This window comes from Qipengyuania sp. BR81-2 (genome assembly GCF_055693895.1).
In genome coordinates, this window is record NZ_CM146344.1 from 732,869 (window position 1) to 1,180,460 (window position 447,592).

Sequence of the window (447,592 nt, forward strand, 5' to 3'; positions counted from 1 at the left end):
GGGCAGCGCTTTCAGCCTCGAGCCGGTACTGACCCAGAGCGCCTTCTTCCGCGGGCACAATCGCGACGACGTGCTTGACAATTTCTACCTGGTCGGTGCTGGGACGCACCCGGGCGCCGGCATCCCCGGCGTCGTCGGCAGCGCTAAGGCGACTGCCGGACTGATGGTTGAAGATCTGGTGAGTGAATGAAGCGTCTTGCAGTCTATTGCGGTTCGGCATCGCCCGAGGACCCGCGTTATCTCGAACTCGCACGTGACGTCGGCGCCGGGCTGGCGGAGCGCGGCATCGGCGTCGTTTATGGTGGCGGCAGGCTCGGCCTGATGGGCGCGGTCGCATCGGGCGCGCTCGATGCGGGCGGCGAAGTTATCGGCATTATCCCGGACGCGCTCGCCAGCAGCGAAGTCGCCAATCACGATTGCACCGAACTGCACACCGTTTCGGGCATGCACGAGCGCAAGCAGAAGTTCACCGACCTGTCCGACGGTTTCGTGACCATCCCCGGCGGTGTCGGCACGATGGACGAGCTGTGGGAAGCGGTCAGTTGGGCGCAGCTCGGCTATCACGACAACCCTGTCGGCCTGCTCAATGCCTTCGGCTTCTATGACGAGCTGATCGCTTTCAACCGCAAGATGGCCGATGTCGGGTTCGTGCGCCCGGTACACCAGGGGATCATCATCGCCGAAGAGACGTTAAGTGCGTTGCTGGAGAAAATGGAAAGCTACCAGCCGCATACACCGATCTTCAAGATGAAGGCCTCCGACCTCTGAACAGACCGCGTCCACTAACCACGCAGAACCTGCGACCGACGGTCTCGAGGGCCGGCGGCGGACGCGAACGCCCTGCGCTGGTCCAGAAAGCACACGATTCGATCGAGGTCGGCTCGCACAGCTTTGCCGCGGCATCGAAGCTCTTCGACAAACCCACGCGCGAACGCGCCTGGTTGCTCTATGCATGGTGTCGCCGCTGCGACGATATCGCCGACAACCAGGACAAAGGCGGACCGCTGGGTGACCAGGGCACCCCCAAGGAAGCCGAAGACCGCATCCAGGCGATCCGCGTTCTCACGCGTCGCGCGCTCGATGGACAGCCGACCGCGGACTTTGCATTCGACGCCTTCGGCCTCGTCGCAGACGAGTGCGGTCTGACCTACGAGATGGCGAATGATGTCATCGGTGGTTTCGCGCTGGATGCGACCGGTTTCAGTCCCAAGAACGAGCGCGACATGCTTCGCTATTGCTACCACGTCGCGGGCGCGGTGGGCATCATGATGGCACATATCATGGGGGTGCACCCCGATGACGGCGATACGCTTGACCGGGCGAATGATCTCGGCCTCGCGTTCCAGATCGCCAATATCTCGCGCGATATCGTGGAGGATGCCGCGGCGGACCGCGTCTACCTGCCCGCAGAATGGCTCGCCGAAATCGGCCTCGCGCCGGGCGAGCACGCGAAGCCCGAACACCGATTCGTCCTCGCCAGCCTGATGCCGCGCATGATCGCGCTGATGGAAAAGCACGAGGCTGCTGCGAGGCTGGGTGCGAAGCGCCTTCGCTTCCGCCATCGCTGGGCAGTGCTCTCTGCGGCGAATATCTATGGCGCTATCGGGCGCAAGGTCCTCGACCGAGGCCAGTTGGCATGGGACAGCCGGACGCGTGTGAGCGGTCCGGAAAAGGCATGGCACATGACCACTGCGCTCTTCCAGGCAATCTGGAACCGTCCCACGGGCCCGCAAGAACCGATCATCTGGTCGCGTCACGATTTCCGCCCCGTCGCCGGTTGGTAGCTTGATGCAGCGCGACGCTACGGCTAGCGCTGCCTCATGATTTCCAAGCTCCTCATCGCCAATCGCGGCGAAATTGCCTGCCGCATCATCCGCACCGCGCGCGAGATGGGTATCGCCACCGTGGCGGTCTATTCTGATGCCGATGCGAAAGCGCTTCATGTCCGCACGGCCGACGAGGCGGTGCATATCGGTCCTTCGCCCGCTTCCGAGAGCTATCTTGTGGGCGAAAAGATCATCGCCGCTGCCAAGCAGACCGGTGCGGAAGCGATCCATCCCGGTTACGGTTTCCTCTCTGAGAACGCCGGCTTCGCGCAGGCCGTGATCGATGCGGGGCTGATCTGGGTCGGCCCCAAGCCGGCGAGCATCGATGCGATGGGCCTCAAGGACGCTGCCAAGAAGCTGATGCGCGATGCCGGAGTGCCCGTCACCCCCGGCTACGAGGGCGAGGACCAGTCGGTGCAGCGCCTCAAGAAGGAAGCCGACGCCATCGGCTATCCCGTGCTGATCAAGGCGGTCGCGGGCGGCGGCGGCAAGGGCATGCGCAAGGTCGATGCACCCGAGAACTTCGAAGCGAGCCTCGAAAGCTGCCGGCGCGAAGCCAAGGCCAGCTTCTCCAATGACGAGGTACTGCTCGAAAAGTGGATCACCTCGCCCCGCCATATCGAGGTGCAGGTGTTCGGCGACAGCCATGGCAATGTCGTCCACCTGTTCGAACGCGATTGCTCGCTCCAGCGCCGCCACCAGAAGGTGATCGAGGAAGCCCCGGCCCCCGGCATGGACGAGCCGACGCGCGAGGAAATCTGCGCCGCCGCCGTGCGTGCTGCCAAGGCGGTCGACTACGAGGGCGCAGGCACGATCGAATTCATCGCCGACGCGAGCGAAGGTCTGCGGGCCGACCGCATCTTCTTCATGGAAATGAACACCCGCCTCCAGGTCGAGCATCCGGTGACCGAGGAGATCACCGGCGTCGATCTCGTCGAATGGCAGCTGCTCGTGGCGAGTGGTGAACCCATCCCGATGAAGCAGGAAGACCTTTTCATCGACGGTCATTCGATCGAGGCGCGCCTATATGCCGAAGACCCCACCGGCGGCTTCCTGCCCTCGACGGGACGGCTCGAGCATTTCGACCTTGGCGTCGAGGGACGGATAGAGACCGGCGTCGAGGAAGGCGACATGATCTCGCCCTTCTACGATCCCATGGTCGCCAAGCTCGTCGTTTGGGGAGAAACCCGTGCCGAGGCCATCGACCAGCTCGCCGATATCGCCGAGAGCGTCGAAGTATGGCCGGTGAAGACCAACGCGGCCTTCATCGCCGCATGCCTGCGCGACGAGGATTTCGAGGAGGCCAATCTCGACACCGGCTTCATCGAAGCGAAGCTAGAACACTCTCGTGTCCTCCGACGAGGCCGATAACGATATCTGGCAGACCGCCGCCGACTTCATTGCTCTTGCCGAAACGGAAGAGCACGAGGACCTGCCGATCGGCCTGCGCCTCAACGCGCCAGGCAAACTCAACGCGACGCTCACGCACAAAGGCGAGACGCGCACGGTCAGCGCCGCCCGGTCGCACGTCGACAGCCTCGCAACCGGCTTCGTCGACCCCGAGCGCGCGGTGGTCTTCGCCGACGGGCAGAGCTTCGTCTTCGAACGCCAGTCTCGCGGCACCGGCGCGAGCGCGGCAGGCGACGGCGCCATCCTCGCGCCGATGCCGGGCAAGGTCATCGCGGTCGATGTGGCCGAGGGCGACACGGTCACCGCCGGACAGCGCCTGATGGTGCTCGAGGCGATGAAGATGGAACACGCGCTCACCGCGCCCTTCGACGGGACCGTAACCGAGCTTTCCGCGAGCCAGGGCGCGCAGGTGCAGGTCGAGGCCGTCCTGGCGGTTGTCGAGCCCAAAGAAGAATAGGGCTTCCCTTTCCGCCAGTTGCTTGCAAGCGTGCCTTCCCGAGGAGTGAGGGCACGAATGAGCTGGGAAAACGAACTCGAGGAACTGCGCCGCCGAGAGGCAATGGCCGACCAGATGGGCGGGCCGGAAAAGCTCGCGCGCCAGCACGGGCGCGGCAAGATGGATGCCCGCGCCCGCCTCGCCGCGCTGGTCGACGACGGCTCGTTCCGCGAGATCGGCAAGATCGCCGGCAAGGGCCGGTATGACGAGGACGGCAATCTCGAGGGCGTCCTTCCCGCCCCCTTCCTCTTCGGCAAGGCCCTGATCAATTGCCGCCCTGTGGTGGCTACGGCGGACGATTTCACCATTCGCGGCGGCGCGGCCGATGCGGGGATTTCCCGCAAGATGGTGCAGGCCGAGAAGATGGCGCACGAGCTGAAGATGCCGCTCATCCGCATGATCGACGGCACCGGCGGGGGCGGTAGCGTCAAGACACTCGAACAGATTGGCGCGACCTATATCCCCGCAGTCCCCGGCTGGTCGGACGTGGTGAAGAATCTCGACACGGTGCCGGTCGTGGCCCTCGCGCTCGGCCCCACCGCCGGGCTCGGCGCGGCGCGTACTGTCGCCAGCCATTATTCGATCATGGTGAAGGGCCTCAGCCAGATCTTCGCCGCCGGACCCGCCGTGGTCGATGGCCTTGGCGAGAGCTACAAGGGTTCAACCGACCACCAGCAGGCCAAGGAAGACCTCGGCGGCTCGGAGATCCACACGCGTAACGGTGTCGTCGACGACGAGGTCGGTTCAGAGGCCGAGGCTTTCGCCCGCGCCCGCCATTTCCTTTCCTTCATGCCCGAGCACGTCGGTCAGCTCGCGCGCCGCTCGCTCTGCACAGATCCAGTCCACCGCCGCGAGGAGGCGCTGCTCAGCCTCGTCCCGCGCGAGCAAAAGCAGGTCTATTCGATGCGGCGCTGCATGGAGATGGTGTTCGACCAGGGCACCGTGTTCGAGATCGGCCGCATGTGGGGCCGTGCATGTATCACCGCCCTCGCCCGATTGGACGGCTGGCCAGTCATGGTGCTCGCCAGCGACCCCTCCTATCTCGGCGGGTCATGGGAAGCGAAGACCAGCGAAAAGGTCGAACGCTTCGTGAAACTGGCCGACCAGTTCCGCCTGCCCATCGTCCACCTCGTCGACAATCCCGGCTTCATGATTGGTCGCGAGGCGGAAATGGCGGGCACGATCCGCTACGGCGTCAACGCGATGAACGCAGTCTACAAGGCCAGCGTCCCGCTCGCCTCGATCGTATTGCGCCGCGCCTATGGCATTGCCGGAAGCGCAATGAGCAATGCTGAGACATTCCAGTACCGCTATTGCTGGCCCTCGGGCGACTGGGGCAGCCTGCCGATCGCTGGCGGGCTGGAAGTGGCCTACAAATCCGAAATCGAAGCCGCCAAGGACCCGGAAGCCGAACTCGCCGCCATCCGCGAGCGGCTGGACAAGGTCACCTCACCCTTCCGCAGCGCCGAGCGCTTCAATGTCGAGGACATCATCGACCCGCGCGACACGCGGCCGCTGCTGTGCGAATTCGCGCAGCTGGCGTGGCGCAAGCTCGAAAGCGAGGCCTAGGCCTCGTCGGGCATCTTCTCGCCGAAAAGCTCGCCGCGTTCGGAAAACAGCACGAAGGCCAGGCTGATGATCGCCGTCACCAGCAGCGCCGCGGCCAACGGGCGCGCGGTCCCGTCGTAAGCATAGCCGATATAGGCGCCGAGCACCGAACCGGTGGTCATGCGTAGGAAGGTCTGCGCGCTCGAGGCCGCGCCCGCGATGGGCAGGAAGGGCTGCATCGCGATCGAACCGAAATTAGCGCCGACGAAGCCGAGCAGGCTCATGTTGAGCGCCATCAGCGGCACGAAGGTCCAGAGGCTCTCGTCCGGCTGCGAGGCGAAGTATAGCTGTGCACCTGCCACCGCGATGAAGGCGAAGAGCGCGGTGTGGCTCACCCGGCGCGCACCGAAGCGTTCGACAATGCGGCTGTTCGACCAATTGGCGAGCGCCATCGAACCCGCACAGAAAGCGAATATCAGCGGGAACATCTCGCCTGCCCCGAAAGCTTCGCCGATCAGCTGCTGCGAAGAATTGATGAAGCCGAAAAGCCCGCCGAAGACCAGCGCGCTGCCGAGCGTGTAGCCGATGGTCTCGCGCAGCGTTACCGCGCTCACCATGTTCCAGAAGATCGTGCGCGGCTGGATCGGTTGGCGCATATCCTCGTGAAGGCTTTCGGGGAGGCGCGCCCAGATCCAGAGCGTCATCAGCACGCCGAGCGCGGCCATGGCGACGAAGATCAGGCGCCAGTCGCCGAAAACCAGGATCGCCTGTCCGATGCTCGGCGCAATGGCGGGCACGAGAAGGAAGATCACGAAGATAAGGCTCATCAGGCGGGCCATGCGGTCGCCGCCCACGCGGTCACGGATAATCGCGGGCGGTAGCGCGGCGATGCCCGCCGAACCGAACCCCTGGGCGAAACGCAGGACGAGAAGCGTCTCGTAATCCTCCACCATCGCGCAGGCGAGCGAGAGGGCGATGTAGATCGCAAGGCACACGAACAGGATGGGGCGCCGCCCGAAGCGGTCCGCCAGCGCTCCCGGCCAAAGCGCGCCGACACCGGCTGCGAGGAGGTAGATGCCGATCACGAACTGGCGGTCGTTGCCCGTTGCCCCGAGTGCGCGGCCCATCTCGTCGAGCGCGGGCAGCATCGCATCGATGCTGAACGCCTGACACGCCATCAGCAGCGCCATCATCCAGATGAGCTCACGCTCGCCGAGCGCAGCGCTGCCAAGGGGCTTGGTGCGGGTCATGGGCGTTGCGCCTTGCGCGAGGCCGCGGCGCTTGGCCAGCCCTTTTTGTGCCCCCGGGTGGTTTCGCACAGGGCCGCCCTGCCCTATCTCTGGCGGCATGGGCCTTGTGGACGAAAGCGATGATGGCGATGCCGAGGCCGATGGCCTGCGCAAGATCATCCATGTCGACATGGATGCCTTCTTCGCCAGCGTCGAACAGCGCGACAATCCGGAGCTGCGCGGCAAACCCGTCGCCGTCGGCGGATCGAGCGGGCGCGGCGTGGTCGCGGCGGCGAGCTACGAGGCGCGCAAGTTCGGCGTACGCAGCGCGATGCCGAGCGTCACCGCCAAGCGCAAATGCCCCGACCTCATCTTCTGCAAGAGCCGCTTCGACGTCTATCGCGAGGTGAGCCAGCAGATCCGCGCGATCTTCCGCCACCATACCGATCTCGTCGAGCCCCTGAGCCTCGACGAGGCCTATCTCGACGTAACCGAGGACAAGCTCGGCATCGGGTCGGCGACCCGCATTGCCGAACTCATCCGGCAGGAGATCAAGGCGAAGACGAAGCTCACGGCAAGCGCCGGGGTGAGTTACAACAAGTTCCTCGCCAAGCTCGCCAGCGACCAGAACAAGCCAGACGGTCTGTGCGTGATCCGCCCGGGCCAAGGAGCGGACTTCGTCCAGTCGCTGCCCGTCAGGCGCTTTCACGGCGTCGGGCCCAAGGGCGCGGAGAAGATGGCAAAGCTCGGCATCGAGACGGGCGCGGACCTCGCTGCCAAGGATATCGAGTGGCTTCGCGCGCATTTCGGCAGCTTTGCCGACTACCTCTACCGCGCGGCACGCGGGATCGACCTGAGGCCCGTGCGATCGAGCCGCATCCGCAAGTCCGTCGGTGGCGAACGGACCTTCAGCCGCGACCTGTCCTCGGGCAGCGAGCTGCGCGAGACGCTCGAAGACATTATCGACATCGTCTGGGGCTACATCGAGCGAGCCGAGGCGAAGGGGCGCACGGTGACGCTCAAGATGAAATACACCGACTTCCAGATATTCAGCCGCGCGAAGACAGTCGACCGCGCGATCGAGGACAAGGACGAATTCGCGCGGCTATCGCGCGTCCTGCTGGAAGAAGTGCTGCCTTTGCCCATGCCGATCCGGCTGATGGGCCTGACGCTGTCGAAACTGGAGCGCGATGGCGAGGAAGAACCCAAGCGCCCCGACGCGCAGCTGAACCTGCTCTAGCTCTTCCGGTCCTGCCACATCTTGAGACGCAGCCGCGTGCTGTCGGCCAGCGGTTCTGGCAGCGAGTGGGTGGGGAAAAAGCGCGCCTCGACGACCTCGCGGCCGTCCGGCTCGGGCATGTCGTGCACCACACCTTCGAAGAGGTGCCCCTTTGCCGTCGCGCCCGAGAGGGTTTCCTCGACGAGGCCGACCAGCTTCAGACCTTCGATCTCGCAGCCCGTTTCCTCGAGCAGCTCGCGCCGCGCCGCATCCTCGGGGCTTTCGCCCGAACGGACACCCCCACCCGGGAAGTACCAGGCCTGCGGTCCGTAACTGTGCCGGATCACGAGAATCTGGCCGCCCAGATCCTTTGCGATCACACTCACACCGTCGCGTGTCCTGCCCGTCGTCCGGCGCATGCGCTGCTGCAATTTATACCCTATTTTCAGGGCGAAACGGTGAAGCGGAGCGGGGATCAGGTGAAGCATGTGACAGGCTGTTTAGCGCCTGCCAGCAGCCGGGCAACCGGCAAATCGTTCTGCCCCGCGAGCGCCTCGTCGAAAACCGTGCGCTTGTCGTGTCCGCGGATCACGAAGGCAATCTGGTCGCTGTCGAGCAGCGCGGGGATCGTCAGGCTGATCCGGTCGAAAGGCGCCTCGGGTGGCAGCGGATCGGGCGTGAGGCGCAGGATGCTGCGCTCCTCGTCAACCTTCGGATCGGTGTTGGGGAAGAGCGATGCGATATGCCCGTCGGCGCCCATGCCCAGCCAGGCGAGGTGGAAATGCGGGACCTGCTCCATGATCGTGAGCGTGACGACTTCCGCGCCGGCCGGTTCGAACAAGGCGCGCAGCTTGCCGGTGTTCGAGGCCTCGTGGTCCTCAGGCACGATCCGATCGTCGCCTGGCCAGACCACAAGCCGCGAAAAGTCGAGATCGCGCTTCAGCAGGTCCTCGATGATGGGAAAGGGCGTCGAACCGCCCGGAACGGTGATGGTCACCGGACCGTCTGTCTTGTCCAGCGCTTCGCCAAGCCGCGCGGCGAGCCATTCGGCGATGTCGCCGTTACCCGCGTTGTCGATGATCGTTGCCTCTGCCATATCCACTCCAATTACACGAAACCCGCCAGGGCTGAAGAGCCCCGGCGGGTCGTGAATTGCTATGCGTGTGCCGCTTTACTCACTTACTTGCTGGTCTGGTTGAGAAACCAGATGCGCTCTTCGGCCTGGTCGATCCAATCGTCGACGATACCGCTAGTGGCGTTGTCCCCCACGGTTTCGGCCTCTTCCTTCACCGAGCCGAGGCGATCGTGGAGCTTCTTGTTGTCGTCACGCAGTTCGGCGACCATCGCGTCGGCGGTCAGCGTGACGTCATCCTGGTCCTTGATTTGCGTTTCCGACTGGATCGTGCCGATCGAGGTGAGCGTATACTCGTCGTTCTTGCGCACGCGCTCGCCGATATCGTCGACCGTCGCGATCAGCTGGGCGGCCTGTTCGTCGAACAGGAGATGGAGGTCGCGAAAGCGCGGGCCTGCCACGTGCCAGTGGAAGTTCTTGGTCTTGAAATAGAGAGCCATCGTGTCTGCCAGTGCACCGTTCAGTGCAGTGACGAGACCGGATTTTGCGTTGTTGCCGAGTTCGGCCATGATTTTTTCCTTCTTGAATGTCTTCACCCAACCAACGGATCGGCAGGGCAAGGGTTTCGCGAAGGGTTTCGAGCGCTGTGATCGCCCTTATCGATTAATTGCGCAGGCTTGTTCGTTTATTGCGATCAATTCGCATTAGCGTCACGCAGCCCACGGACCGGTAATGGCCATCGTGCGGGTCGGCGCATAGGCATTGACGAAGAACCACTTGCCGTCGGGCGAGAAACAGCCGCCCGCAAGTTCGGTCTGGAGCTTGAGCCTGCCGAAGACGTGTGGCTCGCCATTCGCGGTGAGCAGGATCAACCGGTTGTCGACCACGTCGGTATACTGGTCCTCGCACACGATAAGGTGGCCGTTCGGCCCGACAGTCAGGTTGTCGCCGTAGTTGAACTGCTCCTCGCTCTCGCTTTCGAAGAACAGCTCGATCTCGTCGGCGCGCGTTCCGCGGCCCGGAATGAGGCGGAAGATCTGGCCGAGCTTCTTCGCCCCGCCGCTGGTCGAACAAATGTAGAGCTCGCCATCGCCCATGTGGATGCCCTCGCCGCGCGCGATGATGGCCGCGCCCTGCGCCGCTGCGCGCTTGCGCAGATCGTCTTCGGGAGCCTCGACATTGTCCATGGTGAACCATTCGACGGCCAGGCGCTCGCGCACCGGCATGGAGGGCGCCTCCCAGTTGCGCGTATCCGCAACACCTGTGATGCGCATGGCCTGCAGCGTGCCGCCCCTCGCGAGGTCACCCGCGACATTCGGGATGAAACGGTAGAGCACGCTGTCGCCGCGATCTTCGGTCAGGTAGACAATGCCGGTTTCCGGATCGACGCAGGCAGCCTCGTGGTTGAAGCGGCCCATGGCCTTGAGCGGGGCTGGATTGACGAGCTTCTCCGCATCGGCGGGCACTTCGAACACCCAGCCGTGGGATTGGCCAAGCTTGTCGGGTGCGATCGATTCGGCGCCGGTGACCGCTTCCTCGCAGGTCAGCCAGGTCCCCCATGGCGTGATGCCGCCCGAACAATTGCGGATCGTGCCGGCAAGCGAGCGATACTCGCGCTTCTTCTCGATCGTCGTCGCATCGACAACGAGAGTCGTCGTACCTCCGGGCAGCACCGTTTTGCCGGCAATCCGGTCGAAGCCCTCGGCGATGTCGCCGCCCGAGCCGTCAGTCGGGATCAGCTCGTGATTGCGCACCAGCGCAAGTTCGCCGGTGGGAAGCGGGATACAGCCCATGCCGTCCGCCTTGTCGGGGACGGTGCCGCCGTCGCTCATCTTATCACCGAGGCTGGAGAGGAGCCGGTATGAAAAGCCCTCGGGCAGGTCGAGCAGCCCGTCGGGGTCTGGCACCAAGGGGCCATAGCCGTCGAAATTAGCAAGCGCCGGGCCACGTGTCATGCAGCCGCTCAGTGACAGCGCGGCAAATGCGCTGGCAGTTGCGGAAAGGAACTGGCGGCGGTGCATGTCGGCTTTCATCAATCTCTCCATTGGCGACCGTGTGCTGCATGCGATAGCAGTGCGACAGGCAAAAGACAGTGGGAGAGAGTCGAATGCAACTGACCGAGGGTATGGCCGCAGTGGTAACCGGCGGCGCGAGCGGCCTTGGCAAGGCAAGCGCGAAGGCCTTGGCTGACCTTGGACTCAAGGTGACGATCTTCGACATCGACGAAGAAGGCGGCAAGGCGCACGCAGAAGCGATCGGCGGCATTTTTGCGCGGGTCGACATCACCGACGAACAATCGGTCGTCGAAGGCTTCGACCGCGCACGCGATGCCCACGGGCAGGAGCGCGTGACCGTCCACTGCGCAATGACAAGCCGCCGCGGTAAGACACTGGGCTGGGACAAGGAAAAGGGCGGCTACAAGCGCCTTTCGACCGAGGACTATGCCTTCGGCGCGGACGGCATTCTCGTATCCTCCTATCGTATTGCCAGCCACTCGGCACTCGGCATGGCCAACAGCGAGCCCCTGAACGAGGATGGCGAGCGTGGCTGCATCACGCTGACCGCCAGCGTTGCGGCGCAGGACGGCCAGATCGGCCAGGTGATTTACGGCAGCTGCAAGGCGGGCGTGAACGGCCTCGTGCTACCCATGGCGCGCGACCTGATGGAGCTCGGCATCCGCGTGAACTCGGTGATGCCTGGCATTTTCGCCACGCCGCTCATGCTTGGAATGAAGGATCGCAATCCGCAAATGTGGGACCAGCTCAATGCCAGCGTGCCCTTCCCCAAGCGTCTCGGCGAGCCGGAGGAATTCGCGTCGCTGATCTGCGAGATCGCCCGCAACAGCTACATCAACGGTCACCAGTTCCGCCTCGACGGCGCGATCCGCATGCCGCCCAAGTAGGGTTCAATCCGACCCTAGATACACCAGTCGATCTGCTGGCCCTTGGGTGCATTTCCGTCGAAGCGGGTGCGTGCGTGGATCATGCGATCCGCCAGCGAGCGCACCGCACGGCTGCCGGTCGTCTTACACCAGAAGGGGAAGATGCCGTGGATCAGGCAGGCGAGATCCTGCCGTTATCAGGCTCAGCCCGAAACCGCCCGCCGTAGCCATGTGCTCCCAATAGCTCTCACCGACCGAATTCGGGTGGGCGGTAAACAGTTTCATGGACTTGGTACTCCAGGTTTGTTCGTCAGAGCGCCTGCGCCACTAGCAGCGCGAGGCCGAAAGCCGTGAGCGTCGATGCCACGACCGGCAGGAACGCGCGCCAGCCATAGGCGAAAATGCCGGAAAGGTCAGCCTTGATCGCGGCCGAAATCACAGCGAGCAGCAGGAAGAAGCTCGCCGCCGAAGCACCCCAGTCGCCGACCACCTCGGGAAGCACGACGAAGCTGTTCACTGCAACCACGACGATGAAGCCGGCGATGAACCATGGCACGCCCTGTTTCAGCGAGAAGCGCCTGCCTTCCCCTTCAGCCTTGCTGCCGAGAACGAAGGCGACGATCAGCAGCACCGGCACCAGAAGCGCGACCCGCGACAGTTTGACCACGGTGGCCACCTCACCCGCGCCCTCGGAAACGGCAAAGCCGCCGCCGATCGCCTGTGCGACATCGTGGATCGACGCGCCGACGAGGAACCCAGCCTGCGTGTCGGAAAGCCCCATTGCGGCGGCGAGCGCGGGATAGGTCGCGAGCGCCAACGCGCTTGCCAGCGTCACGCCGAGAACGGTGATGGCGAAGCCTTCCTGCCCTACCCGCTTCGAGCCGATAATGCCCCATAGCGCGAGTGCTGCAGAGATACCGCAGATCGCGGTCGCACCGCCTGCCAGAAGACCCAGATGGATGTCGAGACGCGCCAGCCGCGCCGCCAGCAAACCCGCACCGATGACCGCGGCCATGATCGCGATGAGACCAAGGAAGGGCAGCAAGCCGAGCGCGGTAATTTCCGACAAGGTAACCCGCAGCCCGAGCAGCACGATGCCGACACGCAGCAAGGTTTGCGAGGCGACATCGAGGCCCGGCAGCAGGCGCTTGTCTGCGCTCGCGAAATTGAGGGCGAAGCCGAGCAGGAGGCCGAGCAGGATCGGCGGCGCGCCATATTGTTCGCTCAGCCAGAGCGCTGCCAGCGCGGCAATGCCCACAAGTACGAGGCCGGGCAACGCCGCGGTCCACGCGCGCTTCTCCGCCTGCGGGGCAAGCTGAAGCTCGCCATACAGGTCGGCCATGAAATACTGGTCGGTCTTGCCGCGCATGATCCCCTCTCACATCCTCCAGCACGGTAGCGCGCGAGGACATTCTGGAGCGGGTAGCGGGAATCGAACCCGCGCGTCCAGCTTGGGAAGCTGGCAGGCTACCATTACATCATACCCGCAGCCCGACGTTCGCCGCGCTTGCCCCGCGGCGCCGCGCCGGTCAACACGGATTTCACGCCACCCCGCGCCTGGCATTGGCGCGAACACGGCAAGTTTCATTTGAAACCGGTTGATTTCGGACCCTCGGCTTGCCAAGGCCGTTGGCAAGGAAAGAGAGGATTCTCCCATGCGTCAGGTTGACCATTTCATTGTCGGCGAAAGCCCGGCTCCCACCCGCAAGCACCAGATCTGGAACCCGTCGACCGGTGAGGTTCAGGCCGAGGTAGCGCTGGGCGATGCTGCCCTCCTCCAGAAGGCAGTGGACGAGGCGAAGAAGGTCCAGCCGGCATGGGCGGCGACCAACCCGCAGAAGCGCGCCCGCGTGATGTTCGAATTCAAGCGGCTCGTCGAAGCCAACAAGCAGGAACTCGCAGAGCTGCTGTCGAGCGAGCACGGCAAGGTCGTCGACGATGCGCATGGCGACGTGCAGCGCGGCCTCGAGGTCATCGAGTTCGCCTGCGGTATCCCGCAGGCGCTGAAGGGCGAGTACACGCAGGGCGCAGGTCCGGGCATCGACGTCTATTCGATGCGCCAGCCGCTCGGCATCGGTGCGGGCATCACTCCGTTCAACTTCCCGGCCATGATCCCGATGTGGATGTTCGGCATGGCAATCGCTGCGGGCAACGCCTTCATCCTGAAGCCGTCCGAGCGTGACCCGAGCGTGCCCGTGCGCCTCGCCGAACTCTTCGTGGAAGCCGGCGCGCCCGAGGGGCTGCTGCAGGTCGTCCATGGCGACAAGGAAATGGTCGATGCCATCCTCGACCACCCCGATATCCCGGCGATCAGCTTCGTCGGCTCCTCCGACATCGCGCAGTATATCTACTCGCGCGGCTCTGCGAACGCCAAGCGCGTGCAGGCCTTCGGCGGCGCGAAGAACCACGGCATCGTGATGCCCGACGCCGATCTCGACCAGGTGGTGAACGATCTGGCCGGTGCCGCTTTCGGTTCGGCTGGCGAGCGCTGCATGGCGCTGCCCGTCGTCGTCCCCGTGGGTGAGGACACCGCAGACAAGCTGCGCGAAAAGCTGATCCCCGCGATCAATGCGCTGCGCGTCGGCGTCTCGAACGATCCCGATGCGCATTACGGGCCCGTAGTCACGCCCGAGCACAAGGCGCGCGTCGAAGGCTGGATCGACACGGCCGAGAAGGAAGGCGCCGAAGTCGTCATCGACGGCCGCGGCTTCAGCCTGCAGGGCCATGAGGACGGCTTCTTTGTCGGCCCGACGCTGCTCGACCGCGTGACCACCGACATGGAAAGCTACAGGGAAGAAATCTTCGGCCCCGTGCTCCAGATCGTGCGCGCCAAGGATTTCGAAGACGCTGTCCGCCTGCCGAGCGAGCACCAGTACGGCAATGGCGTCGCGATCTTCACCCGTAACGGCCACGCGGCGCGTGAATTCGCATCACGTGTCAATGTCGGCATGGTCGGCATCAACGTGCCGATCCCCGTCCCCGTCAGCTACCACAGCTTCGGTGGCTGGAAGCGTTCGGGCTTCGGCGACATCGACCAGTACGGCATGGAAGGCCTCAAGTTCTGGACCAAGGCCAAGAAGGTCACCCAGCGCTGGCCCGATGGCGGCGGCGACGGATCGAACGCCTTCGTCATCCCGACGATGGGCTAACCGGCCGCAAGTAAATACGGGTGCGGCAGCCCAGCCGGCTACCGCACCTTCTCTCACCGGCTACATTGCCATCGCGCACGGCTTGGCCCATCCTCTCCACTTCGGAAGCCGGAGGAGAGGCGCCTTGAAACCTGCCCTGTTGACCCTGTTCGCCCTGCCGCTCGCAGCCTGCACCACGGCCTATGGCCAGAGCGAAGTCCCAACCGCACCAGCGGCGCCCTCGGGCACCTGCGATGCAGCGCCCGCGCAATACCACATCGGCCATGACGCAACCGCGGAAATGGGCGCGGCGATCATGAAGGATACGGGCGCGCAGTCCCTGCGCTGGGGTCCGCCCGACTCGGTCTGGACGATGGACTATCGCGTCGAGCGCGTGAACGTACGCTACGACCGCGACATGAAAATCACCGAGATCACCTGCGGGTGAGCGGGCGCCGGCGCACCACCAGCGGCTCGCCCTTCGAGGAGCAGTTCGGCTTCTGCCGCGCAATTCGCGAAGGCAACCGCATCATCGTGGCGGGCACCGGCCCGATCGAGCCCGACGGGTCATCCACCGAAGGCGATGCCGCCGTACAGGCCGCGCGTTGCTGCGAACTGATCGTGCAGGCGATCGAGGATCTCGGCGGCAGCGCAGGCGACGTCGTGCGCACCCGCATGTTCCTCACTGACTTCGACGACCAGGCAGCCGTGGGAGAAGTCCATGCGCGCTTTTTCGGCGCGGCGAAACCGGCCGCAACAATGGTCGGCGCGCCATGGCTTTGCCGCAAGGAATGGAAGGTCGAGATCGAAGCCGAAGCGATTGTCGCCGGGTAGGGGTCCGACCGGCGAGCTCTATTTCCGCGTGTTGATCCCGAACGGAAGGTAGGCCGGGCAAACCGAAACGAAGCTCGTCACCACGAATATTGCCGCAACAACATAGGCTGCGATCGCGAAGGTTCCGCTGATGGTGCCCGTTGCCGCAAGCGCGATCAGCACTACGGCCGCGATAAGGCGAACTGTCTTGTCGAGCGATCCCATATTCTTCGTCATGATCATTCTCCGTCTACCTGGCTCAGGTGTTTCCCGAAGTCGGATATTCGAGCGGGGGTTCACTGAAGCCTCATGAACTATACGCTGCCGTGGTGGAGAGGCATTGATCTAGGTCAATCGGCCGTGCTGGCAGGTCGAAAATCGGGGTCGCAATTTTGCGCGTCTGCAAGTCACCTTGCCGCAAGGAATGGAAAGTCGAAATCGAGGCCAAAGCAATCGTTCAGGCCTAGGCTTTCGCGCCCCTTCACTTGCCCGCTCGAGAGGTCTAGAGCGCTGGCCATGACAGGACAATTCCAGCTTACCGAAGAGCAGCTCGCCATCCAGGAAATGGCGCAGCGTTTCACCGCCGACAACATCACGCCTCACGCAGGCGAATGGGACGAGAAGAGCCACTTCCCGCGCGACGTGATCAAGAGCACCGCCGAACTCGGTTTCGGGGCGATCTACGTTTCCGAAGAAAGCGGCGGCATCGGTCTCGGCCGATTGGAAGCCGCGCTGATCATGGAAGCCATGGCCTATGGCTGCCCGACCACCAGTGCCTTCATCTCGATCCACAACATGGCGAGCTGGATGATCGACCAGTTCGGCAGCCAGGACGTGAAGGACCGCTACCTTCCCGACCTCGTCTCCATGGAAAAGATCGCCAGCTACTGCCTGACCGAACCGGGCAGCGGCTCGGATGCCGCAGGTCTCAAGACCAACGCGGTGCTCGATGGCGACCACTATGTCCTCAACGGCACCAAGCAATTCATCTCGGGCGGCGGCGTGAACGACGTCTACGTCACCATGGTCCGCACTTCCGAGCACAAGACCAAGGGCATCACCTGCCTAGTGATCGACAAGGACACGCCGGGTGTCTCCTTCGGCAAGCCGGAAAAGAAGCTCGGCTGGAACGCCTCGCCCACCGCGCAGGTCATCTTCGAGGATGCGCGCGTACCCGTCGCCAACCGCGTCGGTGACGAAGGCGAAGGTTTCCGCTTCGCGATGATGGGCCTCGACGGCGGCCGCCTCAACATCGGTGCCTGCTCGCTGGGTGGTGCTCAGCGTTGTCTCGACGAAGCGGTGGCCTACACCAAGGATCGCAAGCAGTTCGACACGCCGATCGCCGACTTCCAAAACACGCAGTTCATGCTCGCCGACATGGCGACCGATCTCGAAGCGGCGCGCGCATTGCTTTACCTCGCGGCGGCGAAGGTCACCGACAATGCGCCCGACAAGTCGCGCTTCTCGGCGATGGCCAAGCGCCTTGCGACCGATAACGGTAGCAAGATCGTGAACGACGCGCTGCAGCTGTTCGGTGGCTATGGCTATCTCAAGGAATATCCGATCGAGCGCTTCTGGCGCGACCTGCGCGTCCACTCGATCCTCGAAGGCACGAACCAGGTCATGCGCATGATCGTGGGCCGCGACCTGCTGCGCCAGTAAGGACCGGCACGATGACCGATGAAGTAAACATCCATACCCATGGCCGCACCGGCCATATCTCGCTCAATCGTCCCAAGGCCCTGCACTCGCTCACGCTCGACATGTGTCACGCGATGAGCAAAGCGCTCACCGGCTTGGCAGGCGACGATGCGGTCGAGGCGGTGATCCTCGACCATGCCGAGGGCCGCGGCTTCTGCGCAGGCGGCGACATCAACCTGCTGCGCAACTCCGCCCTCAACGACGGCGGGAAAAGCGGGCGCGCCTTCTTCCATGACGAGTACCAGCTCAACCACCAGATGATGACCTATGACAAGCCCATCGTAGCTTTCATGGACGGCATCACCATGGGCGGCGGCGTGGGGATTGCCCTGCCCTGCAAGTACCGCGTCGCGACCGAACACACGCGTTTCGCCATGCCGGAAACGGGCATCGGCCTCTTCCCCGACGTCGGCGGTGGCTGGCACCTGTCGCGCCTCGGCGGACGCCTCGGCCAGTTCCTCGCGCTGACCGGCGCGCGGCTTGACGGTGCGGAATGCGTCTGGGCGGGTATCGCCACGCACTACCTGCCGAGCGAGAAGCTGGCCGAAGCCAAGGCGCGTATCGCCGAGAAGCCTGACCGTATCTCGGGTATCCTGTCCGAACTCTCGGAAACGCCGCCCGCAGCCCGCATCGAAGGCAATGCCGACAAGATCGCCAAGCATTTCGCCTTCGACCGCTATGAGGACATCCTCGCCAGCCTCGAGGCCGATGACAGCGAGTGGGCAGCCAAGGAGCTGGCCACGCTGCGCACCAAGAGTCCGCAGACCTGCAAGGTCGCGCTCCGCCAGCTCAGCGAGAGCGAGAAGCTCGACAGCTTTGCCGACAACATGGCCATGGAATACCGCATCGCATCGCGCGTGCTGACACGCCCCGACTTTGCCGAGGGCGTGCGTGCGGTGATCGTGGACAAGACGAACGACCCCAAATGGGATCCGGCAACGCCCGAGGGCGTGAGCGAGGAACTGCTCGACAGCATCTTCGCCCCGCTACCCGCCAACGAGGAATGGAAACCGCTATGAGTTACGAGACCATCACCGTCGAACAGCGCGATGCCGTCACGCTGATCACGCTCAACCGCCCGAAAGCGCTCAACGCGCTCAACAGCAAGGTGCTCGAGGAACTGATCGAGGCATTCGCCGCCTACCAGGCCGACAGCAGCCAGCTGTGCGCGGTCCTCACCGGCTCGGGCGACAAGGCCTTTGCCGCCGGCGCCGACATCAAGGAGATGAGCGAGAAGGAAGCGGCAGACTTCTATTTGGAAGACTTCTTCGCGCCCTGGACCAGCGAAATCGTCAAGAAGACCCGCAAGCCTTGGATCGCGGCGGTAAACGGCTTCGCGCTGGGCGGCGGGTGCGAGCTTGCCATGATGGCCGACTTCATCATCGCTTCGGAAAACGCCAAGTTCGGCCAGCCCGAGATCAAGCTCGGCGTGGCGCCGGGCATGGGCGGCTCGCAGCGCCTGACCAGGGCGATCGGCAAGTCGAAGGCCATGGAAATGTGCCTCACCGGCCGCATGATGGGCGCCGAGGAAGCCGAACGCAGCAATCTTGTCGCGCGCGTCGTGCCGCATGACGAACTGCTCGACGATGCCATGAAGACCGCCGCGCAAATCGCCTCGATGCCGCCGATGGCAGCGATCGCGAACAAGGAAATGGTCAACGCCGCTTTCGAAACTAGCCTCGACCAGGGCCTGATCATCGAGCGCCGCATCTTCCAGATCCTCACCGCGAGCGAGGACAAGAAAGAAGGCATGGCCGCCTTCGTCGAGAAGCGCGAGGGCAAGTGGAAGGGCCGCTGACCCCTTCACTCAAGATCATAAGAATACGCGGAGAGAGAACATGAAAATCGCCTTCATCGGCCTCGGCAATATGGGCGGCGGGATGGCCGCGAACCTCGTTAGGGCTGGGCACGAGGTGAACGCCTTCGACCTTTCCGCCGAAGCACGCAGCTCGGCTGAGAGCGGTGGTTGCGATGCCTATGACGATGCCAAGCGCGCCTGCGAGGGCGTGGATGCGGTCGTGACGATGCTGCCCAACGGCGCCATCGTGAAGTCGGTCTATGAAGGCGATGTCTTCGGCCATGCGCCCGAAGGTGCGGTACTGCTCGACTGTTCGACCATCGACGTCGCCACTGCGAAGGAACTGGCCGAAAGCGCGAGCGCGAAGGGCTACGACATGGTCGATGCCCCTGTTTCCGGCGGGATCGCGGCTGCGATGGGCGGCACGCTCACTTTCATGGTCGGCGGCACCGACAAGGCCTTCAAGCGCGCCGAAGAAGTGCTGAACGCAATGGGCAAGGCGGTGATCCATGCAGGTGATGCAGGCGCGGGCCAGACCGCCAAGATCTGCAACAACATGCTGCTCGCCATCACCATGATCGGCACGACCGAGGCGATGAAGATGGCCGAGAAGCTCGGCCTCGACCCGCAGAAATTCTACGAGATCAGCTCGCAATCCTCCGGCTATTGCTGGCCGCTCAACGCCTATACGCCGATGCCCGGCGTCGGCGTCGAAAGCCCGGCGGACAATGACTACAAGGGCGGCTTTGCCACCGCTCTGATGCTCAAGGACCTGCGTCTTGCGATGGAAGCGGCGGGCAGCGTCGATGCCGAGACCGCACTCGGCAAGCATGCCACCGAGATCTACGAGGCCTTCGCCGAGGAAAACGGTGGGCTCGACTTCTCGGCGGTGATCAAGACTCTCTGAGTTCGGCGAGCACCGCTGCGAGCCAGTCGCGCGGTGCCTTGCGCCGACCGATGTCGGCGACGAATTCCTGTCCGCGTGCAACGCTCCTCAGCCGGCCGCCGCGCAGCCAGCGATCCGCGCGGTCGTGGTAGGATAGCCCGCCCTTCTTCAGCCAGTCGGGCCGCTCCCATAGCGAGGGCGGGCCTCCCGGAACTGTAAGGCGCAGCGTTTCGCTCGCCCGCGGCGCAGTGCCGCCCGGACCAACATAGATGCAGTCGTTGGATCCGTGCATTTCAAGCGCATGCGGATGGCCATGAGCCGCCAGTTCTGCGCGCTCGGCATCGTCGCAGTCCGCAAGATAAATCATGCGCTCAATCTGCATCCAGCCGAAGATGCGGTGGTGGGGCTCGCCGGTCATCTCCTCGCGGAAAAGCCCGAAGAACAGGAACACGTCGCCCTCGCGAACGCCCTGATTTGCGAGATGGGTCTGCGCTGCCCCGACCTGCCCGAACAGGCAAGTGCCATCGGCGAGGAACATCGGGTCGTGATGGCAAAGGTCGCCCCCGCCCAGCTTGCCACGACTGGAGAGCGATGCATGCTCGCCCAGCCCAAGCTCGCCATAGGTTGTGCGCGAAGCGGTGCCTGCCGGGATCGGCAGGCTCAGTGGCCTACCGTCAATGATGGGCGACGGGCCACCGCCCGCTGCGCTATCGAAGCCCTTGCGGCTGAAGATGATCCTCATGGCCGCAGGCGGGCGATCAACGTCCGCCCTGCTCGCTCATGGTCGGCGTTCCTGCAGGCGGGTTCGGCTCTTCCCAGGCGAGGATCGGCTTGCGCGCGGCCAGCGTTTCGTCGAGACGGCGGCGCGGCGCATAATGCGGCGCAGTCTTGAGCGTCTCGTCGCCCGCCTTGGCGCGCTCGGCGACGCTGCGCAGCGCCATGATGAACTGGTCCAGCGCAGCCTTGCTCTCGGTCTCGGTCGGCTCGACCAGCATCGCTCCATGCACCACCAACGGGAAATACATGGTCATCGGGTGGTAGCCTTCGTCGATCAGCCCCTTGGCAAGGTCGAGCGTCGAGATGTCCTCGGCAAAGCCCTTATCGCTGAACAGCGCCTCGTGCATGCACGGCCCGCTGTGACCGAAGGGCGCGTCGAGCACGTCCTCGAGGCTGCGCAGCAGGTAATTGGCGTTGAGCACGGCGTCCTCGGCAACCTGGCGCAGTCCATCAGCACCGTGGCTGAGGATGTAAGACAGCGCGCGGGTGAACATGCCCATCTGACCATGGAAGGCGGTCATGCGGCCGAAGCTCTGCATCTTGCCGTCGAAGTGCTGTTCGGAGAACGCATCCGCGTCCTCTTCCTCGATCAGGTGGACCACGCCGTCCTTGGTGCGCGCCGTATAGGGCAGCGGGCCAAAGGGCGCGAGCGCCTCCGACAGGACCACCGGCCCCGAACCCGGGCCACCGCCGCCATGCGGGGTGGAGAAGGTCTTGTGCAGGTTGATGTGCATTGCGTCGACTCCAAGGTCGCCGGGGCGGACCTTGCCGACGATGGCGTTGAAGTTCGCGCCGTCGCAATAGACGAAACCGCCTGCCTCGTGGACCGCGTCGGAGATTTCCTTGAGGTGGCGCTCGAACAGGCCAAGCGTCGAGGGGTTGGTGATCATCACGCCCGCGACATCGGGGCCAAGACGGCTCTTGAGCGCATCGAGATCGACGCGTCCGTCCGAATTGGCGGGGATGTCCTCGATCTTGTAGCCCGCGAAAGCGGCCGTGGCGGGGTTGGTGCCATGCGCGCTTTCGGGAACGAGGATGACCTCGCGTGCATCGCCGCGCGCTTCGAGGGCTGCGCGAATGCAGAGGATGCCGCAAAGTTCGCCATGAGCGCCCGCCTTGGGGCTCATCGCGACGCCGTGCATGCCGGTCAGGTCGATCAGCCAGTGCGCCAGCTCGTTCACGACTTCGAGCGCGCCGCGAACCGTGTCGACCGGCTGCAGCGGATGCACATCGGCGAAGCCGGGCATACGCGCGACCTTCTCGTTCAGGCGCGGGTTGTGCTTCATCGTGCACGAACCGAGCGGGAAGAAGCCGAGATCGATGCCGTAATTCTGGCGGCTGAGACGCGTGTAATGACGCACCGTTTCCGGTTCGGACAGGCCGGGCAAACCGATCTTCTCGCTGCGATCGAGCCCGCCGAGGCGGTTCGCGCCGCCGGTCGGTTCGGGCAGGTCGACGCCGGTCGTCTCGGTATTGCCGATCTCGAAGATCAGCGCCTCCTCGAGCATCAGCGCGCGGTTGCCGGTGACCGTATCGGGGCCGGTCATCGCGTTGTGATCCTGGACGGGGGTGCCGGGCTTCCAGCCCGATGCGTTGGGGGCGTTCATGACAGCACCTCCTTCAGCGCGGAAACAAGCGTTTCGATGTCCTCCTCGGTCGAGGTCTCGGTGACCGCGACGATGAGGCCATCGGACAGCTCTTCGTGTTCGGGGAACAGGCGCCCGAGCGAGACGCCTGCCAGAATGTTGTCCTTGGCGAGCTTGCGGACCACGGCGCGCGCATCGGTACCGAGCTGGATCGTGAACTCGTTGAAGAATGCATCGTTGAGCACGCTCACGCCCGGCACTTCGGCGAGCTTGTCGGCCGCGATGCATGCAAGGCGATGGTTCTCCATCGCGAGGCTACGAAGGCCCTTTTCGCCGAGCAACGTCATGTGGACGCTGAAGGCGAGAGCACACAGGCCCGAATTGGTGCAGATGTTCGACGTCGCCTTCTCGCGGCGGATATGCTGCTCGCGGGTCGAGAGCGTCAGCACGTAGCCGCGCTTGCCCTCGGCATCCTGCGTTTCGCCACAAAGGCGCCCGGGCATCATGCGGACATGCTTGGGATCGCGCACGGCGAAGAGGCCGAGGTACGGCCCGCCGAACTGCAGGCCGACGCCGATCGACTGACCTTCGCCAACAACGATATCCGCGCCCATTTCGCCGGGCGACTTGATTGCGCCGAGAGCCACCGGCTCGGTATTCACGACGATCAGCAGCGCGCCCTTTTCGTGCGCGGCATCGGCGACCGGCTGGAGGTCGTTCACGCGGCCGAGGATGTCGGGATACTGCACCACGACGCAGCTGGTGTTGTCGTCGATCCGCGAGATCAGCCCGTCGGTGTCGGGGCTCGCTTGCATGGCGGGCTTGGCGTGCGCGATCTCGTCATCGGTGAACTTCGCCATGGTCTTGACGACCTCGGCGTAATGCGGGTGCAGCGCGCCCGAGAGCACGACCTTGCGCTTCTTGCCGCGCGCGATGCGGCTCGCCATCGCGACTGCTTCCCAGCAGGCGGTCGAGCCGTCGTACATCGAGGCATTGGCCACCGCGCAGCCATAGAGATGCGCGACCTGGCTCTGGAACTCGAACAGCATCTGCAGCGTGCCCTGCGCGATTTCCGGCTGGTAGGGCGTGTAGGCGGTCAGGAACTCGCCGCGCTGGATGATGTGATCGACGCTCGCAGGGACATGATGCTTGTAGGCACCCGCACCGAGGAAGAAGGCGGCGTCCGATGCCGCAAGATTCTTCTTCGACAGCGTGCGCATATGCTTTTCGACCGCCATTTCGGAGGCATGCATCGGCAGGCCATGGATCGGACCGTCGAGCCGCGCCTCTTCGGGCACATCGACGAACAGCGCATCGACGCTAGGCGCGCCGATCTTTTCGAGCATCGCCGAACGGTCGGCATCAGTAAGCGGCAAGTAACGCATCAAATTCCTCGTCAGTCCTCGAGGGAGTTCGGGTCAAAGCCCGTCGCAGAAGCTCTTGTAGGCCTTGTCGTCCATCAGCCCATCCATTTCGGACTTGTCGGACACGGTCATCTTGAAGAACCAGCCGTCTTCCTCTGGCGAGGAATTGACCAGCGCGGGGTCGTCTTCGAGGCCGTCGTTCACTTCGACCACTTCGCCCGAGAGCGGGGCGTAGACGTCGCTGGCTGCCTTGACGCTTTCAACCACGGCAGCGTCCTTGCCCTTTTCGACCATGGTGCCGACTTCGGGCAGTTCGACGAAGACGATGTCGCCAAGCTGGCCTTGTGCGAAATCGGTGATGCCGACCGTCGCAGTGTCGCCTTCAAGGTCGATCCATTCGTGTTCATCGGTGAAATAACGGGCCATCAGGTCACTTCCCTCTGTAGTAGCGGTTGGGGACGAAGGGCATGGGTGCGACCTTCGCGGGCAGTCTCTTCTTACGAACCTCGACTTCGAGTTCGGTTCCCTCTTCAGCGAGATTGGTGTCGATGTAGGCCATGGCGATCGGGCGCTCGAGCGTGGGCGAGAAGCCCCCGCTGGTCACGTGGCCGACCTGCTTCTCGCCCGAATAGACGAGCGCGCCTTCGCGGGCTGGCATGCGACCTTCGATATCGAGGCCGACACGCTTCTGCGCAGGGCCGTCGGCAAGCACCTTGGCGACTGCCTCGTGCCCCATCCAGCCGCCTTCCTCGCGGCGCTTCTTGGTCAGCGCGAAGAGGAGGTCGGCGGAGACTGGGTCGGTTTCCTCGGTGATGTCGTGGCCATAGAGCGGCAGGCCTGCTTCGAGCCGCAGGCTGTCGCGCGCGCCGAGGCCGATCGGACGCACCTCGATTTCGGCGCAAAGCCGGTCGGCGAGGCTGGCGGCGAATTCAGCGGGGATCGAGATCTCGAACCCGTCCTCGCCCGTGTAGCCCGAGCGGGTGATGCGGAGCGGCCATTCGCCGAAGTCGTGCGTGACCGAATCCATGAAGATCATGTCGTCGATCACGTTGCGCATCACGCGATTGAGTGCGGTCGCGGCGTTGGGCCCCTGCAGCGCGAGCAGCGCGTGTTCGTCCATATGGGTGAGTGTGACATCGTCGTCGAGATGCTCGCGAAGATGGGCAATATCGTCCCACTTCATCGCGCCGTTGACGACGAGGTAATATGTGGGCTCGCCCCAATGGCCTTCGGTACCGGCTTCCTCGTCCGCCTCGATCCAGGGCGTGGCATTGGTGACCATGAGATCGTCGAGGATACCGCCGTTCTCGGCCATCAGCAGCGAATAGCGCGTGCGGCCGGGCTTCAGCGAGGCGATCGCGCCGGGCAGGAGCTTTTCGAGTTCCTCGGCTGCCTTTTCGCCGCTGACCAGCAGCTGGCCCATGTGGCTGACATCGAACAGGCCTGCCTGCTCGCGCGTCCAGTTGTGTTCGGCGACGATGCCTTCGTACTGGATCGGCATGTGATAGCCCGCGAAAGGCACCATGCGCGCGCCCTTGCCGCGATGCCAGCTATCCAGCGGCAGCGTGCCGGTCTCTTCGATATGCTCGTCGGTGTCGGTTTCTTCGCTCAAGTCCCGTCCTTCAAAAGCATGGGTGCGCCCTCGGCGGGCGCAACAACAACCCATGCCCCCTCTGTCGGGAAACCTGAGAGACTGACGTGCGGATGAGCACGCTTACCCCTTCGGTGGCTGCCGCAAGTGCGGAAGCGCTTTCCAGAGTGTCGATGGCGGCGCACGGTCCATCTGCCTGAGAGTTTCCGGGGCGGTTGCTCCTTCGGCGTCGGGCGGCAGTCACAGCCCGAACTCTCCCGTGCGCGCCCGCCGCAGAATCGCTTCCGCAGCCGACAATTCAGCCCTGCGCGAACATGCGCGCCGGGTCAATCCAGATTGGGCCTGAGCCAGCGCTCGGCCGTTGCAATATCCACACCGCGGCGCGCGGCGTAATCTTCCAGCTGGTCCCGGCCGATCCGCGCCACGCCGAAATACTCCGCTTCCGGGTGTCCGAAATAGAATCCGCTGACCGCCGCCGTCGGGTACATGGCGAAGTTCTCGGTCAGGGTGAGACCCGCGTTCGCAGGCGCGTCGAGCAGGTCGAACAGGATCGGCTTGAGGCTGTGATCGGGGCATGCGGGATAGCCCGGCGCCGGGCGGATACCGCGGTATTCCTCCTTGATCAGCGCCTCGTTGGTGAGCTGTTCCTGCGGCGCATAGCCCCAAAGATCGGTCCGCACATGCTGGTGCAGCCGTTCGGCAAAGGCTTCCGCGAAGCGGTCGGCCAGCGCCTTGAGGAGGATGTCGGAGTAATCGTCCTTGTCCTCAAGGAAGCGCTTCGAATGCTCCTCGATCCCATGGATGCCGACGGCAAACCCGCCGATCCAGTCGCCCGCCGGATCGATGAAGTCGGCAAGGCACATGTTCGCACGGTCGCGGCTCTTCTTCACCTGCTGGCGCAGGAAGGGGAGAACGGTATGCGCCTCGCCGCCATTGCCGTGGATCGTCACATCGTCGCCGTCACGCGCGCAGGGCCAGAAACCGGCCACCCCCTTCGCGGTGAGCCACTTGTTCGCGATGATCCGGTCGAGCATTGCGTCGGCATCGGCCTTCAGCTGCTGCGCGGTTTCGCCCACCACCTCGTCGTCGAGGATCTTGGGATAGGTGCCGTGCAATTCCCAAGCGCGGAAGAATGGCGTCCAGTCGATGTAATCGCGAAGATCGGCGAGCGACCAGTCGTCGAAGACATGGATGCCGGGCTTCAATGGCGGTGCCGCCTTGTCCGAAAGATAGGCGTCGAAGAAGTTTGCCCGCGCCTCGTCGATGCTGAGCAGCACGCTCTGCGACCTGCCCTCGCGGGCTTCGCGCACCTTCACATATTCACCCGCGGTGTCGGAGACGAATTCGTCGCGCTGCGTGTCCGACAGGAGGCGGCTCGCCACACCCACCGCACGGCTCGCGTCGAGCACGTGGACAACCGGACCTTCGTAAGCCGGGTCTATACGCAGCGCGGTATGAACCCTGCTGGTGGTAGCGCCGCCAATCAGCAGAGGCATCGTCATGCCCGCCGTCTGCATTTCCTCGGCCACGGTTACCATCTCGTCGAGCGAGGGGGTGATGAGGCCGGAAAGGCCGATCATGTCGGCCTTTTCCTCGCGTGCTGTCTCGAGGATCTTGGACCAGGGCACCATCACGCCGAGGTCGATCACATCATAGCCATTGCACTGCAAGACCACGCCGACGATGTTCTTGCCGATATCGTGAACGTCGCCCTTCACGGTCGCCATCACGATCTTGCCCTTGGCCTTGCGCTGGCTCTCGGGGAGAAGGTCCTTTTCCGCCTCGATGAAGGGGATGAGATGGGCGACCGCCTTCTTCATGACGCGCGCCGATTTCACCACCTGAGGCAGGAACATCTTGCCGCTGCCGAAAAGGTCGCCGACGACGTTCATGCCGTCCATCAGCGGACCTTCGATGACCTCGATCGGGCGGCCACCGGAGGCCGCGACCAGCTCGCGCGCTTCCTCGGTATCGGCGACGACATGCGCATCGATGCCCTTCACCAGCGCGTGTTCGAGCCGCTTCTTCACGTCCCAGCCGCGCCATTCCTCGGCGGCTTTCTCGTCGGCGGCGGACTTACCCTTGTAGCTTTCGGCCAAGTCGATCAGCCGCTCGGTCGCATCCTCGCGGCGCATCAGGATCACGTCCTCGCATGCCTCGCGCAAGGTCGGGTCGATCTGGTCGTAAACGTCGAGCTGGCCCGCGTTGACGATCGCCATGTCGAGCCCGGCGGGGATCGCGTGGTAGAGGAAAACCGAATGCATCGCGCGGCGAACGGTCTCGTTCCCGCGGAAGCTGAACGAGAGGTTCGATAGGCCGCCGCTGGTCTTGGCGAGCGGGCAGCGCTGCTTGATCTCGGCCACCGCCTCGATGAAGTCGAGACCGTAACGGTCATGCTCCTCGATCCCGGTCGCCACGGCGAAAATGTTGGGGTCGAAGATGATGTCCTCGGGTGGAAAGCCGATGCCGGTCAAAAGGTCGTATGCGCGGCTGCAGATCTCGACCTTGCGATCCTTGGTATCGGCCTGCCCGGTCTCGTCGAAGGCCATGACGACCACAGCAGCGCCGTAATCCATGCACTTGCGGGCATGTTCGAGGAACTGCTCCTCGCCTTCCTTCATGCTGATCGAATTGACGATCGGCTTGCCCGAGACGCATTTGAGCCCCGCCTCGATCACGTCCCATTTGGAACTGTCGATCATCACCGGCACGCGCGCGATGTCGGGTTCGGCGGCGATCAGTTTGAGGAAGGTGGTCATCGCCTTTTCGGCGTCGAGCAGGCCCTCGTCCATGTTGACGTCGATCACCTGCGCGCCGTTCTCCACCTGGTCGCGTGCGACCTCCACGGCGGTCTCGTAGTCGTCGGACAGGATCAGCTTCTTGAACCGGGCCGAGCCGGTCACATTGGTGCGTTCGCCGATGTTGACGAAGCGGGCAGTAGTGAGGTCACTCATCAGGCAGCAATCGTAAAGGGTTCGAGGCCGGCAAGGCGCATGTCGGGAGCGGCTTCAGGCAGCTTGCGGGGGGCAACGCCCTCGACTGCCCTGGCCATCGCGGCAATGTGGTCGGGGGTCGAGCCGCAGCAGCCACCGAGCGCATTGATGCGGCCATTGTCGGCCCACACCTTGGTCAGCGCGGCAGTCGTGTCGGGCAGCTCGTCATATTCGCCCAGATCATTGGGCAGGCCCGCATTGGGATAAGCCATGAGATAGGTATCGGCGATGTCCGAGAGGATCTGGACGTGCGGTCGCAGCTGCTCAGCGCCGAAGCTGCAGTTGAGCCCCATGGTCAGCGGCTTGGCGTGGCGCACCGTGTGCCAGAATGCCTCGACCGTGTGACCCGAAAGGTTGCGGCCCGAAAGGTCGGTCAGTGTCAGCGAGATCATCAGCGGGATGTCGCGATCGAGTTCGCGCTCGAGCTGCTTCACCGCCATGATCGCCGCCTTGCAGTTGAGCGTGTCGAAGACCGTCTCGATCAGGATGAAATCCGCCCCGCCCTCGATCAGTCCGCGCGCCTGCTCGACATAGACCTCGACGATTTCGTCGAAGGTCACTTCGCGAAAGCCCGGGTCCTCGACATCGGGCGAGAGCGACAGCGTCTTGTTGGTCGGCCCCATCGCGCCGGCCACGAAACGCGGCACGCCGTCATTTGCGGTGGCCTCGTCGATCGCTTCCCGGATGATCTTCGCGGCAGAAACGTTGATCTCGTGCACGAGATGCTCTGCCGAATAGTCCGCCTGGCTGATGCGGTTGGCGTTGAAGGTATTGGTCGCAAGGATATGCGCGCCGGCAGCGATATAGCTGTCGCAGATCGCGCGAATGACTTGCGGCTGGGTCAAGTTGACGAGGTCGTTATTGCCCTTCTGGTCGGCCTCGAGACCGGTGTCGCCCGCATAATCTTCGGGCGCCAACTTGGCGCGCTGGATCTCGGTACCATAGGGACCGTCCTTGATCAGGATGCGCTGGGCGGCGGCGGCCTTGAATTCTTCGCGTTTCGACATGGTTCAAGCCTTCGGGCGCAGGCCGAGCATGTGGCAGATCGCATAGCTCAGCTCGGCGCGGTTGAGGGTGTAGAAGTGGAACTGGCGCACCCCGCCCGCATAGAGGCGGCGACACATTTCGGCGGCGATGGTCGCGCTCACCAGCTGGCGCGCTTCGGGGCGCTCGTCGAGCCCTTCGAAAAGGCCCTCCATCCAGTCCGGGATTGCCGTGCCGCACAGCCCGCTCATGCGCTGGACCGCGGCAAAGCTCATCACCGGCATGATGCCCGGCACGATCTCGCCCTCGATGCCGGCGGCGACCGCCTTGTCGCGGAAATCGAAGAAGCACTCGGGCTCGAAGAAGAACTGGGTGATGGCGCGCGTGGCGCCCGCGTCGAACTTGCGCTTGAGATTGTCGAGATCGGCCTGCCGGTCGGGCGAGATCCGGATGAACCTCGGGATAAGCAGCGACCGAGATTTCGAAATCGGCGATCTTCTTGAGACCTGCGATGAGGTCGGCGGCATTCTCGTAGCCACCCGGATGCGGGGTGTAGTTACCGCTGCCGTCAGGCGCATCTCCGCGCAGGGCGACGATGTGGCGTACGCCCTCTTCCCAGTATTCGCGCGCGACCTGGTCGACTTCCTCACGCGTCGCCTGGACGCAGGTGAGATGCGCGGCCGCCGGGATATCGGTCTCGCTCACGATCCGGCGCACGGCCTCGTGCGTGCGCTCGCGCGTCGAACCACCAGCGCCGTAGGTCACCGAAAGAAAGCGCGGGTTCAGCGGCTCAAGCGTCTGCACGCTCTGCCACAGGGTCTCGCCCATCTTCTCCGTTTTGGGCGGGAAGAATTCGAAGCTCACCTCGATGTCCCCGGGCAGTCCGGAGAAGAGAGGGCCTTCGAGAGCGCGCTGTGCCTCGCGCATCTGGTCGAGCGTGGGGCTCATCCAACATTCCTTTCAGCCGCGCGCCTGCGCTCGGCAATCCAAATCTTCACGACCAGCTCGCCGTCTTCGAGCGAGATGGGATCGGCGGGGACGAAGCCCGCATCTTCGAGCAATTCGAGCATCTGTTCATCGGCAAAGCCGAGGCGCGCATGGGCATGCCGCTCGCGCAGTTCCTCGCGCTGGTGCGCGGCGAAATCGACAATCGCCACGCGGCCGCCGGCGCGCGTCACGCGCGCTGCTTCGTAAAGGACGGCGGGTGGGCTGTGCGCAAAATGAAGGACCTGGTGGAACAGGACCGTATCGAAACTCGCCGGTGCAAACGGGAGCCCGGTAAAATCGCCTTGCACCAGCTCGATGCTTTCGGCGGGAAGGTGCTGCAACTTCGCGCGGGCGACGCGCAGCATGGCAAGGCTCTTGTCGAGCGCGACGATATGGTCGGCGCGGGCAGCGAAAAGCTCTGCCATGCGACCCGTGCCTGTGCCGATGTCGAGCAGGCGGCCAAGGCTGCCCTCGCCCAGCGCACCGGCAAGCGCGCGCTCCACATTGGCATCGGACGAATGAAGGCGGCGCAGTTCGTCCCAGTCATGCGCGTTGCTGGCGAAATATTCCTGCGCCTGCTCCTCGCGTGCCTGGCGGATCTCGGCGAGCTTGAGACGGTCGGCCTCGCATATCTCGGCAAAGGTGGGGTCCGAGCCTTCCGAGCGGGTCAGGAGGCGCGCGATATCCGAGCGGATCGGCTGCTCGCCATCGTCATCGGTGCTTGCCCTCAGGAAGATCCAGCTGCCCTCGCGGCGGCGCTCTGCAAGGCCGGCATCGCAAAGGATGCCGATATGGCGCGAAACGCGCGGCTGGCTCTGGCCGAGCACCTGCGCGATCTCGCCCACCGCCAGCTCCATAGAGCCCAGCAAGCGCATGATCCTGAGCCGGGTCGGGTCGGCCAGGGCGCGGAAGAGTGCTTCGGTACGCATCGAGAGACGAACATATAAAGATATTTTTATGTCCGTAAATGTCCTTCTCGAAAGCTTTTCTGAATAGTCAGAAATGCCTCTTTTTTGCCGCGACTTACCGGAATTTTACCATTCTACGTCAGGGTCTGCGGCAACGCGGCCCGATTTCCTCTCAGGTTTCGTGCGCGCGGATGAGCGGTCGGCGGAACATTGCCGGCCGGGATTTGCCATCTGGCTGGAGGAAACGTCGTCGCGCAGTGCCACGCCCGTACCGGCGAGCTTTCGGGCGCGCGCGTATGCGCAGCGCGGAGCCTGCGCGCGTGAACCGCTTCCTGCCAGACCGCGATTGCGAACGCTTCGTCGCCGACATGCTGGCGCACATGACACTGCTCGAGAAGGCCGGGCAGCTCGCCTTTCGGCGTGCTCCCGACCCCGTCGACCAACGTGAGGCCGAAGGCTTTGCCCGCGCGCTGAGAGCTGGCCGGATCGGCGGCGTGCGCGGCATCGTCAGCCGCGAACAGGCAGATGCCCTGCAGCAACTCGCGCAGGAGGAAACACGCCTCGGCATCCCGCTGCTCTTCTCCAGCGATATCCGCACGGCCCATGAAACGGTGTTCCCCACCCCCGCGACCATGTGCGCGAGTTTCGACACTGCTGCGGTCGAGGCGGCCGGCAAGGTCATCGCGCAGGAAGCCGAGTGCCGCGGCATAAACTGGCTGTTCGGTCCGAAAGTCGCGCCGGGCCCCACAGCCCTTGATGACGAGCAGGCCTTCGAGGCGGGGCAACTGCACCTAGTCGCCTCCATGGCTTCCGCCCTCGTCAGGGGCGTGCAGGCGGAAGACGAAACCAGTGGCCAGGCAACGCTGGCATGCCTCAATCTCGTGGAAGCTAGCGGAACTCGCGACGATGCCCAGTTCCAGAATGCGCTCGCCATAGCCCGCAGCGCCATCGTCACTGCAAATGTAGGGTCGCTGGCCTTCCACCACGCCGATGCCGATTTGCGCAGGTCTCTTGAAGAGGCTGCCCACGAACTTGCCGCACCGGGCCGCTACGACGGCATGGTGCTGGCGGAATGGGACAGCCTTGCGAACGAAGCGAATTTCGCGGAGCGAGGCGGGCAGAACGAGGCCATGCCAGTGGATTCGCTCGTGGAGGCAGTCACGACCGGCCGGATCGACGCGAACAGGCTCGACGAGGCTGTCGGAAGGGTTTTGCGCGCAAAGTACCGCCTCGGCCTGTTCGGCAGGGCACTCTCGGCGTCGGCCACAGCACACCGTGGGCCGCTGCCCACGCCAGTTCACAACCGCGAAGTCTCGCTGGAGCTTGCGCGGCGATCTGCCGTACTGCTGCGCAACCAGCCTGCCTATCTGCCGCTCGGGATAGATTCAGGCGACATCCTCGTCGTCGGCACCGCAGCCAGCGACCGTCATCTTGCACTTGCCGGCCGCGAGGGCGTGGCGGCAAGCGTGATCGACGGGCTCGAGCAGCTGGGCGTACCCTACCGCTTCGTGCCGGGCCTCGCGCTGCGCAACAACGGCACGCCGCAAGACCGCATGATCGATGCCGACCGTATGGCGATCGGCATGGCGAGCGAGGCGGCGAAGCGCGCCGGCACCATCGTCGTTGTCCTGCCCTGCAACGGCTCGGGCAAGCTCGGCGAAGCGCAGGAACAGCTGCTCACCTCGCTCATGGGCGCCAATCCGCGCGTGGTGCTGGTGACAATCGGCGCGAAAGCGGTCGATCCGCTGCTGCGCGAAACCCGCTTGCCGGTCATTCTCCATGCGGGCGAACCGGGCAGCATGGGCGGCCATGCCATTGCGGAACTGCTAACAGGCGAGGCAAATCCGAGCGCCAAGCTGCCCTATGATCTCGATGCCGATGGCACCGGAGACGCCATGCGCTTCGGCCATGGCGAGAATTACGCCGACTTCGCGCTGACCGGCGTCACGATCGAGGAAGGCAGCAATTGCATCCATGTCTCGGGCGAATTGCGCAATGTCGGCGAACGCGCCGGCAGCGAGACCATCCAGCTCTATGCCACTCCCTGGACCAAAAATGGTGAATGCCCGCGCAAGCTGGCGGAATTCGCACGTGTCCAGTTGCGGCCGGGCGAACGCAGGGCGCTGTTCTTCGAGATCGGGCGCGAGCAGATCGGCACCGCGCTGGCGAACGGCCGGTTTGCGGTCTCGGCAGGCGACTATGAGGTGTTCCTCGGTACGAGCTCGCGTCGCGGCGATGGCGGGGTGATCCACGTGTCCGAGGACCTGGCACTCGCGATGGCCATAGGACGGGCAAGCGGTGGCGGTCCGCGCGCGTCCTCGGCAGGCTTGCGCAGCGCCTGACCCGCTAACGGTCGGCCAGCAGCGCGAGAAGAGCGAAGCTGGCAAGCCAGTGTTCGCCCATATAGTCCCCCGCGACATGGCCGAGGGCCGCATCGAGATGCGCCCGGGCCCTGTCCGAAATCAGCTGCGAAGCCGGATGCTCCCCAAGCAGGCGGTCCACTTCGCGAAGGCACCAGGCGCGGCTCAGGTTCAACCCGTCCAGATGCGCGATCTTCCCGTCGCTCCGATCGCTGACGGTCACGGGATGGCATTCCCGTTCGATCCACCCATTGGCGAGGACAAGGTCTTCGAACCATGGAGCGAACTGGCTGTGCGGCATGACGCGGCTCATCAACAGGCTGGCAGTGAGGACGGGAGAGAGGAATTCGTCCCCGCCCGGCTCCCAGCCATCAAAACCTCGCTTCTGCCCGAAAGCGGCGAGCGACCAGTCATCGATAGTTGCAAGCAGCTTCGCATCGCGGGTTTCCGCCCACTCGCGCGCAAGGACGAGTGCGAAGCTGGTATTGAAGTGCGTCCCCACGGTGATCGGATAGGTGAGCACACGCAGGTAATCGCCGAAACGGTCGGCAAAGGCGCGGGCGAGCGGATCGAGACGCGCTCCCCATTTCTTATCGTCATGCCGTGCGGCTTCATGATGGAGGTATAGCAGCCAACCCCAACCATAGGGCCGCTCGAAGCCGCGCGATTCCGGCCTCTCGAGATAGGCGAGTTCGACGGCCAATTTCTCTTGCGTGAAAGTCGCATCGGCCAGCACCTCGATCTCGCGCGCCTCGGGCATGTCGGGGTAGAGCCTGCGCAGCGTGAGGAGCGTCCACCATCCGTGGACGCAGCTGTGCCAGTCGAAGCTGCCGAAAAAGACCGGATGGAGCTTTCGCGGCGAGAGGACGTCCGCGTCGCCCGCCATCACGTGGTCGAGCTTGTGCGGATATTCGCGCGCCACATGGCCCAGCGCGATGCGTGCGAAGCTGCTGGCGAGGTCCGGTGTCAGTTCCACAGCAGGAATGCTCCCACATAGATGATCGCGACATTGCACAGCCACAGCGGGATCGCTGTCCCGATCTGCTGGCGGATCACCCCGTTCTGGTCCTTTAGTTCGAGAAGCGCGGCGGGCACGATGTTGAAGTTGGCCGCCATGGGGGTCATCAGCGTACCGCAAAAGCCTGCGAGCATGCCGACCGCGCCGATCACCGCCGGATTGCCGTCATAGGTTTCGACCAGCAGCGGGATGCCGATCGCGGCCGCCATCACCGGGAAGGCGGCAAAGGAATTGCCCATTATCATCGTGAGCAGCGCCATGCCGAGCGCAAATACCACGACGGTCAGGAAAACGCTGCCATCGGGAATGATGTCGCCTGCGACACCGCCGATGATCTCGCCCACGCCCGCCAGTGCGAAGACCGCGCCGAGCGCGGCGAGCATTTGCGGCAGGATCGCCGCCCAGCCGATGGAATCGAGCAGGCGCCTGCCTTCCTCCGCCGGGGCAAGCGCAGGCGGGCGCAGCCAGGCCATTGCCACCACCAGCGCGACGAGCACGCCGACGCCGAAGAGGATCAGCGTCTCGCGTCGCGCCTCGAACAGGCCAGTCTCGCTGAGCGGGGTGTAATTGTAGAGCAGCGTGCCTGCCACGGCGGTGATCGGGACAATCAGAGCGGGCACGAAGAGCTTGTTGCCGAGCATCTTCGAATAGTCGCGACGCTCCTCGATACTCGTCGTTTCCGGATCGCTCCTCTTCAACGCGCCTGTCCCGGCTATCGCGACCATGGCGAGGACCAGCACGCCGTTGGCGAAATCGGAGAGGTGGCTGCCAAGGAAGAAGCTCGCCGCCAGCAGTCCCCAGAACGCAGCATTGCCCCAGAGCCCGTCGCGCAGGCTGAGCAGCGACCAGATCGCGAAGAACACGCCCGCAAGGACGTAGAGCCATTCGTAGGTGATCATGCGCCTGCCTCCGCCGGGGTCCGCCCGATCTTCCGGTCGAGCGCGCGGATGCGCCAGCCGTGGATGATGAAGGCGCAGATCGCAGTCGGGATCGCCCAGACCGACAACTGCAGCGGGGTGAGCGGATAGCCGTAGCTTTCGAACACGCCCTGGATCAGCAGGATCGAGGCGATGGCGAAGAAGATATCCTCGCCGAAGAACAGCCCGACATTGTCGGTGGCGGCCGACATGGCGAGCACCTTCTGCCGGTCATCCTCGGCCAGCTTGCCGTGCGATTTCTCCGCCGCAGCCTCGGCCATTGGGGCGACGAGCGGACGGACCGCCTGCGGGTGGCCGCCGATGTCCTTCATGCCGATGGCTGCGGTGATCTGGCGAAACAGCAGGTAGACTGTCAGCAGCTTGCCCATTGTCGCCCCGCGCAGGTTCTCGATCACCGCACGCGCGCGCTGCTGCAGGCCATATCGCTCGAGCAGGCCGATCACCGGCAGGATGATCCACGTCACCGAGATATAGCGGTTGTCGTTGAACGCCTTGCCTAGCGCCTCGACCACGGCGACGAAATCGAGCCCCGCCAGAAGCCCCGTCGCAAGTGCCGCACCGACCACGACCAGCAGCGGATTGAAGCGCAGCGCAAAGCCGATCACGACCAGCGCGATGCCCAGCAAGGGCCAGTAATTCATTCTCTTTCCTCCCCGAAGCCGCCTCCGCCGGGCGTCAGGATGACGAATGTGTCGCCGGGCATCATGTCCTTGTGCCCGGTCGCCCCGAATTCCTCGATTGAGCCATCTGTCCGCTCGACCCAGTTGCGACCCGGCTGCGCATCACCGCCGCCGTTGATCCCGCGTGGCGCCACCTTGCGGCGGTTGGCCAGCATGTTCGCGCGCATTTCCTCAAGGAAGGTGACACGCCGCTCGACCCCGTCGCCTCCGCGATCTCGCGCCCGATCCGCCAGAGCCGCGACGGATGGCAAAAATTTCGAGCCGCACAGGGAGGCGCGTTTCGAGGATTTCGGGATCGGTCAGGCGGCTGTTGGTCATGTGGGTTTGCACCGCGCTGGTCCCGTCATGATCGGGCCCCGCTCCCGAACCGCCGCAGATAGTCTCGTAGTACTGGTGCGCCTCATTGCCGAAGGTGAAATTGTTCATCGTCCCCTGGCTCGGGGCAAGCCTGCCGGTGGCGGCGAACAGCGCATCGGTAACGACTTGGCTGGTCTCGACATTGCCCGCGACCACGGCCGCGCCCGGCTCCGGATTGAGCATCGAACCTTCGGGCACGACCAGTTCGACGGGCCGCAAGCACCCGTCATTCATCGGGATCTGGTCGTCGATCAATGTGCGCAGGACATAAAGCGCGGCAGCGCGAGTAATCGACCGCGGAGCGTTGAAATTGTCGGGCAACTGGTCGCTGGTTTCGGTGAAATCGAAAACTGCCGATCGGGTGGTGGCGTCGATCCGGATGGCGACTTTCACGATCGCGCCATTGTCCATTTCGTAGGAAAAGCTGCCGTCCTCGAGCCTGTCGAGCAATCGGCGGACGCTTTCCTCGGCATTGGCGAGCACGTGATCCATATAGGCCGCGACTACCCCAGCACCCTGGTCGCGAGCCGCGCCCTGCAGCAATTCGGCACCGCGTGTGCAGGCAGCGAGCTGGGCGCGCAAATCGGAAAGGTTGCGGTCGGGATTGCGGGCGGGGAATTTCGCTGATGCGAGCACTTCGCGGACCGCTGCTTCGCGGAAATGCCCCTCGTCGACCATAAGAAGGTTGTCGATCATGACCCCCTCTTCCTCGATAGTCGCGCTTTCGGGCGGCATCGAGCCGGGGGCGATCCCGCCGATATCGGCATGGTGCCCGCGCGCGGCGACGAAGGCGTCCGGTTCCCCGCCCGCCCCGTCGTCGCCCTCTTCGCCATAGAAGACAGGTACGATCACAGTAATGTCGGGCAAATGCGTGCCGCCGCGATAGGGATCGTTGAGGACATAGGCATCGCCGCGCCTGAACCCGCGCCCGTCGCGCCCCGCGCCGCGCTCCTCGATCACTCGCGCGATGCTGTCGCCCATGCTGCCGAGGTGGACGGGGATATGCGGGGCATTGGCAATCAGCGCGCCGGACTTGTCGAACAGCGCGCAAGAGAAATCGAGGCGCTCCTTGATATTGACGGAGGTTGCGGTGGACTGGAGCACCACGCCCATTTCTTCGGCAATTGCCATGAACAGATTGTTGAAGATCTCGAGCCGTACGGGATCGACCTCGGTGCCCACGGCAAGGTCGCGCTGCAACTCCTCGACGCGGGTCAGGACTAGTGTCCCTTCTTCCGCGAGCTTGGCCTGCCAGCCATGCTCAACCACCGTTGTCGAACCCGGATCGACGATCAATGCGGGGCCGGAGACCTCCTCGCCCTCGCCCATGTCGGCGCGGGCCAGCGTGCGCCATGAGCCGGACGCATCGCCCGAAGTCGCGACCGGATCGGCCTGCGCGGTGTCGAGGCCTCCCGATATGCCGCTCGCCTCGACGCTCAGTGCCTCGACCACGATCGGAGCCTCGACATCCGAGTAGCCGAACCGCTGGCGGTGAAGCAGGCGGAAGGCCTCGTCCATCCGCGTGATTTCGCCGACATCGACGGTGAGCATGGAATCGCTGCCCTTGAAGCGCAGCCTTGCACGGCGTTCGAGCTGGATCGCTGCTTCGGAGATACCCTGCCCGGACAGTGACTTGCGTGCTTCTTCCTCCAGGGCAGCCAGCGGCGCCAAGAAGTCGTCGGTGAGCGGTTTGACCAGGCTCACCTCGCGGATCGCCTTCACCGGCGCGAGGCCGATGCCATAGGCCGAGAGGATGCCGGCAAGCGGATGCACCAGCACCGTCTCGATCCCGAGCTCGTCGGCCACCTTGCAGGCGTGCTGCCCGCCCGCCCCGCCGAAGCAGGCGAGCGCATAGGTGGTCACGTCATGCCCGCGCGCCACGCTGATCTTGCGAATGGCATTGGCCATGTTGTCGACCGCGATGGCGAGGAAGCCTTCCGCAATGGCCTCCAGCGACTTCCGTTCAGGGAGCAAGGCGGCGACCTCCTCCAAGCGCAGCCGCGAGGCTTCCGGATCGAGCGGTTCGTCACCATTCGGGCCGAACACGGCTGGAAAGAAGGCCGGATCGATGCGCCCGAGGAACAGGTTGCAGTCGGTCACGCTCAGCGGGCCGCCCTTGCGATAGCAGGCGGGGCCCGGATCGGCGCCCGCGCTTTCGGGGCCGACACGGAAGCGCGCACCGTCGAAGCTGCAGATCGAGCCGCCGCCCGCCGCCACCGTGTGGATCTGCATCATCGGTGCGGCGACGCGGACGCCGGCCACAACGTTGTCGCCCGTCAGCTCGTATTCGCCCGCATAGTGCGCGACATCGGTGCTGGTCCCGCCCATGTCGAAGCCGATGAGTTTGGTGTGCCCTAAAGGCTCGGAGGCGGCGACCATGCCGACAACACCGCCTGCCGGGCCGGATAGGATCGCGTCCTTCCCGCGGAACGCGCCAACTTCGGCCAGCCCGCCGTTCGACTGCATGAAGCGCAAGCGGTCCGCATCGGGCAGCGCGGCGCGCGAAGTATCGGTGTAGCGCCTCAGGACGGGTGAGAGATAGGCATCGACGACGGTCGTATCGCCGCGCGGGACGAGCTTGATCAGAGAGGCGACCTCGTGGCTTACGCTGACCTGCGCGAACCCGATCTCGCGGGCGATTGCGGCCAGCCGCTCCTCGTGGTCGCGATACTTCCAACCATGCATCAGCACTATGGCAAGGGCATCGAAGCCCTCGCCCCGCAGTGCCTCGAAATCGCGCCGTGCCGCTGCCTCGTCGAGCGGTGTCAGGACCTCGCCATCAACACCGACACGCTCGGTGACCTCCACGACGCGCGCGGGCAATTGCTCGGGGAGGACGATATGGCGGGCGAAAATCTCGGGCCGCGCCTGTGTGCCGATCCGCAGCGCATCGCCGAAGCCTTGCGTGATCGCGAGTGCCAGCCGCTCACCCTTGCGTTCGAGCAGCGCATTGGTGGCGACCGTGGTGCCGATGCGCAGCTCCGCAATCGGGCCTTCGCCGTACTCGGCCATCAGGCGGCGCACCGCCTCGCTCGCAGCATCGCGGTAGTGCTCGGGATTTTCGGAGAGTAGCTTGTCGGTTACCAGCCGCCCTTGCGGAGTGGTGGCTACGACATCGGTAAAGGTCCCCCCGCGATCGATCGCGAAGCGCCAAGCGGGAGGAGTAGCTGCCATGCCGCGCACACTAGGCACGCGTCATGGCAGCGCAAGTGGGGATCAGACGACGGCGTCGCGCTTAACCGTGATCACCTGCGGATAGGTGAACTCCTTCAGGCCATCGATGCCGTATTCGGCGCCGATGCCCGACTGCTTGTGCCCGCCGAAGGGCGCGAGCGGCGAGATGTGCAGGAATTCGTTGATCCACACGGTACCGGTTTCGAGCTGTTCGGCGATCTCGACACCCTTGTCGGTGTCCTTCGTCCAGACAGCGCCGGCGAGGCCGTATTCCGAATTGTTGGCGCGCTCGATCGCTTCCTCGACGCTGCCGAACTTCATCAGCGGCATGACCGGACCGAACTGTTCTTCGGCCACGATGCGCGCATCTTCAGGCGGATTGTCGAGAATGGTGATCGGCACGTAATAGCCGGTGCCCGAGGGATCGACGTCGCCGCCGGTCAGGAACTGGTAGCCGTTATCCTTGGCATCCTGAATCAGCTCGCACACGCGGTCGAACTGCTTCTTGTTCTGGATCGGACCGACGCCCGTGCCCTGCTGCGAACCGTCACCGACGACCACGGTCTTGGCATATTCCGCGATGGCCTTGGACAGGTCGTCATAGATGTCCTCGTGGATGTAGATGCGCTTCGCCGCGACGCAGATCTGGCCGGCGTTCGAGAAGCTCGACCAGAAGAGCTGCTGCGCAACCGCTTCGACATCGGCATCGGGCAGGACGATCGAGGCGTCGTTACCGCCCAGCTCCAGCGTGATGCGTTTGAGGTCGCCAGCGGCGCCTTCCATGATCTTCTTCCCCGTAGCGGTCGATCCGGTGAAGGTGATCTTGTCGATATCGGGATGCTCGGTGATCATCGGGCCGAGCTCGTCCGGGCCGGTGATGATGTTGACCGTGCCGGCGGGTACGACGTCCTTGATCAACTCGGCGATGCGCAGCGTGGTGAGCGGCGTGAACGGCGAGGGCTTGAGTACGATGGTGCAGCCCGAAATAAGCGCCGGCACGATCTTCTGGATCGCCATCATGACCGGGAAGTTCCACGGCACGATGCCGCCGACGACGCCAACCGGCACACGGCGCGTTCGGCTGAGGCGCGTGTCGTCATCCTGGTTGATCACGTCGTCGAGCGTCAGCGTAGACTGCGCGGCGGCGAGGCCAGCTGCGCCGTAGATTTCCTGCTGGGCCTGCGCATGCGGCTTGCCCTGCTCGGTGGTGAGCAGACGGAACAGCTCGTCGGCATTGTCCTTGATGGCGGCCGAAATGCCCATGACGACTTTCTGACGCTCTTCGGCGCTGGTTTTCTTCCAGGTCTTGAACGCGCGGCGGGCAGCGGCGACCGCACGGTCGAGCTCGTCCTTACCGCAGGAGGGGACGAGGCCGACGATCTCTTCATTGGCGGGATTGACGACTTCGAACGTATTGCTCGTCGTCACCATCTCGCCGTCGATCAGGTTCGAATAGGTCTTGGTCATGGCTCTCTCCTCAAAACGCAGAATCGGTTTCGGAGAGAAACTTAGGCCTGCTTTCGGGAATCGCAAATGCGATTCCGTCCTGCGAAAGTCCGATCCATCGCGAGTGCCTCGCCAAACCGGGTGTCGAGAAGCGCCGCGTCGCGATTGCCACCTCCATGTTTTCGGGCAAGGAAGTCGCCACACGCCGGACCGGAGTACCGCCTTGACGCACCGCCTCGCCAATGGAAACTTCGAGCTCGCCTTCGACGAGGCGGTCGGCGGATCGCTTGGCGCGGCAACATGGCGCGGGCTCGACATTCTTCATACGAGGCCCGGAAATTCGGTACTCGACGCCGGCTGCTTCCCGCTCGTGCCTTTCTCTAATCGCATCGCGGGTTCGCGCTTTTCCTTTGGCGGTCGCGAAATCGCGCTGGAACCGAACCACCCCGGCGACCCGGCGAGCCCCGTGATCCACGGCTTCGGCTGGCTGTCCGAGTGGACGGTCGAGCAGCTGGCAGAGACGAGAGCGACGCTGGGCTTCCGGTACGAGGGCGGCGCATGGCCATGGTCCTTCGAGGCCCGTCAGGACATTTCCGTACACGGGAACGGCTTCGAGCTGGAACTTGCGCTGCGCAACCGTGGCGAAGACCCGATGCCTGCGGGGCTTGGTTTCCATCCCTATTTCCCGCGCAACGGCAAGACGATCTTCAAATCCCTGCACAAGGGCGAATGGAAGACCGATGACGCGATGATTCCGAAAGGGATCGAGGAGCATCTCGCTCCGGTCGACTGGTGGGCGGGCAAACCGGTCGCGACGCGCAATGTCGACACTGTCTACACTGGCCGCGAGGGCCCGCTGCTTGTCGAATGGCCCGATCGCGAGATCGGCCTGAAGATCGAACCCTCGCCGGACCTCGCCTTTACCACAGTCTATGTGCCCGAAGGCGAAGACTATTTCTGCGTCGAGCCGGTCAGCCACATGACCGATGCCTTCAACCGCCATGACCACGACACCGGCGCGCGCGTCCTTGCCGCAGGCGAGGAATGGAGCGTAGCGATGCGCCTGGAAGTCTACGCGCTCTAGGTGACCCTCAGGAGCCGGTCGCCGAATTCCGCCTCGATGGTCACGACATTGCCCGGTGGGGTCACCACCACGACCGATCCGCCAAAACCTGCGCCCGTCATCCGCGCTCCGCCTTCCTTGCCGACGATCTCCTGCAGACGGTCCACCAACTGGTCCACGACTGGGTGGGACACTTCGAACAGATCGCGCAGTGAAGCGTGCCCCTCGCGCAGGACCTGCCCGAAGGCGGCAAGGTCGCCTTGCTCGAGCGCATTGGAAGCCCGGCGAACGCGGGCGATTTCGTTCACCACATGGCTCGCCCTTCGAGCCTCAAGTTCGGTGAGGTCGGCAGCGGCAATATCGCTCATCGTCGCATCGCGCAGGCTCGCCACCCCTAGCGCCGCGGCGGCTGCCTCGCACTGCGCGCGGCGCGCATTGTATTCACCGTCGACGAGACCGCGCGTTACGCCCGAATTGACTACCAGCACCGCCCAGTCATCGGGCATCGCGACTTGCCGGTAGGCGAGATCGCGGCAGTCGAGCTCCATCGCATGGCCGGGCTCGCCAGCGGCGACGGCCATCTGGTCCATTATCCCGCAGGCGACCCCGGCAAACTCGTGCTCGGTCTTCTGCGCCTTCATCGCAAGGACCGTCGGATCGGTCGAGCCACCAGTCGCGGCATCGAATGCGCGGCCGAGCGCAATGCACAGGGAAGCCGAGGATGAGAGGCCGCTGCCGCGCGGCAGGTCGCCGGTGATCAGCAGGCGCATGGCCGGATGCGGCGTGTCCCACTGGGCCGCCATGCCGCGCACATAGGACGTCCAGCCGACCTGCTCCGGTTTCGAAAGCGCATCGGCAGGGAATCTGTCTGTTTTGGCGAGATCGGCAGCGTGGACTTCTATGTCCGTCCCCTCGCCCATCGACCATGCGATCGCAGTGCCCGCCTTCACCGGCATCGGCAGGACGAGCCCCTCGTTATAGTCGACGTGTTCGCCGATCAGGTTCACGCGGCCGGGCGCAAAGACCACACCCCGCGCCTCGCAGCCGAAATGCGCCGCGAACTTTTCGCGCGCGGTCTCGGTCAAATCCTGCGTCATCGGACGAGCTCCCTCAGGCGGCTTGCTGCAGCCTCGGGCGTAAGGTCGCGCTGCGTTTCGGCGAGCAGTTCGAAGCCTACCATGTGCTTGCGGATCTCGGCAGAGCGCACCAGCGGCGGATAGAAATGCGCGTGCAGCAGCCAGTGCGCTGTATCATCGCCCAGCCCATGCGGCGCGCCGTGCCAACCCATCGAATAGGGGAAATCAGTCTCGAACAGCGCGTCGTAGGCGCCGAGCAACTGTTCCAGAATCCGGGCAAGCCCTTCGCGAAACGTCTCCGAAAGATTTTCCAGCCGCGCGACCTGCGTGCGCGGGAGCACGAGCGTTTCGAAGGGCCAGGCAGCCCAATAGGGCACGACCACCAGCCATTCCTCGTTCTCGACGACGATGCGCTCGCGCGCCTCGAGTTCGGCCTCGATCACTGCGGCGAGCAGATTGCCCCCCTCTCCCTCGAGGTGGCGGCGTTGCTGGACATCCTCGTGTTCCACGATCGTCGGCACGAAATCGCCCGCCCAGACCTGCCCGTGCGGATGCGGCGAGGAGGCGCCCATCATCGCGCCCTTGTTCTCGAAAATCTCGACATGTGCCCAGCGCGCACCGAGCGCGGCGGATTGCTCGCACCATGTTTCGACCACCTGCCTGCGTCCGGCATCGTCCATGCGCGCAAGCGTCGAGGAATGGTCCGGGGAATAACAGATCACCCTCGCCTCACCCCTCGCCGGCTCGGCGCGCAGCAAGCCCTCGTGACGTTCGCCCGCCTCTTCGGTGAGCAGCGCCGGAAAGTCATTCGGGAAGATATGCGTGCCTACGTATTCTGGGTTTGCCACGCCGCCAATGCGCTCGTTACGCGGGCAGAGATAACAGTCGGGATCATGGCTCACCCGATCCGTTTGCGCGGGCGGTTTGCGCTCGCCCTGCCAGGGCCGCTTCATCCTCTGCGGGCTGACGAGCACCCACTCGCCGGTCAGCCGGTTCAGCCTGCGGTGCGGAAGGTCGTCGCTCATGCCGCCTCCATGTGGAATATTGCCGCAGTCTCTGCCGCCAGCGCGGGAAGCGGCAATCCGGCATTCGCCAGCCAGCTTCCCGTATAGCGCTGGGGCGCGGTCCGCATGGACTTGATCGCCGCCGCGTCGCGCGCGGCGAGAACGTGCGGGTGACCTGCTTTCTCGAGCAGGCGGACCTTCCAGTCACGACCTTCGGCAAACGGCAGGAGCAAGGGCGCATCGCGCCGGTCGGGTGTCGGCGACCGACGCACCACCCAGAGCAGGAACGAGTTTCCGTCACCCTGTGCTTGCCAGCTGAGGCCGTTCGGAGCTTCGCCGAGATGTACCGCCCCCGCGTGGATCAAGTGCCGCCATTGCTTGTAGAAGCCGATCCAGTGCGCCAGCCGCTTGCGCTCACCCTCCTCCAGCGCTTCGGGATCGAGCTCGACACCAAGGTGGCCCTGGCATGCGATGGCCGCGCGGAAGTCGAGCGACTGGCTGCGGCCGGTCGCGTGGCTCGGGCTGGCTCCGATATGCGCGCCCATCAACTCGGGCGGCATGAAGGCGAGGAAGCCGCGCTGCATCCCGACGCGCGAGAGCGCATCGATGTTGTCGCTGGTCCAGAAACGGTGCGTATGGCGCGCGATGCCTGCATCGATCCGGCCGCCACCCGCCGCGCAGCTCTCGATCTCGACCCCGGGATGCGCTTCGCGAAGCCGGGCGAGCAACGCGTAGGTGCCGTGAGTCTGGGCCGCGCCACCCGAGGTGGTGTGCGGGCGGTTGTGGTCCCACTTGAGATAGGAAATCGGCACGTCAGACAGCAACGTGTCCAAGCGCCAGAAGAGGTAGTCGCGCACATCCTTGCGGCGCATGTCGAGCACCAGCTGATTGCGCGCAAGCGGCCCTGCCCCCTTCGCAGGACCCAGCGCCCAGTCGGGATGCGCACGGTAGAGGTCGCTGTCCGGGCTGACCATTTCCGGTTCGACCCAGAGGCCGAACTCCATTCCCAGGTCGCGAACCTTGCCGGCCAGAGGCACGAGGCCATGCGGATACTTTTCGGGGTCTATGATCCAGTCGCCAAGCCCCGCGCGGTCGTTGTTGCGGTTCGCGAACCAGCCGTCGTCGAGCACGAAGCGCTCGGCACCAACCTCGGAGGCGGCCTTTGCGAGCCGTTCGATCCGCGCCTCGTCATGGCTGAAGTAAACGGCTTCCCAGCTGTTGAGATGCACCGGCCGCGCCTTCATGGCGCCACCAGGCCAATTCATCATTTCGCGCACCATAGAGCGCTGCCGCGCCGAGGCCCCGTTCCGGCCCGAGGTGCTGATGGTGAGGAGCAGTTCGGGTGCAGAATAGGCCTCGCCCGGCTCTAGCCTCTGCTCCCCGCCTCGTAATAGCGCCTCGGCCAGCAATACGGCGAAGCCTTCGTCCGTCTGCTCGATGGCAAGCCGGCTGTCGCCCGACCACGCCAGTTGCGCCGAGACCACCAGTCCGGAGTGCCATTCCGCAGAACCGCAAAGCACTTCGACCGACGGCGGCCCGCCATGGCCGGTCATGCCCTGCCGGACGACTCGCTCCCAGCCATGCGCGGGCATCGCCTCGCGGCATTCGGCGAACTCCCCGCGTGCCGCCCTTTGCGTGAGATGACTGTATGCGCAGACGGCGGAAGCGGGACCAGCCCGCTCGCCAGGCGCTCGATAGCGATTGCGGCCTTGCCCGAATTGGAAACCGCGGCGCGAACGAGCAGCCCGCCGTCGCCGGAGCGCCGGAAGGAAAGTGACAGGACGAGACCGGACTCCGCGTCTTCCTGACGGATGACCAGCTCTTCTGCGGAGGTCTCGATTTCCGATTTTTCGAACGCGAGTGCAATCGCATTCCCTGCTTCGTCGCGTACTTCCAGCGCTTCCGGTCCGAACCAGCCACCTCCCGCAATTGGCGCTGCCTGCATCGCAGGTTCGCCCTCGACCGAGAAGGTAGTCGCTCCGCGCAGTTTCTCCATCGGCGGCAGGTCGCCCGGTTCGACGCGGGCACCAAGATACCGCCAGGCTCCAGTCCCGCCGGCCTGTCGCTCGAAAACGCAACTCCATTCCTCGCCATGGAGGGCATGGAGATCGGCGGTCTCGCTCACGCGGCAGCGCCTTCCTCGCGGGCCCCGCGGAATAGTTCGAACCCGATCCATTCGGCCCTTCGCCCAAGCGCAAGGCGATTGAAAGCAAGCGAGGCGGCGACCGAGGTGAACAGCGTCACCACCATGAAGTCGATGTAATGAATTCCAACAAGCGCCTCGAACGCCTCGTTGAAGGTGAATAGCGCGTAGAGGCCGATGCCCCAGACCACGCCCGCAATCGCCGAGCGTGCCGCGACACCCCGGAACAGCAGGCCGACGATGAAGGCCGAGAGGATCGGCATGGAGGACAGTCCGTTCAGCTGCTGGAGCAGGTTGATGATGCTTTCCGCATTCATGAACACCGGCACCATCACGATGGCGAGGACGGTGGCTAAGACGCTTATCGCCGCGCCCAGTTTCCAGTGGTTCTTCACCTCGCCGATGAACTGTTCGTGGAAGTCGACCGCATAAAGCGCAACGGTGGAGTTGAGCACGGCGCTGAAGGTGGTGATCACGGCAGCAGCAACCATCGCGGCGAAAGCGCCCGACAGCCACGTCGGCAGGACTTCGGCGACGAGCCGCCCGTAGGCCGCATCACCCACGTCGCCGAACAGCTTGTAGGCGACCACGCCCGGGATCACGACGATCGGCGGCACCACAAGGATGCGGATCGCGGCGGCGGCGAAGACCCCCTTCTGCGCTTCTTTCACAGTCGGCGCGGCCATCGCCTTCTGGGTGATGTTCTGGTTGGTCGACCAGTAGAAGATCTGGATGAAGGCCATGCCGGTGAAAAGCGTGTGGAAAGGGATCGGGCTGTCGGCCGCCCCGACCATGCTCAGCCGCTCTGCCGGAACGCCGGTGACGATGTCGAAATCGACCGCGGCGAGCGCGAGGAACACGATCAGCAGGGCGAGCGCGAGGATGCCGATGCCCGAAAAGGTATCCATCACCGCGACAGCGCGAAGGCCGCCGAAGACCGTATAGGCGGCCCCGATCAGCGCGAGGCCGAGCGAGAACCAGATCAGCGGGATCTGCGCGCCGAACAGCGACTGGAGGAACAGTCCGCCCGAATAGAGCGCTGCCGGAAGGTAGATCAGCAGGTTGCCCGCAATGAAGATCGCTGAGATCAGCGTGCGGATCGAGCGACCGTCATAACGCCGCTCGAGCAGCTCGGTGACGGTGGTGCAATTGTAGCGATAGTAGAGCGGCACGAAGACGAAAGCGAGCGTCATCAGGCCGACGAAACCAGCGATTTCCCACCATGCGAGCAGCAGCATCTGGTTTCCGTTCATGCCCACCAGCTGGTCGGTCGAAAGGTTGGTCAGCGTGATCGCGCCGGCGACGAAGACCCAGCTCAGCCCCTTGCCGGCAAGGAAGACATCCTGCTCTGACCCGTCGTGCTTCGCGCTCCTCACCTTCCACCAGGTGAGCAGGCCGACCAGCGCGGTCAGGCCGACAAACACCGCCAGCTGCGTCGCATTTCCGAATTGCGCCGTGTCGCCGAACACATTCGCTCTCCCTAAATCCCGCTGGCATCCATCGCAGAAACGGGGATAGACGCAAGCGCATGGACCTTGGTGTTTGCTATTATCCCGAACATTGGCCCGAAGAACGCTGGGCCGTCGACGCGGCACTCATGCGCGAGACCGGCCTCACGCGCGTGCGCATCGGCGAGTTCGCCTGGAGTCGGATCGAACCCGAGCCGGGCCGCTTCGACTGGGACTGGCTCGACCGCGCGGTGGAGACGCTGCACGCAGCAGGGCTGGGCATCATCATGGGCACGCCAACTGCTACGCCTCCCAAGTGGCTGGTCGATCGTATGCCCGACATGATCGCGCTCGACCGCGAAGGGAAACCCCGCGGCTTCGGCTCGCGCAGGCACTACTGCTTCAGCCACGAAGGCTATCGCGAGGAAGCGGCGCGCATCACGCGCGCGGCCGCCGAGCGCTATGGCGAGCATCCCGGAGTGGTGAGCTGGCAGACCGACAATGAATATGGCTGCCACGACACGGTGCAGAGCTTCTCCCCTGCCGCGCGCGACGCTTTCCGCAAGTGGCTGGAGAAGCGCTACGGATCGATCGACGCGCTCAACGAGGCGTGGGGCAATGTCTTCTGGAGCATGGAATATCGCTCGTTTGACGAGATCGAGCTACCCAACCTGACCGTGACCGAGGCCAATCCGGCGCATTGGCTCGCATTCCGGCGGTTCTCTTCCGACCAGGTCGTCTCGTTCAACCGCGCGCAGGTCGACATCCTGCGCGAATGCTCGCCCGGTAGGGACATCACCCACAATGCGATGGGCTTCTACACCGGCTACGACCATCACGACCTTGCCGCCGATCTCGACGTGCTCGGCTGGGACAGCTACCCGCTCGGCTTCCTCGAGATGTTCCGTTTTACGGAAGAGGAGAAGCGCGAATACGCGCGGCAGGGCCATCCCGACATCGCCGCATTCCACCACGACCTGTATCGCGGCTGCGCGAAGGGAGGTCGATGGTCGGTGCTCGAACAGCAGCCCGGTCCCGTTAACTGGGCGCGCCACAACCCTGCCCCGGTGCCAGGCATGGTCCGGCTCTGGACGCTCGAGGCCTTCGCGCATGGGGCGGAACTGGTCAGCTATTTCCGCTGGCGCCAGTTTCCCAAGGCGCAGGAGCAGATGCATGCGGGCCTCTTGAGGACCGATGGCGAACCGGCGCCCGCGCTCGGAGAGGCGCGCGAAGCAGCGAAAGACCTCGCGCAAATCGGCAATGTCGGCGAGGCGCACAAGCAGGCGGCGATCATATTCTCCTACAATGCCGAGTGGATGACGCAGATCCAGCCGCAGGGCGAAGGCCGCTCGGCGCTATGGGCAGCCTTTGCAACCTACAGCGCTCTCCGGCGGCTCGGCCTCGATGTGGACATCCTCCCGCCGTCTGCCGTTCTGGAGGGATATTCGCTGGTCGTCGTGCCCTGCCTCCCGATCGTTCCCGAGAAACTGGCGCGCAGCCTCGAGAGCTTCGGAGGCCAGATCGTCATCGGCCCGCGCACAGGAAGCCGAACCGCAGATTTCGCGATTCCCGACAACCTCCCGCCCGGCAGGCTCGAAACGCTCGCCGGCGGCAGGATCACGCTCAGTGAAAGCCTGTCGCCCCGCATCTCGATCGAAGGTGACAATTGGACTGCCGGAGGTTGGCTGGACCACTACGAAGGCTCGGCAACTCCGGAGTTCGTCGCCGCGGAAGGGACCACGTGCTGCTGGCAGCACGGCAATGTCCGGTTGCTCGCGGTCTGGCCCGAAGGCAGCTTGCTAGGCGAGGTTATCCTGCGTGCCGCCCGCGATGCGGGGTTGCCGCACGAGCCGCTCGCAAAGGGCAAGCGCCATCGCAGGCGCGGCCATACGCTGTTCGAATTCGATTATCTGGATGGAACGGTGAACTGGCGCGAAACCGCCAGATAGGACCGGACCGTCGGAGCGGGGGCAAAGTGGCGGAGCAGGAGGGATTCGAACCCTCGATACGGGGTTACCGTATACACACTTTCCAGGCGTGCGCCTTCGACCACTCGGCCACTGCTCCGCATTCCTGTTTGCGCTACCTCTTCGCCGTCTGAGCGCGAAGAGACCTGGATTGACCACCCCGGCCTCAAGTAGCGCCGAGCGCGGTAGGCCAAACAAGAACGCGGGCCTCTAGCGAGGTTCGGATTTGGGCGCAAGCGGACTCCCGCGCTCAAGCGGCGCGAAGCGCGTCAGCGCCGGATCAGTGCGTGAGGCAGGTCCGCATGCGGTAGCGGCCGTTCTCGAAATTGCCGAAATACTGGTGCACGTCGGGATGCGAGACGGGGCCTGCCAGCGAATCGCGGATCAGGTTCTGCTGGCTGACGTAGGCGACGTAATCGCTCTCGTCGCTCTCTGCGAGTAGGTGGTAGAAGGGCTGGTTGCGGTCCGGCCGGATCTCTTCCGGAATCGACTGGTACCATTCATCGCTGTTCGCGAAGACCGGATCGATGTCGAAGATCACACCGCGAAAATCGAATGCGCGGTGGCGTACGACGTCGCCGATGGCGAAACGGGTGCGGATGCGGCAAGGCGCCTCGATCGTGCGGCCTGCCGTTGCGGAGAAAAACGATGCCCTGTCCATGAGTAGGCAGAATATGGTGCGCTGCGGCAAATAGACAAGGGTCCGGCACGATCGATCCCCCGTTTTCGCGCTCAAAGGGGGTTGGCAAGGCAGCCACGCAAGGCTAATGGGCGCGCTCGCTTCGACCCGGGCCCCGGCCCATTCAAGCGCACCCGACATGCGGAGAGGTGGCAGAGTGGTCGAATGCGCTGCACTCGAAATGCAGTATACGGGCAACCGTATCGAGGGTTCGAATCCCTCCCTCTCCGCCACGGATGCCCTCGCTTCACCGCCTTTTCACGCCGCTTTCGCGCTCCGGTTCAATCCGGCGGTGCAGATCGCCCTTTTGCCGGTTGACACCGGCCGAGGCAGTGCCAAGCCTCTCGCCCGGAGATAGGGGCTGCGCATTCTTGGTCTTGCTGACATTCCGGGCCTCGATAGGTTGAGGCGATTGCAGAGACGCCTGGGGGTGGATTCGTACCATCTCGTGCCAGGGCTTCTGGCTGCGCTATTGGCCACGATCCTGCACTTCTCGGGCTTCTTCCAGTCGATCGATGGTAGCGTCTTCGACAGGCTCTCGGTCCGCGGGACGGCCGAGGCACCTGCGGTCACGCTGATCAGGCTCGAAGAAGGCGGAAGTGCAGATGCGCTGGTGCAAGCCAGCCTTGCGCTCGGCGCCGAGCGTGTCGTTTTCCTCTCCGATCCGGGCTCCGACCTCGACCGCCTCGCTCCTGAAGAACGCGAACGCACGGTGGTCGGCTTTTCCGCACCGCGCCTGTCCGGAAGCCTGCCATCCGAACTGCTTGCAGCCGCACGTCGCGACGATGGCGAACTCGTGCGCGCACCGATTGCCCGCCCGGTCGCCGAATATGGGATCCATCGCTCGCAAAGTGCCTGGATCGAAAGCGAAGACGGCGAGGTTGCCCTGATCGAGGCGGTAGCCGCAGGCGGTGAGCCGAGCGCGCGCGAATACTACGTCCCCATGCCGCGCTCGCTCTCCTTCGCGCAGCTTTCGTCCGACCAGCTGGTCAGCGCCGAATTCGTCGAAGGCGACCTTGAAGGCATGACGGTTATCGTCGCGCGTCCGGAAGAGCTTTCCGGCAACCTGCTGGCGACGCCCATCAGCCCCAATCTTGCAGCAGTGTCTCGAGCACAGTTTGCCGCCTACGCCGTGCAGGCACTGGCGACCGGACGCGAGGCGACCAAGTCGGGCAATCTGGCCGCAGTCATGCTCATCCTGTTTGCCGCGATGCTCAGCGCGCTTGCCGCGATCCTGCTGAGGAAACGGCATGTCTCGGCCGCGATTGCACTCTCGTTATGCGTTTTTGCAGGGATTGCAGGCTGGATCTTGCTCGAGGCGGCGGGTGTCATCCTTCCTTTCGGCGGCATCTGGACCGCAGTGGCGCTGGCATGGATCGGGACGATCATGTTCCTCGAACGCCGCAAGGACAGCAAGCTGGAAAGCTCCGTAGTCGGCGCGATCGAGCAGACCGTCTCTCACACGGCCTTTTCGAACCGGGACAACCTTCCCGCGCTACTCGTCGCAACAGCTGAGATGGTGGGCATCGAGCGCATGTTGCTGGTGCGGCCTGCCGATCCCCTCTCGCCCAATCCGCCGGCCACCTTCAACGCCGAGGTCTCGGATTTCGCTGGCGACGTGCAGGCCGAGCTTTCACGCGTCTCCGCGCAACTGGCCGAGGGAAGATCGCTGCCGGTGCGCGGCCTGCTCCCCGACTGGCCCGGACAGGTCCGTCTGCGTGCGATCGGATATGAGGACAAGCCGCTCTATTGGCTCTACACTTTCGGTGACAGCCCCGATGCCGAGCTCGGCGAATACATTGCCGCGAGCCTCGCCCAGAGCTTCGTGACGATGCAGAAATCGCACGCGAGCCTTTCCGCCCAGCAGCGCGGGCGCCGTGCGGTGGACCCGGTCGATTTCCGCGTCGTCAGCGCGATCGGACTGATCTCGCGCAACAGCCGCCAGCTGCGCAAGGCGATCGACCAGCTCAATTCTTCGGTCATGGCATTCGACGTGGTCGGCTTCCCTCTGCATGCCAGCCCGCAGATGGTCGATTTGCTGGAAGCATCCGGCATCAACCCGCAAACCGCGCTGCTTTCCGAAATCATCGAAAACCTCACCGAACTGACCAAGGGACAGGTCGAGGCGCTGCTGCGCGATATCCTTCGCGAAGGCGGAGAGGCCTCGGCCCCGATGCGGCAGATCGCAGGTGTCAGCGCAACGCTCAGAGTATCGTGCCCCGACCCGGCGCAGGCGACGCACGAAAACATCGTCGTGCTCGAAGCCTTCGATACATCGGACCTTGCACGGCTTTCCGACCTGCGCGGTGCGATCACGGATTTCATCGACGTGCAGATGCGCAACGATCTCGAGACGATCGCGCTTGCCGCGGCGCTGGCGAAGAAAGCCGCCGGCGACAAGAAGCGCGGCGAACGCATGATCGAAAGGATCGTGGCCGCATCGCAGGCCGCGACCGACCGGCTCAACACGATGAACGACCTCGCGCGCAAACAGCCCGCAACGCGCGACGACATGCCCCACCCCATACAGTTGAAGCCGATTGCCGAGAACGTTGGGGAAAGGCTCGCCGAATTCGCGGGTCGCTACGATGTACAACTGGATTTCGAATTGCCGGCAGTCTCCGGCTATTCGGTCGGCGACCCGGTGATCCTGGCGCGGATGTTCGAGGCGCTTCTGAGGCTGGTTATCACCGACAGCCCGCAGCACAGCACGGTGACTTTTTCGCTTGCCGAAGACGAGACACGCTCGGCCATCGATATCCGCGGCGGCTTCGGCATGGATCGCGAGCGGCTTGGCCAGGCGATCGCGAACCCGCCGCGCCACGACATTCCCGAGTTCCTGATCGTGAGCGAGAGCGCGCGCACCCTGTCCAGTTGGGGCGGCGAATTCGCTTACGATAGTGAAACCGGCAAGGGGTATACCTTCCAGCTTAGCTTGAGGCGGATTGCATGACGGCCAAGGCCATCCTGATAGTCGACGACGATGAACTGCGCTGCGAACTGCTGGCGGAACTGCTGCAGGACGAAGGCTACGCCGTGCGGATCGCAAACGACGGTGTCGACGGGCTCGACGAGCTGGAGCGCGAGGTGGCCGATCTGGTGCTGCTCGACATCATCATGCCGCGCATGGACGGCATCCGTTTCCTGCAGGTCCTGCCCCAGCGGATCGACAACCCGCCTCCTGTGATAGTGATTTCCGGATCGATGGATTCGGTGGGCGGCAAGACGCTTGAAGAGATGAATGTCGCAGGGACCGTCCGCAAGCCGGTCGATCCGGCGACCTTGATCGAGACCATCGAGACGGCGCTTTCGCAAGGCGCAATTCTGGGCGACTGACCGGACAGGCACGGGCGCGATGACGATCCCCATATTCCCCGAAGGTGGGCTTGCCAGCTCGGTGATCACCACCGTCTGGGTGGGCGTGTTCGTCGTCTGCTTCTTCAACCTGCGCTTCGGCTGGGTCCTCTCGGGCCTCGTCGTTCCCGGCTACCTCGTCCCGCTCGTAATCCTCAAGCCGCTCGCGGCGGGCGTAATCATTATCGAGGCCGTAATCACCTATCTGATCGTCTACGCCTTCTCGGAAAAGCTGGGCCGGGGGCGATGGCACAGCGTCTTCGGGCGCGACCGCTTCGTTGCGCTGGTCATCGCGAGTATCGCGGTGCGCCTCACGATGGACGGATGGCTGCTGCCGCTCCTTGCCGACTGGCTCGGCGACCGTGTCGGGCAATTCGACTGGCGCAACAACCTCCAGAGTCTCGGCCTCGTGATTGTCTCGCTGCTCGCGAACCAGTTCTGGAAACCGGGCCTTGTGCGCGGTCTGTTCGCGGCACTGGTGACCACCGGGATCGCCTATGTCATCGTCCGCTTCGGCCTGATGGAGTTCACGAACTTCCGGATCAGCGGGATTTCCTACCTCTACGAGGGGCTTGCCAGCTCGATCCTCGCCAGCCCCAAGGCCTATATCATCCTGACCATCACCGCGATGCTCGCGAGCCGGATGAACCTGAGATACGGGTGGGATTTCTCGGGCGTCCTGATCCCCGCGCTGATCGCTCTCCAGTGGTACCAGCCGAGCAAGATCCTCACCTCGTTCCTCGAGGCCGGCGTGATCTATGCCGTCGCCAGCCTGGTGCTGCGCACGCCGATCTTCGCAAACACGACGATCGAAGGTGCACGCAAGATCCTGCTCTTCTTCAACATCGCCTTCATCTACAAGCTGCTGCTGGGCTATGCGGTCGTGGCCTTCTCGATCGACATCAAGATGACCGACCTGTTCGGTTTCGGATACCTCCTGTCCACGCTCATCGCGATCAAGGCGCACGACAAGACCATCTTCCCGCGCCTCCTGCGCTCGACCCTGCAGGTCTCGCTGGTCGGCGCGGCGCTGGGCAATATTGCTGGTTTCGCGCTTTCGGCTGCGGTGCCCGGCGTGGCGCGCGGCTTCAGCGAACTGACGAGCCCTACGGCGGAGAGGCGCGGGCGCTACGCTGCCCTCGCGCTGGCTGCCGCAACGGGCGATGCGCATTTGCGCGATATCCGCGGCACGGGCGCGGAGCTTGCAGCCGGCGATGCGGGCGAACTCGGCCGGTTGATCACGCTGGTCGAAGCCAATGCCGGATCCCCGTTCCTGCGCGAAACCTACGAAGCCGCCGGCTGGAACATGCGCGCTTTGAGCGGTGACCGCCTACTGATCCAGAGGGCAGACGGTTTCGGGCGCGACGCGCTCGTCTTTTATAGCATGGCCGAGAACGACATTTCCGTGATCGTGCCCGATCCGGCCGCCGCGCCGGGTCTCGCCATGGCGGCGCTCGAACTGCGCGAGCAGCAGGATGCGCGCTGGGTTGTGATCGGTTCGCCGCTCGGCCCGACCGGACGCGCCGAGCGCAGCCTCGTGTCGGCATTCGCCAATGCCAGCTCGACAAGGCCCGTGGTGCTCATTTCCGGCGAGGGAGCCGACGGCCCGGGACAGCTGGCCCTCGCCGGACGCGCCGCTGCCGCGCTAGACCTGATAGCCCTCCGCACGGCCCTGCCCGGTATCGAGGTAGATTTCGATGCGCCGCCAGCGCGCTATGCGGAGCTTGTCGCAAGCGACGCGGTGACGCTGGCGCTGCGCCCGGCAGGCGTGAATGCCCTGCTCGCGTCCGAGCAGCCGCAGATCGGCGCTCCGGCGGCGTGCACCGTCGAACCGGTCACCGCCGAGGAGGACATACTTCTCGTCGAACTCGCATATCTGCGTTTCGAAGTGTTCGACCCTCTGCTCGCCGCGCTCGACCGGGGAGAGCGCCCAGACCTAGCCATCGCCAATGCCGACCTGCTCGATTTCAAACTCGAACGCTGCGCGATGGAAAGCACGACCGCGTGGAAGCTCGCCGCCGCCGACGGAAGCAGCGGGACCTTCTTTATCGCGGAGGATGCAGGCAACGATTTCGTCCTCCAGGCCAATGCAGGCCAGTCGACGACGGTCACCATAGGCAGGTCGCTGCTGGCGAGGTCCGGCGCTGCAGCACTTCTTGTTGCGCCCGATGTCGGCAGCACGTCGGACAGCCAGCGCAGCAGCTTCGGAGTCGCCACCGAGGCGCTGTTGCGCGCTTCCGATAGCGGAACCGGAGCAAGGCTCGCCCAGCTGCGCGAGGCACGTGGCAAGGATGCCCGGATGCCGGACGGCGCATCGCTCGTGATCGCGCCGGATGTGTTCTCCGGAGATGGCTCGTCGGCCGAGCCCTTCGTGGTCCTTGCCCGCGCTGCCGGGCTTACGCCTGCCGTTTCGGACCGCTCGCGCCGCCTGTCGGCATTCGAGGCCGGGCGCAATCGCAGCCTCCGCGTGCTCGACCTCGTCGAAGGCGGCCGATATGCCATCTTCTGGACGCCGGACCCGTCAGTGGAGACGGAACGGTGACGCTCAGCCTCACCCAGATCGGACGGATCGTTATCGCCATCCTGCTGCTCCTTGCAGCAGGCCTCTTCGTGGCGTCGAACGACCGGCTGAGCGCAGGCGCGGCGAGCCTGCTCGGCGGCGGCGGGGTCAACCGGGTCGACGATGCGCGCCGCACGATGGTCTACCGGCTCGATTCCGAACGCGAAACGGTGTTCACATTCACCGGAGAACGCCAGCAGGTCAGGCTCCTTTCTTCGGTCGGGATCGCGGCGGATGCGCCCACCGATACCGAAGGTTGGATCTACGGTTTTCGTATCTCCTTCCTTTCGGGCACCGGAAATACCCTCGGCGAATACGACATCTATTCTCAGGCAATGCTTCCCGAGATGATGGAGGAAGGTGGTCCGCTGCGATTCCTGCGCACGTCGGACGAGAGGATCAGCACACCTGACGAGACCTTCATTGAGGCTCCTGCCGGAACAGCCCGGACATCGATCGTCGCGCTCGATGCGGATGAGGGCGTGACCGGTATCGACGTCCGTGTGTACGAACGTCAGCCGCTCACCGATGCGGGCGCGATGGTCGCATTCCTGCGGCGTAGTCCCGGAGAGCAGCGACAGCTCACGAGCGGATCGGCATTTCCGCCCGACACGCTCGGCGAGAACGAGATGCGGACAGTTGCCCGCAAGAGCTGGCGCCCGATCGGTCCGGGCGGCATTGCCGGAGAAGCCTACGATCTCGTGGTGATCTACGAGGTCGATCCCGAGGATGAAGAGCCACAGGAAGAAGTCGGAGCGGAGGCGCCGGTCGCGCCATGACGGTGATAACGCGCCCTCGTGTCCTGCTCGCAAGCATCATGATCATTTCCGCCGCCCTTGCCGCCCTCTATTTCGAGCCGCTCTCTCGGGCGATCGGCATTGCCGACCCCGATGCGGTCGCCATGCACGAAGCACGCATCGAGTTCGCCCGCGCGATCGAGGCTCCGCGCTCGGAAGACTGGCACGATCTGTTGCGCGGCCAGGGCCTCGAGCCGTCAGTCATCGACGACCCGATCCCCGCAACTCGCATCGAGGAAATGGACGAGGATTGCGTGGGTCGCGGGTCCTACCTGCTCTCGCATAGCGAAGGTGCCCGTCCGATCCTCATGTCCGCTCCCCATCGCGGCTATGATCGGTACACAGGCACGCTCGCGCTACAGCTAGTCGGCGAAGGGGGCTCGCCGCAGGAGCCTGGAACTCGGCGCCGCGGAAGGCGCGCAAGGCGTGCCGAAATGCAGCAGATCTCGCGCGCAGCCCACTCAACCACTTCACTGCCTTCTCGCTCGCCTTTTCGGACAGCTATCCTGCCGGTCGTATCGTCCAGCTCCACGGTTTCGACCGCAGCGTGCGCCAGTCGCAGGCGGGCGCCGAGGCCGACGTAATCTTGAGCAACGGCACGGAAAATGCCTCCGAGAACCTGCTCGACATAGCCGATTGCATGAGCGCGAGCTTCGCCCGCCGCAACGTGCTCGTATATCCCAACGACGTGCGCGAGCTGGGCGCCCTCACCAATGCACAGGGACAGGCCCTGCGCGAAGGCGGTTTCGGCAGCTTCGTACACGTCGAGCTCTCGCTCTCCCTGCGGCGCGAACTCGTCGACGATCCGGGTGCCCGGCAGGCCTTTCTCGGCTGCTTATCGATCGGCATTGCCGGGTGAGCGATATCGAGCGTCTCTACCGGCAGGGGCTCGTGGCGAGCACCAACCCCATGCGCGCCCGCCTCGATGCGGACCTTATGGAGGCGCTGGAGGCGTACGGAAGCCGCCACGGATCGGAAGCCGAGAGCCCGGGTGAACTCATTGCGATCCCTGCAGGCTTTGCCGCCGAACAGCTCGACCGCCTCGCACAATTGCAGCAGGCCCGGCAGGCCTTTGCCGTGCGCTACGACAAGGCGCTCGACGATCGCGAGAGAAACGCTGCGATCCTGCAGTTCGCCGAGGTCATGGGAGCCACCGGGTCGCAGGCCCGCTCCGATGCTCGCTATGTCGGCGAGCCCTTCGATATCGACGCGGTTCTCGAGCGCTTCCGCAGGCGGCGCGGCCAGTGCGAACGCGCGCTCAGTTTCGCTGCCGAGCGACTGGCGGCGATGGCCACCAGCGTTCAGTCGCACATGGAAATGGCCGACTGGCACGTCGCCCTCTCCACCCACGCCGCGCCCGCGCTCGAGCGGCTGCGCGCCCATGACGGCGATCCGCGCGTGCGGGCCGCGGCCTATCGCTGCCTTGCGCGCCTCGGACAGGCTGCCGAGCATGCACGCGACAATTTCTGGATCGACGCTTCGCTTCGCGACGTCAGGCGTGCCTCGCTGGACAATACCGAAGATTGCTGGGTCCAGTGCGAGGCGCTCGAGGCGCTCTTCAGGCTCGACCCCAAGTCGGTCGACGGCATCCTCGAACGGCGTCTCGCGGCTCCGAGCACCAACGGCACCACGCTGGTCGACGACAACCGCATATTCGTCCGCCGCAGGATCGCATTCCTGCTGGCGACCCATCTTGCCGACAACCGCCAGCTGGAAGCGCATCACGCCCGTATCTCGAGTGACGAGGACGGCGCGGTCAGGCAGGCCGTCGCCGAGAGCCTTCCGTTCATGCCGCGCGACATCGCGCGCAGCAGCGCAAGCCTGCTGGCCAAGGATTTCGACGCGCAGGTCAGGGCAACCTTGCTGGCGCGCGTTGGGCTGCTTGCCCCTACGCTCGGCGGTCAGGAAACGCTCGATCTCATCCTCGAACTGCTCGACGACGATGACGACGAATTCGTCACCCGCTGCGCGATCGCGGCGAGCGGCGAGTTCATCGACTGGGCCATTGCGGGGGACGAGTCCGAGACGCGGCACTGGGCGAAGGCGCTTCGGGGCCAGCTCGGAAATATCCGCCAGTCCGAGGCCAAGCCGCGCGTACGCCGCTGGGCGGGCGAGGCAAGCGAGAGGATCTGGCTCGCCTGCAGCGAGGAAGGCCGCGAAGTCGCCGGCATCCTGCTCTACGCAGCGCACCGGACCAGCGAGGGCAAGACGACCCGTCTTCCCGAGATCGCGCCATCCCTCGCGAAAGACGAAGCCTTGGTCGGGCGCGTCATGGCAGTGCTCACGCAGCAAGATTTCGGTCTCTCGCTGAGCAAGGGACAGGTCCCGCGCCTGACCCGCGGCGACGTGTTCGAACGGCGCATCTGGCGAACGCTCTACGAACTTAAACAAGGCGCGACCGACAAGCGACAGGCGTTCTACCACACCATAGGGCGCGTCTTCCGGGGCACGGTCATCGCTCCGTCCGCGCATCTTGCCGAACTCGCGCCGACAGCCGTTCCGGGAGAGCCGCTGCACATCGCGTCGGACGGTGGCTGGCGCAATTACGTCCCTTTGCCCGACTTTGCTCTGTCAGTCGTCGACGAGGGGGAAGAGGCGCGCATCTACACCAGCGAAGGGATTACCACGCTGTCCCCGCCCAAGGCGTTGAGAGAACGCTTCAGAATCTGGTGGCAGGTGACGCGCAACTTCGCCGAGCTGGCGGAATTGAGGAACACCGACCCGAGAGCCTATGTGGAACGGCTGACCAAGCTCGGCCTTGCCATCAAGCACGAGCCCTACTCCGAGGAGGAAGCCGACGAGGCCGGAGCGGCGCAGGACCCAGGCGTCACCCGGCTGTTCGATGTCGCAGGCGTGATCATGGTCATCCCGCTCCTGTGGGACGAGGTCGCGGCCTATGTCGCGACCGTCTACGAGAACTCGCTTCTCGAGCTTGCGATATTCCTGCTGATCCTCGCGCTCTATTTCTTCGGACGGCACGTCTGGAAGGCCTACCGTGTCAGGAAATACCGTCGCAGCATTGCCCTTTCGCTCGGTGGCTGGGGCACGCGCGGCAAGTCGGGCACGGAACGCCTGAAGGCGGCGCTGATGAACTCGCTCGGCGCCCCGCTGGTCTCCAAGACGACAGGCTGCGAGGCGATGTTCCTTCTCGGCGAACCCTATGGCGATCTCACCGAGCTGTTCCTCTTCCGCCCCTATGACAAGGCGACCATTTGGGAGCAGGCCGACTTGCTCGCCATCGCCGAGGGCGTGGGTGCGCGCAGCTTCCTGTGGGAATGCATGGCGCTCAATCCCAGCTTCGTGAAGATCCTCCAGCGCGACTGGATGAAGGACGATATCGCCACCATCACCAACACCTTCCCCGATCACGAGGACGTGCAGGGTCCGGCAGGCCGGAACGTGGCCGAGGTGATGTGCGAATTCGTGCCCGAGGATCTCGATCCTCGTGACCTCCGAGGAAGAGATGCTCCCGTTGCTGGAGGCGCGCGCGCAGAGCTTCGGCACGCGGGTCGAAACCGTGGGCTGGCGCGATGCCGGCCTGCTGCACAAGCGCCTGCTCGATCGCTTCCCCTATTCCGAGCACCCGAACAATATCGCGCTGGTCAATTCCATGGGCCGCGAGCTCGGGCTCGACCGGGATTACTGCATCAAGGAAATGGCTGACCGCGTGGTGGCCGACCTCGGCGTGCTCAAGGTCTATCCCAAGGCCGAAGTCGACGGCGCGACGCTCGAATTCGTGATGGGCATGTCCGCGAACGAGCGCTTCGGCGCGATGGGCAACTGGACGCGGATGGGCTTTGCCGATCACGATCTCTCGAGCGATCCGGGCGTGTTCGTGACCACGGTGGTCAACAACCGCGCCGACCGCGTGCCGCGCTCGCGCGTGTTTGCGAGCATGATCGTCAACGACATCAGCGCGGACCGGCACTTCCTCATCGGATCGAATATCGAGGGCCTGCTCGATTTCATCCACCAGGAGTGGGACGACTACGCCGCCTCAATCGACCTTGCCGCCGCCGAGGGCGGCAAGGAAGAAGCCTTCGATGCGCTGATGAAGCGACATCGCATCCCGCGCTCGCGCAAGGAGATCGAGTGGCGCCTCACCGCCATGCTGATCGAGCAGGGAGAGCACGATACCGCGGCCTATATCGCTGCATGGAAGAAGGGCGACCTTGACGCCGCGCTCGCCGAAAAGCTCACCCCCGACAGCGCTGCGCGCATGGCGGCTCACATCGCATCGCTCGACGAACGGCTCGAGACCTGCCTTGCGCTGCGCGGCATGCTCGACGGGGACCTCGATGCGCTGCATGCAAGGCTTCGCGACGTGCTGCGCGAACGCTTTCTCTCCAGCCTCGTGCCGGTCCGCGACTATTACACCAAGGGCGATACGCTGGTGCGCCAGATCGCGCGCGAGACACCTCCCGGCCTCCACAACCGCATCATGGGCCTGCAGAACATCAAGGGCACCGGGCTCGACTTCGTCTACACATGGCAGGCCTGGGACGCCGTCCATACGGCCTGCGAGGCTCTGGCGGGAGACGATCCGGGGGCCGTCGAGGCAGGCCTCCAGACGCTTTCGGGCTTTCAGGAATTCAATGCGCTCGCCGAGGCGAAAGTCCGCGCGACCGTCGCCGAGGTCGAGGCGCGCGGGACCATCACCGATGCGAGCGCCGCGCGCTCGCTTTCCGCGATTGTCGAGCGGATGGACGACCAGCTCAGCCGCCGGAAAGCCGATTTCGAGAACCGCTCCGACCAGGACGAAACGAAGAAAGGCGGCTCGATCGCTTCGTGGCTCACCGATTTCAGCGAGGGCTTCCTCGATGCGAGCGACGCCATCCGAAGGCGCAAGGCAGCGGAGCGGGTCTATCGCGCGGTGATGGCCGAGCAGATCAGTAGTGCGCGCGCCGCGCTCGAGCTGAAGCGCCTGACGATTAGGCAGAAGGGTGGCTGGCTGAGCGGTTGGCTGACCGAAACCGGCAATCGCCTGCGCGTCTTGCCGGCACGCTTCACGCGCAAGGGATAGGCGCCGGCACTAGAAGCGGTAGCCGACCTCGATCGAGAGGCGCGGCGTATTACCGTCGAAGCGCTCGTCATTGCTCGTACGCATTTCATATCCGGCACGAGCGCGCCCGAAGAGCCCGGTCGCACGACCGTAATCGACGCCGACCTGCGGCGTGATCGCATTGTCCTGCCGCGTCGCACCCGTGGCGTCGCCCCGTGCGATGCGGCCGGGGAACTTCCAAGTGCGGATGTCGACGCTGGCGCGCCCGCGGAACATCCGGCTGACCGGGTGGCTGTATTCGACCGAACCCGAGATGCGGTTGTAATCGCGCTCGTCGTCCGTGCTGTCGATGGTATCGGCAAAGCCGCCGACACGTACCCAGTGAAAGGAGCCGAGACGGCGGTTGTAGTGCCCGCCGAAGCGCGTGCCCGTGCCATCGGCGGGGCTAAGCTGGTCGTATTGCCGCTTGCGATATTCGCCATAGGCCTGAAAGCGGTTGCCGTCGGCTTCCCATTTCACCTGCGCGCGGGCGCGCTGCTGGTCGGCCGACAGGGCTTCGACGAAGACGAGGTTCTGCGAATAGACACCGCGCAGCGAGATCTCGAGATCCTCACCGAAATCGCGCGCGATCCCGATCTCGCCTTGCAGGACCTGGCGGTTCTCGCGCTCCTGGTCGAGATACTGGAAGATGCCGGCCGAACCCTTGGCCCAGAAGCGCAGGATGTTGAAATCCTTCTCCCCGCGCAGCGACATGTCCGCTCCGAAGCCCGAGCTGTCGAATTCGTCGTTCTGGAGGATGTCGCGCTTTGCGGCCACCCCGCGCGTCGAGACCGAGCCGGTAAATTCGCTGTCGGCAAACGCGGGCTCGCTGGCGAGCAGGCTCGCTGCGATGACCGGAAGGGCGATGATACGGGCGGCGTTCAAGGTGGGATACTCCGGAAAGTTTCGGCGCGGCGCGCCTCAGGCGCTCAGCAACACGCGCAGATTGTCCAATTGTTCGACATCGACGCTCTCGGGCGATGTCCTCAGGCGGTTGTCCAGCTCGCTACAGCGCGTCCCGAGATCGGCCTCGCCGAAGAAGGAAGCGACACCGGCAATCTGGTGCAGCTGGCGGGTCAGGTCTTCGAGCGAGCAGCCTTCGAGCTCGCCGGATGCAACGGCCTTGTCGATGGCCATGAGCGCTAGCGCCTTGCGCTCCGCAAAACGGCGCGAAAGGCCGGCGCTCGGCCTCGCAACCGGCTTTGCGGTCTCTGGTGCCGGCGATGCCTTGAGCCATGTGTCGAGGGCGGCGGCCAGCGCCTGGAGCTCGAGCGGCTTGGCCAGCGAGGCCTGCATTCCAGCAGCGCGGCTATGGGCTGCGGAATCAATGCCGACATCTGCGGAAAGCGCGAGGATCGGCAGCTTTTCGCCCCCGATCCCTGCCTCGCGAATGGCTTTCGCAGCAGCAAATCCGTCGATGACGGGAAGGCGGCGATCCATCAGGACGAGGTCGAAGGGCTCGCCCACCTGCTCGGCGCGGCGGACGTGTTCGATTGCCTGTCTGCCATCTGCGACGATCTCTGCCGAATATCCCAAACGTTGGAGCAACCCGCGTGTGACCTGCTGGCTCACCGGATCGTCCTCGGCGACGAGAATGCGCGCTGTCTGCATCCTGGCGGGTACGAAATCGACCTGTGCGGTCTCGTGGTCCACGCTTTCGGGTGCTTCTGCAACTGTCAGCGGCAGGGTGATCGTGAAGGTCGAGCCGACGCCCGGCTCGCTCTCGACCGAAATGGTCCCGCCAAGCAATTCGGCGAGCTGGGCGCTGATGGTCAGGCCGAGTCCGCTGCCGCCATAGTGGCGATCGGTGTCGTTCTCCGCCTGCGTGAATTTCTCGAAAATGCGGTCGAGCTTGTCGGCGGCGATCCCGATGCCGGTGTCGGTTACCGCGATGCAAAGGGCCTTGCCGCCGTCCGTAACACGTGCGGTGACATCGATCCTGCCGCTATGCGTGAACTTTACCGCATTCCCGACGAGATTTAGCATAATCTGGCGCAGGCGCGTGGGGTCGCTTTCGACCCACTCGGGCACATCGTCCTCGACTGCCAGCTCGAGGGCCACGCCCTTGCGCGCCGCGACCGGCGTCATCATCGTGAGGGCTGCAGCGAGCTTCTGGCGCAGGTCGAAGCTTTCCGACGCTACGTGGACCTGCCCGGCCTCGATCCGCGCGTTGTCGATCAGGTCGTTGAGCAGCGCGAGCATGGCGCGACCGGAATCGGCCAGCATTTCCAGATTGCCGCGTTTTTCCTCGTCGAGATCGCCTGCGAGCAGCACCTCCGTAAAGCCGATCACCCCGTTCATCGGCGTGCGGATTTCGTGGCTCATGTCGGCAAGGAAGGAAGCTTTCGCCTCGACCGCCGCATCGGCGCGCGCGTGTTCCGCAGCAATCTCCTGCGCCGCACGGCGCCTTAGCTGGGTCAGCGAGAAGATAAGCGAGCCGACGACTACGGAATTGGCGATCCAGAACGCTGTGATCCATTCGCCGTCCTGCAGGAAGCGGTGTGCGGCGAAGGCCGAGAGCCCGTAAATGGCACCGGTGATAACGGCAGCAGCGACGCTTCGGGAAACGGCATGGCCGCCCGGGAAAAGTCGCTGAAGAAGTGCACCCGTCTTCATATCCTTACCCACATCGCAGGATATGGTTAACAATCTGATAGTGACGATGACGGATTGCGGGGGCGCCGCGGTAGGTACTCGCAAAGGGAGTTTGCGACGAACCGAGGGAACCGGCTAAACAGTCTTTGCGTAATTATGCTAAGCCTGCAGAGGTCGCGGTGCTGCGCGGAATGGCATTCCCTGCGAACACCGCTACAGAACCCCTTCCCGCCCTTCAAAACGCGCGGGAGGGGGTTTTTCTTTGGGCAAAGCACTGGCAGTGTCCCTGTCCATGACCAAGCACCTGATTTCGCTGGCCGCTGCGCTGGCCCTCGCCGCCCCCCTCGCCGCACAGGATGAAGGCGAAGCCGCGCCCAGTCCCAACCAGATCGTCGAGCAGGCCGAGGCGAAAGAATGGGTGCCGATAGCGCCCGAGGATCTGCTGGTGATGACGCTGGCTCCGGACGCCGAGGGCAACGAGCGCAAGGTCGTGATCCAGCTGATGCCCGCGCCCTTTAGCGAGGCATGGACTGCGAACATCCGCACCTTCGCGCGCAGCGGCTGGTATGACGACATCACCGTCAACCGCGTGCAGGACAATTACGTCGTCCAGTGGGGCGATGCGAATTACGACAATCCGGAAAGCGACGGTCCGCCCAAGGAGTTGCCCGAGGGACTGCTGGAGACGGATGAACAGAAATACGTTGACGCCCACCGCGCGGCCGCTGCTGATTCAGGAAGGATCATTCTCTGGCACCCGAAGCCGGATCTACTCGATGTTTATGCCGATAGCGCCACGTTTGATCGCGGCTGGCCGGTCGGCCTCCAGATATCCGATGACACCCGAGTCATCACTCGCTGGCCCGTCCACTGCTACGGAATGGTCGGCGTGGGCCGAAACCTCTCGCCCGATGCGGGGACCGGCGCGGAACTCTACACGGTCATCGGTCATGCCCCGCGTCATCTCGATCGCAACATCGCGCTCGTCGGGCGGATAGTCGAAGGGATCGAACACCTTTCCTCGCTTCCCCGCGGCAAGGGCGTGCTCGGCTTCTACGAGGACGAGAGCCGGCGTACGCCGATCCTGACCGTCCGCGTCGCGAGCGACCTGCCCGAGGACGAGCGTCCGGTGTTCGAATATCTCGACACCGGAGGCAAGACCTTCGCGGCCTATGCCGTTGCGCGCGCCAACCGGCGGGATCCCTTCTTCAACGTATCCGCTGGCGGCGCGGACATCTGCAACATTCCTGTGCCAATCCGCCGGGTCGCGGAGTGAGCGAAAGCCTGTCCTGCACCCTCCCCCTGCGCCGCTGGCAGGGGGATCGCGGGACCTATCATCTCGTGACGATAACCGACGAGGAGGCCGAGGCTATCGCGGCGCACGCGCTGATGCACCGGCTCGAATTCGGCACGCAGCGCGGCTTCGGCTCGGTGAAAGTCATGGCCAGCGTCGGTCGCACGACATGGAAGACCTCGGTCTTCCCGCAGCGCGAGAAATCCGAATGGGTGCTGCTTGTCTCGAAGAAAGTGATGCGCGCAGAGGACCTGGCGGAAGGCGATCCGGTCGCGCTGGAGCTCAAGCTGCTCTAGAGCTTTTCCATCAGTTCGATGCGGTTGCCGAAAGGGTCCTGGATGTCGCCGCGGCGGTATCCTTCAAGCGGCTTTCCTTTCTTGAAACCGACACCGCAGGCCTCGAGCTTCGCCACGAGCGCGCCGAGGTTTTCGACCAGCAGCGCAGGGTGTGCGCGGCGCGCGGGAAGAAAGGCGTCCTCCACGCCGCAGTGGATCGTGATCCCCTCGCCTTCGAACCAGCAACCGCCGTTGAGGGCGAGATGCGCGGGCTTGGCGACTTCCTTGAGGCCCATGACGCCGCCCCAGAAATCGCGCGCGTGCGGTTCGCCGCCATGCGGCATGGCGAGCTGGACATGGTCGATGCCGGTGAGAAGGCTCATGCGCGCTCTGCCTGTGCGATGGCATCGCTGGCGCGCAGCGCACTGAGGATACGGGTGAGGTGCGCGAGGTCCTGTACTTCGAGGTCGACCTCATAAGTCGTGAAGGGATGGTCGAGCTGGGTCTGCTCGAGACTTTTCACGTTCACCGCGTTCTGCGCGAAGATGCCCGCCATCTCGGCAAGCGTACCCGGCCGGTCGTAAAGCGTCACGCGCAGGCGGCCCACCGCCCCGCGCGAGCGACGACCCCATGAAAGGTCGAGCCAGTCGCTATCGATGCCCGTTGCAAGCTTGTGGCAATCGATCGCGTGCACTTCGACCGCCTTGTCCTGCTGGCGTAACCCCACGATGCGGTCGCCCGGCACGGGGTGGCAGCATTCTGCAAGCGTGTAGCCCACACCCGGCGTCAACCCACGGATCGACAGACTCTTGCCGCTGCGCAGCCACTCGTCGTCCTCGTCGGCCATGCCCTCGGTGCAGCCGGGAACGAGCGCTTCCATCACGGCGCGGTCGGTGATCTTCGCAGCGCCGATGGCGTAGAAGAGATCTTCGGGCTCCTCCATCTCGAGCCGCTTCAGTGCATCGCGGAGAGCCTTCTTGCCGATCCGTGCAGGCACCCGGGTGACGATCTCGTCATAGAGCTTCTGGCCGAGATCGGCGATCTCGCTGCGTTCCTTCAGCCGCACCGCGCGGCGGATCGAGGCGCGTGCCTTGCCGGTGACGACGAATCCCAGCCAGCTCATCTGCGGCTCGGCATTCTTGCCCTTGATGATCTCCACCACGTCGCCGTTCCCGAGCTGTGTGCGCAGCGGCATGTGGCGCCCGTTGATCTTCGCGCCCACGGTCTGCGCGCCGAGATCGGTGTGCACCGCGAAGGCGAAATCGACTGCGGTCGAACCCTTGGGCAGCTGGTGCAGCGCGCCCTTTGGCGTGAAGGCGAAAATGCGATCCTGGTAGATCGCCATGCGCGTGTGTTCGAGCAGCTCTTCGGGATCGTGGCTCGCATCGACGATCTCGATCAGGTCGCGCAGCCAGCCCACCTGGCCATCGGGCCGCTCGTCCTGCTTGTAGGCCCAGTGCGCCGCCAGCCCGAACTCGTTGGTACGGTGCATTTCGCGGGTGCGGATCTGCACCTCGACACGCATCGACTTGCCGTAGATCAGCGAGGTGTGAAGGCTGCGATACCCGTTGGTCTTGGGCGTCGAGATGTAGTCCTTGAACTTGCCCGGAAGGAATTGCCACGTCGTGTGCAGGACGCCCATCGCGCGGTAGCAATCCGCGACATCGTCGCAGATTACGCGGAAGGCCATGATGTCGGTCACCTGCTCGAAACTGACGTGGCGTTCGGCCATCTTGCGCCAGATCGAATAGGGATGCTTCTCGCGGCCCGTGACCTCGACACTGAGGCCGGCATTGGCGAGCGCGTGCTTCATGTCGAGCGCGATGGCATCGACCTGTCCGCCATCCTGCGCGCGGATCTGCTCGAGCCGGTTGTTGATCGTGGCGAAGGCTTCGGGTTCGAGATGTTCGAAGGCGAGCAGCTGCATCTCGCGCATGTATTCGTACATGCCGACGCGCTCTGCCAGCGGCGCGTAGATCTCCATCGTCTCGCGCGCGATGCGCTGGCGCTTTTCCGGCTTCTTGATGAAGTGCAGCGTGCGCATGTTGTGGAGCCGGTCGCCCAGCTTCACCAGAAGCACGCGGATGTCCTCGCTCATGGCGAGCAGGAACTTGCGCAGGTTCTCCGCCGCACGCTCGTTCTCGGGCATCTGCTCGATCTTCGAGAGTTTGGTCACGCCGTCGACCAGCCGCGCGACGTCCTTGCCGAAATTGGCCTCGATGTCCTCGATCGTGGCGAGCGTGTCCTCGACCGTGTCGTGGAGCAGCGCCGTGGCGATGGTTTCCTGGTCGAGCTTGAGGTCGGTCATCAGGCCGGCGACTTCGACCGGGTGGCTGAAATAGGGGTCGCCGCTGGCGCGGGTCTGCGTGCCGTGCTTCTGCACCGTGTAGACATAGGCACGGTTCAGCATCGCCTCGTCGGCGTCGGGGTCGTAATCGAGGACCCGTTCTACGAGTTCGTACTGGCGCAGCATCTCTCAGCCACGATGTGGCCAAAGCGTGCTGCAATGCAACGCAAAAATCTCAGATTTTCTGTTCGAGCGCTTCGATGAACGGTGCTGGCTGGTCGAGACGGAAGGCAACGCGCTCGATCAAGCGGGTGCGGCCCATGAAACCATGATGGTCGAGCGGGCGCTTGAGCTTCAGGATTATGTTGGGGTGCGACAGGATCGCGGCGTTCAGCACCTCGGGCCGTTTCGTCTCGGCATCGCTGATCGAAGGCTCGATGGCCTCGATCGCGTCGAGGGGAACGCGCATGTCGATCAGCCAGCCCGATCGCACCCGCACGTGGCCTGCCTCGAGCAGGATCGGGTAGAGGCGGAAAGCCTTCATCAGTGCAACGATGAACAGCGCGCCCCAGATGCCGAGCGCGAGCAGCACCAGAGCAGCTGTCTCGCTCCAGTGACTGACGAGCAAGTCGACGACGACGATCTCGATCAGCTGGAGCACGAGAAAGGTCGCGATCATCGGATTGACGACGCGGTGGTAGGCAAACCCCTGCGCACCTGCGGGGACATCGGGCGCCTCGCCCCAGCGCAGCAGCGCGAGGCGGAGCATTGCGAGTTCCTTCGCGGCGAACACGACCAGCTGCGGCGGGAATACCTGTTCTGCGACGGCCATGAGCGACTGGCCTCGCCTGAGATCACGTACGAGGACCGAAGCGCTCCAGCCGAGCCACGCCAGCAAGGTAAGCCCCATGGCCATGGCAACCGCATGCATATCGAGAAGCGCCTCGCGAACCGGCGTCGCAGCACCGATGGTTGCCACGATGCATCCTGCGGCCAGCGCACCGAGGAGCGCGCGAACGCCTGGCCGATTTTTCGGCGTCTTGGCGATCAGCGCGAGCGCCAATGCGTCGGCGCAGAGCCAGAGGAAAAGGAGGGCGGCAGTCCGCGGGTGTTCGGCGGCGAGCGCTGTATGGGTAGCAAACCGCCCGGCAAGGATCGCGAGAAGCGGTACGAGGAAAAGCGCGGCCTTGCCGCCAAGTGCCCGAACGGAAAGCGCCACCAGCTATCTCCCTGTTTTGTCAAACGGGAGGTACCGGCTCTGGCGCCTTCCGGCAATCGCAGGCGCTGCACGCATTTGTGCAGCGCGCGCAATCAATCGCTGGCGAGCACCCGGTCGACACCAGCGCGCGTCACCGCGTGATAGCTGTCGCGTGTTTTCGCATAGATGCGCGTGGCGATCGGGCGGCCCCACTCTTCCTGGTCCCAGAGAGCGGCGAAGAGCGGGCGGACGAACTTGGCGCGGCCTACTTCGGCAAGGAAGCTTTCGACCTGCGGAACGGCGGGCTCGTAGCGGTTCTCCAACGCCATCTCGAGCCACAGGAAAAGGATCTCGTTGTTGCCGGTCTGCGACAGGCCTAGCGCCTGGTCGAGCGCCGATAGCTGACTTGCTGAAAGCTCTGCCGGCAGGTTGTCGAGGAAACGCATCTGCTCGGCCGCCGTCCAGCCCGCATAGGCTGCGGGCATGTGGCCCGAAGTCGAATATTGCGACACAGCTGCATCGACTTCGGCGAAGGCAGCCGGATCGGGCTTGGCGACATTTCCGGGAAGACCCGGCGCGAAAATCCAGTCGCGCAGCATCAGCGCCTCGGCCTCTGCATCGCTGGCCACGAGATTGGCCATCATGTCCTCGTAGAACATCTCGCTCGTCGCGGGCTGGAATGCGTGGTTGTCGAACCACTGGCGTAGCCATGCATCGAACCGCTCCCTGCCCGTGATCCGTTCGACCGTGCGCAGGAAGAAGGCGCCCTTGTCGTATGCGATCGCGCTGCCGAGCTGGTACTCGCCATCGGTAGCAAGCGCCGTGCCGGGAGCATCCGCTCCGACCTCGGCCAGTACCTCCTGAATATTGGCGTACATCAGCGCTGCTTCCTGTTCGGCGCGCTTCTTTCCGTAGACCGCCTCGACGATGCGGTTCTCGAAATAGGTGGTGACGCCTTCGTTGAGCCAGCTGTCGCCCCACACCGCATTGGTGACGAGGTTGCCCGACCAGCTGTGCGCCAGCTCGTGCGCGACGAGGCCGTTGTTCGAGCGGTCGCCCGCGATGAAGGTGGGCGTGAGAAAAGTCATCACCGGGTTCTCCATCCCGCCGTAAGGGAAAGCGGGCGGCAGGATGATCATGTCGTAGCGGCCCCAGCGATATTCGCCGTAGAGCGCCTCGGCAGCGACCACCATTTCCTCAGTATCGGCAACTTCGGCATAGGCGCGCGGCAGCACTGAAGGCTCCGCCCAGACGCCGGTACGCGGGCCGATTGCGCGGAAGTCGATGTCGCCGGCCGCGATCGCGATGAGATAGGGCGGGACGGGCTTGTCCATGACGAATGTAAATGCACGGCGACCGTCACCGAGGTCCTCGGGCTCGCCCTGCACCACGCCGCTCATCACCACGTCGAGCGGCTTGGGAGCAGTGATGCGCGCTTCCCAGGTCTGGCGGATTCCGGGGCTGTCCTGCGTCGGGATCCATGTCCGGTTGAGAATCGCCTGACCCTGACTGAAGAGGAAGGGATGGACCTTGCCCGCGGTCTGTTCGGGCGTGAGCCACTGCAGCGCCGCGGCATCGGCAGGCGAGCGGTACTCGATCCTCACATCGCTTGCGCCATCCAGTTCGATGGTGAGCGGTGCGCCCTTGCCGCCTCTCTCTGCCGCCTCGCCGATCTCGAACTCGAGTGCGCGGCCCGAAGCATCGGTCACACGGTCGATCTCCAGGCCGTTTGTATCGAGCACCAGGCTCTCGGCGCCCGGCGCGGCAAGTACGCGAAGTTCGGCGGCACCCGTGACGCGCTTCGCGTCGAAATCGAGGTCGAGATCGAGAGCGACATGGGTGACGCGCGCGACCTGCGGCTGCGCGTAGGTCAGCGTGTCGAGCGCTTCGGGGCCCGTCAGGATTGGAGAGACCATCGGCTCCGGGATGGCGGTCGAGACGACCGGCTCGCTCGTCGAGCCCGTGCAGGCGGCGGTTGCTAGCAGGAGGGCAAGGCCGGAGGCCACTTTCGAAACGGGGCGACGCATGGCTGTTCTCTTTCCGATTGATGGCTCGCCCCTGACAGGCGATGCGATTTTGACTCGCCGCGCTCTATCGACCATCCCGGCACCGCTTTCTACCCTGAGCATTGAATACCTACCCACGGACTTTCAAAATGCGCCGCATTGCGTATTGATAACGTTCACAACGACCCGGAGAGGCCCTGATGAACCGCTTTTCGACTCTTGCCCTGACCTGCGCCCTTGCGTTTGGGACTGCTGCCTCGGCGCATGACCACGCTGTCGGCGATGCGCTGGCCGACGCCATGACGCCGGAGCGCGAGTTGCTGTTTGCCGACGAATTCGATGCAGGCGCGCTAGACCGCGACAAGTGGATCGTCATCGGCACCGATTTCTGGGTCAATAACGAGCAGCAGGCCTATATCGACGATCCCTCCACCATCGCTTTCAAGGACGGCGTCGAGGGTGCGGAAGGCGGCGTTCTGGTGCTGAAACCGGTCTTCCGTCCGGGCTTCGATCCCAAGAAGGAGCGCAACGCGCCGTTCGTTTCGGGCCGGATCGAAAGCCAGGGCAAGTTCGACTTCACCCATGGCCGCGCCGAGGCGCGCATCAAGCTGCCCGACAATGTTGGCGTCTGGCCCGCCTTCTGGCTGCTCGGCAACGGCAAGTGGCCCGACACGGGCGAAATCGACATCATGGAATACGTCGGCGAGAAGGACTGGATCGGCGTGGCGCTCCACGGCCCGGGCTATTCGGGCGAGACACCGATCGTGAACAAGTTCTTCTTCCCCGAAGGCCTCGATGTGACCGACTGGCACACCTATTCGGTCGAGTGGACCGACCAGCAGGTCGACTTCATGGTCGACGGCCACGTCCTCTACCGCGCGACCAAGCCGATGGTCGAAAACTACGGCGACTGGCGCTTCGACAACGACAAGTACCTGATCCTCAACTTCGCGATGGGTGGCGCCTATCCGTTCAAGACGAACGGTATCGAGAAGCCGTACAACGGCATCCCGCAGGAGACGGTCGACGCGGTCAAGCGCGGCGAGGTGGAAATGCTGGTTGACTGGGTCCGGGTCTACGCGCCCGAGAACTGATCGACCTCACGCCGAATGGATCGCGGCGAAAGCTTCGATCCGTTCGATCCTGCCCGAGACGACCAGCACATCGCCCGGCATGATTACCGTGTCGGGCACCGCGTGGATGAAATCCTCGCCCTCGCGCTTCACGCCGATGACCGTGACGTCGTACTTGCGTCGGCATTCGCTGGTCACCAGCGGCACGCCGATGATCGGTTCGGGCGCGGCAAGCTTTGCAATAGCGAATTCATCGCCGAAACTGATGAAGTCGAGCAGCCGCTCGTTGAGGAGGCGCGCAACGCGTTCGCCCATCTTCTCTTCGGGGAAGACCACGTGATGCGCACCGGTTCGCTCGAGGATCCGGCCATGCTTTTCATTGGTCGCCTTCGCCCAGATGTTGGGCACGCCGAGGTCCGATAGCGCCAGCACAGCGAGGACGCTCGCCTCGATATCGGTACCGATGCCGACCACGGCCGAGGTAAAGCTTCTCGCGCCCAGCTTCTCCAGGCAATTGAAGTCGGTACAGTCGGCCTCGACCACCTGGGTGAGGTCGCGTGCATGTTCCTGCACGAGGATCGGATCGGTGTCCGCGCCCAGCACCTCGTGCCCCATCCTCTCTAGCGTGCGAGCGACCGAGCCGCCGAATCGCCCGAGGCCGATGACGAGGACGGGGTTGCGTGTATCAGCCGACAATGGGGTTCTCCTCGGGATAACGGTAAGGTCGCGGCTGGCCGCCAAGGGCCAGCGCGGTTGCAACGGTGATGGTGCCGACACGGCCGATGAACATCAGCGCTATGATGACGAGCTGCCCGGCAGGCGGAAGCTCTCCGGTTACTCCGGTCGAAAGGCCGACGGTCGAGAAAGCCGAAATGGTTTCGAACAGCAGGTCCTCAAATGCCAGCGGTGTAATGATCGCGAGATATGTCGTTGCGGCGAAGATCAGCGTGCCAGCCAGTACGATAACGGTAAGCGCCTGACGCTCGACCGCATGGCCGAACCGCTTGCCGAAAGCACCCGCATCGCGGCGACGGAGCACTTCGGACAGGACCACTGCGAGCAGCACGGCGAAGGTCGTGATCTTGATACCGCCGGCAGTACCGGCGCTACCGCCACCGATGAACATCAGGAAGTAGTTCGTCATCAGCGTCTCGTCGCGGAAGGAGCCGACATCGAGACTGTTGAAACCTGCCGTGCGCGGCATCACCGAATGGAACGCTGCGTTGAGCAATTTGCCGCCAACCCCCATGGGCCCGAGGGTGTCCGGATTGTCCCATTCCATCGCCAGGATCGCCAAGAACCCGCCTGCGAGAAGAATGATCGTGCCAGCCACGGTGATCTTGGTGTGCAGCGTCCAGCGTTTCCATTTGAAGCCATGGTGGCGAAGGTCCTGCATGACCGGAAAGCCCAGCGCGGTCAGGATGACGGCAAGCATGATCGGGACAAGCATCACACCGTCGTCCTGAAACCCCATCACGCTGTCGGAATAGCTGGAGAAACCGGCGTTGTTGAAAGCGCTGACGGCATGGAAAATGCCATGCCAGAGCGCCTCGCCCAAATCGTGATCGTAGACGAGCATCAGACGCGCGGTGAGGATTGCCGCGACCACCGCTTCCACCGTCAGTGTGATGACAAGCACGAGCTTGAGCACCGAACGCGCATCGCCCACGTCGAGACGGCTGCGCTCGACCTGCGTCGCCATCCTTTCGCGTAGCCCGAACCCGCGCCCTGCCATCAGGCCGAAGAGCGTGGCAGCTGTCATGATCCCGAAGCCGCCAATCTGGAACAGCAACAAGATCACCACCTGCCCGAAAGCGGACCAGTATGTCGCAGTATCCACTACAATGAGCCCCGTCACCGCAACAGCCGATGTCGAGGTGAAGAGCGCGGTCAGCAGGTCGGTCTGCGTACCCTCGGCGGTTGCGATCGGAAGCCAGAGGAGCAAGGTGCCCAGCCCTATCGCGCCCAGAAACAGGACGGGTATCAACCGGATGGGATCGCGGAGGGCATTCATCTGGGCCTATACTCCCAGCAACGATCTTGGTTTCAAATCGCCGACATGTCAGGAGGGCGTCACCAGCCGGCCGTCCTTCTCCTCCAGCCTGACGAGAAGCGGCAGCTTGCCACAGCGCCGCTGCACTTCCTCGCCGTTCGAAAGCGCGAAGCGATAGCCGTGCCAGGGACAAACCACCGCACCATCCTCGACAGGCGCCTTGTCCAGCGGGCCGAGCATGTGGGGGCAGAGAGCGGAATGGGCGATCCACTCGCCCTCGTGCCAGCGAATTACGAGAGGCGCACCATCATGGTCGACGCCGTTGGGCTGCTCGCGATCCAGATCGGCGATCTCTGCAAGAACGGTGTCCGCCGGCACGTTGGTCTGAGCGCGATTGCGGAATTTGTTTAGCGCATCCTGCCTTCCCGTCATCAGCGCCTGATCTTCGTCGTAAAGCGTCGCATACTGGTGGCGCAGAGCAGCGAGTATCATCTCGGACTGCGCCTCGCTTTCGGGCGGCTGCGGCAGGTAGAAATTGACCGAGACAACGATGCCGTCGTCGCCGTTCTCGCTTGCCTGCGTGTGGATTTCGACGCCCTGCCCGAAGCCTTCGACAACGGTCGTCGCCCAATAGTGTCGCGGCTTGTCGACGAGCAGTTCGACCGCCTGCATCCCGCCATTGTCGGGCAGCGCGGTCTTGCAGCGCCAGCCCCAGGTGCCCTGCTCGACCAGCTCGATATCCGCGAAGCTCGTGGGATGGACGAAGGGGAGATGCTCCCAATCGTAGGCATTCTCCATCATTCGCTGGAGACTGTTGGGGAGCTCGCGGCGATACTCGCCGAGGTAATGCAGAGTGTCGCGACGCGCGTAATCGATCTCGCGCGGGCGGCCGTCGAATGCGGCCCGGTCAGCCGGAGTCAGCTCCACGTCGCCTCGGGCGGAAGGCTCATCAGGATCGCATCGATATTGCCGCCGGTCTTGAGGCCGAACAGCGTGCCGCGATCATAGACGAGGTTGAATTCGGCATAGCGTCCGCGCCATTCGAGCTGCTGCGCCTTGTCTTCCGGCGTGAATTCGCTCTCCATCCGGCGACGGACCAGCTTCGGAAAGATGTCGAGGAAGGCCCCGCCGACGTCTTTCGTGAAAGCGAGATTGCGCTCGAAGGCGGCTTCGTTCTCGCACTCAAGGTGATCGTAGAAGATGCCGCCGACCCCGCGATGCACGCCGCGGTGGGGAATGTAGAAATAATCGTCCGCCCACTTCTTGAAACGTTCGTAATAGGTCGGGTTGTGCGCCGCACAGGCCGCGCGGAAGCGCGCATGGAAATCCTCGGTGTCTTCCTCGTAGGGAAGCGGCGGGTTGAGGTCCGCTCCGCCCCCGAACCACGCGGCCTGCGTCGTGAGGAAGCGCGTGTTCATATGGACGGCCGGCACATGCGGGTTCGCCATGTGCGCGACGAGGCTGATGCCGGTCGCGGTGAAGCTGGGGTTTTCCGGAGAAGCGCCGTTGATCGAGCCGGCGAATTCGGGCGCGAAATTGCCGCGCACGGTCGAGACGTTGACACCGACCTTTTCGAACACCTTGCCCTTCATCAACCCGCGCGTGCCGCCGCCCGGGTCCTCATTCCCTTCTTCCTCACGCTGCCAGCTGTCGTACTGGAACGCGGCATCGCTGCCCGCCTCGCGCTCGATGCTCTCGAACTCCGCGCAGATGCGGTCGCGCAGTGTTTCGAACCAGGTACGGGCAGTATCGGTTTGGCTAGTCCAGTCGGTCATGCTTAGGCCCTTGCCATTGCTGCGCGCAGGCGGCAATAGCGGCGCATGGTTCCCCTTTCGTTCGCTGGCGAGGAATGGCTCCTCACAGAAGGCCGTGCGCTTTACTGGCCCCGCGAGCGCGCGCTGCTGGTCGCCGACCTGCATCTTGAGAAGGGCAGCTTTTTCGCGGGTCACGGGCAGATGATCCCGCCCTACGACAGCCGCGAGACGCTGGAGCGTGTGGCGCTGGCCATCCGCGAGACGGGCGCGCGGCGCGTGATCACGCTGGGCGACAATTTCCACGATTCGGAAGGGTCGGCGCGTCTGGAGCCGCACGCCTGCGGGATGCTGGAGGCGCTGACCAAGGCAGTCGACTGGGTCTGGATCACCGGAAACCACGATCCCGACATGGAAGCGCGCTGCGGCGGTACACTCGCCGAGGAGCTCGAGATCGGGGGAACGATCCTGCGCCACCGCGCCAAGAAGGGCGAGACACGCCCTGAACTCTCGGGCCACTACCACCCGCGCCTTCAGGTAAAGGTCCGCCAGCGCATGATCCGCCGCCCCTGCGCGGTGGTGAGCGCGAACGAGGGCGCGGACGGAAAGCCCTCGGGCCGCATGATCCTGCCTGCCTTCGGGGCCTATACGGGCGGGATGAATGCCGCCGACCCGGCAATTCTCAAGGCGTTGCAGCCTGCCGACCGCATCGATGCAGTGGTTCCGGCAAAGGGAAAACTGGCCCGCTTCCCACTTTGGAAGGCTGCCTAGTTTTCGCCACTAGCGATTTGCGGTGTTTCACCCTACATAGCCACCACACAAAACGGCAGAATCAGGAGATTGCCCCATAGCCCGTCCACCCCGGCGCAGCATGCAAATGCCCGTGAAAAGCGGCCCGCGCTACGATAACATGATCAATGTCCCCAAGGTCCGCGTGATCGATCACGAAGGCGAGAACCTTGGAGTGATGTACACCCGCGAAGCGACCGAGCAGGCCAATGAACTGGGCCTCAACCTCGTCGAAGTGAGCCCCAATGCGGACCCGCCGGTGTGCAAGTTCCTCGATGTCGGCAAATATCGCTACGAGGCGCAGAAGAAGGCGAACCTCGCGCGCAAGACGCAGAAGACCCAAGACATCAAAGAGGTCAAGATGCGTCCGAACATCGATACGCACGACTATGACGTGAAGATGCGCAATGTCGTGAAGTTCATCGAAAACGGCGACAAGGTGAAGTGCACGCTGCGCTTCCGCGGCCGCGAAATGGCGCACCAGCAGCTGGGCATGGACCTGCTCAACCGCGTGCGCGACGACGTGGAAGACATTGCCAAGGTGGAAAGCTTCCCGCGTCTCGAAGGGCGCCAGATGCTCATGGTTCTCGCGCCGAAGTAAGCGCAGGCCAATCCAGATGGATTATGGGGCGGGCCTGTTGGTCCGCCCTTTTTGCGTGAAACTACGGCAACCGAAGTGGAACCGCCGTGTCCGACGAACGTCATGTGTTCTTGGGCTGCATCGACGAAATGCATCCAGTCATCGGCAGGCCACATTGAGGGCCTATAGACGGCCAAGTATAATCGTCGCGTCAATTTGAATTACTTGCGTCATTAGCAATCACAGCAATTTACCAGGGACTGCATCATGAAACTCCGTTCGATCGCAACTATGGCAGCGGTTGCCGCACTGGCCAGCGCCGCTCCCGCACAGGCGCAGGTCGAACAGACCGCCTTCGTGTCCGGCACCGCCGCCGATGCGGAGTTTGACCGGTTCGTCCCGCGCCCAACCGACGAGACCACCCAGATCGACTACGGCTTCTTCAACGAAGCGCTGGAATTCATGGTGCTGCGCATGGGCCCCTCGACCCGCCAGGGCGAGCGCCGTCCCGACGCCAATCTCGGCACGCGCCGCGTTTACGGGCACGATTCCCGCATTCGCCTCGAAGGCAACCGCGTCGTCTTCTCCTTCCTCGACGAGGCGGCGGTCGCTCCGCTCGCCGAGTACCGCCGCGACCTCGAGCGTATTGCCAGTGAAACCGATATCACTCGCCTCTCGCGCAACGAGCAGCTCGCCTTCTGGATGAACCTGCACAATGTTGCAGTGATCGAGCAGATCGCGCTTAACTATCCGGCACCCTCGCCCTCACGCCTCAAGCTCGGTCCGGACAAGACCCCGCTCGACACCACGCGCTTCATCAATGTCGCAGGCGTGGCGATGAGCCCGCGCGATATCCGCACCAAGATCGTCTTCCCGAACTGGAACAGCCCGGACGTGATCTATGGCTTTTTCCGCGGCGAAGTCGGCGGCCCGTCGATCTGGCGCCGTGCCTACACCGGCCAGAACATCAACGAACTGCTCGACATCTCGGCAAAGGAATTCGTGAACTCGCTGCGCGGCGTCGAGGCCTACGGCAGCAATTTGCTCGTCTCGGCAATCTACGAGGAAGCAGCCCCGTTCTACTTCCCGCAGATGGGCGAAGACCTGAAGGCGCACCTTTCGCGCCATGCTCAAGAAGAGGTCCAGGGCCTGATCGCGCGCAAGCCCGGCATCAAGGTCAACACCTATGTCGACACCGTTGCCGATCTTGCCGGCGGTGAGCGCGAGCCGATCTACAGTACGATCCTGAGCGACGGAAACGCACAGGGCACGCGCATCACCCCTTCGATCGCGCGTCTCATGATCGAACGCGGCGAGAAGCTCGAGAAGCTGCGCCGCGAAGGCCTGCTGCGCGGCCGCGTCATCGTGCTCCCGCCGACCGGCTCGGAAGAAACACCGCCGGCTGCTCCCGAAGTGGAATAAGTTGAAAAGCGTCCAGTATTTGGCCGGTTAGCCCGTTAGTGTTACTCTCTCCCCGTATATTTCAGGGAGAGAGAACATGCGGATAGCCCTGCTTGCTATTCTTCTGGCCGGCACTTCGGTGCCTGCAGTTGCCGAAAGCGCCGGCGCTTTCGCGGTAACGCAGCCTGCGGCGACGTCGACCAGCAATCCCGGCAATACGATCGCGTCCCGCTTTTCCCCACGCCAGGACACGGTCGACACGCGTATCGACTATGCCGCCTGGGACGAGGCGCTCGAGTATTTCGTATTCTACATGGGCCCGTCCGAGCGGCGCATCATGCCCAAGGTGATCCCGCAGATCGGGACGCGGTTCGTCTTCGGCCACGATTCCGGACTGCGCCTCGAAGGCAACCGCATCGGCTTCTCCTTCCTCGAGGACGAGCAGCGCGAGGCACTCACCGCCTATCGCGGGGAACTTGAGGCGCTGGGAAGCCAGCTGGACATCGCCAGCCTCCCGCGCAACGAACAGCTCGCCTACTGGCTCAACCTCCACAATGTGGCGGTGATCGAACAGCTCGCCCTCGCCTATCCCCTCAGCCGACCTTCGGACCTCAGGATCGGCGAAAACGGGGCCGCGCTGGACGAGGCGAAGTTCCTCAATGTCGACGGGGTCGCGCTGAGCCTCAAGGACATCAGGACGCAGATCGTCTATCCCAACTGGCGCGACCCGAGCGTCATCTACGGCTTCTTCCGCGGCGAGATCGGCGGACCGACCATCCAGAAAAGCGCCTTCAATGCCGACAATGTGAGCCTGCTGCTGCAAAGCTCTGCACGCGATTTCGTCAACTCGCTGCGCGGTGTCGAGAAACGCGGCAAGACGCTCCACATCTCGCGTCTCTACGAAGAGGCGATGCCCTTCTTCTTCACCGACGGAGACGAGGCCTTGCGCGCGCACCTGTCCTCCTACGCACGCGACGACGTGAAGGCGGACATTGCAAGGACCAGCAGGATCCGCGCCTCGATTTACGAATACGACATTTCGGATCTCGCCCGCGGCGACCGCGCGCCCGAATACCAGCCGACCGGCATCATCCTCGATCCGATCATGCCCGGTGTCGACACGATGGAGCCGCCATACGCGCCGATCGGCGTGCCCTACCACATTGCGCGGGTGGTCGAAGAGAAGGTCGACAAGCTCGAACGCATGCGGAGGAAGGGCGAGCTACGCGGCACCGTGATCGTGATCGATCCGGAAAACCCAGATGCGGTCGAACCTGGTCGCGAGGTCGAATAGGCGAGGCCGAGCGGCAGTCACCTGAAGGGGCAGGCCCGCTTGCAATTCAGCGGGTGGGCCATAGTATCGACTTCCTGGAGTTTGCTCGGGGGGGTCTCATGAAAGTCAGTTCGAGTCTGATAGCGCTCATCGGCGCTGCGTCGCTGGCTGCTTGCGGTGGTGGTTCTGGCGGTGGGGGAACATCAGGTCCCGCACCGAGCCCGTCTCCTTCGCCCTCGCCCTCGCCGAGCCCCACATTCACTTACACCAAGTTCGCCGACCTGACCGGTGACCAGGATTTCCCGACCGCCTGCGTGGAAGCCGAAGGTTCGCCGATCGGCACGCTTCGCAATGCCATCCCTCGCCAGATGGGCAGGAACGGCAATCTCACTTACACAGCGAGCACCGACAGCTGGACGGTGAACGACGGGATCGGACGCAACGAGACTTTCGGCCCTGCCGATCTCGTCAGCACCACCGCCAATTCGGACAGCTACGAAAAACCGAGCGGGTTCGGCCCCCTCAACCGCTTCCAGATATTCCGCAACAGCGATACCGGCATCGATTTCGAGTATATGCGCTCGACATTCACCCTGCTGTTCGATGGCGCCAATCCGCCCGGCTACACGAGTTGCTATTCCGGCGTGCCGACCGATCCGGACGACGTGCCGTCCGAGGCGACAGTCACGTATACCGATCTCAGGATCGGCGGCTTCGTGATCGACGAGGTACCCGGCGGCTCTCCGCCGTCGGAATTCAAGACCATTATCGGCGGTTCGGGTACGCTGACCGGCAATACGCAGAGCGGCGAGCTGACTATCGACATCAGCCTGACGGTCGAGGACGCCGGCGGCGTGCAATCGACCATCACGCCTATCCGGGGGACGGTCGGCACCGAATTCAATGGTGACGTCGCCGGCTACTCTGGCTTCCTCAATGCGGGAGCCGTGCCCGAGTACACTATCGCTGGCGGCTACTTCGGCCCCGAAGGGCGCGAGACGGGCTTTATCTTCCATGCCGCCATCGATCAGAACGCTGATGGCGTTCCGGAAAGATCGATCTATGGCGGCGTCGCGGCCAAGCGTTAGGCCGGATCAGGCAAAGGGGAACGGGCTCTTGGCGAAGGGAATGCTGGTGTGACGGCCCGTTCGATCGGCTTTGCATTGGGCGCAATCGCGCTCCTGCTCTCGACCCTCGTACCGCTCCCAGCAGGGATGAGCCGCGAGGCGATGATCGTCGCCGGGCTCGTCGTGCTGATGGCCGCATGGTGGATGACCGAGGCGCTGCCGCTCACCGCGACCGCGCTGATGCCGTTTCTCGTCCTGCCCTTTGCCGGAGTGATGAACGCGCGCGAGACCGCGAGCGCCTATTACTCTCCGATCCTTTTCCTGCTCCTGGGTGGTGCATTCATCGCGCTCGCCATCGAACGGACGGGGCTGCACAAGAGGCTCGCACTCGCGATCCTCAATGCTCTGCACGGTCGCGGCGGACAGACGGGATTGCTGCTTGCCTTCATGATTGCGGCAGCCATCCTCTCGATGCTGATATCGAACACGTCCACCGCACTCATCATGATGCCGATGGCGATGGCCGTGCTCGCTGGTGCCGGCCTTGCCGCCGACGAGCGTGAGGGCCTCGCGGGAGCGCTTCCGATGGGGATTGCCTTTGCCGCGAGCATCGGCGGGCTCGGGACGCTTGTCGGTTCGCCCACCAATGCGATCGCCGTCGGCCTGCTCGACACAATGATCGGCGCACAGATCAGCTTCGCCCAGTGGACGCTCTACGGCTTGCCGATCGTATTTCTGGGGGTGCCGCTCGCCGCTTACCTGATCTCCAAGATACAGCACGTCTCGGCCCACCCTTTCGATGTCGAGGCGGCGCGTGCGGCCATCGTGGACGAGACACCGATGGGTACGCCCGAACGCCGCCTCATGGTGGTCGTTGGGATCACTTTCCTCGCATGGATGACGCGGCTGCTGGTCGCGCCCTACCTTCCCGAAGGATCGTGGACCGACGGCACGATCGCCATCATCGCAAGCCTCGCGCTGTTTCTGCTGCCCGACGGCACCGGACGCCCCCTTCTCCTCTGGAAAGAAGCCGACCGCGCGCCTTGGGGCGTGATCATGATGTTCGGCGGCGGCTTGGCGCTTGCAGCGGGAATGGGCGCGAGCGGCCTTGCCGAATGGCTCGGCAATGCGCTGCTTCCGCTCGAGGCCTGGCCGCTGTTCCTCGTCGCGATCGCGGTGGTAGCCATGGTGGTGCTGATCACCGAGTTCGCCAGCAATGTCGCAACAGCCAGCGCAATCATTCCCGTGGTCGCGGCGCTGGTGGTCGCGCTCGGTGTCGATCCGGTGCTGCTCGCCATGCCGGCCGCGCTTGCCGCGAGCTGGGGCTTCATGCTGCCTGCAGGCACCGGCCCCAATGCCATCGCATGGTCGACCGGACGCATCCAGATCGAGCGCATGGTGAAGGCCGGCCTCCTGCTCGATCTGGTCGGGATATTCATGATCGTGGCGGTCGTCTGGGGCATCGCAGCGATCGTCTGACGCGCGGTTTTCCTACCTAGGAGCGAAGCGGTATCGCGTGGGCCATGACCTGCCCTGCGCCATCTGATCCACATTCGAAAAAGGACTTCCCACACGCCTCCTGCGGTTTCTCTCCAGGACCGTGTTCCATGTGTTCCACCCTGTGGGGATCGTCGCAGTTGAAACCAACTCCGCGCGGGCATATGGGAGAGGCGCAATCCCGCCAGTGGAGAGGCGTTCCTGCGGAGGTTAGGAACGGGGGCCACGTGGCGGTTCTATCGGCTCCCGCCTTCCTGGGAGCGTTATGCAGGAAGGATGCTCCGCAAGATGAGCACTAAGGATATCGACCCCACTTCGCCGCGCATGGCGCCCAAGCGCGAAATCCCCAAGATCAACGGTCGCGAGATGAAGCCCAGCACGCTGATGATGGGTCACGGCTTCGACCCCACGCTTTCGGAAGGCAGCCTCAAGGCTCCGATCTTCCTCACCTCGACCTTCGCATTTCCGAGCGCTGCCGACGGCAAGCGCCACTTCGAAGGCATCACCGGCAAGCGCCCGGGCGGCGCCGACGGCCTCGTCTATTCGCGCTTCAACGCGCCGAACCAGGAGATCCTCGAAGACCGCCTCGCCGTATGGGACGGTGCGGAAGAAGCCCTGTCCTTCTCCAGCGGTATGACCGCGATTGCCGTGCTGCTCCTCGCCGCCTGCAAGACCGGCGACGTGATCGTCCACTCGGGTCCGCTCTATGCGGCTTCGGAAGGCTTCATTGCCAAGACCATGGCGAAGTACGGCGTGACCTTCATCGACTTTCCCGCCGGCGCCAGCCGCGAACAGCTCGACGAGGTGATGACCCGAGCCAAGAAGCTCGCCGAGGAACAGGGCGGCGAAGTGCCGATGATCTACCTCGAAAGCCCGGGCAACCCGACCAACGCGCTCGTCGATATCGAAGCGGTCAAGGAAGCGCGCGATGCGCATTTCGATCCAGACAAATGCTCGATCGCGATCGACAACACCTTCCTCGGCCCGCTGTGGCAGCGCCCGCTCGATCACGGTGCGGACCTCGTGGTTTACTCGCTGACCAAGTATGTCGGCGGCCACTCGGACCTCGTCGCAGGCAGCGTCTCCGGCAAGAAGCGCTTCATCGATGCGATCCGCATGCTGCGCAACACCATGGGCGGTATCTGCGATCCGAACACCGCATGGATGCTGTGCCGCAGTCTCGAGACCGTCGAGCTGCGCATGCAGCGCGCGGGCGAGAATGCGGAGAAGGTCTGCGAATTCCTCGCCAAGCACCCCAAGGTCGAAGGCCTCGGCTATCTCGGCATGATCAAGGATGCGCGCCAGCAGGACATCTATGACCGTCACTGCAAGGGCGCAGGCTCGACCTTCTCGCTGCTCTTGAAGGGCGGCGAGGCCGAATGCTTCCGCTTCCTCGACGCACTCAAGATCGCCAAGCTCGCGGTCAGCCTCGGCGGCACCGAGACGCTGGCAAGCCATCCGGCCTCGATGACCCACCTCTCGGTCGCCGAAGGCCGCCGCGCGGAGCTGGGCATTTCGGACAACCTCGTGCGCATCTCGATCGGCATCGAGGACCCGGACGACCTCATCGCCGACTTCGAACAGGCGCTGGAGGCAGTCTGACCCGCATAGGCTTCCTTGCTTGCGCAGACACCCTGCCGGGGGACGGCCCCCGGCGGGGTGATGCTTTCGAGCATGATATCGAGGTGAATGCCCTGCGCCCCGCTTTCGAAGAGGCGGGGCTTGAGCTGATAGAGATCGACTGGCGCGCGCCGATCGAGGACTTCGCCGATATCGCGCTCGTCCTGCTCGGAACCGCGTGGGACTATCAGGATCACCCCCGCGAGTTCCTAGCCAAGCTGGACGCGCTGGAAGAGCGCGGCGTCACGGTCTGCAATCCTTCCAAGGTCGTGCGGTGGAACAGCGAGAAGCGCTATCTGCGCGCACTCGAACAAGGCGGAGCGGCCACCGTACCGACACTCTGGCTCGACGATGCCGGACAGGGCGATATCGTCGCGGCGATGGGCAGGTTCGGCACCGATCGCGTGGTCGTGAAGCGCCAGGTCGGGGCCGGCGGCCTCGGACAATTCAGCTTCAGCCGCGACAATCTGCCCGCGCAGGACTGGACAATGGGCCGCCCCTGCATGGTTCAGCCCTTCCTCCCCAGCATCATCGAGGAAGGCGAATACACTTTCGTCTTCATCGACGGCGAATTCAGCCACGGCGTATCGAAACGCGCAGGCCCCGGCGAATACCGTATCCAGTCGCTCTACGGAGGATATGAGCGCGACTACGATCCTGAACCGCATGATCTGGACAAGGCGCGGAAAGTCGTCGCGGCCCTACCTTTCGACGATCTGCTCTATTGCCGGATCGACATGGCAAGGCTGCCCTCGGGCGAGCTCGCGGTGATGGAGGCCGAGGCGATCGAGCCCTATCTCTATCCCGAGCAGGGACCCGACTTGGGGAAACGTCTGGCGGAGGCTATCGTCTCCCGCCTCTAGGAGAGACGGGCATGGCGGGTAAGGTATTCCTGGTTATTGGCGCGGGGGCCGGCATCGGTGGGCACGCGGCGGCGCGGTTCGCGCGAGGTGGCTACCACGCCGTTCTGGCTCGGCGGTCCGACGAGGAGGGGCTGGCGAAGCTGGTCTCGCAGATCGAGGACGCGGGCGGGAAAGCGTCCGGCACGCTGCTCGATGCGTCGGCGGACGGGACTATCGAGGAGCTGGTCGAGCGGACCGAGAGCGAGATCGGCCCTATCGATACCGTGCTCTACAACCTGGGTGCGCAGATCGGGAACCGCACGCTGGAGAACACGCCGCATCGCACCTTCGAGCTTGGCTGGCGGCTTGGCTGCTTCGGTCTTTTCCGCCTCGCCCATGCGGTCACACCCCGCATGGTCGAGCGTGGCAAGGGCAACATACTCGTCACCTCGGCGACCGCCGCGGTGCGTGGGAATGAAGGGCAGCACAGCCATGCCGCGGCGATGGGCGGAAGGCGGATGCTGTGCCAGACGCTGAACGCCGAATTCGGACCGCAAGGGGTTCATGTCGCCCATATCGTGGTCGACGGATCGGTCGATGCGCCCGACACTCTGGGCAAGCTACTGGGTGATCGCTTCGAGGGCTACAAGGCGTCGAAAGGCGAGGACGGTGTCATCGATCCGGCTGCCGTTGCCGAGACCTTCTGGCATCTCGCAAACCAGCCGCGCAATTGCTGGACGCACGAGCTCGACCTCAGGCCATTCAGCGATGTGGCATGGTGGAACGACAATCCCGATCCGAAGATCGCGACCTGATCGCCTAGGCGAGTTCGAGGACCTGCTGGGCTGCCGGGCTCAGCTTGTGCATGTAGCGAATGCCTGCCTCGTTACCGCGGACCCAGACGACCTGACCGGCGAATTCGTTCTTCTCGTCGATCTCGAAAAAGATGGTCGCGCCCTTGTTGACGGCGGAGTCGAACAGCTCGATCCGGCATCCGGTATGCGAGATATCGCAAAGCAGTGCCTGCGCCCTGCGAACCGGGACGCGGCAATTGAGGACGATGTTGGTCCCCTGTCGATTGTTTGCACGAACCTGCATAAAGCCTCCGAGATGAGACCAGACATACGCGAGAATTAAAAAAAGCGGTTAACGGATGCTTGTCGGAGAATTTTTTGACAAGGCGGGCGATTGTCAGCCCTTCCACTCGCGCCGTTCTTCGGCCGATTTCAGTACTTCATAGGCCAGCTGGTACTTCTGGAATTGCTCGGCCGCTTCCTCGTCGCCGGGTTTCTTGTCGGGATGGACGGCCTTCGCCTTGACCCGCCAGGCTTTCTTAATCGCGGTGAAATCGGCGTCCGCTTCCAGTTCGAGGATTTCGAGTGCGCGCATTTCGTCCGCGCTGCGCGATCCGTCTCCCGAACCGCCCCAGCCATAATGCTGCGCCTCGGCATAGCCGGCATTCTCGGCCTTTTCGGACTTGGCGCGCGCTTCCTTCTCCGCCTTGTCGAGGCCTTCGAAGTAGTCCCACTTGGAATTGTATTCGGCCGCATGCTTCTGGCAGAAATACCAGCGCTCCGGGCTGTTGGGTGACTTCGGAGCCGGGCAATCGCCTTTCTCCTCACAACCGTGGCGGTCGCACAGGCGCACTGTCGCGGCCTCGCGCCCCTCGTCATAGCCACGCCAGCGGGGAAAGCCCCAGTCGTTGGAACGACGGGCCTTAGGCATATTCTGCGGGTCCAGAAGTCGTTGGTCGAGCCGGCATCGCGGTCAATCTAGGGATGCTGGCGTGTCGTGCAAGCTTGTGCGAACCAGTTTCAAATCGAAATGTTGCATTGCAAACATTGTTTAACGAATAGCGATCTACAGGTCCCGTCATGAGCAAACAGCTTAGTCTTTCCGCGACGCTCGCCGTGCTGAGCATGTCGATCTTCGCGCTTTCGACCAGTTTCGCGGGCATGGGCCATTCCGATGCAGAGCGTAGCGCGCGCGTCAACCACGCCGCGGTGTTCGACATCAGCATCGCCCAGTAAGCGAACCAGAGGGGCGCGGCGCAAGGCAGGCCCCTCCAGCACATCAGATCAGTTGATGGTGATCGTCGCGGCGCGGCGGTTCTGTGCCCACGCGTTCTCGTTCGAACCGAGTGCAACCGGGCGCTCCTTGCCGAAGCTGACGGTGCGGATGCGGCTCGACGGGATGCCCAGCGACACGAGATAGTTCTTCGCCGCATTGGCACGACGCTCGCCGAGTGCGAGGTTGTATTCGCGCGTACCGCGTTCGTCGGTGTGGCCTTCGATAGTGAAGTTCACCTGCGGGTACTGGCTGAAGTACTGCGCCTGCGTCTGCAGCTTGGCGCTGTCTTCGGCATCGATGTTGTAACGGTCGGTGTCGAAGTAGACGACTGTATTCGCCTGGCCGACGGCCGCCATGAAGTGCTCCATGCTGCCGACGGCAGGGCCGGTCGGCGTAGAGGCAGGTGCCGGCGTCGCAGTGGCCTGCGGTGCGGGCGGAAGCTCTTCGGGTGCCTTCTTCTGGCAGGCTGCCAGGGCGAGAGCGGAGGTGAGCATTACAGCAGTTGCAACACGGGTATTCATGATGCTGTCCCCTTATAAACAGCGGTGGAAATCGGTTTGCCCCCGATTTTTGGAGCGCGCGCCCGACAGTTCGGGTGCGCCCCCTTTTTTCGTCCCCACGAAATCTTGAATGCTTTTACGGCAGGATCGGTCCCCATGCCGGGTCCGAAGCGTCGACCGGCGTGGGCAGGCGACGCTCGTTATCGCCGGTCAGGTCGACCTGCCAGAGCGAGGTCGCACCGGTATTGCGCGCCGTGCGGAAGAACTGGATGATACGGCCGTTTGGCGCCCAGGTCGGAGCCTCGTCCTGCCAGCCGTTGGTCAGCTTGCGGAAACCGCGACCACTGGGGTTCATCACGGCCACGTTGAAGTCACCGGCAATGTGCGTGAAGGCGATTTGGTCGCCGCGCGGGCTCCATTCGGGCGTCGCCGAGCGGCCACCGAAGAACGACAGGCGGCGCTGGTTGGAGCCATCGGCGTCCATGACGTAGATCTGCTGGCTGCCCGATCGGTCGCTCTCGAACACGATACGGCTCCCGTCGGGCGAATAGGAACCGCCGATGTCGATACCGGGCGTATCGGTGAGGCGTTCGCTGCGCCCGCCATTCGCCGATACGCGGTAGATATCGGTATTCCCACCCACAGCCATCGAATAGAGGATCCAGCGGCCATCGGGGCTCCAGCGCGGGGCGAAGGTCGGGTTGTCGCTCTGCGTGACCAGCGTCTGGCGGCCGGTGCCGATATCGTAGACGTAGATACGTGGGTTGCCATCGACGTAGCTGAGATAGACCAGCTGCTTGTAGTCGGGCGAATAGCGCGGCGTGAGCGCGGTCGAGCGGCCCGTGGTAATGAAGCGGTGGTTCGCGCCGTCGCTGTCCATGATAGCGAGGCGCTTGGTGCGGTTATCCTTGGGGCCGGTCTCGGCGATGTAGGCGATACGGCTGTCAAAGAACGGGCTTTCGCCGGTCAGGCGCGCATAGATCAGGTCCGAGCACTTGTGCGCCGCGCGGCGCCAGTCGGCCGGCGAGACCACCCAGCCCTCGGCGACGAGCCGCTGCTGCAGCGCCATGTCGTAAAGATAGCAGCCGACAGTCAGCCGATCGTCGCTGCGCGCGCGGACATAACCGTGCACCAGCATCTCCGCACCGCGCACACCCCAGGTCGACCAGACCGGATCGGTGATGTTGTCGTAGCTCGGGCGCGGCAGGCTGTCGGGGCCGGTCGGCTTGAAGAGGCCGTTGTTACGCAGATTCTGCCGTAATCACCCGGGCAAGCTCGACGCCGAGAGCCTCAGTGCCATTGGCATTTGCGGGAGTGGCCGTATTGCGGTCGGTCGCGAAGGCGGGGATCGCGATTCCCAGATCGTCGAGATTACCCTCGAAGCTGACCGAGCCGGTCAGGCCCTGCTCTTCCTCGATCGTCTCGACATCCTGGCCCTCGGCCATAGGCTCACCCAGGTCCTGGTTCTGAGCGGCAAGCGGCGCTGCCACGAATGCGAGCGTCACGATCAGGGCTTTTTTCATTGTGCTAGTCTCCAGTCGAAGCCGAAGGGTCCTACCACCTTCCAGGCCTCGTAATACTCTTCAGGCAAATCGAATGGGGCAGCCAGTTGCACGGCTCGGATGGCCTGTTCGCCATGGCGACTGGCCTGCGCCCGGTTTGTGTCGTTGATGCCGGTCTGCCTCACGACTGTGGGGCGGCCGGCGAGCGTTCCGTCGGCATTGAGACGGAAGCGGAGGAAAGTGGTAATCTGCTCGACATCTGGCCCCGCGGGAGGCTGCCAGTGCGGCTTGATTTCCCGGGCGATGGCCTGGACGAGCGATGCCTTGGTGCTCGCACCGATCTGCGATGCGGGCGTGCGCGTCTCGTTCGTCGTGGTGCTGCCCCCCGACCCGGCAAGGAAGTTGTCACCGATGAGCGAGCCACGCGGCTTTTGGGTGGGCTGCGCTTCCGGCTGTCGGCGCGGTATCTGCTGGCGCGGGGCGGCGTCGCGCGTCGACGGTCGCTGGACGACAGGCTGGCTCGGCGCTTCGAGCGGTTCCGGAACGGGAGCCGGCGTATCGGCGAGTTCGGGTGCGATGGCTGCGCGGCTTTCGGGCACCGGATCGGGCGCTGTATCCTCCAGCCCGACATCCTCCGCAAGGCTCACCGTCATACGCTCGGTTCGCGGGATGGGCGGCGCGGGAAACAGTGCCTGGATGGTGATGGCAGCCAGCAACAGCAAATGCAGCGCGAGGGCCACGATCAGCCCCGTGCGCTCATCTCCATGTATGCCAAGCCTCTCCATGCTGACTGGCTATTCCTCGGAAGGTGAACCGGCGTTGACCGATGCTCCGGTCCCGCCACTGTTCGTTACGAGCGAAATGCGATTGAGGCCCGCACGGTTGAGCTCGCCCATGACCGCCATGACACGGCCATAGTCGAGGCTTCGATCTGCGCGCAGGGTGATGTCGGGACCCTCACCGACGCGCGGGATGGCCTCGAGCGCCCCCGGCAAGCCGCCGACGGGCACCTGAGTATCGTCGATATAGACATAGCCTTCGCTATCGATGCTGATCGACACCTGCTGCGCATCCTGTGGCAGCGCATCGGCGCGGCTGTCGGGCAGCTGGATCGGGACGCCCGCGGTCAGCAGCGGCGCGGTGACCATGAAGATGATCAGAAGCACCAGCATCACGTCGACGAAAGGCGTGACGTTGATTTCCGACATGGGTCGCCGTCCGCCGCGTCCCCTGCGGCGGCGCGTGCCTTTGCCGGAGCCGAGGGCCATCGCCATGTCAGCGCTGCTCCAGCTGGCGGCTGAAGCTCGCGTTCAGCTTGTCGGAGAAACGCCCGAGCCTGCTCTCGAAGCGGTCAACGTCATTACTGAAGCGGTTGTAGGCGATCACCGCCGGAATAGCTGCGAACAGACCGATGGCGGTCGCGAAGAGTGCTTCCGAGATACCCGGCGCCACCACCGCCAGCGAGCTCGATTCCTGCGCGCCGATCTGGAAGAAGCTGTTCATGATGCCCCAGACGGTGCCGAACAGGCCCACGAAAGGCGCCACCGAGCCGACCGTCGCGAGGAAGTTCAGCCGCTCCGAAATGTCGTCGGCCTCCTGTGCGATCTGGCTGTCCATGGCATTCGCGATCCGTCCGCGCACACCTTCGCGGTCGCGGATCTCGGCCTTGACCGAACGGCGCCATTCCGAAACGCCGGCCTGAGCCACGCGCGCCGAGGGGATGTCGCGATTGCCGCGCTCCGACATGAAGCGGTCGAAGCTTTCGGCCTGCCAGAACTCGCTTTCATAGTCGCGGGTCGCCGCCCGAAGCTTGCGCATACGCAGACTGAAGGAAACGATGATCATCCACACCCAGATGCTTGCGAGGATGAGCCCGAGCATGACCGCCTGGACCACGATATCCGCGTCGAAGAAAAGCTTGAGCGGGTCGAGTCTGGTCGGCGCACTGATTGCGAGAAGGGACTGTGTAATCATCGATCCTCTGTCGAACTGACGAAGCGCGCGAATGCCTCGCGCCATTCTTCGGGCTGGCGGATGGGCCGGCCGCTGGGTGAAACGAAACCGACGCGCAGGTGCGCCTCGGCAAGCAGTTCATCGCCCCGGAATGCCTTCTGGTGCATCCGGCACGATGCCGCCTTGAGCTCGGTGCAGCGCGTCTCGATCAATACATCGTCGTCGAGCTTAGCGGGGCGCAAATACTTGAGGTTAATCTCGGAAACGGCATAGGCGCCGCCGCCGTCCTCGATCGCGGCACGCTGGTCGATCTCGAGCCGCCGCAGCAGGTCGGAGCGGGCCCGCTCGAACCAGCGCAGGTAGTTCGCGTGATAGGTGATGCCCGAAAGATCAGTGTCTTCGTAATAGACACGCACGGCATAGAGGTGGCGGTCGCCGTCAATGATACCGTCGGGGGGATTGGGCAATGACATCTGGCGAGGCTCTAGCGCAGCGCGGATTCTGCTGCAAAGCCGCCTTTCGGCTTGGCTACATGAACGGCGGCGAAACGAGTCTGGCGTGCGACGAAACTATCGCCGCGCGATCATAGGGCCGAGCGGCTGGCCGCCGAATATGTGGACGTGGAGGTGCGGGACTTCCTGCCCGCCATGTGCGCCGATATTGGCCATCATCCGGTAACCGGGCTCGACCAGCCCCTTGTCGCGGGCGACCTTGCCGACCGCACGGACGAAGCCGGCGATCTCTTCGGGCGGGGCCTTTTCGCTGAAATCGTCCCAGCTGACATAGCGGCCCTTGGGGATCACCAGCGTATGCACCTCAGCCTGCGGATTGATGTCCTCGAATGCATAGGCCCACTCGTCCTCATAGACCTTGGTCGAGGGGATTTCGCCGCGCACGATCTTGGCGAAAATGTTCTCGTCGTCATAGGGCTGGGTCGGATCGATCGGCATCTATTCGCTCCTGCTCGCTTTTTCTTCCAGGCCCGAAGTGCCCTCGCGCCGGTCGAGCTCGGCCATGACATCGGCGAGCGGGATGTCCTTAATCTGCAAAAGCACGAGCAGGTGCATCAGCAGATCGGCACTCTCGGCAACCAGTTCCTCGCGGTCGTCGCCCATCGCGGCGATGACGGTCTCGACCGCCTCCTCGCCCACTTTCTGCGCGATCTTGGGAAGGCCTTTGGATTTGAGCTTCGCCACGTAGCTCTTGTCGGGCGAGGCGACCATGCGCTGGGCAATCGTCTTTTCGAGGCGTGTAAGCGTATCCATCGGCACCGTCTGAGCGATCAGCCGCGCGCAGGCAAGCCCGCCGCACGCAGAGCGCGGTGCGCTTCGCCGATCGAGTGCTGGCCGAAGTGGAAGATCGAGGCGGCGAGCACGGCGCTCGCATGCCCTTTTGTGACGCCTTCGACGAGATGTTCGAGCGTGCCCACGCCGCCGCTGGCGATGACGGGCACAGAGACGCTGTCAGCGATCGCCCGCGTCAATTCGAGGTCGTAACCCTGCTTGGTCCCGTCGCCATCCATCGAGGTGACGAGCAGCTCGCCAGCGCCGAGTTCGGCCAGCTTCATCGCATGCTCGACCGCGTCGATGCCGGTCGGCTTGCGCCCGCCATGGGTGAAAATTTCCCAGCCACGAAAACCCTCGCCCTCGGTCTTGGCGCGCGCGTCGACGCTCGCCACCACGCACTGGCTGCCGAACTTGTCGGCGATTTCGCGCACGAGCTCGGGCCGCGTGACGGCTGCGCTGTTCACCGCGACCTTGTCGGCTCCCGCAAGCAGCAGCTCGCGCGCATCCTCGACACTGCGGACACCGCCGCCAACAGTCAGCGGCATGAAACATACCTCGGCCGTGCGCCGGACCATGTCGAGCAGCGTGCCGCGGCCTTCGTGGCTCGCGGAAATGTCGAGGAAACAGAGTTCGTCCGCACCCGCCCGGTCATAGGCCTGTGCCTGTTCGACCGGATCGCCCGCATCCTTGAGGTCGACGAAATTAACGCCCTTCACCACGCGCCCATCGGCAACGTCGAGACAGGGTATGACGCGGATACGGACTGTCATTCCTCGCGCCCCGCAATTGCCAGCGCAGCTGCAAGGTCCAGCCGCCCGTCGTAGAGCGCGCGGCCGGTGATGACGCCTTCGATGCCTTCCTTTGCATGCAGCTTTAGCACGTGGATGTCGTCGATCCCCTTTACGCCGCCGCTGGCGATCACCGGGATGTCGACACGGCGCGCGAGGTCGACCGTGGCATCGAGGTTGACGCCCTTGAGCAGGCCGTCGCGGCCAATGTCGGTGAAGAGCAGCGCGGCAACGCCTGCATCCTCGAACCGGCGAGCGAGATCGATCACCGGAACGTCGGAAACGTCCGCCCAGCCCTCGGTCGCGACCATCCCGTCTTTCGCGTCGACCGCCACGACCACGCCGCCCTCGAAAGCGCGCGCCATGTCCTTGACGAATTCGGGGTCCTTCAATGCAGCCGAGCCCATGACGACGCGCGAAACGCCGGCGTCGAACCAGCCCTCGACATCCTCGCGCGTGCGGATGCCGCCGCCTAGCTGGACATGGCCGGGAAAGGCCTCGACGATCTGCTCGACCGCTGCGCGATTGCGCGCAGCACCGGCGAAGGAGCCGTCCAGATCGACCACGTGCAGATGCCCGGCGCCTGCCTCGGCAAACAGCTTGGCCTGCTCGGCGGGGTCGTCGCCATAGACGGTGGCGCGGTCCATATCGCCCTCGGCAAGGCGCACCACCTGGCCGCCCTTGAGGTCGATTGCGGGAAATACGATCACGGTTTCCACTCCAGGAAGCGGGACAAGAGGGTGAGCCCGTAGCTCTGGCTCTTTTCGGGATGGAATTGCACGCCGAGGATATTGTCGCGGCCGACCGCTGCGACGAGCCCTCCGCCATGGTCGGTCATCGCCAGCACGTCCTGCCCGCTCCTTGCGTGGAAGTGGTAGGAGTGGAGGAAATAGGCTTCGCCCGGCTCGATCACGCGGTGCATCTTGGCATGCGGCGTCATCGCCACGTCGTTCCAGCCCATATGAGGGACCTTCACGCTGGTGTCGGTCGGCTTGATCAGCCTGACCTCGCCTTCGATCCAGTCGAGACCGGCTGTCTCGCCATGTTCGAGGCCGCGCGTGGCGAGCAGCTGCATCCCCACGCAAATGCCTAAGAAAGGCGCGCCGCCGACGAAAACCCGTTCGCGCATCGCCTCGATCACGCCCTTTTCGGCGCGCAGTCCCGATGCGCAGGCGTTGAAGCTCCCCACGCCGGGCAACACAATGCGGTCCGCAGCGCGCAGCACGTCGGGATCCGCGGTCACGGTAACCTTGGCCCCGACCCGCTTCAGCGCGTTTTGTACCGAATGCAGGTTGCCCGCGCCGTAGTCTACGAGCGCGATAACCTCAGCCACCAAGCTGTCCCTTCGTGCTGGGTATCGCGCCGCCCTTGCGAGGGTCGACTTCGCAGGCGATCCGCATCGCGCGGGCAAAGCCCTTGTAAATCGCTTCGCAGATGTGGTGGTTGTTGGTGCCGTAGAGCAGCTCGACATGCAGCGTCAGGCCGCAGGTCTGTGCAACCGAGTGAAACCAGTGTTCGATCAGCTCGGTATCCCATTCGCCGAGCTTTTCCTGGCTGAAACCGGCTTTCCACACGAGATAGGGGCGCCCCGAGATATCGAGCGCGACGCGCGCGAGCGTTTCGTCCATCGGTGAATAGGCGCTGCCATAGCGCGTGATGCCGCCCTTGTCGCCGAGCGCCTGTGCAAGCGCCTGGCCCAACGCCAGCGCGCTGTCCTCGGTCGTATGGTGCTGGTCGACATGCAGGTCGCCATCGACCTTCATCGTCACGTCGATCAGCGAATGCTTGGAAAACTGCTCCACCATGTGGTCGAGGAAGCCGATGCCTGTGGCAATGTCATAGCTGCCCGACCCGTCGAGGTTCACCTCGACAAGGATTTTGGTTTCCTCGGTGTTTCGTTCGATACGGCCTGTACGCATGGCGATTGCCTATAGGCGGCTTCCGCGTGCGCGCAAGGAATTGCCGCTTTCGACAGGGTAAAGGCCAGCTTAAACCGCTTGACCCCGGCCCCAAGCAGTTCCACCTATATTGCATGAGCGAAGAAACGCCCGACAGCCTGATCCCATACGACACGATCGTGCAGGAGGCCCTGCGCGCGGTTGTCGGGCGCGTGCTAGGCGAAATCGAGCAGAACGGCAGCGAGTTGCCGGGTGCCCACCACTTTTACATCACGTTCAAGACCCACGCGCCGGGAGTTTCGATCCCCGCAAACCTGCGCGAACGCTTCCCGGACGAGATGACCATCGTCCTGCAGAACAAGTTCTGGGACCTCAACGTGCGCGAAGACGGCTTTTCCGTCGGCCTCTCGTTCAACCAGATCCCCGCAGAGCTCGACATTCCCTACGCGGCGATCACCCAATTCGTTGACCCTGCAGTAGATTTCGGCCTCCAGTTCCAGGCGACGGTTGCCGACATGGCCCCTGCCGAGACCGATGAAGCCGGCAATGACGAGGAACAGGCCGAGCGTGCACCCGTTGAAGGTGCTGAAGACGGCTCGAACGTCGTCACGGTCGATTTCGGCCGTAAGAACTAGAAGGCGCAAGCATCCTTGGCGCCTAAACGGGGGCAGGACATGGGTCTTTCGGCCGAAGACAAAGCCAATCACATCACCGACCGCGCTGCCGACGCGCTCGAGCGCGCGACCGATGACAATCCGGGCAAGCCCGATCCGGTGCCCGGGCCGAGCATCAACCCCTCGACCAATCTGATCATCAACGACATCCTGCTGCGCAGCGTCGGCCGCCTTTCGCGCCAGACGCTCGAAAAGCTGGTCCTGGGACGACAGTACGGCAAGGAATTCGCCAAGGATGCGGTCGAGAACCGCTCGATCATCCACACACTGGCTGCCTATGGCGTAACAAAGGTCGCCACCAAGTCGGTGCCGGGCGCGGTCGCCGTCACAGGAGCGCTTGTGCTCAAGGTCCTCTTCGACCGGAGCCAGTCGCGCCGGCAGGCCCGCAGGAAGGGTCGCAAGATGCTGCGCAAGCAAGCCGATCCGGACAGCATCGCCTGAAAACCTCCACGTGAGGGGTTGATTCGCCCTCGCGCCATGCGCCAACAGCGCTCATGGCCGAATCCACCGACACCCAAGATGATGCCCTCGCTCGCCGAGGCTTGATGTTCATCCTCTCCTCGCCCAGCGGCGCAGGCAAGACGACGATCAGTCGCATGCTTCTCGACGCCGATCCGGCGATCAAGCTCTCGGTCAGTGTGACGACCCGCCCTCCCCGCCCCGGCGAGAAGGACGGCATCCACTACTATTTCGTCGACGACGCCGAGTTCGACCGAATGGTCGAGGAGGACGACTTCTACGAATGGGCACATGTCTTCGGCCATCGCTACGGCACCCCCAAGGGCCGCATCCGTGCCGCGTTGAAGAATGGGCAGGATTTCCTCTTCGACATCGACTGGCAGGGCACGCAGCAGCTGTTCCAGAAGGACCAGCAAGACGTCGTCCGCGTTTTCATCCTTCCGCCCAGCATCGCCGAACTCGAACGCCGGCTTCGCAGCCGGGGCACCGATAGCGAGGAAGTCGTCGAGGCCCGCATGGAGCGCGCCCGCGCCGAAATCAGCCACTGGGACGCTTACGACTACGTGGTCATCAACGAGGATGTGAACGAGTGCTTCGCCAAGGTGCGCGAAATCCTCGATGCCGAACGGATGAAACGCCAGCGCCAGACGGGGCTGATCCCCTTCGTGCGCGAACTGATGAGCTAGGCCGGGCGTTCGGCCATGATGCGCTTGTTGCGCTCCTCCACCAGGCGGAGCGCGCGCATGACCGAGAATTTCTCGTCGGTCCGGCCCTCATGCCCCAATAGCCAGAGCTGCTGGTAGAACCAGTAGATGCCGGCAAATCCGCTGACAGCCTTGATGACCTGGAATCGCTTCAGGAAACCCAGCCAGCCCGGCAGCAGGTCGACGCGGTCCTCGTATCGCGGCAGCTCAGTCGCGCCTTCCATGAGGCGCTTCGGCCCATCCGTCTGGACACAGAGCGGCCTGCCGAGGCCGATCACGTCGGCGGCGCCCATTTCGAGCGCCTGTTCCATTGCCGCGCGGGTCCGGAAACCGCCGGTCACCATCAGGGGTATAGAAACCGCATCCTGCATCGCCTTTGCGAAGTCGACAAAATAGGCTTCGCGTGCAGCCGTCGAGGGGGCGACATTCTGCGTTTCCTCGGCTTCCATGCCCTCGATGCCCATGAGCTTGGGCTGCTCGTAGGTGCCGCCAGATATCTCGATCAGGTCGACCGAGGCTGCCTCGAGCCACTGGACGACCTGCAGGCTATCTTCAAAGTCGAAACCGCCTTTCTGGAAGTCGGCGCTGTTGAGCTTGACCGAGATCGGGAAGTCCGGCCCTACCGCCTCGCGCACAGCGGCAACTATCTCGAGCAGGAAGCGCGCGCGGTTCTCAAGGCTGCCACCGTATTCGTCGTCGCGCCGGTTTACTCGTGGGCTGAGGAATTGCGAGACGAGATAGCCATGCGCGCCGTGCACCTGCACGCCAGTGAAGCCTGCTTCCTTGCAGGCCTTGGCCGCCACAGCCCACCGCTGCACGAGATCGGCGATCTCTTCCTTGGTCAGCGGAACGGGCTGGCCGAACTGGCCGCCCGGCAGTGCGAGCGCGACGTCGGAAGAAGACTTTGGAGAAGGATTGACCAGCTTCTGCGTCTGGCGACCGCCATGGCTGATCTGGGCCCAGAGGTGATTGCCCGCGCGCGTCCCCGTTTTGGCCCAGGCGGCAAGGCGTTCGGCCATGTCCGCGTCGGGTTCACGATCGATGATGACGTTGCCGGGTCGCTCAAGGTGGTCCTTGTCGACAATGATGTTCCCGGTCAGCAGCATGCCCGAACCGCCATCGGCCCAGATGCCGTAGAGCCGCTCCAGTTCAGGCGTCGGTCGACCGTCGGGCGTCGCCATCCCTTCGGTCATGGCGCCCTTGGCGATGCGATTGGGAAGCGTCGCCCCGCAGGGAAGGACGAGTGGATCGGAAAGCTTCGCCATGTTCGTCCCCCCTAGAAGGTGTGATCAGCGACCGCCGGCGGGATCGGCAAAGTGGGTCGGCAGATGCGCGTTCACGATCCCGCCATCGACGGTCAGCGTTTCGCCAACCGTATAATCGCCCGCACGGCTGGCGAGGTAGACCGCGCTTCCGCCCATGTCATACTTGTCGCCAACGCGCTTGTTCGGGATTCCCGCAGCGCTTTCTGCTTCCATGTCGCGCGCGACCTTGTTCATGTTCGAAGGGAAGGCGCCGGGCGCGATGTTCGACATGTAGATGTGGTCCTTCACCAGCCGGGCAGCCATGCGGCGCGTCAGGTGGATAAGCGCGGCCTTCGAGGCCTGGTAGGAATAGGTCTCCCAAGGGTTGATCCGCTGGCCGTCGACCGAGGTGATGTTGATCACCTTGCTCGGCTTGTCCGGGCTGGCATTGGCGGTCAGCAGGCCGTGGAGCTTCTGGGTCAGGAAGAACGGGGTCTTGACGTTGAGGTCCATGACCTTGTCCCAACCCGCCTCGGGGAAGTCGAGATATTCCGCGCCCCAGGCAGCGCCTGCATTGTTGACGAGGATATCGAGCCGATCTTCCTTCGAAGAGATCTCCGCGACCAATTCGTCGATGCCTTCGAGCGTCGAGATGTCACCCTGGATCGGGACCACACGCTCGCCGAGTTCCTCCGCGGTTTCGTGCAGTTCGCCGCCCTTGCGCGCGGTTATGTAGACCCGCTCGCATCCCGCGGCGAGGAAGCCTTCGACGATCATGCGGCCGATGCCGCGGCTGCCGCCCGTCACGAGCGCAATGCGGCCCTTGAGGCTGAACATATCTTCAAGTGTCATTGTCTCTCTCCCGCTCAGTAGCCGCTCATCTCGGCCACCCGGCCTGCGTGGTAGTACATGTCGCCAAGGAACTCCTGCAGCGCACGATCGCGCTTCATGTAGAGGCCGATGTCGTATTCGTCGGTCATGCCGATGCCGCCGTGCATCTGGACGCCTTCCTTGACAGCAAGACCGGCAGCCTTGGCAACCTTCGCCTTCGCGACGCTGGCCATGAGGTCGGCCTTTTCGCTGTCCCCGTCGAGGAGCTGGGCTGCCTTGATCGTGACGGCCCGGGCGATCTCGACTTCCGAATAGAGGTGCGCAGCGCGGTGCTGCAGCGCCTGGAATTCGCCGATCAGTTTGCCGAACTGCTTGCGCTGCTTGAGGTAATCGACGGTCATGTCCATCGCGCCGCTGGCAACGCCGACGCCTTCGGCCGCGGCGCCGACACGGCCCGCCATGAGCATGGCATTGAGCACCTCGCGTCCACCATCGACTTCGCCGATCACGGCATCGCCGTCGAGTTCAACACCGTCGAAAGTGACGTGACTTGCCATCGAACTGTCGACGAGGCGCACGCTGTCATGGCTCATGCCGCTGGCATCCTGCGGCACTGCGAAAAGCGTAATGCCGTCGGCATCGCTGTCGCTGCCCGAAGTACGCGCGGCGACGACGATCATCTCGCTCGACGCGCCATAGACCACGAAGTCCTTCTTGCCCGACAGCCTGAAGCCGTTGCCCGACTTCTCCGCCTTGCAAGCGATCGTCTCGGGACGGTGCTTCGCGCCCTCGTCGATCGCGACTGCATAGACCTTCTCGCCTTCGATCAGGCCCGGCAGCCAGCGGCCACGGACATCGTTACTGCCGTGCTTTAGCGCGGTCGCTGCGAGCACAGAAGAGGACAGGAAAGGCGACGGGGTAAGATTGCGCCCGATATTCTCGAGCACGATGCCTGCTTCGACATTACCCATGCCGAGCCCGCCGTCGTCCTCGTCCACCAGCATGCCGGTGAAGCCCATTTCGGCAAACTGCTTCCACAAGCCGTGGCCGAAGCCGTCCTTGCAATCGCGGTCGCGCCAGTGGCGCAACTGCTTGGCGATCGCGCCCTCCTCGGACATGAACTGCTGCGCGGTTTCGGCCAACATCGCCTGGTCGTCGTCGTAATAAAGAGGCATCGATCAGGCTCCCGGCAGGTCGAGGATACGCTTCGAGATGACGTTGAGCATGACTTCGCTCGTGCCACCCTCGATCGAATTGGCCTTGGTGCGCAGCCAGTTGCGCGCTGGCTTGCCGCCACTGGTCTCGTCGCTCTCCCATTCGAGAGCGCGGCTGCCGCCGGCCGCCATCATCAGCTCGTGACGGCGCTTGTTCAGCTCGGTTCCGGCGTATTTCATCATGTTCGGCTGTGCCGGATGGCCCTTGCCGACCTTCATCTCGTCGAGGAACTTCTCGCCCATGGCGGTGTATGCCAGCGCGTCGACATCGAACATCGCGAGCTCTGCACGCAGGACGGCATCGAGTTCCCCGGCATTGCGCTTCATCGCAGCGCCAATGGCTGCCGTACGGTCGCCGCCGCCGGCACCCGAGATCATCTCGCGTTCGTGGCCGAGCAGGTACTTCGCAACGTCCCAGCCGCGATTGATCTCGCCCACGTAGCCGGGGCAATCCTCTCCATAGCTCTTGGGCACCTTCACATCGTCGAAGAAGGTCTCGCAGAACGGGCTGCTGCCGCTGATTAGCTTGATAGGCTTGGTCGAGACGCCATCGCCCGCCATGTCGAACAGCATGAAGGTGATGCCCTGGTACTTGTTCTGCTTGTCGGTACGAACGAGGCAGAAAATCCAGTCGGCTTCATCGGCGTAAGACGTCCAGATCTTCTGCCCGTTGACGATCCAGTGGTCGCCCTCGTCTTCGCCGAAGGTCTGCATCGATACGAGGTCCGAGCCCGAGCCCGGCTCGGAATAGCCCTGGCACCAGCGGATTTCTCCATTGGCGATCTCGTTGAGGAAGCGCTTCTTCTGGCCTTCAGTGCCGAAGTGGAGCAGCGCCGGGCCGAGCATCCAGATGCCGAAGCTGGAGAGCGGCGGGCGCGCGCCGATGCGCGACATTTCCTGGCGCAGGACCTTGCCTTCCGCCGGGCTGAGGCCGGCGCCGCCATATTCGGTTGGCCACTCGGGAACGGTGTAGCCCTTGTCGCGGCAGACCTCGAACCATGCCTTTTGCGCATCGTTCTTGAAGGTCGCGTTGCGGCCGCCCCAGTAGATGTCCGCTTCGTCGCGAACGGGCTTGCGCATTTCGGATGGGCAGTTGGCTTCGAGCCACTCGCGCGTCTCGGCGCGGAAGGCTTCCAGATCGGACATGACCGACTCCTCTCAATTCTCCTCGGTTGACGTTTACGTTAGGGTGATTCGGGCGGGTCTCGCAAGGGCGATCATGACGAGGCGCGATGCCGTAGCGTCAGCCGGTTTGCGTTGACGTAAGGGGCAGCGCGCCTAAGCTTGGTGCCGAGGATTCCCGGGAGAGAGACATGCGATTCAGTGGCAAGACCGTGGTCATTACCGGTGCGGCATCCGGGATCGGCGCGGAGACCACGCGCCTGTTCGCGAGCGAGGGAGCGACCGTCTTCACTTCCGACATCGACGATGCCGGCGGCAAGGCGCTGGAAAGTGAGACAGAAGGCGATGTCCGCTATCGCCATTGCGACGTCTGCTCGACCGATGACATCCGCAAACTGATGGACGGCGCGGCGGAGGAGACCGGCGGGATCGACGTCGTCTTCAACAATGCCGGGGCTGGCGGGGCGCGTCCTGATATCTCCGAAATCGAACCCGACGAGTGGGACCGCACGATGGACCTGCTGCTGCGATCGGTGGCCATGGGCATCCGCTATGCCGTGCCGCACATGAAGGGCCGCAAGGGCGCGAGTATCGTCAATGTCTCCAGCGTTGCAGCAGTCGGACCGGGCTATTCCCCGACCGCCTACGCGGTCGCCAAGGCGGGCGTGCTCCACCTCACCAAATGCGCGGCCACCGATCTCGCGCAACACGGCATCCGCGTGAACGCGATCCAGCCGGGTTTCATCAACACCAATATCTTCACCTCTTCGCTGGATGTGCCCGAAGAGATGGTGAGCATGGCCAAGGCGGCCATCGCCCAGATGTCGTCCAACGCACAGCCGGTCATGCGCGGCGGCCAGCCGCGCGACATTGCCGAGGCGGTGGCGTTTCTCGCGAGCGATGCGGCAGGCTTCATGACTGGGGCATCGATGCTGGTGGACGGCGGCATCACGCTCGGTCCGCGGCATAGTTGGGACCCTGAAACGCCGGGCATGTTCGAAGCGCTCGAGGCGATGGAGAAACAGGCCCAGGGCCAGACCTGATGGCATTCGTTTCGGGCCCCATCCCCCAGCGGCTCAAGATCATACACGGCTTCGGCGCTGTAGCGTTCGGAGTGAAGGACAGCGGCTTTTCCTTTTTCCTGCTGCTCTACTACAGCCAGGTCCTCGGCATGGACGCGGGCACAGTCAGCCTGGCGCTGCTACTGGCCCTCCTCTTCGATGCGGTGATCGACCCGATCCTCGGCAATCTGTCCGACCGCACCTATTCGCGGTGGGGCCGGCGACTGCCATGGCTCTACGCAGCTCCGATACCGCTGGCTGTCGCTTGGGTGATGCTGTGGTCGCCGCCGACCAGCGGGACGCCGACCTTCGGCGAACTACTGACAATCGCGATAGTCGTTCGCGTCTTGCTCTCAGCATGCGAGGTTCCCTCCGTCAGCCTCGTGCCCGAAGTGACCAGCGACTATGACGAGCGCACCACGCTGTTCCGTTACCGCTTCCTGTCGGGCTGGCTCGGCGGATTGCTGATGATGGTTCTGGCATACTTGGTGTTCATGCCGGGCCCGGACGGCCTGCTGCAGCCCGAGGGATATGTCCCCTTTGGCATCTTCGGTGCTTTCCTTATCGTCCTGTCCGTCATCGGATCGGCAGCCGGGCAGCACCGGATCATAGCGCATCTTCCCGAGCACAAGCCGCCCCCTTTCTCGCTCCGCATCGCCTTCCACGAGATCTTCCAGGCATTCTCGGAAAAGTCGTTCCTGATCTTCGCTGCGGGCGGCCTCGCTGCCTACGTCAGCCAGGGCATGACCTTCTCGATCACCAACTACCTGAACCTTTTCGTCTGGCAGCTCGATCGGACGGAGCTGGTGTTCTACCCTGTAACGCTCTTCCTGTCGGTGATCGTCATGTTCGTGCTCGTCGGCCCGATGCACCGGCGGTTCGGCAAGCCTATGAGCGCGGTCATCGGTGCGCTCACCAGCGTTACTTTGATGGCGATCCCCTACGTGCTCCTCCTGATGGGCGCTTGGCCCGAGGTTGGAACCCTGCCCTCCACCTTCGGTTTTTTCGCCTTCCTGCTGGTCTCGAACACTCTGGGCGTCGTCATGATGATCTCTGCCACCAGCATGATCGCCGAAATCGTAGAGGCGTTCGAGGAACGCACCCACCGCCGCGCGGAAGGCGCATTCTATTCGGGCAACTGGCTTGTCCAGAAATGCGCCACGGGCTTCGGCATCTTCCTGACCGGCCAGATCATTTCGTGGTCGCAGCTTGCCCCGGGTATCGAGCCGGGCGCCGTTGAGCCCGAAGTCGTTCGCGACATGGTGATGTACTACATCGCCTTCAGCGTCGTGCTCGCAGGTATCGCGGCCTACTGGCTCGGCAATTTCCCCATCAGCCGCGAAGAGCATGAGGCCCGGGTCGAAACGCTGGAAAAACGCCGCAAGGAAGCGCTCGACGCAGCTGCACGTGGAGACATCGACGCCGGAACGATCGTTCCGTGACACGGATCGGAACCTAATCCCTTGGCTTGGAACGCGCGCTCTGCCAGTTTCACGCCGCAACCGAATTGAGAGAGGAATATCAAGATGGATTTCGAACCCACCGAAAGGCAAGTTTACTGGCGCGACCGGGTGAAGAACTTCATCGAGGACCATGTCCGTCCCGCCGTCCCGACCTACAAGGCGCAGGATGCCGAGGGCGAACGCTGGAAGGTCCTCCAGGTGGTCGAGGACCTCAAGGCCAAGGCCAAGGGCGAAGGCATCTGGAACCTCTTCATGCCGCCGCGCAACGACGGCCATCACCATGTCGACGAGACCTATGATTTCGAAGGCCCGGGCCTGACCAACCTCGAATACGCGCTTTGCGCCGAGGAAATGGGCCGCATCGGCTTCGCTTCCGAAGTCTTCAACTGCTCGGCGCCAGACACCGGTAATATGGAAGTCTTCCATCGCTACGGCACGCGCGAACAGAAGGAAGAGTGGCTTACCCCGCTCATGAACGGCGAAATCCGTTCGGCCTTCCTTATGACCGAGCCCTTCACCGCGTCCTCCGATGCGACCAACATCGAGACCCGCATCGAGCGCGATGGCGACGAATATGTCATCAATGGCCGCAAGTGGTGGAGCTCGGGCGTGGGCGATCCGCGCTGCAAGGTCGCGATCGTGATGGGCAAGACAGATTTCTCGGCCGGCCGCCACGCGCAACAGTCGATGATCCTGATGCCGATGGATGCGCCGGGTGTGAAGATTCTCCGCCACCTGCCCGTCTTTGGCTACGACGATGCGCCGCATGGTCACATGGAAGTCGAACTCAAGGACGTGCGCGTCCCGGTCACGAACATGCTGCTCGGCGAAGGCCGCGGCTTCGAGATCGCGCAGGGCCGCCTCGGTCCGGGCCGCATCCACCATTGCATGCGCACCATCGGTGTCGCCGAGGAAGCGCTGCACAAGATGTGCAAGCGGCTGCAGGAGCGCGAGGCGTTCGGCAAGCCGATCTACAAGCACTCGGTCTGGGAAGAGCGCGTTGCGCGTGCCCGTATCGACATCGACATGACCCGCCTGCTCTGCCTCAAGGCAGCCGACATGATGGACAAGGTCGGCAACAAGGCCGCCAAGCAGGAAATCGCCATGATCAAGGTGCAGGCGCCGAACATGGCCCTCAAGATCATCGACGATGCCATCCAGGCGCATGGCGGTGGCGGCGTGTCGGACGACTACGGTCTTGCCAACGCCTACGCCCACCAGCGCACGCTGCGCCTTGCCGACGGTCCGGACGAGGTCCACGCCCGCTCGATCGCGCGCATGGAATTTGCCAAGCACATGCCCGAGGAAGGCCCGACCGCCAACGCGCTGCGTGACGGCAAGGCACCGACCGACGGCAGTTCGAACCTCAGCTCGGGCGACATGGGAGCGACCCGCTGATGGCGAAGGCTGCAATTCTCGAGCAGGTCGGCGGCTTGACGATCGGCGAGGTAGAACTCGCCGATCCGGCCCCGCACGAGGTCCTGATCGACACCAAGGCCTGCGGCCTATGCCATTCGGACCTGCACTTCATCGAAGGCACCTACCCGCACCCCCTGCCCGCTATTCCGGGCCATGAGGCTGCGGGCGTGGTGCGCGCAGTCGGCAGCGAAGTGAAGACCGTGAAGGTGGGTGACCACGTCGTCTCCTGCCTCTCCGCCTTCTGCGGCCACTGCGAATTCTGTGTGACCGGCCGGATGGCGCTTTGCATGGGTGCAGACACGCGGCGCGCGCAGACCGCAGCCCCGCGCATTACCCGGAATGGCGGCGAGACAGTTGCCCAGATGCTCAACCTGTCGGCCTTCTGCGAGCAGATGCTCATTCACGAACACGCCTGCGTTGCAATCGACAAGGACATGCCGCTCGACCGGGCTGCGGTCATCGGCTGCGCCGTGACGACCGGTGCGGGCGCGATCTTCAATGCCTGTTCCGTCGTTCCGGGCGAGACTGTCGCCGTCGTCGGTTGTGGCGGCGTGGGCCTTGCCACCATCAACGCTGCCAAGATCGCCGGTGCCGGCAAGGTCATCGCAATCGATCCGCTTCCCGAGAAGCGCGAACTCGCGCAGGTCCTCGGCGCGACGCACACGGTTGATGCCATGGCCGACGATGCTGTCGAGCAGGTGATGAAAATCTCCGGCGGCGGCGTGCATCACGCGATCGAGGCAGTGGGCAGGCAGGCTTCGGCGGACCTCGCAGTGAAGATCCTGCGCCGTGGAGGCACAGCCACGATCCTCGGCATGATGCCGCTGGACTGCAAGGTCGGCCTCGGCGCGATGGACCTGCTCTCCGGCAAGAAGCTGCAGGGTGCAATCATGGGGATGAACCACTTCCCGGTCGACCTGCCGCGCCTCGTCGATTTCTACATGCGCGGTCTGCTCGATCTCGACACGATCATCGCCGAGCGTATCCCGCTCGAAAATATCAACGAGGGCTTCGAAAAGATGAAGGGCGGCCATTCCGCCCGCAGTGTGGTGGTGTTCGACTGATGAGCGAAACAGGCATGCCCGAGATCGACTTCGACAAGGAAATGGTCGGCACGATCGACGTGCCCGAGCGCGACCAGCTCGACATGGACGCGCTCTCCGCGTGGTTCGAGGAACATGTCGAGGGCTTCGAAGGCCCGATCTCCTATTCGAAGTTCAAGGGCGGCCAGTCGAATCCGACCTATCGTATCGACACGCCCGGCCGTTCCTACGTGCTGCGCCGCCAGCCTTTCGGCAAGCTCTTGCCGAGCGCTCATGCGGTGGACCGCGAGTACAAGGCCATGCATGCTCTCGGACCGACCGGCTTCCCCGTGCCCAAGACCTACGGCCTTTGCGAGGACACGGAAGTGATCGGCTCGAAGTTCTTCGTCATGGGCCTCGCCGATGGGCGGTCACTGTGGAACGGTGCTCTCCCCAACAACACGCCCGAAGAGCGCCGCAAAATCTACAATGCCATGATCGACACCATGGCCGAGCTGCACTTGCGCAAGCCGGACGAGATCGGCCTCGGCGACTATGGCAAGCCGACCGACTATTGCGCGCGCCAGATCGCGCGCTGGTCGAAGCAATACAAGCTCTCCGAAACAGAGCACATGCCCAAGATGGAGAGGCTAATCGAATGGCTGCCGCAGACCATTCCTCCGCAGCATGAAAGCAGTGTCGTGCACGGCGACTACCGCCTCGACAACATGATCTTCGAGAAGGACGAGAACAAGGTCCTCGCGGTTCTAGATTGGGAGCTTTCGACCCTGGGTGATCCGATCGCGGATTTCAGCTATCTCATGCTCAACTGGCACAATCCGCATGACGGGCGTGCCGGCCTGCTTGGCCTCGATCTCGAAGAACTCGGCATTCCCTCGCAGGACGAGGCGGTGGACCGCTATGTCGCGAAGACCGGCTACCCGGTCCCCCCGATGGACTGGTATTTCGCCTACAACCTCTTCCGGCTTGCAGGCATCATGCAGGGCATCAAGAAGCGCGTGATCGACGGCACCGCCTCCAGCGCTCATGCCAAGTCGATGAGCGAACGTGTCGGCCCCTTGGTAGACCGCGCCTACGAATTCGCCGTTGCTGCAGGGATGGACTAGCGCGCCCACGCTGCTAACGACCTCTCCGAAAGTTCAAACGGAGACCAGCATGAGCGCCGACCTCGAAACCCGCATCGAAGCAGCGTGGGAAGACCGCGCCAACGTCACGCCGCAATCGAGCGACGTGCGCGAGGCGGTGATTACGGCGCTGGCGATGCTCGACAGCGGAGAGGGCCGTGTCGCCGAGCCCGATGGCAAGGGTGGCTGGAGCGTCAACCAATGGCTCAAGAAAGCCGTCCTCCTGTCCTTCCGCCTCAACGACAACCGCGTGATGGACGGCGGCAGCGCAGGCCATCCCGCCTTCGACAAGGTCCCGAGCAAGTTCGCAGGCTGGGACGATGCCCGCTTCCGCGAAGCCGGTTTCCGCGTCGTGCCCGGCGCGATCGCCCGTGAGGGAGCCTACATAGCGCCCGGGTGCGTGCTGATGCCTAGCTTCGTCAATATCGGCGCCTATGTCGGCAAGGGCACCATGGTCGACACCTGGGCCAGCATCGGCTCCTGCGCGCAGATCGGCGAGAACTGCCACATATCGGCAGGTGCAGGTATTGGCGGCGTCCTCGAGCCCATGCAGGCCAACCCGACCATCATCGGCGACAACTGCTTCATCGGCGCTCGCTCCGAGATCGTAGAAGGCGTGATCGTAGGCGAAGGCTGTGTCGTCTCGATGGGCGTCTTCATCACCCAGTCGACCAAGATCGTCTATCGCGACACCGGCGAGGTGATCCGCGGCCATCTCCCGCCCTATTCGGTCGTCGTGCCCGGCACGCTGCCCGGCAAGGACGGCGGGCCGGGCCTCGCATGCGCCGTGATCGTGAAGACGGTCGATGCCCAGACGCGCGAGAAAACTGGCATTAACGACCTCCTGCGCGACTGAACCTGCCTCGGCTCGAGGGGGAACATTCGCCAGTCCCGACCGTAGAACTGCCTGAAACCTGCGGGATCGCGCAATTTCAGGGAGTTTGGTGAATGTATAAAGAGGGCGATGAAGTCCACATAGACGAAGTCGAAGCAAGCGGCGGCTCGAAAGAGGGCGTCGTTCGCTGGGTGCTGGCTGGCGGACTGATTCTCGCCATCCTGCTCATGTCTATCGTCTGGATCGTACCTGCGTTGACGCAGGGCGATGTCGAGGAAGAAGTCACCGTGAGCGGCGAACTGCAGTCGATGGAAGAAGAAGGCGATGGCACCGACAGCATCGTCGGCGTTCCCAGCGAGACGGACCTCGGCAACGACGAGGACGCGGTTGCACCGTTCGACGACCAGACGACTACAGAGGACGGGATCGAGGTAATCGAGAACTGACCGTCACGAAGGAGAGGTCGCATGAGTAATTCCAACAGTTTCCAGACCGACCAATACGTCAAATGGAACTGGGGCAACGGCGAAGGCAAGGGCCAGATCAAGGAGCGTTTCGAACGCGAGGTCACCCGCACCCTTCAGGGAACCGAAGTCACCAAGGACGGTGACGAGGACAATCCTGCCTACCTGATCAAGCAGGATGACGGCGACGAAGTCCTCAAGCGGGGCAGCGAACTCGAAGCGCAGGACTGACGCCGTGCCCGAAGCGAAGAGCAAGGCGCAGCAGCAGGCTGCGGGTGCGGCGCTGTCGGCAAAGCGCGGCAAAACTGACAAGAGCGACCTTCAGGGCGCCTCGAAGCAAATGTACGAATCCATGAGCGAAGACGAGCTCGAGGACATGGCCTCGACCGACCGGTCCGACCTGCCCGAAACCACAGGCGACGACTGATGGACGCGGACAAGAAAGACGAAACATACGACGAGTTCTACGACTGCGTGAACATGCAGCCCAAGGAACTCGAGGAATGGCTCGAAACCGAGGAATCCAAATCGGTCGGCGATAGCGACAGCGGCGAAAGCACCGGGCACAAATCCGGCCGCCGCATCGTGAAGATCAAGTGCACCAAAAAGGACGATCTCACCGACGACCAGTACAGTCACATGAACAAGGTGGTCGGCTACATCCACAGGCACCTGTCACAGCGACCCTCGGGGGATATCGAGGATAGCGACTGGCGCTACAGCCTCATGAACTGGGGGCACGACCCTACAAAATAAGAGTGTCAGGCCGCACCCCGCCGAAGATGGGGGATCAGTCGTTCCCGTCGCGCGGCGCCCCTGCAGGATATTCGATCGGGTCTGCATCCGACTGGCTGGCGGCGTAGGCTTCGGCCTCGCGCATCACGCGCAGCATGTTGCGCATCGAGATCTTTTCGAGGGCTGCTTGCGAGTAGCCGCGGCGCGCAAGTTCTTCGAAAAGAGCCGGGTAGCCGGTAACATCTTCCATTCCGACCGGGCCGTGCGGCATGCCGTCATAGTCACCACCGATGCCAATGTGATCGATTCCGGCCACCTCGCGGATATGGTCGATGTGGTCGGCCATGTCGGAAATCGTCGAGACGGGTTGGCGGTTCTCCGCATCCCATTTCGCCATGCGCGCTTCGACCTCGTCGGGCAGCCCCGAGTATAGGGCCTCGAGCCGCGCCTGTTCGGCAGCACGGTTGGCGGCATGGTTGCGGAGGTCTTCGTTGATGAACCATGGCAAGGCGACCACCATCACGATACCGCCATTCACCGGCAGGCGCTCCAACACGCTATCGGGGACATTGCGCAGGTGACCGGTCACCGCACGCGCACCTGAATGGCTGAAAATCACCGGCGCGCGCGCCACGTCCAGCGCGTCGTGCATCGCTTCTTCGCTGACATGGCTTAGGTCCACCAGCATGCCGATGCGGTTCATCTCGCGCACGACGTCCATGCCGAATCCATTCAATCCGCCATGTCGCGGCTTGTCGGTCGCGCTGTCGGCCCAGTCGAGCGTGCGTCCGTGGGTCAGCGTCATGTAACGCGCGCCCAGATCGTACATCTGGCGCAGAACCGCGAGGCTATTGCCGATCGAATGGCCACCTTCCATGCCCATGAGCGAGGCGATCCGGCCATCGGCCACCGCTGCCTCGACATCGTCGGCAGTGAGCGCGAGCTGCAGCGCATCGGGGTTCTGCGCGATCAGGCGCTTGGTCACGTCGATCTGTTCCATCGTCGCCTGCACGGCCTCGGGCTCCTCGAGCGAAGCACTGACGTAGACCGACCACCACTGTGCGCCGACCTTGCCCTTGCGCAGGCGGATGATGTCGCTGTGCATGGCGGCGCGGGTCTCGGTTGCGGTGTCGAGCGTGTCGACGAAATCGAAATCGCCGATCACGTTGCCGAAGCGCCCGCGCAGCTGGATCGGAACGTCGTTGTGCCCGTCGAAGACGGGTGCCGCCTCGAGTGCGGCCGCCGCGACCTCTTCGGGTGCTTCCTGCGCGGAGAGCGGCGCTGCCATCAATGCCAGAAGTGCCAGGCCGGTGCTCGTGCGAAATGCGTTCACTTGTCTCTCCTCGTCGGAACCCTATGACGTGTCGATGGCTCTTCTAGCGAAACCAACGCCATTGGAAAGGGACTGCCCATGACTGTCGTCGCACGCTGGAACGGAGAGGAGATCGCGCGCAGCGACGATACCGTCGTTGTCGAGGGCAACCACTATTTCCCGCCGTCCGATGTCGCTCGCAGCGCGCTCGTGCCGAGCGAGAGAACGAGCGTCTGCCCGTGGAAGGGCACCGCCCAGTACCATTCGATCAACGCAGGCGGAGCGATCAACAGCGATGCCGCCTGGTATTATCCCGAGCCCAAGGATGCGGCCACCGAGATCAAGGACCGGATCGCATTCTGGAACGGTGTCGAGGTGACCGAGGAGTGAGCGAAGCGCGCGCGCTTATCGAGAGGCTCGGCCTCGCCCCACACCCGGAGGGCGGGTGGTACCGCGAAACCTGGCGCGCGCCTGCCCAAGACGGCGCGAGGGCCAGCGCAACGGCGATCCATTTCCTGCTCGAATCAGGCCAGTCGTCGCATTGGCACAAGGTCGATGCCGCCGAAATCTGGCTCTGGCATGCAGGCGACCCGCTGGCGCTTTCGCTCGCCGAGAGCGCCGACGCGCCTGTGACGACGGTCACGCTCGGTCCCGACGTAACTGGCGGGATGGAGGTCCAGCACATCATCGAGCCGCATCACTGGCAGGCGGCGCGCCCTGCCAGCGACGAACACGGATACGTCCTCGTCTCCTGCATCGTTTCGCCCGGTTTCGAATTCTCGGGCTTTGTGCTGGCCGAGGATGGCTGGTCGCCGGGATGATCCGCACAGGCCTGCGCTGGCTTCTTTCGGCGTTCTACGCCTTCGCGGGTTACGCACACCTCGTGCGCCCCGAGGGATTCCTCGCGATCATGCCCTCATGGGTGCCGGAGCCCGAGGCGGTTGTTTTCTGGACCGGCATAGCCGAACTGCTGGGCGCAGCGGCGCTGCTCCAGCCGTGGCATCGCGAATTGAGGAAAGCGGGCGCAATCGGCCTCGCGCTATACGCAGTCTGCGTCTTCCCCGCCAATATCCATCACTTCGCGCTCGATTTAGCGCGCGAGGACGGGGGAATGGGACTCGCCTATCACGTACCGCGCATAATCGCGCAGCCCGTACTCGTGTGGCTTGCCCTGTGGGTTGGCGGCGTCACGGACTGGCCGTGGCGCCGCCGCACCGCATGATCAGGACATGTGCTTCGAAACAGCACCGGTCATCTTGAACATGGAGATCTGATCGTTGCCGATCACCGCGCCGAGCTTGGCGTCGGGATTGATCATCCGCTTGTCCTTGCTGTCCTGCAGGTTGTTCGCCTTGATGTGGTCCCACACCTTCGAGGTGACCTGAGCGCGAGTCATCGGGCCCTTCCCGACCACGTTCTCGAGCTCCGGAGTGAGATTCACCGGCTTTTGGAGTGCGTTGTTCTTGCCAGCCATTTCAGTATCCTTTCACTTGGCTATGCTTCAATCTTCGATGTCGAAGTCTTCCGCGCCCAGCTCCTCGATCTCGTGCCCTTCGAAGCGGGCAGCGAGAACCGCAGCAGCCATGACGTGTCCCTTAATGTTTTTGACCAGCTCTTCGTGCGTGGCGCCCGGCATGAGCGTCATCGGCAAGTCGAGAGCGAAAAGCTGGAATACGTAAGTGTGCTCGACGCCCAGCGGCGGGTCGGGCAGCAGCCATTCGGAATTGCCCTGGCTGTTCTTGCCGGCGCGCGGCGGAGCCTCACCCTCGAAAAGTGCGCCCTTCTGGCCTCTAAGGCCCCAGACGAGCCAATGGACCTTGCCGTCGGTCGCATCTTCCACGACCAGCGCCAGTTCCTGCGTGCCAGGAGGCGGAGCAGTCCACTCAAGCGGAGGTGCAACGGAATCGTCCTCGATCGCGGTGAAGCTGGGATCGAGTTCGCCGCCGTGGCGGAATGCGTCACTGGAGAGCGAGAAGCCGGAGCGACCGAGCACTTTCTCATCGGCGACTTCGCCAATGGTCAGCGATGCCGAAACCTTCTGTCCGACTGCCTGCTCGACCCATGCAGGAACGCCCGTACCCAATTGCAAACTCCGTCCATTCCGGGCGCAGATTGCGCCCTGTGAACACGGAGCCTAGGCACACTGGCGGGCAGATGGCCATGCCACGGAGGCGAATTTGCACTGTTTTGGCCTTCAAACGGGCCTCTTATCCACCGAAAGCGCCGCTCCTGAGCGCGCGGAAGGATAAATTTCTTGCTCACCGAGGGTTCAGGGGGCAATTCTAGGGTCACATGACACCCGCCATGGCTGCTCGCGGGCACGGGAGACATTACGATGAATCTGGGTCGCACCATCCTTTCCGCTACGCTTGCCGTGTCTCTTGCAGCCTGTGGCGGCGGAGAAAGCGGCGGGGGTAACTTCGGCGGAGGAACTGGCGGGGGCGGTGGCACCGGAACATGCTCGCTTTCGGAGCGGCAGGATTGGGCCCTTTCGGTGCTGCAGGAATGGTATCTCTTCCCCACCCTGCTCGACACAAGCGTCAACAAAGCCAATTACAGCGACCTCCAGAGCTATCTTGATGCCCTAGTGGCGCCTGCGCGGGCGCAGAACCGCGACCGCTTCTTTACCTACATCACCTCGATCGAGGAGGAGAACCGGCTCATCAACAGCGGCTCGAATGCCGGTTTCGGCATACGCCTGATCTACGACACGGTGAACAACCGCGTGTTCGTGGCCGAGGCCTTCGAAAATGCGCCCGCTTTCCCGCAGGGCTTCGATCGCGGCACGGAGCTGCTCCAGATCAATGGCCAGACAGTATCCTCGCTCATGGCGAGCGGCGGCCCGTCGGCCGTCAGCCAGGCGCTTGGCCCGTCCGATCCGGGCGTGACGCGTAGTTTCGTTATCCAGAACGGCGGTGTGCAAAGCAGCGTCACAATCACCAAGGCCGAGTATGCGCTCGATCCCGTTTCGGACCGCTACGGTGTCGTCGTGCTCAACGATGGAACCGAGGATGTCGGATATATCAACCTGCGCACTTTCATCGTGCAGGACGCTGGCCCGCAGCTGCGCGAGGCATTCCAGCAGTTCAAGAACCAGGGGATCGATAAGGTCATCCTAGACCTGCGCTACAACGGCGGCGGCCTCGTGTCGGTAGCCGAACTGCTCGGCGACCTGATGGCCGACGGTCTCGAAGGCCAAATCTTCTCCGAGACGAAGCTGCGTCCTTCCAAGGCAGCAGAGGAATCGACCGACCTTTTTGCAGACCAAGCGCAGCAGATCGGCGTCACCAAGCTCGCGGTCATCGGGCGCGGCGGCACCGCTTCGGCCAGCGAGCTCGTGACAAACTCGTTCATTCCCTATCTCGGCGCCAACATCGCGCTGGTCGGAGACAATACCTTCGGCAAACCCGTGGGACAGTTCGCCTTCGATCGCTCGGCTTGCGACGATCGCCTTCGCGCCGTCACCTTCCGCACGGTGAACGCCGATGGACAGGGCGATTATTACGATGGCCTCGCCAGCGTGATGCCCAACACCTGCCGCGCGAACGACGACATCTTCACCCAGTTCGGCGATCCGAACGAGGCGTCGATCTCGGCTGCGCTCGACTTTCTCGGCGGACGCACCTGCACCCCGATCACGGGCAAGGACGACACGATCCAAGCCCGAGGCGGGGAGCGCGTCCTGCTCCAGCCCGAGCGTCCCAATGTCGCGCAAATGGAGAACCCGGGCCTCTACTAGGATCAAGTCCAGCCGCTTGACCGATATCGCCCGAACGGTTCAAATCGCGTCATGCGGACCTATACGACCTTCGCCGAATTCTGGCCGTTCTACCTGCGCGAGCATTCCAAGCCGACCACGCGCGCCCTGCACTATTTCGGTACCACGCTGGTGGTCCTGATCGCGGCGGCGGCCCTCTGGACCGGAACCTGGTGGCTGTTCGCAGCGCTGCCTCTTGCGGGCTATTTCTTCGCATGGGTCGCGCATTTCGGTGTCGAAAAGAACCGCCCCGCGACCTTTACCTATCCGCTGTGGAGCCTCGGTGCGGACTTTCGCATGTGGTGGCTCTGGCTGACCGGCCGGCTCGGGCCCGAGCTCGAGAAGGCCGGGGTCGAGAGCTAGGCGAAAGCGGTCAGCAGGGTCAGCGTGCCCAGCCCGACCGAGAGCGGGACGCGCAACTGCATCCACCATGGCGGAGCGACTGCCGCAGCGCGGGCATCCACAGCGAGCACGACAAGCAGCGCACTGCCGAGCATGACCAGCGAAGGCTCCGGCCAGCGCAAGCCGAGGGCAAGCGGGGCAAGGCAAGCGAGCGCGACGAGGCTCGGAAGCACGGCCGCTACCCACATCCAGCCAAGTGCAGCACGCCGTTCTGCGGCGGGCGCAGTCGCTGCTAACCCCCACCAGGTCCCGCCAAGGAAACTCAGGATGAGCGCTGCGTAGAAAGCCGCGCCCGTCGATGCGACAAGGCGCCACTCCTCCGGTCCGAACCACGCAGCGAAGGCGGCGGCGACCTGGGGAAGCAAGCCAGCGACGCCCAGTAGGCGCGCCCTTGCAGGGACGTCACGCATACGCCTGCCCTCCAGTCTGCACCATCAGGGGTTTTCCGGTCCTGTGAAGGGCTGCGCTTCGGTCCACGCGCAGCCGCTGCGCTGTTCGCCATCGACCATAAGCGTGGCGGCATATGGATAGGTCCTGTCGCTCATGCCGTCGGAGCATTCCGCAGGAGTGATCGTGAGGTCGAAAGTTGCGCCATCCATCTCGCCTGAGAAAGCCAGTCCATTGAACCCTGCGAACCGTTCCACCGGCACCTGGGTTCCCGACTGGTTGTCCGGCGTGGTGTAGGTCATCGTCCCGTCCGTGATTTCCCCTCCCCAGAACGGTTCGGTCCCGGTCAGACGGATCGTCTCGCTCTCAGCAATCCCATCAAAAGCTTCTGCCTCGGTCTCCTCACCCGACTGGCAGGCAGCAAGCGCAAGGGCGAATGACAGCGTAAGAAGCGGACGGATCATGCATTTACTTTCTTGTGATGCGAGCGGATGAATTGCGCGGTTTCGTCAAGCGCCTGCCGGCCTTCCGGAACGGGCAGCAACATCCAGACGTGGAACATGTCCGGATACTCGCGATAGACGTAGTTGCGAATGCCGAGCGCATCCAGTCTTGTGACCAACCTGCGGGCATCGACCACGAGTATGTCCGAAGTACCGGCAAAGATCGCCATCGGCGGCAATCCCTCGAGCGTGCCGAAGAGCGGACTGACCTTGTGATCGTCCAGAGGAAGCTGGCCGGCATAAGCCTTCCCGCAGGCCTCCAGTCCCGCAACCGAGAGCATCTTGTCTCGCGGCTCGATCTCTGCCTGTCCCTCGCCGGCGCCTGTTGCATCGAGCCATGGCGAAAACAGCACGAGGCTCGAAGGAAGCGGGCCGCCGTCCTGCAGAATCACTTGAGCAAGCGCGAGTGACATGCCGCCGCCTGCGCTGTCTCCCATGACTGCTATCGTGCCTGCCCCGTACCGCTCGGCAAGCTCGCCATAGAGCGCGCCCATGGCAGGGATGGTCTGCCCCGCCGTCACTTCAGGCGCGAGAGGATAGATCGGGACGGTCGCCGAAGCGCCGAGGTCCTCGCACAGTTTTGCTACCGAATCCCAATGAACCGCGGCGATGTCCATCACATAACCGCCACCATGCAGGTAGAGCAGGTGCGGCGCGCCCGGCTTCGCTCCGCCTTGGGGTGTGATCGTAACGACGGGATATCCATGCGAAGTGCTTTCGCTGATTTCCAAGCGGTGATGCCATTTGCCACGCGGACGGATCGGAGCCTTCTCGCGGAGTTTCGCGATCCGCGCATCCAGCTTCTCGGGCTCCGAGAAAAAGCGCTTGATGCCGAGAAGCGGCAGGGCAAGGTTTACGAGACGGGCGCGCAGGCTGGCGATGATCGGTTCTCCTTATCGGCGGGGAGAACCTAGCGCGCTTGCCTGCCCGTGCAAGCGGCTCGATTGGCGGTGTCAGTCCTTGCCGAACAGGCGGCCCATCAGGCTCTTCTTCTGGGGTTCGGCATCCTCTTCCGGCTCGCTTTCGGCGACGCGGCGGCGCAGGTCGAGACCGGTCGGCGGCTTTTCCTCGACCACTTCCTTGCGCGTGATGACGCTCGAGGGGAGCATCTCGGGCATTTCCGCACCGGCCAGTGCCTCTGCAGCGGAGCCTAGCGTTGCGCGCCATTCGATCCCGTGGACCATCATGACCTCGGGGCGCATGTCGACCATGCCAGCAAGGACCGGGATGCCGCCGGGCAGCGGGCGCGAACGGCTCGTGTGCTGCACCGCTTCGTGGAAGAGCAGCGCGCGCCACCAGCAGGCCAGCACGTATTCGACATAGCGGCGCGGCGCATGGTCTGGCGCCTCGTCGCGGAAGAAGTGGCGCTCCTTGTGGAAGACCAGCGCGGTGTTGAGAGCATCGAGCCCTTCGCATTCGAGGAAGACCTCGATGTCCTCGTCATAACCTGCCCATGCCGGACCTTCCTCGGCACCGGCTTCAGCGATCATCTGGGCAGTGCTCGCCTTGCTGAAGGCATAAGGCTCGTCGCCATAGATGCCGAGCAACATGTAGGGACGATGCTCTTCGCCCTTGCCGAAGGCAGTGTCGGGATCATTGGCGATAGCAATGGTGACGCCGGTGATCGGCTCGCCCTCGTGGATCTCCACCGCTTCGGTGAGTTCGTCCCAACCGTTGAATTCGATCGAGCGCACATTGGTCGAGAGGCACTGCTGTGCGAGCGGGGTATCCAGCGCTTCGAGCGACATTGCGAGGTACTTGCGCAGGTTCTCGAGATCGCCCTCGTGGAACGACTGGCGCAATTCGGCTTCCCAGGCGATCTCGCCTTCCTGGGTCGCAAACAGTGTCTGAAGCTCGTGCATCAAGGTATCCGTCGTCATGTTGGTCGCCCTCGGCGTCGGGCCCTCTATACCCGGAAATGGTGGTCATACCATTAACTGTAGCCGTGAACCTTCGTCCGTCGCTTACCGCGCGCGGTTAAAGCGGGGTGAAACTGGCTGGCTTGCTGCGGGCAGAACGCGCGGGAACCGGCGCTTGCGCGGAGGCGTTTACCGGGAAACGCTTTTGCGGAGAAACCAATGAAATACACCCCCCATATCCTGGGTGCGGTGGCGCTGGTATCGATCGGAGGCGCGCTCAGTGGCGCCGCGATCGGAGACATGAACATGATCGAGCGCAGCCACGCTGATACCCTGCCCGAAGCCGAGATGGTAAGAGCCGGGAACAGTGCGCTCAAAAACGGCAAACGCCCGCCCGACCACTACCCGCTCAAGACACCCGAAGGCACGATCGAAGTAGGCGAACTGGCCCTGCATGGCCGGATGCGTAACTCGGCCGACGGCATGTGGTGGGAAGGCCGCCGCGAGCGCCCAGTAGAGCTCGCCGCGCGGTATGGGGACTTCTATTCCGAAGCCGACGCTGCGCGACTGGCGCGGGAGGAAGCCCTCCTGGCCTTCACCGGCAGCCGCGCCGAATACCAAGTCCGCCGCGACGAGGAAGCCGCGCGCGCTGCAGCAGCTGAGGCTCTCGCGCAGGCCCAGCCGCAACCGGCGATAACCCGCGCCGAGGCGCCCATGGCGCTCGCCGAACCTGCTGAGATCGCGACGCCCGCCCCTTCGGCCCGTGAGCCGCGACGGGGCAATGCCAAGACGATCGATGTCTCTGCAGCGCTGGCGGGGCAGGACTAGCGCCCTCCCCTTCCTACAACCCGCACACGAAAAAGGCGGCCCCGCGAAGGGCTGCCTTTTCCTTGTCTATCGCAAATGCGCTTACTGCGGCATCAGCACGGTATCGATGACGTGGATAACGCCATTCGAGGCCGCCACGTCGGTCGCGGTGACAGTCGAGGTGCCGCCTGCCGCGTCGGTCAGGACGACATTGCCGTCGACCACATTGGCAGTCAGCGTGCCGCCGCCCACGGTTTCGACCGTGTAGCCACCTTCACCGGCATCGGTGATGGCCTGCGTCAGCGTGGCTGCATCCACATTGCCTGCAACGACATGGTACTGGAGGATCGCACCAAGCGTCTCGGTGTCATTGGTCGTCAGCTCGGTCAGCGTCGCTTCGTCGATCTTGCCGAAGGCGTCGTTTGTCGGTGCGAAGACGGTGAACGGACCTTCGCCCGAAAGCGTTTCGCCGAGGCCGGCTGCCGTCACGGCGGAGACGAGCGTCGAGAAGTCTTCGTTACCCTGTGCAACTTCGACGATGGTGCCGGCTTCTGCTTCCGCATTCACGGCAGCGTCGGCGGCTGCAGCGTCATCATAGGCTTCGTCGGCGGGCGCTTCGCTACATGCGGCGATTGCCAGCGAGGCTGCCGAGGCGAGCGCGATCGTGATCTTGTTCATTGTGTTTCCCTTTTGTCGGTGAATTCAAGCATTCAGACAGCCGGCTCACCCGGCTGGTGCTTCAAGATACGAACGTCGCGGCGCTGCGGATGTTTCGAATTTCGGCAACAATGTGTCGAATCGAGCGGTGGCTGCGATGAACCGCATGTCGCTCGCGATCCAACAGGATGGAACGGATGGAACACGGTCCAGGGCGAAAATCCGGGCAACGGCCGCGAAGGCCGGAAATGCGCGGCTTCGAGGGGATGGAACATGGGCCATGCGCAGCACCTAACGCCTTGACCAGCCTGTAGGAAACCGTTGCGAGCGCCGCCCGTTGGTCTTGCACTATCCCCCCATTGCAGGAGCCGCCTTCATGTCCGACCGTTCGCTGTCCCAGATCGCTGGAAAGCTCAAATCCATCGACGTCGCCATGCTCGTCACCAAGACCGGCTGCGAGGGCGCGATTGCCGCCCGGCCGATGTCGAACAACAAGGACGTGAGCGAGGAGGACGGCACCACCTTCCACTTCGCTACCGACGACGGCCGCATCGACGACGATCTCAAGAATTCGGACGAATGCGGCGCCACCTACGCCAGCGGCGAGTTCTATTGTGCCGTCCAGGGCACGGGCAAGCTGCACCGCGACCGCGCAATGCTGGAAAAGCACTGGGTCGAGGATCTCGGCAAGTGGTTCGAGAACGGCCTCGACACCGAAGGGCTTGTCCTGATCGAAGTCAGTCCGAAGCGCATCGACTGGTGGGAAGGCCGTGAACACGGCGAACTGACGCCCTGAGGCATTCGCGCCCCAGGGCGTTCAGGGCAAATTAGATCACCTTGTCAGGCCGCGGATCGTGGCTGTGGCGGGCCTGCTTGCCGAAATGCCGGTTCAGCCGCTGGGCGAGCGTCGAGGCAGCCTTGCGCGCTGCATCGTCGACCGTGGAAGCACCTTCGGTGACGCCGATCGGCTTGCCGCCGCGCGGGCGGGCCTCGATGGTGCAGGCCTTGTCGTCAGCCCCATGCTTGTGCGCATTCTCGTCATGGACATGAATCTCGAGCCGCGTCAGCCGTTCCTCGTAGCGCGCGAGCTTCTCCCGCACCTTCGCCTCGATCCTCTCGGCGACGTTCTCGGTGCCCATGACGCTGCTGTCGGAATTGAACTGGACCTGCATTGCGGGTTCTCCTTTTTCTCTCCTTATCCCAACGCTCGATATGGGTGTTCGGCTCCCCGTTTGCACGCGATTTCGGACACCGCTAGGCCCTGCGGCATGAGCCAGCCCGTCACCATCCTCGTCGATGCCGATGCCTGCCCGGTGAAGGAGGAGGTCTACCGCGTGGCGAGCCGCCACAAGGCGCATGTCCGCGTGGTCAGCAACAGCCCCTTCCGCGTGCCGGTGAGCGAGCGGGTGAAGCGCGTGGTGGTCTCTGACGGCTTCGACGCGGCGGACGACTGGATCGCGGAGAACGCCACCCCAAGCACCGTGGTGATCACCGCCGATATCCTGCTGGCCGAACGCTGCCTCAAGGCGGGCGCGACGGTGCTGCGCCACGACGGCAAAAGCTTCGACGCCGCCAGTATCGGCAGCGCCATTGCAACGCGCGCCATCATGGAAGACCTGCGCGCGGGAATGGACGGAGTGGGAGGAGGCCCGCCGCCATTCAGCAAGGCGGACCGGTCGAACTTCCTGCAGGCGCTGGACCGGGTGTTGGTGAAGATGGGACGGGGGTGAGGCAAGGAGACCCGGGTCGCTACGACCCGGACCCTCCTTGTGTCAGATATGGATTATCTGACGCAGGTGGACGGCTGTTTCCTCCCCCTCGTCGGTCATCCAGGTCTCGTAACTGAAGTAGTCCGAATGACGGGGTGGTTTGGCCTGTTCATAGAGGTCGACCAAGCGAAACGTCAGCGGGTCCCCGCCAGCATTGGGCTGGATCGTGCCCCTTTGCGTTTCGTCGTCATACGTCGCGATCATACCTAAATAGATCATCTCTTTATCCTTATTCCTTGCGCGCAGGCGGAAAGAAGCGACCGCTGGTGCGCGGACTAAATGGCGAGATCTGGCGGGGAGCGGTTCCCATGGAAACGGGAAGAGGACCGTCGGAAACGACAGGTAGCTTCTCTTTATATGGGGGGGCGGCCATGCGAACAAGGGAAGAAGCGCGTTTGGGCGCTGCGGCTAGCGGGGATGCGCGCGATGGGGTGAAGAAGGAAGCCCGTCCTCAAGCAGCGAAGCGGTAGGACAAAAGGTCACGCAAGGCGGACATCGGCTATCACGAGATCGTCGCCGGCCACACCACGCCGAGCGAACTCAGGGCGCTGGTCGAGAGGTTGGTTCCGGCTCGATAGGGCCGCTGATTCTTGCGGAACCCAACACCCAGCCGGAAAGTTGGGCTAGCCATGAACCGCAAGCTTTTTCTTCTCGCGGCCATGCCTATTGCTCTGGCAGCAAGCGCATGCGTCGGGACCCCCGGCCCTGTCGGCAACCTCGCAGTTCCGGAGCCGGCCAAGCCCGTGGAGCTCAATGCCTATCTCGGTAAGTGGTATGAGTACGGACGCTACGAGGCGCCTTTCCAGAAGGGGTGCGAGGGGGTCACCGCGGAATATTCGCTGAGGGATGACGGCAAGATACGTGTGGTGAATTCCTGCTACGAGGACTCGCTTTCCGGCGAGTTTAGGCAGTCGACCGGCAGGGCCAAGATCGTCGAGGACAGCGAGGGCGCTAAGCTGAAAGTCAGCTTCTTTGGTCCCTTTTACGGCGACTACTGGGTGCTTGATCGCGGAGACGCTGGTGCCGATGGTCGGTATGACTGGTCGATAGTGGGCGAACCTAGCGGACGCTATCTGTGGATGCTCACCCGCGAAGCGCAGCCAAACCCAGCCACTCGCGCAATGCTGGAACAGCGCGCAAAGGGACTAGGCTATGACTGGAGCCTCGTGAGGTTGACCGAGCAGCCTGCAGGATAAACAAGAGGGATCAGCCCTCCCCAACTCGGTCCTTTTGAGTTGGACGGGCCGAACCGGATCACGCTGTTCCGGTTTCATCCTCCGGCAAATACAACTTCTCGCCCTTCTCGCGGTACACCTCGCTCATCTCCTCCATGCCCTTCTGCGCTTCCTCGGCCTCTTCGGCTGAGGTCTCGCGCTTGATATTCTCGGTCGCGAGGTAGCTGTCCGAGTTCTGCTTTGCGGCGAAGTCGCGCACTTCCTGCGTGATCTTCATCGAGCAGAATTTCGGGCCGCACATGGAGCAGAAGTGGGCGGTCTTGGCGCCTTCTGCGGGGAGGGTCTGGTCGTGATATTGCTCGGCCGTGTCGGGGTCGAGGCTGAGGTTGAACTGGTCGCGCCAGCGGAATTCGAAGCGGGCCTTGCTCAAGGCGTCGTCGCGGACCTTGGCGGCCGGGTGGCCCTTGGCGAGGTCGGCAGCGTGTGCGGCGAGCTTGTAGGTCACCACGCCCACCTTCACATCGTCGCGGTCGGGAAGGCCGAGGTGTTCCTTGGGCGTGACGTAGCAGAGCATGGCGGTGCCGTACCAGCCGATCTGCGCCGCGCCGATGCCGCTGGTGATGTGGTCGTATCCCGGCGCGATATCGGTGACGAGGGGGCCAAGCGTGTAGAAGGGCGCTTCGCCGCAGGCTTCTAGCTGCTTGTCCATGTTCTCCTTGATCTTGTGCATCGGCACGTGGCCGGGGCCTTCGATCATCACCTGCACGTCCTGTTCCCAGGCGCGCTTGGTAAGCTCGCCCAGCGTGTAGAGCTCGGCGAACTGGGCTTCGTCGTTCGCATCGGCGATGGAGCCGGGGCGCAGACCATCGCCCAGCGAATAGGCGATGTCATAGGCCTTCATGATCTCGGTGATCTCGTCGAAGCGCTCGTAGAGGAAGCTCTCCTTGTGATGCGCGAGGCACCATTTCGCCATGATAGAGCCGCCGCGCGACACGATGCCGGTGACGCGCTTGGCGGTCATCGGGACATAGGGCAGGCGGACCCCTGCGTGGATGGTGAAATAGTCGACGCCCTGTTCGGCCTGTTCGATCAGCGTGTCGCGGAAGATTTCCCAGGTGAGGTCTTCGGCAATACCGCCGACCTTTTCGAGCGCCTGGTAGATCGGCACGGTGCCGATGGGGACGGGCGAGTTGCGGATGATCCATTCGCGCGTGTCGTGGATGTTGCGGCCCGTGGAAAGGTCCATGACCGTGTCCGCGCCCCAGCGGATTGACCAGACCATCTTGTCGACCTCGCTCGCCACGTCGGAGGCCACGGCGGAATTGCCGATATTGGCGTTGATCTTGACGAGGAAGTTGCGCCCGATCGCCATGGGTTCCGTTTCGGGGTGGTTGATGTTGTTCGGAATGATCGCGCGGCCGCGGGCGACCTCGTCGCGCACGAACTCGGGGGTGACGTAATCGGGCACGCTGGCGCCCCAAGGCTGGCCGTCATTGCGTGCTTCGAGACGCGCGGCTTCCTCGCGCAGCATTTCGCGGCCGAGGTTCTCGCGCTCGGCGACATATTCCATCTCGGGCGTGATGATGCCGCGCTTGGCGTAGTGCATCTGGCTGACGTTCATGCCGGGCTTGGCGCGCAGCACCTTCTTCGCGACATTGGGGAATGCCGGGACGCCGCCCGACCGGTCGGGGCCGAGCTGGCCGTTGTCTTCCGGCTTTACTTCGCGCGCGTCGTATTCCTCGACATCGCCGCGCGCGAGGATCCACTCGCGGCGCTTCTGTTCGAGACCCTGCCGGATGTCGATCGTGGCATCGGGATCGGTGTAGGGGCCGGAAGTGTCGTAGACGCGCACCGAAGGCTCGCCGCCCTCGAGATCGATCTCGCGCATGGCGACCTGGATCCCGCTGCCGCTCTTCGCGCCGACATGGATCTTGCGGCTGCCACGGATGGGCCCGGTGGTGACGCCGATGTCGAATTTGCTGTTGATGTCGGCCATGCGAGTGCTCTCTCCATAAGGCAGAGGAAGAGCGGATTTCACGCGCCGCTCCACTCCCTCCGCCGATGCTAATCGGTTCAGGTTCGACGGGTCGGGCGGTGCTACGCGCCCCTCTCAGCCAAGCGGCTCCCCGGGGATGGCAATTCCCTAGGCCCGGTGCGGAGCCGAGTCCAGTAACGAAGCGCTACCCGTGCGTGCTCGCGGCCTGCCATTCGGCGATTGCGTCGATCGGGAAGAGCAGCATGATCACGTTGAGCGTCAGATTGTCGCGCACCACCAGCGCGGCAACCACCTCGCCGATCAGCGCCAGCGCTACCGTCAGCTTCACCGGCAGGCGCAGCGCGAGCCAGAAGCCGAAAGCCATCCAGCCGATGTCGGCGGCCGAGTTGAGCACGCTGTCGCCCGAATAGCCGAAGTTCGCGGTAACCGAGCGGAAGCGCTCGATAACCATGGGCGTGTTCTCGGCGACTTCCCAGGCCGCCTCGAGGAACACCGCGAGAGGTAGCCCCCAGCGCTTGGCAGCGTCTGCCCCGCCCAGCCCCCGGCGCACGAACAGCCAGTAGCCGAAGGCATAGAAGATCATGCCGTGGATGATGTGGCTGGGCGTGTACCAGTCGGAAATGTGCTGGCTGTTGCCGGCATCGTTGATCTGGCCGTGCCACAGCTTCACATATCCGCATTCGCAGATCGGCGGGCGATCCATCGCGAGGAGGACGAGGATCGCGGCAACCGTAATGCCGAGCGAGACGAGGATCGCAGTGCGACCGGGTGCGAGCTTTCCCATGAGCGGAAGGAATGGCGCGGCACCCGCACTTTGGCAAGCAAGGGCATGTGGATGAAAATGCGTGGCTTTCGGAGCGCATCGGCAATCCATGCCGCGTAACTGTTGACCTCTATGGCCTGCGCCCTTGATCGGCGGGGTCAGGACCTGTTCACTTGCCAGCCTGATATCCCCGGTCGGAACTCCGGCCCTGCCCGGGTAAAATGCCCTAGCCTTCACGACGCGAGACTATCCCGACATGACCGAATTTCCGCCCTCGGCCAGCACCGACGCACCCGAAGCCGCCGAGACTGCCAAGCGCGGCGCGTTCACGCGCTTCCTCGACGGTGTCGAATGGCTCGGCAACCTGCTGCCCCATCCGGTCACGCTGTTTGCGCTTCTGGCATTGGGCATCGTGTTGCTGTCGGGCGTGTTCGGGTATTTCGGCGTGGCGGTGGTCGACCCCAGGCCCGCGGGCGCACCGGGCGTGGCCGATGACGGCATGATCCGCGCGGTCAGCCTGCTCGACGGCGACGGTGTGCGGCGCATCTTCACCGGGCTGGTCGACAACTTCACCGGCTTCGCGCCGCTCGGCGTCGTCCTCGTCGCCATGCTCGGCGTGGGTGTCGCGGAGAAATCAGGCCTGCTGAGCGCTGCCGTGCGCTCGATGGTGCTGAACGCCCCGCCCAAGCTCGTTACCGTGGCCATCGTCTTCGCCGGTATCATCTCGAACACCGCGAGCGAGGTCGGCTACGTCGTGCTGATCCCGCTGGGCGGCGCGATCTATTACGCGCTCGGCCGGCATCCGCTCGCGGGCATGGCAGCGGCCTTCGCCGGGGTCTCCGGAGGCTATTCGGCCAATCTGCTGATCGGCACCATCGACCCGCTGCTGGCCGGGATCACGCAGGAAGCCGCCCAGCTGATCGATCCCGAATACACCGTGCTGGCGACGGCGAACTGGTACTTCATGTTCGCTTCCACCTTCCTCATCACCGCGATCGCGAGCTTCGTCAGCATCTACATCGTCGAGCCCAAACTCGGCGCCTATGATGCGTCCAAGGCCGATCCGACCATCCTCGACGATCACATGATGAGCCCGCTCGAAGAGCAGGAGCGCAAGGGCCTGCGCTGGGCGGGCATCGCGTTGCTCGGCGTGCTCGGCCTGATGGCTCTCACCCTCGTTCCCGAATGGGGCATCCTGCGCAATGCGGAGACCGGCGACCGGATGGATTCGCCCTTCTTCGACGGTTTCGTGGTCTGGATCCTGATCTTCTTCGTCGCGATAGGCTATGCCTATGGCCGTGCCGCCGGCACGATGAAGACCGACCGCGACATCATCGATGCCATGTCCGGCGCTCTCTCGAGCCTCGGCCTCTATATCGTACTGGTGTTCTTCGCCGCGCAGTTCGTCGCCTTTTTCGGCTGGACGAACCTCGGCGCGATCACGGCAGTGACGGGCGCGAACTTCCTCGTCGAGACGGGCATGACCGGGCCGATGGTGTTCTTCCTGTTCATCCTGCTGTGCGCGATCATCAACCTCTCGCTCGGCTCGGCCAGCGCGCAATGGGCGGTCACCGCACCGATCTTCGTGCCGATGCTGATGCTGATCGGCTATGCGCCCGAAGCCATCCAGGCTGCCTATCGCATCGGCGATTCCACCACCAACATCATCACCCCGATGATGAGCTATTTCGGTCTCATCCTCGCCTGGGCGACGCGCTACCAGAAGGACCTTGGCGTGGGCACGATGATCGCGATGATGCTGCCCTATACGATGTTCTTCATCGTCGCCTGGTCGCTGTTCTTCTACCTGTGGACCTTCGTCCTCGGCCTGCCCGTGGGCCCGGGCTCGCCGACCTACTACGCACAGTAAAGGGCCGCGGCTCGCCCGCGTCCTGATGCTGCTGCAATGTGGGAGAATGGATGCCCCGTGAGGATTCGAACCTCAATTGACGGAGTCAGAGTCCGCAGTCTTACCATTAGACGACGGGGCATCAGCTGCGGAGTGCCGGCGTTGAGAATCGCGTGGCGACCGCAAGAGAGGCCGCGCATCTAGTTTCGTGTGCGCGCAAGGTCAACCCCGCCGAGACGCCTTTGGCTTGCCCCTCGCGCTTTGCGTCGCTAGCGTTGGTCCCAGGTCCCCGTGCGAGGTGGTTCGCACGGGAGGAATAACGAAAGATACCCCATGGCGGATCAGGTTCCGCCGGACACAAAACGGGGCCAGGAACACAAACGGGGCGGCACGTCCGGCAAGGTAGCCGATTTCCGCTACAAGCGCCCCTCCAGGCCCAACGGCAAAGGTGGCTCAGGCCGCGCAGCGAAATCGCGCGCGAAGCAGGCCCAGGACAAACCGGCTTTCCAGCAAAACGAGCCACCGCGCGCGCGCCGTCAGGCCTATGCCGCGCTCGACCTCGGCACGAACAATTGCCGCCTGCTGATCGCTCGCCCATCGGGCGAGAACTTTACCGTGATCGATGCCTTCAGCCGCGTGGTGCGGCTTGGCGAAGGCCTCGCGGCGAGCGGGCGGCTGTCCGACGACGCGATGGAGCGCACCCTGTCGGCCCTTCACGTCTGCGCTGAGAAATTGCGTCGCCGCCATGTCCACCTTGCGCGCTCGGTCGCCACCGAAGCCTGCCGTAGGGCGTCGAACGGCGAGGAATTCATTGAGCGCGTGCGCAAGGAAACCGGCATCGCGCTCGACATCATCTCCGCACAGGAAGAAGCCCGCCTCGCGGTCCTCGGCTGCCACGTACTGCTCGAAGACGGAGCCGGTCCGGCGATCATTTTCGATATCGGCGGCGGTTCGACCGAACTGGTGCTCGTCGAACCCAGCGGGGCCGTACCGCGCATTCTCGACTGGATGAGTGTGCCATGGGGTGTCGTGTCGCTGACCGACACCATCACCGGTTCGGACGATACCGAGGAACTGCGGCTCGATCGCTATCGCCGCATGCGCGAGACCGTGCTGAACAGCTTCAAGCCTTTCGCCAAGCGCATCCGTGAATTCGCAAACGGGCCCGAGCCGATCCGGCTGCTCGGCACCAGTGGCACGGTGACGACGCTCGCCAGCCTGCATCTCGAATTGCCGCAATATGACCGCCGCGCGGTCGACGGGTTGATCGTCAAGAGCAGGCACATGCGCGACATTTCAGCGAAGCTGTCGCACATGAGCGGGCCCGACAGGCGCCAGTTGCCCTGCATCGGTGACGACCGGGCGAACCTCGTGGTCGCAGGCTGTGCGATCTTGGAGAGCATTCTCGACATCTGGCCTTCGGAAACGCTTGGCGTGGCCGATCGCGGGATCCGCGAGGGCATCCTGCGCAGCCTGATGGCGGCCGATGCCGACGGCGAGCGCAGCCGCGCGGCCCTCCAACGCATGCGGGAGCAAGACGTATGAGCCGCTCGGGCAAGGACAAGGACACGCGGGTCCGCACTGCGAAGAAGCGGAGCGAATCCTCAACGCGCTGGCTGCAGCGTCAGCTCAACGATCCCTACGTGAAGCAGGCCAAGGCGGACGGCTATCGCAGCCGGGCGGCCTACAAGCTGATCGAAATGGACGAGAAGTTCGGCCTGCTGAAAGGCGCAAACAGGATCGTCGATCTTGGGATCACGCCAGGAGGATGGAGCCAAGTCGCGCGCAAGGTGAAGCCCAAGGCTCATGTCGTGGGCATCGACCTGCTTGAGACCGAGCCGATCGAGGGCGTGACGATCTTCCAGATGGATTTCATGGACGACGACGCGCCGCGCATTCTCGAAGAAGCGCTGGGCGGCAAGGCCGACCTAGTGATGAGCGACATGGCCGCCAACACCGTCGGCCACAAGCAGACCGATCACCTGCGAACCATGGGCCTCGTCGAGGCCGCGGCTTGGTTCGCGGTCGAAAATCTTGAAAAGGGCGGGACTTTCCTCGCTAAGGTGCTCGCTGGCGGGACCGACAAGGACCTGCTCGACCTGCTCAAGAAACACTTCAAGACCGTGAAGCACGCCAAGCCGCCCGCCAGCCGCAAGGGCTCGAGCGAGTGGTACGTCATCGCGCAGGGCTTCAAGGGCTAGGACACAAAAAACCCCGCTCGAAGGCGGGGTTTCTCGTATAGCTTTGGAAGCGCAGATCAGTCGATCTTGGTCGCGCCTTCGTTGTCGCCTGCAGCGTTGGCCGAAGGGACCGGCTCGTCGGCGCCCATGGCACCGGCGGCTTCGGCTTCGGTCGGCTCTTCGCCTGCAACAGCAGGTGCGGCTTCTTCTTCAGCCGGGACGAATTCGGGCTTGGCCGGAGCGCCGCCGAAGGTCGCCATGTATTCCATGACATTGGCGCGGTCTTCGATCTTCGAGAGACCGGCGAAGCTCATCTTGGTGCCGTTGGCGAAACCGCGCGGGCTGATGAGCCACTCGTTCATGTTTTCCCAGGTCCACTGGCCGCCCTTGTCGGACAGGGCAGAGGAGTAAGCGAAGCCGGCAGCGCCGCCGCCGATGGCCTTGCCCATGATGCCGTAAAGGTTCGGGCCGATGCCATTCGCACCGCCCTGCTCGATCGAGTGACATGCCGAGCACTTGGCCCAGACACGCTCGCCGGCAGCCGCATCGGCGGTCTGCAGGACTTCTGCGAGGCTCGGGCCGGTCTCGACCGGGCCTACGGTTTCACCCTGCACGAAATAGCCGGGCTCCTGATCCTCGGGATAATCGTAGCTGTCGGCGTGGAAATACAGGCCCGATGCGATCGAAGCGCCTAGCGCGACGATGCCCGAGAAGAGAACCCAGCCGGAAGTGGTGTTAAAACGATCGTCCATTGCGTGATTGCCTGCAAGAATCCGTGTGATCTGTGACTTGGGCGTCGCTCTAGTGCCGCAAGGCCCCATACGCAAGTGCCGTGGCATGTCTTTGGCGCAATAGCGCTTGCGGCGGGTGAAATGACCGCTAACACGCATCCCCCATGCGTACTTTTGCCAAGCCCGCCATCGACATGGTCGACACGATGCGAACCGCCGCAGCGGCCGACCCTGCGCGCGCGATCGCTTTCGGCGGCGCGCCGGGTTCGAACTCGCACCAGGCGGCCATGCAGTTCGATCCCGAATGCCTGCCCCTGCCCTTCCTCGGCTTCGAGGACGCGCTCGACGCGGTGAAGCAGGGCAATGCGGGCTGCGCGATGATCCCGATCGAGAACAGCCAGCATGGCCGCGTGTCGGACATCCACTTCCTGCTGCCCGAAAGCGGGCTGTCGATCGTGGCAGAGCATTTCATGCGCATCACCCACTCGCTAATGGCGACCGGCCCCGGCCCGTTCGAAGCGGCCTACAGCCATCCGCAAGCGCTCGGCCAGTCGCGCCACTTCCTGCAGGAACGCGGCATCGTCGCCCTGACCCACGCCGATACTGCGGGTGCGGCGGCCTATGTCGCCGAGATGCAGGATCCGCGTTTCTGCGCCATCGCCCCGCCCATGGCCGCCGAGCTCTACGGGCTCGATATCATCGAGGAAGCGGTCGAGGACGCGCATGACAACACCACGCGCTTCGTCGTCCTCGCGAAGGAACCGCGCGATCCCGCCGGGATCGAGGCCGATCAGACAATGACCACCTTCATCTTCGAGGTGAAGAACATCCCCGCTGCGCTCTACAAGGCGCTCGGCTGCTTTGCGACCAATGGCGTGAACATGACCAAGCTCGAAAGCTACCAGAAGGGCGCAAGCTTTGCCGCAACGCGCTTCTATGCCGATATCGAGGGCGCGCCAGGCGATCCGCGGGTCGATGCCGCGCTCGAGGAACTCGCGTTCCAGACCAACGAAGTCCGCCTCCTCGGCAGCTACGCCCAGGCGCGCAAGCGGGGCTGAAGCTCGTCCTCCGACCTACCGCTTCGCTGCATCAGGCCGGGGCTGACATATAGGTTTCATATTGCTATCCATTCGCTCGGAAGGGAGTGGAGGATGCAGAAAGCCCTCAAGGCAGTGCTGTGGCTCTTGCCGTTGATTTTCGGCGTAGGCTTTCTGGCGCCGGTGATCGCCGAGGGCCTTGTGGCGGCGGGCATCGCGGCACCATTCGGTCTCGGCGCGCTGACCTTCGGCTTGCTCGTCGGCGGCGCTTGGGGCGCTTTCGCGACGGTCACGGGACGCTGGATATGAACGCGCCAGTCACCATTCCCACCGATCTCTCGGCGCTGTCGGACGCGGAACTGCGCAAGCTCGAGAACAAGATCGCCCGCAAGCATTCGGGCATGTTTCCCTGGGGCATAGTGGCATGGGCCTTCGGCAATCTCGCCGTATGGCTCGCGCTCTGGCCGCTTGTGATCCTCGACGCCATCCCGCTGTGGCTGGGCTTTATCGTCGCGACGATAAACATCTCTCTCGTCTACCTGCCCACGCATGACGCGCAGCATCACATCATCGCGCGGCCCGGACAGAAGCTCTACTGGCTGAACGAGCTGGTCGGCCACGCCACCAGCTGGGTCATGGTCTATCCTTACGAAGTCCTGCGCGTCACGCACATGGACCATCACAGGCACACCAATGATCCCGACCTCGACGTCGACATCACCAGCCATGCGGACAATGCCCGGGCTGCAATCTGGGAAACTGTCCGCCAGCGCCAACCGAACGGGAAGCGCCCAGGCGATTACCTGCGCTGCCTCGAGCGTCACGGCCGGCTGGACCTGATCCTCCTCGCGATCGGATACCGGCTCGGCTTCTATGCGATCCTGATCGCGCTCGCTTGGAGCGGCCTTGCGCTCGAAGCCTTCTTCCTCTGGTGGCTGCCCTACCAGATCGCGATCACCTACATCCTGTTCTTCTTGTCATGGGCGCCACACAGTCCGGGCATGGGACAGGGCCGCTATCGCGATACGAAGAACTGGCGCTCGAAGGTCGGGAATATTCTCAGCATGGGCATGCAGTATCACGTGGTCCATCACCTGCATCCCTACATCCCGCTCATGCGCACGCCGGCGGCCTATCGCGAGATGAGGCCCATCCTCGAAGCGCGCGGCGTCCAGCTGGAGATGTAGGCCGGACGCCTGCGCCCGGCCCCCATCCTGTTCGCGTCAGTCGCGCCAGACGAGGCGCTTGATAAGCACATCGCCCAGGACCTTGCGATATTTAGCGCGGTCGCCGCTTTCGGCCTGAAGCTGCTGGATGTTGCGCTGCATGTATTCGCGCATCTGCCGGTTGCGCGCTTCCCATTCCTCGTTGCTTTCGAACTCGTCGAAACGCGTGATCAGCCACATGTCGGGCTCGTCGGCACGGCCGTGGGTGTTCGACCAGATCTCGTAGCTTTCGATCCAGCCTTGCGAGACGGCGTAGTCCATGCGCTTGCGCCATTCGGTGGCAAGCCAGGTAGCATACTTCAGTCCGCCACCGTCTTCGATACTGATCCCGGTAACTTCGATCCATTCCGCGCCAGTCAGCGGATACTGGTCCTGCGCAGACGCGGCCTGCGGCATGGCAAAGGCCAGCGCCGAAGCGATCAGGGCGGATTTCATCAAGTGTTTCATGCGGGTGACTCCCCTCGTTGAGTGCTGCGACCCAAGAGCGGCGTCAGGGCCATCACGGCCCGATTGTTGTAAGATTATTCCCCAACGCGGCACGAAATCTGCGCCCAGCTTCGCGCCGAGTCAAAGCGCTACGGCAAGCCGTTGCGAAATCGATGTTTTAGGGCGGCAACGTGCGGCGTTGTGCGCCGCAGCAGAATCGAAAGCCTACTCGTCGCCGTAGATCGCGACCTCGTTCACGCCTTCGCTGGTCGCACGGCCCCGGTACATGCCCGCGGTGTTGAAGCTGTAGAGAGCATGGCCATCGGGCGTGACGACGATCACGCCGCCGTCGCCGCCAAGCGCCTTGACCTCTGCCATGACACTATCAGCCGCCCACTGCACCTCGTCCTCGGGCAATTGGCCGCTGATGTAGATCACGTCTCTCTCTTCCGCCCGTGCTACGGCTTCCATCGCGACGGCGACATCTTCGTCTTCCACCTTCTGCGCCATGCGCAGCCGCGTACAGATCTCGTGCGCCACGCCGACACGGATGAAATACTCGCCCCAGCCGGTCGCCGAAACGGCGCAACTGCGGTTGTCGGCATAGGTGCCCGCGCCGATGATCGGGGCATCGCCGATACGGCCCCACCGCTTGCCCGTCATCCCGCCGGTTGAGGTTCCCGCAGCCATGTTACCCTCCATGTCCAGCGCGACCGCCCCGACCGTGCCGAACTTGATATCGACATCGAGCGCGGAAAGCTGGCGCGCCTTCATCCGCTCGAGCGCCTCGCGGCGGCTGTCGGTGTCGAAATATTCGCCCGGCACCATTTCGAGGCCCTCTTCCGACGCGAAGGTTTCCGCGCCCTCGCCAGCCAGCATCACATGCGGACTGTCGGTCATGATCTTGCGTGCGAGCAGGATCGGATTGCGGATATTGGTGACACCTGCGACAGCGCCGGCATCGCGGTTGCGCCCGTCCATGATCGAAGCGTCGAGCTCGTGCCCGCCCTCCCAGGTATAAACTGCCCCGCGCCCCGCGTTGAAGCGCGGATCGTCTTCCATCAGGAGGATCGCCGCCTCGATCGCATCCATCGCGTTGCCGCCTTCGGCGAGAATTTTCGAGCCCGCGTCGAGCGCTCGCTGGAGCGAGGCGCGGTACTCCGCCTCGGCCTCGGCGCTCATGTTTTCGCGGGCGATCGTGCCGGCGCCGCCGTGGATCGCGAACGACCATCTCGGCTCGTGGTCGTCGGCCTGCGCGGGCGTGGAAAGGGCGGCGATCACAAGCGCGAAAGCCGCAGCGAAACGGGTCGGGAATCCTCTCATCAGGCTGGGATAGCACGCAAAGTTATCCACTCAATCCCCACCCGCCCTTTTGGATAGAAACGACAAGCGTGATAGCCCTGACGCTACGGAAACCAATGGGGAGAGGTTTCATGATTTTCGACAGATATCGTTTCGACCAGCAACTCGCCATGGAGCTTGGAGAGAAGCTTCTATTCGCGGCGGTTGCGCTGCTCATCACCTGGCTTGCCGCGCGCGCAGCCAAATGGACTTTCGCAAAGCTTGTCGACACGGTCGACTTCTTCAAGCGCGGGACCGGAAACGGCCAGTCGCTGGGTGAATCGCTCGGCAAGATAGTATCCTTGCTAATCTGGCTGTTCGGCTTGCTCGTCATCCTGAACATCCTCGAGTTGGGCGGGGTCGCAGGACCTATCGACAGCCTGCTCGAGAACGTTGTCGACTTCCTGCCCAACCTGCTGTGGGCCGGACTGATCTTCTTCATCGGCATGATGGTGGCGCGGATCGTGCGCGATCTTGTGGTCACCACGCTGCAGACGGTGGACTTCGACAAGTGGGCCAATCGCGGCGGGGTGGACAATGTCACCGGCAATACCACCATCAGCAAGACCATCGGCACGATCGTGTACGTCCTGATCGCCATTCCGGTGGCGATCGCTGCGCTCGAACAGCTGGAAATCCAGTCGATCAGCGAACCTGCCTCCGACATGCTGCGGATGATCTTTGCAGCGATCCCGAACATTATCGCCGCGGCGATCCTGCTCGGCATCGGCTATCTCATCAGCCGTTTCGTGGTGCAGATCGTGAAGGAAGTGCTACCGGGGCTCGGTGTCGACCGGGCGTTGTCGGAAAGCGGCCTTGTCGCTGAAGGCACCACCGCAAGCGGGATCATCGCCCGTATCGCACAGGTGGCGATCATCCTGTTCTTTGCCATCGCCGCAACGCGCATCCTCGGCTTTCCCGAGCTGACCGCAATCCTCGACCAGCTGCTCGAGCTGGGTGGACGGGTCATCTTCGGCGCAGTCGTGATCGCCTTCGGCTTCCTGATCGCCAACCTGCTGGCCCGCCTTATCGCCGGCGATGCAGGCAGCAGTACGGCGGCGACCATCGTGCGCTGGGCAACCATCATCCTGTTCGTCTTCATGGGCCTGCAGTTCACCGGCATCGGCGGGATGATCCCGGCCAATGCGCTGACGATCCTGATCGCCGGCATCGCGGTGGCAGGCGCGCTTGCTTTCGGCCTTGGTGGCCGCGATTGGGCGGCGCGCAAGCTCGACCAGATGGACAATGACCTGGGAGGAACAGGTCCCAAGACCTGACCGACCGGACAAGAACCAGTACCCCAAGGAGAGAGGGGCCTGAGAGGGCGCGGGACCAAAAGGTCTCGCGCCCCTTTTTCTTTGTGCTAGGCCTTCCCCGCAAAGGGAGATCGGCATGAAGGCATGGATTGGTGCGGGCGCTGCATTGGCGGCGCTTTGGTCGGCGACGGCGCTGGCGCAGGACGGAACGGAGGACGCGGCACAGGACGATCGCCGGTTTACCTCGCAGGACGTCTTCGACCTCGAATATGCCGACGATCCGCGCATCGCTCCCGACGGCCGCCACGTCCTCTACACGCGCCGCTCGAACAATATCATGACCGACCGCACCGAAGGCGCGCTATGGCTTGCCGCGCTCGACGGCAGTTCCAACCGCCTGCTGCTCGATGGCGCGAGCGGCGGCGAATGGTCGCCCGACGGAACGCGCATCGCCTACACCGGCAGCGACGATGACGGGCGTAGCGCCATTTTCATCCGCTGGATGGACACCGGCCAGGTCCAGCGCGTCGCGGCGCTCGACAAGGGAGCGGGCAACCTCTCGTGGTCGCCCAACGGCGAATGGATCGCCTTCACCTCCCGCGTCGATGGCGATACTGCCCCGCTTGCCAAGGCGCCGCCCAAGCCCGAGGGCGCCAAATGGTCCCCGCCGGTCAAGGTGATCGACCACGCCCGCTACCGCAGTGACGGCGCGGGCTTCATCGACGTGACCTTCAGCCATGTTTTCGTGGTTCCGGCAGGCGGCGGCACGCCGCGCCAGCTGACCAGCGGCGAATTCAACCACTCCGGACCGCTGGAATGGACAGCGGGAGGCGACGCGATCCTCTTCTCCGCCAATCGCAACGAGGGCTGGGAATTGCAGACGGTCGAGGGCGACATCTGGCAGGTCTCGATCGTCGACAAGGAACTGCGGCAGGTGACCAGCGGTGGCGGCCTCGAGGCCTCGCCGCAGCTATCGCCCGATGGCCGCAGCGTCGCCTTCGTATGCATGCCCAATGTAAAGCGACCCGTCTGGCAAGTGGACGTCTGCGTGCGCAATCTCGACGGCACGGGCGGGCGCAACCTCACCCAGGATTTCGATCGCGAGGTGGAGAATATCCGCTGGGAAGGACGCCACATCTATTTCGCCTTCGATGATCGCGGCATCCGGAAGGTCGGCCGCGTGTCGCCTTCGGGCGGGGCTGTCGAAACCGTGGTCCAGGGCCTGTCGGGCACCACGCTGGGAAGGCCCTATACCAGCGGCACTTTCGACGTATCGGAGCGCGGCACACTGGCCTGGACGCAAGGCTCGCACGACCGTCCTGCGGACCTTTACGCGCGCACCGGCCGAGCCACCCGCAAGCTAACCGCGCTGAATGAGGACCTCCTCGCTCACCGCGAGCTCGGCCAGATCCACGAGATCACCTACGCCTCCTCGCATGACGGGACCGAGATCCAGGGCTGGTACGTCACGCCGCCCGGCTTCGAGCCGTCGAAGAAGTATCCGCTGCTCCTCGAAATCCACGGCGGCCCGCATGCCGCCTATGGCCCGCATTTCTCCGCCGAGGTCCAGCGCTATGCGGCGGAAGGCTATGTCGTTTTCTACGACAACCATCGCGGCAGCTCTTCCTACGGCGAGGAATTCGGCTTGCTGCTCGAGCACAAGTATTCGAGCCCGGACGATGCGGCCGACCATATGTCCGGCGTCGATGCGATGATCGCCAAGGGCTTCATCGACGAGGAGAACCTCTTCGTGACCGGCGGTTCGGCAGGTGGCATCGCGACCGCCTACCTCGTCGGCCTGACCGACCGCTTCAACGCGGCCGCAGCAGCGAAGCCCGTGATCAACTGGCTGAGCAAGACGCTGACCGCCGACAGCTACATCTTCCAGACCTATCACCAGTTCCCCGGCCTGCCGTGGGAGGTGCCGATGCATTACTGGGAGCGCTCGCCGCTCAGCCTCGTCGGCAATGTGACCACACCGACGATGCTGTTGACGGGCGAGGAAGACCAGCGGACGCCGATTACCGAGAGCGAACAGTTCTACCAGGCGCTCAAATTGCGCGGGGTGGACACGGTGCTGGTGCGCGTGCCCGAAAGCGCGCATGGCATCGCCGCACGCCCCTCGCGCCTGATCGCCAAGGCGGACAATATCCTCGCATGGTTCGAACGCTACCGGACCGACAAGCAGACAGAGACACAGGAAGGCACTGACCAATGAGCCAGTTCGGATTTTCCAGCACCGCGGATGAAGTTCTAGAAGGCAAGGACCTTAGCGGGCGCACAGCCCTCGTCACCGGCGGCTATTCGGGACTTGGGCAGGAAACCGCGCGGGCCTTGGCGGCCAAGGGCGCGCATGTGATCCTTTCGGGCCGCGATGCCACCAAGCTTTCCGCCACCGCCGACGCGATTGCCGAGGGCACGGGAGCCAAGGTCGACACTCTGGTGTGCGACCTCGCCTCGCTCGACAGCGTGCGCGAGGCTGCCGCCGAAGCCAATGAGCGCTTCGACAAGATCGATCTCCTCATCAACAATGCAGGCGTGATGGCCTGCGACGAAGCCAAGACGGCCGACGGCTTCGAAATGCAGTTCGGCACCAACCACATCGGCCACTTCCTGCTCACCAACCTGCTCATGCCGCTGGTCGAGAAGGGCGAGAGCGCGCGCATCGTCAACCTGTCGAGCCGGGGGCATCACATCTGCCCGGTGGATTTCGACGACATCCATTTCGAGCGCCGCGACTATGACAAGTGGGTGAGCTACGGCCAGTCGAAGACCGCTAATGTGCTCTTCGCGGTCGGCCTCGAGAAGCGGCTGGGCGACAAGGGCATCCACTCCTATTCGCTCCACCCCGGCGGCATCATGACCAACCTCTCGCGCCACATGAGCGAAGAGGACATGGCCGACCTGATGGAGCGCATCCGCAAGAATGCCGAAGAGCGCGGTGAGCAGCCAGAGCCTTTCAAGACCATTCCGCAAGGCGCCGCGACCACGTGCTGGGCGGCCACCGCCGACGAATTGGCCGGGGCCGGCGGCCTCTATTGCGAGGATTGCCACGTCGCCGACGAAGACAATGAAAGCACCGGCGGCGGCGTGCGCAGCTATGCGATCGACGAGGGCAATGCCGACCGGCTGTGGCAGGTCAGCGAGGAAATGGTCGGGCAGACCTTCAGCTACTAGGCGAGGCGTTCGACGAGACCTTCGAAAAGCCAGCGGCGAAGCATGCTGCCCGCACGTTCGATAGCCTGCTCGCCTTCGCTGGCGAGCAGCTCTTCGCACGCCTCGCCATAAGTGGCGCCCGACATCATCGAGGAAAGTGCCCTGCCCTCTGCGGTGGACACGCTGACGAATACGGGCCTTTCGCCCTCCCGCCAGACGATGCAGGAGGCCGGTTTGGCTAGCGGAGCCGCACCGCCTGCCTCGCCCGCTTCGGCGAGGGAGGACCAGAGCGCATTGAGATCATGGCGGACGTCGCGCAGCGCGATGCCGGGGACGAATGCGAGGCGAAGGTTGGCCCAGTCCTCCTCGCCGAATGCGTCTGCCTGCCGGAGGAATTGCTCCGAGCCGAGCGGCTCCGCATCGCGCGCCACGAATGCAAGGTGCATCGACCATTCCAGCCATGCGAGTTCGGCGACTTCCGGATCGTTCGCGAAAAGCTCTTCGCAAGTTTCGGCAAAGCCTTGCCCCGCAAGATCGAGCGTCCAGCTAGATGGCGGACAGGTGATCAGGTGATGCGCTGCGGCGCGCGCGAAACTCGCTTCGCCGACCAGCCTTTCGGTCCGCTCGAAGGTTGCGCGCAAGGCTTCGACAAGCGCGCTTCGGTAATTGTTGCGATAGATGTCGAGGCCGGCGGCGTGCCGCGCGTTCCAGTCGGGTGGAAGCGCCCGCTCGTCGTCGAGCAGGCTCGCCATGAAATCGGCCTGTCTGGTCGCGAGCGCAGTCATGCCGCCCTCGCGTGGCTTGCCTGGCGGGCGATGACGCGTGCGCGGTCCAGTTCTTCCAGCAGCTCTGCGATCGGCGGGATGCCGTCGTCGCGCTCGATCATCGTCGCGACCGGACCGGTCTGCGCGATCGTCTCGGCATAAAGCGCCCACACGGCATCGCTGACTTCGCGGTCGTGCGTGTCGATGGTGATCGGACGCTCGTCGGTCGGAGGGGTGTGGCCGGCGAGATGGATCTGGCGCACGCGGTCGAGCGGCAGGCCGGCGATGTATTCGGCGGCCGAGAAACCGTGGTTCTGCGCGCTTACATAGACGTTGTTGACGTCGAGCAGAAGGTAGCAGCCCGTGCGCTTCGCCATGGCGGAGAGGAATTCCCATTCGGCCATCTCGTCTTCGGGGAAGGTCAGGTAGCTCGACGGGTTTTCGAGCAGCATCGGCCGCCCGAGCGCAGCCTGCGCGCGTTCGATATTGTCGCATACGACGCCCAGCGCCTCGCGGGTCAGCGGAAGCGGCAGGAGATCGTGGCTGTTGTGCGCGCTGGTCCGGGTCCAGCACAGGTGGTCGGAGACCCAGAGCGGATCGATCCGGTCGGCGAGGCTGCGCAGGCGCGAGAGATAGTCCTCGTCGAGGCCCTGCGCAGAGCCGACGGACATGGAGACGCCGTGGAGGATGACGGGATGCTTCGCGCGCACCTCTTCAAGCAGGCGCAGCGGCTTGCCGCCTTCGACCATGTAGTTTTCGGAAATGACCTCGACGAAATCGACCGGAACCTCGCCTTCGAGGAAGTCGGCATAGTGTGTACGCCTGAGGCCGAGGCCGAAGCCGGCGAAGGGGTCGATCGAGGTCATGGCATCGCTACCTTTCGGTGCAAAGGGGCGGCCCGCTTCCGGCCTGGTGAGGAAGGGCTCGAAGCTCCGGTCGAGCGGGCCGCCAAGGCTGGCAAGCGCTACGAAATGTCGCCGATGGTACCGCCCTTGGTGAGGCATTCGCCGGCCTTCATGGCCTTGAAGCCGTGGCCCTTGCACTCGTTCTGGCCCTTGCAGGCGTTCTCGGTGGTGGCGCAGTCGGCCTGGCCCTTGCAGCTGTGGACGCCGTAGCAATGGACGGTGTCTTCGGCATTGATCGCGCGGCCGGTGCTGCCGGCAGGCGGTTCGGCTGCGAAAGCCGAAAGCGAGGAAAGTGCGAATGCTGCTGCGGCTGCGGCGGTGGCTGCGGTCTTGCGAGTGGCGGTGGTCATGAGATCCAATCCCTTTTTTCCAGATTGCGTGCGGGGGTGCACAGGCAATCATTCGGCGTGCGAGGGCAGCCGGTTACAGCCGAAAAAATTTTGCGGGCCGCGTAACCGGATCGGATTCCTTCCCGAATGAACCGTCAGTTCCGGGGATGATTTCTCCGGCGCGACACTGAAGACCCCCAATCCGAAGAACCCAACCTGGAAGAGAATTGCCATGAACAACGCATCGATCGCCCGCCTCGCGGGTCTCGCCCTGACCGCCGGTATCGCCGGCTCAATGATCGCCGCCCCCGCCGCCGCGCAAAAGAAGCCGGCGATGGAGAAGTGCTACGGCGTCGCCAAGGCTGGCGAGAACGACTGTGCCGCAGGCCCGGGCACCAGCTGCGCCGGTACCTCCACCCGCGACTACCAGGGCAACGCCTGGAAGCTCGTTCCCAAGGGCAGCTGCGAGAACATCGAAACGCCCAAGGGCAAGGGTTCGCTGAAGCCGATCAACCGCTGAGGCCCTGACCTCCCCCTCTCCGCCAGCACCAAGCGAGAACCGAGCAATGCAAAACGTCCTGACCCTCTATGACCGGCTTACGGCATGGCTATCCTCCAGCCTGCCCGAAGGCCTTGCACTGCTCATCACTCGCGTGGCGCTGGCGGGGATCTTCTGGCGATCGGGACGGACGAAGGTGGAAGAAGGCACCGCGTTGTCGATCAACGAAACGACCTACTTCCTGTTCGAGTACGAATACACCGGCCTCCCCCTGCCGGTGGACCTGGCCGTCCCGCTCGCCACCTATGCCGAGCACCTTTTTCCCGTCCTACTGGTGCTCGGCCTTTTCACACGCTTGGCCGCGCTCTCGCTGCTCCTCATGACGCTGGTCATCCAGTTCTTCGTCTTTCCCGAAGCCTGGTGGGCGACGCACATCCTGTGGGTCGCGATGGCCGCGATCCTCGTCTCGCGCGGGGGCGGACTGTTCTCTGCCGACAGGCTGCTCGCTTCGCGGCGGGCCAAATGATAGCCTCGATCAAGGGGAGAGGTTCGACATGATTGCCGACGAAGCCGAAATGGCCAGCATGATGGCAGCCGCCCAAAAGGGCGATGCCGGAATGTACCGCGCCCTCCTCGCCGAGGTGCAGCTCTGGCTCGAACGCTATTACAGGAAGCGCGTGGCTCCCGCCCAGCTCGACGACCTCGTGCAGGAAGTTATGATGGCCGTGCACAACAAGCGCGCCACCTGGGATCCCAGCCGCGCCTTCTATCCATGGCTCGCGGCGATTGCCCGCTATCGCTGGGTCGACCATTTGCGCAAGGTCTACCGCTCCGCCGAAGACGAATTGGGCGATCACGACGCGCCCGAGGATAGCGAAGAAGAAGCGGTGATGGCCCGCATGAGCCTCGAGAGGCTCTTCGTCCACCTGCCCGAAAAGCAGGTCGAGGTCATCGAACTCGTCAAGATCGAGGGGCTGTCCATCGCGGAAGCCTCTGCCAAGACCGGCCAGAGCGAAAGCCTGGTCAAAGTGAATATCCATCGCGGACTGAAGAAGCTGTCCGCGCTTGTAGAAAAGGCCGAATGACATGAACCGGGTCCCTACCTCCCTGATCGACGAACTCGCGAGCGATCTTGCTCCGGTCCAGCCGCTGCGGCTGTGGCAGGGTGTTGCGCTTGTCGCATTTGCGGCCGTTGCCACCGTGCTCCTCGTCGAACTGCTCGACGGGCTGTGGCACGGCGCCTTTACCGGCCAGGCCTCGCCCGAATTCTTCATCACCAACGGCATGCTCGCGCTGCTCGGCGCGGCGGCATCCTTCGCGGTGGTCAAGATGGCCAGCCCGCGTGTCGGCAACAGCCATGAAGGCGCGCGCTGGTCGGCGCTGATGCTGGCGATTCTACCGGTGACCGCGCTCGTCATGCTGGGCGTTTCGGGCTTTTTCGGCACGGTGACGAGCGACATGTACGGTGTCGACTGCTTCCTTGCCGGCTCCGCCTTCGGTCTCGTGACCGCCGGCGCGCTGACGCTGTGGCTGCGCCGCGGTGCACCTGTCTCGCTGAACGCAGCGGGTACCTATACCGGCATCGCTGCAGGCGCGATCGGCAGCTTCACCTACGGGCTCGCCTGCCCGGTGGACCACATCGGCCACCTAGGCATCTGGCACGTTGCGCCAGTCATCCTGTCGGCCATCATCGGGCGTTTCGCGATTCCCCCGCTCGTCCGCTGGTAAGGCACGTTCGTCGGGCGGCGGCTTGCAAATTGGCGAGCTAGGGCGCACCCCTCCCCTCAACCAGGAGGGGAGAATCCATGAAGACCTTCGCCGCAGCCATTGCGCTTGCCACCGCCACGACGCTTGCCCTGCCCGCCGCCCCGCTGGCCGCGCAGGAAGCCCCCGCGACCCCCGGCTGGGTCGAGACCAGCAACGCCTACACGCAGAAAGTCATTGCGATGCAGGCGCAGTTCTTTCCGACGGGCGCCTCCTCGGCGGGCTATGAACAGTACGACGGGCTGGTCAACGACATGTCGCCAGACCGCGACGAGCGCTACATTGCCGCTGCCCGCTCGCTGATCGCCGAATTCGAGGCCGCCAAGGCCACCGAGACCAACCCCTACGTCCTGCAGGACCTCGACATCCTGATCGGCTCGCTCGAACAGGACATCGAGGGCATCGAACTCGGCAGCCGCTACATGCTCGAGTTTGCGCAGGTTCCCCAGGGTATGTTCGGCAATATCGGCCAGCTCCTGTCCGACCAGACCGCCGAGCACCGCCGCGGAAAGGCGCTCGAACTGCTGCAGCGTTACACCGGCACCTGGCCCGATACCGAGCCGATGACCGAGCTCGCCAAGCGCCGCTTCGAGGCCAGCCGCGGTGACGGCAAGATGGGCCCCTATGTGGTCGAGGTCGAGGAATCGATCGACAAGATCCCTACTTTCATCACGGGCATTCGCGAGCTCTTCGCCAAGTACGAGATCGAGGGTGCGGACGACGCGCTCGAAGCGATGGAGACGCAGCTCACCGACTATGGCGAGTGGACGCGCACCACGGTCGTGCCCGCCAGCCGCGACAGCGCGCGCCTGCCCGAAGAGCTCTACGCGCTCAGCCTCAAGCAGGTCGGCATCGATACCGACCCGCGCGAGCTGATGACCGAGGCGCGCCGCGGTTTCTACGAGCTGCGCGCCCAGATGGAGGCGCTCGCCCCACAGATTGCGGAGAAGTACGGCTGGGAGGAAACCGACATGGCTTCGGTCATGGCGGGCCTCAAGCAGATGACCGTCCCCAATGACGAGATCGAGGACTTCTACCGCGACGTGAACCGCAAGCTGGAGGCGGAAATCCGCCGCCACGACATCGTCTCGCTGCCGGACAGTGAATTGCAGATGCGCGTCGCCTCTGCTGCCGAAAGCGCCGCCCAGCCCGCGCCGCACATGCGCCCGCCGCGCCTGATCGGGAATACCGGCGAACAGGGTACTTTCGTCCTCACCGTGGGCAATCCGACCGCCGGACCGGACGACCGCTACGACGACTTCAACTTCCCCGCCGCGAGCTGGACGCTGAGCGCGCATGAGGCGCGTCCGGGCCACGAGATGCAGTTCGCAGCGCTCGTTGAGCAGGGCGTTTCGCTCGCCCGCATGCTCTACGCATTCAACAGCGTGAACGTCGAAGGCTGGGCGCTCTATGCCGAAGCAGAAATGCTCCCGCACGAGCCGATCGAAGGGCAGTTCATCGCGCTCCAGTTCCGCCTGCTGCGCGCGGCGCGCGCCTTCCTCGACCCGAGCCTCAACCTCGGCCTGATGAACCGCGAAGAGGCCGAACGCGTGCTGCGCGAGGAAGCCCTGTTCTCGCCCGGCATGACCAAGCAGGAACTCGATCGTTACGAATTCCGCATGCCCGGCCAGGCAGGGTCCTATTACTACGGCTATCGCAAGCTGATCGACCTGCGCGTCGAGACCGAACTCGCACTGGGCGGGGACTTCAACGAGAAGGCGTTCAACGATTTCCTGCTGAGCCAGGGCATCATCCCGCTCGAACTGATCGCCAAGGCCGTGCGCGAGGAATTCATCCCCTCGCAGCAGGCGGGTGGCTAACGTCTGGCGCTCCTGATTTCCTGGATCTCGAGGATGCGTCCGTCACCGACGTGACGGGCGCCTTCCTTTACCCGCCATTCGGAGCCTTCCTTGAGGTCCTCGAGGAGATCTCCGGCGGAAATGAAGGTCGCGATCGCCTCGCGCGATTCGCCCGGCATGACTGGCTCGGCACCGTCGAAATCGATCTGTCCGATGGCATGATGTCCGTCGGGGCGGCCGAAATCGTGATCTGGCCTGTAGTGCGGCGCCGGGTCCAGAGGCCTCGATCGCCCACCATCACCGGTGGGCACGAGGGTTATGCAAACCCGCGCCCGGACCAGCTCCCGTCTCAAAGCCACCTCAGGCGCCTGAAGACGATTATCAGAGTCACGAAGAGCAGCAGGCAGAATGTCACGACGGTCCAGAAGGCATCCGGATCGTTCATGCCCGGCATGCCGCCGACGTTGATGCCGAGCAGGCCGGTGAGGAAGCCCAATGGCAGGAAGATGCCCGCCACGATGGTGAGCATGTAGGTCGCGTGTTCGCTCGAAGCGAGACTGCGTGCGCGCAGTTCGTCCTGCAGCACCAGCGCGCTTTCCTTGCTGATGTCGATATCGTCGAGATAGCGGCGCAGGCGCGCAATACTCTCGGCGATCTCGCGCCGGTCTTCCTCCTCGAACCAGTAGGGTGAATCGCGGCTGATCTGTTCCAGCGCTTCGTGCTGCGGAGCCATGTGGCGCTTGAGGGCCAGGCAATTGCGCCGGATCGTAGAGATACGCTTGAGCATGCCTTCCGGATCGGTCTCGGGATCCTCCTCCTCGAGCTGGTCGAGCACGAAGTTCATGTCGACGATCGACTGGCTCATCCGTGCGATCATCAATTCGGCTAGCAGCGTGATCGTCGCGCCTGCGTCGGTCGGTCCGCTGCCGCGGTCGAGCATGGCCATGACCTCGCGCGGGGTCTGCAGGGGGTGGCGGCGCAGCGTGATCAGCCGCCTTCCGTCACACCACAACTGCATCGAGATCATGTCTTCCGGTTGTGCACCAGGATTGAAGTTGATGCCGCGCAGGGTGCCGACGAGTGTCTCACCGTCGCGAAAAGCCCGCGGACGGGTCTGGTCGCTGGTGAGCAATTCCGCTGTAGGTTCAGGAACAGCGAGCTGGTCCTCGAGCCACGCCTGTACACCCGGGCGATTGCGGCAAAGGTGCAGCCACAATACTTCGCGCGGAGTCGCGGGCTGCCAGTCCTGCGCCTCGTCCCAGCCGATCTCGCGTGCCCCGCCTTCTCCGTCGAGCACGCGGCCGAACAGCAGCGCGCCGTCGGTTATTCTTTCGTCTGTCGCTTCCCTCATCGCGCGCATCCAAGCGGCAGTTGGCCGGCGATGCAAGAAAAACGGGCGCATGACCGACCGGTCATGCGCCCGCGAAATGAGAGGCCGATAAGACCCGGTGCGTCAGAAGGTGAAGAAGATGCCCGCGCTGACCACCCAGGGATCGAGATCGTGCTCGGTCTCGATCAGGTCGGTGCCGCCAGCCGAGAAGGTCGCATCGGTGCCGACGAAATAGCGCTTGGCATCGATCGACAGGCCGAGACCGTCGTCGTTCAGTTCGTAGTCGAAGCCTGCCTGCAGGGCAAAACCGAACTCGCTCGACAAGTCGACGTCGTCGATACCAAGAGCGGCCGCCTCGGCACCGACATCCTCACCGAAGATGAGGAAGTAGGCCGGACCAGCGCCGACATAGGGCTTGAACGGGCTTTCGGTGTTGAGGTGAAGCTTCGCCGTTACCGTTGCCGGCAGGACGATCGCATCGATCAGCTCCGCGCCGTCGAGCGGGCCGCGGCCCTGCACTTCATGCGGGGTGATGCAGCAGATAGTCTCGATCGAGAAGTTCGGCGAAACGAAGTATTCTGCCGCGATGGTCGGGACATAGCTGTCGGAAACATTGGTCTGGGTACCGCCGGGAAGCCCGAAATCGTCACGATTGACCGCGGTGATTTCGCCGTCTGGCAGGACACCCGTTGCCATGACTTTGACCCTGATATCACCGGCTTCCTGAGCTGCAGCCGGAGCAGCGATAGGAAGGATCAGCGCCGCAAGCGCGACGGTGGGAAATTTGAACTGCATTCTGATTCTCTCATCCTAGAATCTCCCAATCGATCATCAATCGCGCCGCCCCATCGAGGTTCCCCGTTTTCGAGCGAAAACGGCCGCCGAACAGCTGTCATTGCCCCTTCATGATTGGCCCACTATATCGCGGCTCATGTCTTCGATCCGTCCCTGGCGCACCATCGAGCGCCGCCAGTCCCGCCAGATCATGGTCGGCAACGTTCCCGTCGGGGGCGATGCGCCGATTACGGTCCAGACCATGACCAACACGCCGACAGAGGATGTGGTCGCAACGATCGACCAGATCCGCCGCTGCGAGGACGTGGGCGCCGACATCATCCGCGTGTCCTGCCCGACCGAGGAATCGACCGAGCATTTCGACAAGATCACGAAGGCTGCGAATGTCCCGATCGTCGCGGACATCCACTTCCACTACAAGCGCGCGCTCGAAGCTGCCGACAAGGGCGCGGCCTGTCTGCGTATCAATCCGGGCAATATCGGCTCATCCGACCGCGTTGCCGAGGTGGTACGCGCGGCCAAGGCCAACGGCTGCGCGATCCGCATCGGCGTGAATGCAGGCAGCCTCGAGAAGGACCTGCTCGAGAAATACGGCGAGCCCTGCCCCGAGGCGCTTATTGAGAGTGCGCTCGACCACATCAAGTTGCTGCAGGACCACGATTTCCACGAGTACAAGGTCGCGGTGAAGGCCAGCGACGTGTTCCTCGCAGTCGCCGCCTATCACGGGCTGGCAGAGGCGGTGGACTGCCCGCTGCACCTCGGCATCACCGAGGCCGGCGGCCTCATCGGCGGCACGGTCAAGAGCTCGATCGGCATCGGCAGCCTGTTGTGGGCCGGCATCGGAGACACGATCCGCGTCTCGCTCTCGGCTGAGCCCGAGCAGGAAGTGAAAGTCGGCTTCGAGATGCTGAAAGCGTTGGGCCTCAGGACCCGCGGTGTCCGCGTCGTGTCCTGCCCCAGCTGCTCGCGCCAGGGCTTCGACGTGATCCGCACTGTCGAAACGCTCGAGAAACGGCTCGAACACATCAAGACGCCGATGAGCCTTTCGGTGCTCGGCTGCGTGGTGAACGGCCCGGGCGAAGCGCGCGAAACGGACATCGGCCTGACCGGCGGCGGCTCGGGCAAGCACATGGTCTATCTCTCAGGCGTGAAGGATCACCACATCGAGAGCGAGGACATGCTTGATCACATCGTCAAGCTGGTAGAAGAAAAGGCAGCAAGGATCGAAGCGGGCGAAGCGGTTGCTTTCGATCCACACGGGGGGTCGTAATTTGAAGAATTTTGTTGGCGCGGCAGCGCATGGTTTCCGGACAGTTTTTGCCGGAGGGACATCGCTGTTCTGGCTGGCGCCGATCATCCCGCTGATTGCGATCCTGCCTGAGTTCGTCCAGCACATTGCCGAAATCCGTATGGGCATGTTCGAAAGCCGCGAGGCTTTCTCCGCGCTTGCGAATGACGAGACCCGCTGGATGTTCGGCTATGCCAAGATCGCAGGTTTGTTCATCGCGATGCTCGCCGCGGCCCGTTATTGGGGTGGTCTGCGTGAGAGCTGGTGGGACCTGCGCAACATTGCATGGAAACCCTTCTTGATCGCGGTCGTTCTGCAGATCGCCCTGGCAGGTTTGCTCGCCGGTCTTGAACAGGTCGTGCCTTCGTCCATCAAGGACGTCGTCGATCTCGCGATCATGATCCTGACCCTGCCTTTGTTGGTCTATCTTGTAGGCCCCATCCTCGGCGATCACGCGATGACGCTGAAACGCGCCTATTCGAGCGGCTGGTTGAAAGCGATCGCAGTTGGCGTCTTCGGTTTCCTCGCGTTCTGGCCCGCACAACAGCTGCACGGCCTCAACCACGAATGGGCCTTCGGCGCCGCTACCTGGCAAGTCTGGGCACTGATGATCTGGGATACGTTGCTTGTCGGGCTCATGGCCTGCTGGATGGGGAGCGCTCTGGCGGCAGGTTATCTTTTCGGCGAAGCCGCCGATGACCACGACAGCATGGCCGCGCCGGAACCTGCAGCATGATGCGCGCTTTTCCGATTGCGAGCTTCGCGCTGGCGCTAACCGCATGTTCGACCGTTCCGGACACGCCGGCCGCGCACGACTATCCCGAGGCACGATCCTACGACGTTTCGCCCGATGCCTCGGCCGATGTCGATGCCGCGCTCGAGCGCGCCATGACCAGCGGCAAGCACGTGCTCCTCGTGATGGGCGCGAACTGGTGCCACGACAGCCGCGCGCTGGCCGGATGGCTCGAAACACCGCGCTTCCAGCAGCTTGTCGATGCCGAATACGAGCTGGTCTACGTCAATATCGGCATGCCGCAGACGGGCGACGGGCATAATCTCGAAATTGCGCGCCGCTTCGGGCTTGAAGAACTTCCCGGAACCCCGAACCTTCTGGTACTGACGCCTTTCGGGACGCTGGTGAACGCCGACACCGCTACGACCTGGCGCAATGCCGCCAGCCGCAGCGAGGACGAGATCTACGACGAGCTGGCACGCCTCGCCAGCTGAGCGCCTGAAAGGATAAGCCGATGACCCTCGAAACCGACTATCTGGTCATCGGCGCGGGCGCGACCGCCCTGTCCTTCGTCGATACCCTGCTCGCACAGGATCCCGACTGCGACGTCGTCATGGTCGACAAGCACGCCTCGCCCGGCGGGCACTGGAACGATGCCTATTCCTTCGTCGCGCTGCACCAGCCGAGCGCGACCTATGGCGTGGAAAGCATGCCCCTCGGACAGGACCGGATCGATGAGAGCGGGCCTAACAAGGGCTTCTACGAGCTCGCCAGCGGATCGGAGGTCCTCGCCTATTTCCAGTCGGTGATGCGTGACCACCTGCTGCCGACCGGCCGGGTTCGCTACTTCCCCAATTGCGAGTACCTCGGCGACAACCGCTTCCGCAATGTCCTCTCTGGCGAGGTGCACGAGGCAGAACCACGCCGCAAGCTCGTCGACACGACCTATTTCGCCACCTCCGTCCCCGCCACGCATGAACGCAAGTTCGAGGTCGCCGACGGGGTGCGGGTGGAAATTCCGGGCAGGCTTCCCGAGCTATGGCGCAGCGCGGAAGGCATCCCTGAGCATTTCGTCATTCTCGGCGCCGGCAAGACCGCGATGGACGCCGGCGTCTGGCTGCTCGAGGCCGGAATCCCGCCTGAGCGCATTAGCTGGGTCAAGCCGCGCGAGAGCTGGCTCATCAACCGCACGATTACCCAGCCGGGAGAGGAATTCTTCGAAGGCACTGTCGGCGGGCAGCTCGCCATCATGAAGGCTGCCGCCAAGGCCGAGAGCGTGCGTGCGCTGTTCCATCAGCTGGAAGAAGACGGCGCGATGCTGCGGATCGACCGGAGCGTCGAGCCGGAGATGTTCCACTATGCGACCATTTCCGAGGGCGAAGTCGAGAGCCTTCGCAAGATCGGAGACGTCGTGCGCAAGGGCCGCGTCGATCGGATCGAACCGGGTCGCATGTTCCTGCAACAGGGCGAGCACGAGGTGCCCGAAGATACACTCTTTATCGATTGCACTGCCTCGGCCGTGCGGCCGAAGCCGGTTTCTCCGCAATGGGAAAACGGCACCATCCGCCTGCAATTGCTTCACGTGCCGCTGGTCACATTGAACGCCGCCGTCACTGCCTTCGTCGAGGCCAATTTCGAAACTGACGAAGAAAAGAACGCGCTGTGCAAGCCGGTGAGCTTCGTCGACGATATCGATGGCTATGCGGGCACGCTGCTCGGCACCGGCCAGAATCGCTTCCTTTGGGCCACCAACGAGAAGATCTCTGCCTTCCTTTCGCAGTCGCGGCTCGATCCGGGCGCGCCGACGGTCCGCTGGCTCAAGCAGAACGCACCCGAGCGCCTTGCCGTCGCCGCCGAGATGCCCGCAGCAACGATGGCGGCCATGCCGAACCTGCAAAAGCTGGTCGCCGAGGCCGAAGCAAACCGCGGGTAGCGCCATTCTCCACGTCGTCCACCACGCCGATTACATGGCTCCCGCACCCACACGCGGGACATTCCGCTTCGACAAATACATGGCGGTCATGCAAGTGCTGCGCGAGAGCGGGTATGCGCTGACGGAACACGCCCCGCCGCCGATGCCGCGCCGCTGGCTCGAGGCGGTGCATTGCCCCGATTATGTCGAGGAAGTCTTCACCGCGAGCGTTCCGCAGAAGAAGGAGCGCCGGATCGGGTTTCCCGTGACGCCGCACATCTCCCAGCGCGTGCAGCACACCAATGGCGGCACCTGGCTCGCCGCGCAGCTCGCGAAGATACACGGATATGCCGCCAATTCCGCTGCCGGCAGCCATCATGCCCTGCACGATACCGGCGCGGGCTATTGCGTGTTCAACGACCTCGCAGTTGCTGCCAACCGGCTCATCGCGGAAGGCGATGCAAACCGCGTGCTGATCGTCGATCTCGACGTGCATCAGGGCGATGGCACCGCCAGCCTTACCGCGGCGCGCGACGACATCTTCACGCTGTCGCTCCACGCGGAAAAGAACTTCCCCGTGCGCAAGGCTCGCTCAAACCTCGACGTACCGCTTGCCGACGGGGTGGACGACGAGGGTTATCTCGAAGCGCTCGAGAAGCATTTGCCGGGTGTCATCGACACATTCGCGCCCGACCTCGTGCTCTACCAGGCTGGCGTGGACGTCCACGGCGACGACAAGCTCGGCCGCCTCGCATTGACCGATGCGGGACTGGAGCGCCGCGACGAGCTGGTGATCGGGGAAATCCGCAAGCGCGGCCTGCCGGTCGCAAGCGCGCTGGGCGGCGGATACGGCGCAGACCCGCTCGAAGTGGCGGGCAGACACGCCAGATCGATGCTGGCGTGCGCCAGAACGAATGCGCGCTATGCCGATAGGTCAGCTTCCGGTAAAACATATGCTATAGGTTAGGACCGATGAAACGCCGCGATCTCCTCAAGGGCACGATAGCCGCTGGCGCAGCCGCCGCGCTGCCTGCACGGGTGTTTGCGCAGGTCAATCCGACCGCCTCTCGCGATCGCCAGCTGATCGCCATCGCCCGCGAGCAGCTCGACAGGGTCGGTGCGGATATCTGGAAGAAGGACATCGTCGGCATCGCCGACTTCGGCCTGCATTCGGCGAACCAGCGCTTCCATTTCGTCGATCTCGTCAACGAGCGCGTCGAAAGCTTCTTCGTCAGCCACGGAACGGGATCGGACAGCGAACATGACGGCTGGCTCAAGCGCTATTCGAATATCGAGGGCAGCGAGGCGACCAGCCGCGGTGCCTACATGACCCGCAGCTGGTATCGCGGGAAATACGGCACATCGATCCGTCTCGACGGACTCGATCCGACGAATTCCAACGCCCTCCCGCGCGCCATCGTGATGCACCCCGCCGAATATGCCCGGCCCGAACATATCGGGCGCTGGGGCAAGCTGGGGCGTTCGAACGGCTGCTTCGCGCTCGGCCCCGACCAGTTCGCGAAGGTCCTGCTGGACCTCAGCGGCGGACGGCTGCTCTACGCCGAAAGCCTCGGCCTTGCTGAAGACGGCTCGCGGCGCATGCCTCCGATCGCGCAGACCGAATTGCTGCGCCGTCCCGGCGGAGGCACCTTCGAGAGGGCCAATCCCGGGGTATTCTGACGGGCGGCTGACGCGCCGCCTTCCATTCAGGCAGTGATCTGCATGTCGTCAATGATCTCGACGGCTTCCTCGCTCGTTTCCCGCGCACGATTAGATACGCGCGGCGCATCGAGCGCCTCCAGCACCGGCTTGTCGCGATCGTAGATGTCCTTGAACGCGCGCAGTTCGCCGTCGACGTCGGTCGCCATCGTGAAATAGGTTATGTAGACCGGCCACTGTTTGGCCATCGGATAGCGGGTATACTTGCCGCTCAGCGTGATCTCGCTGACCTCTTCCTGGATCGCCGGAATATCCTCGCGGCTGTTCGCATTGCCGAGCATCGACATGGTCATGGCAAGCTCGCGCGCGCCCTGCACGCGGATGCAGCCATGGCTGAGTGCGCGGTTGCCCTGAGCGAACAGGTGACGGCTCGGCGTGTCGTGGAGGAAGATCGCGTGCTCGTTCGGCATGTCGAGTTTCATCAGGCCGAGCGAATTGGTCGGCCCGGGCTGCTGCACCACGCCGATCCAGCCGCCGGCACCCTTGGTCGCCTTGTATCCCTCCGATGCGGCCCACTGCGGGTTGTTGAGCACCTTCTGGCCCAGCCCTTCGCCGACCACGATCGACTGCGGCACGGTCCAGGTCGGGTTGAAGATCACCGCCTCGACCATCTCGGCCAGCTGCGGGGTCGCGGTGCGGCCCGGCTTGCCCACCACGGTTCGGTAGCTCTTGATGATGCGGCCGTTCACCGTGAGGCGCAGCATATATTCGGGCACGTTGGTGATGAGGTACTGGCGGCCGAGGTCCTGCGGCAGCCAGCGCCAGCGGTCCATGTTGGCGCGGATCAGGCGGATCCGCTGCGGATCGGTGGCCGTCGCGAGCTCATCGCGAAGGCGCGCATAGTCGGGGTGGACCGGGTGCAGCCCGGTCAGCGTGGCGGCGATGTCGCCACCCGCCAGAGCATCTTCGAGGAGTTTCCAGGTGGGCATGCGATCCGCGTCGGGATCGACCACGAACCACTGGCGCCGGTTATCCATCGGCGTGCGGCCGTCGCGAAGGTCCTCGACCAGCCAGACGAACACCTCGCTGGCGAGCGTGTTGAGCGCTTCGCTCTCGCCCTGCGCTGCAAGCGCGGCGAGCTCGTCGGCACGATAGTCCGCGGAACGCAGGCCTTCGGCATCCATCGTCGGGATGAAGGCGATCAGCTCCTCAACCTGTTCCACGATCCACTCACCTTCGAGCGAAGGGACCTGTTGGACCACTTCGCCCGACTGCATCCGGATGTCGCCGAAGGCTTCTTCGACCGTCTGCGGGGCAGTCTGTTCGGCCTGCGCCTCGGCGGCAGGCCTGGCCTGCTGCGCGGCAGGCAGGATACTTTCAAGCTGGGCGCTTTGCGCCGATGCGGTCGAAACAAGGCCTGCTGCAAACAGCGCAGTGCCGGAAAGGAAACGGTTCTTCTTCATCAGTCCCACCAAGGTGCGTAGGCTTCCTAAATAGTCGCGCAAGACGCGGCCCGCCATCGCTTATTGTGCATATCTTCGGCGAATGCTGCTTGCGCATCGCTGAACCGTGATGACCTTGCCCGTTCACCTGCCTATGCTCGCCGGCAATGAGCACATCCGCCGAGCATCTTCGCCCCGTACTGGCGACCTTGGCGGGAATTGCGCTGTTTTCGGCGATGGACGCGGTCATGAAGAGCGCCTCTATCGCGATCGGTGCCTACAGCGCCTACCTGCTGCGCTGCCTCATCGGATTTGCCGTGATCGCCCCCTTCTGGTGGTGGAACAACCGCAAGCTGCCCGGGCGCTCCGTCCTGCGCATCCACCTCATTCGCGGCGTGGTCGTGGCCTTCATGGGCTGGACCTTCTTTGCGGCGCTTGTGCGCCTGCCGCTCGCAGAAGCGATCGCGATCAGTTTCGTGGCGCCGCTCATCGCACTGTTCCTCGCCGCTTGGCTGCTGGGCGAGAAGATCCAGCCGAAGGCCATTGTCGCGGCCCTGCTCGGCCTTGCCGGTGTCGTAATCATCGTCGGGGGGAGAATCGGGCGCGAGCGCATGACGGACGAGGCGCTTACCGGCCTCCTTCTCGTCGGAATTTCGGCGATGCTCTATGCCTGGAACCTTGTCCTCCAGAGGCAGCAGGCGCTCGTGGCAGGCCCCTCGGAGGTCAGCACGTTCCAGAACGGCATCGTTAGCCTAGTGCTGCTGGTGGGAGCACCATTCCTGCTGGTCCTGCCGCAAGGCGGGGTTTGGCTGGAAATCGGCGCCGGGGCATTGCTCGCAGTCGGCGCGGCGCTGTTTCTCGCCTGGGCATACGCCCGTGCGGAGGCGCAAAGGCTCGTTCCGGTCGAATATACCGGTTTTCTCTGGGCCTCGCTGTTCGGCTGGCTCTATTTTCGGGAGACAGTTGGGCCGACGACCGTGGGCGGCGCCATACTGATCATCGTTGGATGCTGGATAGCCACCCGCAGGCGGCCCGAGCAAAGCGCAATCTAGCGCTTTCGCTTACTGGTTGGCGGCAGCGACCTGAGGAACAGGCTCGCTCGCCTCTGCGGGTTCACCGGCAAAGGTGAACGCGGCAGTGAACATTCCGGCCACGCCAAGGGCAGCAGCAACAACGGCGACACGCAGGGTTCGGCGCGACTTGTCGGTCGCGTCCAGCAGGGCACTCATAACTAACTCCTCATTCGGGCCGCGCGCTTCCGGCGATTTGTGGCCGTGCGCAACAATTGCCCCGATTTTGCCTTAATAATCCCTGAAGTCGCCTCAGAGTTCCCGATGAGACGTTTTGCCTAGGCGGCGGACCTTGATTTTTCGGCCCATTCGGCGCAGAGGCGCGGCACATTCTGCCGCCTTGCCCATTGGCCAAGTGACGGCTTCATAAAGAAAGGACGAAAGCCCGCATGACCCAGGTCGGCCAGGACACGCTCGGAACACGCTCTACCCTCACCGTTAACGGCAAGGATTACGCCTATTACTCCTTCAAGAAGGCGGCCGAGAAGATCGGCGACGTGTCGAAGCTCCCCTTCAGCCTGAAGGTCCTGCTGGAGAACATGCTGCGCTTCGAGGATGGTGGCTTCACCGTTTCGACCGAAGACGCACAGGCGATTGCCGACTGGCAGAAGAATCCGGCGACCGGCAAGGAAATCCAGTACCGCCCGGCGCGCGTGCTGCTGCAGGACTTTACCGGCGTGCCCTGCGTGGTCGACTTGGCGGCCATGCGCGATGCGATCGGCAAGCTCGGCGGCGACACCTCCAAAATCAACCCGCAGGTTCCCGTGAACCTCGTGATCGATCACTCGGTCATGGTCGACGAATTCGGCCACCCGAAAGCTTTCGAAAAGAACGTCGAACTCGAATACGCCCGCAATGCGGAGCGTTACGACTTCCTCAAGTGGGGCTCGAAGAGCTTCAAGAACTTCTCCGCAGTGCCCCCGGGCACCGGCATCTGCCACCAGGTGAACCTCGAATACATCGGCAAGGGCGTGTGGAACTCGGAAGGCCCTGACGGCACCACCGTCGCCTATCCCGACACCTGCGTCGGCACCGACAGCCACACCACCATGATCAACGGCCTCGGCGTTCTTGGCTGGGGTGTCGGCGGGATCGAAGCCGAAGCAGCGATGCTCGGCCAGCCGATCTCGATGCTCATCCCCGAAGTCGTCGGCTTCAAGCTGACCGGCGCAATGGCCGAAGGCGTGACCGCCACCGACCTCGTGCTGACCTGCGTGCAGATGCTGCGCGAAGTCGGCGTGGTCGGACGCTTCGTCGAATTCTACGGCGAAGGCGTTGCCAACCTCACCCTCGCCGACCGTGCGACGATCGCCAACATGGCGCCCGAATACGGCGCGACCTGCGGCTTCTTCGGCATCGACGACAAGACGCTCGAATACATGCGCCTCACCGGCCGCGACGAGGAAACCATCGCGCTCGTCGAAGCCTATTCGAAAGAACAGGGCATGTGGTTCACGCCCGAGAACGAGCCGGTCTTCACCAAGACCCTGCAGCTCGACCTTTCGAAGGTCGTGCCCTCGCTCGCCGGCCCCAAGCGTCCGCAGGACCGCGTCGCGCTGCCCGAGGTCGACGAACTCTTCAACAGCGATCTCAAGTCGATCTACAGCAAGGACCAGCCGCTGCGCGTCGATGTCGATGGCAAGGACCACGATATCGGCGACGGCGACGTCGTGATCGCCGCGATCACCAGCTGCACCAACACCTCGAACCCCGATGTGCTGATCGCAGCCGGCCTTGTCGCCAAGAAAGCCCGCGACAAGGGCCTCCAGCCGAAACCCTGGGTAAAGACCAGCCTCGCACCGGGTTCGCAGGTCGTCACCGATTACCTCGTGAAGTCGGGCCTGCAGGACGATCTCGATGCCATGGGCTTCGACCTCGTCGGCTATGGCTGCACCACCTGCATCGGCAACTCGGGCCCGCTTGCCCCGCCGATCAGCAAGGCCATCAACGGCAACGACATCGTCGCCGCTTCGGTCCTCTCGGGTAACCGCAACTTCGAAGGCCGCGTATCGCCCGACGTGCGCGCCAACTTCCTCGCTTCTCCGCCGCTCGTGGTTGCCTATTCGATCCTCGGCACGGTGACGCAGGACATCACGGAAACTCCGCTGGGCCAAGACCAGGACGGCAACGACGTGATGCTGGCCGATGTCTGGCCGACCAATGCCGAAATCGCCGAACACCGCGCGGCCAATATCGACCGCCAGATGTTCGAGACCCGCTATGCCGACGTCTACAAGGGCGACGAGCATTGGCAGGCCATCAAGGTCGAGGCTTCGGATACCTACACCTGGAACCCGACCAGCACCTATGTCGCCAGCCCGCCCTTCTTCGAAGGCATGGACATGGAACCGGCACCGGTCACCGACATCACCGATGCGAAGCCGCTGGCGATCCTCGGCGATTCGACCACGACCGACCACATCTCGCCCGCAGGCTCGATCAAGGAAGACAGCCCGGCAGGCGAATACCTCAAGAGCCACCAGGTCTCGAAGCAGGACTTCAACTCCTACGGCTCGCGCCGCGGCAACCACGAAGTCATGATGCGCGGCACCTTCGCCAACATCCGCATCAAGAACGAAATGGTCCCCGGCACCGAAGGCGGCATCACCACCTACAAGGGTGAGCAGATGCCGATCTACGACGCCGCGATGAAGCACAAGGCAGACGGTACGCCGCTGGTCGTCGTCGCGGGCAAGGAATACGGCACCGGCTCCAGCCGCGACTGGGCCGCGAAAGGTACCATCCTGCTCGGCGTTCGCGCGGTCATCGTCGAAAGCTACGAGCGCATCCACCGTTCGAACCTGATCGGCATGGGCGTGCTCCCGCTGCAGTTCAAGGATGGCGACACCCGCCAGAGCCTCGGCCTCGGTGCGGACGACACCTTCACGATCCTGGGCCTTGCCGACCTAACCCCGGGCCAGGACGTCGAAGTGGAAGTGACGCATGAAGACGGCTCGAAGGCCACCTTCACCGCGCTCTGCCGCATCGATACGGCGAACGAGATGGAGTATTACCGCAACGGCGGCATCCTCCACTACGTGCTGCGCAAGCTCGCCGCATCGTGATGCTTCGCGGGGCCTTCGTCCTTCTCGCCGCGGCAGGTCTTGCGGCGTGCGGGAATACGTCCCCTGCGACTGAAACCGAGCTCCCCGGCCAGCGAGTGGCCGGGGTACTCACCATCGAACCGCAGGCGCTTGCCACGCGGCTCGACGCGGGCGAACCGATCCAGCTAATCGACGTCCGCACGCGCGAGGAATTCGCCGAAGGCCATATCGAGGGCGCTATAAACATACCGGTCGACGAGTTCGACCCGGCTGCCCTACCCGACTCCGAAGGCCGCGACCGCATCCTCTATTGCCGCTCCGATCGTCGCTCGGGCATCGCTGCTGAGAAGCTGGCGGAGGAGACCAATTCCACAGCCTTGCACATGGACGGCGGGATCGTCGCCTGGGAAGCCGCGGGCCTTCCGGTCCAGCAGTAACTACTTGTCGAACATGTCGCCCTGCGGCCGCTCCGGCGCGCTGGGCGGTGTCATGCCGAGATGCGTCCAGCCGCCATCGTTGAGCATGCGGCCACGCGCGGTGCGGGCGATGAGGCCCAGTTGGATCAGGTAGGGCTCGATCACTTCCTCGACCGTGTCGCGCGGTTCACTGAGACCCGCCGCGAGCGTTTCGACGCCCACGGGGCCACCCTTGTAGGTGGTCGCAATCATGGTGAGGTAGCGGCGGTCCATCGCATCGAGGCCTAGGCTGTCGACCTCCAGCCGGGTCAGCGCCTCGTCGGCGACCTTGCTGGTCACGGTCGGCTCTCCCAACACGGATGCAAAGTCGCGTACACGGCGCATCAGGCGGCCTGCGACACGCGGCGTACCGCGGGAACGGCGGGCGATCTCGCGCGCGCCTCCCTCGTCGATCCCCATGCCGAGCAGCCCTGCCCCGCGGGTGACGACCTTGAGCAGTTCATCCTCGGTGTAGAAATTGAGCCGCACCGGGATGCCGAAACGATCGCGCAAGGGGGTAGTGAGCAGCCCCTGCCGCGTGGTCGCGCCGACCAGCGTGAACGGAGGCAGGTCGATCCGCACGCTGCGTGCCGAAGGTCCCTCGCCGATGATGATGTCGAGCGCGCGGTCCTCCATCGCCGGATAGAGCACTTCCTCGACCACCGGATTGAGACGATGGATCTCGTCGATGAAGAGGACGTCGTTGGGCTCGAGATTGGTGAGCAGCGCGGCCAGATCGCCCGCCTTGGCGATCACCGGCCCTGACGTGGCGCGGAAGCCGACGCCCAGCTCCTTGGAGACAATCTGCGCCAGTGTGGTTTTGCCAAGGCCCGGAGGTCCGAAAAACAGCACATGATCCATCGCCTCGCCGCGGTTCTTCGCCGCCTCGATAAACACGCGCAGGTTCTCGCGCGCCGCCTTCTGCCCGACGAACTCCTCGAGGCTCTTGGGCCGCAGCGCCGCATCCGGGTCTTCCGGCTGCCGGTCGGGCGAATGGAGGGGGACGGGTTCGGTCATTCTAGAACGGGTTCACCGTATAGCCGCGCTGCTGGAGCTTGGCGTGGGCGGTCATGGCGGAGAGGTCCATCTCGACGCCCTCGATCAGCTCGTCCCTGGTCACGCCATAGGCCGCCGCGCTCTGGCCGCAGACGATGAAGCGCACGCCGTGGTCGAGCATCGCGCGGACCATGGCAGCGCTGCCGTTCTCACCTTTCAGATCGTGCGCCGCCCAGCCCTCGGCCGAGAGCAGGTCGTGGACCGCCTTGCCATGCACCACCACGGCGACGCGGATGTTTTCTTCCGCCACGCCATGCGCGACATGCATGTTGATGAAGCGCGCCGCGCTTTCGAAACCGCGATTGCGTGCGCCATCCTCGGCGGCCTTCGCCACGTCGAAGCTGTGCGAGAATTCGGTATCGGGCGCGAAGGTCTCGATGCCCTCGACCGGCGCGTGCGGGCCGAAATCCTCGAAAACCGGACCGGTCTTGAAGGCGCTCATGTCCTGCGCGCTTACCGCTGTCGCAATTAGGGCCGCTGCTGCGCTCATCAGACCAAGCTTCAATGCCGTCACTTTCATCCCGCTGCCCTCTTCAATGCGACGCGGATGAGGTCGCCCTCGCTCGCGCCTTCGCCCAGTTCGCCCTGCGCTGCCGCCACTGCGCGTGCCGCAACGGCAGGCTTGAAACCGAGATTTTCGAGCGCGCTCACCGCGTCGGCGCTCGCGCCGCCTGCCGGTGTCGCCGGAGCCACACCGCTCGCAGCGCCGCCGCCCGGAAGCGCGCCGGCCTTGTCCTTTAGCTCGTTGACGATGCGGCCTGCGAGCTTCGGCCCCACGCCCTGCGCACGCGCCACGGTGGCGGCATCGCCATTGGCGCAGGCCTGTTGCACTTCGCCGGTCGACAGTGCAGAGAGGATCGCGAGCGCAACCTTGCTGCCCACGCCCTGCACCTGCGTAAGCAAGCGGAACCAGTCACGCTCGGCAGCTTCGGCGAAACCGAGCAGGCGCATGTCGTTCTCTGATACTTGCAGATCGGTGTAGATCGTGCAGGCCTCGCCCCTCTCGCCCAGCGCGGCGAGCGTCTTGGTCGAGCAATGGACGAGATAGCCGACGCCCGAGACGTCGATCACCGCCCAGTCGGCACCGGTTTCGTCGAGCAGGCCCTTCAGCTTTGCAATCATAGGTCTCTTTCCGCGCTACGCTCCGCTGCATGAGCGCCTTTTGTTCTTGCGGCACAAGAAGGAATTGGTCCAGCGCGAATGGACACGCGCCCACAGTTGAGACAGGAAGGCACGCATGAGCTGGAACACATTCGGACGCGTGCTTCGCTTCACCACCTGGGGGAAAGCCATGGCCCCGCCATCGGCGCGGTCGTCGACGGGTGCCCGCCGGGTATCGAACTCACCGAGGCCGACATCCAGCCGTTCCTCGATGCGCGCAAACCGGGGCAGAACAAGTTCACCACGCAGCGCAAGGAGCCCGACGAGGTCCGCATCCTGTCCGGCGTGTTCGAGGGCAAGACCACTGGCACCTCGCTCAGCCTGCTGATCGAGAACAAGGACCAGCGTTCGAAGGATTATTCCGAGATCGCAAACACCTATCGTCCCGGCCATGCCGACTATGCCTATGACGCGAAATACGGTTTTCGCGACTATCGCGGCGGCGGGCGCTCCAGCGCGCGCGAGACGGCTATGCGGGTGGCAGCAGGTGCGGTGGCGCGACTGGCCATCTCTGAAGTCGAAATCCTCGCCTATGTCGCCGAGATCGGCGGCGACCGCATCGATCCGGCCAATTTCGACCGCGATGAGATCTCCCGTAATCCCTTCTGGTGCCCCGATGCGGAGGCCGCGAAGCGCTGGGAGAAGCTGGTCGACGATGCCCGCAGGGCAGGTTCCTCGCTCGGCGCGGTGGTCGAATGCGTTGCCACCGGTGTCCCCGCCGGCTGGGGCGCGCCGGTCTATGCCAAGCTCGACAGCGATTTGGCGGCAGGGATGATGAGCATCAATGCGGTCAAGGGCGTGGAGATTGGCGACGGCTTCGATGCCGCGCGCCTGACCGGCGAACAGAATGCTGACGCCATGTCACCGGGTGAGAACGGTCCGGAATTCGCTGCCAACCATGCGGGCGGTATTGCGGGCGGCATCTCGACCGGCCAGCCGGTCGTCTGCCGTGTCGCCTTTAAGCCGACCAGTTCGATCCTGACGCCCGTCGCGAGCGTGGACCGGCAAGGAGAGGCGACCGAGGTCCGCACCAAGGGCCGCCACGACCCTTGCGTCGGCATTCGCGGAACGCCCGTTGTCGAAGCGATGATGGCGCTGGTGCTGGCGGACCACAAGCTGCTCCACCGCGCGCAGTGCGGCTAGCCTTCATCCTTTCGGAAGCCTGCCTGAAATGAAGACCCTCGCAAATTCGCGCCCCTTGCTGTGGCTGGTGCTTGCCCTGCCCGGGATTTGGATGTGCTGGCGCTGGATCGCGACGCCCGACCTCTATGGCTACGGACATGCGATCGCAGACAGCGGTGACTGGGCGGCGTGGCTGTTGCTGGTGACGCTGGCGGTGACGCCGATCCGTCTCGCGTTTCGCAAGCAGAAGTGGGCCGTCTGGCTGATGCGGCGCAGACGGGACATCGGCGTGGCGAGCTTTGGCTACGCCGCGTTCCACACCGGCATCTATCTCTGGAAGAAGGCCTCGTTTTCCGCGGTGCTGGCGGAAATGAGCGATGCGTACCTGCTCACCGGCTGGCTGGCCTTCGCGCTGTTCGTACCGCTCGCCGCGACATCCAACGACATCGCGACGAGGGCACTCAAGCGGTCATGGAAGACGCTGCACCGGCTCGTGTATCCGGCGGCGGTGCTGGTCTTCCTGCACTGGGTCCTGTCCGCCTTCGATCCGACCACCGCTTGGATCCACGTAGGCATCCTGGTGGCGATCGAAGGGGTCAGGGTCGTGCTGCAGTATCGTCAGAGAGTGACGTAGTTGCGGAAGCGGGCGACTTCGGCCTCGTCCACGTACTTGCCGATTTCGCGGTTGAATTCGCCCATGTCCTCGTAGGGACGATATTCTTCGAACTCGTGGACCATCTTGTCGGTCATGCCCGGGATCAGGCGGATCTGCTCTTCGGTCGCCTCGTTGAGGTTGACCGGCACGAAAACGGCTTCGAGCACTGCAGCGGCTTCATCTGCCGACAGCGTTTCGAGGAGCAGAGCGTTGAATGCGGTCACATCGGTGAAGGGCTGGCCCGCGACGATTGCAGCGGCGAGTTCTTCCGACACACCTTCGATAGCAGCAAGCTGTTCGGCAGTCGCCGTGCTGGCGTCGAGGACACCGGTCGTTTCGGCAGCAGCTTCCACATCGGTGGCAGCGGCAGTCTCATCGGTATCGACAGCAGCGTCGTCCGCACCACCCGAGCATGCGGCGAGAGCAAGGGTGCTGCTGGCGAGTGCAGCGGCGAAAGCAAATTTACGCATATCGAATCCTCTTATTGCGAAGAATTCGCATTATCAGGAAAATTGGTAATGCGAAGGGAATTCTTGCAGAAAGAGCCGCGAAACGAACGTGATTGCGAAAAATGCACCATAAATGCCGCTCACTTGCAGTTTTCGAAAGTTCCAAAGGATTGATAGAAAATTCCGATGTTCGCAATCGCAACATATCGCTTTTGTGCATCGCAACAGCGCTTATCTGGGCCTCACTAGATTCAACCCGAATAACGGAGAAAAACCATGGGTATCATCGGAAGCACCATTAAGCCGTTCAACGCCACCGCCTTCCAGGCCGGCAAGGACTTTTTCGAAGTCACCGACGAAGATGTGAAGGGCAAGTGGGCCGTCTTCTTCTTCTATCCGGCCGACTTCACCTTCGTCTGCCCGACCGAACTCGAAGACCTCGGCGAGCAGTACGCCATGCTCCAGAAGATGGACGTTGAAGTCTACGCCGTGTCGACCGACACGCACTTCAGCCACAAGGCATGGCACGACACCTCGGACAAGATCGGCAAGCTGCAGTTCCCGTTCCTTGGTGACCAGAACCACGTCCTCGCCCGCAACTTCGACGTGCTCCGCGAAGGTGTCGGCCTTGCCGACCGCGCAACCTTCGTCGTCGATCCGGACGGTGTGATCCAGATCATGGAACAGACTTGCGAAGGCGTCGGCCGCAATGCCAACGAACTGGCCCGCAAGATCAAGGCTGCACAGTACGTTCGCGCCAACCCCGGCCAGGTCTGCCCGGCCGCATGGGAAGAAGGCAGCGATACGCTTGCACCCTCGCTCGACCTCGTCGGCAAGATCTAAGCTGACAGCCTGAGTTCAGGCGGCCGTTCGTAGAGCGTCCGCCACAAGAGCCCGAGAACGATAATCTCGGGTCGCTGGAAGACCCGGGGGCAATCCTCCCCCCTTTGGCCCCCGGGTCTTTTCCCCTCCCCAGACCACCATCAATCCGCGACACACGCCCGGAGTCTGTCCATGCTCGATGCGAACCTTACCCAGCAGTTGAAGACCTACCTTGCCAATCTGCGCGAGCCGGTCGAACTGGTCGCCTCGCTCGGCAATGATGAGAAATCGCGCCAGACGCGCGAACTGCTCGAAGAGATTGCCGCGCTGCACGACGATGTGAGCGCCAGCTTCGACGGTACCGACGATCGCAAGCCCAGCTTCTTGATCCGCCGCGCGAGCGATGCAGAGAAGTGGGTGCGTTTCGCGGGCCTGCCGATGGGCCACGAGTTCACCTCGCTGGTGCTCGCGCTGCTCTGGGCCGGTGGTCATCCGCCCAAGGTCGATGCCGACCTGCTCGAACAGGTCCGTGGCCTTGAAGGCGACTTCAATTTCGAGATGTACTTCTCGCTCAGCTGCCACAACTGCCCCGACGTGGTGCAGGCACTGACGCTGATGGCGTTCGAGAACCCGCGTATCACCGCGACGCTGATCGAAGGCGGCACCTACAAGGACGAAGTCGAAGCGCGCGACGTGATGGCCGTTCCCGCCACCTTCCTAAACGGCGAGCCCTTCTACAACGGCAAGATGGAACTGGCCGAGATCCTCGCCAAGATCGACACCGGCGCCGATGCGAAGGCAGCCGAGAAGCTGTCGGCCAAGGAGCCTTTCGAAGTGCTGGTGATTGGCGGCGGCCCTGCCGGCGCCGCCTCGGCGATCTACACCGCGCGCAAGGGCTTTCGTACCGGCATCGCGGCCGAACGCTTCGGCGGCCAGCTGCATGACACGCTCGGCATCGAGAACCTTCCCGGCACCACCTACACCGAAGGCCCGAAGCTTGCCGGAGATCTCGAACGCCATGTCGGCGAATACGACATCGACCTGATGAACCTCGCCAAAGCCGTGAAGCTCGTTCCCGCCAAGGAAGAAGGCGGGCTCCATACGGTCGAGCTCGGCAACGGCGCCTCGCTCAAGTCGCGCAGCCTGATCCTCGCGACCGGCGCGCGCTGGCGGAACCTCGGCGTTCCGGGCGAAGCGGAGTATCGCAACAAGGGCGTGGCCTATTGCCCGCACTGCGACGGCCCGCTGTTCAAGGGCAAGCGCATCGCTGTGATCGGCGGCGGCAACTCGGGCGTCGAGGCGGCGATCGACCTTGCCAAGATCGTCGGCCACGTGACGCTGATCGAATTCGACGAAAAGCTGCGCGCCGACGAAGTGCTGCAGGCCAAGCTTCGCAGCATGTCCAATGTCGAGATCATCATCAGTGGCCAGACCACCGAAATCACAGGCAAGGACGGCAAGGTCGACGGCCTCGTCCTAAAGGACCGCAAGAGCGGTGACGAACGCCGGATCGAGTTGGAAGGCGTGTTCGTCCAGATCGGCCTCGTGCCCAACACCGAATGGCTCGAAGGCAGCGGTCTCGAACTCACCAAGTTCGGCGAGATCTTTACCGACGAGGAAGGCCGCACCAACCTTCCCGGCGTCTTCGGCGCGGGCGACGTCACCGATGTGCCCTACAAGCAGATCGTCGTGGCCATGGGCGAAGGCTCGAAAGCCGGTCTCTCGGCCTTCGACTACCTCATCCGCACCGAGCCTGCCGAGAACATCGCACAGGCCGCCTGATTTGATCCAGATCATTTGAAAAAGCGCCGCCATTCCAAGCGAATGGCGGCGTTTTTCGTGCCTGGAACACGCCTCGTCGTAAGATCGCCTGAGCCAATCAATTTGAACCGTTTAATCGATTGGACGGATCAAAGGCCCCGGTTCATCCTCTCAAATGTCAACTCGGACGGGAGACCCGAGTCTTTTTTGAGAGGAGAGCGATTACATGGACGCCAAAACCGGAGATATCAGCGGCTGCCCGTTTCACGGAAATGCGGGCACGCGGGACCTTTTCGGTCGCCGCAACCGCGACTGGTGGCCCGACCAGCTCGACCTTGAAATCCTGACCGAAGGCGGCCGCGCGGCCGATCCGATGGACGAGGATTTCGATTACTGCGAAGCTTTCAACGCGATCGATTACAAGGCCCTCAAGCAGGACCTGACCGACCTCATGACCGACAGCCAGGAATGGTGGCCGGCGGACTACGGCCACTACGGTCCGTTTTTCATCCGCATGGCATGGCACGCGGCCGGCACTTATCGCACCGGCGACGGTCGTGGCGGCGGCGGCAGCGGCCAGCAGCGCTTCGCCCCGCTCAACAGCTGGCCCGATAACGGCAACCTCGACAAGGCGCGCCGCCTGCTGTGGCCGATCAAGCAGAAATACGGCAAGCACATCAGCTGGGCCGACCTTTTCATCCTCACAGGCAATGTCGCGATCGAGAGCATGGGCGGCCCCGTGTTCGGCTTCGGCGGCGGCCGCAAGGACGTGTTCGATCCCGAAACCGTCTATTGGGGCACCGAGGAAAAGTGGGTCGATACCGGCGCTGAAACGCGTATCCAGCCCGATGAGGGCATGGCGCTCGAAAACCCGCTTGCCGCGATCCAGATGGGTCTCATCTACGTCAATCCCGAAGGTCCGGGCGGCAACCCGCACGATGCCGAGGGCATGGCACGCGACATGCGCGAAACCTTCTCCCGCATGGCCATGAACGACGAGGAAACCGTCGCGCTGACCGCCGGCGGCCACGCATTCGGCAAGGCTCATGGTGCAGCGCCCGCCGATAATTTCGGCACGTCGCCCGAAGGCGAAAACCTCCACATGATGGGCTTCGGCTGGCTCACCGATCCCGACGAGATCGGCAAGGGCCACATCACCACCTCGGGCATCGAGGGCGCTTGGACGCCGAACCCGACGCAGTGGGGTGGCGACTACTTCCGCCTGCTGTTCAAGTATGACTACGAACTCGTCCAGAGCCCGGCAGGTGCGAACCAGTGGCAGCCGATCAACCCGGACCCCGAGGACATGGCGCCCGATGCGCGCGATCCGTCCAAGAAGGTCCCCACGATGATGACCACCGCCGACATGGCGCTGAAGCGCGATCCGGAATATCGCAAGATCTCCGAGCGTTTCCGCGACGACCAGACGGCGCTCGACGATGCCTTTGCCCGCGCGTGGTTTAAGCTGTGCCACCGCGACATGGGCCCCAAGGTCCGTTACCTCGGCCCGGAGGTGCCCGAAGAAGACCTGATCTGGCAGGACCCCGTTCCCGCCGGCACGCAGGTTTCGGACAGCGATGTGTCGGCCTTCAAGTCCAAGATTCTCGATAGCGGCCTGACGGTTTCAGAACTGGTCAAGGCGGCTTGGGCTTCGGCCTCTACCTACCGCAACTCTGACCATCGCGGCGGCGCCAACGGCGCGCATATCCGCTTCGACGAGATCAAGAACTGGAAGGTCAACGATCCCGAGGAACTGGACAAGGTCCTGGCCAAGCTCGACGAGATCCGTGGCGGTATCTCGATGGCCGATGCCATTGTCATCGCCGGTTCGGCCGCAGTCGAGAAGGCAGCGAAGGATGCCGGTTTCGACATCACCGTCCCGGTCACCACCGGCCGCGGCGATGCGAAGCGCGAAGACTTCGATGCAGAGAGCTGGGAGCCGCTGGAACCGTTTGCCGACGGTTTCCGCAACTACCTCAAGACCAAGGCTTCGGTGAAGACCGAGGACATGCTGGTCGACAGGGCGCACCTGCTCGGTCTCTCGATCCCCGAAATGACCGCACTGATCGGCGGGATGCGGGCCATGGGTGCGGTGACCAAGCACACCACGCATGGTAACCGCATCGGCGTCCTGACCGAGACTCCGGGCAAGCTGGACAACAGCTTCTTCGTGAATCTGCTCGGCATGGGTGTGATCTGGGAAGTTGTCGACGAAAGCGGCGACGAGGAATTCGTCGGCACCTGCCGCAAGACCGGCAAGCAGCTGTGGCGCGCCACGCGCACCGATCTCGTCTTCGGTTCGAACTCGCGCCTGCGGGCAGTTGCCGAGGTCTATGCCGAGAACGGCAACGAAGAGAAGTTCGTCCGCGACTTCGTCAAGGCCTGGACCAAGGTCATGGACGCTGACCGCTTCGACCTGACCTACGCCAAGTACCACGGATAAACCCAAACCGTCCCCGGGGGCATGCCCTTGGGTCGCAGAGAAGTCCCCGGTCCCTCGAGGGCCGGGGACTTTTTGTTGCTTTACCGTCCGTCCTGCTTCGCTAGGGGAAACACATGATCGTTTCGCACTCGTCCCTCTCGCGCCGCGTCGCGGGCACCGTCTCCATCGCCGCCTTCATCGCGATCGGCGCGCAGACCCTGATCAACGAGGGCAACAACCCGCTGCTCAATCTCGCGCTGATGCTGCGCTACTTCACGATCTGGAGCAACATGGCCGCCGCGCTCCTGCTGGGCTGGGTCGCGCTGCGCGGGAAGCTGGATGCACGGATAGCCTTTGCCCTTTCCACCGCCTTGGCGATGGTAGGCATCGTCTACCACTTGCTGCTGTCGGCAGACCATAATCCGGTGGGCTGGGACTGGTACACGAACCAGATGCACCACACCGTGGTCCCGCTCGCCACCGTGTTCTGGTGGCTGGCATTCTCGGGCGTGAACGCGACAGGCTGGCGCACGCTGCCGATCGTGATCGCGGTTCCGATCCTCTACACCGGTTTCGCGCTCGTCGTCGGCGAAGCGACCGGATTCTATCCCTATTTCTTCCTCGACCTGCCCGAGCTCGGCTGGGGCCGCCTGCTGCTCAACGTTGCCGGCCTCGGCCTTGTGTTCATGGCTTTCGGCGCGCTGCTGATGGGCGCGCGCAAACTGATTACCGCTCGCGCCTGAGAACGATGTAGAGCGCGCCCTCGCCGCCGTGGCGGATGTGCGCACGTCGCACGGCCGCGATTGCAGAGTGGTGGCTAGAAGCGGCCAGCCAGTCGAGCACCTTTGCGCGGATTGCTCCGCGTTTTGCTCCACGGTCGGCAGGATCGACGGGTCGCGGCTTGCCCGTCACCAGCAATATCGTCCGCGCTCCCATAGCCCGCGCCTGTGCCACACCGCTCATCAGCCGCTGGTAGGCGGCATCGAGATTGTGGCCGTGCAGGTCGAGTGTGAAATCGGGCTGGATCGCGCCCGACTTGAGGCGCTTGTCCCAATGACCGTCGAGATTGTTCTGGGGCGGCTTGGGCGCCTTCGGAATGGGTTTCGGCGCCGGCTTGGGCGCCTTTGGCTTCGCGAGCACCTTCTTCGGCGTGGCGGCAACCGGTCGCGGAGCCGGCTTGGCCGCGACCGAGCCGACATGCATCGGCTTCACTGTCGCCGCGACCTTCTCCCAAGCCGCCGCTTCTTCTTCGCTAAGGCCGCGCGGCGCGCTCATCGCTTGAGGCGCGCGAGCGTCCCTTTGGGAAGCAGCAGGTAGGCCTTGCCGCTGCTGCTCATCTCGCCCGCGATCTGCCTGGCATCCGCGCCATTGCCCCAGAAGGTGTCGAAGCGGTTCGCTCCCTTGATTGCACCGCCGGTGTCCTGCGCGATCCACAGTCCATCCGCGACATTTGCTTCCATGTCGAGCCAGACTGGCGCCCCATAAGGCACGAATTTCGGGTCGACCGCCACGCTGTCGCGCGCGAAGACCGGGACCTCGATCGATCCTAGCGGTCCCTCGGTGTCGAGCTCGCGGAAGAAGATCCAGCTCTTGTTGAGATCGAGGATCTCGTCCTGCCGTTCCGGATTGTCGCGCAGCCAGGAAATGATCCCCTGCATGCTGGTGGGATAGTCGGTGCCATCGCCGATCAGGCCCTGCTCGCGCATGGGACGCCCGATCGCGACATATTCGCGGCCGTTCTGCCCGGCATAGCCGATGCGCATGACGTCGCCGTCGGGCAGGCGCAGCAGACCGCTGCCCTGAATCTGGAGGAAGAAGAATTCGACCGGGTCTGCTGCCCAGGCGATGACAGGCACCTTGCCATCCAGCGCTCCGCCGGCGATTTCCGAGCGCTCGAAGTAACGGACGAATTCGCCGTTCTCGTCATAGCGACCGAGTGGCGGACGTCCCTCGCGCTCCTCTTCGGGCACGTCGGCAGGCCAAGCACGCTCGAGGTCGGATGGATAGGCATAGACCGGAACTTCATATCCCGGCCGCCGCTCGCGGCTGCCGAGGATTTCCGGCTCGTAATAGCCGGTTGCAAAGGCACTGCCGTCGGCGACCACCGCGGTTTCGAACTGGCTGCGGAAAAAATCGGCAGCTTCGCTCGACCAATTGGTCGCCGCACCGCAGGGCGCCTGCCAGTCGACGCGGCGCGTCAGCCCGCTGGTGTCCTCGCGAAAGAGGATCTTGTCGCACGACCGGCGAAAGGCCTCGAGCGCAGGCCCTGCATCGAAGCCGGCGAAAGGCATGGTTTCGATCGCCGGACCCGGCATGACGCCCGCGGCCAGCGCCGTGTCCGCAGGAACGGGCTCGGGCGCATCGACGGTGCCGAGATCCTGCGGAGGGCGCGCGTCGGGTATGACCGTGCATCCCGCTAGGCTCAGGGCTACGGCCAGCCCGGCGAGAATACGCATGAAACCTCCGGCGTTTGGGAAGTGGCGTCAGCCCTGGTCGGTCTCGTCGAGGACCCAGTTGGGGTCGAGCGCGTCGACGTTGCGGGTGAAGGTCCAGATGTCGCGGCTTTCGACGGCATCGTCGAGCGAACCTGCGATGACATTGCCATCCTTGTCGCGCGTGACCGAGGCGATGTCGGCGACGAACAGCACGGCGATGCGCGCGGTACGCTTGTCGAGATCCGCCGAGTGGATGGTCGCGTCCTCGATCCGGATGAGACGGTTGTCGAGCGTTTCACCGGCAGCTTCGCGGGCGTCGATCGCAGCCGAGAAGCCGGCATAGACATCATCGTCGGTCAGGTCGCGAAGCGTTTCCTTGTCGCCTTTCCAGAAGGCTTCGAGGATCATTCCGTAAGCACCCTTGGCACCTTCGAGGAAAGCTAGGAGGTCGAAGCGCGGATCGGCGCTGGCGATCGCACGAATACCGATTTCGTTGGCACTCGATCCGTTGTCGACGCTGCGCAGGCGCACGGGTTCGCGCGTCGGCGCGGCCGGACGTTCGGTTGCGGGCGATATGCGGTTTTCCGGCGAGATCGAAACGGTGGCTGATCGGCTCCTCCTCGTGCTCGGAGCGTTCGCCGAGCACGGAATAGAGGCGCAACCCCAAAAAGGCGGCAATGGCGGCGAGGATGACGATCTCGGTGATCACGTAGGCTTTCCGTTCAACTGCTATAGGAGCTACGCCCGGCGCGCTCCGGTAGTTCCTGTCTATCTACCCCTAGATAGGGTCGAATTACAAACGGGCAATGAACCATTGCAGATGTTCCGGTCCCCAACTGCGCCGGAGCGCCCCTTCCACCGGGCGCATTGCCCCTCGCGCGCGGCGGTGCTAGGCGCGCCGACGAACCGTGGGATTGCACAAACGCGCGAACCTGCAGCATTTTTCAAATTCTCGATGCAAGAAGTGACCAAAATGGCCGACGACAACAATGTTCTGACCGATCTCGACATGGATCCCGCGGCAGGTGCAAATGGCGCCGACAACCGCCCCGCGGTGAGCCTGCTCAACCAGTATGTGAAGGATTTCTCGGTCGAGAACCCCAACGCGCCGAAGAGCTACCAGTGGAACGACCAGCCCAAGGTCGACATCCAGGTCAACATCGGTGCCAACCAGGTGACCGACGAAGTGCACGAAGTCGAGCTTAAGCTCACTGCGCGCGCCGATTCCGAACAGGGCAACCTCTACATCGTCGAACTGGCCTATTGCGGCCTCGTGGGCATCCGCAACATTCCCGCGGAACAGGCTCATGCGTTTCTCTTCGCCGAAGCTCCGCGCCTGCTCTTCCCCTTCGCCCGCGCGATCGTTTCCGACGCCGTGCGCGATGCAGGCTTCCCGCCGTTGATGCTCGATCCGATGGATTTCGGTGCGCTCTACCAGCAGCAGCTCCAGGCGCGTGCGGCGCAGCAGGGCGAAGGCGCCCCGGCAGCTCCGGCCGGCGACGCCTAAGCGGCTCGTCGCGGCTCCACCATGAGCCTGCTCAAGAACGTCGGCACGATCGGCTCGCTCACCATGGTGAGCCGCATCGCCGGGATGGTGCGCGAGATGATCTTCTCCCGCGTGCTCGGCGCCAATGCGGTGACCGATGCTTGGTTCCAGGCGTTCATCATCCCCAATGTCTTCCGGCGCCTGTTCGCGGAGGGCGCGTTTTCGGCCGCCTTCGTGCCGATGTTCTCCAAGCGCCTGCACGGTGACGGCGGGCTCGAGAGCGCACGCAGCTTCTCCAACGACGTCCTGAGCATCTTCCTCCCCGTCCTGATCCTGCTGTGCGCGGTGATGATGATCGCCATGCCGGGCGTGATCTGGCTGCTCGCCGACCACCCGGTCGACCCGGACAATTTCGACATGGCCGTGATGTTCGCGCGGATCATGTTTCCCTACATCCTGCTCGTCAGCCTGGTGACGCTGTTCACAGGCATGCTGAACTCGGTGAGCCGTTTCGCACCGGGCGCGAGCTTCCCGATCATTCTCAACTTCGTGCTGATCGCAGCGCTGCTTGGCGGGGAATACGCTGCTGAGACCATGGGCTGGAGCGTAGAGCGCGTCGGTCTGGCCGTTGCCTGGGCAGTGCCCCTTGCGGGTATCATGCAGCTGGTGTGGCTCTACATCTGGACACGCGTCGAAGGCTTCCGCCCGCGCATCCTTTGGCCACGTATCACGCCCGAGGTGAAGCGCCTTTCGATCATCGCCCTGCCCGCGGCCATCGGCGGCGGTGCCTACCAGATCAACACGCTCGTCCAGCTCTTCTTCCTGAACCAGCTGGCGACCGGGGCGGTCAGCCACATGAACTATGCCGACAGGCTCAACCAGCTGCCGCTCGGCATAATCGGCATTGCGCTTTCGACAGCTATCCTTCCCACGCTGTCCAAATTCGTCGGCGGCGAGAACCGCGAGGGCGCCGACCGCGTCCAGTCCGATGCGATCGAGCTTTCCATGCTGCTCACGATCCCGGCCGCGGTAGCGCTGGCGATCTGCGCCACGCCCTTCATCACCATGATCTTCCAGGGCGGACGCTTCACCATGGAAGACGCAAATGCCGCCGGTGCCGTGCTGGGCGTTCTCGTCCTCGGCCTTCCCGCCTATGTGCTGGTGAAGGTTCTGGTGCCGAACTTCTACGCCCGATCGGATACGAAGACGCCCGTCGTCGCAGCCTTCATTTCGCTGTTCGTCTTCATCGCGAGCTGCGTCTGGAACATCGGTTTTTCGCTTCCCGGGATCGAGATCGAGCCGCTCGGCTTCGGCGTACCGGGTATCGCCGCAGCCAGCGTCATCGGCGCATGGATCAACGTGGCTTTCCTCTACGCCGTGCTCGTGCGGCGCGACTATTACACGGTCCCGTTCGCGCTGCTCGGCCGCGTTGCACGCCAGCTGCTCGCGGCGGCGGCCATGGGAGCCGCCTTGTGGTTCGCGCGCGATTTGCTAACCGGCTGGTATTCCGCCGGCCTGTTCGAGCGCCTCGGCGCATTGCTCGTGCTCGTGCTGTGTTCGGCGGTGGTGTATTTCGGCGTTGCCTTCATGGTCGGCGCCATCGACAGGCAGCGCATCGCTGCCCTCACAAAGAAGAAAGCTCCGTAAGTCATCATGCGCGTTGTTTCCGGCATCCAGCCCACCGGCAATCTCCACCTCGGCAATTACCTGGGTGCGATCCGCAACTGGGTGCGCATGCAGGACGCCATGGAAGAAGGCTCGCAATGCCTGTTCTTCCTTGCCGACCTGCACGCGATTTCCATGCCGCATGATCCGGCCGAGCTGCACAAGGGTACGCTCGAAATGGCCGCAGCGCTGGTCGCCTGCGGGATTGATCCTGCAAAGAGCGTGGTGTTCAACCAGGCACAGGTGCCGCAGCATGCCGAGCTGCAATGGCTGCTGGGCGGCACGGCACGCATGGGGTGGCTCAACCGCATGACGCAGTGGAAGGACAAGGCGGGTAAGAACCGCGAGGGCCAGTCCGTCGCGCTGTTCACCTACCCCGTGCTGCAGGCCGCAGACGTCCTGCTCTACCAGGCTACGCACGTGCCTGTAGGCGAGGACCAGAAGCAGCATCTCGAACTCGCCCGCGACATCGCGCAGAAGTTCAACAACGACTTCGCTTCGGAAGAAGCACCTGTCTTCGCCCTGCCCGATCCGATCGTGCCGCCGCAGGCCGCGCGCATCATGAGCCTGCGAGATGGGGGCAAGAAGATGAGCAAGTCCGATCCTTCGGACATGAGCCGTATCAACCTTTCCGACAGCGCCGACGAAGTGATGAAGAAGGTCAAGAAGGCGAAGACCGATCCCGAGCCGCTGCCGAGCGAGGAAAAGGGTCTGGAAGACCGCCCCGAGGCACTGAACCTCGTGACGATCTTTGCCGCGCTGACCGACGCAGGCGTCGAAAGCGTCCTCAAGGACTTCGGCGGCGAAGGCTTCGGCAAGTTCAAGCCAGCGCTGGGCGAACTGCTGGTCGAGACGCTGCGCCCGATCTCAGAGCGCTTCAACGGCCTTCTCGAAGACCGCGAGGCACTCGACGCGATCCTCGCGCGCGGCGCGTCACAAGCCCGCGAGATCGCAGTTCCAACTCTTGAGAAGACCTACGAGGCGCTGGGCCTCGTAAGGGGCTAGACCTTCACCGCGGTGCCGCTGGCCGAGACCATCAGCATCGATCCGGTATCGCCGATCACTTCGTAGTCGAGGTCGATGCCGACCACGGCATTGCCGCCGCGCGTCGCGGCCTCGGCCTGCAGTTCCTCGATCGCCTGGTTGCGTGCATCGGCAAGGATGCGCTCGTAGCTGCCCGAGCGGCCGCCCACGATGTCGCGGATATTGGCGAACAGGTCGCGGAAGAGGTTCGCACCGACGATCACCTCGCCGGTCACGATGCCCAGATATTCCCGGATCGGCTGCCCCTCGATGGTGGGTGTGGTCGTGACGATGACGCCGCGCGCATCTTTCCAGGGTCCGGGCATGTGCAGTTCCTTCATCTAGTCAAGGTGTATTGCACAGATAGGTCGGCTGCCGCCGAAATCAACCCATCCCGAGCGCGGCCTTGTAAGTGTCGAGGATGGTTTCCTGCTCGCTGCGCTCGTCCGGTTTCATTTTACGCAGGCGGATGATCTGGCGCATGATCTTGGTGTCGTAACCCACGGCCTTGGCCTCGGCGTAGACGTCGCGGATGTCGTCGGCGATGCCCTTCTTTTCTTCCTCGAGGCGTTCGATGCGCTCGATCAGCAGGCGCAGGCGGTCGTCGGTGGCTTCGGCCATTTGGGTGGTGCTCCAATGAAATGAGAATCGGTTGATGGGCTCGATAGCCATCGCCGCCTTTCGGGTGAAGGCAGCGACTCGCTAGTCCACGCGATTTTTCGCGATACTCGCTTCCATCCGGGCAAGCTGTTCCTTGGTCGCGGGCGTTTGGCGGGTCGCCTTCCACTCGTCGTGCGGCATGCCGTGGATCAGCTCGCGCGCGGCCGGCTTGTCAACTTCGAAGCCTGCATCGCGGATCCAGTCGGCAAGGCAGTTGCGGCAAAATCCGGAGAGCCCCATCAGGTCGATATTCTGCGCATCGTGGCGATGCTGGAGGTGGCGAACCAGCCTGCGAAAGGCCTGTGCCGCTACGGCATCGGGAAGGGCGTCGAGCGGGTCTGTATTCGTATCCATTTCACACTTGTCCTTGAGTTGCCACGTGGCTCTGCCATAGGCGTTGTCCATGCATAAGCTCGATCCAAAGCGTGTCGATCCGCGTGGCCGCAAGGTCAAGATCCTCGCCACCGTCGGTCCGGCCAGCCGGTCGCCCGAAATGCTCGCCCGCCTGTTCGAGGCAGGTGTCGACGCTTTCCGCGTCAACATGAGCCACGGCGAACATGCCGATCACGAGAAAACGATCAAGGCGATCCGCCAGATGGAAAAGGACTTCCATCGCCCGATCGCAATCCTCGCCGACCTGCAGGGCCCCAAGCTGCGCGTGGGCAAGTTCAAGGACGGCAAGGCGGTCATCCGCCATTCGGGCCATTTCACGCTCGACCGAAATCCCGAGCCCGGCGACGAAACCCGCGTCGAGCTGCCGCATCCCGAGCTTTTCGGCCTGCTCGAAAAGGGCCAGCGCCTGCTGATCAACGACGGCAAGATCCGCCTCAAGGTGATCCGCGCCGACGAGAACGAAATCCTCTGCTCGGCTGAAGTCGGCGGGGTCATTTCCGACCGCAAGGGCGTCAACGTGCCCGATGCCGAAGTCCCGATCCCTGCGCTGACCGACAAGGACCGCAAGGACCTCGCCTTCGCGATGAACCAGGGCGTCGACTGGATCGGCCTGAGCTTCGTCCAGCGCCCCGAAGACCTTGCCGAAGCGCGCAAGCTCATGGGCGGCGCGGGCGCGCTGTGCGCCAAGATCGAGAAGCCTATGGCGGTCCGCCGTCTCGACGAGATCATCGAGCTGAGCGACGGCATCATGGTCGCGCGCGGCGACCTCGGCGTGGAACTGGAACCGCAGGAAGTTCCGCCGCTTCAGAAGAAGATCGTCAACAAGACGCGCACCGCGGGCAAGCCCGTGATCGTGGCGACGCAGATGCTCGAGAGCATGATCGAGAGTCCTGCTCCGACGCGCGCGGAGGTCTCCGACGTTGCGAACGCAGTTTACGACGGTGCAGACGCGGTCATGCTGAGCGCGGAGACCGCAGCGGGCGAATGGCCCGAAGAAGCGGTCACCATCATGCACCGGATCGCGCGGCAGGTCGAAAGCGACGAGGCCTATCTCGAACGCGTGCGTTTCCTCGACACGCCGCCTGACAGCACTACGGCAGACGCGCTTGCCCATGCCTGCATGACCGTGGCCGACACCGTCGCGATCGAGGCGATTACCGTTTTCACCGGTTCCGGCTCGACCGCGCGCCGCGTTGCCCGCGAACGTCCGAACGTGCCGATGCTGGTGCTAACACCAAGCATGAAGACCGCCCGCCGCCTCGCCCTCCTGTGGGGCGCGCACGCGGTGGCGACGAAGGATATCGGCAGCTTCGAAGAGATGATCGCCAAGGGCAAGCGCATGTCGCTGCGCCATGGATTCGGCAAGGCAGGCAGCAAGCTGATCGCCCTCGCCGGTGTTCCCTTCGGAACCCCCGGGTCGACCAACCTGATGCATGTCGTCACCATTAGCGGCGACGAGCTGGAAAGGCACGGCGGCTGACGGACTTCCGCGGACCGCAAGGCAAACTGGCACCTCACAATTCACTGTGATCGGCTTCTTCCCGGAAAGACCGCGGCTGGTTTCCGTTGATCTCCTGAACACCAAATCAGGAGAATTCCATGTCGAGCCTTTGGGCAATCATCTTGATCGGCGGACCGCTGCTATTGCTCGCCGCATTCATCTATAGCTGGCTGCAGAACCGCAACATGCCGGAAGCGCAGAAAATGAAATCCGACCGTGCGGTCCGCGAACTGCGCGAGGAAATCGCCAGCGAACCAAACAAGCGTATCGATCTATAATCGTCAGGAGGACGCCGCCTGCAAACGCGCGCGCGCTTCCCTCTCTCCAATAAGCGGAAGCAGTTCGCCCATGTCTGGGCCGTGATCCATCCCGGTCAGCGCCTGGCGCAGCGGCAGGAAGAGCTGTTTGCCCTTGCGACCTGTCGCCTCCTTCAACGCGGAGGTCAGCGTGCGCCAGGGATCCTCGCCCCATTCGAGCTGCTGGGCGGCAGTCGATAGGTATTCGCGGTCCTCTTCGGAAAAATCGCGTTCGGCGATCGGTCCGGTCACCAGCCGCCACCATTCGCCAGCCTCGGATAAATGCGTGAGGTTCGGCCGGATGGCATGCCAACCCGCCTCGTCCATTCCTTCCGGCAGCCTGTCGGCCACCGCGTCGAAGGGCAGGGAATGCACGATCGCTGCATTAAGGCGATCGAGTTCGGTGTCATCGAACTTTGCCGGAGCCCGGCCGAAAGTGGAGAGGTCGAAAGTCTCAACTAGCAGGCCACGATCGGCGATCGGTTCGACCGGCTGCGACGTCCCGAGACGGGCAAGCAACGCAATGATCGCTTCGGGTTCGATGTCGCGCTCGCGGAAAGCATCGCAGCCCAGCGAACCGAGGCGCTTGGAGAGCTTTCCTTCCTTTCCGACGAGCAAGGCCTCGTGCGCAAACCGCGGAATTTGCTGCGCAGCATTTTGTGCAGCAATAAGCGCGGTAAACATCTGAATTTGCACTGCAGTATTCGAGACGTGGTCCTCGCCGCGAAGGACGTCGGTGACGCCCATATCTAGATCGTCGACAGCGCTCGGCAGCATGTAGAGCCAGCTTCCGTCTGCGCGGCGGATGACCGGGTCGGACAATTGCGCAGGGTGGAATGTCTGGGGTCCGCGAACGCCGTCCTCCCAGCGAATCGGCTCATCATGATCGAGCTTGAAACGCCAGTGCGGCGAGATGCCTTCAGCTTCCTTGGCGGCCCGTTCTTCCTCGCTCAGCTTGAGCGAACCGCGATCGTAGATCGGGGGCAATCCGCGCCCGAGCTGGATCTTGCGCTTGAGTTCGAGTTCCTGCGCGGTCTCGTATGCTGGGTAGACGCGGCCCGCAGCCTTCAGCGCTTCGAATGCGGCCTCGTACTTCGCCAGCCGCTCGGACTGGCGTTCCTCGCCATCGGGCGTCAGCCCGAGCCAGTCGAGGTCCTCGCGGATCGCCTCGACAAATTCCTCGCGGCTGCGCTCGGCATCGGTGTCGTCGATTCGCAGCAGGAAGCGCCCGCCCACCTTCCTGGCGAGCATCCAGTTGTGCAGCGCCGTGCGGATGTTGCCGACATGGAGCCTGCCCGTTGGCGATGGCGCGAAACGCGTGATCGTGGTCATGGGCTGCGCCGATAGCGCATGGCGAACAGGTTGGCGAGACGGTTGAGCGGCTTGCTCTTGCGCGTCAGGCGGCCTTGCCGCCGCGCCGCTTCACGGCCCTCGCGCGGCGCTCGCGATAGTCCACGAAGTCACTGCCCGGATGGGGATCTTGCAATGAAGCATCCTCAGCATCGGGGTTGCCCGGAACGAAATCTTCGGCCGGTGCCGGTCGGCAGATCAGAAAACCCTGCGCCTCCTCGACACCGAGCTTGCGCAGCATTTCGAGCTGCTCGGGATTCTCGACGCCCTCTCCTGTCGTCTGCATGCCCAGTGCATCGGCGAGGCGCGTGATGCTCGAGATGATGGCCTTGCTGTGCATGTCGGCAACGACGTCTTCTACGAAAACCCGATCGATCTTGATCCGGTCGAAGGGGAAGCTGCGCAGGTAGCCGAGCGACGAATAGCCTGTGCCGAAATCGTCGAGCGCGATCTTCACGCCGAGTTCGCGCAGGCGCATGAGTGTGGAGCGGCTGACATCGCTCTGGTCGAGCAGCACGTGCTCGGTGATTTCCAGTTCGACCCGCTCGGGGGTGAAGCCATGCTGGTGGATCGCCTGCGCCACCGTGGCGACGAGGTTGGGATTTTTCACCTGCGTCGGCGAGAGATTGATAGCGAGCCGGAAATCCCCCGGCATGGCCGAAGCCTCGGCGATGGATTCACGAATGGCCCATTCGCCGATAGCGGCGATCATGCCGGTTTCCTCTGCCACCGGCAGGAACTCGGTGGGCGGAATGACACCGCGCTGCGGATGATACCAGCGTATCAGGGCCTCGATCCCAGTCATTTCGCCGGTGTCGAGATCGACGATCGACTGGTAGTGCAGACGCATCTGGCCGCGCGACAGCGCATCGGCGAGATCGGCCTCCACCTGGCGACGTTCGCGTGCCTTGCGATCGAGTTCGGGCTCGAACAGGGCGAGGTTGTCGCGCCCTTTCTCCTTCGCCGCGTAGAGGGCGAGATCGGCCCGGCGCATCAGCTCGTCCGCATCGCAATCGCCATCGATGCAGCGGGCCACGCCGACGCTGGTCGACACGCGGTAGAGCTGGCCCTCGATTTCATATGGAGCGCGGATAACCGAGAGGAAGCGGTGCGCGCGCTCGATCAACAATCCGTCTCCGGCACGCGTTTCGATGAGGACGGCAAATTCGTCCCCGCCAAGGCGGGCGACGAGATCTTCGCTGCGGATCTCCTGCTCGAGCCGCGTTCCGACCTCGCGCAGAAGGCGGTCTCCAACGAGGTGTCCGCGCGTATCGTTGATTGCCTTGAAATCATCGAGATCGAGATAGAACAGCGCGATGCTTGCGCCATTGGACCGGTTTTCGCCCGCCAGCCCCCGCAGCCGCTCGTTGAAGAGGTAACGGTTCGCAAGGCCGGTGAGGTTGTCGTAATGCGCCATGAAGGCGACGCGGTCCTCGATCAGCTTGTCGTTGGTCACGTCGCGGGCGACGCCGCTCATCCGGCCATCGACGCGCGGCCGCGCGGAAAGGCGCCAGTAGCGCAGTTCGCCTGCCACCCGGAGCTTGACAAGCAGGTCGCGGAACGGGCTGCGCTCGACGATATGCCGCGCAAGCTCGTCTCGCTTTTCGCCAAGCTGGAAAAGGTCGAGCAGCGGTGAACCCTCGAGATCCTTCTCGTCCCGCCCGAGCGCCTCTGCGAGGCCTGATGTCACGTCGCGCAGATTGCCGCGCGGCCCGACCGTCCAGAGCCAGTCGGATGACTGCTCCTCGTAATCGTTCAGCAGCATGCGAACCGTCATGTCGCTCTCGCGCCGCTCGACTTCCGAGCGCGCTGCCTGGACGAAATTGCGGTCCTGCGCGCGGATGGCGGCCAAAAGTGCAAAGGCGAAGGACACAATCAGCACCATCGTCGGCCACGCGCCAGCACCGCCGATCAGCCACGCGGTGAGCAACAGCGAGGGCGACATCGTCAGCACGTGGAAAGTCGCAGCCTTCGGCGCGGTACGATGAACCAGCAGGACGCCGCAAAGGATCGCGGTCCCCACGATGCCGAGCACGGCTATGTCGAGACCCTGCGCATATTGCGCGAGATAGGGGAAGATCACGACATAGATCGTGCTTCCGACACCCTGCAGGATCAGGAATTTGCGCCAGTGGCGCCGCATCTCGTCGAGAGAGGCGGTCTCGATGTCGATCTGGCGGTCGAGGATCACGAATACGCAGAGCTGCGCGATCTGGGTCAGCGCCCAGGCGGCGATCATCGCCGGCGGTGCGTCGTTCCAGAATGTATAGAGAAGTGTGAGGATCGCCCCCACTGCTGGAATGAGCGAGATCGTTGCGCCGGAACTGAAACTGCGCAGCCGGCGATATAGCAGCAGGTGCTCGAGTTCATCCGAGTGAGGGGCCTCCCCGGGCCCCGATGACTGCTCTGTTTCGAGACCTGCAAGCTGCACGGCCTTACCCCCTTGGACACTCATCCGGGTGCGACTTATTCCCCTTCACGTCCGGGAGTGATGGTGCAAGTTTGCCGCCCAAGGGTCAAGCGCCGGTTTTCTGTGGTCTTACAGCCTTTCTTGAGGCCGATACAGAAAGACCCCGCCGGATCGCTCCGGCGAGGTCCAATCTGTCAGGTAACGAGAAGAGGCTTATTCGCCGTCCTTCGCCTCCTCATTCAGGTAATCACCCGCATCGGCATCGGTGCCGTGGGTTTCACCTTCCATGGCTGCCAGCGGATCGTCGCCGATCGCAGCTTCCGGGCCCTGGGCCAGTTCGGCTTCGTGCTCTTCTTCTGCGGTGTTGGCGGCGATGATCGCTTCCTGCGCCTTCTTCCACTGTGCACGGAGTGCAGCGTCGCGGCTGGAGGCGGTCACGCGCATGCGGTTCATGCCCGCACCGGTACCGGCGGGGATGAGACGGCCCACGATGACGTTTTCCTTGAGGCCAACCAGCGTGTCCTTCTTGCCCTCGACCGAAGCCTGGGTGAGCACGCGGGTGGTTTCCTGGAACGACGCAGCCGAGATGAACGAACGCGTCTGCAGCGAGGCCTTGGTGATGCCGAGAAGGATCGGGGTGCCCTTGGCGGGCTCCTTGTTCTTCGCGAGCTTCGCATTGGTCTCGTTGAGCTCTTCCAGATCGACCTGTTCGCCCGGCAGCAGCACGGTGTCGCCACCGTCGGTGATCTCGACCTTCTGCAGCATCTGGCGAACGATCACCTCGATGTGCTTGTCGTTGATCTTCACGCCCTGCAGTCGGTAGACTTCCTGGATCTCGTTCACGAGATACTCGGCCAGCGCCTCGATCCCGAGGACATCGAGGATGTCGTGCGGGTTCGGCGAGCCCGAGATCAGCGTGTCGCCCTTCTTGACGAAGTCGCCTTCCTGAACGTCGATGATCTTGGTCTTGGGGATCAGGTACTCTACCGGATCTCCCTCCTCCGGAACGATCGCGATCTTGCGCTTCGCCTTGTATTCGCGGACGAATTCGATCTTGCCCGAAATCTTGGCGATGATCGCATTGTCCTTCGGCACGCGGGCCTCGAACAGCTCGGCAACACGCGGCAGACCACCGGTGATGTCACGGGTCTTGGCGGCTTCACGCGAAGCACGGGCGAGGATGTCACCTGCCTGCACTTCGGCACCGTCTTCGACCGACAGCGCGGTACCCGGCGCCAGCATGTAGCGCGCGGCTTCCGTATCGTCGCCGGCATCGTTGAAGAGGGTAAGCCGCGGACGCAGGTCTTCCTTCTTCGCGCGGCCACTGGTGCGGATTTCGGTAACGACACGCTGGGCGATACCGGTGGCATCGTCGACGCGCTCTTCCATCGAGGTGCCGTCGACGAGGTCTTGGAACCGGACCACGCCCGACTGCTCGGTGATGATCGGCAGCGAGAACGGATCCCATTCTGCCAGACGATCGCCTTCCTTCACCTTGCCGCCATCCTTGTGCATCAGCACGGTACCGTAAGGCACCTTGTGGATTTCGCGCTCACGCCCTTCGGCGTCGATCACTGCCAGTTCGCCGTTACGGGCGAGCGACAGGATACGGCCCTTCTTGTCGGTGATGGTGGGCATGTCGCGATAAACGACCTTGCCATCCGACACTGCTTCGAGATGCGAAGTCTCGTTGAGCTGTGCGGCACCGCCGATGTGGAAGGTACGCATGGTCAGCTGCGTGCCGGGCTCACCGATCGACTGCGCGGCGATAACGCCGACAGCTTCACCGATGTTGACCGGCGTACCGCGAGCAAGGTCACGGCCGTAGCAGGTGGCGCAAACGCCCTGCTTGGCTTCACAGACGAGCGGCGAGCGGATCTTGGCGACCTGCGTTTCCGCTTCCTCGATGACCTTGACCATCGGCTCGTCGACGAGCGTGCCGGCCTTGACGATCACTTCGTCGGTCGAGGCGTTGACGATGTCTTCGGCAACCGTGCGGCCGAGGATGCGCTCGCCGAGCGAGGCGATAACGCTACCGCCCTGCACGATGGCGCGCATTTCGAGCGCGTTGTCGGTCTTGCAGTCCTCTTCGACGATGACGCAGTCCTGAGACACATCGACGAGGCGACGGGTCAGGTAACCCGAGTTCGCCGTTTTCAGCGCGGTATCCGCGAGGCCCTTACGGGCACCATGGGTCGAGTTGAAGTATTCGAGAACGTTCAGGCCTTCCTTGAAGTTCGAGATAATCGGGTTCTCGATGATCTCGCCCGAAGGCTTGGCCATTAGGCCGCGCATACCGGCCAGCTGCTTCATCTGTGCCGGGCTACCACGCGCACCGGAGTGCGACATCATGTAGATCGAGTTGATCTGCGCTTCCTTGCCGTCCTTGTCGATCGGCTGCGACTTGATCTCTTCCATCATGGCGTCGGCCACGCGGTCGCCACACTGGCTCCACGCGTCGATGACCTTGTTGTACTTTTCCTGCTGGGTGATCAGGCCGTCCTGGTACTGCTGCTCGTAATCGGCAACCAGTGCCTTGGTGTCCTCGACCATCTTCTCCTTGGAGTCGGGGATGATCATGTCATCCTTGCCGAAGGAGATGCCGGCCTTGAACGCGTGGCGGAAGCCCAGCACCATGATGGCGTCGGCAAACAGCACCGTGTCCTTCTGACCGGTGTGACGATAGACCTCGTCGATCACGTCGGCGATGTCCTTCTTCGTCAGCAGGCGGTTGACGATGTCGAAGGGAACCTTGTGGTTCTTCGGCAGGCATTCGCCGATCAGCATGCGGCCCGGCGTGGTGACGAAACGCTTCATTTCGACCTTGCCGTTCTCGTCGGCCTGCGGGACGCGGGCCATGATCTTCGAGTGCAGCGTGACCGACTTCACTTCGAGTGCCTGGTGGACTTCGGCCATGTCGGCAAACATCGGCAGGCGCTCGTGCTTCTCGCCCTTCTTGTCGCCGTCGACATACTCGGGCGTCTTCTCCTGACGTTCCATCGACAGGTAGTAGAGACCCAGCACCATGTCCTGCGAGGGCACGATGATCGGCTTGCCGTTTGCGGGCGAGAGGATGTTGTTGGTCGACATCATCAGGACGCGCGCTTCCAGCTGCGCCTCGAGGCTCAGCGGGACGTGAACGGCCATCTGGTCACCGTCGAAGTCGGCGTTGAAGGCGGCGCAGACAAGCGGGTGAAGCTGGATGGCCTTACCTTCGATCAGCACGGGCTCGAAGGCCTGGATGCCGAGGCGGTGAAGCGTCGGTGCGCGGTTCAGAAGGACCGGGTGCTCGCGAATGACTTCGTCGAGGATGTCCCAGACTTCCTTGCGCTCCTTCTCGACCCACTTCTTCGCCTGCTTGAGGGTCATCGAAAGACCCTTGGCGTCGAGACGGGCGTAGATGAACGGCTTGAACAGTTCGAGCGCCATCTTCTTCGGCAGGCCGCACTGGTGCAGCTTGAGTTCCGGACCGGTCACGATGACCGAACGGCCCGAATAGTCGACGCGCTTACCCAGAAGGTTCTGACGGAAGCGGCCCTGCTTGCCCTTGAGCATGTCGCTGAGCGACTTGAGCGGACGCTTGTTGGCACCGGTGATCACGCGGCCGCGGCGGCCGTTGTCGAACAGCGCGTCGACAGCTTCCTGAAGCATGCGCTTTTCGTTGCGGACGATGATGTCCGGCGCGCGCAACTCCATGAGGCGCTTGAGGCGGTTGTTACGGTTGATCACACGACGATAGAGGTCGTTGAGGTCCGAGGTCGCGAAGCGGCCACCGTCCAGCGGGACGAGCGGGCGCAGTTCCGGCGGAATGACCGGCACGACTTCGAGAATCATCCACTCGGGACGGTTGCCCGATTCGATGAAGCTTTCGACGACCTTCAGGCGCTTGATGATCTTGGCGGGCTTGAGCTTCGACTTGGTGGTCGCAAGCTCTTCCAGCAGATCTTCCTTTTCCTGCTCGAGGTCGAGATCCATCAGCATGGTCTTGACCGCTTCGGCGCCGATGGCGGCCGAGAACGCGTCTTCGCCATACTCGTCCTGCGCTTCGAGCAGCTCGTCTTCGGTCAGAAGCTGGTTCTTCTCGAGCGCGGTAAGGCCCGGCTCGGTGACGATGTAGCTTTCGAAGTAGAGAACGCGCTCGAGCTGCTTGAGCTGCATGTCGAGCAGCAGGCCGATGCGCGAGGGCAGCGACTTCAAGAACCAGATGTGCGCGACCGGAGCGGCGAGCTCGATGTGGCCCATGCGCTCGCGGCGGACCTTGGTCACGGTGACTTCGACGCCGCACTTCTCGCAGACGACGCCCTTGTACTTCATGCGCTTGTACTTGCCGCAAAGGCATTCGTAATCCTTCACAGGACCGAAGATACGTGCGCAGAAGAGGCCGTCACGCTCGGGCTTGAACGTACGGTAGTTGATCGTCTCGGGCTTCTTGATCTCGCCGAAGGACCACGAGCGGATGCGCTCGGGGCTGGCGATGCCGATCTGGATCTCGTCGAAGGTTTCGGGCTTCGCGAGCTGGTTGGTGAATTTGGTCAGTTCGTTCATGACTTAATTCCCTGAAGGGTAATTCAATTGGGCGGAAAGCGGAGGGGGTGGCTAACCCCCTTATTCCGCCGCGATCGCGAGGCCGTCGTCGTCTTCGTCGTCGCTGAGCGACTTGAGTTCGACGTTGAGACCCAGGCTGCGCATTTCCTTGACGAGAACGTTGAAGCTCTCCGGAATGCCCGCCTCGAAGGTGTCGTCGCCCTTGACGATGGCTTCGTAGACCTTGGTACGACCGATCACGTCGTCCGACTTCACGGTGAGGATTTCCTGCAGCGTGTAGGCTGCGCCGTAGGCCTGGAGTGCCCAGACCTCCATCTCACCGAAGCGCTGGCCGCCGAACTGCGCCTTACCGCCCAGCGGCTGCTGGGTGACGAGCGAGTAGGGGCCGATCGAACGGGCGTGGATCTTGTCGTCGACGAGGTGGTGCAGCTTGAGCATGTAGATGATGCCCACGGTGACCTTGCGGTCGAATGCCTCACCGGTACGACCGTCGAACAGGACCGACTGGCCGTCTGCATCGAGGCCTGCCTTCTCCAGTTCGACCGTGACGTCGCCTTCACGGGCACCGTCGAAGACCGGGGTGCCCATCGGGACACCGGTACGAAGGTTGCCAGCGAGCTCGACGATTTCCTCGGTCGAGCGCGACTTGAGGTCGTCCTTGTAGCGATCGCCATAGACTTCGTGCAGTCGCTCGATGACCGCTTCGGGCGGCTTGGCCTTGGAATAGTCCTCGGCTGCGTTCGGATTGGCCTTCTTCCACTCTTCGAGCTGCTCGCCGATCTGCATGCCCAGGTTACGGGCAGCCATGCCGAGGTGCGTCTCGAAGATCTGACCCACGTTCATGCGCGAAGGCACGCCCAGCGGGTTCAGCACGATGTCGACCGGGGTACCGTCTTCGAGGAACGGCATGTCCTCGACCGGCAGGATGCGCGAAATGACACCCTTGTTACCGTGGCGGCCGGCCATCTTGTCGCCCGGCTGCAGCTTGCGCTTCACCGCGACGAAGACCTTGACCATCTTGAGCACGCCCGGAGCGAGTTCGTCACCGCGCTCGAGCTTTTCCTTCCGGTCTTCGAACTTGTCGTCGATGACCTTCACGCTCTCGTCGTACTGCGACTTGACCGCTTCGAGCTGTGCTTGGCGGTTGTCGTCCGCAACGGCGAACTTGAACCACTCATGCTTGTCGACGCCCTCGAGCACCTCTTCGGTGATCTCCGAACCCTTCTTCACACCCTTCGGAGCTGCCGAAGCAGTCTGGCCGACGAGCATGTCGCGCAGGCGGTTGTAGGTCGCACGGTTGAGGATCGCGCGCTCGTCGGCGGCGTCCTTGCGCAGGCGCTCGATCTCTTCGTTTTGGATCGCACGCGTGCGGTCGTCGATCTCGATACCGTGACGGTTGAAGACACGGACTTCGACCACGGTACCGGCAACGCCCGGGGGCAGGCGGAGCGAGGTGTCGCGCACGTCGCTGGCCTTCTCACCGAAGATGGCGCGCAGGAGCTTTTCTTCCGGCGTCATCGGGCTTTCGCCCTTCGGCGTGATCTTGCCGCACAGGATATCGCCCGGGTGCACTTCCGCACCGATGTAGACGATGCCCGCCTCGTCGAGGTTGCGCAGGGCTTCCTCGCCGACGTTCGGGATGTCGCGGGTGATGTCTTCCGGGCCGAGCTTGGTGTCGCGGGCCATGACTTCGAATTCCTCGATGTGGATCGAGGTGAAGACGTCGTCCTTCACGATACGCTCGGAGATGAGGATACTATCCTCGTAGTTGTAGCCGTTCCACGGCATGAAGGCGACGAGGCTGTTGCGGCCCAGTGCCAGTTCGCCGAGGTCGGTCGAAGGACCGTCGGCGATAACGTCGCCGGCTTCGATCGTCTCGCCCACCTTCACCAGCGGACGCTGGTTGATGCAGGTGTCCTGGTTCGAACGCTGGAACTTCTGCAGCGTGTAAATGTCGACACCCGACTGGCCGGGTTCGACATCGCCGATGGCACGGATCACGATACGCGTCGCGTCGACCTGGTCGACGATGCCGCCGCGCTTGGCGGTGATCGCCGCGCCCGAATCGCGGGCAACGGTTTCTTCCATGCCGGTGCCGACCCAGGGTGCTTCCGCCTTCACGAGCGGAACGGCCTGGCGCTGCATGTTCGAGCCCATCAGTGCGCGGTTGGCGTCATCGTTTTCCAGGAACGGAATGAGCGATGCCGCGACCGAGACGAGCTGCTTGGGCGAGACGTCCATCAGCGTGATCGTGTCGCGCGGAGCCATCAGGTTGTCGCCGTTCTGGCGAGCCGAGACCAGCTCTTCCACGAAGCCGCCCTTGTCGTCGAGATCGGCCGAAGCCTGCGCGACGGTGTGCTTCTGCTCTTCCATCGCCGAGAGGTAGATGACCTCGTCGGTGACCTTGTTGTCCTTCACGACGCGGTACGGCGTTTCGATGAAGCCGTACTTGTTGACGCGCGCAAAGGTCGAGAGCGAGTTGATCAGACCGATGTTCGGGCCTTCCGGCGTTTCAATCGGGCAGATGCGGCCATAGTGCGTCGGGTGAACGTCGCGCACTTCGAAGCCGGCACGCTCACGGGTGAGGCCGCCCGGGCCAAGCGCCGAAACGCGGCGCTTGTGGGTGACTTCCGAAAGCGGGTTGGTCTGGTCCATGAACTGCGAGAGCTGGCTCGAGCCGAAGAACTCACGCACGGCAGCCACGGCGGGCTTTGCGTTGATAAGGTCGTTCGGCATGACCGTCGACACGTCGACCGAGCTCATGCGCTCCTTCACGGCGCGTTCCATGCGCAGCAGGCCGACGCGGTACTGGTTTTCGAGCAGTTCGCCGACCGAACGCACACGGCGGTTGCCGAGGTTGTCGATGTCGTCGACTTCGCCCTTGCCGTCCTTCAGGTCGACCAGTTCCTTGACCACGGCAAGGATGTCTTCCTTGCGCAGCGTGGTGACGGTGTCTTCCGCATCGAGGTCGAGGCGCATGTTGAGCTTTACGCGGCCAACGGCCGACAGGTCGTAACGCTCGCCGTCGAAGAACAGGCCTTCGAACAGGGCTTCTGCGGTTTCCTTGGTCGGCGGTTCGCCGGGACGCATGACCTTGTAGATCGCCTCGAGACCTTCATCACGGTTCTCGGCCTTGTCGACCTTCATCGTGTTGCGGATCCAGGGGCCGGTGTTGACGTGATCGATGTCGAGCAGCGTCAGGCTGTCGACGCCTGCAGCGTCGAGCGCCTCGAGGCTCTCGGCCGAGACCTCGTCACCCGCTTCGATGTAGATGCGGCCGGTGCTTTCGTCGATCAGGTCTTCGCTGGCGTAGCGGCCGAAGACTTCCTCGGTCGGGAGCAGCAGGGTCTTGAGACCGTCCTTGGCAGCCTTGTTGGCGGCACGCGGGCTGATCTTCTGGCCGGCGGGGAAGACTTCTTCGCCCGTCTTGGCATCGACCAGCGCGAAGGCCGGCTTCTGGCCCCGCCACTGCTCGGGCACGAACGGAATGTTCCAGCCTTCGCCCTTCTTGCCCGTGGCGCGCTTCCATTCGACCTTGTCGTAGAAGTGGTCGAGGATGCCTTCGCTGTCGAGGCCGAGAGCATAGAGCAGCGCAGTGACCGGCAGCTTGCGCTTGCGGTCGATACGTACGTTGACGATGTCCTTGGCGTCGAATTCGAAGTCGAGCCACGAACCGCGGTACGGAATGATGCGGGCAGCGAAGAGGAGCTTGCCCGAGCTGTGCGTCTTGCCGCGGTCATGGTCGAACAGCACACCCGGCGAACGGTGCATCTGCGAGACGATGACACGCTCGGTACCATTGATGATGAAGGTACCGTTGTCCGTCATCAGCGGCATGTCGCCCATGTAGACGTCCTGCTCCTTGATATCGAGCACGGAGCGGGTCTCGGTTTCCTGGTCGACTTCGAAGACGATCAGGCGCAGCGTGACCTTCATCGGCGCAGCATAGGTGATGCCGCGCTGGCGACATTCGACGATGTCGTATTTCGGCGCTTCGAGTTCGTAGTGCACGAAGTCGAGTTCGGCGGTGCCGGCGAAGTCGCGGATCGGGAAGACCGAACGCAGCGTCTTTTCGAGGCCGGAGACGTAGTCGATCTCCTTGTTCGAGCGCAGGAACTGTTCGTAGCTCTCGCGCTGGACCTCGATCAGGTTGGGCATGTCGACGACTTCGTGGATGTCGCCGAAGATCTTGCGGATACGCCGCTTTGCAGTGCCCGAAGCTGTGTTTCGGGTTGCCTTCGCCTTGGTAGCCATAAGGGGTTTGTACCTCTTCTCGTGTGCATCTGGTCCCGCGCGGTCGGGACCGGAAATCAGTGTCTCATGCGCGTGAGAGCCGTATCGCGAGACGCAAAAAGGCCGCAGCGAATGCACGCCAATAGCGGCGGCAGCTGCAGCTCATATAAAGCGTCGCGATATGGAAACGCCGCTTCCATCCTGTGTCCGATCCCCGCGCATGAATCAGACTCGCTCGAAGCGTGCGGTCGGGAGGGCATGTAGGAAGCGCGCGGGGCTTTGTCAAACCTCGTGAAACGACCCGAAATGTGGCGGTCTGCGGACTCGGGCAATCTGTGTTAGTACGGGCGCAGGAGAGGGAGAGATGATGCGCGCGATCCTGCTGTTCCTGGCGGCCATCTCGGCATTCGTTGCCGCACCAATGCACGCGCAGGAAAAAGAGGCGGCAGCCCGGATCGTCGCCGTTGGAGACCTTCATGGCGATTACGAAGCCTGGGAGGACATCGCCCGGCAGGCGGCCCTCATCGACGAGGAAGGGGACTGGGCCGGCGCGGACACCGCTCTCGTCCAGCTGGGCGACATCACCGATCGTGGGCCGGACTCACTGAGGATCATCCGGCATCTCCAGTCGCTGGGCGAACAGGCAGAAGCTGCTGGGGGAAGCGTCACCGTGCTGCTCGGCAATCACGAGGCGATGAATGTCATTGGCGACCTGCGCTACGTCGACCCGGGAGAATACGAGGCCTTTCGCGACGACAGTTCGGAAGCGCGGCGCGAGGCAACTTGGAAAGCGAACCGCGAAGCTCTCGAAGCCTTTTACAAGGAACGGCAACCGGGGCTTTCGAGCGAGCAAATGCGCGACATGTGGTTCACCGAAACGCCGCTCGGAATGCTCGAACATCGCAGGGCCTGGCGTCCCGGCGGCGAACTGGGAAGCTGGGCGGCCAGCCTCCCGGCTGTCGCGAAGGTCGGAAAAACACTCTTCGTGCACGGCGGGCTGAGCGAAGAGATGACGCGCGAGCCTATGGAGATGCTCAACGACCGGCACGAATACGCGCTCGGCAGCGGCGAGGCCATCGACCGCGGCATCCTCGAAGCACCGCTCGGGCCGCTCTGGTACCGCGGAAACGTCCGCCGCGAGGAGCCGGCTCCAGTAGATCCTGCAAGGCTGTCGCGCGGGGAAGAACTGGCGACCGTCTTGACCCGCTACGATGCGGACCGCCTCCTCGTGGCGCATACGCCGTCCGTCTCGGGCATCGTCACCGATCTCGGCGGCAGGCTCATCCGCGTCGATACGGGTATTTCCTCGCATTACGGCGGCCCGAGGAGTTTCCTCGTCATCGAAGGTGATGTGCTGACGGCGCATGAAAAAGACCGTGACGGAACCTGGAAATCACGCGCGCTCCACCCCCAACAAGAGGAGCCAGTGCAATGATCCGTTTGGCGAGCTTCGCTCTGGCCCTCGCCTTCGCCGCGCCCGCGAGCGCGCAGGACAGCGAGGTAGAGGCTACACCCCTCTTTGCGAGCGACGAGACACTCGACGTCACCATTACCGGCCCGGTCGGGCACATCTCTCGCCGCGCGCAGCGTTCTACCGATCCCTACCCCGCGCAGATCGAGGTCGCGGGCGAAACCCACGCGATCACGCTTGCGGCACGCGGCAAATCGCGGCGCAAGCGCGAGAACTGCCGCTTCCCGCCGCTGCGCGTCGCATTTCCTCAGAAACCGGATGAGAGCTCGCTCTTCCACCGCCAGGGAAGCATCAAACTGGTGACCCACTGCCGCGATCGCGATGCTTCGGAGCAGACGATCCTGCGCGAATACGCCGCGTACCGGCTCTACAATATCGTCACGCCCGAAAGCCTGAGGGTGAGGCTCGCGCGCATCAGCTATGTGGACGAGGGCGAGCTGGTGACGCAGCGGCTCGGCTTCTTCATAGAGGATGGCGACGATGCCGCACGCCGATTGGGACGCAAGGAAATCGATACTTCGGACATTTCGGTCAGCTGGCTCGACCAGCAAGATGCAGCGCGATACGCTCTCTTCCAGTACATGATCGGCAATACCGACTGGTCGATGGTGCTGAGCCCCGAAGGCCATGATTGCTGCCACAACTCGCGCCTTTTTGGCGCCGACAAGGCTGCACGCAGGGGCCTCACTCCGGTCCCGTACGATTTCGACAATGCAGGCCTGGTGGACGCATCATATGCCACGCCCCACCCTCAGCTGGAGACGCGGTCGGTAAAGACGCGCGTCTACCGCGGCTTCTGCGTCTTCAACGGGCTCGTTGCCGCCGAAGCAGAGAACCTGCGATCGCTGCGAAGCGAACTCGAGGCCGAGATCGCCGCCATCCCATACGCTGATGTACGGGCGAGAACGGCAATGACCGGCTATCTCGCGGAGTTCTTTGAAGACATTTCGAGCAGCGATACCATGGAGCGCGAGCTGTTCAGGAAGTGCCGGTAGGCCTGCGCCTCAGCGCGGCTCGCTGCCCTCGCCGGACTGATCATGCGTGTCTTCCGGCTCCTCGCGCTGGGGTGAGCGCAGGTAACGATGGGTGCCGTCCTTGGCGCCATAATCGACCATCCAGAGCAGCGCGAATGAGTAGTTGAACATGATCGTCATCACGAGCGCGATCTCAAGCGCGCCGATACCTGCGGCCAGGCCGATTCCGATCGCGAGCAGGATGTAGATCGCATCGCCAGAACTCTTGAGCGTGTTGCGGAAGCGCACCCCGCCGACGATCCCGGCGAGCGAGAATGCCAGCGCCAGCGAATTGTGCACCATCACGACAATGGCGGTCACCGCGATCGGCAGGACGATCATCGTCTCCACCAGCGCTTGGTCGTATTCCGCGCGGCTTCTGCTTGCCATGTAGGTCCAGGTCACCGGCAGCGTCGTAAGCACTGCGCCTGCCACGGCGACGAATAGCCAGAAAACCGATCCTCCGAGGTTGGCAACCTTCTCCGCACCGATCTGCACTCCGCCGAAGGGATCGCTCACGGTCTGGCTGAGCAGGGTCTGTGCGCCGCCTATTGGAAGGAAGTCCGCCACCGAGGGAGCGGCGGCGACGACGCCCAGCACCGCACCCGTCACCACGAGGTAGAACAGGGTGAGCCTGAACAGCAGTGCGCGAAAGATCATCCCGGAAAAGTCCCTCCCCTGCTCGACTATAGGCCCAATTCCTGCGGGCGCAAAAGCCTGGAAACCCGCAGCTTTCCGCGTGTCATATCGCAATTCGATCTTTCTCATATCGTTTTTCAATATTATTGATTGACAATAAATCCGACTCGCCTTATTGATTATCGATATTGAAGATCAAGGAGTTCGATAAATGACCCGTCTCACCAACCAATTCGCCGCTGCCTGCGCAGCCATCGTCATCACCGTCATGTCGCTCCAGACCGTGACCACCGTGCCCGCCGCACAGGTCGCGATCCTCGCAGCGCCTGCCATCGCCTGATCACCGGCCAAAGGAGACTGCCCGTGACAACCCGCCCCAATGACCCGCTGCTGCTCGCAGGGAAGGTGCTCGTCCTGTTTATGCAGGGCGTGGTGGCCCTCGGCGTCATCGCCCTCGCCATCGGCCTGCCGATCATCGTCTTCATGCGAGACCGCATCACCGCCGAAGCCGCCGCCGACCTCGGGAATCCCGATTTCGTCTTCCCCCTAGCACCTGTCGCCGGCGTGCTCATGTTCGCCATCATTATCTTGCTCGCCGCGTTCTGGTTCCTGCGCCTGCTGCGCCAGATCATCGGCACTGTCGGCGAAGGCGACCCTTTCGTGCCGGAGAATGCCGAGCGCCTGACCCTGATGGGCTGGATTGCGCTTACCGCGCAGTTGCTCGCCATCCCCGCCGCCGGTCTCGCTCTCTACATCGCCAAGCTGTTCGAGGATCATGAAGGTGTGACCATCGATGCAGGCCTCGATCTCACAGGTATTGTCCTGGTGGTCGTGCTGTTCATCCTCGCCCGCGTCTTCCGCCACGGTGCCGCCATGCGCGCCGATCTCGAAGGAACCGTGTGATGCCCGCTGAAGAAGGAACCCAGATCGTGGTCAAACTCGACGACATCCTCCACGAGCGCCGCATGACGCTCACCGAGCTGGCAGAACGTGTCGGCCTCACCCTCGCCAACCTCTCGATCCTCAAGACCGGCAAGGCCAAGGCGATCCGCTTCTCTACCCTCGAAGCGATCTGCCGCGAGCTCGAGTGCCAGCCGGGCGACCTGCTCGCCTACGAGACCGGCGCAGCCTAACGAAAGGCATGCTGGAAAGAAAATGCACCGGGGCCCGGCTCCGGTGCATTTTTCCTATTCGCGACTCGCTTGAATATGGCTATTTTATGGCCGCGCCGATCATGGCGCCAGGAAACGCCACCAAATGAAGAAAATCGCTTTCGTCGCCGCACTCCCCTTCGCGCTGACCCTCGCCGCTTGCGGTGAAACCGCCACCGAAGAAACCGCTGACGACGTCGCAACCACGGAAATGGAAGCTCCGGTCGAGACCGCCGAAGAAGGTGCTGAAGGCACTGAGCTCTCGGTCACCACCGACGAAGCCACCGTCACTGCAGAAACCGCTGACGAAACCGTTTCGGCGGAAGTCGAAGTTGAAGGCCCGTCGCTCTGACGCCTTTCGCTTGACAGAATCGCTGAATTCCTTAGAGGCCCGCCCCAGAAGGCGGGTCTCTTTGTATCTGCCTTCATCCGTCCGAGACAGTTGGTGACCGGGATCTGCCGGTCTTAATTTCCAGCCTAGACGGGGAAAAGAGATTTTCATGGTGGGCTTCTAGTCCGCCGTTTCGCGCCAATTGGCGCACTCCTTCCCCATCAACGGACTCGCCCGTGTCGTCTTTTCGGCATGGACAAACGTAGCCGATCGTTCGGGAGCCATCCCGTGCGGTCATAGTGAAGGAGTATGGCATGGATCGTTCGCAGAAAGCCGATTCGGTCGCCCAGCTCACTGAAGTCTTCAACCAGGCAGGTGTGGTCGTCGTGACCCGCAACCTGGGCCTTACGGTCGACCAGTCGACCGAACTGCGTACGAAGATGCGTGAAGCCGGTGCGTCCTACAAGGTTGCGAAGAACCGTCTCGCCAAGCTCGCCCTGAAGGACACCGACTACGCAGGAATCGATGAATTTCTGTCCGGTCCGACCGCCCTCGGTTATTCCGAGGATCCGGTTGCTGCAGCCAAGGCTGTGGTGGAATTCGCCAAGACGACCGACAAGATCGAAATCGTCGGCGGTTCGATGGGCGCGCAGAAGCTCGACGAAGCAGGGGTCAAGGCGCTCGCCTCGATGCCGAGCCTCGACGAACTTCGCGGCAAGATCGTGGGTCTCGTCAACGCACCGGCAACCAAGGTTGCTCAGGTCGTCAACGCACCCGCAGCCAAGCTCGCACGTGTCTTCGGCGCATATGCCGCCACGGAAGCCGCGTAAGAGCTGGTTCGACGCACGAACACATATTCATCGGGGCAGACCCGGTTGGGCACCCCGGCCTATTTATTGGAGTGAAACATCATGGCTGATATCGCCAAGCTTGTTGAAGAACTGTCGAAGCTGACCGTCATGGAAGCCGCTGAGCTTGCCAAGGCACTTGAAGAAGAGTGGGGCGTGAGCGCCGCTGCTGCTGTTGCTGTTGCTGGCCCGGCCGGCGGTGGCGACGCAGGTGCCGCTGCTGAAGAAAAGGACGAATTCGACGTCGTCCTCACCGGCGACGGTGGCAAGAAGATCCAGGTCATCAAGGAAGTCCGTGCCATCACCGGTCTCGGCCTCACCGAAGCCAAGGCTCTTGTCGAAGGCGCTCCCAAGGCGCTCAAGGAAGGCGTCAACAAGGCTGAAGCCGAAGAAATCAAGGGCAAGATCGAAGCAGCCGGCGGTACCGTCGAGCTCAAGTAAGCTTCGTTCTCGTTTCGAGAATTTCGAAGGGCGGTGCCGCAAGGCGCCGCCCTTTTTTGTATGCGCCCCGCCAAGCTTCGAATCAGGCATAGAGCCGTGATATCGATGGATACTTGCCCGGCTCGGATTTTCCTCGGAACACCTGCGACGAGCGATTTCGGTGCTGCGACGAGCTGAGTATAGGCCGCGTCGCGCCGCAGGTACGGCGCCAGAAAACAAGGAAAAATCGTGGTCGCAGTCATCGCAGTTCCTTGCGCGCTTTTGTGTGCGTGTTTTATTCTATCCGCACCGCAAATCAGGCTCCTGCCGCACAGCCTGACGGCGAGGGTTATCGGCCGACACACCTTCCTTTTCTGGCTCTGGCCAGTGTTGTCGACCGTCGAATTGATCGCGACAACGCTGGAAGGCGCCGTGACCGGAACGGAAAACCTGTTCAGCTGGATCTCAGGACGCAAGTCTCGATCGCGCAAGCGCATGACGCATTATCAGGCGTACTATCGGAACACGCGAACTCCTTCGGACGGGAGGCGCCGCCATTCTGCCACGACAAAGCGCGATAGCAGGCGGAAACACAGTCGCCGCGCCTGAATGCAATGAGGTTAAGCAAATCCCGCAGGTTGCTTAAGGACTTTCCGCAAGGGTGGCTGCGGGGTTCATGCTTCCGAACCTTCCAGAACTTATCAGCCTGTTAACCAGACCGGGAAACTGATCCTTGAGGCTGTGGCTCTAGCCATGGCTCCATGGTCGGAACCAAACTCATTTTCCGCTCTGCAGGAGTCGCGCTGGGCCTGATGCTTGGCTCGGCCGCGTTCACCCCTGCAGCTCACGCGATGTCCGGCGCCGCACTGGTGCCCGCCGCGCTCGCCGAAATGCCGGCCGCATGCGCACCCTTGTCGCCCGCTGCGCCGGTCGCCATAGCGGCTCCCGCGCCGAGCAAGGCATCGCAGATCCTCGGGGGAACAAGCGCGCTCGATGCGATCCGTGCGCAGCAGGCGGCACCTGCATCGCACCCGCTGCTCGCAGGTGGCACCACCCGGAAGTTCGAACCGGCCGCTGCTCCTGCTCCGCGCGTCCAGCCGGCTTGCAGTATTGAGCAGAAGCCCTTCTCCCTCGAGCCGCAGTTCGCGCAGCTTAGCCCGCGCTTCGCTGCACCGCGCCCGACGCTCACCTTCGTTGCGGCTCGCCCGAGCGGCAGCCGCGATATCGTGCTCGGCAGCCGCATGGTTCCGATCGGACGCACGGGCTTCGATGCCCAGTGGCGGCGCGTCAGCGGCGCTCGCACCGATCTCGCTCCGACATTGGCGACGATGGGCGTTGCCGGCACCAGCCGCCGTAACCTCATCGCTTCGGTGAACAGCTGGGTGAACCGCCGGATCGGCCATGCCGAGGATACCGAGCTGTTCGGCCGCAGCGACTACTGGGCCGATGCCGCGACCACGCTGCGCCTTGGCCGCGGTGACTGCGAAGATTTCGCGCTGCTCAAGATGGAGCTGCTTGCCGCTGCCGGCGTGAAGCGCGAGGACATGATGCTCACGCTCGCGCGCGACCTCATCCGTCGCCGCGACCACGCCGTCCTGCTGGTGAAGACCGACGAAGGCTTCGTGATGCTAGACAATGTCGGCTCGACGCCGCTCGATGCTTCGCGCAGCCACGGCTACCGCCCGGTGATGAGCCTGGGCGCGAAGCAGAACTTCCTGCACGGCTATTGAGCTCATTTGCCCGAGGCGCGGCGCTGCGGCACCACGCCCCTCTCCCCGAAACTATCGCTCGGTCATCGCGCGGTCGAAAGCGCGGTTCACCGGCTTGAAGAGGTAGGACAGCACGCTGCGGCGCGCGGTCAGGATCTCGACGTCGCAGATCATGCCCGGCACGATCGGCAGGCGGACGCCGCCCTTCTCGATGAAGGCGGCATCGGTTTCGATGACGACGGCGTAATAGGCCTCGCGCTCGACCTCGTCGAAAATGCTGTCGGCGCTAACCTGCACGACCTTGCCCTTCATTCCGCCATAGATCGAGAAGTCGTAGGCGGTGACCTTGACATTGGCGTTGTCGCCGACCTTCACGAAGGCACGGTCGCTGGGTGAAATACGCGCCTCGATCAGCAGCTTGTCGCCCACCGGTACGATCTGCATGATCTGCTCGCCTGCATTGACGAAGCCGCCCTGCGTCGAGACCTGGAGGTCGTTGACCACGCCATCCGACGGAGCGCGCAGCTCATTGCGGTCGCGCCTTGCGGCAGCTCCGCGAATGCTTTCCTCATTGACCGCAATCCGGGTCGAGATCTCGCTGCGCTCGGCAAGGGCCTGCTGGCGGAAATCGGCGCGGGCCTGGCTGAGATCGGCCTGTGCCTGGCGGATCGCTGCCGATGCGCGGCCCGCTGCCTGGCGGGCTGCCGAAAGGCGGCCCTGGAGATCGACGACGTCGCGCTGCGCCTGCAGCAGGTCGGTCTGTGGGACGATGTTCCGGGCCGCGAGCGGCTCGAGCATGCTGACCTGTTCGCGTGCGAGGCGAAGGCTGCTTTCGAGGCTCGTGGCGGTTGCCTGCGCTTCCGAAAGGTCGCGGCGACGCTGCTCGACGGCAGAGGCAAGCGAAGCTTCGCGGGCCCGCGCCGTATCCGCACGAGCCTGGGCGAGGCGGCGTTCCTCGGCACATGCTGTGCCGTCTTCACAGCCGAGCGTCCCGCCCGAAGCCTCGGTATCGAGGCGCTGGGCACGTGCCTGAAGGCGCTCGTTCTCGGTCTGGAGCTCTCCTAGCGCCGATGCGCTCTGCGAGATCATCGAGGCGGACCAGAAGGTCGCCTTTTTTCACGCTCTGCCCGTTGCGCACGAGGATCTCGGCAACGACCGAAGGTTCGGCAGGCTGCACGAGCTGTGCCTTGCTCGAGGGGATGACCTTGCCGGTTCCGCGGGTGATCTGGTCGACCTCCGCAAAGGCAGCCCAGGAAAACAGCAGGGCCATGCCCACAGCCGCCACGATGATGAGGCGGCGTGCGGCGGTCATCGCATTCCAGCGCTGTGCGACGCTCATTGCGCTTGCTCCGAAGAAGAAATGGTATCGGCGGGAACTTCGCCCTGCCCGCTCAGGGTCGAGCGATAGCTGGCGCTCAGCTGCACCGGGTCGGGGATCGTCAGGCGCCATTCCTTGGTGGTGTCGATCCGTCCGCCGACGTCGGCTGCCGCGTGGCGATCCTTCACGTCCGGGGTGACGGTGGTGCCGGGCGTATATTCCGGCACTGCACTGGCTGCGAGCTCGGCAGCAGCATCGCGGCGGAAGCGCGCGAAATCGATCGCCGGCTTGTATTCGCGGCCTGCCCACCGGCCGTAGAAGCTGGCCGAACGACCGGGCGAGCCCGGGAAGCGGTAGAAGATGTGACGGCCGACCTTGGCGATCTTACCGAGGCGATAGGCCCAGTACGGCAGGACATAGTCGGCGTGGTAATGGGTCGCGGTGCCCACTTCGGCGACTTCGTGACCGGCGAGCGCCTCGCGCGCGATGGCCTTGGCGTTGCGCCACAGGTCGGCACGCGGCTTGCGCATCAGCGCGCCGTCGCAAGTGAAGCTGAACTGGCAGACGGGCTGGTTCCAGCCCTGGTAGACCACGCCGCAGACGCTGTTCGGATAGGCGGGATGGCGCACGCGGTTGAGCACGACCTGCGCCACCGCACGGCGGCCCTGCTCGGGCTCGAGCGCGGCCTCGTAATAGACGGCCTGTGCGAGACAGTCGGTGGCCGTACCGTAGTGCGCGGAAGACATCGGGATGCCGGCGAAACGCCCTGCCCGCTCCACACCATTCTTCATGGTCGGGATTGCGAGATTGCCTTCGAGCGCTCCCTGCACATCGCTCTGCCGGAGCTCTGCAGCCGGTTCGGCGGCAGTAGTCATCGCGGCGAGGTCCTGCTGCAATTCGGGTTCAAGCTTGGCCATGGCAGCGACGCTCTGCTGCGGAACGAGCAGCGAGGAGGTGCCCACGAGGAAACTTGCCGCGCCGAGGACGGCGAAGGCACCATAGCGGCGCATGCGCTTCGTCACGAAGGCGCTCACGAAACCTCTCCGCGCGCCGCGCCTGCCTTGGCGAGGACTTCGGCGACCGGGCCGTCAGCTGCGATGCGGCCCTTGTCGAGAACGATCAGGCGATTGCAGATCGCGAAGAGCGCCGGGCGGTGGGTCGAGATCACCAGCGTCTGCTCTGGCTGCATCGCCTTCGAAAGACGCTCGACGAACAGCTTCTCGGTCTCGCTGTCCATTGCCCCGGTCGGCTCGTCGAGGAACAAGAGTTCGCGCGGCTCGACCATCGCGCGGGCGAGCGAGAGGAAGCTGCGCTGCCCGCCCGAAAGCTGGCGACCGTCTTCACCCACGGCGCGGTCGAAACCGCCGGCGTCACGCGAAAGATAGCTGTCGGCACCGGTCGCACGCATGGCGTTGACGAGCTCTTCCTCGGAAATACCCATGCGGCCGAGCGTCAGGTTCTCGCGCACCGAACCCGAGAAAAGCGCGGCGTCCTGCCCGACAAAGCCGAGTGCGGATCGCAGCTGCTGCGGGCGATACTGGCGGCTGTCGATGCCGTTCACCGTCATCGCGCCTTCGGTCGGCGCATAGAGGCCGCACAGTAGGCGTCCGAAGGTCGACTTGCCCGAAGCCACGCGGCCCACGATCGCGATGCGTTCGCCCGGCTCGATCGTGAGGTTGAGGCCGGAAAGCGCGGTCGGCGATTCCTCGCTGTAGCGGAATTCGGCATCCTTGAACTCGATACGCGGGCGGGTGATCGCACCCGGCGCAACGCTTGCGCCCAGCTTGCGCTCGTCACCGCCCTCGAACATGCGCTCGATACTGGCGAGCGTTTCCTTCGCCTGGCGACCGCGGGTCAGCAGGAAGGCGATCTGGCCGGCAGGAGCGAGCGAACGCGAGGCAAGCATGACGATGGCGATGATCGCGCCCATCGTGATCTCGCCAGCAGCGAAGAGGTAGTAGCCGCCGATGATCAGCGAGACGGTCGATATCTGTTGGAAGACCTGCGCGAGGCTGACGGCAACCGAGTTGATGTTGCGCAGGCGCAGCTGCGAGTGGCCACCGATCTCTGCAAGGCGATGCCAGCGCGACAGCATGCCGCCCTCGCCGCCCATTGCCTTCAGCGTTTCCGCACCGGTCAGCGATTCCACCAGCAGCGTCTGCTGGAGACCATAGTCGGCCTGTGCGTCCTGAGAGGCCTCGACGACCTTCTTCTGCAGGACGAAGCCGGCGATTGCCATCAGCGCGATGATCGTCAGAGGGACCAGAGCGAGCCAGCCTGCGATGATCGCGATGACCGCCACGAAGACGAGGAGGAAGAGCACGTCGACCACGAGCACGACCGAGGTCGAAGCGAAGAAATCGCGCACGGTGGCGTATTCGGCGACGCGCGCGGCAAGCGAGCCTGTGTGGCCCTTGCGCTCGGCCAGCGGCACGGCGAGCAGGCGCGAGAAGATCTTCTGGCTCAGCTTGAGGTCGAGCCGCTGCGCGATCTCGTCGACGATCGAAGTGCGCGCACGGCGCAGCGCGAATTCGAGAACGAAGGCAAGCAGCACGCCGGTGCCCAGCACCCAGAGCGTTTCCTGCGCCTGGTTGGGGATGACGCGGTCGTAGACGTTCATCGTGAAGATCGGCAGCGCGACTGCGAGCAGGTTGATCAGCAGCGAGGCCAAGAGCACGGGCATGAACGCCTTGCGCTCGCGGCGCAGCTCGCCCCAGAACCAGTGTGTGCGTGCCTTGGCGTGCCACGGCGCCTCGTCGGCGCGCATGCGGTCCGGATCGCCGTGAATCTGGATCAGGCGACCGGAGTAGGTTTCGGTGAACCCGCTGCGCTTTTCCCAGAGTTCGCTGCCCGTGTCAGGGCGCCAGACTAGAACCTCGTCGTCCTGCGCTTCGAGAAGGAGGACGTATTCGCTCTCGCCGAGTGCGACGATTGCGGGAAGCAAGCTCGAACCCGCCGGAAGGCGGCTGCGTTCGACAACATCGTAGTTGAGACCTGCCAGGTCGAGCGCGGCGGGAGCCTGGTGATAGGGCAGGAAGCCCTCGGCATTGCGAGGCAATTGCGCGAGCAGGTCGCGGGCAAAAGGCAGGCCGTAGCGGCGAGCCCCCTCTGAAATGCATTCGACGAGCGGGTCAAGGACCCGCCCGTCGATCTGTTCGGCAATTGCTTGTTCCATAGCCTAAAAGGCCCTTGCCCCTCGCGCGGTGTCAGTCTCCGTAAACGCGCCGCTGGAGCTCGGCATCGGTGGGCGGTCCGTAGTTGAAACGTCCACGTTCGTCCTCGCCCGCTCCGGCACCCGGAGCAATGTTGAGCGCGTCTAGGAAGTTGTTCGTAGCAGCTAGCGTTTGATACTGCGCGAACAATTGCGAGAAGCGTGCCGTTTCGAGACGCACCTGCGTATTGAAGCGAGTGTTCTGCGCATCGAGCACATCGAGCAGCGAGCGGCGGCCGATGTTGAACTGGCTGCGATAGCTCAGCAGCAGGTCATCGCTGACCTGGCTCTGGCGACCGAGTTGATCGGTGATACGGCGCTGCGTATCGAGCTGCTGCCATGCGAGGCGGACATCTTCTTCCGCTTCGCGCTGGCGATCGTGCAGGGCGTAGCGCGCAAGGCTCGCCTGGCGGACCGTTTCCTGCAGCTTGGCGCGGTTGATGCCACCGTCGAAGACGTCCCAGCGCAGGACCACTCGGGCCTGCACGTCGTTCGTCTCGCCGCGGAAACCGTCGATATCCTCGCCCACGCGGCCGCGTGCTTCGATACCGATGGTCGGCCACAGGTCGCCTTCAGCCGAATCGACCAGCGCATTGGCGGCATCGACATCGGCCTGCGCTTCGCGAACCAGCGGGTTGTTGAGGCGTGCCTGGCCGATGGCCGTCGGCAGGTCGCTCGGCATGGCAGCCGAGAGATCCGGCGGCAGCGTGCCGGTCGAGATATCCATGCCGGTCAGGCGACGCAGCGAGATGTAGGCGTTCTGGAGTTCCAGGTTCGCTTCTTCGCTGCGCACAAGAGCCGACTGGAGGCGCTCTTCGGCCTGCTGCTGGTCGGCGATCGAGATCGAGCCTTCGTCCACACCGCGCGACAGGTCGGTGACCAGCGACTGGTGGAACATAGCGTTGTCCTGCGCCGCGGCAGCGACACGCTGCTGGAGCAGCACGTCGAGATACTGGCGCGAAATCTGCAGCGCGATGAACTCGGAACGTTCCACGACGCGAAGCGATGCACCGTCGACACGTGCTGCCTGGCGCAGCAGTTCGCCGCGGCGGCGACCGAAGTCGAAGACGGTCCATTCGCCGGTGATGCCGGCTTCGAGCGGATAGAGCTCGTCATCGGCAATGCCCAGCTGGCGACGCGTGTTGTTCTCGAGGCGGCGGATACCCGCGCTGGCCTCGATATTGACGCGCGGCAGGTAGAGACCCTGCGCCTGGCGACGTTCGAATTCGATCGCCTCCTTGTTGAACTGGGCCTGCAGGATTTCCGGGTTCGACTGCATGGCGACCTGGATGGCCTCCTGCATCGTGACCGGTTCAGCCTGCGCGGTCTGCGCCATCACGGCCGGAGCCGACCCTGCGAGCAGGAATGCGGCAGCGGTTGCAAGGGTTGTCTTGCGCATTGTTCTGTCCCCTCTCTTACTCGCTAACGATGATTTCGACGCGGCGGTTCTGAAGCTCGCGTACGCCGTCGGCGGTCGGCACGCGGGGCGATTCCTCGCCCTTCGCCTGCGTGGTGATCGAACCGGCCGGAATGCCGCGGCTGGTCATGAGATTGGCGATCGCCTCGGCACGGTCTTCCGACAGGCCGATGTTGTAGGCACTGCTGCCCGCGCGGTCGGCGTGGCCGACGACGGTAAAGCTGTCCCAATTACAGGTCGGTGCGTTCTCGACGACGTATTCGACCGTCTCGACAGCATCCTGCTGCGGCACGGCGGAATCGAATTCGAAGAAGATCAGGCCCGGTGCCTCGGCATTGCAGACCTCTGGCGGAGGTGCCGGCGGTGCGGGCGGCGGCGGCGCGACGTAGGGCGTCGGCTCGCGGTTCATCATGTCATAGGCCATGGCGCACTTCGAAATGCTGACCTCGTCGCGGGTGTTCGACTTGAGATAGCCGAGCGCGATACCGCACTGGACCTTGGTCTCTGCCGCCCAGGTGTAACGCGGGTCGTTTGCATTCACGACGGCCGAGTTGTTGGTCATCGCAAGGCCAACATCATAGCGGCGCTCGATCTCGCCGCGCAGCTGGCTGCCTTCCATGCTCATCAGGTCATCTTGCGCGGATGCCGCAGCGGGCATCATGCCCACCGCGGCTCCGGCCAGCGCGATTGTCGCTGTCGTCTTCTTCATTGCAAAATCCCCTCTTGCAAATTCCGTATCAATCTTATGCCGTCGCTGCCAGCAGCGCGGCTTCATCTGCCTGGTCCGTCTGCACGATGCCGACGGCGTGGAACGGGTTGCCGTTGCCGACCATGCCGTCGAGCAGGCCCTCGACCGGGACGGTGAGCATGCCGCTCTCGTCCGATCCCATGTCGTTGGCGGCGAAGTGCGCCACCACGGCATCGACCTGTGCTTCGGCGTGGAGTTCGGCCACCGCTTCTTCGAAGGCGGAACCGCCTTCGACGAGGCTGCCAGCCGCATCCTGCGGCACACTCGCCTCGAGCATCAGCAGGGCTTCCATCGCACTGCCGGTATCGCCCATGGCGATGCCTTCGAATGCGCTCGGAACACCGGCGAAGACTTCTGCCGGATCGGCATAGTCGACCGCGTTGAGGTCGAGCCCCATGGCTTCCTCGATCCGCGAGCCCGAGAAGGCACCCGCATCGTCGAGGATGTTCGCCATCGCGATGTCCTGGCCTTCCATGGCGTCGATCTCGACACGGCCACCGAAGTGCGCTGCATAGGCTTCCGGAAGCTGCGGCGCCTCGATCATCGAGGCGGCAGCAAACTCGAAATTAACCATGAGATCATTCGCGGAAGCGATGTCGCCATAGGCCTGCGAGAACTCCGCTTCGATCGCCGGCATGGCGAAGGCAGCGGCGCTTGCCGCGATAGCCGTTGCCTCGTTGGCGCGGGCCATCATGCGCGAGCCTTCCATCGAGCGACCGGTCATGCCGGTGGCAGCCGTGCTGTCGCTCGCCAGCTGGAAGTCGAGCAGTTCGGGCTGGACCAGCAGGTCGCTCTTGATCGCGAGCGGCGCAGCAAGCGTGAGGTCGGCATCGACGAAGACCGAGAGGGTCGACACGCTGGTGGTGTCGCCATCGTTGTCCGTCGCGCTGACTTCGAAGTCGAGCGTAACGTCCTGCGGGAGGATCGAACGTTCGACTGTGACCGAGGTATCGAAACGGACGCTGCCGCTGCTGTCGATATTCTCGAGGCGCAGTTCGCTGAACGAGATCGTCGCCGGGATTTCCAGGACGCCCGCGCTGCTGACCGTAAGAACACCCGTTTCCGTCTCGGCGACCGTTCCGTCGTCGTTGTAACGGGTGACCGTCCAGCGGAAGTCGGTGGGACCGCCGCGAACCTGCTGAACCGTCAGCGAAAGGCCGGTAAGGATATCGGCGTCCACTTGCGGAGCGTCGTTGCCTACGGTTCCCGGCTCATGGAACTCCATCGTGAAGAATTCACCCGGATCGGTCCATTGGTTGCTGACACCGAAGCCCGGGGTCGACGCGTTCACACCGTTGCCGTTCGACGAGAATTCGATCCGGCCCGCTTCATTAAGAGCCGTCGTGGGATCATCCTCGAGTTCACGGAAGCCGGGTCCGCCCGCCGAAAGGTTGGAAAGCGAAATCGTTTCGCTTGAGCCCGTATCTGGCGCCAGCAGTGTGTAGGTATAATTGCCGTCGACATCGACTTCGAGCGTGTAGACGTCGGTGCCATTGGCCGAGGCCGTCAGGATCGCACCGTCGTTCTGCCCGTCGTTGTCACTGTCGATCTGCGTCAGCGTGTAGTCGAGGCCGTCGATCACCGGACCGGTGTAGGCGATGTGGAACTCGCCATGACCGTCGCCGCCCGGCGAATAGTCGAACGTGCCCGTGCCGGTAGCATTCTGGGCGTTGGCAACGGTGACGTTGGCCGGCGTCAGGGAGCCGATGATCGGGCTGTCGTCCTCGATCACCACGGTAATGCCGTCAGCAAGCGTCGTGGTGGCGGTTCCATCGCTGACCGAAACGTCGATGCTGAAGTCAGTCACGTCTTCGCCCGAGGTATTGGCGTGATCGATCGGACGAACGAGGCTGACCGTATAAGCGCCAGTGTCGTCGATACCGATAAGGATTACATTTCCCTCAGTGGTCGAACCGACGAGAGCTTGGCCATCCGGCGAAAGCTGCCAAGTGATCGGCAGGCCGTTCGAAGTCAGGCCTGGTGTGACCGGAACTGCCATTGCGACTGTGAAGCCCGTCTGCGTATCGGAAACATCGGGGTCAAAAATTCCGATCTGGCCGGAGGCCGTGGCGGAATTTGTGGTGTCTGTGGGAATGCCGATGGTGTCGGGATTGCCGTTGGCAAGGAACCCTTCTTCCGAAACGGCTACAGCGCTGCCTGCAACGAACGGAGCGTCATTCGTACCGAAGATGGTGATCGTTACCGTCGCAGTGGTGGTCGTGGTGCCGTCGCTTACCGTGTAGGTAAAGGTCTCCTCCACCGTCTCGAGGTCATCGAGTGCAATCACCAGCGTGTTGCTGCTGTCGAGCGTGTAGGTGTAGGTTCCGTCCGAATTGATGACGATAGAGCCGAAGGATCCCGTCAGCGGGCTACCGACGGTGCCGCCGGTCACACCCGTGACAGTCAGCATATCGCCGTCGACATCCGTGTCCGCAACGTCGGCGAAAGTGCCGGCAGGAGCGCCCGGGTGGTCGATATCTTCAAGGACATTGCCCGAAGTCGTCGGATCGGCACCGGTCGTCACGTCGAGCACCCAGTTGGTGTCGTCTTCAGCCTCCGGACCATCGTTCGCACCATTGATGGTGATCACCAGCGTGGTGGTGCTCGTGTCGCCATCGGCATCGACAATCGTGTAGGTGAAGCTGTCGGTCTCGCTCTCGCCGTCGTCGAGATACTGCACCGCCGCAGTGTTGAGTGCGTAAGTGTAGGTACCATCGTCGTTGAGCGTCAGCGTACCGAACTCGCCGGTGGTCGTGCCACCGATCGTTCCTGCCGCGCCGCCGAAGCCGGTGACTGCCGTCACGGCCGGGTTGCCAGCCATGTCGCCGCCGAACGAGTCGTCGGTGATGACGTTGCCACCGACGGAAGCCGTGTCTTCGGTGAGGCTATTGGTGTCTGGATCCGCAACAGGCGTGTCATCGTCGACCGTGATCAGAACCGAACCGGTCGCCGCGACAGTGTCGCCATCTGCGTCGGTTGCCTGGATCAGCGGACCGAAGTCGATCACGATGTCGTCTTCAGTCCCGGCAGTGGGATGATCGATCGGGCATAGCAACTCGAATTCCCAGTTGCCGTCGCCCGAAAGCGTGAAGGTGAAGATCGTGGCGGTCGGCGTGGTTGCCGTGATCGTATCGCCGTTCAGCTCGTAGACCAGGTCGTTACCGTGGGTCTGCAGGCCCAGGCTTTCGAGATAGGTGATGACCGAAGCCGCATCGAAGCCGTAGGTCAACGGGCTGTCCGCACCTGCCGAGAAGAGCGAAGTGACCGAACCAGTGGCTACGGTTGCTTCGCCGGCCACGTCGCCGTTGCCGCCCGGATTGCCGCCCAGCCCGTCTTCGTCGACGGTGCCGGTCGAATTTGCGTCGACTGCCGTAGGCGTATCGTCATCGACGTCGATCGAGAGCGAACCGGTGGCCGTATCGCCGTCGCCATCGGTGACGGTGTAGGTCAGCGAGAAGGCCTGGTTGTTCTCGTCGTTACCATCGGCATGCAGGACCGGCAGGTTCTGCGTGACCGTATAGTCGCCGGTCGTCGGGTCGAGTGTCACGGTAATAACCGTGACGAAACCGCTGCCCTGGTCCTGCTGGATCAGGATATCGTTGCCCGAAGCGACATACTGGAAGCCTGCCGGAGCGCCGGTGTTCGCGAATGCGACCGAACCTGCACCATCGGCACCGAAGTCGAGGCCGAGCGTGCCGGTGGTGTTCGCGCTGTCAGCATCGTCGCCTGTGCCGCCGGCGTTGCCGCCGGAAAGCGCATCGTCGTCGAGCAGGACCGTGTTATTCGGTGAAACCGAAGGACCATCATCGGCAAAGCGGATATTGCCCCCGAGATCGAGCAGGACGGTCTCTTCAGCCGTATCGCCGTCGCCATCGATGATGGTCGCGGTGCCCGAGAGCGAGAGCACGCCGTCGGCGAGCACTGCCAGCTGGCTGTCGTAGTTGCTGCTGTCGCCCGGCAGAACGTGATCAATCGCCTCGTACTGCGTCAACGTCACTTCACCGGTCGACGCATCGACCGAGACGCTGAAGGCCAGCACGCCGTTGGCAAAGCCTTCGACTTCCGAACCGTTCAAGACCAGCGTGATCGGATCGCCGCCACTGGTCAGGCCCGACGTCGCATTGTCGATGACCAGCGAGTAATCCCAGGCAATCGAGCCTGCGCCGTCTGCGCCAAAGTCGCTCGAGGCAATCGAGAACGCACCGCCGAAGTTGGCCGTCGATACGTCGGTGTCGCTGGCGAAGCCTTCGGTGTCGGCATCCTGCGTGGTCAGCGTGATCACGTCGCCGTCGGTGACCGTGGCATCGATAGCCGGGCCGTCATCGGCGAAGCGGACGTTGCCGCCAAGGTCGAGGACCACGGTCTCTTCAGCCGTGTCGCCGTCACCGTCGGTGATCGTCGCCGTGCCGGTCAGTTCAACGAGGCCCGTGCCGAGCACTTCGAGCTGTGCGTCGTAATTGTTGCTGTCGCCCGGGAGATTGTGGTCGATTTCCTGGTACTGGACGAGGGTGACCTCGCCGGTCGAGGCGTCGACATCGAGCGAGAACACGATGTTGGTTCCGTCGATCACACCGCCACCCGGCGTTTGGGTCGAGCCGATGATTTCACCAGCCACGTCGTACAGGTAGATCGCTACGCCGTTCTGGGTGAGGCCACTGTCGACGCCTGAAGATCCGACGATCGAGAGCGAGAATTCCCAGGCGATAGAACCAGCGCCATCGGCGCCGTAATCGGAGCTGGCTACCGAGAAGGCACCGCCGAAGTTGGCAGTTGAGACATCGGCATCGAAGTCCGCGCCCTCGGTTTCACCGTCCTGCGTGGTCAGCGTGACCGCGTCACCGTCAGTGACTGCCGCGTCAATGGTCGGGCCGTCGTCTGCGAAGCGGATGTTACCGCCAAGGTCGAGAAGGACGGTCTCTTCAGCCGTGTCGCCGTCACCGTCGGTGATCGTCGCCGTGCCCGAGATCGAGAGCACGCCGTCGGCGAGTGCTTCGAGCTGGCTGTCGTAGTTGCTGTCCGAACCCGGGAGATCGTGATCGATCTCTTCATACTGGGTCAGCGTGACCACACCCGTGGTGTCGTCGATAGCGACCGTGAAGACGAGCGTGCCGTTGGCACGGCCTTCGACCACGTCGCCGTTCATCGAGAGCGTCACGGCAACACCATCGCTGGTGAGACCCGAAGTCGCATTGTCGATGACCAGCGAGTAATCCCAGGCGATGCTGCCTGCACCGTCAGCGCCGTAGTCGCTCGAAGCGACCGAGAACGCGCCGCCGAAGTCGGCAACCGAGACGTCGACACTGGTGCCGCCGACGGTCTCTGCATCGAAGGTCGTCAGCGTAACCGCATCGCCATCGGTGACCGCAGCATCGATCGCCGGACCATCGTCGGCAAAGCGGACGTTGCCGCCGAGGTCGAGGACCACGGTTTCTTCGGCCGTATCGCCGTCGCCGTCGGTGATCGTCGCGGTGCCGGTCAGTTCGACCAAGCCCGTGCCGAGCACTTCGAGCTGCGCGTCGTAATTGCTGCTCGAGCCCGGGAGATCGTGATCGATCTCTTCGTACTGGGTCAGCGTCACGACGCCGGTCGTGTCGTTCACCTCGAGAGTGAAGACGAGCACGCCGTTGGCGCGGCCTTCGACCACGTCGCCGTTCATCGAGAGCTCGATGGCAACGCCGTCGCTGGTGAGACCCGAAGCCGAGCTCACGACCGAGAGGCCGTAATCCCAGGCGATCGAGCCTGCGCCGTCTGCGCCGTAGTCGCTGCTGTCGACCGCGAAGACACCGCCGAAGTCTGCGGTTGACACGTCGGTGTCGGTACCGCCGACAGTGTCGGCATCCTGCGTGGTCAGAGTGACCGTGTCGCCATCGGTGACCGAAGCGTCGATGGTCGGGCCGTCATCGGCGAAGCGGATGTTGCCGCCGAGGTCGAGAACGACGGTCTCTTCGGCCGTATCGCCATCGCCATCGGTGATGGTGGCCGTGCCGGAGATCGAGAGCACGCCGTCGGCAAGTGCTTCGAGCTGGCTGTCGTAGTTCGAGCTAGCGCCCGGGAGATCGTGGTCGATCTCTTCGTACTGGGTCAGCGTCACCACACCCGTGGTGTCGTCGATCGCAACCGTGAAGACGAGCGTGCCGTTAGCACGGCCTTCGACCACATCGCCGTTCATCGAGAGCGTGACCGGAACACCATCGCTGGTGAGACCCGAGGTCGCGTTGTCGATGACGAGGCTGTAATCCCAGGCAATGCTGCCTGCGCCGTCGGCGCCATAGTCGCTCGACGCGACCGAAAACGCGCCGCCGAAGTCTGCGGTCGAGGTGTCGACACCGGTGCCGCCAACCGTGTCGGCATCGAAGGTCGTCAGCGTGACCGCGTCACCATCAGTGACTGCCGCGTCGATGGTCGGGCCGTCGTCGGCAAAGCGGATGTTGCCGCCGAGGTCGAGGACAACGGTCTCTTCAGCCGTGTCGCCATCGCCATCGGTGATCGTAGCCGTGCCCGAGAGCGAGAGCACGCCGTCGGCGAGCGTTTCGAGCTGGCTGTCGTAGTTCGAGCTGGCACCCGGAAGATCGTGGTCGATCTCTTCGTACTGGGTCAGCGTCACGACGCCGGTGGTGTCGTCGACTGCAACGGTGAAGACGAGAACGCCATTGGCGCGGCCTTCGACCACGTCGCCGTTCATGGTCAGCTCGACCGGAACACCATCGCTGGTGAGGCCCGAGGTCGCGTTGTCGATAACCAGCGAGTAATCCCAGGCAATGCTGCCTGCGCCGTCAGCGCCGTAGTCGCTCGAGGCAACCGAGAATGCGCCGCCGAAGTCTGCGGTCGAGGTGTCCACACCCGTGCCGCCGACAGTGTCGGCGTCGAAGGTCGTCAGCGTGACCGCATCGCCATCGGTGACCGAAGCGTCGATGGCCGGGCCATCGTCTGCGAAGCGGACGTTTCCGCCGAGGTCGAGCGTGACCGATTCGTCGGCCGTATCGCCGTCACCATCGGTGATGGTCGCAGTGCCCGACAGCGTGACAAGGCCGTCGCCGAGAACGGCGAGCTGCGCGTCGTAGTTGCTGCTCGAACCCGGAAGCGCGTGGTCGATTTCTTCATACTGCGTCAGTGTAACGACGCCGGTCGCGTCGTTCACTTCGAGGGTGAAGACGAGCGTGCCGTTAGCGCGGCCTTCGACCACACCGCCGACCAGGGTCAGTTCGATCGGAACGCCGTCGCTCGACAGATTCGAAACCGAGTTCTCGACCACCAGGCTGTAATCCCAGGCGATGCTGCCCGGGCCGTCGGCGCCGTATTCGCTCGAAACGACGGTGAATGCGCCGCCGAAGTCGGCAGTCGATACGTCGGTGTCGGTGCCGCCGACCGTATCCGCATCCTGCGTGGTCAGCGTAACCGCGTCGCCGTCGGTCGAAGCAGCGTCGATCGAGGGTACGTCGTCGACGATGTTGACGCTGATCGTGCCGGTTCCGACGAGGTTGCCGAATTCGTCACGCACTTCGTAATCGAAGCTTTCTTCGCCGGTCACTGTGTTTGCGCCATTGTCGCCGCCTTGGCTGGGCACGAGCGAGTCTCCATCGACCGCGCTGGTCAGCGTGTAGGTGTATTCGCCCGTATCGCTGTCGAGCGTGAGCGTACCGTAGGTGCCGGTGGCCGGCGAAAGCAGCGTGAAGGTCAGCGTGCCGGTTGCACCCGGAGCGGTGATCTGGCCGTCGGCATCGATCTCGCTGTCGCTGGCCGCATCGCTGCCCGTGGCGAGGCCTGCCTCGTTCACGGTTGCATCGTCGTCGAGCACTTCGACACCGACATTGTCGATGTTGATCACAAGCGTCGCGGTCGACAGATCCCCATCAGCATCGACAACCTGGTAGGTGAAGGTGTCGGTGGTGTCGGCGTTGGTCGAGTCCGCGAAGCTTTCGTAGGTGTAGCTGCCGTCGGCCTGGACGGTGAGCGTGCCGAGCGCGGTCGTGACCACGAAGGGTGCGCTATCGTCGCCGCCGGTGCTGCCGGTGACGCCAACCACGGTGATCGGGCCGTCTGCGCCGGGAACGTCGACACCGAAGCCGTCGTCGTCGGTGATGACATTGCCCGAAACTTCGGCGCCTTCGGTGACCGTGTTCTCGTTGTCGAGAGCGGTCGGGACGTCGTCGATCACTGCAATGTCGAGCGAGGCGGTGTCGTTCGAACCGTCGGTATCGGTTGCGACGACATCGAAGCTGTCGACCAGCGAATCTTCACCCGAAACAGAGTGGTCGAGCGTGTTGTCGCTGAGGACGTATTCGTAGGAGACGGTTGCTGCGACGACATCGCCGTTCGCATCGGTCGTTACGTCGACGGCGGTAATGCGGACCGTGCCATAGTCGCCGGTGATCGTAATCGGATAGGTTTCGCCGCTACCCCAGATTTGGGTGCCGCCAACGGTCAGGACGCTGAGACCGTCCGGGCTGTCCACGGTGAAGCTGCCGGCCTGCGTCAGAGCGCCTGCATCGGGCGAGGAGCCGTCGGCAAGATCGTCTTCGTCGACGGTCAGTTCCGGCGTCTGGAGATCGAGACCGTTAATGGTCACGATATCGTCGTCGCCATTAATGGTGATCGTCAGCGTGGTGGTGCTGGGATCGCCGTCGCCATCGGTGATGGTGTAGGTGAAGACCTCGGTCAGGCTCTCGGTGGAGTCGAGGCCCTGAACGAGCGGATTCGTGTTGTCGAGCGTGTAGGTATAGCTGCCGTCAGCGTTGAGAACGAGCGAGCCATATGTGCCGTCGAGCGAGCTGCCCACGGCACCGTCGGTCGCGCCGAACGCGACGCCGGTGACGATCGCGCCGTCCGCACCTTGCGTATCCGCGCCGTCGTCGCCATTGGCCTCGGCATCGGTGATGACATTGCCGTCGGCGGTCAGCGGACCGTCCTCGGTGACGCTGTCGGTATCGGCCACTGCGGTCGGGACGTCGTCGACGATCGCGATTTCGAGATCGCCCGCGTCGCTGTCACCGTCCTGGTCGGTGACGACCACGGCGAAGCTGTCGAAGGTGTCGTCGCCGCTGGTGTTGGTGGTCAGCTCGTAGCTGTAGCCGATGACGCCGTCCGCAATCGAAGTGATCGTGAGCGTGCCGAAGCTGCCGGTGAAGGTCTGGCCGACAGCGGTGACCGGCGTGCCGTCGATGGTGACCGTCGCCGGGCCATCGTCCGCGTCATAAGTGAAGGTGCCGGCGGTGAACTCGCTGTCGCTGGCAGCGTCCGAACCGGCCGGAAGGCCTGCTTCGTCGACCAGCGTGCCTGCGCCGCCCGCGACCGGGAGGTCGAGTACGACGGGGCTGTCGGCGATGGTGATCACGAGATCTGCAGTGGCGGTATCGCCGTCGCCATCGGTGATCGTGTAGGTGAAGGTGTCGGTGACACCGCCTTCGGTGCCCGGATTCCGGGTGTAGGTGTAGGTGCCGTCGGCTGCGATCGTCAGCGTGCCGTACTCACCCTGGATGGTGTCGCCAGCTGCGCCCGAGCCGTTTGCTCCGGTGTAGGCGGTGACCAGAGCGCCGTCGGCGCCCTGAGTATCGTTGTCGAGGACATTGCCGCCGACAGGACCGTATTCGCCTGCAGCGATGCCGTTGGCATCGTCTTCAGCCGAAGGTGCGTCGTCGACGATGCCGATAACCAGCGTCGTCTGCGCGGTGTCGCCATCGCTGTCGGTGACGACCAGCGTGAAGCTGTCGCTGTCCGGATCCGACAGCGTATTGTCGGTCAGTTCGTAGCTGTAGCTGTAGGCGCCGCCGGAGACGGTGACGGTCAGCACGCCGCTGGCAGTCGTGACAGTGCCGCCTGCAGTGACGTCCACGCCGTTGATGACCAGCGAGGCAATGGTATCGCCGCCGGTCGAGATGTTGATGACGCCATCGGCGAATTCGCCGTCGCTGGCTTCGTTCGAACCGGCCGGTTCGCCGGGACGGCTACCAAGCGCTTCCTCGAAGACCGTGTCTTCGCCCTCAACCGCGATTTCGGGCGGGGAATCGGGCAGCAGGGTGATCGTGACGGTCGCCGTCGAAACGTCGCCATCGCCATCGGTGATGGTGTAGTCGAAGGTGACGACACCCTCTTCACCGGCTGCCGGCGTGTAGGTGAAGGTACCGTCGCCATTGTAGGCAACGCTGCCAGCGCCAGTAAGCGTGCCGTCGACCAGTGCAATCGCGTCGAGCTGGACCGAATCGGCACCCTGGACGTCGTTGCCGAAAACATCGACGGTGACCGGATCGTTTTCGACATCCTGGGTCGCGCTGTCGTCATTAGCCGTCGGGACGTCGTCGGTGACCGAGATGGTGAAGGTGCCGGTGGCTGTATCGCCATCGAGGTCGGTCACAGTCAGGTCGACGTCATAGGAAACGTCGTCGCCCGAGGTGTTGTCCTCGAGCGTGTACTCGTAGGTAATCGTGCCGGCGACCGGGTCATAGCCCGTGATCGTCAGCGTGCCTTCGCCCACGTCGAATGTCTGGCCGGGGCCGGTGACGACCACGCCATTGATCTCGACGCTGTCGACGCCGTCGGGCGAGACGAAGGTGATCGTGCCGGCAACGGTTTCGCTATCGGCGGGCTCTTCCGAGCCTTCCGATTCGCCGGTACGTGCGGGCAGACCCGCTTCGTCCACCAGCGTTTCGGCATCGCCGCTCGGCAGGCGGGTGATTTCAGGTGTGCTGTCGCCGATCTCGATCGTCAGCGTGGCGGTAGCCGTGCTGCCGTCGGCATCGGTGAGCGTGTAGGTGAATTCGTCCGAGACGCCGCCCGGCGCATCGTCGAAACGGGTATAGGTATAGCTGCCGTCGGCTTCGAGGGTCAGCGTGCCGTAGTCGCCGTCGATCGAATCGCCGGCAGAGCCCGAGCCGCCCGTGCCGCTGAAGACGGTGACCGAAGCGCCGTCGGCGCCTTCTTCGTCCGCGCCGGCAGCACCGGTGTCGGTGCCATCGCCGGTCATCACATTGCCGGCGATCGGGCCGTAGGTGCCGGCATCGACGCTGTCGACGTCGTCATTGGCGATCGGCGCATCGTCGATCACCCGGATCAGCAGGCTCGCATCGGCGCTGTCGCCATCGACATCGACGACGGTCATCGTGAAGAAGCCGTCGACATCGCGATCGACCAGGTTGTCGTTCAGCGTGTAGGAGAAGCCGATTTCACCACTGTCGAGATCGATGCTGGTGATGGTCAGCGTGCCGTCGTCGCTGACGAAGCTCTGGCCCACGGCCGTGATTTCAACGCCGTTGATCAGGACCGCGCTGACGCCGTCGGGCGCTTCGAACACGATCGTACCGGTTGCGGTTTCCGCATCGGTTTCGTCACGCGTACCCGCGGTCTCGTCGATGCCGTCCACGGTGCGTGCCGGAAGGCCCGCTTCGTCGACCGTCGCAACGGCGTTGATGACGCCGACCGGATTGTCCGGGGTTTCGACGACGATCGTGGGATCTTCGTTCACGTTATAAGGAATGACTTCCTTTTCTTCCGGCTCAGGGAAGAAAAGCTGCGTGTAGGGCAGGAGGTCACCGAGGTCGAAAGCATCCTGGATCGCGCCGGGATCGATTTCGAAGTTGCCGCCCGAGCTCTGCGGATTGCCCGCTGCAGGCTGCGGCTCGTTGCCGGTCAGGAGGGCGGCAAGGTTGGCGGCCGGGATGGTGACGCCGTCGAAGACAATCTGCGGGACGATGATCGCGCCTTCGGGAATGACGATGCGGGTTCCGTCTTCGAGGACGAGGACGAGATCGCGACCGTCAGCGCGAAGGTTATCGAGCGAAGCGCCTTCCGGCAGGATCACGACGCCGTTCGCGTCGGGCTGCAGGACGAGATCGCGGCGACCGGCGGTGGCCGCTACCTGCTCCTCGGAGTTCTCCATGCCTTCCTGGGCATCGGAGAATTCGTTGCGCGATCTCGAAGTTGTCCATGTCTTACGTCCTTGCCTGTGACGGGCAGGAAGGACTTTCGGTCCCCCCTTGTGCGGACATTTAAGGAAGCGTCAGTCGCGGATTGCTGCGCCTGATTGAAATCGCGAAGCAGGCATCATGCCCCAACCTCTCCGGCGATCTTCCCTAGTGTCCGCGTCCCGACTTTTATTGTCTCCACACGCCGACGAATCGTGCCCGCGTATGGATGAGCCGTTGCATAGGATGAAACCACCACTCGCCGCAGCATGCAAACCAATTAACGGTTTGATACTCTATTGATTTCTCGCACTACGCCTTTTGGGCCAACTTAATACGCCTTAACGCCATGTTTTTTCGAGATAAGTATGCCAGGTCCAATTTTGGGACACGGATTCAAGTCATGAGCTTCCCCCACCTGACCGAAGCGAAGAAAGCTCTGAGAACGTTAACGACTTTCAGGAGGTGAAGAGGCCCGGACTTTCAGCGGATCGATGCGGGCACGCCGCGTGTGTAACGCCCACGTACCCTGCAGCTCGCCGACGGCCGCACCCGAGCCTTAAAGCCCCCCGAAGTCGGAGCTTCCCGCTCTTATCGGCATTTTCCAATGGGTTGATTTAAGGCTCGCCGAATCGCACCAGGCAAGAATCGCTCAATTGCCCGTAACGTGTCTGAGATGAGAGTGACGGTTTCATACAATTAACTATTGGGCTTAACTAATCACCCTTCTTATCTACCTGAATTAAAGCGATAATGTCATTCCGTTTCAAGCAAGTTGACCGCTCGGTTCGTTTCAGTGAACTTAATAGTGCTTCGAAGGGAGCCAGCGTGCGGAAGCCGGCGTAAGGCCGGATATAATAATCGGGCCGCGCCGGTTCCAACTCTACCCCCTTCGAGCGGCCAATCCGGAAATAGATGCCGGGGCCTTTTCTTGGAACGGACATTCCCCAAGGGGGGACGTCTCAAATTAGACTTGGGGTAAATACTATGTTCAAGGCATTTCTTCGTGACGAATCGGGCGCTTCGGCTGCCGAATACGCTCTGATCCTCGCCGTTGTTGGCGCTGGCATCGCTGGTGCAGCTTTCCTGCTCGGCGGCGCAATCGACACCGCGATCGACGGTGCGACCACCGCCGTGGGTACGTGTAACGCTGCAGTCACCACCGGCTGCTAATTGCGACACAATTAACCGCCCTCGTCCCATTCCGGGCCGGGGGCGGTTTTTTACAATGCAACGAACGTTTAATTTGATGTATACGGGAATCAGAGGCGTCAATTGATCGTCTCGTAAATCAAAGGGGGAAGTAAGATGCGGGGGCGTAATCTTATAATCCTAGGCATCGCGATTGTGGCCGGCCTGTTTGCCGTATACCTTGCCAATGCCTATTTCAGCAGCGCCGAACAGCGCGAAGAACGCCGCGCGGAAGAGCTGCGCATGGCTCGCATCGCTGTCGCGACACAGGATGTCGCATTCGGACAGCCGCTTACCGAGACCAATCTGAGGCTGGTCAACTGGCCTGCAAGTTCGGTTCCGGCGGGCGCATTCACCAGTATTCAGGAAGCGGTGAACGGTGGCCGTGTGGCGCTTCGCCCGATCACCGTGGGCGAACCGATCCTGGCCAGCAAGGTCAGCGGTAACGACGGACGCGCCACGCTCGCATCCAATCTCCCCGAAGACATGCGCGCAGTCGCGATCCCGGTGAACAATGTCGCCGGCGTCGGCGGGTTCGTCCGGCCTGGCGATGTCGTCGACGTGCTCTTGACCCGCCAGATCCCTGGCGACGGTGCCCAAACGACCGACAAGATGACAACCGTCGTGCTCGAGAACGTGCAAGTCCTCGCGGCAGACCTCATCGCGGACGAAACCCAGACCCAGCCGGTCATCAGCCAGACCGTAACGCTGCAGACCGATTTGTTCGGCGCGCAGAAACTCGCTCTGGCTCGCGAGGTCGGCTCCTTCACCCTGGCGCTCCGCAACGTCGAGAACCAGACTGTCGGCGGCACCGAGACGGTTGTCGTAACCGACCTGGGCGGCGGCAACCGCCGGATCTACGGCCGCGGCGGCGACAATCCGGGCATCCGCAATGCAGGCGGCGCCTCGCAAGTTATCAATCTCGCCACGGCACGTACCGCCGGTGCGCAGACCACCGCGCCGCGTCGTCCGCGCGGGCCCACGATGAGCATCATCCGCGGCACTGAAGCCGAAACCTACGAAGTGGAGCGTTAAGATGGCTAAGTATACCAAGCCGCTCGCCGCGCTCGCGCTGGCTCTTGCCGGGACCACCCTGGCACCGGTCTCCGCACAAGCGCAGGTCCAAAGCCACGACGGCATGTCGATGCATGCCGGCACGGTCGAAATCGCAGTCAACAAGAGCCAGGTGCTCACCGCTGACACCACGATTGATCGCGCCATGATCGGCAATGACGCAATCGCGGACATCCTCCCGGTTTCGTCCAACTCGGTCTATGTACTCGGCAAGGAAGTGGGCACCACCTCGCTTACCCTTTACGACCGTTCGAACCGCGTCATCGCGGTGATGGACATTTCGGTCGGGCCCGATGTCGCTGGTCTTCGCGAACAGATGACTCAGCTTATTCCCGGTCAGCCTGTGGAAACGCGGGTCTCGAATGGCGCCATCGTCCTTTCAGGGACTGTAAGCGATGCAGGCGTTGCAGACCGGGCCGTGCAGCTCGCTCGTGCATACGCGCCCGAAGACAAGATCGTGAACCTCATGACCTTGGGCGGGAGTCAGCAGGTCATGCTGGAGGTCAGGTTCGCCGAGGTCTCACGCTCGATCGGCAAGGACCTGGGCGTACGCAGCTTCCTGAACAACAACGACAACTTCGTCGGTGCAATAGGCGACGGTGCTGGGACGATTCCCAACGGCGTTAGCCTAGATCCCGTTACAGGCTCTTTCGGCGTGCTGCGTAACATCTTCGGCGACGTGCTTGGTTCCGGCCTCGACATCGATGCCACCTTGACGGCACTCGAAGAGAAGGGGCTCGCCAAGACGCTCGCGGAACCGACCTTGGTTGCGCTGTCGGGTGAACGTGCGTCGTTCCTCGCCGGCGGCGAGTTCCCGATTCCGGTCGTTCAAAGCGGCGGCGGTACCGACAGCGATCGCAACAATGCGTTCACGGTTGAGTTTAAGCCATTCGGCGTCAGCCTGGGCTTCACTCCAACGGTGCTGTCGGATCGGGTCATCAATCTGATCGTCGAACCGGAAGTGTCGTCGATCGATCCGACGGCTTCGATCCGACTGAGCGGATTGGAGATCCCTGGCCTGCAAACGCGCAGAGCGAGCACCGTGCTCGAACTGCGTGACGGCGAAAGCTTCGCCATTGCGGGCCTTCTGCAGCAGGACTTCAAGACCACGGTCAACCAGGTCCCGCTTTTGGGTTCGATCCCGATCATCGGCGCGCTGTTCCGCTCTTCTTCTTTCCAGAAGGGTGAGACCGAACTGCTGATCATCGTGACGCCGCGACTGGTCGCACCGATCAAGCCCGAGCAGGTTCGCCTGCCTACGGACCGGATCTACGACCCGAGCGAGGCAGATGTACTGCTTCTCGACGGCGAGGCCCACAAGCCGCGCCCGCTCGAGCCGATCACCGGCGAAGTACCTGCAAATGCAACCGAGGGGGCAGACTATGACTATTGAGCGCACCCGCATCCTGATTGCCGGCGCAGCCCTGCTCGCGGCGACGGCTTGTGTGAATAATGACGGCCGTGTCGACCTGACACCGTCCGATCCGACCTGGGGCGATGCCAATCGCGCCACGATGGCCGCACAGGTCATCGACCCGTCGCCGGAATACGACACGCCGATCCCGCCGACGTCAGCATCGAATGCAGTACGCGCGGCTGACAATTATCGCGCAGGAACGGTCGAACAGCCTGAACGCATCAAGACCACCGACGGCGGCCCGCAGTAAGGACGATGAAAAATGAGGGCGACACACAGTAAGCACTTCTGGGCGGACGAGAACGGGGCGGTTGCGGCCACCTACGCGCTTGCGCTGATTCCACTCGTGGCCTTTGCTGGTGTCGCCTTCGACTATGCCCGCGTCATGGGCATGGACAGCGAATTGCAGAACGGTGCCGACCAGGCAGCGTTGGCAGCCGCCAGCCAACTCGACGGAAAGACCGGTGCCTGTTCGCGCGCTTCGCAGGCTGCATCTTCCATGCTGACGAACGTCGTGGTCCTTGCATCCGACAGCCGGTTCGTAACCGTCGGTGCTGAAGCGACTTGCGATGCCACGGGCCAGATCCGCTTCTACCAGGACAAGGCAAAGACCACTGCCGCGACCTCCGATGAAAACGCAAATTACGTCGAAGTCATCGTCGACGCGCGCGAAGTCGACTACGCCTTCCTGCCGATTACGGGCCGACTGACATCGGGCGATCTCGACGGAATTGCCTTTGCCGGACTGGGTTCTGCCATCTGCAAGGTCCCGCCGGTGATGATGTGCAACCCGCAGGAAGCTTCCGACCCGGAATTCAACACAGCCAATTATGTCGGACACGGGGTGCGCCTGATCGCCAACGACCAAGGCGGGCTCTACGGCCCCGGTGTCTTCGGCTATCTCGAAACCAATGCCGGTAGCGGCGCGAGCGCGACAGCACAAACCCTAGGGCGCGTCGACCCACCGGGCGATTGCGTCCAAATCGACGGCGCGGATGTGAAGCCGGGCCTTCAGGTCAGCGTGCTTGATGCACTCAACACGCGCGTGGGTGTATTCGCAAACGGACTCAACAACGCTTGCGGTTCCAACAACGGGCTCTGTCCGCCGCCGGCGAATGCACGCATCGACCTGCTGCAAAGGGGCGGCCAATGCTCGATCGGCAACAGCGGTTTCCAGGTAGGTCCCAACCCCTACCGTCCGACATCGCCCGTCAATGACCTTACAACGGCGGAATGGACGCCACTCGATCCCATGGGCTTCCCGCGCGACAAGTGTCATGCGGTCAGCCAGCTGGGATCATGCACGCTGGGCCCCATGGGCGACGGCAATTGGGACCGTACTGCCTACTATGGCACGAATGGTCTTGGCAGCATGCCGACGAGCTGGTCGAACTACGGCTACGCAGAACTATCCGGACGTTCGACGCCGACGCGTTACCAGCAATATCGCTGGGAGTATGATCAAGCAGCCGCTGGCGGATCGCAGCTCACGAATGTGAATGTCACAGGCGGCTATCGGACCCAGCGATCTCCTCTGTGCCATGGCCCGGGCGTTGCACCTGCGTCGACTCCCGACCGCCGCGTGTTGAGCATCGCGGTGATCAATTGCATCGCCGAAGGCGTTGGCTCCAACACGACCGATGCGACCATAGAGAAATTCGTCGACGTCTTCCTCGTCGAACCTTCGGCTCGCCGCGGCAGCGGTTCGAACCTCACTACTGAAGCAAGCGACGTCTATGTCGAGATCATAGGCGAAACCACTCTCGGCGGAGGGGCCAACCAAGGACAGGAGATCCGCAAGGATGTCCCGTATCTGATCGAATGAGCAAGTTCGGTATCTTTCTTCGCGACACGCGCGGCGCTGCAGCAACAGAGATGGCGCTCATGATTCCGCTGCTTCTGCTCTTGGCGTTCGGCGGGTTCGAGGCCGGTCACTACTTCTACACCGAACAACAGATCATCAAGGCCGTTCGCGAAGGCTCACGTTATGCTGGACGTCTCGGCTTCGATGCCTTCCCGTGCGGCGGGACCGCCGACGCGACGGCAGTCGCAAACATCCGCCAGGTCACGCGCACAGGAACTCTTACCGGTACCAATCCCCGCGTCCGCGGCCTCGCCCTAGACGACATCACCGTGACATACAGATGCGACGCCACTTATGCCAATGTCGGCATCTTCAAGGGCAGCTCGACAGGTGCTCCGATCGTCCTCGTCTCGGCATCGACAGGATACAATTCTTTCTTCGGCGCACTCGGCTTGGTCGAGACCACGGCCCTCGTGCAGGCGAGTTCAGAAGCAGTGGTGAACGGAATATGAGAGCCATCAAAGCCTTTATCCGCAACACGGCCGGCGCAATGGCGGCGGAATTCGCCCTCATGCTGCCGATCCTGATCCTCTTCCTGCTCGGCATCATGGACATCGGCTACTACGCATGGGCCTTGAATCAGGGCGAAAAGGCGACACAGATCGGCGCTCGTCGCGCGGTTACGACCGACTTCATTCCGTCGGGCCTCGCCAGCTACAGCTTTGCTTCGCAGGGAGGGATTTCGCAGGGTACGGTAGTTCCGCAAAGCGCGTTCCCCGGTGTCACCTGCAGGAGCACGGGATGCACCTGCAACGGAACGTGCAATTTTGGCACAACCGCCAACACGGCTGCCTTTAATGCCATCGTTTCGCGTATGCAGAGGTTCAAACACAACATCGAGCCGGCAAATGTCGAGGTCGAGTACAGTTGGTCGGGGCTCGGCTACGCCGGAGATCCCAACGGGCCCGACGTGGCTCCAATAATAACGGTTCGCCTAATCAATCTAGATCATCGTCCGCTCTACGGAATCCTCATCGGTTCGGTAGATCTCCCGGACTTCGCTTACTCGCTGACCGCTGAGGATGGCGAAGGAACAGTATCGAATTGAACGGCAAGAACATGACAAGTTTCGAAAGTATCTTCAAAGTGGCGAACGACAAAGCAGCCGGGATTCCGCAAAAGGTGTTCGTGTTCGCGCGTGCAGCAGAACTGGGCAACCTTGAATCCCTGGCCGATACCGTTTCGCTGGTTGAAGTCGAGCCTTACGATGCTCTGCCGCAAGAGTGGGGCTCTCAGGCGCACATCGCCGTCGTCGAAGTGGATCCCGGAGATCGCCGTTCGATCGCTCGCCTCGATGCACTGCGCGAAATGCGTCCGAACCTCCCGGTCATCGCAGCGATCCCACAGGTCGATCTGAATATTACGCGCATGTTGCTGCGCAAGGGCATCGGCGATGTTGTCGCAATGCCTTTCACAGTCGATGACCTCTTCACCGCCGTTCTGGAAGTCGAGCGCGAGCTCGGCGACACGCTGGTCGAGACCGAGGTCGAGCCAGCTCCGGTTTTCGCGGTGCAGAAGGCCCACGGTGGCGCCGGCGCGACCACGATCGCAACGCATCTTGCGGACGCTCTTGCGCGTGAGATGGGTGAGAGCTGCCGTGCCTGCGTTATCGATCTCGACCTGCAGAGCGGTGATGTCGCTTCCTACTTTGATCGCCAGTCGCGCCTCACGCTGACCGACCTCGTCGAAGCCGGCAAGCGCCTCGATGACGAACTCATGCGCGCTGTCGCCACAGAAGCAACGCCTGCCTGCGATATCATTGCAGCGCCGGCCGACATCCAGCCGATCGAGGAGATCGAGCTCTCCAAGCTTCAGGAAGTCATCGCGCAGGCCCGCCGGCGTTACGACGTTGTCGTTTTCGACATGCCCGGCGCACTTACGAATTGGGCAATGGCGGTATTGCTCGCTTCCGACGCAGTCGTGCTGGTCGGCGAAAGCTCGATCAACGCATTGCGTCAGGTGAAGCGCAAACTGCGATTGCTTCAGGATCTGGACTATCGTCCTGGACGTGTGGCGATCGCGCTCAACAACACCGCTACTGGCCTGTTCAAGAAGGTAGACCTTCGCGGGATCGAAGATGCCCTCGGCCATACCGTGTCCGCGCGCGTGACTTCCGACCAGCAACTGGTCGAGCAGGCCCAGGCACAGGGCGTGCTCGCCCGCAGGATCCAGCGCAAGAGCCGCTTCTCTGAAGATATCGCCAGGCTCGCTGAAATTTTGATCGATATGGTCGAAGGGGAGGAATGACATGTGGAAGGTGAAGACTTCCGCTGCCGTCGCTGAGGACCAGGAAATCATCCATGTTCCGAGCGCTGACGAGCAGGAGAGGATCCTCTTCGGAGAGAAGGACCAGCAGCGCGAAGCAATGCTCGACCTCAAGGTCGAAATTCACAAGGCGCTGCTCGACCGCCTTAACCTCGGGATGCTCGACAAGACGCCAGTCGAACAGCTCAAGAGCCAGATCGCCGGCATCATGCCCGAGCTGGTCACCGATCACGAATTCCCGCTCAACCGCCAGGAACGCGAAAACCTGATTCAGGAAGTGGTCGACGAACTGCTCGGCCTCGGCCCGCTCGAGCCGCTGCTGCAGGATGAGACCATCACCGATATCCTGGTCAATGGCTACAAGACGGTTTTCGTCGAGCGCCGCGGCCAACTCGAAAGCGTCCCCACCCGTTTCCAGGACGAAAAGCACCTGATGCGCGTGATCCAGAAGATCGTGAGCGCCGTCGGCCGCCGCGTCGATGAAAGCTCGCCCTTCGTCGATGCCCGTCTCGCCGACGGTTCACGCGTCAACGCGATCGTCGCGCCGCTGGCGATCGACGGTTCGCTGCTCTCGATCCGTAAGTTCGCCAAGCAGCCGATCAGCATCGAGAAGATGATCGGTCTCGGCTCGATCCCTGAAGAGATGGCCCAGGTGCTCGGGGCGATCGTCGCCTCGCGTCGCAACGTACTGATCTCGGGCGGTACCGGCTCTGGTAAGACGACGCTGCTGAACGCCATGTCGACCTTCATCGATGAAAAAGAGCGCATCGTCACGATCGAGGACTCAGCCGAACTTCAGCTCCAGCAGGCACACGTGGCTCGTCTCGAAACCCGTCCGCCGAACATCGAAGGTACGGGCGAGGTCACCCAGCGCGACCTCGTGAAGAACGCGCTGCGTATGCGCCCTGACCGCATCATCGTCGGCGAGGTCCGCGCAGGTGAAGCCTTCGACATGCTGCAGGCCATGAACACAGGCCACGACGGTTCGATGACCACGGTTCACGCCAACACGCCGCGCGACGCGCTCAGCCGTGTCGAGCAGATGATTGGCATGAGTGGCATCGAAATCACCTCGATGTCCTCGCGTGCGCAGATCGCCTCGGCCCTGAATGTGGTTGTGCAGGTCGGTCGCCTTTCTGACGGTCGACGCAAGGTGAAGAGCCTCTCGGAGCTGACCGGCATGGAAGGCGACACCATCACGATGCAGGAAATCTTCCGCTTCAAGATGACGGGCCGCGAGGACGACGGAACGGTACTAGGCCACTTTGAGGCCACCGGTATCCGTCCCAAGTTCCTGCAGGACGCCGAAGCGCATGGCATCAGCCTGCCGACCGACCTGTTCCGCCCGGACCTGAGGATCAGCTGACCATGACCGCGATTGCTATCCGCGTCCTGTTCCTCGTGGCGGTCTTCCTGGCCGTCTTCCTGACCGCGCAGTTCTTTGCGCGTGCGGCGGCACAGAAGCGCTCGCATTCGTCTGCAATCAATCGACGCATGTCGATGATCCAGTCCGGGGCCGACCGTGACAAGCTCGTCGAGCAGCTGCTTAAAAACAGCCCGAAGAAGCAAACGCAACTACCGCCGATCCTCCGCGGGATCATAGAGAGCTTCCAGCGTGCAGTCTTTGCCTCGGCTGTTCCCTACAATACGAGCACGCTTGCGGCGATCATGGGCATAGCAGGACTTTCTGTTTTCATCCTGGTGATCCTCGTTGCGGCCGGCTTCGGCGCTTCCATCGGTTTCGGCGTCATCTGGTTGGCTCTCTTGGTTGCGGTCGCGCTCGCCTTCGTCCTCCCGTTCCTAGTGCTCCAGCGCATCGCTGCATCGAGGCGGAAGAAGGTCGAAAAGCAGTTTCCGGTAGCGCTCGACATTTTCGTGCGCGCTCTGCGCTCGGGGCACCCGGTCGCATCGGCTATCGAACTTCTCACTAACGAGATGGAAGACCCGATCGGCACAGAGTTCGGGATTGTGGCAGATGAGGTTACCTACGGGTCCGACCTTGTCACGGCACTGCACGCCATGGCGGAACGCTGGGATCTCGAAGACATGCGCATGTTCGTAGTTTCGCTGGCAGTCCAGAGCGAGACTGGCGGCAACCTCGCCGAGATCCTCGAAAATCTTGCCGAGGTCATTCGCGCTCGCGCTTCCATGTTCATGAAAGTTCGCTCGCTGAGTTCCGAAGGTCGCATGACCGGCTGGATGCTGACGATCCTGCCAGTCTTCGCTTTTGTCACCACCTTCCTCGTGAGCCCCGAATTCTATCTAAACGTGATCGAGGATCCAATCTTCATAATCGGCTCGATCACACTGACGATCCTTTACATCATCGGGGTCATCATCATCCGCAAGATGGTGGATATTAAGGTCTGATATGCTCGAACTAGCCATCTCGAACCTATTCGTCCGCTTGCTGATCCTGGCATTGATTTTCGCTGTGGCGGTCGGATTGGTGCTCGTCCTCGTTAACTGGATCGCCAACCGTAGCGAGCAGTCACGTCAGCTCGCACGGTTGGGGGGCAATGGCGGCGCTGCGCAGAAAAACCAATTGCTCGATGAGGAGCGGGAGGGCCGCTGGGCGAGGCTGGCAGCCTCGATCGAGAACGCCGGCATAAATCTTACCGACAAAGGCAACGACAAGCTCCAGCAGAAGCTGAAAGCGGCGGGCTATCGAAGCGGCTCTGCAGCGCGCGTTTACACGCTGACCCGTATCTTGCTCACCTTCGGACTGCCCGCGATCTGGTTACTCCTGGTTGCCGCCTCTCCGAGAGAGCTGAGCATTCTGCAAATCTACGTGGTTTCAGCAATTGCCGCACTCTTCGGGTTCCTGCTTCCTCCCCTCTTTGTTGAAGCCAAGGCGGGACGCAGGCGCACAGCGATCATCAATGGCTTTCCCGACTCACTCGACCTCCTTCTTGTCTGCGTCGAAGCCGGCTTGGGCCTTGAATCGGCCTTGGATCGCGTCGGCCGAGAGATTGCATCGACGCACCCACTGGTTGCCGAACTGTTCACCGAGACGACTTTGATGATGCGTGCAGGTGCGTCGCGCGAAGTGGCGATGCGCCGCATGGCGGATGGTGCGGGAGTCGACGAGATCCGCTCCTTCGCTACCCTCCTCATCCAGTCCGACAAGCTCGGCACGAGCATTTCCAGCACCCTGCGCGTCTATGCAGGCGAAATGCGAGAGGCACGCCGCATGCGTGCTGAGGAAAAAGCGCACCGTCTGCCTGTGCTTATTTCGATCCCGCTGGTGACGTGCATGCTGCCAACCATGATTGGCGTTCTCATTCTTCCCGCAGCCGTGTCTGTGGTTCGGGAAATTCTACCGGCTTTGACAGGAGGCTAATATGAAACCTGCCACCACTCTCGTCCTGGCGGCTCTCGCTACCAGCCTTGGCGGTTGCCAGTCGTTGGTCAACGCCTTCGATTTCTCGCGCAACTCCTCGGCCTCGCAGTACCAGATCGGACAGGGCGACCTCGATGAGGGACGCGAGCACCTGCAGGCCGGCCGCTTCGGTAATGCGCTTGCTCCGCTGCACCGCGCCGCGCTCAACCCGCAGACGAGCGGCGATGCGCTCAATGCACTTGGCGTTGCCTATGCCAAGCTGGGCCGCGCCGATCTGGCAGAACGTTACTTCATCTCGGCCCTCAGGATCGATAGCGACAACGCGCGCTATGCCGCCAATCTCGATCGTTTCTACCGCAGCGACCTCGCCCGCGATGCCCGCCTGCTCCACGCCCAGCGCGAACGCGCCCGCGAGGAATACCAGCGCTTTGCTTTCGAAGCGCCCGACAAGCCGTTCGAGGCGGAGCCCGAGCAGCGCCTGGTCCGCAGCGGCGGCGAGACGCGCAGCATCACCATCTCTGGCCCAAAGACCTCGAGCCGCATCGCTGTAGGTGCAGCACCCGCTCGCAAGGCCGAGGCAGCACCGGCGCGCGTTCGCATTTCGGGTGGCTCTATCACGCCTTCGGCGACCGCTCGCCCGGCCGAGATCTCGATCGGCAGTCCGCGCAGCCAGTCGCGTTATCCGGCACGGGTGCGCGTTGGCGGGATTGACAAGCAATCGACCTATCCGGTCCGCGTGCGCATTCCTGCGCGTCCGAACAACTAAGCTCCACTTATGGCCGTGGCGACAATCTGGCTTGCCGCGCTGAGCGTCACGTCCGGATTGGGCGCGCTGCTCGACGTAGTGACGCGCAAACTGCCCAACTGGCTGAGCCTGCTCATGCTGGTTGGCGGACTTGGCTTCGGCTTCGCACTTGATGGATGGACTGGCCTCGGTCTCCACTTCCTTCATGCCGTGCTGGCGCTGGGCCTCGGATACCTCCTTTTCATCTGGGGTGTATTCGGCGGCGGTGACGGCAAGTTCTACGCCGCCTGCGCCGCATTCTTTCCCGTCACGCAGATGCTCTGGCATTTCGTGATCATCACCTTTGCCGGCCTGATCCTCGCAATCATTTGGTTCACCGCGAGACGTGGCTTCGGGCTGCACAAGCGCAAGAAGGACGATTTCGCGAAGCTGCCCTACGGGGTGGCCATTGCTTCTGGCAGCGTCGCACTGGCGCTATACGGCATGCAATGACCAGCTACAGCTCCGCTGCCCGGCCCGAGCCGATGACCGACACACAGTTGGTCGGATGGATGCTCGCTCTCACAGCCATGACCTGCCTAGCGCTGGCGATGGGCGCACTGGTGGTCGAGAAGCTCAACAGCAACGCGGCCGTGCGGATCGCGCTCGACAAGGTCCCGGTGGAGAAGGTGGTCGAGTTCGGCCACGAGGACGGCACCTTTGCAGCGGCCCTGCCACTATCATCCGGCGAAATCTCTCCCGCCGCTTCGGAGCCGCACGTCGTTGATCGCCTCCCCGCTCCACAGCCCGCAGTCGCGATCGCGCCCCGGCCGGACAGGAACGGCGTGATACCGATTGATTTTTCGCTGGAGCAGGGCGAGACGGCGGTCGGTGGCGGCGTTGGCGTGCAGAAGACTATCGCCCTTTCTCAGGGCGCCATGACCGGGCTGAAGATCTTTATCGTCGGCGATGCAGTGATCGAGGTAGACCGGCTGGAACTTGCCCGCGCGCTTGCTGCGATCGGAGCGGAAAACAAGGCCGTCGACCTTCCCGCCGCGGGCGGCAATGGCAGGCTGTCCCTCGACCGCGTCAGGCATGCGGGCTTAGACTTGCGCTACGACGCAGTACGCGACCGGCTCGTCCTTCATCCCTGAGGGTTCTGGCCGGCTGCGGCCGACTACTCGCTGTCCCAGTCGATCGTGATTTCGACCTTCGCGCTGTCGACGCCCGCGGCCTTGGCAATGCGATGACGGCATGCGCGGACGATATCCGCCAGCGATGCATTGCTATCGTCTTCCTGAGTGACCGCACCGCGTCCGGGTGCGCCGTAGACGAGTTCGAGTTCGGTAACGCCTAGCCGGCTCGCCAGCCGCTGCATGGTCTCGTGGCGGGGACGGACCTGGTCGCCTTCCCACTTCCAGAGAGTCGGCTTGCTGACGCCGATTTCCTCCGCGAAAGCGCGCATGGAGGTGCCGTCAGCTGTCCGAAGCCGCTTGATCCTCTGGCCGAGCGTCTCGTGATCGACCCCGAACCGCGATCCGTCGCCGGAATCGTCGATCGCCGCAACGTCCGTAGCAGCTTCGAGTTCGTCCTCGCTGATGGGTTCGGGGAAACTGCAGCCGTAGAGTTCGTCGGCGAACCAGACGACCTTGGCGCGCACCGCACCGCTCTGCGGCAGGACCACTTCCAGCGGATCATCGAGCGACAGGTGTGCTCCGGTCCTGACCAGCATGCCGTTTCGCGAAAGGTTCAGGATTTCCGCATCGAAGGCGCGCCCGGCCTGGCCGACACCTGTATTGAGGCGGAGGACAAGCCGCGGTTGGCGGCGATCCTTCTCGCCCAGATTATCGACCATCGACTCCTGCATCACCCCTCGCTTCGAAAACCCATCCCTTCCAGACCCGATGGAAGAGCGCCGAGCTTCGTATTTTGAGCAACCTTTTGTGGTTACTCACGCGTCCCGATTTGCGGTGAAAGACCGCGGCCGACCCACAGGCCGGCGGGCCCGCAAGCCAAGCCCCACACCCTTCTAAACGCGGAAATGGCCGAATGCCAATAATCCAAAGGTTGGGTAACCAAATATCTGCGACGTAAAGTGTTAAAAAAGAGGGAAAACAGCGGAGACAATTGCCGCTTGAACACCCCATCGGGTTAGTCCGCCGACCGTTTCCAACGCGCTGCACGCCACAGCAAGAGAAGACTGCGCAATTGTCTCCGGTGCCTCACTGGCCTAAGCGGGACGGCTCTTTTGCCGGCTCCCGGCAAGCATACGACATGGCTACGCAAGTTTCTCCAAGGCCCCTGCCCACCGGCAGCGATGGCTGGCGCGGCGAGTTTCGCGCGACCTTCCGGCTGGCCTGGCCGCTGGCGCTCGCCAACCTTTTGCAGATGCTGATCTGGGCGATCGACGTGTTCTTCGTCGCGCGCCTCGGCGAATTCGAACTCGCCGCATCCAGTCTCGCCATTTCCCTGTTCAGCATTCTCGTCTGGGGCACGATCACCTTGGTTAGCATGGTGGCCGCGCTGATCTCGGCAGAGCTGGGACGTTCGCGCTTCGCCATCGCGGAAGTGAGGCGCAGCGTGCGCATGGGGGTTTGGCTTAGCATCGCCCTGGGTATCGCGGTGATGCTCATCCTAAGACAGACCGAAGCGATCCTTCTGGCAACCGGGCAGCGCCCCGAGCTAGCCGCGCGGGCCTACGACTATATGGGCCTCGTCCTGTGGTCGACAGTACCCCTGCTCGCCGCCAGTGTGCTGCGCAACTTCGTCTCGGCGCTCGGCCGACCGATCTTTGCCACCGCGATTACCGCACTCGCCATCGGGGTGAATGCGCTGGGCAATTACGCGCTGGTGTTCGGCAATCTGGGAGCGCCCGCCCTCGGCCTCGAAGGCTCGGCCATCGCAACCATTTTCACCTCGGTCTTCGTCCTCCTCGCCTACATCGTTGCGATCGAGTGGGACCGGCGCCTCAGGCGTTATGTCATCTGGGGCCGATTCTGGCGTCCGGAATGGGACCGCCTCAAAGAACTGTTCGTGCTTGGGACGCCGGTGTTCTTCACGACCATCGCGGAAGCCGGCCTGTTCGGCGGGGCCGCGATGCTGATGGGTCTGATCGGCGAATCCGAGCTGGCCGGACACACCATCGCCCTGCAAATCGCCGCCTTCGCCTTCCAAGTGCCATTCGGCGTCAGCCAGGCCGCGACCATCCGGGTCGGCTATCACTTCGGCGCTCGCAACCAAGAAGCGATAGGGCGCGCCGGGGCCGTGGCCCTCTCGATGGCCGTGATGTTCATGAGCTTCACCGCGGCCCTGATGCTGATAATGCCGGTGGCGATCCTGAGCCTCTACATCGACACGACTGAGCCGGCCAACGCCGCGATGATGGGCTTCGCCTTGCAATACATCGTGATTGCGGCGCTGTTCCAGCTCGTCGACGGGCTACAGGTCGTCGCAGCCGGTGCCCTACGCGGATTGCAGGACACGCGCGTGCCGATGTGGATGGCGATTTTCAGCTACTGGGTCCCTGGCTTCGGTACATCCTACTACCTCGGCTTCCACACGGCGCTGGAAGGTACGGGCATCTGGATCGGCTTTGCCGTGGGCCTCACCTCTGCCACGCTCCTACTGACCGGACGGTGGCTGCTGCGCGAGAGGCTCCAGCTCACCGCCCGTTCCTGAAGCTGCGAGGCGGTTCCAACGCACTCTGGCCACCCCGCGGCACGCTTCGGCGAAAGACCCGCAACATTTTTGTCCGCCGACCCGTTGACTCCCCGCATCGGCGCTCCCAAATGCGCCCCGCTGGCACTCTCGATAGGGGAGTGCCAATCGAACATTCACTCTCACTTGAGAAAGGTCATCATCATGGCATTTCGTCCGCTGCACGACCGCGTGCTCGTGCGTCGCATCGAAGCAGAAGAAAAGACCGCCGGCGGGATCATCATTCCCGACAGCGCCAAGGAAAAGCCGAGCGAAGGCGAAATCGTCGCTGTCGGCTCGGGTTCCAAGGCCGAAGACGGCACCGTCACCCCGCTCGACGTCAAGGCCGGCGACCGCGTGCTGTTCGGCAAGTGGTCGGGCACCGAGGTCAAGCTCGACGGCGAAGACCTGCTGATCATGAAGGAAAGCGACATCATGGGGATCATGGGCTGAGCCCGATCCGCGTAACGCTTTCAATCACCCAATAGAATTTCAGGAGAAACACCAATGGCAGCCAAGGACGTAAAGTTCGGCCGCGACGCGCGCGAAGGCATCCTGCGCGGCGTCGACACCCTCGCCAATGCCGTCAAGGTCACGCTCGGCCCCAAGGGCCGCAACGTCGTGATCGACAAGAGCTTCGGCGCACCCCGCATCACCAAGGACGGCGTCAGCGTCGCCAAGGAAATCGAACTCAAGGACAAGTTCGAGAACATGGGCGCGCAGATGATCAAGGAAGTCGCATCGAAGGCGAACGACGCCGCCGGTGACGGCACCACCACTGCAACCGTCCTCGCCCAGTCGATCGTTACCGAAGGCATGAAGTCGGTCGCTGCCGGCATGAATCCGATGGACCTCAAGCGCGGTATCGACCTCGCTGTCACCAAGGTTGTCGAAGACCTCAAGGGTCGTTCGAAGGACGTCTCGGGCTCGAACGAAATCGCGCAGGTCGGCATCATCTCGGCCAATGGCGACAAGGAAGTCGGTGAGAAGATCGCCGAAGCCATGGAAAAGGTCGGCAAGGAAGGCGTGATCACCGTCGACGAGAGCAAGGGTCTCGAATTCGAGCTCGAAACCGTTGAAGGCATGCAGTTCGACCGCGGCTACCTCTCGCCCTACTTCATCACCAACCCGGAAAAGATGACGGTCGAACTCGAAAACCCGTACATCCTGATCCACGAAAAGAAGCTCTCGAACCTGCAGGCGATGCTCCCGGTTCTCGAAGCGGCTGTCCAGTCGGGCCGTCCGCTGCTGATCATCGCGGAAGATATCGAAGGCGAAGCGCTGGCCACTCTCGTGGTCAACAAGCTGCGCGGCGGCCTCAAGGTTGCTGCTGTCAAGGCTCCGGGCTTCGGCGATCGCCGCAAGGCCATGCTGCAGGACATCGCGATCTTGACGCAGGGCGAAATGATCAGCGAAGATCTCGGCATCAAGCTCGAGAACGTCACGCTGGGCATGCTCGGTGAAGCCAAGCGCGTCACCATCGACAAGGACAACACGACCATCGTCGACGGTGCCGGTTCGGAAGACGACATCAAGGCCCGCGTTTCGGAAATCCGCACGCAGATCGACAACACCTCGTCGGACTACGACCGTGAGAAGCTGCAGGAACGCCTCGCGAAGCTTGCTGGCGGCGTTGCAGTCATCAAGGTCGGCGGTGCTACCGAAGTCGAAGTGAAGGAGCGCAAGGACCGCGTCGACGACGCGCTGCACGCAACCCGCGCAGCCGTTGAAGAAGGCATCGTCCCGGGTGGCGGTACCGCCCTGCTCTACGCCACGAAGTCGCTCGACGGCCTCGAAGGCGAGAACGACGACCAGACCCGCGGTATCGACATCGTTCGCCGTGCGCTTCAGGCACCGGTTCGCCAGATCGCAGCCAATGCCGGTCACGACGGCGCGGTTGTCGCCGGCAAGCTGGTCGACGCCAATGACGACACGCTCGGCTTCAACGCCGCGACCGACACCTACGAGAACCTCGTGGCTGCCGGCGTTATCGACCCGACCAAGGTTGTCCGCACCGCGCTGCAGGACGCAGCTTCGGTTGCCGGCCTTCTGATCACTACTGAAGCAGCGATTGTCGACCAGCCCGAAGAGAAGGGCGCGGCTCCGGCAATGCCCGACATGGGCGGCATGGGCGGCATGGGCGGCATGGGCTTCTAAGCTCGCGCCAACCAGCCGACAGGCAGACAAAAAGAGGCCCGGCGGGAGCGATCCTGCCGGGCCTCTTTCGGTTTTCCGCCGATTGCGCAAATGCCCCTACGGAATCCGTTTCCAGACGCGTGAACTGCCGCTATGCGCTGCGCCATGACAGATTCCACCGACAAACTCCCGCTCGTCGCCATCGCCCCGGGTGATGGTATTGGCCCCGAAATCACCAATGCTTCGCTGCGTATCATGGAGGCTGCCGGCGCGCGCTTCGAGCGCCGCGAAATCCAGCTTGGCGAAGCGCTCTACACGAGCGGCCACAGCTCCGGCATCGGACCTGAAACCTGGAACGATCTCGCCGAGGCGGACGCTCTCTTCAAGGGCCCCATCACCACGCCGCTGGGCTCGGGCTACAAGAGCCTGAACGTCACGCTGCGCAAGACCCTCGGCCTCTTCGCCAACGTCCGCCCTTGCCGCTCGCTCCATCCCGCCGTGGCGACACTGCATCCGGAACTCGACATCGTGATCGTCCGCGAGAACGAGGAAGATCTCTACGCAGGGATCGAACATCGCCAGACGCATGAAGTCTTCCAGACGCTCAAGCTCGTCAGCCGTCCGGGCACCGAGCGGATCATTCGCTACGCCTTCGAATATGCGAGGGCCAATGGCCGCAAGAAGGTGACCTGCTTCACCAAGTCGAACATCATGAAGCTTACCGACGGCCTGATGCAGAAGGTCTTCGAGGAGATCGGCAAGGAATATGCCGAAATCGAGCAGGACCACATGATCATCGACATCGCCTCGGCTCGCCTCGCCGCGCGCCCGCAGGACTTCGACGTCATCGTGACCAGCAACCTTTACGGCGACATCGTTTCGGATATCGCGGCAGAGCTGACCGGTTCGGTCGGCCTCGGCGCATCGGCGAATATCGGCCCGACGCTGTCGATGTTCGAGGCCATCCACGGCTCGGCACCGGACATTGCCGGCAAGGGCATCGGCAACCCCTCGGGCCTGCTGCTGGCAGGCGTGCAGATGCTTAACCACCTCGGACAGGGCGAAGTCGCGGGCAAGATCCACAATGCCTGGCTCCGCACGATCGAGGACGGCATCCACACTGGTGACATCTATCGCGAGGAGACCTCGACCAGGCGCGTCGGCACGCAGGAATTCGCGGACGCCGTGATCGAGCGCCTTGGCATGAAGCCCGAGAAGTTCGCTTCCGTCGACTACGAAGGTGGCAAGGCCGTCAGCATCCCGCCCTACGTCCGCCCTGCGGAAGAAGAGCGTGCGGAGCGTAAGCTGGTCGGTGTCGATGTCTTCGTCATGAGCACGGACATTCCCGATGTGCTGGCCGAACGCCTGCGCAAGAGCTGCGACGAGCATGTCACGCTCACCATGTTGACCAATCGCGGTATCAAGGTCTGGCCGGCGCACAATCCGGCGACCTTCTGTACCGACCACTGGCGCTGCCGCTTCATGTTCGAAGACGACGGTTCGGCAGACACGGCCGCGATTGTCGCCCTTCTCGGGCGCCTCGTTGAAAGCGGCGCCGACGTGATCAAGACCGAGCATCTCTACGAATTCGACGGCGAGGCCGGATACTCGCTCGGCCAGGGACAGTAATCCTGCCACCCAAATGCAAAGCGGCCCCGAAGCGATGAGCTCCGGGGCCGCTTCATTTTTTTGCGTGAAGGAGGTTAGCCTCCGTTGCGGCTGTCCTCGGCCGCCTCGACCAGTTCTTCGGGCCAGGTGACCTGCGTCTGCGTCTGCGGGTTGAACAGGTCGCCCGGATAGATCGCACCTTCGGCAGCTGCGATTTCCTCGGCCGTCAGGTGTTCGCTAGGCTCGAGAGCGAAGACGTCGAGGCCACGGGCAATCTCGGTCGCGTAGATGCGACCGTTGTACCAGTAGGACGACCAGTAGCCGCCGGTGATCAGCTGGTCCTTGTCGACCGGGCCGCGGTCGAAATAGGCGATCTCGAAGGGGTTCGAAGCATCGGTGAAGTCGATCACCGAGATGCCGCCCTGGTACCATGCCTGGACGAAGATATCGCGCCCCGGGACGGGGATGATCGAGCCGTTGTGCGCGACACAGTTCTCCTTGTCGCCCTGTGGTGCAGGCAGCTTGTACATGCCGCGGTAGGTCAGCTTGCCATCCTCGATCGCGTAGAAGGCATTGGCACCCCAGTTCAACGGGTCACCGGCCTGGCAGCGCGGGCGTCCGCCGCCACCCCATTCATCGGTGAACAGCACCTTGGTACCGTCATTGTTGAAGGTGGCCGAGTGCCAGTAGGCAAAGCCCTTGTCGGTTACGTCGTCGATACGGACCGGCTTCAGCGGATCCGAGATGTCGAGGATGATACCGTTACCCGAGCATGCACCTGCAGCAAGGTCCAGCGCGGGGAAGACGGTGATGTCGTGGCATTGGTTCGTCACATTCGTGCTCTGCGTGCCTTCGCCATGGTCGCCGCCGCGCCACAGGCCAGCGATCTGGTCGCCGGTGGCAAAGACGCGCGGGCTGCCAACGACGCGCGCAGCTGCCGGATTGGCGACCGGGATCTCGACTACGTCGATGCTGAACAGCGCGGTCTCGTCACCGGCGGTGTCGAAGCAGCCTTCCAGCTCCTCGTTATCGCGTACGTAGCTGGTGCCCGAATTGTAAACGATGATCGACTCATCATCCGCACTCACGATCGAATGGGTGTGACTGCCTCGGCATGTCTGGACGAGGCCGACCTGCTTCGGACGGGTGATGTCGGAGATGTCGAAGATGCGAAGGCCGCGGAAGCGTTCTTCGCTGACACGGCCCGCGACACCCTGAAGACCGCAGTCGATGCGAGCGCGGCTGTCTTGAACGCTCATAACGAGCAGGTCGCCAACAATCGAGACGTCGCCCTGGCCGCCCGGACATACGGTGGACGAGACCAGCTGCGGCACGCCGTCCTGACCGAGGCGATAGGCGTTGAAACCGTGATAGCTGCCCGCCACCATCATATCGCCCGAGAAGGCGATATCGGTGTTGGCGAAGCTCAGCAGCGATCCGCGTTGGCCGAAGCGGGGCTTTTCTTCTTCTTCCTCGCCATCAGCGGCTGCCTTTTCCTCACCTTCCTTTTCATCGTCCTTCTTCTCGATGCGCGGCTGCAGCTGCGCCGGGTTTTCCGGGTCGAAGAAACCTGTGGGCTTGGGCTGCGAGACGACGAGGCGAAGGTTCGAGATGGCCTCGCCCGCATCGCGGAAGCCCGCTGCCAGCGTGGCGCGTGGGTCGGTCGAAAGCTCGGCCAGCACCGAGTTCATCCGGTCGATCTCGGCCTGCTGGTCGCTGACCACCTCATTGGTGAATTCGAACATCACCGGCTCATAGGCGCTGCCCGGCGAGCGATGGAGCTCGCGGACCATGTCCAGGGCGCCCTGGTGGTGGGCGATCATCAGCTTCAGGAACTGTTCGTCGAAGGCGGTGCCGTTCGACGCCGCGAGCGCGGCCATTTGTTCCTTCGACGCCATGCCCTTCATCGCGCCGTGACCATCGGGGCCCATGTGCATCGAATGGGGCATCTCGATCTGCTCGCCGCGCGATTCGAGCCATTCGCGCATGAACTTCATCTCGTCCTTCTGTCCGGCTTCGATCCGGTCGGCGGTCTTCAGGACAGCGTCGTTATTGGTACGCGACTTGGCGAGCGTTGCCATGTCGAGCGCCTGCTGGTGGTGGACGATCATGCCCTGCATGAAATGCACGTCGGCAGGCGAATAGCGTGTATCGGACAGCGCGATCGCTTCGTCCTTGTCGATAATGCGCGGTGCTTCACCCGGTGCGCCTGGAAGCACGATCGGCACTTCTTGCGCAATGGCGGCGCTGGAGGTCGAAATAAGCAGGCCTGCGACAAGCGCACGCATGGTATGTGTCATATGTATAGTCCCCAAGATTTGCAGGCGCGATACAATTGCCCTGCCCCGCGCCGGTCAAGCGAAAGTTCTGCGAACGGCATATCGTATCGTGCAGGCGTCGACCCGAGCCGCTTTTTCCGGACCCCGCGAGCGGCTCGACCGTTGGTCAGGTGAACAATTAGATTCGAAAGAGGAGACTGATATGAAGCTGCCGCACAAGGCCCATGTCGCAATCGTCGATGGTGAGAACTTCACCGTCATGCAGAACAACGGCCAGCCGTTCGAACCGCGGCTCGAAGGCGCCAGCCATCCCGACCTCTCGGTGTCCAATTTCAGCGCCGGCGTTCGTCACCAGGACGAGATCGGGCAGCGTCATGGCCGGACCGACCTAGGCGAACTGGCCCACGGCGCCGCAGCGGCCGAATGGTTGAATGCCAAGGCTATTTCGGGAGAGCTGACCGATGTGCTGGTGATCGCCGATCCCAAGACGCTCGGCGAGATGCGCAGGCACTACCATTCCGAACTGGAAAAGCGGCTCGTTGGCGAGATCGACAAGACGGTCACGGGAGTGACGACAGAAAAGATCGAGAAGGTCATCGCGGCGGCCTGACCGGCCTTGTGAAATTTCATTACTCTGGAAGCATGAAACGCCCATGCGACACATTCCGTCGCATGGGCCTTGCGCATGATTCTGCATTGCCGTTAAGCTTCGCATAACCATGAAATTGGTAACGTAGGGCCATGTCGATGAAGTCATTTGGAACCTTGCTGGCCGCCGGCGCAATCGCGCTCGGTCTTCCCGCTGCCGCGCAGGCGCAGACTGCCGAGAACAGCTACCAGTCCCAGTTCGACAGTCTGCTGGGTACGGAAGTGCGGGCTCCGCAGGATTTCAACGCGGTCTATGACAACCCGCTCGAGGAACAGATCGCACGTCTCGCCGATGGTTCGCGCGGTCGGATCGGCGTCTACGCACTCGACCTTTCGAGCGGACAGGAGATCGACGTCCTTGCCGACCAGCGTTTCCCCATGGCCAGTACCAGCAAGGTGGCGATCGCGGCGGTTTACCTCGCGGGCGTGGACGCGGGGAAGTGGTCTCTCACCAGCGAATGGCGCCTGCCGCGCCGTGGCGGTGCCTATCTCACCGCCCGCGAACACATCGACCTGATGATCAGTAAGAGCTGTAATGCCTGCACCGACGCGATCCTCGACGCGGTAGGCGGGCCGGGCGTGGTCAACAAATGGATGCGCGATGCGGGAATCGATGGGTTCGAGCTTTCGCGCGATATCGCCACGCTGATCCGCGAAGACGGCCGGATCGATCCGGCTTCCAGTGTCGACCCACGTGATAGCGCGACTCCGCGCGCCATGGGCAAGCTGCTAGCAGGCATCTACCAAGGCAAATGGCTCAGCACGTCTTCGCGAGCCGTGCTGATGGACGCGATGCGCGCGACGACCACCGGAAAGAAGCGCATGCGCTCGGCTCTTCCGGTGAGCGCGGGACTGGCCAACAAGACCGGCACGCTTAGCCGCACCGCGAGCGACATCGGAATCTTTCACACGCCCGATGGCCGCGCGATCGCTGTGGCGATCTACGTGACGGGCCAAAGTCCTTCGATGGCCGTCGAGAACGGCAACCGCGGACGCAAACTCGAAGCGCGCCAGATGCGCGATGCGCGCATATCGACCATTACTGAAGCTCTATACCGCGGCTTCACCAGGCCGGGCGATGACCGCAGGGTCTGGACCGACGCCGATTACGGCGGCTGATAGATTACCCCAATAGGGCAAAAAAAGGGCGGCGCCGAAAGGCACCGCCCTCTTTTTTCTCGAGCGGCATGCCGCCCGTGAAGCGAATTACTCGGCTTCAGCAGCTTCTTCAGCAACTTCAGCTTCGACTTCAGCTTCAGCGCCTTCAGCAGCAGCTTCGACGTCAGCAGCAGCTTCTTCAGCGCCAGCTTCCATAGCTTCCATGTTTGCTTCAGCGTCTGCTTCAGCCGATTCCATGGTTTCTTCAGCTGCGTCTTCGGTAGCTTCCGAGCAAGCAGCGAGCGAGAGAGCGGCGGCCGAAGCGGCGGCGACGAGAGCGATCTTACGCATAAGATTAAATCCTTAAACAGCGAGTTCTGATTGCGAAGGGAAAGAGACCCCTACCCCTCGCGCAAGGTCCAACAAATCGGGCCTTACAGTGTCTAAATAGTGGCGGGATTGTGGCCTAGCAAGCGGATTCGCCACATTTGGCCATCATCTGGCCTCAATTCGCCGCAATTCCGCCATTTTTCGGCCCACATTTTTCATGGCCTTAGCGCTCCCCAAGGCCGCGACTCGCTGCTAACGCCTGCCGTGATGGCCGAAAAGAAGCACCTCTACCTCGTCGACGGGTCCGCCTATATTTTCAGGGCGTACCACCGCCTGCCTCCGCTGACGAACCCGGAAGGTACACCGGTCGGTGCGGTCTATGGCTACACCACAATGCTTTGGAAGCTGGCGGAGGATCTCGACAAGGCCGACGGCCCGACGCACCTCGCCGTGGTGCTCGACAAGTCGAGCAAGTCCTTCCGCAACGAGATCTACGACCAGTACAAGGCAAACCGCCCCGATCCGCCCGAGGACCTGGTGCCGCAGTTCCCGCTGATCCGCGACGCAACGCGCGCCTTCAGCCTGCCGCTGGTGGAAGAACCCGATGTCGAGGCCGACGACATGATCGCCTCCTATGCCCGCGCAGCGCAGGCGGAAGGTTGGGACGTCACCATCGTCTCTTCCGACAAGGACCTGATGCAGCTGGTCGGCGAGGAGAACGGTGCGCGGATCGACATGCTCGACACGATGAAGAGCGCGCGCATCTACATCGAGGAAGTCGAGGAAAAGTTCGGTGTGCCGCCCGAGAAGGTTGGCGACGTGCTCGCGCTGATGGGCGACTCGGTCGACAACATTCCGGGCATTTTCGGCGTCGGCCCGAAGACCGCGAGCAAGCTGATCGCCGAGCACGGCGACCTCACTTCAGCCCTCGATGCGGCTGCGGACATGAAGAAGTCCAAGCTGAAGGAGCGCCTGCTCGAGCACCGCGCGGATGCCGAGCTCAGCCGCGTGCTCGTCACGCTCAAGGAAGACTGCGGCCTTCCAATCGAGCTCGAGGACATGAAGCTCGACGGCGTTCCGCCCGATCCACTGCGCGCATTCTTGGAGACGCACGGTTTCACCAGCCTGATGCGCCGGCTCGACAGCGGGAACGGCAGCCCGGGTCGCCCGACAGACCTCAACCCGGCCAAGCAGGAAACTGCGGGCGCTCCGGCCGGCAGCAAAGGCAATTCGCAGCCTCTTCCGGAAATGCCCGCAATCGACCGCAGCGCCTATGAATGCGTGCAATCGATGGACCGGCTCGAAGAGTGGATCGAACGGGCGCACGCCACACGGCTAGTTGCCGTCGATACCGAGACCGACAGTCTCGATCTCGATCAAGGCGCGCCTTGTCGGCGTCAGCCTCGCGCTCGGCCCGAATGACGCCTGCTACATCCCGCTGGGCCATGGCGGCAGCGACATGTTCGCCGAGAAGCCCGAGCAGGTGGACAAGGCCCAAGCACTGGCCGCGCTCAAGCCGCTGCTCGAGGACGATGCCGTTCTCAAGGTCTTCCAGAACGGCAAGTACGATCTCAATGTGCTCGCGCGCGAAGACATCATGGTCGCACCGATCGACGACACCATGATCATCAGCTTCGCCCTCGATGCCGGACGCGGCGAAGCGGGTATCGGAGGCGGCCACGGGATGGACGAACTGGCGGAGCGCCATCTCGGCCACACCTGCCTCAGCTACAAAGAGGTCTGCGGCACCGGGAAGAAGGCGATTCCCTTCGGCGAAGTACCGCTCGACAAGGCCACCGAATATGCCGCCGAGGATGCGGACGTCACCTGGCGCCTCCATGCCCACCTCAAGCCCCGGCTTGCGACCGAGGGCGGCACCAAGATCTACGAGCGGGTCGACCGCCCGCTCGTGCCGGTCGTCGCCGGAATGGAACGGCACGGCATTAAGGTCGACCGCACGCGGCTGGCCAAGCTGTCGGAGGAATTCGCCACCGAGACCTCGCGCCTCGAAGGCGAGATCCACGAGATCGCCGGACAGGAATTCACCGTCGGCAGCCCCAAGCAGCTCGGCGAAATCCTGTTCGACAAGCTGGGATACAAGGGCGGCAAGAAGGGCAAGAGCGGCCAGTATTCGACCGACCAGTCGGTGCTCGAGCGACTGTCGGGCGACGGTGCGGAAATTGCGGACAAGGTCCTCGAATGGCGCCAACTCGCCAAACTCAAGTCGACCTATACCGACGCGCTTCAGGAAGCGATCAATCCCGAAACGAAGCGCGTGCACACCAGCTACAGCCTCGTCGGCGCGCAGACCGGCCGGCTTTCATCGACCGACCCGAACCTGCAGAACATCCCGATCCGCACCGAAATCGGTCGCCAGATCCGCGAGGCGTTCGTGGCCGAGGAAGGCAATGTCCTGCTCGCCGCCGACTATTCGCAGATCGAGCTGCGGCTGGCCGCACACATGGCCGATGTCGCTCCGCTCAAGGAGGCCTTCGAACACGGAGAGGACATCCACGCGCGCACCGCGACCGAGATGTTCGGCGAGGTCACGCGCGACACCCGCGCCCGCGCCAAGACGATCAACTTCGCCATTCTTTACGGCATTTCGCGCTGGGGCCTTGCCGGCAGGCTCGGTGTCGAGGCGGACGAAGCGCAGGAGATGATCGACACCTATTTCAAGCGCTTCCCCGGCATCCAGAAATACATCCTCCACACACTCGAAAGCGTGCGCGAACGCGGTTATTCGGAGACGCTCTTCGGCCGGAAGACCTGGTTTCCGCGCATCAATTCGAAAAACCAGGCCGAACGGCAGGGCAGCGAGCGTGCAGCCATCAACGCACCGATACAGGGCACCAGCGCCGATATCATCAAGCGCGCCATGGTTCGCATGAACCCCGCTCTTGAAGAGGCAGGCCTCGGCCATGTGCGCATGCTCCTCCAGGTGCATGACGAACTCGTCTTCGAGCTGCCCGAAGGCGATGTCGAGAAGGCCTCGAAGGTGATCGAGGATGTCATGTCCGGCGCCGCCGAACCGGCGGTAAAGCTCTCCGTGCCCCTCGGCGTGGAGATCGGCACGGGCAAGAGCTGGGGAGCTGCGCACTAGCATGATGACCCATCGCTTCAGGATGCCGATGCGTTGGCCCAATGCCGTGCTGCTGCTCTTGATCGGCGGCGCGATGCTCGGACTTATCTACCTCGTCTACCAGACGGTGGAAGCCGAGAGGGCAGAACGCGAGCAAGCGCAGCTGACCTCGGACATCATCGAGGAGCTGCAGCGCGTTCACACGGCCGCGCTCAACGGCGAGACCGGACAACGCGGCTACCTGATCACGCTCGATCGGCGTTATCTGCGCCCCTATCAGGAGGGCAGCGAGCAGATCGAACCGGCGCTACGCCGCATGCGCGACCTGCTGGGCGACAATGCCACGACGCGCCAACAGGAACTCCTCGACGAGATCGATGCGCTCTCGCGCGCCAAGTTCGCCGAACTGGAGAATTCGGTCTTGCTACTCGAGGACGGCCGCCTCCTCGACGCGCGCCGGCAAGTGCTGACCGACGAAGGTCAGGAGACGATGGAGCGGCTGCTGCGTGCACTCGGTGAAATGGAGGAAATCGAGCGGGATATCCTTGCCGAACAGGCACGCGATACCGCGCGCATCGAAGGCCGCGTCTTCCCGCTCCTTGCGGGGCTGATCTTCCTCTTGCTGCTGGCCATCTTCCTCGGCTCGCGGCTCGTTTCGCGCGCCGCCCGCGCCGAAGCGGAGGCCGCACAGGCTGCTGCCATCGGCGAAGCGCGTGACCGGGCCGACCTGCTCGCCCGCGAGCTCAATCACCGGGTCAAGAACCTGTTCGCCGTGGTGCTCGCGATCGTCCAGATGAGCGCGCGCGACAAGCCGGAGGCAAAGCCGGTTACCGATGCCATCGCCCAGCGTATCCGCGCATTGCTCACCGCGCACGAAGTCAGCCAGGGCGAGCTCGACCGCGAGCTCGCATCGCTCGAAGCGCTCGTCGAGACCTCGCTCGCACCGTACCGTTCTTCCAAGCATGTCGCGAAGATTTCCGGGCCCGAAGTGTTGCTTCCGGCGAAACGCATCACGCCCCTCGGCCTCGTCCTTCACGAGCTGACAACAAATGCGGTCAAATACGGCGCATGGTCTGCAAATGGCGAAATCGACGTGAGCTGGACGCGTGACGACGGTTTGGTGACGCTGGTCTGGAAGGAAACCGGAGTGGCACTCGACGGGGAACCCGACCGAAAGGGCTTCGGCAGCCTGCTGATGGAAAGCGCAGCGCGCCAGTTCGGAGGCAGCGTGAAACGCGAATTCGCCGCCGACGGACTTATCGTCACAATCACGGCTCCGGATAGCGATGTGCCAAGCCTTGCCACAGGCGGGCAGCGCACATAACCATTGGCGGGCATGCTGGACCGCTATGACCCGCGCAATTGGCCGATTTCCTATGAAGGCCTGATCCACACGCTGATCGTGCTTGGCGGCGCGCTGGTCGTCGCCTTCGTGGTCCACTGGATTATCTTCGCGATACTCCTGCGCCTGACGCGTCAATCGAGCAGCCCGATCGACGATGTCATCGTGGTCAGAATCCGGCGTCCGATGCGCTGGCTCATGTTCGGCTTCGCCGTATCCATCGCAGCGGAGAATGACGCGCTCGTGGGAAATGGCTGGGACCATTTCGCTGGCTTCATCACGCCCGCGCTTATCGGCTGGGTCGCCTTCGCTTTCGTGAAGGGTGTCGCCGCAGGTTACGAGCGCCAGATCGAACTCGAAGGGCGCGAAGTCGAAACGCGCGGCTATCGCACGCGCATCGCGATCCTTTCGCGCACGGCTCGCGTCGCGATCGTCATCATCACTATCTCGCTGATAATGTTCAACATCCCGGGCGTACGCGATATCGGCACGACCATGCTGGCCTCTGCGGGTCTTGCCGCGTTGGCCGTCGGTGCGGCCGCCCAGCCGGCCTTGAAATCGCTGATTGCGGGCCTCCAGATGGCACTAACCCAGCCGCTTCGTATCGGCGACCTGGTCAAGGTCGACGGGCAGGCGGGCCGCGTCGAGGAAGTGCGAATGAGCTTCGTGACCGTGCGTACTTGGGACGAGCGTGTCCTCGTGGTGCCGACAAGTCGCTTCCTCGACCAGAGCTTCGAGAACTGGTCGCGCGTCAGCGAAAAATTGACCGGCCCGGTCATGCTGCACCTCGACCCGGTCGCGGAGATTGAGCCAATCCGCGAAGAGTTCGAACGCTTCGTGAAGGCTCACGAACTGTGGGACGGTCGCAATCTCGCGCTCCTCATGACCGAGGCCTATCCCGAAAGCATCGAGCTGCGCCTGTCGATGAGCGCGGAAACGATCGGCGATTTGTGGACGCTGCGCTGCGAAGTGCGCGAGCACATGCTCGCGTGGCTCAGGGAGCACCAGCCCGACGCGCTGATCCGCCACCGCCTCGAGGTAGAGGCGGCGAACCAGCGCGCCATGGGCGGCTAGCTCTTTTCGTTTGAGTGCTTGCTGTCGCGGGTGCTCTCCAGCATGCCTTCGTGAATGAAGCCGATCGGCTGGACTTCGGCCGCACGCTTCTTAAGCTCGCCGCGCATCTTGCGATACTCGGCCTCCATGCGGGTCGTGACGGTCGCACGGCTGTCCTTGAGTGCTTCGGTAAAGTCTGCCGCGGTCACTTCCTGCACGTCTCCGCCTGCTCGCTGCAAGGCGTTGAGACCCGCGCGACGGACCACGTCTTCAAGGTCGGCGCCGGTAAAGCGCTCGGTCTTTTCTGCGACGGCGCCGAGGTCGACATCGTCCGCCAGCGGCATGTTCGCCGTATGGATACCAAGGATCTGCTTGCGCCCCGGCTTGTCGGGAGTTCCGACATAGACCAGTTCGTCGAAGCGACCGGGCCGCAGGAGTGCGGGATCGACCAGCGTGGGGCGGTTCGTGGCACCGATGACCACCACTGACTGCAGCTCCTCGAGCCCGTCCATCTCAGCAAGGATGGTGTTGACCACCCGGCCGGTCACCTGAGGCTCGCCCTGTCCGCTACCACGGGCAGGAACGAGGCTGTCGATCTCGTCAATGAAGACGACGCATGGCGCCACGGCGCGGGCGCGCTTGAACATGCGGGCAATCTGCTGCTCGCTCTCGCCGTACCATTTCGACAGGAGGTCGCTCGATTTCATCGAGATGAAATTGGCCTTGGCTTCCTTTGCCACCGCCTTTGCAAGCAACGTCTTGCCGGTGCCCGGCGGGCCATAGAGCAGGAAGCCCTTGGCCGGCCTAATCCCGAGCCTGTGGAAGGCATCGGGGTTCTTCATCGGCAGCTCGATGCCTTCCTTCAGCTTCTCGATCGCATCGCCGACACCGCCGATATCGGACCAGCCGACATTGGGCATCTGCACCATGACTTCGCGCATGGCCGAGGGCTGGATGCGTTTGAGCGCCGAGAGGAAGTCCTCGCGCGTCACGCAAAGCTCGTCGAGCACTTCGGGCGGAATGGTTCGCTCGTCGAGGTCGATCTTGGGCATGATGCGGCGCACCGCGTCGATAGCGGCTTCGCGCGATAGCGCGGCGATATCCGCGCCGACGAAACCGTAGGTGGCCTTTGCCAGTTCGGTGAGGTCGACCTTGTCGCCCAGCGGCATGCCGCGGGTATGGATGCCCAGGATTTCGCGGCGACCCTTCTCGTCGGGAACGCCGATCACGATCTCGCGGTCGAAACGGCCCGGACGGCGCAGGGCTTCGTCGATCGCATCGGGCCGGTTGGTGGCTGCGATCACGACAAGGTTGGACCGCGCTTCCAGCCCGTCCATGAGCGTCAGGAGCTGGGCGACGAGCCGCTTCTCGGCTTCACCCGGAACCCGGTCGCGCTTGGGTGCGATCGAGTCGATCTCGTCGATGAAGACGATGGCCGGAGAGGACTTGCTCGCCTCCTCGAAGACTTCGCGCAGGCGCTTTTCGCTTTCGCCATAGCCCGAGCCCATGATTTCCGGCCCGTTGATTGTGAAAAAGTTCGCATCGCTCTCGTTCGCGACAGCCTGTGCGAGGCGCGTCTTTCCAGTGCCGGGTGGGCCGTGGAGCAGCACGCCCTTGGGCGGGTCCACACCGAGACGGATGAAGAGCTCGGGATAGCGGAGCGGCAGTTCGACCATCTCGCGCAGCGCCTGGATGGTGTCGTCGATACCGCCGACATCATCATAGTTGACGACAGCGCGTGCATCGCGCGGCGCTTCGAATTCGGCGCGCAATTCGACTTCGGTATCCTCGTCGATATGGACAATGCCCTTGGGCGTGGTCGAGACGACCGAAAGCCGGATCTGGGTCAGTGCATAGGCAGGCGCGTTGAACATCCTGCGCACTTCGGGCGGCATGTTCTGCACCGGCTGCTGCCCCGTCGTCGCGACAAGGTCGCCTGCGGTCAGAGGCTTGCGGAAGAAGTTGCGCTTCAGCGCCTGGGCCGGACCCTGCAATCGCATCTCGCGCTGCGCCGGAGCGAAGATCACTCGGGTTGCCGGCCGCGATTCGACAGCGACCACCTGCACATGCTCTCCCGAACCGACTTCGGCATTGCCGCGCTGGAGACCGTCGAGGCGAATGACGTCGAGCGACTGGTCCTCGTCATACGCCGGCATGGCGATCGCGACCGTGGCGCGCTTGCCGGTGATCTCGACGGTGTCGCCCTCGGTTATACCAAGCGCCTGGAATGCGGAACGCGGCATGCGCGCGATGCCCTGCCCGCTCTCTTCCTGCCTCGCTGCTGCGACCTGCAGCCGAACCGTTTTTTCATCTGCCGCCGTCGCAGTGTCAGCATCGGCCATATGGGGTAAGCTCCCTCTCTTGCGTCATTCTCTTACGCTCCCAATTGGGTGCGCCTGCAGAAACTACAATGAGGAACGTCGCCCAGAGGTCCGGCGATCACTGGCTCCAGACAAGAAAAAAGCCCGGCGGGAGAACCCACCGGGCTTGGAAAGTCTTGGGAGAGGATGCCTGAAAGGCAGGCTTAGATATGCTCCCGAGAACCATTTTGTGCAAGTGCGAAAAGAACAAGGATTGTTGACTGAAACGCAACTCTAAGCACGCAACTCCATGTTTTTTAAGACATCGAGGCTGTCACTTACCTCGCAGGTGCAGCACAGGATCGCGCTTTTTGCGGCTCCAGAGACGTTCCGAGTGTTGCCACATAGTCGGTCTGGTCACCTGTCAGCGGATTGGTGCAGGGAAGTTTTTCGATCGTCAGGATGAAAGGCTCTTCCCCCGGCACAGCGCCTTCGAGTCCGCGGAAAATCCAGGTCGTTTCGTCGCCCCCTCGCAATACGTCCACCACGCGGTAGCCCGGGCCGCCATAGGGCTGGCTGATCGACATCTCTTCACCGCGGTTCTCGAATTGTATGAAAGGCTCGCTGAAATTCACCTTGAAGTCACCCGATCGCGGGGAACCGGCAAGGTGGCCGAGGCGCTCGTTCTCGCGTTCCAAGACCTGTGGCTGCGGCATCGGCGGTTGCGCATCCGGGGTCGGCTCCGGCTCACAGGCGGCGAGAAAGGGCACGAGGGCTGCCAGGGCTGCAAGGCGTATCATCGGCTCTCCTTCATCCGGGGGTGACACAGTCGCGGGCGGGCGCTAGCAGCCTCGCTTGTAACGGAGGACCGATGAACAAGCTCTTTCCAGATGCCGCTTCCGCCCTTGAGGGGCTATTGCACGACGACATGCTGATAGCCAGCGGGGGCTTCGGCCTCTGCGGCATCCCCGAGCGACTGCTCGAGGCGATCCGCGAGAGCGGGGTGAAGGGGCTGACCTTCGCCAGCAACAATGCCGGGATCGACAACGAGGGCATCGGCATGCTGCTGCGCACGCAGCAGGTAAAGAAGATGATTTCCAGCTATGTCGGTGAAAACAAGGAGTTCGAGCGGCAATTCCTGTCCGGTGAGCTCGAGGTAGAGTTCTGCCCGCAGGGTACGCTTGCCGAGCGCATGCGCGCAGGCGGTGCCGGCATTCCCGGCTTCTACACCAAGACGGGCGTCGGAACGCAGGTCGCCGAGGGCAAGGAAGTGAAGACCTTCGACGGCGAGGATTACATCCTCGAGCGCGGAATCTTCGCCGATCTCGCCATTGTGAAGGCGTGGAAGGCGGACGAGACGGGCAACCTCGTGTTCCGCAAGACCGCACGCAACTTCAACCAGCCGGCAGCGACCTGCGGCAAGGTCTGCATCGTCGAGGTCGAGGAAATCGTCCCGACCGGCAGCCTCGATCCGGACTGCATCCACCTGCCGGGCGTCTATGTCCAGCGCATGATCGTGGGCGCGCCCTACGACAAGAAGATCGAATTCGTGACGACACGCGAACGGGAGACCGCGTAATGCGCGCCGCACTCGTTTCGCTTGCCGCGCTCTCGCTGGCCGCATGCCAGACCGTGCCCGATGCCGCCGCACCCGCGACGGGTCTCGATGCGCCCGCTCCCTCCAGCATGCAGTGGCTCTACGGTTCGGGCGAAGCGGCAGGCGCCTCGATCCAGGCATGGCGCGGCATTGCCGACTATGCGATCGCACGCAGCCGCGAACGCCGCATCCCGCAGTCGGTAGCCATGGGCATCGGCGGCGACGTCGCGGAGCCGCAGAGCTGTGCACGCGGCGACAGCTGGAAGCCGCTCGCGGTCGTCTTCGACGTCGACGAGACGGTTATCCTCAACCAGGGTTACGAATACTGGTCGGCCTCGACGGGCAACGAGTTCACCAAGCCGACCTGGGAGATCTGGGAAAGGACCGGCGCCAGCTATGTTCGCCCGGTGCCCGGCGCGGTCACCGGCATCCGCCGCCTGCGCGAAGCCGGAATCACGCCCGTCTTCAACACCAATCGCGAATTCAGCCCCGAAGGCGCCGCGCGGGCGATTGCCGCTGCCGGTCTCGGCGAGGCGATCCATCGCGACACGCTGTTCCTGCGCGGTGATGACGGCGTCGACAGCGGCGACAAGGACGGCCGCCGCGCGCTGATCGCAGAACGCTACTGCGTAATCGCGCTTGCAGGTGATAATCTCGGCGACTTCGCCGATGTGTTCAACGACGACAGCCGCACACCGCCCGAGCGGCGTGAGCTGGCAGCACGCGGCGATCTCGCCCAGCTTTGGGGCAATGGCTGGTTCGTCCTGCCCAACCCCGTCTACGGCTACTCGCTCAAGGGCACGATGGGCGAAGTCTTCCCCGAAGGCACCCGCTGGAGCCCCGAGACCGCGCCTGCAGATGCGCCCGCAATCATGAATGAAGGCAACTGACATGACCGATACGCAAGCCCGCACCGGTTGGGACCGCAACCAGATGGCTGCCCGCGCCGCGCAGGAGCTCGAGGACGGCTATTACGTCAACCTCGGCATCGGCATTCCGACGCTGGTCGCCAACCACATTCCCGAAGGCATGCATGTCACGCTGCAGAGCGAAAACGGCATGCTCGGCATCGGCCCCTTTCCCTTTCCGGACGATGTGGATGCCGACCTGATCAATGCTGGTAAGCAGACGATCAGCGAACTGCCTCATTCGGCCTATTTCGACAGCTCGCAGAGCTTCGCGATGATCCGCGGCGGTCACATCGACCTCACCGTGCTCGGCGCGATGGAAGTGGCCGAGAACGGCGACATCGCCAACTGGATGATCCCGGGCAAGATGATCAAGGGCATGGGCGGCGCGATGGATCTCGTCGCCGGTGTGAAGAAGATCATCGTGGTCATGGATCACACCAGCAAGGCGGGCGATCCCAAGTTCATTCCCGAATGCACGCTTCCGCTCACGGGACAGAACGTGGTCGACATGATCATCACCAACTTCGGCGTATTTCACCGCAAGGATCACGACAGTCCGTTCCGCCTCATCGAGCTCGCACCTGGTGTGACCGAGGAGGATATCGCGAACAGCACGACTGCGAAATACGAGGTCGCTCTCGGCTGAGGCAGCAATGGCCGAGTGGCTCGACCATCCGCGCAACGAGAGGGCCCCGCTTGCAGGGCTTAAGGTGCTCGAACTGGCACGGGTGCTGGCCGGTCCTTGGGCAGGGCAGATCCTCGCAGATCTCGGCGCCGATGTGATCAAGGTCGAGAGCCCCGAAGGCGACAATACGCGTATCTGGGGCCCACCCTGGGTCGAACACGCGGGCGAAAGAACCAGCGCTTACTACCATGCCTGCAATCGCGGGAAGCGCGGTATCGTGGCCGATTTTCGCAACGGAGAAGACCTCGCCCGTGTGGCGGAGTTGGCGGCCGGAGCGGACGTTGTGCTGGAGAATTTCAAGCCCGGCGGTCTCGCCAAGTTCGGCCTCGATTACGAGACACTAGCAAAGGCCAATCCGGAGCTCGTCTATTGTTCGATCACCGGCTTCGGGCAGGAGGGCCCGCGACGCGACGAGCCGGGATATGATTTCGTCATCCAGGCAATGAGCGGTTTCATGGCCCTCACCGGAGAGCCGGATGGAGATCCGATGAAGATGGGTGTCTCGATCAGCGACCTGTCCTGCGGACTATGGGCTGCCAACGCAGTCCAGTCGGCGCTGCTCATGCGGCACCGTACCGGCAAGGGTCAGTGGATCGACATCAGCCTGCTCGATTGCTCGGTCGGCCTGCTCGCTAACCAGGCGATGAGCTACCTTGCCACGGGCGAGAACCCGCCGCGCATGGGCAATGCGCATGCGCAGGTGAGCGCCTATGGCGTGTTTCCGACCAAGGACGGCAAGGTCGTGCTCGCCCCTGCCAACGATGCGCTGTTCCGCAAGCTGTTGACCGTGCTCGAACGCACTGACCTGCTGGAAGACGAGCGCTATTCGACCAATGCGAACCGCGTCGCGAACCGCGAAGAGGTTGACGCGCTGATCGCCGAAGCCACCGCACAATGGACACGAGACGACCTTCTCTCAGCCTGCGCGCAAAGCGGCATCCCCGCAGGACCGATCAACGACATCGACGAAGTCTTCGCCGATCCGCAGATCAAGGCGCGCGGAATGAAGGTCATGCCTGAAGGCATGCCGGGCGTGCGCAGCCCGTTCGTGTTTTCCGATGCCGAGCTTGCGCTCGAGGTCGCATCACCCACCAAGGGGCAACACGACCCCAATTGAGATCAGGCCAGCGCCGCCTTGAGATCGTCGACCAGGTCGGTCCGCTCCCAGGGGAAGAAATCGCCGTCTGCGGTGCGACCGAAGTGGCCGTAGGCCGCGCTCTTGCGATAGATCGGCTTGTTGAGGCCGAGATGCGTGCGGATACCGCGCGGGGTCAGGCCGCCGAGCTTGTCGATGCCAGCAATCGCTTTTTCGAGCGCTTCGTCGGTCACGCCTTCGGCGCAGGTGCCGTGCGTGTCGACATAGAGCGAGAGCGGCTTGGAGACACCGATCGCGTAGGAGAGCTGGATGGTGCAGCGCTTGGCGAGGCCGGCAGCGACGATATTCTTCGCGAGATAGCGCGTGATGTAAGCGGCCGAACGGTCGACCTTGGTCGGGTCCTTGCCGCTGAATGCGCCGCCGCCATGCGGGGCCGCACCGCCGTAGGTGTCGACGATGATCTTGCGTCCGGTGAGACCTGCGTCACCATCGGGCCCGCCGATTTCGAAGGCACCGGTCGGGTTGATGTGCCACTCGGTCTCGTCCGACACCCAGCCTTCGGGCAGGATTTCGGTGACGACCTTCTTCACATAGGACTTGAGCTCGGCTTCCTTTTCGCCCTCGTGGTAACCCTTGCCGTGCTGCGTCGAGACGACGATTGCGGTGCAGGCGACCGGTTTGCCGTCTTCGTAGCGCAGCGAAAGCTGGCTCTTGGCGTCGGGCTCAAGGAAGGGCGCAGTGCCGTTCTTGCGGTCTTCGGCAAGGCGCTCGAGAATCTTGTGGCTGTAGTCGAGCGTAGCCGGCATGAGGTCGGGAGTTTCGTCGCAGGCGAAGCCGAACATGATACCCTGGTCGCCTGCGCCCTCGTCCTTGTTGCCGCTTGCGTCGACGCCCTGCGCGATTTCCGAGGACTGGCCGTGCAGGTGGTTCTCGAAGGTCAGCGTGTTCCAGTGGAACCCGTCCTGCTCGTAGCCGATTTCGCGCACGGTGCGGCGCACCGCCTGCTCGATCTCGTCCTTCGCGCCCGGAGCCCAGCCGCCGTTGTCGGCCCAGTCGGGGTTTTTCTTGTCGTACATCGGGGCACACCGGATCTCGCCCGAGAGGATGACGCGCTGCGTGGTCGTCATAGTTTCGCAAGCGACGCGCGATTCCGGGTCTTTCGCAAGCATCAGGTCGACGATGGCGTCCGAAATCTGGTCGGAGACCTTGTCGGGATGCCCTTCGGAAACACTCTCGGACGTGAACAGGTAATTGGTGCGCATGGAGACCCCGATAAAAGATATAAAGATAACTTTAAGTGTGGTCAGGTTGGTAGCGGGCAGAAAGCCGACTTGCAACCAGCGAAACGGCTAAAAGAACTATACCCCAAAATAGTGTCAGCCAGTGCCCGAAACGGGCAAAAAGAGTAGGCTCGCCAGCGGGCGGAACCACTGCGTCGATCCGCGCCGCCTCGTTCCTGCCGATTGCGTGACGAACGATGCCGCGCGCGTCGATGATGGCGCTGATGCCGGTAGTAGTGGCGCGGAGGACTGGTAGCCCCTCCTCCACTGCTCGCATGCGCGCTTGCGCCAGGTGCTGCGGCGGCCCCCATGTGCCGAACCAGCCGTCGTTGGACGGGTTGAAGATGTAATCCGGGCGGTTCCCGCGCTCCGCGACCTCGCCGGAGAAGACAATCTCGTAGCAGATCTGCATGCCTGCCTTGCCCCAGTCGCCGAAGTCGAAAGTCTGCGGTCCGGGTCCGGGAATGAAGTCGATGGAGCCAGCCACAAGCCGCCTGAGGCCGAACGGCTCAAGCCAGCTGCGCAGCGGCAGGTATTCACCATAAGGCACCAGATGTGCCTTGGCGTAGCGCTGGCCGAGATTGCCCTCCGCATCGATCGGGGTGATCGCATTATAGGCCCCGGTCGCGCGCTCGCGGCCGTCGACTTCACCGATTTCGAGATCGACAGCTCCGGTCAGCAGCAGGCTGCCCTCGCCGATCGTCTGCCCGATACGATAGCGGGCGAATGCCGGGTCCCCGCCGGCAGTCATCTGGACGTAGTAGCGCCGCGGATATCCTTCGCGCAGGTAGTCGGGAACGCCGCTCTCGGGCCACAGGACAAGCCGCCGGCTGACGGGTTTTTCCGGCCTGCTGAGCGCTGCAATGCGCTGGAACTGTTCTTCGAACTTGCTCGGGTCGTCGAGTTCTTCCTGCCGCAGGTTCGGCTGCACCAGCGTGACCGGAAGGAAGCCGTCCTCTTCGGCAGGGGCCGGCCAGAACATGCCCGCGGAGAACACCACTATGATTGCGGCAAGGGCAATCCACCTGCGGCTGGCGAGCGACCATGCCAGCAGGCCCGAAATCGCGACCGCGATGCCGGACAGTGCGTAAGTGCCTGTCGCAGGGAGCAGTCCCGCCAGACCTGCCCGCTCCCAGTCTCCCAGGAATGCCATCGAGAACGGACCCCAGGCATAGCCGGTGAAGACCCAGCTGCGCAGCCATTCGGCGGCGATCCAGGCGGCCCCGAAGGCGAGCGAAAATACGGGCAGCTTCTGCTTTCTCGCGATCAGCCAGCCCGCAAGTGCCGCCAGTCCCGGATATACTGCGAGGTAGAGGGACAGCAGCGGGACCGCCGCCCAGCCGAGCGCAGCGGGCAACTCGGCCTGGTAGGTGAAGGCCGTCGCGATCCAGTTGTTGGTCAGCGTGAAATGCGCAACGCCGAACACCCAGCCGACGAAGAAGGCGCTTCTCGCGCTCTCTTGCCGGTGAACGAGCCAGACGAGCGCACCCATCGCAGCGAGCGCGAGTGGCCAGATATGCAGGGGCTGGAAGCCGGTTGCCGAAACCAGCCCCAGCAGGAGCGCGCTCCATCTTGGGCGGCGCACCATGAACTCGGTGATACGATCCATCGCCCCGCCTGTTACGTCAGGCGGCGGCGTTGGCAAGGAAAAGTGAGATGGGCGAGCGCGATCAGCCGACCGCGCTCACGTCCTCGTCTTCTGCAGGCTTGCGGCTGCGACGACGCGGTGCCGGCTTGTCATCGTCGGTACCGATGGCCGGCGGAAGGGCCGATACATCGATCTCGCCCTCATTGCCTGGCGCGCCTTCTTCGCCCTTCTTCGCCTTGCGAGGGGCACGACGCTTCTTCGGAGCCTCGTCCTCGTCGTCCTTGCGGGTGAAGGGATTGTCGGCGGGCTCGAAGTCGTCGCCGTCATCGTCGTTCGAGCTGCGGCGGGGCTTGCGGCCGCGGCCGTCCTGCTGCTGACCCTGGTCGTCATCACGGCGACCGCGAGCCTTGCGGCCCTTGCGGCGATCGTCACCGTCATCGTCGGAATCGTCATCGTCCGACTGGTTCTGGCCGCGATCTTCGTTGCGCTTGGCCTTGGCCTCTTCCTGGCGGGCCTTGTTGTCGGCGATCACGCGGAAATAGTGGTCGGCGAACTGAAGATAGTACTCGGCCTGGACGCGGTCGCCATTGTGCTGGGCGTCCTGTGCAAGCTTCTTGTACTTGTCGAGAAGCTGGGGCGCGTTGCCCCGTGCCCGGCTGTCGATCCGGTTGGCAGAATTGCCGCCGCCCTGGTTGCGGTTGTTGTTACGACCGCGGCGACGGTTGTTGCGATTGCTGTTCAAGGAATACTCGTCCTTTTAATGGCGCGGCGCGAACCCTCGGCTCGCCTGTTATCCGCCTTGCCCATCGAACACGCTGCGCCCTCTCGCAGCATGCGCGCCCCTGTTTGTGCATGGTATACGAGCCGTTTGGCACGCACCGGAACTGCAATGTCGGAGCTTAGAACCGGCGGGTCGGACACGTCCGCGCACCACTGGCCTATGGCCAGAGGTAAAGCCTCGAATCGGCTTTGCCAACCCCTTTATGTCAAAATCAGGGCGCGTGGACGGTTTGCAAGGTCGCGCCTGAGCGCAACTTCGAAGCCTGCCGCACGCGCAATTTCACTCACAGCGCCGGATTGTTCATGTCCGATTTCGAGAATCGCTACGCCCCGGTCGGTCATTAAATTCCGCAATTGCGGAATGATGATACGATAGTCGTCGAGACCCTCTGGTCCTGCAAAGAGCGCCGAGTGCGGTTCGAATTCGCGCACATCCCTGTCCAACTGCGCCGCTTCCTCGACATAGGGCGGATTGCACAGGATCAGGTCGAAGCGGCCGAGATCGTCTGCCCATCCCTCTTTCCGCCAGTCGAGGAGGTGGAAACGCACTCGATCCTCTATGCCCAGCCGGTCGGCATTGTCGTGGGCCACCGCGAGAGCGGCAGGCGACCGGTCGGTACCGACACCCAATGCCCGCGTCTCCGCAACCACGCTGAGGAGCAAGGCGCCGCTTCCTGTACCGAGATCGAGAACGCGCTCCGCGTCATGCTTCAGCTCGAGCGCGGCCTCGACCAGTACTTCGCTGTCTCCGCGCGGGATCAGCGTATCGGGCGTAACAAAGAACTCGCGGCCATAAAACTCCTGATGCCCGAGGATATGGGCGACAGGCTCGCATCTGGCGCGCCTGTCCACCAGCGCCCCGAACTCCGCCGGAGCCTCGTCCCGCATTGCGCGCAGGAGCATGTCTGATCGCGCAATTCCGAGGACATGCGCCATGATTAGTTCGGCATCGAGCCGCGCGGTTTCGCTGGTCTGGGAAAGCCGGTCCGATGCGGCGCGGATGGCATCGGCGACTGTCGGGCGAGCAGCGTCAGTCATTGAGCGCGGCGAGCCGCTTCGCCTCGTCCTCGGCGATCAGCGCGTCCACCATCTCGCCAAGGCCCGGCCCAGCGATGATTTCGGGCAGCTTGTGCAGCGTCAGGCCGATCCGGTGGTCGGTCACGCGTCCTTGCGGGAAGTTGTAGGTGCGGATGCGCTCGGACCGGTCGCCGCTGCCGACCATGGCCTTGCGCGCTTCGGCCTCGGCACCCTGCGCCTCGTCGCGCATCTTCTCGTAGAGACGCGCGCGGAGCACCTGCATAGCCTTCACGCGGTTCTTCTGCTGGCTGCGCTCGTCCTGGCAGGTCACGACGAGGCCGGAAGGTTCGTGCGTGATGCGCACGGCGCTGTCGGTCGTGTTGACATGCTGCCCGCCCGCGCCACTGGCGCGATAGGTGTCGATCTTGAGGTCGCCTGGAGCGATGTCGATATCGACCTCGTCGGGCTGCGGGAGCACCGCCACGGTCGCCGCAGAGGTGTGGATACGCCCGCCGCTCTCCGTTTCGGGCACGCGCTGGACGCGGTGCACGCCGCTTTCGAACTTGAGCTTGGCGAACACGCCCGTGCCGGTGACGTTGGCAACGATTTCCTTGAAGCCGCCGACTTCGCTCGCATTCATGCTGACCGGCTCGACTTTCCAGCCCTGCTCGGCCGCGAAGCGCTCGTACATGCGGTACAGATCGCCCGCGAAGAGCGCCGCCTCGTCACCGCCCGTACCTGCGCGGATTTCCAGCATGGCGGGCTTGTTGTCAGCGCTGTCGCGCGGGAGCATTGCAATAGAAAGCGCGCGCTCGGCTTCGGGAAGACGCTCGCGCAGCGCGGCCAGCTCTTCCTCGGCCATGGCCTTCATCTCAGGATCGGCGAGCATTTCCTCGAGGCTCGCGATCTCCTCGCGCGCCGCCTTCACCTCGGCAGCGACCTTGGCGACGGGTTCGAGCTCGGCATAATCGCGGCTCGCCTTGACGAACTCGTCACCCTCGAGCGTGCCCGAGGCCATCCGCGCCTCGAGCTCGGCGAAGCGGTTGGCAATCTGGTCTAGGCGTTCGGCAGGAACCTGCATGATCAGTCGAGCAGCTTCTCGAGCGATTCGGTGGCATGTTTGTCCGCCTTGATGCGCACATGTTCCGCGCCGTCACGGATAGCGAAGGCAACGATCTTCTCCGCGCCCGCCTTCACTGCCTTGTCGAAGCGCTTACGCGGGCTTCCCGAGGCTATAAGTTCGGCCGAGTGACCCGCAGCCCTGATCTTTCCGACGGCGGTAATCGCGCGGTCGACAAGCTCGTCGTTCTCGACGACGACGATCACGTCTGCATTGGGTTCGCTTTTGTCACCGACCAGCATGGCTAGGCGCTCAATGCCTGCAGCCCAACCCACGGCAGGAGTCGGCGCTCCGCCGAGGCTTTCCATCAGGCCGTCATAGCGGCCACCACCGAGAATCGTGCTCTGGCTGCCGAGCCTGCCAGCCGCTTCGCTGCCCTCGTCGGGAATGAATTCGAAGGCCGTGTGGCGATAATAGTCGAGGCCGCGCACAAGGCTTTCGGCACGCGTCCATTTCACGCCTGCCGCATCGAGGCCGCTCGTCACCGCGTCGAAGAAGGCGCGAGCGTCGTCGGAGAGGAACTGGTCGATCTTCGGCGCATCGGCGACAAAGCGCTGGTCGCGCCGGTCTTTCGAATCGAGGATGCGCAGCGGGTTCTTTTCCAGCCGCTCCTGAGAATCCTCGGACAATTCGTCCTTCACCGCGCGGAAGTGCTCGACCAGCGCAGCGCGCCAGGCTTCGCGGCTATCACCGTCACCCAGCGTATTGAGGTGCAGCGTCACGCCCTCGATGCCGAGTTCCTTCAGAAGCTGGTCGGCCATGGCGAGAAGTTCGACATCGGCCTGCGGCTCTGCCGCACCGATGATCTCCGCATCGATCTGGTGGAACTGGCGGTAGCGACCTTTCTGCGGACGCTCGTACCTGAACAGCGGTCCGTGCGCCGCGACCTTGAGGGGCGCGTGCTGCTGCCAGCCGTTCGAAAGATAGGCGCGCGCGATGCCCGCAGTGAACTCTGGTCGCAGCGTCAGCGATTCGCCGCCGCGATCGTCGAACGAATACATTTCCTTCGACACAACGTCGGTCGTCTCGCCGATCGCGCGACTGAAAACTTCCGTTTTCTCGAAGACCGGCATTTCGACCCGGCGGAAGCGGTAGAGCTTGCGCACGCGCTCGAATGTATCGACGACAAAGGCGAATGCCTCGGCGTCGGGTCCGAAAATGTCCTGCGTTCCACGGATTGCTTGCGGTGTCTTTGGCATGGGAGGCGCGATTACGACCATCGTCCCCCTTCCGCAATGCCTCTCAAGGCGCTAGGGCGCGCGGCGAAGTCTTTCTGGGGAGAGGGGCCGACATAATAAACACGCAAGCTAGAGAGCCTAAATGCGCATCGACAAGATCCCCGTGGGCGATAATCCGCCCGAAAGCCTGAACGTCATCATCGAAGTTCCCACCGGCGGCGAACCGGTGAAATACGAGTTCGACAAGGAAAGCGGCGCGCTGTTCGTCGACCGCATCCTGCACACGCCGATGCGCTATCCGGCGAACTACGGCTTCATCCCGCATACGCTTTCGGACGACGGCGACCCGCTCGACGCGCTGGTCATCTCGCGCTCGCCCTTCATCCCGGGCTGTGTGGTGCGTGCGCGCCCGATTGGCGTGCTCAACCTCGAAGACGAGCATGGCGGCGACGAAAAGCTGATCTGCGTGCCGGTCGACACGACGTTCCCCTATTACTCCGACGTCGGCCAGACGAAGGACCTGCCTTCGATCATCTTCCAGCAGATCGAGCACTTCTTCACCCACTACAAGGACCTCGAGGCCGAGAAGTGGGTGCGCATAGGCAATTGGGGCGATGCCGAGGATGCCAAGCGCATCGTGCTCGAATGTATCGAGCGCTACGAGAACACGAAAAACTGATCACCGCAGGGGCGCTGAAAGGCGCCCCTTCTTCTTGGCGGTACGCCTATTCGACGGGCCGTGACGAGATCGAGCAGGTCCTTGTCCTGCTCTCCACCGCTTTCGCGCCGCTCCCGCTCCACCATTTCCGCAATTTCGTCGGCAGGCCGCACGTCCTCGTCGACCTCGGGAGCGGTGACCTGTCGTACTTCCTTCTTCGGCTGGGAAGGCTCGCTCCTCGCCTTGCCCTCCATGATGTTCTCGAAAGGAACGGCAGCCGAACGCGGATCGAAACGGACGCGATAGATCGGTTCGGGCAGACCGAAGCCGGCATCCTCGAGCGCCTTCTTGACGGTTACGATCGCCACGCTCTGCGACTTGAACCAATCCGCCTTGGTTTGGTCGATCCAGCCGAGGAAGCGGATCACCACATTGCTGTCACCCACTTCGACAATCCGGGCCTCGGGCGCCGGTTCGTCGAGCACGAAATCGAGCGCGGCGAGCTTGTCGCTGCCGAGCTGGCGTGCAGCACGTGCGTCGTCGTCGGCATCGACCCCGAGATCGAACTGGAAGCGCCGCTGCGGATTTCGGGTGAAATTCGTTATCACTGCGCGGAAGACCTGTCCGTTGGGAATGCGCAGGTGGTTGCCGTCGAGCGTCATGAGCACGGTTGCACGGCTTGTCAGGCGGATGACCCGGCCTTCCAACTGGTCGATCAGCACGTGATCGTTTGCACGGAATGGCTGGCGCAAGCTAAGCATCAATGACGCAAGGTAGTTCTCGATCGTCTCGCGCAGCGCGAAACCGAGCGCGAGGCCGATCACACCCGCGCCGCCCAAAACAGCGCCAAGCAGGGCCCCGGCTCCAAGGATGTCGAGCGCGACGACGAGGCCGCCTACCACGAAGATGAAGCGGATTGCGCTGGCAATAAGCTCTGCGAGGAAACCGTTGGGGGCGACCCTTTGCCAGAACCAGGACCATCCCGCGATCAGGTATCCGATGAACGAAATGATCGCCCAGATGCCGAGCGCAAGGCCGATCAATGGCAACATCTCGATGAAGCTGTTCCAGCGATCCGCCAAGCCAGCGATGCCCGAACCGTCACCCGAGATCGACAGGTCGCGCTCGAGGTCGTTCTCGACTGTCACGACCCCGGAGACCCGTGCAGCAATCGCCTCGGCGCGCGCCACGGCTTCCTGGTCGGGAACGGTGCCCGACAGGGTAACCACTCCCTGGCTGACATCGATCGTCACGTCATCGAATGCGGGAAGCTCCGAGAAGATGCCCCTTATGCGTTCTGCGATGCGCTCGTCGGCGCCTTCGTCCTGCGTGTCCTCAATCGTCTGGACCGGTATTTCGACCTCGGCGGGTACTTCGGGCTCGGGCGTGGCTGGAAGCAGCGCTGCAGCGGGTGTCGCCGCCAGGAGAAGAAGGCTGGCGAGCAGTCGCTTCATTCGCCGGCCACCGTCATGCCGTCGATGCGGAGCGTCGGCACGTTGACCGAACGGATCATCTCGAGATCGTTTGCCGGAGTGAGGGCACGGAACATGTCCTTGAGATTGCCAGCTATCGTGATTTCCGCAAGCGGTTCGGCGATTTGGCCGTTCCGGATACGGAAACCCGTTGCACCGCGGCTGTAATCACCCGTGACCATGTTGACCCCCTGGCCGAAGAGCGAGGTGACATAGAGACCGTCCTCGATATCGGACATGAGCTGTTCGGGACTGACGTCGCCTGCAGGCATGTGAAGATTGCTTGTGCTGATCCCAGGTGCACCGCCGCCGCCGCGGCCGGCATGCCCCGTCAGCGCCAGGCCGAGCTGGTTGGCCGACGCCACATTGGTCAGCCAGCCGGTCAGCCTGCCCCCTTCGATGATCTTGCGCGGCGTGCAGGCGACGCCTTCGGCATCGAAGGGCCGCGAACGCAGGCCGCGCTTGCGATGTGGCTCCTCGATGATCTCGATACCGCTATCGAACAGCTGTTCATCCTCGTGACCGAGCAGGAAACTGGATTTGCGCGCGATAGCCGGTCCGCCGATCGCGCCGATCAGGTGGCCGATCAGTCCGCCGCCGATACGCGGGTCGAGGACGACCGGGAATTTCTCGCTCGGCATCGACTTGGGGTCGAGTTTTGCGATTGTGCGCTCTCCAGCTTCTCGCCCGATCTCGGCGGCTGGCGGCAGGTCTGCGAGAAAGCGTGCACCGCGTTGCGCGTAGTCGGTCTGCATGTCGCCGCCTTCGCCTGCGACCATGCTAGCCGAAAGCGAGAAGCCGGTCCCTTCATACCCGCGCGCGAAACCGGTCGAAGTGGCGAGCGCGACCACCGATCGGTCGGCGCTGACGCCGGCGCCATTGCTGTTCGTGACACCTTCCACCGCCCTCGCGGCATCCTCGGTCGCGAGCGCCATCTCGCGCAGCGTCTCAGGGCCGGGTTCGGCGGAATCGGCAAGCTCGAGCTCGGGCATTTCGCCGGTAAAATGGCGATCCTCGGGGGCCAGGCCTGCGTATTCGTCCTCGGGCGCGTGACGAGCCATCTCGACCGCCCGTTCTGCAAGCGCCTTCAGTCCCTCAGGCGCAAAGTCGCTGGTATTGATCGAGGCCGAACGCTTGCCGACGAACACCCTGAGGCCGATCTCTTCGCTCTCCGAACGCTCGACCGCTTCGAGATCGCCGAGCCGCACGCTCACCGATTCCGAAGAGTTCGCGCGCGCAACGGCATCGGCCGCGTCGGCCCCCATCCGCTGGGCCAGCGCGACTAGGTCCTGGCAGCGCGCCAGAGCAGTTTCATGATCAATCATCTGGGGTCACAACTCCGAATTCCGGTCTTGGGGTCCGGCTAGGGAGGTGCGGCGTGTGGTGCAAGCCTCAGGCAGTAGCGGCAAAAATTGCCTTCAGGAGCCCGGTGAGGACAAAGGGCAAGCCGATGGCCAGTGCCCAGAGAAGGAACTGGTCGCGGCGAAACGCGGGACGCAGGTCCTCGTCGGCCGCCTCGGCATCGGAAAGGTCTTTCCAACGCTTTTCGAACCAGCGGCATGCCGGGATGATGGCTGCAACGAGGATGACGAGGGCAAAATATGGAAGCGTCGAGGAGCTGCCCTCCTTGAGGGCATTGACGGTCACGAAAATCTGAAGGCCGGTATAGACAATGAGGGCCGTGGCCACATTGTCGCTCATCGCCTTGCGCCAGTCGCGCTGATGCTCGTGCTCGTGGCTGTTCTCGATTGCCTCGCCCATTCTCAGTCTCCCCAGACTTCCTAGCGACTCCGATAGTTTCAAAAATGTTGCAGCATGGCAAGCGTCAGTGCGCAGATTGCTGCACTTCGACCCGTTCATGCACGAATCTTGCCAATTCGTCGATTAGGATGGCCTACGGGGGTTTTCCTGCAGGTTCTCCATGCTATGGCCCTGCGCATGGCCGAAGATCTCCTGAGCGCTGACAACGAAGCCGTACACGACGCTGCCCCGCCCATTCCGCAGGGCGGACTGGAAGTGATCTCCATCGCCAAGAGCTACGACAAGCGGCAGGTCCTGACCGATATCTCGCTGACCGTCGGCAAGGGCGAGGTGCTTGGCCTGCTCGGCCCGAACGGTGCCGGCAAGACCACCTGCTTCTACTCGATTATGGGCCTCGTGCGCCCCGACGCCGGCCGTATTCTCATGGACGGTGAGGATGTGACCAACCTGCCCATGTATCGCCGCGCGATCCTCGGCCTCGGCTACCTGCCGCAGGAAACGAGCATTTTCCGCGGCATGACGGTCGAGCAGAACATCAATTGCGTGCTCGAAATGGTCGAACCCGATCCTGACACGCGCGCTGCCGAACTCGACCGACTGCTCGACGAATTCGGCCTCACCCGCCTGCGCGAAAGCCCCGCCATGGCGCTTTCGGGTGGTGAGCGCCGCCGCGCCGAAATCGCGCGAGCACTCGCTGCGAAGCCCTCGATCATGCTGCTCGACGAGCCTTTCGCAGGGATCGATCCGCTCTCGATCAGCGACATTCGCGACCTGGTGAAGGACCTCAAGACACGCGGCATCGGCGTCCTGATCACCGACCACAACGTGCGCGAGACCCTCGAAATCGTCGACCGCGCCTGCATCATCTATGGCGGGCAGGTCCTATTCGCCGGCACACCCGAAGCGCTGGTCGCCGACGAGAACGTGAAGCGTCTCTACCTCGGCGAAAATTTCACGCTGTGATGACGGCGCGCGCCTGGAGTTGAGGTCATGGCGCTCGGTCCGAGGCTAGACCTACGGCAAACGCAATCGCTGGTTATGACGCCGCAGCTCCAGCAGGCGATCAAGCTGCTGGCGCTGTCCAATCTCGAAATCGAGACCTTCGTGGCCGATGCGCTTGAGAGCAATCCGCTGCTCGAGATCGGAGAGGTCCGTCACGAAAAGGGCGAGGATACGGGCGAGACGCAGCCATCAGAGCACGAGGCGACCCCCGATTTCGATGGCGAATCCGCGCTCGATATCGCCGAATATGCCCGCACCACCGAAGCGGCTCCCGGCGACAGCGGCGACTGGGCGCAGACGCCCGGCAGCGGCGGCGCAATCGATGGCCTGCCCGATCTTGAGAACCGATCCAGCGACGGGCCAAGCCTCGCCGAACACCTGTCCGACCAGATCGGCGCCCTGTCCTATTCTCCAAGCGAAGCGATTATCGCCAACCGCATCGTCCACGAGCTCGACGAGGCAGGTTATCTCCATACTTCCCTGCGCGACCTTGCCGACGACCTCGGCGCGCCGCTGGTCGAGGTTGAGGATGCACTCGAACTGGTCCAATCGCTCGATCCGACTGGTGTCGGCGCGCGTTCCTTGCAGGAGTGCCTCAAGCTGCAGGCCAAGGAGGCCGACCGCTACGATCCGTGCATGGCGCGGCTCATTGAGAATCTCGACCTCCTCGCGAGCGGCGACATCGCGCGCCTCCGGCGGCTGTGCGAGGTCGACGAGGAAGATTTCGCCGACATGCTCGCCGAGCTGAGGGGGTACGATCCCAAGCCGGGGTGCCGCTATGGCGGCGAGAGCGAGGCGGCGATCGTGCCGGATGTGCTCGTCTCGCCTTCCGATGGTGGCGGCTGGCAGATCCGCATCAACGAAGCGAGCCTGCCCCGCCTCGTGGTCAACCGCGAATATTACGTCGAACTGGAAGCGGGCGCGCGCGACAAGGCCTCGCGTGCTTGGCTGAACGAACAGCTGGGCGAGGCCGACTGGCTGATCCGTGCGCTGGACCAGCGCCAGAAGACGATCCTCAAGACCGCGAGCGAGATCGTCACTCTGCAGGAAGGCTTCTTCCGAGAGGGTGTTTCAGCAATGCGCCCGCTCACCCTGCGCGAGGTGGCGGAGAAGATCGAGATGCACGAATCGACGGTCAGCCGCGTCACCAGCAATAAATATCTCTCCTGCCCGCGCGGGACCTTCGAGATGAAGTATTTCTTCTCTAGCGGGGTTGCGGCAGCCGACGGTGAAGGCGCCAGCAGCGAGGCGATCAAGGCGCGCATCAGGGCCTTGTGCGATGCGGAGGACCCCAAGAAAGTCCTGTCCGACCAGAAACTTGCCGATCTGCTTAACGAGGAGGGCTTCGATCTCGCCCGCCGGACGGTGGCGAAATATCGCGAAGCGATCGGCATCGGATCGAGCGCGCAAAGGCGCCGCGAGAAGAAGCTTCGTAACATTTGATGCAGTGACTGGTGCAGCCCGACAACAGTCGAAAAAGTTAACGGCTTTTACCTCACGTTAACCTTTTCCATTCACACCCATATTGGTTAACGAAGACAAAGCCCCTCATCGGGGCCGGGGAAACAGGGCTAGGGGGACTAACCCATGCGTGTACTGCTGATCGAAGACGAACCGACAACCGCCAAAGCGATCGAGCTCATGCTCACGACCGAAGGCTTCAATGTCTACTCGACCGACCTGGGCGAAGAGGGCCTCGATCTGGGCAAGCTGTATGATTACGATATCATCCTGCTCGATCTGAACCTTCCGGACATGCATGGCTACGACGTGCTCAAGAAGCTCCGCGTCGCCAAGGTCCAGACGCCGGTTCTCATCCTGTCCGGTATCGCCGAAATGGATTCGAAGATCCGCAGCTTCGGCTTCGGCGCCGACGATTACGTCACCAAGCCGTTCCACCGTGAAGAGCTCATCGCTCGCATCCACGCCGTGGTGCGCCGCTCGAAGGGCCACAGCCAGTCGATCATCCGTACCGGCAAGCTTGCCGTGAACCTCGATGCGAAGACCGTCGAAGTCGACGGTGCTCGCGTCCATCTCACCGGCAAGGAATATGCGATGCTGGAGCTGCTTTCGCTCCGCAAGGGCACCACGCTGACCAAGGAAATGTTCCTGAACCACCTTTATGGCGGCATGGACGAGCCCGAACTCAAGATTATCGACGTCTTCATCTGCAAGCTGCGCAAGAAGCTCAGCCATGCTTGTGGCGGCGAGAACTACATCGAGACCGTTTGGGGCCGTGGATATGTTCTGCGCGATCCGAACGAAGAGGCAGAAGCCGCCTGAATTACTTGACCGTCTAGTTGACGGGAGGAAGCTCCGGCGGCCGAAAGGCCCCGGAGCTTTGTATTTATAGTGGAATCGGTTCTTATGTTATTTATTCCGGGAACGATTTCTGCTACGTAACATTACGTAATTTAAACGCATTATGCGTTTAGATAGTTCGTCTCATCAGGGGGAGTTTTGGTCGAGCGCAAGGGGGCTGCGCTTGCGATTTGTTTGCCGGCAACGGCGGAGGGTTTCGCAATGGTAGCTTCAATTCAACCGAAGGTGGCGATCGTCGAGGATGACGAGATTCTTGCCTTCATGCTCGATGAAACTTGCAAATCGGCTGGATGCACGGTCGTCGGCCGCGCTGCCAATGCCGCCGACGCGATCAAGCTGTTGCGCGATGCACCACCCGATTTCCTGATTCTCGACTTCGCTCTCGATGGCGATCACGACGGCCTCGAATTGCTCGAGGCGGTCAAGCGCTCGAGCCCCGACATGTTCACGATCCTGGTCACCGGCTGGGACATCAACGACATCGCCGCACGGCTCGACGGCATCCAGCCCGATCGTATCCTGCGCAAGCCGGTAATGCCGCACGTCCTGACGAACCTCATTGAAACGAGTTTCGCAGCCCGGCAGGACAGGCGTGGCACCGGCGAACTCGAGGCCGTAACCAAGCACTAAGTCACCCGGCCCGGCAGTGACTTCACTGCCGCTGCAAGGTCGAGCCCGCTCGGCTGCTGGTAGATGCGCAGGCCGAATTCCGGCAGGATCGCGAGCATGTGGTCGAAAATGTCGGCCTGGATCGCCTCGTACTCTCCCCAGTTCACGGTGTTGGTGAAGCAGTAGATCTCGAGCGGTAGGCCCTGCGGCCCCGGCGGAAGCTGACGGACAAGCAGGGTAAAGCCCTCGCCCGCGATGCGCGGATGGCTCTTGAGATAGGCGATCACATAGGCGCGGAGGGTCCCGAGGTTGGTAATCCGCCGCGCATTGATCTCGTCGCAATCGCTGGACAGCTCGTGCCGGTTCCACTCGGCGATCTCCTGCTCCTTGCGATCGAGGTAACCGTGAAGCAGGCGGAAGCGCTTGAGGCCCACCACTTCTTCTTCGGTCAGGAAACGGGCCGAATTTTGGTCGATCACGAGGCTGCGCTTGATCCGCCGCCCGCCGCTCTCGCTCATCCCGCGCCAGTTCCGATAGCTGTCGGCTATCAGCCTGTGCGTCGGGATCGTGGTGATGGTCTTGTCGAAATTCTGGACCTTCACCGTGTGGAGCGCAATGTCGATCACGTCGCCATCGGCATTCATGCTCGGCATCTCGATCCAGTCGCCCACGCGCAGCATGTCGTTGCTGGTCAGCTGGACGCTGGCGACGAGGCTGAGGATGGTGTCCTTGAACACCAGCAGGAGCACCGCGGCCATCGCGCCGAGGCCCGATAGAAGCAGTAGCGGCGACTGCTCGATCAGCACGGCGATCATCAGTATCGCCGCACCGAAGAAGATCGCGATCTTGAGGACCTGCACGTAGCCCTTGATCGGCCGGCTACGGGCTTCGGGGCGTCGCGAGTATAGCTCGTTGACGTAGTTCAGCGCCCAGTTGACCCCCATCGCAACCGACAGGACGATAAGCGATTGGGCCACATTGACGGTAACCGTCGTCACCTCTTCCGGCAGGTTGGGGACTGCCTGGATGCCGCGCGATATGATCAGCAGCGGGATGACCGTAGCGAGCCACGCCGCTGCCTTGTCGGCAGTCTTGCTGCGCGTATCGAGATAGGGCTCGGCAAAGCGCAGCAGCACCCGCTTTATGAGCCAGTTCACCGCCAGCGCGACGAGCGCCAGCCCCGTCAGCGCGATCAGCGACTGGAGCCAGAGGGCGAGTTCGAAATAGTCGTTTAGGAGATCATTCATGTCGCGAGGGCGAGTAGCGAAACTGCCCCTCCCCCTCAACCCCCGAATTGACCGTGCCGACAAGCTGGACAAGCCCCGCTGCCATCGCCTAGCGGGCTGCGCATGTCAGCATTCAAGGAAGGCGATCCGACCACGCTCAACCGGCTCTACGGCCGCAGCCAGGGCAAGCCCTTGCGCGCGTCCCAGCAGGAGCTGGTGGACAAGCTGCTGCCGCAAATCGCTGTACCTGTGGAAGGCCCCGTCACGTCAGAGGCGCTCTTCGGCTTCGACAGGCCGCTGCATTTCGAGATCGGTTTCGGTGCAGGCGAGCATCTTGCCTATCGCGCGGACCTGCTGCCCGACCATGGCTTCATCGGTGCAGAGCCCTTCCTCAACGGCGTCGCACAGGCGCTGACCCATGTGCGCGACGGCGGCCTCGCCAATGTCCGCATCCATCACGGAGACGCGCTCGATGCGCTCGCCCGCGTCCCCGACGGTGCGCTGACGATGCTCTACCTGCTCCATCCCGATCCTTGGCCCAAGAACAAGCACGCCAAGCGGCGCATGATGAACGACGGGCCGGTGCGCATGATCGCAGACAAGCTCAAGCCCGGCGGTGAATTCCGCTTCGGCACCGATCATCCGGTCTATCTGCGTCACGCGCTGATGGTCATGCGCCGCTTCACCGACGAATTCGAATGGGTGGTCGAGGACCGGCACAGCTGGGAAAATCGCCCCTCGGGCTGGTGCGAGACGCGCTACGAGCACAAGGCGCGCAACACGTATGGCCACGAGGTCTGGTACTTCCGCTTCCGCCGGAAATAACCGCTTTCAGAGCATTTCGCGCAAGGTCTCCAGCAGGGCCTCGGTATCTTCGGGCGTGTTGTAGAGATGCGGTGTGACGCGCAGCGACTGGCCGCGGAGCGACACGAAGACCTTCCGTTCCGCCAGCTTCTCCGTGAGCCCCTCCGGCACGCCGTCCGGAAAGCCGAGAGAGAGGAAATGCGGCGCGCGAACGCCGATCGGCGCCGAAGTCAGCCCGAGCTTCTCCGCTTCCGACGCAATGCGCAAGGTCGCCCTGCCCAGCTCTTCCGCGATTGCCTCGATTCCGAGCTCAAGCAAGAAATCGAACGCCGCAATCGCGCCGTTCAGGAGCGGTGGATTCGATCGCTCGCCGAAGTCGAAGCGCCGGGCGCCGGGCTGGTAATCATCGCGATAGTCGACCAGCCGGGTGAAATCTTCCGACCCTCCGCGGTTGATCCAGTTCTGCTCGAGCGGCTCGCCCTCGTGGTGCCTCGGATCGACGTAAAGCATACCGATCCCGTATGGCCCCATCAGCCACTTGTAGCAGGCGGCGACAGCGAAATCGGGTTTCACCGCCTCGAAGTCGAGCGGCAGGGCTCCGAGCGACTGGGTGAGGTCGAGCACGAGGGCCGCCCCCACCGCGCGGCACTTCTGCCCTACCCTTTCAAGGTCGACGATCCGCCCGTCGGCCCAGTGGCAATGCGGAAGCGCTGCAATCGCGGTGTCCTCGTCAATGGCTTCGAGGACTGCCTCGGTCCAGCACGCTTCGCTTCCGCGCGACACGGCCACCACCCGCGCGCCCCGCTCTTCGGCAAGCGAGCGCCATATGTAGACGTTGGAAGGAAACTGGTCGGAAAGCGTGACGATCGTCTGGCCTGCTTCCACCGGCAGATTGCGCGCTGCGACGGCGAGCCCGTAACTCGCCGAGGGGACGATCGCGATGTTGTAGGGGCGCGTGTCGGCAAGCTCGCCGGCCTTGTCGCGGAACGCCTCGCTCGCGGTGAAGAAATCCTGCGGCCTGTAGGCCCATGGCGAGCGCTTCAGCATCGCGCCGTCGACCATTGCCTTCGACACGCTGTCAGAAAGCGGCGCCATGTAGGCGCAGTTCAAATAGTGGATGTCGGGAGGAATCGCGAAGCGGTGTCGCTGGTTCGGAATGGCATCCATTTGGCAAGACTAGCCCGACCGTTCGCCGATTGCGAGACATAGGTGCGGAACACGCCCGCCCCGTGCCCATTGATGGTGCAAGAGACACGAAGGAACTCGTTTTGATCACGACCACCAATCCAGCGACCGGCGAGACGATTGCCACTTACGAAACGCTCGACGAGAATGGGATCGACGCGAAGCTCGAGACCGCGACCCGCACCTATCGCGACTGGCGCACCACCTCGCTGGACCAGCGCACCACGCTGCTTCACGCGCTGGGCGACATCTACGAGGAGAAGAAGGAAGAGCTCGCCCGCCTCGCGGTGACCGAGATGGGCAAGCCGATCACGCAGGCGCGCAGCGAAGTCGAGAAATGCGTGAGCCTGCTGCACTATTATGCCGACAACGGCCCACCGATGCTCGAGTCCAAGTTCTGGGACCTTTCGGATGGCGGCCGGGCCGAAGCGCGCTGGCTGCCGCAGGGCCCGGTGCTGGCCGTGATGCCGTGGAATTTCCCATACTGGCAGGTCATCCGCTTCCTGACGCCGACGATCCTTGCGGGCAATGTAGGCGTCCTCAAACACGCCAGCATCGTGCAGGGCGTGGCGCAGAAGATGGAAGAGCTGGTCCTTGAAGCCGGCGGTCCCGAAGGCCTGTTCCAAAACCTGTGTGTCTCGTCCGATCCGATCGGCAAGGTGATCGACGATCCGCGTATCGTGGCGGCGACGCTGACCGGCAGCGAGGGCGCAGGCAGCGCCGTGGCCGAGCGCGCGGGCAAGAACCTCAAGAAGGTCGTGCTCGAACTGGGCGGAACCGATCCCTTCATCGTCATGCCCTCGGCAGACATGGACCAGGCGGTGAAGGACGCAGTCTTCGCGCGCATCCAGAACAACGGCCAGTCCTGCATCTGCGGCAAGCGGACTATCGTCCATGCCGACATCTACGACGACTTTGCCGACAGGTTCATCGCGGCGCTCAAGGATGTGAAGCTGGGCGACCCGATGGAGGACGATACCGAACTCGGCCCGCTGTCGAGCGAGGGCCAGCGCAACACCGTTCTCGACCAGGTCGAAAAGGCAAAAGAAGAGGGCTGCACGCTGGTGTTCGGTGGCGAGAAGATCGACCGACCCGGCGCATGGATGACCGCCGGTCTTCTCACCGATGTCCCGCTCGCCAGCGAAACGGGGACCGACGAGATCTTCGGGCCCGTCGGACAGCTCTACAAGGCCAAGGACATCGACGAGGCGACGACCATCGCCAATGCGATCCCCTACGGCCTCGGATCGGCGGTCTGGACCAATGACGAAGACGAGAAGGAACACTTCGCCAATGCCATCGAGGCAGGCATGACCACTTTCAACGCGGTCAACGGCTCCAGGATCGAGGCACCATTCGGCGGCATCAAGCGCTCTGGCCACGGGCGCGAACTGGCCGAGTTCGGCCTCCATGAATTCATGAACCTCAAGACGCTGGTCCACCCGGCCTAGGAGATTTTCGAAATGAGCAAGCACGTACTCATCGTTGGCGCATCGCGCGGCATCGGCCTCGGCCTTGCAAAGGAGTTCAAGGAGCGCGGCTGGGACGTCACGGGAACCGAGCGCTCGCAAAGCGAAGAACTTCATTCGCTCGATGGCGTGGCTGTCGAGACTCTCGACGTGACCGATCCCTCGACCTTTTCGGTTGATGGCGAATTCGACGCCGTGATCGTCAATGCCGGCATCACCGGCGCAGGGCACCAGTCGAGCGAGCAGGCGACGTCAGAGGAAGTGGCTGAGGTGATGATGACCAACGCCTTCGGCCCCGCGCATCTCGGCAAAAAGCTGCTGCCGCAGATCAAGCAGGGCGGATCGCTGTCCTTCATGAGCTCGCTCATGGGCTCGATCGAGGACAGCTCGGGCGGTTACGAGCTCTACCGGACGAGCAAGACCGCGCAGAACATGCTCGCCAAGGGCATTGCTGAACAGGATGCGAAGGAGCGCGACATCGCCGTGCTCTCGCTCCATCCCGGCTGGGTGCAGACCGACATGGGCGGCCCGAATGCGCACATCACCGTCGAGGAAAGCGCAAGGGCCTCGCCGATGTCGTCGAGAACGCGAGCGGTGGCTACGCATATGTCGACTACACCGGCAAGGCCCTGCCGTTCTAGGAAGCCCGGCGCTTAGAAGCGCAGGCCGATACCGGCGACGATCTGGTCGGTCGTCGCTTCACCCTGGTCGATGTCGGCGAGGTCGTTGTACTGCGAGCGGCGGTACTCGAGGCGCGCCTCGAGAGCCGAGGGCAGCTCGATCTGGAGGCCCGCGCCATAGCGGATGCCGTCGGTGTTCTCCTCGAGATCCGAAAGCGAACCGCTGGAGGTAAAGGCGGTCGTGTCGAGCGAGGTGTAACCCACCTTGCCGTAGGCCGCGATGCCCGGGGTCAGCGCAAACCCGGCACGCGCACCGAGATAGTACTGGCCATTGGTTTCGAGGCCTTCGCGGGCACCGGCGAAGCTGCCGGGAAAGCTCGTCGAGCCGTCGCTGGTCGAAAGCTCGCCCTCGATACCGACGAATGCACCGCCAAGGCCGAGGTCGTAGCCTGCGTTGATACCGTAGACGGCGCTGTCGGCGGTCGCCGTGGCTGTGCCATCGGCCGATTCCACGTCGACGCCCTCATAGCCGCCCAGTGCGCCGATGAAGAACCCGCTCGGGGCCTCGTTGTCATCTGCCATGGCGGGGGTGGCGACGAAGCCGGCGCCAATGACGGCAAGTGCGAAAAACTTCTTCATTTTCTTATCCTTTCACATGCGATCCCTTGCACGTGAAGGATGCTGAAGCGCTCGCGCACTTGCACAAAGATGAACGGCTCGGCGGGCCGCGCCGATTGGGCGACGAACCGCCTCCTCAGCCCACCACGCCGGCGCTTGCGAGCACGGCGAGCGTGAGCACGTCGGGCGCGATCGCGGTCATCGGAGCGATCTGGACCGGCTTTTCCATCCCGACCATCATCGGGCCGATCGTGGTCTCGCCGCCCAGCTCGCGCAGCAGCTTGGCCGAGAGGTTGGCGGACTGGAGGCCGGGCATGATCAACACGTTGGCAGGTCCCGAAAGGCGGTTGAACGGATAAAGCTCCATCACCTTCGGGTTGAGCGCCGCATCGGGCGCCATTTCGCCTTCATATTCGAAGTTCACGCCCTCGTCCGCGTCGAGCAGTGCCACCGCATCGCGGATGTTGCCCAGCCACTGGCCCGAAGGATTCCCGAAGGTCGAGTAGGACAGGAAAGCGACGCGCGGCTCATGGCCCATGCGCCGGGCGACCGCCGCCGTCTCGCGCGCGATATGAGCCAGTTCGGCGGCACTCGGACGCTCGTTGATCGTCGTATCGGCGAGGAAGGTGGTGTGGTTCTTGCCCACCATCATGTGAATGCCGAAAGGCGTTGCGCCGGGCTTCGGATCGAGCACGCGGCCGACTTCGCGGGCGGTCTGCGCGAATGTGCGGGTCAGGCCCGAGATCATCGCCTCGCCATGGCCGAGAGCGACCAGCAGCGCAGCGAAGACGTTACGCTCCTGGTTGACCATGCGGCCCACGTCGCGCTCGGTATAGCCGCGGCGCTGCAGGCGCTTGTAGAGATAGTCGACCATTGCCGGGACCTTGTCCGACACGGCCGAGTTCTCGATGATCCAGTCGTCGGGATCGTCCACGGCCAGCTCGACGAGCTTCTCGCGGACCTTCTCTGTGCGGCCGACGAGGATCGGCTCGCCATAGCCATAGTCGCGAAACTGGATGGCGGCGCGCAGCACTACGTCCTCTTCCGCCTCCGCGAAAACGACCCGCTTCGGATTCGCCTTGGCCTGCTCGTAGATATTGGTGAGCGCACCGGTGGTCGGGTTGAGCCTGACCTTGAGCGCGTGGCGGTAGGCCTCGAAATCCTCGATCGGGGCCTGTGCGACACCCGAATCCATCGCCGCCTGCGCAACCGCCGACGACACGACTTCCATCAGGCGCGGATCGAAGGGCGCAGGAATGATGTAATCCTCGCCGAACTGGTGGCTCACGCCGTAAGCGGCGGCCACTTCTTCCGGCACGCGTTCGCGGGCGAGCTCAGCGATGGCCTGCGCGGCGGCGATCTTCATTTCCTCGTTGATCGAGGTCGCCTGCACGTCGAGCGCGCCGCGGAAGATGAAGGGGAAGCCGAGGACGTTGTTAACCTGGTTCGGATAGTCCGACCGGCCGGTGGCGATGATCGCATCGGGGCGCACGGCCTTGGCCTCTTCGGGCATGATCTCGGGTACGGGGTTGGCCATGGCGAAGATGATCGGCTTGTCGGCCATCTTCTCGACCCACTCGGGCTTGAGCGCTCCTGCAGCAGACAGGCCGAGGAAGACGTCGGCACCCTCGAGCGCTTCTTCGAGGCTGCGGTGCGGCGTTTCGACCGCATGTGCGCTCTTCCACTGGTCGACATTCTCACGGCCCGGATAGATCGGTCCTGCACGGTCGCACACGATCACGTTTTCGTGGCGTACGCCCATTGCCTTGATCAGCGCGGTGCAGGCCAGCGCCGATGCACCGGCACCGTTCACGACCATCTTCACCTTGTCGAGATCGCGGCCGGTCAGGTGGCAGGCGTTGATCAGGCCGGCAGCGGAGATGATCGCGGTGCCGTGCTGGTCGTCATGCATCACCGGGATGTTCATTTTCTCGCGCAGCGCCTGCTCGATGATGAAGCATTCTGGTGCGGCGATGTCTTCGAGGTTGATGCCGCCGAAGCTCGGTTCCATCAGCGCGACGGCGTTGATGAAAGCCTCCGGGTCCTCGGTGTCGAGTTCGAGGTCGATCGAATCGACGTCGGCGAAGCGCTTGAACAGGACAGCCTTGCCTTCCATCACCGGCTTCGAGGCCAGCGCACCTAGATTGCCGAGGCCGAGGATCGCCGTACCGTTCGAAATCACCGCAACGAGGTTCGAACGCGCGGTGTAGCGCGCCGCGTCCTGAGGGTTTTCGGCAATGGCTTCGACCGGTGCTGCGACGCCCGGCGAATAGGCCAGCGCAAGGTCGCGCTGCGTCGCCATGGGCTTTGAGGCTATGATCTCGATCTTACCCGGGCGGATAGTCTCGTGGTAGAACAGCGCCTCGCGCGCGGTGAAACCGGTCTGCTTTTCTTCGGCCATCTTGGTCCTCTGATTGGTCGGCCAAGCCCCTAAGGATATTTTTCGCCAAGTCATAGGGGAAAGGCGCCTTGCCCGACTCCCGAATCGTCAGGTGGGCCGCTACGGCAAGGCGCATGGCAGCTAAACCCACCCCGATGATGGAGCAGTATCTCGCGCTCAAGCGCGAGGCAGGCGATGCCCTGCTCTTCTACCGGATGGGAGACTTCTTCGAGCTGTTCTTCGACGATGCGAAGGTCGCCAGCCAGGTACTAGATATCGCGCTGACCACGCGCGGCGAGCATGGCGGCGAGCCTGTGCCGATGTGCGGCGTGCCGGTCCATTCGGCAGAGGGATACCTTGCAAGGCTCATCAAGGGCGGCTGCCGCGTTGCCATTGCCGAGCAGACCGAGACGCCCAACGAGGCCAAGGAACGCGCCAAGCGCGAAGGCAAACCGGTATCTAAGGCGTTGGTGGCGCGCGACATCGTACGCTTCGTTACGGCGGGCACGCTCACCGAAGAGGCCCTGCTCGAACCGCGGCGCGCCAACCTGCTGGTGGCGATCGCTCCGGTCCGCGACGGGGTGGGCATTGCTGCCTGCGACATCTCGACCGGTCGTATGAGCCTTGAGGATTGCGAGCCCGACCGGCTCGATGCGGCACTGGCGCGCCTCGGTGCGAGCGAAGTCGTTGCACCAGACGATTGGGACGACGGTTCATCGGACGTCATTCCCCGCCCGCGCCACGATTTCCGCAGCGACGATGGCGAGGCACGGCTCAAGGCCATCCACGGCCTCGCGACGCTGGACGGGCTTGGCGATTTCTCGCGCCCGATGCTGGCCGCTGCTGCCGGATTGATCGCCTATCTCGACCATACCGGACGCGGGAAGCTCCCGTTCCTCCTCCCTCCGGTCGCGCGCGGCAGCGGTGCTCATCTCGCGATGGATGCAGCGACACGTTCAAGCCTCGAAATCCTGACCGCACAGAATGGCGGACGCGAGGGCAGCCTGATTGCCTGTGTCGATCGCTGTGCGACCGGTGCAGGCGCACGCCAGCTTGCCGAGGACCTGTCGGCACCTCTGGCCGACCGCGCCGGTATCGAGGCGCGGCTTGCGAGCGTGCAGCATTTCCACTCCGATCCGCTCCTGCGTGCAGACCTTCGCGCGATCCTGCGGCAGGCACCCGACATCGGCCGTGCGCTCGGCCGCCTTGTCGCGGGACGCGGCAGTCCGCGCGATCTCGGCCAGATCCGCGATGGCCTGTCGGAGGCAAGCCGCGTGCGCGACATGCTGGTTGCGAGCGCGGATCTGCCGCCGCTGCTCAGCGATGCCTCGCAGGCGCTCAGCGGACATGCTGCCCTCGTCGATCATCTCGCGCGGGCGCTGGTCGCCTCGCCGCCCACCGAGCGCAGCCAGGGCGGCTTTATCGCTCCCGAATACGACCACTCGCTCGACGCGCTGCGCGAAACATCCGGCAATGCACGAAAGGCCATCGCCGCGCTCGAGGCCAAGTACCGCGATGACACCGAAACAGCGTCGCTCAAGATCAAGCACAACAAGGTGCTCGGCTATTTCATCGAGGTGCCCGCCAAGCACGGCGACAAGCTCATGGCGCCCGACAGCGGCTTCACCCATCGCCAGACGATGGCCGGCGCGGTACGTTTCAACTCCATCGGCCTTCACGAAGAAGCCGGCCGCATCGCCGAGGCCGGAGCCCATGCGCTGGCAGCCGAGGAAGCCCATTTCGAGGAACTCGTCGGCGAAGTCGTTGCCGCGCGCGAAGCGATCGCAGCAACTGCCGCAGCGCTCGCCCGTATCGACGTCGCCGCCGCGCTCGCCGAACGCGCCGTCGAAGGCGACTGGACGCGCCCCGAAATGTCCGACGAGCCTTGCCTAGATGTGACAGGCGGACGGCATCCCGTAGTCGAGCAGGCGCTCGCCAAGACGGGCGAACGTTTCGTCGCCAACGACTGCTCGCTCGGCGCCGACGATCGCCTGTGGCTCATCGGCGGGCCGAACATGGGCGGCAAATCGACCTTCCTGCGCCAGAACGCGCTGATCATGTTGCTGGCGCAGGCGGGCAGCTTCGTACCTGCCTTCTCGGCCCGTATCGGTATTGCCGACAGGCTCTTCAGCCGCGTGGGCGCATCGGACAATCTCGCGCGCGGGCGTTCGACCTTCATGGTCGAGATGGTCGAGACCGCAGCGATCCTCTCACAGGCGACCGAGCGCAGCTTCGTCATCCTTGACGAGGTAGGACGCGGCACCTCGACCTATGACGGCATGGCGCTCGCTTGGGCGGTGGTCGAGGCAGTGCACGAGCAGCTCGGCTGTCGGTGCCTTTTCGCCACCCACTACCACGAGCTTTCGCGCCTCGCCGATACTTGCGACGCACTGAGCCTTCATCATGTGCGGGCACGCGAATGGAAGGGCGATCTCGTCCTCCTGCACGAGCTCGCACAGGGCGCAGCGGACCGCAGCTACGGCCTCTCGGTCGCCAAGCTTGCCGGTGTGCCGCAGCCCGTCATCAAGCGCGCCAAGGCGGTGCTCGACAAGCTGGAAAAAGGCCGCGCGGAAACCGGCGGGCTTGCTGCAGGCCTCGGCGACCTGCCGCTGTTCGCGGTCACTGCCCGGGCCGAGGAAGAGCAATGCGACGCGCTGCGCGATACGCTCGAAGCGCTCGACGTGGATTCGCTCTCGCCGCGCGAGGCGCTCGACGAATTGTACCGGCTCAAGGCCGAGGCGGCGAAAAGCTGAAATTAACCCTTTCCCGCTAAGCGGAAGGAATGTCCTTGCGCGCGACATTCATTGGACTTCTCGTGATCACCGGCCTGTGTGCCGCGATGCTCTATGGCGTCTCGACCTATTTCGGCCGCGACGCCAATATGCGCAGCGCCGAACTCGCGTTCCATGAAAAGCACGGCACCAAGGCCCTGCCTGCCGGTCGTTCGATGGAATCGGGTGCCGCGGCCCCGCGACAGCCTGCTGCAGCGCAAATCGACGCTTCGATCGACCTCGATGCATGGTACGGCGAATCGGCAGATGAGGGCGGCAATGCCGCGCCCGCCACCACCAATGGCAAGGCCACGACGGATCTCGAGTTATGGTATGCTGCGGCAGGCTCGAATGACGGCCCTGCAGACACCACGCCGCCTGATAACAGCTATCTCGTCAACGATACCGAGCCCTTTGTCACTACGGACCCCCTGTAGGATCGGCGGAACCCTCGCGGCGCTCATCCGCTTGGACAAGCATGGCACAGGACGATCCGCCTAAGGGCAAGGACAAGAGCACAGAGTGGGCGGAGTTCCGCACCGACCTCGCCGAGGACCGCAATATCATGGCGATGGAGCGGACCTTTGCGGGCTGGATGCGCACCGCCTTTGCCGCAATCGGCATCGGACTGGGCTTTCGGGCTGTATTCGGTGAATTCGAGCCGCCATGGCTTGCAAAGGCCATCGCCACCATGTTCATCGTCGGTGGAGCCTGGTTGGCGGTTACGGCGGAGCGGCGAGCATGCAGAACGTTGCAGAGGCTCGACCCGCACAAGTTCGAGGCCATCCCGACCCCCAACTTCAAGATCATGGCCTATGCCGTGGCCACAGGCGCCGCGATCCTTACCGCGGGCCTGTGGATCCTCAATGACGGGAATTTGGTCGACTGATTAGTCGTTTTCGTTCGGGATGTCCGGATCGACTTCGTTGCTCTTGCCGTACTTGCCTTCGTTATCGTCATGGTTGGGTTCGCCGCGATAGGCGTCCATGTCGATCCGGCCCGAGCTTTCCATGTCGCGCATGTGATCGATGGTATCCTGCGTGGAATCACCCATCAGACCGGACTTGTTATCGCCCTTGATGCTTTCGGTGGGTGATCCGGTTTCGCTGGTCAGCTGCCGCGCCTGTTCGGCGACTTCCTGTGCCTGGCTGCGATGGTCGTCCTGCTCGTCATTATGCGTTTCGGGCGCGAGGCCCGACTGGCGCATTTCCTGACTCTCTACCTTGCGTTCGGTCATGCAAATTCTCCTTTGCACAACCAACGGGTGGCAGGGGCCGCTAGTTCCTATCGCGTGGGCGCGGGGACATCGCCCGAATAGTCGTAGAAGCCGCGGCCGGTCTTGCGTCCCAGCCATCCGGCTTCCACATATTTCACCAGCAGCGGCGCGGGGCGGTACTTAGTGTCGCGGGTGGTCTTGTAGAGCACCATCAGGATGTCGAGGCAGGTGTCGAGACCGACGAAGTCGGCCAGCTGAAGCGGACCCATCGGGTGGTTGAGCCCGAGACGGCAGCCCTTGTCGATATCCTCGATGCCTGCAGTCGACTGGCCGAGCACGAAGACGGCCTCGTTGATCATCGGCAGCAGGATGCGGTTGACCACGAAGCCGGGTTCGTCCTGACTCAGCACCACTTCCTTGCCGAGGCTTTCGGCAAAGCTCTTGGTGCGAGCGGTTGTCTCGTCGCTTGTCGCGAGGCCCGGGATCACTTCGATCAAGCCCATGACGGGCACGGGGTTGAAGAAGTGCAGCCCGATGAAGCGAGCGGGGTCGGGCGAATAGTTCGCCATGCGGGTGATCGGGATTGAGCTGGTGTTCGAAGCCATCACGGCATGGGCGCCGAGCTTCTGGCCTGCCTTTTCGAAGATGACCTTCTTGATCTCTTCTTTCTCGGTCGCTGCCTCGATGATGAAGTCTGCCTCGGTCATGCGATCGTAATCGCCGACGGGGGTGATACGCTTCATCGCGGCTTCTGCGTCGGCGATCTCGATCTTGCCGCGGCCGACCAGCTTGCCGAGCGCCTTGTCGATACCGGCAACCGATTTCTCGGCCACTTCGAGACTGACGTCCGCCAGCAGCACGTCCATCCCGTGCTGGGCGATCGTCTGCGCGATACCCGAGCCCATCTGGCCAGCGCCGATAATGGCGATCGTCTTGCTCATCGAGAAATCCCTTCGCATGTGCAGCAAAGCGCGCGGTCTAGCGAGGGGACAGAGGCTTGGCTAGCGATTAGCGCCGGGAATCCACTTTACGTCGCGCTTGCCGCCATCGTTCGCCACGCGGGCGAGGACGAAGAGGTAGTCGGAGAGCCGGTTGATATAGGCGAGCGCCTGCGGATTGGTCGCATCGACCGACGCCATGGCGGTCATCGCACGCTCTGCCTGGCGCGTTGCGGCACGGGCGATATGGAGCCTCGCCGATGCTTCGCTGCCACCGGGTAGGACGAAGCTCGTCAGCGGTTCGAGGTCGGCATTGAGCGCATCGATGGCTTTCTCCAGCCATTCCACCTGCGCCGTCACGACACGCAGGACCATTTCGCTCGGGGCGAAATCGTCACCCTTCGGTGCCGGCGTAGCAAGGTCCGCGCCGAGGTCGAACAGGTCGTTCTGGATACGGAAGAGCGCGTCGGCGTGCTGGGAGCCTTCCAAGGCGACGGCAGCTACGCCGAGGGCCGAATTGGCCTCATCGACAGCGCCGATGGCTTCCATGCGCGCGGCATGCTTCGGCAGGCGCGATCCGTCGACCAGACCCGTGGTCCCGTCATCGCCGGTGCGCGTGTAGATCTTGGTTAGCTTGACCACGAGGGGCCGCGCGTCAGTTGGCGACCGCGAGCATGATGGCAATCACCACGATCGCCACGGCCTGCCACTTCACGCGGGCCATCATGGCCCTGTTCTGCGCGAGCTGCATCTCCGTGGCATCGACCTGTTCGCCGCTCTCGAGATCGATCTTGGTGCTTTTCAGGAAAGCAACCACACCGCGCACGAGTGAGACAACGACCATGATCATGGCCAAGAGCAAAACGATGATGAAGAAAGTGTTCATGCCGCCTACTTAGGCACTCGCGAGCGTAATTCCAGCAGGGAATTCGCCGCGCCGGATGCGCCCCGCCAATTCGCGCCCGTCCTCGCCCTTTGCGCGGCGGTCCGCCAGACTTGGCGAATTGCGGCGCTTGGCGAGTTTCTGGTCATCCTCGCCTATCAGGATAGGGTGGTGGTGCCAGTGAGGCACGGGCAGGTGCAGCAGCTCCTGCAGGACGCGGTGGATGTGCGTCATCGCGAAGAGGTCCTGCCCGCGGGTCACGAGCGTCACCCCGTCGGCCGCATCATCGAGCGTCGCGGCGAGGTGGTAGCTTGCCGGCGCATCCTTGCGCACCAGCACCACGTCACCAAAAATCCGCGGGTCAGCGATCTGCGTGCCGTTGTTCTCGTCCTCCCAGAAAAGCTCGCCGAGTTCCGCCATGGCACGGTCGGAATCGAGCCGCAGCGCGACCGGCTTGTCCATGACCAGCGAGCGGCCCTTGCAGGTGCCCGGATAGATCGCGCCATCCGGTCCCATGCGCGGTTTGAGCGCATTGATCTCCTTGCGCGTGCATGTGCAGGGATAGAGCAGCCCGCGGTGCAGCAGGTCGCGCGCGACCTCCTCGTAGCTTTCCAGCCGGGTCGATTGGGCGGGCACCTCCTCCCATTCGAGCCCGAGCCAGGCGAGGTCCTCGCGAAACTCGTCGGGCTTGTCGGGCAGCGAGCGATCCCCGTCTATGTCCTCGATCCTGAGGAGGAACTGCCCTCCCCTCTCCTTCGCAAGGTCATGCGCGACAACGGCCGAATAGGCATGCCCGAGATGCAGCGAGCCATTGGGGCTGGGAGCAAAACGGGTAACCACCATGCCGGCCTCCTAACGCGCCTTCTGTGCATAGGCACGGGATAAGTCTGTGGATAGACAGTGTGTAACGGTCTTGACGCTTGAATGTGCGCATGGATGTATCGACGCAGTCAGGGAGGGACGCAAGAAGTGTTCAAGGCCGAACTGATCGAGAGAGCTGCGACGTTCCGCTCGGCGGAAGAGGATCCCACTCGGAACCTCCAGTCCTGCCCCAGCCTCGTGCTGAATGCGGATTACACGCCGCTTTCCTATTATCCGCTAAGCCTGTGGCCATGGCAGACCGCCATCAAGGCGATCTTCCTAGATCGGGTGGACGTGATTGCGACATATGATCGCGAGGTGCATTCACCCAATCTCGACATGAAGATCCCAAGCGTGATCGCGCTGAAGCAATATGTGAAGCCGAGCGAGTTCCCCGCCTTCACTCGCTTCAACCTGTTCCTGCGCGATCGCTTTTCCTGCCAGTTCTGTGGCGACATGAACAATCTCACCTTCGACCACGTGGTCCCGCGCCGCCTCGGCGGGAAGACCACGTGGGAGAACATCGCAACCGCCTGCGCGCCCTGCAACATGAAGAAAGGTGGCCGCACGCCGAAGCAGGCTGGCATGAAGCTCTACTCAGAGCCGATCCGCCCGACGCACTGGCAGCTGCAGCAACACGGCAAGCAGTTCCCGCCGAACTACCTCCACGAGACGTGGCGCGACTGGCTCTACTGGGACATCGAGCTGGAAGAGTAGCTCAGGTTACCGCAGAGCGGGTGCGGAATTCGTCGCGTTGCCACTCCCCGCTTTCGAGCACCTCGGCCAGATGCCCCGCGGCTTCCGCCATGTCCTTGAAACGAAGGTATGCGGGCGCGAAGCCGAAGCGCAGGATATCGGGATCGCGGAAGTCGCCGATGACGCCGCGTGCGATGAGGGCCTGGCAGATGGCATAGGCCTCATCGTGGCGAAAGGAGAGCTGGCTACCGCGCGTCGAAGGATCGTCAGGGCTGACCAGATCCAGCTTCACGCCATATTCGGCCAGACACTGGCGGAAGAACTCGGAAAGCCTTTGCGATTTGGCGTAGAGTTGCTCGACACCGATCTCGGCGATCAGGTCGACACCCACTTCGAGCGCTGCGAGACCGAGGATGCCGGGCGTGCCGCATAACAGGCGCTCGATGCCCGGCGCGGGCCGGTAATCGTCGTCGAAGGCGAAGGGCGCGGCGTGGCCCATCCAGCCCGAAAGCGGCTGCTGCGTGTCCGCGATGTGGCGCTGCGCGATAAAGGCATAGGCAGGCGCGCCGGGACCGCCGTTCAGGTATTTATAGCCGCAGCCGACCGCGAAGTCGGCCTCGCAGCCGCCCAAGTCCACCGGCAGTGCGCCTCCCGAGTGCGAGAGGTCCCAAAGCACCAGCGCACCCGCTTCGTGGGCCGCGCGGGTCAGTGCCGCCATGTCGAACAGCTCGCCCGTCTTGTAATGAGCATGGGTGAGGAGGAGCAGAGCAACTTCCTCGTCCAGCGCGTCCAAAAGCTTGACGCGCTCGACCAGCCGCTGCTCGGCGAGGCCCTGTTTCTGCAGCCCCTCGATCATGTAGATGTCGGTCGGGAAATTGCCCGGTTCGCTGAGCACGGCCTTGCGCCCAGGCCGAAGGGCGAGAGCTGCCGAGATCAGCTTGAAGAGGTTCACCGATACGCTGTCGGCGACGATCACCTCATGCGGCTGTGCGCCGATCAGAGGCGCGATCTTGCCGCCCAGTTTCGCGGGCATGTCGATCCAGCCGGCGTTGTTCCAGCTGCGGATGAGATCGCTGCCCCATTCCTCGCGCACGACCTGCTCGAGCCGCGCCGGTGTAGCGCTGGGAAGGCAGCCGAGCGAATTGCCGTCGAGATAGATCACGCCCTCGGGCACATCGAAGCGCTCGCGATAGTCGCGCAGCGGGTCGCCCGCATCGAGAGTTCTCGCGCGGTCGATCATTCGGCCAGTTCCCTCAGGATCGCACGGCACAGCCCCGCATCTCCGCCGCCGACCTTCAGGGGCAGCGCGATGAGTTCGTAGCGCCCCTCGGGCACGTCATCGAGCACCAGCCCTTCGAGGATGCGCATATCGTGCTTGAGCACCGCGTAATGTGCATCCATCGTCTTGCTTTCCTGCGGATCGACACTCGGCGCGTCGGTCCCGACTAGCTTCACGCCCTGCAGCGCGAGCCATTCGATCGTCTCGGCGGCAATCGGCGTCCAGTCGCTGCGCCAATCGTCATGCGGGAAGGTTTCCCATGTGCGAAACAACACGCGATCGACACTGTCGATATGCGGCAGGTCGGCGACATCGATTTCGCCCGAAACGCCGCGCGCGTCGATTACGAGACAGGTGCCGATATAGGGATCGAGCTCCATGCTCGCTGCATCGATACCCTCCTGCGAATAGTGCAGCGGCGCATCGGCATGCGTGCCCGAATGCGTGCTCATTGTCATCCGGCCGACATTAACCGGCGAGCCCTCGTCCATCCGCCAGGTGCGCTCGAAAGCGAAGTCGGTATCACCGGGCCAGACCGGCAGTCCGGGACGCAGGACCTGGCTGATGTCCCAGACCAGCCGCTTGCTCTTGTAGGAGCTCATATGGCGGTCCTCACGCTCAGCAATTCGGGAAAGAAGGCCGCCTTGAGCACGCCGGCAAGGTAAGGCACGCCCGGAGTCCCGCCCGTCCCCCGCTTGAAGCCGATGATCCGCTCGACGGTCTTGAGGTGACCGAAACGCCAGCGCTGGAAATGATATTCGAGATCGACCAGCTTTTCCGCCAGCTCGTAGAGGTCCCAATATTCCTTGGGGTCGCGGTAGATCTCTGCCCAGGCCGCTTCGACTTCGGGTGAGTGCACCCACGGGCTGCCGTGGTCGCGCTCGAGCACCTCTGCAGGGATGTCGAAACCGCGGCGAGCGAGAAGTGCCACTGCTTCGGCGTAGATGCTCTTGCGGGTGAGTTCCTCGCGGAGGCTCTCGGCTACGTCGGGCGTCGCCTCGTGCATGGTGATCATGTCCGGATTTCGGCCGCCGAGGAGGAATTCCATCATCCGGTACTGCGCACTCTGGAAACCGCTCGACCCGCCGAGGTGCGGGCGGATGGTCGAATAATCGTGCGGGGTCATCGTGCTGAGCACGTCCCAGCTCTGGATCAGCTGGCCCTGCGCGCGCGCCACGCGGGCAAGCATCTTGAAGGAGGGACGCAAACGGTCCTCGCGGATACATTCGCGTGCTTCGAAAAGTTCATGGAGGCACAGCTTGAGCCACAGCTCGCTGGCCTGGTGGACGATGATGAAGAGCATTTCGTCATGGGCATCGCTGGCCGGATGCTGTGCGGCGAGGATGCGCTCGAGGTCGAGGTAGCTCGAATAGGTGACGTCTGAAGCCATGGGCGTGAGCCCTAGCGCGCATTCGTCACTCATGAAACTACTGGTCGATGACCCGCGTCTGCGGATGATGCTTGTCGAGGTGCTTCTTGACCGTTTTCAGGTTCTTCGTGTTCGACCGGTAGACGAGGTCGAAGGCATCGCCGACCACGGGGATCGAGCCGACCGCGCTATCGACGCCGATCCGCCCCATCATCTGCCACAGTTTCCAGCGCGGCAGTCCGAGGTTCCTCGCCTCCCACACGAGATAGCTGCCCATGGCGGCAGTAATGATGTCGCCGACGACAGGGATGAGGCCGACGATCGAGTCGAGGCCGATCCGGTAGTTCGTGCCCGGAAGCACGAAACTGCGCTCGAGGATCATTTCCATCGCCTCGATCCGCTTGCGGATGGACTGCGGGTCGTTCCCCGTGGGGAAATCGAAGCGCAACGGGCTGGCCGCACCATCCGAGGCAGACGTTTCGGGCGTGTATGGCTTGAGGCGATTGTCTTCCATGCGACCTAGATGGGGGCGCGCGAGAGCGGGAACAAGGGATGGAAAGCCCAGGCATTCTCGGCAAAGCCCTCTACGCCGGCGCGGACTTGCGACCAGCGGATCGGCGCGCCGAGAGGGATATAGAGGTTGGTCGCCAGCAGCGTCGTCTCTGCCTCGGCAAGATAGCTGGCCTCTTCTTCGGGGCTCGCGGCATCGAGGGCAAGCTGGACGAGGAAGTCGGCGTCTTCCGAGCACACGCCCGGCGACACAGCGCAATTGAACTGGTTCAGGAACCACCGAGCGCCGGTGTAGCGGGCCGTCTCGTCCTTGAGCACGAGGTGCCCGCCTTCGCCCGGTGCAGCGCGCGAAACCGCGATGCCGACCCGTTCCATGTCGCTGCGAAGCGAGGCGAACATCAGGTCAGAGCCGGGGCCCTGCGGCAATTCGATGGTGAAAGCGGCATCGCGGCCATTGGCGTTCTCCCAGCTCGAGACGGCTGCCGAAGCGCGGGCGCGGCGCTGGTCGAGGGTCAGGGAGGACCAGCGCTCCTCCAGCCCCTCGCCGTAGCCGGGCAGGTTCAGCGGCACGATGCGGGTCGTGTCGGCCCAGCCGCCGAGATTGAGTTGCTGGACCATGGCCGAACGGTCGATGGCAATGGCCACAGCTTCGCGGCCTGCCGTACTGGACAGTAGGTCCTCCTGACGCGCTACTTCGAACCCCAACAGGCCGATAGGGGAATCGAGCCGGACCGTCCCGCGTGCGAGTGCCCCGGTGATCGCCAGCGGCAGGGAGGCTGCACGCCCGCCGAGGATCATGTCGAACTCGCCTTGCGCAAAGTCCCTGGCTGCCTGTTCCGCCGCGACCGGCGTAACAGCGACGGTTCGGGTCATGTCTTCCCATCCGGGCTGCTCAGCCAAGCCGCGGGCTTCCGGCGGGATCGCTTCCAGGACCCGCGTTTCCCCGTCCATTTCGAGAGACATCGGTCCGGCCAGCCCGCCCGCGATCGAAACGCCCAGTTCGGGCTGCGCAAGCAGCTGCAGGAAAGCCGGCATCGGGCTCGTGAGGCGGATCTCTATGACCCTGCCCGTCATCGCCCTGACGTCGGTAACCTTGGCGAGATCGAGACCGAGGCTGGTCCCTTGGGCATTGCGGATCGTCTGGCGGATCGAGGCGGCTACGGTCTGCGCGGTAAGGCGCGAACCGTCGGGAAGGTCGAATTCGGTAATGCGGAAGATGTAGCTGCGCCCGTCATCGGTGACGATCCAACGCTCGGCGAGCGCCGGGACGACCTCTCCCACGGCATTGAACCGCACAAGGCCCTGCCTGCTCGCAGCGAGCACCGCCCGCCGTCCCGCGAAAGATTCTCCGCTATCCACCCCGGCGGCGGCTGGCTCGATATAGGCGATATCGACCACACCGTCGTCCTGCGCGACACCGCAGGACGCGAGCGCGAAAGAGGCAAGCAAGGCGAAAGCCGGACGGATCATTGGGCGGGAGTAGCACCCCGCCTCGAAGGCGCAAGCGCCCTTTCTAGAGCGGGCGGACGCGCCAGTCCGAGCTTCGCGGTGCAACTGCCGGACGCGCATAGCGGGGCGCCTCGGTGTTTTCCGAGTGCACCGGCTGTCTTGCGGCCTGGGAATCGATCGGTGCGTCGAAGGAAATGCCGACACGCACGCCCTGCGTCCAAGCCACGCGACCGGCCACCGGGCCAATGGTCTTGAGCTTGACGATCACGCGGTCGCCGCGATCGAGTATCGATGCGGTATCGACCAGAATGCCCGTATCGGACAGGTTGCGGATTTTCACCTTTTCGGGCTCGGTCGCTCCCTCGGGCTGAAGTTCAGCCATCAAAAAGAGGCTATCCCGTTTCACTCCGCGCGTTTCGATTGCCGACATTGAGGCGCTTCCCTTTGTTCGTTCTAAACCCGCCCTTGGCGATCCCTAGCACGCACACCTAGCAATCCGACGATAACTGTCGGTTATGCAAGGTGGTTAATTTGGCAAGAAATCAGGCGGACACCTTAGTCGTCGCGAGAGATTTTTTCCCGTCTTTCATGGGCTTCCTGCGCCTCGACCGTCATCGTGGCGACCGGCCTTGCGATCAGGCGGCGAAGCCCGATTGGATCGCCCGTCACTTCGCACCAGCCGTATTCGCCCTGGTCGATCCGGCGCAGCGCTGCATCGATCTTCGAGATCAGCTTGCGCTGGCGATCGCGCGTACGCAGCTCGATACCCCAGTCTGTCTCGGAAGAGGCGCGGTCGTTGAGGTCGGGCTCGCGGATCGGGCCTTCCTGCAGCGACTGCAAGGTCTGCCCCGCCGCATCGTGGATGGATTTTTTCCAGTCGAGCAACAGCACGCGAAAATAGTCGAGCTGCTTTTCGCCCATGTATTCTTCATCGTCTGTCGGGACATAGTCCTTGTCGACAGCAGCCTTCGCTTTCGCGAGTTTTTCGGAAACATTCGACGCCGAAGTGGCCATTGAGCCCTTTACCCTTCTACCCAAATCGTATCCCGAAGAGCCGCCTGACCCGCCGGTCCGGATTTTTCCGGTACCGCAGCGCTCCGATGGCGCGGCCTATAGGAGGGCCACCGGACGCGCACAAGCGCCTTTCCAGATTCCTTCCATACCCTGTGACAGATTAAGCTCAGCCTACCGGATCGAGACATGGCGAAAGTCTTGATGCCGACGTTAACCATTTATTGACCATAACCCCCGAACTTGAGCTTGTCCGGCAGGGGAGCCGGTCGAAACTCGGGGGAGTAAGCAAATGGAACTCAAGTCGATCGAAGGCGGCGCCGGCCGCATCGAACAAAGTGACGAGGCGATGGTCACCATCGCGGAGCATCTCAGTGATTATGCGAATGGCAGCATCGATGCGCTTTATGCGCTGGGGGTTGCTTACTCGACCGGAAGCCACGGTTGCAGCGTCGACATGATCGAAGCCCATAAATGGTTTAATATCGCGGCATCGAAGGGCCACGAGGAAGCTGCCTGGTGCCGTGCTGATATCTCCGACGAAATGACCGCCCGCGAAATCGCCGAGGCACAACGCCGCGCTCGCGAATGGCTGCTCGACGGTTCGCGCAAGGTTGCCTGATTCAATTGTCTTTGCGGAAGGGCGTTCTTCGCTCGAGATAGTTGCGGTCGACGGCCACGCCTTCGCGCTCTCGCTCGAGGAACTCCGCCACCGCCGCGCGGAAGCCGGGATCGGCGAACCAGTGCGCGGAAATGGTCTCGACCGGTTCGTAGCCGCGGGCCAGCTTGTGCCCGCCTTGGGCGCCCGCCTCCACCCGCGCTAGACCGCGCTCGATGGCGATATCGATCGCCTGGTAATAGCAAAGCTCGAAATGCAGGAAGCGGACGTGCTTCGTGCAGCCCCAGTATCTTCCGTAGAGCGCGTCTCCCCCGACGAAATTGAGCGCGCCTGCGATAGGCACACCCTCCTCCATCGCCAGCACCAACACGATGCGGTCGCCCATCCGTTCGCCGAACAGGTCGAATGCGGCCCGCGTAAGATAGGGCTGGCCCCATTTGCGCGCGCCGGTGTCCTGGTAAAAATGCCAGAAGGCATCCCAGTGTTCGGGCCGAATTTCGCTTCCGGTCAGGCGAACGATCTCCAGCCCTTCCTGCGCCGCCGCGCGTTCCTTGCGCAGGTCCTTGCGTTTGCGCGAGGTCAGCGTGGCGAGGAAGTCGTCGAAGGTCGCGAAGTCGCGATTGAGCCAGTGGAACTGGATGTCGCTGCGCGGTAGCCAACCGGCCTGCTCGAAGAGCTCGCGCTGCTCGGGCTCGATGAATGTCGCATGGGCCGACGAGAAATCGTTCTGCAGGCAGAGTTGCTCGGCCGCCGAAAGCAGCGGAGTTGCGAGGGCCGGATCGGACAGTAGCAGGCGCGGCCCCGTGGCGGGCGTGAACGGCACGGCGATCTGGAGCTTGGGATAGTAGTTGCCCCCTGCCCTCAGATAGGCATCCGCCCAGGCATGGTCGAAGACATACTCGCCCTGGCTGTGGCCCTTAGCATAGGCCGGCATGGCTGCGAGCGGCGGTCCGTCATCGGCGGAGATAACAATCGGCACGGGCTGCCAACCAGTCCCCGGACCCACGCTTCCGGAATCTTCCAGAGCCGTCAGGAATTCGTGGCTGACGAAGGGATTGTCGCCGGCAAGTGCATTCCATGCAGCGGCATCGATACTGCCCACCGAACTGGCAATACGCGCTGCTAGCCCGGTTTCGCTCACGCCAGCCCGTCTCCCTCGGCGATCAGGGCATCTGCATGGCGTGATCCATTGGCATGTGTTTCCGGTGAATTGACCGTCCAGGTCAGCACCGGCAACCCGCGCTCGCGCAGACCGGCAACCATGGGATTGGGCAAGGCGGCGACATGATAGGCGATGAACTCGGGACGCGCGGCCCAAAGCGCCACGTGGCGCTGCCAGGCCTTCTGGGTCATGCCAATCTCGTCTTCACGCATTACCAGCCCGCGGATCGTCTCCGGCGATTTCCTGGCGAACCAGGCGCAGACCCGCGGATCGAAGCTCATCACCGCATGGCGTCCCGCATAGCCCTCGAGCGCGGCCGCAACCGCCTCGCAGCTTCGCGCGACATCATAACCGCGGCGCGACTTGATCTCGACGAGGATCGGCACCTTGCCATCCACGATCGGCAACAGGTCGTCGAGCCGCGCAAGCATGTGCTCGCTGTCGAGGAAAGCGATCTGGGCGAGTTCTTCAGCGGTGTGATCGGCCAGCGGACCGCTGACTGCGGTCAGCCGGTCGAGCTCCCAGTCATGAACCAGCATCGCGCAACCATCGCGGCTGCGCTGGATATCGCACTCGATCCCCAGCCCGCGCTCCACTGCGAGCGCGAAACCGGCAAGCGAGTTTTCAGGCACGCCCGGTGAATGCAATCCGCGGTGGGCATAAGTCCAGTCGCGGAGCCACCCGACCCGCTCAAGATCGGGCGCCTTGACGATCAGTCGGTCAAGCCTTGAGAGCAACGATCGCATCGACCTCTACCGCGGCGTCGAGCGGCAACACAGGAACGCCGACCGCACTGCGCGCATGCTTACCGGGATGGCCGAAGACTTCGAACATCAGGTCCGAAGCGCCGTTCACGACTTTTGGCTGATCGGTGAAATCGGGCGTGGAGGCAACGAAACCGCCGAGCTTCACCATATGCGAGACGCGTTCGAGCAGGCCGGCAGCCTCGAGCTGTGCGAGGATCATGAGACCGCACGCGCGTGCCGCTTCCTGCCCGCGCTCCAGCGACACGTCCTTGCCGAGCTTGCCGGTGACGAGATTGCCGTCGACGAAAGGCAGCTGGCCCGAAACGTAGGCGGTGTGCCCGTCGACCACGACGGGCTGGTAGCTTGCTACGGGTGCGGCGGCGTCGGGCAGTTCGACGCCCATTTCCCGAAGTCGTTCGTGAACACTCATGCTGTTTCCCTTTCCAATTGCCCTCTCAGCCAGGGCAGTGCCTCGTCCCAGCTGTCGATACGTGCATCGGCATGGCCCGAAGTGTGCGCGCAGTCGATATGAGGGGCGAGCATGGGTTCGCCGCACAGGTGCAGCGTGGTGATTTCGGAGATCGTTTCGCGCGCCGAGCGGTGATGCTGCGCGAGATCGTCGATGAAAATGGCTTTCGAGGGCCGGTATTCTGCAAGGATGTTCTGCAGAGCCGGTCCCTTGGGGCCCTGGTTGGTGAAGACCCGCGCATTGAGGCCATGCCCCGCCAGCTGCTCGCGGCGCATTTCCTGCCGCTTGTCGACGAGGTTCGTGAGGATCACCACGTCCGCCTCTTCAGCCAGGGTGTTGATGCCTTCAATCGCCCCGGGAATGGGGTTCTGGCGATACATTTCCGTATCGAAGAACCCGCCGAGCATCTTCCAGATCTGGTCGGGCGCCAGCACTTCACCGCTGTCATGCCAGCGCAGTGCCTGGCTGAAATCGTTGCCGCTCATGCGGAACTCGACGCCTTGTGTCTCGGCAAGCCAGTCCTTGAACGGCGCCACCATGTAGAGGAGCACCTCGTCACAGTCGGAGATAATCAGCGGTCGACTCATGCATTCAATTCCCTTGCAGCGGCAACCAGCACTTCGGGCCTGGTGTTGAGAGCGTCGGCTGCAGCAATGAGGTCCGGCTCGTGTCCGGCTAGAAATTCAAGAACGGCGGCCTGCACGGCTCGTTCCGTTATCCCGTGGCGCAGGCGTTCTGGCGTGAGCCCGGTCAGCGACAGCAGGCGTTCGGCGCGTCGTTCCTCGGTCAGCGCCCAGCCGAGCGCTTCCAGCGCCAGCACTTCGGCTGCGCGATTGTCTCCATCCGCCGATTTGTCGCCTGTCGGAATTGTCAGTCCCTCCGCTATTTCCTAAGCCCTGCCTCGAAAGAGACAGGAGATTTCGGCCCCGTGGCAAAGAGAATCCTCGTTGTCGAGGACAACGACCTCAACCGCAAACTGTTCTGCGACGTGCTGAAAGCGAGCGGCTATGAGGTTGTGCCGGTTTCGGATGGCAGCAATGTGGTGGCGACGGCAAAGAAGTTCCACCCCGAACTGGTGATCATGGACATCCAGCTGCCCAATGTCAGCGGTGTCGACCTCATCACCCAGCTCAAGGCGGATGCGGAGTTCGACGAAGTGCCCGTTCTCGCCGTAACCGCCTATGCCGGCAAGGGTGACGAGGAACGTATCCGCGATGCGGGCGCACAGGACTATCTCGCCAAGCCGGTGTCGATCGGACCTTTCATGGCGGCTGTACGCAAGCTGCTCGACGGCTAGATGCGGCCCTGCGCGCATTCGAATAGCCGCGTCTCGCGCTTGACAAGCGGCCCCGGAAACCGCTTTGCCGCCCCATTCGTTACGGTCCGCATAAGCGGGTCGCACTGCACAGGATAGAATTGGACCCATTCATGGACCGAGCACAGGTAGACGCGAAGATCCGCGAACTTGCCGAACCCTTCAACAAGAAGGGCGTGACGATCACCGAGGAAACGACTTTCCAGAACGACCTGGAATTTGACAGCCTCACCGTCATGGATTTCGTCGCCGAGATCGAAGACGAATTCGACATCATCATCTCGATGAACCAGCAGGCCGAGATCGAGAATTGCGGACAACTGGTCGACGCAGTGTGCAAGCTGCAGGCAGATTCATGAGCGAAGGCATTTCCCAGCCCGACCAGCCGCAGGAACTCGAGGGCGAGGGCAAGGACCTCTTCTCCAAGTTCGACGACATCATCGCGCTGCGCGAAGGACTACTGGCGACCGGTCAGACCGACCCCTTCAACCTCGTGATGGAGAAGGTCCTCTCGCCGACCCGCGCCATCTGCAACGGCCGCGAGACGATCCTGCTCGGCACCTACAACTACATGGGCATGACCTTCGACCCCGACGTGGTCGAGGCGGGCAAGCAGGCGCTGGCCGATTTCGGATCGGGCACAACCGGCAGCCGTGTGCTCAATGGTACCTACCAGGGTCACAAGGAGTGCGAGCAGGCGCTCAAGGACTTCTACGACATGGACCACGCGATGGTCTTCTCGACCGGCTACCAGGCCAATCTCGGGATCATTTCTACCATCGCGGGCAAGGGCGATTACATCGTCCTCGACATCGACAGCCACGCCAGCATCTGGGACGGCTGTGCGATGGGTCAGGCCGAGGTCGTGCCGTTCAAGCACAACGACATCGAGGCGATGGAAAAGCGCCTGAAGCGCATCCCCGCCGATGCCGGAAAGCTGGTCGTGCTTGAAGGCGTCTACTCGATGCTCGGCGATGTCGCGCCGCTCAAGGAGATGGTCGCTGTCGCGAAGAAGTATGGCGCAATGATCCTTGTCGACGAGGCGCACTCGATGGGCTTCATCGGCGACAATGGCCGCGGCGTCGTGGAAGATGCAGGCGTGATCGACGATGTCGATTTCATCATCGGCACCTTCTCCAAAAGCGTGGGCACCGTCGGCGGCTTCTGCGTCTCGAACCATCCCAAGTTCGAGATCATGCGCCTCGTTTGCCGCCCCTATGTCTTCACCGCATCGCTGCCGCCCTCCGTGGTCGCGACGGCAGAGACCAGCATTCGCAAGCTGATGCACGGCTCGAACAAGCGCGCGCACCTCTGGGAAAATTCGAAGAACCTCCACAAGGGGCTTCGCGAGCTCGGATTCAAGCTGGGCACCGAGGAGCCGCAGAGCGCGATCATCGCCGTGGTCATGCCTGATCTCGAACAGGGCGCGGCCATGTGGGAAGCGTTGATCCGCAACGGTCTCTACGTGAACCTCGCAAGGCCGCCGGCAACTCCTGCGAACATGACGCTGCTGCGCTGTTCGCTTTGTGCTGAACACAGCGAGGAAGAGGTCGGCCAGATCCTCGAAATCTTCGAAAAGTCGGGCAAGGAAATCGGCATCATCTGATCCCGGCCCGATCGGCAACGATCACTGTCATCGCAATTCTCAAAACGGCTCGCGGGTAACCGCGGGCCGTTTTCGTCGAACCTTCCTGTGTCCCAAATCACAGGAGAACGAGAATGCAGACCCAGATCAACACCAGCCGTTTCACAATCCTCGGCGGCACATTCGGTTCTTTCGCCGCGTTGCTTTCCCTTGCGACGCTGTTCGCGCCCGAGATCATGATGGCGATGTAGCTGGAACCGAGGCTTCGATCATGCGTCGGGTTGGCGAAAGGAACTTGGCATATGAAAACGACCAACACCGGCAGCGCGACCTACGAGGGACTAGGCAAGGACGGTAAGGGCCACGTCTCGACCGGCTCAGGCGCCCTCGCCGCCCAGCCCTATGGGTTCAACACCCGCTTCGAGGATGCACCGGGCACCAATCCCGAAGAGCTGGTCGCGGCAGCGCACGCCAGCTGCTTCACCATGGCGCTGTCTTTCAAGCTCGCCGAGGCCGGCTTTTCCGATGGTCATGTGACGACCAGTGCCGAAGTGTCGCTCGAAAAGCAGGATGACGGATTTACCGTCACGAGATCGGCCCTGTCGACCAAGGGGAAGATCCCGGGCATGGACCAAGCGAAGTTCGAAGAACTGGCAGCCGACGCCAAGGCGAACTGCCCGATCTCGAAACTGCTGAATGCAGAGATCACTCTCGAGACGCGCTTCGAGGGCTAAAATGACCTGACGGATTAGAAAGGCCGGTCGGGGGATCGAAGTCCGACCGGCCTTTCCGTTCAGGCGACCTCGGCGGTCGCCCCCTCTCCAACCGGTTGTTCGATCTTGTTCTCGGGAAACACGGGCCACATCAGCTGCTGGCCGAGTGTGGCCGGTGCGAGATTCTCGACACCGTAGCTTTTCGGATAGCTGCGCGTGATCTTCGCGGTACCGAACAGCACGTCCCAGAAGAACAAAAGGTTGCCATAGTTGCCCTTGTAGTGGGTCGCCTCGTCTTCGGCATGGCGGCCGTGATGAGCATGGTGCGTGGCCGGCGTCGAGATCGTCCGCTCGACCACCCACATAATCGGTGACAGCCATTTGATCGCGTAGAGCGGCTTGTCCCAGGCGACGTCCGAGTGGGCTCCGGTGATCACCAGCAGCTTCACCACGATGTAGGCCGCATAGACCCAGCCGAGCCCGAGGTAGATCAGCACCCCCGACAGCCAGATGCCGGGCATCATAGCATAGTAGAACAGGTTGTTGCGGTACACGAGGCGCACGCTCATGTACTTCGCGTTGTGATGCGCCCGGTGGAGGTTGTAGAGCCACGGGAAGGTGTGGCTCGCGCGGTGCCACCAATACTGCATCATGTCGTCGAGGATCAGGAACAGCCCGATCGCCGCGAAGACGTTGATTCCGGCAAGCGCACCTTCGTATTGCGGCGCCACCAGTCCTGCCAGCGCGGCTGCGGAGAACAGCACCATCGGCTGGGTGAAAGCGAGCAGCACAACCATGCTGACTGCCTCGACGATCCCGTCGTCGCGGGTCTGCTCTTCCTTCGAGAACAGCTTCGAACGCCACAGCTCGAGCGCGGCGAAACCGAAATAGATCGCGATGATGGCAATGGTCGATGAAGGCATGGGTCTTTTCCCGGCAATCTTGTCGAATCTCCTCCTAGCCTTTATCCAGCCTCAATAATGTCCAGAATTTTACAATTGAGCGCGACTCGGCGCTCGCTTGTCACGCCGATGCTGTTTTCGGCGCTCGATAGTGCGCTCCAGGCGCACCTGATCAGGACTTCGCGCGAACGGACATTTGCAGACGGACAGATCATCCAGCAGCGCGGCGACCCGGCCGACGGGTTCTGGCTGATAGAGGAAGGCGCAGTGCGCGTCGGCCAGTTCCTACCCGATGGCGAGTTTCGCGCGGTGGCCTTGCTCGGCGCTGGCGACTCCTATGGCGAACTGGCCGTGTTTTCAGGAAAGCCGCGGATCGTCGACGCCATATCGCGCGGCGAGAGCCGGGTGCGCCTCATCGCGGCACGACCCTTCCTCGATGCATTGGCGAACTATCCCGCCTCGACGCGAGAACTGCTGGGCGCCTTGTCCGAGCAGTTGCAGGACACGCTCTCGATCCTTGCAGGCCTGAGGCACGGCACCAATCCTGCACGTCTTGCGGGTCTACTGGCTACCATGGCCGGAGATGACGAAGGCGGGGCCAGCGTCACCATCACCCAGCAGGAGCTCGCCGACCTTCTCGGCGTGACCCGCGCCACTGCCAATGCTGCGCTGAAAGACCTGCAGCGTCGCGGGCTGATCGAGCGCGGCTACGGACGCATCCGGATTCCCGATTCCGAACGCCTCGCGCGCTTCGCCCTGGACTAGTCTTCCTGCCTCCCGGAGTTCACCAGCCATCCGGCGAGAACCGTCGCCGCGATGGCTCCGGCAATCTGCGCAAGGATGAAGCCGGGCACGTCCGCAGGCGCGATACCTGCAAAGCTGTCGGACAGGCTGCGTACCAACGTGATCGCGGGGTTGGCGAAGCTGGTCGAGCTGGTGAACCAGTAGGCGGAAGTGATGTAGAGCGCGACGGCCATGGGTATGGCCTCCGCCCTCGTGCGAAGCAGGACGAGGATTGTCAGGACGAGGCCAAAGGTCGCAACGAATTCACCGGTCCACTGGCCAAGGCCTGCGCGCGCCTTGGTCGAGAACTGCAGGATAGGCATGTCGAACATTAGGTGGACCGCAAAGGCGCCGATCACTCCAGCCGCGATCTGGACGAGAACAAATGCAAGCGCCGGCCGGATCTCGATTTCGCGCCTGAGCGCGAAAGCCAAAGTCACCGCGGGATTGAAGTGGGCCCCGGAAATAGGGCCCAGCATCGCGATCAGAACGTAAAGGATCGCGCCTGTCGCGACCGTGTTGGCGAGCAGAGCCAGCGCGTCATCGCCCTGCGCCAGTGCCTCGGCCATAACGCCCGAGCCGATCACGCCTACGAACAGGAAGAAGCTGCCGATCGCCTCTGCGGTCAGGCGGCGCGGGAGCGAATAGGTCACTGGACCTGCTCGAGCTGGGCGCCGGAGCAAACCCCGCCCTCTTCATCCTCGTTGCCCCCAAGCTGCGTCAGCACCAGGACGCCGCCGACGACAAGGACCACGAAGATCGTCGTGACTGTGCCCAGGTACTTGTCGATCACTCGCTTGATCGGGGCGCCGAAGACGCGGAACAGGATACCCACTGTCATGAAGATGAGCGCGCGGGCGAACAGGCTCGAGAGTACGAATGTCGCGAGGTTCATACCGACGAAACCGGCGGTAATCGTCAGCAGCTTGAAGGGAACCGGAGTCGCGCCCGCGATGAGGATTGCCTCGAAGTCGTATTCTTTGAGGTGGCAAGCTGCGACCGGAAATGCCTCGGTCAGGCCGAGCACCGAAATCAGCCAGACGCCCACCGTGTCGTACAGTCCCCAGCCGATTGCATAACCGAGCAGCGCGCCCGCGACCGATGAAAGCGTGGCGACAGTGGCGAACTTTACCGCCTTCTTCGGCTCGGCAAGGCACATGAGGCCGAGGAGCGGATGCGGCGGGATCGGGAAGAAGCTCGATTCGACGAAGCAGAAGAACGCCAGCCACCACACCGCATGCGGGTGCGACGCCTTTTCCATCGTCCAGTCGTAGAGCCCGCGAAGCGGTTTCATGATCATTGCAGGAGAGGTCTCTCAGGGCAGAAAAGGCGGCCCAAGGGTTAGGCGAGCGCCACGAGCTTGGCAATCGTGTTGGAGCGCCTGTCGAACTAACCTATTTGGCACTTTTATCTTGACATCGTAACGCTGTTTTGGCACATACAGGGAACATCGCGATAGTGTGATTCACTCGGGAGGGGCGGCCATTCGGTCGCCCTTTCGCGTCTGGCGACATCGCGCAACCGGGAGGCATGTCATGGCCGGACAACGCCGGGCTTACAGGGAGATGCGCCCGCAATTCCGCGAAGGGGAAAATGGCCGGGTTTCGACCAAGTGGCGCTCGCTATTCCTCGATTATCTCGCCGAAACGTCCAATGTCACCGAGGCCGCGAAGCGCTGCGGCGCCAATCCGAGCAGGGCGTACAAGCTGCGCCGGACCGATCCCGAGTTTGCGCGCCAGTGGCGCGATGCGTTGCTGGAGGGATACGAGCATCTCGAGCTCGAAACCTTGCGCCGCCTTCGCGAGGGCGTTCCGCCGGAAGGCCCGAAGTTCGATATTGCCAATGCGCTGAGGCTTCTCGCGCTTCACCGCGAAACCGTGGCCCGCGAGCGCGCCAGGATCGAAGACAGCGACGAGGCCAGCGTGCTCGCCTCGCTCAACCGCAAACTCGAGGCCATGCGGCAGAACGAGCTGGCTCTCGCCGGCAGGAAGCGGGCCAAACCGGACAGGGCGCATGAAGCTGACGTCTGAGTTCCTCGCGTGGCTGCGCAATCAGGACCAGGCAACGATGCGAGGCCTCATTGTGGGGCTGGAGGAGCGTGAGCGGGCGGCCATCGCCTACGACTGGTCGCTCTGGGCCCGTGCCAGCCAGTTGCCGCCGGAGGGCAACTGGTCGTGCTGGCTCGTTTGCGCGGGTCGCGGTTTCGGCAAGACCCGCATGGGCTCCGAATGGGTCCGCGAGCAGGCAATCGGCAATCCCGATGCGCATATCGCGCTCGTTGCCGCCAATTTGGGCGAGGCGCGCGCCATCATGGTGGAGGGCGAAAGCGGGCTGCTCAACATCTGCCCGCCGATGTACCGGCCCGAGTTCGAGCCTTCGCGCCGCCGCCTGACCTGGCCAAACGGTGCGGTGGCAACGCTCTATTCGGCAGCCGAACCTGACACGCTGAGAGGACCGCAGCATTCGCATGCCTGGTGCGACGAGATCGCCAAGTGGTCTACTGCATCCGACCGCGCGACGCAGGCCTGGGACAACCTGCTCATGGGGTTGAGGCTCGGTGACGATCCGCGCATCGTCGCGACGACCACCCCGCGGCCCGTGCCGCTGCTACGCCGCCTCATGCTCGAGGAAGGCTGCGGGCTGGTGGAAGTCACGAGGGGCTCGACATTCGATAATGCCGCCAACCTCCCCGCCGCCTTCATCGGCACGATGGACCGGCAGTTCGGCGGGTCGGCACTCGGGCGTCAGGAACTGGAAGGCGAGATGCTCGAAGATGTCGAGGGGGCCTTGTGGACCCGCTCGCTTCTCGAGGCCTGCCGCGCGGATACTGGCGCCGAGGCTCCGGTGCGCGTGGTGGTCGGCGTCGATCCCCCTGCCAGCGCGCATGGCGATGAATGCGGTATCGTGGTCTGCGCGCTTGACGAGGCAGGCGAAGGCCGGGTGCTGGCGGATTGTTCGATCGGCCCCGCCTCGCCCGAACGCTGGGCGCGCGCGGTCGCCCAAGCTGTCGCCGCCTGGAACGCCGACCGCGTGGTGGCGGAAGCGAACCAGGGCGGCGCGATGGTGGCAAGCGTGCTGCGCGCCGCGGACATCTCGCTGCCCCTGAAGCTGGTGCACGCGAGCCGCGGCAAGGCCGCGCGCGCCGAACCGGTCGCCGCGCTCTACGAAGCCGGGCGGGTAGGCCATGCCGGCATGTTCGCGAGGCTTGAGGACCAGCTCTGCGGGCTGATGGCAGGCGGCGAGTACAAGGGCCCGGGCCGCTCTCCGGACCGCGCCGATGCGCTGGTCTGGGCACTTACGGAGTTGATGCTCGGCAAGGTCTCGCGGCCAAACATTCGAAATCTCTAGCAAGGAATTCCCATGTCATTCCTCTCCAGTCTCGCCACCCCCTTCAAGGGCGGGGGCCAATCGCGCGTGCCTGTCTCGCGCGGTTTCATCTCGCCCTGGGCGAGCGCCTTCGACGTTACTCCCGCCCGCTCGCCATTCGACTATTCGCGCGAGGTGGGAGAGGCCTATCTCGCCAATCCGGTCGCCCAGCGTGCAGTCCGCACCGTCGCGGAAGGGGTCGGCGGTGCGCCGATCGCCTATCCCGACGAGAGGCTCGAGCGGCTGGTCGAATGTTCCTGCGGTTCGCAGCCGCTACTCGAAGTACTCGCCGCGCACCTCGCCCTCCATGGCAATGCCTATGTCCAGATCGTGAAGGATGCGGCGGGCGTGCCGGTCGAACTCTATCCGCTGCGCCCCGAGCGTGTGCAGGTGGTGGCCGGGGACGATGGCTGGCCTAGCGCCTATCGCTACATCCTCGCCGACCGCGCGTTGACAATCACGCTCGAAGATGAAGGCGGGTGGCCGAACATCATCCACCTGAAGAGCTTTCACCCCACCGACGACCATTACGGCGCCGGCTCGCTCGCCGCCGCGGCGCCAGCAGTCGCGATCCACAATGCCGCATCGGAATGGAACCGCGCGCTGCTCGCCAATGCCGCGCGTCCCTCCGGCGCGCTGGTCTATGACAGCGGCGATACCGCAGGCCTCAGCGCCGAACAGTTCGATCGCCTCAAGGCAGAATTGCAGGCGGCCTTCCAGGGCGGCGGCAATGCGGGGCGGCCGATGCTGCTCGAAGGCGGGCTCGACTGGAAAGCGATGAGCCTTTCGCCCGCCGACATGGATTTCGCGACCCTGAAAGCCGCTGCGGCGCGCGACATCGCGCTCGCATTCGGGGTGCCGCCCATGCTGCTCGGCCTGCCGGGCGACAACACCTATGCAAATTACCGCGAGGCGAACCGCGCCCTGTGGCGCCTGACCCTGTTGCCGCTGATCTCGAAGATACTGAAGGGCCTGCAATCGGGCCTCGCCGACTGGTTTGACACCGCTCCCAGCGTCGATCTCGACCGTGTCCCTGCGCTCGCGGAGGACCGCGAGAAGTTGTGGTCGCAGGTGAGCAGTGCGGACTTCCTCGATGCAGATGAGAAGCGCGAAATGCTCGGCCTTGCGAGCAGAAAGGATAGCCAATGACCCGCGAAGACATGTTGGCGCGGCTGGTCGCGCAGGCCGATACGCAAGGGGCCGACCTCGTGACCTTGCGCGCGATCGTCGAAGAAAGCTCGGAACTCGGCGCGCGGCGCGTGCTCGGGCGGCTCGGCCTCGACGATGCCGATGCCCAGGAAGATATCGACGAGCTGCGCGAGCTGCTCTCGGCATGGCGCGATGCCAAGGCTTCCGCCTGGAAGGCCGGCGTCGAATGGCTGGTGCGCGGGGTGCTTGCGCTGCTGCTGGTCGGGATCGCGGTGCGCCTTGGCCTCAGCGAGCTAATATCGTGACGCTCAGGATAGCCGGATACGCGGCTCTCTTCGAAGTGGCCGATGCCGCGAAGGACACGATCCGCAAAGGCGCCTTCGCCCGCACGCTCTCGGAAAGTCGCGGCCCTTTCCCGCTTTACTGGCAGCACCGTCCCGACCAGCGGATCGGCTGGGTGGAGACCGCGGGCGAAGACGAACGCGGACTGCGGATCGTGGCCAGTATCGACAATCCCCAAGGCCGCGCCGCAAAGCTGCTGCGCGAACGAGCCGTGAGCGGCCTCAGCTTCGGCTACCGGGCCCGCTCCTATCGCCGGACACCCGAGGGCCGTGACCTCGCCGACATCGAACTCTTCGAAGTGAGCGTGGTGACCCATCCGCTCCAACACGAGGCGCGCGTGCACTTCGTCGCCTGACACCCTCTCCCAACTCTTTCCCATCGCCGCCTTCCGGGCGGCTTTTTCATGCCCGCAAGAAAGGTGAATGCCCCTATGGATACCCCTACGACCACCCCCGACCAGGCCGAAGCGAGCTTCGACATCGTAGCCCGCCAGGACAAGACCGAAGCCGACGTCGCATCGCTGCGCAGCGATGTCGACGAGGTGAAGACCCGCGTCGACAAGATCGCCCAGGCTGCAACCCGTGCAGCGCGTCCGGCAATCGGCGGAACCGAGGACGCCGCGCCCGAAGTGAAGGGCTTCGTCGACGGTTACCTTCGTCGCGGCGCGACGGCCGAATTCAAGTCGATCAGCGGCGCCGTTCCGAGTGACGGCGGCTATGCCGTCCCGCGCCAGATCGACGCGATGATCGCCCGCGAACTGCAGGAGATCAGCCCGATCCGCGCGATCAGCCAGGTCGTGCAGACCGGAAGTGCGGGCTATCGCAAGCTCATCTCGACCGGCGGCACCTCGTCGGGTTGGGTCGGCGAGACCGCAGCCCGCCCCGAGACCGACACGCCCGACTTCGCCGAGATCGCCCCGCCGACGGGCGAACTCTTCGCCAACCCGGCTGCCTCTCAGGCCATGCTCGACGATGCCGGCTTCGACCTCGAAAACTGGCTCGCCAGCGAGATCGCCATGGAGTTCGCCCGCGCCGAGGGTGCAGCCTTCGTCGGCGGCAGCGGAGTCGACCAGCCGATGGGTTTCCTCTCTACGCCGGTCTCGGCTGCAGAAGATAGCCTGCGCGCATTCGGTACGCTGCAGTATGTCGGTTCGGGCGACGCATCGGGCTTTGATGCCAATCCGGATGCCAAGCTGATCGACCTCGTCCACACGATGAAATCCGGCCACCGTCAGGGCGCGAGCTTCGTAATGAACTCGGCCACGCTCGCCGAGGTACGCAAGCTCAAGACCGCCGATGGCGCCTTCCTGTGGCAGCCGGGCCTCGTCGAGGGCCAGCCTGACCGCCTGCTCGGCTATCCGGTGATCGAGGCCGAGGACATGCCAGATATCGCGGCCGGTGAATATCCGATCGCATTCGGCAACTTCCGCCACGGCTACCTAATCGCGGAACGCAGCGCGACACAGGTGCTGCGCGACCCCTTCACCAACAAGCCCTTCGTCCACTTCTACGCCACCAAGCGCGTGGGCGGCCAGGTGCTCGACAGCAATGCGATCAAGCTTCTGAAAATCGAAGCCTGATCCGAATAGCGCCCGCGCCGCCACCCCTTCGGCGCGGGCGCACACTTCTTCCCCGCCCATCATTGCGAGCCGTACATGAAAAACATTGCCGCCCCGGCGAGCCTGTCGGGCGCGCCGCTTGCCGAGCTCAAGAGCTGGTTGTCGATCACCACGAACGGCGAGGACGAACTCCTCACCACGCTCGTCGCCAGCGCGATCGCGCTGTGCGAACGATTTACCGGTGTCGTGCCTTTGAAATCCGGAGTGCGCGAGACTGTCCTGCCCAGCCTCCTGCCGCAGCCGCTCCAAGCCGGGCCATTCATCTCATTGACGGGTGCGGAAGCATTCGAAGGCCTGCAGCGCCGGGAACTCTCTTCCGGCGAATACCGGATCGACCTTGCAAGCGATGGCACAGCGAGCTTCTCGCTGCCCGAGATAATCGGTGAACCGCAGATCGAAGTCACATATTTCGCCGGCCTCGCGAGCGAATGGCAAGAGATAGACGAAGGCTTGCGCCAGGGCATCATTCGCCATGCCGCCCATCTCTATCGGGAACGCGAAACGGCAGGCGCAGCCCCCTTCCCGCTTCGATTGCCGCGCTGTGGCGGCCTTGGCGGAGGCTGAGGCTGTGACCACGCTGGCAGAAGCACTCGAGCGCCGGGCGACCGCGCTTGCCTTCCGCCATGGCAAGCGGCGCATTCGCAATAATGCATCGGCCGGCTCCGACTGGCGAGATCAGGGAGTGCTCTGGCCGACATTCACAAGAGGATCATCGTGATGGAAAGTGCGTTCCGCACCGCTCTCATCGAATGGTTGGGCAGCGATGCCGACCTTGCGACGTCGCTCAATTCGATTCGCGAAGAGGGGCCCTCCCCAGCCCCGGCACCGAGCCTTTCGATCGCGGCCAGCGCAAGTGCGGACTGGTCGACCAAGACCACCGACGGGCGCGAGGTCCGCGTCGCTTTCGAGCTGGTCGACCGCACCGACGAACCCTCGCGCACGTCCCAGATCGCAGAGCGGATCGAACAGCGCATCGCGACACTCGCTCCCGAGCAGCCGTCCTATCGGGTCGTCTCGACCCAGTTCCTGCGCAGCCGCGTGGAGCGGCGCGCCCGTTCGCAGCGTGCAGTGCTGCTCGAATACCGCTTTCGTCTTCTCTCGACACTCTAGGAGTTCACAATGACAGCTCAAAAAGGCGCCGCCTTCCTGCTCAAGATCGGCGATGGCGGAACCCCTGTCGCCTTCGAAACGGTCGCTGGATTGCGCACGACCAACATGACGATCAACGGCGACACCGTGGTGGTGACCCACAAGGACAGCGGGGGCTGGCGCGAACTGCTGTCCGGCGCAGGAACACGCTCGGTTTCGGTCAGCGCTTCAGGCATTTTCCTCGGCTCGGATGCCGAGAACGCGATCCGCGCGCATGCCCTTTCCGGAACGCTCGACGACTATGAATTGAGCTTCGAGGACGGGGCGAAAATGCAGGGCGCATTCCTCGTCCAGCGGCTCGACTATTCGGGCGATTTCAATGGTGAGCGCACCTATTCGCTCCAGCTCGAAAGCTCTGGCGCAGTGGTGCCATCGTGACCGCAAGTAAGGCGCGCGGCGAGGCGGCAATCCATGTCGGCGGGCGGGAAATGGTCCTCCGCCCCACTTTCGAAGCCCTGTGCCGCGCGGAAGAGGAATTGGGATCGCTCTTCGCGCTAGTCGATCGCGCCGCCGACGGAAAGCTTCGCCTGGCCGAGATAGCATCACTCTTCTGGCATTGCCTCGAGAGGCAGGACGCTTGCAGTCGCGAGCAGGTCGGTGAGGCCGTGCTCGACATGGGCCTCGCCAAGGCATCGGTGCCGCTCAAATTATTGCTCGGCCAGGTGCTGCGCGGTCGCTGAATGGACCGCACTTTCAACGGCAACACGTTGGAGCTCGCTGCGCTTTCCGCACGCCTGCTCGGCTGGACGCCCGCGACCTTCTGGGCCGCGACACCGGCCGAACTGGCCGCGTGCCTAGGCCCGGGCAAGGCCAGCGCAGCGCCCCCGAGCCGCTCCGAGATTGACCGCATGATCGAAAGGGATCGCAATGGATGAGGAATTCGAAGAGCTGGTCGTCTCGGTGAGAGCCGAGACCTCCGGCTTCGCGCAGGATGTGGCAAGGATGAAGAGCGAAGTCGACGGCACGCTGCTTCCAGGTCTCGATTCGGCGGGCAAGGTTCTGGAGCGAAGCCTGACTGCCGCATTGCGCGACGGGAAGCTTGGCTTCGAGGAGCTGAAACGCACCGCGCTTTCCGTTCTCGACGAGATCGCCGGAAAGGCCATGGCGACAGGCCTCGGGCAACTGTTCTCCGGCCTCGGCGGGCAGGGCGGCGTCGGAGGCTTGCTGAGCGGTCTCTTAGGACTTCCAGGACGTGCCACCGGAGGCCTGGTTTCCCCCGACCGGCCCTATCTGGTCGGCGAACGAGGTCCCGAACTGTTCGTCCCCGATGGCGCAGGCCGGATCGAAACAGCCGCTGCGATCGGAGCTGCGCGGAACGACGTGCGTGTCTCGATCAACCTCGCCCAGCCGCGCGGAGCGTCCGCGCCTACCGCGCTCCAGCGATCCTCGCGCCAGGTGGCGAGCGCCGTGCGGCGCGCCCTGGCCAATTAGGAGCAGGCAGACATGGCTTTCTGGCTAGCTTCCGAACGCCGGAGGCAACATTCCGACTGGATACCGCGGTTCGATCCGCGGTTCTGGACAGTCAATTTCCCGCGCCCGATGATGGCAAGTGTCGTCACCACTGCGCATGACGAGATGCGCGTGAACTGCGAGTTCTATCACGAGGGCGAACTCGCGGGATTGATCTGGGAAAGCGAAGACAAGCTCGACCATCCCCTTCTCGCCTATGAGAACCAGCGAGACTATTCGCACTGTGTCCTGAGCTTCCGCTGGCGATCTTCCGGGCTCATCGAGCTCGACCAGCCCAATGGACCAACGCTTACAATTGAGGGTCGCGATGCCAATGGCATTGCGCGTTCGTGGTACGTACGGCTGTGGAACTACGCCAGCGGTACACCGAGCGATGCGCAGATCACCCTGCCATTCTCCGAGCTTCAATCGGGATACGCATTGCCGGGCGAGGCAATCGATCCGCGCGATATAGATCGTATGTTCGTCAGCCTCGCGCCAGAAGGCTATGTCGAGGGGTCGACTGAGAAATTCTCCACGCGCATCGATGGCTGGGCTGAGGTCACTGAGGTTTCGTGTGAAGGCGAGCGCGCCATGCTCGAGATTGGCGATGTCATGATCCCCGCCCATGGCGAGCAGATGGCAACGGCTTATGACGACGCTTTCAACCAGACCCCGGCAAGGCTCCTGCGACAAGTCGAGCAGCTCGGCTATCGCGGGCGCATCGTCCACTATGTCGGGATGAGTCACTATTACCGGCTGAGCCCTAGCAACATGCAGGTCGATCTCAGCGGCGATCTGTGTGAACCCGCCCGCGCCTGGCACGCCGATTTCTTCAACCGCGCGGTCGCAATGGATTTTGCTCCCATTGCTTCGCTCTCGTTCGAATTGCTGGCGCAGGATACGCCAAGCTGGTGCAACCAGCGCGATGTTTTCAGCCACCCGGCCCGGACCGGGTGGGATCCGCCGTCGACGTTGCTGTCACCTCTTCGCCCGGCTGCGCTCAATTTCCTGAAGTTCGTAGCGGCAAATTTTGTCGCGCTGCTCGAGGAGGCGGGGGCGGACGTCCTTTTCCAGATCGGCGAGCCTTGGTGGTGGGTTCAGCCTGACAGTTTCGCTCCGTGTATCTACGACGCCAAGGCACAGGAAGCGTGGGGCGCCAACAAGCCCGCCATCACGGACCTTCGCAAGCCGCTGTCCGATGCGCAAAAGGACCTGCTCGATCGTGCAGGCGAAGCGCTGGCGCAGGCAACCGCCGATTTGGCCCAAGCAGTGCGCGACGCGGCTACCGGCGAGGCCGAGGTTCTCCTGCTGACCTTCACGCCGACCGTGCTCGATCCGGCAATGCCGGAGTTGTACCGTGCGAACCTGCCGCAAGGCTGGGCCTACCCCGCCTTCGACCGGCTGCAGTTGGAGGATTACGACTGGCTGACCGCCGGTGCAGACGCAGCACGCCGCAGCGCTTTGGACTTTGTCGATGCGCGGCTCGGCTATCCGATCGAAAAACAGGATTATCTCGCCGGCTTCGTACTGGACCCCGGGGATGCTCCCGCATTCTGGCCACGCATCGATCATGCGCTCGATGAGGCACGCGCGCGCGGCGTGAACCAACGCTTTGTCTGGGCGCTGCCGCAGGTGTCGCGCGACGGATATACGAGATTACCAACCTATGAGGAGGACGAGGTGAACCCCTTCGACGATGTCACCTATCCGCTGTCGCTGGGCACGAATGCCTCGGCGAGCCCCGAATTCTCGACCAGCGTTGCGGTCACCGCTTCGGGACACGAGCGGCGCAATGCCCTGTGGAGCGATGCGCGCATGCGGTACGACGTCGGTCCCGGCGTGCGCTCACAGAGCGAGCTGCGAGATCCTGCTCGACTTCTTCCGCGCCCGGTTCGGACCGGCCCGAGGATTTCGCCTGCGCGACCCCCATGACTTCAGTTCAAATGGCGGAGCAGGAGAACCGTCTGCGGAAGACGAGATCATCGGTCTCGGCGACGGTCTGTCCGCCGACTTCCAACTGCGCCGGAACTACGGTGAGCAGCAAAGGCCGATCACCCGGCCGGAGGACGGCAGCATACTGGTCAGTATCGATGGGATTCCGGCGTCCGGTTGGACGCATGTCGGGAAAGGCCTGATCCGCTTCGATGTTCCTCCATCCGCCGGCGCGGAAATTCGGGCGGGGTTCCGCTTCGACGTGCCGGTACGTTTCGCTGAAGACCGCCTCGACATCTCGGGGGCCACTTTTGCAGCGGGCGAGGCACCATCAGTCCCCCTTGTTGAGATCCGGGAGGCTTCATGAGCCGGGTGTTCTTCGAGAGCGAACTCGATACGGTCGCCGCATACTGGCGGATCCACCGGCGCGACGGCGTGACGTTGGGCTTCACTACACACGACCGTGATATCTGGTTTCAGGGTATCTTGCATCGGGCAGCCCCCGGCATGCTGCCTTCGGCTATTCGCAAGACGATAGACCTTGCCGACGACGAGGCCGAGATCGAGGGCGCGCTGGCACACGACACCATTCGCAGCGCGGACCTTTCTGCCGGACGCTTTGATAATGCGCGCGTGGAAACCGGCGTCATCAATTGGCAAAGCTTCGAGACCGCCGCGCTCTATTCGGGCTCCATCGGATCGGTAAGGCAGGACGCTTCGGGCTTTTCGGCCCGGTTGCGCTCGGCGAAGGCCGACCTCGACATTGACCCGGTTCCACGCGCCAGCCCTTCGTGTCGGGCAAGATTCTGTGGGCCCGCCTGTTCGCTGCCGGCCGAAGCATTCTCGCTGCGAACGAGCATCGCATCGGTCGACTTCGAAACAAACAGCATCGCTCTTTTGGTCGGCGATCACGCTGCTTACGTTCACGGCGAGATTCGCTTCGTGGATGGACCGCTGACAGGCATGACTTCGCGACTTATTTCCCTGCGCGGCGGATACCTGGAGCTGGAAGACCTGCTCGATCAGGGTCTCGAGCCTGGGCACCGGGTTCGCGTTCGGCAGGGCTGCGACAAGACGATTTCGACCTGCGCGTCACGTTTCGCCAATGCGGTGAATTTTCGCGGGGAGCCCTTTCTCCCGGGCAACGATCTTCTCGCGCAGTATCCGCAACCACGATGACATCGCTCGCCGAGTGCTTCGCAGCGCAAGCGGAGGCACTGGTGGGGACACCTTTCCGGTTGGGAGGACGCGACCCGGCGACAGGTCTCGATTGCATAGGCATCGCAGCCTGCGCGCTCGGCCGAGCCGGGGGCGAAGTGCATTCGCCCACGGGGTACGCGCTGCGCAATATCGATATCGATCGCTTCCTCGAGACTGCGGCGCAATCGGGCCTTCGACCGGCTGGCGGCGAGCCCAAGCGTGGCGATGTCCTGCTGGTCCGAACCGGGCCTGCACAGCACCATCTCCTGATAGCGATCGGCACAAATCGTTTCGTTCACGCACATGCAGGCGTGCGTCGGGCTGTCGTCCAGTCCGGTTTCGAAGGCTGGCCTGTCTGCAAGCACTGGCGTCTCGCCGAAAATCGAGGATAGACCATGGCAACAATCGTCCTTTCCACACTTGGCAGCTTTCTCGGGCCTCTTGGCCAGATTGTCGGCACGCTTGCCGGCAATGCGATCGACAACGAGTTGTTCGGTCCGCCCGACCGCGAGGGGCCGCGCCTCAAGGAACTCGCCGTCAGCAGTTCCAGCTATGGCAATCCGATTGCCGCACTCTATGGCGCGATGCGGATCCCCGGCACAATCATCTGGTCCACCGACCTTCAGGAAAGCCGTAGCAGCGAGTCCAACGGCAAGGGCCAGCCGAAGACCGTAACTTACAGCTACTCGGTGAGTTTCGCCGTGGCTCTCTCGAGCAGGCCGATCGATCGGATCGGGCGCATATGGGCGGACGGCAACTTGCTGCGAGGTGCAGGGGGTGACCTGAAGAGCAGCGGCACCATGCGCGTCTACAAGGGTCTTGCCGACCAGCCTGTCGACCCGCTGCTACACGCGAAGCTCGGCGCCCAGTGTCCTGCATTCAGAGGATGTGCCTATGTGGTCTTCGAGGATCTCGACCTGACCGACTTCGGAAATCGAATCCCTGCTCTCAGTTTCGAGGTCATCGCCGACGGAGCATCTGACGTGGTCGAGAAGCTCGTGGCCGGGTCCGGAACCCGCGCCGATGCCGAGACGCGTTTTCCCGAGCTGACCGGCTTCAATCACGAGGGCGGGAGCGTGCGAAACGTCATCGGAGTAATCGACCGCGTCCATCCACTCACGCCCAAGCTCGGGGAAGCCGGCCTCTCGTTGGCCGGCGAAGAGGATGCTGCCTCGACCGCCATGGCCTTGCCGGAACCCGCCCTATGGGAAGACGGCGACTTCGGCAGGCAAAGCGGTCAGTCGCATGCCCGGGCAAACGGCACGGAACGGTCGTTCTCTGCACTCAGATATTATGACCCCGCACGCGACTATCAGCCGGGAATGCAGCATGCTGGCGGCGGCGATGGGCAGGTCCGGACTTACCAGTTCCCGGGCGCATTGACGGCCGGCGACGCACGCGAGCTCGCATCCAAGGCAAGCGCGCGGTCACTCGGGATGGCCGACACCCTCTCTTGGCGGATCGCCGAGCTCGACCCCGCACTCGAACCAGGAAGCTTGGTTACTATTCCAGCCACCGCCGGGGTCTGGAAGGTAACTGCCTGGGAATGGCGTGAACGCGGGGTCGAGGTACAACTGGCCCGCCATCGTGCAACTGGACCCGACGGAACGGGAGCAGATCCGGGTGCGAGCTGGACACCGGCTGACCGGCTTGCAGGAGAGACCAGCCTGCGCGTATTCGAAACGCCTTGGGATGGCATTGGCAACCCGAACGGGCGGAAAGCCTTCGCCGCGGCCACCTCGAGCGCGCCACACTGGCACGGCGCGGCACTCTACACGGTGCGTGACGGAGCACTTGTTCAGACCGGCCAGATCGTGGGGTCGAGGGCTTGCATGGGCGAGCTCTCAGAACCCCTCTCCTGTTCGAGCGCGCTGCGGTTCGAAGCAGGGGCGTCGATCACCGTCAATCTCGTCGATCCCGCAAGCGAGCTGTACTCAACGAACATGGCCGGCATTGCCCAGGGCGATAATCGTCTGTTGGTCGGCAGCGAGGTTCTCCAATTCTCGCAGGCTGAGCGTTTGGGCGAAGGCCGCTGGCGCCTCACGGGCCTGCTCCGAGGGCGCGGCGGCACGGAGATCGAAGCACTTTCGGGCCACGCTCAGGGAACCCCGATTACATTGCTCGATGCCGAACTCATCGCGCTGAGCGAAGAAACGATCGGGGCAATCAGGTCCGAGATGGCGGCACTGGGCCTCGGAGACACAGAGCCCGTGACTGCCACGCTTGAAAACGCAGGCGTCAGCCTGCGGCCGCCGTGCCCTGTCCATCCTCGCATTTCGCTAGGAACCGATGGATCGATCCACCTGTCCTGGAGGCGCCGGGCGCGCGGGCAATGGCTGTGGCCGGACGAAGTCGAAATCCCCTTGGTCGAGCAATCGGAAAGCTACCTCGTCGGCCTTGGGTCGCCTGATCAGCCTGCCGCCCAATGGGACTCGAACCAGCCCGGCCTCACCATCGACGGTGATCAGGCAAGCATACTTCGGCTCCAATATCCCGGACTCCCGTTCTGGGTGCGTCAGCGCGGAAGCCATGCCCTTTCGCGGCCGCTCGGCATCGGCACGCTCGATTGATTACTCGCTAAAGGAGCCAGCATGACCCAAGTCGCCAGCCTCACTTCGATTACTTCCCGGTACGCACTGCCCCTCTTGTTCTCGGGTCAGTCCCAGAAAGAGCTCACTGTCAACGAGGCGCTTGCGCGCCTTGACCTGCTGGTCCATCCGGCAATCGAGCAAGAGCTAGCCGATCCGCCCTCCGCTCCCTCGGCGGGAGACTGTTATATTGTCGGCCCGGCAGCCATTGGCGAATGGGCAGGCCGTGACGCATCGCTCGCCGGGTGGGATGGCACCCAATGGACTTTCGTCGAGGCACGTGACGGGATGACCGTCCGACGCCTCTCGGATGGAACTCTGCTGCAATACTCAGGCGGCTGGCAAAGCTACTCCGCGCCAATTGGACCGGATGGCGGCAGCACTGTCGATGTCGAGGCGCGAACAGCGATTTCAGAATTAATTACCCTATTGAAGGCGTTCGGGATTTTTTCCTGAACTGCTGGGAACTAGGCCCTATGCGCAGCGTTTGGGCAGCGTGATGGGAGAGACCTCTTTCCAGATTTCGCAACTATCGGTCGGGAATCGCGACATTCTTGCAACAGTTCCTGCCCAAAGGCCGCTTGCCAGTGAGACAAGGCAAAGTTAGATAAGTTTCACTCGGTGGCTCCAATTCGCAAAAAGGGGAAATAAATAATGCGGAAATTCGTCATTGGTATGGCGATGGCCTCTACGGCCCTTGCATCGCCAGCCCTAGCCCGGGACAATTCTTGGTACATCGGCGCCGAATTCGGCCCGATGATCGCCGAGGATATGACCCTCAACGACACCTCTGACAGCCAGCCTCTCGCACCCAGCCTCGGTATCGATTACGACACCGGCACGGGCTTCGACGGTGGTGGCTACGTCGGTTACGATTTCGGTGCATTCCGTCTCGAAGCTGAAGTCAGCTATCGTGACGTCAATCACGAAGAAGTCGCCATCGAAGGCGTGGGCAACTTCCCCGCTACCGATGAGACCAATTCGCTCGCGTTCATGCTGAACGGCATGTTCGACTTTGGCGACGACGACGGCATTCAGGGTTACGCCGGTGCAGGTATCGGTGTTGCACGCACCAGCCTCGAGGGCACGATCCTCGTCCCGGGCTTCACGAGCCCGAACCCGGCAATCGACGATTCGTCGAGCGACCTCGCATGGCAGCTTCTTGCCGGCGTCCGCGCTCCGCTGACCGACAACATCGACGTCGGCCTGCGCTATCGCATGTTCACTGCGGAAGACGTGACGCTGGTCGACAACACCGGCACCGAGCGTGAAGGTAAGTGGCGCACTCACTCGCTGATGGGCACGCTGAGCTACAACTTCGGAGCTCCGCCGCCGCCGCCGCCGCCGCCGCCGCCCCCGCCGCCCCCGCCGCCTCCGCCCCCGCCGCCTCCGCCGCCGCCGCCTCCGCCGCCGGCTCCGGTTTGCCAGCAGGGCCCGTACATCGTCTTCTTCAACTGGGACGAGTCGGATATCACTCCGGAAGCAGCAACCATCCTGGACAACGCGGTTTCGGCATACGCCAATTGCGGCACGGCTTCGGTCATGCTCGCTGGCCACACCGACACCTCGGGTTCGACGCAGTACAACATGGGCCTCGCCCAGCGTCGTAACGCCTCGGTCCGTGACTACCTGACCGCCCGCGGCATCCCCGACGGCCGGATCAGCAGCGAAGCATTCGGTGAAAGCCAGCTCCGCGTCCCGACCGCAGACGGTGTCCGCGAACTCCAGAACCGTCGTGTGGAAGTCACCTACGGTCCGGGTTCGGGCATGTAATTCACTCGCAAGAGTTGAAATTCGAGAAGGGGCCGGAGCGATCCGGCCCCTTTTTCGTTGGAGGTAGGAATGTCTGCCTCAGATAAGGACCACGCATGACCCGCAATTCTCTCCTCGCGTCTCTCGCCCTTGGATCGGCGCTGACTCTTTCGGCTTGCTCGACGATCAGCGACCTGCCCAACGAGAGGATCGCGGAAGCACAGCTGAATTTCGCGAATGGGTTGCCCGCCGGAACGGCTCAGCTCATCAGCAATGGGCAGGCCATCACCCTCGGCGCAGTCGCCACCGGGCTGGAGCCCGGTGAGCACGGCTTCCACCTTCACACCACAGGGAAATGTGAAGCGCCGGGTTTCACCAGCGCGGGTGGCCATCTCAATCCCACTGGCCGCGAGCATGGTTCGCTGAACCCGCAGGGCAAGCACTTAGGCGATCTTCCCAACCTGGTCGTCGGAGCCTCGCGCACGACGCGTACCGAAGTGGACCTTGGAGAAGACAGTGCGGAGCTGCGAGCCAATCTATTTGACGCTGATGGTACCGCCATCGTCATCCATGCCGAGGCGGACGACTACACAAGCGACCCCGCGGGCGATGCGGGGCCTCGCGTAGCCTGTGGGGTTCTCACGAAAGTGAGCTGAAACCCTCCGTCAGACCTCTTCGCCAGCCGCGCGGGCACGTTCGATGACCGACTGCTCCGCTTTCGGCACGGTTCGATAGGCGACAAGCAGCAGCACCAGCCCGATCGGGACAGCGATCAGCAAGCTCAGACCGCCGGTCGACAGGCTGCCGGACATCGTCGAGACCTGCCCGGCCATGTAGGGGCCGAGAGCAAGGCCCACCAGAGTGGTCGAGAGGAAGAAGGTTGCAGTGGCAGTACCTCGCATCCTCGGCAGAACGAGGTCCTGTGAGGTTGCCGCCGCAGCTCCGAGTGCCGAGCTTCCAAAGAGCGATTGCAGAAACGCGACGATGTAGAACGTCGTCGTATCTTGGGTTGTGAACATAACGTAGAGAAATGGCGCTGCTCCAACGAGGCCGAACGCGACTACGATGAGCCGGCCTGCTGCAAGACGCTTGCGCAGGAAATCGGCCATCCAGCCACCCATGATCACCCCGAGGAACCCTCCAAGGGCACCGGGCCCGCCGATCCACCAGCCTGCGGTGGAGGGCGCCTCGCCGAGGATGCGGATTGCGTACGGAGCTGCCCAGAACGATGCCGCGTAGGACATGAAGGCGACCATTCCGTACCCAAGAATGGTCGTCAGAAATGCGGGCGTTCCCCAAATTAGACTGAAAGTTGGTTCGTCACGACGCTTCAACGTCGTCGCCCAAGAAAAAATGGCGTAGTAGCCGATGCCGACCGCTCCCCATTGTTGGGCGTTGCCGGTGTAATCCGTCATCAGCCAGGCGATACTCCCGATAACCAGCGCACCGGCGAGATTGATGGCAAGCCCTCGTGCGCCACCCTGCGCCGCACCGATCAAAGTGAACGGCGGAATGACGGCAATGAGCTCCTTAAAAAAGCCGCGGAAGGGATCTTTTGGCGGCGGTGTTACAATGCCTTCACTCTGGCCGCGCAGCGGCTCACGAAGGGTGAATACGAGCAAGGCCAGCAACAGGCCAGGCAGGCCGACGATGATGAAGGCCGCCTGCCAACCTGCAAGGCCAAGAGGCGCGTCGACCGGATAGGCCGCGTTCCAGTTCTCGACTATGGCACCACCGATCAGCAGTGACACACCCCCGCCGATGTATAGACCCGACGAGTAGATCGCGAGCGCAGTTGCGCGCATCTTCTTTGGAAACCAGTCCGAAATCAGCGAGTAGGCACTCGGGCTCGCCGTCGCTTCGCCGACGCCGACGCCGATGCGCGCCACGCTCAGCGCGGCAAAATTCTTGGCGAAGCCGGAGAGGGCAGTGAATGCGGACCAAACGGCAAGGCCGATGGTCATCAGTCTTACGCGGTGCCAACTATCGGCGAGCTTGCCGAGCGGGATCCCGAAGAGCGCGTAGAATACGCCGAAAGCCGTGCCGTAGAGGAAACCGATCTGGTCATCGCGCAGTCCGAGGTCTGCCTTGATATCTTCGGCGAGGATCGAAATGATGTTGCGGTCGACGAAGTTCAGGACATACACGACAACCAGAATGCTCAGCGCATACCAGCTATAGGCTGGGACCTTGGTCTCCTCCTCGCCTGCTGAAATATTCATGGTCTCGGCAGGCGTGGGCTGACTCAATTCTCTACTCCGTCAATGCGGGGGCGTCCTTCGAATAGACGGTCGTATCGACTAGACCCGCCTCGTCAAAGCCTTTTCGCCGCAGACGGCAAGAATCGCACGCGCCACAGGCCGTACCTTCGGGCGTGGGGTCATAGCAGGACCAGCTCCAGGCGGGGTCGAGTCCGAGACGATGACACTCGCGCGCAATGTCCGCCTTGCTCATGTCCTGCAGCGGAGCATGGATGTTGAAAGGCTCTCCTTCCACGCCCTGCTTGGTGCCAAGCCTTGCGGTCTCCGCGAAGCTGGCGATGAATTCGGGGCGGCAATCGGGATAGCCTGAATAGTCCAGCGCATTGACGCCGATAAAGATATCACGCGAGTGTGAGCTCTCGGCAAATGCAGTAGTCAGAGCAAGGAAGACAAGGTTGCGCGCGGGAACATAGGTGACCGGGATGTCATTACCCACGCCATCCTTGGGGACGTCGATATCGTCGGTCAGCGCCGATCCGCCAAACCGGCGGAGATCGAGGGGCAACTCGACATGCCGGCGCGCACCAAGCCTTTCTGCAATCGCCTTCGCCGACTGCAGCTCGCGGATGTGGCGCTGCCCATAATCGATGGTCAGGGCGTGGACCTCGAATCCCCGCTCGTTCGCGATCGCAGCCGTGACCATGGAATCGAGACCGCCCGACAACAGGACGACGGCGGTTCCGGAATCATCTGGATGTGATTTGCTCATGCGCGCCAGCTAGGCGGTGGCGCGCCAATCGGCAAGTCAGCGGCAGGCACCCGTGCGCCTGGCTTCCGCCGAGAACTGGAACGGGCGGCCATCGACAATGCCCTGGCTATCGATCTGGACGAGGCCGGCCGATTCCTTGCGGATGTTGGTACGGCCGTAACCATTGCCGGGACAGGTGTATTGCACCGTCACTTCGTTGCTTCCGTCTTCGACGACAAAACGGTTGCAGCCGGTTTCGCTATGGCGGATTTGGATGAGTTCACGCCCGCTGCGCATGCAAATCCTGCGCGGCGGGGTGCCGTCGCGGAAGCGCAGTTCCCAGCTGCCGCGCTCGAGCGAATCCAGCATGGCAAGTGAGGATTGCGCAACGACCGGCGCGCCAAGGAAAGCGGCAGGGATCGCCGCCGCAAGCGCGAGCGTTCCGAGCAACTTTCGATTCGACACGATCTTCATGAGACAATCTCTATCACAATTGGTGCAGCGCAGTATTTCCGAACATTGTAAATCTTGCCGATGAACCGTTCTGGAACAGCGATAAACTGAGTTTCACGGCTGTGTCGGGGTCGAAAACCTAAGCTTCGATCGGGAACTTGCGAGAACAGAACGCGCAATCGACCATGATTATCCCGTTCTCGTCACGCATTTCCTGGCGGTCGGCTTCGGGAAATTTCGAGAGCACATCCACGTAATGCTCGACCGAGCAGCGGCAGCCCTTCCCGGTCGTGGCCATGCGTTCGATACGCACCTCGTGCTCTTCATGGAAAAGCCGCCAGATGATCGCTTCAAGCGACAGTTCGGGATCGACAAGCTCGTCATATTTCACCGAACCGCCAAGGATCGCGACATGCTCCCATTCCGGGTGATCCAGGCGCGCATGCAGCCGTTCGCGCCCTTCTTCACCATCGGGAAGATGCTGGACCAACATCCCCGCAGCCAGGCAATTGTCGCCTTCCGACCTCACAGCGGTACGGATCAGTGTCGGCACCTGTTCTGACTGATAGAAATAGGTTTCGCATGCTTCGGCCAGCGTCTCGCCTTCGAGAGGCACGATGCCCTGATAGCGCCCGCGCCCCTTCGCCACATCGAAGGTGATCGCGAGATAGCCCTTGCCGAACAGGGCGAAGAGCGAAGGATTGGCGCCCAGTTCGGACAGCCGTGCCTCGTCGAAATCGACGTAGCCACGCAGCTCGCCCCCACGATAGTCGCACACGAGGAGGTTGACCGCCCCGGCCTCGGTCTGGGCCTGCATTGTCACCTGCGAGCCATCATCCTTGAGTAGCGAGCCCATCAGGGTGGCGAGGACCAGAGCCTCGGCCAGCAGATGTGTGATCGGCGCCGGGTATTCGTGAGCCGAGAGGATCTCGTCGAGTGCCCCGTCAAGGCGCACGATGCGCCCGCGGCTATCGCGCGAGGGAATGGTGAAGCCGAGTGTGCGGCCCGAGTAAGTCTCGTCAGTGGCGGGGAAGTCTGGGTCATGCGGGCGCATATGGGAGTGCACCTGCGTCTTGAACAGGGGTGCGCCTATCCGCCGAGCAATCCGAGGCTCCACAGCAGGATCGATTTCTGCGCGTGGATGCGATTTTCCGCTTCGTCGAAGACCACTGATTGCGAGCTTTCGAACACTTCCTCGGTCACTTCGTCTCCCACATGGGCGGGCAGGCAATGCAGGAACTTTGCATCCCGCTTTGCGAGGGACATCAGCTTCCCGCCGACCTGGAACGGTGCCATGGCCGCGATCTTGTTGTGCGCATGGTCCTGACCCATCGAAACCCAGGTGTCGGTGACGATGATGTCCGCGCCCCGCGCCGCTTCTTCCGCATCATGGGTGATCGTCACCTGCGAACCGCCATTGCGGGCAAGCTCGACGAATTCCTTCTCCGGCTCATAGCCCTTGGGCACGCCGACACGGACATTGAACTTGAAGATGCCGGCTGCCTCGAGGATCGAATGCAGCACATTGTTGCCATCGCCCAACCATGCGAATTCGAGACCGGGGAGCGCCTTGCCTTGTTCGACCATCGTCAGCAGGTCGGCGACGATCTGGCACGGGTGCGACCGGTCGGTCAGCCCATTGATGACTGGCACGCTCGCGTGGTGTGCAAGCTCCTCTGCCTTTGCATGATCGTCCGTCCGGATCATGATCGCATCGACCATGCGGCTCAGCACACGCGCGGTGTCGGCGATGCTTTCACCGCGTCCGAGCTGGCTCGTACCGGAATCGAGGATTAGCGCAGAGCCGCCGAGCTGGCGCATCCCGATATCGAAGCTGACCCGCGTACGGGTCGAATTCTTCTCGAAAATCATCCCGAGCACGTATCCCGCAAGCGGAGCATCCGCGTCGGCCTTGCCCTTGGGCCAGCCCGCGCGCGCTGCCTTGCGGTCCTGTGCATCGGCGAGCATCGCGGCGATCGCGTCGCCCCCTGCATCGCCGAGGTCAAGGAAGTTCCTGACCACCGGCGCGAGGTCGAGCGCGTCGCCGCCCGCCATCAGCTTGCCCCCGGATCGAAGCTTGCCGCGCCGGCGGAAAGCTTGTCCATGAACTCGTCGAACTCGGCATCGTCGGCCACCAGCGGCGGAAGGACCCGGAGCGTCTGATCGCCCGCGGCGACGGTCAGCAGCTGGTGGTTGTCGCGCAGGTGGACGAAGAAAGGCCGGCTTTCGACCTTCATGCGAATGCCGAGCATGAGGCCCTTGCCACGCACGAAGTCGAACAGCTCGGGATAGTTGCCGATGAACTGCTCGAGGCGGCTGCGCAGGCGCTCGCCCTTCTCGGTGACCTCGGCGAGGAACTCGTCATTGGCGACCGCATCCATCACGGCCATGCCGGCAGCCATGGCAAGCGGGTTGCCGCCATAGGTCGAACCATGCGTACCGAAGCCCATGCCGCGCGCCGCTTTCTCGGTCGCGAGGCAGGCACCGATCGGGAAGCCTCCACCAAGACCCTTTGCGCTGGCCATGATATCGGGCTCGATGCCGTAGTGTTCGTAAGCATAGAGCTTGCCGGTACGCGCGACGCCGCACTGTACTTCATCGAACACCAGCATCAGGTCGTGCTCTTCGCAGATTGCCTTGAGCCCGTGGATGAACTCGTCCGAAGCGGGACGGATGCCGCCCTCGCCCTGGATCGGCTCGACGAGGAAGCCGGCGGTCTTGTCGCTCACAAGAGCCTTCGCGCTTTCGAGGTTGTCGAACTCGGCATATTTGAACCCGGCGAGCATCGGGTAGAAACCCTTGTGCATCTTCTCCTGGTTCGAGGCACTGATGGTCGCCATCGTCCGCCCGTGGAAGGCGTTAGTGAAGGTAATGAGCTCGGTGCGGTTGGCATCCCCTTCATCGTGCTGATGATACGCGCGTGCAGTCTTGATGGCCGCCTCGACAGCTTCGGCCCCCGAGTTGGTGAAGAACACCGTGTCGGCGAAAGTCTTGTCGACGAGGCCCTGCGCCAGCTCCTCGCCCTGCGGGCTTCCGTAGAGGTTGGAGACGTGCATGAGCGTCGCGGCCTGCTTCTGGATCGCGGAGATAAGGCCCTCATGGCTGTGACCTAGGAGGTTCACCGCGATGCCGCTGGCGAAATCGAGATAGCGCGTGCCGTCTTCGTCGATCAGGTGACAGTGTTCGCCCTTCACGGGGCGAACGCCGCAGCGGGGATAAACGGGCATCAGCGGGCTGATCGACATTGTCTTGCTAGGCTCCTCAAAAGGTCAAAGACAAATGGCGGCCCCGGGAAGGGAGCCGCCATCTGCGTGTTTGCCAGCGATCTATTCCTTCGCGTGGGGCACGTCAAACCCATCGCGAAGCTCTATCCGGTACCTTATTCGGCAGGGACCAGATTGACCGCGGAATACTTGCCGCGTCGGTCGACCTCGAGGTCGAACTCGTAGCGCTCACCCTCGTTGATGGCCGACAGGCCCGAACGCTCGACGGCGCTGATGTGAACGAACGCATCCGGCTGACCATCGTCACGCGTAAGGAAGCCGAAGCCCTTCATCGAGTTGAAGAACTTGACCGTACCAGTCGCCTTCTCGCCCGTGAGTTCACGGCGAGGCGCTTCGCTCTTCGCTTCGACAGCGATCACGTCGCCAACAACCTGGAGATCCTGTGCGGAAACCTTGCCGCCGCGATCTACAAGGTTGAATTCAAGCTCTTGGCCTTCTGCGAGACCTTCGAGACCGGCGCGTTCCACCGCGCTGATGTGGACGAAGATATCTTCTCCGCCACCTTCCTGCTGGATGAAGCCGAAGCCCTTCTGCGAGTTGAAGAACTTCACCTGGCCCTTGCCGGTGCCGACAACCTGTGCGGGCATGCGGTTTCCACCGCCGCCACCGCCACCACGCGGACCGCCGCCAAAGCCGCCGCCGCGATTGCCGCCGCCGAAGCCGCCGCCACCGCCGCCGCCACGGTTTCCACCGCCGCCGCCATAGCCACCGCGGTCTCCACCGCCGAAACCACCGCGATCGCCGCCGCCGAAGCCACCGCGGTCACCGCCTCCAAAGCCACCGCCTTGGTCGAAACCGCCGGCAGGAGGACCACCGAAGGGATCGTAGCTGTCTTCGCCGATGTTGTCCCGCTTGTCCCGTCCGCGGCGCCGCCCTCTGTCGTAACCCATAGTCCGTAAAATACCTTGTCGCGCAGCCAATGAATCAACGCGAGAGTACGTAGGCTGCAAGGCGTACCACTCGCATGCGGGTCGGGGATTCCTAGACGAAACCCTCCCGCACCGCCGTGGGGCATAGCGCGATTCTTCGCATCATGCGAATAATTTAGCCCCGCCCGCCTGTCTGCCGCACAATTGTGACATTTTCGCAAGGCTCTACGCTCATCTGTTTCACTTGCAAGGCGGGCCGGGCTTGGGCACGGAAGGCCGCCATGGATCTCATCGCACTATTTTCCGACCCCGCTGCATGGCTAGCCCTGCTCACGCTGATCGCGCTCGAAGTTGTCCTCGGTGTCGACAATCTGATTTTTATCGCGATCCTCTCGAACAAGCTGCCCGAGCATCAGCAACAGCGCGCGCGGCGCATCGGCCTCGCGCTTGCGCTGATCATGCGGATCGGAATGCTGATGCTCATCGGCTGGCTGGTGACGCTACAAACGCCGATCTTCGATCTCGGCATTGTTGGGCCGCCTGTAGAAGGCACCAACAAGGCGAGCTTCGAGACAGCCTTTTCCGGTCGCGACCTCATCCTGCTGGCAGGCGGCCTTTTCCTCCTATGGAAGGCCACCAAGGAGATTCACCACTCGATGGAGCCGGAAGACAATTCTGGCGATTTGCTCGACAAGACTCCCGGACCGGTCGATGCGGTCAAGGCAACCTTTGGTGCGGTGATCGCGCAGATCGTCGCGATCGACCTCGTCTTCTCGGTCGATTCGATCCTCACCGCAGTCGGCATGACCGACGAGATCCCGATCATGGTGATCGCGGTGGTCATCACGGTGGCCATCATGATGGTCGCCGCCGATCCGCTGGCCAAATTCATCGAGAAGAACCCGACGCTCGTAATGCTGGCCCTGGCATTCCTCGTGATGATCGGCCTCGTCCTGATCGCAGACGGTTTCGGTTTCCACGTCCCCAAGGGATACATCTACGCGGCGATGGGTTTCTCGGTTGGCGTCGAGATCCTCAACATTCTCCAGCGCAACCGCAGGACGGATACACCCCAACCAGAGGGAACGAACCAGTGAGCCAGTTCAAGACCATCACCGACAACTTTCTCGCTTCTCCGCAAATCATGCCGGAGGATATCGAGCAGGCGAAGGCTGAAGGCGTCACCCTCGTCATAAACAACCGCCCCGACGACGAGGCGCCCGACCAGCCCGCCGGGGCCGCGATCCGCAAGGCAGCGCTAGATGCCGGGATGGACTACAAGGCAATACCCATCAGTTCGGCTGGCTTTTCGATGCCGCAGGTAGACGCGATGGCCGAGGCGCTGGCCGGCACCACTGGTAAGGCGCTCGCCTTCTGCAGGAGCGGGACGCGCTCGACGCTGCTCTGGGCCCTCTCGCAGGCGAAGAACGGAGCCGACCCCGAAACCATCGCGGAACAGGCGGAGCGCGGCGGCTACAATGTCGCGCCTGTCCGCCCGACCATGGACATGCTCGCCGGCAAGTCTTCCGACTGATTACTTGCGATAATCGAGCGGGGGATCGCGGTCTCCCAGCAGCGAGACATATTCGTAATCCGCTCCGCGCGATGCGTCGAATTCGGCACGCGCCTGCGCGCGAAGCTCCGGATTGGTGAACAGTTCGACCGCCATCAGGGTCATCGCCTTGGCGGCATGCTGCGCCCCTTTCTGTCCTATGGAATGACCGCTGGCGGCCACTGCCTGCCAGCTGTGCGCGCTCGTACCGGGCACCCAAGTCGCCGTTCTCACGCCGACGGTCGGCGTCGCCCATGATACGTCACCGACATCGGTCGAGCCGTAACCCAGGGTCTTGCTGTAGGGCTGGACCCGCTGCGCTTCCTCGAGCGGGATCGCGTTATCTCCGAAGCTTTCCGAGATTGTTTCCGCCCATGCGCGCTCTTCGGCCGTGTATTCGATGCCGCCGAGCGAGCGCAGTTTCCTGTCCATAACGCGGGCGAGTGTCTCGTTCACGAGCAGCGGGTTATTGCCGTGGATGATCTCCCAGTCGACCTCGGTGCCGGTTCCGAGCGCCGCGCCCTTCGCGGTGGCCTCGAGACGGGTCCACAAGGCGCGTACTTCGTCCGCATCCGAATGGCGGACATAATAGAAGACCTCCGCGAAGTCGGGGATCACATTAGGCGCAGCCCCGCCCTCGGTGATGACGTAATGGATGCGCGTATCCATGCTCGTGTGCTCGCGCATCATGTTGACCATCATGTTCATCGCCTCGACGCCGTCGAGCGCGCTGCGGCCGCGTTCGGGAGCGCCGGCAGCATGGGCGGAAACTCCGCGGAAACGGAACTTGGCCGAGCGGTTGGCGAGGCTCGTGCGCGCCGCCGCACTGTTCTCGTCATCGGCGTGCCAGTGGATCGCGATATCGACATCGTCGAACAGGCCCGCCCGGGTCATGTAGACCTTGCCCGACCCGCCCTCCTCAGCCGGCGTGCCGTAAAGCCGGATGCGGCCGGGCGTTCCGGTCTGCTCGAGCCAGCGCCTGATCGCGATCGCGGCGGTGAGCGAACCAGCGGCAAACAGGTTGTGCCCGCAGGCGTGGCCTGCCCCGTGTTCCGATTGCTCGCGTGTCGCTGATGCGGTCTGGCTGATGCCGGGGAGTGCATCGTATTCCGCAAGGATGGCGATGACCGGACCTCCCTCGCCCCATTCGGCGAGGAAGGCAGTGGGAATGTCGGCGATGCCCGCTTCGACAGCGAAGCCCTCGCTCGTGAGTTCGTCTTGAAGAAGCCCGCTCGACCGGTTCTCGAGGTAACCGAGTTCGGCCCAGTCCCAGATCTGCTTCGCGACGCGATCCGTGCGTTCTTCCTGTGCCGCGACCTCGGCCAAGGGGTCGGCAGTCTGGGCAGCAAGCGGCATGGCGCTCGCCATGGCAAGGCTGGCGAAAAAGGCGGTTGTCCTCATATCTCTTCTCCCCGATTGCCGCGATGCTTGCCGCAAACCGGCGCCCGTGCCAATCGATCAATGCAATGGAACTGCCACCTGCCCTTCTCCAATTCCTCGGTTCGCTCGCCGCGATCGTCGTTCTTGCCGCCATCGCATGGGGCCTGAAGCTGGGTCCCGAACGCAAGCTGGCGAGCGAAGAAGAAACCCGTGCAGCAGCGGCGGAGGCGGTCGATGGATTCGTCGCGACCGACATCGCCCGCGACAAGGACGGAAGGGCCGCGCTGCTGGCGGATCACGGCGACCGGATCCTGCTCCTTCGTTCGCACGGGACACATATGGCCGGGCGAATACTGACCCGGGAGGCAAGCGCGCAGATCACCGACGGCGCGCTCTTGGTCGACACCGGCGAACGCCGTTACGGCGCCGTGCGGCTCGAAGTCGATGATCCTCAAGCTTGGGTTAAGCGCATCGAGGCTATAGGATAGCGCCGAGACATGCCCGATTTTTCGCCCACTGAATACGCCGTGCCCGGCTTCGTTGCGCTGGTCCTGATCGAGATGATCTGGGCCTGGCGGCGCAACCCTAGTGCCTATGAACCGAAGGACACGCTCACCAGCCTCGCCTTCGGACTGGGCAGCACGGTGGCAGGCCTCCTGTTCGGCGGGCTGTTCTTCGCGCTCTATCTCTTCCTGTGGGAATACCGGTTGTTCGACATCGGCTGGGCCTGGTGGGCATGGATCGCCTGCTTTGTGCTCGACGATCTCAAGTATTACTGGGTTCACCGATTCGGTCACCGGGTGCGCTGGTTCTGGGCGAGCCACGTGAACCACCATTCCAGCCAGCACTACAATCTGAGCACCGCACTCCGCCAGACATGGACCGGCTTCCTGACGCTGGGCTTCGCTTTTGCCCTGCCGCTGGTCCTGCTCGGCTTCCACCCGGCGATGATCGCCATCTGCGGCGGGTTCAACCTGATCTACCAATTCTGGATCCACACCGAGGCGATCGACCGCATGCCGCGCTGGTTCGAGGCGGTGATGAATACGCCGAGCCACCACCGCGTGCACCACGCGACCAATCCGCGATATCTCGACCGCAACTACGCGGGCGTCTTTATTGTCTGGGACAAGATGTTCGGCACTTTCGAGCCCGAAACGAAGGACGAGAAAATCCGCTACGGCATCGTCAAGCAGCTCGGCAGCTTCAACCTGCTGTGGGCCGTCTTCCATGAGTGGATCGGCATTGCGCAGGACATGTGGCGCGCACCTTGGAAGCACAAGCTGTCCTACCTGCTGCGCGAGCCCGGCTGGACGCACGATGGCAGCCGCCAGACCAGCGACGAAATCCGCGAGGCATGGCTAAAGCGCGAAGGCAAAACAGTTTCGGAAGAAAACCCGATTGCGGGCGAGGCCGAGCCTGCCTAACCTCTCGAATCGAGAGGAGACCCCATGGACGAATTCGATGTAGTGGTTGTCGGCGGCGGCAGCGGCGGAAGCGCGGTTGCCGGACGGCTGGCCGAAGCGGGCAAGAGCGTATGCCTGCTCGAGGCGGGCGGGCGCAATGACGGTTTCCGGGTGACGATCCCGGGGATGCTCGCTTTCAGCAACGACAAGATCAATTACCGCTTCGAAACGGTCCCGCAGAAAGGCCTCAACGGCCGGATCGGCTACCAGCCGCGCGGCAAGGGCCTTGGCGGGTCCTCGGCCATCAATGCGATGGTCTATATTCGCGGCCACCGCTGGGATTACGACAACTGGGCGAGCCTCGGCTGCACCGGCTGGGCCTATGACGACGTCCTGCCCTATTTCAAACGCGCCGAGACGAACGAGCGCGGCGAGAATGCCTATCACGGCGACGACGGGCCGCTGTTCGTCTCAGACCAGAAGTTTCCCAATCCCGGAAGCAAGGCCTTCATCGAGGCAGCGACCCAGCTCCAGCTTCCGCACAACACCGACTTCAACGGCGAGAAGCAGGAAGGCTTCGGCCTCTACCAGGTCACGCAGAAGGACGGCGAACGCTGGTCGGCCGCGCGCGCTTATGTCGAGCCGCTGCGCAGCAACAAGAACCTCGACGTCCGGATCGGCGTCACCGTCCAGAAACTCGAGATCGAGGACGGACGGGTCACCGGCGTGACCTACTCGGTTGGCAATCGCACACGCACGGTGAAAGCGCGCGGCGGCGTCGTGCTGAGCGCAGGCGCGTTCAACTCGCCGCAGATCCTCATGCTGTCGGGCATCGGGCCGGGCGCACACCTCAAGGAGCACGGCATCGATGTCGTGCTTGAGAAGGAGGCGGTCGGTTCGGACCTGCAGGACCATCTCGACTATGTGTCGAGCTGGGAGAGCCCCGACAAGGACCTGCTCGGCGGCAGCCTCAAGGGCACGATCCGCATGGCCAAGGGCCTTATCGAACACCGTCGCCATCGCACGGGGCCATGGACATCTCCCTATGCCGAGGCCGGCGGCTTCTGGACGGTGATGGACGATGCCCCTGCACCCGACGTGCAGTGGCACTTCGTCCCCGCCATGCTGGAGGATCACGGCCGGACCAAAGTGAAAGGCCACGGCTTTTCGCTCCATGCCTGCGTGCTGAGGCCCGAGAGCCGCGGCACCGTGCGGCTGGGCAGCCGCAACGCGGCAGACGCGCCGGTGATCGATCCCAACTTCCTCGGCGACGAACGCGATCTCGACGTGCTGCGCCGCGGCGTGCGCCTGTCGCACCGGATTGCCGGGGCCCCCGCGCTTCAGGCGTTCGAGCCGAAGGATCGCTACCCGATCGACATCGACAACGATGCCGAGCTCGACGAACTCATCCGCAACCGCGCGGACACGGTCTATCACCCTGTCGGCACCTGCCGCATGGGCCCGGATGAGAAAGACGTGGTCGATCCGACGCTCAAGGCTAACGGTATCGACGGACTCTGGATCGCCGATGCCAGCATCATGCCGCGCCTTGTTTCCGGCAACACCAATGCACCGAGCATCATGATCGGCGAACGCTGTGCGGACTTCGTGAAGGCCGAACTCGCCGCCTGACCCGATGGAAAAGGCCGGGAGCTTTCGCCCCCGGCCCTCCTCCCTCTCCCGAAGGGCTCGTGCCTTACCAGGTCTTGCGCATGGTCAGGCCGAAGGTCCGCGGCTGGTTGGTGCGATAGGCGAGGCGCGCGCGGCCGCCGCGTTCGCGGTCGAAGCTGAGCAGCGCGTTCTCGTCGAGCACGTTGTTGACATAGGCGATGAGCGACAGGCCGCTGTCGAAGTCGATACCGGCACTCAGGTTCACGATGTCATAGGACGGCAGCAGCAAGTCGACCGTGGTCTCGGCATCCGCCGGAGCACCAAGGTAGGGCAAGCCATGGACGAATGTCCGCGGGTTGTTTTCCTGGTCGGCAGGCTGCGTGTAGCGATTGCCCACATGGCTCCACGAAGCCGCAAGATAGGCATTCGCATCGCCGCTGATGGGCCATTCGTAGCTGCCCGAGGCGGTGAACTGCAGCTCGGGCACCGACGGCAGTCGGTTGCCTTCGCGAATACCCGTTGCCGTCACCAGCGCCGCATCGTCGGAGATCGTGCTGTCGAATTCCGCTTCGATCCAGCTGCCCGAGAAGACGAGGTCGAAACCCTCGACCGGCTCGAAGCCGATTTCCGCCTCGACACCCATCGAGTGCGCCTCGGGGACGTTGAAGACGACGCGCGACGAGCAGCTTCCGGCATCAAGCGTGACCTGCAGATCGCTGATGTCGTTATAGAAGCCTGCGACATTGGCGTAGAAGCCGTTGCCGGTCGCCTTGGCGCCGATCTCGTAGTTCCACAGCGTCTCGTCGTCATAGGACTGGAAGGAGCCGAACAGCGCCTCGTCCTGCGGCGAACACAGCGTGACGTTGAGCGGGTCGTTCACGCCGCCAAGACGGAAGCCCTTCGAGGCCTGCGCGTTAACGGTGAGATCGTCGTTCACGTCGTAGCTGAGAAGGATACGCGGGCTGATGCCGTCGCTTGCGGTCTCGTCGCGCGCGTTGTCGCCATTGGCGAACAGGCCGCCCGAGTTGAACTCGCGGTTCTCCTTGTAGTCATACCAGCGCGCACCGACGGTCACGTCGAACTGGTCGGTCAGCGCATAGGTCCCTTCACCGAAGACCGCGATCTGCTCGAGATCGTAGGGAAGGTCGGCATTGTAAGGCGAGATCGAGATTGGGGAACCCGTTGGCAACTGCTGCCGAGGTCCCTGCACCGAGCACTGCGTCGGTCACATTCGCATAGCCCGGTGTGGGCAGGCGCTGGCGGTAGAAACGATCGGTCTGCGAGTAGAACCCGCCGACCACCCACTGGAGCGGACCGTCGGTATCTGAGGAGAAGCGGATCTCCTGGGTGATCGCCTCGACATCGGTTGTGTCGCGCAGGTTCGATGCAAGGTCGATGCCGCCGGCATCGGGATAGCCGAGGTCGACCGAGACCGAGCCGGTGAGCGCGCTGGCATCGCGGCTCACCAAGATGTCGCGGTTGGTGTAGGAGCTGACCGAGGTCAGGATGACACTCCCGAGATCGGCTTCGGCAACGAGGTCCGCGATCAGCGTCTCGTCCTCGAAAGCCTCCCGCAGCTGCAGATACTGCTCGCGCTCGTCGAACACAGTCGGGTTGGTCTGGAAGGGGTTGGCGTAAAGGTTGAAGATTTCCTGCCGGTTGAACCCGTCGGCCTTCACCTTCTGGTAGATCAGGCGCGGCGTCAGGCTGAAGCCTTCGCCGGTGTCGACCCGCAGGGCGAGACGGCCACCATAGCGTTCGCCGCCATTAATATCTTCGCCGCCTGCAGGGCCGATCGCATCGATGAAACCGCCGTACTGCGTGTAGTAGCCGACCGCGCGCATCGCGACATTGTCGCCGATCGGGAGGTTCACTGCTCCCTTGAGGTGCCAGCCGAGATCGTCGCCGTCGACGAGGTTCACATTGGCTTCGACAGTGCCCTCGGTAACGCCCGTCACCGGCTGGTTGGTGATGTAGCGGATCGTCCCGCCCACGCTGCCCGAACCGAACAGCGTGCCCTGCGGACCGCGGAGCGTTTCCACGCGGTTGAGGTCGAACAGGTCGAGATCGGGCGTAAACAGCGAGAGCGAGATCACCGACTCGTCGAGATAGACGCCGACCTGCTCCTTAACGCCGGGCTGGTCGCGGACGACTTGGCCGGCCGAAACGCCGCGTACCGAAACCTGGCTCTGGCCCGGCCCGAGGTTCTGAACCGAGAGGCCGGCAACGTTGCGGCTGATGTCTTCAAGCGAGTTTGCGCCCGATTTCTGGATGTCTTCCTGCGTCTGCGCGTTGATCGAGAACGGGACGTCTTGGATCGCCTGGTCACGCTTGGTCGCCGTCACGATGATGATATCGCTGTCGCCGTCGGCCTCTTCGACCTCTTGGGCGTGTACGGATGTGGCCGTCAGGGCCAGTGCGCTTCCGGACAGCAGAGCTGCACGCAGGGCGCCAGACGTCATCTTGTGAGTCATTCGCATGGGTTCTCTCCTCCTGATTGGGGCCTTCAGGCCTTCTCGATCCGGCGAGACTGAATCCGTCCACGCATCATTACAATAAGCAGCGTTCGAATCTTACAACTTTGTTACAATCGGGCCACACTCTCAAAACCCAAGAAAAGGGGCCGGAACCCCTCAGAGTTCCGGCCCTTCGATAGGCTATGTTCGCAGGAGGAACATGGGTGGGCGAGGCCGCTCCGTTCGGAGAGAGAGGAGAGAGGGGCGGCCCCGCCGAGCTTGTGTCAGGTCCGGGCAAACTCCGGATAGGCTTCGATGCCCGTTTCGCCGACGTCGAGACCTGTCATCTCTTCCTCTTCGCTCGGACGCACACCGATGGTGTGCTTGAGCGCGAGCCAGACGACTGCCGAAGCGGCGGATGCCCAGATAGCGGTGAGGATGACGCCGACGGCCTGGCCGCCGAAGGTCGCATCGCCGGTCCACGGCACGATCATCGTGCCCCAGATGCCTGCAATAAGGTGGACCGGGATCGCACCGACCACGTCGTCGATCTTCAGTTTGTCGAGGATCGGGACGAAGATGACCGGCAGGAGACCGCCGATACCGCCGATTATGATGGCCTGACCAACGGTCGGGGCGAGCGGCTCTGCCGTGATGGCGACGAGGCCTGCCAGCGCGCCGTTGAGCGCCATGGTGACGTCGGCCTTCTTGTAGCGGACGAGCGTTGCGACGATCGCGACGACCACACCTGCGGCAGCTGCCATGTTGGTGTTGACGAAGATCTTCGAAACGTCGCTGACATCGCCGACGGTGCCCATCGCAAGCTGCGAAGCGCCGTTGAAGCCGAACCAGCCGAGCCACAGGATGAAGGTACCCAGCGTTGCCAGCGGGATGTTGGCGCCCGGGAAGACGTTGACCTTGCCGTCCGCACCGTAGCGGCCGAGACGCGGGCCGATGATGAGCGCGCCGACGAGCGCCGCCCAGCCACCGGTCGAGTGGACCAGCGTCGAACCTGCGAAGTCGGAGAAGCCGTGGACGCTATCGAGATAGCCGCCACCCCATTCCCAGCTCACCACCACCGGATAGATGATTGCGGTCAGGAAGAAGACGAAGATGAAGAACGGAACGATCTTCACGCGCTCGGCGACGGTGCCCGAAACGATCGAGGCCGTGGTGGCGCAGAAGACCATCTGGAAGAACCAGTCCGAGGCGACCGAATAGCCCGTCTCGAGGTCCGCTTCTCCCACGCCCTGCATGGAATAGGGGAAGCCGGCAACGCCGACGAGGCCCAGCGAGCCTTCGGCGAAGCCCGGATAGGCGATCGAGTAGCCGATTACCCAAAACATCAGGCCCGCAATCGAATATAGGCCGATGTTCTTGATGCACTGCACGCTGGTGTTCTTCGCGCGGACCAGTCCGGCCTCGAGCATGGCAAAGCCGGCGGCCATCCACATCACGAGGAAACCACCGATCAGGAACAGCAGCGTATTGAGGATGTAGACGGTGCCGCCACCGACGGCATCGGTTGCCGGTTCGGCAGCTTCCTGCGCCAGCGCCGGTTCGGCGAGCGCCATCCCGGCAAGCGCCAGGGGAGCGAAACGGGTAAGCAAACGGTTCATGTCTCTGGGTCCCCCTTAGAGCGCGGTTTCGCCGGTTTCGGCGGTGCGAATGCGCGTGGCGCTGGCGAGGTCGAGCACGAAGATCTTCCCGTCGCCGATCGCCTCGGTGCTGGCGGTCTGCTGGATTGTCTCGACCACCTGCGGCGCAAGATCGTCGGCAACCGCGATCTCCAGCTTCACCTTGGGCAGCATGTTGGTCGAATATTCGGCACCGCGATAAATTTCGGTCTGGCCTTTCTGGCGGCCGAAGCCCTTGACTTCGGAAACGGTCATTCCGGCCACTCCGATGCCGCCGAGAGCCTCGCGGACCTCGTCGAGCTTGAACGGCTTGATGACAGCGACGATGAATTTCACGCCTTCACCCCTTTGAATTGCGAACCGGACCAAGCACCGGCGTTCGCACCTGCAGCAAAGGGCGTGCCAAAAGCGAAATGGGAGAAAATTACGCGAAAACACCGCTTCGCGCAGGAATTATTGCCTAATAATTGGGCGCAAGCCTACTTTTTAATCAGTTCGAGCTTCGCAACGATCGGCAAATGGTCTGAAGCAACCGCCGATAGGCCGGTGTGATGGACCTCCGCCTCGACACAGCCCCAGTGCTTGCTCGCCACGATCCGGTCGAGCGTCGCCACCGGCTGGCGGGAGGGATAGCTGCGTCCCGGGGTCACGATCATCCAGCGTTCGGCGAACTCGCGCATCGCGCCGGTGCCGCGGCCCCACTGGTTGAAATCGCCCATGATGACGGTCGGCAGGTCGCGCGAACAATCGTCGACGAAGCCCACGAGCGAGCGGATCTGGTCGCGCCGCCTCAGGCCCGACAGGTCGAGATGCGTTCCGATGATGCGGATGCGCTGGCCTTCGACCGTGATTTCGCCGCAGGCCGCTCCGCGTGGCTCGAGCGTCGGCAGTTCGAGAGCCTCGCCCTCGTGCACATCGAATTCACGGCGCACCAAGAGTGCATTGCCATGCCAGCCGATGCTGCGCGGCCGCTTCGCCACCTCGATCAACCGCCAGTGCGTATCGTCGATCTCGGCGCGCGGAATACACGTCTCGCGTGCGCCTATCCGCCTGTCGGCCTCCTGCAAGGCGATTACATCGGCATCGATCTCGTGAATGACCGAGAGGATGCGCTCGGGATCGCGCTTGCGATCCAGACCCACGGCCTTGTGAATATTATAGCTGGCGAAGGTTAGCTGCACGGGGCCTCAACTATTCGGCTGCGAGGGAGTTGCAGCGCGTTTCAGTCACCAGCGATGAAGCGGTCTGTCGGGCGGGTCGGCAGACCGTCGATGCTGCTGGTCCGGTCCTGGTATTTTGAAACCCACTCTCCCGGGTCGGTCTGGCGATGCGCTTTCTTCAGCGTCTGCCGCTCCTCTCGATATTCCATGAACGGGACGCCCCAACCGCAGCTGGTCTGGACACTCTCGACTTCGATATCGAAGATCTGCCGCGTGCCGGGCATCATCTCGAAATGCGATGACACCTGCGCCCATTCCGGGTCCTGCGGGAGCACGGCCCGCCCGCGACCATAGATGCGCAGGATCAGTGCGGGCCGGTCGAAATTGCAGAACATCAGCGTGATGCGCCCGTCGGCTGCGAGGTGCGCATGGGTCTCGTTGCCCGAGCCGCCGAGGTCGAGATAGGCCACCCGCTTCGGGTCCAGCACACGAAAGGCGTCGTAACCCTTGGGGCTCAGATTGATGCGGGCATCTTCGGCGGCGGTTGCGACAAAGAAGACCGGCTGCTTGCCGATCATCGCGATGTGCTTGTCATCCAGCGCGTCGAAGAAGTCTGCCATCAGAGAAAGTCCCGTATTGTCCTCATGAAGCGGTCGAACTGGTCATGGTGGAGCCAGTGGCCCGCGTTTTCGAACTCGATCACCTCGGCATTCGAGAAATGATCGAGCCTGCCGTCACCCTCCGGATTCGAGGCCCAGCTGTCGGCGCCATAGAGCAGCAGCGTGGGCGCAGTAATCGCGGCCCAGGTCTGGTGGAGGAATTCATCGGCGATGTCCTCGACCGCCCACACGTTGAGGTGCGGGTCGAACTTCCAGCTGTAAGTGCCGTCCTCATTTCGGTTCACGCCGTGAATGGTGAGATGACGTGCCTGCTCCTCGGTGAGATAGCTGTTCTCCTCGATCATGCGGGCAAAGGCGGCTTCGATGCTTTCGTACTTGCGGGGGATGCGGCCCGAGGCGGCGCGCTTCTTGCCGATCCACTCGTTAAGACGCTCGGGATAGCTCTTCTCGCGCATCTCGGCCTGCCGCTTGGGGCTGGGACCGAGGCCTTCGATTGCCACGATCTTGGTCACCATTTCGGGGAAGGTCCCCGCATAGCGCAGCGAGACATTGCCTCCCATGGAGTGGCTGACGATGGTCACCGGGCCCACTCCCAGCTGGTGAATGAGCTGGGCGAGATCGTAGACCATGTCGTTGGCCGAGTAGTTGCCGTCCGACACCCAGTCGCTGTCGCCGTGTCCGCGATGGTCCATCGCCACCACGTGCCAGTCGTCGCGCAGTTCTTCGGCGACCCAATCCCAGCTGCGCGCATGGTCGCGCCCGCCATGAACGAGCACCAGCGGCGGCTTCCCGCGATTGCCCCAATCGAGATAGTTGAGTCGCAGGCGTTGCGAGATGAAAGTCTGGGAAGTAGGGCCGGGAATGGTCATGCGGTGGCTTTGCATCGCCTCCGCGCCGGATTCAACCTTACCGTTCCTTCGTGGCCGAGAAGGTCAGGTCCGGGTTCTTCTCTTCTTGGTAGTTCACGTCCCAAGGGCTCTTGGCCATGAAGACGAGATCACCGTCGCGGTCCTTGGCGAGGGTGGAGAGGTTGAACTTCTCGAATTCCGCCAACGCCTTTTCGTCGCCCTTGATCCAGCGCGCGGTGGCGAAAGGCGAGGCCTCCAGCTTGGCCTCGACCTTGTATTCCGCCGAAAGGCGCGAAATCAGAACGTCGAGCTGTAGCTGGCCGACCACGCCGATGATCCACTGGCCGCCGATCTCGGGATAGAAGACCTGGATCACGCCCTCTTCGGAGAGATCGTCGAGCGCTTTTCTCAGCTGTTTGGTCTTTGTCGGATCGACGAGAGCCACGCGGCGCAGGATTTCCGGCGCGAAATTCGGCAGGCCGGTGAAGCGGACCTGGTTCTTCTCCGACAGCGTATCGCCGACGCGCAGAGTGCCGTGGTTGGGAATGCCGATGATATCGCCCGGCTCGGCCGTGTCGGCCACTTCGCGGTCCTGCGCGAAGAAGAGGATCGGCGAATGGATCGCGACCGGCTTGCCGAGACCCGAAGGCGTCAGTTTCATGCCGCGTTTGAAGGTGCCCGAGACCTGCCGCATGAAGGCGATGCGGTCGCGGTGATTGGGGTCCATATTGGCCTGGACCTTGAAAATGAAGCCGGTGACCTCGTCATGGTCGGGCGCGATCTGCGTGTCGCCAGCCGGCTGCGGGCGCGGCGGCGGGGCATGTTTGGCAATCGCCTCGATCAGCTCGGTGACGCCAAAATTCTTGAGCGCCGAGCCAAAGTAGACCGGGGTCAGATCGCCATTGCGATAAGCCTCGAGATCGAATTCGGGATAGCCGATTTGGGCGAGTTCGATATTCTCCTCGATCTCAGCTGGCAGGTCGAAATCGGAGACGCGCTTGCCCTTGAATTCCTTCGACGGGCCTTCTGGCACCACCACCTCACCGCTGTCGAAATCGAGGATGCCCTGAAATTCGCCGCCCATGCCGACCGGATACATCTGCGGGCTGACATCCAGCGCCAGCATGTCGGCAATCTCATCGAGCAGTTCGAAAACCGGACGCCCCTCGCGGTCGACCTTGTTGACGAAGGTGATGATCGGCACGCTGCGCAGGCGGCAGACCTCGAACAGCTTGCGCGTTTGCGGTTCGATACCCTTGGCGGCGTCAATCACCATGATCGCGCTGTCGACCGCGGTCAGCGTGCGATAGGTGTCTTCGGAGAAATCCTCGTGCCCCGGCGTGTCGAGCAGGTTGAAGGTGATCCCGTCTCGCTCGAACGTCATGACCGAGCTGGTCACCGAGATCCCTCGCTGCTGCTCGATCTTCATCCAGTCCGACCGCGCACGGCGAGCCTGCCCGCGTGCTTTTACTTCGCCAGCCAAGTGGATTGCGCCGCCGGTCAGCAGCAGCTTTTCGGTGAGCGTGGTTTTACCAGCGTCAGGGTGCGAGATGATCGCGAATGTACGGCGGTCTGAGGTCATGGTTCTCTTACGAGCGCGCGACGCGGAAGCCAGCGAAGTCCTGGCTCACCGGCATCAGCTCTATGCGATTGATATTTAGGTGGGGCGGCAGCTCGGCGATCCACTTGATCGTGTCGGCGATGTCTTGCCCGGTCATCGGATCGGCGCCGCGATAAAGGTCGTCGGAAGCCTGCTGGCTGCCTGTGCGCACGACGGTAAATTCGGTTTCGACCATGCCCGGCTCGATACTCGTCACGCGTACACCGGTGCCGTGGAGATCGGCGCGCAGGGCCAGCGTGAAGTGGTTCGCGAAGGCCTTGGAGCCTGCATACACGTTGCCGCCCGGATAGACGTAGCTGCCCGCCACCGAGCCAATCGCGATGATCGCGCCCTTGCGCTCGATCAACACGGGCAGGAGCTTGCGGGTCAGCACCACCATGGCCGTCACATTGGTGTCGATCATGGTCTGCCAGTCGTCGAGATCGGCTTCCTGCGCGGGCGAGAGGCCCTGCGCGAGACCGGCATTGTTCACCAGCAAGTCGATGCCCGCGAAGTCCTCGGGCAATGCTGCAATCGCGGCATCCATTGCCCCCGCGTCGCGCACGTCGAAACAGGCGGCATGGACCTTGTCCGGCCCCAGCTCGGCCACCAGCGCATCAAGCCGCTCCTTGCGGCGACCAGTCGCCACGCAGCGCCAGCCGCTCGCGACAAGCGTGCGGACGGTCGCCTCACCAATGCCTGCGGTGGCTCCGGTGACGAAGGCGGTCTTCATCCGCGAAGCTCCGCGCCCTGCTTGGCGGCGTTCTTCACGATGTTGTCGGAAATCGCTTTGATCTCTTCGTCGGTGAAGCTCTTCTCGCCCGGCTGGAGCGTGACTTCGATGGCAACCGACTTCTTGCCTTCGGGCACGCCCTGTCCGGCAAAAACGTCGAACACGCGCGCATCGACGATGGCCTTCTTGTCCGCACCGCGCACGGCTTTGACGAGGTCGCCTGCCGCAAGTTCTGCGGGGACGAGGAAAGCGAAGTCACGCGTGATCGCCTGCAATGCTGGCGGCGAATAGGCAGCGCGCGCGAAGCCGCCACCCTTCTTTGCGGGAATCGCATCGAGGAAGATCTCGACCGCTATCACCGGCCCGTCGATGTCGAAGGCCTTCAGCGTATTGGGATGCAGCGCGCCGAAACGGGCGAGCACGTTCTTGGGACCAAGCCGCAGGGTGGCAGCTTGGCCGGGGTGGAATTGGTCGCCCGCCTCGCCCATGACCATGAGGTTGCCGACCGGCGCACCGGCGGCTTCGAGCAGCGCCTCGGCCTCGGCCTTGGCGTCATAGGCGTCGAAGGTCTTTGCCTTGCCGCTATCCCAACCGCGCTGGGTCTTCTCGCCCGAGAGAACCACGCCGAGCGTCGGCTTCTCGTCGCTCGCGCCATTGGCCCCGCGGAAATAACGGCGGCCGATTTCGAACAGGCGCGCGCCATCCGCACCGCGGTCGGCATTGCGCTTGGCAGCCGAAAGCAGGCCCGGGATGAGCGAGGGGCGCATAGCCTTCATGTCTTCGCTGATCGGGTTTTCGAGTACCCAGAGCTCGGCGCCGTCGGCGAAGTGTTCGGCCTCAGAGGTCGGCAGGAAGGACCAGGTGATCGCCTCGTTGAGACCGCGCGCAGCGGCAGCACGGCGCAGCTTGCGTTCGGCCTGCTGCAGCGGCGTTGCCGTCGGCAGCGCGACGCCGGGGCGGCGGGGCAGCGGCTTGCTTTCGACCTCGTCGATACCGTGGATGCGCACGACCTCTTCGACGAGATCGGCAGGGCCTTCGATATCATGGCGACGTGGCGGACAGGTCACCGCCCAATCGTCACCGACCTTGAAATCGAGCGATTCGAGAATGGCCCGCTGCTCTTCCTGCGGGACGGCGAGACCGCCGAGCCGTTCGGTGAGGCGCGGGTCGAACTTGATCGTCAGCGCACTCTTTGGCGGCGTGCCTGCGCGCACGACCTCGGTCGGCTCGCCGCCGCAGGTCTTGGTGATCAGGCTGGTAAGGATCGCGAGACCATCGTCCAGATATTCCGGATCGACGCCGCGCTCGAAACGCGTGCGAGCATCCGAGGCGAGGCCCAGCTTGCGGCCCGTAACGCCGATGCGTTCGGGATCGAAATAGGCGATTTCGAGCAGGACATCAGTGGTCGTCTCGGTCGCGCCTGAATGTTCGCCGCCCATGATGCCGGCAATGTCGTGGACGCCATTGTCGTCGGCGATCACGGTCATGGTGTCGTCGAGCGTGTAGGTCTTCTCGTTCAGCGCCTCGACCTTCTCGCCGTTTGTCGCACGGCGAGCGACCACCGCGCCCGAAAGCTTGGCAAGGTCATAGACGTGCGCCGGACGACCGAAGGCGAGCATCAGGTAGTTGGTCGCATCGACCAGTGCCGAGATCGGGCGCTGGCCTGCTGCGATCAGGCGGCGCTGCATCCACTCGGGCGACGGCCTGGTGTTGTCGACGCCGCGAATGACGCGGCCGTAGAACGCCGGGCAGCCTTCCGGATCGTCAGTACGGATTTCGACCGGGCACTCACCTGAAGCCGCAATGGCCGAGGCTTCGACCGGCTTGAACGTGCCGAGGCCGGCAGCGGCGAGATCGCGCGCGATGCCCTGCACGCCCATGCAATCGGGGCGGTTCGGCGTGATAGCGACGTCGAAGACGGGCGAGGCATCGTGATATTCTGCGAAGGTCTGGCCGACCGGCGCATCCTCGGGGAGCTCGATGATGCCATCGTGCTCTTCGCCCAGTTCGAGTTCGCGCACCGAGCACATCATGCCGTTCGATTCGACGCCGCGGATCGCGCTCTTGCGCAGCTCCATGCCGTTCGCGGGGACCACCGCGCCGGGGAGGCCGAGCACGCCCTTCATACCGGCACGCGCATTGGGCGCGCCGCAGACGACCTGCAGCGGATCGCCATCGCCCGTATCAACGGTGAGCACCTGCAGCTTGTCGGCATCGGGATGTTTGGCCGCGGTCAGCACCTTGGCGATGCGGAAGCCTTCGAGCTTGTCGGCCGGGTCTTCGATGCCTTCGACCTCATGGCCGATGCGATTGAGCGCAGCCGCAATGTCCGCCACCGTAGCGTCGGTTTCGAGGAAGTACTTCAGCCATTCGAGCGAGAACTTCATGCCTTCGCTCCTACGCCTGCGGAAAGGGTCGGCTGGTCGAAAGGCGAGAAGCCGTAGTGGTCGAGCCAACGCTGGTCGCCGTCGAAGAAGGCGCGCAAATCATCCATCCCGTATTTGAGCATGGCGAGGCGGTCGACGCCCACGCCGAATGCGAAACCCTGCCATTTGTCGGGGTGGAGCCCGGCGAATTCGATCACGCGGCGATTGACCATGCCTGACCCAAGCAGTTCCATCCAGCCGTGGCCCGGCGCATCACCGTCACCGCCCAATACGCGACGGCCGTTCACGTCCTGCCAGCCGACATCGACTTCGACCGAAGGCTCGGTGAAAGGGAAGTAGGAGGGGCGCAGGCGCAGCACGATGTCGTCGCGCTCGAAGAAGGCCTTGAGGAAGGTTTCCAGCGTCCACTTGAGGTGACCGAGGTTGATGTCGCGATCGATCACCAGCCCCTCGATCTGGTGGAACATCGGCGTGTGCGTTGCGTCGCTGTCGCTGCGATAGACGCGGCCCGGCGCGATGATACGGATCGGCGCGCCGTTCGCTACCATGCTGCGGATCTGAACCGGCGAAGTGTGCGTGCGCAGGAGCATGCGATTGCCGTCGGCATCCCTGTCCGGGAAGTAGAAGGTGTCGTGCATCGCCCGCGCTGGGTGCGTTTCGGCCATGTTGAGCGCGGTGAAATTATGCCAGTCGTCCTCGATCTCGGGGCCCGTGGCGACCGAGAAGCCGAGGTCGGCGAAGATTTCGGCGAGCTCGTCCATCACCTGGCTGACCGGGTGCACGCTGCCGCGCGGGGCTTGCGGCGCAGGAAGGGTCAGGTCGAGGCGCTCGGAGGCGAGCTGGCTCTCGAGTTCTTCCGCTTCGAACTGCGCCTTGCGGGCCGCAATCGCATCCGCCACCGCGGTGCGCGCGCCCTGGATCTTGGGTGCCTGTTCCTGACGCTCTTCGGGGCTCATCTTGCCCAGCGTCTTCATCAGCGCCGAGATCGAGCCCTGCTTGCCAAGATATTCGATGCGCAGCGCTTCGAGCGCATCGGCGTCGCTCGCTTCTTCGATGCGCGAGAGCGCACCTGATTGCAGTGTCACAAGATCGGTCATGAATCTCTCGAGGGTAAGGTCCTTTGCGGCCTGCCTCTAGCGGCAGATGCAAGAATCCTAAAGCCCAGTTTCTCCCGAGGTGGAGTTCCGCCCTTCCGAGTGCCTGATACGCAACGTGCTCACGCGGATTCGGAGCCGCCTTTAGATAGGATAAGGATGGAAACGGAGCGGGCGGCCCGTCAGGTGGCGCCGGCACTCTGCGCGGCCGGCAGCTCCTCCGCCTTCGCCGGAGTGCCCCAGACCCGCTTCTGGTTCGGCATGAAGGCGTTGAGGATCGGGTGCGGCATTGACACATATTCGCTCGGGCTCATGCCCATGAAGTCATGGAACTCGTGCACGAAATGCGCCTGGTCATGGTAATGCGCGTCGATCGTGCGGGTCCAGCTCTTCTCGTCCGAAAGCATGAAAGCCGCGAGGCTGCGCATCATGCGCTGCCGCCTGAGAAGCGCCCTCGGCGGGAGGCCGAAATGGCGCCCGCAAATCCGCTCGAGAGTGCGAACGTTGAGCCCAGTCCTCTCGGCGAGTTGCCTGACTTCCAGCAGGTGCGGATCTTCCATCGCATGCTGGATCGCAAGTATGCGCTCTTCGTCGCGCGGCGGCGGGGCAAGCGAGCGGAAGAATTCGCACATGTCTTCCACCTGCTCTTCCGGATCATGCGAGGAATTGCACAGGATGCCGCACAGCGGGGCAAGCGACGCAAAATCCGGGTGCTTCTCCCCGTCCCAAAGTCCATTGAGATAGTCCTTCGCCGGTCGCCTCACGAAGCGGGCCCAGCCGAGCGGGGATAGCGCGATGCCCCACAGGCAAGTCGAACCGATGGTGAAGCGATTGGCCTTGCTGGTCGGACCGGTCACCGAGAACCGCGCGCTGAGCTCCGTGTCGCTATCGAGCGGCTGCGCCTTCGGCGGGTTCTTGTCGGCGAAACGCAGGTTCGCCCAGGCGGGCTGGAGATAGTCGGTGACGGTCTGGCCGCGCGGCAGGCTGACTTCGAGCCGGTAGAAATTGCCGAAGCACGCCTTGAGGTCTGGCGGCGGAGCGAAGAACTGCACCTCCAAGCCCGGTTTCCTGTCGGATGAATGGCCGACGTGTTCCATGGGCCTGTATTAGCGGCATAAGACGATCTGCGCCACGCCAAAAAAAGAAAACGGGCGCCTCCCGAAAGGGGAAGCGCCCGTTTCTATTATGTGTTTTCGCGCGGGTTAGGCCGGCAGGGCCTTCTTCGCCTGCTCGATGATCGCCTTGAAAGCCGCAGCTTCGTTCATGGCGAGATCGGCCATGACCTTGCGGTCGAGCTCGATGCCGGCAAGCTTCGTGCCGTGCATGAACTGCGAGTAGGTAAGACCTTCTGCGCGAACCGCAGCGTTGATACGCTGGATCCACAGGGCGCGGAAGTTGCGCTTCTTAACCTTGCGGTCGCGGTATGCGTACTGGCCGGCCTTTTCGACGGCCTGGCGAGCGACGCGGATGGTGTTCTTGCGGCGACCGCGATAGCCCTTGGCCTGGTCTAGGAGCCGCTTGTGCTTCTGGCGCGTGGTCACGCCGCGTTTAATGCGAGGCATTTCAGTATCTCCTTAGTTCGCGATCAGTCGAGGCCGTAAGGCGCCCACTTCTTCACCGTCTTGCTGTCGGCTTCCGACAGGACAGTGGTGCCGCGGTTCTGGCGGATGTACTTCGCATTGTGGCTGATCAGGCGGTGGCGCTTGCCGGCCACACCGTGCTTGACCTTGCCGTTTGCGGTGATCTTGAAGCGCTTCTTCACACCGCTTTTGGTCTTCAGCTTGGGCATTTTCATCTCCTTATCAGAGACACGTCCAACCAGCCCTGGCAGCCCTTACGGCCAGACCGGCAGATGAATCACGTGTCGGTGAAGGCCGCGCAGATAGCGATTCCCCCACCAAATGCAAGTCAGAAGTGGGTGACGTAGCCGCCATCGACGATGAGCGTGTGGCCGGTAATGTACGACGCGGCATCGGATGCGAGGAAGGCGACGGGGCCTGCGATCTCCTCGGGGCTAGCCCATCGGCCGAGCGAGGTGCGCCGCTGCAGGTGCTCGGCGATTTCGGTGGTGCCGGTAAACCATTCGTCGTTTGCCTCGGTCAGCACGAAGCCGGGCGCGACGGCGTTCACCGTTATACCGTCGGGACCAAGTTCTGCTGCAAGCGAGCGGGTCACCCCGTCGAGCGCCGCCTTGCTCGCCGTATAGGATGCATCGCCGCGCGCGATTTCGGACGCGATGGAAGTGATGTTGATGATCCGCCCCTGCGGCGATGCTCGTAGCAGCGGTGCAGCACGGCGCGCGAGGTCGAAGGGGGCGACGAGGTTCGCATCGAGCAGGCGCGCCATGTCCACGCGGCCGATTTCCTCGAATGCGCGCCGGTCACGCTGTCCGACATTGTTGACGAGGATGTCGAGGCCCTCTTCGGCGATCTGCGCAAACGCGCGCTCGCATTCTGCATCCTCGGTAATGTCGAAGGCCAGCGGGCATGCACTGGCGCCGATGCGCGCAGCAGATTCCTTTAGCGCCGCCTCGTCGCGCCCGTTGATCCAGACGCTCGCACCGTGATCGGCGAGAGCCTGCGCGATGGCGAGGCCCAATCCTCGCGCCGCGCCGGTGACCAGCGCGGTCTTTCCCTCAAGCGAATTGGAAGCCGTCATGCCGGACTTGGTAGCCGATCCCCCGCCAAGGGCCAGCCCCTCGGGCAAGAAAAAGGGCGGAGCGGCCGATTGCCGCCCCGCCCCAGAACGCGATCCTGTCGGTTGGCTTAGAAGCGCACGCCGAAAGCAGCGCCGATGTTCGAGCGCTGGAAATCGAAACCGTAGAGGTCGTAGTTCTCGCTGATGCCGACTTCGACACGGCCGTAGGCGTTCTCGCTGAAGCCATGCTCGTAACCGAAGGCGAAGTTGTAACCGCCACCCTTTTCGGTTTCGTCGATGGTGAAGGTCTGGTCGAGCACGACGTCATAGAAGCTACCCTCGAGCGTCAGGCTCTGCTGGCTGTAGCCGAGCTTGCCGAAAACGAGGCCGCTTTCACCGGTGGTGAGACCGACGTGCACCCCGGCGGCCCAGAAGCCGTCCGAGGAAAGGCACAGGTCGAGATCGCAGGATTCGACGGTCGACACGTCATAGGTGAAGTACGGACCGACAACGAGGTTGTCGCCTGCAGCGATGTCGTAGCCGATTTCACCACCGAAACCGACGGCATCGCCGAGTTCGTAGATGATGTCGTCTTCGGGATCGCCGATACGCTCGTAGAAAACACGGCCTTCGAAGCGGATGCCCGACTTCTCAAGCGAAGCAGGAGCGGGACGCTCGTCTTCATAGCCGTAGTCGCCGTCCTGTGCCTGTGCCGCCACAGGCATGCAGGCACCCGCCATTGCGAGCGCAAATACAATCTTCTTCATGGTAATATTGACCCTCATTCAGTTGCCGAAACTCCGGCACGAGGGATTGCTAACGCGAGAAACCTTGCCCGCAAGTTTACAGTGGCGCTTTTACTACAGCCATCCGGACACTGTTGCGCAATTACGCCAATCCCATGGCCTCGAGGACATCTTCGAGGCGTGCAGGATCACCGATCGCGAGCGCATTGCCGTCGCTTCCGGCATGCAAGGGGCCGCCCGACCAGTCGCACATGAGGCCACCGGCCCCCTCGACGACGGGCGCGAGCGCAGCAAAGTCGTGGAGTTTGAGACCGGCCTCGCAAACGATGTCGACATGGCCGCTCGCGACCAGGCCGTAATTGTAGCAGTCGCCGCCATAGATGATCTTGCGCTCGGCGACCGACTTGGCGAGCCCCATGAAGTGGTCGGCTTCATGGTCGGAGAATTGGTGCGGGGTGGTCGTCGCCAACACCGCGCCCGACAGTTCGCGACAGGCCGACGCGCGGACAGACTTTCCATTGAAGGTCGTGGCGTGTCCGGTGCGTCCGGCCCAGCGTTCGCGCCCGATGGGCTGATCGATGATGCCGAGCACCGGGAAGCCATCCTGAAGCAGGGCAATCAGCGTCCCGAAGATCGGACGGCCCGCGATGAAGCTGGTCGTTCCGTCGATGGGGTCTAGCACCCATTGGCGAGAGGAGCCCTCGTTACGGGTTCCATATTCCTCGCCGACGATGCCATCGTCCGGCAGCTCGCTCTCGATGATCGCTCGCATGGCAGCCTCGGCCGCCCGATCCGCCTCGGTGACGAAGCTGCGGTCGGCCTTCTGCTCCTGAGACCATTCGCCGCGATAGAGCGGCCTGATGGCCTCGCCGGCTGCATCGGCGAGACGGTTTGCGAGTGCGAGATCCTTGCTGGAAGCCATACGCGCGCCGCTATCAGGCAAGCCGATTTGAAGCCAGCGAATGTTGCAGGTGCAAAAGCGCCGAAACAGTGTACAAAGCCGACAGGGGCCACAGGGAAACCCGCATGAGCCGTGAAGGCGAAGGAACATCCCCCGGCCGGGAACCGGGGAAGCTTTTATCCCGCACGGGTCGCACCCGCGGTGGGGATCCGCTCGCCTTCAATCATGAGCCCTCGCCCGACCTTGCGCCCTGGTTCACATGGTTCAGCGTGACGGATGCCGAGATTCCGGAAGGTCACCAGATCGTCGACGGAATGTTCAACGATCACGCGATCATCAGGATTCTGTTCTGTGGGCGCTGGACGGCGCAGACCCGCGATGGCGAGGTCGTCCTTGACCCTGGCGAAGAAGGCATGACAGCTTACTTCGGGCCGCAGACCAGAATTATGCCGATCGCGGGTAACGGCAAGATCAAGGTCCTGAGCGTCCATCTCGGCCCGGGCGCAGCTTCGGTGCTTGGCGGACCACGCCAGGAAGACATGCTTGACCGCATCATCGATCACGACAAGTTGGTCGGCCACGGCAGCCTGAGCTCGCGCTTTCACGTCGACGGCACGCCGCTCGAGTGGCTGAAGACTTTCGAACACGAATTGCGAAAGTTCCTGCAGATCAACGGTACCGCACCCCCCGACCCAATCACACTCGCTTTCGAGCACGAAACGCTAGCGAACCCGTCCTTCTCGATGACCGAGTTTGCCGCGCGCCAGGATTGCAGCACGCGCACCGTGGAAAGAATTATCAAGCGCGACTACGGCTTGTCGCCAAAGCAAGTGTGCCGCAGGGCACGCGCGCTCGACATGGCGGCCGCATTGCTCGGCGTGGCCATGGAGGAGGAAGAGGCCGAACTGCGCCTTCGCTACTTCGACCAGTCGCATCTCATCCGTGAAATCAAGGCTTTCTTCGGCACCACCCCGCAGGAGCTGAGAACCGGAAGCCACCCCTTCCTCCGCCTCAATCTCGAAGTGCGCCAGTCGCGCCGGGTGCAGGCGCTCTCGCTCCTCCCGCCCGATATGATCGAACCGTGGCGCGACCCTGCGGCAGAACCCTACGCCGGCGATTGATCCGGTCGGCTCGCCGGGGGGTTTGACAGGCCGCCGTCAATCCGCAAGTTGAAGCCCAAGGTTTCCTGCCCTTCGGGTCGCGCTGGGGGATGCAGAGATAGCACGCGATTCACGATTGAATGAAGAGCAATCGGCCGAGGGACAAATTCCGTCGCTCACTTCGAGCACCGGCTCCACGCCCGACGGGCTCCCGCTTGCCTACAGCCGAGCGCCAGCGGCGGATATCGCACCTTGGGTCCAGTCACTCGCGGTCGGAGATATCGACACCAAGGGTGAGCCGCAGAATTGCCACCTGTTCGCAGCCAATCCGGCAATCCGCGTACTGCTGGCCGGAAAATGGCGTTTCGAAACCGCCGACGGGGTGCAGGAATTCGATGCCACCGAGCGGAGCCGGACACTCTATTTCGGGCCCCAGACAAAGGCGATGGCCGTCAGCGTCGAGGGGCCCTTGCGATTTCTCATCCTGCAGTTCCACCCAGGCGCACCACCGCTCGACCAGAGCCTCCGCCACGAAGACACGCTCGACCGGATCGAGTGCTTCGACGAGGGCGTTCCGGTCGAAGCCGATCGCTCGATCTTCAATTCCCAAGACAGCCGCGAGAAATGGCTCGATACATTCGAGGCCGTCGCGCGGCATATATTGTTCCGGAGGGTGAATGCGAAGCCGCCTGAGGTGGTGCTGGCATTCTACCGGAGGGTACTGACCGATCCCGAGTTCGACATGGAGGAGTTTGCCGACGAGTTCGGTATGAGCCGGCGGACGCTCGAACGGCAGATCAGGGCTGGCTTCGGCCTGTCTCCAAAGCAGGCGCTCAGGCGCGCGCGCGCGCTCGACATGGCCGCGGCGCTATTGGGTGTCGCCATGCCCGATGACGAGGCCGAGTTCAGGCTGCGCTATTTCGACCAGCCCCACATGACACGCGAGATCCAGGCCTATTTCGGCACTTCGCCGGGCGCGCTTTCGAAGGAAGCTGCAATCCTGCTACGGATCGATCTCGAGATCAGGCAGATGCGCCGCGCCGAAGCGATGCACGAGCTGGGAATCAAGGATGTTCCCTGGCGCAATCCCAAGGCGGAGCCTTAGTCGAACAGCGAGCTGACCGAGCTTTCGTCCGCAATGCGGCGCACGGCCTCGCCGATCAGCGGAGCGATTGTGAGGATGCGGATCTTGTCTGAATCCTGTGCCGCGTCGGTCGGGCGAATCGAATCCGTTATCACGAGCTCCTTTAGAGCGGAGCCGTCGACACGTGCCACGGCGCCGCCGGAAAGCACGCCGTGTGTGATGTAGGCTGCGACCGAGCTCGCGCCCTGGTCGAGCAGCGCCTGCGCCGCATTGCACAGCGTGCCGCCGGAATCGATGATGTCGTCGATCAGGATGCAGTGGCGGCCTTTAACGTCGCCGATGATGTTCATCACCTCGCTCTCGCCGGGGCGATCGCGGCGCTTGTCGACGATGGCCAGCGGGGCATTGTCGAGACGCTTGGCAAGCGCGCGGGCGCGCACCACGCCGCCGACGTCCGGCGAAACCACCATCAAGTCCTGGTCGCCGTAGCGCGCCTGAATGTCCGCAGCCATGACGGGCGCGGCATAGAGGTTGTCGGTCGGGATATCGAAGAAGCCCTGGATCTGGCCTGCGTGCAGGTCGACCGAGAGCACGCGGTCGGCGCCCGCTTCGGTAATGAGATTGGCCACGAGCTTGGCCGAGATCGGCGTACGCGGGCCGGGCTTACGGTCCTGCCTGGCATAGCCGAAATAGGGAACAACCGCCGTGATGCGCCGCGCCGATGCGCGCTTGAGCGCATCGATGCAGATCAGCAGCTCCATGAGATTGTCGTTGGCCGGGTAGCTGGTCGACTGGACCACGAAGAGGTCCTCGCCGCGCACGTTCTCGTGGATCTCGACGAAGATCTCTTCGTCGGCGAAGCGGCGGACGCCTGCATCGACAAGCGGCATTTCGAGATAGGCTGCGATCGCGCGAGCGAGCGGCAGGTTCGAGTTGGCGGCCATGATTTTCATGTAAGCGAATCCCCGTGAGCGCGGCTGTTGCCTCCGCCTAGCCGAGAGTCATGGGATTGCAACATGGAGGGGCGCGGTTTTGCGCGGCTCTCGTCAGATTTTGTGCTCGCCCTTGATCCAGCGGACGGTGCCGGAGCTTGCACGCATCACGACGCTCTCGGTCGTCATGGTGCCGCCGCGGCGGTACTTCACGCCTTCGAGAAGGCTCCCCGAAGTGACACCGGTGGCAGCGAAAATGCAGTCGCCCTTCACCAAGTCGTCGCGGGTGTAGATGCGATCGAGGTCGGTGATGCCCCACTTCGCCGCACGCGCCTTCTCGTCGTCGTTGCGGAACACGAGGCGGCCGTTGAACTGGCCTCCAACGCAGCGCAGCGCTGCTGCCGCGAGCACGCCTTCGGGCGCACCGCCCTGCCCCATGTACATGTCGATCGTGGTGTCCTCGTCGGTCACCGCGATCACGCCGGCAACGTCGCCGTCACCGATCAGCACGACGCCGCAGCCGATGCTGCGCAGTTCGGCGATCAGGTCGGCGTGGCGCGGGCGGTCGAGGACGCAGACGATGATGTCCGACGGGTTCACGCCCTTGGCTTCTGCCACCGCCGTCACGTTCTCGGTCGGCGTCTTGGCTAGGTCGATAATGCCCGCCGGATAGCCCGGCCCGACGGCCAGCTTGTCCATGTAGACGTCGGGCGCATTGAGCAGGCAGCCCTCGGCCGCCGCAGCGAGCACCGCGAGCGAGTTAGGGCCAGCCTTGGCGGTAATGGTGGTGCCTTCGAGAGGATCGAGCGCAATGTCGATCTTCGGGCCTTTGCCCGGAGCACCGCCGACCTTCTCGCCGATGAAGAGCATGGGGGCCTCGTCGCGTTCGCCTTCGCCGATCACCACGGTGCCGTCCATGTAGAGCGTGTCGAAAGCCTTGCGCATCGCTTCGACCGCTGCCGCATCGGCAGCCTTCTCGTCACCGCGGCCGATCAGCTTCGAGGCGGCAACTGCCGCAGCCTCGGTCACGCGGACCATCTCGAGAACGAGGACGCGGTCGAGCGGATTGTCCGAAGGCGAAGGCGAGTTCATGGGTGGTTCAGTCCTTGAAGCGTGTTTGGCAAGACCCGGGCCTGCAGCCCGTGCATTCGTATTCGCAGGGCGGATAGCCGCAGGAGCATTGGATTGTCGAGACATCTGGCGATTGTTTTTGCAGGCGGTTTGCTCGCCGCATCGCCGCCAACGGCAATCGCGCAGGAAGAGCCGCTCGAAAAGCGGGGCGGCGAGCCTCCCGAGCGCATCGACATTCTCGCCGAGCCGATCACCGACGAGCCCGAATACAACCCGGAATGTATCGAGGAGCAGGAAGCCGCGATCCTGTTCGGTGAAATCGTGGTCTGCCGCGAGCGGACGGGCGATGAAAACAGGCTCTACGACAAGGAGACCGCCGAGCGTAAGCACGCCGAGCGCACGGCGTATCACAACGACATCCTCGCGCCCGATACCGCCGGACCCGGTATCTTTCGGGGCAAGGCAACCGTGTCCGGCCTGTGCGTAGTTCCACCCTGCCCGCCGCCACCCGCTTACATAATCGATTTCGACGAGCTTCCCGATACGCCCGTTGGTTCCGACGCCGATCGGGTCGCGCGCGGTCTCGCTCCACGCGGCAACGACTATGGGCCGGACGGTTCGGTCATCATCGCCAGCGGCAGCGCATTGCAGTCGAACGCTGGTGAACTTGGCCTGCCGCCGCCACTCAGAAGCGACGAGGAAGACGGCGATGTCAGTCTTTCAGGATCGGCATCACCAGAGGAGTTGCCATAAGGCTTTCCGATCCCTCGAGCAGTGCAAGCGCCTGGCTTACACAACGTTCGGGGCCTTCATGCGTCACCATCGCCACCTGCACATCCCCGCCTTCGGCAGCACGGCCGCGCTGGATCAGGCTTTCGATCGAAACCCCCGCATCGCGCATTGCGGCGGTGATTTCAGCGAGCACGCCCGGGCGGTCGGCAACGGTGAAGCGGATGTAATCGCGCCCGACACGGTCGCCCGGATCGGCTTCTGCACAGGATTGAAGCGAAGATACGGGAACCGAGAAAGGCGCGCCCGACTGGCCGCGGGCGATTTCGATAAGGTCGGCCACGACCGCGCTGGCGGTGGGTTTGTCGCCCGCGCCTGCGCCCTGGAATAGGAGGCGGCCCGAGAAGTCACCCTCGGCCACCACCGCATTGGTCGGGCCCGTCACGGCAGCCAGCGGATGGCGGAACGGTACGAGACAAGGGCGTACGCGCTGCAACAGGCGGCACTCGCCATCACCATCTTCCAGCGTCGCAATGCCGACTAGGCGGACGACGTAGCCGAGCGCATCGGCCTGCGCGATATCGCTCGCCCGCACCTGTGTGATGCCTTCGGTCCGCACCGCTTCGAAATCGATCCGCGTGCCGAAACCGATGGCCGCGAGGATGGCCAGCTTGTGCGCCGCATCGACGCCTTCGATGTCGAAGGCAGGGTCGGCCTCGGCATAGCCTTTCTCCTGCGCGGCGGAGAGCATTTCGTCGAAGTCCGCGCCGGTCTGCTCCATTTCGGAAAGCACGTAGTTGCAGGTGCCGTTGAGGATTCCGTAAATCCGGTTGAGCGCGTTGGCAGCGGTGCCTTCGCGAAGGCCCTTCACCACCGGGATGCCGCCGGCGACGGCAGCCTCGAAGGCAAGCGGTGCCTTCTTGATCGCGGCAAGTTCTGCCAGCTCCATTCCGTGGTGTGCGACCATGGCCTTGTTCGCGGTGACGAAGCCCTTGCCTGCATCGAGCGCGGCGCGTGCCAGCGTCAACGCCGGGCCGTCGGAACCACCGACCAGTTCGACCACGACGTCGACATCGTCACGCTCCGCCATGGCCTGCATGTCATCGACCCAGGCATAGGGCGAGAGGTCGACGCCGCGGTCGCGGCCACGTTCGCGTGCGGTCACGGCGACGATCTCGATCGGGCGGCCCGCACGTGCTGCGATCATCGCCTGGTTCGTCTCGACCAGGCGGATCACGCCGGTCCCGACCGTGCCGAGCCCGGCAAGCGCGATACGAAGCGGCTCAGCCATCGGCATTCTCCAGCTCGGGGAAACCGAAGGCCTTGCGTACGGAGTTGGGGACCGGTGTGGGGCGGCCCTTTGGCAGGTCGACATGCACCGCGAGGAGGCGGATCTCCGCGCGCAAAGAATCGTCTTCCGCACCGTGCAGTGTGATGAGCTGTTTCATGCTCGAGTTGCCGATACCCTCGATTGTCATTCGACCCTCGATCAGCTCGTCGAGACGGACCGGTGCGATATAGTCGACCTCGGCCTTGCGGACGTGGAATTCGGCGTCGGCCGGCATCCCTCGACTGCGCGCGTCGCGGAAGAACTCGGTTACCAGCACGTCGGCATATTCTAGATAGCGCGAGTTGAAGACGACCGCCTGCGGGTCGACCTCGGCATAGCGCACGCGGAAGGTATGTCGGAAAGGCTCCATGGCTTTGCCGACTAGCGCACCCGGCCCGCGCAAGTGAACCAGTTTGTCTTGTGGGGGGCTAAGCGCGGATTCGCGCAAAGCCCTCAGCGCGGCAGGTTGCGCTCGCAGGGTCCGAGCTGCTCGAGCACGAAAGCGTAGTCCCTCGCAGCCAGCGCGCGTGCACGCGAATCGCGTGAAAGATTGGCGGCGCCGGGCAATTCGGCGGGGAGCGAACAGGCAAGGCGGTACCAGGCGAGCGTGCCGGGCTGTGGAGCGCGCGCCGACTGGTCGACGATCTCGGTCCAGGACACGCCCCAGCGCGGCGCCTGATTCGGGCGGCGCACGATTGTGATCGACACGGGTCCGTCCGCCTCGGTATCGAGGAAGAGCTGGGTTTCGGATTCGCCCACCAAAGTGCCCTCGACGGCCAGAGCATCGGCAACACGGGTGACGCGAGGCGGCGCATCGGGAGCGACGAGCGCGCTCAGGACAGGGCGAAGCTGCGCTTCGAAGGAGGGCGAATAGGGGCGCTGGGCGCCCTCACCCACGAGCTGGATCTCGCCCGGGCGACCGGCCACGGGACGCGCGAAGAGGATCATTTCGCTCTTCTTGAGCTTGGGCGCCTTGCCCTTCGCTGTCAGCGGCACATCGACAAGGTAGCGCAGCTCCTCGCCCACCGGCACGTTGCCCGCGATCAGCGCCAGGGTGCGGGCCTCGACGAACAGGCGGACATGGCCGGGAGCCACGTCGGGCGCGCGTTCGGGCTTGAGAGCGACCTGGTCGCGAATCTCCACTCGCAGGACCATTGCCGCGTCTTCGGCGAGCGAGACGGTGTCCGCATATGTCAGGATCGGCACTCCGCCGTCCTGCGCTTGCGCGGCGAAGGGTGCGCCGGCGGCAAGGGTGGCACAGATGAGGAAGTTGCGGAGGCGGAGCATGGGCGGAAAGGAACCTTTTGAAACGTTTGCTTGGGCGGCTTGCACATGGCCCGGTATGCTTTCCGGAACGGCTTGCCTAGGGTGCCGTGAATCGCCGGTTAACCGATAAAGCGTTTGCCCCTGCCCTTTATGGCAGCTAAGGGGAGCACCTGAACCGGGTTCATGATACAATATTGCTTCAACGCCTCTTTTGGAGGTATTTTGGAACAACCCGGGTCGATCGCCGTCGTTCCTTACAGGGTTCGCGCAGGTGAATATGGAATACGGCGCCAGGGAGATCGCCAGGTCTACCCAGCCCCCATGGCGTCAGAATGGCCCGATGCGAATCGGGTAGACACGATGGAGTGATGCAACCGAATGGCTTATGCTGACCAAGAGATGAGTGGCAATCGCATCGTCGCGATCATCATCGTTGCCCTCATCCACATTGCACTCGGTTATGCGCTGATCACCGGCCTTGCATATGATGCAGTCCAGAAAGTGGTCGAACGCGTAACGACGATCGATGTGGAAGAACCGCCGCCGCCGGAGCCGGAAGACGAACCGCCGCCGCCGCCGGAAGACATCCCCGAGACCGCGCCGCCGCCCCCGGTCGCGCCGCCGCCGCCGATCAACATCGCGCCTGCGCCGCCGCCGATCTCGCACGCAGACGACGATTCCGCCGCCTGCACCGCCGGCGCTCGTTATCCCGCCGCCCGCACCCCCGGCACCGCCACCTCCGCCTTCGATGGCGCGTGGCGCAAGCCCGGACAACCTGGCTCGTTGGGCCGCCCGTATTCAGGGCGACTATCCTTCCAGCGCGCTGCGCCGGGAAGAGCAGGGTACGGTTTCCATGCGGATCACCGTGGGTGCCAATGGTCGCGTCGAGGCATGTGCTGTCACCGGCAGCTCGGGCTCGAGCGCACTCGACCAGGCAGCCTGCCGCGGGATGCAGCGTTATGCGCGCTACAACCCGGCACTCAACGCTGCCGGCAACCCGATTTCTTCGACTACAAACCAATCGATCCGTTACGTTCTGCCCGACTAGGGACAAGTCGGCGATAACGACAATTTTCAAAGAGGATTTCTCGCTATGAATATCTCGCTTCTTGCGGCTCCGGCCAGCTCCTTCGGTTTCTGGGAAGCCATGGAACAGGGCGGCTTCGTCGCCTGGTTCATTCTCGGTGTGATGGTCATCATGTCGGTGGGCTCGTTCTACATCCTGTTCACCAAGCTGTTCGAACAGCAGAAGGTCATGAACCAGTACAAGGGTGTGAAGACCCAGTTCTGGCGCGCCAACAGCCTTAAGGAAGGCGCCACCAAGCTGGAAAAGAACAGCGCATGGCGCCAGCTCGTCGACGACGCGGTCGCTGCTGAAGAAAAGCACGCCAAGCTGAACGACAAGCTCGAAGCCCACGACTGGATGCACGGCACGCTGGCTCGTTCGGAGCACTCGATCAACGCCAAGCTCGCAGGCGGCCTGCCGTTCCTCGCGACCGTGGGTGCAACCGCTCCCTTCGTCGGCCTGCTCGGCACCGTGATCGGTATCTACCGCGCACTGATCAACATCGGCATGGCCGGCTCGGCATCGATCGACAAGGTCGCAGGCCCGGTTGGTGAGGCACTGATCATGACCGCCATCGGTCTCCTCGTCGCCGTTCCGGCCGTTTTCGCCTACAACTGGCTACAGAGCCGCAACCGTCGTATCGCCGACTTGATGACCGGTTTCTCGACCGATCTCCTGGCGAACATCAACTCGAACGGTTCGATCAAGCCGATGACCGCAGCTTCGACGAAGACTGCTGGCAAGGCTGCTGCCGGCCGTACGGTTCCGGGTGCCAAGCCCGCTACCGGCGCTACCACGCCGAAGAGCTAAGTGAATCAGGCGCGGGCGGATATCCTTTCGCCCGCGCCCTTCGCCTTTCTCACGCGTGAACTCAGGTAAGAATAGGATTTAAGCTATGGCGATTTCGATGGGAGGCGGCGGCGAAACGCCCATGTCGGACATCAACACCACGCCGCTCGTGGACGTGATGCTGGTGCTTCTGATCATCTTCCTCATCGCGGTCCCGGTCGCGATCCAGACGATCGAAAAGCTGGAGATCCCCATCCTCGAATCGCAAGAATCGAAGGATAAGGTGGAGAACCTGCTGCTGACCGTAAGCACCAGCGACGCTAACGGCCGAAGCGCAGGCGAACCCGGCTTCGAAGGTGCCGCGCGCAACGGTGAATGCCGCGTCTACTTCAACAACACGACCCCGGTCACCTCGGAAGAGCTGTATGACCAGGCGTTCGAGCGTCTCGACACGATCGTTCAGCGCGCTGGCGGTCCCGAAGCGATTATGGAGAACCCGGAGGACATCCCCCAGGTCCACATCCGTGGTGACGTGAACGCTCCGTGGTCCTGCGTTGCAGGTGCGATCTACAACGTCCAGTCGGCCGGCTATCCGACGGTCGGTTTCATCTCGAACCCGGTCGATCCGAACGGCTGATCGGTCCTTCGCGGGCCGGACAGCACGTCCAATTTTCTAGGAGTATCCCACCATGGCAATGTCAGGCGGCAAGGACGATGGCAGCCCGATGATGGAAATGAACATGACGCCGCTTATCGACGTCCTGCTCGTTCTCCTCATCATGTTCATCATCACCATCCCGGTCGCGACCCACTCGGTCGATATCGACCTGCCGCAGCCCAACCCGAACCCGCCGCCCACGGTTGTAGAGCCCGACAAGAACAAGCTCGTGCTCACCCAGGACGACCGGATGCTGTGGAACGGTGACGAGATCAACGAGGGTGACCTGGTCAACCTCCTTCAGCAGTCGCTGACGATTGATCCCGAGCCCGAGCTGCAGTTCGAGCCCGAAGCGCTCGCCAGCTACGAGCTGTCGGCCCGCGTGCTGAACATCATCAAGGCGAGCGGCGTCTCGAAGTTCGGCTTTGTCGGCAACGAGCGTTACCGCACTTTCGGCAAGGCCGGCATGCAGTAAGTTCGACCGGAACGAATCTCGAAAGGGGGCGGAGCGATCCGCCCCCTTTTTTGTGTCTCGCGGCGACGTCGAATCAGGACATCACGCTCGTGACAATCCCCTCGATTTGCAATTACTTGCTTTTTGTGATGTTATCACATTTTGCTTGAGAGGAGACTGCTCATGCCCTTCGCCGCCCGTCGCACTCCCGCACCCGATTCGATGTTCAGCGACATGAACGTCACCCCGTTCATCGATGTGCTGCTCGTTCTCCTGATCATGTTCATCATGGTGGTTCCGATCGCCACCCACAGCCTGCTCATACCGCTGCCCAACGGCGAGGGGCCGGAAGAGGTGCTGGAGACCAATGTCGTGCACATCGATAGCAGCGACCGGCTCTACTGGAACGGGGCGCAGATGGACCGGCAGACGCTCCTCAACCAGCTCGCCACGGCGGCAGCCCAGGAACGCCAACCAGTCGTCCGCTTCGAGCCCGATGCCCTGGCCAGCTACCAGACATCCGCGCAGACTATCGCGCTTATCAAGGACGCGGGAATCGAGAAATTCGCCTTCGTGGGCAACCATAAGTACCGAAACTTCGACGCCGCACGGTGACCTATCGCAGCGCCAAGGCTCGTGTCGTGCGTCGCGCTCGATACGATCACGGCCAGCCGATCCGCGCGATAGACACGCGACCGATCGCGATCTTGGTTACCCTGCTCGCAATCGTCATCCTGCTCGCCGCAAGCGGGACCAAGACACATGCGTTGGTGTTCGACTTGCCGAACCCGACACCGGCCCACACTGCGGGCCTCAGCATCCCCACGGACCGCCTGACCGTGACTGAAACTGATCAGGTGTTCTGGAATGCCCAGCCAGTTTCGATGAGCGAGCTGGCAAATATCCTCCAGGAACGACGCTACTTCAAAGGGTCCCGCGGCCTCGTATTCACACCCGATGGCCGGGCCTCCCATGACTACAGCCTCAAGGTTCTCGCTCTCGTCGAAAAGAGCGGCAATGCCCGCACCGACTTCTGCTTCGGTGGAATCGAGCAGCACAGGGCATTCGGCAAAGCGGGTCGCCCCGTTCCGGTCGACCAGCGTCTCCCGCTCCTGCCATGCAATGTCTCGCAGGGATGGTGACAATCCTATCCGTATTGAGTGGCGAAAACCTCATAGACAGCTTCCGCCCCTGCTGGGATAACCCGCCGCCAAGGGAGGCTGCATGGGCGCAATCAAGGCCGTTTTCGGGTGGATTTTTCGCAATGCACTCCTGTTCGCGCTGATCGTCGCCGCGCTCGTCGCGCATAGCGTCTGGACCCAGTCGCGCGAGGAACTCGCCAAAGAGGAAGAGGCGGCGTTCGCAGAGGAAACACGGCTGGCAGCGGCCCAGCAATCCGCACGCGAGGCACAGGCCGAAATTTCCCGCCAGACAGAGCTGGCCGGGCAGGAACTCGAGGCATTCGAACAAGAGACCCGCAACGCCACTCTCGCCGAGCTTCGCCGCGCCAAGGCGGAAGCGGAGAAGGAACGCGGCGAGCTGGCCGAACAGCTGCCCTCGGACGTCGAGCGGACCAGGCAGGCCCTCACCCTGGATGTCGATGCAATGGCCGGGAGGACCCTCCTCGAGCTGCAAATAGAGAAGCTCTCGCGCCAGATCAGCTTCCTCGATACCAGCATTTCGCTGGCGCAACCCGGCGGGCTCCGCGAACAGCTGCGCGATGCCGCGAGCACAGTTCGGAGCCTGAGGGCCGGAGTTGCGGGTGCGGAGAGCAGATGTACCAGGGCTACCGATGCCTGGAAGGAGGCAACGGGCGGCTTCATCGACCAGATGATCTATTCTCGGAAGGAGCGGCGTCTCGAGAGGGAAATGAACGCCGCATGCAATTTGGCCCGCGCACAAAGGCAACTCCTGACCCAGGCCCAGCTGGCCGAGCGATCGGCCCGCAATGCTCTTTCGCAGGGACAGGCCACCATGGATTCGGCGATGACCGCCAGCACGAAACTGTTGCGCGAAGCGGACGAGGAAGCAGGAAGGAAGCGAGAGGAACTGGTCCTCGCTCGCGAGACCATGCAGGACGAAGCGACCGCTTTTGCAGAACGCCACCAGCTCGCGCGCACCATGCGCAATGCCTTGCTGATCCTGCTCGGCATCATCGCGATGCCCTTCATCATCCGGACGCTGTTCTACTACGTGTTCGCACCCATGGCTGCGCGGCGCCCTTCGATCCGGATCGAGATCCCCGGCCTTTCTGCTGCGCCTGACCCGGTGGCCGAACGATCGCACGTATCATTGTCCGTCACCCTCGACCAAAGTGAAGAACTGCTGATCCGGCAGGATTATCTACAGACCAGCGCGGTCGAGGGTGAGAAGGCGACCCAGTGGCTGCTCGACTACAAACACCCCATCTCAAGCCTTGCCGCAGGGCTCGGCTTCCTCACCCGCATTCGCGGCAAGGGTACCAGCACCGTATCCGCAGTCCGCGATCCCTTTGCCGAGCTCACGGAGATCGAGCTGCCCGAAAAATCCGCCTGCGTCCTCCATCCGCGCGCGCTAGTCGCTCTGGTCCAGCCGACAGGTGAAACGATGAGCATCACGAGCCATTGGCGCCTGTTCAACCTCAACGCCTGGCTCACCATGCAGCTGCGCTTCTTCGTCTTCCACGGGCCTGGAAGACTGGTAGTCAAGGGCGGACGCGGCGTACGTGTCGAACGCGCCGAGCAGGGACGCATTTTCGGACAGGACCAGCTGGTAGGCTTCAGCGCCGACCTTGCCTATTCGGTCACGCGCACCGAGACCTTTGCGCCCTACCTCTTCGGCCGGGAGCCACTGTTCAAGGACAAGGTTCAGGACAGCGGCGGCATATTGATCATCGAGGAGGCGCCTCTCGCCGGGCGGCAGGGCGGCGAAGTCCGCCGCGGCCTCGAAGGCGCCTTCGACGCTGGGCTCAAGGCCTTCGGGCTCTAGTCGAGCAGGTCCTCGCCAAGGCCTTCGACCCGCATCGCCGCATCGGCGAGGCTTTCCGCCTCGAGCAGCAGCTCATCGTCGACCGAGCCTTGCGGTGTAGCCTCGCGCCCGATCATCACCATCACCGGAACGGCGAGCGGGCTGACGCGGTCTAGCTGCACATGGACGAGCTGTTCGGCCGAGCGGTCCAGCAGGTCGCCGAGCCTGCCGACATCGGTCATCCGCTCGCGCGCATCCGCCCAGGCGGCCTCGAGCAGCACATGGTCGGGTTCGTACTTGCGCAGCACGTCGTAGATGAGGTCGGTCGAGAAGGTGACCTGCTTGCCGGTCTTGCGCTTGCCCGGGTGCTGGCGCTCGACCAGTCCGCCGATCACCGCGACTTCGCGGAACGCACGGCGCAGCAGGTGGGAGTTCTGCACCCACTCGATGAATTCGTCCTGCAGGATATCGGGCGAGAGGAGCGGTGCAGGATCATCGACCGGCTTCAGGCCCCATACCGCGAGCGAATAGTCGTTCGCGACGAAGCCGCCGGGCATCAACCCGCGATCTTCCATGCGCCGTGTGATAAGCATGCCGAGGCTCTGGTTCGCGTTCCAGCCTTCGAAAGTGTAATAGACCGAGTAATGCCGCTTGGCATGCGGGAAGCTCTCGACGAGCAATTGCCCCGGCCCCGGCATCTGGCTGCGCCAGTCCTGCACCTCCAGCCATTCGCGCACATCGTCGGGAAAACGCGCCCAGCCTGCGCGGTCGACCAGCATCGTGCGCACGCGCTCGGCAAGATGCGTGGTGAGCGGCATGCGCGCGCCGCCATAGCTCGGGATCATGGCGTTGGAGGTCGCGGCCTTCACCAACACCTCCATGTCCTGCAGCTTGACCACTTCGAGGCTCATGCCGGCAAAGGCGAAGGTATCGCCCGGGCTCAACTGCGCGGCAAAACGCTCCTCGACCTTGCCGAGGCTACGCCCGCCCCGCCCGCGCCCGGAATTTATCCGCACTTCCAGCATCTCGCTGTCGATGATGATCCCGGCATTGAGCCTGTGGCGGGCGGCCTGTTCGGGATGGGTCAATCGCCACACCCCCTGCTTGTCGCGCACGATGCGCTTGAACTTGTCGTATGCCTGCAGCGCATAGCCGCCCGTGGCGACGAAAGTGAGCACGCGCTGCCAGACGTCCTCGTCGACCCAGGCATAGGCGAGGCTCGACTTAACCTCGCGCAGGAGCTTGTCTTCCTGGAAAGGCGCGGCGCAGGCGCACGCCATGACGTGCTGGGCGAGAACGTCGAGGCCACCCGGGCGGAAGTCCTCGCCATCGCGCTTGCCCTCGTCGACCGCTTCCTTGGCCGCAGTCGCTTCGAGGAATTCGAAGCGGTTTCCGGGCACGAGGAGCGCGCGGCTCGGCTGGTCGAGCCGGTGGTTGGCGCGCCCTATTCGCTGGAGAAGCCGCGAAGAGCCCTTGGGCGCACCCATCTGCACGACGAGGTCGATATCGCCCCAATCGACACCGAGATCGAGGCTCGCGGTCGCCACCAGCGCGCGCAGTTCGCCGCGCGCCATCGCGCCCTCCACCTTCCGCCGCGCCTCTTTCGAAAGCGACCCGTGGTGGATGCCGATAGGCAGGTTCTCCTCGTTCACATCCCACAGGTGCTGGAAAATGTACTCGGCGAGAAAACGCGTGTTGGTGAAGACCAGCGTCGTGTTGTTGCTTCGGATCTCTTCATAGAGCTGCGGGATCGCCCATGTCGCGGCGTGCCCGCCCCAAGGGACGCGCTCTTCGTCGGGCAGCAGGATCTCGACCTCGGCAGGCGCGCCCTCCTCGCCCTGCACCAGCGCGACCTCGTCGATCTCGCCCCACGGCGCGAGCCATTCGCGAAAGCCTTCAGGGCGGGCGACAGTTGCCGAAAGCGCGGTCCGCTGGAGGTCGGGCGCAATCGCCTGCAAACGCGAAAGCGCAAGCGCGAGAAGGTCGCCGCGCTTGCCGGTGGCGAAGGCATGGACCTCGTCGATCACAATACGCTTGAGACCAACGAACATCTCGAAACTGTCGGGATAGGAAAGCAACAGCGAGAGGCTCTCAGGCGTTGTCAGGAGGACATTGGGCGGCCTGGTGCGCTGGCGTTTCTTGCGGTCCGACGGCGTATCCCCGCTGCGTGTCTCGACCTTGATGGGCAGGCCGATTTCCTCGATCGGCGTGAGCAGGTTGCGCTGCACGTCATGCGCCAGCGCCTTCAGGGGGGACACGTACAGCGTGTGGAGGCCTTCTGGCGGCTCAGCACCATCGAGACGTGATGGTGCGAAGGCCGCCAATGTCGGCAGGAAACCGCCCAGCGTCTTGCCCGCCCCCGTATCCGCGACGAGCAGCGCGTGACGCCCCGCATCGCTCGCCTCGAGCATCTCGGCCTGGTGCCGCCGCACGCGCCAGCCGCGGCCGGAGAACCAGCTTTCGATTTCGGTCGGGACCTGCACCTTGCTCACGAAGGGAAAGCGCGGAGAACGCCGCGACGTTCCGCGATCTCCGTCACAGGCCCCGCAGCGTCTCGATAGGAACGCGGGATGGAGCCGAGAGCATGTTCTCGATGAGCGCAATCTGGACCCCGCACCTTTCGGAGTCTTCCGGGTCCTGCAGGATCTCGCTGAAGCGCGCCTCCGACAGCCCTGTATCCCTGCGCGCAGCATCGACCAGCCAGCCAGGGATCTGGTAAGTAGTGCTGCCGTTAATTGACGGTGTGGTGAGCAGCTTTTTCTCGAGCATGTCGCGCGCAAGGGCTCGTTCTCGTTCCTCGGTATCGGCGCCGACCTGCGGTAATCCGCCCGAGAAGCGGCCACTCAGGACATCCTCGCATTCCCCGCCACCATCCTCCCGGGCCGCCTTGAGCCATTCGAGATGCATGGCCTGGATAGCGAGCAACGCGTCGAAATCTGCTCGTTCGCGGGCAGCAAGCATGCGATTGCGGAGCAAGGGAAGTAACAGACGGCCGTCGAGGACATTCGCACGCACAAGCGGATCGACCATTCCGCCGAGCTGCGCGGCAAAGGCAGGATCGGTTTCGATGATTTCGTCATAGGTAATGCCTTCCCCAAACAGGGCAGCGGCGATCTTATCCTTCCCCTCCTCGCGGATAGCCTCCTGTTCCTCTGCCGAGAGCGGTGGCTGCACCGGCGCGCGATCGTCGGTCGAGGCGCAGAAGCGGAGCGCCTGGATCACGATGAAGACGATAAACAGGCGCTGGACGATCCATGAGACGACGTCGCTGGCGGGCTTCTCCCAGCTGTCGATACGCTCCCGGCTGAGCAGCGATTCGAGCTCGGGAAAGCTGCCCCTGATGGCGAGAAGCAATTTGTCGATCTGGTTGCGGTTGATCTTGAGGCGGTCGATCATGCTCGCCTTGCCCGGGCGCGAAAGTTCGAGCCAGGCCTTGTGCAGCGGATGGTCCTCTTCGAGCACGGCCTCGTGGAACCGCATGCCCTGCGTGCGCGCGTTGAGGAATTGCAGCGCGGGCCGCTCGTCCAGGCCGCCAGCTTCGCCCAGCCAGTGGAAGGCGACATTGGCGCGCTCCACCAGCGGCGCGCTGCGCGGCCATGCTGCAGCGAGCATCTCGGCGAGGTTGTAATCGACGCTGCCGTGGCGATTTAGGTCGCCGTCCTCGGCCCAGGCGATCAGCCGCTTCAGCGCGTCGTCGGCCTGTTTGTATTCCTCGCCGGTCAGCCCTTCGTCCGAATGCTGACGTCCGGGAAATAGGGTCGCGTGCAGCTCGTCATAGCCGTCGGGCAGTTCCGGCGGTTCGATTGCTGCAGTGACAAGTTCGTCGCCTGACAGGCCCGCATCGCCCAGATCGCCGGCCTCATACCCATCGACGAAATCGCGCCGTCCGATCTCCCACTCGAATTCGGCATCGTCGCGCCATTCGAGTTCGTCGAAATAGTCGTCATCCTCATAGGCATCATCGTAGTCGGGCTGGGCACTGCTCGGCGGCGGTGCCGGTGGCTGTGCAGCCAGCCTCAAGGCATAGTCGCGGGCATAGCGCAGCTGCGCATACTCCTGAACCTGCTCGTCGAGGTTCATGGTCTTCAGCTTGACCGAATAGGCCTTGCGGATCGCGGATTTCTCGCGCGTCTCCTCGATCCCGAGAATGCTCCAGGGATAGCCGCTCATATCGGCGGGTTCGCCTCGATCTCGTCGATCAGCAGCAGCAGGCTCTCGCGCGCATCGGCGATCACGCGGGGATCCTGTTTCTCGAGCGCCGCCTTGAAGTTGTCGAGCGAGCGGCCGATGTACTCGCGTACCGGTCCGGTGAAGCCTTCGTAGCTGCGCTCGGCGCGCTGCATGGCGGCGACATTCACCTGCTCGTCGCGCGGGTGGACCTTGAGCTTCTCAAGCGCCTTGCGGCTCTTATCGATTTCCTTGCGGCTGCGCTTGTCCTCTTCATCGACGATCACGACATTCTTGTGAAAGCCGGTCTCGGGAATATCGACGTCGATCTCAAGCATGCCATTGGTGTCATAGGTGAATCGTACTTCCACCACCACTTCGCCGCGCGGCTTGGCGGGGACAGGCACGACGAGTTCGCCAAGCTTGACGTTGTTTTCTACCTGGCGCGCCTCGCCCTGAAAGATACCGGTCTTGAGCTGGCGCTGCCCATCTTCGGATGTCGTATATTCCTGCATCCGGCTCACCGGGACGGGCGTGTTGCGCTCGATAATCGGCGAGAAGATCCCGTTGACCCGCCCGCCATAGGCATCGTCCATCCCGATTTCGATCCCCAACGTGAAGGGAGCGACGTCCGTGATGCGGATTTCTTCCAGCCCCTCGCCATCCGAGAGCAATCCCGCCTGGATCGCAGCGCCCAGCGCCACGGCGTGGTCGGGGTGGACGGTCGAATTGGGAAATCGCTTGAACATCCGGGTGAGCGCCTTGCGCACCACGGGCATACGCGTTGCACCGCCGACCAGAACGACATCGGACAGGCTTTCGACATCGACACCGCTGTCGCGCAGCGAGCGGATCACCGGATCGCGCAGCCGCCTCACCAGCGCTTCTGCCGCTTCCTCGAATTCCTGTGTGTCGATCTCTGCGGTGAAATCCTCGTCACCGACAGCGATCCTAAAATCGGCCTTGTTCTGGCTCGACAACGCACAGCGCGTCTTCTCTGCGGCAAGCTGCAGCAGGGCCGCGCGGCGATCATTGGGCAGCCGGTCGAGCACGTCGGCCGCATCGAGCTTGGGCTCCGCCAGCTTGACCATGACATCGTCGAAATCGTCACCGCCAAGCCGGTTGTCGCCAGCCGAGGCGCGCACTTCGACGATGCCTTCGAACATCTCCACGATCGAGACGTCGAAAGTGCCGCCGCCCAGGTCGAAGACGAGGAAGGGTTCGCGCTCTTCCTTGTCGATGAGCCCGAATGCGAGCGCGGCAGCGGTAGGCTCGTTGATGAGGCGTTCGACCTCAAGGCCGGCGATTTCACCCGCACGGCGCGTGGCGCGGCGCTGGCGTTCGTTGAAATAGGCGGGAACGGTGATGACCGCGCCGGTCGGACGCTCCCCGGTCGCCGCCTCGACATCGTCGACGAGACTGCGCAGCACGATCGCGGACAATTCTTCCGGAGTGTAGGAGCGCTTGCCGAGCGTCGCCTTGTTTGCGGTGCCCATCCGGCGCTTGAAGCTGGTGACTGTCTCGGAAGGATGGGTCGCCATGCGGTCGAGCGCCGCGCGCCCCACCCAGCTCTGTCCGTGATCGTCGATCGACACGGCCGACGGGGTCAGCAGCTCGCCGAGCGCGTTGGGCACGAGTTCGCTTTGCCCGTCGCGCCAGATCGCAACAGCACTGTTGGTGGTGCCGAGATCGATACCGATGATCATGCGGCCTGCCCCTCGCTGATTCCACGCGGCTCGCCATGCGCAAACGGCGCGAAAACCGAAAATCTCATGAAAGCGTCCCCTCGTCGTCTGAGCTTTCTGCCGCGCAGTGCAGTAAGGCTCAAGTATTCAGGCAGACCTAATGGAAAACGGTTCGCGATGCGCGTGTTTTTTACAACGCCGCGAGCGCCGGCAAGGCTTCGTCGCGCGGTCGCTCGAGCAGCGTTTCGACGAGTGCGATCGTCACCGCGCAGCGATCCTGGTGCCGGTCGTCGGCAAGCGCTGCGCCCAGCCCCTCCCGGGTAAGACCGGTGCGCCGCTGCGCCCCGGACACCGCCCATTCGGGCAGGGCGATACTATCGGCACCCTGGGTCGGAAGCAGCAGATGGCCGCGTTCCACGAACAGCAGGGACAGTGAGCGTTCGCTTGCGAGAATCACCGGGTCCTCGATGACGCCCGGCTGCAGGAAGGCTTTCGTATGAATGTCCCGGCAGGCGCCGGCGCCCTGTCTTCTCGCATCCATCAGCCACGAGAGGTAGAGCTGGCTTGCGGCAATAAGATCGGGTGCAGGGATTTCCGTGCGTACACGCATCATCTGATCGCGCACATAGGCCCGCGCCAGAACCGGATCGTTACCCTCCTCGGCGACATGAAATGCGAAGACATCGGCGAATTCGGAATTGCGAGCGGTGAGTTCGGCGAAGGAAATGCCCTCCCCGAAGATTTCTTCGGAGATGCTGTCGAGCATTGCCGGATCATAGGCGTTGCGGGATGCCGGGACTGGCGCGATTTCCCTCTCCGGCAGGCTGTCCTGCGACACCGAAGACGGTTCGTAGGCATCACGTCGGGGTTCGTCATCGCCCGAGCACATCGCCACGAGGAAAGTCAGCCCGACGAGCCACCAGAAGCCGTATTTGTCGAGCCTGTAGCGCTCGAAGAACGTCGAACTTTGCTGCGCGGAGAAAGCGACATCGGGCTCGTAACTGGAGGGCGAGGAGGTCTCGTATTCTGTGTCGTAGGAAGGGTCGGTGTAGGTACGCGGCACCGAAACCATGGCCTCGACTTCCGGCTCCGGATCGGGCTCCGGATCGGGCTCCGGCTCCGGTTCCGGTTCCGGTTCCGGTTCCGGTTCGGGTTCGGGTTCGGGTTCGGGTTCGGGTTCGGGTTCGGGTTCGGGTTCGGGTTCGGGTTCGGGTTCGGGTTCGGGTTCGGGTTCGGGTTCGGGTTCGGGTTCGGCGGGTGGTGGCACTACAGGCGCTTCGGGCAAGTCCGCGCGGACCTCGTCCACAGCCTCGGTATAGGCCGCCTCGCGCGGAGCGACTTCGCCCGCTGCGACTGCCTCGCGCTCGGCGCTGCGCTGCATTTCCGAGGCCAGGAAGAGCGCCTTCTCGCGCGCTTCGGTGAGCTGCGCGAAAGCCGATATCCGCATCGAGCCGTCGAGTTCGGCCTTGCGCGCCGAATAGGCAGCGCGGATCGCTTCCTTGTCGGATGTCTCCGCGATCCCGAGCAGGGACCACGGCCAGTTCTGCGCGACCCCCAATGCCAAGAACTAGTGCCCCACGCTTTCCCCGCGCTCGAGGCCCGACAGGGCGAGCTGTTCGTCGATCTGGCCTACCAGCCGCTCGAGACCTTCCTCGCTGTCGCTTTCTGCGCGCGCGACGAGCACGTCCTGCGTGTTCGAAGCCCGGAGCAGCCACCAGCCGTCATCGGTGTTCACGCGCACACCATCGGTGCCGTTGACGTCGGCATCGGTGCCGGACAGGCGCTCCTTGACCTCGTCGATCGCGGCGAACTTGCGGCTCTCGTCGACCTGGAAGCGCATCTCCGGCGTGTTGATCATCTGCGGCATGTCGCTGCGCAGTTGCGTGACCGATTTGCCCAGCCTCGCTGCCGAAGCCATCAGGCGCACGCCTGCGTAGAGCGCATCATCAAAGCCGTAATACTCGTCCGCAAAGAAGACGTGGCCGCTCATCTCGCCGGCGAGCGGCGAACCAGTTTCTTTCATTTTGGACTTAATCAGCGAGTGGCCGGTCTTCCACATCAGCGGCTCGCCGCCGCATGCCGCGACGTGATCGTAGAGCGCGCGGCTCGCCTTCACGTCTGCGATGATCGTTGCGCCCTTGCGTGATTGCAGCAGGTCCTCAGCATAGATCATCAGCAGCTGGTCGCCCCAGATCACCCGCCCCTCGCCGTCGATCGCGCCGATCCGGTCGCCGTCGCCATCGAAGGCCACTCCGAAATCGAGGGACTTTGCGGAGACGAGCTTTCGCAGGTCTGCAAGGTTTTCCTCGACAGTGGGATCAGGGTGATGATTGGGAAAATTGCCGTCGACTTCGGTGAAGAGGACATGATGCTCGCCAGGGAGCCTGGCGACGAGCTTTTCGAGCGCTGGGCCGGCGGCGCCGTTGCCCGCGTCCCAGCCGACGCGCATTCCCTCGAGCGCAGCCGTGTCGACACCGTCGAGTGCGGAAACCATCCGGGCGATATACTCGTCGAGGATATTGCGGTCCTCGACTTCGCCTGCCCCGTCGGCCCATTCGCCGGCGGCAGACAGACGACCCAGCTCCTGGATGTCCGATCCGAAGAACGGACGTCCCTTGAAGACCATCTTGAAGCCATTGTAATTGGGGGGATTGTGGCTGCCGGTTATCTGGATGCCGCCATCGATCTCGTCGTCACTGGCCTCGGCATAATATAGCATCGGGGTCGCGCCCAACCCCACGCGGACGACATCGCAACCGGCAGAATTGAGCCCCTCGACAAGCGCGCGTTCGAGCATGGGCGAGCTGACCCGCCCATCGTAACCGACAGCGACCTTCTTCCCGCCCGCCTTGCGCAGCATCGAGCCGAAAGTGCGGCCGATCGCGCGCGCGTCTTCCGCGCCCAGCGTCTCTCCGATGATGCCGCGAATATCGTACTCGCGCAGGACGGTCGGATCGAACTCGTGGTTCATTGCGGGGGTTCCTCAGGTTCGTAAGGTAGCTCGTCAAGCAGCAGGTCGCGTGCAGCATTCAGCTCCTGCATCTGCACCTTGCTACCGCCCTTGTCGGGATGCGCCATCGACGAGAGTCGCCGGTGCGCCTCGCGGATTTCGGAGTGATCGGCCCGCTCGGAGACATTGAGCAAGCGGCGCGCGCGGAAGATCGCCTGCGACCGCGTAGGCGCAGGTCGCAGATAGTCCCAAGGCCATTTCCCCAGCGCCCAGCGGCAGAAGAAGCTTAGCCCGACAAGGAACATGAGTATCTTGATCATGCGGTTTCACGCTCCTTGGTGCGGGTGGCTTCGGGCAAGCGGAGGGCCGCGATGAGACCGCGAAGCTCCTGCCGCGCGACGAGGTGGCTGGTCCCGAGATCGCCGAGGTGCCCCTTGTCGAGCAAGGTCAGGCCCGAGGGGAAAAGCTCCCGGTAGATGACGCGTTCGGAGAGGCCGTGTGCGACCCGGAAGCCGACGCGTTTCGACATTTCGGTGAGCGCCTGTTCGATGCGCGCGACGTTGCGTGCCTCGGTGTGACCCGTGCGGTTGCGCACCACCACCCAGTCCATCGGGGGGCGGTTCTCCTCGATCGCCTTGCGGCTGCGCTGGATCCTCGCTTCCCAGATGAGCTCGGCATAGAAGGACAGTTTCTTGACCTTGAAACTCTCGCTCTCGACCTGGCCGATAAGGTCGAAGTCGACGAAACTGTCGTTCATCGGCGTGACCAGCGTGTCGGCATGGGTCGCTGCAAAGCGCGCCAGCGGATCGTCACGGCCGGGCGTGTCGATCAGGATGAAGTCGGCGTCGCGCCCGTGGCGCTGTACCATCTCGCCGAATTCCTCTTCGGGGATCAGCGGCACGGTGTGGCACTCGACCGTGGGCAGATCGATCCCCCGTCGGCGCGCGGTGTCGGCGCGGTTCTCGAAATAGCGGTTCATCGTGCGCTGGCGATGGTCGAGATCGAATGCCGCGACCTTTGCCCCGCGATAGGCCAGCGCCACCGCGACATGGACTGCCGTGGTCGACTTGCCCGTCCCGCCCTTCTCGTTGGCGAAGGTAATCCAGTGGGGAGCGGCGTGCGGCAATTGCGTTCCAGATATTGAAATGTTGATGCCCGGCCCCGCGCGGCGCTAGGGCAGGTGATCTTTCCATCCTTATCCAAGGGGATGCATGCGTGCAAACAATCGGCAAGCTCGAAGTGTTGAGGAAAAGGGTCGCTGACCTGCGCGAAAGCGGTAAGACCATTGCGCTGGTGCCGACCATGGGAGCCCTTCACGATGGCCACCTGACCCTGATGCGCCGCGCGCGCGAGGCCGCCGATCACGTGGTCGCATCGATCTTCGTCAATCCGCGACAGTTCGGCGAGGGAGAGGATCTCGATGCCTATCCGCGCCAGTTGCAGCGCGATTCCGAACTGCTCGAGGCCGAGGGCGTGGCGCTGCTGTGGGCACCGCAGCCGGGCGAGGTCTATCCGAGGGGCTATTCCACCAACATCTCGGTCGCGGGTGTGAGCGAAGGGCTGTGCGGCGGCGACCGCCCGGGCCATTTCGACGGGGTGGCGACAGTGGTCTGCAAGCTCTTCAACCAAGTGCTGCCCGACATAGCTTTCTTCGGCGAGAAGGACTGGCAGCAGCTCGCCGTCATCCGCCGGATGGCGCGCGACCTCGACCTGACACGGCCGCATGTCGAAGCGATCATCGGCGTGCCGATCGTGCGCGAGGATGACGGTCTCGCGATGAGCAGCCGCAACGCCTACCTCTCGGCCGAACAGCGCGCAAAGGCGGCTGCCCTGCCCAAGGCGATGCGCGATGCAATCGCCGTCATTGCGCAAGGCGGCGGGGCGGAGAGACCGCTCGGAAACCTGCGCGAAGTGCTGCAGGTCGCAGGCTTCGACAGCGTCGACTATGCCGAGGTGCGCGATGCCGACAGCCTCGAGCGGCTCGAGGCGGACAATGGCAATGCCCGCCTCTTCGTTGCCGCCCGGATCGGTGGGACTCGGTTGATCGACAACATGGCGATCAACCCGAAGCCCTAGGCCCAGCTACGCTCGCGTACTTGCTCGAAGCTGTGGCGCACGAGCAGTTCGCCGTTCCGCCACACCGGCTTGAGCAGGTTTTCCGCCGGATCGATCCGGTCGAGGCGCGTCGCGACAAGCTTGCCGTCCTTCGCGACGACTGCCTGCCGGCCCGCCTTGCTGGCCTTGCTCGGATCGGTCGCGGGCTTCTTCGAAACGTCCTGCCAACTGCCGTCAGCGACCTGCATGGCGTTCGCTTTCATGGCGAAACGTAGCGTATCACGGTTGACCAGCTGCAAGAGCCCGCCGCCCATGCCGAATGCGATGTTGTCGATCGCAAAACCGGCATCCCCGACCGCTTTCACCAGCCTCGCGATGCTGTCGACGTTCATGCCGTCGCCTTGGATCACGCGGACATGCGGATCGAGCACCTTGTAGCCCTTCGCGTTCACCTCGCCACCGAAGATCTCCCACAGCTTCTTGAGCGTACGGAGCGGTGTTTCGACGGGGTCGCCGCTGTCGGGCCGGACCACAAGAGTGCCCTTGCGCGCCAGCACCTTTTCGCGAAGTGCATCGCCCCAGATGCCCTCGACCGCATTGTCGAGGTCGTAGCTATCCGAAACCACAGCAACGATTGCATTCTCGCCGTCGAAACGGTCGAGCATGTTCTCGTAAGCTGCCTCTTCGCGCGAGCGGCCCCAGCTCGTCATCGTGCTGTGCTCGGCCGCTGGGATCGAGAAGCCTGGCATATCGGCATCGTAATAGCGCCGCGCCGCGAGGATGCCTTCGAGCGTATCGGTGCCGCTGAAGTTGACGAGATGCGCCATCCCGCCGAGCGCCGCGCTTTCACCACTCGACACGCCACGCGCACCGAAATCGTGGAGCTTGAAGGGCAACTGGCCCTCGGGATCGTCGCTCGTGCGATCGAGCCCGGCGGCGATCACGCTCTTGCACTTGCGGCTGAGCGTGGCGACCGTCGTGGGGTACCAGACGCTGCGCAGCAGGGCCGTTTCGACGAAGGTCGTCAGCCACGGCATCCGATCGTCTGTATTCTCGACCTGGAAAAGCGGGACCGAAGTCGGGACCATGCGGCCTTCTTCGAGCGCGCTGATTTCGATCGGCAGGTAGCCACCGTGGTCGTCGAGGATCGCCTGCCAGCCTTCGCGGTTGAAGGGCACGCCGTGCCCGGCGCACAGCTGTGCGGCTTCCTCGATGTCCTTCTGGCTCACCGGCCTGCCGAGATACTCGATTAGGAAAGGCTGGAGGCCCAGGAACAGCACTTCGTCGGCGAAATCATTGGTCCGGCTTTCGCCGTAAGCACTGATCGCGCGCGCCTCTGGCGGGTACTGCAGGAAGTGGCTGTGCTTGTAGCTGTCCGTCGAAAGGATGATGTTGTCTGCCATGGTGTGAACTCCTCACGTTTGGCGGGTGATGTGGCCCGGAACTCCTCCGAACCGGTTAATTTTCAAAGATTTGCCATCTGCTCGATGATCGACCAATGGTCCTCGAAGAGCTGCTCGGGACGCAGCTCGCCGAGGCGGTACCAGCGGGCGTGCGCGGCATCGTCACCCCCCTTCACCTTTGCCAGTTCGCGTCTCTCGGGAAGGCGGAAGAGGAAAGCATGGGTGATGATCCGACCGCGTAGGGACCTGCTCGGCGCATCGAAGATCCGCGTCGCGCTGTCCTCGATGAAGCTGGCGAGCATGGCGGGCGGGATCTGGCCCTTGCCGTCCGATATGCCCGTCTCCTCGCGCAGCTCGCGGATGGCGGCGTCGCGGATGCGTTCGTCCTTGTCGACGAAGCCACCGGGCAAGGCGAGCAACCCCTCGCCGGGAAGCTGACCCCGCTCGACCAGAAGGATATGGCCGGCCTGAACCACCACGGCATCTGCCGTGACGAAGGGACCACTGCCCCACTCGCCGGGATAGGCGTCTAGATATTCGCGCTCCGCGAGCAGGCGCTTGAAGTCATCGCCCCTCGCGAATTCCTCGAGTTGCTCGGCCACATCCTTGGACAGCGCCGCCTGCGGTACTTCGGGAATCCGCCGGAAGAACCGCTCGCGGACGTCCGTCGCTCCGAACGTCGAGTTGTTCGTCTCCAGCTGGATCGAGCCCCATTCGGGAAAGAGCTTCAGGTAGTAGCTCGTGTTGTCCTTCCCGTATCCCGCGAGCACCACGCTGAAATCGTTCGTGCCGTGCAGACCCAGTCCGTCCGGATTGGCATCGGCGAAGATGACGTCCGAGACGCGGCGCTGAGCTTCCGCGACCCATGCCGTGTCGGAATAGAGATGGTCGTCGAGCGGTTCTGCGATCAATCGGCCCTGCGCCATCTCATAGGCGAAGGAACCGCGCAGCATCTGCTCGCGCTCTTCGAAGGTGAAAGGATTGCGTGGATCGCGCGCAACATTCGCCGATCCGACCAGAACGATCAGTTTCCCGACACGCTCGAGCGCATCGCGTATGATATGTTCGTGACCAAGGTGGAGCGGCTGGAAGCGTCCGATGAAGACGCCGTAGTCGGCTTCGTATGCCATATCGAGACTCCCTCGATTGATGTGTTTACAGGCGGACTCCCCGCCTACGCATACGTATGTGATAACGGTCGCAAATGGTCAAATGTTTGCTTTGCAACAATGGGTTGCAGGAAAGTATAGTTAACCGGCAGTTGCATGTCCCGCGATTGGGGGACTGGAGTTTTAGAAAAAGGTAATATAGGGCGCTCGACAACGATTGGGCGCCGATAAAGCCCTTCGGGTAGCAAGGCCGGTTGTCCGCATCCCCCGCGGACATCCGGCCTTTTTCGTGCCGGTCCGAATCTGTCGAAAGGGAGTGGAGCGGGTAAGGGGAATCGAACCCCTCTAGCCAGCTTGGAAGGCTGGAGCATTACCACTATGCTATACCCGCATACCATTGGCCTGACAGGCCAATCGAGCGGGGCGCAGATGCCACCGCTCATGGCCATTCGTCAACACATCATTGTGGCTGATCTTGCGTCTGCGCTTCAGCAGCCCCTTGCGTCGATGCAGCATCCGGCCGGGTCAGGGTCTCGACCAGCGTCTGCTCGCGCTGGGTGCCTCGCGCCGTTTCGACGGTCAGCTCGACACGGCGGTTGGTGGCGCGGCCTTCTTCATTGGGGGAGCCGTCGGGCAAAGCATTGGGAGCAAGCGGGTTTTGCTCGCCGAATGGAATGATCGCGATGCGCTCTTCGGAAACTCCATTCTCGATAAGGAAGTCGCGCACCGCCTCGGCCTTCTCGCGCGACGACTGGAGCGTTTCGGCATCGCTGCCCTCGGCATCTGTATGGCCGCGCAGGATGATCGCCCCACCCGCATCCATTTGCGGCGAATCGACCACTGTCGCGAGCTCTGCGCGTGCAGCTTCGGTCAGGTCGCTGGTGCCGTCGGCAAAGGAGATGGTGGTCTCGAGCGGCCGGAGCACCGATGCCGGTACACCCGCACTGTTCGACTGGGCATCCTCGTCCTGAAAGATAGAGCGTGGGCCCTCGCCAGGATTTTCGGGCTCCGGTTCTTCCGAACGTGAACAGCCGGCCAACAGCGCAGCGGCGATCAAGGCGAATTGGATCGGTGCGTATCTCATGTCGGCTGCGGCCCCTGTTTCTTGCTCGCTTTCTTTGCCGCCATTTCCTCCGCGGTCTTCGTCTGCGGAGGCGAAAAGCTCAGGATGATATCGCCCGCACGTGGCTCCGGCTTGGCAGCATGGGTGAAGAAACGGATCGTGCCATTGTCGCGTACGAGCAGGAGCATGTTGGCCGCATTGGGCAGCTTCTCCTGCATCTTCTCGAAGTCGAATTCGTCCGACAGCTTGGTCTTGCGGAATACCCAGCCTTGTCGCTGACGTTCGCTGACGTCTTCCACTCCGAAACCGCTTTCGAACAGCGCACGGCCACGCAGGCTCTCAGGTAGCGCATGACGATCGTCGCCATCGGCACTTTCGCCGAGCTGGAAGACACGGTCTCTACCGATCTCGTGGGCGAACTCGTTGCAGACAAGCGCGTTGTAGGCCTCGTTCTCCGTAGCCGCGACGAGGTTCTGGTAGGGCGCGAGCTCGAGATTGTGTTCGGTCGCCTCATTGAGGATTTCACCATGGTAGAAGTCGATCCCCTTCTGCCTCGCAAGACCGAGCCGCTGCCAGCTGGCGTCGACGACGATAACCGGCGCTTTCAGCTCCCGCATCTGCTCGGCCAGGGCAATGGTCCAAGGCGTCGAACCGACAATAAGCATGCCCGGCCGCGTAACGCCCTTTACCTTGAGCAGCTTGGCGACGAAGTCGATCGTGAATCCGTGGGCGACGATGGTGACCACGACCACGGCAAAGCTGAGGCCGATAAGCAGGTTGCCATCGCTGTATCCAAGATCGGACAGGCGCAGCGCGAACAGGCCCGAGATGGCGACCAGCACGATGCCGCGCGGGGCGATCCAGGCGAGCAGGAGGCGCTCGTTCCACGGTACGCTGCTACCAAGCAGGCTCAGCAGGATCGTAGCCGGACGCACGAGGAACAGCAGCGCCAGCAGGAACAGCATCATGTTGAGGCCCGCAGGCGTCATCGGGTTGAGATAGGAAAGCTCTTCCCAGTCAAGCGATGCGGACAGCAGGATGAAGATGCCCGAGACGAGGAGGATCGCAATGTTCTCCTTGAACGGGTGGATCGACCTCAGGCTGGAGACATTCATGTTGGCTAGCGCCACGCCCATCACGGTCACTGCAACCAGCCCTGCTTCGTGTTCGATCAGGTTGGAAATCACGAATACGCCGATGACGGCTGCCAGGAGCACCGGGACCTTCAGGTACTCCGGCACGGCTCCGCGCGGGAAAGACCATGCGATCGCAAGTGCTGCGACATAGCCGATGAGGCCGGCCAGGATGGCAGCGATGATGAGCGGCGGGACGACCTGGAAGAGCGTCGCGTCTGGCGTTTCGGCGACCTTGCGGAAGTATTCATACGCGATGACCGCGCACAGCGCCCCGGTCGGGTCGTTGACGATGGCTTCCCATTTCAGGATCGAGGCCGGACGCGACTTGATCGAGCTCTGGCGGAGCAGCGGGATGACCACGGTTGGGCCGGTCACCACGAGGATCCCACCGAACAGGATCGCCACTTCGGGAGCGAGGCCGGCAATGTAGATGCCCGCCAGAGCTCCGAACAGCCATCCGAGCACGACACCGACAGTGGCCAGCCGCATCACCGCGCTGCCGCTATGGCGTAGCTCGCGGAAATCGAGGCTCAGACCGCCTTCGAAGAGGATCAGCGCAACGCCGACCGCAACCATGGGCTCGAGCAATTCGCCGAAGGCATGCTCGGGATCGAAGATGCCGAGGACCGGTCCTGCTAGGAAGCCAGCGGCAAGCATCAGGACGATTGCCGGCCAACCCGTGCGCCATGCGATCCACTGTGCCCCGATACCGAGGATGCCGACCAGCGCTATGACAAGTGTCTGTTCCATGCCCCTCGCAAGATTGCGCGCCGATGTGCGGCGCTCAGCAGGTTCAATGCCCTAGAGCGGGGAATTATCCAAGTTTTGCAATAAAAAGGCTTAGTCGGCTTCGAATTCCATCAGCGCCTCGACGGCGACATCACAGTCCTCGAGCCTAGCCGCGCCACCCAGATCAGGCAGGTCGATGACGAAGAAGGCATGTTCGACACGTGCACCCGCCTTGCGGAGCAACTCCGAAGTGGCGCAGGCGGTGCCGCCAGTGGCGAGGAGGTCGTCGACCATTGCGACAAGTTGTCCCTTGCTTACCGAGGCGGGGTCCATTTCGAGCCTGTCCGAACCATATTCGAGTGCGTAGTCGACTCCGATTGTAGCGCATGGAAGCTTGCCCGACTTGCGCACGGGAAGGAACGGAAGTGCAAGCCTTGCCGACACGGCGGCACCGAAAATGAACCCGCGTGCTTCCATTCCGGCGATGGCCTGCGCTCCGCTGGCTTCGACCCGCTCTGCCAGCCACTCGACCGTGGCGGCAAAGCCGTCTCCATTGCCGATCAGCGTGGTGATGTCGCGGAATTGGATGCCTTCGATGGGAAAGTCGGGAATTGTCCGGACCAGCGATTTCAGCTCTTGCGGGGTAATGATGCGTCTCCCGAAAATGAAAGCGCCCCTCGCATCGCTGGGATGGAGGGGCGCGTTTCGTGTTCGCTAGCGAAGCAGCTTACTTCTTGGGCTTCACGGCAGCCCAGATCTGCTTCTTCGACATGTAGGCAAGGATCGTTGCGAAGAGCAGGAAGACAAGGACCGGCCAGCCGGTCTGCTTGCGCTTGATCATGCTCGGTTCGGCAGTCCACGCGAGGAACGCCGCAACGTCCTTGCTCATCTGCTCGATTGTCGCCTCGGTACCGTCGTCATAGGTCACCTGTCCGTCCGTCGTAATCGGCGGTGCCATCGCGAGGTTGAGGTTCGGGAAGTAGACATTGTGGTACAAGCCCGGGCCCGGTGCCGCCTCGGGGAATTCAGCCAGCAGTTCCGCCGAAGGTTCCTGGTAGCCCATGAGCAGCGATGCGACGTAGTTCACGCCATCGCCGCGCGCCTTGGTCATCAGCGAAAGATCCGGCGGGATCGCGTTGTTGTTGGCGGCAGCTGCTGCAACATTGTTCGGATAGGGCGACGGGAAATAATCCGTCGGCAGGCCGGGGCGCATGGTCGCTTCGCCGGTGTTCGGGTCGATACCCGGAACCTGCTTGGCGGCAGCATAAGCCTTCACTTGGCCTTCATCGTAGCCCAACTGTTCCAGGTCGCGGAATGCGACGAACTTCAGGCTGTGGCATGCAGCGCAGACTTCGTCATAGACCTTGAGGCCGCGCTGGAGCTGCTGCTGGTCCCACTTGCCGAAAGGACCGGAGAACGACCAGTCGTAGTCGCTCGGCTTTTCGTAGGGCGCGTGGGGAACCGGCTCTTCGGTCGCAAGCGCGATGACGCCGACCACGAGGGCCCAGAGTGCCGCAACCGCGAACACGAGGCCGACTGCCATGGCTACGAGGCGGACGCTGAGGAGTTTGAGCATGACCTTGTATCTTTCTCGTATCGCTTAAACGGCCGGCGCGGTGTTCTCGCCCTTCACCATCGTCTTGTCCGAGCCGAGGACGGCTTCGGTGATGGAATAAGGCAGGGGTTCGGGCTTCTCCACGCTGCTGATGATCGGCAGGATCACTAGGAAGTGGATGAAGTAGTAAGCCGTCGCGATCTGGCTGAGGATCACGTAGGGCTCTTCGGCAGGGGCACCGCCGCAGATGAACAGGATGATCATCGCGGGGATCAGGCCGAACCAGAAGAACTTGCGGAAGAGCGGACGGTAGTGGCCGCTGCGCACCGGCGACTTGTCGAGCCAGGGCAGGAAGAACCACAGCAGGATCGATGCGAACATTGCGATCACGCCCATTAGCTTCGCCGGAATGAACAGGAAGTCGACCGTGAAGGCACGCAGGATCGCGTAGAACGGCCAGAAGTACCATTCGGGCACAATGTGCGCCGGGGTCGAGAGCGGGTTCGCCTCGATATAGTTGTCCGGGTGGCCGAGTGCGTTGGGCAGGAAGAAGACCATCGCGAAATAGGCCAGCAGTGCGATGCCGAGACCGAAACCGTCCTTAGCCGTATAATACGGGTGGAAGGGCACGGTGTCGCTTTCGCTCTTCACTTCGACGCCCGTCGGGTTCGACGAACCCGGGATGTGCAGCGCCCAGATGTGCAGGATCACGACGCCCGCGATCACGAAGGGCAGCAGGAAGTGGAGGCTGAAGAAGCGGTTCAGCGCGGCGTTGTCGGGAGCGAAGCCGCCGAGCAACCAGACCTGGATCGGCTCGCCGACGAGCGGGATCGCACCGAACAGACCAGTGATGACCTTGGCGCCCCAGAAGCTCATCTGGCCCCAGGGAAGCACGTAGCCCATGAAGGCGGTGGCCATCATGAGGAGGAAGATCACGACGCCGAGGAGCCAGATCATCTCACGCGGGGCCTTGTACGAGCTGTAGAACAGGCCGCGGAAGATGTGGAGGTAGACGACGATGAAGAAGAAGCTCGCGCCGTTCGCGTGAGCATAGCGCATCAGCCAACCCCAGTTGACGTTGCGCATGATGTGCTCGGTCGTCGCGAAGGCAACCTGCGCATTCGCCGCATAGTGCATGGCGAGAACCACGCCGGTCACGATCTGCACCATGAGGAAGAAGCCGGCGAGGACGCCGAAGTTCCAGAAGTAGGAAAGGTTGCGCGGAACCGGATAGCCGGCGCCGACAGCGTTATAGACGAGACGCGGAAGCGGGAGTTTCTCGTCGAGGAACTTGGAAACCGCGTTCTTGGGTTCGTACTGGCGTGCCCAGGGGAAGCTCATAGGTCTGTCTCTCGTCTTCTAGCTCAGCCGACGCGGATGACGGTGTCCGAGATGAACTCGAACTCCGGCACTTCGAGGTTGGTCGGAGCCGGGCCCTTCATGATGCGGCCGGCCGTGTCATAGTGCGAACCGTGGCAGGGGCAGAAATACCCGCCGAATTCGCCTTTCACCTCGCCCTCGGCGGCACCAAGCGGCACGCAGCCGAGGTGGGTACACACGCCCATGGTGACGAGGATGTCCTCATTGCCTTCCTTGGTGCGGTCGGCGAGGCTTTCCGGATCGCGCAGCGAACCGGTAGGATTGGCGTTGGCAGCTGCGATCTCTTCGGGCGTCAGGCGCTTCACGAAGAGCGGCTGCTTGCGGAACACGGCCTTGATGGCCTGGCCCACTTCGATGCCCGAAACGTCGACTTCCGTGGTGCTTGCCGCGAGCACATCCTTGGACGGAGCCATCTGGCTGACCAGCGGATAGACCACCGCGAGACCGCCGACACCGGCAGCGCTGACCGCTGCAATGTCGAGGAAATCGCGGCGACGAACGCCGTCTTCGCCCGTGGTGGGTGTTTCGGGATTAGCGGTTGCAGTCGTGTCTGCCATCAGCGCCTTGCCTTGCCTGCCTTGCATTCCGCGCCGGGTGGCGCAGGGAAAATGTTGCGATCCAGTCGCCGGTCCTTGCCGGAGGGCTGCGCCGAAAAAATTTGCGCGGAAGCCCCCGTTGGTTCCGGTTTGGTCGCGCCTCTAGCCGCTATGCGACCCCTTGCCAACCGCCATTTTGGCAACAGATGTGCCTCGCCGCGCAATGCCGCGTTACAATTACTGGCGCAGCGCTAGGGCAAGGCGATGGCGCTAACCTGCCGGCCTTCGGCCGGCTCCGCGCGGTGGGTCGCGCGGCGGTACGAATAAAAGCGGCTCTCATCGGCATAGGTGTCGAGCCCGATATCGACGATTCGCCCCACCCCCGCCTCGCGCAAACGGTGCGCGGCGTAGGCGGGAAGGTCGAATTGGAGATGCGCTTCGCGTCCCGACAAAAAGAACCGCTCGTCGGCTTCTTGGAACTGGTCGCGGAATGCGGCGTCCACTTCGTAGCTCGCCTGCGCGATCGTCGGTCCGATGACCGCGACGATGGCCTCGCGCCGCGCCCCGAGTTGCTCCATTGCGCTCACGGTGTTCTCGAGCACGCCGCCATGCGCGCCGCGCCAGCCGGCATGCGCCGCGCCGACGACGCCTGCTTCGCTGTCCGCAAGGAGCACCGGCGCACAGTCGGCAGTGACGATGCCGAGCAAGATACCACGCCGGTCCGTCACCATCGCATCGGCCCGCGCCAGCGCTCTGCCCCCTTCGCTCACCGTCACGACATCGGCCGAGTGCACCTGCTGAAGCATGGCGAGCTCACCGCCGGGCAGGATATCGGCCGCCTCCAGCCCCTTGCGGGTCGAGAACCCGTGCGGCACGCCTTCAAGCGCCGTGCTGGTCAGCACTTCAACCAAGCGAGCGAGAGACCTGTTCGAACGTGTCGCGCGACAGCTTCGGCGCAGCCGCGATGCGCTCAAGCTGTTCGTGCATCAATGCGCTGCGACCCGGTTCGAGCTTCCGCCAGCGACCCAGCGCCGGCACGAAGCGCGCAGCGGTCTGGGCGTTGATCGGATCGAGTTCGAGAATGAGGTCCGCGATCAGCTTGTAACCCTCGCCCGAAGCGGCATGGAAGCCGTGCGGGTTAGCGGCGAACGCCATGTAGAGCGATCGAACGCGGTTAGGGTTCTTCATCGTGAAATCCTCGTGGTCGGCGAGCGCCTTCACATGCTCGAGAACCTTGGGGTGGAGCGACATCGCCTGCAGCGAGAACCACTTGTCGATGACAAGCGCATTGCCGCGATAGCGGTTGTAGAAATCGATCAGGGCGTTGGTGCGCTCGGCACTGTCGATTCCGGTGAGCACCATCAGCGCACCCTGCCGGTCGGTCATGTTGTCCGCGTTCTCGTACTGGTGCGCTGCGAGCTCGGCGGCCTTCTGCGGGTCGTGCGCCGCGGCGTAAACGAGGATCAGCGTCTTCAGCTTGCGCGCACCCTTGGCTTCCGCCGAATGCGAGAAGGGAAGTTCGGCCGCGCGGTCGTAGAGGGCGCGCAGCTCGCCCTGCAGCTCGCCCGCGATGGCGGCCTTGAGCGCCTCGCGCTCTTCATGGATGCGGCCCGGGTCCGCCTCGCTCATCTGCTCGGCGAGATAGGTCTGGCTGGGCATCGACATCAGCTCGCCGCGCATGAGGTCGTCGAGCGCCTCGTCCTCGATCACGGCGCGCATGGCGGCGACGATATCCTTGCGGCCCGCCGCGCGGTCCTCGTCCCTGAGTTCGCCCTTGCTGGCCGCAACGAGGTGGCCGACCATCAGGTCCTGCATCGCCTCGTAACGAGCGAATGGATCGTCGTCCTTCGCGGCCAGATACACCAGTTCGTCACGCGCAATCTCGCGCTGGATCGTCACCGGTGCCGAGAAGCCGCGATTGATCGACAGAACCGGCTTCTGCGCGAAACCGCCGAAGCGGAACGTGTCGCTCGCCTTGTCGAGCACGATCAGCTGCTCGCCCGAATGCGTACCCGTCTCGCGATCGAACAGCGCGATCTTCAGGGGAATCGGCATGGGCTTCTTTTCGTCCTGCCCTGGCGTTGCAGGGACCAGCTGCGAAAGTTTGAGCACTGCCTCGCCGCCCTCGTGGGCGAACTCGACGCTCACTTTCGGTGTGCCCGCCTGCGAGTACCACAGGCGGAACTGGGTCAGGTCGAGGCCGGCGCCGTCCTCGATCGACTTGATGAAATCCTCGCAAGTCGCGGCTTCGCCATCGTGGCGGTTGAAATAGGTGTCGGTGCCTTTCCTGAAGGCCTCCTCGCCTGCCATCGTCCGCATCATGCGGATGACTTCGGCGCCCTTGTTGTAGACCGTGGCGGTGTAGAAGTTGCTGATCTCGCGGTAGCTGTCGGGCCGGATCGAATGCGCGAGCGGCCCTGAATCCTCGGGGAACTGCGCACCGCGCAGCACGCGCACGTCCTCGATCCGCTTGACCGGCTCGGACCCCATGTCCTGGCTGAACAGCTGGTCGCGCAGCACGGTGAAGCCTTCCTTCAGGCTCAGCTGGAACCAGTCGCGGCAGGTGATGCGGTTGCCCGACCAGTTGTGGAAGTACTCATGGCCGATCACGCCCTCGACCCCGTCATAGTCGCCATCGGTGGCGGTCTCCGGGTCGGCCAAGACATATTTGGTATTGAAGACGTTGAGCCCCTTGTTCTCCATCGCGCCCATGTTGAAATCGCTGACAGCGACGATGTTGAACAGGTCGAGATCGTATTCGCGCCCGAAGGCTTCCTCGTCCCACTTCATCGAGCGCTTGAGGCTTTCCATGGCATGCTCGGTCCGGTCGAGGTCTCCCTCGCGCACCCAGACGTTCAGCTCGACCTCGCGCCCGCTCATGGAGGTGAAGCTGTCGGTCCGAGCCACGAGGTCGCCGGCGACAAGCGCGAAGAGATAGGAGGGCTTGGGCCACGGATCGTGCCACTCGGCCCAGTGGCTGTCGCCATCCACGCCGGTCGCCACCTTGTTGCCGTTGCACAGCAGGATCGGGAACTGGTCCTTCGGCCCGCTCATCCTCACCGTGTAGGTGGAGAGCACATCGGGCCGGTCGGGGAAAAAGGTGATGCGGCGGAATCCCTCCGCCTCGCACTGGGTGCAGAGCATGCCGGAGGAGGCATAGAGACCCATTAGCTGCGAATTGGCGCTGGGATCGATCTCGGTCTCGATCGCTATCTCGTGCGCATCGTCGGACAGGGTGAGGACAAGATCGTCGCCATCCATCACAAAGCTCTGTGTCGGCTCGCCATCGACCTTGACGCTGGTGGGCTTGATCCCGTCACCGTCGAGCCGGATCGTGGGCGAGCGCGCAGCCCTGTTGTTATGCACCACGGTGAGCGTCGAGCGAACGCGCGTGCTCTCGAGGCCGAGCTCGAAGTCGAGTCGGGTCTCGGGCACCAGCCAGGGGAAAGGTGTATAGTCCTCGCGGCGGATGACCGGCGGATCCTTGGGCTCGACGGCGGCATCGGCCATTTCGATATTGCCGTCGGGCGTTGCGGGCGTGCGAGCGATATCCATGCTTTTCCTGTCAATTGCGGCTTCGTGAGCTAATACGCTCCGATGGCCCGATTGTTCATCTTCGGTCTCGGCTACACGGCGGGGCGTTTTGCGCAAGAGATGCGTGCGAAAGGCTGGCATGTCGATGCCACCGGAAGCGCGGGAAATGTAGAGTTTTCGGACCGCGGCGCGGTCAAGGAAGCGCTGGCCTCGGCTACTCATGTCCTGTCTTCGGTCCCTCCCGAGCGAGAAGACGGCCGCGACCCTGTGCTGCACGAGTACGGGGCCAATTTCGGAAAGGCCTGGCTCGGCTATCTCTCCTCCACCGGTGTCTATGGCGATGCGGCGGGCGCGTGGGTCGACGAGCACTCGCCCACCGGTGGTGGCCGGCGCACTGCCCGAAGCGAAGCGGATTCCGACTGGCTCGAGCTCAGCGCACGGGTATTCCGCCTGCCCGGTATTTACGGGCCGGGCCGCAGCATTTTCGAGCGGCTCGAGGCAGGCAAGGCGCACCGGATCGACCTGCCGGGCCAGGTTTTCAGCCGCGTTCATGTCGACGATATCGGTGCGGGCATCGTTGCGGCCATCGAGAGCGGCGCTCCGGCAGGTGCCTACAATCTCGCCGACGATCTACCGACCAGCCAGAATGCCGTGGTCGAGGAAGCGGCCCGCCTGCTCGGCATCGATCCCCCGCCCCTCCAGACGATCGAGGAGGCCGATCTCTCGCCGATGGCGCGCGGCTTTTATGCGGAGAACCGGAGGGTTGCGAACGGCAGGGCGAAGCGCGTTCTCGGCTGGGAGCCCGCGTACCCGACCTATCGCGAAGGCCTCGCTGCGATCAGGGCTCGGGCGTAGCGCGCCTGGGCGGCGGAGCTGCGCGCCCGCGCATTGCCACCACCATGCCCGCCAGAGTGATCGCCGCACCTGCGGCCGGCAGCGGCCCCCAGACGAACCCCTCGAACAGGGTCGAGAGCACCATGGCCACGATCGGAACGATCACCGAGCTGTAAGCTGCCGTGCCTGCACCGACCTTGCGGACCAGCCCGTAGTAGAGCGGGAAGGTGATTACGGATCCGGCGAGGCCGAGATAGAGGATGCCGAGCGTGTACTCGGGCCGCGAATCGAATTGCGGCGGCCCCTGGGTAGCGAGAGCAAACCCCGCATTGAGCACGACGCCTACCACCATTGACCATGCGAGCAAGGTGAGCAGCGGCTGGCGTTTCGCGCCTTCCATCGCCTGCACGATATTGGCCGCGCTCGCAGCGAGGATGCCGCCCACGGTCAGCGCGGCACCGGTCAGGACCTCGCCCAGTGTCGCAGGCGAAGCGCGGTATTCCTGGGCAAAGAGCATCGCGACCCCGATGGCCGCAATCGAGGAGCCGAGCACGAACTCGCGCCGGATCGGCTGGCCCAGCACGATCCGCCCGAGCACCGCATTGGGCACGACCAGCAGCGCGAACATTACCGCGACGAGGCCCGAGGTAATGAACTTCTCGGCATTGTAGACGAAGCTGAAATTGAGCGAGAACTGGAACAGGCCGAGAGCCAATGCCCAGCGCCAGCCCTCGCGCGGCAGGCCGAGCGGCTCGCCGCGCAGCTTGGCCAGCACGAACATGCCGAGCGCCGCCACGATGAAGCGCCAGGTGATCGACCAGCTCGGCGGGACGGAGGAAATCTGGTCGCGGATGACCAGCCAGGTGCCGCCCCAGATTAGGCTCACCAGCAGGAAGGCGGCAAGGTTTCTCGGAGCAAGCAGGCTTTCCCCACCGGTCTGCGCGCTCATAGACCCGCAATCGCCTTGGCGAGTGCACGCGCATCTTCCTCGCGCGTGTTCCACGAGGAGACGAAGCGCGCCGCATCGTCGCCCCAGTCGTAGAAGCCGAAGCCCTGTTCGCGCAGCACCTCACGTTCTGCCGGCGTGCAGCGCACGAACAACTCGTTCGCCTCTACCGGATGCATCAGCCGATCTGCGCAGGCCCCCGCGATCTCGGCCGCAGCGGCATTGGCCGCACGCGCATTCTCGAGCCACAGGTCGCCATCGAGCATGGCGTGGACCTGCGCGGCGAGGAATCGGCCCTTGCTCTGCAAATGGCCGGCACGCTTGCGGCGATAAAGCGCGACATCCGCAAGCGCGATGTCGAAGAAGACGATTGCCTCCGCGCTCATGCCGCCGTTCTTGACGAAGCCGAAACTGAGAGCATCGACCGCACCTGCCACTTCTCCTGCAGGAAGATCGAGGAAAGCCGCCGCATTGCCGAACCGCGCGCCATCCATGTGCAAGGCCAAACCGCGCTCGTCGGCGACCTTGCGGATCGCCGCGATCTCTTCGGGCCTGTAGGACCGGCCGTACTCGCTCGCCTGCGTTATCGAAATGGCGTGGGGTTGCACTTGGTGCACATCGTCACGGATCGGATCGAGGACTGCGCGGATCGCATCGGGTGTGAGTTTCGCGCCCTCGCCCGCCGCCAACAGGAGCTTCGCACCGTGGAGGTAGAAACCCGGCGCTCCGCCCTCGTCCATCTCGATATGTGCTTCCTCGTGGCAGACTACGCCGCCGTGGGGCGGGACCATCGTCGCAAGGGCGAGGCAATTCGCCGCAGTACCGGTTGCCACCCAGAGCACCTTCGATTCCCTTCCGAACAGGGAGGACATCTTTTCATCGAGCGAACTACTCAACCCGTCACCATCGTAGGGAGAATCAGGCGTGTCGGCGGCGCGCATCGCCTCCCAGACGCGGGGGTGAACACTGGCGGCATTGTCTGACAGGAACTGCATCGGAACGCGCATAGCGCCAGCTGCGTTGGTTGCACAGCAAGGAAAGATTAAGACATGGGTCACGCAGAAATCGAAATAGAACGTCGCGACAGGGTCACTCACGGTGATTATGTTGCAAAGCTGGATGCCGGCGACAGTCCTGCCAAGCTGAGCTGGACCCAGCGCGACGATGTCCGCCACGCCGAGCATACCTTCGTTCCGACCAGCCATCGCGGACGGGGCATCGCAGAGAAACTGGTCGAAGCACTGATCGAGGATGCCCGATCGAACGGTTTCAAGATCGCGCCCGATTGCTCCTACGTCGAACGCTATTTCGACCGCCACAAGGATCTGGCCGAGCTCAGGGCCTAGGCCAAGGGCGCACCCGGCGCATCGAGCAATTCGGAGAAGTCGGTCTGCGAAATGCTGTCGCAGATGGCTGCACGCCAGCGGCGCGCCTCTTCTACCGGCAATCCGTGAATCCTCAGCCGTCCGCCGGCTAGCCCGAGGTGCAGGCTCGCGTAGCCACGCAAACGCGCGATCGGCCCCTGCGCAATCTCGACAGACTGCAATTTCACCCGCGATGCGATGGCGAGGCTGGGCGAGAACCACCCGTGACGCGAATAAAGCTGCCGCTCACCGAGCGCGCGATAGTCGTGGTGCCAGCGCCACCATTGTTCGGCGAGCGTGAAAATCAGCCCGAAGGCAGGCGCGAGCCACACCCAGGAAGTTCCGACGATCGCGACGACGATGGTCACCGGCAGCAGGATTATCGTCGCCAGAACGGCCTTGTCGATTCGGTAACGGCTGACTGCGCGGTGCCATTCGGCATTTTCGGGCGGAAGGTGGAAACCGGTGACGCCCACGACCGGTTCTATCTCGCCCATCTGGCCGAAAGGGACGGCATCGTGGTTCGCTCCGCCGGTATCGCTGGCAAGGCTGATGACCTTGAGCGAGTGCCAGCCGAAGTGGCGGCGCAGGAAGCCCGTCCCGATACGCAGCGCCTGCACACGGTGGAGCGGCATCACGAGGTCGGTGCGCGTGAGCAGGCCTCGCCTGCGGCGAAGGCCCTTGGCTGTCTTCTCCAACCGGAAATCCCATTCGCGCAGTGCGGTGCGGACGAGACCCGTCAGGACACCCAATATCCCGAGAGACAGTAGGGCGAAGAGGATGCCCGCAAACTGCGCCAGCGGGCCGAGTGCAGAAAGCCACTGGCCCTGTCCCGCAATCCGTTCTTCCCAGCGGTCGAAGTCCCACAGGTCGAAGGGCAGCAAGAACTCGAATTGCTGCGCGAGGCCGCCGATCACCGCCACCACGGCCAGCGAGAATTCGAACAGGCCGAAGGTGAAGACGCGCTTCGGCCCCATGGCGAAGAGCACCTTGGCCTCTTCCGCCGGCTTGGCCTCGGCGCCTCCCTCCTGCGTGATTTCCTCGCCCTCGCGGCGAGCGCGCACCAGTTCGCGCAAGCGCTCGCCTTCGTCTTCGGAAAGGTAGGTGAGCGCGAGGTCGTCCTTCCCGCCCGCACCGGTCTCGAACTTGACCTCCACCAGGCCGAACAGGCGCGGCACCAGTTTCTGCTCGAGGCTGACGTCCTGGATGCGTTCAAATGGCACCGACCGGGCCGCACGCGAAAGCACACCGCTTTCCACGCGGATATCCGCCTCGCCCACCGTGTAGGTGAGCTTGGTCCACTGGAGATAGGCGATGAAGACGTTGAGCAGGATGATGCCTGTCACGAGCGGCAGGAAATAGCCGACGAGATCGGTCACCTTGCCGTCGTCGAGGATCGTCGCCGAAGCGATCGCGATCGGGATGACGAGCTGGAACAGCATCATGACCGCGCGCACCGCGAAGCTGCGCGGGTCGGTCCTTTTCTCCTCGTGCAGGTCGGGCGTCATCGCGTATCGCGCCGGATCGCCGCGCGGATATCCTCGCGCATGGCTAGCGCAGTCTCGTGCGCAAGGCCCGGGAGCGAGACCGAGGCATTGTGCGAACCGGCGGTATGCACCGTCAGCGTCGCGAGACCGAACCCTCGCTCGAGCGGCCCTTGGTCGACATCGATGTGCTGGACCCTGCCGAAGGGGACGATCGTGTCCGAATGGAAAAGGACCCCGCGCACAACGCGCAGCCGTTCCTCGGCCAGCGAGTAGCCGCGCGTCGCGTAGCGCCGCATCGGCAGGTAGAAAACGATATAGGCGACCACCAGCAGGACCGGGGCCCAGACCACGCCGGTCCAGCCGGGAATGGCCAGCTCGGCAATCGTGGCGGCGACCAGCAGGACGATGGCGAACAGCCCCGCAACCAGGCGCATCATCGTCTTGTAGCGCGGGTCGAGCTGGGTGAGGTCGTCCGGCGAGCCTTCCTCAACGCTGGTCAGGCGGGGATCGTCGGTTGGCGCAGTGTCCTGTCGCGGAGCGTCTTGGGTGTCGTCCATACCGGTTTACCTATGCAATACAGCCCCTGCGTCAACGCCTTTGATCGAAACGCCTTCCCACGATCGCTGCCGCAATATTGGTCTTCTGCACATCGGTGGTGCCGCCAGCGATGCCCCAGGCAAAGCCGTCGCGCACGCGCTGCTCCATGCCGTATTCCTTGTGATAGCCGTATCCGCCCATCACCTGCATGCCGTTCGCGGTGACGCTGCGAACGATTTCGTTGGCGAAGCATTTCGCGGTCGAGCTCTCGTAGACGCTCGGCAGACCGCCTTCATTGTGTTCGGCATTCGCGGCCGCGCGGTAGATCAGGAGGCGCGCCGCCTCCACCTGCATCGCCATTTCGGCAAGGCGCATCTGCACTGCCTGGAAATCGACGATCGGCTTGCCGAAGGCCTGCCGCTCCTGGACATATTCGGTCGCCTGTTCGAGCGCAGCCGCCGCGAGCCCGAGCGACTGGGTCGCATTGCCGCAGCGCTCCAGCCCGAATGCGCTCATCAGTTTTCCGAACCCACCGGCGGGCAGGATGACGTTCTCTTCCGGCACCCGCACGCCGTCGAAAATAATGTCGCGCGTTTCGATACCGCGGAACCCCATCAGCTGCTCACGCTTGCCGAAGGAGACGCCTTCCATTTCCTTCTCGACCAGCAGCGCGCCAATCCCCTTTGCCCCGGGTGCATCGGAGAGGCGGGTGTAGACGACATAGTAATATGCGTGCCCGGCTCCGGAGGTCCAGCGCTTGGTCCCGTCAAGGATGTAGTGACCATTCTGGAGAAATGCGTTGGTGGTCAGATCCGTCAGCGCGGTTCCGGCATCGGGTTCCGACATCGACACGGCGACCGTCGCCGCGCCCCTAACGACCCTGGGAATGATCTTCGCTTTGAGCGCATCCGAACCGAATCGCTCGATCGTCCTGACCGGCCCGACAAGCGCTTCGAAGATCGGGAAAGCGACTGCGTTCGAGATCATCGCAAACTGTTCGAGAACCAACAGCGCCTCGAGATGGCCAAGTCCCAGACCGCCATATTCCTCGGGCAGGTTCACCCCGAGAAAGCCCATCTCGCCATAGCGCTGCATCATTTCTGGCGGCACGGAGAAGTCCTTCTCCTCCATCTCGCGCGCGAGATCGGGCAATTCCTTGCGCGCGAAGTTGCGCGCAGCGTCCTGAAGCTCGCGCTGCTGCTCGGTTAGGCGGAAATCCATCATGCTCTCCCTCGAGACCACGAGTGCCGCGAGGGCTGGGCGAGCGCAACCCGCTTTGTGGCGATAGCCGCTCCGCGTTTCGAGAAAGCCGATCAGTTCGCAATCGAGAAGACGTTTTCGCCCTTGAACACGAAATCACGATCCCTTTGACTTATCGCCTTCAGGAAGTTCTGGCTGTTGGCTTCCTTCGGCATCATCCAGTCATGAGTTTCGATGATGAGAAGCGGAAAACGATCTATCCAGTCGGTGTTGGCCGAGAACAATTCCTTCTCGAAGCCTTCAATATCGACTTTGGCCAGCAGCGGTACCGCATCGGCGTATTCTGCGATGATGTCGTTGATCGTCACGAGCTTGATCCCGGTATTCGTATCTTTCCGCACCATTTGGAACGCGTTTGCGTCGGCAGAGGGATCGGCGATTTCCACGAAGCCTGGCGTCGAGCCGATCGCGGCCCTTTTGACGACGACATTGGGCAAATGCTCGCAATTGCGCGCAATCATCTGGCAATTGCCTTCGTCGGGTTCGATTGCCACCAGCTTGGCATCGGGAAATTCTTCGGCGAAGTACCGCGTCGAAAGTCCGATATTCGCCCCGCAATCGATGATCAGCGGATCCTTACCGACCGCGAGGATCGCATCGTATTGTGCCGCCAAGTCCTCGTATCGCATAAGGAAGCGCAAATCGTAATCGTGATTCTTGTAAATCTGGTCCGCCGTACCGGAATCCACGTGCCCGCGAGAGTAAACATGGAATTTCTCTCGCTTCAGCTTGTCGTAGAAGGCGATTTTGCCGGACTTCGAAAACGACAGTCGGACGAACCGGATGCGATCCCGAAAGAAGCTGACTACAAGACGTGCAACGAAGGCAATGAAACTCTTCATGAATATCCGGAGACCTGATCAGGCGAAGTGCTTGATGCGTCGCCGGATCATCGCGAACAGGTTGCACGATGGCAAGCGCTCATTTCCGCAAAGACGGAGAAGAGTGTCCGGGTGTGTTCGGTAGAGAAAATGGTGCTGCTGGGGAGGATTGAACTCCCGGCCTCACCCTTACCAAGGGTGCGCTCTACCACTGAGCTACAGCAGCACATGCCGCCGCGAGAAAACCGTCGCGGGGTGGAGGCGCGCGCTATTGGCAGGCACGGCGAGAAAGTCAACCTTCGCTTGCAGCTCCGCGCGATTTTCGCAAAAGGTTGCGCGATGAGTGGCAGCAACGAAAAGATGACGCGTGAAGAACGCCTCGCCGCGAAACTTCGCGAGAACCTGCGTAGACGCAAGGTGCAGACACGCGAAATGCGCGAATCGGGCGATACAGGCCTTCCCAAGGATGGCGGGGACCGCTAACGCGCAGTGCTCCTAGGGGAAAACCGGAGTAATCATGTCGAAGCTGATCCTCGTTCGCCACGGCCAGAGCGAGTGGAACCTCGCCAACCGCTTTACCGGCTGGTGGGATGTCGACCTGACCGAGAAAGGTGTCGAGGAGGCCCGCGCGGCCGGACGGCTGATGCAGGATAAGGGCGTGCTGCCCACCACCGCCTTCACCTCGGTCCAGAAGCGCGCGATCAAGACGCTCAACCTCGCGCTGGAAGAATGCAACCGGCTGTGGATCCCCGTGACCCGCGACTGGCACCTGAACGAGCGCCACTATGGCGGGCTTACCGGCCTCAACAAGCAGGAAACCCGCGACAAGCACGGTGACGAGCAGGTGCACATCTGGCGCCGCAGCTTCGACGTGCCGCCGCCCGAGCTCGAACCGGGCAGCGAGTTCGACCTCTCGGACGACCCGCGCTACGCCGGCATCGACGTGCCGCGCACCGAAAGCCTCAAGCTCACGATCGAGCGCGTCCTGCCCTATTGGGAGGAAGCGATCCTGCCGCTGCTGGCCAAGGGCGAGAATGTCATCATCTCGGCTCACGGCAACAGCTTGCGCGCACTGGTGAAGCATCTCTCCAACATCTCGGACGACGAGATCACAGGTCTCGAGATTCCGACAGGAGAGCCGATCATCTATGATTTCGACGGCGCGAATGTGTCGGGCGAACGATATTACCTGAAGGACGCGTAAAATGGCGCAGGGGGAGGCGAAAGTCGCAATCGTCATGGGCAGCCAGTCCGACTGGTCGACCATGAGATGTGCTGCCGAAGTGCTCGAGGAGCTGGGCGTCGAAAGCGATGTTCGCATCGTCTCTGCGCACCGCACGCCCGACCGCATGTATGATTTCGCCAAGGCAGCTGAGAGCGAAGGCTTTCATGTCATCATCGCTGGCGCAGGGGGCGCAGCACACCTGCCCGGAATGATCGCGGCGCTGACGCATCTTCCCGTGCTCGGCGTTCCGGTCCAGTCGAAGGCGCTGTCCGGCCAGGACAGCTTGCTCTCGATCGTCCAGATGCCCGCCGGTGTCCCGGTCGGCACACTGGCCATCGGCGAAGCGGGTGCGACCAATGCGGGCCTCTTCGCTGCAGCAATCCTAGCCAATAACGACCCGTCGCTGGCGCAGCGCCTCAAGGATTGGCGCCAAGCGCGCAGCGACGCCGTGAACGAAAGGCCTCAAGGCTGATGCTGCCGCGCGGATCGACCATCGGCATCCTCGGCGGCGGCCAGCTCGGCCGGATGATGGCGATGAGCGCGGCCCAGCTCGGATACAGGTGTGTCGGCTTCGCGCCCGAGGGCGACAATGTCGCAGCCGCCGTCTGCGATGCATTCCACACCGCCGCGTGGGACGATGCCGATGCGGTAAGGGCCTTGGCCGACGCCTGCGACGTCGTGACCTGGGAATTCGAGAACGTGCCCGTAGAAACCGCGCGCACGGTGCCGGCCGAAAAAATCCATCCCGGTCCGCTCGCGCTAGAGACCGCGCAGGACCGCCTCACCGAAAAGCGCTTCATCGAAGGTCTCGGCGGCAGGCCCGCCGCCTATGCGCGGATCGATTCACGTCACGACCTCGAAGCTGCAGTCGACCGGCTCGGCGCGCCCGGCATCCTCAAGACCCGCCGTGACGGCTACGACGGCAAGGGTCAGTGGCGCATCGCCTCGTCGCGCGATGCGCAGGCACTCAAGCTGCCAGACGCCCCGCTTATCTACGAGGGCTTCGTCGAGTTCGACGCTGAGTTCTCTGTCATCCTGGTGCGCGCACAGGACGGCGAGATCCGCTTCTGGGATTCGACCCGCAATGTCCACGAGGGCGGCATCCTCGCCGCGGCGCACTATCCTGCGGGCAGCGCCGTCGAGGGACAGGTTGCCGACGCGCGCGTGCTGGCCCGCAAGGTGGCCGATGCGCTCAACTACGTCGGCGTGCTCACGCTCGAATTCTTCGCCACGCACGAAGGCCCGATCTTCAACGAGATGGCCCCGCGGGTGCACAATTCGGGGCACTGGACCATCGAGGGCGCAGCCACCAGCCAGTTCGAGAATCATATCCGTGCGATCGCCGGCCTGCCGCTCGGCGACACGCGGACCGTCGCGCCGGGCATCGAGATGCGCAACATCATCGGCAGCGAGATCGACGGCGCACACGCCTTCCTCGCCAGCAGCAATTCGCACCTGCACGACTATGGAAAGGCCGAGGCGAGCGAGGGCCGCAAGATGGGCCACATCACCAGGCTGTCGCTCGACACCCGCGGATGAGCCTGTTCCTCATCTATGCGCGCTCGGCCAATGGCGCGATCGGCAAGGACGGGGCGCTGCCCTGGCACCTTCCCGCTGATCTCAAGCGCTTCAAGGCGCTGACCATGGACAAGCCCATGATCATGGGCCGCAAGACCTTCGAGAGCCTTCCCGGCCTCCTGCCCGGCCGTCGTCATATCGTGCTGACGCGCAAGGAGCGCTGGGATTCGACCGGCGCGGAAGTGGTCCGTTCGGTCGACGAAGCCATCGCGGTGGCCGGCGAGGGGGACATCGCAGTCATCGGAGGCGCTGCGATCTTCGATATCTTCATGCCGCTCGCCGAACGGGTCGAGCTGACCGAGATTCACGAGCAATTCGAAGGCGACGTGTTCATGCCCCCGCTCGGCCCCGAATGGGAAGTGGCGGGACGCGAAGACCATGAGGCGGAAAGCGGGCGTCCAGCCTATTCCTTCCTCAGCTATACACGCGCGGACGAGGCAGGCGCATGAGGTTCCTCGACCACCGCGAACCGCTGCCCGAAAGCCTGCGCGGCGCGATCATCGCGCTGGGCAATTTCGACGGCTTCCACCTCGGCCACCAGGCAGTGGCGAAGGAGGCGATCGACTGGGCGCGCGCCGAGGGTCGCCCCTCCATCATCGCCACATTCGATCCGCATCCGGTGCGATTCTTCAAGCCCGATGCTGCGCCTTTCCGGCTCACCACGCTCGAACAGCGGCAGGAACTCTATCTCGCGGCAGGCGCCACCGCGATGCTGGTGTTCCATTTCGACGGTGAACTGGCGGGGACCACGGCGGAAGACTTCGTCCGCGTGCTGCTCGCCCAAAAGCTCGGCGCGAAAGGTGTCGTGACCGGCGGCGACTTCACTTTCGGAAAGGCGCGTGGCGGGAATTTCGAGAAGCTGGTCGAACTCGGCAAGGAAGTCGGCGTCGAGGCGCGTGCAGTCGATCCGGTGATGGATGGCGGCGCGCCCGTATCCTCCAGCCGTGTGCGCGAGGCGCTGCGCGAGGGCAAGCCGCAGGAAGCCGCGCGCCTGCTCACCCGCCCCTTCGCGATCTCGCGGTGTGGTCCAGCACGGCGACAAGCGCGGGCGCGAGATCGGCTATCCCACCGCCAACCTCTCGATCGAACATTACCTGCGCCCGAAATACGGCATCTACGCCGTGACGGGGCGCATCCTTTCGACGGGGCAGGAGCTGAAAGGCGCGGCCAATATCGGCGTGCGCCCGCAGTTCGAGCCGCCCAAGGAACTGCTCGAGCCCTATTTCTTCGATTTCTCCGGCGATCTCTACGGCCAGGAGATCGAGGTGGCCTTCCACCACTTCCTGCGTGGCGAGGCGAAGTTCGACAGCCTCGACGATTTGATCGCGCAGATGGAGAAAGATTGCGAGAAAGCGCGCCATCTTCTAAGCGCGCGCGGCAATGACTGAACAGCGCGATTACAGAGACACGGTCTTCCTTCCCAAGACCGATTTTCCCATGAAGGCCGGCCTCCCCCAGAAGGAGCCGAAGATCCTTGCGCGCTGGCAGGAAGAAAACCTATACCAGCAGCTGCGCGAGGCGCGTGAAGGCCGCGAGAAGTTCATCCTCCACGACGGCCCGCCCTATGCCAATGGCGACATGCATATCGGCCATGCGCTGAACCGCATCCTCAAGGACATGGTGGTGCGCAGCCAGACGCTGCTCGGCAAGGATGCGCCCTTCGTGCCCGGCTGGGACTGCCACGGCCTGCCGATCGAGTGGAAGGTCGAAGAGCAATTCCGCAAGAAGAAGCGCGACAAGAACGCGATCCCGGCGAGCGAATTCCGCGCCGAATGTCGCGCCTATGCGCAGAAGTGGGTCGACGTTCAGCGTGAGCAGCTCAAGCGCCTCGGCCTGATGGCGGATTTCGACAATCCGTACCTCACCATGCAGTTCGAGAGCGAGGCGACCATCGTTGCCGAGCTGATGAAGTTCGCCGAAGCCGGAAACCTCTATCGCGGTTCGAAACCGGTGATGTGGTCGCCGGTCGAAGAGACCGCGCTGGCCGAAGCCGAGGTCGAGTACGAGGACATCACCTCGACCCAGATCGACGTGGCCTTCGAGATCGTGGAATCGCCGATCGAAGAACTGGTCGGCGCGCATGCGGTGATCTGGACCACCACCCCGTGGACGATCCCGGTGAACCAGGCTTTGGCCTATGGGCCGGAGGTTGAGTACATTGGTTTCGAGTACGAGGGCCGTAAAATTATCGTCGCCAAGAATCTTGCTGGCGATCTCAATTTACGAGTGCATCCTCGAAAGCCAGAACCACACGTGCCAAGCAAGCCGGGCGAACTCGCGCCTGTTACTGCGCATGGATTCGGTATCACCACCAAGTTTTGGGAAGGCAAAGGCTCCGACCTCGCCGGAACCGTCGCGCGCCATCCGATGCACCATCTCGGCGGCTTCTACGCCAAGCCGCGCCCCCTGCTCGCAGGCGACTTCGTCACCACCGACAGCGGGACGGGCCTCGTCCATATGTCGCCCGACCATGGCGAGGACGACTTCCTGCTCTGCCGCGAACACGGCATCGAACCGGTCTTCGCAGTCATGGGCGACGGGCGCTATCGTGACGACTGGGAATGGCTCGGCGGCAATGACGACCGCCGCCGCGCGGTGATCAACAAGGCGTTCAATTCGCCCGAAGGCCCGATCTGTTCGGATCTGCGCGAAGCAGGCGCTTTGCTTTCGGCCAGCGACGACTACCAGCACTCCTACCCGCATTCGTGGCGCTCGAAGGCCAAGGTCATCTACCGCTGCACGCCGCAGTGGTTCGTGCCGATGGACAAGCCGCTCGACGTGGGCGACTTCGACGTGGCCGTGCCCGAGGGCTTCGGCGCGGCTGTCGCCATGGCCACGAGCAAAGACCACTCCACCTTGCGCGAAATCGCCATGCGCGAAATCGAGCGGGTGAAGTTCTATCCCGAAAAGGGCCGCCGCCGCATCGGCTCGATGGTCGAAGGCCGCCCCGACTGGGTGCTCTCCCGCCAGCGCGCATGGGGCGTGCCGATCACACTCTTCGTCCGCAGCGACGGAACCTACCTGCAGGACCCTGCGGTGAACGCCCGCGTGGTCGCAGCCGTGCGCGAACAGGGCGTCGATGCCTGGGTTGAAAGCCGCAAGTCCGAATATCTCGGCGCCGATCACGATCCGGCAGAATTCGAGATGGTCACCGACATTCTCGACGTCTGGTTCGATTCGGGCTGCACCCACGCCTTCACGCTGGAAGGCGACCGCTGGCCCGACCAGCGCTGGCCCGCCGACCTCTATCTCGAAGGCTCCGACCAGCATCGCGGCTGGTTCCAGTCGAGCTTGCTCGAAAGCTCCGCCACCCGCGGCCGCGCGCCCTATGACGCGGTGCTCACGCACGGCTTCACCATGGCGAGCGACGGCAAGAAAATGTCGAAGAGCCTCGGCAACACCATCGATCCCTTGAAGGTCATGGAACAGTACGGCGCGGACATCATCCGCCTGTGGGCATTGAGCGTCGACTTTACCGAAGACCACCGCATCGGCGATGAGATCCTGAAGGGCGTGGGCGACCAGTACCGCCGCCTGCGCAATACCTTCCGTTACCTCCTCGGCGCGCTCGACGGTTTCGTCGGCGACATGGGCGATGCGGGCGAGATTCCCGAGCTGGAAGTCTATGTCCTCGCGCTGCTCGCCGATCTCGATGGCAAGCTGAAGAAGGCCGCCGAGGAGTACGACTTCAACACCTACACACGCCTGCTGGTCGATTTCTGCAACGAGGACCTGTCGGCCTTCTACTTCGATATCCGCAAGGACGTGCTCTATTGCGACGGGCCCGACAGCGTGAAGCGCAACGCCTATCGCACCGTGCTCGACCTGCTGTTCCACGCGCTGGTGCGCTACGCCGCGCCGGTGTTGGTCTACACGGCCGAGGAAGTGTGGAGCACGCGCTATCCGGAAGGTGGCAGCGTCCACCTGCTCGACTGGCCGCCCGTCATGGGCGTGACTGCCGACGGCGAGCGCTGGGACAAGCTGCGCGCGCTTCGCGAACGCGTGACCGAGGCGATCGAGCCGCTGCGCCGCGACAAGACCATCCGCTCCAGCCTCGAGGCCGATGTCACCGTGCCCGCAAGCGCTGTGCCCGAAGGCTTCTCGGACGAGGATCTCGCCGAACTGTTCATCACCGCGTCAGTGACGCGCGGCGATAGCGACGAGGTGACTGTCTTGCGCACCGATGAAAGCAAATGCGGCCGCTGCTGGCGCCTGCTGCCTTCCGTTCCGGAAGACGGCGCGCTGTGTGACCGCTGCGAGCCGGTCGTCGCCCAGCTGGATGCTGCAGAATGAACCCGCTCCTGAAACTGCGCCTGATCGGCGTCGCCATCGCATTCGCGATCTATGGCGTGGACCAGTACATCAAGGGGCTGATGGTCGGCCCGCTCAACTTGCGCGAAGTGCGCGTGGTCGAGCTGCTGCCCTTCTTCGACCTGCGGTGGACCCAGAATTTCGGCGTTTCGATGGGCATGTTCGAGGCGACCAGTCTCGAGGCGCGCTGGATGCTGGTGGGCGCAACCGCGCTGATCGCGCTGGTGGTGACGATCTGGATGTTCCGCGAGAAGCTGTTCGGCGATATCCTCGGCCTGTCGTTCATCCTCGGCGGCGCTCTGGGCAATATCAAGGACCGCTATGAGCTCGGCTACGTCATCGACTATGCCGACCTCCATTTCGGGGAATTCCGCCCGTTCCTCATTTTCAACGTTGCCGATGCGGCTATCACCATCGGCGTCCTCATTATCCTTGCCCGCGCCTTCTTCATGCGCGACAAGGACGAAGAAGAGGTCGACGACCTCATGCAAGGCAAGCCGGCAGACGCCGCGGAGAGCAAATAATGAACACTATCGCCCGTATCGCCATTGTTGGTGCAGTCTCGAGCATGCTCGCCGCATGTGGCGGCGGCGGTTTCCTCAACCGCGACCGTCCCGATGAATTCGCAGTCCAGCGCCAGGCTCCGCTGGTGGTTCCGCCCGACTTCAACCTCGTGCCCCCTGCTCCGGGCGCCCCGCGTCCGGCCGAAGGCACCGCTGCCGACCAGGCACTCGAAGCACTCTTCGGCGGTCCCGCTCCGCGCAGCAGCGTCGAGACCAGCGCTCTCGACCGTGCCGGTGCTGCAGAGCCGGGCATCCGCTCGGCTGTGGGTTCGGAGAACACCAACACAGTCGCCAAGGGCGCCGTGACCCGCGACATCATCGCCGCCCCCGAAGGCGACGGCGCATCGGCACAGGCCGTAATTCCGGGTTGATCTCGTGTTTCGAACCCGCATCCGCGCGTTCGTTCTCACCTACTAAATCGTGAAGTCTTCCGGTTCTTCGCTCTTCGCCTTGGGCGAAATGTCGGTGACGAGGACCTTGTCGATCCGGCGTTCGTCGAGGTCGATGATCTCGAACCGCCAGCCCTGTTCCTCGAAGAACTCGCCTTCGCTCGGGAGCTTCTTCAGCACGGCGAGACAGAAGCCCGCCACCGTCGCGAACTCGCGGTCGTCGCCGTAGTCGAGGCCCAGCCGGTCGGCGAGCGCATCGGCGGAGAGCGAGCCTGCGACAAGCAATGACCCGTCGGCGCGTTCGACGATACCCGGCGCATCGCCGGGGTCCTGGTCGCTGGCGAAATCTCCGACCAGCGCGGTGAGCAGGTCCACCGGCGTCACGATGCCGTCGAGGTGGCCGTATTCGTCGTGCACCATGGCCATGGCGATATCGGCCTGCTGCAGCACACGTAGCGCATCCACCGCGTCAAGCTGGTCAGGCACGACCTCCGCCTTGCGCATCAGCGCTTCGAGCGCGACGCCTTCGCCCGCAAGCAGGACGCCGAGAACCTCGCGCACACGCACGAGGCCGAGAATCTTGTCGGGCGAGCCGTCGGCGACGGGCCAGATCGAATGCGGGCTCTCTTCCAGCAGGGCGCGGATGGCCTCTTCGTCGGCGTTGACGTCGATCCAGTCGACATCGGTGCGCGGCGTCATCACCTCGCGCACGGGACGCTGGGCCAGCCGTACGACGCCAGCTAGCATCTGGTGCTGTTCGGTCTCGATGACGCCGGTCTTGGTGGCTTCCGCAAAGAGCATGTGCAGCTCTTCAGCCGTGACCGCGCTCTGTCCCGCAGGTTTCACGCCCAGCAGGCGGATCAGCAGGCCCGAGGAAGTATCGAGCAGCCAGACCAGCGGCGCGGCAACGCGCGCGAGCAGCGCCATCGGGCGCGCCATGGTGACCGCAATCGGCACCGCCGCGCGCAGCGCGACCTGCTTGGGTACGAGCTCGCCGATCACGAGGCTGAAATATGTGGTGAGCGCGATCACGAGGGCGAAGCCCGCCTGACCCGCCCACTCGGAAGGCACGCCCAAAACGGCAAGGCGCTCGCCCACCGGCTCGCCGAGGCTCGCGCCCGAATAGGCACCTGCCACGATCCCGACCAAGGTGATGCCGATCTGTACGGTCGAGAGGAACTTGCCCGGGTCCTCTGCCAGCGCGATCGCCGTCTTAGCCCCTGCGCTTCCCTGCTGGGCGGCAGAGCGCAGCCGCGCGGTGCGGGCAGAAACGATCGCCAGCTCGCTCATGGCAAAAACGCCGTTGAGCAGGATAAGCCCGGCGATGATGAGAAGGTCGGTCCAGGGAAAGGGTGTCACCCCCTCTCGCTAGCACAAAAGTGCAGCCTTGGAAGCGTCTCTCGGAACAGGCTGTGAATTCACGTGTTTGGGAAGTCTAGAGACGCGGGTGGGTGCGTCCCTCCGCCTATGGGCATGACCGGCTCTCCCGAGCCCTTGTGTGTCCGTCTCGATGAAGGGGAAGAAACTATGAAAACATCAAGAATATTTCTCGCAGGCTTCTCGGCAGTTGCCCTGATGGGCACCTCTGCCTGCGTCACCGACCCGAATACGGGCGAACGCAAGGTTTCGCGCACCGTTCTCGGCGGTGTCGGCGGCGCTGTTGCCGGCGGCCTGCTCGGCGGCGTCATCGGCGGCAAGACCGGCCGTATCATCGGCGCGGCAGCCGGCGGCGCAGCTGGCGGCTACGTCGGCTACCGCATGGACCAGCAGATCAAGGAGCTGAAGGAGCAGACCGAAGGCTCGGGCGTCGATGTCACCGAAGTCGACGGCGGCGATGCTATCCTCGTGAACCTGCCCGACGGCGTGACCTTCGCCACCGGCAGCGCGACGATCAACTCGGCGTTCCGCGCCACGCTCGATAATGTCGCAGCGAACCTCGTCGAGTATCCCAACAGCCTGATCGACGTCTACGGCTACACCGACACGACCGGTTCGGACTCGCTCAACCAGCGCCTGTCCGAACAGCGTGCGCAGGCTGTCGCCAACTACCTGATCAGCCGCGGCGTGAGCTCCTCGCGTATCCGCTGGCAGGGCTATGGCGAACAGTACGAGCATCTCAAGATCAAGACCGGCGACGGCGTGAACGAACCGCTCAACCGCCGTGTCGAAATCAAGATCATCCCGTTCGACCAGGACGACGTCGACGCTGCACAGGCGAACCAATAGGTCGCCTTAGTACCGGGTTCTTCGGAACAGTCGCAGAGAGGGGTCGGGCACCAGCCCGGCCCCTTTTTACTTGCCCGCGACCTGGTGGGCGCGCTCCGAAAGATGCTCGATCGTCGCCGCATGGATTGCAGGCGCACTGGCCACGACACCGAAGGCGCGCGGGTCGCGCTTGTTGTAATCGAGCTTGCGACCGAAGCTGTCCGAAATCGCCGCGCCGGCTTCGCGGGCAATCAGACCTGCTGCGGCGATGTCCCATTCGAAGCCCCAGCGAAGCGTTGCCACGAGATCGGCCTCGTCGGAAGCGACCATGGCGATGCGCAGGGCGATCGAATTGGGCTGGTCGACCTTGGTCAGAATGCGGTCCTGCTTCATCAGGTCCGCTGCCGGCACGCGCGCACCTTCGAACTCGGTGCGCGTCGAAGCCGACAGCACCTTGCCATTGCGGTTTGCCCCCTGCCCTGCCACCGCCTGCCAGACTTCGTCGCGGGCGGGCGCGCACAGGGTGCCGATCAGCGGGCGCCCCGCGCTGATCAGCGCGACGGAAACCGCCCAGCCCGTCCGGCCCCGGATAAAATCGCGCGTCCCGTCGATCGGATCGACCATCCAGATGAGGTCGTGCTCCAGCCGGGCAGGATCGTCGGCAGTCTCTTCGGATAGCCACCCTGCCGCTGGAAGCAGCGCGCCCAGTTCTCGCTTCAGGAAGGCATCGACGGCAAGGTCCGCTTCGCACACCGGGCTGCCCGGTGTCTTCTCCCACGCGCGCAGCTCGGCACCTGCGCCGGGCCACAGGCCGAGCGCGATCTTGCCGGCTTCAGCGACAATAGTTTCGAGTCGTTTGCTGTCGATCATGGGATTGGGCGGCACTGCACCCGAAAGTCGCACTTTTCAAGCGGGCCTACGTATGCTTATGCGCCCCAGAAGAATCTCCGCACGCAAATCTCGCGAAGGACCAGATCCCCCATGAACATTCACGAATACCAGGCCAAGGAACTTCTCGCGAAATACGGCATCGCCGTTCCCGCGGGTCACGCAGCGCTCACCGTCGAAGAAGCGGTCGAAGGCGCCAAGAAACTTCCCGGGCCGCTTTATGTCGTGAAAGCCCAGATCCACGCCGGTGGCCGCGGAAAGGGGAAGTTCAAGGAACTCGGCCCCGATGCAAAGGGCGGCGTCCGCCTGTCGAAGAGCGTCGAGGAAGTCGAAGCCAATGCCAAGGAAATGCTCGGCAACACGCTGGTGACGATCCAGACCGGCGAAGAAGGCAAGCAGGTTAACCGCCTCTACGTCACCGACGGCGTCGACATCGCGCATGAATACTATCTCTCGATGCTCGTCGACCGCGCCACCGGCCAGGTCGCCATGATCGCATCGACCGAAGGTGGCATGGACATCGAGGACGTCGCGCACGAGACGCCCGAGAAGATCTCCACGATCACCATCGACCCTGCACAGGGCTTCATGCCCCACCACGGCCGCGCGGTGGCCTTCGCCCTCAAGCTGACGGGCGACACCAACAAGCAGTGCCAGAAGCTCGCCAAGCAGCTCTACACCGCGTTCATGGACCTCGACATGGAAATGCTCGAAATCAATCCGCTGGTCGAGACCGACAAGGGCGACCTGCTGGTGCTCGACACCAAGATGAGCTTCGACGGCAACGCCCTCTACCGCCATCCCGACGTCGAAGCGATGCGCGACGAGACCGAGGAAGACCCGGCCGAAGTCGAAGCCAGCGAATATGACCTCGCCTATATCAAGCTCGACGGCAACATCGGCTGCATGGTCAACGGGGCGGGCCTTGCCATGGCGACGATGGACATCATCAAGCTCAATGGCGCCTTCCCGGCGAACTTCCTCGACGTGGGCGGCGGCGCTACCACCGAGAAGGTCACTGCGGCGTTCAAGATCATTCTCAAGGACCCGGCGGTCGAAGGTATCCTCGTCAACATCTTCGGCGGCATCATGCGCTGCGACACCATCGCAGAAGGCATCGTGGTTGCGGCGAAGGAAGTCGAGCTGGACGTGCCGCTGGTGGTCCGCCTCGAAGGCACCAATGTCGAGAAGGGCAAGGAGATTCTCGCCAACTCGGGCCTGCCGATCGTTCCGGCAGACGACCTCGGCGATGCTGCCCGCAAGATCGTGGCAGAGGTCAAGCAGGCGGCCTAAGCGCCGATTCGATTTAAGCGGAAAGGCCGTGCCGGCTTCGTGCTGGCGCGGCCTTTTCCTTTACGGCGTCGGCTTCGGCTCGGGCAGGACAGGCGGCGTGCTGTCCATGTAGGTGAGCCAGTTGCGCCAGATGGTAAGCGTCCGGCGATCAGTCATGGCGATGCTGCAGTCCAGCCCCATCACGCCGCGGATCGTGCCTTCCTTCCAGTCTTCGTAAACAGCACCGCATTCCGCATCGCGATAGGCGAGGAAGGCCGCTTCGCTGGCCTCGATCTCTCTCGCCAGCTCGGGCCGGTCGCCATGGATCTCGACCGCCTTCGCGAGATAGGCCTCGCGCCGCTCGTCAGCCCGGCCGAGCACATCGGCATAGCACTGGTTCATATAGGTCGTGGTCATCGCGTCGGGGCAGCGCTGCGGATGCTCGGGGCCAAGCGCGTCGAAGCGGAACACCAACTCCCCGCCCGATTGCATGCGGACCGCCGCAAGCAAGCCTTCGCCCGGGAAGTTGGGGTTACGGCACCTCAAGGTGAGCGCATGAAAATAGGCTGCGCAATCCTCCACCGCGATCAGGCGGAAGGTTAGCATGCCGTCCTTTTCCTCCCAGCCGGTGAGGTCGGCGTTGAAATGCTTGAGGCGCAGCACCAGCGTGCCTTGTTCTTCCATCATGTACAGGTGCTCGGTGAAGCGGATCCCGCCCTCATCCGTTTCCTGAATGAAGCTCCCGACCATGGTTCCGCCGCTCGGCGGCAGCCAGCTTTCCATTGCGGGCGCGCCGCCGATGCCGGTGCCCGCCCACTGACCGACGAGCCAGTCCACCTGATCGAGCGTGGCCGGAGGAGGCGTGTGCCCCTCGGGCGCCACGCGCGTTTCCTGCGCCGCAAGCGGGCTCGCCAATGCCGCCAGCACCCCTGCGAAAATCGTCCAGTCGCGCATCGCAAACCTCCCGTCTATCCGCCGAAACTAGCGCGGCAGGCCCGCGTTAGTAAAGCAAGGCGCACCAGCGCGCTTGACCTCGCCACTGGCGCGGGCAATCACCCCGGGGCGCGACGCAAAAAGGCTTGCCCGTTCAACTTGACGTTTACGTAAACGCAAGCTAGGCGTGCGCCACAGATTCTATCGAGAGGAAGGTATCCCCCATGAAAATCCTCGTCCCCGTCAAGCGGGTGATCGATTACAACGTCAAACCGCGCGTGAAGGCCGATGGCTCGGGCGTGGACCTTGCCAACGTCAAGATGAGCATGAACCCCTTCGACGAAATCGCCGTCGAAGAGGCTATTCGCCTCAAGGAAGCTGGCAAGGCGGAAGAAATCATCGCCGTCTCGATCGGCCCGGCAAAGGCGCAGGAAACGCTGCGTACCGCGCTCGCCATGGGCGCCGACCGTGCTATCCTCGTTGAGACCGATGACGAAGTCGAACCGCTCGCCGTCGCCAAGATCCTCAAGGCCATCGCCGACGAGGAAAACCCCGGCATCGTGATGCTCGGCAAGCAGGCGATCGACGACGATTCGAACCAGACCGGCCAGATGCTTGCAGCCCTCATGGGCCGTCCGCAGGGCACCTTCGCCAACACCGTCGAAGTCGACGGCGACAGTGTCGTCGTGAAGCGCGAAGTCGACGGCGGTCTCGAAACCGTGAAGCTTTCGCTCCCGGCCATCGTCACCACCGACCTCCGCCTCAACGAGCCGCGTTATGCTTCGCTGCCGAACATCATGAAGGCGAAGAAGAAGCCGCTCGATACCAAGAGCCCGTCCGACTTCGGCGTCGACACCGCGCCGCGCCTCAAGACCACCAACGTCTCCGAACCGCCGGTTCGCCAGGCAGGCGAGAAGGTCGAGGACGTCGATGCGCTGGTCGCCAAGATCAAAGCGCTCGGCATCGCGTAAGAGCCCGGACAGGAAAGGAACACAATTATGAAAACTCTCGTCTGGGTCGAACACGACAATGCCGAGATGAAGGACGCAACGCTTTCGGCGGTGACCGCTGCAAGCAAGCTGGGTGAAGTGCACCTGCTGGTCGCTGGCTCGGGCTGCCGCGCCGTGGCCGAACAGGCTGCCAAGATCGCAGGCGTCGGCAAGGTCCACCTCGCGGACGACGCTGCATACGAGCACGCGCTGGCCGAGAACGTCGCACCGCTTATCGCGGCGCAGATGGGCCACCACGATGCCTTCGTCGCGCCCGCCACCACCACCGGCAAGAACATCGCGCCGCGCGTCGCCGCCCTGCTCGACGTGATGCAGGTCTCCGACATCCTTTCGGTCGAAGGCGACAAGACCTTCACTCGCCCGATCTACGCCGGCAACGCGATCGCCACGGTCGAATCGACCGATGAAAAGCTCGTTGTCACCGTCCGCGGCACCGCCTTCGAAAAGGCAGCTGCCGAAGGTGGTTCGGCCGAGATCGAGGACATCTCCGGTTCGGGCGACGCTGGCATCTCCAGCTTCGTCAGCCAGGAGATCGCCGAGAGCGACCGTCCCGAACTCACCAGCGCCAAGGTCATCGTTTCGGGCGGTCGTGCGCTCAAGGACGCAGAGACGTTCGAGCAGGTCATCACTCCGCTCGCCGACAAGCTCGGTGCAGGTATCGGTGCATCGCGTGCCGCAGTGGACGCAGGCTACGTCCCCAACGACTACCAGGTCGGTCAGACCGGTAAGATCGTGGCTCCGGAAGTCTACATCGCCATCGGTATTTCCGGCGCGATCCAGCACCTCGCCGGGATGAAGGACTCCAAGACCATCATCGCGATCAACAAGGACGAAGACGCCCCGATCTTCCAGGTCGCGGACATCGGCCTCGTAGGTGATCTCTACAAGATCGTGCCGGAGCTGACTGAAAAGCTTTGACGCAAAACCTGATCTAATTCAGACCCCTTCGAACCAATACTGGTTCGGAGGGGTTTTTTATGCGGTCGCTCGTTAAATTCATCTCGCCGTTGCTTGCGGCAACTTGCCTTGGCAGCGCCAATGCCGCGTCGGCGAAGGACAGTCCGGAGCTCGTCTTGCTCGAGCCGTCTAGCCCGTGGAATCTCGACATGGGCGAACACAAGTGCCGGATCGCGCGGCTGTTCGGCGAAGGCGAGAAGAAGACGATTTTCATGATCGACCAGTGGGACCCGTCGAACACGGCGCAATGGACCGTCGCGGGGCCTGCGCTGGAGAAATACCGAAACGGGCGTGACACTTCCTTCGAGTTCAGCGGCGGGGGTGACTCTGGCGAGTTCGAATTGCTGGGCTCGTTCTTCGGAGAGTTCGGAAACGCGGTGCAGAGTTCGAGTGCATTCGTCGCAAGCGAACCAGAAGGTACAGACGAAGACGAAGAGCCCGACTACGTTGCAAATCCCCGCAGCCTGCCCGCGCTCGACGCCAAAGGGGCGGAAAATATCGAGTGGCTGACACTCACCCAGCGCGGGCGCACTCCGGTGCGGCTCCGTCTTGGCTCGCTCGAGGCACCGCTCGCGGCGATGAATGTCTGCATGGAGAATCTTGTCGAGTTCTGGGGGTTCGATCTCGAAGAGCAGCGTAGCGTTGCCAGTCCTCCGAAAGTTTCGAACATGCCACAGGTCGCGCGCGAAGTGGCCGAGCGCTATCCGGATTCTGCGCTCAGGCGCGGTGCCCAGGCGGATTTCCATATTCGCATGACGATCGACACACAGGGCCAGGTCGAGAACTGCGTGCTGTTGAGCCAGACGGCGGCGGACGATTTCGAGCTTGGCGGCCATCCCTGCACGGCCTTCGAGCGCTACGCGAAGATCGAGCCTGCGCGTGACAAGGTAGGGCAGCCGGTCAAAACCTATCTGACCAACCGGATCGTCTACCGCATTCCCTGAAATCGGTCGGCTTTAGCCGAAGAGCTCCATCAGGCCGTGGAGCGTCAGCCCGACGAGCCCGCCCACCAGCGTACCGTTGATGCGGATGAACTGGAGGTCTCGGCCTACCGCGCTCTCGACACGGTCGGTTAGTGTGGTCGCGTCCCAGCGGCGAACTGTCTCGCTCACCAGCTGGACGATCTGGTCGCCATAGCGCGTGGCGATTCCGACCGCGGTGCGTCGTGCGAAGCGGTTAACCTGTTGTTGCAGCCGCTCGTCGTCGCGCAATGCTTCGCCCAGTTCGGCGAGCGTTTCGCCGAGGTAGCCGCTACCCGTGCCGCCGCTGTCGCGAATGCTGGTGATCAGGCGGGCACGGATACGCTCCCAGACCGATTGCCACCAGTCGGCGATCGCGGGATTGTTGAGCAGCTCGACCTTCATCCGCTCGACCCGTTCCTGCATCTCGCGATCCTCGCGCATGCCGCGCGCGAGTTCGTGCAGGCCTTCCTCGATCTTGTCGCGCAGCGGATGTTCGGGATCGACCAGCACTTCGGCGAGCAGCTTGTAGAGACCGTCGATGACGGAGTTGGCGAGCCTTTCGTCGAGGCCGGTGAGGCGCAGCACCGCATTGGCGCGTTTGTGCACCATGTCGCGTACCATCTGCTCATTGTCCTCGAGGACGAGGCCCGCCCAGCGGATGATCTTGTCGATCACGATCCGGTGGCGCCCGTCCTCGATCATGGCGTCGAGCATCGATCCGAGCAGCGGCGCGACCTCGAGCTTCTCGATCTGGGCGGCGAGGCCCGAGCGGACCTGCGTGCCCAGTCGCTCGGGATCGAGCGATTCGAGCACTTCGACCGCCAGCTCGCCTGCGCCGATGCGCACGCGCGAGATCCTTCGCGGCACGCGGTTCGGCCAGATAGCCCCCCACCGCACCGGCAAGATTCATCGCGCCCATGCGGCGCGCGACGACCTGTGGGGTGAGGAAGTTCTCGCGCAGGAAGCCCGCCATCGTATCGGCGATGCGGTCCTTGTTCTCGGGAATTATTGCCGTGTGCGGGATCGGCAGGCCAAGCGGGTGGCGGAACAGCGCGGTAACCGCGAACCAGTCGGCCAGACCTCCGACCATCGCCGCTTCGGCGAATGCGTGAACGTATCCCCAAGCCGGATGCACATCGAGATAGCGCGCGGACAGGATGAAGATCGCCGCCATCAGGAACAGCATGCCCGTAGCGGTCCGCCGCATGGCGCGCGCACGGTCAGGCGGGAGCGGCGCTCCCCCATCATTCCCGTTCCGTTTGATATGCCCGCCATAACCTAGGCGACGCTTACTCCGCCGGTTCGATCCCGGGCTGCTGGCCCTGGGTCGGGATGACGCGATCCTCGTCGCCGGGGCGATAGGTGAGGAACTTGTTGCGCATCCACGGGCCGGCCCGCTTCTCGAACCCGTCGGCAAGGCTGAAGCCTGCCGGCACGATCAGCAGCGTAAGCAGCGTCGAAAGGATCAGGCCGCCGATCACGACCGTGCCCATCGGGGCGCGCCATGCGCCGTCGCCCGAAAGGCTGAGCGCGGTCGGCACCATACCCGCGGTCATGGCGACCGTGGTCATGACGATCGGCTGCGCACGCTTGTGACCGGCATCGATGATCGCGTCGATCTTGCGGGTGCCCTTGTCCATTTCCTCGATGGCGAAGTCGATCAGCAGGATCGAGTTCTTCGAGACGATGCCGAGCAATAGCAGGACGCCGATCAGGACCGGGAAGGAGAGCGGTTGTCCGACGATCCAGACCAGGAAGATACCGCCCAGCGGCGCCAACGCCAGCGAGGTCATGTTGACCAGCGGGCTCATCAATCGCTTGTAGAGCAGCACCAGCACGGCGAAGACGAGCAGGACGCCTGCGATCAGCGCTATGCCGAAATTGTCGAGCAGTTCCTGCTGCAGTTCGTCTTCGCCCACCTGATCGCGGATGACGCCCTGCGGGAGATTGCTCAGCGTGGGAAGGGTGTTGACCCGCTCCATCGCATTTCCGCGCAGCACGCCGCTCGCAAGGTCGGCACCTATCAGAACGCGGCGGTTCTGGTTGTATCGCTGGATGGTCGTTGGGCCTGCACCGAAGGAGATGTCCGCGATCCGGCCGAGCGGGACCGAAGTGCCGTTGGCGGTCGGAACCGGCAGGTTCTGGATCGTGGTAATATCCTCACGCGCTGCCTCCGGAAGGCGGACGCGGATCGGGATCTGGCGATCGGACAGCGAGAACTTGGCGGCGTTCTGCTCGATCTCGCCCATCGTCGCGATACGGATCGCCTGACCCACGGCTGCGGTCGAGACCCCGAGGTCCGCCATCAGTTCGGGGCGCGGACGGATGAGGATTTCGGGACGCGGAACGTCGGCCGTGATGCGCGGCGCGACGATCATGTCGAGTTCCTTCATCTCCTCGACCAGCTGGGCAGCCGTGTCGTTGAGCAGGACCGGATCCGAACCGGCGAGCATGATCGAGAGGTCCCGGCCGCTGCCGCCTCCGCCCGGACCGTTCATGTTATTCCAGCGCACGCGGGCGTCGGGAATGCTCGACAGGGTCGGGGCAAGGTCTCGGGTAAAGACGTAGGACGGACGCTCACGGTCTTCGGACAGCGTGATGTAAAGCGTCGCATTGCCTTCCGAGACGCGCTCGAGGACACGCTCGACTTCCTGCTGTTCGTAGAGCAGGGCAGCAACACGGTCTGCCACACGTTCGGTATCTTCAAGCGTGGTGCCCGGTACCATTTCGATGCGCACCTGCGTGGTCGAGATCGTCGACCTCCGGATTGAACTGGAACGGCGTCTGGCCGAACAGCAGAATGGTCAGCAGGAATGCGAACCAGCCCACGCCGAGCATCCACACGCGGTGATCGTAGAAGCGCGCTTCGAGATAGCGCCAGCTCTGGGACAGGCGCTGTCCGAGGAAACGCAGCACGAAGCCGAGCACCTTGAGCAGGCCGAAGGCAAGCGCGAAACCGATAGCCGTTGCCACCGAGAGCTGGATCAGCTGCAGCGGACGCATGATCAGCGAATGGAGGAATGTCTCTTCCTCCGCCGCTGCATTGGCCAGCGTCTGCGGAATCTGCAGGCCGTCGATCGCGTTGTAGCTCATGAAGACGCCGATGGCCGAGATGACCAGCAGCAGGATCGTCGTGAAGAGCAGCGAGAGCGCATAGGCCCAGCGACGCTTGGGCGGCGTCACGCCATCACGGCGCTTGTGCATCTTGCCGCGCTCGAGCGACCAGTGGAGCACCTTCATATAGCGGTCCATCCACTTGCCTTCGCCATGCGCTGCATGGCCCTTGGCCTGCAGGAAGTAGGCCGCCAGCATTGGCGTGATCATACGGGCCACCGCGAGGCTCATGAGCACTGCGACGACGACCGTAAGGCCGAAGTTCTTGAAGAACTGGCCGGTCACACCGGGCATGAGGCCGACGGGCAGGAAGACCGCGACGATACAGAAGCTGGTGGCAACCACGGGCAGACCGATCTCGTCGGCTGCGTCGATCGATGCTTGATAGGCGCTCTTGCCCATTCGCATGTGTCTGACGATGTTCTCGATCTCCACGATCGCATCGTCGACCAGCACGCCTGCCACGAGGGCGAGCGCGAGCAGCGACATTTGGTTCAGGTTGAAGCCTAGCAGGTCCATGAACCAGAAGGTCGGGATCGCCGAGAGCGGGATGGCGACGGCGGAGATAAAGGTCGCACGCCAGTCGCGCAGGAAGAAGAACACCACGACGACGGCGAGGATCGCGCCTTCGATCATTGCCGCGATCGAGCTCGAATACTGGTCCTTGGTGTATTTCACCGTATCGAACAGCTGGATGAAGCGCACGTCAGGGTTGGCCGCCTCGATCTCAGCGATCTTCTTCTGCGCTTCGGCGAAGACGGTCACGTCGGAGGCGCCCTTGGCGCGGCTCATGTAGAAGTTGACGACCTCCTGGTCGCGGACCTTCGAGATCGAGGTGCGCTCCGAGTAGCCGTCGCGCACGGTCGCGACATCGCCCAAGTTGAGCGTGGTGCCGTTCGAAAGGCGGATCTGGCGCTGCGAAAGTTCGTAAGCGGTGCCGGTATTGCCGAGAACGCGGACCGACTGGCGGGTCCCGCCGACTTCGGCCATGCCGCCTGCCGCGTCGAGATTGTCGCGGCGCAGGACCGAGTTGATCTCGCTGGCGGTAACGCCGTAGGCCTGCATCTTGGGCAAGTCGAGAATGACCTCGATCTCACGGCTCACGCCGCCGAAACGGCCGGCTTCCGCCATGCCGTCGATCGACAGCAGTTGCTTGGCCACCGTGTCGTCGATGAACCAGCTGAGCTGCTCGATCGTCATGTCGTTGGCTTCGACCGCGTAGATGCCGAGAAAGCCACCGGCGATCTCGACCTTCTCGACACGCGGTTCGAGAATGCCGTCGGGCAGGCTCCCGCGCACTCGGTCGATCGCGTTCTTGACCTCCGCAGTGGCGTTGTTCGGATCGGTGCCGATCTCGAATTCGACGAAGGTGTTGGAGCTGCCCTCGCGCGCGGTCGAGGTGATCTTGTTCACCCCGTTGACCGAGCGCACCGCGGCTTCGACCTGCTGGGTGATCTGGTTCTCGATCTCGGTCAGGGCGGCGCCCGGCTGCGAGATCGTGACGTTGACCGCGGGGAATTCGATGTCCGGGTTGTTCACCACATCCATGCGGGCAAAGCTCAGCATGCCTGCGAGCAGAAGCGCGGTGAACGCAACCAGGGGGATCACCGGGTTGCGGATCGACCAGGCAGAGATATTGCGGAAGTTCATCGCGGGAAGTCCCTTATTCGCTGGCCGACCGCGGGTTCACCGTCTCGCCTTCGGTCAGGAAGCCGCCGGCGCGCAGGACGATCTTCTCGTTGCCCGAGATGCCGCTCTCGATGACGACGCCATCGCTGGTGACCATGCCGGTTTCGACCGCCATACGCTGCACCTTGTTCTCGTCATCGACGACGTAGACGAAGCTGCCCTGGCTGTCCGACAGGACGGCGCTTTCGGGAAGCAGCGGCGCGGTGGTGGTACCACTGAGTATGCGTGCGGTGGCAAAGCCGCCCGGACGCAGGGCCGGGTCGTAGGACAGCGCGATGCGCGCGGTGCCCTGGCGGTTGCGGGCATCGATCGTCGGCGAGATCTGCCACACCTGACCGGTGAAGGTCTGGTCTGTGCCCACCGGCGTTACCTCTGCCGAGACGCCTGCGCTGAGGCGCGCGAGCTGTTCTTCGCCGACCTGAGCAAGCATTTCGATCTCGCCGCCGCGTGCGAGGCGGAACAATGCGCCCGAGCCTGCCGAGACGGTGGCACCGACTTCGACATTGCGTTCGAGCACGAGGCCTGCCGACGGAGCGACGATGTTGAGGCGTGCGTTGCGGGCGTTGAGTTCGCTGAGCGAGGCCTGGGCCACGCGTACACGGGCCACGGCGGCATCGCGCGTTGCAGTCAGGCGATCGACGTCCGCGGTCGAGACGAAGCCGCGCTCGACCAGCTGGAGTGCGCGGTCGAGGTTTGACTGGGCGAGGTTGGCATCGGCCTGGGCCACTTCGACCTGCGCTGCGGCGGCGCGCGCCTGCTGCGACTGGACCGAACGGTCGATCACCGCGAGGACCTGGCCCTGGCGGACCCAGTCACCTGCTTCGACGGGGATCGAGACCACGCGGCCGCCCTCGCCAACAACGCCGACGGGCGCTTCGCGGCGGGCAGCCAGTACACCGGTGGCGACGATCTGGCCTTCGACCGTGGTGCGCCCGGGCGAAACGACGGTGATAGCGGGGGCCTGCGCGCCGCGATCGGCTACTTCTTCCTCCGCGCCCATCGTCAGGAAGACGTAGGCAGCAATGATGGCCGCGAGCAGCGCAAGGCCGATGATCACGTACAGGCGCGTGCGCGAACGTTCTTCCGCAGGCTCACCGATGGTGTTGCCATCGAGTGTTACCGCCACGGGTTCATCGCCCTGTGCCTTGATATCCGATTCATACGTCATCTTATCTGCCCCGTCTTGTCGCGGCCGTCGTTGGCTGAGTGTATTAGTCGACTAAATCACAAAGCGCAAGACCGTGGATTTGTTGCCTAGAACCATGCGTGAGGCGGGGCAATCTGCAACTCGACCGGGGGCATAGCACGCCTGACGAAGTGCGTCGCGCGCCGCATAAAATGCTAAAAGGGCGGCACGAGTGACCCGTGCCGCCCCTTGTTGGCTCAAATTTTCGCCTGCGCTTACCGCACGCGACCGCGCTGAACGAGGTTGGCGATGCCCAGCAGGACGACGGCGCCGACGATGGCGATGATCAGTCCGGTGAGCGAGAACTCCTGCACGCTGCCCGAAATACCCAGCAGCGGGCCGGCAATCAGGTTGCCGATGACCGAGCCGACACAGCCGACCACGATATTCCAGAAAATGCCCATCGAGGCGTCACGGTTCATGACGAGGCTCGCAAGCCAGCCCGCGATACCACCGACGATAAGTGCGATTATCCAACCCATTGCAATTCCTCCTGTTTTAGCCCGATCAGGACATCACCTCGCAATGCGCAAGGCATGCCGGACCGGCCCCCCTTTCTGCATGGGGACAGGATTCAAGCGGGAATGCAAGCGAAAGGTTCCCGCGCCGCAGGTGGCGGATCGGCGGGATCGCCCCTTGGATCAGTACTTGAACTGGCGCTCGTAGAGATCGCGGTAGTGCTGGATGCGGGTCACTCGGAGGCCCTGCATGCCCGAACGATCGACAGCACGCTGCCAGGACGCGAATTCTTCCAGCGTCAGGCCGTAGCGCTCAAGCACTTCGTCGATAGTAAGTAGGCCCCCGTTCACCGCAGCGACCACTTCGGCCTTGCGACGCACCACCCAGCGCTTCGTCTTGGGCGAAGGCAGGTCGTCAAGGGTCAGCGGCTCGCCAAGCGGGCCAATCACCTGTGCAGGGCGGATGTCCTGGTTTTCGATCATCTATTTCTCTCGGTCGCCATGCACCGCACCATTTGCGGCTCGACCACTCTCTAACCCGCTTGATTTGCCATGAGTTAAATCAGCTTGGTTAACAGGCCGTTTACTTTCTTCATCGCTTTCGCGGCGCACTTCGCCGAAAGCCTCGAACCCGCCGGTCTCGGATTTCGACAGTTCCTCGCGCAGCTCGCGAGTCGCCGACAGCTTCGCGACCAGGTCGGTCCAGCGAAACTGGTGCAAAACGTCGGATTCGCGCCCCTGCACGAATGCCTTCTTATTGATGTGCCCCTCGAACATGCGACTCGGAATAGTCCAACATGGTAAAGAGTCTGTGAAACATCGCATCGCAGGCGTTCCAAGGGAAATACTGGAGGCGCGCGGCCAAGGCGTGTAAGGGGCGCGCCATGCCCGAATCCCGTCTTCTCGATGCGGCCTCTGCCGCCGACCTGTTCGACTTGCCGCGCCCCGCGTCCGAATGCCGGATCGTGGTCGCCATGTCGGGCGGCGTCGACAGCTCGGTCGTCGCCGCGCTCGCCGCGAAAAGTGGCGCGGAAGTCATCGGAATCACGCTCCAGCTGTACGATTATGGGGCAGCGACCGGCCGCAAGGGCGCCTGCTGCGCGGGCGACGACATCGCCGATGCGCGAGCGGTCGCCGACCGGCTCGGCATAGCGCATTACGTTTCCGACCATGAAAGCGCCTTTCGCGAGGAAGTGGTCGAGACCTTCGCCGACGAATATCTTGCAGGTCGCACGCCGGTGCCCTGCATCCGCTGCAACATGGGTCCCAAGTTCACGGATCTCTTCGCAATGGCGCGCGAACTGGGCGCGGACTGCCTCGCTACGGGGCATTACGTCCGCCGCGTGATGGGACCGGCCGGGCCCGAGCTGCACCGCGCACTCGATCCGGCGCGCGACCAGTCATACTTCCTCTACGCCACGACCGAGGACCAGCTCGACTTCCTGCGCTTCCCTCTTGGCGGCCTGCCCAAGAGCGAGGTGCGCGAGCTTGCCGAGGCCGCCGGCCTGCGGAATGCGGCCAAGCCCGACAGCCAGGACATCTGTTTCGTGCCCGACGGCGACTATGCGAAGATCGTCAAGAAGATGCGCCCCGAGGGCGCGCGTCCGGGCAAGATCGTCCATGCCGCGAGCGGCGAGACCCTGGGCGAGCACAAGGGCGTGATCCACTACACCGTCGGCCAGCGCCGCGGCCTCGAAATCGGCGGGCAGCCCGAACCGCTTTATGTCGTGGGCATCGATGCCGAGAATGCAGAGGTGAAGGTCGGACCCAAGCGCATGCTTGCAGTGGAAGCGGCGCATATCGTCGAGACCAACCGCATCGGCCCGCTCCCCGACGTGCAGCTGACAGCCAAGGTGCGCAGCCTTGCCAAGCCGGTTCCCGTCACGCTCGACGGCCCGCTGGGCGACAATGCGCCCACCACGATCCGTTTCGCGGAGCCCGAATACGGCGTCGCGCCCGGGCAGGCCGCTGTCCTCTATGCAGGTGACAGGGTCGTCGGCGGGGGCTGGATCGACGCAACGACGGGGGTTTCCGCCTAGGCGACGCTTGCCAAACCGGCGGCCCATTCCTTACCGCAGCGCCATAAAAGGAGAAACGGGTTGAGCGCCAAGCGGGCATTGATAACCGGGGTAACCGGACAGGACGGGTCGTATCTTGCACGCCTGCTCCTGGAGAAGGGCTACGAGGTCCACGGCGTAAAGCGTCGCTCGTCCTCCTTCAACACCGGCCGGATCGAAGACATCTACGAGGATCCGCACGATCCCGATCCCCACATGCACCTGCATTTCGGCGACGTGACCGATGCCACCAACATCATCCGCGTGGTGCAGGAAGTGCAGCCGCACGAGGTCTACAACCTTGCCGCGCAAAGCCATGTGCAGGTGAGTTTCGAAACGCCCGAATATACGGCCAATGCCGACGCGCTCGGCGCGCTCCGCCTGCTCGAGGCGGTCCGCATCCTCAAGCTCGAAGGCCACACGCGTTTTTTCCAGGCCTCGACCAGCGAGATGTTCGGGTTGGTTCAGGAAACGCCGCAGACCGAAACGACGCCTTTCTATCCGCGCAGCCCCTACGCGGTGGCCAAGCTCTATGCGCACTGGATCACAGTGAACTACCGCGAGGCGTACAACATGCACGCCTCCTGCGGGATCATGTTCAACCATGAAAGCCCGGTCCGCGGCGAGACCTTCGTCACTCGCAAGATCACTCGCGGTGTCGCGGCGATCGCGCTTGGCCTCGAGGACCGGCTCTATCTCGGCAATCTCGATGCGCAACGCGACTGGGGCCACGCACGCGAATATGCGCGCGGCATGTGGATGATGCTGCAGCAGGACATTCCGCAGGACTACGTGCTCGCGACGGGCAAGACCTCAAGCGTGCGAGACTTCACTCGCTGGGTGTTCGAGGACGCAGACATCGAGCTCGAATTCCGCGGAGAGGGCGAGGACGAGAAGGGTTTCTGCGCGAAGACCGGCAGGTGCCTCGTCGAGATCGATCCGCGCTACTTCCGGCCGACCGAAGTCGATTTCCTTCTCGGCGATGCCTCCAAGGCCAAGGCCGAACTTGGCTGGGAAGCGCAGACCTCGGCGCGCGAACTGGCAAGCGAGATGCTGGCCGCGGACATGGAAGCGATAAAGGCCGCGAAATCGTGAGCCGCTACGCGCTTTCGGGAAAGCGCATCTACGTCGCCGGCCATCGCGGCATGGTCGGGCAGGCACTGGTGCGGCGGCTCGAAAGCGAGGACTGCGAAATCCTCACTGCCGAACGTTCGCTCGACCTGCGCGAACAGGCCGAGGTGCGCCGCTGGTTCTCCGACCACAGGCCCGATGCGGTCATCCTCGCTGCGGCAAGGGTTGGCGGTATTCTCGCCAATAGCGAGCGGCCGGGGGAGTTTCTCTACGACAACCTTATGATCGCGGCGAACGTGATTGAGGCCGCCAAGAGGCAGCGCTGCGAGAAGCTGCTGTTCCTCGGCTCCTCCTGCATCTATCCCAAGCATGCCGAGCAGCCGATCCCCGAGGACGCATTGCTCACCGGCGCGCTCGAGCCGACCAACGAGGCCTACGCGATCGCGAAGATAGCTGGCCTCAAGCTCGCCGCCAGCTATCGCCGGGAGTACGGCTGCGATTTCATTTCCGCCATGCCGACCAATCTCTACGGCCCTGGCGACAATTACGACCCGCAGAGCAGCCACGTTATCCCGGCGATGATCCGCCGCTTCCACGAGGCGAAGCTATCGGGTGCGGACAGCGTTGCGATCTGGGGCAGCGGAACGCCGATGCGCGAGTTCATGCATGTCGACGATCTCGCCGATGCCTGCATTTTCCTGCTGCGCGAATATTCGGAGGAAGGGCACGTCAATGTCGGCTCGGGCGAGGAAGTCTCGATCAGCGACCTCGCCGGTCTCATCGCGCGAACGGTCGGCTTCGAAGGCCTTATCGAATGCGACACTACCAAGCCCGACGGCACGCCGCGCAAGCTGATGGATTCTTCGCTTCTCAAGGCGATGGGCTGGACCGCTTCAGTCGGTCTCGAGGAAGGCCTGCAAACGGCCTACGAAGCTTTCCTCGGCGACGTCGCCCGCTGATCAGCGATCCCACTGCTGCAATACGCAGCCGTATCCTTCGCGGTAGGACGCCGTGTCGGAAGCCACGAAGGGGATCGACGCGGTCACGCTCCGGTTGGTCTTGTTCTCGCTCAGCATCACCAGCTCCATCCCGGCAAGCTTGTCCTTCCCGCAATCGTCGAGGCTGCGCCCGGCGACATAGCGGCACGAACAGGCAACCCGCGCCGCATAGGCCGTGCCCGCCTCGCTGGTGCGCCGCATGTCCTCGCCATAGGCGACCCAGCCGGCCGCCAGCAGCGCGGCGACGACCACCAGCAGCCAGAACCACCAGCGGGTGAAGAGAGAGCGTTTTTTGGCCATTGCGCGGGTCAGATCCTCATGCGAGTGACGATTGCATGTCAGTGTGGTCGCGCCCCCTTATCGCCCTTGCCCTTGCCGCTACAAGCCTTGCGAGCTGCGGTGCCCCCGGCCCTGCCGAAGAGCCCCCGCTTTCGGACGAAGCGCTCTCGTCGGTGACCGCCGATCCGGGCGCGCCGACCAAGGCGCTGGCGCGTGAGGTGGACGACCTTTTCCGCATGGAAGGTCTCGGCGAAACGCGCGCGCTGATCGTGATGCATGACGGCAAGCTCGCCGCCGAACGCTATGGCGCAGGCTACGATGCCGAGACCCGCCTTGTCAGCTGGTCGATGGCCAAGACGGTCACCGCGCTCCTCATCGGACAGCTCGTCGGCGACGGCCTGCTGCGGCTCGACGAGCCCGCCCCCGTGCCGCGCTGGCAGCGCAGCGGCGATCCGCGGGCGGACATCACCCTGCGCCACCTCCTCCAGATGCGCGCCGGTCTCGAGCACACCGAGGCCGGCCCCGTGCCCTACGAGAGCAGCGAGGTGCGCATGCTCTTCCTCGACGGGCGTGACGACATGGCGGACTATGCCACGGCGCAACCGCCCGAGGCCGAGCCGGGCGAGAAGTTCGAGTATTCCTCGAACACCACTGTCATCCTCGCCGATATCGCGGCGCGCACGCTGGCCGATGCAGACCATGCCGAGGCGCGCCGCCGCGCGGTGAGCGACTATCTCGACGCGCGGCTCTTCGAGCCGCTCGACATGACCTCGATGGTCCCCGAATTCGACCGCGCGGGCACGCTCGTGGGCGGCAGCCTTATGCACGCTACCGCGCGCGACTGGGCGAAGCTCGGCGAACTCATGCGCCGCAAGGGCTCGCATCGCGGCGAGCAGCTCGTCCCGCGCAGCTGGATCGAGAAGATGGTCACCCCCAGCCCCGCCAGCCCGCATTACGGACTCCAGACCTGGCTGAACCGCCCCAATGGCGAGCCCGAGCACCCGCTCTTCCCTAACCGCGCACCGCAATCGATGTTCGCCATGATCGGCCATATGGGCCAGTACGTGATCGTCTCGCCCGAACAGGGGCTGACGATCGTGCGCCTCGGTCATTCGAACCGCGAGGAGCGCATCGCCATGCTCCAGCAGGTCGCCGACATCATGGAGCTCTACCCCGTTCAGGGCAGGTAGAAGCTACCTTCCACCACGGTCACGCAAGGTCCGCCAAGGATCGCCTTGTCGCCCTCGAGCCGGCAGGTCGCATGTCCACCGCGCTGCGATGCCTGGAAGGCGGTGAAACTGTCGCGCCTGAGCCGGTTCGCCCAGAAATGGGTGAGGCAGGCATGGGCCGAGCCGGTGAAGCTGTCCTCGTCCACGCCGCCACCGGGTACGAAGACGCGGCTGACGATGTCGGTGTCTGATCCGGGAGCGGTGCAGATGAACTGGTCGTTCCCTAGCGCCCTGAGGCCACGCAAATCGGGATCGAGCGCGCGCACCTGTTCCCCGGTCTCGAACAGGTAGATGCCGTAGCCATCGGGGTTGAGCCAGACTTCCTGCGGCGTGCTACCCAGCAGCGCGACCGCCTCGTCCCACTCGCCGCGGGTCGTCGGGATGGCCGGCAGAGCTAGCTCGTAGCCATCACCTGCCTTCGACACTTCGAGGATGCCCGCCTTGCGCGTGCGCAGGGTGACCCGCTCGCCGCCGTCCCGCGTCAGCAGCACATGCCCGCTCGCCAGCGTCGCATGCCCGCACAGCCGGACTTCCTCGGTCGGGGTGAACCAGCGCAGTTCCCAGTCGGCCTCGCCGCTCGCATCGGGCACGACGAAGGCGGTTTCGGCAAAGTTGTTCTCCTCGCCGATGGCCTGCAGCTCATCGTCGGGCAGCCAATCCTCGAGCGGCATGACCGCGGCCTGGTTTCCCTCGAAGGGGCGCGAGGCGAAGGCATCGACATGCCAATAGGGAAGCGTCTTCGTCATTCGTCGTCCTCAAGCTTGGCGAATTCGTCGGTCTCGGCGAGCGGATTGTCCGGCTCGTCGACGTGGCCTTCGGGGTCGATATGGATGAGCAATTCCATCCCGGGGAAGCGGCCGCAAAGGTCTTCCTCGACACGCTCGATGATGTCGTGTGCTTCCTCCACCGTCATTTCGCCCGAAAGGTCGACGTGGAACTGCACGAAGTCCCGGTTGCCGCTGGTGCGGGTGCGCAGATCATGGAGGTTCGAAAGCTCCGGATGGCGCGCCGCCGCTTCGACGAAGGCCAGCCGTTTCTCCTCGGGCCATTCGCGGTCCATCAGGTCGTCGACCGCATCGCGCGCCGCCGAATAGGCGCCCCAGCCGAGCCATGCGGCAATCGCGAGGCCGAACAGCGGGTCTGCCCCCGTCACGCCCATGAACTGGTCGATCACGAGCGCTGCGATCACCGCGAGGTTGAGGAAGAGGTCCGACCTGTAATGCAGGTGGTCGGTCTGGATCGCGAGGCTGCGCGTCTGGCTCATCACGTAGCGCTGCCAGCCGAGCAGCGCGAAGGTCAGCACGATGGCGATTACCGAGACGGCGATACCTTCTTCGGCCGCCTTGACCTCGCTTCCTTCGACGAGCTGCGTGATTGCTCGAACCGCGATACCGAAAGCCGAAAGGGCGATCAGCATGACCTGGAAGATCGCGGCCAGCGCCTCGGCCTTGCCGTGGCCGAAGCGGTGGTCCTCGTCGGCGGGCATCGAGGCGATCCACACGCCGGTCAGCGTCGCGATGCTCGCAATGAGGTCGAGCGCGGAATCGGCAAGGCTGCCGAGCATGGCGGTCGAGCCAGTGCGCCAGCTCGCCCATGCCTTGAGCAGGACGAGAATCACCGCGACGGTGATCGATGCCATGGCCGCCGAGCGGGCCAGAAGGGCGCGGTTGTCGGTCACTCGTCAGGCCTCACGGATAGAGCAGCGTGTTCGACCAGGCGTCCTTCGGTCCCTCGCGGGTGAAGCGGCGGCGGTCGTGAAGTCGGTACTTGCGGTCGTGCCAGAACTCGATCGCGCGCGGGCACAGCAGGAAGCCGGTCCAGTGCGGCGGGCGCGGAATGTCGCCTTCGGGGAAGTGCTCTTCCAGCGCGGCCACACGGTCGAGATAGACCTGCCGTTCGGGCAGCGGGCGCGACTGGTCGCTTGCCGCCGAGCCGATCTGCGAGGCGCGCGGGCGCGAGTGGAAGTAGGCATCGGCCTGCTCTTCGCTCACCTCGGTAAGCGGGCCCTCGATGCGGATCTGGCGGCGCTGGCTCTTCCAGTGGAACAGCAGGCTGGCGTGCATGTTGGCGCGGATCTCCTCGCCCTTGCGGCTTTCTGCGTTGGTGTAGAAGACGAACCCCCCGCCCTCGCCCAATCCGCTGCCGTGACCCTTCAGCAGGACCATGCGCACAGAGGGGCGGCCCTCGGGGGTCGCGGTCGCGAGCGCCATCGCGTTCGGATCGTTGAGCTCGGTTTCCTTGGCCTCGCCGAACCACTCCTCAAACAGCGCGAAGGGATCGGTGACCGGAATCGCGCTCTTCGTATCGTCCACGGTGTCGGTCAATTGCTACTCCTACAGCTTGGAACGGATGGAACACGGTCCAGGGCGAAAAAGCGCCGCTTGCATATTCCGCCCTCGATTGCCGGAACTTTGGCGGGTTTGCGAGGATTGAGGCAGAACATGAGGCGCGCTCTAGCGATACACATAAATGTAGGAAAGGCTCGCCGTTCGTTGCCCGCTATATGCGACAATGGTAGTTGCAGGAGATGGATCTGTTCAATCTGATGCTCGGCGTTCTCTTCGTCATTGTTGGGATCGGGGTGTTTCTGGGAATACCTGCTTACTACCTACGCCGGGGGTACAGGGACGGCATGTCGTTCTGGGGCGACCTGAAAAGCTTCACCGCCTTCATCTTTTTCCTCTTTGCCGCTCAGGTGGCGATGTATGCGTGGCACGGTGAGCTCAGTGACCTCCTCCTCAAGACAATGCTGGCGATGATGGGCTGGCTGATCGCCTCTGCTAACCTCGGATACGCAATTGGTCGCTTCCTCGGGAACAGGCACGGAAAAATCAAAGGATAGACGCGGGACAGGGAGAGTCCTTGTTTTGGCTCACTGTTCCAACTAGCTAACACACCATGGCAGACCCGTATTCCACCCTTGGCGTATCGCGCTCGGCAGACGAGAAGGCGATCAAGAGCGCCTATCGCAAGCTCGCCAAGGAGCTGCATCCGGACAAGAACAAGGACAATCCCAAGGCGGCGGAGAAATTCTCCGACGTGACCAAGGCCTACGACCTCCTGTCCGACAAGGACAAGCGCGCCCAGTTCGATCGCGGCGAGATCGACATGGAGGGCAACCCGACCAATCCCTTCGGCGGCATGGGCGGCGGCTTCGGTGGTGGCGGCGGCGGTTTCGGGGGCGCGGGCGGCGGCCAGCGCGGCTTCCGCGCGGAGGATTTCCAGGGCTTCGGCAACGACCAGGTCGACCTCGGCGACATCTTCGAAGGTCTGTTCGGCGGTGGCCGCGCACGCAGCGGCGGCCCGGGCGGAGGCTTTGCCGGCAGGCGCCCGCCCCCGCGAAAAGGGGCCGACATCGGCTATACCCTGCGCGTGCCCTTCATCGATGCGGCGACACTGCGCGACCAGCGCATCACGCTCGCCGACGGCAAGACCATCGACCTGAAACTGCCCAAGGGCCTCGAGGACGGCACGCAGATGCGCCTCAAGGGCAAGGGCGAACAGGGCCCGGGCGGCGCGGGCGACGGGCTCGTCACGATCAGGGTCGACGGCCACAAGCTTTACAAGCGTGCAGGCGACGACGTGCGGTTCGACCTGCCGATCACGCTCGACGAGGCGGTGAACGGCGGCAAGGTCCGCGTGCCCACGGTCGATGGTCCGGTGATGATGACGATCAAGCCCGGCACCGACGGCGGCACAGTCCTGCGCCTCAAGGGCAAGGGCTTCACCCGCAAGAACGGCACCCGCGGCGACCAGCTCGTGACGCTCGAAATCCAGCTTCCTGAAGATCTAGAGGAACTTGCCAAGCGGCTCGATGGGTGGAAGGACGAGAGCGACCCGCGCAGCAAGCTCCAGGTGTAATCCTGTCCGACGCCGATCTACCCCCGCCCAAGGAACGCGAGATCCACTCGCTGTCACCCGAGGCGCGACGGAAGGAAGCGGCCCATTTGCGAGGGCGCCTCAGCGACACGGTCGGCCCCGGCACGCGCGCATGGGAAGTGGCCAAGCGCACGCTGATCGGCACCTATAACGACGGTTTCATCCACGCGGGCAACCTTGCCTATCTCGCCATGCTGGCGATCTTCCCTTTCTTCATCCTCGGCGCGGCGATCTTCTCCGCGATCGGCGAGGAAAGCGAGCGTGCGGCGACCATCAATGCGGTGCTCTATGCCCTGCCCCCCGTGGTCGGGAACGTGATCGAACCGGTGGCGCGCGACGTGATCCAGGCCCGCTCGGGCTGGCTCCTGTGGGCGGGCGCGGCAGTGGCGCTGTGGACCGTGGGCAGCCTGATCGAGACGATCCGCGACATATTGCGCCGCGCCTATGGCACCGAACCGACGCAGGCCTTCTGGAAATACCGCCTCTTCTCGACCGCCGTGATCCTGGGTGCGGTGCTGCTGCTGATGCTCAGCCTGATGGCGCAATTCGTGATCGGCACCGCGCAGGAGATCATCGAGGCCTATTTCCCTGAATTGATCGACCGCCTCGCCGCGCTGCAGCTCTCGCGCATCGTGCCCGCTTTCGGCCTCTTCGCCTCGCTCTATCTCATCTTCTACACGCTCACGCCCTCGAAATATCGCGGCAGTCGCTATCCGAAATGGCCAGGAGTACTCCTGACGACCTTTTGGTGGATAGCGGTGACCACGGTTATGCCTGCGGTGCTGAGCCGTTTCTTCGCCTACAACCTCACCTACGGCGGGCTGGCAGGCGTGATGATCGCGCTGTTCTTTTTCTGGCTTGTCGGGCTCGGGGTGGTTATCGGCGCGGAATTGAACGCTGCGCTGGCCGAAACGCCCGAAGAGGAATTGGCGGACGAGACCGACGAGGGACGCCGGGCGCAGCTCGAGAAGGAAATGCTCAGCGAGCAGGAAGGATGCGGAACATGAGCGGATTGATGGCAGGCAAACGCGGCCTCATCATGGGTCTCGCCAACGACAAGTCGCTGGCTTGGGGGATTGCCAAGCAGCTGAAGGACCAGGGTGCGGAGATGGCGTTCTCCTACCAGGGCGAAGCGCTCAAGAAGCGCGTCGGCCCGCTCGCCGAACAGCTGGGCAGCGATTTCGTCTTCGAATGCGACGTGTCGGACATGGACGCGCTCGACAAGGCATTCGACACGCTGAAAGAGCGCTGGGACACGATCGACTTCGTGGTCCACGCCATCGGTTTTTCCGACAAGAGCGAGCTGCGCGGCAAGTATGTCGACACCAGCCTCGACAACTTCCTGATGACGATGAACATCTCTGCCTACAGCCTCGTTGCAGTGGCCAAGCGCGCGCGCGAGATGATGCCGAACGGCGGAAGCATCCTGACGCTGACCTATTACGGCGCGGAGAAGGTCATCCCGCATTACAATGTCATGGGCGTGGCCAAGGCGGCGCTGGAAACCAGCGTGCAATACCTCGCCAACGATCTCGGCCCGGAAGGCATTCGCGTGAACGCGATCAGCGCAGGTCCGATCAAGACGCTGGCCGCCAGCGGCATCGGAGACTTCCGCTACATCCTGAAGTGGAACGAGTACAACTCGCCGCTGCGTCGCAACGTGACGATCGAAGATGTCGGCGGCTCGGGCCTCTACTTCCTGTCGGACCTTTCCAGCGGCGTGACCGGCGAAACGCATCACGTCGATGCAGGCTACCACGTGGTCGGCATGAAGCAGGAAGACGCGCCCGACATCGCGCTCGACAAGGGCTGACGGCACAACGGGGGGTGACTTGGCGAGAGTACTGGTAACCGGAGCCGCAGGCTTCATCGGCGCGGCAGTGGCAGAGCGGCTCTGCGCGCGCGGCGACGAGGTTCTCGGGATCGACAACCTCAACGACTATTACCAGGTCTCGCTCAAGCACGACCGCGTGGCGCATGTGCGCGAGGCGGCCCCCGACGCCTTCGCCTTCAAGCAAGTCGATTTCTCCGACTGGGACGCGCTTTCCGCCGCGCTCGATGGCGAGGCGTTCGAGAGCATCGTGCACCTCGGTGCGCAGGCGGGCGTTCGATACAGCCTCGAGAACCCGCGCGCCTATGTCGAGGCGAACCTTATGGGCCATGTGAACATGCTCGAGGTCGCCCGCCACCGCGGAAGCGCGCACATGGTCTATGCGAGCTCGTCCTCGGTCTATGGCGGCAACGACAAGCTGCCCTTCTCGGTCGAGGACCGCGCCGACCACCCCGTCTCGCTCTATGCCGCCACCAAGAAGGCGGACGAGCTGATGAGCGAGACCTATGCCCATCTCTACCGCACGCCGCTGACGGGCCTGAGGTTCTTCACCGTCTACGGCCCATGGGGCAGGCCCGACATGGCGCTCTGGCTGTTCACCGACGCGATCCTGTCCGGCAGACCCATCAAGGTCTTCAACGAGGGCGAGATGTGGCGCGACTTTACCTTCATCGACGATATCGTCAGCGGTGTGGTCGCCTGTCTAGACAAGCCCCCGGCAGATGACGGGGCCGAGAAGGCGGGGGGCAGCGTGAAGCCGCATGCGGTCTACAATATCGGCAACCACCGCAGCGAGAAGCTGACCCGCGTCATCGAGCTGATCGAACAGGCCTGCGGGAAGAAGGCAGAGGTGCAGCTCATGCCGATGCAGCCGGGCGATGTCGAAAAGACCTATGCCGATATCGACGCGATCCAGCGCGACATCGGCTACCAGCCGACCACGAGCATCGAACAGGGCATCCCGCAATTTGTCGAGTGGTACCGCGCGTACCACAAGGTCTAGGCGTCAGCCGGCGAGCAACTCGCAGATCCGCTGCGCCGATTTTCCGTCACCATAGGGATTGTGGGCCCGCGCCATCGCGGCATGCGCGCGCGGATCGTCGAGCAGGCGTTCGGTTTCGCGCACGATCCTGTGCGGACAGGTACCGACCAGCCGTGCTGTGCCCGCCGTCACGCCTTCGGGCCTTTCGGTAGTCTCGCGCATGACCAGTACCGGCTTGCCCAGCGCGGGGGCCTCCTCCTGCACGCCGCCGCTGTCGGTGAGGACAATATGGCAGACCGAGAGCAGGCGGGTGAAATGCAGGTAGTCGAGCGGCTCGATCAGCGCGACATTGTCGAGGCCGCCCAGCTGCTCATGCATGATGGCGCGGACCACGGGATTGCGATGCATGGGAAAAATAACCGCAGCGTCATCGCGTAAAGCGACATGTCTAACCGCTTTGGCAATATTCGCCATGCCCTGCCCAAGATTCTCGCGGCGATGGCTGGTCAGGCCGATGATCCGCTTTCCGGCGAACCGGTGTTCGAGCTCGGTCATCCCGGAAACGAGTGAAGGATCGGCATCCGTGCGCTCCGACACCCAGTGCAGCGCGTCGATGACGGTATTGCCGGTCACGCGGACGGTCGCGGAAGGGATGTTTTCGCGCAGGAGCGCCTCGGCGCTCGTCCTGGTCGGCGCGCAATGGAGGCTCGCGATCGCTGCAACCATGCGGCGGTTCGCCTCCTCAGGCCATGGCTGCGAGAGATCGCCGCTGCGCAGCCCCGCCTCGACGTGGCACACCGGTATCTGCCGGTAATGCGCGGCAAGCGCGGCGGCCATTACCGTGGTCGTATCGCCCTGTACCACCACCCAGTCGGGGCATTCCTCGTCCAGCACCTTCCCGATGCCGGTCAGCGCACGCGCGGTCAGGTCGTCGAGCGACTGGCCTTCGCACATGAGATCGAGATCATGGTCGGGGACGATGCCGGCAAGGCCGAGCACCTGGTCAAGCATCTCGCGGTGTTGGGCGGAAACGCAGACCCGCACTTCGAAGCGTGGATCAGCTTCAAGCGCATGGATCAGCGGGAACAGCTTGATCGCTTCGGGCCGCGTACCGAAGATAACAAGAATGCGTGCGCCCGACCCCATGGCCGGGGTCTAGCGCCAAACATCCTGAAATCAAACGGAAATTCAGCGCTCGGGATCGCCCGCGACAACTTCGGGTTCGCTCGTGGTCTCGGGCAGCGGCTCTTCATCGCCGGTTTCGCCCGCACGCTCGCGTTCGAGCCGCTCCATGTAGGCGCGCTCGATCGATTCCACCTCGGCCTGGGTGCGCTCGGCTTCCTCGTCGATACCGGCGAGGCGCTCTTCGCGCTGGGCATTGATGATCTCGCTAAAGCGCACTTCGGAGGCGTTCTCGCGGTCGTCGTAGGCTTTCGCGATCAGCTCCTGCGTACAGCCGGTGAAGCCGCCCGCACCGGTGGGAGAGCATGACATGATGCCGCTCTTGCCGACCATCTCGAGGCGTTCGACACGTTCTGCCCAGGCCTGCGCCTGCGGACCGTCGGTGAAGCGCAGGGCCTCGGGAATGCGGTAGCGTTCGCTTTCCGCTTTGCGCGCGCAGACGACGATCGTGCCGTCGTCGCCCTGCGGGCATTCATCGTCGCCGTAGACGATGACCATGTTGTAGCTGTCGTCGCCCGTTTCGACCGGGGTCTGCGCCTGCACGGGCGCGGCGATTGCTGCTGCGCCGAGGGCGGAAAGGGCAATGAGGGACTTGGTCATGCTGGGCCTCGCAATTGGGTCGATGCGCATTTAGGCGCCTTGTCGGGTGAACTGTCAATGAAGCGCGTGGGCGCGCCCCGCGCCTTCGCGTCAGATACGCTCGGAAATCTTGATCGCGGCCTTGCAGCCCAGGCGGATGATGCCTGAAAGCAGCGGATAGGCGGGCGCACGTTCGGCACCTGCCGCCAGCGCGGCATCGCGGTGTTCGCGCTCGTCTTCGCGGAATTCCTCGATCATGGCAGCGAGTTCGGGATCTTCGTTGGTCGCCTCGAGCTGGTCGAGCTGGTCCGAATAGTGCTTGTCGATCTCGGTTTCGACCGCAGCGGTACAGGCCATGGCAGCCTCGGGGCCGATCAGCGCGGTGGCCGCGCCGAGCGCGAAGCCCGCCTTGTCCCAGAAGGGCTGGAGCGCGGTCGGGCGTACGCCGCGGCGCGCCATCAGCGCGTCGAACTTGGCGCGGTGCCCGGCTTCCTGTTCGGCCATCCCGGCAATCTCTGCCGAATCGGGTCCGCGGTCACCCATCACGGCGAGCTGTCCGGCATAGATCCGCGTTGCGCCGAACTCGCCTGCCTGGTCGACGCGGATCATCCGGGCGATGTGGTCGGGAGTTTTCTTGGTCATTCTCGGGTCTCTATGCCTTCGCGGCGTCCTTGCGCAGCAGGTTGAAGATGACCAGCGCAGCGCCGGTCGAGATCAGGAAATTGAATCCCGCCAGACTAATGCCCAGAAGCGTCCATGGTGCCTCGTCGCAGCGAATGACCGGCGCATTCATGATCGCATCGAGCGCGCTCTCGCCTTCGACCGCCTGCGGGATGGCCGTGCAAGAGGTCAGCCCTTGCCACCAGTCGTATTCGACGCCCGCATGGAAGAGGCCGATGAGCCCGGAGGTGAGGATGCCACCCGCTGCGAGCGAAACCCACAGCCGCTTGGGCGCGAGGAAGAAGCCCATCAGTGCAAAGGCCAGCGCGGCGAAATGGGGCCAGCGCTGCCACCAGCACATCTCGCACGGATAGAGGTCGAAACCGTATTGCGACACATAGGCGCCGGCCAGCAGGGCAGCGGGCACGGCAAGCGCGAGGCGCTGGGCCATTCGCAGTGAAGAAGTCTCTGTCATTGCGCCCGAAGCGCTATCGTTACTTTGCGCGGCTGGCAACGGCGGTCGGCGTGGTCCGGCGCAGCGTTTCGATCGCGTAGTGCAGCTGGAAGTCCTCGATGCCCTGCTCTTCGAGCTCCTCGGCGGTCAGCTGGAAACGCGGATCTTCGCGCTGGTCGCGCTCCATGTCCTCGTCCTTGAGGCCGAGTTCGTTGACGAGGTGACCGCGAAGGTCGCTCTCGCGCATGATGAACTTGCTGCGACGGGCGAGGTCAGGATCGGACAGCTGCGGCACGTCGATATCGGGCTTGATGCCACCTTCCTGCACCGAGTGGCCCGAGGGCGTGTAATAGCGAGCAGTGGTCAGCTTGAGCGCGGCGTCGCGGCCCAGCGGCAGGAGCGACTGGACACTCCCCTTGCCAAAGCTGCGATTGCCCATGACTACCGCGCGGCGATGATCCTGCAGCGCTCCGGCGACAATCTCGCTGGCCGATGCCGAACCTGCGTCAATCAGCACGACGATGGGGAGGCCTTCGGCGATATCGCCGCGGAAGACGGTCTCTGCATCGTAAGCCACCGATTCGCCGCGGGCGCGGCCACGCTGGGTGACGATGCGCCCTTCGGAAAGGAAGAGGTCGGAGAGCGCAACTGCCTCGTCGAGCGAGCCGCCCGGATTCGAGCGCAGGTCGAGCACGAGGCCGTTGATACGGCCGGTCGCCTTGGTCTGAAGGTCCTTCCACGCAGCAAAGACATCGCTGCCGACATCGCGCGAAAACTCGTTGACCATGATGTGGCCGATGTTGCCATCCTTGAGTTCCCAGGTGACGGGTTCGAGCTCGATCACGCCGCGCGTCACGTCTACATCGAACGGTTCGTCGCGGCCCGGACGGAAGACCGTCAGGCGGATCGTCGTGCCTTCGCGGCCGCGCATGCGGGCGACGGCTTCGTCGAGTTCGAGGCCGTAGATGAGTTCGCCATCGAGGTGGGTGATGTAGTCGCCGGCCTTGATGCCGGCCTGGTCGGCGGGGCTGCCGCGGAAGGGCGAGATGATCTTCACCGCGCCGTCGTCGCTCACGACCGAGAGGCCGAGGCCCGAATAATTGCCGTCGATCATGGTTTCGAGGCGCTGGAGATCGCTGCCATCTAGATATCCGGAGTGGGGATCGAGCGCAGCCAGCATGCCGTCGATCGCGCCGTTGATCAGGACATCGTCCTCGACCGGTTCGACGTAGCTCGCCTTGACCCGCTCGTAGACCGCGAAGAGCTTGCCGAATTCGGGTCCGGCATTGCCGTCTACACGGGCGAGGCCGGCCGTGGTTGCCGGGATCAGCGCCACCGCGGTAACGAGTGCGGCCGAACGGGCGAGATTGGCGATCTTCATGCAGCGAAATCCTTCAGGGCTCTTCGTGCGCATTCTATAGCGCGACTGGAGTGAATGGAAGATGACCCTGTTTAGCGCAGAAATGCGAGAAAAATTCGACGAATGTCCCGATCGGGGGCGATAATCGCCCGCTAGCGCTGGAAATCGAGCGGATTGACCGGTCTTCCGTTGCGCCGCAGTTCGAAGGCGATGCGCGGACGGGCCTGGGTCGCGAGGCCCAGCGGCGAGCCCGCGGTCACGCTCTGGCCAACCTCCACGCTGACCTGCCCCAGGCCGGTTACGAGGCTGGTCCATTCACCGTCGTGCTCGAGGATCACGATGCGCCCGAAACCCTCGTAGGGGCCGGCAAAGGACACGCGACCTGCTGCGGGAGAGACAACCTGCGCGCCGGGACGCGGCACGATGGCAAGGCCCGATGCGCGGCCGCCCGAAGGGCCGGTTTCTCCGAAGCCTTCGGCGACATGGCCGGAAACAGGAAGAAGAAATCTATCCGGTGAGTTTCGCAGTGTAGATGAACCAGATTGGCGAGGTGGGGCGACCGCCTGCCCGCTCGCAGGACGCGGAAGGGGGCCACCAAGCGCAGCAAGCCGCTGGCGCATGGCTGCATCGGACTCCAGACGGCCCACAAGCCCGTCGAGGTCGCGCGCCTGTTCGGCGAGTTCGACCGCCAGTTCGGCCTCGCGATTGGCACCGCCAAGTGCCTGGCGCGCAAGAATTCTCTCCTGCTCCGCCTTGGCGATGACGTCACGGCGCCGGCTTTCGAGGCGGCTCTCCGCCTCGCGGCGGTCTGCAAGCACGCCTGCCCGCTCGACTTCGAGTGTACGGGCGCGGTCGAGTTCGCTCCTGAGCGAAGCCGTGCGCGCCCGCACGACCGGCACCGTGCTCGCAAGTACGGCGCGGGTATGGACGACATCGCGCAGCGATCCTGACTGTAGCGCCGAGAGTGCAAGCGGGCGGCTCGCCATGGTCTGCAGCGCGCCGGTCAGTCGCGCCAGCGGTTCGCGCCGCTCGGCCAGCCGCGCATCAAGCGCCTTGCGCTGCTGCTCCACCAGCGAGAGTTCTGCTTCGGCAGCCGCGATCGCGGCCTCGGCCTGCTGGACGCGCGCGGCAAGCGCCGCCGCCTCCTGGAGTGCCTGCTGCGCGGCTTCGCGCGATTGTGCGACCTGGTTTTCGAGGCGCTCGGCACGGCTGCGCGCATTGCGTTGCTGCTGGCGGGCAATCTCGAGCGCCTCGCGTGCGTCCACCGCCTCCTCCGAAGATAAGGGGGCGGTCGAAGGCTGAGCGACAAGTGCATGAAACCCAAAGGCAAGTGCGCCGCTGGCGGCTAGGCAGGCAAGGGCAGCGCGGGTCATGACGTCAGTATCCCTGCCGCATTATCCGCTGCGATGATAGGGGTGGCCGGCGATGATCGTCGTCGCCCGGTAGAGCTGCTCGGCGAGCATCGCACGGGCCATCAGATGCGGCCATGTCGCCTTGCCGAAGGCGAGCAGCAGGTCGGCCTCGCGCCGCTCCTCCTCACTATGCCCGTCAGCCGCGCCCAGTACAAAACGGCACTCGCGCATGCCGTCATCGCGCCAGCGCTCGAGCGTTTCGGCCAGCTTTTCGGAGGAAATGTCCTTGCCGCGCTCGTCGAGCAGCACGGTCTTGTAGGGCGTCTGCGGATCGGGAATGCGCCCGCCGGTCTCGGGGAGTTCGGTGAATTTCACCGGCCAGGTCAGCCGCTTCTCGTACCGCGCGACCAGCTCCGCCTCCGGAGAACGGGCAATCTTGCCGCGAGCGATGACATGAAGAAGCAAGGATAAACCCCTGAAATTCAGGCCTCCCTGGTCACGGCAGTCATAGGCCGACTGGCCGCCCGCAGGTGCCCGAGGATCCGCACCGAGGACACTCGCGCGAAGGCGCGAGCGAAAGGCGATTACGCCGTACCGGCCACCGGCGGTGCGTCGCCAAATGCCCACATGCGCTCGAGATTGTAGAAGCTGCGCACTTCGGGGCGGAACAGGTGGACTACGATGTCGCCCGCGTCGAGCAGCACCCAGTCGGCCTGCGGCAGCCCTTCGAGCTTCACCGGGCCATAGCCTTCGTGCTTCAGCTTTTCGGCGAGCTTCTGGGCGATCGAGGCGACCTGGCGGGTCGAACGGCCCGAGGCGATGACCATGTGGTCGGCGATCGAGCTTTTCCCGGCGAGGTCGATGGAAACCACCTCCTGCGCCTGGTCGTCGTCGAGCTGCGTGAGCACGAGGTCCAGCAGTTCGTCCTTCTTGGCGTCAGTCATCTTCACGACCTTCGCCGTATCGGCTCCGGCAGCAGCCGGATTTGTATGCGCCTGAGTCATAGGCGAGTGTATTACTCCTGATTTTAGAGGCTTGGTGCATGAAACAATCAACGCGCATCATGGCGTAGTCGTTTCCTCCCCTGAAGGAATGAGGTGGTGTGTCACCTGGTCTCGCGGGGAAAAACCGGCGTGGCGCGATGCCCAGTCGGGATCGGCGCGGCGGATGGCCGTGGCCGAACGCGGGTCGGGATCAAATCGCAATGTCACCAGTGCCGGTGCGCTCCATTCGCCCCTGTTCCGGAAGCTGGCGAGCGGCACGCGGTAGCGCCGTAGCCAGGCCATCGCGGGGCTTGCGACAGCAACGCCATCATAGCCGGGCCGCGCGATCACCGCAATCGGCATGCTTCGCGCGATCCCCCGCCAGTCGCGCCAGCGGTGAAACTGGGCGAGGTTGTCGGAGCCCATCAGCCAGGTGAATTCGTGTCGCGGGAAGCGTCTCTGGATCGCGCGCAAGGTGTCTACCGTGTAGCGCGTGCCGAGTTCGCGCTCGATCGCGGTGACGCGGATCGGCGCGCGCCGGGCCTGCGCTATGGCCGAGGTGACGCGGGCGGCGAGCGGTGCCATGCCCGCCTTGGGCTTCAAGGGATTTCCGGGCGATACCAGCCACCAGACCTCGTCCAGCCCCAGCGCATCGCGTGCAAACAGGGAGATCTTCCGGTGACCACCATGCGCCGGATTGAAGCTCCCGCCGAGCAGGCCGATCCGGCTCATGCCTTGCGCCCCGTCGGCGGTGCAGGAAAGCTTGCGCTCATGGCGCGACGCCTATCAGGCGAAGTCCCCCGTGTCAGCGCTTTGGGAACGTTACCGATTCGGAATCGGAAAATTAACCTCCCGGTAACTTTTGTGGCGCGCAAATGAACGAAAGTTCCCTCTCGGCGAAACGCTTCATCCCATCGAGCACTCGACTCGTGGATTCGGGGGAGATGACGGTTCGATTTTATTAACGATTGTCTGTAGGGAATGGCCAAGGGTCAAAGACCAAGGGACGGGTCGTTTTGGAACACACTATCGCCAAGCGCGGTTGGCTAGACCGCATCAACAGCTGGTTTCCTGATCGCGAATTTTTCATGCGGTCGGAAGGCCAGGTTCGCTTCATCACCATTTCATCGCGCGTGCAGAAGGCAGCTGCTGCCTCCGCGCTGCTCGTCGTCGTGGTGTGGGCGGTCTCGCTGGCGATCGCCGGCTGGGCGCAGTACAGCGCCAGCGCCGACCGCATGTCGCTGCTGAGCCGCGAAGCGAAGGTGGCGACTTCGGAAGAACGCCTCGCCGCCTATGGCGACAATCTCGAAGCGGTCAGCGAAGATCTCGACCGCCGCATGGAATTCATCGAAGGCGTCGCAGAGCTCCTCCCGGAAAACATGAAGGTCGATACCGCGATCAGCGATTCGACCGGCGAAGCGGCAGCTACGGTCGAAAAGGTCAGCGCAGCGTTCCCGCAGGCCACCGAACTCGCCCGCATCGAAGCGCGCCAGCTCGCCATCGTCGAAGGCCTGACCCGCTACGCCGACTGGCGCTCGGCCCGCGCTGCCGAAGCGCTCAAGAAGCTCCAGCTCAATCCCGACGCCGTGATCCGCCGCAGCGAAAGCCAGGCCATGGGTGGTCCGCTCGAGGGCCTCTCGACCAGCGCCAATGGCGAAATCGACCCGCGTTTCGAGCGTCTCGGTCTTTCCATGGCGCGCATGTCGGCTCTCGAAAGTGCGCTCGACGGCGTCCCTCAGTTCGCGCCCGCTGCAGGCGGCGTGACCTCGAAGTTCGGCTATCGCCGCGACCCCTTCAACCGCCGCGCCGCGATGCATAACGGCATCGACTTCCGCGGAGCGATCGGCAGCCCGATCTACGCCGCCGCCAAGGGCCGCGTCAGCTTCGTCGGATGGAAGGGCGGCTACGGCAAGACAGTCGAGATCACGCACGGAAATGGCCTGATGACGCGCTATGCTCACCTTTCGCGTTTCGATGCTAAGGTCGGTGACCGGGTTGCGGCAGGCGAGAAGATCGCCGGCATGGGCAGCACCGGCCGTTCGACGGGTTCGCACCTTCACTTCGAAGTCCGCATCAACGGGCGACCCGTAAACCCCCGTACCTTCCTGGAGACAGCCCCCAATGTTCTCGAAGAAATCCGCCGAGCCCCAGAGCTCGCCCACGCTTCCCACTAATCCAGGACGCAGCAATTCCATGGCTTCCAAGAGCAGTTCCACGTTTTCGGTCCTCGGTTCGGACCTCGCCATCAAGGGCGACATCAAGGCTTCGGCCGACCTCCACATCGACGGCAGCATCGAAGGCGACATCGCCTGCACCAGCCTCGTGCAGGGCGAGACCAGCAAGGTCACCGGCGCGGTCCAGGCGGAAACCGCCCGCCTTGCAGGCACGGTCGAAGGTTCGATCACCGCACGCGAGCTCGTGATCCTCAAGACCGCCAAGATCACCGGCGACGTCTTCTATGATGCGCTGACCATCGAACAGGGCGCGCAGGTCGAAGGCCGTTTCGCCCACCGCGATCCCAAGAAGAGCGCACAGCCCGCCGCCAAGGCGCAAGGTGAGAGCAAGCCCGAACTGCAGCTCGCCAACTGATTCATCCGGCTAGGAGAGGACGAAGGCCGCTTCCGCAACGACGGGGGCGGCCTTCTCTTTATGGTGCGGTGGTGGATCGGCGTCAGGCGCCGACTTCGGCGCGCAGGGCCTTGCGGTCGAGCTTGCCGATGATCGTCTTCGGCAGGTCGTCGCGAAGGACGATCTTTTCCACCCGCTCGTGCTTGCCGACACGCTTGTTGAGCCACGCCTTGAGCTCATCGGCGCTTGCCTTGGCATCGGGCTGGAGCACGACGTAAGCATAAGGGCACTCGCCGCGATATTCGTCGGGCTGGCCGATCACGAGCACTTCCTTCACATCCTCGTGCTCGAGCAGGACGTCCTCGACCTGGCTCGGGAAGACCTTGAAGCCGCCGACGGCAATCATGTCCTTGATGCGGTCGACGATCTTGAGGAACCCGTCCTCGTCCATCACGGCGACATCCCCGGTGCGCAGGTAGCGCTTTCCGTCACGCGTCACGAAGGTCTCGCCATCGGTTTCCGGGCGGTTCCAGTAGCCGCGCATGATCTGCGGGCCGTGGACCGCGAGCTCGCCCGGCTCGCCTTCGGGGGCGAGCTTGGTCGGATCCTCCTTGTCGAGGAAGACCACTTCGGTGCCCATGACCAGCTGGCCGATCGTGCCTTTCTTGCGCTCCCCGGCATAGGGACCGGCGGATACCACGCCCGAGCTTTCGGTGAGCCCGTAACCCTCCACCACGCGCACACCCGTGACTTCCTCGAAGCGCGTGTGCACCGGTGCCGGCATCGGCGCGCCGCCCGAGATGCAGACCTTGATCGATGAGACGTCGGTCTTGGCGATCTTGGGGTGATCGAGCAGCGCCTGGAACATGGTCGGCACGCCGGGAAAACCGGTGGTCTTGTACTTGGCGATGGTATCGAGCACCTGGCCTGCCTCGAATCGCGGGACCATGGCGATCGAGGCGCCGGTAACCATCGCGTGATTGAGGAGCGCGGTGTTCGCAAAGACATGGAAGAAGGGCAGCGCGCCCATGAAGACTTCGCTCGACGCGGTGCCGAATGGATTGAGCCCGGCAACCTGCTGCGCGTTCATCGAGAGCTGCGAATGGCCGAGCATCGCGCCCTTGGGCCGGCCGGTAGTGCCGCCGGTGTATTGCAGCAGGGCGATGTCTTCGGCGACGTCGACTGCCGGGAATTCCGCTGTCGAGGGATCGGCGAGCATGTCGCGCCAAGAGCGGATGTCGCCGCCGTAGTCGACGCTTGCGATCTTGCTGCGGCCGAGGGTCTTCAGGACGAGACCCTTGTACCAGGGCAGCATGTCGGCGAGCGAGCCGACCACCAGCGTCTCGAGCTCGGAGGTTTCGAGCACTTGCGATGCCGTGCCGAACAGCTCGGGCACGTCCACGGTCACCAGCAGGCGGGTGCCCGAATCGGCGACCTGCCAGCTCAGCTCCTCGACCGTATAGAGCGGCGAGAAATTGACCACGATCGCGCCCGCCAGCATCGCGCCGTAATAGGCCGAGGCGTAAATCGGGACGTTCGGAAGGAACAGGCCTACACGGTCGCCCTGCCTGATCCCGCTGGCGATCAGCCCGGCTGCAAAACGGCGGGCCTCCTCGTTGATCTGAGCATAGGAATAGCTGCGACCGAGGAAATGCAGGAACGGCGCCTGCGGATTCTTCGCAGTCGTGGCGGCCAGCATATCGGGCAGGCTCGCCGGCGTGAATTGCGCGTCCCAAGGGGTGGGATGGTGATAGGCGAAACTATTGACATCCATGTAAGTTACATGGCGCATCCCGCCTTAAACGCAAGTAAAAAGGGCGGGAAAAGCCGCTGCCCTTCCCGCCCTTCGTGATTTGGTGCCGTGCGCTCAGGCTTCGCCCGGCGTGTCGCCTGCCTCTTCGCCGGCTTCCTCGGCAGCGCGCTTGGCGGTGAGCCATGCTTCGGCCTCGGCCTCCTGCGCAGCTTCGGCGGCAGCCTTTTCGTTGGCTTCGCGTTCGGCGCGCAGTTCCTCGATCAGCTTCTCGCGATCGCTCACCCCGCTCGGTGCTGCGGGGACTTCGCCCTCTTCGGGTGCGGGGAGGTTCTTGGCGGCCTTGGCAACCACGGCATCGAGCTCGCGCTGCGAGCACAGGCCGAGCGTCACCGGATCCTTGGGCTGGATGTTCTGGATGTTCCAGTGGCTGCGCTCGCGGATCGCGGTGATCGTATTGCGCGTCGTGCCGATAAGCTTGGAGATCTGCGCGTCCGAAATCTCGGGGTGGTTACGCAGCAGCCAAGCGATGCCGTCGGGCTTGTCCTGGCGCTTGGAGACCGGCGTGTAGCGCGGGCCCTTGGTGCGGCTGACCGCGACCGGAGCGCGCTGCATCTTCAGCGTGTACTCGCTGTCGGCCTCGCCCTTGGCGATCTCTTCCTGGGTCAGTTCGCCCGAGTGGAGCGGGTCGCGGCCCGTGTACTTGCTGCCCGCGAGATCGTCGGCCATCGCCTGCACTTCGAGGATGTGGAGACCGCAGAATTCTGCGATCTGCTCGAAGGAGAGACCGGTGTTGTCGACCAGCCAGGTGGCGGTCGCATGCGGCATCAGCGGAGTGGGTTGGTCGGCCATGGAATATGCCTTTTCTCGAAACTCAAAATAGAAGGGCCGCCCCTCGCGGAGCGGCCATTGCGCCTCCCATGTAGGCGAGCGCGCCGGATTCGGCAAGCAAATGCCGTTCTAAGAGTTGCTTAACGACCTTTGGCTATACTTCCCCGCGCAAATCGAAGGGGAACATGATTATGCGTCAATGGGTTGCACTTGCCGCTGCGCTGGGACTGGCGGCCTGCGGAGGAGGCTCGGACTTCTCGGTCACGGTTAAGGGCGATGCCTCTGCAGTGAAGCAGAACCTCGCAAAGGCCGGCGGCGGAAGCAGCCTTACCGGCGTCGCTCCGGCCACGATGACTTCGGACGCGAACTCGCTCCTCTTCAAAATCGCCGCTGCCGAGGGTTACGATCCAGCCGAGATCAAATTCGAGTTCCTTCAGGAAGGCGAGCAGACCAAGGTCGACGTGACCGTGGACGTGCCCGAGGTTTCGATGGGAGTGAACGAGTACCTCAGCGAATCCAAGGTCGAGGGCGAGCTGCGCAAGAACCTCAAGAGCTGGGCGCGCGATTATAACAAGTCGGGCAGCATGGCGAGCACGGGCGAGATCGCGCTGACCATGTCGCTCGTCGGCGTGGCCGCGCAGCAGGTGAACATCGACAACGTCTATTTCGCGAGCGACTGGTCGACCGGTGAAGCCCGCGAGGTCGATTATGACAATTGGGCCGGTGCTGGCGAAGACGACAGCGGCTGGTCCTCGGATGCCTCCTATGACGACGGCGGCTGGGGCGACGGCAGCTAGGCCGGCAACGGCTCTCCATCGAGCGCGGCAAGGCCGGCCAGGAACTGGTCGGTCGCCGCTTCCCAGCTGAAACGGGCTCCGCAATCCGCACAACTGCGCGGGTCGCAATAGAGCGCAGCATCGATCGCGCGGTCGATATCCTCGGACATGGCGCCGACATCGTCGGTCACGATGTCGCGCGGCCCAGCGACCGGATAGGCCGCGACCGGCGTGCCGCAAGCCAGCGCCTCGATCATGACCAGACCGAAAGTGTCGGTGCGGCTCGGGAAGACGAAGACGTCCGCCCCCGCATAGCAGCCCGCGAGCTCGCGGCCAGACTTGCGGCCGAGGAAATGCGCCTCGGGATAGCGTGCCCTCAGCTTTTCCAGCGAAGGGCCATCTCCGACCACGACCTTGCTGCCGGGATGCTTCGCCTCGAGGAAGGCCTCGATGTTCTTCTCGACCGCGACGCGCCCGACATAAAGCTGGATCGGGCGCGGCAAGTCAGCGAACTCGGGCGGCGGCGGTGCAAGCGGGTCGAAACAGGCAAGATCGACGCCGCGGGTCCAGTGATGCAGCTTCTCGAGGCCATGCGCGCGCAATTCCTCGCGAATGCTCTCGGTCGCAACCAGCACCCGGTGCGCGGGCGCGTGAAACCACTCGATATAGCGCCAGAACCAGCGAGCCGGCAGGTGCGTGCGCCTCGCGACATATTCGGGAAACTGCGTGTGATAGGCGGTAGTAAACGGCGTTCCCGCACGCCCGCAGTATCGCCGCGCCGCCATGCCGAGCGGGCCCTCGGTCGCAATATGGATCGCCTCGGGCGCGAAATCGCGCAACTTCTTCGCCACTGCACCTGGTCGGCTGATGGCGAGGCGTATTTCGGGATAGGTGGGACAAGGCACGGAGGCGAATTGGTCGGGCGAGATGAGCATGACCTCGTGTCCCTGCCGTCGCAGGATCGCGCAGGTCGTGGCAAGCGTACGGACCACGCCGTTCATCTGCGGACGCCAGGCATCGGTAACAATCGCGATGCGCCCAGGAGCCGGGCCGGCAGTCCCGGGGGCAGGCATCCCCTCTTCGGGCAACTTCACGCCGCCTCCAGCACTTCGGCCGCGGCGAGCACGGTTTCGCGTTTCGCCACTTCCTCGGGCCAGTGGAGCAGTTCCATCGTGCCGTCGAAATGCTCGACCAGCGCGTTGCAGCCTTCGACCCAGTCGCCGTCGTTATAATATGCGACCTTGCGGCCCTCATATTCGAAGTCGCGGATCTCGGCAGTGTGGATGTGGCCGCACACGACGCCATCGACGCCCCGCTCGCCCGCGGCGCGCGCCACCACCTCCTCGTATTTGGAGATGAATTCGACCGCGTTCTTGACCTTGTGCTTGGCCGCCTTGCTGATCGACCAGTAGGGCAGGCCGAGCATGCTGCGTGCCTTCGCCACCCAGCCGTTGAGCTTCATCATCATGTGGTAAAGCGCGTCCCCCACGAAGGCGAGCCAGCGGTGCGCGAGCATGATCGTGTCGAACTCGTCGCCGTGCAGCACCATCAGGCGGCGGCCGTCGGCAGTATCGTGGAAGGCGGCACGGCGGATCTCGACATCACCGAAATTCATGCCCGAGAAGGGCCTCACCATCTCGTCATGGTTGCCCGGGATATAGACGATCCGCGTGCCGCGCTTGGCGCGCTTGAGGATGCGCCAGACAATGTCGTTGTGTTCGGGTGGCCAGTAGAACTTCTTCTTGAGCCGCCAGCCGTCGATGATGTCGCCGACGAGGTACATGGTCTCGCTGTCGGTATGGTCGAGGAAGTCGATCAGCAGCTCGGCATTGCAGCCCTTGGTGCCCAGGTGGACATCGCTGATCCAGATCGTGCGGTACTTGCGCCGCTCGTCGACAACTCTTTCCGGGACGCTCGGTTCAACCGGCGGGAAACCCGCCACATTGGTGAATTCGGCAAGGTCCTTGGGCAGTTCGGTCATGGTCCATCTCCCGAATCTACGTTGGGAGAGCCATGACAGCCGAATGTTACCGGAGAATCTCGTTTCCGTTACGGATTCAATGATTTGCTACAGATTGGCGTCAATCCGCCGCACGCACCTCGAGCACGATCTTGCCGATGTGATCGCCGCCCTCCATCCGCGCATGGGCCGCGCCCGCCTGTGCGAGCGGGAAGGTCTTGTCCATCACGGGAGCGATGGTGCGGTCCTCGAACAGCGGCCAAGCGTGGTTGTAGATCTCATCGGCGAGCAGCGCCTTGAACTCGTCCGAACGCGGGCGCAGCGTAGATCCGGTCAGCACTTGCCGCTTGCTCATCAGCTTGGCCATGTTGATTTCGGCCTTCAGCCCGCCGAGCACGGCGATAGTCACGTGGCGGCCATCCTCGGCAAGGCAGTCGAGATTGCGCTGGACATAGTCGCCCGACACCATGTCGAGAATGACGTCGACACCCCTGCCGCCGGTGAATTCGTTGGTCTTCTCGACGAAATCCTCGGTCTTGTAGTTGATCGCAAGGTCGGCGCCCAACTCGCGGGCGGCATTGCACTTTTCCTCGCTACCGGCAGTCGTGACCACATTCATCTCGAAGGCCTTGGCGAGCTGGATCGCCATGGTACCGATGCCCGAAGTGCCGCCATGCACGAGCAATGTCTCGCCATCGGCGGCGAAACCGCGCTCGAAGACATTGTGCCAGACGGTGAAGAGCGTTTCGGGGATCGCGGCGGCAGACGCCATGTCCATGTGCCGCGGAACGGTGAGGCAGTGCGCCGAATGCGCGAGGCAGTATTCGGCATATCCGCCGCCCGAAACGAGCGCGCAGACCTTGCGGTTGAGCATTTCGGGTGCAACGCCCTCGCCCACCGCGACGACCTTGCCCGACACCTCGAGCCCGGGAATCGGCGAAGCGCCCGGCGGCGGCGGGTAGAAGCCCTGCCGCTGGATGACGTCGGGACGGTTCACGCCTGCATGGCTGACCTCGATCAGGACCTGGCCCTCGCCGGGCTGCGGGACGGGCAATTCCTCAGCCCGGAGCACGTTCGGGCCGCCGGGCTGGTCGAAACCCATTGCAGTCATGGTCTTAGGTAAGCCGGTCGCCAAAGGAGCCCCCTCGAATGCGTGACGTCGTGCCGGAGAAACGGTGCATTACAGCGGGGGCGTGTTGACAGCAACCGGGCTGAGGAGGATTGTGTAGGGGCAATGGAAGACGACGATCGTCCACGCCCCAAAGGCGACGCCGCGAGCAAGCTCGCCGCCGAGGATCTCGGCCCATACTCGCAAGACGAGCTCCAGGAACGCATCGCCCTGCTCGAGCGCGAGATCGCACGGGTCGAATCGCACCGGCTGAAGGCCGCAGCGCACAGGGATGCTGCAGAATCGCTTTTCGGGCGAAAGGACTGAGCGTGGGCCGGACCCTTCCAAACCGGCGCCTCGTACCCATATCACCGGAACATACAGCTTTGGCTAACCTTCATAAGGTAGCCTGTCTTCCTCTCGCGAGTTTGCGAGTCCCCGCAGAAGTAGAGACCTGATGCCCAGTTTTGCTGCCAATCTTGAAAAGACCCTCCATGCCGCGCTGACCGATGCTGGCGAGCGCCGTCATGAATACGCCACGCTCGAGCACCTGCTGCTCGCGCTGATCGGCGACGAGGATGCTGCTCAGGTCATGGCCGCATGCGGCGTCGACACGGGCGAACTCGAAGCGGTGGTGAAGCAGTATCTCGAGCAGGAATACCAGTCGCTCAAGAGCGAGGACGGCGCCGATCCGCAACCGACTGCGGGATTCCAGCGCGTGATCCAGCGCGCGATCCTGCACGTCCAGTCCTCGGGCAAGGACACGGTGACCGGCGCAAACGTACTCGTCGCACTGTTCTCCGAGCGTGACAGCTACGCGGTCTATTTCCTCCAGCAGCAGGACATGAGCCGCCTCGACGCGGTGAGCTACATCAGCCACGGCATCGGCAAGGGTGGCAAGCAGGTCGAGAACAAGACCCCGCAGGGCGCAGCAGAAGGCGCAAATCCGGCCGAACAGGGCGCCGAGAGCGGCAAGCCCGGCGACAAGAAGGAAACCGCACTCGACCAGTTCACGGTCAACCTCAACCAGAAGGCCGAGGACGGCCGGATCGACCCGCTGATCGGCCGCGGGCCCGAGGTCGACCGCACGGTGCAGATCTTGTGCCGCCGTTCAAAGAACAACCCGCTCTACGTGGGCGATCCTGGCGTGGGTAAGACCGCGATCGCCGAAGGTCTCGCGCGCAAGATCGTCGAGGGCGACGTTCCAGACGTACTCGAGGACGCGGTGATCTATTCGCTCGACATGGGCGCGCTGCTTGCCGGTACGCGCTATCGCGGCGACTTCGAGGAACGCCTGAAGCAGGTCGTCTCCGAACTCGAAGACATGCCCGAGGCGATCCTCTTCATCGACGAGATCCACACGGTCATCGGCGCCGGCGCGACCAGCGGCGGGGCGATGGACGCCTCGAACCTCCTGAAGCCCGCGCTGTCGAGCGGGGCGATTCGCTGTATCGGATCAACGACTTACAAGGAATTCCGCAACCACTTCGAGAAGGACCGCGCATTGCTGCGGCGCTTCCAGAAGATCGACGTCAACGAACCGACGATCGAGGATACGGTTGCCATCCTCAAGGGACTACGCAGCGCCTTCGAGGAACACCACAAGGTCAAGTACACGCCCGACGCGCTCAAGACCGCGGTCGAGCTGTCGGCGCGCTACATCAACGACCGCAAGCTGCCCGACAAGGCGATCGACGTGATCGACGAGGTCGGCGCGATGCAAATGCTGGTCCCGCCCAGCCGCCGCAAGAAGAAGATCACCGCCAAGGAAATCGAGGCCGTGATCGCGACGATGGCGCGCATTCCGCCGAAATCGGTCAGCTCGGACGACAAGAAGGCGCTCGAGAACCTCGAACGCGACCTCAAGCACGTCGTCTTCGGCCAGGATCCGGCCGTCGAGAAGCTTGCGACCGCGATGAAGCTCAGCCGCGCAGGCCTGCGCGATCCGGACAAGCCGATCGGCTCGTTCCTGTTCTCGGGCCCGACCGGCGTCGGCAAGACCGAGGTCGCGCGCCAGCTCGCCTCGATCATGGGTATCGAGCTGAAGCGCTTCGACATGTCCGAATACATGGAGCGCCACAGCGTTTCACGCCTGATCGGTGCGCCTCCGGGCTATGTTGGTTACGATCAGGGCGGCCTTTTAACCGATGCGGTTGATCAGAACCCGCACTGCGTCCTCCTGCTCGACGAGATCGAGAAGGCGCACCCGGACCTGTTCAACATCCTCCTGCAGGTGATGGATAACGGCCGCCTGACCGACCATCACGGCAAGACGGTCGACTTCCGCAACGTGGTGCTCATCATGACCACCAATGCCGGCGCGTCCGACATGGCCAAGCAGGGTATCGGCTTCGGCGACGTGTCGAAGGAAGATGCGAGCGAGGAAGCGGTGAAGCGCATGTTCACCCCCGAGTTCCGCAACCGCCTCGATGCGATCGTACCCTTCGGCTATCTCAACAAGTCGACGGTGGCCCGCGTGGTCGACAAGTTCATCCTCCAGCTCGAACTGCAGCTGGCCGAGCAGAACGTCGACATCCAGTTCGACAAGGAAAGCCGCGCGTGGATGGCCGACAAGGGCTACGACAAGCTCTACGGTGCCCGCCCGATGGGCCGCCTGATCCAGGAAAGGATCAAGCAGCCGCTGGCCGAGGAACTGCTGTTCGGCAAGCTGGCCGATGGCGGCGAGGTCTCGGTGACGATGAAGGACGGCAAGCCCGCCTTCGAACTCACCCCCGCCCCGCCCAAGACCAAACCCGCCGCCAAGAAGAAGGCCGCGCCGAAGAAGAAGGCTCCGGCAAAGAAGAAGCCCGATGCCGGCGCGAGCGAGAGCAAGGGCGGCGACAAGGACGAGAGCTAAGCCACCGGACTCGCTTCGACAGCGCAAATGTGATTGAACCTCCCCCGCACCTGCAGGGGAGGTTTTTTCATGCGCAAAGCCATCGTTCTGGCTCTCTCACTCGGCATCGCGGCACCGGCTTACGCCCAGGACGCGAACGACCGGCACTTCACCGTCGACGACTTGTTCGGACTGACGGTGGCCGCCGATCCGCAGATCAGCCCCGATGGCAGGCAGGTCGCCTATGTCAGGCGCGCCAACGACATCATGACCGATGCGGCAGTCAGCTCGATCTGGATGGTCGATACTTCCAGCGGTGCGCAGACCCCGCTGGTTACGGGCGCAGGAGCGCATTTTGCACCGCGCTGGTCGCCCGACGGCTCGCGGCTCGCCTATGTCTCGACCGAAAGCGGCGGAGGACCCGAACTGCATGTGCGTTGGATGGCCAGCGGCGAGAGCGCGAACATCACCGCCCTGCCCGAAAGCCCGGGCAGCCTTAGCTGGTCGCCCGACGGCACGATGATCGCCTATACCGCGCGCGTGCCCGGCAAGCCCGTCTCGCTCGGCAAGCCCGCCAGCAAGCCGGAAGGCGCGCAGTGGAAGGCGCCGCCCGCGATCACGGATGCGGTGACCTATCGCTTCGACGGCGCCGGCTATCTCAAGCCCGGCTACACGCAGGTCTTCCTCGTCTCGGCCACGGGCGGTGCGCCGCGCCAGTTGACCTTCGGCGACCGCAACCACGATGGCCCCATTGAATGGATGCCCGACGGCAGCGCGCTCCTCATCAGCGGCAATCGCGACGAGAACTGGGAGCTCGCCGGCCTCGACACCGAGGTTTACGCGATCGACATCGCTAGCGGCGCGATCCGCGAACTCACCACACGCGATGGCATGGATGCCTCGCCGCAGGTCAGCCCCGACGGGCGCCGGATCGCCTATCTCGGCTTCGACGACGAGGGCCGCGATGCCCATATGGCAGGCCTCTACTTGATGGATGCCGACGGGACCAACCATCGCCGGATCGCCGCCGGTTTCGACCGCAGTTTCGACAGCCTCGAATGGACCGAGGCGGGCATTTTCGCGGGATATGAGGACGAAGGCGTCTACCGCGTGGCACGAGTCTCCACCTCCGGTTCGGTCGATCCGCTGCCCGCGCGCATCGCCAGCCCGGCCTACACCCGCCCTTATGTCGGCGGGCAGTGGTCGGTATCGGATCGCGGCGGTCTCGCCTTCACTTCCGGAAGTGCGACGCGGCCTGCCGATGTCTCGGTGCTGCGCGGCAACCGTTCGGTGCAGCTCACCCGGCTGAACGAGGTGTTCCTCTCGGGCAAGCAGCTCGGCGAGACCCGCGAAATTGCTGTCACCATGCCCGATGGCACGGATATCCCGAGCTGGATCCTCCTGCCGCCCGGTTATGTGGAGGGAACGCGCGTGCCCATGATCCTAGAGATCCATGGCGGCCCGCACGCCGCATATGGCGCGCATTTCGCGAGCGACTATCAGATCTACGCGAGCGCCGGATACGCCGTGCTCTTCACCAATCCCAGCGGCTCGTCGGGCTACGGTTCCGAGTTCCTCGGCGGCATCGACGGCACCTATCCCGAACCCAACGATGTCGAGCTGCTCGCCGCGGTCGATGCGGCAGTGGCAGCGGGCTATGCCGATTCCGACAACCTCTTCGTGACCGGCGGCTCGGGCGGCGGCATCCTCACCGCCTGGCTGGTAGGCAAGACCGATCGCTTTGCTGCTGCGGCCTCGAACAAGCCGGTCATCAACTGGACGACGATGGCGCTCGCGGCCGATGCCTATCCCTTCTTTGCGCGCTACTGGATGAAGGGCATGCCCTGGGAGAACCCGGAAGGATACTGGGCGCGCTCGCCGCTGGCGGCAGCCGACAAGATCAACACGCCCACGCTCGTGCTCGTCGCAGATGAGGATTACCGCACCCCGCGCTTCGAGGCAGAGCAGTTCTACGGTGCGCTCAAACTGCGCGGGGTCGACGCGGCGCTGCTCGTGACGCCCGGCGGCAGCCACGGCGATACGACCATGTCGCCGAGCCAGCTTGGGGCGAAGACCTCAGCCGTGGTCGCATGGTTCGACAAGTACCGGACCGACTCCGGAGCCGAATAGGAAACTTGCGCGCGCCCCCGCCGTTGAGACGGGGATGCGCGCGCCATTTTCCTGGATAAAGCCCGAACCGCACGGGATCTATATCGAGCCGGCCGATTGCTGGGTCGATCCCTCACGCGCGGTCGACAAGGCGCTGGTGACGCATGGCCATGCCGACCATGCGCGCGGCGGGCATGGCGAGACCGTGGCGACGCCCGAGACGCTGGCGATCATGGAGCTGCGCTACAACACGCGCGAGGGCGCAACGCCGGTCGAATATGGCGAGACCATCCGCCTCAAGGGCGGTGTCGATGCGACCTATATCCCGGCGGGCCATGTGCTCGGCAGCGCGCAGATCCTGCTCGAGCATGCGGGCGAGCGCGTGATCGTCACCGGTGACTACAAGCGACGCGAAGACCCGACCTGCCCGCCCTTCGAGGTGCAGAAGTGCGATATCTTCATCACCGAGGCGACCTTCGGCCTGCCGGTTTTCTGCCATCCGCCGATCGAGGAGGAGATGGCCAAGCTGCTCGACCGATTGCGGGCCCATCCCGATCGCTGCGTGCTCGTCGGCGCCTATGCGCTCGGCAAGGCGCAGCGCGTGATCGCGGAGCTGCGCCGCGCGGGCCATAAGGAGCCGATCTACCTCCATGGCGCGATGGAGAAGATGTGTCGCCTCTATGAAGAGCATGGAGTCGACCTCGGCGAGTTGAGGCTGGTTGCCGATCACGAGAAGGATGACATGCGCGGAGCGATCGTCGTTTGCCCGCCGTCGGCGCTCAACGACCGCTGGAGCCGCCGTCTGCCCGACCCGATCACCGCCATGGCCAGCGGCTGGATGCGCATCCGCCAGCGGGCGCGCCAGCGCAATGTCGAGCTTCCGCTGGTCATCTCCGACCATGCCGACTGGGGCGAACTCACGCGTACGATTCTGGAGGTCGACGCGCATGAGAACTGGATCACCCATGGCCGCGAGGATGCGCTGCTGCGGTGGTGCCAGCTCCACCAGCGCCGCGCCCGCGCGCTGGCTCTGGTCGGCTACGAGGACGAGGACGACTAGGCGTGGAAGAGTTCGCCGCCCTGATCGACGCGCTGGTCTACACGCGCAGCCGCAACGAAAAACTGCGACTGATCGCGGAGTATTTGCAAGCGACGCCCGATCCCGACCGTGGCTGGGCCTTAGCGGCGCTGTCCGACGGGCTCGACTTTCCCGCTGTGAAGAGCTCGACCATCCGCAACCTCTTGAAGGACCGGATCGACCCGGTGCTGTGGACGCTGAGCCGCGACTTCGTGGGCGATACGGCGGAAACCGCCAGCCTGCTTTGGCCCGCCCCTGAGGAACCGCCCTCCCCACCATCGGTCAGCGAGACGGTCGGCCTGCTTGACGCCATGAATCGAAAAACGGTCCTCACCGAATTGCCGCTGCTGATGGACCGGCTCGATGCCTCGGGGCGCTACGCGCTGCTCAAGCTGGCCACGGGCGGAATGCGGATCGGCGTCTCCTCGCGCCTCGCCAAGACGGCATTCGCGCAAGCCTTCGACGTCTCGGTCGACGAGGTCGAGGAGTACTGGCACGGGCTGAAGCCGCCCTACCCCGAATTATTCGCCTGGGCGGCGGACGGCGAAGATCCGCCCGATATCGAGAACCTGCCCACCTTCCGCCCCTTCATGCTCGCTCACCCGCTCGAAGAGACGGTTGTGGAACTCAATGACTATGCCGCCGAGTGGAAATGGGACGGCATTCGCGTGCAACTGGTGCGCGCCGGCGGTGAAACGCGGCTCTATTCTCGTTCGGGCGACGATATTTCGGCCACCTTCCCCGAATTGCTCGACGTGCTTCCGATGAACGCCGTGCTCGACGGCGAACTGCTGGTGCGCGGCAGCACGCAGGGCGGCGAGGCGGGCGGCGCGGCGAGTTTCAACGCGCTCCAGCAGCGGCTCGGGCGCAAGACCGTCTCGAAAAAGATGCTCGCCGAGTATCCGGCCTTCGTGCGCCTCTACGACGTCCTGCTGCTCGAAGGCGAAGACCTGCGCCCGCAGCCCTGGACCACACGGCGCGAGCGGCTCGAAGCACTGGCGTCACGCTTGCCGGTTTCGCATTTCGATATCAGCTCCGTAGTCGAAGCATCTGATTTCGAACACCTTTCCAGGATCCGCGAAGGCAGCCGCGAGGACGCCATCGAGGGACTGATGCTCAAGCGCAAGGACAGCCCCTACATTGCCGGGCGCCGCGTGGGATACTGGTACAAGTGGAAGCGCGACCCGCTGCTGGTCGACTGCGTGCTGATGTATGCACAGCGGGGCAGCGGCAAGCGGTCGAGCTTCTTCTCCGACTACACTTTCGGCTGCTGGAACGGCGATCCCGACAAGGGCGCGGACCTGCTGCCCGTCGGCAAGGCCTACTCGGGCTTCACCGATGAGGAGCTGAAGAAAATCGATCGCCACGTGCGCCAGAACACCATCAACCGCTTCGGGCCGGTGCGCGAAACCGAGAAGAAACTCGTCTTTGAAGTGGCTTTCGACAGCGTGCACGAGAGCAAGCGCCACAAGTCGGGTCTCGCCATGCGCTTCCCGCGTATCCACCGCATTCGGTGGGACAAGCCGCCGCACGAAGCCGATCGGATCGACGCCCTGCGCACCCTCATCGCAGATTGACGGCATGCTCCCAGCCGCTAACCCTTGGCGGCACACGGGAGACACGAATGACCCACAAGGATTTGATCGTAAACGCGCACCTCAACATGCTGGGGACGCTCGACGGATTGCTGGCCAAGGCGGCCGCGCACGAGAAGGGCGAGGCGCTGCTCGGCGCGAAGCTCGCCGACGACATGCTGCCGCTTTCAACCCAGGTGCGCTTCCTATGCAATATGCCCGGCGAGGCCATGGCGCGCCTTATCGGGCTCGACTTCACCTCGCGCGAGGAGGACCCCGAAACCATCGCCGAAGCGCGCGAGATGGTCGCGGCCTGCAAATCCGATATCGAGGGGTGGTCGCAGCAGGACTTTGTCGGCGAGGACGATGCCATCGAGATGGTCATCCCGAACGGCATGGCGTTCGACCTGACCGCAGGCGAATACGTGCGCGACTGGGCCGTGCCGCAGTTCTACTTCCACGCCACCACCGCCTATGCGATCCTGCGCAGCGAGGGGCTGGAGATCGGGAAAGCCGATTTCGTCGGCTACATGTTCAAATATCTGCGCCAGCCTGCGGGCTGAAGAGGCTTTACTCGCCCAGCGCCGCTGCGACGGCCTCGGCATGGTGCTTGGCGTTCTCCGCGTAATGCGCGGTGCCGATGCGCATGCCGGCAACGGCATTGTCGTCGAGATCGCGCATCTTGCGCGCGGGACGTCCGCCCCATAGCTCGCGCTCGCCCATGACCTTGCCTTCGGTAAGCATCGCGCCCGCCGCCAGCATGGCGTCGGAGCCGATGACTGCCTTGTTCATCGCGATGGCGCCGAGGCCGACGAAACCGCGGTCGTGAATCGTGCAGCCATGCACCATGGCCATGTGACCGATCAGAACGTCGTCACCGATGATGAGCGGACTTCCCTCCGGATCGCCCGGGCGCGGCGGGTCGCAATGGAGCACGCTGCCGTCCTGCACATTGCTGCGCTCGCCGATGACGATGCGGCTGACGTCGGCACGTAGCACGCAATTGTACCAGATCGAGCTTCCAGCGCCGATCGTGACGTCGCCGATGATCGTGCAGCCGGGCGCAATGAAGGCGCTCTCGTGGATCTGCGGCGTCTTGCCGTGGATCGGGACGATGTTGACGCCGGGACGTGTGGTCATTTCTGGCTCCCCCATTGCTCTTTTGTGAGCGAATACTGGATCGTGCGGCGATCCTCGGGCGGATAGTCCGGATCGTCGAAATCGAGGTCTTCGCGCCGCACCATGCCGAGTTTTTCCATCAGCTTCCAGCTTGGCACATTGGCTTCACTCGTCAGCGCCACGACATATGAGGCATCGACCCGGCCAAATGCCCATTCCAGCACGGCGCGCACCGCTTCTTCGGCAAGCCCAAGCCGCCAACGGTCCTGGCGGATGAGCCAGCCGATCTCGTGATCGCCCTGGTTGGGCGCGAGCGGGTTATCGACCAGCTTGATCCCCGCGTGGCCGACCAGTTCGCCGGTCGCTTTCTCGACCAGCATCAGGAAGCTGAAGCCGCGCGTCGCATACCACTGCATTGCCTTGGCATGCTTCGCTTCGATCTCGTGCAGTTCCTTGGGTCCGCCCAGCCGCGCCATGACCGCCTGCGTGTTGAGCACCCGGTACTGTTCGGCCGCGTCGCTTTCCTTGATCGTGCGCAGGATCAGCCGGTCGGTTTCGGCAATGATGTCAGCCACGCTGGGTTTTCCATGCTGCGCGGTCGATCGAATAGACGATGATGAGGGGATCATCGACGTCCCAGCTCGCATCCTCGAAGTCGAGATCAGGTCGGTGTTTCATGCCGAGCCGCTCCATCAGGCCCCAGCTCGGACCGTTCCCCTTAACAGTCAGCGCAACCACCTGCTCGGCGCCAAACCGGTCGAAGGCGAGGTCGAGCGAAGCGATGGCGGCTTCCTTTGCATAACCCTTGCCCCAGGCATCTTCGCGCAGGCGCCAGCCGACTTCCATCTCTCCGACCGGTCCGCCCTCCTGGTTGCAGCGCTTGAGGCCGCAGAAACCGAGCACGGCACCATCTTCCTTGCGTTCGACGAGCCAGAACGTGTGGCCGTGATCGCGCTTGTATCCGAGCAACCTGTCCTGCGCGCCCTGCCGCTTGGGCTCGTCGCAAACACCGCCGAGCCACTGCATGACGGCGGGCGTGTTCGTGCCTTCCCAGAAGCGCGGCCAGTCTTC

Annotated in this window: 429 protein-coding genes, 6 tRNA genes, 11 pseudogenes and 3 riboswitches (2 of these 449 cut by a window edge); of the genes and pseudogenes, 218 read left to right on the plus strand and 228 right to left on the minus strand. The window is 63.5% G+C overall.

Going from position 1 to position 447,592, the window contains the following annotated elements:
• The 5 genes and pseudogenes from ACZ1G8_RS03600 to ACZ1G8_RS03620 form a co-directional block, all read left to right on the plus strand.
• Positions 1-190, plus strand: partial view of a phytoene desaturase gene (locus ACZ1G8_RS03600; protein WP_472680434.1) — the 3' portion only. 1,367 nt of this gene lie to the left of the window's left edge; the window shows 190 of its 1,557 coding nt (coding positions 1,368-1,557); its start codon lies off the left edge, out of view; it ends in the stop codon at positions 188-190.
• The gene (locus ACZ1G8_RS03605) at positions 187-768 is read left to right on the plus strand and encodes an LOG family protein (protein WP_472680435.1); all 582 of its coding nucleotides are present in this window, start codon (positions 187-189) and stop codon (positions 766-768) included. Before ACZ1G8_RS03600 ends, ACZ1G8_RS03605 begins: the two co-directional genes overlap by 4 nt.
• 101 nt (positions 769-869) lie before the next feature.
• Entirely contained in the window at positions 870-1,784 is a 915-nt protein-coding gene (locus ACZ1G8_RS03610; RefSeq protein WP_472681185.1) for a phytoene/squalene synthase family protein, read from the plus strand.
• Between the two features lie 36 nt (positions 1,785-1,820).
• Positions 1,821-3,693, plus strand: a pseudogene (locus ACZ1G8_RS03615) (acetyl/propionyl/methylcrotonyl-CoA carboxylase subunit alpha).
• Positions 3,694-3,750: 57 nt separating this feature from the next.
• Positions 3,751-5,301, plus strand: a complete 1,551-nt coding sequence (locus ACZ1G8_RS03620) for an acyl-CoA carboxylase subunit beta (RefSeq protein WP_472680436.1) — start codon at positions 3,751-3,753, stop codon at positions 5,299-5,301.
• Here ACZ1G8_RS03620 and ACZ1G8_RS03625 read toward each other — a convergent pair.
• Entirely contained in the window at positions 5,298-6,530 is a 1,233-nt protein-coding gene (locus ACZ1G8_RS03625) for a multidrug effflux MFS transporter (protein WP_472680437.1), read from the minus strand. The two genes, ACZ1G8_RS03620 and ACZ1G8_RS03625, sit on opposite strands and share 4 nt — an antisense overlap.
• Positions 6,531-6,627: 97 nt before the next feature.
• On the opposite strand from ACZ1G8_RS03625, the gene dinB reads away from it, so the two are divergent.
• The gene (gene dinB, locus ACZ1G8_RS03630) at positions 6,628-7,749 is read left to right on the plus strand and encodes a DNA polymerase IV (protein WP_472680438.1); all 1,122 of its coding nucleotides are present in this window, start codon (positions 6,628-6,630) and stop codon (positions 7,747-7,749) included.
• Here the strand turns inward: dinB and ACZ1G8_RS03635 are convergent.
• The 4 genes from ACZ1G8_RS03635 to ACZ1G8_RS03650 form a co-directional block, all read right to left on the minus strand.
• On the minus strand, positions 7,746-8,147 hold the full coding sequence (locus tag ACZ1G8_RS03635) for an NUDIX domain-containing protein (RefSeq protein WP_472680439.1): 402 nt from the start codon (positions 8,145-8,147) through the stop codon (positions 7,746-7,748). The genes dinB and ACZ1G8_RS03635 overlap by 4 nt on opposite strands.
• A gap of 56 nt (positions 8,148-8,203) precedes the next feature.
• Entirely contained in the window at positions 8,204-8,824 is a 621-nt protein-coding gene (locus tag ACZ1G8_RS03640; RefSeq protein WP_472680440.1) for a 6-phosphogluconolactonase, read from the minus strand.
• A gap of 83 nt (positions 8,825-8,907) precedes the next feature.
• Positions 8,908-9,369 carry a Dps family protein gene (locus ACZ1G8_RS03645; RefSeq protein WP_472681187.1) on the minus strand — a complete coding sequence of 154 codons (462 nt, stop codon included), beginning with the start codon at positions 9,367-9,369 and terminating at the stop codon, positions 8,908-8,910.
• A gap of 141 nt (positions 9,370-9,510) precedes the next feature.
• On the minus strand, positions 9,511-10,833 hold the full coding sequence (locus ACZ1G8_RS03650; protein WP_472680441.1) for an alkaline phosphatase PhoX: 1,323 nt from the start codon (positions 10,831-10,833) through the stop codon (positions 9,511-9,513).
• A 74-nt stretch (positions 10,834-10,907) separates the two neighbouring features.
• On the opposite strand from ACZ1G8_RS03650, the gene ACZ1G8_RS03655 reads away from it, so the two are divergent.
• Positions 10,908-11,702: an SDR family oxidoreductase gene (locus ACZ1G8_RS03655; RefSeq protein ID WP_472680442.1), complete on the plus strand. Its 795-nt coding sequence runs from the start codon at positions 10,908-10,910 to the stop codon at positions 11,700-11,702.
• 14 nt (positions 11,703-11,716) lie between these two features.
• On the opposite strand, the gene ACZ1G8_RS03660 is transcribed toward ACZ1G8_RS03655, so the two are convergent.
• The 4 genes from ACZ1G8_RS03660 to ACZ1G8_RS03675 all read right to left on the minus strand — a co-directional run bounded on the left by ACZ1G8_RS03660 (position 11,717) and on the right by ACZ1G8_RS03675 (position 13,169).
• Positions 11,717-11,857 (minus strand): DUF6356 family protein, encoded by a 141-nt coding sequence (locus tag ACZ1G8_RS03660; protein WP_472681188.1) that lies wholly within the window; start codon positions 11,855-11,857, stop codon positions 11,717-11,719.
• Positions 11,826-11,966, minus strand: a complete 141-nt coding sequence (locus tag ACZ1G8_RS03665) for a DUF6356 family protein (protein WP_472680443.1) — start codon at positions 11,964-11,966, stop codon at positions 11,826-11,828. The genes ACZ1G8_RS03660 and ACZ1G8_RS03665 overlap by 32 nt, the downstream gene beginning before the upstream one ends.
• Positions 11,967-11,991: 25 nt before the next feature.
• On the minus strand, positions 11,992-13,050 hold the full coding sequence (locus ACZ1G8_RS03670; protein WP_472680444.1) for a YeiH family protein: 1,059 nt from the start codon (positions 13,048-13,050) through the stop codon (positions 11,992-11,994).
• Positions 13,051-13,095: 45 nt separating this feature from the next.
• Positions 13,096-13,169 (minus strand) — tRNA-Gly (locus ACZ1G8_RS03675).
• Between the two features lie 167 nt (positions 13,170-13,336).
• Here ACZ1G8_RS03675 and ACZ1G8_RS03680 point away from each other — a divergent pair.
• The 3 genes from ACZ1G8_RS03680 to ACZ1G8_RS03690 all read left to right on the plus strand — a co-directional run bounded on the left by ACZ1G8_RS03680 (position 13,337) and on the right by ACZ1G8_RS03690 (position 15,643).
• Complete coding sequence (locus ACZ1G8_RS03680; RefSeq protein WP_472680445.1) at positions 13,337-14,830, plus strand: CoA-acylating methylmalonate-semialdehyde dehydrogenase; 1,494 nt, start codon at positions 13,337-13,339, stop codon at positions 14,828-14,830.
• A gap of 139 nt (positions 14,831-14,969) precedes the next feature.
• On the plus strand, positions 14,970-15,257 hold the full coding sequence (locus tag ACZ1G8_RS03685; protein WP_472680446.1) for an I78 family peptidase inhibitor: 288 nt from the start codon (positions 14,970-14,972) through the stop codon (positions 15,255-15,257).
• Positions 15,254-15,643, plus strand: a complete 390-nt coding sequence (locus ACZ1G8_RS03690) for a RidA family protein (protein WP_472680447.1) — start codon at positions 15,254-15,256, stop codon at positions 15,641-15,643. The genes ACZ1G8_RS03685 and ACZ1G8_RS03690 overlap by 4 nt, the downstream gene beginning before the upstream one ends.
• An 18-nt stretch (positions 15,644-15,661) precedes the next feature.
• Here the strand turns inward: ACZ1G8_RS03690 and ACZ1G8_RS03695 are convergent, their stop codons facing one another.
• A complete protein-coding gene (locus ACZ1G8_RS03695) occupies positions 15,662-15,859 on the minus strand; it encodes a YgaP family membrane protein (protein WP_472680448.1) in 198 nt (65 codons plus the stop codon).
• A gap of 279 nt (positions 15,860-16,138) precedes the next feature.
• On the opposite strand from ACZ1G8_RS03695, the gene ACZ1G8_RS03700 reads away from it, so the two are divergent.
• From ACZ1G8_RS03700 to mmsB, 4 genes are read left to right on the plus strand one after another with little or no spacing between them, the layout of a single operon-like run.
• Positions 16,139-17,284 carry an acyl-CoA dehydrogenase family protein gene (locus ACZ1G8_RS03700; RefSeq protein ID WP_221427705.1) on the plus strand — a complete coding sequence of 382 codons (1,146 nt, stop codon included), beginning with the start codon at positions 16,139-16,141 and terminating at the stop codon, positions 17,282-17,284.
• Between the two features lie 11 nt (positions 17,285-17,295).
• Positions 17,296-18,342 (plus strand): enoyl-CoA hydratase/isomerase family protein, encoded by a 1,047-nt coding sequence (locus ACZ1G8_RS03705; RefSeq protein ID WP_472680449.1) that lies wholly within the window; start codon positions 17,296-17,298, stop codon positions 18,340-18,342.
• A complete protein-coding gene (locus ACZ1G8_RS03710) occupies positions 18,339-19,121 on the plus strand; it encodes an enoyl-CoA hydratase-related protein (RefSeq protein WP_472680450.1) in 783 nt (260 codons plus the stop codon). The genes ACZ1G8_RS03705 and ACZ1G8_RS03710 overlap by 4 nt, the downstream gene beginning before the upstream one ends.
• A gap of 40 nt (positions 19,122-19,161) precedes the next feature.
• Positions 19,162-20,028, plus strand: coding sequence for a 3-hydroxyisobutyrate dehydrogenase (mmsB, locus tag ACZ1G8_RS03715; protein WP_472680451.1), 867 nt, complete (start codon positions 19,162-19,164; stop codon positions 20,026-20,028).
• On the opposite strand, the gene ACZ1G8_RS03720 is transcribed toward mmsB, so the two are convergent.
• From ACZ1G8_RS03720 to ACZ1G8_RS03760, 9 genes and pseudogenes are all read right to left on the minus strand, one after another.
• On the minus strand, positions 20,015-20,749 hold the full coding sequence (locus tag ACZ1G8_RS03720; protein WP_472680452.1) for an Nmad3 family putative nucleotide modification protein: 735 nt from the start codon (positions 20,747-20,749) through the stop codon (positions 20,015-20,017). The genes mmsB and ACZ1G8_RS03720 overlap by 14 nt on opposite strands.
• A gap of 16 nt (positions 20,750-20,765) precedes the next feature.
• Entirely contained in the window at positions 20,766-22,391 is a 1,626-nt protein-coding gene (gcvPB, locus tag ACZ1G8_RS03725) for an aminomethyl-transferring glycine dehydrogenase subunit GcvPB (RefSeq protein ID WP_472680453.1), read from the minus strand.
• Complete coding sequence (gene gcvPA / locus ACZ1G8_RS03730; protein WP_472680454.1) at positions 22,388-23,755, minus strand: aminomethyl-transferring glycine dehydrogenase subunit GcvPA; 1,368 nt, start codon at positions 23,753-23,755, stop codon at positions 22,388-22,390. Before gcvPA ends, gcvPB begins: the two co-directional genes overlap by 4 nt.
• Before the next feature lie 33 nt (positions 23,756-23,788).
• Entirely contained in the window at positions 23,789-24,160 is a 372-nt protein-coding gene (gene gcvH / locus ACZ1G8_RS03735; protein ID WP_472680455.1) for a glycine cleavage system protein GcvH, read from the minus strand.
• 4 nt (positions 24,161-24,164) lie between these two features.
• Positions 24,165-25,346, minus strand: coding sequence for a glycine cleavage system aminomethyltransferase GcvT (gcvT, locus tag ACZ1G8_RS03740; protein ID WP_472680456.1), 1,182 nt, complete (start codon positions 25,344-25,346; stop codon positions 24,165-24,167).
• Between the two features lie 51 nt (positions 25,347-25,397).
• A riboswitch (glycine riboswitch) is annotated at positions 25,398-25,499 on the minus strand.
• Positions 25,500-25,595: riboswitch (glycine riboswitch) on the minus strand.
• Positions 25,596-25,651: 56 nt separating this feature from the next.
• Positions 25,652-28,279: a methionine synthase gene (gene metH, locus ACZ1G8_RS03745; protein ID WP_472680457.1), complete on the minus strand. Its 2,628-nt coding sequence runs from the start codon at positions 28,277-28,279 to the stop codon at positions 25,652-25,654.
• Positions 28,279-29,325 (minus strand): homocysteine S-methyltransferase family protein, encoded by a 1,047-nt coding sequence (locus ACZ1G8_RS03750; protein WP_472680458.1) that lies wholly within the window; start codon positions 29,323-29,325, stop codon positions 28,279-28,281. The genes metH and ACZ1G8_RS03750 overlap by 1 nt, the downstream gene beginning before the upstream one ends.
• 3 nt (positions 29,326-29,328) lie before the next feature.
• A pseudogene (metF, locus tag ACZ1G8_RS03755) lies at positions 29,329-30,250 on the minus strand (methylenetetrahydrofolate reductase).
• A complete protein-coding gene (locus ACZ1G8_RS03760) occupies positions 30,247-31,218 on the minus strand; it encodes an ArsR/SmtB family transcription factor (protein ID WP_472680459.1) in 972 nt (323 codons plus the stop codon). The pseudogene metF and the gene ACZ1G8_RS03760 overlap by 4 nt, the downstream one beginning before the upstream one ends.
• Positions 31,219-31,517: 299 nt before the next feature.
• Between ACZ1G8_RS03760 and ACZ1G8_RS03765 the strand changes: the two genes are divergently transcribed.
• Entirely contained in the window at positions 31,518-33,539 is a 2,022-nt protein-coding gene (locus ACZ1G8_RS03765; protein ID WP_472680460.1) for a glycoside hydrolase family 3 C-terminal domain-containing protein, read from the plus strand.
• A 4-nt stretch (positions 33,540-33,543) separates the two neighbouring features.
• Here ACZ1G8_RS03765 and ACZ1G8_RS03770 read toward each other — a convergent pair whose 3' ends face one another.
• The 5 genes and pseudogenes from ACZ1G8_RS03770 to ACZ1G8_RS03790 form a co-directional block, all read right to left on the minus strand.
• Entirely contained in the window at positions 33,544-34,533 is a 990-nt protein-coding gene (locus tag ACZ1G8_RS03770; RefSeq protein ID WP_472680461.1) for a DUF2891 domain-containing protein, read from the minus strand.
• Positions 34,524-35,474 carry a DUF979 domain-containing protein gene (locus ACZ1G8_RS03775; protein ID WP_472680462.1) on the minus strand — a complete coding sequence of 317 codons (951 nt, stop codon included), beginning with the start codon at positions 35,472-35,474 and terminating at the stop codon, positions 34,524-34,526. The genes ACZ1G8_RS03770 and ACZ1G8_RS03775 overlap by 10 nt, the downstream gene beginning before the upstream one ends.
• Positions 35,471-36,154 (minus strand): DUF969 domain-containing protein, encoded by a 684-nt coding sequence (locus tag ACZ1G8_RS03780; protein ID WP_472680463.1) that lies wholly within the window; start codon positions 36,152-36,154, stop codon positions 35,471-35,473. The genes ACZ1G8_RS03775 and ACZ1G8_RS03780 overlap by 4 nt, the downstream gene beginning before the upstream one ends.
• Positions 36,151-39,724, minus strand: a pseudogene (locus tag ACZ1G8_RS03785) (hydantoinase B/oxoprolinase family protein). The gene ACZ1G8_RS03780 and the pseudogene ACZ1G8_RS03785 overlap by 4 nt, the downstream one beginning before the upstream one ends.
• A 42-nt stretch (positions 39,725-39,766) precedes the next feature.
• On the minus strand, positions 39,767-41,191 hold the full coding sequence (locus tag ACZ1G8_RS03790; protein ID WP_472680464.1) for an aldehyde dehydrogenase family protein: 1,425 nt from the start codon (positions 41,189-41,191) through the stop codon (positions 39,767-39,769).
• Between the two features lie 202 nt (positions 41,192-41,393).
• Between ACZ1G8_RS03790 and ACZ1G8_RS03795 the strand changes: the two genes are divergently transcribed.
• Entirely contained in the window at positions 41,394-42,254 is an 861-nt protein-coding gene (locus ACZ1G8_RS03795) for an aldose 1-epimerase (RefSeq protein WP_472680465.1), read from the plus strand.
• Here ACZ1G8_RS03795 and galK read toward each other — a convergent pair.
• Genes galK through ACZ1G8_RS03820 form a run of 5 tightly spaced genes read right to left on the minus strand, consistent with a single transcriptional unit; the run spans position 42,251 to position 47,925 of the window.
• Positions 42,251-43,330 (minus strand): galactokinase, encoded by a 1,080-nt coding sequence (galK, locus tag ACZ1G8_RS03800; protein WP_472680466.1) that lies wholly within the window; start codon positions 43,328-43,330, stop codon positions 42,251-42,253. The genes ACZ1G8_RS03795 and galK overlap by 4 nt on opposite strands.
• On the minus strand, positions 43,327-44,334 hold the full coding sequence (locus ACZ1G8_RS03805; protein WP_472680467.1) for a UDP-glucose--hexose-1-phosphate uridylyltransferase: 1,008 nt from the start codon (positions 44,332-44,334) through the stop codon (positions 43,327-43,329). Before ACZ1G8_RS03805 ends, galK begins: the two co-directional genes overlap by 4 nt.
• Positions 44,331-45,905 (minus strand): alpha-galactosidase, encoded by a 1,575-nt coding sequence (locus ACZ1G8_RS03810; protein ID WP_472680468.1) that lies wholly within the window; start codon positions 45,903-45,905, stop codon positions 44,331-44,333. The genes ACZ1G8_RS03805 and ACZ1G8_RS03810 overlap by 4 nt, the downstream gene beginning before the upstream one ends.
• Positions 45,863-46,438, minus strand: a complete 576-nt coding sequence (locus ACZ1G8_RS03815; protein ID WP_472680469.1) for a glycoside hydrolase family 36 N-terminal domain-containing protein — start codon at positions 46,436-46,438, stop codon at positions 45,863-45,865. The genes ACZ1G8_RS03810 and ACZ1G8_RS03815 overlap by 43 nt, the downstream gene beginning before the upstream one ends.
• Positions 46,435-47,925, minus strand: a complete 1,491-nt coding sequence (locus ACZ1G8_RS03820) for a sodium:solute symporter family transporter (RefSeq protein WP_472680470.1) — start codon at positions 47,923-47,925, stop codon at positions 46,435-46,437. Before ACZ1G8_RS03820 ends, ACZ1G8_RS03815 begins: the two co-directional genes overlap by 4 nt.
• Before the next feature lie 59 nt (positions 47,926-47,984).
• Here ACZ1G8_RS03820 and ACZ1G8_RS03825 point away from each other — a divergent pair, with 59 nt between their 5' ends.
• Complete coding sequence (locus tag ACZ1G8_RS03825) at positions 47,985-49,853, plus strand: beta-galactosidase (RefSeq protein ID WP_472680471.1); 1,869 nt, start codon at positions 47,985-47,987, stop codon at positions 49,851-49,853.
• 27 nt (positions 49,854-49,880) lie between these two features.
• Here ACZ1G8_RS03825 and ACZ1G8_RS03830 read toward each other — a convergent pair.
• Positions 49,881-49,971, minus strand: a tRNA-Ser gene (locus tag ACZ1G8_RS03830).
• A 180-nt stretch (positions 49,972-50,151) separates the two neighbouring features.
• Entirely contained in the window at positions 50,152-50,532 is a 381-nt protein-coding gene (gene hspQ, locus ACZ1G8_RS03835; RefSeq protein ID WP_222443035.1) for a heat shock protein HspQ, read from the minus strand.
• Positions 50,533-50,693: 161 nt separating this feature from the next.
• On the opposite strand from hspQ, the gene ACZ1G8_RS03840 reads away from it, so the two are divergent.
• From ACZ1G8_RS03840 to ACZ1G8_RS03875, 8 genes are all read left to right on the plus strand, one after another.
• Positions 50,694-50,783 (plus strand) — tRNA-Ser (locus tag ACZ1G8_RS03840).
• Between the two features lie 215 nt (positions 50,784-50,998).
• Positions 50,999-53,503 (plus strand): ATP-binding protein, encoded by a 2,505-nt coding sequence (locus ACZ1G8_RS03845; protein ID WP_472680472.1) that lies wholly within the window; start codon positions 50,999-51,001, stop codon positions 53,501-53,503.
• The gene (locus ACZ1G8_RS03850; protein ID WP_472680473.1) at positions 53,500-53,886 is read left to right on the plus strand and encodes a response regulator; all 387 of its coding nucleotides are present in this window, start codon (positions 53,500-53,502) and stop codon (positions 53,884-53,886) included. The genes ACZ1G8_RS03845 and ACZ1G8_RS03850 overlap by 4 nt, the downstream gene beginning before the upstream one ends.
• A 19-nt stretch (positions 53,887-53,905) precedes the next feature.
• On the plus strand, positions 53,906-56,446 hold the full coding sequence (locus ACZ1G8_RS03855; protein WP_472680474.1) for a poly-gamma-glutamate biosynthesis protein PgsC/CapC: 2,541 nt from the start codon (positions 53,906-53,908) through the stop codon (positions 56,444-56,446).
• Positions 56,443-57,243: a hypothetical protein gene (locus ACZ1G8_RS03860; RefSeq protein ID WP_472680475.1), complete on the plus strand. Its 801-nt coding sequence runs from the start codon at positions 56,443-56,445 to the stop codon at positions 57,241-57,243. The genes ACZ1G8_RS03855 and ACZ1G8_RS03860 overlap by 4 nt, the downstream gene beginning before the upstream one ends.
• Complete coding sequence (locus tag ACZ1G8_RS03865) at positions 57,240-57,845, plus strand: hypothetical protein (protein WP_472680476.1); 606 nt, start codon at positions 57,240-57,242, stop codon at positions 57,843-57,845. The genes ACZ1G8_RS03860 and ACZ1G8_RS03865 overlap by 4 nt, the downstream gene beginning before the upstream one ends.
• A gap of 2 nt (positions 57,846-57,847) precedes the next feature.
• Positions 57,848-58,120, plus strand: a complete 273-nt coding sequence (locus tag ACZ1G8_RS03870; RefSeq protein ID WP_472680477.1) for a hypothetical protein — start codon at positions 57,848-57,850, stop codon at positions 58,118-58,120.
• Positions 58,117-60,924, plus strand: a complete 2,808-nt coding sequence (locus tag ACZ1G8_RS03875; RefSeq protein ID WP_472680478.1) for a hypothetical protein — start codon at positions 58,117-58,119, stop codon at positions 60,922-60,924. The genes ACZ1G8_RS03870 and ACZ1G8_RS03875 overlap by 4 nt, the downstream gene beginning before the upstream one ends.
• A gap of 1,369 nt (positions 60,925-62,293) precedes the next feature.
• Here ACZ1G8_RS03875 and ACZ1G8_RS03880 read toward each other — a convergent pair.
• Positions 62,294-63,187, minus strand: coding sequence for a hypothetical protein (locus ACZ1G8_RS03880; protein WP_472680479.1), 894 nt, complete (start codon positions 63,185-63,187; stop codon positions 62,294-62,296).
• Between the two features lie 36 nt (positions 63,188-63,223).
• Positions 63,224-64,918, minus strand: coding sequence for an ATP-binding protein (locus ACZ1G8_RS03885; protein ID WP_472680480.1), 1,695 nt, complete (start codon positions 64,916-64,918; stop codon positions 63,224-63,226).
• A gap of 271 nt (positions 64,919-65,189) precedes the next feature.
• On the opposite strand from ACZ1G8_RS03885, the gene ACZ1G8_RS03890 reads away from it, so the two are divergent.
• Positions 65,190-66,173, plus strand: coding sequence for a peptidylprolyl isomerase (locus ACZ1G8_RS03890; protein ID WP_472680481.1), 984 nt, complete (start codon positions 65,190-65,192; stop codon positions 66,171-66,173).
• Complete coding sequence (locus ACZ1G8_RS03895) at positions 66,170-66,487, plus strand: DUF1905 domain-containing protein (protein ID WP_472680482.1); 318 nt, start codon at positions 66,170-66,172, stop codon at positions 66,485-66,487. The genes ACZ1G8_RS03890 and ACZ1G8_RS03895 overlap by 4 nt, the downstream gene beginning before the upstream one ends.
• On the opposite strand, the gene ACZ1G8_RS03900 is transcribed toward ACZ1G8_RS03895, so the two are convergent.
• From ACZ1G8_RS03900 to ACZ1G8_RS03915, 4 genes are all read right to left on the minus strand, one after another.
• The gene (locus tag ACZ1G8_RS03900) at positions 66,484-66,849 is read right to left on the minus strand and encodes a VOC family protein (protein WP_472680483.1); all 366 of its coding nucleotides are present in this window, start codon (positions 66,847-66,849) and stop codon (positions 66,484-66,486) included. The genes ACZ1G8_RS03895 and ACZ1G8_RS03900 overlap by 4 nt on opposite strands.
• Positions 66,846-68,939: a RelA/SpoT family protein gene (locus tag ACZ1G8_RS03905; RefSeq protein WP_472680484.1), complete on the minus strand. Its 2,094-nt coding sequence runs from the start codon at positions 68,937-68,939 to the stop codon at positions 66,846-66,848. The genes ACZ1G8_RS03900 and ACZ1G8_RS03905 overlap by 4 nt, the downstream gene beginning before the upstream one ends.
• A gap of 49 nt (positions 68,940-68,988) precedes the next feature.
• Positions 68,989-69,972, minus strand: coding sequence for a hypothetical protein (locus ACZ1G8_RS03910; RefSeq protein ID WP_472680485.1), 984 nt, complete (start codon positions 69,970-69,972; stop codon positions 68,989-68,991).
• Between the two features lie 92 nt (positions 69,973-70,064).
• The gene (locus tag ACZ1G8_RS03915) at positions 70,065-71,978 is read right to left on the minus strand and encodes a M1 family metallopeptidase (RefSeq protein ID WP_472680486.1); all 1,914 of its coding nucleotides are present in this window, start codon (positions 71,976-71,978) and stop codon (positions 70,065-70,067) included.
• A 179-nt stretch (positions 71,979-72,157) separates the two neighbouring features.
• Here ACZ1G8_RS03915 and ACZ1G8_RS03920 point away from each other — a divergent pair, with 179 nt between their 5' ends.
• Positions 72,158-73,051, plus strand: coding sequence for a glycoside hydrolase family 16 protein (locus ACZ1G8_RS03920; protein WP_472680487.1), 894 nt, complete (start codon positions 72,158-72,160; stop codon positions 73,049-73,051).
• 6 nt (positions 73,052-73,057) lie between these two features.
• On the opposite strand, the gene ACZ1G8_RS03925 is transcribed toward ACZ1G8_RS03920, so the two are convergent.
• From ACZ1G8_RS03925 to hemF, 4 genes are read right to left on the minus strand one after another with little or no spacing between them, the layout of a single operon-like run.
• Positions 73,058-73,726, minus strand: a complete 669-nt coding sequence (locus ACZ1G8_RS03925; RefSeq protein WP_472680488.1) for a potassium channel family protein — start codon at positions 73,724-73,726, stop codon at positions 73,058-73,060.
• On the minus strand, positions 73,716-75,044 hold the full coding sequence (locus ACZ1G8_RS03930; protein WP_472680489.1) for a TrkH family potassium uptake protein: 1,329 nt from the start codon (positions 75,042-75,044) through the stop codon (positions 73,716-73,718). The genes ACZ1G8_RS03925 and ACZ1G8_RS03930 overlap by 11 nt, the downstream gene beginning before the upstream one ends.
• A 48-nt stretch (positions 75,045-75,092) precedes the next feature.
• On the minus strand, positions 75,093-75,950 hold the full coding sequence (locus tag ACZ1G8_RS03935; protein WP_472680490.1) for a Rieske (2Fe-2S) protein: 858 nt from the start codon (positions 75,948-75,950) through the stop codon (positions 75,093-75,095).
• The gene (hemF, locus tag ACZ1G8_RS03940; protein WP_472680491.1) at positions 75,941-76,798 is read right to left on the minus strand and encodes an oxygen-dependent coproporphyrinogen oxidase; all 858 of its coding nucleotides are present in this window, start codon (positions 76,796-76,798) and stop codon (positions 75,941-75,943) included. Before hemF ends, ACZ1G8_RS03935 begins: the two co-directional genes overlap by 10 nt.
• Before the next feature lie 45 nt (positions 76,799-76,843).
• Between hemF and pdeM the strand changes: the two genes are divergently transcribed.
• From pdeM to ACZ1G8_RS03985, 9 genes are all read left to right on the plus strand, one after another.
• Positions 76,844-77,545 (plus strand): ligase-associated DNA damage response endonuclease PdeM, encoded by a 702-nt coding sequence (pdeM, locus tag ACZ1G8_RS03945; protein ID WP_221427660.1) that lies wholly within the window; start codon positions 76,844-76,846, stop codon positions 77,543-77,545.
• A 100-nt stretch (positions 77,546-77,645) separates the two neighbouring features.
• Positions 77,646-78,164 carry a translation initiation factor IF-3 gene (gene infC, locus ACZ1G8_RS03950; protein WP_472680492.1) on the plus strand — a complete coding sequence of 173 codons (519 nt, stop codon included), beginning with the start codon at positions 77,646-77,648 and terminating at the stop codon, positions 78,162-78,164.
• A gap of 246 nt (positions 78,165-78,410) precedes the next feature.
• On the plus strand, positions 78,411-79,565 hold the full coding sequence (locus ACZ1G8_RS03955; protein WP_472680493.1) for a DUF547 domain-containing protein: 1,155 nt from the start codon (positions 78,411-78,413) through the stop codon (positions 79,563-79,565).
• 76 nt (positions 79,566-79,641) lie between these two features.
• The gene (locus tag ACZ1G8_RS03960) at positions 79,642-80,838 is read left to right on the plus strand and encodes a DUF547 domain-containing protein (RefSeq protein ID WP_472680494.1); all 1,197 of its coding nucleotides are present in this window, start codon (positions 79,642-79,644) and stop codon (positions 80,836-80,838) included.
• 98 nt (positions 80,839-80,936) lie between these two features.
• Positions 80,937-81,905, plus strand: coding sequence for a hypothetical protein (locus ACZ1G8_RS03965; protein ID WP_472680495.1), 969 nt, complete (start codon positions 80,937-80,939; stop codon positions 81,903-81,905).
• A 48-nt stretch (positions 81,906-81,953) separates the two neighbouring features.
• Positions 81,954-83,363 carry an SLC13 family permease gene (locus ACZ1G8_RS03970; RefSeq protein ID WP_472680496.1) on the plus strand — a complete coding sequence of 470 codons (1,410 nt, stop codon included), beginning with the start codon at positions 81,954-81,956 and terminating at the stop codon, positions 83,361-83,363.
• Between the two features lie 306 nt (positions 83,364-83,669).
• The gene (locus ACZ1G8_RS03975) at positions 83,670-84,983 is read left to right on the plus strand and encodes a cystathionine gamma-synthase family protein (RefSeq protein WP_472680497.1); all 1,314 of its coding nucleotides are present in this window, start codon (positions 83,670-83,672) and stop codon (positions 84,981-84,983) included.
• 83 nt (positions 84,984-85,066) lie between these two features.
• The gene (locus ACZ1G8_RS03980) at positions 85,067-85,864 is read left to right on the plus strand and encodes an ATP-grasp domain-containing protein (protein WP_472680498.1); all 798 of its coding nucleotides are present in this window, start codon (positions 85,067-85,069) and stop codon (positions 85,862-85,864) included.
• 11 nt (positions 85,865-85,875) lie between these two features.
• Positions 85,876-86,658 (plus strand): SDR family NAD(P)-dependent oxidoreductase, encoded by a 783-nt coding sequence (locus tag ACZ1G8_RS03985; RefSeq protein ID WP_472680499.1) that lies wholly within the window; start codon positions 85,876-85,878, stop codon positions 86,656-86,658.
• 4 nt (positions 86,659-86,662) lie between these two features.
• Here ACZ1G8_RS03985 and ACZ1G8_RS03990 read toward each other — a convergent pair whose 3' ends face one another.
• Entirely contained in the window at positions 86,663-86,941 is a 279-nt protein-coding gene (locus ACZ1G8_RS03990) for a PilZ domain-containing protein (RefSeq protein ID WP_221427655.1), read from the minus strand.
• Between the two features lie 93 nt (positions 86,942-87,034).
• A complete protein-coding gene (locus ACZ1G8_RS03995; RefSeq protein WP_472680501.1) occupies positions 87,035-87,568 on the minus strand; it encodes a J domain-containing protein in 534 nt (177 codons plus the stop codon).
• A 149-nt stretch (positions 87,569-87,717) separates the two neighbouring features.
• On the opposite strand from ACZ1G8_RS03995, the gene ACZ1G8_RS04000 reads away from it, so the two are divergent.
• Positions 87,718-87,873, plus strand: coding sequence for a hypothetical protein (locus ACZ1G8_RS04000; RefSeq protein WP_221554396.1), 156 nt, complete (start codon positions 87,718-87,720; stop codon positions 87,871-87,873).
• A gap of 48 nt (positions 87,874-87,921) precedes the next feature.
• Here the strand turns inward: ACZ1G8_RS04000 and pal are convergent, their stop codons facing one another.
• The 12 genes and pseudogenes from pal to hisB form a co-directional block, all read right to left on the minus strand.
• Positions 87,922-88,434 carry a peptidoglycan-associated lipoprotein Pal gene (gene pal, locus ACZ1G8_RS04005; protein ID WP_472680502.1) on the minus strand — a complete coding sequence of 171 codons (513 nt, stop codon included), beginning with the start codon at positions 88,432-88,434 and terminating at the stop codon, positions 87,922-87,924.
• 115 nt (positions 88,435-88,549) lie between these two features.
• A pseudogene (gene tolB / locus ACZ1G8_RS04010) lies at positions 88,550-89,936 on the minus strand (Tol-Pal system beta propeller repeat protein TolB).
• Positions 89,933-90,655 carry an energy transducer TonB gene (locus tag ACZ1G8_RS04015; protein WP_472680503.1) on the minus strand — a complete coding sequence of 241 codons (723 nt, stop codon included), beginning with the start codon at positions 90,653-90,655 and terminating at the stop codon, positions 89,933-89,935. The pseudogene tolB and the gene ACZ1G8_RS04015 overlap by 4 nt, the downstream one beginning before the upstream one ends.
• A gap of 54 nt (positions 90,656-90,709) precedes the next feature.
• Positions 90,710-91,189, minus strand: a complete 480-nt coding sequence (locus tag ACZ1G8_RS04020) for an ExbD/TolR family protein (protein ID WP_472680504.1) — start codon at positions 91,187-91,189, stop codon at positions 90,710-90,712.
• 1 nt (position 91,190) lies between these two features.
• Positions 91,191-91,889, minus strand: coding sequence for a protein TolQ (gene tolQ / locus ACZ1G8_RS04025; protein ID WP_472680505.1), 699 nt, complete (start codon positions 91,887-91,889; stop codon positions 91,191-91,193).
• Positions 91,886-92,341, minus strand: coding sequence for a YbgC/FadM family acyl-CoA thioesterase (locus ACZ1G8_RS04030; protein WP_472680506.1), 456 nt, complete (start codon positions 92,339-92,341; stop codon positions 91,886-91,888). The genes tolQ and ACZ1G8_RS04030 overlap by 4 nt, the downstream gene beginning before the upstream one ends.
• A gap of 96 nt (positions 92,342-92,437) precedes the next feature.
• Positions 92,438-92,818, minus strand: a complete 381-nt coding sequence (locus ACZ1G8_RS04035; protein WP_472680507.1) for a histidine triad nucleotide-binding protein — start codon at positions 92,816-92,818, stop codon at positions 92,438-92,440.
• Positions 92,819-93,133 carry a phosphoribosyl-ATP diphosphatase gene (locus ACZ1G8_RS04040; protein WP_472680508.1) on the minus strand — a complete coding sequence of 105 codons (315 nt, stop codon included), beginning with the start codon at positions 93,131-93,133 and terminating at the stop codon, positions 92,819-92,821.
• 17 nt (positions 93,134-93,150) lie between these two features.
• The gene (hisF, locus tag ACZ1G8_RS04045) at positions 93,151-93,924 is read right to left on the minus strand and encodes an imidazole glycerol phosphate synthase subunit HisF (RefSeq protein ID WP_472680509.1); all 774 of its coding nucleotides are present in this window, start codon (positions 93,922-93,924) and stop codon (positions 93,151-93,153) included.
• Complete coding sequence (hisA, locus tag ACZ1G8_RS04050) at positions 93,921-94,652, minus strand: 1-(5-phosphoribosyl)-5-[(5-phosphoribosylamino)methylideneamino]imidazole-4-carboxamide isomerase (RefSeq protein WP_472680510.1); 732 nt, start codon at positions 94,650-94,652, stop codon at positions 93,921-93,923. Before hisA ends, hisF begins: the two co-directional genes overlap by 4 nt.
• Positions 94,649-95,275 carry an imidazole glycerol phosphate synthase subunit HisH gene (gene hisH / locus ACZ1G8_RS04055; RefSeq protein WP_472680511.1) on the minus strand — a complete coding sequence of 209 codons (627 nt, stop codon included), beginning with the start codon at positions 95,273-95,275 and terminating at the stop codon, positions 94,649-94,651. Before hisH ends, hisA begins: the two co-directional genes overlap by 4 nt.
• Positions 95,268-95,861 carry an imidazoleglycerol-phosphate dehydratase HisB gene (hisB, locus tag ACZ1G8_RS04060; protein ID WP_221427641.1) on the minus strand — a complete coding sequence of 198 codons (594 nt, stop codon included), beginning with the start codon at positions 95,859-95,861 and terminating at the stop codon, positions 95,268-95,270. Before hisB ends, hisH begins: the two co-directional genes overlap by 8 nt.
• A gap of 113 nt (positions 95,862-95,974) precedes the next feature.
• Between hisB and ACZ1G8_RS04065 the strand changes: the two genes are divergently transcribed.
• From ACZ1G8_RS04065 to gmk, 3 genes are read left to right on the plus strand one after another with little or no spacing between them, the layout of a single operon-like run.
• Positions 95,975-96,475 (plus strand): SspB family protein, encoded by a 501-nt coding sequence (locus tag ACZ1G8_RS04065; RefSeq protein ID WP_472680512.1) that lies wholly within the window; start codon positions 95,975-95,977, stop codon positions 96,473-96,475.
• Positions 96,476-96,514: 39 nt separating this feature from the next.
• Positions 96,515-96,955, plus strand: a complete 441-nt coding sequence (locus ACZ1G8_RS04070; protein ID WP_472680513.1) for a hypothetical protein — start codon at positions 96,515-96,517, stop codon at positions 96,953-96,955.
• 53 nt (positions 96,956-97,008) lie between these two features.
• Positions 97,009-97,659 carry a guanylate kinase gene (gene gmk / locus ACZ1G8_RS04075; protein WP_472680514.1) on the plus strand — a complete coding sequence of 217 codons (651 nt, stop codon included), beginning with the start codon at positions 97,009-97,011 and terminating at the stop codon, positions 97,657-97,659.
• Here the strand turns inward: gmk and ACZ1G8_RS04080 are convergent.
• Genes ACZ1G8_RS04080 through ACZ1G8_RS04095 form a run of 4 tightly spaced genes read right to left on the minus strand, consistent with a single transcriptional unit; the run spans position 97,656 to position 102,112 of the window.
• The gene (locus tag ACZ1G8_RS04080; protein ID WP_472680515.1) at positions 97,656-98,942 is read right to left on the minus strand and encodes an NADH:flavin oxidoreductase/NADH oxidase family protein; all 1,287 of its coding nucleotides are present in this window, start codon (positions 98,940-98,942) and stop codon (positions 97,656-97,658) included. The two genes, gmk and ACZ1G8_RS04080, sit on opposite strands and share 4 nt — an antisense overlap.
• A gap of 24 nt (positions 98,943-98,966) precedes the next feature.
• Positions 98,967-99,773 (minus strand): SDR family oxidoreductase, encoded by an 807-nt coding sequence (locus ACZ1G8_RS04085; RefSeq protein ID WP_472680516.1) that lies wholly within the window; start codon positions 99,771-99,773, stop codon positions 98,967-98,969.
• A 14-nt stretch (positions 99,774-99,787) separates the two neighbouring features.
• A complete protein-coding gene (locus ACZ1G8_RS04090; protein WP_472680517.1) occupies positions 99,788-100,927 on the minus strand; it encodes an acyl-CoA dehydrogenase family protein in 1,140 nt (379 codons plus the stop codon).
• A gap of 3 nt (positions 100,928-100,930) precedes the next feature.
• The gene (locus tag ACZ1G8_RS04095; protein WP_472680518.1) at positions 100,931-102,112 is read right to left on the minus strand and encodes an acyl-CoA dehydrogenase family protein; all 1,182 of its coding nucleotides are present in this window, start codon (positions 102,110-102,112) and stop codon (positions 100,931-100,933) included.
• A gap of 167 nt (positions 102,113-102,279) precedes the next feature.
• On the opposite strand from ACZ1G8_RS04095, the gene ACZ1G8_RS04100 reads away from it, so the two are divergent.
• From ACZ1G8_RS04100 to ACZ1G8_RS04145, 10 genes are all read left to right on the plus strand, one after another.
• Positions 102,280-103,131: an SDR family NAD(P)-dependent oxidoreductase gene (locus ACZ1G8_RS04100; RefSeq protein ID WP_472680519.1), complete on the plus strand. Its 852-nt coding sequence runs from the start codon at positions 102,280-102,282 to the stop codon at positions 103,129-103,131.
• A complete protein-coding gene (locus ACZ1G8_RS04105) occupies positions 103,131-104,591 on the plus strand; it encodes an MFS transporter (protein WP_472680520.1) in 1,461 nt (486 codons plus the stop codon). Before ACZ1G8_RS04100 ends, ACZ1G8_RS04105 begins: the two co-directional genes overlap by 1 nt.
• A gap of 84 nt (positions 104,592-104,675) precedes the next feature.
• Positions 104,676-106,010 (plus strand): acyl-CoA dehydrogenase family protein, encoded by a 1,335-nt coding sequence (locus ACZ1G8_RS04110; protein WP_472680521.1) that lies wholly within the window; start codon positions 104,676-104,678, stop codon positions 106,008-106,010.
• Entirely contained in the window at positions 106,010-107,095 is a 1,086-nt protein-coding gene (locus ACZ1G8_RS04115) for a Zn-dependent alcohol dehydrogenase (protein ID WP_472680522.1), read from the plus strand. Before ACZ1G8_RS04110 ends, ACZ1G8_RS04115 begins: the two co-directional genes overlap by 1 nt.
• The gene (locus ACZ1G8_RS04120) at positions 107,095-108,180 is read left to right on the plus strand and encodes a phosphotransferase family protein (RefSeq protein ID WP_472680523.1); all 1,086 of its coding nucleotides are present in this window, start codon (positions 107,095-107,097) and stop codon (positions 108,178-108,180) included. The genes ACZ1G8_RS04115 and ACZ1G8_RS04120 overlap by 1 nt, the downstream gene beginning before the upstream one ends.
• 49 nt (positions 108,181-108,229) lie before the next feature.
• Positions 108,230-109,054 carry a 2,3,4,5-tetrahydropyridine-2,6-dicarboxylate N-succinyltransferase gene (dapD, locus tag ACZ1G8_RS04125; RefSeq protein WP_472680524.1) on the plus strand — a complete coding sequence of 275 codons (825 nt, stop codon included), beginning with the start codon at positions 108,230-108,232 and terminating at the stop codon, positions 109,052-109,054.
• A gap of 92 nt (positions 109,055-109,146) precedes the next feature.
• Complete coding sequence (locus ACZ1G8_RS04130) at positions 109,147-109,479, plus strand: hypothetical protein (RefSeq protein ID WP_472680525.1); 333 nt, start codon at positions 109,147-109,149, stop codon at positions 109,477-109,479.
• A gap of 21 nt (positions 109,480-109,500) precedes the next feature.
• On the plus strand, positions 109,501-109,728 hold the full coding sequence (locus tag ACZ1G8_RS04135; protein WP_472680526.1) for a hypervirulence associated TUDOR domain-containing protein: 228 nt from the start codon (positions 109,501-109,503) through the stop codon (positions 109,726-109,728).
• Between the two features lie 4 nt (positions 109,729-109,732).
• The gene (locus ACZ1G8_RS04140; protein WP_472680527.1) at positions 109,733-109,924 is read left to right on the plus strand and encodes a DUF3008 family protein; all 192 of its coding nucleotides are present in this window, start codon (positions 109,733-109,735) and stop codon (positions 109,922-109,924) included.
• The gene (locus tag ACZ1G8_RS04145) at positions 109,924-110,253 is read left to right on the plus strand and encodes a DUF3140 domain-containing protein (RefSeq protein ID WP_472680528.1); all 330 of its coding nucleotides are present in this window, start codon (positions 109,924-109,926) and stop codon (positions 110,251-110,253) included. The genes ACZ1G8_RS04140 and ACZ1G8_RS04145 overlap by 1 nt, the downstream gene beginning before the upstream one ends.
• Before the next feature lie 34 nt (positions 110,254-110,287).
• Here the strand turns inward: ACZ1G8_RS04145 and ACZ1G8_RS04150 are convergent, their stop codons facing one another.
• Positions 110,288-111,520 carry a dipeptidase gene (locus tag ACZ1G8_RS04150; RefSeq protein ID WP_472681189.1) on the minus strand — a complete coding sequence of 411 codons (1,233 nt, stop codon included), beginning with the start codon at positions 111,518-111,520 and terminating at the stop codon, positions 110,288-110,290.
• A gap of 123 nt (positions 111,521-111,643) precedes the next feature.
• Here ACZ1G8_RS04150 and ACZ1G8_RS04155 point away from each other — a divergent pair, with 123 nt between their 5' ends.
• From ACZ1G8_RS04155 to ACZ1G8_RS04165, 3 genes are read left to right on the plus strand one after another with little or no spacing between them, the layout of a single operon-like run.
• Positions 111,644-111,934 carry a DUF427 domain-containing protein gene (locus ACZ1G8_RS04155; protein ID WP_472680529.1) on the plus strand — a complete coding sequence of 97 codons (291 nt, stop codon included), beginning with the start codon at positions 111,644-111,646 and terminating at the stop codon, positions 111,932-111,934.
• Positions 111,931-112,365 (plus strand): cupin domain-containing protein, encoded by a 435-nt coding sequence (locus ACZ1G8_RS04160; protein ID WP_472680530.1) that lies wholly within the window; start codon positions 111,931-111,933, stop codon positions 112,363-112,365. The genes ACZ1G8_RS04155 and ACZ1G8_RS04160 overlap by 4 nt, the downstream gene beginning before the upstream one ends.
• Complete coding sequence (locus ACZ1G8_RS04165) at positions 112,362-112,766, plus strand: DoxX family protein (protein WP_472680531.1); 405 nt, start codon at positions 112,362-112,364, stop codon at positions 112,764-112,766. The genes ACZ1G8_RS04160 and ACZ1G8_RS04165 overlap by 4 nt, the downstream gene beginning before the upstream one ends.
• On the opposite strand, the gene ACZ1G8_RS04170 is transcribed toward ACZ1G8_RS04165, so the two are convergent.
• Positions 112,767-113,018, minus strand: a complete 252-nt coding sequence (locus ACZ1G8_RS04170; RefSeq protein WP_221427621.1) for an SWIB/MDM2 domain-containing protein — start codon at positions 113,016-113,018, stop codon at positions 112,767-112,769.
• 27 nt (positions 113,019-113,045) lie between these two features.
• The gene (locus tag ACZ1G8_RS04175; protein WP_472680532.1) at positions 113,046-113,627 is read right to left on the minus strand and encodes a YbhB/YbcL family Raf kinase inhibitor-like protein; all 582 of its coding nucleotides are present in this window, start codon (positions 113,625-113,627) and stop codon (positions 113,046-113,048) included.
• Positions 113,628-113,879: 252 nt separating this feature from the next.
• Between ACZ1G8_RS04175 and ACZ1G8_RS04180 the strand changes: the two genes are divergently transcribed.
• Together ACZ1G8_RS04180 and ACZ1G8_RS04185 are read left to right on the plus strand one after the other, a co-directional pair.
• A complete protein-coding gene (locus ACZ1G8_RS04180; protein WP_472680533.1) occupies positions 113,880-115,283 on the plus strand; it encodes a S41 family peptidase in 1,404 nt (467 codons plus the stop codon).
• A gap of 51 nt (positions 115,284-115,334) precedes the next feature.
• The gene (locus ACZ1G8_RS04185) at positions 115,335-115,664 is read left to right on the plus strand and encodes an Mpo1-like protein (RefSeq protein ID WP_472680534.1); all 330 of its coding nucleotides are present in this window, start codon (positions 115,335-115,337) and stop codon (positions 115,662-115,664) included.
• Here the strand turns inward: ACZ1G8_RS04185 and ACZ1G8_RS04190 are convergent.
• The 4 genes from ACZ1G8_RS04190 to ACZ1G8_RS04205 form a co-directional block, all read right to left on the minus strand.
• Positions 115,661-116,113, minus strand: a complete 453-nt coding sequence (locus tag ACZ1G8_RS04190; protein WP_472680535.1) for a DUF3429 domain-containing protein — start codon at positions 116,111-116,113, stop codon at positions 115,661-115,663. The two genes, ACZ1G8_RS04185 and ACZ1G8_RS04190, sit on opposite strands and share 4 nt — an antisense overlap.
• 24 nt (positions 116,114-116,137) lie before the next feature.
• Positions 116,138-116,554 carry a COG3650 family protein gene (locus ACZ1G8_RS04195; protein ID WP_472680536.1) on the minus strand — a complete coding sequence of 139 codons (417 nt, stop codon included), beginning with the start codon at positions 116,552-116,554 and terminating at the stop codon, positions 116,138-116,140.
• Entirely contained in the window at positions 116,551-117,324 is a 774-nt protein-coding gene (locus ACZ1G8_RS04200; RefSeq protein ID WP_472680537.1) for an alpha/beta hydrolase, read from the minus strand. Before ACZ1G8_RS04200 ends, ACZ1G8_RS04195 begins: the two co-directional genes overlap by 4 nt.
• A 222-nt stretch (positions 117,325-117,546) precedes the next feature.
• On the minus strand, positions 117,547-118,473 hold the full coding sequence (locus ACZ1G8_RS04205; RefSeq protein ID WP_472680538.1) for a hypothetical protein: 927 nt from the start codon (positions 118,471-118,473) through the stop codon (positions 117,547-117,549).
• A gap of 198 nt (positions 118,474-118,671) precedes the next feature.
• Between ACZ1G8_RS04205 and ACZ1G8_RS04210 the strand changes: the two genes are divergently transcribed.
• Positions 118,672-119,280: a hypothetical protein gene (locus ACZ1G8_RS04210; RefSeq protein ID WP_472680539.1), complete on the plus strand. Its 609-nt coding sequence runs from the start codon at positions 118,672-118,674 to the stop codon at positions 119,278-119,280.
• An 81-nt stretch (positions 119,281-119,361) separates the two neighbouring features.
• On the opposite strand, the gene ACZ1G8_RS04215 is transcribed toward ACZ1G8_RS04210, so the two are convergent.
• Complete coding sequence (locus ACZ1G8_RS04215) at positions 119,362-119,937, minus strand: fasciclin domain-containing protein (RefSeq protein ID WP_472680540.1); 576 nt, start codon at positions 119,935-119,937, stop codon at positions 119,362-119,364.
• A gap of 355 nt (positions 119,938-120,292) precedes the next feature.
• Here ACZ1G8_RS04215 and ACZ1G8_RS04220 point away from each other — a divergent pair, with 355 nt between their 5' ends.
• Positions 120,293-120,712, plus strand: a complete 420-nt coding sequence (locus ACZ1G8_RS04220; protein ID WP_472680541.1) for a pyridoxamine 5'-phosphate oxidase family protein — start codon at positions 120,293-120,295, stop codon at positions 120,710-120,712.
• A gap of 31 nt (positions 120,713-120,743) precedes the next feature.
• Here the strand turns inward: ACZ1G8_RS04220 and ACZ1G8_RS04225 are convergent, their stop codons facing one another.
• Positions 120,744-121,088 carry an HPF/RaiA family ribosome-associated protein gene (locus ACZ1G8_RS04225; protein WP_472680542.1) on the minus strand — a complete coding sequence of 115 codons (345 nt, stop codon included), beginning with the start codon at positions 121,086-121,088 and terminating at the stop codon, positions 120,744-120,746.
• A gap of 96 nt (positions 121,089-121,184) precedes the next feature.
• On the opposite strand from ACZ1G8_RS04225, the gene ACZ1G8_RS04230 reads away from it, so the two are divergent.
• Entirely contained in the window at positions 121,185-121,646 is a 462-nt protein-coding gene (locus tag ACZ1G8_RS04230) for a YaiI/YqxD family protein (RefSeq protein ID WP_472680543.1), read from the plus strand.
• Between the two features lie 42 nt (positions 121,647-121,688).
• Here the strand turns inward: ACZ1G8_RS04230 and ACZ1G8_RS04235 are convergent, their stop codons facing one another.
• Positions 121,689-121,904: a cold-shock protein gene (locus tag ACZ1G8_RS04235; RefSeq protein WP_472680544.1), complete on the minus strand. Its 216-nt coding sequence runs from the start codon at positions 121,902-121,904 to the stop codon at positions 121,689-121,691.
• 440 nt (positions 121,905-122,344) lie between these two features.
• Between ACZ1G8_RS04235 and ACZ1G8_RS04240 the strand changes: the two genes are divergently transcribed.
• Entirely contained in the window at positions 122,345-122,881 is a 537-nt protein-coding gene (locus tag ACZ1G8_RS04240; RefSeq protein WP_472680545.1) for a lipocalin family protein, read from the plus strand.
• 58 nt (positions 122,882-122,939) lie between these two features.
• Here the strand turns inward: ACZ1G8_RS04240 and thiC are convergent, their stop codons facing one another.
• Entirely contained in the window at positions 122,940-124,856 is a 1,917-nt protein-coding gene (thiC, locus tag ACZ1G8_RS04245; RefSeq protein ID WP_472680546.1) for a phosphomethylpyrimidine synthase ThiC, read from the minus strand.
• Between the two features lie 36 nt (positions 124,857-124,892).
• Positions 124,893-124,999: riboswitch (TPP riboswitch) on the minus strand.
• A gap of 41 nt (positions 125,000-125,040) precedes the next feature.
• The gene (locus tag ACZ1G8_RS04250) at positions 125,041-125,640 is read right to left on the minus strand and encodes a DUF2585 family protein (protein ID WP_472680547.1); all 600 of its coding nucleotides are present in this window, start codon (positions 125,638-125,640) and stop codon (positions 125,041-125,043) included.
• Between the two features lie 235 nt (positions 125,641-125,875).
• Here ACZ1G8_RS04250 and ACZ1G8_RS04255 point away from each other — a divergent pair, with 235 nt between their 5' ends.
• Positions 125,876-127,489, plus strand: coding sequence for an AbgT family transporter (locus tag ACZ1G8_RS04255; RefSeq protein WP_472680548.1), 1,614 nt, complete (start codon positions 125,876-125,878; stop codon positions 127,487-127,489).
• Between the two features lie 47 nt (positions 127,490-127,536).
• On the opposite strand, the gene ACZ1G8_RS04260 is transcribed toward ACZ1G8_RS04255, so the two are convergent.
• A tRNA-Gln gene (locus ACZ1G8_RS04260) sits at positions 127,537-127,610 on the minus strand.
• 191 nt (positions 127,611-127,801) lie between these two features.
• Here ACZ1G8_RS04260 and ACZ1G8_RS04265 point away from each other — a divergent pair.
• Positions 127,802-129,013 (plus strand): Ppx/GppA phosphatase family protein, encoded by a 1,212-nt coding sequence (locus ACZ1G8_RS04265; RefSeq protein ID WP_472680549.1) that lies wholly within the window; start codon positions 127,802-127,804, stop codon positions 129,011-129,013.
• Complete coding sequence (locus ACZ1G8_RS04270) at positions 129,010-129,669, plus strand: RlmE family RNA methyltransferase (RefSeq protein ID WP_472680550.1); 660 nt, start codon at positions 129,010-129,012, stop codon at positions 129,667-129,669. Before ACZ1G8_RS04265 ends, ACZ1G8_RS04270 begins: the two co-directional genes overlap by 4 nt.
• Before the next feature lie 56 nt (positions 129,670-129,725).
• On the opposite strand, the gene ACZ1G8_RS04275 is transcribed toward ACZ1G8_RS04270, so the two are convergent.
• The gene (locus ACZ1G8_RS04275; RefSeq protein WP_472680551.1) at positions 129,726-130,400 is read right to left on the minus strand and encodes a c-type cytochrome; all 675 of its coding nucleotides are present in this window, start codon (positions 130,398-130,400) and stop codon (positions 129,726-129,728) included.
• Between the two features lie 143 nt (positions 130,401-130,543).
• Between ACZ1G8_RS04275 and ACZ1G8_RS04280 the strand changes: the two genes are divergently transcribed.
• The 3 genes from ACZ1G8_RS04280 (at position 130,544) to ACZ1G8_RS04290 (ending at position 132,603) form a co-directional block, all read left to right on the plus strand.
• Positions 130,544-131,437, plus strand: coding sequence for a prephenate dehydratase (locus tag ACZ1G8_RS04280; protein WP_472680552.1), 894 nt, complete (start codon positions 130,544-130,546; stop codon positions 131,435-131,437).
• 93 nt (positions 131,438-131,530) lie between these two features.
• The gene (locus tag ACZ1G8_RS04285; RefSeq protein WP_472680553.1) at positions 131,531-131,725 is read left to right on the plus strand and encodes a hypothetical protein; all 195 of its coding nucleotides are present in this window, start codon (positions 131,531-131,533) and stop codon (positions 131,723-131,725) included.
• Positions 131,722-132,603, plus strand: a complete 882-nt coding sequence (locus tag ACZ1G8_RS04290) for a fatty acid desaturase (protein ID WP_472680554.1) — start codon at positions 131,722-131,724, stop codon at positions 132,601-132,603. Before ACZ1G8_RS04285 ends, ACZ1G8_RS04290 begins: the two co-directional genes overlap by 4 nt.
• A 36-nt stretch (positions 132,604-132,639) precedes the next feature.
• Here ACZ1G8_RS04290 and ACZ1G8_RS04295 read toward each other — a convergent pair whose 3' ends face one another.
• Together ACZ1G8_RS04295 and ACZ1G8_RS04300 are read right to left on the minus strand one after the other, a co-directional pair.
• Positions 132,640-133,089 (minus strand): hypothetical protein, encoded by a 450-nt coding sequence (locus tag ACZ1G8_RS04295; RefSeq protein WP_222404084.1) that lies wholly within the window; start codon positions 133,087-133,089, stop codon positions 132,640-132,642.
• A gap of 204 nt (positions 133,090-133,293) precedes the next feature.
• Positions 133,294-134,391 (minus strand): isoaspartyl peptidase/L-asparaginase family protein, encoded by a 1,098-nt coding sequence (locus ACZ1G8_RS04300; RefSeq protein ID WP_472681191.1) that lies wholly within the window; start codon positions 134,389-134,391, stop codon positions 133,294-133,296.
• A gap of 110 nt (positions 134,392-134,501) precedes the next feature.
• Between ACZ1G8_RS04300 and ACZ1G8_RS04305 the strand changes: the two genes are divergently transcribed.
• The 3 genes from ACZ1G8_RS04305 to ACZ1G8_RS04315 all read left to right on the plus strand — a co-directional run bounded on the left by ACZ1G8_RS04305 (position 134,502) and on the right by ACZ1G8_RS04315 (position 138,842).
• Positions 134,502-135,686, plus strand: coding sequence for a mechanosensitive ion channel (locus tag ACZ1G8_RS04305; protein ID WP_472680555.1), 1,185 nt, complete (start codon positions 134,502-134,504; stop codon positions 135,684-135,686).
• A 115-nt stretch (positions 135,687-135,801) separates the two neighbouring features.
• Positions 135,802-137,883, plus strand: coding sequence for a S9 family peptidase (locus ACZ1G8_RS04310; RefSeq protein WP_472680556.1), 2,082 nt, complete (start codon positions 135,802-135,804; stop codon positions 137,881-137,883).
• On the plus strand, positions 137,880-138,842 hold the full coding sequence (locus ACZ1G8_RS04315; RefSeq protein ID WP_472680557.1) for an SDR family NAD(P)-dependent oxidoreductase: 963 nt from the start codon (positions 137,880-137,882) through the stop codon (positions 138,840-138,842). The genes ACZ1G8_RS04310 and ACZ1G8_RS04315 overlap by 4 nt, the downstream gene beginning before the upstream one ends.
• On the opposite strand, the gene ACZ1G8_RS04320 is transcribed toward ACZ1G8_RS04315, so the two are convergent.
• From ACZ1G8_RS04320 to bufA2, 3 genes are all read right to left on the minus strand, one after another.
• Positions 138,839-139,606, minus strand: a complete 768-nt coding sequence (locus ACZ1G8_RS04320) for an HvfC/BufC family peptide modification chaperone (RefSeq protein WP_472680558.1) — start codon at positions 139,604-139,606, stop codon at positions 138,839-138,841. The two genes, ACZ1G8_RS04315 and ACZ1G8_RS04320, sit on opposite strands and share 4 nt — an antisense overlap.
• Positions 139,603-140,451, minus strand: coding sequence for an MNIO family bufferin maturase (gene bufB, locus ACZ1G8_RS04325; RefSeq protein WP_472680559.1), 849 nt, complete (start codon positions 140,449-140,451; stop codon positions 139,603-139,605). The genes ACZ1G8_RS04320 and bufB overlap by 4 nt, the downstream gene beginning before the upstream one ends.
• Positions 140,452-140,549: 98 nt before the next feature.
• Positions 140,550-140,840, minus strand: a complete 291-nt coding sequence (gene bufA2 / locus ACZ1G8_RS04330; RefSeq protein ID WP_472680560.1) for a BufA2 family periplasmic bufferin-type metallophore — start codon at positions 140,838-140,840, stop codon at positions 140,550-140,552.
• Positions 140,841-141,051: 211 nt separating this feature from the next.
• Between bufA2 and ACZ1G8_RS04335 the strand changes: the two genes are divergently transcribed.
• The 5 genes from ACZ1G8_RS04335 (at position 141,052) to ACZ1G8_RS04355 (ending at position 144,902) form a co-directional block, all read left to right on the plus strand.
• Positions 141,052-141,339: a BufA1 family periplasmic bufferin-type metallophore gene (locus ACZ1G8_RS04335; RefSeq protein ID WP_472680561.1), complete on the plus strand. Its 288-nt coding sequence runs from the start codon at positions 141,052-141,054 to the stop codon at positions 141,337-141,339.
• A 46-nt stretch (positions 141,340-141,385) separates the two neighbouring features.
• A complete protein-coding gene (locus ACZ1G8_RS04340; RefSeq protein ID WP_472680562.1) occupies positions 141,386-141,844 on the plus strand; it encodes a DoxX family protein in 459 nt (152 codons plus the stop codon).
• A 28-nt stretch (positions 141,845-141,872) separates the two neighbouring features.
• The gene (locus tag ACZ1G8_RS04345; RefSeq protein WP_472680563.1) at positions 141,873-142,403 is read left to right on the plus strand and encodes a sigma-70 family RNA polymerase sigma factor; all 531 of its coding nucleotides are present in this window, start codon (positions 141,873-141,875) and stop codon (positions 142,401-142,403) included.
• Between the two features lies 1 nt (position 142,404).
• Complete coding sequence (locus tag ACZ1G8_RS04350; protein ID WP_472680564.1) at positions 142,405-143,046, plus strand: DUF1109 domain-containing protein; 642 nt, start codon at positions 142,405-142,407, stop codon at positions 143,044-143,046.
• A gap of 77 nt (positions 143,047-143,123) precedes the next feature.
• Complete coding sequence (locus ACZ1G8_RS04355; RefSeq protein ID WP_472680565.1) at positions 143,124-144,902, plus strand: DUF885 domain-containing protein; 1,779 nt, start codon at positions 143,124-143,126, stop codon at positions 144,900-144,902.
• Here ACZ1G8_RS04355 and ACZ1G8_RS04360 read toward each other — a convergent pair.
• The 3 genes from ACZ1G8_RS04360 to ACZ1G8_RS04370 all read right to left on the minus strand — a co-directional run bounded on the left by ACZ1G8_RS04360 (position 144,899) and on the right by ACZ1G8_RS04370 (position 147,006).
• On the minus strand, positions 144,899-145,192 hold the full coding sequence (locus ACZ1G8_RS04360; RefSeq protein ID WP_472680566.1) for a hypothetical protein: 294 nt from the start codon (positions 145,190-145,192) through the stop codon (positions 144,899-144,901). The two genes, ACZ1G8_RS04355 and ACZ1G8_RS04360, sit on opposite strands and share 4 nt — an antisense overlap.
• 38 nt (positions 145,193-145,230) lie before the next feature.
• Complete coding sequence (locus ACZ1G8_RS04365; RefSeq protein WP_472680567.1) at positions 145,231-146,232, minus strand: zinc transporter ZntB; 1,002 nt, start codon at positions 146,230-146,232, stop codon at positions 145,231-145,233.
• Positions 146,233-146,334: 102 nt separating this feature from the next.
• The gene (locus ACZ1G8_RS04370; RefSeq protein ID WP_472680568.1) at positions 146,335-147,006 is read right to left on the minus strand and encodes an OmpW/AlkL family protein; all 672 of its coding nucleotides are present in this window, start codon (positions 147,004-147,006) and stop codon (positions 146,335-146,337) included.
• A 136-nt stretch (positions 147,007-147,142) separates the two neighbouring features.
• Here ACZ1G8_RS04370 and ispG point away from each other — a divergent pair, with 136 nt between their 5' ends.
• Genes ispG through ACZ1G8_RS04400 form a run of 6 tightly spaced genes read left to right on the plus strand, consistent with a single transcriptional unit; the run spans position 147,143 to position 152,619 of the window.
• Complete coding sequence (gene ispG / locus ACZ1G8_RS04375) at positions 147,143-148,276, plus strand: flavodoxin-dependent (E)-4-hydroxy-3-methylbut-2-enyl-diphosphate synthase (RefSeq protein WP_472680569.1); 1,134 nt, start codon at positions 147,143-147,145, stop codon at positions 148,274-148,276.
• A gap of 1 nt (position 148,277) precedes the next feature.
• The gene (locus tag ACZ1G8_RS04380; RefSeq protein ID WP_472680570.1) at positions 148,278-149,030 is read left to right on the plus strand and encodes a hypothetical protein; all 753 of its coding nucleotides are present in this window, start codon (positions 148,278-148,280) and stop codon (positions 149,028-149,030) included.
• Positions 149,027-149,521 (plus strand): thioredoxin family protein, encoded by a 495-nt coding sequence (locus tag ACZ1G8_RS04385; protein WP_472680571.1) that lies wholly within the window; start codon positions 149,027-149,029, stop codon positions 149,519-149,521. Before ACZ1G8_RS04380 ends, ACZ1G8_RS04385 begins: the two co-directional genes overlap by 4 nt.
• 20 nt (positions 149,522-149,541) lie before the next feature.
• Positions 149,542-150,960: an NAD(P)-binding protein gene (locus ACZ1G8_RS04390; protein ID WP_472680572.1), complete on the plus strand. Its 1,419-nt coding sequence runs from the start codon at positions 149,542-149,544 to the stop codon at positions 150,958-150,960.
• Between the two features lie 34 nt (positions 150,961-150,994).
• Positions 150,995-151,906, plus strand: a complete 912-nt coding sequence (locus ACZ1G8_RS04395) for a histone deacetylase family protein (protein WP_472680573.1) — start codon at positions 150,995-150,997, stop codon at positions 151,904-151,906.
• 5 nt (positions 151,907-151,911) lie between these two features.
• Positions 151,912-152,619 (plus strand): murein L,D-transpeptidase catalytic domain-containing protein, encoded by a 708-nt coding sequence (locus tag ACZ1G8_RS04400; protein WP_472680574.1) that lies wholly within the window; start codon positions 151,912-151,914, stop codon positions 152,617-152,619.
• Between the two features lie 26 nt (positions 152,620-152,645).
• Here the strand turns inward: ACZ1G8_RS04400 and ACZ1G8_RS04405 are convergent, their stop codons facing one another.
• Positions 152,646-154,061: a L,D-transpeptidase family protein gene (locus ACZ1G8_RS04405; protein WP_472680575.1), complete on the minus strand. Its 1,416-nt coding sequence runs from the start codon at positions 154,059-154,061 to the stop codon at positions 152,646-152,648.
• A gap of 146 nt (positions 154,062-154,207) precedes the next feature.
• Between ACZ1G8_RS04405 and ACZ1G8_RS04410 the strand changes: the two genes are divergently transcribed.
• Positions 154,208-155,092 (plus strand): DMT family transporter, encoded by an 885-nt coding sequence (locus tag ACZ1G8_RS04410; RefSeq protein ID WP_472680576.1) that lies wholly within the window; start codon positions 154,208-154,210, stop codon positions 155,090-155,092.
• Positions 155,093-155,101: 9 nt separating this feature from the next.
• On the opposite strand, the gene ACZ1G8_RS04415 is transcribed toward ACZ1G8_RS04410, so the two are convergent.
• Positions 155,102-155,269, minus strand: coding sequence for a hypothetical protein (locus ACZ1G8_RS04415; protein ID WP_472680577.1), 168 nt, complete (start codon positions 155,267-155,269; stop codon positions 155,102-155,104).
• 230 nt (positions 155,270-155,499) lie between these two features.
• Between ACZ1G8_RS04415 and acnA the strand changes: the two genes are divergently transcribed.
• Together acnA and ACZ1G8_RS04425 are read left to right on the plus strand one after the other, a co-directional pair.
• The gene (acnA, locus tag ACZ1G8_RS04420) at positions 155,500-158,175 is read left to right on the plus strand and encodes an aconitate hydratase AcnA (protein ID WP_472680578.1); all 2,676 of its coding nucleotides are present in this window, start codon (positions 155,500-155,502) and stop codon (positions 158,173-158,175) included.
• The gene (locus tag ACZ1G8_RS04425; protein ID WP_472681193.1) at positions 158,175-158,591 is read left to right on the plus strand and encodes a rhodanese-like domain-containing protein; all 417 of its coding nucleotides are present in this window, start codon (positions 158,175-158,177) and stop codon (positions 158,589-158,591) included. The genes acnA and ACZ1G8_RS04425 overlap by 1 nt, the downstream gene beginning before the upstream one ends.
• Here ACZ1G8_RS04425 and ruvB read toward each other — a convergent pair whose 3' ends face one another.
• The 3 genes from ruvB to ruvA all read right to left on the minus strand — a co-directional run bounded on the left by ruvB (position 158,592) and on the right by ruvA (position 160,787).
• A complete protein-coding gene (gene ruvB / locus ACZ1G8_RS04430) occupies positions 158,592-159,626 on the minus strand; it encodes a Holliday junction branch migration DNA helicase RuvB (RefSeq protein ID WP_472680579.1) in 1,035 nt (344 codons plus the stop codon).
• A gap of 1 nt (position 159,627) precedes the next feature.
• Positions 159,628-160,107, minus strand: coding sequence for a DsrE family protein (locus ACZ1G8_RS04435; protein ID WP_472680580.1), 480 nt, complete (start codon positions 160,105-160,107; stop codon positions 159,628-159,630).
• A gap of 74 nt (positions 160,108-160,181) precedes the next feature.
• Positions 160,182-160,787, minus strand: coding sequence for a Holliday junction branch migration protein RuvA (gene ruvA, locus ACZ1G8_RS04440; RefSeq protein ID WP_472680581.1), 606 nt, complete (start codon positions 160,785-160,787; stop codon positions 160,182-160,184).
• Between the two features lie 115 nt (positions 160,788-160,902).
• Here ruvA and aroC point away from each other — a divergent pair.
• Positions 160,903-161,969: pseudogene (gene aroC / locus ACZ1G8_RS04445) on the plus strand (chorismate synthase).
• A 28-nt stretch (positions 161,970-161,997) separates the two neighbouring features.
• Entirely contained in the window at positions 161,998-162,582 is a 585-nt protein-coding gene (locus tag ACZ1G8_RS04450; protein ID WP_472680582.1) for a protein-methionine-sulfoxide reductase heme-binding subunit MsrQ, read from the plus strand.
• Here ACZ1G8_RS04450 and ACZ1G8_RS04455 read toward each other — a convergent pair.
• Complete coding sequence (locus ACZ1G8_RS04455; protein WP_472680583.1) at positions 162,567-163,073, minus strand: ComEA family DNA-binding protein; 507 nt, start codon at positions 163,071-163,073, stop codon at positions 162,567-162,569. The two genes, ACZ1G8_RS04450 and ACZ1G8_RS04455, sit on opposite strands and share 16 nt — an antisense overlap.
• A gap of 255 nt (positions 163,074-163,328) precedes the next feature.
• Between ACZ1G8_RS04455 and ahpC the strand changes: the two genes are divergently transcribed.
• From ahpC to ACZ1G8_RS04475, 4 genes are all read left to right on the plus strand, one after another.
• Positions 163,329-163,895 carry an alkyl hydroperoxide reductase subunit C gene (gene ahpC / locus ACZ1G8_RS04460; RefSeq protein ID WP_221427563.1) on the plus strand — a complete coding sequence of 189 codons (567 nt, stop codon included), beginning with the start codon at positions 163,329-163,331 and terminating at the stop codon, positions 163,893-163,895.
• A gap of 171 nt (positions 163,896-164,066) precedes the next feature.
• Complete coding sequence (ahpF, locus tag ACZ1G8_RS04465; RefSeq protein WP_472680584.1) at positions 164,067-165,656, plus strand: alkyl hydroperoxide reductase subunit F; 1,590 nt, start codon at positions 164,067-164,069, stop codon at positions 165,654-165,656.
• A gap of 205 nt (positions 165,657-165,861) precedes the next feature.
• Entirely contained in the window at positions 165,862-168,078 is a 2,217-nt protein-coding gene (gene katG, locus ACZ1G8_RS04470) for a catalase/peroxidase HPI (protein ID WP_472680585.1), read from the plus strand.
• Between the two features lie 113 nt (positions 168,079-168,191).
• Positions 168,192-168,800, plus strand: a complete 609-nt coding sequence (locus ACZ1G8_RS04475; RefSeq protein ID WP_472680586.1) for a Pr6Pr family membrane protein — start codon at positions 168,192-168,194, stop codon at positions 168,798-168,800.
• Here the strand turns inward: ACZ1G8_RS04475 and ACZ1G8_RS04480 are convergent.
• Genes ACZ1G8_RS04480 through ACZ1G8_RS04490 form a run of 3 tightly spaced genes read right to left on the minus strand, consistent with a single transcriptional unit; the run spans position 168,784 to position 171,023 of the window.
• Positions 168,784-169,332 (minus strand): Smr/MutS family protein, encoded by a 549-nt coding sequence (locus ACZ1G8_RS04480; protein WP_472680587.1) that lies wholly within the window; start codon positions 169,330-169,332, stop codon positions 168,784-168,786. The two genes, ACZ1G8_RS04475 and ACZ1G8_RS04480, sit on opposite strands and share 17 nt — an antisense overlap.
• Positions 169,329-170,513 carry a murein transglycosylase A gene (gene mltA / locus ACZ1G8_RS04485; RefSeq protein WP_472680588.1) on the minus strand — a complete coding sequence of 395 codons (1,185 nt, stop codon included), beginning with the start codon at positions 170,511-170,513 and terminating at the stop codon, positions 169,329-169,331. The genes ACZ1G8_RS04480 and mltA overlap by 4 nt, the downstream gene beginning before the upstream one ends.
• Before the next feature lie 27 nt (positions 170,514-170,540).
• Positions 170,541-171,023, minus strand: coding sequence for a Tim44/TimA family putative adaptor protein (locus ACZ1G8_RS04490; RefSeq protein WP_472680589.1), 483 nt, complete (start codon positions 171,021-171,023; stop codon positions 170,541-170,543).
• Positions 171,024-171,465: 442 nt separating this feature from the next.
• Here ACZ1G8_RS04490 and secB point away from each other — a divergent pair, with 442 nt between their 5' ends.
• The 3 genes from secB to trpS are packed head-to-tail and all read left to right on the plus strand — an operon-like array spanning position 171,466 to position 174,648.
• Positions 171,466-171,999, plus strand: a complete 534-nt coding sequence (secB, locus tag ACZ1G8_RS04495; RefSeq protein WP_472680590.1) for a protein-export chaperone SecB — start codon at positions 171,466-171,468, stop codon at positions 171,997-171,999.
• A 21-nt stretch (positions 172,000-172,020) separates the two neighbouring features.
• Positions 172,021-173,625 (plus strand): murein biosynthesis integral membrane protein MurJ, encoded by a 1,605-nt coding sequence (murJ, locus tag ACZ1G8_RS04500; protein ID WP_472680591.1) that lies wholly within the window; start codon positions 172,021-172,023, stop codon positions 173,623-173,625.
• 6 nt (positions 173,626-173,631) lie between these two features.
• Positions 173,632-174,648, plus strand: coding sequence for a tryptophan--tRNA ligase (gene trpS / locus ACZ1G8_RS04505; protein ID WP_472680592.1), 1,017 nt, complete (start codon positions 173,632-173,634; stop codon positions 174,646-174,648).
• On the opposite strand, the gene ACZ1G8_RS04510 is transcribed toward trpS, so the two are convergent.
• From ACZ1G8_RS04510 to ACZ1G8_RS04520, 3 genes are all read right to left on the minus strand, one after another.
• Positions 174,645-174,992: a heavy metal-binding domain-containing protein gene (locus ACZ1G8_RS04510; RefSeq protein ID WP_221427553.1), complete on the minus strand. Its 348-nt coding sequence runs from the start codon at positions 174,990-174,992 to the stop codon at positions 174,645-174,647. The two genes, trpS and ACZ1G8_RS04510, sit on opposite strands and share 4 nt — an antisense overlap.
• A 58-nt stretch (positions 174,993-175,050) precedes the next feature.
• Positions 175,051-175,287 carry a DUF2312 domain-containing protein gene (locus ACZ1G8_RS04515; RefSeq protein WP_221427552.1) on the minus strand — a complete coding sequence of 79 codons (237 nt, stop codon included), beginning with the start codon at positions 175,285-175,287 and terminating at the stop codon, positions 175,051-175,053.
• A gap of 81 nt (positions 175,288-175,368) precedes the next feature.
• Positions 175,369-175,680, minus strand: coding sequence for a DUF1244 domain-containing protein (locus ACZ1G8_RS04520; RefSeq protein WP_472680593.1), 312 nt, complete (start codon positions 175,678-175,680; stop codon positions 175,369-175,371).
• Between the two features lie 49 nt (positions 175,681-175,729).
• Between ACZ1G8_RS04520 and pyk the strand changes: the two genes are divergently transcribed.
• Together pyk and ACZ1G8_RS04530 are read left to right on the plus strand one after the other, a co-directional pair.
• Complete coding sequence (gene pyk / locus ACZ1G8_RS04525; protein WP_472680594.1) at positions 175,730-177,199, plus strand: pyruvate kinase; 1,470 nt, start codon at positions 175,730-175,732, stop codon at positions 177,197-177,199.
• Between the two features lie 119 nt (positions 177,200-177,318).
• Complete coding sequence (locus ACZ1G8_RS04530) at positions 177,319-177,498, plus strand: hypothetical protein (RefSeq protein ID WP_472680595.1); 180 nt, start codon at positions 177,319-177,321, stop codon at positions 177,496-177,498.
• Between the two features lie 3 nt (positions 177,499-177,501).
• On the opposite strand, the gene gltX is transcribed toward ACZ1G8_RS04530, so the two are convergent.
• The 4 genes from gltX to rpoB all read right to left on the minus strand — a co-directional run bounded on the left by gltX (position 177,502) and on the right by rpoB (position 190,075).
• Positions 177,502-178,848, minus strand: coding sequence for a glutamate--tRNA ligase (gene gltX / locus ACZ1G8_RS04535; protein ID WP_472680596.1), 1,347 nt, complete (start codon positions 178,846-178,848; stop codon positions 177,502-177,504).
• Positions 178,849-178,912: 64 nt separating this feature from the next.
• Positions 178,913-181,321: a putative bifunctional diguanylate cyclase/phosphodiesterase gene (locus ACZ1G8_RS04540; RefSeq protein WP_472680597.1), complete on the minus strand. Its 2,409-nt coding sequence runs from the start codon at positions 181,319-181,321 to the stop codon at positions 178,913-178,915.
• A gap of 168 nt (positions 181,322-181,489) precedes the next feature.
• Positions 181,490-185,821 carry a DNA-directed RNA polymerase subunit beta' gene (gene rpoC, locus ACZ1G8_RS04545; protein WP_472680598.1) on the minus strand — a complete coding sequence of 1,444 codons (4,332 nt, stop codon included), beginning with the start codon at positions 185,819-185,821 and terminating at the stop codon, positions 181,490-181,492.
• A 60-nt stretch (positions 185,822-185,881) separates the two neighbouring features.
• Positions 185,882-190,075 (minus strand): DNA-directed RNA polymerase subunit beta, encoded by a 4,194-nt coding sequence (gene rpoB, locus ACZ1G8_RS04550; protein ID WP_472680599.1) that lies wholly within the window; start codon positions 190,073-190,075, stop codon positions 185,882-185,884.
• Positions 190,076-190,418: 343 nt separating this feature from the next.
• On the opposite strand from rpoB, the gene ACZ1G8_RS04555 reads away from it, so the two are divergent.
• Together ACZ1G8_RS04555 and ACZ1G8_RS04560 are read left to right on the plus strand one after the other, a co-directional pair.
• On the plus strand, positions 190,419-191,489 hold the full coding sequence (locus ACZ1G8_RS04555) for a metallophosphoesterase (protein WP_472680600.1): 1,071 nt from the start codon (positions 190,419-190,421) through the stop codon (positions 191,487-191,489).
• Complete coding sequence (locus ACZ1G8_RS04560; RefSeq protein WP_472680601.1) at positions 191,486-192,520, plus strand: hypothetical protein; 1,035 nt, start codon at positions 191,486-191,488, stop codon at positions 192,518-192,520. Before ACZ1G8_RS04555 ends, ACZ1G8_RS04560 begins: the two co-directional genes overlap by 4 nt.
• A 9-nt stretch (positions 192,521-192,529) precedes the next feature.
• On the opposite strand, the gene ACZ1G8_RS04565 is transcribed toward ACZ1G8_RS04560, so the two are convergent.
• Positions 192,530-193,198, minus strand: a complete 669-nt coding sequence (locus ACZ1G8_RS04565; RefSeq protein ID WP_472680602.1) for a DUF4956 domain-containing protein — start codon at positions 193,196-193,198, stop codon at positions 192,530-192,532.
• A gap of 190 nt (positions 193,199-193,388) precedes the next feature.
• Here ACZ1G8_RS04565 and ACZ1G8_RS04570 point away from each other — a divergent pair, with 190 nt between their 5' ends.
• The 7 genes from ACZ1G8_RS04570 (at position 193,389) to ACZ1G8_RS04600 (ending at position 197,657) form a co-directional block, all read left to right on the plus strand.
• Positions 193,389-193,517: a hypothetical protein gene (locus ACZ1G8_RS04570; RefSeq protein ID WP_472680603.1), complete on the plus strand. Its 129-nt coding sequence runs from the start codon at positions 193,389-193,391 to the stop codon at positions 193,515-193,517.
• 23 nt (positions 193,518-193,540) lie between these two features.
• Positions 193,541-194,080 (plus strand): DUF2975 domain-containing protein, encoded by a 540-nt coding sequence (locus ACZ1G8_RS04575; protein WP_472680604.1) that lies wholly within the window; start codon positions 193,541-193,543, stop codon positions 194,078-194,080.
• Complete coding sequence (locus ACZ1G8_RS04580; RefSeq protein ID WP_472680605.1) at positions 194,080-194,310, plus strand: helix-turn-helix domain-containing protein; 231 nt, start codon at positions 194,080-194,082, stop codon at positions 194,308-194,310. Before ACZ1G8_RS04575 ends, ACZ1G8_RS04580 begins: the two co-directional genes overlap by 1 nt.
• A 124-nt stretch (positions 194,311-194,434) precedes the next feature.
• Complete coding sequence (locus ACZ1G8_RS04585) at positions 194,435-194,680, plus strand: hypothetical protein (RefSeq protein ID WP_472680607.1); 246 nt, start codon at positions 194,435-194,437, stop codon at positions 194,678-194,680.
• 293 nt (positions 194,681-194,973) lie between these two features.
• Positions 194,974-195,489, plus strand: coding sequence for a 50S ribosomal protein L10 (rplJ, locus tag ACZ1G8_RS04590; RefSeq protein WP_472680608.1), 516 nt, complete (start codon positions 194,974-194,976; stop codon positions 195,487-195,489).
• Between the two features lie 81 nt (positions 195,490-195,570).
• Entirely contained in the window at positions 195,571-195,948 is a 378-nt protein-coding gene (gene rplL / locus ACZ1G8_RS04595) for a 50S ribosomal protein L7/L12 (protein WP_090477479.1), read from the plus strand.
• Positions 195,949-196,688: 740 nt separating this feature from the next.
• The gene (locus ACZ1G8_RS04600) at positions 196,689-197,657 is read left to right on the plus strand and encodes a transglutaminase-like cysteine peptidase (RefSeq protein ID WP_472680609.1); all 969 of its coding nucleotides are present in this window, start codon (positions 196,689-196,691) and stop codon (positions 197,655-197,657) included.
• 51 nt (positions 197,658-197,708) lie between these two features.
• Here ACZ1G8_RS04600 and ACZ1G8_RS04605 read toward each other — a convergent pair whose 3' ends face one another.
• The 7 genes from ACZ1G8_RS04605 to ACZ1G8_RS04635 are packed head-to-tail and all read right to left on the minus strand — an operon-like array spanning position 197,709 to position 216,199.
• Positions 197,709-198,725 (minus strand): HlyD family type I secretion periplasmic adaptor subunit, encoded by a 1,017-nt coding sequence (locus ACZ1G8_RS04605; protein WP_472680611.1) that lies wholly within the window; start codon positions 198,723-198,725, stop codon positions 197,709-197,711.
• Positions 198,613-198,975, minus strand: coding sequence for a hypothetical protein (locus ACZ1G8_RS04610; protein ID WP_472680613.1), 363 nt, complete (start codon positions 198,973-198,975; stop codon positions 198,613-198,615). The genes ACZ1G8_RS04605 and ACZ1G8_RS04610 overlap by 113 nt, the downstream gene beginning before the upstream one ends.
• The gene (locus ACZ1G8_RS04615) at positions 198,972-199,988 is read right to left on the minus strand and encodes a cell wall hydrolase (protein WP_472680614.1); all 1,017 of its coding nucleotides are present in this window, start codon (positions 199,986-199,988) and stop codon (positions 198,972-198,974) included. The genes ACZ1G8_RS04610 and ACZ1G8_RS04615 overlap by 4 nt, the downstream gene beginning before the upstream one ends.
• Positions 199,985-202,129 (minus strand): type I secretion system permease/ATPase, encoded by a 2,145-nt coding sequence (locus ACZ1G8_RS04620; RefSeq protein WP_472680616.1) that lies wholly within the window; start codon positions 202,127-202,129, stop codon positions 199,985-199,987. Before ACZ1G8_RS04620 ends, ACZ1G8_RS04615 begins: the two co-directional genes overlap by 4 nt.
• A gap of 31 nt (positions 202,130-202,160) precedes the next feature.
• Positions 202,161-203,564: a TolC family protein gene (locus ACZ1G8_RS04625; protein WP_472680617.1), complete on the minus strand. Its 1,404-nt coding sequence runs from the start codon at positions 203,562-203,564 to the stop codon at positions 202,161-202,163.
• Between the two features lie 16 nt (positions 203,565-203,580).
• Positions 203,581-204,291: an OmpA family protein gene (locus ACZ1G8_RS04630; protein WP_472680619.1), complete on the minus strand. Its 711-nt coding sequence runs from the start codon at positions 204,289-204,291 to the stop codon at positions 203,581-203,583.
• A gap of 34 nt (positions 204,292-204,325) precedes the next feature.
• Positions 204,326-216,199: a DUF5801 repeats-in-toxin domain-containing protein gene (locus tag ACZ1G8_RS04635; protein ID WP_472680621.1), complete on the minus strand. Its 11,874-nt coding sequence runs from the start codon at positions 216,197-216,199 to the stop codon at positions 204,326-204,328.
• Positions 216,200-217,211: 1,012 nt separating this feature from the next.
• Here ACZ1G8_RS04635 and ACZ1G8_RS04640 point away from each other — a divergent pair.
• The 14 genes from ACZ1G8_RS04640 to ACZ1G8_RS04705 all read left to right on the plus strand — a co-directional run bounded on the left by ACZ1G8_RS04640 (position 217,212) and on the right by ACZ1G8_RS04705 (position 229,256).
• Complete coding sequence (locus ACZ1G8_RS04640; protein WP_472680622.1) at positions 217,212-217,397, plus strand: Flp family type IVb pilin; 186 nt, start codon at positions 217,212-217,214, stop codon at positions 217,395-217,397.
• 135 nt (positions 217,398-217,532) lie between these two features.
• A complete protein-coding gene (gene cpaB / locus ACZ1G8_RS04645; protein WP_472680623.1) occupies positions 217,533-218,450 on the plus strand; it encodes a Flp pilus assembly protein CpaB in 918 nt (305 codons plus the stop codon).
• Position 218,451: 1 nt separating this feature from the next.
• Positions 218,452-219,882, plus strand: coding sequence for a type II and III secretion system protein family protein (locus tag ACZ1G8_RS04650; protein ID WP_472680625.1), 1,431 nt, complete (start codon positions 218,452-218,454; stop codon positions 219,880-219,882).
• A complete protein-coding gene (locus ACZ1G8_RS04655; protein ID WP_472680626.1) occupies positions 219,872-220,156 on the plus strand; it encodes a hypothetical protein in 285 nt (94 codons plus the stop codon). The genes ACZ1G8_RS04650 and ACZ1G8_RS04655 overlap by 11 nt, the downstream gene beginning before the upstream one ends.
• 12 nt (positions 220,157-220,168) lie before the next feature.
• Positions 220,169-221,731, plus strand: a complete 1,563-nt coding sequence (locus ACZ1G8_RS04660; protein ID WP_472680627.1) for a TadE/TadG family type IV pilus assembly protein — start codon at positions 220,169-220,171, stop codon at positions 221,729-221,731.
• A complete protein-coding gene (locus ACZ1G8_RS04665) occupies positions 221,728-222,222 on the plus strand; it encodes a TadE/TadG family type IV pilus assembly protein (protein ID WP_472680629.1) in 495 nt (164 codons plus the stop codon). The genes ACZ1G8_RS04660 and ACZ1G8_RS04665 overlap by 4 nt, the downstream gene beginning before the upstream one ends.
• On the plus strand, positions 222,219-222,818 hold the full coding sequence (locus ACZ1G8_RS04670) for a TadE/TadG family type IV pilus assembly protein (RefSeq protein WP_472680631.1): 600 nt from the start codon (positions 222,219-222,221) through the stop codon (positions 222,816-222,818). The genes ACZ1G8_RS04665 and ACZ1G8_RS04670 overlap by 4 nt, the downstream gene beginning before the upstream one ends.
• A gap of 11 nt (positions 222,819-222,829) precedes the next feature.
• Positions 222,830-224,017, plus strand: coding sequence for an AAA family ATPase (locus ACZ1G8_RS04675; protein ID WP_472680632.1), 1,188 nt, complete (start codon positions 222,830-222,832; stop codon positions 224,015-224,017).
• A gap of 1 nt (position 224,018) precedes the next feature.
• Positions 224,019-225,401 carry a CpaF family protein gene (locus ACZ1G8_RS04680; RefSeq protein WP_472680633.1) on the plus strand — a complete coding sequence of 461 codons (1,383 nt, stop codon included), beginning with the start codon at positions 224,019-224,021 and terminating at the stop codon, positions 225,399-225,401.
• A 2-nt stretch (positions 225,402-225,403) separates the two neighbouring features.
• Positions 225,404-226,405 carry a type II secretion system F family protein gene (locus ACZ1G8_RS04685; RefSeq protein WP_472680634.1) on the plus strand — a complete coding sequence of 334 codons (1,002 nt, stop codon included), beginning with the start codon at positions 225,404-225,406 and terminating at the stop codon, positions 226,403-226,405.
• Between the two features lies 1 nt (position 226,406).
• Positions 226,407-227,378: a type II secretion system F family protein gene (locus ACZ1G8_RS04690; RefSeq protein ID WP_472680635.1), complete on the plus strand. Its 972-nt coding sequence runs from the start codon at positions 226,407-226,409 to the stop codon at positions 227,376-227,378.
• Position 227,379: 1 nt separating this feature from the next.
• A complete protein-coding gene (locus tag ACZ1G8_RS04695) occupies positions 227,380-228,144 on the plus strand; it encodes a tetratricopeptide repeat protein (protein WP_472680636.1) in 765 nt (254 codons plus the stop codon).
• A 15-nt stretch (positions 228,145-228,159) separates the two neighbouring features.
• On the plus strand, positions 228,160-228,615 hold the full coding sequence (locus tag ACZ1G8_RS04700; protein ID WP_472680637.1) for an A24 family peptidase: 456 nt from the start codon (positions 228,160-228,162) through the stop codon (positions 228,613-228,615).
• On the plus strand, positions 228,612-229,256 hold the full coding sequence (locus ACZ1G8_RS04705) for a hypothetical protein (RefSeq protein ID WP_472680639.1): 645 nt from the start codon (positions 228,612-228,614) through the stop codon (positions 229,254-229,256). Before ACZ1G8_RS04700 ends, ACZ1G8_RS04705 begins: the two co-directional genes overlap by 4 nt.
• A gap of 23 nt (positions 229,257-229,279) precedes the next feature.
• Here ACZ1G8_RS04705 and ACZ1G8_RS04710 read toward each other — a convergent pair whose 3' ends face one another.
• Positions 229,280-229,957 carry a PilZ domain-containing protein gene (locus ACZ1G8_RS04710; protein WP_472680641.1) on the minus strand — a complete coding sequence of 226 codons (678 nt, stop codon included), beginning with the start codon at positions 229,955-229,957 and terminating at the stop codon, positions 229,280-229,282.
• Positions 229,958-230,376: 419 nt separating this feature from the next.
• Between ACZ1G8_RS04710 and ACZ1G8_RS04715 the strand changes: the two genes are divergently transcribed.
• The 4 genes from ACZ1G8_RS04715 (at position 230,377) to ACZ1G8_RS04730 (ending at position 235,563) form a co-directional block, all read left to right on the plus strand.
• Positions 230,377-231,780 carry an MATE family efflux transporter gene (locus tag ACZ1G8_RS04715; RefSeq protein ID WP_472680643.1) on the plus strand — a complete coding sequence of 468 codons (1,404 nt, stop codon included), beginning with the start codon at positions 230,377-230,379 and terminating at the stop codon, positions 231,778-231,780.
• A gap of 183 nt (positions 231,781-231,963) precedes the next feature.
• On the plus strand, positions 231,964-232,251 hold the full coding sequence (gene groES, locus ACZ1G8_RS04720) for a co-chaperone GroES (RefSeq protein WP_221427513.1): 288 nt from the start codon (positions 231,964-231,966) through the stop codon (positions 232,249-232,251).
• 54 nt (positions 232,252-232,305) lie between these two features.
• Entirely contained in the window at positions 232,306-233,955 is a 1,650-nt protein-coding gene (gene groL / locus ACZ1G8_RS04725; RefSeq protein ID WP_472680644.1) for a chaperonin GroEL, read from the plus strand.
• Positions 233,956-234,099: 144 nt separating this feature from the next.
• Positions 234,100-235,563: an NADP-dependent isocitrate dehydrogenase gene (locus ACZ1G8_RS04730; protein ID WP_472680645.1), complete on the plus strand. Its 1,464-nt coding sequence runs from the start codon at positions 234,100-234,102 to the stop codon at positions 235,561-235,563.
• Positions 235,564-235,637: 74 nt separating this feature from the next.
• Here ACZ1G8_RS04730 and ACZ1G8_RS04735 read toward each other — a convergent pair whose 3' ends face one another.
• Positions 235,638-237,842: a DUF305 domain-containing protein gene (locus tag ACZ1G8_RS04735; protein ID WP_472680646.1), complete on the minus strand. Its 2,205-nt coding sequence runs from the start codon at positions 237,840-237,842 to the stop codon at positions 235,638-235,640.
• Positions 237,843-238,023: 181 nt separating this feature from the next.
• On the opposite strand from ACZ1G8_RS04735, the gene ACZ1G8_RS04740 reads away from it, so the two are divergent.
• Positions 238,024-238,431 carry a baeRF12 domain-containing protein gene (locus ACZ1G8_RS04740; protein WP_472680648.1) on the plus strand — a complete coding sequence of 136 codons (408 nt, stop codon included), beginning with the start codon at positions 238,024-238,026 and terminating at the stop codon, positions 238,429-238,431.
• 137 nt (positions 238,432-238,568) lie between these two features.
• The gene (locus ACZ1G8_RS04745; RefSeq protein ID WP_472680650.1) at positions 238,569-239,588 is read left to right on the plus strand and encodes a serine hydrolase; all 1,020 of its coding nucleotides are present in this window, start codon (positions 238,569-238,571) and stop codon (positions 239,586-239,588) included.
• Positions 239,589-239,675: 87 nt separating this feature from the next.
• Here the strand turns inward: ACZ1G8_RS04745 and ACZ1G8_RS04750 are convergent, their stop codons facing one another.
• Entirely contained in the window at positions 239,676-239,918 is a 243-nt protein-coding gene (locus ACZ1G8_RS04750) for a hypothetical protein (RefSeq protein WP_472680651.1), read from the minus strand.
• Between the two features lie 246 nt (positions 239,919-240,164).
• Here ACZ1G8_RS04750 and polA point away from each other — a divergent pair.
• The 3 genes and pseudogenes from polA to ACZ1G8_RS04765 all read left to right on the plus strand — a co-directional run bounded on the left by polA (position 240,165) and on the right by ACZ1G8_RS04765 (position 245,395).
• A pseudogene (gene polA, locus ACZ1G8_RS04755) lies at positions 240,165-243,000 on the plus strand (DNA polymerase I).
• A 1-nt stretch (position 243,001) separates the two neighbouring features.
• Complete coding sequence (locus ACZ1G8_RS04760) at positions 243,002-244,303, plus strand: sensor histidine kinase (protein WP_472680653.1); 1,302 nt, start codon at positions 243,002-243,004, stop codon at positions 244,301-244,303.
• Between the two features lie 12 nt (positions 244,304-244,315).
• On the plus strand, positions 244,316-245,395 hold the full coding sequence (locus ACZ1G8_RS04765; RefSeq protein ID WP_472680655.1) for a mechanosensitive ion channel family protein: 1,080 nt from the start codon (positions 244,316-244,318) through the stop codon (positions 245,393-245,395).
• Here the strand turns inward: ACZ1G8_RS04765 and ACZ1G8_RS04770 are convergent.
• Together ACZ1G8_RS04770 and ACZ1G8_RS04775 are read right to left on the minus strand one after the other, a co-directional pair.
• Positions 245,392-247,716, minus strand: a complete 2,325-nt coding sequence (locus ACZ1G8_RS04770; protein ID WP_472680657.1) for a CDC48 family AAA ATPase — start codon at positions 247,714-247,716, stop codon at positions 245,392-245,394. The genes ACZ1G8_RS04765 and ACZ1G8_RS04770 overlap by 4 nt on opposite strands.
• Positions 247,717-248,012: 296 nt before the next feature.
• Entirely contained in the window at positions 248,013-248,474 is a 462-nt protein-coding gene (locus tag ACZ1G8_RS04775; protein WP_472680658.1) for a hypothetical protein, read from the minus strand.
• 71 nt (positions 248,475-248,545) lie between these two features.
• Between ACZ1G8_RS04775 and ACZ1G8_RS04780 the strand changes: the two genes are divergently transcribed.
• Genes ACZ1G8_RS04780 through ACZ1G8_RS04795 form a run of 4 tightly spaced genes read left to right on the plus strand, consistent with a single transcriptional unit; the run spans position 248,546 to position 251,984 of the window.
• The gene (locus tag ACZ1G8_RS04780; RefSeq protein WP_221427502.1) at positions 248,546-249,253 is read left to right on the plus strand and encodes a CoA transferase subunit A; all 708 of its coding nucleotides are present in this window, start codon (positions 248,546-248,548) and stop codon (positions 249,251-249,253) included.
• The gene (locus tag ACZ1G8_RS04785; protein ID WP_472680660.1) at positions 249,253-250,161 is read left to right on the plus strand and encodes a 5'-nucleotidase, lipoprotein e(P4) family; all 909 of its coding nucleotides are present in this window, start codon (positions 249,253-249,255) and stop codon (positions 250,159-250,161) included. Before ACZ1G8_RS04780 ends, ACZ1G8_RS04785 begins: the two co-directional genes overlap by 1 nt.
• A gap of 1 nt (position 250,162) precedes the next feature.
• Positions 250,163-250,828 (plus strand): 3-oxoacid CoA-transferase subunit B, encoded by a 666-nt coding sequence (locus ACZ1G8_RS04790; protein ID WP_472680662.1) that lies wholly within the window; start codon positions 250,163-250,165, stop codon positions 250,826-250,828.
• 7 nt (positions 250,829-250,835) lie between these two features.
• Positions 250,836-251,984 (plus strand): CaiB/BaiF CoA transferase family protein, encoded by a 1,149-nt coding sequence (locus tag ACZ1G8_RS04795; protein ID WP_472680663.1) that lies wholly within the window; start codon positions 250,836-250,838, stop codon positions 251,982-251,984.
• Positions 251,985-251,986: 2 nt separating this feature from the next.
• Here the strand turns inward: ACZ1G8_RS04795 and metK are convergent, their stop codons facing one another.
• From metK to hisS, 6 genes are all read right to left on the minus strand, one after another.
• Entirely contained in the window at positions 251,987-253,225 is a 1,239-nt protein-coding gene (metK, locus tag ACZ1G8_RS04800) for a methionine adenosyltransferase (protein ID WP_472680664.1), read from the minus strand.
• A 31-nt stretch (positions 253,226-253,256) separates the two neighbouring features.
• On the minus strand, positions 253,257-254,852 hold the full coding sequence (gene lnt, locus ACZ1G8_RS04805; RefSeq protein ID WP_472680666.1) for an apolipoprotein N-acyltransferase: 1,596 nt from the start codon (positions 254,850-254,852) through the stop codon (positions 253,257-253,259).
• A 61-nt stretch (positions 254,853-254,913) separates the two neighbouring features.
• Positions 254,914-255,573, minus strand: coding sequence for a DUF4167 domain-containing protein (locus ACZ1G8_RS04810; RefSeq protein ID WP_472680668.1), 660 nt, complete (start codon positions 255,571-255,573; stop codon positions 254,914-254,916).
• A gap of 239 nt (positions 255,574-255,812) precedes the next feature.
• Positions 255,813-256,649: a peptide chain release factor N(5)-glutamine methyltransferase gene (gene prmC, locus ACZ1G8_RS04815; RefSeq protein ID WP_472680669.1), complete on the minus strand. Its 837-nt coding sequence runs from the start codon at positions 256,647-256,649 to the stop codon at positions 255,813-255,815.
• Positions 256,642-257,709: a peptide chain release factor 1 gene (gene prfA, locus ACZ1G8_RS04820; RefSeq protein ID WP_472680671.1), complete on the minus strand. Its 1,068-nt coding sequence runs from the start codon at positions 257,707-257,709 to the stop codon at positions 256,642-256,644. Before prfA ends, prmC begins: the two co-directional genes overlap by 8 nt.
• Before the next feature lie 2 nt (positions 257,710-257,711).
• Positions 257,712-258,947 (minus strand): histidine--tRNA ligase, encoded by a 1,236-nt coding sequence (gene hisS / locus ACZ1G8_RS04825; RefSeq protein WP_472680673.1) that lies wholly within the window; start codon positions 258,945-258,947, stop codon positions 257,712-257,714.
• 121 nt (positions 258,948-259,068) lie between these two features.
• Between hisS and ppa the strand changes: the two genes are divergently transcribed.
• The gene (gene ppa / locus ACZ1G8_RS04830; RefSeq protein ID WP_221427492.1) at positions 259,069-259,605 is read left to right on the plus strand and encodes an inorganic diphosphatase; all 537 of its coding nucleotides are present in this window, start codon (positions 259,069-259,071) and stop codon (positions 259,603-259,605) included.
• Here the strand turns inward: ppa and ACZ1G8_RS04835 are convergent.
• The 3 genes from ACZ1G8_RS04835 to ACZ1G8_RS04845 all read right to left on the minus strand — a co-directional run bounded on the left by ACZ1G8_RS04835 (position 259,584) and on the right by ACZ1G8_RS04845 (position 262,817).
• The gene (locus tag ACZ1G8_RS04835) at positions 259,584-261,038 is read right to left on the minus strand and encodes a BON domain-containing protein (RefSeq protein ID WP_472680675.1); all 1,455 of its coding nucleotides are present in this window, start codon (positions 261,036-261,038) and stop codon (positions 259,584-259,586) included. The two genes, ppa and ACZ1G8_RS04835, sit on opposite strands and share 22 nt — an antisense overlap.
• On the minus strand, positions 261,035-262,381 hold the full coding sequence (locus ACZ1G8_RS04840) for a TldD/PmbA family protein (RefSeq protein WP_472680677.1): 1,347 nt from the start codon (positions 262,379-262,381) through the stop codon (positions 261,035-261,037). The genes ACZ1G8_RS04835 and ACZ1G8_RS04840 overlap by 4 nt, the downstream gene beginning before the upstream one ends.
• A 67-nt stretch (positions 262,382-262,448) precedes the next feature.
• Positions 262,449-262,817 carry a hypothetical protein gene (locus ACZ1G8_RS04845; RefSeq protein WP_472680679.1) on the minus strand — a complete coding sequence of 123 codons (369 nt, stop codon included), beginning with the start codon at positions 262,815-262,817 and terminating at the stop codon, positions 262,449-262,451.
• Positions 262,818-262,994: 177 nt separating this feature from the next.
• Here ACZ1G8_RS04845 and lptB point away from each other — a divergent pair, with 177 nt between their 5' ends.
• From lptB to ACZ1G8_RS04865, 4 genes are all read left to right on the plus strand, one after another.
• On the plus strand, positions 262,995-263,780 hold the full coding sequence (gene lptB, locus ACZ1G8_RS04850) for an LPS export ABC transporter ATP-binding protein (RefSeq protein WP_221427488.1): 786 nt from the start codon (positions 262,995-262,997) through the stop codon (positions 263,778-263,780).
• A 27-nt stretch (positions 263,781-263,807) separates the two neighbouring features.
• Complete coding sequence (gene rpoN, locus ACZ1G8_RS04855; RefSeq protein WP_472680681.1) at positions 263,808-265,262, plus strand: RNA polymerase factor sigma-54; 1,455 nt, start codon at positions 263,808-263,810, stop codon at positions 265,260-265,262.
• A gap of 144 nt (positions 265,263-265,406) precedes the next feature.
• A complete protein-coding gene (ctrA, locus tag ACZ1G8_RS04860) occupies positions 265,407-266,102 on the plus strand; it encodes a response regulator transcription factor CtrA (protein WP_090477376.1) in 696 nt (231 codons plus the stop codon).
• Positions 266,103-266,342: 240 nt separating this feature from the next.
• Positions 266,343-266,771 carry a response regulator gene (locus ACZ1G8_RS04865; RefSeq protein ID WP_472680684.1) on the plus strand — a complete coding sequence of 143 codons (429 nt, stop codon included), beginning with the start codon at positions 266,343-266,345 and terminating at the stop codon, positions 266,769-266,771.
• Here the strand turns inward: ACZ1G8_RS04865 and ACZ1G8_RS04870 are convergent.
• On the minus strand, positions 266,768-267,997 hold the full coding sequence (locus ACZ1G8_RS04870) for a mechanosensitive ion channel family protein (protein ID WP_472680686.1): 1,230 nt from the start codon (positions 267,995-267,997) through the stop codon (positions 266,768-266,770). The two genes, ACZ1G8_RS04865 and ACZ1G8_RS04870, sit on opposite strands and share 4 nt — an antisense overlap.
• A gap of 102 nt (positions 267,998-268,099) precedes the next feature.
• On the opposite strand from ACZ1G8_RS04870, the gene trmB reads away from it, so the two are divergent.
• Positions 268,100-268,801, plus strand: coding sequence for a tRNA (guanine(46)-N(7))-methyltransferase TrmB (trmB, locus tag ACZ1G8_RS04875; protein ID WP_472680687.1), 702 nt, complete (start codon positions 268,100-268,102; stop codon positions 268,799-268,801).
• 6 nt (positions 268,802-268,807) lie between these two features.
• Here the strand turns inward: trmB and ACZ1G8_RS04880 are convergent, their stop codons facing one another.
• Complete coding sequence (locus tag ACZ1G8_RS04880) at positions 268,808-269,947, minus strand: aminotransferase class V-fold PLP-dependent enzyme (RefSeq protein WP_472680688.1); 1,140 nt, start codon at positions 269,945-269,947, stop codon at positions 268,808-268,810.
• Positions 269,948-270,048: 101 nt separating this feature from the next.
• On the opposite strand from ACZ1G8_RS04880, the gene ACZ1G8_RS04885 reads away from it, so the two are divergent.
• Together ACZ1G8_RS04885 and ACZ1G8_RS04890 are read left to right on the plus strand one after the other, a co-directional pair.
• Complete coding sequence (locus ACZ1G8_RS04885) at positions 270,049-271,416, plus strand: NAD-dependent succinate-semialdehyde dehydrogenase (protein ID WP_472680689.1); 1,368 nt, start codon at positions 270,049-270,051, stop codon at positions 271,414-271,416.
• A 12-nt stretch (positions 271,417-271,428) separates the two neighbouring features.
• A complete protein-coding gene (locus ACZ1G8_RS04890; protein ID WP_472680691.1) occupies positions 271,429-272,091 on the plus strand; it encodes an SDR family NAD(P)-dependent oxidoreductase in 663 nt (220 codons plus the stop codon).
• Here the strand turns inward: ACZ1G8_RS04890 and ACZ1G8_RS04895 are convergent.
• Both ACZ1G8_RS04895 and ACZ1G8_RS04900 read right to left on the minus strand, forming a co-directional pair.
• Entirely contained in the window at positions 272,088-272,693 is a 606-nt protein-coding gene (locus ACZ1G8_RS04895) for an outer membrane protein (protein WP_472680692.1), read from the minus strand. The two genes, ACZ1G8_RS04890 and ACZ1G8_RS04895, sit on opposite strands and share 4 nt — an antisense overlap.
• A 115-nt stretch (positions 272,694-272,808) precedes the next feature.
• Positions 272,809-275,073, minus strand: coding sequence for an NADP-dependent malic enzyme (locus ACZ1G8_RS04900; protein WP_221427479.1), 2,265 nt, complete (start codon positions 275,071-275,073; stop codon positions 272,809-272,811).
• 113 nt (positions 275,074-275,186) lie between these two features.
• On the opposite strand from ACZ1G8_RS04900, the gene mutS reads away from it, so the two are divergent.
• The 3 genes from mutS to ACZ1G8_RS04915 are packed head-to-tail and all read left to right on the plus strand — an operon-like array spanning position 275,187 to position 278,712.
• Positions 275,187-277,805 (plus strand): DNA mismatch repair protein MutS, encoded by a 2,619-nt coding sequence (gene mutS / locus ACZ1G8_RS04905; protein WP_472680694.1) that lies wholly within the window; start codon positions 275,187-275,189, stop codon positions 277,803-277,805.
• 35 nt (positions 277,806-277,840) lie between these two features.
• Complete coding sequence (locus ACZ1G8_RS04910; protein ID WP_472680695.1) at positions 277,841-278,260, plus strand: hypothetical protein; 420 nt, start codon at positions 277,841-277,843, stop codon at positions 278,258-278,260.
• A 41-nt stretch (positions 278,261-278,301) separates the two neighbouring features.
• On the plus strand, positions 278,302-278,712 hold the full coding sequence (locus ACZ1G8_RS04915; protein WP_472680696.1) for a YidH family protein: 411 nt from the start codon (positions 278,302-278,304) through the stop codon (positions 278,710-278,712).
• On the opposite strand, the gene ACZ1G8_RS04920 is transcribed toward ACZ1G8_RS04915, so the two are convergent.
• From ACZ1G8_RS04920 to gluQRS, 5 genes are read right to left on the minus strand one after another with little or no spacing between them, the layout of a single operon-like run.
• On the minus strand, positions 278,713-279,060 hold the full coding sequence (locus ACZ1G8_RS04920) for a hypothetical protein (protein ID WP_472680697.1): 348 nt from the start codon (positions 279,058-279,060) through the stop codon (positions 278,713-278,715).
• Between the two features lie 47 nt (positions 279,061-279,107).
• A complete protein-coding gene (locus ACZ1G8_RS04925) occupies positions 279,108-279,980 on the minus strand; it encodes a 3-hydroxyacyl-CoA dehydrogenase NAD-binding domain-containing protein (protein WP_472680699.1) in 873 nt (290 codons plus the stop codon).
• A 60-nt stretch (positions 279,981-280,040) separates the two neighbouring features.
• Complete coding sequence (locus ACZ1G8_RS04930) at positions 280,041-280,619, minus strand: cob(I)yrinic acid a,c-diamide adenosyltransferase (protein WP_472680701.1); 579 nt, start codon at positions 280,617-280,619, stop codon at positions 280,041-280,043.
• Positions 280,620-280,632: 13 nt separating this feature from the next.
• A complete protein-coding gene (locus ACZ1G8_RS04935) occupies positions 280,633-280,863 on the minus strand; it encodes a hypothetical protein (RefSeq protein ID WP_472680703.1) in 231 nt (76 codons plus the stop codon).
• A 9-nt stretch (positions 280,864-280,872) separates the two neighbouring features.
• Complete coding sequence (gluQRS, locus tag ACZ1G8_RS04940) at positions 280,873-281,703, minus strand: tRNA glutamyl-Q(34) synthetase GluQRS (RefSeq protein ID WP_472680705.1); 831 nt, start codon at positions 281,701-281,703, stop codon at positions 280,873-280,875.
• Between the two features lie 126 nt (positions 281,704-281,829).
• Here gluQRS and ACZ1G8_RS04945 point away from each other — a divergent pair, with 126 nt between their 5' ends.
• Positions 281,830-282,438 (plus strand): HNH endonuclease, encoded by a 609-nt coding sequence (locus ACZ1G8_RS04945; RefSeq protein WP_221427470.1) that lies wholly within the window; start codon positions 281,830-281,832, stop codon positions 282,436-282,438.
• Between the two features lies 1 nt (position 282,439).
• Here ACZ1G8_RS04945 and kynU read toward each other — a convergent pair whose 3' ends face one another.
• The 7 genes from kynU to dksA form a co-directional block, all read right to left on the minus strand.
• Positions 282,440-283,657, minus strand: coding sequence for a kynureninase (kynU, locus tag ACZ1G8_RS04950; protein WP_472680707.1), 1,218 nt, complete (start codon positions 283,655-283,657; stop codon positions 282,440-282,442).
• Positions 283,654-284,298: an arylformamidase gene (gene kynB, locus ACZ1G8_RS04955; RefSeq protein WP_472680708.1), complete on the minus strand. Its 645-nt coding sequence runs from the start codon at positions 284,296-284,298 to the stop codon at positions 283,654-283,656. Before kynB ends, kynU begins: the two co-directional genes overlap by 4 nt.
• The gene (locus ACZ1G8_RS04960) at positions 284,295-285,086 is read right to left on the minus strand and encodes a tryptophan 2,3-dioxygenase (RefSeq protein WP_472681195.1); all 792 of its coding nucleotides are present in this window, start codon (positions 285,084-285,086) and stop codon (positions 284,295-284,297) included. Before ACZ1G8_RS04960 ends, kynB begins: the two co-directional genes overlap by 4 nt.
• A gap of 37 nt (positions 285,087-285,123) precedes the next feature.
• Entirely contained in the window at positions 285,124-285,579 is a 456-nt protein-coding gene (locus tag ACZ1G8_RS04965; RefSeq protein WP_472680709.1) for a DUF4112 domain-containing protein, read from the minus strand.
• 5 nt (positions 285,580-285,584) lie between these two features.
• Positions 285,585-287,045, minus strand: coding sequence for an ABC transporter substrate-binding protein (locus ACZ1G8_RS04970; RefSeq protein ID WP_472680710.1), 1,461 nt, complete (start codon positions 287,043-287,045; stop codon positions 285,585-285,587).
• Between the two features lie 43 nt (positions 287,046-287,088).
• The gene (locus ACZ1G8_RS04975; protein WP_472680711.1) at positions 287,089-287,406 is read right to left on the minus strand and encodes a PilZ domain-containing protein; all 318 of its coding nucleotides are present in this window, start codon (positions 287,404-287,406) and stop codon (positions 287,089-287,091) included.
• A gap of 173 nt (positions 287,407-287,579) precedes the next feature.
• Positions 287,580-288,038: an RNA polymerase-binding protein DksA gene (gene dksA, locus ACZ1G8_RS04980; protein WP_221427463.1), complete on the minus strand. Its 459-nt coding sequence runs from the start codon at positions 288,036-288,038 to the stop codon at positions 287,580-287,582.
• A 289-nt stretch (positions 288,039-288,327) separates the two neighbouring features.
• On the opposite strand from dksA, the gene ACZ1G8_RS04985 reads away from it, so the two are divergent.
• Complete coding sequence (locus ACZ1G8_RS04985) at positions 288,328-288,657, plus strand: SEL1-like repeat protein (protein WP_472680713.1); 330 nt, start codon at positions 288,328-288,330, stop codon at positions 288,655-288,657.
• 1 nt (position 288,658) lies between these two features.
• Here the strand turns inward: ACZ1G8_RS04985 and ACZ1G8_RS04990 are convergent, their stop codons facing one another.
• Genes ACZ1G8_RS04990 through ACZ1G8_RS05010 form a run of 5 tightly spaced genes read right to left on the minus strand, consistent with a single transcriptional unit; the run spans position 288,659 to position 291,851 of the window.
• Positions 288,659-289,795, minus strand: a complete 1,137-nt coding sequence (locus ACZ1G8_RS04990) for a GNAT family N-acetyltransferase (RefSeq protein ID WP_472680715.1) — start codon at positions 289,793-289,795, stop codon at positions 288,659-288,661.
• Positions 289,792-290,553 (minus strand): glycerophosphodiester phosphodiesterase family protein, encoded by a 762-nt coding sequence (locus tag ACZ1G8_RS04995; RefSeq protein WP_472680716.1) that lies wholly within the window; start codon positions 290,551-290,553, stop codon positions 289,792-289,794. Before ACZ1G8_RS04995 ends, ACZ1G8_RS04990 begins: the two co-directional genes overlap by 4 nt.
• Complete coding sequence (locus ACZ1G8_RS05000) at positions 290,537-290,992, minus strand: RidA family protein (protein WP_221427459.1); 456 nt, start codon at positions 290,990-290,992, stop codon at positions 290,537-290,539. The genes ACZ1G8_RS04995 and ACZ1G8_RS05000 overlap by 17 nt, the downstream gene beginning before the upstream one ends.
• Positions 290,989-291,618, minus strand: a complete 630-nt coding sequence (locus ACZ1G8_RS05005) for an HAD family hydrolase (RefSeq protein ID WP_472680718.1) — start codon at positions 291,616-291,618, stop codon at positions 290,989-290,991. Before ACZ1G8_RS05005 ends, ACZ1G8_RS05000 begins: the two co-directional genes overlap by 4 nt.
• Positions 291,615-291,851: a DUF3572 family protein gene (locus ACZ1G8_RS05010; protein WP_280638308.1), complete on the minus strand. Its 237-nt coding sequence runs from the start codon at positions 291,849-291,851 to the stop codon at positions 291,615-291,617. The genes ACZ1G8_RS05005 and ACZ1G8_RS05010 overlap by 4 nt, the downstream gene beginning before the upstream one ends.
• A 108-nt stretch (positions 291,852-291,959) precedes the next feature.
• Between ACZ1G8_RS05010 and ACZ1G8_RS05015 the strand changes: the two genes are divergently transcribed.
• From ACZ1G8_RS05015 to ACZ1G8_RS05030, 4 genes are all read left to right on the plus strand, one after another.
• Positions 291,960-292,328, plus strand: a complete 369-nt coding sequence (locus ACZ1G8_RS05015) for a response regulator (protein ID WP_221427457.1) — start codon at positions 291,960-291,962, stop codon at positions 292,326-292,328.
• 131 nt (positions 292,329-292,459) lie between these two features.
• A complete protein-coding gene (locus ACZ1G8_RS05020; RefSeq protein WP_472680720.1) occupies positions 292,460-292,705 on the plus strand; it encodes an acyl carrier protein in 246 nt (81 codons plus the stop codon).
• A complete protein-coding gene (gene spt / locus ACZ1G8_RS05025; protein WP_472680721.1) occupies positions 292,702-293,952 on the plus strand; it encodes a serine palmitoyltransferase in 1,251 nt (416 codons plus the stop codon). The genes ACZ1G8_RS05020 and spt overlap by 4 nt, the downstream gene beginning before the upstream one ends.
• 281 nt (positions 293,953-294,233) lie before the next feature.
• The gene (locus tag ACZ1G8_RS05030) at positions 294,234-294,665 is read left to right on the plus strand and encodes an OsmC family protein (RefSeq protein WP_472680722.1); all 432 of its coding nucleotides are present in this window, start codon (positions 294,234-294,236) and stop codon (positions 294,663-294,665) included.
• Between the two features lie 59 nt (positions 294,666-294,724).
• Here ACZ1G8_RS05030 and ACZ1G8_RS05035 read toward each other — a convergent pair whose 3' ends face one another.
• Positions 294,725-295,567 (minus strand): sterol desaturase family protein, encoded by an 843-nt coding sequence (locus ACZ1G8_RS05035; protein ID WP_472680723.1) that lies wholly within the window; start codon positions 295,565-295,567, stop codon positions 294,725-294,727.
• A gap of 75 nt (positions 295,568-295,642) precedes the next feature.
• Between ACZ1G8_RS05035 and ACZ1G8_RS05040 the strand changes: the two genes are divergently transcribed.
• Positions 295,643-296,311 (plus strand): Crp/Fnr family transcriptional regulator, encoded by a 669-nt coding sequence (locus ACZ1G8_RS05040; RefSeq protein WP_472680724.1) that lies wholly within the window; start codon positions 295,643-295,645, stop codon positions 296,309-296,311.
• Here ACZ1G8_RS05040 and ACZ1G8_RS05045 read toward each other — a convergent pair.
• Both ACZ1G8_RS05045 and ACZ1G8_RS05050 read right to left on the minus strand, forming a co-directional pair.
• Entirely contained in the window at positions 296,308-296,982 is a 675-nt protein-coding gene (locus tag ACZ1G8_RS05045) for an aquaporin (RefSeq protein WP_472680726.1), read from the minus strand. The two genes, ACZ1G8_RS05040 and ACZ1G8_RS05045, sit on opposite strands and share 4 nt — an antisense overlap.
• A complete protein-coding gene (locus tag ACZ1G8_RS05050; protein ID WP_472680727.1) occupies positions 296,979-297,629 on the minus strand; it encodes a YqaA family protein in 651 nt (216 codons plus the stop codon). Before ACZ1G8_RS05050 ends, ACZ1G8_RS05045 begins: the two co-directional genes overlap by 4 nt.
• Before the next feature lie 235 nt (positions 297,630-297,864).
• On the opposite strand from ACZ1G8_RS05050, the gene ACZ1G8_RS05055 reads away from it, so the two are divergent.
• From ACZ1G8_RS05055 to ACZ1G8_RS05145, 19 genes and pseudogenes are all read left to right on the plus strand, one after another.
• Positions 297,865-298,359 (plus strand): hypothetical protein, encoded by a 495-nt coding sequence (locus tag ACZ1G8_RS05055; RefSeq protein ID WP_472680728.1) that lies wholly within the window; start codon positions 297,865-297,867, stop codon positions 298,357-298,359.
• Entirely contained in the window at positions 298,343-299,677 is a 1,335-nt protein-coding gene (locus tag ACZ1G8_RS05060; RefSeq protein ID WP_472680729.1) for a DNA-packaging protein, read from the plus strand. The genes ACZ1G8_RS05055 and ACZ1G8_RS05060 overlap by 17 nt, the downstream gene beginning before the upstream one ends.
• A 12-nt stretch (positions 299,678-299,689) precedes the next feature.
• Complete coding sequence (locus ACZ1G8_RS05065) at positions 299,690-300,844, plus strand: phage portal protein (protein ID WP_472680731.1); 1,155 nt, start codon at positions 299,690-299,692, stop codon at positions 300,842-300,844.
• The gene (locus ACZ1G8_RS05070; protein WP_472680733.1) at positions 300,841-301,149 is read left to right on the plus strand and encodes a DUF6127 family protein; all 309 of its coding nucleotides are present in this window, start codon (positions 300,841-300,843) and stop codon (positions 301,147-301,149) included. The genes ACZ1G8_RS05065 and ACZ1G8_RS05070 overlap by 4 nt, the downstream gene beginning before the upstream one ends.
• Positions 301,146-301,541 (plus strand): HK97 family phage prohead protease, encoded by a 396-nt coding sequence (locus ACZ1G8_RS05075; protein ID WP_472680734.1) that lies wholly within the window; start codon positions 301,146-301,148, stop codon positions 301,539-301,541. The genes ACZ1G8_RS05070 and ACZ1G8_RS05075 overlap by 4 nt, the downstream gene beginning before the upstream one ends.
• 75 nt (positions 301,542-301,616) lie before the next feature.
• On the plus strand, positions 301,617-302,765 hold the full coding sequence (locus tag ACZ1G8_RS05080; RefSeq protein ID WP_472680735.1) for a phage major capsid protein: 1,149 nt from the start codon (positions 301,617-301,619) through the stop codon (positions 302,763-302,765).
• Between the two features lie 75 nt (positions 302,766-302,840).
• On the plus strand, positions 302,841-303,368 hold the full coding sequence (locus tag ACZ1G8_RS05085) for a head-tail connector protein (protein WP_472680737.1): 528 nt from the start codon (positions 302,841-302,843) through the stop codon (positions 303,366-303,368).
• 153 nt (positions 303,369-303,521) lie between these two features.
• Positions 303,522-303,914, plus strand: coding sequence for a tail completion protein gp17 (gp17, locus tag ACZ1G8_RS05090; RefSeq protein ID WP_472680738.1), 393 nt, complete (start codon positions 303,522-303,524; stop codon positions 303,912-303,914).
• Positions 303,915-303,923: 9 nt separating this feature from the next.
• On the plus strand, positions 303,924-304,331 hold the full coding sequence (locus ACZ1G8_RS05095) for a phage major tail protein, TP901-1 family (protein WP_472680740.1): 408 nt from the start codon (positions 303,924-303,926) through the stop codon (positions 304,329-304,331).
• Positions 304,325-304,633 (plus strand): gene transfer agent family protein, encoded by a 309-nt coding sequence (locus ACZ1G8_RS05100; RefSeq protein WP_472681197.1) that lies wholly within the window; start codon positions 304,325-304,327, stop codon positions 304,631-304,633. Before ACZ1G8_RS05095 ends, ACZ1G8_RS05100 begins: the two co-directional genes overlap by 7 nt.
• Positions 304,634-304,828 (plus strand): phage tail assembly chaperone, encoded by a 195-nt coding sequence (locus ACZ1G8_RS05105; RefSeq protein WP_472680742.1) that lies wholly within the window; start codon positions 304,634-304,636, stop codon positions 304,826-304,828. It begins immediately after the preceding gene.
• Complete coding sequence (locus tag ACZ1G8_RS05110) at positions 304,821-305,384, plus strand: tail tape measure protein (RefSeq protein ID WP_472680744.1); 564 nt, start codon at positions 304,821-304,823, stop codon at positions 305,382-305,384. The genes ACZ1G8_RS05105 and ACZ1G8_RS05110 overlap by 8 nt, the downstream gene beginning before the upstream one ends.
• A gap of 12 nt (positions 305,385-305,396) precedes the next feature.
• Positions 305,397-307,704: pseudogene (locus tag ACZ1G8_RS05115) on the plus strand (DUF2460 domain-containing protein).
• Between the two features lie 68 nt (positions 307,705-307,772).
• The gene (locus ACZ1G8_RS05120) at positions 307,773-308,516 is read left to right on the plus strand and encodes a DUF2163 domain-containing protein (RefSeq protein WP_472680745.1); all 744 of its coding nucleotides are present in this window, start codon (positions 307,773-307,775) and stop codon (positions 308,514-308,516) included.
• Between the two features lie 41 nt (positions 308,517-308,557).
• Positions 308,558-308,929: an NlpC/P60 family protein gene (locus ACZ1G8_RS05125; RefSeq protein ID WP_472680746.1), complete on the plus strand. Its 372-nt coding sequence runs from the start codon at positions 308,558-308,560 to the stop codon at positions 308,927-308,929.
• Between the two features lie 3 nt (positions 308,930-308,932).
• The gene (locus ACZ1G8_RS05130; protein WP_472680747.1) at positions 308,933-311,107 is read left to right on the plus strand and encodes a phage tail protein; all 2,175 of its coding nucleotides are present in this window, start codon (positions 308,933-308,935) and stop codon (positions 311,105-311,107) included.
• A gap of 21 nt (positions 311,108-311,128) precedes the next feature.
• Entirely contained in the window at positions 311,129-311,581 is a 453-nt protein-coding gene (locus ACZ1G8_RS05135) for a DUF2793 domain-containing protein (protein WP_472680749.1), read from the plus strand.
• A gap of 198 nt (positions 311,582-311,779) precedes the next feature.
• Positions 311,780-312,898: an OmpA family protein gene (locus ACZ1G8_RS05140; protein WP_472680751.1), complete on the plus strand. Its 1,119-nt coding sequence runs from the start codon at positions 311,780-311,782 to the stop codon at positions 312,896-312,898.
• A 95-nt stretch (positions 312,899-312,993) separates the two neighbouring features.
• Positions 312,994-313,533, plus strand: a complete 540-nt coding sequence (locus tag ACZ1G8_RS05145; protein ID WP_472680752.1) for a superoxide dismutase family protein — start codon at positions 312,994-312,996, stop codon at positions 313,531-313,533.
• A gap of 9 nt (positions 313,534-313,542) precedes the next feature.
• Here ACZ1G8_RS05145 and ACZ1G8_RS05150 read toward each other — a convergent pair whose 3' ends face one another.
• The 7 genes from ACZ1G8_RS05150 to ACZ1G8_RS05180 form a co-directional block, all read right to left on the minus strand.
• On the minus strand, positions 313,543-315,099 hold the full coding sequence (locus ACZ1G8_RS05150) for a spinster family MFS transporter (RefSeq protein ID WP_472681198.1): 1,557 nt from the start codon (positions 315,097-315,099) through the stop codon (positions 313,543-313,545).
• A gap of 31 nt (positions 315,100-315,130) precedes the next feature.
• Positions 315,131-315,847, minus strand: coding sequence for a 7-cyano-7-deazaguanine synthase QueC (queC, locus tag ACZ1G8_RS05155; RefSeq protein WP_472680754.1), 717 nt, complete (start codon positions 315,845-315,847; stop codon positions 315,131-315,133).
• Positions 315,848-315,883: 36 nt separating this feature from the next.
• Complete coding sequence (locus ACZ1G8_RS05160) at positions 315,884-316,300, minus strand: hypothetical protein (RefSeq protein ID WP_472680755.1); 417 nt, start codon at positions 316,298-316,300, stop codon at positions 315,884-315,886.
• A gap of 118 nt (positions 316,301-316,418) precedes the next feature.
• A complete protein-coding gene (hslO, locus tag ACZ1G8_RS05165; protein ID WP_472681199.1) occupies positions 316,419-317,333 on the minus strand; it encodes an Hsp33 family molecular chaperone HslO in 915 nt (304 codons plus the stop codon).
• 35 nt (positions 317,334-317,368) lie between these two features.
• Positions 317,369-318,334 (minus strand): ornithine carbamoyltransferase, encoded by a 966-nt coding sequence (argF, locus tag ACZ1G8_RS05170; RefSeq protein ID WP_472680756.1) that lies wholly within the window; start codon positions 318,332-318,334, stop codon positions 317,369-317,371.
• Complete coding sequence (locus tag ACZ1G8_RS05175) at positions 318,334-319,524, minus strand: acetylornithine transaminase (RefSeq protein WP_472680758.1); 1,191 nt, start codon at positions 319,522-319,524, stop codon at positions 318,334-318,336. The genes argF and ACZ1G8_RS05175 overlap by 1 nt, the downstream gene beginning before the upstream one ends.
• A 134-nt stretch (positions 319,525-319,658) precedes the next feature.
• On the minus strand, positions 319,659-320,453 hold the full coding sequence (locus ACZ1G8_RS05180; protein ID WP_472680759.1) for a cold-shock protein: 795 nt from the start codon (positions 320,451-320,453) through the stop codon (positions 319,659-319,661).
• Positions 320,454-320,713: 260 nt separating this feature from the next.
• Here ACZ1G8_RS05180 and ACZ1G8_RS05185 point away from each other — a divergent pair, with 260 nt between their 5' ends.
• Positions 320,714-321,529 carry a TerC family protein gene (locus ACZ1G8_RS05185; RefSeq protein ID WP_472680760.1) on the plus strand — a complete coding sequence of 272 codons (816 nt, stop codon included), beginning with the start codon at positions 320,714-320,716 and terminating at the stop codon, positions 321,527-321,529.
• A complete protein-coding gene (locus ACZ1G8_RS05190; RefSeq protein WP_472680761.1) occupies positions 321,526-321,966 on the plus strand; it encodes a protein tyrosine phosphatase family protein in 441 nt (146 codons plus the stop codon). The genes ACZ1G8_RS05185 and ACZ1G8_RS05190 overlap by 4 nt, the downstream gene beginning before the upstream one ends.
• On the opposite strand, the gene ACZ1G8_RS05195 is transcribed toward ACZ1G8_RS05190, so the two are convergent.
• Positions 321,967-323,385 (minus strand): amidohydrolase, encoded by a 1,419-nt coding sequence (locus tag ACZ1G8_RS05195; RefSeq protein WP_472680762.1) that lies wholly within the window; start codon positions 323,383-323,385, stop codon positions 321,967-321,969.
• A 65-nt stretch (positions 323,386-323,450) separates the two neighbouring features.
• Here ACZ1G8_RS05195 and ACZ1G8_RS05200 point away from each other — a divergent pair, with 65 nt between their 5' ends.
• From ACZ1G8_RS05200 to ACZ1G8_RS05210, 3 genes are read left to right on the plus strand one after another with little or no spacing between them, the layout of a single operon-like run.
• On the plus strand, positions 323,451-323,852 hold the full coding sequence (locus ACZ1G8_RS05200) for a hypothetical protein (protein WP_472680764.1): 402 nt from the start codon (positions 323,451-323,453) through the stop codon (positions 323,850-323,852).
• A 9-nt stretch (positions 323,853-323,861) separates the two neighbouring features.
• A complete protein-coding gene (locus tag ACZ1G8_RS05205) occupies positions 323,862-324,791 on the plus strand; it encodes a sterol desaturase family protein (protein ID WP_472680765.1) in 930 nt (309 codons plus the stop codon).
• 24 nt (positions 324,792-324,815) lie between these two features.
• Entirely contained in the window at positions 324,816-326,402 is a 1,587-nt protein-coding gene (locus ACZ1G8_RS05210; RefSeq protein WP_472680767.1) for a GMC family oxidoreductase, read from the plus strand.
• Positions 326,403-326,466: 64 nt separating this feature from the next.
• On the opposite strand, the gene ACZ1G8_RS05215 is transcribed toward ACZ1G8_RS05210, so the two are convergent.
• From ACZ1G8_RS05215 to hisN, 17 genes are all read right to left on the minus strand, one after another.
• Positions 326,467-327,570 (minus strand): TonB-dependent receptor, encoded by a 1,104-nt coding sequence (locus tag ACZ1G8_RS05215; protein WP_472680768.1) that lies wholly within the window; start codon positions 327,568-327,570, stop codon positions 326,467-326,469.
• The gene (locus ACZ1G8_RS05220) at positions 327,488-328,855 is read right to left on the minus strand and encodes a TonB-dependent receptor (RefSeq protein WP_472680770.1); all 1,368 of its coding nucleotides are present in this window, start codon (positions 328,853-328,855) and stop codon (positions 327,488-327,490) included. Before ACZ1G8_RS05220 ends, ACZ1G8_RS05215 begins: the two co-directional genes overlap by 83 nt.
• Positions 328,856-329,121: 266 nt before the next feature.
• Positions 329,122-330,456, minus strand: coding sequence for an ammonium transporter family protein (locus tag ACZ1G8_RS05225; RefSeq protein ID WP_472680771.1), 1,335 nt, complete (start codon positions 330,454-330,456; stop codon positions 329,122-329,124).
• Positions 330,457-330,471: 15 nt separating this feature from the next.
• Positions 330,472-330,810 carry a P-II family nitrogen regulator gene (locus ACZ1G8_RS05230; RefSeq protein ID WP_472680772.1) on the minus strand — a complete coding sequence of 113 codons (339 nt, stop codon included), beginning with the start codon at positions 330,808-330,810 and terminating at the stop codon, positions 330,472-330,474.
• 143 nt (positions 330,811-330,953) lie between these two features.
• A complete protein-coding gene (locus ACZ1G8_RS05235) occupies positions 330,954-331,655 on the minus strand; it encodes an endonuclease/exonuclease/phosphatase family protein (RefSeq protein WP_472680774.1) in 702 nt (233 codons plus the stop codon).
• Between the two features lie 41 nt (positions 331,656-331,696).
• Entirely contained in the window at positions 331,697-332,254 is a 558-nt protein-coding gene (locus ACZ1G8_RS05240; protein WP_472680775.1) for a pyridoxamine 5'-phosphate oxidase family protein, read from the minus strand.
• On the minus strand, positions 332,254-333,123 hold the full coding sequence (locus tag ACZ1G8_RS05245) for an alpha/beta fold hydrolase (protein WP_472680777.1): 870 nt from the start codon (positions 333,121-333,123) through the stop codon (positions 332,254-332,256). The genes ACZ1G8_RS05240 and ACZ1G8_RS05245 overlap by 1 nt, the downstream gene beginning before the upstream one ends.
• A 37-nt stretch (positions 333,124-333,160) precedes the next feature.
• Positions 333,161-334,684, minus strand: a complete 1,524-nt coding sequence (locus ACZ1G8_RS05250) for a peptide chain release factor 3 (protein WP_472680779.1) — start codon at positions 334,682-334,684, stop codon at positions 333,161-333,163.
• Positions 334,685-334,691: 7 nt separating this feature from the next.
• On the minus strand, positions 334,692-335,435 hold the full coding sequence (locus ACZ1G8_RS05255) for an SDR family NAD(P)-dependent oxidoreductase (RefSeq protein ID WP_472680780.1): 744 nt from the start codon (positions 335,433-335,435) through the stop codon (positions 334,692-334,694).
• Positions 335,432-337,822: a phenylalanine--tRNA ligase subunit beta gene (pheT, locus tag ACZ1G8_RS05260; protein WP_472680781.1), complete on the minus strand. Its 2,391-nt coding sequence runs from the start codon at positions 337,820-337,822 to the stop codon at positions 335,432-335,434. The genes ACZ1G8_RS05255 and pheT overlap by 4 nt, the downstream gene beginning before the upstream one ends.
• Positions 337,819-338,919, minus strand: a complete 1,101-nt coding sequence (gene pheS / locus ACZ1G8_RS05265; RefSeq protein WP_472680783.1) for a phenylalanine--tRNA ligase subunit alpha — start codon at positions 338,917-338,919, stop codon at positions 337,819-337,821. The genes pheT and pheS overlap by 4 nt, the downstream gene beginning before the upstream one ends.
• A 179-nt stretch (positions 338,920-339,098) precedes the next feature.
• Positions 339,099-340,013, minus strand: a complete 915-nt coding sequence (locus ACZ1G8_RS05270; protein WP_472680785.1) for an AraC family transcriptional regulator — start codon at positions 340,011-340,013, stop codon at positions 339,099-339,101.
• Positions 340,014-340,118: 105 nt separating this feature from the next.
• Entirely contained in the window at positions 340,119-340,478 is a 360-nt protein-coding gene (rplT, locus tag ACZ1G8_RS05275) for a 50S ribosomal protein L20 (RefSeq protein WP_221427406.1), read from the minus strand.
• A gap of 23 nt (positions 340,479-340,501) precedes the next feature.
• Positions 340,502-340,705, minus strand: coding sequence for a 50S ribosomal protein L35 (gene rpmI, locus ACZ1G8_RS05280; RefSeq protein WP_067466022.1), 204 nt, complete (start codon positions 340,703-340,705; stop codon positions 340,502-340,504).
• A gap of 119 nt (positions 340,706-340,824) precedes the next feature.
• The gene (locus tag ACZ1G8_RS05285) at positions 340,825-341,574 is read right to left on the minus strand and encodes an SDR family oxidoreductase (protein WP_472680787.1); all 750 of its coding nucleotides are present in this window, start codon (positions 341,572-341,574) and stop codon (positions 340,825-340,827) included.
• Positions 341,575-341,681: 107 nt separating this feature from the next.
• Positions 341,682-342,320 carry a hypothetical protein gene (locus ACZ1G8_RS05290; RefSeq protein WP_472680789.1) on the minus strand — a complete coding sequence of 213 codons (639 nt, stop codon included), beginning with the start codon at positions 342,318-342,320 and terminating at the stop codon, positions 341,682-341,684.
• Positions 342,321-342,441: 121 nt separating this feature from the next.
• Positions 342,442-343,221 (minus strand): histidinol-phosphatase, encoded by a 780-nt coding sequence (gene hisN / locus ACZ1G8_RS05295; protein ID WP_472680790.1) that lies wholly within the window; start codon positions 343,219-343,221, stop codon positions 342,442-342,444.
• Positions 343,222-343,325: 104 nt separating this feature from the next.
• Between hisN and ACZ1G8_RS05300 the strand changes: the two genes are divergently transcribed.
• On the plus strand, positions 343,326-344,321 hold the full coding sequence (locus ACZ1G8_RS05300; RefSeq protein WP_472680791.1) for a helix-turn-helix domain-containing protein: 996 nt from the start codon (positions 343,326-343,328) through the stop codon (positions 344,319-344,321).
• A gap of 115 nt (positions 344,322-344,436) precedes the next feature.
• Positions 344,437-345,405: a helix-turn-helix transcriptional regulator gene (locus ACZ1G8_RS05305; RefSeq protein ID WP_472680792.1), complete on the plus strand. Its 969-nt coding sequence runs from the start codon at positions 344,437-344,439 to the stop codon at positions 345,403-345,405.
• Here ACZ1G8_RS05305 and ACZ1G8_RS05310 read toward each other — a convergent pair.
• Both ACZ1G8_RS05310 and glpX read right to left on the minus strand, forming a co-directional pair.
• Positions 345,402-346,337, minus strand: a complete 936-nt coding sequence (locus tag ACZ1G8_RS05310) for a ribose-phosphate pyrophosphokinase (RefSeq protein ID WP_472680794.1) — start codon at positions 346,335-346,337, stop codon at positions 345,402-345,404. The genes ACZ1G8_RS05305 and ACZ1G8_RS05310 overlap by 4 nt on opposite strands.
• Positions 346,338-346,430: 93 nt before the next feature.
• Positions 346,431-347,408 (minus strand): class II fructose-bisphosphatase, encoded by a 978-nt coding sequence (gene glpX, locus ACZ1G8_RS05315; protein ID WP_472680795.1) that lies wholly within the window; start codon positions 347,406-347,408, stop codon positions 346,431-346,433.
• A gap of 93 nt (positions 347,409-347,501) precedes the next feature.
• On the opposite strand from glpX, the gene ACZ1G8_RS05320 reads away from it, so the two are divergent.
• Positions 347,502-348,140, plus strand: coding sequence for a hypothetical protein (locus ACZ1G8_RS05320; protein WP_472680797.1), 639 nt, complete (start codon positions 347,502-347,504; stop codon positions 348,138-348,140).
• On the opposite strand, the gene ACZ1G8_RS05325 is transcribed toward ACZ1G8_RS05320, so the two are convergent.
• From ACZ1G8_RS05325 to ACZ1G8_RS05335, 3 genes are all read right to left on the minus strand, one after another.
• On the minus strand, positions 348,100-349,407 hold the full coding sequence (locus ACZ1G8_RS05325; protein ID WP_472680798.1) for a homoserine dehydrogenase: 1,308 nt from the start codon (positions 349,405-349,407) through the stop codon (positions 348,100-348,102). The genes ACZ1G8_RS05320 and ACZ1G8_RS05325 overlap by 41 nt on opposite strands.
• A complete protein-coding gene (locus ACZ1G8_RS05330; protein ID WP_472680799.1) occupies positions 349,400-349,816 on the minus strand; it encodes an acyl-CoA thioesterase in 417 nt (138 codons plus the stop codon). Before ACZ1G8_RS05330 ends, ACZ1G8_RS05325 begins: the two co-directional genes overlap by 8 nt.
• A gap of 83 nt (positions 349,817-349,899) precedes the next feature.
• A complete protein-coding gene (locus ACZ1G8_RS05335) occupies positions 349,900-350,733 on the minus strand; it encodes a hypothetical protein (RefSeq protein WP_472680801.1) in 834 nt (277 codons plus the stop codon).
• Between the two features lie 357 nt (positions 350,734-351,090).
• Between ACZ1G8_RS05335 and ACZ1G8_RS05340 the strand changes: the two are divergent.
• The 7 genes and pseudogenes from ACZ1G8_RS05340 to ACZ1G8_RS05370 all read left to right on the plus strand — a co-directional run bounded on the left by ACZ1G8_RS05340 (position 351,091) and on the right by ACZ1G8_RS05370 (position 356,646).
• Positions 351,091-351,760, plus strand: a pseudogene (locus ACZ1G8_RS05340) (energy transducer TonB).
• A 45-nt stretch (positions 351,761-351,805) separates the two neighbouring features.
• Positions 351,806-352,588 (plus strand): MotA/TolQ/ExbB proton channel family protein, encoded by a 783-nt coding sequence (locus tag ACZ1G8_RS05345; RefSeq protein WP_472680803.1) that lies wholly within the window; start codon positions 351,806-351,808, stop codon positions 352,586-352,588.
• A gap of 85 nt (positions 352,589-352,673) precedes the next feature.
• Complete coding sequence (locus tag ACZ1G8_RS05350; protein ID WP_472680805.1) at positions 352,674-353,204, plus strand: ExbD/TolR family protein; 531 nt, start codon at positions 352,674-352,676, stop codon at positions 353,202-353,204.
• Between the two features lie 52 nt (positions 353,205-353,256).
• Positions 353,257-353,700: an ExbD/TolR family protein gene (locus tag ACZ1G8_RS05355; protein WP_472680806.1), complete on the plus strand. Its 444-nt coding sequence runs from the start codon at positions 353,257-353,259 to the stop codon at positions 353,698-353,700.
• Between the two features lie 162 nt (positions 353,701-353,862).
• On the plus strand, positions 353,863-354,294 hold the full coding sequence (locus ACZ1G8_RS05360) for an ExbD/TolR family protein (protein WP_472680807.1): 432 nt from the start codon (positions 353,863-353,865) through the stop codon (positions 354,292-354,294).
• Positions 354,295-354,320: 26 nt separating this feature from the next.
• Positions 354,321-354,821: an ExbD/TolR family protein gene (locus ACZ1G8_RS05365; RefSeq protein ID WP_472680808.1), complete on the plus strand. Its 501-nt coding sequence runs from the start codon at positions 354,321-354,323 to the stop codon at positions 354,819-354,821.
• An 82-nt stretch (positions 354,822-354,903) separates the two neighbouring features.
• The gene (locus ACZ1G8_RS05370) at positions 354,904-356,646 is read left to right on the plus strand and encodes a hypothetical protein (RefSeq protein WP_472680810.1); all 1,743 of its coding nucleotides are present in this window, start codon (positions 354,904-354,906) and stop codon (positions 356,644-356,646) included.
• Here the strand turns inward: ACZ1G8_RS05370 and ACZ1G8_RS05375 are convergent.
• From ACZ1G8_RS05375 to ACZ1G8_RS05405, 7 genes are all read right to left on the minus strand, one after another.
• Positions 356,643-359,117: a ligase-associated DNA damage response DEXH box helicase gene (locus tag ACZ1G8_RS05375; RefSeq protein WP_472680812.1), complete on the minus strand. Its 2,475-nt coding sequence runs from the start codon at positions 359,115-359,117 to the stop codon at positions 356,643-356,645. The genes ACZ1G8_RS05370 and ACZ1G8_RS05375 overlap by 4 nt on opposite strands.
• 43 nt (positions 359,118-359,160) lie before the next feature.
• Positions 359,161-360,795, minus strand: a complete 1,635-nt coding sequence (locus tag ACZ1G8_RS05380; protein WP_472680814.1) for a hypothetical protein — start codon at positions 360,793-360,795, stop codon at positions 359,161-359,163.
• Positions 360,792-362,498, minus strand: coding sequence for an Hsp70 family protein (locus ACZ1G8_RS05385; RefSeq protein WP_472680816.1), 1,707 nt, complete (start codon positions 362,496-362,498; stop codon positions 360,792-360,794). The genes ACZ1G8_RS05380 and ACZ1G8_RS05385 overlap by 4 nt, the downstream gene beginning before the upstream one ends.
• Positions 362,499-362,667: 169 nt before the next feature.
• Positions 362,668-364,041 carry a hypothetical protein gene (locus ACZ1G8_RS05390; protein ID WP_472680818.1) on the minus strand — a complete coding sequence of 458 codons (1,374 nt, stop codon included), beginning with the start codon at positions 364,039-364,041 and terminating at the stop codon, positions 362,668-362,670.
• 3 nt (positions 364,042-364,044) lie between these two features.
• Positions 364,045-365,448: a phosphoglucomutase/phosphomannomutase PgmG gene (gene pgmG / locus ACZ1G8_RS05395; protein WP_472680820.1), complete on the minus strand. Its 1,404-nt coding sequence runs from the start codon at positions 365,446-365,448 to the stop codon at positions 364,045-364,047.
• Positions 365,445-365,747, minus strand: a complete 303-nt coding sequence (locus tag ACZ1G8_RS05400; RefSeq protein WP_472680822.1) for a J domain-containing protein — start codon at positions 365,745-365,747, stop codon at positions 365,445-365,447. Before ACZ1G8_RS05400 ends, pgmG begins: the two co-directional genes overlap by 4 nt.
• Positions 365,744-366,553, minus strand: a complete 810-nt coding sequence (locus ACZ1G8_RS05405; RefSeq protein ID WP_472680824.1) for a division plane positioning ATPase MipZ — start codon at positions 366,551-366,553, stop codon at positions 365,744-365,746. The genes ACZ1G8_RS05400 and ACZ1G8_RS05405 overlap by 4 nt, the downstream gene beginning before the upstream one ends.
• An 89-nt stretch (positions 366,554-366,642) precedes the next feature.
• On the opposite strand from ACZ1G8_RS05405, the gene panC reads away from it, so the two are divergent.
• Complete coding sequence (gene panC / locus ACZ1G8_RS05410) at positions 366,643-367,503, plus strand: pantoate--beta-alanine ligase (RefSeq protein ID WP_472680825.1); 861 nt, start codon at positions 366,643-366,645, stop codon at positions 367,501-367,503.
• Here the strand turns inward: panC and ACZ1G8_RS05415 are convergent.
• The 11 genes from ACZ1G8_RS05415 to pepN all read right to left on the minus strand — a co-directional run bounded on the left by ACZ1G8_RS05415 (position 367,500) and on the right by pepN (position 379,948).
• Positions 367,500-368,885, minus strand: a complete 1,386-nt coding sequence (locus tag ACZ1G8_RS05415) for a nicotinate phosphoribosyltransferase (RefSeq protein ID WP_472680827.1) — start codon at positions 368,883-368,885, stop codon at positions 367,500-367,502. The two genes, panC and ACZ1G8_RS05415, sit on opposite strands and share 4 nt — an antisense overlap.
• A 62-nt stretch (positions 368,886-368,947) precedes the next feature.
• Entirely contained in the window at positions 368,948-370,015 is a 1,068-nt protein-coding gene (locus tag ACZ1G8_RS05420) for a bifunctional nicotinamide-nucleotide adenylyltransferase/Nudix hydroxylase (RefSeq protein WP_472680828.1), read from the minus strand.
• 296 nt (positions 370,016-370,311) lie between these two features.
• Positions 370,312-370,385 (minus strand) — tRNA-Gly (locus tag ACZ1G8_RS05425).
• Positions 370,386-370,454: 69 nt separating this feature from the next.
• On the minus strand, positions 370,455-371,078 hold the full coding sequence (locus ACZ1G8_RS05430; RefSeq protein ID WP_472680830.1) for an OmpA family protein: 624 nt from the start codon (positions 371,076-371,078) through the stop codon (positions 370,455-370,457).
• The gene (locus ACZ1G8_RS05435) at positions 371,075-372,943 is read right to left on the minus strand and encodes a cation:proton antiporter (RefSeq protein ID WP_472680831.1); all 1,869 of its coding nucleotides are present in this window, start codon (positions 372,941-372,943) and stop codon (positions 371,075-371,077) included. The genes ACZ1G8_RS05430 and ACZ1G8_RS05435 overlap by 4 nt, the downstream gene beginning before the upstream one ends.
• 90 nt (positions 372,944-373,033) lie before the next feature.
• On the minus strand, positions 373,034-373,570 hold the full coding sequence (locus tag ACZ1G8_RS05440) for an adenine phosphoribosyltransferase (RefSeq protein ID WP_472681200.1): 537 nt from the start codon (positions 373,568-373,570) through the stop codon (positions 373,034-373,036).
• A gap of 79 nt (positions 373,571-373,649) precedes the next feature.
• A complete protein-coding gene (locus tag ACZ1G8_RS05445) occupies positions 373,650-374,498 on the minus strand; it encodes a cytochrome c1 (RefSeq protein ID WP_472680833.1) in 849 nt (282 codons plus the stop codon).
• Between the two features lie 24 nt (positions 374,499-374,522).
• Positions 374,523-375,818 (minus strand): cytochrome b, encoded by a 1,296-nt coding sequence (locus tag ACZ1G8_RS05450; protein WP_472680835.1) that lies wholly within the window; start codon positions 375,816-375,818, stop codon positions 374,523-374,525.
• Between the two features lie 23 nt (positions 375,819-375,841).
• Positions 375,842-376,414, minus strand: coding sequence for a ubiquinol-cytochrome c reductase iron-sulfur subunit (gene petA / locus ACZ1G8_RS05455; protein ID WP_472680837.1), 573 nt, complete (start codon positions 376,412-376,414; stop codon positions 375,842-375,844).
• 230 nt (positions 376,415-376,644) lie between these two features.
• Entirely contained in the window at positions 376,645-377,304 is a 660-nt protein-coding gene (gene pgeF / locus ACZ1G8_RS05460; RefSeq protein WP_472680838.1) for a peptidoglycan editing factor PgeF, read from the minus strand.
• Entirely contained in the window at positions 377,297-379,948 is a 2,652-nt protein-coding gene (gene pepN / locus ACZ1G8_RS05465) for an aminopeptidase N (RefSeq protein ID WP_472680839.1), read from the minus strand. The genes pgeF and pepN overlap by 8 nt, the downstream gene beginning before the upstream one ends.
• Before the next feature lie 42 nt (positions 379,949-379,990).
• Here pepN and ACZ1G8_RS05470 point away from each other — a divergent pair, with 42 nt between their 5' ends.
• Positions 379,991-380,782, plus strand: coding sequence for a Rossmann-fold NAD(P)-binding domain-containing protein (locus ACZ1G8_RS05470; RefSeq protein WP_472680840.1), 792 nt, complete (start codon positions 379,991-379,993; stop codon positions 380,780-380,782).
• On the opposite strand, the gene ACZ1G8_RS05475 is transcribed toward ACZ1G8_RS05470, so the two are convergent.
• Together ACZ1G8_RS05475 and ACZ1G8_RS05480 are read right to left on the minus strand one after the other, a co-directional pair.
• Entirely contained in the window at positions 380,766-381,710 is a 945-nt protein-coding gene (locus ACZ1G8_RS05475; RefSeq protein WP_472680842.1) for a DMT family transporter, read from the minus strand. The genes ACZ1G8_RS05470 and ACZ1G8_RS05475 overlap by 17 nt on opposite strands.
• Complete coding sequence (locus tag ACZ1G8_RS05480) at positions 381,707-382,702, minus strand: threonine aldolase family protein (protein WP_472680844.1); 996 nt, start codon at positions 382,700-382,702, stop codon at positions 381,707-381,709. Before ACZ1G8_RS05480 ends, ACZ1G8_RS05475 begins: the two co-directional genes overlap by 4 nt.
• A gap of 54 nt (positions 382,703-382,756) precedes the next feature.
• Here ACZ1G8_RS05480 and ACZ1G8_RS05485 point away from each other — a divergent pair, with 54 nt between their 5' ends.
• The gene (locus ACZ1G8_RS05485; RefSeq protein WP_472680846.1) at positions 382,757-383,053 is read left to right on the plus strand and encodes a GNAT family N-acetyltransferase; all 297 of its coding nucleotides are present in this window, start codon (positions 382,757-382,759) and stop codon (positions 383,051-383,053) included.
• On the opposite strand, the gene ACZ1G8_RS05490 is transcribed toward ACZ1G8_RS05485, so the two are convergent.
• From ACZ1G8_RS05490 to ACZ1G8_RS05505, 4 genes are all read right to left on the minus strand, one after another.
• Positions 383,050-384,579 carry a PH domain-containing protein gene (locus ACZ1G8_RS05490; RefSeq protein ID WP_472680848.1) on the minus strand — a complete coding sequence of 510 codons (1,530 nt, stop codon included), beginning with the start codon at positions 384,577-384,579 and terminating at the stop codon, positions 383,050-383,052. The two genes, ACZ1G8_RS05485 and ACZ1G8_RS05490, sit on opposite strands and share 4 nt — an antisense overlap.
• Entirely contained in the window at positions 384,576-385,115 is a 540-nt protein-coding gene (locus ACZ1G8_RS05495; RefSeq protein ID WP_472680850.1) for a PH domain-containing protein, read from the minus strand. The genes ACZ1G8_RS05490 and ACZ1G8_RS05495 overlap by 4 nt, the downstream gene beginning before the upstream one ends.
• 31 nt (positions 385,116-385,146) lie before the next feature.
• Positions 385,147-386,316, minus strand: a complete 1,170-nt coding sequence (locus tag ACZ1G8_RS05500; RefSeq protein WP_472680852.1) for an acyl-CoA dehydrogenase family protein — start codon at positions 386,314-386,316, stop codon at positions 385,147-385,149.
• Positions 386,317-386,408: 92 nt separating this feature from the next.
• The gene (locus tag ACZ1G8_RS05505) at positions 386,409-386,900 is read right to left on the minus strand and encodes an FkbM family methyltransferase (protein ID WP_472681201.1); all 492 of its coding nucleotides are present in this window, start codon (positions 386,898-386,900) and stop codon (positions 386,409-386,411) included.
• Between ACZ1G8_RS05505 and ACZ1G8_RS05510 the strand changes: the two genes are divergently transcribed.
• Positions 386,793-387,215, plus strand: a complete 423-nt coding sequence (locus ACZ1G8_RS05510; protein ID WP_472681291.1) for a hypothetical protein — start codon at positions 386,793-386,795, stop codon at positions 387,213-387,215. The genes ACZ1G8_RS05505 and ACZ1G8_RS05510 overlap by 108 nt on opposite strands.
• A gap of 112 nt (positions 387,216-387,327) precedes the next feature.
• Here ACZ1G8_RS05510 and ACZ1G8_RS05515 read toward each other — a convergent pair.
• Positions 387,328-387,402, minus strand: a tRNA-Thr gene (locus ACZ1G8_RS05515).
• Positions 387,403-387,515: 113 nt separating this feature from the next.
• Here ACZ1G8_RS05515 and ACZ1G8_RS05520 point away from each other — a divergent pair.
• The 9 genes and pseudogenes from ACZ1G8_RS05520 to ACZ1G8_RS05560 all read left to right on the plus strand — a co-directional run bounded on the left by ACZ1G8_RS05520 (position 387,516) and on the right by ACZ1G8_RS05560 (position 395,224).
• Positions 387,516-387,659: a hypothetical protein gene (locus ACZ1G8_RS05520; protein WP_221427368.1), complete on the plus strand. Its 144-nt coding sequence runs from the start codon at positions 387,516-387,518 to the stop codon at positions 387,657-387,659.
• Between the two features lie 34 nt (positions 387,660-387,693).
• Complete coding sequence (gpmA, locus tag ACZ1G8_RS05525; RefSeq protein WP_472680854.1) at positions 387,694-388,380, plus strand: 2,3-diphosphoglycerate-dependent phosphoglycerate mutase; 687 nt, start codon at positions 387,694-387,696, stop codon at positions 388,378-388,380.
• Position 388,381: 1 nt separating this feature from the next.
• Positions 388,382-388,873, plus strand: a complete 492-nt coding sequence (purE, locus tag ACZ1G8_RS05530; protein WP_472680855.1) for a 5-(carboxyamino)imidazole ribonucleotide mutase — start codon at positions 388,382-388,384, stop codon at positions 388,871-388,873.
• Complete coding sequence (locus tag ACZ1G8_RS05535) at positions 388,873-389,940, plus strand: 5-(carboxyamino)imidazole ribonucleotide synthase (RefSeq protein WP_472680857.1); 1,068 nt, start codon at positions 388,873-388,875, stop codon at positions 389,938-389,940. The genes purE and ACZ1G8_RS05535 overlap by 1 nt, the downstream gene beginning before the upstream one ends.
• Entirely contained in the window at positions 389,937-390,428 is a 492-nt protein-coding gene (locus ACZ1G8_RS05540) for a dihydrofolate reductase (protein WP_472680858.1), read from the plus strand. The genes ACZ1G8_RS05535 and ACZ1G8_RS05540 overlap by 4 nt, the downstream gene beginning before the upstream one ends.
• A pseudogene (locus ACZ1G8_RS05545) lies at positions 390,425-391,367 on the plus strand (bifunctional riboflavin kinase/FAD synthetase). Before ACZ1G8_RS05540 ends, ACZ1G8_RS05545 begins: the two are co-directional and overlap by 4 nt.
• On the plus strand, positions 391,360-394,272 hold the full coding sequence (ileS, locus tag ACZ1G8_RS05550) for an isoleucine--tRNA ligase (protein WP_472680859.1): 2,913 nt from the start codon (positions 391,360-391,362) through the stop codon (positions 394,270-394,272). Before ACZ1G8_RS05545 ends, ileS begins: the two are co-directional and overlap by 8 nt.
• Entirely contained in the window at positions 394,269-394,814 is a 546-nt protein-coding gene (lspA, locus tag ACZ1G8_RS05555; protein WP_472680860.1) for a signal peptidase II, read from the plus strand. Before ileS ends, lspA begins: the two co-directional genes overlap by 4 nt.
• On the plus strand, positions 394,814-395,224 hold the full coding sequence (locus tag ACZ1G8_RS05560; RefSeq protein WP_244921718.1) for a DUF3035 domain-containing protein: 411 nt from the start codon (positions 394,814-394,816) through the stop codon (positions 395,222-395,224). The genes lspA and ACZ1G8_RS05560 overlap by 1 nt, the downstream gene beginning before the upstream one ends.
• 42 nt (positions 395,225-395,266) lie before the next feature.
• Here ACZ1G8_RS05560 and ACZ1G8_RS05565 read toward each other — a convergent pair whose 3' ends face one another.
• Positions 395,267-396,601 (minus strand): hemolysin family protein, encoded by a 1,335-nt coding sequence (locus tag ACZ1G8_RS05565; RefSeq protein WP_472680863.1) that lies wholly within the window; start codon positions 396,599-396,601, stop codon positions 395,267-395,269.
• Between the two features lie 168 nt (positions 396,602-396,769).
• Between ACZ1G8_RS05565 and ACZ1G8_RS05570 the strand changes: the two genes are divergently transcribed.
• On the plus strand, positions 396,770-397,468 hold the full coding sequence (locus ACZ1G8_RS05570; RefSeq protein ID WP_472680864.1) for a YiaD family glycine zipper/OmpA-like lipoprotein: 699 nt from the start codon (positions 396,770-396,772) through the stop codon (positions 397,466-397,468).
• Positions 397,469-397,534: 66 nt separating this feature from the next.
• Here ACZ1G8_RS05570 and ACZ1G8_RS05575 read toward each other — a convergent pair whose 3' ends face one another.
• Positions 397,535-398,317 (minus strand): 3'(2'),5'-bisphosphate nucleotidase CysQ, encoded by a 783-nt coding sequence (locus tag ACZ1G8_RS05575; protein WP_472680866.1) that lies wholly within the window; start codon positions 398,315-398,317, stop codon positions 397,535-397,537.
• A 111-nt stretch (positions 398,318-398,428) separates the two neighbouring features.
• Between ACZ1G8_RS05575 and sucC the strand changes: the two genes are divergently transcribed.
• Positions 398,429-399,628: an ADP-forming succinate--CoA ligase subunit beta gene (gene sucC / locus ACZ1G8_RS05580; RefSeq protein ID WP_472680868.1), complete on the plus strand. Its 1,200-nt coding sequence runs from the start codon at positions 398,429-398,431 to the stop codon at positions 399,626-399,628.
• Between the two features lie 60 nt (positions 399,629-399,688).
• On the opposite strand, the gene ACZ1G8_RS05585 is transcribed toward sucC, so the two are convergent.
• On the minus strand, positions 399,689-400,561 hold the full coding sequence (locus tag ACZ1G8_RS05585; protein WP_472680869.1) for a DUF6265 family protein: 873 nt from the start codon (positions 400,559-400,561) through the stop codon (positions 399,689-399,691).
• Between the two features lie 203 nt (positions 400,562-400,764).
• On the opposite strand from ACZ1G8_RS05585, the gene ACZ1G8_RS05590 reads away from it, so the two are divergent.
• Genes ACZ1G8_RS05590 through ACZ1G8_RS05600 form a run of 3 tightly spaced genes read left to right on the plus strand, consistent with a single transcriptional unit; the run spans position 400,765 to position 403,451 of the window.
• Positions 400,765-401,511, plus strand: coding sequence for an electron transfer flavoprotein subunit beta/FixA family protein (locus ACZ1G8_RS05590; RefSeq protein WP_472680871.1), 747 nt, complete (start codon positions 400,765-400,767; stop codon positions 401,509-401,511).
• Between the two features lie 27 nt (positions 401,512-401,538).
• Positions 401,539-402,468 (plus strand): electron transfer flavoprotein subunit alpha/FixB family protein, encoded by a 930-nt coding sequence (locus ACZ1G8_RS05595; RefSeq protein WP_472680873.1) that lies wholly within the window; start codon positions 401,539-401,541, stop codon positions 402,466-402,468.
• A gap of 59 nt (positions 402,469-402,527) precedes the next feature.
• Positions 402,528-403,451, plus strand: a complete 924-nt coding sequence (locus ACZ1G8_RS05600; RefSeq protein ID WP_472680875.1) for an energy transducer TonB — start codon at positions 402,528-402,530, stop codon at positions 403,449-403,451.
• 12 nt (positions 403,452-403,463) lie between these two features.
• On the opposite strand, the pseudogene ACZ1G8_RS05605 reads toward ACZ1G8_RS05600, so the two are convergent.
• The 6 genes and pseudogenes from ACZ1G8_RS05605 to ACZ1G8_RS05630 form a co-directional block, all read right to left on the minus strand.
• Positions 403,464-404,676 (minus strand): annotated as a pseudogene (locus ACZ1G8_RS05605) (DUF445 domain-containing protein).
• Positions 404,677-404,758: 82 nt separating this feature from the next.
• Positions 404,759-408,233: pseudogene (locus ACZ1G8_RS05610) on the minus strand (efflux RND transporter permease subunit).
• A gap of 13 nt (positions 408,234-408,246) precedes the next feature.
• Positions 408,247-409,440 carry an efflux RND transporter periplasmic adaptor subunit gene (locus tag ACZ1G8_RS05615; protein ID WP_472680876.1) on the minus strand — a complete coding sequence of 398 codons (1,194 nt, stop codon included), beginning with the start codon at positions 409,438-409,440 and terminating at the stop codon, positions 408,247-408,249.
• Between the two features lie 233 nt (positions 409,441-409,673).
• The gene (locus ACZ1G8_RS05620) at positions 409,674-409,940 is read right to left on the minus strand and encodes a GlsB/YeaQ/YmgE family stress response membrane protein (protein WP_221427348.1); all 267 of its coding nucleotides are present in this window, start codon (positions 409,938-409,940) and stop codon (positions 409,674-409,676) included.
• A 159-nt stretch (positions 409,941-410,099) separates the two neighbouring features.
• Positions 410,100-410,399, minus strand: coding sequence for a CtrA inhibitor SciP (sciP, locus tag ACZ1G8_RS05625; RefSeq protein ID WP_221427347.1), 300 nt, complete (start codon positions 410,397-410,399; stop codon positions 410,100-410,102).
• Complete coding sequence (locus ACZ1G8_RS05630) at positions 410,400-410,693, minus strand: hypothetical protein (RefSeq protein ID WP_221427346.1); 294 nt, start codon at positions 410,691-410,693, stop codon at positions 410,400-410,402.
• Positions 410,694-410,800: 107 nt separating this feature from the next.
• Here ACZ1G8_RS05630 and mnmA point away from each other — a divergent pair, with 107 nt between their 5' ends.
• Genes mnmA through ACZ1G8_RS05645 form a run of 3 tightly spaced genes read left to right on the plus strand, consistent with a single transcriptional unit; the run spans position 410,801 to position 414,003 of the window.
• Complete coding sequence (gene mnmA, locus ACZ1G8_RS05635) at positions 410,801-411,955, plus strand: tRNA 2-thiouridine(34) synthase MnmA (RefSeq protein ID WP_472680878.1); 1,155 nt, start codon at positions 410,801-410,803, stop codon at positions 411,953-411,955.
• A 60-nt stretch (positions 411,956-412,015) separates the two neighbouring features.
• The gene (gmd, locus tag ACZ1G8_RS05640; protein ID WP_472680880.1) at positions 412,016-413,068 is read left to right on the plus strand and encodes a GDP-mannose 4,6-dehydratase; all 1,053 of its coding nucleotides are present in this window, start codon (positions 412,016-412,018) and stop codon (positions 413,066-413,068) included.
• A 50-nt stretch (positions 413,069-413,118) separates the two neighbouring features.
• A complete protein-coding gene (locus tag ACZ1G8_RS05645) occupies positions 413,119-414,003 on the plus strand; it encodes a GDP-L-fucose synthase family protein (RefSeq protein ID WP_472681203.1) in 885 nt (294 codons plus the stop codon).
• Here the strand turns inward: ACZ1G8_RS05645 and ACZ1G8_RS05650 are convergent, their stop codons facing one another.
• On the minus strand, positions 414,004-414,342 hold the full coding sequence (locus ACZ1G8_RS05650; RefSeq protein ID WP_472680882.1) for a hypothetical protein: 339 nt from the start codon (positions 414,340-414,342) through the stop codon (positions 414,004-414,006).
• A 35-nt stretch (positions 414,343-414,377) separates the two neighbouring features.
• On the opposite strand from ACZ1G8_RS05650, the gene ACZ1G8_RS05655 reads away from it, so the two are divergent.
• Positions 414,378-415,511, plus strand: a complete 1,134-nt coding sequence (locus ACZ1G8_RS05655) for a serine hydrolase domain-containing protein (protein WP_472680883.1) — start codon at positions 414,378-414,380, stop codon at positions 415,509-415,511.
• On the opposite strand, the gene ACZ1G8_RS05660 is transcribed toward ACZ1G8_RS05655, so the two are convergent.
• Genes ACZ1G8_RS05660 through pdxH form a run of 3 tightly spaced genes read right to left on the minus strand, consistent with a single transcriptional unit; the run spans position 415,499 to position 417,874 of the window.
• Positions 415,499-416,296, minus strand: coding sequence for a PhzF family phenazine biosynthesis protein (locus ACZ1G8_RS05660; protein WP_472680885.1), 798 nt, complete (start codon positions 416,294-416,296; stop codon positions 415,499-415,501). The two genes, ACZ1G8_RS05655 and ACZ1G8_RS05660, sit on opposite strands and share 13 nt — an antisense overlap.
• A complete protein-coding gene (locus ACZ1G8_RS05665; RefSeq protein ID WP_472680886.1) occupies positions 416,293-417,228 on the minus strand; it encodes a cation diffusion facilitator family transporter in 936 nt (311 codons plus the stop codon). The genes ACZ1G8_RS05660 and ACZ1G8_RS05665 overlap by 4 nt, the downstream gene beginning before the upstream one ends.
• A 10-nt stretch (positions 417,229-417,238) precedes the next feature.
• Positions 417,239-417,874 (minus strand): pyridoxamine 5'-phosphate oxidase, encoded by a 636-nt coding sequence (pdxH, locus tag ACZ1G8_RS05670; protein ID WP_472680888.1) that lies wholly within the window; start codon positions 417,872-417,874, stop codon positions 417,239-417,241.
• 203 nt (positions 417,875-418,077) lie between these two features.
• Here pdxH and ACZ1G8_RS05675 point away from each other — a divergent pair, with 203 nt between their 5' ends.
• The 5 genes from ACZ1G8_RS05675 (at position 418,078) to ACZ1G8_RS05695 (ending at position 422,263) form a co-directional block, all read left to right on the plus strand.
• Positions 418,078-418,392, plus strand: a complete 315-nt coding sequence (locus ACZ1G8_RS05675) for a hypothetical protein (protein WP_472680890.1) — start codon at positions 418,078-418,080, stop codon at positions 418,390-418,392.
• A gap of 56 nt (positions 418,393-418,448) precedes the next feature.
• Positions 418,449-419,411: a DnaJ C-terminal domain-containing protein gene (locus ACZ1G8_RS05680; RefSeq protein WP_472680892.1), complete on the plus strand. Its 963-nt coding sequence runs from the start codon at positions 418,449-418,451 to the stop codon at positions 419,409-419,411.
• Between the two features lie 86 nt (positions 419,412-419,497).
• Positions 419,498-420,436, plus strand: coding sequence for a YihY/virulence factor BrkB family protein (locus ACZ1G8_RS05685; protein WP_472680894.1), 939 nt, complete (start codon positions 419,498-419,500; stop codon positions 420,434-420,436).
• Positions 420,433-421,242 (plus strand): enoyl-ACP reductase FabI, encoded by an 810-nt coding sequence (fabI, locus tag ACZ1G8_RS05690; RefSeq protein WP_221427339.1) that lies wholly within the window; start codon positions 420,433-420,435, stop codon positions 421,240-421,242. Before ACZ1G8_RS05685 ends, fabI begins: the two co-directional genes overlap by 4 nt.
• A 19-nt stretch (positions 421,243-421,261) precedes the next feature.
• Positions 421,262-422,263 carry an SDR family NAD(P)-dependent oxidoreductase gene (locus ACZ1G8_RS05695; protein WP_472680896.1) on the plus strand — a complete coding sequence of 334 codons (1,002 nt, stop codon included), beginning with the start codon at positions 421,262-421,264 and terminating at the stop codon, positions 422,261-422,263.
• 3 nt (positions 422,264-422,266) lie between these two features.
• Here the strand turns inward: ACZ1G8_RS05695 and wecB are convergent, their stop codons facing one another.
• The 9 genes from wecB to ACZ1G8_RS05740 form a co-directional block, all read right to left on the minus strand.
• Entirely contained in the window at positions 422,267-423,388 is a 1,122-nt protein-coding gene (gene wecB, locus ACZ1G8_RS05700; protein ID WP_472680898.1) for a non-hydrolyzing UDP-N-acetylglucosamine 2-epimerase, read from the minus strand.
• A gap of 42 nt (positions 423,389-423,430) precedes the next feature.
• Positions 423,431-424,024: a hypothetical protein gene (locus ACZ1G8_RS05705; RefSeq protein WP_472680900.1), complete on the minus strand. Its 594-nt coding sequence runs from the start codon at positions 424,022-424,024 to the stop codon at positions 423,431-423,433.
• Between the two features lie 90 nt (positions 424,025-424,114).
• Positions 424,115-424,645, minus strand: coding sequence for a demethoxyubiquinone hydroxylase family protein (locus ACZ1G8_RS05710; RefSeq protein ID WP_221427336.1), 531 nt, complete (start codon positions 424,643-424,645; stop codon positions 424,115-424,117).
• Positions 424,646-424,655: 10 nt separating this feature from the next.
• Complete coding sequence (locus tag ACZ1G8_RS05715; RefSeq protein WP_472680902.1) at positions 424,656-425,138, minus strand: disulfide bond formation protein B; 483 nt, start codon at positions 425,136-425,138, stop codon at positions 424,656-424,658.
• A gap of 19 nt (positions 425,139-425,157) precedes the next feature.
• A complete protein-coding gene (locus ACZ1G8_RS05720; RefSeq protein WP_472680904.1) occupies positions 425,158-426,498 on the minus strand; it encodes a S41 family peptidase in 1,341 nt (446 codons plus the stop codon).
• Between the two features lie 131 nt (positions 426,499-426,629).
• Positions 426,630-427,850: a murein hydrolase activator EnvC family protein gene (locus tag ACZ1G8_RS05725; protein WP_472680905.1), complete on the minus strand. Its 1,221-nt coding sequence runs from the start codon at positions 427,848-427,850 to the stop codon at positions 426,630-426,632.
• A 21-nt stretch (positions 427,851-427,871) separates the two neighbouring features.
• Positions 427,872-428,294, minus strand: coding sequence for a 23S rRNA (pseudouridine(1915)-N(3))-methyltransferase RlmH (locus tag ACZ1G8_RS05730; protein WP_221550645.1), 423 nt, complete (start codon positions 428,292-428,294; stop codon positions 427,872-427,874).
• Between the two features lie 119 nt (positions 428,295-428,413).
• Positions 428,414-428,833 (minus strand): ribosome silencing factor, encoded by a 420-nt coding sequence (gene rsfS / locus ACZ1G8_RS05735; protein ID WP_472680908.1) that lies wholly within the window; start codon positions 428,831-428,833, stop codon positions 428,414-428,416.
• Positions 428,834-428,890: 57 nt separating this feature from the next.
• Positions 428,891-429,544: a nicotinate-nucleotide adenylyltransferase gene (locus ACZ1G8_RS05740; RefSeq protein ID WP_472680909.1), complete on the minus strand. Its 654-nt coding sequence runs from the start codon at positions 429,542-429,544 to the stop codon at positions 428,891-428,893.
• A 284-nt stretch (positions 429,545-429,828) separates the two neighbouring features.
• Between ACZ1G8_RS05740 and ACZ1G8_RS05745 the strand changes: the two genes are divergently transcribed.
• Entirely contained in the window at positions 429,829-430,986 is a 1,158-nt protein-coding gene (locus ACZ1G8_RS05745; RefSeq protein ID WP_472680911.1) for a M23 family metallopeptidase, read from the plus strand.
• A 19-nt stretch (positions 430,987-431,005) separates the two neighbouring features.
• Positions 431,006-431,401, plus strand: coding sequence for a bactofilin family protein (locus ACZ1G8_RS05750; RefSeq protein WP_472680913.1), 396 nt, complete (start codon positions 431,006-431,008; stop codon positions 431,399-431,401).
• A gap of 82 nt (positions 431,402-431,483) precedes the next feature.
• Here ACZ1G8_RS05750 and ACZ1G8_RS05755 read toward each other — a convergent pair whose 3' ends face one another.
• Together ACZ1G8_RS05755 and ACZ1G8_RS05760 are read right to left on the minus strand one after the other, a co-directional pair.
• Positions 431,484-433,172 (minus strand): long-chain-fatty-acid--CoA ligase, encoded by a 1,689-nt coding sequence (locus tag ACZ1G8_RS05755; protein WP_472680915.1) that lies wholly within the window; start codon positions 433,170-433,172, stop codon positions 431,484-431,486.
• Between the two features lie 75 nt (positions 433,173-433,247).
• Complete coding sequence (locus tag ACZ1G8_RS05760) at positions 433,248-433,982, minus strand: DUF1013 domain-containing protein (protein ID WP_472680916.1); 735 nt, start codon at positions 433,980-433,982, stop codon at positions 433,248-433,250.
• 170 nt (positions 433,983-434,152) lie between these two features.
• Between ACZ1G8_RS05760 and ACZ1G8_RS05765 the strand changes: the two genes are divergently transcribed.
• The gene (locus tag ACZ1G8_RS05765; protein ID WP_472680918.1) at positions 434,153-434,758 is read left to right on the plus strand and encodes a hypothetical protein; all 606 of its coding nucleotides are present in this window, start codon (positions 434,153-434,155) and stop codon (positions 434,756-434,758) included.
• Here the strand turns inward: ACZ1G8_RS05765 and ACZ1G8_RS05770 are convergent.
• The 3 genes from ACZ1G8_RS05770 to ACZ1G8_RS05780 all read right to left on the minus strand — a co-directional run bounded on the left by ACZ1G8_RS05770 (position 434,755) and on the right by ACZ1G8_RS05780 (position 437,808).
• Positions 434,755-435,810, minus strand: a complete 1,056-nt coding sequence (locus ACZ1G8_RS05770) for a glycosyltransferase family 4 protein (protein WP_472681204.1) — start codon at positions 435,808-435,810, stop codon at positions 434,755-434,757. The two genes, ACZ1G8_RS05765 and ACZ1G8_RS05770, sit on opposite strands and share 4 nt — an antisense overlap.
• A gap of 17 nt (positions 435,811-435,827) precedes the next feature.
• Complete coding sequence (locus ACZ1G8_RS05775) at positions 435,828-436,718, minus strand: UDP-2,3-diacylglucosamine diphosphatase (protein ID WP_472680919.1); 891 nt, start codon at positions 436,716-436,718, stop codon at positions 435,828-435,830.
• A gap of 100 nt (positions 436,719-436,818) precedes the next feature.
• Positions 436,819-437,808, minus strand: coding sequence for an NAD(P)H-quinone oxidoreductase (locus tag ACZ1G8_RS05780; protein WP_472680920.1), 990 nt, complete (start codon positions 437,806-437,808; stop codon positions 436,819-436,821).
• Between the two features lie 123 nt (positions 437,809-437,931).
• On the opposite strand from ACZ1G8_RS05780, the gene ACZ1G8_RS05785 reads away from it, so the two are divergent.
• The 6 genes from ACZ1G8_RS05785 (at position 437,932) to ACZ1G8_RS05810 (ending at position 445,965) form a co-directional block, all read left to right on the plus strand.
• Positions 437,932-438,132, plus strand: coding sequence for a DUF1192 domain-containing protein (locus ACZ1G8_RS05785; RefSeq protein ID WP_221427323.1), 201 nt, complete (start codon positions 437,932-437,934; stop codon positions 438,130-438,132).
• Positions 438,133-438,262: 130 nt separating this feature from the next.
• Entirely contained in the window at positions 438,263-440,662 is a 2,400-nt protein-coding gene (clpA, locus tag ACZ1G8_RS05790; protein WP_472680922.1) for an ATP-dependent Clp protease ATP-binding subunit ClpA, read from the plus strand.
• A 69-nt stretch (positions 440,663-440,731) separates the two neighbouring features.
• Positions 440,732-442,771: a prolyl oligopeptidase family serine peptidase gene (locus ACZ1G8_RS05795; RefSeq protein ID WP_472680923.1), complete on the plus strand. Its 2,040-nt coding sequence runs from the start codon at positions 440,732-440,734 to the stop codon at positions 442,769-442,771.
• A gap of 34 nt (positions 442,772-442,805) precedes the next feature.
• Complete coding sequence (locus ACZ1G8_RS05800) at positions 442,806-443,810, plus strand: ligase-associated DNA damage response exonuclease (protein WP_472680925.1); 1,005 nt, start codon at positions 442,806-442,808, stop codon at positions 443,808-443,810.
• Between the two features lie 2 nt (positions 443,811-443,812).
• Positions 443,813-445,405 (plus strand): cisplatin damage response ATP-dependent DNA ligase, encoded by a 1,593-nt coding sequence (locus ACZ1G8_RS05805; RefSeq protein ID WP_472680926.1) that lies wholly within the window; start codon positions 443,813-443,815, stop codon positions 445,403-445,405.
• A 47-nt stretch (positions 445,406-445,452) separates the two neighbouring features.
• Positions 445,453-445,965 carry a DUF1993 domain-containing protein gene (locus ACZ1G8_RS05810; RefSeq protein WP_472680927.1) on the plus strand — a complete coding sequence of 171 codons (513 nt, stop codon included), beginning with the start codon at positions 445,453-445,455 and terminating at the stop codon, positions 445,963-445,965.
• 7 nt (positions 445,966-445,972) lie between these two features.
• Here the strand turns inward: ACZ1G8_RS05810 and ACZ1G8_RS05815 are convergent, their stop codons facing one another.
• The 3 genes in view from ACZ1G8_RS05815 to ACZ1G8_RS05825 are tightly spaced (each overlapping or abutting the next) and all read right to left on the minus strand, a layout consistent with a single transcriptional unit that may run on beyond the window.
• Complete coding sequence (locus ACZ1G8_RS05815; protein ID WP_472680929.1) at positions 445,973-446,542, minus strand: gamma carbonic anhydrase family protein; 570 nt, start codon at positions 446,540-446,542, stop codon at positions 445,973-445,975.
• Positions 446,539-447,096: a GNAT family N-acetyltransferase gene (locus tag ACZ1G8_RS05820; RefSeq protein WP_472680931.1), complete on the minus strand. Its 558-nt coding sequence runs from the start codon at positions 447,094-447,096 to the stop codon at positions 446,539-446,541. The genes ACZ1G8_RS05815 and ACZ1G8_RS05820 overlap by 4 nt, the downstream gene beginning before the upstream one ends.
• Positions 447,089-447,592: the 3' portion of a GNAT family N-acetyltransferase gene (locus ACZ1G8_RS05825; RefSeq protein WP_472680932.1), read on the minus strand. 54 nt of this gene lie beyond the right edge of the window; only the last 504 of its 558 coding nucleotides appear in the window; the start codon falls outside the window, past its right edge — the gene reads right to left on this strand; its stop codon occupies positions 447,089-447,091. Before ACZ1G8_RS05825 ends, ACZ1G8_RS05820 begins: the two co-directional genes overlap by 8 nt.

What these genes read in the sequence shown, in the direction of transcription:
- ACZ1G8_RS03710 (WP_472680450.1), top strand. Translation starts at nt 18,339, where the DNA reads ATGAGTTACGAGACCATCACCGTCGAACAGCGCGATGCCGTCACGCTG.
- ACZ1G8_RS03810 (WP_472680468.1), bottom strand. Translation starts at nt 45,905, where the DNA reads ATGCCCGCGCATGGCTGGGAGCGAGTCGTCCGGCAGGGCATGACCGGC.
- ACZ1G8_RS04705 (WP_472680639.1), top strand. Translation starts at nt 228,612, where the DNA reads ATGACCAGCTACAGCTCCGCTGCCCGGCCCGAGCCGATGACCGACACA.
- rplJ (WP_472680608.1), top strand. Translation starts at nt 194,974, where the DNA reads ATGGATCGTTCGCAGAAAGCCGATTCGGTCGCCCAGCTCACTGAAGTC.
- sucC (WP_472680868.1), top strand. Translation starts at nt 398,429, where the DNA reads ATGAACATTCACGAATACCAGGCCAAGGAACTTCTCGCGAAATACGGC.
- ACZ1G8_RS04785 (WP_472680660.1), top strand. Translation starts at nt 249,253, where the DNA reads ATGCGCGCCGCACTCGTTTCGCTTGCCGCGCTCTCGCTGGCCGCATGC.
- ACZ1G8_RS04255 (WP_472680548.1), top strand. Translation starts at nt 125,876, where the DNA reads ATGACCGAATTTCCGCCCTCGGCCAGCACCGACGCACCCGAAGCCGCC.
- ACZ1G8_RS05430 (WP_472680830.1), bottom strand. Translation starts at nt 371,078, where the DNA reads ATGAGATACGCACCGATCCAATTCGCCTTGATCGCCGCTGCGCTGTTG.
- ACZ1G8_RS05085 (WP_472680737.1), top strand. Translation starts at nt 302,841, where the DNA reads ATGAAAAACATTGCCGCCCCGGCGAGCCTGTCGGGCGCGCCGCTTGCC.
- pepN (WP_472680839.1), bottom strand. Translation starts at nt 379,948, where the DNA reads ATGGATATCGCTCGCACGCCCGCAACGCCCGACGGCAATATCGAAATG.
- ACZ1G8_RS03640 (WP_472680440.1), bottom strand. Translation starts at nt 8,824, where the DNA reads ATGGCAGAGGCAACGATCATCGACAACGCGGGTAACGGCGACATCGCC.
- ACZ1G8_RS04410 (WP_472680576.1), top strand. Translation starts at nt 154,208, where the DNA reads ATGAGCACATCCGCCGAGCATCTTCGCCCCGTACTGGCGACCTTGGCG.
- ACZ1G8_RS03650 (WP_472680441.1), bottom strand. Translation starts at nt 10,833, where the DNA reads ATGAAAGCCGACATGCACCGCCGCCAGTTCCTTTCCGCAACTGCCAGC.
- ACZ1G8_RS04975 (WP_472680711.1), bottom strand. Translation starts at nt 287,406, where the DNA reads ATGGCTGAACTTCAGCCCGAGGGAGCGACCGAGCCCGAAAAGGTGAAA.
- ACZ1G8_RS05035 (WP_472680723.1), bottom strand. Translation starts at nt 295,567, where the DNA reads ATGCCTTCATCGACCATTGCCATCATCGCGATCTATTTCGGTTTCGCC.
- ACZ1G8_RS04065 (WP_472680512.1), top strand. Translation starts at nt 95,975, where the DNA reads ATGAGCGAAGAAACGCCCGACAGCCTGATCCCATACGACACGATCGTG.
- ACZ1G8_RS05310 (WP_472680794.1), bottom strand. Translation starts at nt 346,337, where the DNA reads ATGAAAATCATGGCCGCCAACTCGAACCTGCCGCTCGCTCGCGCGATC.
- ACZ1G8_RS03995 (WP_472680501.1), bottom strand. Translation starts at nt 87,568, where the DNA reads ATGCCTAAGGCCCGTCGTTCCAACGACTGGGGCTTTCCCCGCTGGCGT.
- ACZ1G8_RS03905 (WP_472680484.1), bottom strand. Translation starts at nt 68,939, where the DNA reads ATGCTGCGCCAGTACGAACTCGTAGAACGGGTCCTCGATTACGACCCC.
- ACZ1G8_RS04780 (WP_221427502.1), top strand. Translation starts at nt 248,546, where the DNA reads ATGAACAAGCTCTTTCCAGATGCCGCTTCCGCCCTTGAGGGGCTATTG.
- ACZ1G8_RS05655 (WP_472680883.1), top strand. Translation starts at nt 414,378, where the DNA reads ATGTCAGTGTGGTCGCGCCCCCTTATCGCCCTTGCCCTTGCCGCTACA.
- ACZ1G8_RS05420 (WP_472680828.1), bottom strand. Translation starts at nt 370,015, where the DNA reads ATGGCATACGAAGCCGACTACGGCGTCTTCATCGGACGCTTCCAGCCG.
- ACZ1G8_RS03670 (WP_472680444.1), bottom strand. Translation starts at nt 13,050, where the DNA reads ATGCGCGGCAAGACCGACCAGTATTTCATGGCCGACCTGTATGGCGAG.
- ACZ1G8_RS05285 (WP_472680787.1), bottom strand. Translation starts at nt 341,574, where the DNA reads ATGACGGCTTCCAATTCGCTTGAGGGAAAGACCGCGCTGGTCACCGGC.
- ACZ1G8_RS04560 (WP_472680601.1), top strand. Translation starts at nt 191,486, where the DNA reads ATGATCCGTTTGGCGAGCTTCGCTCTGGCCCTCGCCTTCGCCGCGCCC.
- ACZ1G8_RS04900 (WP_221427479.1), bottom strand. Translation starts at nt 275,073, where the DNA reads ATGGCCGAAGAAAAGCAGACCGGTTTCACCGCGCGCGAGGCGCTGTTC.
- ACZ1G8_RS05055 (WP_472680728.1), top strand. Translation starts at nt 297,865, where the DNA reads ATGGCCGGACAACGCCGGGCTTACAGGGAGATGCGCCCGCAATTCCGC.
- ACZ1G8_RS03900 (WP_472680483.1), bottom strand. Translation starts at nt 66,849, where the DNA reads ATGAGCCTTCTCACCGGCATCGACCATGTCCAGCTCGCCATGCCGCAT.
- ACZ1G8_RS04880 (WP_472680688.1), bottom strand. Translation starts at nt 269,947, where the DNA reads ATGGATGCCATTCCGAACCAGCGACACCGCTTCGCGATTCCTCCCGAC.
- ACZ1G8_RS05715 (WP_472680902.1), bottom strand. Translation starts at nt 425,138, where the DNA reads ATGACAGAGACTTCTTCACTGCGAATGGCCCAGCGCCTCGCGCTTGCC.
- groES (WP_221427513.1), top strand. Translation starts at nt 231,964, where the DNA reads ATGGCATTTCGTCCGCTGCACGACCGCGTGCTCGTGCGTCGCATCGAA.
- ACZ1G8_RS05370 (WP_472680810.1), top strand. Translation starts at nt 354,904, where the DNA reads ATGGGCGCAATCAAGGCCGTTTTCGGGTGGATTTTTCGCAATGCACTC.
- ACZ1G8_RS05770 (WP_472681204.1), bottom strand. Translation starts at nt 435,810, where the DNA reads ATGCCTGCCCCCGGGACTGCCGGCCCGGCTCCTGGGCGCATCGCGATT.
- pheS (WP_472680783.1), bottom strand. Translation starts at nt 338,919, where the DNA reads ATGACCGATCTTGTGACACTGCAATCAGGTGCGCTCTCGCGCATCGAA.
- ACZ1G8_RS05650 (WP_472680882.1), bottom strand. Translation starts at nt 414,342, where the DNA reads ATGGCCAAAAAACGCTCTCTCTTCACCCGCTGGTGGTTCTGGCTGCTG.
- ACZ1G8_RS05050 (WP_472680727.1), bottom strand. Translation starts at nt 297,629, where the DNA reads ATGATCATGAAACCGCTTCGCGGGCTCTACGACTGGACGATGGAAAAG.
- ACZ1G8_RS04070 (WP_472680513.1), top strand. Translation starts at nt 96,515, where the DNA reads ATGGGTCTTTCGGCCGAAGACAAAGCCAATCACATCACCGACCGCGCT.
- ACZ1G8_RS04695 (WP_472680636.1), top strand. Translation starts at nt 227,380, where the DNA reads ATGAAACCTGCCACCACTCTCGTCCTGGCGGCTCTCGCTACCAGCCTT.
- ACZ1G8_RS03780 (WP_472680463.1), bottom strand. Translation starts at nt 36,154, where the DNA reads ATGAATTACTGGCCCTTGCTGGGCATCGCGCTGGTCGTGATCGGCTTT.
- clpA (WP_472680922.1), top strand. Translation starts at nt 438,263, where the DNA reads ATGCCCAGTTTTGCTGCCAATCTTGAAAAGACCCTCCATGCCGCGCTG.
- mmsB (WP_472680451.1), top strand. Translation starts at nt 19,162, where the DNA reads ATGAAAATCGCCTTCATCGGCCTCGGCAATATGGGCGGCGGGATGGCC.
- ACZ1G8_RS04405 (WP_472680575.1), bottom strand. Translation starts at nt 154,061, where the DNA reads ATGAAGAAGAACCGTTTCCTTTCCGGCACTGCGCTGTTTGCAGCAGGC.
- ACZ1G8_RS04000 (WP_221554396.1), top strand. Translation starts at nt 87,718, where the DNA reads ATGAGCAAACAGCTTAGTCTTTCCGCGACGCTCGCCGTGCTGAGCATG.
- ACZ1G8_RS03955 (WP_472680493.1), top strand. Translation starts at nt 78,411, where the DNA reads ATGAAACTCCGTTCGATCGCAACTATGGCAGCGGTTGCCGCACTGGCC.
- ACZ1G8_RS04205 (WP_472680538.1), bottom strand. Translation starts at nt 118,473, where the DNA reads ATGACGACGGATACCTTGATGCACGAGCTTCAGACACTGTTTGCGACC.
- ACZ1G8_RS04220 (WP_472680541.1), top strand. Translation starts at nt 120,293, where the DNA reads ATGTCCGACCGTTCGCTGTCCCAGATCGCTGGAAAGCTCAAATCCATC.
- ACZ1G8_RS05415 (WP_472680827.1), bottom strand. Translation starts at nt 368,885, where the DNA reads ATGGCAGACAACATCATCCTTTCGACGGACAGCTACAAGCACAGCCAC.
- ACZ1G8_RS04795 (WP_472680663.1), top strand. Translation starts at nt 250,836, where the DNA reads ATGGCCGAGTGGCTCGACCATCCGCGCAACGAGAGGGCCCCGCTTGCA.
- ACZ1G8_RS05535 (WP_472680857.1), top strand. Translation starts at nt 388,873, where the DNA reads ATGCTGCCGCGCGGATCGACCATCGGCATCCTCGGCGGCGGCCAGCTC.
- ACZ1G8_RS05335 (WP_472680801.1), bottom strand. Translation starts at nt 350,733, where the DNA reads ATGCTCCGCCTCCGCAACTTCCTCATCTGTGCCACCCTTGCCGCCGGC.
- ACZ1G8_RS04215 (WP_472680540.1), bottom strand. Translation starts at nt 119,937, where the DNA reads ATGAACAAGATCACGATCGCGCTCGCCTCGGCAGCCTCGCTGGCAATC.
- rsfS (WP_472680908.1), bottom strand. Translation starts at nt 428,833, where the DNA reads ATGACTCAGGCGCATACAAATCCGGCTGCTGCCGGAGCCGATACGGCG.
- ACZ1G8_RS04735 (WP_472680646.1), bottom strand. Translation starts at nt 237,842, where the DNA reads ATGACACATACCATGCGTGCGCTTGTCGCAGGCCTGCTTATTTCGACC.
- ACZ1G8_RS04165 (WP_472680531.1), top strand. Translation starts at nt 112,362, where the DNA reads ATGATCCGCACAGGCCTGCGCTGGCTTCTTTCGGCGTTCTACGCCTTC.
- ACZ1G8_RS04170 (WP_221427621.1), bottom strand. Translation starts at nt 113,018, where the DNA reads ATGGCTGGCAAGAACAACGCACTCCAAAAGCCGGTGAATCTCACTCCG.
- ACZ1G8_RS03990 (WP_221427655.1), bottom strand. Translation starts at nt 86,941, where the DNA reads ATGCAGGTTCGTGCAAACAATCGACAGGGGACCAACATCGTCCTCAAT.
- ruvB (WP_472680579.1), bottom strand. Translation starts at nt 159,626, where the DNA reads ATGACCGAACCCGTCCCCCTCCATTCGCCCGACCGGCAGCCGGAAGAC.
- ACZ1G8_RS04390 (WP_472680572.1), top strand. Translation starts at nt 149,542, where the DNA reads ATGACCCTCGAAACCGACTATCTGGTCATCGGCGCGGGCGCGACCGCC.
- pheT (WP_472680781.1), bottom strand. Translation starts at nt 337,822, where the DNA reads ATGAAGTTCTCGCTCGAATGGCTGAAGTACTTCCTCGAAACCGACGCT.
- ACZ1G8_RS05070 (WP_472680733.1), top strand. Translation starts at nt 300,841, where the DNA reads ATGACCCGCGAAGACATGTTGGCGCGGCTGGTCGCGCAGGCCGATACG.
- ACZ1G8_RS04095 (WP_472680518.1), bottom strand. Translation starts at nt 102,112, where the DNA reads ATGTCCGATCTGGAAGCCTTCCGCGCCGAGACGCGCGAGTGGCTCGAA.
- ACZ1G8_RS04035 (WP_472680507.1), bottom strand. Translation starts at nt 92,818, where the DNA reads ATGCCGATCGATCCGACCCAGCCCTATGACGACGAGAACATTTTCGCC.
- ACZ1G8_RS05680 (WP_472680892.1), top strand. Translation starts at nt 418,449, where the DNA reads ATGGCAGACCCGTATTCCACCCTTGGCGTATCGCGCTCGGCAGACGAG.
- ACZ1G8_RS05020 (WP_472680720.1), top strand. Translation starts at nt 292,460, where the DNA reads ATGGACCGAGCACAGGTAGACGCGAAGATCCGCGAACTTGCCGAACCC.
- ACZ1G8_RS03665 (WP_472680443.1), bottom strand. Translation starts at nt 11,966, where the DNA reads ATGAAACTGTTTACCGCCCACCCGAATTCGGTCGGTGAGAGCTATTGG.
- ACZ1G8_RS05325 (WP_472680798.1), bottom strand. Translation starts at nt 349,407, where the DNA reads ATGGCTGAGCCGCTTCGTATCGCGCTTGCCGGGCTCGGCACGGTCGGG.
- ACZ1G8_RS04290 (WP_472680554.1), top strand. Translation starts at nt 131,722, where the DNA reads ATGAACGCGCCAGTCACCATTCCCACCGATCTCTCGGCGCTGTCGGAC.
- ACZ1G8_RS05445 (WP_472680833.1), bottom strand. Translation starts at nt 374,498, where the DNA reads ATGCTCAAACTCCTCAGCGTCCGCCTCGTAGCCATGGCAGTCGGCCTC.
- ACZ1G8_RS05175 (WP_472680758.1), bottom strand. Translation starts at nt 319,524, where the DNA reads ATGTCGATCAGCCCGCTGATGCCCGTTTATCCCCGCTGCGGCGTTCGC.
- ACZ1G8_RS04985 (WP_472680713.1), top strand. Translation starts at nt 288,328, where the DNA reads ATGGAACTCAAGTCGATCGAAGGCGGCGCCGGCCGCATCGAACAAAGT.
- ACZ1G8_RS04280 (WP_472680552.1), top strand. Translation starts at nt 130,544, where the DNA reads ATGCGTACTTTTGCCAAGCCCGCCATCGACATGGTCGACACGATGCGA.
- infC (WP_472680492.1), top strand. Translation starts at nt 77,646, where the DNA reads ATGCAAATGCCCGTGAAAAGCGGCCCGCGCTACGATAACATGATCAAT.
- gpmA (WP_472680854.1), top strand. Translation starts at nt 387,694, where the DNA reads ATGTCGAAGCTGATCCTCGTTCGCCACGGCCAGAGCGAGTGGAACCTC.
- ACZ1G8_RS05210 (WP_472680767.1), top strand. Translation starts at nt 324,816, where the DNA reads ATGGACGAATTCGATGTAGTGGTTGTCGGCGGCGGCAGCGGCGGAAGC.
- ACZ1G8_RS04395 (WP_472680573.1), top strand. Translation starts at nt 150,995, where the DNA reads ATGGCTCCCGCACCCACACGCGGGACATTCCGCTTCGACAAATACATG.
- ACZ1G8_RS04650 (WP_472680625.1), top strand. Translation starts at nt 218,452, where the DNA reads ATGGCTAAGTATACCAAGCCGCTCGCCGCGCTCGCGCTGGCTCTTGCC.
- hslO (WP_472681199.1), bottom strand. Translation starts at nt 317,333, where the DNA reads ATGCGCCCGCATGACCCAGACTTCCCCGCCACTGACGAGACTTACTCG.
- mnmA (WP_472680878.1), top strand. Translation starts at nt 410,801, where the DNA reads ATGCCCGAATCCCGTCTTCTCGATGCGGCCTCTGCCGCCGACCTGTTC.
- ACZ1G8_RS05585 (WP_472680869.1), bottom strand. Translation starts at nt 400,561, where the DNA reads ATGCGCGACTGGACGATTTTCGCAGGGGTGCTGGCGGCATTGGCGAGC.
- ACZ1G8_RS04300 (WP_472681191.1), bottom strand. Translation starts at nt 134,391, where the DNA reads ATGAGAGGATTCCCGACCCGTTTCGCTGCGGCTTTCGCGCTTGTGATC.
- ACZ1G8_RS05560 (WP_244921718.1), top strand. Translation starts at nt 394,814, where the DNA reads ATGAACACTATCGCCCGTATCGCCATTGTTGGTGCAGTCTCGAGCATG.
- ACZ1G8_RS03705 (WP_472680449.1), top strand. Translation starts at nt 17,296, where the DNA reads ATGACCGATGAAGTAAACATCCATACCCATGGCCGCACCGGCCATATC.
- rpoN (WP_472680681.1), top strand. Translation starts at nt 263,808, where the DNA reads ATGGCGCTCGGTCCGAGGCTAGACCTACGGCAAACGCAATCGCTGGTT.
- ACZ1G8_RS04840 (WP_472680677.1), bottom strand. Translation starts at nt 262,381, where the DNA reads ATGATTGATCATGAAACTGCTCTGGCGCGCTGCCAGGACCTAGTCGCG.
- rpmI (WP_067466022.1), bottom strand. Translation starts at nt 340,705, where the DNA reads ATGCCCAAGCTGAAGACCAAAAGCGGTGTGAAGAAGCGCTTCAAGATC.
- gltX (WP_472680596.1), bottom strand. Translation starts at nt 178,848, where the DNA reads ATGACCACGATCACGCGTTTCGCGCCATCGCCAACGGGCAGGCTCCAT.
- hisS (WP_472680673.1), bottom strand. Translation starts at nt 258,947, where the DNA reads ATGCCAAAGACACCGCAAGCAATCCGTGGAACGCAGGACATTTTCGGA.
- ACZ1G8_RS04600 (WP_472680609.1), top strand. Translation starts at nt 196,689, where the DNA reads ATGGTCGGAACCAAACTCATTTTCCGCTCTGCAGGAGTCGCGCTGGGC.
- ACZ1G8_RS04865 (WP_472680684.1), top strand. Translation starts at nt 266,343, where the DNA reads ATGGTAGCTTCAATTCAACCGAAGGTGGCGATCGTCGAGGATGACGAG.
- queC (WP_472680754.1), bottom strand. Translation starts at nt 315,847, where the DNA reads ATGAGCAAATCACATCCAGATGATTCCGGAACCGCCGTCGTCCTGTTG.
- ACZ1G8_RS05495 (WP_472680850.1), bottom strand. Translation starts at nt 385,115, where the DNA reads ATGGACGACACCCAAGACGCTCCGCGACAGGACACTGCGCCAACCGAC.
- purE (WP_472680855.1), top strand. Translation starts at nt 388,382, where the DNA reads ATGGCGCAGGGGGAGGCGAAAGTCGCAATCGTCATGGGCAGCCAGTCC.
- ACZ1G8_RS04665 (WP_472680629.1), top strand. Translation starts at nt 221,728, where the DNA reads ATGAGCAAGTTCGGTATCTTTCTTCGCGACACGCGCGGCGCTGCAGCA.
- ACZ1G8_RS04195 (WP_472680536.1), bottom strand. Translation starts at nt 116,554, where the DNA reads ATGATCCGTCCGCTTCTTACGCTGTCATTCGCCCTTGCGCTTGCTGCC.
- ACZ1G8_RS04630 (WP_472680619.1), bottom strand. Translation starts at nt 204,291, where the DNA reads ATGAAGAAGACGACAGCGACAATCGCGCTGGCCGGAGCCGCGGTGGGC.
- ACZ1G8_RS04040 (WP_472680508.1), bottom strand. Translation starts at nt 93,133, where the DNA reads ATGGATACGCTTACACGCCTCGAAAAGACGATTGCCCAGCGCATGGTC.
- ACZ1G8_RS04120 (WP_472680523.1), top strand. Translation starts at nt 107,095, where the DNA reads ATGAGCGAAACAGGCATGCCCGAGATCGACTTCGACAAGGAAATGGTC.
- ACZ1G8_RS04790 (WP_472680662.1), top strand. Translation starts at nt 250,163, where the DNA reads ATGACCGATACGCAAGCCCGCACCGGTTGGGACCGCAACCAGATGGCT.
- ACZ1G8_RS05130 (WP_472680747.1), top strand. Translation starts at nt 308,933, where the DNA reads ATGGCAACAATCGTCCTTTCCACACTTGGCAGCTTTCTCGGGCCTCTT.
- prmC (WP_472680669.1), bottom strand. Translation starts at nt 256,649, where the DNA reads ATGACTGACGCTGCTCGCCCGACAGTCGCCGATGCCATCCGCGCCGCA.
- pyk (WP_472680594.1), top strand. Translation starts at nt 175,730, where the DNA reads ATGCATAAGCTCGATCCAAAGCGTGTCGATCCGCGTGGCCGCAAGGTC.
- ACZ1G8_RS05765 (WP_472680918.1), top strand. Translation starts at nt 434,153, where the DNA reads ATGCGTCAATGGGTTGCACTTGCCGCTGCGCTGGGACTGGCGGCCTGC.
- ACZ1G8_RS05005 (WP_472680718.1), bottom strand. Translation starts at nt 291,618, where the DNA reads ATGAGTCGACCGCTGATTATCTCCGACTGTGACGAGGTGCTCCTCTAC.
- sciP (WP_221427347.1), bottom strand. Translation starts at nt 410,399, where the DNA reads ATGATCGAAAACCAGGACATCCGCCCTGCACAGGTGATTGGCCCGCTT.
- ACZ1G8_RS05080 (WP_472680735.1), top strand. Translation starts at nt 301,617, where the DNA reads ATGGATACCCCTACGACCACCCCCGACCAGGCCGAAGCGAGCTTCGAC.
- ACZ1G8_RS03920 (WP_472680487.1), top strand. Translation starts at nt 72,158, where the DNA reads ATGAACCGCTTTTCGACTCTTGCCCTGACCTGCGCCCTTGCGTTTGGG.
- ACZ1G8_RS04335 (WP_472680561.1), top strand. Translation starts at nt 141,052, where the DNA reads ATGAACAACGCATCGATCGCCCGCCTCGCGGGTCTCGCCCTGACCGCC.
- bufB (WP_472680559.1), bottom strand. Translation starts at nt 140,451, where the DNA reads ATGACCTCGATCGACCCCTTCGCCGGCTTCGGCCTCGGCCTCAGGCGT.
- ACZ1G8_RS05740 (WP_472680909.1), bottom strand. Translation starts at nt 429,544, where the DNA reads ATGAGCCGGATCGGCCTGCTCGGCGGGAGCTTCAATCCGGCGCATGGT.
- ACZ1G8_RS04585 (WP_472680607.1), top strand. Translation starts at nt 194,435, where the DNA reads ATGAAGAAAATCGCTTTCGTCGCCGCACTCCCCTTCGCGCTGACCCTC.
- hisN (WP_472680790.1), bottom strand. Translation starts at nt 343,221, where the DNA reads ATGGCTTCCAGCAAGGATCTCGCACTCGCAAACCGTCTCGCCGATGCA.
- ACZ1G8_RS04530 (WP_472680595.1), top strand. Translation starts at nt 177,319, where the DNA reads ATGTCGAGCCTTTGGGCAATCATCTTGATCGGCGGACCGCTGCTATTG.
- ACZ1G8_RS05480 (WP_472680844.1), bottom strand. Translation starts at nt 382,702, where the DNA reads ATGCAGTTCCTGTCAGACAATGCCGCCAGTGTTCACCCCCGCGTCTGG.
- ACZ1G8_RS04670 (WP_472680631.1), top strand. Translation starts at nt 222,219, where the DNA reads ATGAGAGCCATCAAAGCCTTTATCCGCAACACGGCCGGCGCAATGGCG.
- dksA (WP_221427463.1), bottom strand. Translation starts at nt 288,038, where the DNA reads ATGGCCACTTCGGCGTCGAATGTTTCCGAAAAACTCGCGAAAGCGAAG.
- ACZ1G8_RS03965 (WP_472680495.1), top strand. Translation starts at nt 80,937, where the DNA reads ATGAAAGTCAGTTCGAGTCTGATAGCGCTCATCGGCGCTGCGTCGCTG.
- ACZ1G8_RS03760 (WP_472680459.1), bottom strand. Translation starts at nt 31,218, where the DNA reads ATGCGTACCGAAGCACTCTTCCGCGCCCTGGCCGACCCGACCCGGCTC.
- ACZ1G8_RS04960 (WP_472681195.1), bottom strand. Translation starts at nt 285,086, where the DNA reads ATGGCTTCAGACGTCACCTATTCGAGCTACCTCGACCTCGAGCGCATC.
- bufA2 (WP_472680560.1), bottom strand. Translation starts at nt 140,840, where the DNA reads ATGACCACCGCCACTCGCAAGACCGCAGCCACCGCCGCAGCCGCAGCA.
- ACZ1G8_RS05345 (WP_472680803.1), top strand. Translation starts at nt 351,806, where the DNA reads ATGAATATCTCGCTTCTTGCGGCTCCGGCCAGCTCCTTCGGTTTCTGG.
- hspQ (WP_222443035.1), bottom strand. Translation starts at nt 50,532, where the DNA reads ATGGACAGGGCATCGTTTTTCTCCGCAACGGCAGGCCGCACGATCGAG.
- wecB (WP_472680898.1), bottom strand. Translation starts at nt 423,388, where the DNA reads ATGGGGTCGGGCGCACGCATTCTTGTTATCTTCGGTACGCGGCCCGAA.
- gcvH (WP_472680455.1), bottom strand. Translation starts at nt 24,160, where the DNA reads ATGGCCCGTTATTTCACCGATGAACACGAATGGATCGACCTTGAAGGC.
- ACZ1G8_RS04085 (WP_472680516.1), bottom strand. Translation starts at nt 99,773, where the DNA reads ATGACACTTGAAGATATGTTCAGCCTCAAGGGCCGCATTGCGCTCGTG.
- ACZ1G8_RS05725 (WP_472680905.1), bottom strand. Translation starts at nt 427,850, where the DNA reads ATGACCCGCGCTGCCCTTGCCTGCCTAGCCGCCAGCGGCGCACTTGCC.
- ACZ1G8_RS05710 (WP_221427336.1), bottom strand. Translation starts at nt 424,645, where the DNA reads ATGACCAAGAAAACTCCCGACCACATCGCCCGGATGATCCGCGTCGAC.
- ACZ1G8_RS05290 (WP_472680789.1), bottom strand. Translation starts at nt 342,320, where the DNA reads ATGAAGAAGATTGTATTTGCGCTCGCAATGGCGGGTGCCTGCATGCCT.
- ACZ1G8_RS05510 (WP_472681291.1), top strand. Translation starts at nt 386,793, where the DNA reads ATGCTCGCAATTGCGCGCAATCATCTGGCAATTGCCTTCGTCGGGTTC.
- ACZ1G8_RS04965 (WP_472680709.1), bottom strand. Translation starts at nt 285,579, where the DNA reads ATGGAAGACAATCGCCTCAAGCCATACACGCCCGAAACGTCTGCCTCG.
- ACZ1G8_RS05220 (WP_472680770.1), bottom strand. Translation starts at nt 328,855, where the DNA reads ATGACTCACAAGATGACGTCTGGCGCCCTGCGTGCAGCTCTGCTGTCC.
- ACZ1G8_RS04480 (WP_472680587.1), bottom strand. Translation starts at nt 169,332, where the DNA reads ATGAGCGCGCCGCGCGGCCTTAGCGAAGAAGAAGCGGCGGCTTGGGAG.
- ACZ1G8_RS05150 (WP_472681198.1), bottom strand. Translation starts at nt 315,099, where the DNA reads ATGAATATTTCAGCAGGCGAGGAGGAGACCAAGGTCCCAGCCTATAGC.
- ACZ1G8_RS05245 (WP_472680777.1), bottom strand. Translation starts at nt 333,123, where the DNA reads ATGACCATTCCCGGCCCTACTTCCCAGACTTTCATCTCGCAACGCCTG.
- ACZ1G8_RS04475 (WP_472680586.1), top strand. Translation starts at nt 168,192, where the DNA reads ATGATCGTTTCGCACTCGTCCCTCTCGCGCCGCGTCGCGGGCACCGTC.
- ACZ1G8_RS05450 (WP_472680835.1), bottom strand. Translation starts at nt 375,818, where the DNA reads ATGAGCTTCCCCTGGGCACGCCAGTACGAACCCAAGAACGCGGTTTCC.
- ACZ1G8_RS05355 (WP_472680806.1), top strand. Translation starts at nt 353,257, where the DNA reads ATGGCAATGTCAGGCGGCAAGGACGATGGCAGCCCGATGATGGAAATG.
- ACZ1G8_RS05250 (WP_472680779.1), bottom strand. Translation starts at nt 334,684, where the DNA reads ATGACCTCAGACCGCCGTACATTCGCGATCATCTCGCACCCTGACGCT.
- ACZ1G8_RS04760 (WP_472680653.1), top strand. Translation starts at nt 243,002, where the DNA reads ATGATGACCCATCGCTTCAGGATGCCGATGCGTTGGCCCAATGCCGTG.
- ACZ1G8_RS03635 (WP_472680439.1), bottom strand. Translation starts at nt 8,147, where the DNA reads ATGCGCCGGACGACGGGCAGGACACGCGACGGTGTGAGTGTGATCGCA.
- ACZ1G8_RS04605 (WP_472680611.1), bottom strand. Translation starts at nt 198,725, where the DNA reads ATGATCTCGCAGAGCGCATCGGCGCTAGGAGAGCTCCAGACCGAGAAC.
- ACZ1G8_RS03960 (WP_472680494.1), top strand. Translation starts at nt 79,642, where the DNA reads ATGCGGATAGCCCTGCTTGCTATTCTTCTGGCCGGCACTTCGGTGCCT.
- ACZ1G8_RS04510 (WP_221427553.1), bottom strand. Translation starts at nt 174,992, where the DNA reads ATGCCCGGACCCTGGAAAGATGCGCGCGGCGTCATCGTCACGACCACA.
- ACZ1G8_RS03620 (WP_472680436.1), top strand. Translation starts at nt 3,751, where the DNA reads ATGAGCTGGGAAAACGAACTCGAGGAACTGCGCCGCCGAGAGGCAATG.
- ACZ1G8_RS05500 (WP_472680852.1), bottom strand. Translation starts at nt 386,316, where the DNA reads ATGGATTTCCGCCTAACCGAGCAGCAGCGCGAGCTTCAGGACGCTGCG.
- glpX (WP_472680795.1), bottom strand. Translation starts at nt 347,408, where the DNA reads ATGAACTCGCCTTCGCCTTCGGACAATCCGCTCGACCGCGTCCTCGTT.
- galK (WP_472680466.1), bottom strand. Translation starts at nt 43,330, where the DNA reads ATGACGCAGGATTTGACCGAGACCGCGCGCGAAAAGTTCGCGGCGCAT.
- ACZ1G8_RS05195 (WP_472680762.1), bottom strand. Translation starts at nt 323,385, where the DNA reads ATGAGGACAACCGCCTTTTTCGCCAGCCTTGCCATGGCGAGCGCCATG.
- ACZ1G8_RS04240 (WP_472680545.1), top strand. Translation starts at nt 122,345, where the DNA reads ATGCCTATTGCTCTGGCAGCAAGCGCATGCGTCGGGACCCCCGGCCCT.
- ACZ1G8_RS04210 (WP_472680539.1), top strand. Translation starts at nt 118,672, where the DNA reads ATGAAATACACCCCCCATATCCTGGGTGCGGTGGCGCTGGTATCGATC.
- ACZ1G8_RS04450 (WP_472680582.1), top strand. Translation starts at nt 161,998, where the DNA reads ATGAAGACCCTCGCAAATTCGCGCCCCTTGCTGTGGCTGGTGCTTGCC.
- ACZ1G8_RS05330 (WP_472680799.1), bottom strand. Translation starts at nt 349,816, where the DNA reads ATGGAGCCTTTCCGACATACCTTCCGCGTGCGCTATGCCGAGGTCGAC.
- ACZ1G8_RS05615 (WP_472680876.1), bottom strand. Translation starts at nt 409,440, where the DNA reads ATGACGTATGAATCGGATATCAAGGCACAGGGCGATGAACCCGTGGCG.
- ACZ1G8_RS04895 (WP_472680692.1), bottom strand. Translation starts at nt 272,693, where the DNA reads ATGAAGAAGTTTTTCGCACTTGCCGTCATTGGCGCCGGCTTCGTCGCC.
- prfA (WP_472680671.1), bottom strand. Translation starts at nt 257,709, where the DNA reads ATGCAGGTTCCTGCCGAACGCCTAGACCAGATTGCCAACCGCTTCGCC.
- ACZ1G8_RS04425 (WP_472681193.1), top strand. Translation starts at nt 158,175, where the DNA reads ATGCTTCGCGGGGCCTTCGTCCTTCTCGCCGCGGCAGGTCTTGCGGCG.
- gmk (WP_472680514.1), top strand. Translation starts at nt 97,009, where the DNA reads ATGGCCGAATCCACCGACACCCAAGATGATGCCCTCGCTCGCCGAGGC.
- ACZ1G8_RS04745 (WP_472680650.1), top strand. Translation starts at nt 238,569, where the DNA reads ATGAAGTCATTTGGAACCTTGCTGGCCGCCGGCGCAATCGCGCTCGGT.
- ACZ1G8_RS05795 (WP_472680923.1), top strand. Translation starts at nt 440,732, where the DNA reads ATGCGCAAAGCCATCGTTCTGGCTCTCTCACTCGGCATCGCGGCACCG.
- ACZ1G8_RS05645 (WP_472681203.1), top strand. Translation starts at nt 413,119, where the DNA reads ATGGTCGGGCAGGCACTGGTGCGGCGGCTCGAAAGCGAGGACTGCGAA.
- ACZ1G8_RS04225 (WP_472680542.1), bottom strand. Translation starts at nt 121,088, where the DNA reads ATGCAGGTCCAGTTCAATTCCGACAGCAGCGTCATGGGCACCGAGAAC.
- ACZ1G8_RS04565 (WP_472680602.1), bottom strand. Translation starts at nt 193,198, where the DNA reads ATGATCTTTCGCGCACTGCTGTTCAGGCTCACCCTGTTCTACCTCGTG.
- tolQ (WP_472680505.1), bottom strand. Translation starts at nt 91,889, where the DNA reads ATGATTACACAGTCCCTTCTCGCAATCAGTGCGCCGACCAGACTCGAC.
- rpoC (WP_472680598.1), bottom strand. Translation starts at nt 185,821, where the DNA reads ATGAACGAACTGACCAAATTCACCAACCAGCTCGCGAAGCCCGAAACC.
- trmB (WP_472680687.1), top strand. Translation starts at nt 268,100, where the DNA reads ATGTCAGCATTCAAGGAAGGCGATCCGACCACGCTCAACCGGCTCTAC.
- ACZ1G8_RS05360 (WP_472680807.1), top strand. Translation starts at nt 353,863, where the DNA reads ATGCCCTTCGCCGCCCGTCGCACTCCCGCACCCGATTCGATGTTCAGC.
- ACZ1G8_RS04835 (WP_472680675.1), bottom strand. Translation starts at nt 261,038, where the DNA reads ATGAAGCGACTGCTCGCCAGCCTTCTTCTCCTGGCGGCGACACCCGCT.
- petA (WP_472680837.1), bottom strand. Translation starts at nt 376,414, where the DNA reads ATGGCAGACACGACTGCAACCGCTAATCCCGAAACACCCACCACGGGC.
- ACZ1G8_RS05140 (WP_472680751.1), top strand. Translation starts at nt 311,780, where the DNA reads ATGCGGAAATTCGTCATTGGTATGGCGATGGCCTCTACGGCCCTTGCA.
- ACZ1G8_RS04080 (WP_472680515.1), bottom strand. Translation starts at nt 98,942, where the DNA reads ATGGCGAAGCTTTCCGATCCACTCGTCCTTCCCTGCGGGGCGACGCTT.
- ACZ1G8_RS04180 (WP_472680533.1), top strand. Translation starts at nt 113,880, where the DNA reads ATGAATCTGGGTCGCACCATCCTTTCCGCTACGCTTGCCGTGTCTCTT.
- ACZ1G8_RS04635 (WP_472680621.1), bottom strand. Translation starts at nt 216,199, where the DNA reads ATGGAGAACTCCGAGGAGCAGGTAGCGGCCACCGCCGGTCGCCGCGAT.
- ACZ1G8_RS04520 (WP_472680593.1), bottom strand. Translation starts at nt 175,680, where the DNA reads ATGGATACGAATACAGACCCGCTCGACGCCCTTCCCGATGCCGTAGCG.
- ACZ1G8_RS03790 (WP_472680464.1), bottom strand. Translation starts at nt 41,191, where the DNA reads ATGACCAAGACCTATTCGAACCTGATCGACGGCGAGATGGTGACGACG.
- ACZ1G8_RS04640 (WP_472680622.1), top strand. Translation starts at nt 217,212, where the DNA reads ATGTTCAAGGCATTTCTTCGTGACGAATCGGGCGCTTCGGCTGCCGAA.
- dapD (WP_472680524.1), top strand. Translation starts at nt 108,230, where the DNA reads ATGAGCGCCGACCTCGAAACCCGCATCGAAGCAGCGTGGGAAGACCGC.
- ACZ1G8_RS04235 (WP_472680544.1), bottom strand. Translation starts at nt 121,904, where the DNA reads ATGATCTATTTAGGTATGATCGCGACGTATGACGACGAAACGCAAAGG.
- ACZ1G8_RS04540 (WP_472680597.1), bottom strand. Translation starts at nt 181,321, where the DNA reads ATGAGTGTCCAAGGGGGTAAGGCCGTGCAGCTTGCAGGTCTCGAAACA.
- ACZ1G8_RS04150 (WP_472681189.1), bottom strand. Translation starts at nt 111,520, where the DNA reads ATGGCAGCGCCGCTCTCCGCGCAGGAAGCACCCGAAGAGGTCGCGGCG.
- ACZ1G8_RS05060 (WP_472680729.1), top strand. Translation starts at nt 298,343, where the DNA reads ATGAAGCTGACGTCTGAGTTCCTCGCGTGGCTGCGCAATCAGGACCAG.
- ACZ1G8_RS05435 (WP_472680831.1), bottom strand. Translation starts at nt 372,943, where the DNA reads ATGGAACAGACACTTGTCATAGCGCTGGTCGGCATCCTCGGTATCGGG.
- ACZ1G8_RS05540 (WP_472680858.1), top strand. Translation starts at nt 389,937, where the DNA reads ATGAGCCTGTTCCTCATCTATGCGCGCTCGGCCAATGGCGCGATCGGC.
- ACZ1G8_RS04870 (WP_472680686.1), bottom strand. Translation starts at nt 267,997, where the DNA reads ATGAATGATCTCCTAAACGACTATTTCGAACTCGCCCTCTGGCTCCAG.
- ACZ1G8_RS04105 (WP_472680520.1), top strand. Translation starts at nt 103,131, where the DNA reads ATGGCATTCGTTTCGGGCCCCATCCCCCAGCGGCTCAAGATCATACAC.
- ACZ1G8_RS04770 (WP_472680657.1), bottom strand. Translation starts at nt 247,716, where the DNA reads ATGGCCGATGCTGACACTGCGACGGCGGCAGATGAAAAAACGGTTCGG.
- ruvA (WP_472680581.1), bottom strand. Translation starts at nt 160,787, where the DNA reads ATGATTGCAAAGCTGAAGGGCCTGCTCGACGAAACCGGTGCCGACTGG.
- ctrA (WP_090477376.1), top strand. Translation starts at nt 265,407, where the DNA reads ATGCGTGTACTGCTGATCGAAGACGAACCGACAACCGCCAAAGCGATC.
- ACZ1G8_RS05775 (WP_472680919.1), bottom strand. Translation starts at nt 436,718, where the DNA reads ATGACCGAACTGCCCAAGGACCTTGCCGAATTCACCAATGTGGCGGGT.
- ACZ1G8_RS04570 (WP_472680603.1), top strand. Translation starts at nt 193,389, where the DNA reads ATGACCCGTCTCACCAACCAATTCGCCGCTGCCTGCGCAGCCATCGTC.
- gluQRS (WP_472680705.1), bottom strand. Translation starts at nt 281,703, where the DNA reads ATGGTGGTTACCCGTTTTGCTCCCAGCCCCAATGGCTCGCTGCATCTC.
- ACZ1G8_RS05350 (WP_472680805.1), top strand. Translation starts at nt 352,674, where the DNA reads ATGGCGATTTCGATGGGAGGCGGCGGCGAAACGCCCATGTCGGACATC.
- ACZ1G8_RS04145 (WP_472680528.1), top strand. Translation starts at nt 109,924, where the DNA reads ATGGACGCGGACAAGAAAGACGAAACATACGACGAGTTCTACGACTGC.
- ACZ1G8_RS05030 (WP_472680722.1), top strand. Translation starts at nt 294,234, where the DNA reads ATGAAAACGACCAACACCGGCAGCGCGACCTACGAGGGACTAGGCAAG.
- ACZ1G8_RS04370 (WP_472680568.1), bottom strand. Translation starts at nt 147,006, where the DNA reads ATGCAGTTCAAATTTCCCACCGTCGCGCTTGCGGCGCTGATCCTTCCT.
- ACZ1G8_RS03855 (WP_472680474.1), top strand. Translation starts at nt 53,906, where the DNA reads ATGACGATCCCCATATTCCCCGAAGGTGGGCTTGCCAGCTCGGTGATC.
- ACZ1G8_RS04580 (WP_472680605.1), top strand. Translation starts at nt 194,080, where the DNA reads ATGCCCGCTGAAGAAGGAACCCAGATCGTGGTCAAACTCGACGACATC.
- ACZ1G8_RS03700 (WP_221427705.1), top strand. Translation starts at nt 16,139, where the DNA reads ATGACAGGACAATTCCAGCTTACCGAAGAGCAGCTCGCCATCCAGGAA.
- ACZ1G8_RS03695 (WP_472680448.1), bottom strand. Translation starts at nt 15,859, where the DNA reads ATGACGAAGAATATGGGATCGCTCGACAAGACAGTTCGCCTTATCGCG.
- secB (WP_472680590.1), top strand. Translation starts at nt 171,466, where the DNA reads ATGGCCGACGACAACAATGTTCTGACCGATCTCGACATGGATCCCGCG.
- katG (WP_472680585.1), top strand. Translation starts at nt 165,862, where the DNA reads ATGGACGCCAAAACCGGAGATATCAGCGGCTGCCCGTTTCACGGAAAT.
- ACZ1G8_RS04295 (WP_222404084.1), bottom strand. Translation starts at nt 133,089, where the DNA reads ATGAAACACTTGATGAAATCCGCCCTGATCGCTTCGGCGCTGGCCTTT.
- ACZ1G8_RS05240 (WP_472680775.1), bottom strand. Translation starts at nt 332,254, where the DNA reads ATGGCAGACTTCTTCGACGCGCTGGATGACAAGCACATCGCGATGATC.
- gcvPA (WP_472680454.1), bottom strand. Translation starts at nt 23,755, where the DNA reads ATGCGTTACTTGCCGCTTACTGATGCCGACCGTTCGGCGATGCTCGAA.
- ACZ1G8_RS04315 (WP_472680557.1), top strand. Translation starts at nt 137,880, where the DNA reads ATGAGCCAGTTCGGATTTTCCAGCACCGCGGATGAAGTTCTAGAAGGC.
- ACZ1G8_RS03775 (WP_472680462.1), bottom strand. Translation starts at nt 35,474, where the DNA reads ATGATCACCTACGAATGGCTCTACGTCCTTGCGGGCGTGTTCTTCGCG.
- lnt (WP_472680666.1), bottom strand. Translation starts at nt 254,852, where the DNA reads ATGGATCGTATCACCGAGTTCATGGTGCGCCGCCCAAGATGGAGCGCG.
- ACZ1G8_RS04680 (WP_472680633.1), top strand. Translation starts at nt 224,019, where the DNA reads ATGTGGAAGGTGAAGACTTCCGCTGCCGTCGCTGAGGACCAGGAAATC.
- ACZ1G8_RS03645 (WP_472681187.1), bottom strand. Translation starts at nt 9,369, where the DNA reads ATGGCCGAACTCGGCAACAACGCAAAATCCGGTCTCGTCACTGCACTG.
- ACZ1G8_RS03985 (WP_472680499.1), top strand. Translation starts at nt 85,876, where the DNA reads ATGGCGGGTAAGGTATTCCTGGTTATTGGCGCGGGGGCCGGCATCGGT.
- ACZ1G8_RS05000 (WP_221427459.1), bottom strand. Translation starts at nt 290,992, where the DNA reads ATGAGTGTTCACGAACGACTTCGGGAAATGGGCGTCGAACTGCCCGAC.
- ahpC (WP_221427563.1), top strand. Translation starts at nt 163,329, where the DNA reads ATGGGTATCATCGGAAGCACCATTAAGCCGTTCAACGCCACCGCCTTC.
- ACZ1G8_RS04320 (WP_472680558.1), bottom strand. Translation starts at nt 139,606, where the DNA reads ATGACTGCGCTCGCGACCAGACAGGCCGATTTCATGGCGAGCCTGCTC.
- ACZ1G8_RS04435 (WP_472680580.1), bottom strand. Translation starts at nt 160,107, where the DNA reads ATGAGCGCCTTCAAGACCGGTCCGGTTTTCGAGGATTTCGGCCCGCAC.
- ahpF (WP_472680584.1), top strand. Translation starts at nt 164,067, where the DNA reads ATGCTCGATGCGAACCTTACCCAGCAGTTGAAGACCTACCTTGCCAAT.
- hisB (WP_221427641.1), bottom strand. Translation starts at nt 95,861, where the DNA reads ATGCGTACAGGCCGTATCGAACGAAACACCGAGGAAACCAAAATCCTT.
- ACZ1G8_RS04115 (WP_472680522.1), top strand. Translation starts at nt 106,010, where the DNA reads ATGGCGAAGGCTGCAATTCTCGAGCAGGTCGGCGGCTTGACGATCGGC.
- ACZ1G8_RS04265 (WP_472680549.1), top strand. Translation starts at nt 127,802, where the DNA reads ATGGCGGATCAGGTTCCGCCGGACACAAAACGGGGCCAGGAACACAAA.
- ACZ1G8_RS04230 (WP_472680543.1), top strand. Translation starts at nt 121,185, where the DNA reads ATGAGCCAGCCCGTCACCATCCTCGTCGATGCCGATGCCTGCCCGGTG.
- ACZ1G8_RS05145 (WP_472680752.1), top strand. Translation starts at nt 312,994, where the DNA reads ATGACCCGCAATTCTCTCCTCGCGTCTCTCGCCCTTGGATCGGCGCTG.
- ACZ1G8_RS04275 (WP_472680551.1), bottom strand. Translation starts at nt 130,400, where the DNA reads ATGGACGATCGTTTTAACACCACTTCCGGCTGGGTTCTCTTCTCGGGC.
- ACZ1G8_RS03680 (WP_472680445.1), top strand. Translation starts at nt 13,337, where the DNA reads ATGCGTCAGGTTGACCATTTCATTGTCGGCGAAAGCCCGGCTCCCACC.
- ACZ1G8_RS03605 (WP_472680435.1), top strand. Translation starts at nt 187, where the DNA reads ATGAAGCGTCTTGCAGTCTATTGCGGTTCGGCATCGCCCGAGGACCCG.
- spt (WP_472680721.1), top strand. Translation starts at nt 292,702, where the DNA reads ATGAGCGAAGGCATTTCCCAGCCCGACCAGCCGCAGGAACTCGAGGGC.
- ACZ1G8_RS04270 (WP_472680550.1), top strand. Translation starts at nt 129,010, where the DNA reads ATGAGCCGCTCGGGCAAGGACAAGGACACGCGGGTCCGCACTGCGAAG.
- ACZ1G8_RS05185 (WP_472680760.1), top strand. Translation starts at nt 320,714, where the DNA reads ATGGATCTCATCGCACTATTTTCCGACCCCGCTGCATGGCTAGCCCTG.
- ACZ1G8_RS05470 (WP_472680840.1), top strand. Translation starts at nt 379,991, where the DNA reads ATGGCCCGATTGTTCATCTTCGGTCTCGGCTACACGGCGGGGCGTTTT.
- ACZ1G8_RS05570 (WP_472680864.1), top strand. Translation starts at nt 396,770, where the DNA reads ATGAAAACATCAAGAATATTTCTCGCAGGCTTCTCGGCAGTTGCCCTG.
- mutS (WP_472680694.1), top strand. Translation starts at nt 275,187, where the DNA reads ATGGCAGCTAAACCCACCCCGATGATGGAGCAGTATCTCGCGCTCAAG.
- ACZ1G8_RS05110 (WP_472680744.1), top strand. Translation starts at nt 304,821, where the DNA reads ATGGATGAGGAATTCGAAGAGCTGGTCGTCTCGGTGAGAGCCGAGACC.
- gcvPB (WP_472680453.1), bottom strand. Translation starts at nt 22,391, where the DNA reads ATGAACGCCCCCAACGCATCGGGCTGGAAGCCCGGCACCCCCGTCCAG.
- ACZ1G8_RS04190 (WP_472680535.1), bottom strand. Translation starts at nt 116,113, where the DNA reads ATGCGTGACGTCCCTGCAAGGGCGCGCCTACTGGGCGTCGCTGGCTTG.
- ACZ1G8_RS04355 (WP_472680565.1), top strand. Translation starts at nt 143,124, where the DNA reads ATGAAGACCTTCGCCGCAGCCATTGCGCTTGCCACCGCCACGACGCTT.
- ACZ1G8_RS03885 (WP_472680480.1), bottom strand. Translation starts at nt 64,918, where the DNA reads ATGAAGACGGGTGCACTTCTTCAGCGACTTTTCCCGGGCGGCCATGCC.
- lptB (WP_221427488.1), top strand. Translation starts at nt 262,995, where the DNA reads ATGGCCGAAGATCTCCTGAGCGCTGACAACGAAGCCGTACACGACGCT.
- rplT (WP_221427406.1), bottom strand. Translation starts at nt 340,478, where the DNA reads ATGCCTCGCATTAAACGCGGCGTGACCACGCGCCAGAAGCACAAGCGG.
- ACZ1G8_RS04730 (WP_472680645.1), top strand. Translation starts at nt 234,100, where the DNA reads ATGACAGATTCCACCGACAAACTCCCGCTCGTCGCCATCGCCCCGGGT.
- thiC (WP_472680546.1), bottom strand. Translation starts at nt 124,856, where the DNA reads ATGGCCGACATCAACAGCAAATTCGACATCGGCGTCACCACCGGGCCC.
- ileS (WP_472680859.1), top strand. Translation starts at nt 391,360, where the DNA reads ATGACTGAACAGCGCGATTACAGAGACACGGTCTTCCTTCCCAAGACC.
- ACZ1G8_RS05575 (WP_472680866.1), bottom strand. Translation starts at nt 398,317, where the DNA reads ATGATCGACAGCAAACGACTCGAAACTATTGTCGCTGAAGCCGGCAAG.
- ACZ1G8_RS04455 (WP_472680583.1), bottom strand. Translation starts at nt 163,073, where the DNA reads ATGCGTAAATTTGCTTTCGCCGCTGCACTCGCCAGCAGCACCCTTGCT.
- ACZ1G8_RS04750 (WP_472680651.1), bottom strand. Translation starts at nt 239,918, where the DNA reads ATGCGTAAGATCGCTCTCGTCGCCGCCGCTTCGGCCGCCGCTCTCTCG.
- ACZ1G8_RS05380 (WP_472680814.1), bottom strand. Translation starts at nt 360,795, where the DNA reads ATGAGCGGCTATCCCTGGAGCATTCTCGGGATCGAGGAGACGCGCGAG.
- murJ (WP_472680591.1), top strand. Translation starts at nt 172,021, where the DNA reads ATGAGCCTGCTCAAGAACGTCGGCACGATCGGCTCGCTCACCATGGTG.
- acnA (WP_472680578.1), top strand. Translation starts at nt 155,500, where the DNA reads ATGACCCAGGTCGGCCAGGACACGCTCGGAACACGCTCTACCCTCACC.
- hisF (WP_472680509.1), bottom strand. Translation starts at nt 93,924, where the DNA reads ATGACAGTCCGTATCCGCGTCATACCCTGTCTCGACGTTGCCGATGGG.
- ACZ1G8_RS03865 (WP_472680476.1), top strand. Translation starts at nt 57,240, where the DNA reads ATGACGGTGATAACGCGCCCTCGTGTCCTGCTCGCAAGCATCATGATC.
- pdeM (WP_221427660.1), top strand. Translation starts at nt 76,844, where the DNA reads ATGGTTCCCCTTTCGTTCGCTGGCGAGGAATGGCTCCTCACAGAAGGC.
- ACZ1G8_RS03930 (WP_472680489.1), bottom strand. Translation starts at nt 75,044, where the DNA reads ATGAATGCCCTCCGCGATCCCATCCGGTTGATACCCGTCCTGTTTCTG.
- ACZ1G8_RS05095 (WP_472680740.1), top strand. Translation starts at nt 303,924, where the DNA reads ATGACAGCTCAAAAAGGCGCCGCCTTCCTGCTCAAGATCGGCGATGGC.
- ACZ1G8_RS04310 (WP_472680556.1), top strand. Translation starts at nt 135,802, where the DNA reads ATGAAGGCATGGATTGGTGCGGGCGCTGCATTGGCGGCGCTTTGGTCG.
- ACZ1G8_RS04250 (WP_472680547.1), bottom strand. Translation starts at nt 125,640, where the DNA reads ATGGGAAAGCTCGCACCCGGTCGCACTGCGATCCTCGTCTCGCTCGGC.
- ACZ1G8_RS04935 (WP_472680703.1), bottom strand. Translation starts at nt 280,863, where the DNA reads ATGAACACTTTCTTCATCATCGTTTTGCTCTTGGCCATGATCATGGTC.
- ACZ1G8_RS05705 (WP_472680900.1), bottom strand. Translation starts at nt 424,024, where the DNA reads ATGACCAAGTCCCTCATTGCCCTTTCCGCCCTCGGCGCAGCAGCAATC.
- kynB (WP_472680708.1), bottom strand. Translation starts at nt 284,298, where the DNA reads ATGAGCTCCTACAAGAGCAAGCGGCTGGTCTGGGACATCAGCCAGGTC.
- ACZ1G8_RS05620 (WP_221427348.1), bottom strand. Translation starts at nt 409,940, where the DNA reads ATGGGTTGGATAATCGCACTTATCGTCGGTGGTATCGCGGGCTGGCTT.
- ACZ1G8_RS05225 (WP_472680771.1), bottom strand. Translation starts at nt 330,456, where the DNA reads ATGAACCGTTTGCTTACCCGTTTCGCTCCCCTGGCGCTTGCCGGGATG.
- ACZ1G8_RS04415 (WP_472680577.1), bottom strand. Translation starts at nt 155,269, where the DNA reads ATGAGTGCCCTGCTGGACGCGACCGACAAGTCGCGCCGAACCCTGCGT.
- metK (WP_472680664.1), bottom strand. Translation starts at nt 253,225, where the DNA reads ATGCGCACCAATTACCTGTTCACGTCCGAGAGTGTTTCCGAAGGGCAT.
- ACZ1G8_RS04685 (WP_472680634.1), top strand. Translation starts at nt 225,404, where the DNA reads ATGACCGCGATTGCTATCCGCGTCCTGTTCCTCGTGGCGGTCTTCCTG.
- ACZ1G8_RS05160 (WP_472680755.1), bottom strand. Translation starts at nt 316,300, where the DNA reads ATGAAGATCGTGTCGAATCGAAAGTTGCTCGGAACGCTCGCGCTTGCG.
- ACZ1G8_RS04970 (WP_472680710.1), bottom strand. Translation starts at nt 287,045, where the DNA reads ATGATCCGTCCGGCTTTCGCCTTGCTTGCCTCTTTCGCGCTCGCGTCC.
- trpS (WP_472680592.1), top strand. Translation starts at nt 173,632, where the DNA reads ATGCGCGTTGTTTCCGGCATCCAGCCCACCGGCAATCTCCACCTCGGC.
- ACZ1G8_RS04130 (WP_472680525.1), top strand. Translation starts at nt 109,147, where the DNA reads ATGTATAAAGAGGGCGATGAAGTCCACATAGACGAAGTCGAAGCAAGC.
- ACZ1G8_RS04920 (WP_472680697.1), bottom strand. Translation starts at nt 279,060, where the DNA reads ATGACCGAACGCAAGGTAGAGAGTCAGGAAATGCGCCAGTCGGGCCTC.
- ACZ1G8_RS03975 (WP_472680497.1), top strand. Translation starts at nt 83,670, where the DNA reads ATGAGCACTAAGGATATCGACCCCACTTCGCCGCGCATGGCGCCCAAG.
- ACZ1G8_RS03625 (WP_472680437.1), bottom strand. Translation starts at nt 6,530, where the DNA reads ATGACCCGCACCAAGCCCCTTGGCAGCGCTGCGCTCGGCGAGCGTGAG.
- ACZ1G8_RS05810 (WP_472680927.1), top strand. Translation starts at nt 445,453, where the DNA reads ATGACCCACAAGGATTTGATCGTAAACGCGCACCTCAACATGCTGGGG.
- ACZ1G8_RS04020 (WP_472680504.1), bottom strand. Translation starts at nt 91,189, where the DNA reads ATGGCGATGGCCCTCGGCTCCGGCAAAGGCACGCGCCGCCGCAGGGGA.
- pgmG (WP_472680820.1), bottom strand. Translation starts at nt 365,448, where the DNA reads ATGAACCACGAGTTCGATCCGACCGTCCTGCGCGAGTACGATATTCGC.
- ACZ1G8_RS03850 (WP_472680473.1), top strand. Translation starts at nt 53,500, where the DNA reads ATGACGGCCAAGGCCATCCTGATAGTCGACGACGATGAACTGCGCTGC.
- ACZ1G8_RS04925 (WP_472680699.1), bottom strand. Translation starts at nt 279,980, where the DNA reads ATGAGCAAGACGATCGCCATTATCGGCGCTGGCCAGATGGGCTCGGGT.
- ACZ1G8_RS04610 (WP_472680613.1), bottom strand. Translation starts at nt 198,975, where the DNA reads ATGAGCGTCGCACAGCGCTGGAATGCGATGACCGCCGCACGCCGCCTC.
- ACZ1G8_RS05800 (WP_472680925.1), top strand. Translation starts at nt 442,806, where the DNA reads ATGCGCGCGCCATTTTCCTGGATAAAGCCCGAACCGCACGGGATCTAT.
- ACZ1G8_RS05385 (WP_472680816.1), bottom strand. Translation starts at nt 362,498, where the DNA reads ATGATCATCGGTATCGATCTCGGCACCACCAACAGTGCTGTTGCGATC.
- ACZ1G8_RS04625 (WP_472680617.1), bottom strand. Translation starts at nt 203,564, where the DNA reads ATGCGCAAGACAACCCTTGCAACCGCTGCCGCATTCCTGCTCGCAGGG.
- ACZ1G8_RS04515 (WP_221427552.1), bottom strand. Translation starts at nt 175,287, where the DNA reads ATGGCCGAAGCCACCGACGACCGCCTGCGCCTGCTGATCGAGCGCATC.
- ACZ1G8_RS05200 (WP_472680764.1), top strand. Translation starts at nt 323,451, where the DNA reads ATGGAACTGCCACCTGCCCTTCTCCAATTCCTCGGTTCGCTCGCCGCG.
- ACZ1G8_RS04765 (WP_472680655.1), top strand. Translation starts at nt 244,316, where the DNA reads ATGCTGGACCGCTATGACCCGCGCAATTGGCCGATTTCCTATGAAGGC.
- ACZ1G8_RS04400 (WP_472680574.1), top strand. Translation starts at nt 151,912, where the DNA reads ATGAAACGCCGCGATCTCCTCAAGGGCACGATAGCCGCTGGCGCAGCC.
- ACZ1G8_RS05780 (WP_472680920.1), bottom strand. Translation starts at nt 437,808, where the DNA reads ATGACTGCAATGGGTTTCGACCAGCCCGGCGGCCCGAACGTGCTCCGG.
- ACZ1G8_RS04110 (WP_472680521.1), top strand. Translation starts at nt 104,676, where the DNA reads ATGGATTTCGAACCCACCGAAAGGCAAGTTTACTGGCGCGACCGGGTG.
- ACZ1G8_RS04775 (WP_472680658.1), bottom strand. Translation starts at nt 248,474, where the DNA reads ATGATACGCCTTGCAGCCCTGGCAGCCCTCGTGCCCTTTCTCGCCGCC.
- ACZ1G8_RS05595 (WP_472680873.1), top strand. Translation starts at nt 401,539, where the DNA reads ATGAAAACTCTCGTCTGGGTCGAACACGACAATGCCGAGATGAAGGAC.
- rpoB (WP_472680599.1), bottom strand. Translation starts at nt 190,075, where the DNA reads ATGGCTACCAAGGCGAAGGCAACCCGAAACACAGCTTCGGGCACTGCA.
- ACZ1G8_RS04710 (WP_472680641.1), bottom strand. Translation starts at nt 229,957, where the DNA reads ATGGTCGATAATCTGGGCGAGAAGGATCGCCGCCAACCGCGGCTTGTC.
- ACZ1G8_RS04345 (WP_472680563.1), top strand. Translation starts at nt 141,873, where the DNA reads ATGATTGCCGACGAAGCCGAAATGGCCAGCATGATGGCAGCCGCCCAA.
- ACZ1G8_RS05760 (WP_472680916.1), bottom strand. Translation starts at nt 433,982, where the DNA reads ATGGCCGACCAACCCACTCCGCTGATGCCGCATGCGACCGCCACCTGG.
- ACZ1G8_RS04555 (WP_472680600.1), top strand. Translation starts at nt 190,419, where the DNA reads ATGATGCGCGCGATCCTGCTGTTCCTGGCGGCCATCTCGGCATTCGTT.
- gp17 (WP_472680738.1), top strand. Translation starts at nt 303,522, where the DNA reads ATGGAAAGTGCGTTCCGCACCGCTCTCATCGAATGGTTGGGCAGCGAT.
- ACZ1G8_RS04890 (WP_472680691.1), top strand. Translation starts at nt 271,429, where the DNA reads ATGAGCAAGCACGTACTCATCGTTGGCGCATCGCGCGGCATCGGCCTC.
- ACZ1G8_RS03805 (WP_472680467.1), bottom strand. Translation starts at nt 44,334, where the DNA reads ATGAGCGACGACCTTCCGCACCGCAGGCTGAACCGGCTGACCGGCGAG.
- ACZ1G8_RS04660 (WP_472680627.1), top strand. Translation starts at nt 220,169, where the DNA reads ATGAGGGCGACACACAGTAAGCACTTCTGGGCGGACGAGAACGGGGCG.
- ACZ1G8_RS03655 (WP_472680442.1), top strand. Translation starts at nt 10,908, where the DNA reads ATGCAACTGACCGAGGGTATGGCCGCAGTGGTAACCGGCGGCGCGAGC.
- ACZ1G8_RS05755 (WP_472680915.1), bottom strand. Translation starts at nt 433,172, where the DNA reads ATGCGCCATGTAACTTACATGGATGTCAATAGTTTCGCCTATCACCAT.
- ACZ1G8_RS05600 (WP_472680875.1), top strand. Translation starts at nt 402,528, where the DNA reads ATGCGGTCGCTCGTTAAATTCATCTCGCCGTTGCTTGCGGCAACTTGC.
- pal (WP_472680502.1), bottom strand. Translation starts at nt 88,434, where the DNA reads ATGAATACCCGTGTTGCAACTGCTGTAATGCTCACCTCCGCTCTCGCC.
- ispG (WP_472680569.1), top strand. Translation starts at nt 147,143, where the DNA reads ATGTCTTCGATCCGTCCCTGGCGCACCATCGAGCGCCGCCAGTCCCGC.
- ACZ1G8_RS05400 (WP_472680822.1), bottom strand. Translation starts at nt 365,747, where the DNA reads ATGATCAAGATACTCATGTTCCTTGTCGGGCTAAGCTTCTTCTGCCGC.
- ACZ1G8_RS05065 (WP_472680731.1), top strand. Translation starts at nt 299,690, where the DNA reads ATGTCATTCCTCTCCAGTCTCGCCACCCCCTTCAAGGGCGGGGGCCAA.
- kynU (WP_472680707.1), bottom strand. Translation starts at nt 283,657, where the DNA reads ATGATCGACCGCGCGAGAACTCTCGATGCGGGCGACCCGCTGCGCGAC.
- ACZ1G8_RS04305 (WP_472680555.1), top strand. Translation starts at nt 134,502, where the DNA reads ATGATTTTCGACAGATATCGTTTCGACCAGCAACTCGCCATGGAGCTT.
- argF (WP_472680756.1), bottom strand. Translation starts at nt 318,334, where the DNA reads ATGGCGGGCGGCGACGCGCTCGACCTCGCGCCGGTGGTCAGGAACTTC.
- ACZ1G8_RS05180 (WP_472680759.1), bottom strand. Translation starts at nt 320,453, where the DNA reads ATGGGTTACGACAGAGGGCGGCGCCGCGGACGGGACAAGCGGGACAAC.
- rplL (WP_090477479.1), top strand. Translation starts at nt 195,571, where the DNA reads ATGGCTGATATCGCCAAGCTTGTTGAAGAACTGTCGAAGCTGACCGTC.
- ACZ1G8_RS05750 (WP_472680913.1), top strand. Translation starts at nt 431,006, where the DNA reads ATGGCTTCCAAGAGCAGTTCCACGTTTTCGGTCCTCGGTTCGGACCTC.
- metH (WP_472680457.1), bottom strand. Translation starts at nt 28,279, where the DNA reads ATGAGTGACCTCACTACTGCCCGCTTCGTCAACATCGGCGAACGCACC.
- ACZ1G8_RS04100 (WP_472680519.1), top strand. Translation starts at nt 102,280, where the DNA reads ATGCGATTCAGTGGCAAGACCGTGGTCATTACCGGTGCGGCATCCGGG.
- hemF (WP_472680491.1), bottom strand. Translation starts at nt 76,798, where the DNA reads ATGACCGACTGGACTAGCCAAACCGATACTGCCCGTACCTGGTTCGAA.
- ACZ1G8_RS04350 (WP_472680564.1), top strand. Translation starts at nt 142,405, where the DNA reads ATGAACCGGGTCCCTACCTCCCTGATCGACGAACTCGCGAGCGATCTT.
- ACZ1G8_RS05205 (WP_472680765.1), top strand. Translation starts at nt 323,862, where the DNA reads ATGCCCGATTTTTCGCCCACTGAATACGCCGTGCCCGGCTTCGTTGCG.
- ACZ1G8_RS05660 (WP_472680885.1), bottom strand. Translation starts at nt 416,296, where the DNA reads ATGACGAAGACGCTTCCCTATTGGCATGTCGATGCCTTCGCCTCGCGC.
- ACZ1G8_RS04285 (WP_472680553.1), top strand. Translation starts at nt 131,531, where the DNA reads ATGCAGAAAGCCCTCAAGGCAGTGCTGTGGCTCTTGCCGTTGATTTTC.
- ACZ1G8_RS05675 (WP_472680890.1), top strand. Translation starts at nt 418,078, where the DNA reads ATGGATCTGTTCAATCTGATGCTCGGCGTTCTCTTCGTCATTGTTGGG.
- ACZ1G8_RS04090 (WP_472680517.1), bottom strand. Translation starts at nt 100,927, where the DNA reads ATGCCTCTTTATTACGACGACGACCAGGCGATGTTGGCCGAAACCGCG.
- ACZ1G8_RS05720 (WP_472680904.1), bottom strand. Translation starts at nt 426,498, where the DNA reads ATGAAGATCGCCAATCTCGCCCGTTCGGCCGCACTCGTTACCGCGGTG.
- ACZ1G8_RS05270 (WP_472680785.1), bottom strand. Translation starts at nt 340,013, where the DNA reads ATGGAACACGTCGGCCATTCATCCGACAGGAAACCGGGCTTGGAGGTG.
- ppa (WP_221427492.1), top strand. Translation starts at nt 259,069, where the DNA reads ATGCGCATCGACAAGATCCCCGTGGGCGATAATCCGCCCGAAAGCCTG.
- ACZ1G8_RS05785 (WP_221427323.1), top strand. Translation starts at nt 437,932, where the DNA reads ATGGAAGACGACGATCGTCCACGCCCCAAAGGCGACGCCGCGAGCAAG.
- ACZ1G8_RS04620 (WP_472680616.1), bottom strand. Translation starts at nt 202,129, where the DNA reads ATGGAACAAGCAATTGCCGAACAGATCGACGGGCGGGTCCTTGACCCG.
- ACZ1G8_RS05300 (WP_472680791.1), top strand. Translation starts at nt 343,326, where the DNA reads ATGAGCCGTGAAGGCGAAGGAACATCCCCCGGCCGGGAACCGGGGAAG.
- ACZ1G8_RS04365 (WP_472680567.1), bottom strand. Translation starts at nt 146,232, where the DNA reads ATGAGGGAAGCGACAGACGAAAGAATAACCGACGGCGCGCTGCTGTTC.
- fabI (WP_221427339.1), top strand. Translation starts at nt 420,433, where the DNA reads ATGAGCGGATTGATGGCAGGCAAACGCGGCCTCATCATGGGTCTCGCC.
- ACZ1G8_RS04915 (WP_472680696.1), top strand. Translation starts at nt 278,302, where the DNA reads ATGGCACAGGACGATCCGCCTAAGGGCAAGGACAAGAGCACAGAGTGG.
- ACZ1G8_RS05475 (WP_472680842.1), bottom strand. Translation starts at nt 381,710, where the DNA reads ATGAGCGCGCAGACCGGTGGGGAAAGCCTGCTTGCTCCGAGAAACCTT.
- groL (WP_472680644.1), top strand. Translation starts at nt 232,306, where the DNA reads ATGGCAGCCAAGGACGTAAAGTTCGGCCGCGACGCGCGCGAAGGCATC.
- ACZ1G8_RS03825 (WP_472680471.1), top strand. Translation starts at nt 47,985, where the DNA reads ATGGACCTTGGTGTTTGCTATTATCCCGAACATTGGCCCGAAGAACGC.
- ACZ1G8_RS03890 (WP_472680481.1), top strand. Translation starts at nt 65,190, where the DNA reads ATGACCAAGCACCTGATTTCGCTGGCCGCTGCGCTGGCCCTCGCCGCC.
- ACZ1G8_RS05135 (WP_472680749.1), top strand. Translation starts at nt 311,129, where the DNA reads ATGACCCAAGTCGCCAGCCTCACTTCGATTACTTCCCGGTACGCACTG.
- ACZ1G8_RS04385 (WP_472680571.1), top strand. Translation starts at nt 149,027, where the DNA reads ATGATGCGCGCTTTTCCGATTGCGAGCTTCGCGCTGGCGCTAACCGCA.
- ACZ1G8_RS04340 (WP_472680562.1), top strand. Translation starts at nt 141,386, where the DNA reads ATGCAAAACGTCCTGACCCTCTATGACCGGCTTACGGCATGGCTATCC.
- dinB (WP_472680438.1), top strand. Translation starts at nt 6,628, where the DNA reads ATGGGCCTTGTGGACGAAAGCGATGATGGCGATGCCGAGGCCGATGGC.
- ACZ1G8_RS05105 (WP_472680742.1), top strand. Translation starts at nt 304,634, where the DNA reads ATGGACCGCACTTTCAACGGCAACACGTTGGAGCTCGCTGCGCTTTCC.
- ACZ1G8_RS05255 (WP_472680780.1), bottom strand. Translation starts at nt 335,435, where the DNA reads ATGAAGACCGCCTTCGTCACCGGAGCCACCGCAGGCATTGGTGAGGCG.
- ACZ1G8_RS05590 (WP_472680871.1), top strand. Translation starts at nt 400,765, where the DNA reads ATGAAAATCCTCGTCCCCGTCAAGCGGGTGATCGATTACAACGTCAAA.
- ACZ1G8_RS05490 (WP_472680848.1), bottom strand. Translation starts at nt 384,579, where the DNA reads ATGACGCCCGACCTGCACGAGGAGAAAAGGACCGACCCGCGCAGCTTC.
- mltA (WP_472680588.1), bottom strand. Translation starts at nt 170,513, where the DNA reads ATGCGTATTCTCGCCGGGCTGGCCGTAGCCCTGAGCCTAGCGGGATGC.
- ACZ1G8_RS04155 (WP_472680529.1), top strand. Translation starts at nt 111,644, where the DNA reads ATGACTGTCGTCGCACGCTGGAACGGAGAGGAGATCGCGCGCAGCGAC.
- ACZ1G8_RS05520 (WP_221427368.1), top strand. Translation starts at nt 387,516, where the DNA reads ATGAGTGGCAGCAACGAAAAGATGACGCGTGAAGAACGCCTCGCCGCG.
- ACZ1G8_RS04740 (WP_472680648.1), top strand. Translation starts at nt 238,024, where the DNA reads ATGAAGCTGCCGCACAAGGCCCATGTCGCAATCGTCGATGGTGAGAAC.
- ACZ1G8_RS03750 (WP_472680458.1), bottom strand. Translation starts at nt 29,325, where the DNA reads ATGTCGAAACGCGAAGAATTCAAGGCCGCCGCCGCCCAGCGCATCCTG.
- ACZ1G8_RS04690 (WP_472680635.1), top strand. Translation starts at nt 226,407, where the DNA reads ATGCTCGAACTAGCCATCTCGAACCTATTCGTCCGCTTGCTGATCCTG.
- ACZ1G8_RS05630 (WP_221427346.1), bottom strand. Translation starts at nt 410,693, where the DNA reads ATGTTCGAGGGGCACATCAATAAGAAGGCATTCGTGCAGGGGCGCGAA.
- ACZ1G8_RS03915 (WP_472680486.1), bottom strand. Translation starts at nt 71,978, where the DNA reads ATGCGTCGCCCCGTTTCGAAAGTGGCCTCCGGCCTTGCCCTCCTGCTA.
- ACZ1G8_RS03720 (WP_472680452.1), bottom strand. Translation starts at nt 20,749, where the DNA reads ATGAGGATCATCTTCAGCCGCAAGGGCTTCGATAGCGCAGCGGGCGGT.
- lspA (WP_472680860.1), top strand. Translation starts at nt 394,269, where the DNA reads ATGAACCCGCTCCTGAAACTGCGCCTGATCGGCGTCGCCATCGCATTC.
- cpaB (WP_472680623.1), top strand. Translation starts at nt 217,533, where the DNA reads ATGCGGGGGCGTAATCTTATAATCCTAGGCATCGCGATTGTGGCCGGC.
- ACZ1G8_RS04030 (WP_472680506.1), bottom strand. Translation starts at nt 92,341, where the DNA reads ATGTCATTGCCCAATCCCCCCGACGGTATCATTGACGGCGACCGCCAC.
- ACZ1G8_RS04655 (WP_472680626.1), top strand. Translation starts at nt 219,872, where the DNA reads ATGACTATTGAGCGCACCCGCATCCTGATTGCCGGCGCAGCCCTGCTC.
- ACZ1G8_RS04715 (WP_472680643.1), top strand. Translation starts at nt 230,377, where the DNA reads ATGGCTACGCAAGTTTCTCCAAGGCCCCTGCCCACCGGCAGCGATGGC.
- ACZ1G8_RS04185 (WP_472680534.1), top strand. Translation starts at nt 115,335, where the DNA reads ATGCGGACCTATACGACCTTCGCCGAATTCTGGCCGTTCTACCTGCGC.
- ACZ1G8_RS04675 (WP_472680632.1), top strand. Translation starts at nt 222,830, where the DNA reads ATGACAAGTTTCGAAAGTATCTTCAAAGTGGCGAACGACAAAGCAGCC.
- ACZ1G8_RS05815 (WP_472680929.1), bottom strand. Translation starts at nt 446,542, where the DNA reads ATGACCACACGTCCCGGCGTCAACATCGTCCCGATCCACGGCAAGACG.
- ACZ1G8_RS04135 (WP_472680526.1), top strand. Translation starts at nt 109,501, where the DNA reads ATGAGTAATTCCAACAGTTTCCAGACCGACCAATACGTCAAATGGAAC.
- ACZ1G8_RS04845 (WP_472680679.1), bottom strand. Translation starts at nt 262,817, where the DNA reads ATGGGCGAGGCAATCGAGAACAGCCACGAGCACGAGCATCAGCGCGAC.
- ACZ1G8_RS05485 (WP_472680846.1), top strand. Translation starts at nt 382,757, where the DNA reads ATGGGTCACGCAGAAATCGAAATAGAACGTCGCGACAGGGTCACTCAC.